At 65.6% G+C, this 461,373-nt stretch carries 376 protein-coding genes, 3 tRNA genes, 3 rRNA genes, 3 pseudogenes and 1 riboswitch (2 of these 386 cut by a window edge); of the genes and pseudogenes, 200 read left to right on the top strand and 185 right to left on the bottom strand.

Translation table 11 applies throughout. The features are described from left to right. From RA164_RS00920 to RA164_RS00940, 5 genes are all read left to right on the top strand, one after another. Window positions 1-721, top strand: the 3' portion of a protein-coding gene (locus RA164_RS00920) for an aldose 1-epimerase (protein WP_329742111.1). It extends 293 nt beyond the left edge of the window; 721 of the gene's 1,014 nt are visible here — the last part of the coding sequence; the start codon falls outside the window, past its left edge; its stop codon occupies window positions 719-721. Beyond that, a complete protein-coding gene (locus RA164_RS00925; protein WP_329742112.1) occupies window positions 718-1,674 on the top strand; it encodes a pyridoxal-phosphate dependent enzyme in 957 nt (318 codons plus the stop codon). The genes RA164_RS00920 and RA164_RS00925 overlap by 4 nt, the downstream gene beginning before the upstream one ends. Before the next feature lie 43 nt (window positions 1,675-1,717). Beyond that, on the top strand, window positions 1,718-2,287 hold the full coding sequence (locus tag RA164_RS00930; protein WP_329742113.1) for a DNA-3-methyladenine glycosylase I: 570 nt from the start codon (window positions 1,718-1,720) through the stop codon (window positions 2,285-2,287). A gap of 323 nt (window positions 2,288-2,610) precedes the next feature. Continuing rightward, window positions 2,611-3,348, top strand: a complete 738-nt coding sequence (locus RA164_RS00935; protein ID WP_329742114.1) for a hypothetical protein — start codon at window positions 2,611-2,613, stop codon at window positions 3,346-3,348. A gap of 82 nt (window positions 3,349-3,430) precedes the next feature. Next, on the top strand, window positions 3,431-4,267 hold the full coding sequence (locus RA164_RS00940) for a transporter (protein WP_329742115.1): 837 nt from the start codon (window positions 3,431-3,433) through the stop codon (window positions 4,265-4,267). 70 nt (window positions 4,268-4,337) lie between these two features. Here the strand turns inward: RA164_RS00940 and bioC are convergent, their stop codons facing one another. From bioC to bioB, 5 genes are all read right to left on the bottom strand, one after another. Next, the gene (bioC, locus tag RA164_RS00945; protein WP_329742116.1) at window positions 4,338-5,222 is read right to left on the bottom strand and encodes a malonyl-ACP O-methyltransferase BioC; all 885 of its coding nucleotides are present in this window, start codon (window positions 5,220-5,222) and stop codon (window positions 4,338-4,340) included. Continuing rightward, complete coding sequence (bioH, locus tag RA164_RS00950; RefSeq protein ID WP_329742117.1) at window positions 5,219-6,004, bottom strand: pimeloyl-ACP methyl ester esterase BioH; 786 nt, start codon at window positions 6,002-6,004, stop codon at window positions 5,219-5,221. The genes bioC and bioH overlap by 4 nt, the downstream gene beginning before the upstream one ends. After that, on the bottom strand, window positions 6,001-6,768 hold the full coding sequence (locus tag RA164_RS00955) for a sulfurtransferase (RefSeq protein ID WP_329742118.1): 768 nt from the start codon (window positions 6,766-6,768) through the stop codon (window positions 6,001-6,003). The genes bioH and RA164_RS00955 overlap by 4 nt, the downstream gene beginning before the upstream one ends. A 60-nt stretch (window positions 6,769-6,828) precedes the next feature. Beyond that, window positions 6,829-8,016, bottom strand: coding sequence for an 8-amino-7-oxononanoate synthase (gene bioF / locus RA164_RS00960; protein WP_329742120.1), 1,188 nt, complete (start codon window positions 8,014-8,016; stop codon window positions 6,829-6,831). A 78-nt stretch (window positions 8,017-8,094) separates the two neighbouring features. Next, the gene (bioB, locus tag RA164_RS00965) at window positions 8,095-9,141 is read right to left on the bottom strand and encodes a biotin synthase BioB (RefSeq protein WP_329742121.1); all 1,047 of its coding nucleotides are present in this window, start codon (window positions 9,139-9,141) and stop codon (window positions 8,095-8,097) included. Window positions 9,142-9,304: 163 nt separating this feature from the next. Here bioB and RA164_RS00970 point away from each other — a divergent pair, with 163 nt between their 5' ends. Next, window positions 9,305-9,997, top strand: coding sequence for a ComF family protein (locus RA164_RS00970; protein WP_329743449.1), 693 nt, complete (start codon window positions 9,305-9,307; stop codon window positions 9,995-9,997). A 25-nt stretch (window positions 9,998-10,022) separates the two neighbouring features. Here RA164_RS00970 and ubiA read toward each other — a convergent pair whose 3' ends face one another. Both ubiA and RA164_RS00980 read right to left on the bottom strand, forming a co-directional pair. Beyond that, window positions 10,023-10,916, bottom strand: coding sequence for a 4-hydroxybenzoate octaprenyltransferase (ubiA, locus tag RA164_RS00975; RefSeq protein WP_329743450.1), 894 nt, complete (start codon window positions 10,914-10,916; stop codon window positions 10,023-10,025). A 215-nt stretch (window positions 10,917-11,131) separates the two neighbouring features. Then, the gene (locus RA164_RS00980; RefSeq protein WP_329742122.1) at window positions 11,132-12,109 is read right to left on the bottom strand and encodes an integron integrase; all 978 of its coding nucleotides are present in this window, start codon (window positions 12,107-12,109) and stop codon (window positions 11,132-11,134) included. A 524-nt stretch (window positions 12,110-12,633) separates the two neighbouring features. Here RA164_RS00980 and RA164_RS00985 point away from each other — a divergent pair. The 8 genes and pseudogenes from RA164_RS00985 (at window position 12,634) to RA164_RS01020 (ending at window position 20,073) form a co-directional block, all read left to right on the top strand. After that, complete coding sequence (locus RA164_RS00985) at window positions 12,634-13,041, top strand: hypothetical protein (protein ID WP_329742123.1); 408 nt, start codon at window positions 12,634-12,636, stop codon at window positions 13,039-13,041. Between the two features lie 26 nt (window positions 13,042-13,067). Next, window positions 13,068-13,367: a hypothetical protein gene (locus RA164_RS00990; protein WP_329742124.1), complete on the top strand. Its 300-nt coding sequence runs from the start codon at window positions 13,068-13,070 to the stop codon at window positions 13,365-13,367. Window positions 13,368-13,452: 85 nt separating this feature from the next. Continuing rightward, window positions 13,453-14,388, top strand: coding sequence for an STM4504/CBY_0614 family protein (locus tag RA164_RS00995; protein ID WP_329742125.1), 936 nt, complete (start codon window positions 13,453-13,455; stop codon window positions 14,386-14,388). A gap of 1,220 nt (window positions 14,389-15,608) precedes the next feature. Then, window positions 15,609-16,686 (top strand): annotated as a pseudogene (locus tag RA164_RS01000) (IS3 family transposase). 200 nt (window positions 16,687-16,886) lie between these two features. Then, window positions 16,887-17,258 carry a hypothetical protein gene (locus tag RA164_RS01005; protein ID WP_329742126.1) on the top strand — a complete coding sequence of 124 codons (372 nt, stop codon included), beginning with the start codon at window positions 16,887-16,889 and terminating at the stop codon, window positions 17,256-17,258. Window positions 17,259-17,279: 21 nt separating this feature from the next. Then, window positions 17,280-17,732, top strand: a complete 453-nt coding sequence (locus tag RA164_RS01010; RefSeq protein ID WP_329742127.1) for a hypothetical protein — start codon at window positions 17,280-17,282, stop codon at window positions 17,730-17,732. A gap of 583 nt (window positions 17,733-18,315) precedes the next feature. After that, entirely contained in the window at window positions 18,316-19,113 is a 798-nt protein-coding gene (locus RA164_RS01015; protein WP_329742128.1) for a hypothetical protein, read from the top strand. A 549-nt stretch (window positions 19,114-19,662) separates the two neighbouring features. Beyond that, complete coding sequence (locus RA164_RS01020) at window positions 19,663-20,073, top strand: DUF4279 domain-containing protein (RefSeq protein WP_329742129.1); 411 nt, start codon at window positions 19,663-19,665, stop codon at window positions 20,071-20,073. A gap of 847 nt (window positions 20,074-20,920) precedes the next feature. Here the strand turns inward: RA164_RS01020 and RA164_RS01025 are convergent. Beyond that, window positions 20,921-21,337, bottom strand: a pseudogene (locus tag RA164_RS01025) (IS30 family transposase); the annotation flags it as partial. A gap of 88 nt (window positions 21,338-21,425) precedes the next feature. Here RA164_RS01025 and RA164_RS01030 point away from each other — a divergent pair. The 14 genes from RA164_RS01030 (at window position 21,426) to RA164_RS01095 (ending at window position 39,247) form a co-directional block, all read left to right on the top strand. Continuing rightward, a protein-coding gene (locus tag RA164_RS01030) for an IS3 family transposase (RefSeq protein WP_329740557.1) occupies window positions 21,426-22,534 on the top strand; the annotation gives its coding sequence in 2 pieces (ribosomal slippage) (window positions 21,426-21,687 and window positions 21,687-22,534; 1,110 coding nt in all). A 164-nt stretch (window positions 22,535-22,698) separates the two neighbouring features. Further along, window positions 22,699-22,932, top strand: coding sequence for a hypothetical protein (locus tag RA164_RS01035; protein ID WP_329742130.1), 234 nt, complete (start codon window positions 22,699-22,701; stop codon window positions 22,930-22,932). Between the two features lie 71 nt (window positions 22,933-23,003). Continuing rightward, window positions 23,004-23,306 carry a hypothetical protein gene (locus RA164_RS01040; protein ID WP_329742131.1) on the top strand — a complete coding sequence of 101 codons (303 nt, stop codon included), beginning with the start codon at window positions 23,004-23,006 and terminating at the stop codon, window positions 23,304-23,306. Between the two features lie 102 nt (window positions 23,307-23,408). Next, window positions 23,409-23,819, top strand: a complete 411-nt coding sequence (fosX, locus tag RA164_RS01045; protein ID WP_329742132.1) for a FosX/FosE/FosI family fosfomycin resistance hydrolase — start codon at window positions 23,409-23,411, stop codon at window positions 23,817-23,819. Between the two features lie 163 nt (window positions 23,820-23,982). Beyond that, on the top strand, window positions 23,983-24,588 hold the full coding sequence (locus RA164_RS01050) for a hypothetical protein (RefSeq protein WP_329742133.1): 606 nt from the start codon (window positions 23,983-23,985) through the stop codon (window positions 24,586-24,588). A gap of 53 nt (window positions 24,589-24,641) precedes the next feature. Further along, window positions 24,642-25,028 (top strand): hypothetical protein, encoded by a 387-nt coding sequence (locus RA164_RS01055; protein ID WP_329742134.1) that lies wholly within the window; start codon window positions 24,642-24,644, stop codon window positions 25,026-25,028. A 48-nt stretch (window positions 25,029-25,076) separates the two neighbouring features. Continuing rightward, on the top strand, window positions 25,077-25,367 hold the full coding sequence (locus RA164_RS01060; protein ID WP_329742135.1) for a hypothetical protein: 291 nt from the start codon (window positions 25,077-25,079) through the stop codon (window positions 25,365-25,367). 433 nt (window positions 25,368-25,800) lie between these two features. Continuing rightward, complete coding sequence (locus RA164_RS01065) at window positions 25,801-27,189, top strand: sugar porter family MFS transporter (protein WP_329742136.1); 1,389 nt, start codon at window positions 25,801-25,803, stop codon at window positions 27,187-27,189. 252 nt (window positions 27,190-27,441) lie between these two features. Beyond that, window positions 27,442-28,809, top strand: coding sequence for an acyclic terpene utilization AtuA family protein (locus RA164_RS01070; RefSeq protein WP_329742137.1), 1,368 nt, complete (start codon window positions 27,442-27,444; stop codon window positions 28,807-28,809). Beyond that, the gene (locus RA164_RS01075; RefSeq protein ID WP_329742139.1) at window positions 28,806-29,129 is read left to right on the top strand and encodes an AtuA-related protein; all 324 of its coding nucleotides are present in this window, start codon (window positions 28,806-28,808) and stop codon (window positions 29,127-29,129) included. The genes RA164_RS01070 and RA164_RS01075 overlap by 4 nt, the downstream gene beginning before the upstream one ends. 180 nt (window positions 29,130-29,309) lie before the next feature. Continuing rightward, complete coding sequence (locus RA164_RS01080; RefSeq protein ID WP_329742140.1) at window positions 29,310-30,818, top strand: tannase/feruloyl esterase family alpha/beta hydrolase; 1,509 nt, start codon at window positions 29,310-29,312, stop codon at window positions 30,816-30,818. A 670-nt stretch (window positions 30,819-31,488) separates the two neighbouring features. Beyond that, a complete protein-coding gene (locus RA164_RS01085; RefSeq protein ID WP_329742141.1) occupies window positions 31,489-34,683 on the top strand; it encodes a TonB-dependent receptor plug domain-containing protein in 3,195 nt (1,064 codons plus the stop codon). Between the two features lie 595 nt (window positions 34,684-35,278). Then, entirely contained in the window at window positions 35,279-37,612 is a 2,334-nt protein-coding gene (locus tag RA164_RS01090; protein WP_412731053.1) for a glycoside hydrolase family 3 C-terminal domain-containing protein, read from the top strand. 210 nt (window positions 37,613-37,822) lie between these two features. Then, on the top strand, window positions 37,823-39,247 hold the full coding sequence (locus RA164_RS01095) for a carboxylesterase/lipase family protein (RefSeq protein WP_329742143.1): 1,425 nt from the start codon (window positions 37,823-37,825) through the stop codon (window positions 39,245-39,247). Between the two features lie 226 nt (window positions 39,248-39,473). Here RA164_RS01095 and RA164_RS01100 read toward each other — a convergent pair whose 3' ends face one another. Next, complete coding sequence (locus tag RA164_RS01100; RefSeq protein ID WP_329742144.1) at window positions 39,474-40,382, bottom strand: LysR family transcriptional regulator; 909 nt, start codon at window positions 40,380-40,382, stop codon at window positions 39,474-39,476. Between the two features lie 201 nt (window positions 40,383-40,583). On the opposite strand from RA164_RS01100, the gene RA164_RS01105 reads away from it, so the two are divergent. Next, window positions 40,584-40,802: a DUF1737 domain-containing protein gene (locus tag RA164_RS01105; protein ID WP_329742145.1), complete on the top strand. Its 219-nt coding sequence runs from the start codon at window positions 40,584-40,586 to the stop codon at window positions 40,800-40,802. Window positions 40,803-40,874: 72 nt separating this feature from the next. Beyond that, complete coding sequence (locus tag RA164_RS01110) at window positions 40,875-41,177, top strand: antibiotic biosynthesis monooxygenase family protein (protein WP_329742146.1); 303 nt, start codon at window positions 40,875-40,877, stop codon at window positions 41,175-41,177. Window positions 41,178-41,263: 86 nt separating this feature from the next. Here the strand turns inward: RA164_RS01110 and ilvD are convergent, their stop codons facing one another. The 20 genes from ilvD to RA164_RS01210 all read right to left on the bottom strand — a co-directional run bounded on the left by ilvD (window position 41,264) and on the right by RA164_RS01210 (window position 65,736). Further along, window positions 41,264-43,126, bottom strand: coding sequence for a dihydroxy-acid dehydratase (ilvD, locus tag RA164_RS01115; RefSeq protein WP_329742147.1), 1,863 nt, complete (start codon window positions 43,124-43,126; stop codon window positions 41,264-41,266). A 46-nt stretch (window positions 43,127-43,172) separates the two neighbouring features. Beyond that, complete coding sequence (gene ilvA / locus RA164_RS01120) at window positions 43,173-44,687, bottom strand: threonine ammonia-lyase, biosynthetic (RefSeq protein WP_329743451.1); 1,515 nt, start codon at window positions 44,685-44,687, stop codon at window positions 43,173-43,175. 50 nt (window positions 44,688-44,737) lie between these two features. Continuing rightward, window positions 44,738-45,016, bottom strand: a complete 279-nt coding sequence (gene ilvN, locus RA164_RS01125; RefSeq protein ID WP_329742148.1) for an acetolactate synthase small subunit — start codon at window positions 45,014-45,016, stop codon at window positions 44,738-44,740. Between the two features lie 82 nt (window positions 45,017-45,098). Beyond that, entirely contained in the window at window positions 45,099-46,892 is a 1,794-nt protein-coding gene (ilvB, locus tag RA164_RS01130; protein ID WP_329743452.1) for a biosynthetic-type acetolactate synthase large subunit, read from the bottom strand. Window positions 46,893-47,135: 243 nt separating this feature from the next. Beyond that, window positions 47,136-47,477, bottom strand: a complete 342-nt coding sequence (locus RA164_RS01135; RefSeq protein WP_329742149.1) for a VOC family protein — start codon at window positions 47,475-47,477, stop codon at window positions 47,136-47,138. 74 nt (window positions 47,478-47,551) lie between these two features. Next, entirely contained in the window at window positions 47,552-48,565 is a 1,014-nt protein-coding gene (ilvC, locus tag RA164_RS01140; protein ID WP_329742150.1) for a ketol-acid reductoisomerase, read from the bottom strand. Between the two features lie 124 nt (window positions 48,566-48,689). Next, on the bottom strand, window positions 48,690-49,784 hold the full coding sequence (leuB, locus tag RA164_RS01145) for a 3-isopropylmalate dehydrogenase (protein ID WP_329742151.1): 1,095 nt from the start codon (window positions 49,782-49,784) through the stop codon (window positions 48,690-48,692). A 79-nt stretch (window positions 49,785-49,863) separates the two neighbouring features. After that, on the bottom strand, window positions 49,864-50,448 hold the full coding sequence (gene leuD, locus RA164_RS01150; protein ID WP_329742152.1) for a 3-isopropylmalate dehydratase small subunit: 585 nt from the start codon (window positions 50,446-50,448) through the stop codon (window positions 49,864-49,866). Continuing rightward, entirely contained in the window at window positions 50,445-51,860 is a 1,416-nt protein-coding gene (gene leuC, locus RA164_RS01155; RefSeq protein WP_329742153.1) for a 3-isopropylmalate dehydratase large subunit, read from the bottom strand. The genes leuD and leuC overlap by 4 nt, the downstream gene beginning before the upstream one ends. After that, the gene (locus tag RA164_RS01160; protein WP_329742154.1) at window positions 51,860-52,846 is read right to left on the bottom strand and encodes a branched-chain amino acid transaminase; all 987 of its coding nucleotides are present in this window, start codon (window positions 52,844-52,846) and stop codon (window positions 51,860-51,862) included. The genes leuC and RA164_RS01160 overlap by 1 nt, the downstream gene beginning before the upstream one ends. 40 nt (window positions 52,847-52,886) lie before the next feature. Beyond that, entirely contained in the window at window positions 52,887-54,473 is a 1,587-nt protein-coding gene (locus RA164_RS01165) for a 2-isopropylmalate synthase (RefSeq protein ID WP_329742155.1), read from the bottom strand. 114 nt (window positions 54,474-54,587) lie between these two features. Beyond that, window positions 54,588-54,728 (bottom strand): hypothetical protein, encoded by a 141-nt coding sequence (locus RA164_RS01170; protein WP_329742156.1) that lies wholly within the window; start codon window positions 54,726-54,728, stop codon window positions 54,588-54,590. Window positions 54,729-54,887: 159 nt separating this feature from the next. After that, window positions 54,888-56,204, bottom strand: coding sequence for a threonine synthase (thrC, locus tag RA164_RS01175; RefSeq protein WP_329743453.1), 1,317 nt, complete (start codon window positions 56,202-56,204; stop codon window positions 54,888-54,890). 14 nt (window positions 56,205-56,218) lie between these two features. After that, window positions 56,219-57,199 carry a homoserine kinase gene (locus RA164_RS01180; protein WP_329742157.1) on the bottom strand — a complete coding sequence of 327 codons (981 nt, stop codon included), beginning with the start codon at window positions 57,197-57,199 and terminating at the stop codon, window positions 56,219-56,221. A gap of 11 nt (window positions 57,200-57,210) precedes the next feature. Continuing rightward, a complete protein-coding gene (locus RA164_RS01185; RefSeq protein ID WP_329742158.1) occupies window positions 57,211-58,365 on the bottom strand; it encodes a homoserine dehydrogenase family protein in 1,155 nt (384 codons plus the stop codon). Window positions 58,366-58,802: 437 nt separating this feature from the next. Continuing rightward, window positions 58,803-60,821 carry a bifunctional 2',3'-cyclic-nucleotide 2'-phosphodiesterase/3'-nucleotidase gene (locus RA164_RS01190; protein WP_329742159.1) on the bottom strand — a complete coding sequence of 673 codons (2,019 nt, stop codon included), beginning with the start codon at window positions 60,819-60,821 and terminating at the stop codon, window positions 58,803-58,805. Between the two features lie 140 nt (window positions 60,822-60,961). Then, a complete protein-coding gene (gene nagA / locus RA164_RS01195) occupies window positions 60,962-62,122 on the bottom strand; it encodes an N-acetylglucosamine-6-phosphate deacetylase (RefSeq protein WP_329742160.1) in 1,161 nt (386 codons plus the stop codon). Further along, on the bottom strand, window positions 62,122-63,156 hold the full coding sequence (locus tag RA164_RS01200) for an SIS domain-containing protein (RefSeq protein ID WP_329742161.1): 1,035 nt from the start codon (window positions 63,154-63,156) through the stop codon (window positions 62,122-62,124). The genes nagA and RA164_RS01200 overlap by 1 nt, the downstream gene beginning before the upstream one ends. A gap of 168 nt (window positions 63,157-63,324) precedes the next feature. Further along, complete coding sequence (locus RA164_RS01205; RefSeq protein WP_329742162.1) at window positions 63,325-64,356, bottom strand: LacI family DNA-binding transcriptional regulator; 1,032 nt, start codon at window positions 64,354-64,356, stop codon at window positions 63,325-63,327. 93 nt (window positions 64,357-64,449) lie between these two features. Further along, window positions 64,450-65,736, bottom strand: a complete 1,287-nt coding sequence (locus RA164_RS01210; protein ID WP_329743454.1) for a sugar MFS transporter — start codon at window positions 65,734-65,736, stop codon at window positions 64,450-64,452. On the opposite strand from RA164_RS01210, the gene RA164_RS01215 reads away from it, so the two are divergent. From RA164_RS01215 to RA164_RS01255, 9 genes are all read left to right on the top strand, one after another. Continuing rightward, entirely contained in the window at window positions 65,672-65,842 is a 171-nt protein-coding gene (locus RA164_RS01215) for a hypothetical protein (protein ID WP_329743581.1), read from the top strand. The genes RA164_RS01210 and RA164_RS01215 overlap by 65 nt on opposite strands. Before the next feature lie 302 nt (window positions 65,843-66,144). Continuing rightward, on the top strand, window positions 66,145-67,209 hold the full coding sequence (gene glk / locus RA164_RS01220) for a glucokinase (RefSeq protein WP_329742163.1): 1,065 nt from the start codon (window positions 66,145-66,147) through the stop codon (window positions 67,207-67,209). A 92-nt stretch (window positions 67,210-67,301) separates the two neighbouring features. Further along, window positions 67,302-70,211: a TonB-dependent receptor gene (locus RA164_RS01225; protein ID WP_329742164.1), complete on the top strand. Its 2,910-nt coding sequence runs from the start codon at window positions 67,302-67,304 to the stop codon at window positions 70,209-70,211. 138 nt (window positions 70,212-70,349) lie between these two features. Further along, window positions 70,350-72,647, top strand: a complete 2,298-nt coding sequence (locus tag RA164_RS01230) for a beta-N-acetylhexosaminidase (RefSeq protein WP_329742165.1) — start codon at window positions 70,350-70,352, stop codon at window positions 72,645-72,647. After that, entirely contained in the window at window positions 72,644-73,717 is a 1,074-nt protein-coding gene (locus tag RA164_RS01235) for an acyltransferase family protein (RefSeq protein WP_329742166.1), read from the top strand. The genes RA164_RS01230 and RA164_RS01235 overlap by 4 nt, the downstream gene beginning before the upstream one ends. 55 nt (window positions 73,718-73,772) lie before the next feature. Then, window positions 73,773-74,843, top strand: a complete 1,071-nt coding sequence (locus RA164_RS01240) for a glycerophosphodiester phosphodiesterase (RefSeq protein ID WP_412731054.1) — start codon at window positions 73,773-73,775, stop codon at window positions 74,841-74,843. Window positions 74,844-74,954: 111 nt separating this feature from the next. Continuing rightward, window positions 74,955-76,229 carry a sterol desaturase family protein gene (locus tag RA164_RS01245; RefSeq protein WP_329742168.1) on the top strand — a complete coding sequence of 425 codons (1,275 nt, stop codon included), beginning with the start codon at window positions 74,955-74,957 and terminating at the stop codon, window positions 76,227-76,229. A gap of 94 nt (window positions 76,230-76,323) precedes the next feature. Beyond that, window positions 76,324-77,805 (top strand): amino acid permease, encoded by a 1,482-nt coding sequence (locus RA164_RS01250; protein ID WP_329742169.1) that lies wholly within the window; start codon window positions 76,324-76,326, stop codon window positions 77,803-77,805. 37 nt (window positions 77,806-77,842) lie between these two features. Then, entirely contained in the window at window positions 77,843-79,450 is a 1,608-nt protein-coding gene (locus RA164_RS01255) for a MutS-related protein (protein ID WP_329742170.1), read from the top strand. A gap of 17 nt (window positions 79,451-79,467) precedes the next feature. Here the strand turns inward: RA164_RS01255 and RA164_RS01260 are convergent, their stop codons facing one another. Further along, window positions 79,468-79,938: a GNAT family N-acetyltransferase gene (locus tag RA164_RS01260; protein ID WP_329742171.1), complete on the bottom strand. Its 471-nt coding sequence runs from the start codon at window positions 79,936-79,938 to the stop codon at window positions 79,468-79,470. A 237-nt stretch (window positions 79,939-80,175) separates the two neighbouring features. Here RA164_RS01260 and RA164_RS01265 point away from each other — a divergent pair, with 237 nt between their 5' ends. Further along, the gene (locus tag RA164_RS01265; RefSeq protein WP_329742172.1) at window positions 80,176-82,101 is read left to right on the top strand and encodes a M61 family metallopeptidase; all 1,926 of its coding nucleotides are present in this window, start codon (window positions 80,176-80,178) and stop codon (window positions 82,099-82,101) included. Between the two features lie 258 nt (window positions 82,102-82,359). Next, a complete protein-coding gene (locus RA164_RS01270) occupies window positions 82,360-84,279 on the top strand; it encodes a M61 family metallopeptidase (RefSeq protein WP_329742173.1) in 1,920 nt (639 codons plus the stop codon). 142 nt (window positions 84,280-84,421) lie between these two features. Here the strand turns inward: RA164_RS01270 and RA164_RS01275 are convergent, their stop codons facing one another. The 5 genes from RA164_RS01275 to RA164_RS01295 form a co-directional block, all read right to left on the bottom strand. Then, a complete protein-coding gene (locus RA164_RS01275; protein ID WP_329742174.1) occupies window positions 84,422-84,691 on the bottom strand; it encodes a hypothetical protein in 270 nt (89 codons plus the stop codon). A 246-nt stretch (window positions 84,692-84,937) separates the two neighbouring features. After that, entirely contained in the window at window positions 84,938-87,997 is a 3,060-nt protein-coding gene (locus RA164_RS01280; protein ID WP_329742175.1) for an efflux RND transporter permease subunit, read from the bottom strand. Window positions 87,998-88,271: 274 nt separating this feature from the next. Next, window positions 88,272-89,432: an efflux RND transporter periplasmic adaptor subunit gene (locus RA164_RS01285; protein ID WP_329742176.1), complete on the bottom strand. Its 1,161-nt coding sequence runs from the start codon at window positions 89,430-89,432 to the stop codon at window positions 88,272-88,274. Window positions 89,433-89,443: 11 nt separating this feature from the next. Further along, window positions 89,444-90,979, bottom strand: a complete 1,536-nt coding sequence (locus RA164_RS01290; protein ID WP_329742177.1) for an efflux transporter outer membrane subunit — start codon at window positions 90,977-90,979, stop codon at window positions 89,444-89,446. Between the two features lie 19 nt (window positions 90,980-90,998). Then, window positions 90,999-91,334, bottom strand: a complete 336-nt coding sequence (locus RA164_RS01295) for a hypothetical protein (protein ID WP_329742178.1) — start codon at window positions 91,332-91,334, stop codon at window positions 90,999-91,001. A gap of 247 nt (window positions 91,335-91,581) precedes the next feature. On the opposite strand from RA164_RS01295, the gene RA164_RS01300 reads away from it, so the two are divergent. Next, window positions 91,582-91,658 (top strand) — tRNA-Arg (locus RA164_RS01300). A 298-nt stretch (window positions 91,659-91,956) separates the two neighbouring features. Further along, window positions 91,957-94,977 (top strand): sensor histidine kinase, encoded by a 3,021-nt coding sequence (locus RA164_RS01305; protein WP_329742179.1) that lies wholly within the window; start codon window positions 91,957-91,959, stop codon window positions 94,975-94,977. Between the two features lie 25 nt (window positions 94,978-95,002). Here RA164_RS01305 and RA164_RS01310 read toward each other — a convergent pair whose 3' ends face one another. The 5 genes from RA164_RS01310 to RA164_RS01330 all read right to left on the bottom strand — a co-directional run bounded on the left by RA164_RS01310 (window position 95,003) and on the right by RA164_RS01330 (window position 101,548). Further along, window positions 95,003-96,391 carry a TolC family protein gene (locus RA164_RS01310; RefSeq protein WP_329742180.1) on the bottom strand — a complete coding sequence of 463 codons (1,389 nt, stop codon included), beginning with the start codon at window positions 96,389-96,391 and terminating at the stop codon, window positions 95,003-95,005. Next, window positions 96,381-98,348, bottom strand: a complete 1,968-nt coding sequence (locus RA164_RS01315; protein WP_329742181.1) for an FUSC family protein — start codon at window positions 98,346-98,348, stop codon at window positions 96,381-96,383. Before RA164_RS01315 ends, RA164_RS01310 begins: the two co-directional genes overlap by 11 nt. Beyond that, window positions 98,332-99,375, bottom strand: coding sequence for an HlyD family efflux transporter periplasmic adaptor subunit (locus tag RA164_RS01320; RefSeq protein WP_329742182.1), 1,044 nt, complete (start codon window positions 99,373-99,375; stop codon window positions 98,332-98,334). Before RA164_RS01320 ends, RA164_RS01315 begins: the two co-directional genes overlap by 17 nt. Then, entirely contained in the window at window positions 99,372-99,650 is a 279-nt protein-coding gene (locus RA164_RS01325; protein ID WP_329742183.1) for a YtcA family lipoprotein, read from the bottom strand. Before RA164_RS01325 ends, RA164_RS01320 begins: the two co-directional genes overlap by 4 nt. A gap of 188 nt (window positions 99,651-99,838) precedes the next feature. Further along, complete coding sequence (locus RA164_RS01330) at window positions 99,839-101,548, bottom strand: thiamine pyrophosphate-dependent enzyme (RefSeq protein ID WP_329742184.1); 1,710 nt, start codon at window positions 101,546-101,548, stop codon at window positions 99,839-99,841. 341 nt (window positions 101,549-101,889) lie between these two features. Here RA164_RS01330 and RA164_RS01335 point away from each other — a divergent pair, with 341 nt between their 5' ends. Beyond that, window positions 101,890-103,434, top strand: coding sequence for a LuxR C-terminal-related transcriptional regulator (locus RA164_RS01335; protein ID WP_329742185.1), 1,545 nt, complete (start codon window positions 101,890-101,892; stop codon window positions 103,432-103,434). A 23-nt stretch (window positions 103,435-103,457) separates the two neighbouring features. Here the strand turns inward: RA164_RS01335 and RA164_RS01340 are convergent, their stop codons facing one another. The 5 genes from RA164_RS01340 to RA164_RS01360 form a co-directional block, all read right to left on the bottom strand. After that, complete coding sequence (locus tag RA164_RS01340; protein WP_412731055.1) at window positions 103,458-104,114, bottom strand: response regulator; 657 nt, start codon at window positions 104,112-104,114, stop codon at window positions 103,458-103,460. 195 nt (window positions 104,115-104,309) lie between these two features. Beyond that, a complete protein-coding gene (locus RA164_RS01345; protein ID WP_329742186.1) occupies window positions 104,310-107,369 on the bottom strand; it encodes an efflux RND transporter permease subunit in 3,060 nt (1,019 codons plus the stop codon). Window positions 107,370-107,371: 2 nt separating this feature from the next. Then, window positions 107,372-108,451 carry an efflux RND transporter periplasmic adaptor subunit gene (locus RA164_RS01350; protein ID WP_329742187.1) on the bottom strand — a complete coding sequence of 360 codons (1,080 nt, stop codon included), beginning with the start codon at window positions 108,449-108,451 and terminating at the stop codon, window positions 107,372-107,374. Beyond that, entirely contained in the window at window positions 108,439-109,347 is a 909-nt protein-coding gene (locus RA164_RS01355) for a hypothetical protein (RefSeq protein ID WP_329742188.1), read from the bottom strand. The genes RA164_RS01350 and RA164_RS01355 overlap by 13 nt, the downstream gene beginning before the upstream one ends. Then, entirely contained in the window at window positions 109,331-109,726 is a 396-nt protein-coding gene (locus RA164_RS01360; protein ID WP_329742189.1) for a BlaI/MecI/CopY family transcriptional regulator, read from the bottom strand. Before RA164_RS01360 ends, RA164_RS01355 begins: the two co-directional genes overlap by 17 nt. A 178-nt stretch (window positions 109,727-109,904) precedes the next feature. Between RA164_RS01360 and RA164_RS01365 the strand changes: the two genes are divergently transcribed. From RA164_RS01365 to RA164_RS01400, 8 genes are all read left to right on the top strand, one after another. Further along, the gene (locus RA164_RS01365; protein WP_329742190.1) at window positions 109,905-110,468 is read left to right on the top strand and encodes a PepSY domain-containing protein; all 564 of its coding nucleotides are present in this window, start codon (window positions 109,905-109,907) and stop codon (window positions 110,466-110,468) included. 76 nt (window positions 110,469-110,544) lie between these two features. Further along, a complete protein-coding gene (locus RA164_RS01370; protein WP_329742191.1) occupies window positions 110,545-111,234 on the top strand; it encodes a response regulator transcription factor in 690 nt (229 codons plus the stop codon). Further along, on the top strand, window positions 111,235-112,620 hold the full coding sequence (locus tag RA164_RS01375; protein WP_329742192.1) for a sensor histidine kinase: 1,386 nt from the start codon (window positions 111,235-111,237) through the stop codon (window positions 112,618-112,620). It abuts the gene before it with no gap. Next, a complete protein-coding gene (locus RA164_RS01380) occupies window positions 112,617-113,957 on the top strand; it encodes a TolC family protein (protein ID WP_329742193.1) in 1,341 nt (446 codons plus the stop codon). Before RA164_RS01375 ends, RA164_RS01380 begins: the two co-directional genes overlap by 4 nt. Further along, window positions 113,954-115,000, top strand: a complete 1,047-nt coding sequence (locus RA164_RS01385) for an efflux RND transporter periplasmic adaptor subunit (RefSeq protein ID WP_329742194.1) — start codon at window positions 113,954-113,956, stop codon at window positions 114,998-115,000. Before RA164_RS01380 ends, RA164_RS01385 begins: the two co-directional genes overlap by 4 nt. Next, complete coding sequence (locus RA164_RS01390) at window positions 114,997-118,050, top strand: efflux RND transporter permease subunit (RefSeq protein ID WP_329742195.1); 3,054 nt, start codon at window positions 114,997-114,999, stop codon at window positions 118,048-118,050. Before RA164_RS01385 ends, RA164_RS01390 begins: the two co-directional genes overlap by 4 nt. A 128-nt stretch (window positions 118,051-118,178) precedes the next feature. After that, on the top strand, window positions 118,179-119,255 hold the full coding sequence (locus tag RA164_RS01395; protein WP_329742196.1) for a YncE family protein: 1,077 nt from the start codon (window positions 118,179-118,181) through the stop codon (window positions 119,253-119,255). Window positions 119,256-119,555: 300 nt separating this feature from the next. Next, entirely contained in the window at window positions 119,556-121,832 is a 2,277-nt protein-coding gene (locus RA164_RS01400; protein WP_329742197.1) for a TonB-dependent receptor, read from the top strand. A 100-nt stretch (window positions 121,833-121,932) separates the two neighbouring features. Here the strand turns inward: RA164_RS01400 and RA164_RS01405 are convergent. From RA164_RS01405 to RA164_RS01420, 4 genes are all read right to left on the bottom strand, one after another. Beyond that, window positions 121,933-123,041, bottom strand: a protein-coding gene (locus RA164_RS01405) for an IS3 family transposase (RefSeq protein WP_329742198.1) whose coding sequence is annotated in 2 segments (ribosomal slippage) — window positions 121,933-122,780 and window positions 122,780-123,041 — 1,110 coding nt in all. Because the reading frame shifts where the segments join, the coding sequence is not laid out codon by codon here. A gap of 91 nt (window positions 123,042-123,132) precedes the next feature. After that, window positions 123,133-126,441, bottom strand: coding sequence for a bifunctional diguanylate cyclase/phosphodiesterase (locus RA164_RS01410; protein WP_329742199.1), 3,309 nt, complete (start codon window positions 126,439-126,441; stop codon window positions 123,133-123,135). Window positions 126,442-126,726: 285 nt separating this feature from the next. Next, window positions 126,727-127,854 (bottom strand): LPS export ABC transporter permease LptG, encoded by a 1,128-nt coding sequence (gene lptG, locus RA164_RS01415; protein WP_329742200.1) that lies wholly within the window; start codon window positions 127,852-127,854, stop codon window positions 126,727-126,729. Next, a complete protein-coding gene (locus RA164_RS01420; RefSeq protein ID WP_329742201.1) occupies window positions 127,851-129,479 on the bottom strand; it encodes an ArnT family glycosyltransferase in 1,629 nt (542 codons plus the stop codon). Before RA164_RS01420 ends, lptG begins: the two co-directional genes overlap by 4 nt. A gap of 378 nt (window positions 129,480-129,857) precedes the next feature. On the opposite strand from RA164_RS01420, the gene RA164_RS01425 reads away from it, so the two are divergent. The 12 genes from RA164_RS01425 to RA164_RS01480 all read left to right on the top strand — a co-directional run bounded on the left by RA164_RS01425 (window position 129,858) and on the right by RA164_RS01480 (window position 146,432). Next, on the top strand, window positions 129,858-130,880 hold the full coding sequence (locus tag RA164_RS01425) for a TraB/GumN family protein (protein ID WP_329742202.1): 1,023 nt from the start codon (window positions 129,858-129,860) through the stop codon (window positions 130,878-130,880). A gap of 127 nt (window positions 130,881-131,007) precedes the next feature. Further along, entirely contained in the window at window positions 131,008-132,309 is a 1,302-nt protein-coding gene (locus RA164_RS01430) for a GGDEF domain-containing protein (protein WP_329742203.1), read from the top strand. Between the two features lie 232 nt (window positions 132,310-132,541). Beyond that, window positions 132,542-134,023: a SulP family inorganic anion transporter gene (locus tag RA164_RS01435; RefSeq protein WP_329742204.1), complete on the top strand. Its 1,482-nt coding sequence runs from the start codon at window positions 132,542-132,544 to the stop codon at window positions 134,021-134,023. A gap of 10 nt (window positions 134,024-134,033) precedes the next feature. Further along, entirely contained in the window at window positions 134,034-134,885 is an 852-nt protein-coding gene (locus RA164_RS01440; protein WP_329742205.1) for a universal stress protein, read from the top strand. Between the two features lie 106 nt (window positions 134,886-134,991). Further along, window positions 134,992-135,612, top strand: coding sequence for a DedA family protein (locus RA164_RS01445; RefSeq protein WP_329742206.1), 621 nt, complete (start codon window positions 134,992-134,994; stop codon window positions 135,610-135,612). A 436-nt stretch (window positions 135,613-136,048) separates the two neighbouring features. Continuing rightward, the gene (locus RA164_RS01450; protein WP_329742207.1) at window positions 136,049-137,062 is read left to right on the top strand and encodes a LacI family DNA-binding transcriptional regulator; all 1,014 of its coding nucleotides are present in this window, start codon (window positions 136,049-136,051) and stop codon (window positions 137,060-137,062) included. 61 nt (window positions 137,063-137,123) lie between these two features. Next, window positions 137,124-140,144 carry a TonB-dependent receptor gene (locus RA164_RS01455; protein ID WP_329742208.1) on the top strand — a complete coding sequence of 1,007 codons (3,021 nt, stop codon included), beginning with the start codon at window positions 137,124-137,126 and terminating at the stop codon, window positions 140,142-140,144. Between the two features lie 117 nt (window positions 140,145-140,261). Beyond that, entirely contained in the window at window positions 140,262-141,779 is a 1,518-nt protein-coding gene (locus RA164_RS01460) for a tryptophan halogenase family protein (RefSeq protein ID WP_329742209.1), read from the top strand. Between the two features lie 88 nt (window positions 141,780-141,867). Beyond that, window positions 141,868-143,328: a glucoamylase family protein gene (locus RA164_RS01465; protein WP_329742210.1), complete on the top strand. Its 1,461-nt coding sequence runs from the start codon at window positions 141,868-141,870 to the stop codon at window positions 143,326-143,328. A 160-nt stretch (window positions 143,329-143,488) separates the two neighbouring features. After that, on the top strand, window positions 143,489-144,739 hold the full coding sequence (locus RA164_RS01470) for a sugar ABC transporter substrate-binding protein (protein WP_412731082.1): 1,251 nt from the start codon (window positions 143,489-143,491) through the stop codon (window positions 144,737-144,739). Continuing rightward, complete coding sequence (locus RA164_RS01475; protein WP_329742212.1) at window positions 144,736-145,614, top strand: carbohydrate ABC transporter permease; 879 nt, start codon at window positions 144,736-144,738, stop codon at window positions 145,612-145,614. The genes RA164_RS01470 and RA164_RS01475 overlap by 4 nt, the downstream gene beginning before the upstream one ends. Further along, on the top strand, window positions 145,611-146,432 hold the full coding sequence (locus RA164_RS01480) for a carbohydrate ABC transporter permease (protein WP_329742213.1): 822 nt from the start codon (window positions 145,611-145,613) through the stop codon (window positions 146,430-146,432). Before RA164_RS01475 ends, RA164_RS01480 begins: the two co-directional genes overlap by 4 nt. A gap of 41 nt (window positions 146,433-146,473) precedes the next feature. Here RA164_RS01480 and RA164_RS01485 read toward each other — a convergent pair whose 3' ends face one another. Then, window positions 146,474-147,568: an ABC transporter ATP-binding protein gene (locus RA164_RS01485; protein ID WP_329742214.1), complete on the bottom strand. Its 1,095-nt coding sequence runs from the start codon at window positions 147,566-147,568 to the stop codon at window positions 146,474-146,476. A gap of 155 nt (window positions 147,569-147,723) precedes the next feature. On the opposite strand from RA164_RS01485, the gene RA164_RS01490 reads away from it, so the two are divergent. Beyond that, a complete protein-coding gene (locus RA164_RS01490; RefSeq protein WP_329742215.1) occupies window positions 147,724-149,076 on the top strand; it encodes a GH1 family beta-glucosidase in 1,353 nt (450 codons plus the stop codon). 47 nt (window positions 149,077-149,123) lie between these two features. Continuing rightward, a complete protein-coding gene (locus RA164_RS01495) occupies window positions 149,124-150,728 on the top strand; it encodes a GH39 family glycosyl hydrolase (protein WP_329742216.1) in 1,605 nt (534 codons plus the stop codon). Window positions 150,729-150,805: 77 nt separating this feature from the next. Here RA164_RS01495 and RA164_RS01500 read toward each other — a convergent pair whose 3' ends face one another. Further along, entirely contained in the window at window positions 150,806-151,630 is an 825-nt protein-coding gene (locus RA164_RS01500) for a universal stress protein (protein ID WP_329742217.1), read from the bottom strand. Between the two features lie 172 nt (window positions 151,631-151,802). Here RA164_RS01500 and RA164_RS01505 point away from each other — a divergent pair, with 172 nt between their 5' ends. Both RA164_RS01505 and RA164_RS01510 read left to right on the top strand, forming a co-directional pair. Then, window positions 151,803-152,552: a response regulator gene (locus tag RA164_RS01505; RefSeq protein WP_329742218.1), complete on the top strand. Its 750-nt coding sequence runs from the start codon at window positions 151,803-151,805 to the stop codon at window positions 152,550-152,552. Then, complete coding sequence (locus RA164_RS01510) at window positions 152,549-154,564, top strand: PAS domain S-box protein (RefSeq protein WP_329742219.1); 2,016 nt, start codon at window positions 152,549-152,551, stop codon at window positions 154,562-154,564. The genes RA164_RS01505 and RA164_RS01510 overlap by 4 nt, the downstream gene beginning before the upstream one ends. Before the next feature lie 95 nt (window positions 154,565-154,659). Here the strand turns inward: RA164_RS01510 and RA164_RS01515 are convergent, their stop codons facing one another. Then, window positions 154,660-155,397: a helix-turn-helix domain-containing protein gene (locus RA164_RS01515; RefSeq protein WP_329742220.1), complete on the bottom strand. Its 738-nt coding sequence runs from the start codon at window positions 155,395-155,397 to the stop codon at window positions 154,660-154,662. Window positions 155,398-155,636: 239 nt separating this feature from the next. Between RA164_RS01515 and RA164_RS01520 the strand changes: the two genes are divergently transcribed. Beyond that, window positions 155,637-156,530, top strand: coding sequence for a hypothetical protein (locus RA164_RS01520; RefSeq protein ID WP_329742221.1), 894 nt, complete (start codon window positions 155,637-155,639; stop codon window positions 156,528-156,530). Window positions 156,531-156,554: 24 nt separating this feature from the next. Here RA164_RS01520 and RA164_RS01525 read toward each other — a convergent pair whose 3' ends face one another. Both RA164_RS01525 and RA164_RS01530 read right to left on the bottom strand, forming a co-directional pair. Beyond that, window positions 156,555-156,965 carry a globin gene (locus RA164_RS01525; protein ID WP_329742222.1) on the bottom strand — a complete coding sequence of 137 codons (411 nt, stop codon included), beginning with the start codon at window positions 156,963-156,965 and terminating at the stop codon, window positions 156,555-156,557. Between the two features lie 87 nt (window positions 156,966-157,052). Further along, a complete protein-coding gene (locus tag RA164_RS01530) occupies window positions 157,053-157,667 on the bottom strand; it encodes an OmpW/AlkL family protein (protein WP_329742223.1) in 615 nt (204 codons plus the stop codon). Between the two features lie 303 nt (window positions 157,668-157,970). Here RA164_RS01530 and RA164_RS01535 point away from each other — a divergent pair, with 303 nt between their 5' ends. The 6 genes from RA164_RS01535 (at window position 157,971) to hemN (ending at window position 165,927) form a co-directional block, all read left to right on the top strand. After that, window positions 157,971-159,551: a cytochrome ubiquinol oxidase subunit I gene (locus RA164_RS01535; protein WP_329742224.1), complete on the top strand. Its 1,581-nt coding sequence runs from the start codon at window positions 157,971-157,973 to the stop codon at window positions 159,549-159,551. 3 nt (window positions 159,552-159,554) lie between these two features. Beyond that, window positions 159,555-160,688: a cytochrome d ubiquinol oxidase subunit II gene (cydB, locus tag RA164_RS01540; protein ID WP_329742225.1), complete on the top strand. Its 1,134-nt coding sequence runs from the start codon at window positions 159,555-159,557 to the stop codon at window positions 160,686-160,688. A 9-nt stretch (window positions 160,689-160,697) separates the two neighbouring features. Further along, a complete protein-coding gene (locus RA164_RS01545) occupies window positions 160,698-160,916 on the top strand; it encodes a hypothetical protein (protein ID WP_329742226.1) in 219 nt (72 codons plus the stop codon). A 46-nt stretch (window positions 160,917-160,962) separates the two neighbouring features. Next, the gene (gene cydD, locus RA164_RS01550) at window positions 160,963-162,708 is read left to right on the top strand and encodes a thiol reductant ABC exporter subunit CydD (RefSeq protein ID WP_329742227.1); all 1,746 of its coding nucleotides are present in this window, start codon (window positions 160,963-160,965) and stop codon (window positions 162,706-162,708) included. Beyond that, entirely contained in the window at window positions 162,705-164,441 is a 1,737-nt protein-coding gene (cydC, locus tag RA164_RS01555; protein ID WP_329742228.1) for a thiol reductant ABC exporter subunit CydC, read from the top strand. Before cydD ends, cydC begins: the two co-directional genes overlap by 4 nt. A 76-nt stretch (window positions 164,442-164,517) precedes the next feature. After that, window positions 164,518-165,927 carry an oxygen-independent coproporphyrinogen III oxidase gene (gene hemN / locus RA164_RS01560; protein WP_329742229.1) on the top strand — a complete coding sequence of 470 codons (1,410 nt, stop codon included), beginning with the start codon at window positions 164,518-164,520 and terminating at the stop codon, window positions 165,925-165,927. Window positions 165,928-165,979: 52 nt separating this feature from the next. Here the strand turns inward: hemN and RA164_RS01565 are convergent, their stop codons facing one another. From RA164_RS01565 to RA164_RS01590, 6 genes are all read right to left on the bottom strand, one after another. After that, entirely contained in the window at window positions 165,980-166,984 is a 1,005-nt protein-coding gene (locus RA164_RS01565) for a hypothetical protein (protein WP_329742230.1), read from the bottom strand. 147 nt (window positions 166,985-167,131) lie between these two features. Further along, entirely contained in the window at window positions 167,132-167,974 is an 843-nt protein-coding gene (locus RA164_RS01570) for an AcvB/VirJ family lysyl-phosphatidylglycerol hydrolase (protein WP_329742231.1), read from the bottom strand. Next, window positions 167,971-170,583 carry a bifunctional lysylphosphatidylglycerol flippase/synthetase MprF gene (gene mprF, locus RA164_RS01575; RefSeq protein ID WP_329742232.1) on the bottom strand — a complete coding sequence of 871 codons (2,613 nt, stop codon included), beginning with the start codon at window positions 170,581-170,583 and terminating at the stop codon, window positions 167,971-167,973. Before mprF ends, RA164_RS01570 begins: the two co-directional genes overlap by 4 nt. 154 nt (window positions 170,584-170,737) lie before the next feature. Beyond that, entirely contained in the window at window positions 170,738-171,355 is a 618-nt protein-coding gene (locus RA164_RS01580; RefSeq protein ID WP_329742233.1) for a hypothetical protein, read from the bottom strand. A 107-nt stretch (window positions 171,356-171,462) separates the two neighbouring features. Next, the gene (gene queF, locus RA164_RS01585; protein ID WP_329743456.1) at window positions 171,463-172,290 is read right to left on the bottom strand and encodes an NADPH-dependent 7-cyano-7-deazaguanine reductase QueF; all 828 of its coding nucleotides are present in this window, start codon (window positions 172,288-172,290) and stop codon (window positions 171,463-171,465) included. Window positions 172,291-172,367: 77 nt separating this feature from the next. Further along, complete coding sequence (locus RA164_RS01590) at window positions 172,368-173,360, bottom strand: aldo/keto reductase (RefSeq protein WP_329742234.1); 993 nt, start codon at window positions 173,358-173,360, stop codon at window positions 172,368-172,370. 99 nt (window positions 173,361-173,459) lie between these two features. Here RA164_RS01590 and RA164_RS01595 point away from each other — a divergent pair, with 99 nt between their 5' ends. Beyond that, window positions 173,460-174,362, top strand: coding sequence for a LysR family transcriptional regulator (locus tag RA164_RS01595; protein WP_329742235.1), 903 nt, complete (start codon window positions 173,460-173,462; stop codon window positions 174,360-174,362). Between the two features lie 12 nt (window positions 174,363-174,374). Here the strand turns inward: RA164_RS01595 and RA164_RS01600 are convergent, their stop codons facing one another. Further along, window positions 174,375-175,121, bottom strand: coding sequence for a glutathione S-transferase family protein (locus RA164_RS01600; protein ID WP_329742236.1), 747 nt, complete (start codon window positions 175,119-175,121; stop codon window positions 174,375-174,377). Between the two features lie 340 nt (window positions 175,122-175,461). Between RA164_RS01600 and RA164_RS01605 the strand changes: the two genes are divergently transcribed. Next, the gene (locus tag RA164_RS01605) at window positions 175,462-177,801 is read left to right on the top strand and encodes a S9 family peptidase (protein ID WP_329742237.1); all 2,340 of its coding nucleotides are present in this window, start codon (window positions 175,462-175,464) and stop codon (window positions 177,799-177,801) included. A gap of 102 nt (window positions 177,802-177,903) precedes the next feature. On the opposite strand, the gene RA164_RS01610 is transcribed toward RA164_RS01605, so the two are convergent. The 4 genes from RA164_RS01610 to RA164_RS01625 all read right to left on the bottom strand — a co-directional run bounded on the left by RA164_RS01610 (window position 177,904) and on the right by RA164_RS01625 (window position 181,876). Continuing rightward, window positions 177,904-179,769 carry a M56 family metallopeptidase gene (locus RA164_RS01610; RefSeq protein WP_329742238.1) on the bottom strand — a complete coding sequence of 622 codons (1,866 nt, stop codon included), beginning with the start codon at window positions 179,767-179,769 and terminating at the stop codon, window positions 177,904-177,906. A gap of 1 nt (window position 179,770) precedes the next feature. Continuing rightward, window positions 179,771-180,172, bottom strand: coding sequence for a BlaI/MecI/CopY family transcriptional regulator (locus tag RA164_RS01615; RefSeq protein WP_329742239.1), 402 nt, complete (start codon window positions 180,170-180,172; stop codon window positions 179,771-179,773). Window positions 180,173-180,261: 89 nt separating this feature from the next. Continuing rightward, window positions 180,262-180,690 (bottom strand): GNAT family N-acetyltransferase, encoded by a 429-nt coding sequence (locus RA164_RS01620; protein WP_329742240.1) that lies wholly within the window; start codon window positions 180,688-180,690, stop codon window positions 180,262-180,264. A gap of 160 nt (window positions 180,691-180,850) precedes the next feature. Beyond that, a complete protein-coding gene (locus RA164_RS01625) occupies window positions 180,851-181,876 on the bottom strand; it encodes a ribonucleotide-diphosphate reductase subunit beta (RefSeq protein ID WP_329742241.1) in 1,026 nt (341 codons plus the stop codon). Between the two features lie 228 nt (window positions 181,877-182,104). Between RA164_RS01625 and RA164_RS01630 the strand changes: the two genes are divergently transcribed. Beyond that, on the top strand, window positions 182,105-182,323 hold the full coding sequence (locus RA164_RS01630; RefSeq protein WP_329743457.1) for a GIY-YIG nuclease family protein: 219 nt from the start codon (window positions 182,105-182,107) through the stop codon (window positions 182,321-182,323). A gap of 113 nt (window positions 182,324-182,436) precedes the next feature. On the opposite strand, the gene RA164_RS01635 is transcribed toward RA164_RS01630, so the two are convergent. Further along, window positions 182,437-184,950 (bottom strand): ribonucleoside-diphosphate reductase subunit alpha, encoded by a 2,514-nt coding sequence (locus RA164_RS01635; RefSeq protein ID WP_329742242.1) that lies wholly within the window; start codon window positions 184,948-184,950, stop codon window positions 182,437-182,439. Window positions 184,951-185,098: 148 nt separating this feature from the next. Further along, a riboswitch (cobalamin riboswitch) is annotated at window positions 185,099-185,312 on the bottom strand. Window positions 185,313-185,496: 184 nt separating this feature from the next. Here RA164_RS01635 and RA164_RS01640 point away from each other — a divergent pair. Continuing rightward, window positions 185,497-187,185, top strand: coding sequence for an AMP-binding protein (locus RA164_RS01640; RefSeq protein ID WP_329742243.1), 1,689 nt, complete (start codon window positions 185,497-185,499; stop codon window positions 187,183-187,185). Between the two features lie 18 nt (window positions 187,186-187,203). Here the strand turns inward: RA164_RS01640 and RA164_RS01645 are convergent, their stop codons facing one another. The 4 genes from RA164_RS01645 to RA164_RS01660 all read right to left on the bottom strand — a co-directional run bounded on the left by RA164_RS01645 (window position 187,204) and on the right by RA164_RS01660 (window position 191,479). Next, the gene (locus RA164_RS01645) at window positions 187,204-187,596 is read right to left on the bottom strand and encodes a peptidase C13 (protein ID WP_329742244.1); all 393 of its coding nucleotides are present in this window, start codon (window positions 187,594-187,596) and stop codon (window positions 187,204-187,206) included. A gap of 76 nt (window positions 187,597-187,672) precedes the next feature. Then, the gene (locus RA164_RS01650) at window positions 187,673-189,496 is read right to left on the bottom strand and encodes a putative bifunctional diguanylate cyclase/phosphodiesterase (RefSeq protein ID WP_329742245.1); all 1,824 of its coding nucleotides are present in this window, start codon (window positions 189,494-189,496) and stop codon (window positions 187,673-187,675) included. Window positions 189,497-189,587: 91 nt separating this feature from the next. After that, on the bottom strand, window positions 189,588-190,709 hold the full coding sequence (zapE, locus tag RA164_RS01655) for a cell division protein ZapE (protein ID WP_329742246.1): 1,122 nt from the start codon (window positions 190,707-190,709) through the stop codon (window positions 189,588-189,590). 71 nt (window positions 190,710-190,780) lie between these two features. After that, entirely contained in the window at window positions 190,781-191,479 is a 699-nt protein-coding gene (locus RA164_RS01660; protein WP_329742247.1) for an alpha/beta hydrolase, read from the bottom strand. Between the two features lie 60 nt (window positions 191,480-191,539). Between RA164_RS01660 and RA164_RS01665 the strand changes: the two genes are divergently transcribed. Further along, window positions 191,540-192,166: an acyl carrier protein phosphodiesterase gene (locus tag RA164_RS01665; RefSeq protein ID WP_329742248.1), complete on the top strand. Its 627-nt coding sequence runs from the start codon at window positions 191,540-191,542 to the stop codon at window positions 192,164-192,166. Window positions 192,167-192,238: 72 nt separating this feature from the next. On the opposite strand, the gene RA164_RS01670 is transcribed toward RA164_RS01665, so the two are convergent. Next, window positions 192,239-192,760 (bottom strand): c-type cytochrome, encoded by a 522-nt coding sequence (locus tag RA164_RS01670; RefSeq protein ID WP_329742249.1) that lies wholly within the window; start codon window positions 192,758-192,760, stop codon window positions 192,239-192,241. Window positions 192,761-193,188: 428 nt separating this feature from the next. Here RA164_RS01670 and RA164_RS01675 point away from each other — a divergent pair, with 428 nt between their 5' ends. From RA164_RS01675 to bla, 5 genes are all read left to right on the top strand, one after another. Further along, window positions 193,189-194,427, top strand: a complete 1,239-nt coding sequence (locus RA164_RS01675) for an efflux RND transporter periplasmic adaptor subunit (RefSeq protein WP_329742250.1) — start codon at window positions 193,189-193,191, stop codon at window positions 194,425-194,427. Window positions 194,428-194,551: 124 nt separating this feature from the next. Further along, the gene (locus RA164_RS01680; RefSeq protein ID WP_329742251.1) at window positions 194,552-197,767 is read left to right on the top strand and encodes an efflux RND transporter permease subunit; all 3,216 of its coding nucleotides are present in this window, start codon (window positions 194,552-194,554) and stop codon (window positions 197,765-197,767) included. 82 nt (window positions 197,768-197,849) lie between these two features. Then, window positions 197,850-200,990 carry an efflux RND transporter permease subunit gene (locus tag RA164_RS01685; RefSeq protein ID WP_329742252.1) on the top strand — a complete coding sequence of 1,047 codons (3,141 nt, stop codon included), beginning with the start codon at window positions 197,850-197,852 and terminating at the stop codon, window positions 200,988-200,990. A 213-nt stretch (window positions 200,991-201,203) separates the two neighbouring features. Beyond that, window positions 201,204-203,426 (top strand): NADP-dependent isocitrate dehydrogenase, encoded by a 2,223-nt coding sequence (locus RA164_RS01690; RefSeq protein ID WP_329742253.1) that lies wholly within the window; start codon window positions 201,204-201,206, stop codon window positions 203,424-203,426. A gap of 165 nt (window positions 203,427-203,591) precedes the next feature. Next, window positions 203,592-204,458 carry a class A beta-lactamase gene (gene bla / locus RA164_RS01695; protein WP_329742254.1) on the top strand — a complete coding sequence of 289 codons (867 nt, stop codon included), beginning with the start codon at window positions 203,592-203,594 and terminating at the stop codon, window positions 204,456-204,458. A gap of 12 nt (window positions 204,459-204,470) precedes the next feature. Here bla and RA164_RS01700 read toward each other — a convergent pair whose 3' ends face one another. Next, window positions 204,471-205,415, bottom strand: coding sequence for an aldo/keto reductase (locus tag RA164_RS01700; protein ID WP_329742255.1), 945 nt, complete (start codon window positions 205,413-205,415; stop codon window positions 204,471-204,473). Between the two features lie 222 nt (window positions 205,416-205,637). On the opposite strand from RA164_RS01700, the gene RA164_RS01705 reads away from it, so the two are divergent. The 3 genes from RA164_RS01705 to RA164_RS01715 all read left to right on the top strand — a co-directional run bounded on the left by RA164_RS01705 (window position 205,638) and on the right by RA164_RS01715 (window position 207,869). Next, complete coding sequence (locus RA164_RS01705) at window positions 205,638-206,300, top strand: NYN domain-containing protein (protein WP_329742256.1); 663 nt, start codon at window positions 205,638-205,640, stop codon at window positions 206,298-206,300. A gap of 119 nt (window positions 206,301-206,419) precedes the next feature. After that, complete coding sequence (locus RA164_RS01710; RefSeq protein ID WP_412731056.1) at window positions 206,420-207,319, top strand: class I SAM-dependent methyltransferase; 900 nt, start codon at window positions 206,420-206,422, stop codon at window positions 207,317-207,319. A 16-nt stretch (window positions 207,320-207,335) separates the two neighbouring features. Continuing rightward, complete coding sequence (locus tag RA164_RS01715; RefSeq protein ID WP_329742257.1) at window positions 207,336-207,869, top strand: pseudouridine synthase; 534 nt, start codon at window positions 207,336-207,338, stop codon at window positions 207,867-207,869. A gap of 10 nt (window positions 207,870-207,879) precedes the next feature. On the opposite strand, the gene RA164_RS01720 is transcribed toward RA164_RS01715, so the two are convergent. Further along, complete coding sequence (locus RA164_RS01720) at window positions 207,880-208,569, bottom strand: ArsR/SmtB family transcription factor (protein ID WP_329742258.1); 690 nt, start codon at window positions 208,567-208,569, stop codon at window positions 207,880-207,882. Between the two features lie 84 nt (window positions 208,570-208,653). Here RA164_RS01720 and RA164_RS01725 point away from each other — a divergent pair, with 84 nt between their 5' ends. Then, on the top strand, window positions 208,654-209,280 hold the full coding sequence (locus RA164_RS01725) for a flavin reductase family protein (protein ID WP_329742259.1): 627 nt from the start codon (window positions 208,654-208,656) through the stop codon (window positions 209,278-209,280). 1 nt (window position 209,281) lies between these two features. Here the strand turns inward: RA164_RS01725 and RA164_RS01730 are convergent, their stop codons facing one another. After that, a complete protein-coding gene (locus RA164_RS01730; RefSeq protein WP_329742260.1) occupies window positions 209,282-210,076 on the bottom strand; it encodes a TatD family hydrolase in 795 nt (264 codons plus the stop codon). 212 nt (window positions 210,077-210,288) lie between these two features. Between RA164_RS01730 and gspE the strand changes: the two genes are divergently transcribed. The 14 genes from gspE (at window position 210,289) to RA164_RS01800 (ending at window position 228,267) form a co-directional block, all read left to right on the top strand. Further along, entirely contained in the window at window positions 210,289-212,022 is a 1,734-nt protein-coding gene (gene gspE, locus RA164_RS01735; protein ID WP_329742261.1) for a type II secretion system ATPase GspE, read from the top strand. Between the two features lie 162 nt (window positions 212,023-212,184). Continuing rightward, window positions 212,185-213,402 carry a type II secretion system inner membrane protein GspF gene (gspF, locus tag RA164_RS01740; RefSeq protein WP_329742262.1) on the top strand — a complete coding sequence of 406 codons (1,218 nt, stop codon included), beginning with the start codon at window positions 212,185-212,187 and terminating at the stop codon, window positions 213,400-213,402. 42 nt (window positions 213,403-213,444) lie between these two features. Next, on the top strand, window positions 213,445-213,876 hold the full coding sequence (gene gspG / locus RA164_RS01745) for a type II secretion system major pseudopilin GspG (protein WP_329742263.1): 432 nt from the start codon (window positions 213,445-213,447) through the stop codon (window positions 213,874-213,876). 125 nt (window positions 213,877-214,001) lie between these two features. Then, on the top strand, window positions 214,002-214,418 hold the full coding sequence (locus RA164_RS01750; RefSeq protein WP_412731083.1) for a GspH/FimT family protein: 417 nt from the start codon (window positions 214,002-214,004) through the stop codon (window positions 214,416-214,418). Further along, the gene (locus tag RA164_RS01755; RefSeq protein WP_329742265.1) at window positions 214,415-214,825 is read left to right on the top strand and encodes a prepilin-type N-terminal cleavage/methylation domain-containing protein; all 411 of its coding nucleotides are present in this window, start codon (window positions 214,415-214,417) and stop codon (window positions 214,823-214,825) included. Before RA164_RS01750 ends, RA164_RS01755 begins: the two co-directional genes overlap by 4 nt. Beyond that, window positions 214,822-215,490 carry a prepilin-type N-terminal cleavage/methylation domain-containing protein gene (locus RA164_RS01760; protein WP_329742266.1) on the top strand — a complete coding sequence of 223 codons (669 nt, stop codon included), beginning with the start codon at window positions 214,822-214,824 and terminating at the stop codon, window positions 215,488-215,490. The genes RA164_RS01755 and RA164_RS01760 overlap by 4 nt, the downstream gene beginning before the upstream one ends. A 20-nt stretch (window positions 215,491-215,510) precedes the next feature. Continuing rightward, window positions 215,511-216,368 (top strand): type II secretion system minor pseudopilin, encoded by an 858-nt coding sequence (locus RA164_RS01765; RefSeq protein WP_329742267.1) that lies wholly within the window; start codon window positions 215,511-215,513, stop codon window positions 216,366-216,368. Continuing rightward, window positions 216,365-217,540, top strand: a complete 1,176-nt coding sequence (locus tag RA164_RS01770) for a PilN domain-containing protein (protein WP_329742268.1) — start codon at window positions 216,365-216,367, stop codon at window positions 217,538-217,540. The genes RA164_RS01765 and RA164_RS01770 overlap by 4 nt, the downstream gene beginning before the upstream one ends. Beyond that, on the top strand, window positions 217,537-218,181 hold the full coding sequence (gene gspM, locus RA164_RS01775) for a type II secretion system protein GspM (protein WP_329742269.1): 645 nt from the start codon (window positions 217,537-217,539) through the stop codon (window positions 218,179-218,181). Before RA164_RS01770 ends, gspM begins: the two co-directional genes overlap by 4 nt. Further along, on the top strand, window positions 218,178-218,909 hold the full coding sequence (locus RA164_RS01780; RefSeq protein ID WP_329742270.1) for a hypothetical protein: 732 nt from the start codon (window positions 218,178-218,180) through the stop codon (window positions 218,907-218,909). The genes gspM and RA164_RS01780 overlap by 4 nt, the downstream gene beginning before the upstream one ends. Window positions 218,910-218,912: 3 nt before the next feature. Then, on the top strand, window positions 218,913-221,216 hold the full coding sequence (gspD, locus tag RA164_RS01785; protein WP_329742271.1) for a type II secretion system secretin GspD: 2,304 nt from the start codon (window positions 218,913-218,915) through the stop codon (window positions 221,214-221,216). Between the two features lie 73 nt (window positions 221,217-221,289). Continuing rightward, a complete protein-coding gene (gene hrpB, locus RA164_RS01790; protein ID WP_329742272.1) occupies window positions 221,290-223,821 on the top strand; it encodes an ATP-dependent helicase HrpB in 2,532 nt (843 codons plus the stop codon). 784 nt (window positions 223,822-224,605) lie between these two features. Next, on the top strand, window positions 224,606-226,879 hold the full coding sequence (locus RA164_RS01795; RefSeq protein WP_329742273.1) for a protease pro-enzyme activation domain-containing protein: 2,274 nt from the start codon (window positions 224,606-224,608) through the stop codon (window positions 226,877-226,879). Window positions 226,880-227,016: 137 nt separating this feature from the next. Beyond that, on the top strand, window positions 227,017-228,267 hold the full coding sequence (locus RA164_RS01800) for a TIGR03862 family flavoprotein (protein WP_329742274.1): 1,251 nt from the start codon (window positions 227,017-227,019) through the stop codon (window positions 228,265-228,267). Between the two features lie 31 nt (window positions 228,268-228,298). On the opposite strand, the gene RA164_RS01805 is transcribed toward RA164_RS01800, so the two are convergent. Next, a complete protein-coding gene (locus RA164_RS01805) occupies window positions 228,299-229,078 on the bottom strand; it encodes an ABC transporter permease (protein ID WP_329742275.1) in 780 nt (259 codons plus the stop codon). Beyond that, entirely contained in the window at window positions 229,075-230,049 is a 975-nt protein-coding gene (locus tag RA164_RS01810; RefSeq protein ID WP_329742276.1) for an ABC transporter ATP-binding protein, read from the bottom strand. Before RA164_RS01810 ends, RA164_RS01805 begins: the two co-directional genes overlap by 4 nt. 93 nt (window positions 230,050-230,142) lie before the next feature. Between RA164_RS01810 and RA164_RS01815 the strand changes: the two genes are divergently transcribed. After that, window positions 230,143-230,889 carry an FAD-binding oxidoreductase gene (locus RA164_RS01815; RefSeq protein WP_329742277.1) on the top strand — a complete coding sequence of 249 codons (747 nt, stop codon included), beginning with the start codon at window positions 230,143-230,145 and terminating at the stop codon, window positions 230,887-230,889. A gap of 444 nt (window positions 230,890-231,333) precedes the next feature. After that, window positions 231,334-231,693, top strand: a complete 360-nt coding sequence (locus RA164_RS01820; protein WP_329742278.1) for a hypothetical protein — start codon at window positions 231,334-231,336, stop codon at window positions 231,691-231,693. A gap of 77 nt (window positions 231,694-231,770) precedes the next feature. Here RA164_RS01820 and RA164_RS01825 read toward each other — a convergent pair whose 3' ends face one another. From RA164_RS01825 to RA164_RS01840, 4 genes are all read right to left on the bottom strand, one after another. Beyond that, window positions 231,771-232,850 carry a fimbrial protein gene (locus RA164_RS01825; RefSeq protein WP_329742279.1) on the bottom strand — a complete coding sequence of 360 codons (1,080 nt, stop codon included), beginning with the start codon at window positions 232,848-232,850 and terminating at the stop codon, window positions 231,771-231,773. 89 nt (window positions 232,851-232,939) lie between these two features. Continuing rightward, window positions 232,940-235,702 carry a fimbria/pilus outer membrane usher protein gene (locus tag RA164_RS01830; RefSeq protein ID WP_329742280.1) on the bottom strand — a complete coding sequence of 921 codons (2,763 nt, stop codon included), beginning with the start codon at window positions 235,700-235,702 and terminating at the stop codon, window positions 232,940-232,942. Continuing rightward, window positions 235,699-236,445, bottom strand: a complete 747-nt coding sequence (locus RA164_RS01835) for a fimbrial biogenesis chaperone (RefSeq protein ID WP_329742281.1) — start codon at window positions 236,443-236,445, stop codon at window positions 235,699-235,701. Before RA164_RS01835 ends, RA164_RS01830 begins: the two co-directional genes overlap by 4 nt. Before the next feature lie 88 nt (window positions 236,446-236,533). Then, window positions 236,534-237,106 (bottom strand): fimbrial protein, encoded by a 573-nt coding sequence (locus RA164_RS01840; protein ID WP_329742282.1) that lies wholly within the window; start codon window positions 237,104-237,106, stop codon window positions 236,534-236,536. A gap of 684 nt (window positions 237,107-237,790) precedes the next feature. Between RA164_RS01840 and RA164_RS01845 the strand changes: the two genes are divergently transcribed. The 5 genes from RA164_RS01845 to RA164_RS01865 all read left to right on the top strand — a co-directional run bounded on the left by RA164_RS01845 (window position 237,791) and on the right by RA164_RS01865 (window position 242,209). Next, window positions 237,791-238,396 (top strand): hypothetical protein, encoded by a 606-nt coding sequence (locus RA164_RS01845; protein WP_329742283.1) that lies wholly within the window; start codon window positions 237,791-237,793, stop codon window positions 238,394-238,396. 73 nt (window positions 238,397-238,469) lie between these two features. Next, window positions 238,470-238,664, top strand: coding sequence for a helix-turn-helix transcriptional regulator (locus RA164_RS01850; RefSeq protein WP_329742284.1), 195 nt, complete (start codon window positions 238,470-238,472; stop codon window positions 238,662-238,664). A gap of 49 nt (window positions 238,665-238,713) precedes the next feature. Next, window positions 238,714-240,309, top strand: coding sequence for an alpha/beta fold hydrolase (locus RA164_RS01855; protein ID WP_329742285.1), 1,596 nt, complete (start codon window positions 238,714-238,716; stop codon window positions 240,307-240,309). Next, window positions 240,306-241,040: an ABC transporter ATP-binding protein gene (locus RA164_RS01860; protein WP_329742286.1), complete on the top strand. Its 735-nt coding sequence runs from the start codon at window positions 240,306-240,308 to the stop codon at window positions 241,038-241,040. The genes RA164_RS01855 and RA164_RS01860 overlap by 4 nt, the downstream gene beginning before the upstream one ends. Beyond that, on the top strand, window positions 241,037-242,209 hold the full coding sequence (locus RA164_RS01865; RefSeq protein WP_329742287.1) for an ABC transporter permease: 1,173 nt from the start codon (window positions 241,037-241,039) through the stop codon (window positions 242,207-242,209). Before RA164_RS01860 ends, RA164_RS01865 begins: the two co-directional genes overlap by 4 nt. Before the next feature lie 32 nt (window positions 242,210-242,241). Here the strand turns inward: RA164_RS01865 and RA164_RS01870 are convergent, their stop codons facing one another. Together RA164_RS01870 and hemH are read right to left on the bottom strand one after the other, a co-directional pair. Beyond that, a complete protein-coding gene (locus RA164_RS01870; RefSeq protein ID WP_329742288.1) occupies window positions 242,242-243,090 on the bottom strand; it encodes an alpha/beta fold hydrolase in 849 nt (282 codons plus the stop codon). Further along, a complete protein-coding gene (hemH, locus tag RA164_RS01875) occupies window positions 243,087-244,142 on the bottom strand; it encodes a ferrochelatase (RefSeq protein WP_329742289.1) in 1,056 nt (351 codons plus the stop codon). Before hemH ends, RA164_RS01870 begins: the two co-directional genes overlap by 4 nt. A gap of 112 nt (window positions 244,143-244,254) precedes the next feature. Between hemH and RA164_RS01880 the strand changes: the two genes are divergently transcribed. From RA164_RS01880 to tatC, 4 genes are all read left to right on the top strand, one after another. Beyond that, complete coding sequence (locus RA164_RS01880; protein ID WP_329742290.1) at window positions 244,255-244,944, top strand: lipid-binding SYLF domain-containing protein; 690 nt, start codon at window positions 244,255-244,257, stop codon at window positions 244,942-244,944. Between the two features lie 68 nt (window positions 244,945-245,012). Continuing rightward, window positions 245,013-245,261, top strand: a complete 249-nt coding sequence (gene tatA / locus RA164_RS01885; protein ID WP_329742291.1) for a Sec-independent protein translocase subunit TatA — start codon at window positions 245,013-245,015, stop codon at window positions 245,259-245,261. Between the two features lie 19 nt (window positions 245,262-245,280). Further along, entirely contained in the window at window positions 245,281-245,706 is a 426-nt protein-coding gene (gene tatB / locus RA164_RS01890; protein ID WP_329742292.1) for a Sec-independent protein translocase protein TatB, read from the top strand. Beyond that, a complete protein-coding gene (gene tatC / locus RA164_RS01895) occupies window positions 245,699-246,472 on the top strand; it encodes a twin-arginine translocase subunit TatC (protein ID WP_329742293.1) in 774 nt (257 codons plus the stop codon). Before tatB ends, tatC begins: the two co-directional genes overlap by 8 nt. A gap of 46 nt (window positions 246,473-246,518) precedes the next feature. On the opposite strand, the gene RA164_RS01900 is transcribed toward tatC, so the two are convergent. Further along, window positions 246,519-247,874, bottom strand: coding sequence for a S41 family peptidase (locus tag RA164_RS01900; RefSeq protein ID WP_329742294.1), 1,356 nt, complete (start codon window positions 247,872-247,874; stop codon window positions 246,519-246,521). 116 nt (window positions 247,875-247,990) lie between these two features. Further along, entirely contained in the window at window positions 247,991-249,169 is a 1,179-nt protein-coding gene (locus RA164_RS01905) for a murein hydrolase activator EnvC family protein (RefSeq protein WP_329742295.1), read from the bottom strand. 136 nt (window positions 249,170-249,305) lie between these two features. On the opposite strand from RA164_RS01905, the gene RA164_RS01910 reads away from it, so the two are divergent. The 3 genes from RA164_RS01910 (at window position 249,306) to RA164_RS01920 (ending at window position 252,347) form a co-directional block, all read left to right on the top strand. Then, window positions 249,306-250,535 (top strand): nucleoside recognition domain-containing protein, encoded by a 1,230-nt coding sequence (locus tag RA164_RS01910; protein ID WP_329742296.1) that lies wholly within the window; start codon window positions 249,306-249,308, stop codon window positions 250,533-250,535. Window positions 250,536-250,556: 21 nt separating this feature from the next. Then, window positions 250,557-251,429 (top strand): methylglyoxal synthase, encoded by an 873-nt coding sequence (locus RA164_RS01915; protein WP_329742297.1) that lies wholly within the window; start codon window positions 250,557-250,559, stop codon window positions 251,427-251,429. 135 nt (window positions 251,430-251,564) lie between these two features. After that, window positions 251,565-252,347: an NRDE family protein gene (locus tag RA164_RS01920; RefSeq protein ID WP_329742298.1), complete on the top strand. Its 783-nt coding sequence runs from the start codon at window positions 251,565-251,567 to the stop codon at window positions 252,345-252,347. Window positions 252,348-252,376: 29 nt separating this feature from the next. On the opposite strand, the gene RA164_RS01925 is transcribed toward RA164_RS01920, so the two are convergent. From RA164_RS01925 to RA164_RS01950, 6 genes are all read right to left on the bottom strand, one after another. Continuing rightward, window positions 252,377-252,778 (bottom strand): YchJ family protein, encoded by a 402-nt coding sequence (locus tag RA164_RS01925; protein ID WP_329742299.1) that lies wholly within the window; start codon window positions 252,776-252,778, stop codon window positions 252,377-252,379. Window positions 252,779-252,845: 67 nt separating this feature from the next. Continuing rightward, a complete protein-coding gene (locus RA164_RS01930; protein WP_329742300.1) occupies window positions 252,846-253,403 on the bottom strand; it encodes a lipocalin family protein in 558 nt (185 codons plus the stop codon). A gap of 72 nt (window positions 253,404-253,475) precedes the next feature. Continuing rightward, complete coding sequence (locus tag RA164_RS01935; RefSeq protein ID WP_329742301.1) at window positions 253,476-253,673, bottom strand: hypothetical protein; 198 nt, start codon at window positions 253,671-253,673, stop codon at window positions 253,476-253,478. Window positions 253,674-253,766: 93 nt separating this feature from the next. Further along, window positions 253,767-254,345: an NnrU family protein gene (locus RA164_RS01940; RefSeq protein ID WP_329742302.1), complete on the bottom strand. Its 579-nt coding sequence runs from the start codon at window positions 254,343-254,345 to the stop codon at window positions 253,767-253,769. Between the two features lie 128 nt (window positions 254,346-254,473). Next, window positions 254,474-257,704 (bottom strand): WD40/YVTN/BNR-like repeat-containing protein, encoded by a 3,231-nt coding sequence (locus RA164_RS01945; RefSeq protein ID WP_329742303.1) that lies wholly within the window; start codon window positions 257,702-257,704, stop codon window positions 254,474-254,476. Window positions 257,705-257,854: 150 nt separating this feature from the next. After that, a complete protein-coding gene (locus RA164_RS01950) occupies window positions 257,855-260,065 on the bottom strand; it encodes a TonB-dependent receptor family protein (RefSeq protein ID WP_329742304.1) in 2,211 nt (736 codons plus the stop codon). Between the two features lie 220 nt (window positions 260,066-260,285). Between RA164_RS01950 and RA164_RS01955 the strand changes: the two genes are divergently transcribed. Both RA164_RS01955 and RA164_RS01960 read left to right on the top strand, forming a co-directional pair. Beyond that, on the top strand, window positions 260,286-263,405 hold the full coding sequence (locus RA164_RS01955) for a WD40/YVTN/BNR-like repeat-containing protein (protein WP_329742305.1): 3,120 nt from the start codon (window positions 260,286-260,288) through the stop codon (window positions 263,403-263,405). A 229-nt stretch (window positions 263,406-263,634) separates the two neighbouring features. Further along, entirely contained in the window at window positions 263,635-264,699 is a 1,065-nt protein-coding gene (locus tag RA164_RS01960; protein WP_329742306.1) for an IS30 family transposase, read from the top strand. A 317-nt stretch (window positions 264,700-265,016) separates the two neighbouring features. On the opposite strand, the gene RA164_RS01965 is transcribed toward RA164_RS01960, so the two are convergent. Continuing rightward, a complete protein-coding gene (locus RA164_RS01965; RefSeq protein ID WP_329742307.1) occupies window positions 265,017-265,571 on the bottom strand; it encodes a HutD/Ves family protein in 555 nt (184 codons plus the stop codon). A 54-nt stretch (window positions 265,572-265,625) separates the two neighbouring features. Then, on the bottom strand, window positions 265,626-267,725 hold the full coding sequence (dinG, locus tag RA164_RS01970) for an ATP-dependent DNA helicase DinG (RefSeq protein WP_329742308.1): 2,100 nt from the start codon (window positions 267,723-267,725) through the stop codon (window positions 265,626-265,628). A 337-nt stretch (window positions 267,726-268,062) separates the two neighbouring features. Between dinG and RA164_RS01975 the strand changes: the two genes are divergently transcribed. Beyond that, complete coding sequence (locus RA164_RS01975; RefSeq protein WP_329742309.1) at window positions 268,063-270,957, top strand: bifunctional diguanylate cyclase/phosphodiesterase; 2,895 nt, start codon at window positions 268,063-268,065, stop codon at window positions 270,955-270,957. Between the two features lie 24 nt (window positions 270,958-270,981). On the opposite strand, the gene RA164_RS01980 is transcribed toward RA164_RS01975, so the two are convergent. From RA164_RS01980 to RA164_RS02000, 5 genes are all read right to left on the bottom strand, one after another. Then, window positions 270,982-271,647, bottom strand: coding sequence for a DsbA family oxidoreductase (locus RA164_RS01980; protein WP_329742310.1), 666 nt, complete (start codon window positions 271,645-271,647; stop codon window positions 270,982-270,984). An 82-nt stretch (window positions 271,648-271,729) separates the two neighbouring features. Further along, on the bottom strand, window positions 271,730-273,355 hold the full coding sequence (locus tag RA164_RS01985; RefSeq protein WP_329742311.1) for an NAD(P)/FAD-dependent oxidoreductase: 1,626 nt from the start codon (window positions 273,353-273,355) through the stop codon (window positions 271,730-271,732). An 88-nt stretch (window positions 273,356-273,443) separates the two neighbouring features. Then, entirely contained in the window at window positions 273,444-273,950 is a 507-nt protein-coding gene (locus tag RA164_RS01990) for a DUF1993 domain-containing protein (RefSeq protein ID WP_329742312.1), read from the bottom strand. Further along, the gene (locus RA164_RS01995) at window positions 273,947-275,299 is read right to left on the bottom strand and encodes a TCR/Tet family MFS transporter (RefSeq protein WP_329743459.1); all 1,353 of its coding nucleotides are present in this window, start codon (window positions 275,297-275,299) and stop codon (window positions 273,947-273,949) included. Before RA164_RS01995 ends, RA164_RS01990 begins: the two co-directional genes overlap by 4 nt. A gap of 119 nt (window positions 275,300-275,418) precedes the next feature. After that, window positions 275,419-275,892 carry a hypothetical protein gene (locus tag RA164_RS02000; protein WP_329742313.1) on the bottom strand — a complete coding sequence of 158 codons (474 nt, stop codon included), beginning with the start codon at window positions 275,890-275,892 and terminating at the stop codon, window positions 275,419-275,421. A 639-nt stretch (window positions 275,893-276,531) separates the two neighbouring features. Here RA164_RS02000 and RA164_RS02005 point away from each other — a divergent pair. Further along, window positions 276,532-277,488, top strand: coding sequence for an ATP-binding protein (locus RA164_RS02005; RefSeq protein ID WP_412731084.1), 957 nt, complete (start codon window positions 276,532-276,534; stop codon window positions 277,486-277,488). After that, the gene (locus RA164_RS02010; protein WP_329742315.1) at window positions 277,485-278,186 is read left to right on the top strand and encodes a response regulator; all 702 of its coding nucleotides are present in this window, start codon (window positions 277,485-277,487) and stop codon (window positions 278,184-278,186) included. Before RA164_RS02005 ends, RA164_RS02010 begins: the two co-directional genes overlap by 4 nt. 15 nt (window positions 278,187-278,201) lie before the next feature. On the opposite strand, the gene RA164_RS02015 is transcribed toward RA164_RS02010, so the two are convergent. Then, on the bottom strand, window positions 278,202-278,555 hold the full coding sequence (locus RA164_RS02015; RefSeq protein ID WP_329742316.1) for an EF-hand domain-containing protein: 354 nt from the start codon (window positions 278,553-278,555) through the stop codon (window positions 278,202-278,204). A 177-nt stretch (window positions 278,556-278,732) separates the two neighbouring features. Here RA164_RS02015 and cysK point away from each other — a divergent pair, with 177 nt between their 5' ends. After that, a complete protein-coding gene (cysK, locus tag RA164_RS02020; protein WP_329742317.1) occupies window positions 278,733-279,689 on the top strand; it encodes a cysteine synthase A in 957 nt (318 codons plus the stop codon). A 64-nt stretch (window positions 279,690-279,753) separates the two neighbouring features. Here cysK and RA164_RS02025 read toward each other — a convergent pair whose 3' ends face one another. From RA164_RS02025 to RA164_RS02040, 4 genes are all read right to left on the bottom strand, one after another. Continuing rightward, on the bottom strand, window positions 279,754-280,914 hold the full coding sequence (locus RA164_RS02025) for a GGDEF domain-containing protein (RefSeq protein ID WP_329742318.1): 1,161 nt from the start codon (window positions 280,912-280,914) through the stop codon (window positions 279,754-279,756). Between the two features lie 78 nt (window positions 280,915-280,992). Then, window positions 280,993-281,595: a GTP cyclohydrolase I FolE gene (gene folE / locus RA164_RS02030; protein WP_329742319.1), complete on the bottom strand. Its 603-nt coding sequence runs from the start codon at window positions 281,593-281,595 to the stop codon at window positions 280,993-280,995. 68 nt (window positions 281,596-281,663) lie between these two features. Then, window positions 281,664-282,236, bottom strand: coding sequence for an FUSC family protein (locus tag RA164_RS02035; protein ID WP_329742320.1), 573 nt, complete (start codon window positions 282,234-282,236; stop codon window positions 281,664-281,666). Beyond that, window positions 282,233-283,681: a DNA recombination protein RmuC gene (locus RA164_RS02040; RefSeq protein ID WP_329742321.1), complete on the bottom strand. Its 1,449-nt coding sequence runs from the start codon at window positions 283,679-283,681 to the stop codon at window positions 282,233-282,235. The genes RA164_RS02035 and RA164_RS02040 overlap by 4 nt, the downstream gene beginning before the upstream one ends. 188 nt (window positions 283,682-283,869) lie before the next feature. Here RA164_RS02040 and alaC point away from each other — a divergent pair, with 188 nt between their 5' ends. Continuing rightward, window positions 283,870-285,114, top strand: coding sequence for an alanine transaminase (alaC, locus tag RA164_RS02045; protein WP_329742322.1), 1,245 nt, complete (start codon window positions 283,870-283,872; stop codon window positions 285,112-285,114). Between the two features lie 96 nt (window positions 285,115-285,210). Here the strand turns inward: alaC and RA164_RS02050 are convergent, their stop codons facing one another. From RA164_RS02050 to RA164_RS02065, 4 genes are read right to left on the bottom strand one after another with little or no spacing between them, the layout of a single operon-like run. Further along, entirely contained in the window at window positions 285,211-286,383 is a 1,173-nt protein-coding gene (locus RA164_RS02050; protein ID WP_329742323.1) for a class I SAM-dependent rRNA methyltransferase, read from the bottom strand. A gap of 37 nt (window positions 286,384-286,420) precedes the next feature. After that, the gene (locus tag RA164_RS02055; RefSeq protein WP_329742324.1) at window positions 286,421-286,858 is read right to left on the bottom strand and encodes a hypothetical protein; all 438 of its coding nucleotides are present in this window, start codon (window positions 286,856-286,858) and stop codon (window positions 286,421-286,423) included. 29 nt (window positions 286,859-286,887) lie between these two features. Continuing rightward, window positions 286,888-287,835, bottom strand: coding sequence for a serine/threonine protein kinase (locus tag RA164_RS02060; RefSeq protein ID WP_329742325.1), 948 nt, complete (start codon window positions 287,833-287,835; stop codon window positions 286,888-286,890). Window positions 287,836-287,851: 16 nt separating this feature from the next. Further along, window positions 287,852-288,289 (bottom strand): hotdog fold thioesterase, encoded by a 438-nt coding sequence (locus RA164_RS02065; protein ID WP_329742326.1) that lies wholly within the window; start codon window positions 288,287-288,289, stop codon window positions 287,852-287,854. A gap of 56 nt (window positions 288,290-288,345) precedes the next feature. On the opposite strand from RA164_RS02065, the gene RA164_RS02070 reads away from it, so the two are divergent. Continuing rightward, window positions 288,346-289,437, top strand: a complete 1,092-nt coding sequence (locus RA164_RS02070; RefSeq protein ID WP_329742327.1) for a 2Fe-2S iron-sulfur cluster-binding protein — start codon at window positions 288,346-288,348, stop codon at window positions 289,435-289,437. A gap of 13 nt (window positions 289,438-289,450) precedes the next feature. On the opposite strand, the gene RA164_RS02075 is transcribed toward RA164_RS02070, so the two are convergent. The 3 genes from RA164_RS02075 to RA164_RS02085 form a co-directional block, all read right to left on the bottom strand. Beyond that, on the bottom strand, window positions 289,451-289,894 hold the full coding sequence (locus RA164_RS02075) for a rhodanese-like domain-containing protein (protein WP_329742328.1): 444 nt from the start codon (window positions 289,892-289,894) through the stop codon (window positions 289,451-289,453). A gap of 98 nt (window positions 289,895-289,992) precedes the next feature. Next, the gene (locus RA164_RS02080) at window positions 289,993-290,406 is read right to left on the bottom strand and encodes a hypothetical protein (RefSeq protein ID WP_329742329.1); all 414 of its coding nucleotides are present in this window, start codon (window positions 290,404-290,406) and stop codon (window positions 289,993-289,995) included. Window positions 290,407-290,450: 44 nt separating this feature from the next. Next, the gene (locus tag RA164_RS02085; protein WP_329742330.1) at window positions 290,451-290,957 is read right to left on the bottom strand and encodes a thioesterase domain-containing protein; all 507 of its coding nucleotides are present in this window, start codon (window positions 290,955-290,957) and stop codon (window positions 290,451-290,453) included. 56 nt (window positions 290,958-291,013) lie between these two features. Here RA164_RS02085 and RA164_RS02090 point away from each other — a divergent pair, with 56 nt between their 5' ends. The 6 genes from RA164_RS02090 (at window position 291,014) to RA164_RS02115 (ending at window position 295,506) form a co-directional block, all read left to right on the top strand. Beyond that, window positions 291,014-291,796, top strand: coding sequence for a uroporphyrinogen-III synthase (locus RA164_RS02090; RefSeq protein ID WP_412731057.1), 783 nt, complete (start codon window positions 291,014-291,016; stop codon window positions 291,794-291,796). 55 nt (window positions 291,797-291,851) lie between these two features. Then, on the top strand, window positions 291,852-292,970 hold the full coding sequence (locus RA164_RS02095; RefSeq protein ID WP_329742332.1) for a hypothetical protein: 1,119 nt from the start codon (window positions 291,852-291,854) through the stop codon (window positions 292,968-292,970). Continuing rightward, a complete protein-coding gene (locus RA164_RS02100; protein WP_329742333.1) occupies window positions 292,967-294,220 on the top strand; it encodes a heme biosynthesis HemY N-terminal domain-containing protein in 1,254 nt (417 codons plus the stop codon). The genes RA164_RS02095 and RA164_RS02100 overlap by 4 nt, the downstream gene beginning before the upstream one ends. A 92-nt stretch (window positions 294,221-294,312) precedes the next feature. Continuing rightward, a complete protein-coding gene (locus RA164_RS02105; RefSeq protein WP_329742334.1) occupies window positions 294,313-294,609 on the top strand; it encodes a toxin-antitoxin system YwqK family antitoxin in 297 nt (98 codons plus the stop codon). 54 nt (window positions 294,610-294,663) lie between these two features. Continuing rightward, the gene (locus tag RA164_RS02110; protein ID WP_329742335.1) at window positions 294,664-294,978 is read left to right on the top strand and encodes a hypothetical protein; all 315 of its coding nucleotides are present in this window, start codon (window positions 294,664-294,666) and stop codon (window positions 294,976-294,978) included. A gap of 282 nt (window positions 294,979-295,260) precedes the next feature. Continuing rightward, a complete protein-coding gene (locus RA164_RS02115; RefSeq protein WP_329742336.1) occupies window positions 295,261-295,506 on the top strand; it encodes a GlsB/YeaQ/YmgE family stress response membrane protein in 246 nt (81 codons plus the stop codon). Between the two features lie 143 nt (window positions 295,507-295,649). On the opposite strand, the gene RA164_RS02120 is transcribed toward RA164_RS02115, so the two are convergent. Next, window positions 295,650-296,758 (bottom strand): IS3 family transposase gene (locus tag RA164_RS02120; protein ID WP_329741600.1). Its coding sequence is split into 2 segments (ribosomal slippage): window positions 295,650-296,497 and window positions 296,497-296,758, totalling 1,110 coding nucleotides; the frame shifts between segments, so codons are not numbered across the junction. Window positions 296,759-296,950: 192 nt separating this feature from the next. Here RA164_RS02120 and RA164_RS02125 point away from each other — a divergent pair. Continuing rightward, window positions 296,951-298,990 (top strand): S9 family peptidase, encoded by a 2,040-nt coding sequence (locus RA164_RS02125; RefSeq protein WP_329742337.1) that lies wholly within the window; start codon window positions 296,951-296,953, stop codon window positions 298,988-298,990. 27 nt (window positions 298,991-299,017) lie between these two features. Here RA164_RS02125 and uvrD read toward each other — a convergent pair whose 3' ends face one another. The 3 genes from uvrD to polA form a co-directional block, all read right to left on the bottom strand. Further along, the gene (uvrD, locus tag RA164_RS02130) at window positions 299,018-301,222 is read right to left on the bottom strand and encodes a DNA helicase II (RefSeq protein ID WP_329742338.1); all 2,205 of its coding nucleotides are present in this window, start codon (window positions 301,220-301,222) and stop codon (window positions 299,018-299,020) included. A 73-nt stretch (window positions 301,223-301,295) separates the two neighbouring features. Beyond that, window positions 301,296-301,514 carry a hypothetical protein gene (locus RA164_RS02135; protein WP_329742339.1) on the bottom strand — a complete coding sequence of 73 codons (219 nt, stop codon included), beginning with the start codon at window positions 301,512-301,514 and terminating at the stop codon, window positions 301,296-301,298. A gap of 340 nt (window positions 301,515-301,854) precedes the next feature. Continuing rightward, on the bottom strand, window positions 301,855-304,602 hold the full coding sequence (polA, locus tag RA164_RS02140; RefSeq protein WP_329742340.1) for a DNA polymerase I: 2,748 nt from the start codon (window positions 304,600-304,602) through the stop codon (window positions 301,855-301,857). A gap of 81 nt (window positions 304,603-304,683) precedes the next feature. Between polA and RA164_RS02145 the strand changes: the two genes are divergently transcribed. Together RA164_RS02145 and RA164_RS02150 are read left to right on the top strand one after the other, a co-directional pair. After that, on the top strand, window positions 304,684-305,202 hold the full coding sequence (locus tag RA164_RS02145; protein WP_329742341.1) for a DUF2782 domain-containing protein: 519 nt from the start codon (window positions 304,684-304,686) through the stop codon (window positions 305,200-305,202). Between the two features lie 10 nt (window positions 305,203-305,212). Further along, a complete protein-coding gene (locus RA164_RS02150; protein WP_329742342.1) occupies window positions 305,213-305,638 on the top strand; it encodes an EamA family transporter in 426 nt (141 codons plus the stop codon). Window positions 305,639-305,642: 4 nt separating this feature from the next. On the opposite strand, the gene RA164_RS02155 is transcribed toward RA164_RS02150, so the two are convergent. After that, the gene (locus tag RA164_RS02155) at window positions 305,643-306,353 is read right to left on the bottom strand and encodes a glutathione S-transferase (RefSeq protein WP_329742343.1); all 711 of its coding nucleotides are present in this window, start codon (window positions 306,351-306,353) and stop codon (window positions 305,643-305,645) included. Window positions 306,354-306,594: 241 nt separating this feature from the next. Between RA164_RS02155 and RA164_RS02160 the strand changes: the two genes are divergently transcribed. After that, on the top strand, window positions 306,595-307,596 hold the full coding sequence (locus RA164_RS02160; RefSeq protein WP_329742344.1) for a bile acid:sodium symporter family protein: 1,002 nt from the start codon (window positions 306,595-306,597) through the stop codon (window positions 307,594-307,596). Window positions 307,597-307,606: 10 nt separating this feature from the next. Here RA164_RS02160 and RA164_RS02165 read toward each other — a convergent pair whose 3' ends face one another. From RA164_RS02165 to cutA, 12 genes are all read right to left on the bottom strand, one after another. Then, entirely contained in the window at window positions 307,607-308,284 is a 678-nt protein-coding gene (locus RA164_RS02165) for a GNAT family N-acetyltransferase (protein WP_329742345.1), read from the bottom strand. A 25-nt stretch (window positions 308,285-308,309) separates the two neighbouring features. Continuing rightward, window positions 308,310-309,920, bottom strand: a complete 1,611-nt coding sequence (gene purH / locus RA164_RS02170; protein ID WP_329742346.1) for a bifunctional phosphoribosylaminoimidazolecarboxamide formyltransferase/IMP cyclohydrolase — start codon at window positions 309,918-309,920, stop codon at window positions 308,310-308,312. Between the two features lie 87 nt (window positions 309,921-310,007). Then, window positions 310,008-310,295 (bottom strand): helix-turn-helix domain-containing protein, encoded by a 288-nt coding sequence (locus RA164_RS02175; RefSeq protein WP_329742347.1) that lies wholly within the window; start codon window positions 310,293-310,295, stop codon window positions 310,008-310,010. Window positions 310,296-310,461: 166 nt separating this feature from the next. After that, a complete protein-coding gene (locus tag RA164_RS02180; RefSeq protein WP_412731058.1) occupies window positions 310,462-311,220 on the bottom strand; it encodes a DUF3426 domain-containing protein in 759 nt (252 codons plus the stop codon). Window positions 311,221-311,388: 168 nt separating this feature from the next. Further along, window positions 311,389-312,288 carry a 50S ribosomal protein L11 methyltransferase gene (gene prmA / locus RA164_RS02185; protein ID WP_329742349.1) on the bottom strand — a complete coding sequence of 300 codons (900 nt, stop codon included), beginning with the start codon at window positions 312,286-312,288 and terminating at the stop codon, window positions 311,389-311,391. A 148-nt stretch (window positions 312,289-312,436) separates the two neighbouring features. Next, on the bottom strand, window positions 312,437-313,810 hold the full coding sequence (gene accC / locus RA164_RS02190) for an acetyl-CoA carboxylase biotin carboxylase subunit (RefSeq protein WP_329742350.1): 1,374 nt from the start codon (window positions 313,808-313,810) through the stop codon (window positions 312,437-312,439). 2 nt (window positions 313,811-313,812) lie between these two features. Next, window positions 313,813-314,274 (bottom strand): acetyl-CoA carboxylase biotin carboxyl carrier protein, encoded by a 462-nt coding sequence (gene accB, locus RA164_RS02195; protein ID WP_329742351.1) that lies wholly within the window; start codon window positions 314,272-314,274, stop codon window positions 313,813-313,815. A 56-nt stretch (window positions 314,275-314,330) separates the two neighbouring features. Next, entirely contained in the window at window positions 314,331-314,771 is a 441-nt protein-coding gene (gene aroQ / locus RA164_RS02200) for a type II 3-dehydroquinate dehydratase (protein WP_329742352.1), read from the bottom strand. A 147-nt stretch (window positions 314,772-314,918) separates the two neighbouring features. Further along, complete coding sequence (locus tag RA164_RS02205; protein ID WP_329742353.1) at window positions 314,919-315,467, bottom strand: TlpA family protein disulfide reductase; 549 nt, start codon at window positions 315,465-315,467, stop codon at window positions 314,919-314,921. A gap of 1 nt (window position 315,468) precedes the next feature. Then, entirely contained in the window at window positions 315,469-317,682 is a 2,214-nt protein-coding gene (locus RA164_RS02210; RefSeq protein WP_329742354.1) for a protein-disulfide reductase DsbD family protein, read from the bottom strand. A gap of 73 nt (window positions 317,683-317,755) precedes the next feature. Further along, the gene (locus RA164_RS02215; RefSeq protein ID WP_329742355.1) at window positions 317,756-318,661 is read right to left on the bottom strand and encodes a DMT family transporter; all 906 of its coding nucleotides are present in this window, start codon (window positions 318,659-318,661) and stop codon (window positions 317,756-317,758) included. Between the two features lie 97 nt (window positions 318,662-318,758). After that, window positions 318,759-319,079, bottom strand: a complete 321-nt coding sequence (gene cutA, locus RA164_RS02220; protein ID WP_329742356.1) for a divalent-cation tolerance protein CutA — start codon at window positions 319,077-319,079, stop codon at window positions 318,759-318,761. 207 nt (window positions 319,080-319,286) lie between these two features. Here cutA and groES point away from each other — a divergent pair, with 207 nt between their 5' ends. Together groES and groL are read left to right on the top strand one after the other, a co-directional pair. Then, window positions 319,287-319,580: a co-chaperone GroES gene (gene groES / locus RA164_RS02225; protein WP_329742357.1), complete on the top strand. Its 294-nt coding sequence runs from the start codon at window positions 319,287-319,289 to the stop codon at window positions 319,578-319,580. Window positions 319,581-319,679: 99 nt separating this feature from the next. After that, entirely contained in the window at window positions 319,680-321,326 is a 1,647-nt protein-coding gene (gene groL, locus RA164_RS02230; protein ID WP_329742358.1) for a chaperonin GroEL, read from the top strand. A 110-nt stretch (window positions 321,327-321,436) separates the two neighbouring features. Here the strand turns inward: groL and RA164_RS02235 are convergent, their stop codons facing one another. The 6 genes from RA164_RS02235 to cysG form a co-directional block, all read right to left on the bottom strand. Next, window positions 321,437-321,988 (bottom strand): GTP-binding protein, encoded by a 552-nt coding sequence (locus RA164_RS02235; protein ID WP_329742359.1) that lies wholly within the window; start codon window positions 321,986-321,988, stop codon window positions 321,437-321,439. Next, complete coding sequence (locus tag RA164_RS02240) at window positions 321,981-322,949, bottom strand: hypothetical protein (RefSeq protein ID WP_329742360.1); 969 nt, start codon at window positions 322,947-322,949, stop codon at window positions 321,981-321,983. The genes RA164_RS02235 and RA164_RS02240 overlap by 8 nt, the downstream gene beginning before the upstream one ends. Before the next feature lie 71 nt (window positions 322,950-323,020). Then, window positions 323,021-323,380, bottom strand: coding sequence for a roadblock/LC7 domain-containing protein (locus tag RA164_RS02245; RefSeq protein WP_329742361.1), 360 nt, complete (start codon window positions 323,378-323,380; stop codon window positions 323,021-323,023). Window positions 323,381-323,467: 87 nt separating this feature from the next. Next, window positions 323,468-323,833, bottom strand: a complete 366-nt coding sequence (locus RA164_RS02250) for a roadblock/LC7 domain-containing protein (RefSeq protein WP_329742362.1) — start codon at window positions 323,831-323,833, stop codon at window positions 323,468-323,470. 623 nt (window positions 323,834-324,456) lie between these two features. Then, entirely contained in the window at window positions 324,457-326,334 is a 1,878-nt protein-coding gene (locus RA164_RS02255; protein ID WP_329742363.1) for an LTA synthase family protein, read from the bottom strand. Between the two features lie 171 nt (window positions 326,335-326,505). Next, window positions 326,506-327,954, bottom strand: coding sequence for a siroheme synthase CysG (gene cysG, locus RA164_RS02260; protein ID WP_329742364.1), 1,449 nt, complete (start codon window positions 327,952-327,954; stop codon window positions 326,506-326,508). A 321-nt stretch (window positions 327,955-328,275) separates the two neighbouring features. Between cysG and RA164_RS02265 the strand changes: the two genes are divergently transcribed. Further along, window positions 328,276-329,283 carry a LysR substrate-binding domain-containing protein gene (locus tag RA164_RS02265; RefSeq protein WP_329742365.1) on the top strand — a complete coding sequence of 336 codons (1,008 nt, stop codon included), beginning with the start codon at window positions 328,276-328,278 and terminating at the stop codon, window positions 329,281-329,283. Between the two features lie 30 nt (window positions 329,284-329,313). Here the strand turns inward: RA164_RS02265 and RA164_RS02270 are convergent, their stop codons facing one another. Genes RA164_RS02270 through RA164_RS02285 form a run of 4 tightly spaced genes read right to left on the bottom strand, consistent with a single transcriptional unit; the run spans window position 329,314 to window position 334,119 of the window. Beyond that, a complete protein-coding gene (locus RA164_RS02270; RefSeq protein ID WP_329742366.1) occupies window positions 329,314-329,856 on the bottom strand; it encodes a bifunctional sulfate adenylyltransferase/adenylylsulfate kinase in 543 nt (180 codons plus the stop codon). Continuing rightward, on the bottom strand, window positions 329,849-330,574 hold the full coding sequence (locus RA164_RS02275; protein WP_329742367.1) for a phosphoadenylyl-sulfate reductase: 726 nt from the start codon (window positions 330,572-330,574) through the stop codon (window positions 329,849-329,851). The genes RA164_RS02270 and RA164_RS02275 overlap by 8 nt, the downstream gene beginning before the upstream one ends. After that, on the bottom strand, window positions 330,571-332,301 hold the full coding sequence (gene cysI, locus RA164_RS02280) for an assimilatory sulfite reductase (NADPH) hemoprotein subunit (RefSeq protein WP_329742368.1): 1,731 nt from the start codon (window positions 332,299-332,301) through the stop codon (window positions 330,571-330,573). Before cysI ends, RA164_RS02275 begins: the two co-directional genes overlap by 4 nt. Before the next feature lie 9 nt (window positions 332,302-332,310). Continuing rightward, on the bottom strand, window positions 332,311-334,119 hold the full coding sequence (locus RA164_RS02285; RefSeq protein WP_329743460.1) for an assimilatory sulfite reductase (NADPH) flavoprotein subunit: 1,809 nt from the start codon (window positions 334,117-334,119) through the stop codon (window positions 332,311-332,313). A gap of 121 nt (window positions 334,120-334,240) precedes the next feature. Between RA164_RS02285 and glnE the strand changes: the two genes are divergently transcribed. Then, a complete protein-coding gene (gene glnE / locus RA164_RS02290) occupies window positions 334,241-337,090 on the top strand; it encodes a bifunctional [glutamate--ammonia ligase]-adenylyl-L-tyrosine phosphorylase/[glutamate--ammonia-ligase] adenylyltransferase (protein ID WP_329742369.1) in 2,850 nt (949 codons plus the stop codon). A gap of 21 nt (window positions 337,091-337,111) precedes the next feature. Here the strand turns inward: glnE and RA164_RS02295 are convergent, their stop codons facing one another. Continuing rightward, a complete protein-coding gene (locus RA164_RS02295; protein ID WP_329742370.1) occupies window positions 337,112-338,137 on the bottom strand; it encodes a mitochondrial fission ELM1 family protein in 1,026 nt (341 codons plus the stop codon). A 133-nt stretch (window positions 338,138-338,270) separates the two neighbouring features. On the opposite strand from RA164_RS02295, the gene RA164_RS02300 reads away from it, so the two are divergent. From RA164_RS02300 to RA164_RS02325, 6 genes are all read left to right on the top strand, one after another. Further along, window positions 338,271-338,864, top strand: coding sequence for a malonic semialdehyde reductase (locus RA164_RS02300; RefSeq protein WP_329742371.1), 594 nt, complete (start codon window positions 338,271-338,273; stop codon window positions 338,862-338,864). 93 nt (window positions 338,865-338,957) lie between these two features. Further along, window positions 338,958-339,545: a YceI family protein gene (locus RA164_RS02305; RefSeq protein ID WP_329742372.1), complete on the top strand. Its 588-nt coding sequence runs from the start codon at window positions 338,958-338,960 to the stop codon at window positions 339,543-339,545. Window positions 339,546-339,666: 121 nt separating this feature from the next. Further along, window positions 339,667-339,876, top strand: coding sequence for a zinc-finger domain-containing protein (locus tag RA164_RS02310; RefSeq protein ID WP_329742373.1), 210 nt, complete (start codon window positions 339,667-339,669; stop codon window positions 339,874-339,876). Between the two features lie 97 nt (window positions 339,877-339,973). Continuing rightward, window positions 339,974-341,098: a glycosyltransferase gene (locus RA164_RS02315; RefSeq protein WP_329742374.1), complete on the top strand. Its 1,125-nt coding sequence runs from the start codon at window positions 339,974-339,976 to the stop codon at window positions 341,096-341,098. Between the two features lie 57 nt (window positions 341,099-341,155). Beyond that, window positions 341,156-342,424, top strand: coding sequence for an O-antigen ligase family protein (locus RA164_RS02320; protein WP_329742375.1), 1,269 nt, complete (start codon window positions 341,156-341,158; stop codon window positions 342,422-342,424). Continuing rightward, on the top strand, window positions 342,411-343,163 hold the full coding sequence (locus RA164_RS02325; protein ID WP_329742376.1) for a glycosyltransferase family 2 protein: 753 nt from the start codon (window positions 342,411-342,413) through the stop codon (window positions 343,161-343,163). Before RA164_RS02320 ends, RA164_RS02325 begins: the two co-directional genes overlap by 14 nt. Here RA164_RS02325 and RA164_RS02330 read toward each other — a convergent pair. From RA164_RS02330 to lpxL, 3 genes are all read right to left on the bottom strand, one after another. Further along, window positions 343,102-344,244 carry a glycosyltransferase family 4 protein gene (locus RA164_RS02330; protein ID WP_329742377.1) on the bottom strand — a complete coding sequence of 381 codons (1,143 nt, stop codon included), beginning with the start codon at window positions 344,242-344,244 and terminating at the stop codon, window positions 343,102-343,104. The genes RA164_RS02325 and RA164_RS02330 overlap by 62 nt on opposite strands. Next, window positions 344,241-344,984, bottom strand: a complete 744-nt coding sequence (locus RA164_RS02335) for a polysaccharide deacetylase family protein (RefSeq protein WP_329742378.1) — start codon at window positions 344,982-344,984, stop codon at window positions 344,241-344,243. Before RA164_RS02335 ends, RA164_RS02330 begins: the two co-directional genes overlap by 4 nt. Window positions 344,985-345,110: 126 nt before the next feature. Then, window positions 345,111-346,028, bottom strand: coding sequence for an LpxL/LpxP family Kdo(2)-lipid IV(A) lauroyl/palmitoleoyl acyltransferase (gene lpxL, locus RA164_RS02340; protein WP_329742379.1), 918 nt, complete (start codon window positions 346,026-346,028; stop codon window positions 345,111-345,113). Window positions 346,029-346,149: 121 nt separating this feature from the next. On the opposite strand from lpxL, the gene waaA reads away from it, so the two are divergent. Next, window positions 346,150-347,391 carry a lipid IV(A) 3-deoxy-D-manno-octulosonic acid transferase gene (gene waaA, locus RA164_RS02345; RefSeq protein ID WP_329743461.1) on the top strand — a complete coding sequence of 414 codons (1,242 nt, stop codon included), beginning with the start codon at window positions 346,150-346,152 and terminating at the stop codon, window positions 347,389-347,391. A 99-nt stretch (window positions 347,392-347,490) separates the two neighbouring features. On the opposite strand, the gene RA164_RS02350 is transcribed toward waaA, so the two are convergent. The 3 genes from RA164_RS02350 to RA164_RS02360 form a co-directional block, all read right to left on the bottom strand. Then, the gene (locus tag RA164_RS02350; protein WP_329742380.1) at window positions 347,491-348,825 is read right to left on the bottom strand and encodes a TolC family outer membrane protein; all 1,335 of its coding nucleotides are present in this window, start codon (window positions 348,823-348,825) and stop codon (window positions 347,491-347,493) included. A gap of 24 nt (window positions 348,826-348,849) precedes the next feature. Beyond that, window positions 348,850-349,509 (bottom strand): protein-L-isoaspartate O-methyltransferase family protein, encoded by a 660-nt coding sequence (locus tag RA164_RS02355; protein ID WP_329743462.1) that lies wholly within the window; start codon window positions 349,507-349,509, stop codon window positions 348,850-348,852. A 134-nt stretch (window positions 349,510-349,643) separates the two neighbouring features. After that, a complete protein-coding gene (locus tag RA164_RS02360) occupies window positions 349,644-350,024 on the bottom strand; it encodes a hypothetical protein (protein WP_329742381.1) in 381 nt (126 codons plus the stop codon). Window positions 350,025-350,080: 56 nt separating this feature from the next. Here RA164_RS02360 and RA164_RS02365 point away from each other — a divergent pair, with 56 nt between their 5' ends. Continuing rightward, entirely contained in the window at window positions 350,081-350,731 is a 651-nt protein-coding gene (locus tag RA164_RS02365) for a TetR/AcrR family transcriptional regulator (protein WP_329742382.1), read from the top strand. Between the two features lie 107 nt (window positions 350,732-350,838). On the opposite strand, the gene RA164_RS02370 is transcribed toward RA164_RS02365, so the two are convergent. Both RA164_RS02370 and RA164_RS02375 read right to left on the bottom strand, forming a co-directional pair. Next, the gene (locus RA164_RS02370) at window positions 350,839-351,855 is read right to left on the bottom strand and encodes a zinc-binding alcohol dehydrogenase family protein (RefSeq protein ID WP_329742383.1); all 1,017 of its coding nucleotides are present in this window, start codon (window positions 351,853-351,855) and stop codon (window positions 350,839-350,841) included. Between the two features lie 40 nt (window positions 351,856-351,895). Next, window positions 351,896-353,110, bottom strand: coding sequence for an MFS transporter (locus RA164_RS02375; RefSeq protein ID WP_329742384.1), 1,215 nt, complete (start codon window positions 353,108-353,110; stop codon window positions 351,896-351,898). A 100-nt stretch (window positions 353,111-353,210) separates the two neighbouring features. Here RA164_RS02375 and RA164_RS02380 point away from each other — a divergent pair, with 100 nt between their 5' ends. After that, window positions 353,211-354,155, top strand: a complete 945-nt coding sequence (locus RA164_RS02380) for a LysR family transcriptional regulator (RefSeq protein ID WP_329743463.1) — start codon at window positions 353,211-353,213, stop codon at window positions 354,153-354,155. Window positions 354,156-354,215: 60 nt separating this feature from the next. Here the strand turns inward: RA164_RS02380 and ppa are convergent, their stop codons facing one another. The 6 genes from ppa to RA164_RS02410 all read right to left on the bottom strand — a co-directional run bounded on the left by ppa (window position 354,216) and on the right by RA164_RS02410 (window position 362,256). Beyond that, entirely contained in the window at window positions 354,216-354,749 is a 534-nt protein-coding gene (ppa, locus tag RA164_RS02385; RefSeq protein ID WP_329742385.1) for an inorganic diphosphatase, read from the bottom strand. 110 nt (window positions 354,750-354,859) lie between these two features. Further along, window positions 354,860-355,720 carry a 2OG-Fe(II) oxygenase gene (locus RA164_RS02390; RefSeq protein ID WP_329742386.1) on the bottom strand — a complete coding sequence of 287 codons (861 nt, stop codon included), beginning with the start codon at window positions 355,718-355,720 and terminating at the stop codon, window positions 354,860-354,862. Window positions 355,721-355,842: 122 nt separating this feature from the next. Further along, window positions 355,843-357,963, bottom strand: coding sequence for a prolyl oligopeptidase family serine peptidase (locus RA164_RS02395; RefSeq protein ID WP_329742387.1), 2,121 nt, complete (start codon window positions 357,961-357,963; stop codon window positions 355,843-355,845). Window positions 357,964-358,156: 193 nt separating this feature from the next. Next, on the bottom strand, window positions 358,157-360,202 hold the full coding sequence (locus RA164_RS02400; RefSeq protein WP_329742388.1) for a sodium-translocating pyrophosphatase: 2,046 nt from the start codon (window positions 360,200-360,202) through the stop codon (window positions 358,157-358,159). A 171-nt stretch (window positions 360,203-360,373) separates the two neighbouring features. After that, window positions 360,374-360,835, bottom strand: coding sequence for an RcnB family protein (locus RA164_RS02405; protein WP_329742389.1), 462 nt, complete (start codon window positions 360,833-360,835; stop codon window positions 360,374-360,376). Window positions 360,836-360,975: 140 nt separating this feature from the next. Next, entirely contained in the window at window positions 360,976-362,256 is a 1,281-nt protein-coding gene (locus tag RA164_RS02410; protein ID WP_329742390.1) for a 6-phosphofructokinase, read from the bottom strand. Between the two features lie 159 nt (window positions 362,257-362,415). On the opposite strand from RA164_RS02410, the gene RA164_RS02415 reads away from it, so the two are divergent. The 7 genes and pseudogenes from RA164_RS02415 to RA164_RS02445 all read left to right on the top strand — a co-directional run bounded on the left by RA164_RS02415 (window position 362,416) and on the right by RA164_RS02445 (window position 368,434). After that, on the top strand, window positions 362,416-363,000 hold the full coding sequence (locus RA164_RS02415; protein WP_329742391.1) for an adenylate kinase: 585 nt from the start codon (window positions 362,416-362,418) through the stop codon (window positions 362,998-363,000). A 68-nt stretch (window positions 363,001-363,068) separates the two neighbouring features. Further along, entirely contained in the window at window positions 363,069-364,442 is a 1,374-nt protein-coding gene (gene mpl, locus RA164_RS02420; protein WP_329742392.1) for a UDP-N-acetylmuramate:L-alanyl-gamma-D-glutamyl-meso-diaminopimelate ligase, read from the top strand. 98 nt (window positions 364,443-364,540) lie between these two features. Continuing rightward, complete coding sequence (locus tag RA164_RS02425; RefSeq protein WP_329742393.1) at window positions 364,541-365,143, top strand: LON peptidase substrate-binding domain-containing protein; 603 nt, start codon at window positions 364,541-364,543, stop codon at window positions 365,141-365,143. Between the two features lie 56 nt (window positions 365,144-365,199). After that, on the top strand, window positions 365,200-366,018 hold the full coding sequence (locus tag RA164_RS02430; RefSeq protein WP_329742394.1) for an SDR family oxidoreductase: 819 nt from the start codon (window positions 365,200-365,202) through the stop codon (window positions 366,016-366,018). Window positions 366,019-366,298: 280 nt separating this feature from the next. After that, window positions 366,299-367,534, top strand: a complete 1,236-nt coding sequence (locus RA164_RS02435) for an acetylornithine/succinylornithine family transaminase (protein WP_329742395.1) — start codon at window positions 366,299-366,301, stop codon at window positions 367,532-367,534. Window positions 367,535-367,620: 86 nt separating this feature from the next. Beyond that, a pseudogene (locus RA164_RS02440) lies at window positions 367,621-367,960 on the top strand (HIT family protein). A gap of 54 nt (window positions 367,961-368,014) precedes the next feature. Further along, window positions 368,015-368,434, top strand: coding sequence for a VOC family protein (locus RA164_RS02445; protein WP_329742396.1), 420 nt, complete (start codon window positions 368,015-368,017; stop codon window positions 368,432-368,434). 55 nt (window positions 368,435-368,489) lie between these two features. Here RA164_RS02445 and RA164_RS02450 read toward each other — a convergent pair whose 3' ends face one another. Next, complete coding sequence (locus RA164_RS02450; RefSeq protein ID WP_329742397.1) at window positions 368,490-370,007, bottom strand: mechanosensitive ion channel; 1,518 nt, start codon at window positions 370,005-370,007, stop codon at window positions 368,490-368,492. Window positions 370,008-370,201: 194 nt separating this feature from the next. Continuing rightward, window positions 370,202-371,479, bottom strand: coding sequence for a glutamate-1-semialdehyde 2,1-aminomutase (gene hemL, locus RA164_RS02455; RefSeq protein ID WP_329742398.1), 1,278 nt, complete (start codon window positions 371,477-371,479; stop codon window positions 370,202-370,204). A gap of 240 nt (window positions 371,480-371,719) precedes the next feature. Here hemL and RA164_RS02460 point away from each other — a divergent pair, with 240 nt between their 5' ends. From RA164_RS02460 to rocF, 10 genes are all read left to right on the top strand, one after another. Beyond that, entirely contained in the window at window positions 371,720-371,914 is a 195-nt protein-coding gene (locus RA164_RS02460; RefSeq protein WP_329742399.1) for a rubredoxin, read from the top strand. A 100-nt stretch (window positions 371,915-372,014) separates the two neighbouring features. Continuing rightward, complete coding sequence (locus RA164_RS02465) at window positions 372,015-372,233, top strand: hypothetical protein (RefSeq protein WP_329742400.1); 219 nt, start codon at window positions 372,015-372,017, stop codon at window positions 372,231-372,233. A gap of 629 nt (window positions 372,234-372,862) precedes the next feature. After that, a 16S ribosomal RNA gene (locus RA164_RS02470) occupies window positions 372,863-374,407 on the top strand. A gap of 100 nt (window positions 374,408-374,507) precedes the next feature. Next, window positions 374,508-374,584, top strand: a tRNA-Ile gene (locus RA164_RS02475). 13 nt (window positions 374,585-374,597) lie between these two features. Next, a tRNA-Ala gene (locus RA164_RS02480) sits at window positions 374,598-374,673 on the top strand. Window positions 374,674-374,855: 182 nt separating this feature from the next. Continuing rightward, window positions 374,856-377,735, top strand: a 23S ribosomal RNA gene (locus tag RA164_RS02485). Between the two features lie 111 nt (window positions 377,736-377,846). Next, window positions 377,847-377,959: ribosomal RNA gene (rrf, locus tag RA164_RS02490) — 5S ribosomal RNA — on the top strand. Together the 16S, 23S and 5S rRNA genes with 2 tRNA genes alongside form the textbook arrangement of a ribosomal RNA operon. Window positions 377,960-378,132: 173 nt before the next feature. After that, the gene (locus RA164_RS02495; protein WP_329742401.1) at window positions 378,133-379,704 is read left to right on the top strand and encodes a tryptophan halogenase family protein; all 1,572 of its coding nucleotides are present in this window, start codon (window positions 378,133-378,135) and stop codon (window positions 379,702-379,704) included. Window positions 379,705-379,735: 31 nt separating this feature from the next. Next, on the top strand, window positions 379,736-380,800 hold the full coding sequence (locus RA164_RS02500) for an IS30 family transposase (RefSeq protein ID WP_329742306.1): 1,065 nt from the start codon (window positions 379,736-379,738) through the stop codon (window positions 380,798-380,800). Window positions 380,801-380,958: 158 nt separating this feature from the next. Next, window positions 380,959-381,870: an arginase gene (gene rocF, locus RA164_RS02505; protein ID WP_329742402.1), complete on the top strand. Its 912-nt coding sequence runs from the start codon at window positions 380,959-380,961 to the stop codon at window positions 381,868-381,870. A 52-nt stretch (window positions 381,871-381,922) separates the two neighbouring features. On the opposite strand, the gene RA164_RS02510 is transcribed toward rocF, so the two are convergent. Then, window positions 381,923-382,252, bottom strand: coding sequence for a YegP family protein (locus RA164_RS02510; RefSeq protein WP_329742403.1), 330 nt, complete (start codon window positions 382,250-382,252; stop codon window positions 381,923-381,925). Between the two features lie 109 nt (window positions 382,253-382,361). Here RA164_RS02510 and RA164_RS02515 point away from each other — a divergent pair, with 109 nt between their 5' ends. Together RA164_RS02515 and RA164_RS02520 are read left to right on the top strand one after the other, a co-directional pair. Continuing rightward, on the top strand, window positions 382,362-383,726 hold the full coding sequence (locus RA164_RS02515) for a tryptophan--tRNA ligase (RefSeq protein WP_329742404.1): 1,365 nt from the start codon (window positions 382,362-382,364) through the stop codon (window positions 383,724-383,726). A 333-nt stretch (window positions 383,727-384,059) separates the two neighbouring features. Beyond that, a complete protein-coding gene (locus RA164_RS02520) occupies window positions 384,060-386,297 on the top strand; it encodes a DUF5916 domain-containing protein (RefSeq protein WP_329742405.1) in 2,238 nt (745 codons plus the stop codon). 90 nt (window positions 386,298-386,387) lie between these two features. Here the strand turns inward: RA164_RS02520 and RA164_RS02525 are convergent, their stop codons facing one another. The 13 genes from RA164_RS02525 to RA164_RS02585 all read right to left on the bottom strand — a co-directional run bounded on the left by RA164_RS02525 (window position 386,388) and on the right by RA164_RS02585 (window position 398,631). Then, on the bottom strand, window positions 386,388-387,161 hold the full coding sequence (locus tag RA164_RS02525; protein ID WP_329742406.1) for a DUF2968 domain-containing protein: 774 nt from the start codon (window positions 387,159-387,161) through the stop codon (window positions 386,388-386,390). Window positions 387,162-387,299: 138 nt separating this feature from the next. Further along, on the bottom strand, window positions 387,300-389,051 hold the full coding sequence (locus RA164_RS02530) for a hypothetical protein (protein ID WP_329742407.1): 1,752 nt from the start codon (window positions 389,049-389,051) through the stop codon (window positions 387,300-387,302). A 3-nt stretch (window positions 389,052-389,054) separates the two neighbouring features. Then, on the bottom strand, window positions 389,055-389,501 hold the full coding sequence (locus tag RA164_RS02535) for a DUF3613 domain-containing protein (protein WP_329742408.1): 447 nt from the start codon (window positions 389,499-389,501) through the stop codon (window positions 389,055-389,057). Between the two features lie 8 nt (window positions 389,502-389,509). Then, on the bottom strand, window positions 389,510-390,316 hold the full coding sequence (locus tag RA164_RS02540; protein WP_329742409.1) for a tetratricopeptide repeat protein: 807 nt from the start codon (window positions 390,314-390,316) through the stop codon (window positions 389,510-389,512). An 88-nt stretch (window positions 390,317-390,404) separates the two neighbouring features. Continuing rightward, window positions 390,405-391,352, bottom strand: coding sequence for a type II secretion system F family protein (locus tag RA164_RS02545; RefSeq protein ID WP_329742410.1), 948 nt, complete (start codon window positions 391,350-391,352; stop codon window positions 390,405-390,407). Beyond that, window positions 391,349-392,272, bottom strand: a complete 924-nt coding sequence (locus RA164_RS02550; protein WP_329742411.1) for a type II secretion system F family protein — start codon at window positions 392,270-392,272, stop codon at window positions 391,349-391,351. Before RA164_RS02550 ends, RA164_RS02545 begins: the two co-directional genes overlap by 4 nt. Continuing rightward, window positions 392,269-393,591: a CpaF family protein gene (locus tag RA164_RS02555; protein ID WP_329743464.1), complete on the bottom strand. Its 1,323-nt coding sequence runs from the start codon at window positions 393,589-393,591 to the stop codon at window positions 392,269-392,271. Before RA164_RS02555 ends, RA164_RS02550 begins: the two co-directional genes overlap by 4 nt. 29 nt (window positions 393,592-393,620) lie before the next feature. Further along, the gene (locus RA164_RS02560; protein ID WP_329742412.1) at window positions 393,621-394,934 is read right to left on the bottom strand and encodes a P-loop NTPase family protein; all 1,314 of its coding nucleotides are present in this window, start codon (window positions 394,932-394,934) and stop codon (window positions 393,621-393,623) included. Window positions 394,935-394,948: 14 nt separating this feature from the next. Next, the gene (locus RA164_RS02565) at window positions 394,949-396,259 is read right to left on the bottom strand and encodes a type II and III secretion system protein family protein (protein WP_412731059.1); all 1,311 of its coding nucleotides are present in this window, start codon (window positions 396,257-396,259) and stop codon (window positions 394,949-394,951) included. Window positions 396,260-396,276: 17 nt separating this feature from the next. Beyond that, a complete protein-coding gene (gene cpaB, locus RA164_RS02570; protein WP_329742413.1) occupies window positions 396,277-397,257 on the bottom strand; it encodes a Flp pilus assembly protein CpaB in 981 nt (326 codons plus the stop codon). Between the two features lie 30 nt (window positions 397,258-397,287). Continuing rightward, window positions 397,288-397,755 (bottom strand): pilus assembly protein, encoded by a 468-nt coding sequence (locus tag RA164_RS02575; RefSeq protein ID WP_329742414.1) that lies wholly within the window; start codon window positions 397,753-397,755, stop codon window positions 397,288-397,290. 86 nt (window positions 397,756-397,841) lie between these two features. Then, complete coding sequence (locus RA164_RS02580; protein ID WP_329742415.1) at window positions 397,842-398,378, bottom strand: A24 family peptidase; 537 nt, start codon at window positions 398,376-398,378, stop codon at window positions 397,842-397,844. 67 nt (window positions 398,379-398,445) lie between these two features. Continuing rightward, window positions 398,446-398,631, bottom strand: a complete 186-nt coding sequence (locus RA164_RS02585) for a Flp family type IVb pilin (RefSeq protein ID WP_329742416.1) — start codon at window positions 398,629-398,631, stop codon at window positions 398,446-398,448. 681 nt (window positions 398,632-399,312) lie between these two features. Between RA164_RS02585 and RA164_RS02590 the strand changes: the two genes are divergently transcribed. From RA164_RS02590 to RA164_RS02600, 3 genes are all read left to right on the top strand, one after another. After that, the gene (locus tag RA164_RS02590; protein ID WP_329742417.1) at window positions 399,313-400,233 is read left to right on the top strand and encodes an AraC family transcriptional regulator; all 921 of its coding nucleotides are present in this window, start codon (window positions 399,313-399,315) and stop codon (window positions 400,231-400,233) included. 320 nt (window positions 400,234-400,553) lie between these two features. After that, on the top strand, window positions 400,554-405,872 hold the full coding sequence (locus RA164_RS02595; protein WP_329742418.1) for a YadA-like family protein: 5,319 nt from the start codon (window positions 400,554-400,556) through the stop codon (window positions 405,870-405,872). A 35-nt stretch (window positions 405,873-405,907) separates the two neighbouring features. After that, on the top strand, window positions 405,908-406,741 hold the full coding sequence (locus RA164_RS02600; protein WP_329742419.1) for an OmpA family protein: 834 nt from the start codon (window positions 405,908-405,910) through the stop codon (window positions 406,739-406,741). 168 nt (window positions 406,742-406,909) lie between these two features. Here RA164_RS02600 and RA164_RS02605 read toward each other — a convergent pair whose 3' ends face one another. From RA164_RS02605 to pdhA, 5 genes are all read right to left on the bottom strand, one after another. Next, on the bottom strand, window positions 406,910-407,299 hold the full coding sequence (locus RA164_RS02605; protein ID WP_329742420.1) for a VOC family protein: 390 nt from the start codon (window positions 407,297-407,299) through the stop codon (window positions 406,910-406,912). 140 nt (window positions 407,300-407,439) lie between these two features. Further along, the gene (locus RA164_RS02610; protein ID WP_329742421.1) at window positions 407,440-410,796 is read right to left on the bottom strand and encodes a S41 family peptidase; all 3,357 of its coding nucleotides are present in this window, start codon (window positions 410,794-410,796) and stop codon (window positions 407,440-407,442) included. 215 nt (window positions 410,797-411,011) lie between these two features. After that, the gene (locus tag RA164_RS02615; protein WP_329742422.1) at window positions 411,012-412,346 is read right to left on the bottom strand and encodes a dihydrolipoamide acetyltransferase family protein; all 1,335 of its coding nucleotides are present in this window, start codon (window positions 412,344-412,346) and stop codon (window positions 411,012-411,014) included. A 21-nt stretch (window positions 412,347-412,367) separates the two neighbouring features. Continuing rightward, window positions 412,368-413,348: an alpha-ketoacid dehydrogenase subunit beta gene (locus tag RA164_RS02620; protein WP_329742423.1), complete on the bottom strand. Its 981-nt coding sequence runs from the start codon at window positions 413,346-413,348 to the stop codon at window positions 412,368-412,370. A 3-nt stretch (window positions 413,349-413,351) separates the two neighbouring features. After that, the gene (gene pdhA, locus RA164_RS02625; RefSeq protein ID WP_329742424.1) at window positions 413,352-414,440 is read right to left on the bottom strand and encodes a pyruvate dehydrogenase (acetyl-transferring) E1 component subunit alpha; all 1,089 of its coding nucleotides are present in this window, start codon (window positions 414,438-414,440) and stop codon (window positions 413,352-413,354) included. A 210-nt stretch (window positions 414,441-414,650) separates the two neighbouring features. On the opposite strand from pdhA, the gene RA164_RS02630 reads away from it, so the two are divergent. The 3 genes from RA164_RS02630 (at window position 414,651) to RA164_RS02640 (ending at window position 418,682) form a co-directional block, all read left to right on the top strand. Beyond that, complete coding sequence (locus RA164_RS02630) at window positions 414,651-415,502, top strand: tryptophan 2,3-dioxygenase (protein ID WP_329742425.1); 852 nt, start codon at window positions 414,651-414,653, stop codon at window positions 415,500-415,502. A gap of 58 nt (window positions 415,503-415,560) precedes the next feature. Continuing rightward, window positions 415,561-417,045 carry a peptide MFS transporter gene (locus RA164_RS02635; protein ID WP_329742426.1) on the top strand — a complete coding sequence of 495 codons (1,485 nt, stop codon included), beginning with the start codon at window positions 415,561-415,563 and terminating at the stop codon, window positions 417,043-417,045. A gap of 134 nt (window positions 417,046-417,179) precedes the next feature. Next, window positions 417,180-418,682 (top strand): peptide MFS transporter, encoded by a 1,503-nt coding sequence (locus RA164_RS02640; protein ID WP_329742427.1) that lies wholly within the window; start codon window positions 417,180-417,182, stop codon window positions 418,680-418,682. A gap of 144 nt (window positions 418,683-418,826) precedes the next feature. On the opposite strand, the gene RA164_RS02645 is transcribed toward RA164_RS02640, so the two are convergent. Beyond that, entirely contained in the window at window positions 418,827-419,291 is a 465-nt protein-coding gene (locus RA164_RS02645) for a MarR family winged helix-turn-helix transcriptional regulator (RefSeq protein WP_412731060.1), read from the bottom strand. 194 nt (window positions 419,292-419,485) lie between these two features. Between RA164_RS02645 and hppD the strand changes: the two genes are divergently transcribed. The 5 genes from hppD to tpx all read left to right on the top strand — a co-directional run bounded on the left by hppD (window position 419,486) and on the right by tpx (window position 423,853). Further along, window positions 419,486-420,580 carry a 4-hydroxyphenylpyruvate dioxygenase gene (gene hppD, locus RA164_RS02650; protein ID WP_329742429.1) on the top strand — a complete coding sequence of 365 codons (1,095 nt, stop codon included), beginning with the start codon at window positions 419,486-419,488 and terminating at the stop codon, window positions 420,578-420,580. A gap of 115 nt (window positions 420,581-420,695) precedes the next feature. Further along, window positions 420,696-420,839 carry a DUF559 domain-containing protein gene (locus RA164_RS16570; protein ID WP_412731085.1) on the top strand — a complete coding sequence of 48 codons (144 nt, stop codon included), beginning with the start codon at window positions 420,696-420,698 and terminating at the stop codon, window positions 420,837-420,839. A 17-nt stretch (window positions 420,840-420,856) separates the two neighbouring features. Further along, complete coding sequence (gene hmgA / locus RA164_RS02655) at window positions 420,857-422,149, top strand: homogentisate 1,2-dioxygenase (RefSeq protein WP_329742430.1); 1,293 nt, start codon at window positions 420,857-420,859, stop codon at window positions 422,147-422,149. 38 nt (window positions 422,150-422,187) lie between these two features. Continuing rightward, entirely contained in the window at window positions 422,188-423,174 is a 987-nt protein-coding gene (locus RA164_RS02660) for a fumarylacetoacetate hydrolase family protein (RefSeq protein ID WP_329742431.1), read from the top strand. A gap of 178 nt (window positions 423,175-423,352) precedes the next feature. Continuing rightward, on the top strand, window positions 423,353-423,853 hold the full coding sequence (gene tpx, locus RA164_RS02665; RefSeq protein WP_329742432.1) for a thiol peroxidase: 501 nt from the start codon (window positions 423,353-423,355) through the stop codon (window positions 423,851-423,853). Window positions 423,854-423,930: 77 nt separating this feature from the next. On the opposite strand, the gene RA164_RS02670 is transcribed toward tpx, so the two are convergent. The 3 genes from RA164_RS02670 to RA164_RS02680 form a co-directional block, all read right to left on the bottom strand. Then, entirely contained in the window at window positions 423,931-424,377 is a 447-nt protein-coding gene (locus tag RA164_RS02670) for a group III truncated hemoglobin (RefSeq protein WP_329742433.1), read from the bottom strand. Between the two features lie 92 nt (window positions 424,378-424,469). Further along, entirely contained in the window at window positions 424,470-425,471 is a 1,002-nt protein-coding gene (gene gap / locus RA164_RS02675; RefSeq protein WP_329742434.1) for a type I glyceraldehyde-3-phosphate dehydrogenase, read from the bottom strand. Window positions 425,472-425,598: 127 nt separating this feature from the next. Beyond that, window positions 425,599-426,039 (bottom strand): protein tyrosine phosphatase family protein, encoded by a 441-nt coding sequence (locus tag RA164_RS02680; RefSeq protein WP_329742435.1) that lies wholly within the window; start codon window positions 426,037-426,039, stop codon window positions 425,599-425,601. Between the two features lie 110 nt (window positions 426,040-426,149). Between RA164_RS02680 and RA164_RS02685 the strand changes: the two genes are divergently transcribed. After that, complete coding sequence (locus RA164_RS02685; protein ID WP_329742436.1) at window positions 426,150-427,043, top strand: MBL fold metallo-hydrolase; 894 nt, start codon at window positions 426,150-426,152, stop codon at window positions 427,041-427,043. On the opposite strand, the gene RA164_RS02690 is transcribed toward RA164_RS02685, so the two are convergent. After that, the gene (locus RA164_RS02690) at window positions 426,980-427,360 is read right to left on the bottom strand and encodes an ArsR/SmtB family transcription factor (protein ID WP_329742437.1); all 381 of its coding nucleotides are present in this window, start codon (window positions 427,358-427,360) and stop codon (window positions 426,980-426,982) included. The two genes, RA164_RS02685 and RA164_RS02690, sit on opposite strands and share 64 nt — an antisense overlap. A 222-nt stretch (window positions 427,361-427,582) precedes the next feature. Between RA164_RS02690 and RA164_RS02695 the strand changes: the two genes are divergently transcribed. From RA164_RS02695 to RA164_RS02730, 8 genes are all read left to right on the top strand, one after another. After that, window positions 427,583-427,795, top strand: a complete 213-nt coding sequence (locus RA164_RS02695; RefSeq protein ID WP_329742438.1) for a YgaP family membrane protein — start codon at window positions 427,583-427,585, stop codon at window positions 427,793-427,795. A 28-nt stretch (window positions 427,796-427,823) separates the two neighbouring features. After that, window positions 427,824-428,906 (top strand): efflux RND transporter periplasmic adaptor subunit, encoded by a 1,083-nt coding sequence (locus tag RA164_RS02700; RefSeq protein ID WP_329742439.1) that lies wholly within the window; start codon window positions 427,824-427,826, stop codon window positions 428,904-428,906. After that, window positions 428,903-432,148 carry an efflux RND transporter permease subunit gene (locus RA164_RS02705; RefSeq protein ID WP_329742440.1) on the top strand — a complete coding sequence of 1,082 codons (3,246 nt, stop codon included), beginning with the start codon at window positions 428,903-428,905 and terminating at the stop codon, window positions 432,146-432,148. The genes RA164_RS02700 and RA164_RS02705 overlap by 4 nt, the downstream gene beginning before the upstream one ends. Continuing rightward, window positions 432,145-432,609 carry an OsmC family protein gene (locus RA164_RS02710; protein ID WP_329742441.1) on the top strand — a complete coding sequence of 155 codons (465 nt, stop codon included), beginning with the start codon at window positions 432,145-432,147 and terminating at the stop codon, window positions 432,607-432,609. Before RA164_RS02705 ends, RA164_RS02710 begins: the two co-directional genes overlap by 4 nt. 125 nt (window positions 432,610-432,734) lie before the next feature. Continuing rightward, window positions 432,735-433,547, top strand: coding sequence for a S1/P1 nuclease (locus RA164_RS02715; protein WP_329742442.1), 813 nt, complete (start codon window positions 432,735-432,737; stop codon window positions 433,545-433,547). A 73-nt stretch (window positions 433,548-433,620) separates the two neighbouring features. Continuing rightward, window positions 433,621-435,096 (top strand): pyruvate kinase, encoded by a 1,476-nt coding sequence (pyk, locus tag RA164_RS02720; RefSeq protein WP_329742443.1) that lies wholly within the window; start codon window positions 433,621-433,623, stop codon window positions 435,094-435,096. Between the two features lie 198 nt (window positions 435,097-435,294). Beyond that, window positions 435,295-435,741: an energy transducer TonB gene (locus RA164_RS02725; protein ID WP_329742444.1), complete on the top strand. Its 447-nt coding sequence runs from the start codon at window positions 435,295-435,297 to the stop codon at window positions 435,739-435,741. Between the two features lie 124 nt (window positions 435,742-435,865). Then, a complete protein-coding gene (locus tag RA164_RS02730; protein ID WP_329742445.1) occupies window positions 435,866-436,873 on the top strand; it encodes a class I fructose-bisphosphate aldolase in 1,008 nt (335 codons plus the stop codon). 72 nt (window positions 436,874-436,945) lie between these two features. On the opposite strand, the gene RA164_RS02735 is transcribed toward RA164_RS02730, so the two are convergent. Together RA164_RS02735 and RA164_RS02740 are read right to left on the bottom strand one after the other, a co-directional pair. Further along, entirely contained in the window at window positions 436,946-437,539 is a 594-nt protein-coding gene (locus RA164_RS02735) for a porin family protein (RefSeq protein WP_329742446.1), read from the bottom strand. A 248-nt stretch (window positions 437,540-437,787) separates the two neighbouring features. Further along, window positions 437,788-438,375, bottom strand: coding sequence for a porin family protein (locus RA164_RS02740; RefSeq protein ID WP_329742447.1), 588 nt, complete (start codon window positions 438,373-438,375; stop codon window positions 437,788-437,790). Window positions 438,376-438,606: 231 nt separating this feature from the next. On the opposite strand from RA164_RS02740, the gene tkt reads away from it, so the two are divergent. Further along, the gene (gene tkt / locus RA164_RS02745) at window positions 438,607-440,607 is read left to right on the top strand and encodes a transketolase (protein WP_329742448.1); all 2,001 of its coding nucleotides are present in this window, start codon (window positions 438,607-438,609) and stop codon (window positions 440,605-440,607) included. Window positions 440,608-440,701: 94 nt separating this feature from the next. Here the strand turns inward: tkt and RA164_RS02750 are convergent, their stop codons facing one another. From RA164_RS02750 to RA164_RS02760, 3 genes are all read right to left on the bottom strand, one after another. Continuing rightward, on the bottom strand, window positions 440,702-441,118 hold the full coding sequence (locus RA164_RS02750; protein WP_329742449.1) for a hypothetical protein: 417 nt from the start codon (window positions 441,116-441,118) through the stop codon (window positions 440,702-440,704). Further along, a complete protein-coding gene (locus tag RA164_RS02755) occupies window positions 441,115-441,585 on the bottom strand; it encodes an Mpo1 family 2-hydroxy fatty acid dioxygenase (protein ID WP_329742450.1) in 471 nt (156 codons plus the stop codon). The genes RA164_RS02750 and RA164_RS02755 overlap by 4 nt, the downstream gene beginning before the upstream one ends. Before the next feature lie 122 nt (window positions 441,586-441,707). Further along, window positions 441,708-442,604, bottom strand: coding sequence for a phosphoribosylaminoimidazolesuccinocarboxamide synthase (locus RA164_RS02760; RefSeq protein WP_329742451.1), 897 nt, complete (start codon window positions 442,602-442,604; stop codon window positions 441,708-441,710). Window positions 442,605-442,725: 121 nt separating this feature from the next. Between RA164_RS02760 and RA164_RS02765 the strand changes: the two genes are divergently transcribed. From RA164_RS02765 to rpe, 3 genes are read left to right on the top strand one after another with little or no spacing between them, the layout of a single operon-like run. Continuing rightward, window positions 442,726-443,040, top strand: a complete 315-nt coding sequence (locus RA164_RS02765) for a c-type cytochrome (RefSeq protein WP_329742452.1) — start codon at window positions 442,726-442,728, stop codon at window positions 443,038-443,040. Beyond that, window positions 443,037-443,849 carry a co-chaperone DjlA gene (gene djlA, locus RA164_RS02770; protein WP_329742453.1) on the top strand — a complete coding sequence of 271 codons (813 nt, stop codon included), beginning with the start codon at window positions 443,037-443,039 and terminating at the stop codon, window positions 443,847-443,849. Before RA164_RS02765 ends, djlA begins: the two co-directional genes overlap by 4 nt. Before the next feature lie 49 nt (window positions 443,850-443,898). Continuing rightward, a complete protein-coding gene (gene rpe, locus RA164_RS02775) occupies window positions 443,899-444,576 on the top strand; it encodes a ribulose-phosphate 3-epimerase (protein WP_329742454.1) in 678 nt (225 codons plus the stop codon). A gap of 378 nt (window positions 444,577-444,954) precedes the next feature. Here the strand turns inward: rpe and RA164_RS02780 are convergent, their stop codons facing one another. Beyond that, the gene (locus RA164_RS02780) at window positions 444,955-446,400 is read right to left on the bottom strand and encodes an MFS transporter (RefSeq protein WP_329743466.1); all 1,446 of its coding nucleotides are present in this window, start codon (window positions 446,398-446,400) and stop codon (window positions 444,955-444,957) included. 395 nt (window positions 446,401-446,795) lie between these two features. On the opposite strand from RA164_RS02780, the gene clpB reads away from it, so the two are divergent. Next, window positions 446,796-449,390: an ATP-dependent chaperone ClpB gene (clpB, locus tag RA164_RS02785; RefSeq protein WP_329742455.1), complete on the top strand. Its 2,595-nt coding sequence runs from the start codon at window positions 446,796-446,798 to the stop codon at window positions 449,388-449,390. Between the two features lie 87 nt (window positions 449,391-449,477). Here the strand turns inward: clpB and ggt are convergent, their stop codons facing one another. Continuing rightward, on the bottom strand, window positions 449,478-451,259 hold the full coding sequence (gene ggt, locus RA164_RS02790; RefSeq protein ID WP_329742456.1) for a gamma-glutamyltransferase: 1,782 nt from the start codon (window positions 451,257-451,259) through the stop codon (window positions 449,478-449,480). A 113-nt stretch (window positions 451,260-451,372) separates the two neighbouring features. Next, entirely contained in the window at window positions 451,373-453,760 is a 2,388-nt protein-coding gene (locus RA164_RS02795) for a TonB-dependent receptor plug domain-containing protein (protein ID WP_329742457.1), read from the bottom strand. A gap of 281 nt (window positions 453,761-454,041) precedes the next feature. On the opposite strand from RA164_RS02795, the gene RA164_RS02800 reads away from it, so the two are divergent. The 8 genes from RA164_RS02800 to RA164_RS02835 all read left to right on the top strand — a co-directional run. Beyond that, a complete protein-coding gene (locus RA164_RS02800) occupies window positions 454,042-454,386 on the top strand; it encodes an FmdB family zinc ribbon protein (protein ID WP_329742458.1) in 345 nt (114 codons plus the stop codon). A 112-nt stretch (window positions 454,387-454,498) separates the two neighbouring features. Then, entirely contained in the window at window positions 454,499-456,271 is a 1,773-nt protein-coding gene (gene aspS, locus RA164_RS02805) for an aspartate--tRNA ligase (protein WP_329742459.1), read from the top strand. 145 nt (window positions 456,272-456,416) lie between these two features. Then, a complete protein-coding gene (locus RA164_RS02810) occupies window positions 456,417-457,079 on the top strand; it encodes an alpha/beta fold hydrolase (protein ID WP_329742460.1) in 663 nt (220 codons plus the stop codon). 41 nt (window positions 457,080-457,120) lie between these two features. After that, the gene (locus RA164_RS02815) at window positions 457,121-457,834 is read left to right on the top strand and encodes a YebC/PmpR family DNA-binding transcriptional regulator (protein ID WP_329742461.1); all 714 of its coding nucleotides are present in this window, start codon (window positions 457,121-457,123) and stop codon (window positions 457,832-457,834) included. A gap of 93 nt (window positions 457,835-457,927) precedes the next feature. Continuing rightward, window positions 457,928-458,491: a crossover junction endodeoxyribonuclease RuvC gene (gene ruvC / locus RA164_RS02820; protein ID WP_329742462.1), complete on the top strand. Its 564-nt coding sequence runs from the start codon at window positions 457,928-457,930 to the stop codon at window positions 458,489-458,491. Continuing rightward, a complete protein-coding gene (gene ruvA / locus RA164_RS02825) occupies window positions 458,488-459,087 on the top strand; it encodes a Holliday junction branch migration protein RuvA (protein WP_329742463.1) in 600 nt (199 codons plus the stop codon). The genes ruvC and ruvA overlap by 4 nt, the downstream gene beginning before the upstream one ends. Before the next feature lie 15 nt (window positions 459,088-459,102). After that, window positions 459,103-461,025, top strand: coding sequence for a potassium transporter Kup (locus RA164_RS02830; RefSeq protein WP_329742464.1), 1,923 nt, complete (start codon window positions 459,103-459,105; stop codon window positions 461,023-461,025). Between the two features lie 28 nt (window positions 461,026-461,053). Further along, window positions 461,054-461,373, top strand: the 5' end (the start) of a protein-coding gene (locus RA164_RS02835; RefSeq protein ID WP_329742465.1) for a potassium transporter Kup. 1,570 nt of this gene lie beyond the right edge of the window; only the first 320 of its 1,890 coding nucleotides appear in the window; it begins with the start codon at window positions 461,054-461,056; its stop codon lies beyond the right edge, outside the window.

A 461,373-nucleotide genomic window follows, 5' to 3' on the forward strand; every position in this document is an offset into this window, starting at 1 on the left:
GCAGCCCGGCGTGCAGGGTTCGGCGCGGGCCAGCCGACACGGTTTCGTGCGCGGCGAGGATTTTGCCGTGGCCGCACTGACGGCCGACGATGCGTCGGCCCGGGTGGTGTTGACGACGTCGGCGATCCGGCCGCAGGTGGGTTATCCGCACGCGATCGACCTGACGGTGAGCTACTCCCTGGACGATGCGGGCCTCACTCTGGACGTGCGCATGCGCAATGTGGGTGACAGTGCGGCGCCGTGTTTCTTCGGCTGGCATCCGTATTTCCGCGTGTCGGACGCCGACGTCGATGCCTGGGAACTGCAGGTTCCGGGGCAGACCCTGATCCGCACCGCCGCCGACCTCATCGCGCTGGCGGGCGATGCTGCGTATGTGCCGGTGGATGATGTGCCCGCACTGGATTTTCGCGAACCGCAGGTGATCGGCGACCGCATTCTGGACCAGGGCTATACCGATCTGGATGCCGGGCCGGACGGCCGCATCCGCACGCGCCTGCGCGACCCGGCCAGCGGCTTTGGGCTCGCCGTGTGGCAGGAGCATGGCGTGATGCATACGTTCACCGCCGACACGATCAGTCGCGGCGTGCGCCGGGCCGTGGCGCTGGAGCCGATGGAATGCATGGCCGATGCGTTCAACCGGCCGGAGTGCGCCGCTGCGATCCGGCTGGAGCCGGGTGCCGAGCGCAGTTTCCGCTGCGGCGTGGAGATCGAGTCGCGATGACCGCTGTCGACGCCTTGCCGAGCCTGTCGCAGGTACGCGATGCGGCCGCGCGGATTGCCGCGCATGCCGTCGTGACCCCGGTTTGGCGCAGTGCGACGCTGGATGCGCTGGCCGGTGCCGAGCTGCACTTCAAGTGCGAAAACCTGCAGCGTGGTGGTGCCTTCAAGTTCCGTGGCGCCTGCAACGCGGTGTGGTCGCTGGACCAGGCGATGGCCGCGCGTGGCGTGGTCACGCATTCCTCCGGCAATCATGGCAATGCCCTGGCGATGGCCGCGGCCACGCGTGGTATTCCGGCGCACGTGGTGGTGCCGGAAGGCGCCGTGCAGGCCAAGCTCGACGCCATCGTGCGGGCCGGGGGCATCGTGCACCGCTGCGCGCCGACCCAGGCGGCACGCGAGGCCATGGCGGCGCAGGTGCAGGCGCAGACCGGTGGCGTACTGGTCCACCCTTATGCCGATACGCAGGTGATGGCGGGACAGGGCACAGCCGTGCTCGAGCTGTTGCGACAGGCACCGGCGCTGGATGCGGTGATCACGCCGGTCGGCGGCGGCGGACTGGCCGCCGGTACGGCGGTGGCGGCGCATGGGCTCGATCCGGCGCTGGCCCTGTTCGGTGCGGAGCCACAGGGCGCGGACGATGCGGCGCGCTCGCTAGCGCAGGGCCAGCGTATCGACAGCATGGCACCGGACACCCTATGCGACGGACTGCGTGCGCTGGTGGGCCCCAGCAATCTCGATGCACTGCGTACGCACCGGGTCGAGGTGATCACGGTCAGCGATGCCGAGACCATCGCGGCGATGCGCCTGCTGTGGCAGGAGCTGAAGCAGGTGGTCGAAGTGTCCAGCGCCACCGTGCTGGCAGCGGTGCTGAAGCGGCGCGACGCATTCGCCGGCCGGCGCGTGGGGCTGGTGCTCACGGGCGGCAATGTCGATCTGGACGCATTGCCATGGTGAGGCATGCGTCGATTGTTTCCACGGGAAGGAACCGGAGCGGATCATGAAACGATGCCATTGGGCCGCGGCCGGCGACGCGCTGATGTGCGACTACCACGACCACGAATGGGGCGTGCCGCTGCACGATGACCGTGCGCTGTTCGAATTCCTCTGTCTGGAGGGCGCACAGGCGGGCCTTTCCTGGCGCACCATCCTGGCCAAGCGCGAGCGCTACCGGGAAGTGTTCCACGGTTTCGAGATCGCCCGGGTGGCGGCAATGAAGGATCGCGAGCTGGAAAAACTGCTGGCCGATCCCGGCATCGTGCGCAATCGGTTGAAGGTCGGCTCGGCGCGCGACAACGCTACTGCTGCGCTGAAGGTGATCGATGCGTGCGGCAGCCTCGATGCGTATTTCTGGTCGTTCGTCGATGGCCGGCCGATCGTCAACCGGTGGCGCGAACCGCAGGACGTGCCGGCCTTCACGCCGCTGTCCGACCGCATCAGCAAGGACCTCAAGAAACGCGGCTTCCGTTTCGTCGGAAGCACCATCTGCTATGCCTTCATGCAGGCGACAGGCATGGTCAACGACCACCTCACCGGGTGCTTCCGGCACCGGCAGTGCGTCGGCGACTGAGTCGTCTGCGCGCGGACTTGCGGTCGAGCGGGCCGCGCCCGCGCGGCAAACTGTCCGTCCGCATGGGTTTGGCGTAAGTTTCCCGCAAGCTTTCAGGGCAATCTCCACAATCTGGCATTGGCGCACACTTTCAGCCGACTTCTCGCTGAACCGGTGGCCTGCGAGTCCTTGCGGTGACGCGAGTGCTTGCGAATGATGGGCGGCGAGCAATCTGCCCCGGTTTGGCGACATGGCCGAGCCGGAACAGAACAGGGGGCAAGTGACGGATCCACGAGGCTCGCTCGACAAACATGCAGCCCATCCATCGCTTGGGGAGAGCTTCGATGAACATGCGTCAATTACCACTACGGCTGATCGCTGCCGCAACACTGTGCGCTCTTGCTGGCGCACCCGCGCTGGCTCAGACCAGTACCACCAGCCAGGAAACCGTGCGGCTGGGATCGCAATTCACCACATTCGCGGGTTCTGACAGCAATGCGCAGGCATTGGTCCAGGGCCTGCGCGACGGCACGGCGGTCACGCTGGACAGCACCGCCACCGGCGGCACGACAACCGCGACAACCTTCACGCCGGACACCGGCAAGCTTGGCTACGGCAATGTGCGCATCGCGCTGTCGCTGGCCGAGGCCAGCCTCAGCAAGGCCGGCATCACCGATCCGACGCCAGCCGAGATCGAGGCAGCGCTGAACGGCGGCAGCCTGGTGCTGGCCGACGGCACCACGATCAATCTCGATGGCGTGCTCGCGGCACGTGCCGCCGGCGAAGGCTGGGGCCAGATCGCCAACAGCATGGGCTTCAAGCTCGGTGACGTGATGCGTTCCCCGCATGCTGCCGGACACGGTGCGGCGGGTGCGCATGCGAACGGCGAAGCGGTTGCCAAGGTCGACTTCGCCAAGAACATCGCGGCCAACCATCCGGATGCCACGGATCACGGCGGCCGGCCTGATTTCAGCCAGCGCCCCGATTTCGCGAACAGGCCGACGCGGCCGGACATCCCGAGCCGGCCCAATCTGCCGGAACGTCCTGACATTCCCAGCCACGCCGGTCGCCCCGGCGGCTGATGCCGCGGCCTGAATGCAGCTGCGAGCCCGGTGCGTTGCGCCGGGTCCGCGATGTACCCGTTTCACAAGGAACCTTTTCGACATGCGCAACCAACATTACTGGGTGGCGGTCGGCGGCTTGCTGCTGATTGGCGCGCCAGCCGCACACGCGGCCGACAACGGCCAGTTCAGCCTGTCCACCGGTGCCAACTACACCAGCGGCAAGTACGGCACCGATACCACTACCGACATCTGGTCAGTGCCGTTCACGGCGGAATACCAGAACGACCGCTGGACCATGAAGCTGACCGTGCCCTACATCAGCATTTCCGGCGCAGGCAACGTGATTCCCGGCGTTGGCCAGGTGGTCAACAGCAACCCGCATGGTCGCGGGCGCGGTCTTGGCCACACGGTGGTAACCGGTGGCGGCACCACCACGACGACCACCAGCGGCTCGGCTTCGGGCCTGGGCGACGTGGTCGCGTCGGCGGGTTACGAGGTCTACCACAGTGCCGACCATAGCTTCGGGCTGGACCTGACCGGCAAGATCAAGTTCGGCACCGCCGACGAGAACAAGGGGCTGGGCACCGGCAAGGACGACTACGGTCTCTCGGTCGACACCTACAAGGTCATGGGCGACTGGACCGCGTTCGGCGGGGTGGGCTGGATGAAGTACGGCAGCTCGCAGTACATCCGGCTGAAGAACGGCGCCAACGCCAACGTCGGCATGGACTACCGGTTCAGCCGCAACGACGACTTCGGTGCGTACTACTACTACCGTCAGAAGATCGCCAGCAACGGCGGGCCGCAGAGCGAGCTGACCGCCTACTGGAATCACCGGCTGGGCGGTGGCTGGCGGCTGCAGAGCTACGTCCTCGGCGGCTTTGCCAACGGCAGCCCCGATTACGGTGTGGGTGCCTCGGTCAAGTACAGCTTCTGACCCGGCAGCCCTGAACTGAAAACGCCGTCGCATTCCCGGGATGCGGCGGCGCTTTTTTTTGCGGTCGTGCTCAGCGTCGCCTCGAGCCGCGCAGGCTGTCGACCGAGAAGCTGGCGATCTCGCCACCGCCCGGCGCACGCCGCGATTGTCCCGGCGGCGGCCCCCAGGCGTGCGCGGTGACCACTTCCCAGGTGGCCGGAATGCGGCCATCGTCGCGGCGCATCGTTTCATACGCGGCCAGCATGGCGCGGTAGCGCGACTTGCCGGTCAGGCCGCGCTCGCGCGTACTGTCGGTGTTGGTGGCGCCCAGGCCCTGCAGCTCTTCCAGCAGCTTGCGCGGTTCGCTGTAGGTCAGCGTGAAGCGGTCCACGTCCAGCACCGGATCGCGCAGGCCGCCGTTGATCATCGCGTCGCCGATATCGTGCATGTCCAGGAAGCGGCTGACGTGCGGATGGCCGTCGGCGGCGGCCCAGGCGGCACGCAGTTCCTTCAGCGTGTCGGGGCCGAAGGTGGAGAACACCAGCAGCCCACCGGGACGCAGCACGCGCACGCACTCGGCGAACAGCGCTGTCAGGTCGTCGATCCACTGGAAGCACAGGTTGGAATGCAGCACATCCACACAGTGATCGGCCAGCGGCAGCGCGGTGGCATCGCCGCAGACACGCTGGAACGGTTTCAGCCAGGCGCTGTGACGCTTCGCCTGGCGCAGCATCGGCAGCGCGGCATCCAGCGCGACCACCTGCGCCTTGGGCCAGCGCTTCTTCAGCAGCGCAGTACCGCGACCCGGGCCGGCGCCGACATCGACGACCAGCGACGGTGTTTCCAGGTAGAAGTTGAGCCGGTCGAGCAGCAGTTCCTGCGTCTCGCGCTGCAGCGCGTCGTGCTTCTCGTAGCTTTGCGCGGCATCGCCGAAGTGACGGCGGACCTGGGCGCGGTCGACATGGAATTCGCTCATGGCGACACCGGTGCGGTTGCGTTGGCCAGCAGCGGCTGGAGTGCGTCGGTCACGGCGTCGGCATGGCCGAAAAATGGCGCATGGCCGGCGTGGGCGATTTCCGTGAAGCGTCCATTCGCCGCACTGGCCGACCACGCCATCGCAGCGGGATGCACCAGCCGGTCGCGGCGGCCGGCGATCCAGGCACTGGGCACGGTCAGTTGCGGCAGGCGGTCGCGCAGATCGGTGGATTCGAGCACGCGGATGCCTTCCTGCAGCACGCGCAGTTTCGGTTCACCGCGGGCAAAGGCCTCTTCACGCAGGCGGCGCAGCTCGGCACGTGGGTCGGCGCTGCCCATCGCCTCCAGCGCCATGAAGCGTTCCAGCGTGGCGTGGTAATCGGTTTCCAGGTCGGCGGCGAGCTGCTGTACCAGCGAAGCGTCGTTGCCTTGCGGCCAGTCGCTGCCGCGCACGAACCGGGGCGTGGCGCACAGCATGGCCAGGCCGAGCACCTGCTGCGGCCGTTCCAGTGCGGCGGCAAGCGCCATCAGGCCACCCAGCGACCAGCCCAGCCACAGCGCCGGCGGCACCTTGGCGGCGATCGCGTCGGCACAGGCGCGCGGGTCCAGCGGCAGCATGCAGTCGCGCGAATAGCCATGGCCTGGCAGGTCGACCACGTACATCGTGCATTGCGACTGCAACGCATCGACCAGTGGCGCGAACATGCCGCCATGCATGGCCCAGCCGTGGATCAGTACCAGTGGCACCGGGCCGTCGCCGGTCCGTTCGATGAACAGGTTCATGCCTTCGATTCCTCGTCCCGCGGGGGCGCGGATGTTGCGTCGGGCAGCAGGTCGGTGCCTACGACACCGCGGTCGTCGAACACGAAACAGCCGCCTTGCCAGTAGCTGCCGCCGGCTTCCTCGAAGTATTTGAGAATGCCGCCCTCCAGCTGGAACACGTGGTCCATGCCCAGGTCGCGCATGTGTAGCGCAGCCTTCTCGCAGCGGATGCCGCCGGTGCAGTACGACACCACGGTCTTGCCCGCGTAGCGTTCGCGGTCGGCAGCCACCGCAGCGGGAAAGGCGGTGAAGCTGGCCAGCCGGTAGTCGATCGCCTGCGGGAACTTGCCGCGGTCGGTTTCGTAGTCGTTGCGGGTGTCCAGCAGCACCACGTCGCGGCCGTCGTCATCGTGGCCCTGGTCGAGCCAGCGCTTCAGCGTCAGCGGAGCCACCGACGGCGCGCGGCCGGCTTCCGGACGAATCGCCGTGTGCCGCATGGTGATGATTTCCTTCTTCAGGCGCACGCGCATGCGCTTGAAGGGAGCTTCGTCGGACAGCGACTCCTTGGCCTGCATGCCGGCAAAGCGCGGGTCTTCGCGCAGCCAGTCCATGAAGGCGTCGGTGGCCGCACGTGGACCGGCCAGGAACAGGTTGATGCCTTCGGGCGCCAGCAGGATGGTGCCTTTCAGTGCGAGCGCCTCGCAGCGTTCGCGCACGCGCTCGCGCAGCGCGGGCAGGTCGTCCAGGCTGACGAAGCGATAGGCGGAGAGATTGACGACGGACATGGGTACGTAAAAAGCGCAATCGTGAATTATAAGGCCAGTGCAGCGGGCGGGCCGTAGCCGCTATGCATGGCTGCGGCCTATGCCGGGCAAGCGACCCAGTGCATCGAGCAGGCGGTCGACATGCGCGTCCTCGTGCAGTGCCGACAGCGTGATGCGCAGGCGGGCCTGCCCCTGCGGCACCGTGGGCGGGCGGATCGCGACGACCAGCAGACCTTGTCGTTCGAGCGTCCGTGCGGCATCCAGCGCAGCCTGCGCGTCACCCAGCAGCAGCGGCTGGATCGCGCTGGACGAGGCCATCAGCGGCAGCCCGAGCTGATGCGCACCGGCGCGGAACCGGGCGATCAGGCTGGTGAGTCGCTCGCGCCGCCAACTGTCCTGCTGCGCCAGCACGACGGCGGCATGCGTGGCGGCGGCCAGCGCGGGCGGCATGGCGGTGGTGTAGACGTAGGTGCGGGCGAACTGGGTCAGTCCGTCGATCAGTCCGGCCGGGCCGGCGACGAAGGCGCCGCTGCAGCCCAGCGCCTTGCCCAGGGTGGCCATCAGCACCGGCACATCGGCCTGGGTCAGCCCGGCCGCGGTCACGCTGCCGGCGCCATCCGCGCCCAGCACGCCCAGGCCATGTGCGTCGTCCACCATCAGGGTGGCGCCTTCGCTGGTGCACAAGGCGGCCAGTTCGCGCAGCGGGGCCGTGTCGCCGTCCATGCTGAACACGCCGTCGGTGGCAAGCAGGGCGGCAGCCTCGGGCCGGCTGCGCAACTGGCGGCCGGCAGCGTCGATGTCGGCGTGCGGGTAGCGTTTCAGTTCGGCGCCGGCCAGCTGCGCGCCGTCGAGCAGGCAGGCATGGTTGAGCTTGTCCTGGATGCAGGCGTCACCGCGCCCCAGCAGGGCCTGCAGCGTGCCGAGGTTGGCCATGTAGCCGGTGGAAAACAGCAGCGCGCGTTCGCGCCCAGTCCAGGTGGCCAGTGCCTCTTCGAGTGCGGCGTGTTCGCGGCGATGGCCGCAGATCAGGTGCGCCGAGGCGCTGCCCACGCCGTCGCTATCCGCGGCGCGCTTGAGCGCGTCGACCAGTGCGGGATGCTGCGCCAGTCCCAGGTAATCGTTGCTGCAGAAGCCCAGCAGGCGGCGGCCATCGGCCTGCAGCCAGGGGCCTTCGACCTGCTCGACCACCCGCAGCCGGCGACGCAGGCCGGCCTGTTCGCGCGCAGCCGCCTGGGCGCTCAGGCGTTGAAGAAGGTCGGGGCGGGTCATGGCGTCATGCGGCTGCTGGCGTGGTTCGAGTGCGCGCCGGTATCCGGGCCCCGTCTGCGCGGGACCCGGTGTCGTCGCTCAGGCCGCGGCGCCGCAGCCGCAGCCCTGGCCACAGCTGGCCGCTGCGTCGTTGTCCAGGATGTCGGCATGCACGGTACCGGGGGTTTCCACCACTTCCATCGCATGCAGGTCGAGGCGGCGGAACAGGGCCTGGTCCTGTTCCACGTCGGGGTTGCCGGTGGTCAGCAGTTTTTCGCCGTAGAAGATCGAACCGGCGCCGGCGAAGAAGCACAACGCCTGCACCGCGTCGTCCATCTGCTGGCGGCCGGCGGACAGGCGCACGACCGAGCGCGGCATCAGGATGCGCGCCACCGCGATGGTGCGCACGAACTCGAACGGGTCCAGCTTCTCGGCGTTGGCCAGCGGCGTGCCCGGCACCGGCACCAGCTGGTTGATCGGCACCGACTCGGGGTGCGCGGGCAGGTTGGCCAGGGCCTGCAGCAGGCCGGCTCGCTGCAGGCGCGTCTCGCCCATGCCGACAATGCCGCCGCAGCAGGTCTTCAGTCCGGCATCGCGCACCTGTTCCAGCGTGTCGAGGCGGTCCCGGTATTCGCGCGTCTGGATGATCTCGCCGTAGAACTCCGGCGCGCTGTCGATGTTGTGGTTGTAGTAGTCGAGCCCGGCGTCCTTGAGCTGCTGCGCATGCCCGTCGCCCAGCAGGCCCAGCGTGGCGCAGGTTTCCAGGCCCAGGTCCTTCACCGCGCGCACGATCTCGGCAACCTTCGGAATGTCGCGGTCCTTCGGGCCGCGCCATGCCGCGCCCATGCAGAAGCGGCTGGCGCCGGCGGCCTTGGCGGCCTTCGCGCGGGCCAGTACCGAGTCCACTTCCATCAGCTTCTGCGCCTGCACGCCGGTGTCGTAGCGCGCGGCTTGCGGGCAGTAGGCGCAGTCTTCCGGGCAGCCACCGGTCTTGATCGACAGCAGCGTCGACACCTGCACCGCGTTCGGGTCGTGGTTTTCGCAATGCACCGCGTGGGCGCGGAACAACAGGTCGTTGAACGGCAGGTTGAACAGGGCGACGACGTCGTCGCGGGTCCAGTCATGGCGGGTCGGGGAGGTGGTCACGGCGATGGCTCGTGCGGGCGAAACGAAAAGTGTGGAAGCCACTCCGAATACTGTCAACCAGATTCTGTTGACCAAGGTTGACGGTGCGGGCGCGTATGCAGGCGGCTACCATCGGTGACACACGCAAGGAGAACGTGTCGTGTCGAACCGGCTGCGGACATGGATGACCCAAGGGTGGCGCTGGCTGATGCCGCCGCGCTGCCTGCTGTGCGGCGCTGCCGGTGCCGACGGCATCGACCTGTGCGCGGCGTGTGCCGCCGAGCTCCCGCGCAACCGGACTTGCTGCGCGCGCTGTGCCTTGCCGCTGCCCACGCCAGCGGCAGTGTGTGGTACATGCCAGCGCCGGCCGCCGCCATGGCATGCCGCCTGGGCGCCGTTCCGCTACGGCTGGCCGCTGGACCGGCTGGAGTCGCGCTACAAGTTCGGTGCCGACCTGGCCGCGGGTCGTGCGCTGGCCACGCTGTGGCAACGCGAGCCGATGGTTGTCGAGCGACCCGCGCTGATCGTGCCGGTGCCGCTGCATCGCACGCGTCTGCGTCGGCGCGGCTATAACCAGGCGCTGGAGCTGGCGCGGCCACTGGCGCGACACACCGGTATTCCATGGCGGCACGACGTGCTGCGACGCGTGCGCGCTACCGGCGCGCAGACCGAGCTGGATGCGGTGGCCCGGCGGCGCAACATGCGCGGTGCGTTTGCGCTGGATCACGCCACCGCGTTGCCGGCCCATGTCGCCGTGCTGGACGACGTGATGACCACCGGCGCCACGCTGGCCGAGTGCGTCCGTGTACTGAAACGCGCGGGCGTGCAGCGGGTCGACGTGTGGGCGCTGGCGCGCGCGCCTTCGCCGCGCGGCTAGCGCGCCTTTCTGTCGCCGTTGTGGATCAGCGCAGGGCCAGCGCCAGCACCATGCCGATCCACAGCGTCAGTCCCCACCAGTTGTTGTGGCGGAAGGCCGCCAGACAGGCCAGCCGTTCGCGCGTGCGGATCAGCCACAGCTGCCAGCCAAACAGCCCGGTGGCAACCAGCAGCGCCACCCAGTATGGCCAGGCCAGGTGCGCGCGCTGGCCGACGAACACCATCGCCAGCAGCAGGGTGCCCATCAGGATGGCCAGGATCGGCAGGTCCGCATCGCCGAACAGGATCGCGGTGGAGCGCGCGCCGGCCTTCAGGTCGTCCTCGCGGTCCACCATGGCGTATTCGGTGTCGTACACCACCGACCACAGGATATTGGCCAGGAACAACAACCAGCCCAGCGGCGGCACCGTGCCCGACACAGCGGTGAACGCCATCGGGATCGACCAACCGAACGCGGCGCCGAGCACCACCTGCGGCAGCGACGTCCAGCGCTTGGTGAACGGATAGATCGCCGCCAGCGCGGCGCCGACGAAGGACATCTCGATGGTCAGCCGGTTGGTGAACAGCACCAGCACAAAGGCGAACGCCAGCAGCACGCCGAACACGATCAGCGCCTCGCGCGGCGACACCCGTCCGCTGGCGATCGGCCTGCCCGCGGTGCGCTCCACCTGGGGGTCCAGCTTGCGGTCGGCGAAATCGTTGATGGCGCAGCCCGCGGCCCGCATCGCGAACACGCCCAGGGTGAAAATCACCAGCAGCTTGCCGGGCGGAAAGTCATGCGCCGCCAGCCACAGCGCCCACCAGGTCGGCCACAGCAGCAGCAGCGCGCCGATCGGCCGGTCCATGCGGGTCAGCACCAGATAGTCGTGCGCTTTTTCGCGATAACCCGCCGGCAGCTTCCGCAGCAGCACGTCAAGCACGCGCGTGGCGCGGGTGGAACTGTCGGCCGGACGGGCCACGCCCGGCGCTTTCGCGCGTCGCGTCGGGGCCGCCGTGGAAGGTTTGCGCCGTTGGCGCTTGCGCGATGTGGGTGCCATCCGTGGAGTTTAGCGTGCGGCGCAAGGCGATACGGTGCGATGTCGTGCAGGCATTACGTGCCGGGTATGCCGGTACCGGGCGGCCGCACCGTCGGCATTCAACGATCCAGCGGGCTCAGCACGCCGTGGCCACCGCGGTTGAGCACATGCGTATAGATCTGCGTGGTCTTCACGTCCTTGTGGCCCAGCAGTTCCTGCACGGTACGAATGTCGCTACCCGATTCGAGCAGATGCGTAGCAAACGAGTGGCGGAGCGTATGCGCACTCACCGGCTTCGCGATGCCAGCTTCGCGACAGGCCTTCTTCAGTGCCCGCGAAAGGATGGCATCGTCGAAGTGGTGCCGCCGCTCGCACCCGTCACGCGGATCCCGGGAACGGCGTGTCGAGGGGAACAGGTACTGCCAGCCGAATTCACGCGGCGCCGAGGGGTGCTTGCGGGCCAGCGCATGCGGCAACCACACTTCACCGAAGCCGGCGTGCAGGTCGGACTGGTGCAGTTCTCTGGCTCGCTCCACCTCGCGGCGCAGTGGCTCGAGCAGCGTACGCGGAAGCATGGTGCGCCGATCCTTGCCACCCTTGCCGTCGCGTACCGTGATTTCGTGGCGCGCAAAATCCACGTCTTTCACGCGCAGGCGCAGTGCCTCCATCAGCCGCAGTCCCGCCCCATAGAGCAGGCTCGCCAGCAGCCAAGGGCGGCCGTCCATGCGTGCGAGCAGTCGCGTTACCTCGTCGCGCGACAGCACCGTCGGCACACGGGCAGGGCGTTTGGCGCGCGTCATGCCCTCCAGCCACGGTAGCTCGGCACCAAGCACCTCACGGTACAGGAACAGCAACGCCGAAAGGGCCTGGTTCTGCGTATTCGCCGATACGTGGTCATGCACGGCCAGCCGCGAGAGAAAATTTTCCACCTCTGGCGCGCCCATGTCGCGCGGATGCCGCTTACCGTTCGCCAGGATGAAGCGGCGGATCCAGCCGATGTACGCCTGCTCCGTGCGCAGGCTGTAATGCTTCACCCGCAATACCCGCCGCACCTCGTCCAACAGGCGCGGCGCCCGACTACCGGCAACGGAGTGCATATTCGCGTTTTCGGGGTGATACGACATACAAACCTCGTTTCGCGTGATACGCAATCCATCATGGCGATGGCATCCCGCGACGAGAGCCCGGCAACTTCTTGTTGTCGTGTAGGGTTTGTTCGCTTGACGACGACGTGAAGGCGATGGAGCATGGGTGCATATACCCGGAAACGGGGTCTACTAAGCGTTAGGCAGTTCAATGGAAGATGCATACAAGCCATGGAATGAGCAGGGTTGCCCCAGTTGCCGCGATGCCTGGCTCTCAGGCTCAAGAGAGGGTCTTTTGCATCTCGGCACAAGCAACGAACAGCACACGCGCCTGTATCGTTGCAAAGCATGTGGCAGCTACTGGCAAGAGATGGAGCGCTATGCTCAAGAGGTGTCAGTCACTCAGGCGGTGGAGCTTCGGCAACATGATTCGTTCCGGCCAGCCTAACAACTCGTTCAAGCCGACCGCCCACTGGCTACGCCAGCGGTCGGCGTCTTAACTCCAGCGTTAGATGCACCTAGGGGAGTGCGCTGATATGTCATGGAAAGAAAAGTTCATTGCTTGGTTTCTCATCTTTCAGGCGGCCGTCGGCTTGGCAATGCTTGGGTGGCTAAACACGCGCGGCCGCTTGCCGCTTGGTGTTTGGCTCACGTTATTTCCACTGGCGGTCGCTGCTCTAGTGGCGGGTATTAGCTCACTTCGCGGACATCGCTGGGGAGTCTTCTTAGGGATTGTGGTTTTTGCTATCCAAACCCCCATCGTTGGTACAAGAACCTTTCAGTTCTCTATGTGGCTCGGAGTGCACCTCGATTTGGCCGGTGTTTGGGCTGGCCATGCCAAGCTCGGCATCAACCTTGTGGGGCTGGCAATGCTCGCTTGGTCAGGTGTTCGCTATCGCGCATCTAACTCGTCGTTCAAGGCGGACGGCTCCGCCGCCGCTTAACTCAGCCGTTAGGCGTGGAGACATGTATGTCCCTAGTCCTTGAAGATTTGGTGCTCACGGCGTTCGTCGCTGTGTGGCTGGTGGCGGTCGTCACCCTCTTCGCTTGCGTCATCTATGCCATCAAGGCCGTACGTTGCGCTCGGCCAGGCGTCAATCTTTGGGGCCGCGACACGTTGTGGAATCCTGCCAATGCGCTGCTCAGCTCTGGCATGCTCACAGATGAGGGGCTTCGGTATCGCCGCAAGAGCTTAAAGTCGTTGGTTATCTTCATCGCTTGCGTCGGCGGCACGTTGCTTTTTGCGGCGATCACGGGGCAGCTCAAGTGAGCTACGGGCCGCCTAACCAGTCGTCCAAGCGGACGCGCGTACCGCCCGCCGCTTAACTCCAGCGTTATGCGAATGGAGAACGGTAGTGGCAATTTTTGATCTCTTTTCAAAACGCCAGCGGAGGCTGCGAGGAGAGGTTCCTGACGTCTACATTTACGACGAAATTCCGGATGCTCTACGGGCGCAGGTTGTCCATATTTGGCTCGACGCTTTAGGTGGTAAGGACAACTACTGGCAGGGTCAGGTACGAGAGGCTTATGAATTCATATGTGACTCCCTTTGTAGAGAATATGGGATCTTCCGACTGCCTCCGGCGAAGGACTACGGCGACCGCAATTTCGCCGAAGAACTCATAAACTTCCTGCTAAATGAGTCCGTTACAGAGCGTTTGCTCGACGCAATCGAGCTTTCGTTTAAGGTAATTGATCGGTTCACCCGTGAGCACCGATACCTCAACCGGAACAACTGCGGCGAAGTAGCTGACAATGCGATTAACGAATTGAATGTTCGCTTTCGCGAGCACGGCATCGGATATCAATTCGTTGAGGGTGAAATAGTCCGGGTTGATTCTGAATTAATGCATCAGGAAGCGGTAAAGCCTGCGCTCAGCGTTCTTCGTCGCAAGGAGTTCGCTGGCGCGCAGGAGGAGTTTCTAAAAGCACATGAACATTATCGACACGGCAACAACAAGGAGGCCCTGAACGAGTGTTTGAAATGCTTTGAGAGTGTCATGAAGTCAATCTGTGACAAACATAAGTGGAGTTACGCGCCCAACGCTACCGCGAAACAACTCCTTCAGGCTTGCTTTGACAACGGACTAATTCCCGCCTTTTGGCAAAGTCACTACTCGTCATTGAGGAGCCTGCTCGAAAGTGGGGTTCCCACCGGAAGAAATAAACTTGGCGGCCACGGTCAAGGCGCTTCTCCTACGAACGTTCCACCGCATCTGGTCGCGTATATGCTGCATATGACGGCATCCGCGGTGCTTTTCTTGTCTGAGGCCGAAGCCAATGTGCCGTAATTCGCATAACAAGTGGTTGCAGGCGACGTTTGACCCGCTGCGCACCCTTGCTTTCGCAAGGGCACGCATCGCCTCAAACGCGCCTGAACCACGGCGTTAGGTGCCATGGAATCTTCTGCGCAACATTGGCTTTGGCTCCGCATGACCGCCGTCGGCTTGAGCTTCCTTTCAGCCAGGTGGTCGCTTAGCCAAATGTCCGGCGATTTCTCACGCCCTTCCGTCCTTTTTGCAATCATCCTCACCGGTTTCTGTGCATTTGGCGTAGCATTCGTTTGGTTGCTGCAAAAAATGAATCCTTGGTCATCGGCAACTTGGCAGCGTCCTTCATGGAGCGCCAGTCCTTTTACAATGCATGCCCCTCTCCAATTGTTCCATTTGGGCGGTTGGTGCTCAGTGGCAACGGGGTTGGGCGGTTTAGTTTTCGGCTTGCTTGTCCAGCCGCGCACTTGGGCGTGGGAGGTTCCACTCAGCGCAGGTGTCGGCATACTTCTCGGTGTACGGTTGGTCAGCGATTCACGGCGCAGTGGTGCTGGCACCTAACCATTCGTTCAAGGCGGACGGCTACGCCGCCGCTTAACTCCAGCGTTAGGTGCTCAATTTGAACACTTCGGTATCCATGGAAACTTCGGTAAGCCTCAGACAGGCTTTTTTGGTCATGTTTGCGTATATCGAGCAACACTGGGAGTCCGTTGGCAAGCCCGATGCAATAGGGGCATTGCTCGGCGAGCTGTCTTTGTGGGATACCGTGAGTGGTGGCAAAGAGCCCATGGATGCCGCCGTTTTTTCCGAGTGGCTACGGTGTGCACAACATGTGCTAGCCGCCGAGGCAACTCCTGAGGGATTCCGGGGTGCCGATACTCTATTAAACGGGAAACCGCCTACAGTTAAGGTTAATCGGTGACACTATCGCGCCTAACAACTCATTCCAGCGGACGCGCTGAGCGCGCCGCTGAATTCAGGCGTTAGGGCTCAAATGCCGCATTTCGCACTTACGAGAGAAGGTTACGATCAGCTCGTCAAAGAATGCGGCGGTAGTCCACCGTCTCCGCTTTGGGTCAATGCCGGCATCCTTTCGCCTTCCGAGTTGTCCGGTTTGCGCGCCCAAGGGCTCGAAGTCACCGACTTCGCTCGGGCAGTCCCTTTGCAAGGCCCCGACGCCCCCCCGGTTTTGAGTAGCACGGCCGTTTGGAGTCCAATCCCCCAACCGAAGGAGATTGGACGTGAAGAAGCGCTTTTCCGAAGAACAGATCATCGGCTTCCTGCGCGAGGCGGATGCCGGCCTGCCGATCAAGGAGCTGTGCCGCAAGCACGGCTTCAGCGAGGCCTCCTACTACCTGTGGCGCAGCAAGTTCGGCGGCATGAGCGTGCCGGACGCCAAACGCCTGAAGGAGCTGGAGACGGAGAACACGCGGCTGAAGAAGCTGCTGGCTGAGCAGATGCTTGAGAACGAGTGATCAAGGACGTCCTGCGAAAAAAACCGTAGGCGCACCGGCCCGACGCGCGTTGGTGCGCCAGATGATCGACAAGGGGCTGAGCGAGCGGTGCGCGTTGCGCGTGGTGGGCATGAGCGCCAGCGCGTACCGCTATCAGGCGCAGCCGGACCGCAACGTGGTGCTGCGACGGCGGATCGTGGAGCTGGCGCAGCGGCACAAGCGCTACGGCGTGGGGATGATCCACCTGAAGCTTCGGCAGGAGAGCGGCGAGCCGGTGAACTACAAGCGTGTGGAGCGGTTGTATCGGGAGGAGCGGCTGCAGGTGCGCCGGCGTAAGCGGAAGAAGGTGCCGGTGAGCGAGCGGCAGCCGCTGTGTCGTCCATCGGCGCCCAACGAGGTGTGGTCAATGGACTTCGTGTTCGATCGCACCGCCGACGCCCGCGTCCTCAAGTGCCTGACCATCGTCGACGACGCCACCCATGAATCGGTCGGCATCGAGGTCGAACGAGCCATCTCCGGGATCGGCGTGACGCGCGTGCTGGATCGCCTGGGGCTGATTCGCGGCTTGCCCAAGACGATCCGCACCGACAACGGCAAGGAGTTCTGCGGCAAGGCGATGGTCGCCTGGGCGCACGAGCACGGTGTGCAGCTGCGCCTGATCGAACCGGGCAAACCGAACCAGAACGCCTACATCGAATCATTCAACGGCCGCCTGCGCGACGAATGCCTCAACGAACACTGGTTTCCCAGCCTGCTGCACGCCCGCACCGAGATTGAACGCTGGCGGCGGGAATACAACGAGGAGCGACCGAAGAAGGCGTTGGGCGGGCTGACACCGGCCGCCTACGCGAAGCAGTTAAAGTAATTCCGGACTCTAAACCGACCCGCTACTCAAAGCGGGGGGACGTCGGCCCAGGCTTAGTTGACGCAATCGGCACCATTGAAGAGCATCATCCGGGTTCGTCCATTTGGGTTGAGCATGTCGCGCAGCCCTAACCAGTCATCCAAGCGGACGGCTCCGCCGCCGCTTAATTCCAGCGTTAGGCGGGAATGGGGCACATCGCTATGGACAAGCGTGTCATCACGGGCTTCCTCATTTCGCCGTTGCTTCCAAGCGCAGTTGCTGCCGTTGTGCTCAGCGGTTCTACGTCCAACTGGTCCGCACTTCCGGCACAACTGGCGCTCATGATCGGCATCGCTGAGTTAGCGGCGCTCTTGTTCGGCGTCCCCATCTACTTCCTGGTCAAGCGGTTCCGCCCCATCGGCATGGTCGAGTGCGTCGGCTCTGGCGTGGTCATTGGTTTGTTGGCGGGGCTCGTTGGGGTGCTCGTAGGGGCCGTTTCGGGGCTAATATTTTGGCTCATTGCGGTCAAGTCGGCCTCCGCAGGGCCTAACCACTCGTCCAAGCGGACGCGCGAAAAGCCGCGCGCCGCTTAACTCCAGCGTTAGGCCAGATAGATGCAACGCAACGATCTCGAACTATTCGCTGATTACAATCAGTTTTATGTTCAAGACGAGCTCGCTTCTGGCGATCTTTCGTCTGCGTGGTCTGGGGAAGCGGTCAGCCGGTTGTTGGCGGTTGCACCAGGTGTGGTCGGGGTAGGCACTGCCAGCAACACAGACGTGCCGGTCACCGTCGAAATACATGAAGCTGCTCCGCAAGATGATTCCGCTGCCTTCGATCAAGTCAACGAATGCACGTTAGTAGTGGCACACGGCCCTTTGGTCATTGCGGGCTGCACGGACTACTTTCCGACCGCCACCCGCATCCAGGCCAAGCCAGGCACGTATAGAGTCAGGGTAAGCTACCTTGGTGTATCCGGCGTTCCCGGCTCTGAAGAGCGGTATCGTCTGCAACTGTGGCCTGCACCTGCTATTGAGCCCACTGTGGTCAAGTCGCGTGCGGCCTAACAATTCATCCAAGCCGACCGCCCACTGGCTACGCCAGCGGCCGGCGGCTTAATTCAAGCGTTAGGGCTCATGAAGATTACCCTCGCATTCCTTGCAGCAATCCTAGTACCCGTCGGCCTCATGGGCGGTTGGTATCTGGGGGGGCAATTCACTACGTTCAAATCGGACGATCCATATATCTGGGTCCGCACCGGACATTTCTTAATTCTTTGCGCGCTAATCTCGGCAGCCTTCGTACTCGTGCTGGGAATTCCGGCCTACCTTTTGCTTCGGTGGCGTAACGCAGTTCGCTGGTGGTCCACTATAGCCAGTGGTTTCGTCTTGGGTGCGGCTCCAATTGCCATATTTACTTGGCCCCTTCAGTATCCCAAGGGTGCGTCCGCAAGCGTTGATGGCATCGCCACCTTGGTCAACGGCATCCCCACTTTTGAGGGCTGGCTGCAATACTTAGAATCCGTAGCATTCTTCGGTGCTTGCGGTGCGGCCGCCGCTACAACGTTTTGGCTCATCGCACGGAGCCCTAACCACTCGTCCAAGCGGACGCGCGCACCGCGCGCCGCTTAACTCCAGCGTTAGGGCCCAGATGACGCTTCTCAACTTCTTAAAGAAAAAGCCTCCCGCGCTACTGAAGGTCTTCGTGGATGGCGCTCCGTTGTGCACAGTCACAAGTGACAACCTGCCTCGTGAGCTGACACCGACTGCGGCAGTTCGCCCCGATTCCGAGGTTTTATTCCTTGCGGCCGATGGCACCGAGCACAGACACGCACTTGGTGAAGTCCAAGGCTGGGCTCACTTGTCTGTGCGCGTGCACGAAAACCGAGCATGCCAGGCGGACTGCGTCATCACTAACTCGCCGCAGTTCGACGCAAACGCCTTTAGTCGGGGTGAGGCTCTTGGTGTCCGCTTTCAGCCCTTCTTTCTCCCCGGCAGCACCGTTACCAACTCCGAGCTAAAGGGTAAGGGGCTTTTTGCACGCGGCTTGCACTTCAGCGGCAGGGTTACCCCCGGCAATATTGTTCTGTCCTGCGAGTGCGACTGCTGTCACCGCAGTTTTCTTATCAAGTCTTATCACGCCGGCTTTAGCAATTCAGGCTACTTCTATTCGGGTTCTGGCAAGTACACCCTCACGGTGTCCTCGTATCTTGCGGGTGCGCCGTCAGCCCTAGCTGAGCCGGAGCCTGCCGCGCTGGCCGCACTCGAGGCACGTCTGCCCGACGCACCAGACGGCTCCCGTTTTTCTTACCTAAATCCATTTCGCTGCCCTTATTGCGGCGCTCCGTACATCGACTTCGCTGCCCATCCCGAGTCGCGAAGTAGCGAATACTATGGAAACTACTTTGCCGGGTCCGAGCTGCTGAGGTATGAGCCAGCCGAGCCCTAACAATTCATCCAAGCGGACACGCTGACGCGTGCCGCTTAACTCAAGCGTTAGAAGCCAGTGCAGACTTTTTGGAAAATCATGCGTGCGGTAGTTGTGATAGCTAGCGCCATCGGCACATTGCTTAATCCACCGCATATGCCTGTCGGCCTCCATTCCCAGTGGCTCATGCCGCTGGCAACACTGTTAGCCTTTCCCGCGTGTGTCGCCATCGGGTTGGCCATTCTGTTCGCAGCACGTGGCCCAAAGTTGAAGTTCACAACACCTTCTTGGAAGAACAATCCGTTAGATTTCTCTCACCCTGAACAGTTCTTCCATCTCGCGGCATTCGTTCTCATGGCGCAAGGCGCTGTACTGTTAGTGCACCAGTTTTGGGCTGGCTCAGGAGTCGGGGCAGGTGCGGTAGCCGTATTTTCCGCCGGGTATGGCATATGGCTCGGCCTTCGTATACTCGTGCGTGCAAGTCGCTGGCAGTCGCGAAACAGCTTCTAACAAATCACTCAAGCGGACCCGCTGACGCGGGCCGCTTACCTCAAGCGTTAGGGCACAAGGATGGGAGTCCTAGATCATTCAATCGCAACACTTCGCCTCTTCGGTGACGACCTCGTCCCCGAGAACATCTCTGCCTTGTTGGGTGCGACCCCGACTGAGTCGTGGCGCAAGGGGCAAGAACTGATCGGCGCATCAACGGGCAATGTGCGTCGCGCTGCTACAGGCAGCTGGCGGCTCGAGGCAAGTCGCCGTGAGCCGGAGGATCTCGAAGCCCAAGTATTTGAACTTCTCAACCAACTTACGAACGACCTAACCGTCTGGAATTCGCTCTCTAGCTACAAGCCGAATCTCTTCTGCGGCATCTTCATGGGTAGTGGCAATGACGGCCTGCCGCTCTCATCAAAAGCTATGCTTGCTCTCGGCCAAAGGGGCATCGCGCTCGACTTGGATATCTATGATTCCATCGATTAGGCAGCTAGCGTTGAGCCCTAACCACTCGTCCAAGCGGACGCGCGTACCGCGCGCCGCTTAACTCCAGCGTTAGGTTTTCCATGCACATTGGACGCGCCAAGCTATTCTCTTTCATCTCGATCTGCCTCGTTCTGGCAGGATGCGGTAACGACCGAGCAGTCATCTGGTCCGCAAAAGCGGCGTCACCCAACGAACAACTCGTTGCTTCCGCCGAAACGACACAGGTTGCTGGTCCTGGTACAGCCTGGGTTGGCACTTCCGTTTACCTTGGGCAAGCCAACTCCGCTCATTCGCGTCTCATCCTAGGTTTCACCAACGACTCAGCTTACCCAGCGGGCTCAACAGCAGTTACATTACGCTGGGTATCCGATTCGCAGCTGGATGTTACGTATAAGCCCGGAACCACAATCGATTTTCAGGCGGTCAAGGCGCTCGGCGTAACCATCACCATCGAAAAGCAGGGTACTTAGACTCTATGCGGCCACATACGCACGAAGAACCTAACTCCTCGTTCAAGGCGGACGCGCTGATGCGCGCCGCTTAACTCCAGCGTTAGGCCCGTATGGACACATCACAGCACTCGCGCCCTTTCTGGATCGGCTTGGTTGCCTCCGCCACCTTCGTACCGGTACTTATGGCGCTACTAACAGCTCTCTCATCGGAGAGCATCATGGTCCCGCCGCTGTTGGTCCTGATCATGGGCGTTGTCATTGCCGCGCCCGTGGCGGTGCTCGTTGAACTGCCTTTGGCTCTTTGGCTCCGAAAAGTGGGCCGCCTCAACGCCACATATCTTTGCCTCGCTGGTGCACTAGTTGGCGCCTTGGCGCTTGGTCTTTACTCGGCGGTGTCAATCTAGAAGTGCACCATCGATGGCATCGGCCAGATCATCTCTGCCCATGGCACGGATGAACATTTCTGCAGGGCAGTGGTAATCGAGAGTGGCACGTGGCCGGAGGTTCATGCGTCGGGCGATCGCGTCGAGCTGCTTCTGGCTGTAGACCGACAAGTCCGTACCTTTAGGCAGGTATTGGCGCAGCAGGCCATTGGTGTTCTCGCAGATGCCGCGTTGCCAAGGGCTACGTGGGTCGGCGAAGTAGATCGCTAATCCAGTGCGCTCCGATAGCGTCCGGTAGAGCGCCATTTCCTTGCCCTGATCGTAAGTCAGCGTCTGGCGCAGTTCCGGTGGCAGCGGCCGGAATGCGCGGCTGAAGCCTTTCAGCGCATCCTCCGCCGAACACCCCTCCATCTTCACCAGCTTCAGGAAACGTGTCCGACGATCTGTCGACTCCCCGTAATCTTGATCCAGGCATAACTGGAGGTCTCCGGGCAAACTAGCCCCAAGGAGACCGAAGATGCGCAAGAGCAAGTTCACCGAAAGTCAGATCGTCGCGACGCTGAAGCAGGTCGAAGGCGGTCGGCAGGTCAAAGATGTGTGCCGCGAGTTGGGCATATCGGACGCCACGTACTACGTGTGGAAGTCCAAGTATGGCGGGATGGAAGCGTCCGACATACAGCGGCTGCGCGACGTCGAGGCGGAGCACGCCAAGCTCAAGCGGATGTATGCCGAGCTGGCGATGGAGAACCACGCGCTGAAGGATCTGATTGCAAAAAAGTTGTAGACCCGGCGCACAAGCGCCCGCTGCTGACGTGGTTGATGAATCACTACGGCTGGAGCGAGCGCCGGGCTTGTTCGGCGATGGGCTTGTCGCGATCAACGGCGCGTTACCGCCGCCGACCGGATCGGGACGAGGAAGTGATTGCGCTGCTCGCTGAACTGGCGGAACGGTTTCCAGAGCGTGGCTTCGGCAAGCTGTTTCAGCTGATTCGACGCCGCGGTCTGGTGTGGAACCACAAGAGGGTGTGGCGCGTGTATTGCCGGATGCAACTCAATCGCCGCCGACGCGGCAAGAAGCGTGTACCGAACCGGCATCCGATGCCCTTGGCGGCTGGCGAGCAGATCAACGCTAGTTGGTCGATCGACTTCATGTCCGACGCCCTGTGGGATGGGCGGCGCTTCCGGACGTTCAACGTGATTGACGACTTCAGTCGCGAAGCACTGGCCATCGAGGTCGACCTCAACCTGCCCGCCACGCGTGTCATCCGCACGCTGGAGCGGATTGCGGCCTGGCGCGGCTATCCGGCCAAGCTTCGCCTGGACAACGGGCCGGAATTCATCGCACTGGCGCTGGCCGAATGGGCCGAGCGCAAAGGCATCACTCTGGACTTCATCGAGCCCGGCAGGCCCATGCAAAACGGCTTCATCGAGCGTTTCAACGGCAGCTTCCGCCGTGGCGTGCTCGACATGTACATCTTCCGCACGCTCACCGAAGTACGTGAGCACGCGGAACGGTGGCTGGCCGACTACAACAACGAGATTCCCCACGACAGCCTCGACGGGCTCACGCCCGTCGAATTCCGACTTCAGAACGACCCGGCAACCTCTAATTTAGCTTGGCACTGATTTACGGGGAGTCGACACAGTTATGGCACCGATCACTACGAAAGTGAGCACTCAAGATTGCAGTGGCACTCCTTGTCGCCTGGCTTGTCGTTAGTGCTCCATTGGCGCAGCATGCGGGCTGATCCATCATTGATGGGATTGGCACCCATCCACAAGGAGGCGGTATGAAGCAGAAAGCAGGTCTTTTGCTGGGTTTGGTGTTCGGTGTCGCAGGCACCACACTCGGCCTTTACTTTGCGTGGGTCGGCTTTTCTTCAACCCCATACGGTGGGCGGGAGCTCGGCTTCTTTTGCGGGGCAATGGGCGTGCTTGTCGGGGGCATCTGGGCATGCATCGGAACGGCATCGGGCTGCTGGCAAAAGCACGTCGCTGCTGTGGCACCGTCCCGCACGGCCTGACGACTCATCTAAGCGGATATGCCGACGCATGGTGCTGAACTCCTGCGCCTGGTGTCTCAGGGGACACTACCGTGACTATTGAAGTAATTTTTTCAGGGCTTGCCGTACTGATCTCTTTTGTATCGGTACTTTTTTCCTGGTTAACCGCAACTCGCGCCAACAAGATCAGTCAGGTCAATACCTTGATTGCCCTCAGGGCCTACTACCTTGAGGAATCCAGACGCCATACAGCACTCGCCAATGAGCACAGGGCTGATCCGTCGGTGTTCCAGTCATCGGCATGCTCATCGGAAGCCATGGCAGAGAAAGTGCGGAACATCGATGCACAACTGGCCAAGCATTACCACGAAGCTGTGAAGGTGGAAGGTGCCTGATGCTCCGATGTCGTTAGCGGCTCTTACGCCGTCTGATCGTTCATCTCGGCCGGTGCACGCAGTGCGCATGGCGTATTCCATGTTCCTTCTGGATTGGCGCGGATGAACGGTATCAGCCACATCACTTTCATCGTCAAGGACCTCGAACGGATGACGACGTTGCTCTGCAAGGGGCTGGGTGCGCGTGAGGTCTATGACAGTGCGGGCAAGAACCACTCGTTGTCGCGGGAGAAGTTTTTTGTGCTTGGCGGCGTCTGGATTGCAGCGATGGAGGGCGAGTCGCCCACCAGTCGCTCCTATCAGCATGTCGCATTTTCAGTGAATGCAGCGGAGCTCCCTGGTTACAGCGCAAGGCTCCAGGCGCTTGGCGTGGAGATCCGCCCGCCACGCGGCCGTATCGAAGGTGAGGGGCGGTCCCTCTATTTCTATGACTTCGACAACCATCTGTTCGAGCTGCACACGGGCAGTCTTCAGCAACGCCTGGCACGTTACCGTTTGGAGGATGGACACTAATTTTCGGTCAGTGAATGCATGTCGGACTCTTGCCTTGCGGAGCTGCGCGAACCGCATGCGCGTGGAAGGCTTTCCGACCGGACTGAGCGGGCCGCGAGTCATCCATTCCATGGCGCGACGCGTGCTGCTTGAGTAGAAAATTTTCTCGAAGAGGACAGTGTGGATGTCGCAGATTGTCGTAAGGCGTGTTGAATCTCGTTGGCAGGATCGTGTTCGCGACTACAGGGTCATCGTGGACGGTCGGGCGGTTGGTCGCGTAGGCAACGGCGGCGAGATTGCGGTTGCGGTCGAGCCGGGTACGCATACGGTGCACATGGCTATCGACTGGTGTCGTTCGAAGGCGCTGCAGGTTGATGTAAAGGCAGGTCAGGTCATTCAGCTGGAATGTGGCCCGAACGCAAAACCGCTGTTGGCGCTGGTTTATGCCACTGTGCTCTTCCGGCGCTGGATCTGGTTGCATCCGGGGTTCGCCGGTGCCGTACAGTATCCAGGTCAAACACAAGACAGGGAGGCGACCATGAAGCAGATCGAAATCAACCGGTGGGCAAGGGCGCGTGCCAGGGGCATGCTGATGTACGTGCTGGTTAGCGGCATCGTGTCGTTTGGCATACCCATGTTTGTCGTCATGACGTTTGTTTTCCATCATTCGAGGCTGCCGGTGGCTGAGTCTGCCGCGCTCTGGCTTGCCGCGGGAGCATGCTATGGATTCGCGACCTGGTTCGTGCAGGAGTTCCGTTATCGCAAGGCGGTTGGTCGGCCTGAGGGCTGAGGCGTGCATGTGGATGGCGATTCTCCGGTTTCCGAGCCAAAGGGTGGACTGCCATGAACGCTCAGGTCACGTTTCAGACGGATTTCTTCAGAGCGTCGCTTGGGGAGGAGAGCATGACCAACCCGGGCCGGATCGGCCGGGATCTCGCGTTTTGGCTTCAACGCGAGCTAAGGACACGTGGCGTCGAGTCCGCTGAGGTCATCGCCGAGGACTTCGGCTGGGTGGTCATGATCGCTCGCAAGCCCTGGAGGCTTTGGCTGGGGTGCGGCAACACGGACGATTCGTTGACCGAATGGAGCATCTTCGTCGTTGCCGAGGCGTCCGTGTTCAAACGCCTTCTTGATCGGGAGACCATTGCCGAAGCCACAAGGCGACTGTGGGAGCATGTGGAGGCCTTGGTTCACGACGTGCCCGGGGTGAGGAACATCGCGTGGTCGTAGGAGGAACCACGTTGCGTGGGGCCGACCAACGCTGACAGGAGGCCTGTCGTGGACTTCATGAAGCAGCTTGCCAAGGGACTCGTCGTGCTGACGATCGTCGATCTTGGCATGGTCGTGTTCGGCATCAGTCCTGAGTCGGCCAGGTTCCGGGTCGTCAGTGCGCTGGTCGGCTTCGGTGCGACTTTTTCGTTTCTGTACGACTACATGGATTTCGTCGGCATCATGAACTCGCTGGGTACCCCGGGCCTGGACAGCAGTCAGGCAACGTCAGCCACTGTATGGAAATTCCTCGGGGTGGTCTGCTTCGTGATCGCGGCCATCTGCCTTGTTGCGTGGTGAGGTCTGCTGGTTGGTGCGCTATCCGGCAGGTTCGCCATCATCCGCATGCGTCACCCATTTCGTCTATCTGCGTCATCGCCTTTCTGCGGGACAGTCCTGCTGGGCCGCTTCGGCCGTCTGGTGCTATCGATCTGCGCAGTTACATGCCTTGCGTCCGAAAATAAAGCATTGAAAATGAAGGGGATGGGTGATTTGGACGCTTTGCGGAGACATCCATCAGGCATGTGATAGGAGAATCAAATTCTGTGTTGGAGAATTAGCATTGGACGGAGCACATTTCCATATGTAACTGTGCTGGCAACGAAGGGGGGGCGGTCATCGTGATGAGTGGCGATGGCTCGGGTGGAAAAATCATCAATTTTGTCGGCATATATGAGCGAATTGAATGCAAATTTTAGGCATTCACTTGGTGTGCCGGCCCTTGGAGTAAATATTGAATACTCTTGTCTTGCCCGTTGAGGGCCATGCCAAAATGGCAACGGTCTTCATAGCTATACAGGCTAGCCTTGCCGGTTTGATGTTTGGTTTGGACATCGGTGTCATATCAGGGGCCGAGCAGTTCATCAAGCAAGAGTTTGCCATCACCGATCAGATCCTGGAATTGATCGTCAGCGCGATGATGGCTGGGGCGACCATTGGCGTGCTTGGAGCCGTGCGCTTGTCAGGGTCCTTGGGACGCAGGCACTCATTGATGATTGGTGCTGCGCTGTTCGTAATCGGCGCTGCATTATCTGCGCTTTCACCTTCCGCAAATGCACTAATTGGGGCGCGGGTCGTACTTGGGCTCGGTATTGGCATATTGATGTTCGCCGCGCCGATGTATCTGGCGGAAATTGCGCCAAGGCAAAGCCGAGGCGCCATGATTTCTGGCTACCAGCTGATGTTGAACGTCGGTATCTTGATTGCGTTTCTTTCTGATACCGCATTCAGTTATAGCGGTAGCTGGCGATGGATGCTTGGGATCATTGGGATCCCGGGAGTGCTCTTCCTTCTTGGTGCGATTATTTTGCCCGATAGCCCGCGTTGGTTGATGATGCGCGGACGAAGGGAGCAGGCGGCCAAGGTACTGATGCGTCTGCGCGGAGATGCGGCAAGTGTCGAGCGGGAGGTGGACGATATCGTCGAACAACTGACCACGCCGCAGCGTGGCTGGAAGATGTTCACGACCAACCGCAATTTCCGTCGTGCAGTAGGTCTCGGCATCGTGCTGCAGCTGATGCAGCAATTCACGGGCATCAACGTGGTGCTGTACTACGCGCCGAGGATTTTCGAAGGCATGGGTTATGCCACGACAGAACAGATGTGGTTCACGGCCCTGGTGGGACTCATCAATGTGGTCGCGTCGCTGGTTACGGTTGGCCTGATCGACAGGTGGGGGCGCCGGCCCATCTTGTGCATGGGGTTCGGTTTCATGGTCGTGGCACTCGGAATCGTGGGGGGCATGCTTGCGATGCGACCGATTACGCATGGCCAGCAGCTTTTCACCGTCGCCATGTTGCTCGTCTTCATCGCGGGTTTTGCAATGTCGGCTGGCCCGATCATCTGGACATTGTGCTCGGAAATACAGCCACTCAAGGGGCGTGATTTTGGTATCGGATGCTCCACGATCACCAATTGTCTGGGTAACGTGATTGGTAGCGTGACTTTTCTCAGTCTTCTTGACGGTATCGGTAACGCCAACACGTTTTGGCTGTATGCGGGGCTCAACCTGACTTCACTTGCTGTCACTCTGCTGCTGGTTCCTGAAACGCGTGGGGTCACCCTGGAAGGTATCGAAAGCAGACTTATGGCTGGTTTCCGACTGCGTGATATCGGACGTTGATCCAATAGTTGCAAACCTTTCCATGGGGCGCGGTTGAGATCAGTGGGATGAAATACAATAGATATCTCTAATCACGCGCTAAAAATATTCAATTTCTAATATGCGAAAACTGTTCGTATGATATGCACCGTCGGCCGCGTTGTGCATTTGTTTATGGCTGAATCGTGCATTGCGACCCTTTCGTGCGTGTGCTCCAGTAATCGTTGAATTATGGGGCCTCGAAATGTGATTTGAGATAATGAGGTATTGTTTATGACGAGCCGGCCGCGAACGCTTCGGTTGGGTTCAGGGGCCGGGTATTCAGGTGATCGTATCGAGCCTGCTGTCGAACTGGCTGAATACGGCAATATCGATTATCTGATCTTTGAATGCCTGGCTGAGCGGACTATCGCACAGGCACAAATGGAGCGTCTCCATTATCCGGAACGTGGCTTCGACCCGCTTCTGGAAGAGCGTATGCGACGTGTTCTTCCACATATGCATGATGCAAGCGGCGCCAGGAGGTTTCGCATCATCACGAACATGGGGGCTGCCAACCCGCAAGAGGCCGCACGTGTCGTGTGCAGGGTTGCCGCGGGCCTCGGAATACACGGACTGAAAGTGGCTACCGTGACTGGTGATGACGTGCTTGAGCAGATTCGCCAGGAAAAGTTTACGCCGCTGGACAACGGAACAACCCCGTTCATGCTCGGGGAGAGGCTTGTGTCTGCCAATGTCTACCTTGGGGCAGAGGGCATGGTCCGTGCGCTGCAGCAGGGGGCGGATGTCGTGATCACAGGTCGTGTTGCCGACCCGGCCCTGTTCCTGGCGCCCCAGGTTCTTGAATTCGGCTTGAGCTGGTCGGATTGGGGCGCGCTCGGTAAGGCGACTGTGGTGGGGCACCTTCTTGAGTGTGCAGGGCAGATCACCGGTGGATATTTTGCAGACCCCGGGTTCAAGGACGTGAGTGGTCTGGCGCGTCTGGGGTTCCCCATCGCGGAAGTATCGGAAAGTGGTCGGACCGTCATCACTAAAGTGGCTGGCTCGGGCGGGTGCGTTACCCAGCAGACCTGCGCGGAACAGCTGGTCTATGAGATCCACGACCCCTCCGCATACATCACGCCAGATGTTACGGCTGATTTCTCCACTGTTGCCTTCGAGCAAGAAGGTATTGACCGAGTCGTAGTTCATGGTGGGGGCGGGAGCGCCAAGCCCGAGCGGCTCAAGGTCAGTGTCGGTTACCTGGATGGTTATGTGGGCGAAGGCCAGATTTCATATGGTGGTCCGGGTGCATTGAGCCGCGGTGAGCTTGCACGTCAGGTAGTGCTTGAGCGATTGCGCATTGCCGGTGTGAAAGCAGATGCGATCCGGTCGGATTTGATTGGCGTGGATGCCTTGTATGGCGGAGGCCTTGAGCGAATGGTGAGCGAGCCGCCGGAAATCCGCCTGCGCGTAGCTGCTCGCTGCGCAACACCTGAAGATGCATTGCGAATCGGCCGCGAAGTCGAGGCGCTCTACACGAACGGACCCGCTGGTGGTGGTGGAGCCACAAAAACGATGAGGCAGTCACTTGCCATTGCGTCGATGCTGTGGCCCGCGGATCATGTCCAGATTCACGTGCATATGGAAATATCGCCATGATATTACGTCAGTTGGCACATGCGCGCACGGGCGACAAGGGCGATATTTCTAATATATCGATAATCGCCTATCACGAGGCGGATTACACAAAATTGTGCGCCGCCTTGAACACTGAGCGTGTCAAATCAAGGTTGGAGCAAGTGGCAGCCAAGGTGAATGGAGAAGATCCACAATTGACTGTCATGCGCTATCTACTTCCACGCATCTGGGCGTTGAATTTCGTCGTGACCGGAAGCCTGTATGGCGGTGTTACCAAGTCACTGGCGCTGGATGCGCATGGGAAGACACTGGGCAGTTTGCTTATGGATATGGATATCTAAGGCTGATGATCGGTAGGGTCGCGCTTGCACTATGAAATTATGGCTGCCTGATAAGCATTTTGATTCGGGCGCTATGAATGGTCTGGAGATGTGGAGCCTTTCATGCGGACTTTAGTCTTACTTTCGGGCATGGCGCTGCTACTGCTGGGTCCGCGCGCGTACGCGGATGAATGTAGCGTATTGACCAACGCCAAACTATCGGGTGCAACGGTGACGTCGGCCACTCCCGTGGCAGCCGGCCCATTTACAGTGTCGATGCAGGGGGCCAAGACACAGGTGAAAATGACGCTTCCTGCATTTTGCCGTGTACAGGGGGAGGCATCGCCAAAGATAAATTTTGAACTTTGGTTGCCTGCGCGACATTGGAACGGACGGCTGTTGTCCATCGGTAGTGGCGGCTTTGGCGGGTTTATTGACCTGAATTCACTTGGAAAATATCTGCGAAAGGGTTATGCGGTAACGGTGAATGACACCGGGCACAGTGGAAATGGCACTGCGTGGATGCATGATTCGAAGGCGCTGCTGGCATGGGGGCATGATGCGACCCATCAAGTCATCGGCCCGGCCAAGGCACTGGTGCGAGATTATTACGGAAAGCCTCAGACTTATGCTTATTTCATCGGCTGCTCCACCGGCGGTGCGCAGGCGATGGAAGAGGCTGAATTTTATCCGCACGATTTCAATGGTATTGTCGCCAAATCGCCAGGCATGGATTACACCGGGTTGATGCTTAGTTTCCTGTGGGGATTAAAGAGCGCGGATGATCATGTGACGATTCCGGTGAGCAAACTTCGACTTTTGCATGATGCGGTATTGCGGGAGTGTGATAGCGAGGACGGGGTTAAGGATGGTTTGCTCGGAGATCCGCTGGCGTGCCGTTTCGAGCCGGAGAGCATTGTCTGCAAGAAAAGTCGACATCGGAATTGTTTGACGGATGAAGAAGTCAAAACCGCTGAGTTGATCTATCAAGGGCCTCGCGACCCGCGCACTGGTGCGCAGATCTATCCAGGCTTCGTGCTCGGTTCCGAGGCCGGTTCGGCGACCTTGACCACCGCGGCGGGCGATAGCTTCATGCTCAATGGCTGGACTCTGATCCAAGGCCTGATGGCAAAGCAGTATGCCATCCCGCTATTGCAGAACATGGTTTTCGGTAAGAGTTGGGATTGGAAATCCTTCGATTGGGAACATGATGTGGCGCGCGTGAATGATGCATTGGGCGCAAAAATTGATGCCATGAGTCCGGACTTGGAGCCATTCGAGCGTGCGGGAGGCAAGCTCATCATGGTGCAAGGTTGGGATGATCCCCTGAATGCTGCAACACTGCCGATACAGTATCGACAGGACGTTATCTCGCTATTTGCGCGTGGCATTTCCCGGAAGCAAGCAGCGAATGTAGTCGACGGCTTTTTCCGTCTCTTCATGGCACCAGGCATGAGCCACTGCATAGGTGGTGACGGGCCGAGCAAGGTCGATGCCTTAAGTGCTGTGGTCAAGTGGGTTGAGCATGATGAGCCGCCTGCTGAGCTGCTTGCAACCAAAATAAGCATGCCTTCTGAAAAGCCGACGCGGCCACTTGTGAGACGTCCTCTTTGCCCGTATCCGCGCTATGCGCGTTACACGAAAGGCAGTCCGGATATTCCACAAAGCTTTCGTTGTGTCAGGCCGAGTGTCCAGGCCGCACTGAATTAGCGTGAAGTCCACTCAAGGAATGGCTTCACTTTTGTTGGTCGGCATTTGAATTTGCGCCATTTTCGGATGCGGATGGACAAAGGGTGCCCGCATGCTTGGGCATGCGGATTGCCTATTGGGCGGATGCGCTTCGCATCAAGCTTCCTGCTGGATCGCACACTTACTTTGTACCGATCAATGGGTGTGGGGATTTGTCGTGAATGTTTGCAGTGTGCTGCCGTTTGCGGAGGGGGCTTTGGTCTTTTGTCTGCCGCAAGAGTGCAAACTGTTCGATCGTGCCGGTCCTGTCATGTCATTAAAAAACTAAATACTGTACTAAAAATAATGCATTGGACAGCCCCTGAGGGGCGTGCAATATTGTTTTTATTAATATGGTCGTGATGAGCCTGAGTGAAGATCCAAGTTTAATGCGCGGATGGTTCATGGGGCGACGTTGAGCGGTATTTAATCAACCTTGGGGAGGTTCTTCATAGACAATCTGCGTTGTTCCTCGCATCGCGTAACACGAAGCGCCATTCTGGATTTTTAGTGGTCCTTTTGCGGTTCGCATTTTGCGAGTACATAAAAATCGGTGGCACCCTTTAAAAAGTAAATAATAAATGATCCGATATCATATTTCGGCTCATCAGTTTCGATAGGGTGTGCACTCTGACTGGAAGGGGTGGTCTAAATGAACTATCGGAAAAATGCATTGGTGGCCAGCATTGTGGCCGCACTGTTGCTGGCTGGTACGGCGACCGCGGCTGCTACTGCACCTGGCGTCGCCAGAAACGCACTGGGTGGTGCGGCCAGCGGAAGTTCGGCAGACGGTGCGGCGTCGGTTGGTTTGACGACACAACAAACAAGCACGCCCGGTGAAAAGCCTGTAACCAAAAGTGGCAAGACCAAGGCAAAAACGAATGTTTCTGTCAAAGGTCCGATTACGAATCTGAAGTCGATTTCAGTTGTCCACACCATTGGAACCAACATCAAGGGTGTCGCACCGGTAGGCGCGGAAGCGATTACTCTCGACAGGACCGACATACTGCGGACTGGCGCCAATTCTGTCCACGCGCTGTTGCAGACTATTCCCCAAATCTCCAATGATTCGCCTTCGGGATTAGGCAACGAGCGCCAAGGTGGTACATCGGCCTATGGCAGCGCGAATAACGGTGCGAATTCGACGCAAGGCGTTTCTGCCAATTTGCGCGGACTTGGGCCGCAAGCAACGCTGGTACTTGTAGATGGTCATCGAGTCACGCCGACAGGTGCCGGGACCCAGTTCACGAGTATCAATCAGGTGCCCGCTGCAGCTCTGAAGGCTGTCCAGGTTCTGACTGGAGGTGGCTCGGCCGTCTATGGCTCTGACGCTGTCGCGGGTGTGATTGATCTTGTGGTCCGCAAAGACTTTGATGGAGTTGAAGTGACTCCTCGGGCCAGTTGGTCCAACGGTCACCATACGAAGGGTGCTTCGGCGGTCGTCGGTCATACCTGGCCGAAGCTGGGCTCGCTCGGGCATGGCAATTTCATGATGACCTTCGATTACTCCGATCGTAGTGCCATGTTGCGAAGCGCCAGTCCGTACCTGTCGGATAACCTGACTAGGTTTGGCGGGGTCAACAACGGGATTCGTGGTGGCACGATCACTACCGGCGCGAACAACGGTGGTGTCGGGCCGGGTCAGCCTGGCCAGCCCGGAAGTTTCAGCGGCGGCTCAGGGCCTGTTGCCACCCCAGGTGCGACAAGCAACGTCGCATGGTGTGACACCTACTCGGCTGGCCAGTGTACAAGTGGAACCTATCTCTATCGTGCGCTGCCTCTGGGCTCGGTTGCGTCCACGTATGCCGACACTGCAGCTCAGCCAAGCTTGCAAGATCGAGCGGGGTCTGACGATTACATGCCCAGTCAGAAGCGTTATCAATTTGACGCCTTTTTCAATCAGGCCATCAACCAGGACCTGAGTGTCAGTTTTACAGGGCTGTGGACACATCGCGACTCAACCAGCCGAGCGAGCTCTTACTACAACTCGATTCCTGTTGTAACCGTGGCACCAGGCTCGCCGTACTACATCGCTCCGCCTGCGCCGGCAGGAGGCCCGATGACCGTAGACCTGTCGCCGGCAGCACTTGGTTTGCCGGCCTTCATCACTTCAAACTCGGACACAAACTGGGACGGAATCTTCGAAGTCCATGCAGGGCTCTGGGGTGACTGGCACGCAGATTTCTCGGCGACGTATGGGCATGACCGCGCATGCGGTGAGTGTCAGTCGAATCTGCTTGACCCAGGTGCGCTTCAATATTACGTCGATACCGGGGTGATAAATCCGCTGAGCACTGCGCCACTGACCTCCGCGCAGCTTTCAGATATCCTCGGAAGGAACCTCCAAATCAATAAGATGAGCCTTCAGGACGACGTTCTGAAGTTCAATGGTACGGTTTTCGACCTCCCGGCAGGACCTTTGAAGGCAGCGATCGGCGTAGAGCACATGCGCTCAACCGAAAAGGTCATCAATGGTGCAAGTCGTACCGATGAGGCCGCCTATGGAATTTACGAGAGCGCGGCGCTTCCACCTGTCGGTTTCGAAGGCATTGGGTGTACCTCGCCACTGCCGTGTCCACCCCGGACGCAGCCCGATGAGTTTGCATACGACAATATTGAAGGCCGGTCACGGAAGTCCAACTCGGGATTTGTGGAATTCTATATTCCGGCAGTCTCCGCTGAACAGCACATCCCCTTGGTTCGTTCGCTTACTTTTGATGTGGCGGATCGTTATGACCACTACGATGGTGTTGGTGGCAGGTCGGATCCGAAAATTTCGTTCAAATGGGCCTTGAGTCGGGATTTCCAGCTTCAGGGGACCTGGGGCAAGTCTTTCGTGGCCCCCAATCTGGTGCAATCGGATCCATTTGTATTCTCATACAAGGCCTTTGTTGGATACATGCCGAACCTGACTGGAAATTCGGCCATATCCGGCTCAATTCCCGGGCTGGTGAATGTGGGTTTGATCGGCGGAAACAAGCAGAACCTGAAGCCGGAGACGGCCAATACCTGGTCGTTGAGTGCGGACATAACGCCGCATGCAGTCCCTGGGTTGAAACTCTCTGGTACCTATTATCACGTAAGTTACAAGGACCTGATTCTGGGGGTGAGTTCATTCCCGGCCGGGCTGTTGAGTGCCCAGGGTTATGCGACATATAAGGCATATATACATCCAGTTCATAACCCAAGCGAATGCAGTGCCACCAATCAGGTCTACGATCCTGCTTTGATGCCGTATGTCAAGGCAGTCGGGATCTACGGAATCGTGACCCCGGCGCAGCTATGCCAGATAAACGTGTGGGTGGATCAGCGGGGCACGAATGTAGGGTCGATGACGGAGAATGGTGCCGATTTCAACGGGCGCTATGATTTCACGGCCGCAGGTAGTGCCTGGGTGTTCGACTTTGATGCGACCAAGGTCATTTCAGAGCGCCTTGGATTGACTCCGACACAGCCGAAGATTTCCATTCTTGGAAGCATGCTGAATGGTGGTCTTGTTCCGTGGAGAGGGCGGGCATCAGTAACCTGGATAAAGGGCGCGGTGAATGCGACGATTTCAGGAAACTACGTCGGTACTTATCAGAACGATAGTCCGCTATTTGGCAAGCCGAACAGCACGGTGTCTTCCTGGACAACGTTTGACTTCAACTTTGGTGTCTATCTGGGCGATCTTTCGTCCTCTGTTCCTGACTGGTTGAGCAATTCTTCGGTGTCGCTGCACGTGAATAATATATTCGACCGAAATCCACCCGTGGTGCTCACGGCCAGTGGTGCTGCGTTCGATGGAAACAACGCGAATATATTTGGACGCATGATTTCGCTCAACTTCAGCTACAGAGGGCTCTGACTGATCCACCAGGCCGGTTTGCTGCCTACTAGATGGTTCAACTGGCTGTCCACTTGGCTTCTTTGGCGGTTTCCCGTCCACCCACTTGTCGCGTTGGTGGGCGGGATCTTCCGTTCAGACATAAAGCATGGAGTTTGCGCGCTGGTATCAATGCTTTGCGCAATACATGTTTTGTGTTCCGAAGCTTCGCGTAATGCCATGGAACATGGTTGAGGATTTGGAGGTTTCTGTGAAAAGTTTGCAGGTAAGGCACAAGTTCGTGCATGTGGTGTTAGGTGTGACACTGGTGAGTCTGGGGCTGACTGCGTGTTCTGCATCGGAACACGGTGCGGCTCACCCCGGAGCGAGCACAAAAGCCATGGCGGTGTCTGCGACGGGGGGCCACTCGTGTCCCTGGGGCTCGTCGAAGGCACCTATCGGTAAGCGTGTTGACCAGCTGCTGGGCCGCATGACCCTGAGCCAGAAGATCCAAGAATTGCACGGTACAGGGGGATTTGGTGGTCGTGGGTATGCTGGGGAGATAGCGGCCATACCGTCATTGTGCATCCCTGCACTGACATTGCAGGACGGGCCGGGTGGAGCCGGGGACGGTTTCATGAACGTCACGCAGTTGCCGGCACCGGTGGCGCTGGCAGCGACGTGGGATACGAATCTTGCCGAGCAGTACGGCGCCGTGGTCGGCGACGAACAGTGGGGCAAGGGTGTGGATGTCGACCTGGGGCCGACGGTGAACATCGTGCGCGACCCGCGCTGGGGGCGTGCGTTTGAGTCTTACGGCGAGGACCCCTACCTCAACGGTTACATCGGGGCAGGTTACGTCAATGGCGTTCAGTCCACCGGCGTGATGGCGGAGGTCAAGCACTGGGCCCTCTACAACCAGGAAACCGATCGCAACACGTCGCTTGACGACGTGTCGGTCTCCGAGCGGACCATGCAGGAACTGTACCTGCCGGCGTTCCAGATCATCGTCGACCATGCGCATCCGGCCTCTTTCATGTGTTCGTATGCGTCGATCAACGGTGACTACGCCTGCCAGAACTCCTTCCTGCTCACGAAGGTCTTGCGTGACCAATTCAAGTACCCGGGTTTCGTCGTGTCGGACTGGGACGGCACGCACTCCACGGTGGCATCAGCCAAGGCCGGTTTGAATGTGGAGATGCCGGCCGGGCTCTATTACGGCAAGGCGCTCGAGCAGGCAGTGAAGTCCGGAAAGGTGTCCACGGACACGATCGACCAGCTGGTGCGTCCGATTCTGGTCGAGATGTTCCGCATGCATCTTTTTTCGCATCAACCGACCGGCAACATCTATTCGAAGGTGACGACGCCGGCGCATGTGGATGTGGCCCGAGAAGTCGCCGAGCAAAGCGCGGTTCTTCTGAAGAATGCAGGTAACGTCTTGCCGCTGTCTGCAGAAAAGATTCATTCGATTGCGGTGATTGGTACCGATGCTGGTCCAGATGCGCTCACATCAGGTGGCGGGTCAGCGCGCATCAATGCCGATGCGATTGTGACGCCTCGTGAAGGTATCGAGAGTCGTGCCGGCAGTAGTGTCACAGTGCGGTATGCCCAGGGCGATGTTCCGGACGGACCGCCACCGCTGGTGCCGGCCAGATACCTGACGCCGGCCTCGGGCAAGGGTCATGGCTTGACCGAGCAGTTGTATGCCAATACGGACTTTTCGGGTACACCTGTCGCCACCCGTGTCTTGCCGGAACTGAACGTGCAGCTCTGGGGCAAGACGCCCAGCGCGAAACTGAAACAGGGGCAGTGGTCCGCAAAGTATTCCGGCACGATCAATCCACCGGTCAGCGGTATCTATACCTTCACGCTTACCAGTGCAGGCGACGCAAAGCTGTTTGTCGATGGCAGGCAGATCATTACCCGTCCGATGTTTTCAACCGATACCCTCAGCGCGACTATCGAGCTTACGGCGGGCCGCCCGGTCAGCCTTGATGTGAAGTATCACGCGCCGTTGGGCATGTCGATTGCGGACATCCTTGGGTCGTCGTTGCGGCTTGGCTGGAAGGTTCCCGTACCTGGAAATGTCTGGCCACGTAAACGCGCCTTGCTGGAGCAGGCCGTGCACATGGCCGCCAAATCCGATGTGGCCATCGTGTTTGCGAGCAAGTTCGAAACCGAGGGAATGGACCTGCAAAATGCCGACCTAGGCAGCGATCTGGATCATCTGATTTCCGCGGTGGCCGCAGTCAACCCACACACCATCGTTGTGCTCAATACCGGTTCCGCGGTGACCATGCCTTGGCTGAACAAGGTGGCGGGTGTGGTCGAGGCATGGTACCCGGGGCAGGAGGATGGCAAGGCCATTGCGGCGCTGCTTTTTGGCGACGTGAATCCATCGGGCAAACTGCCGGTGACCTTTCCGCGGAGCCTGGCGGATGTGCCCGCATCCACACAGGCTCAGTGGCCTGGTGTCGACGGCAAGGTCGAGTACTCCGAGGGACTGCAGGTCGGATATCGGTGGTACGACGCCAAGCATGTGAAACCGCTGTTCGCGTTCGGTTCTGGTCTGTCCTACACCAGCTTCAAGTTCAGCCACCTGCATGTGACGCCGGAAGAGATCACGCCGCAGGGCTCGGTCGAAGTGACGGTCGAGATCACCAACACCGGTCATCGTGCAGGTGCAGATGTGGCGCAATTGTATGTGGGCGATCCGGCGAGTACCGGCGAACCAGAAAAGCAGCTTCGAGGCTTCAGCAAAGTAGTGCTCGAGCCTGGCCAGACGCGCACCGTGAGTTTTTCGGTACCCGCCCATGCTTTTGCCGCCTGGAGCAAGTCAGCGGATGGCTGGCAGGTGGCCGATGGAAGCTACCGGATCCTTGTCGGCGATTCGTCCGAGCATCTGCCCGAACAGAGTGCGGTCAGAGTCTCGGCAGCGGCGAAAGGCCTGGTGGCAAAGGCGGCCCGATGAATGGCTGCCTTGTCGAGGCCGTCCCGGAGAACCCTTTGCCGGCATGCATCAGCTATGGGTGCAGGTGTGGCTAGCGATATCAATTGAAGCAAGGTGGATTACCGTTCGATCACGTATTGATGGTGCCTGGCCTCCAATCGATTCAGGAGGCAGGCGAGCCACAGGGTCGGATGGGTGGTCCAAACTGAACGTTACACAGGAGGAATCCCTATGAGCTATATGGGTAAGTTCACGAAGACGGTGTTGTCTATGGCGATCCTCGCCGCAGCAGGACCGGTTTTGGCCGGGACAACCGGGCCGGAAGTCACCGTCGCGAACGGCACACTCCAGGGAAGCGTGAGTGATGGCGTAGCTTCGTTCAAAGGTATTCCGTACGCCGCCCCGCCGATAGGCAACCTGCGTTGGCATGCTCCGCAGCCGGCAGCTTCCTGGAGTGGTGTGCGTCTGGCGACGAAGTATGAGCCGGATTGCAAGCAGACGCCTTTTCCCAGTGATGCGGCTCCACTTGGAGTAAAGACTGCCGAAAACTGCCTCTACGCCAATGTGTGGCGACCCGCGGGAGACGTCCATGGCAAATTGCCAGTCATGGTCTGGATCTACGGTGGTGGTTTCATGAACGGCGGCTCGTCGCCACCCACCTACACGGGAGCCGACCTGGCCAAAAAGGGCATTGTCGTGGTCAGCTTCAACTACCGGGTTGGGCGTTTCGGATTCTTTGGGTTTCCGCAACTTGAGAAGGAGGAAGCAGCTTCCGGAGAGCCACGTGTGAATTTCGGCTTGATGGATCAGGTCGCGGCATTGAAGTGGATCAAGCACAACGTTGCTGCCTTCGGCGGAAATCCCAACGACATAACGGTCGTCGGACAGAGTGCCGGTGGCATGTCGGTGAACGTACTTTTGACCTCGCCGGAATCGCGCGGCTTGTTCGAGAAGGCGGTCATCTGGTCAGGCAGCAATGGACAGATGCATCTCACGCCGGCGCAGGCAGATGCAGCCGGCATCGCATTCGCAAAGAAAATGGGCATCAACCCGGACAGTCCGGATGCACTGAAGCAGTTGCGCGCCCTCTCAGCCAATCAGGTTGATGATGGCCTCAACATGATGGCGTTGTTCAAGCGGGGTAAAGGCCCAGCCACCTTCACCATGCCGGTCGTGGATGGAAAGGTCAACGTCGGACCGTGGAGTGCTTACCAGAGCGGCAATTTCGCCAAAGTCCCGGTCATGATCGGCGCGACCAATGCCGATATGGGTGGGCGTGACGGCTTCATGATCAAAGGCGCACGTGACATCGCTACGACCCTGACCAAGCAGGGGGTGCCAGTGTATTACTACCGCTTCGATTATGTTGCATCGTCCATGCAGGGCCAGGGGTGGTACAAGCAGGGTGCTCCGCATGCGTCGGATATTCCCTTCTGGTTTGACACGGAGGCGATCAAGTACGGCAAAAAGACGACGATCCGTGATCGTGAGGTCGGTAAGCTGGCCAGCAACTACCTGGTCAATTTTGTCAAAACCGGTAATCCGAATGGAAAGGGGCTTCACGAGTGGCCCATTTATAATGCCGACAAACACAGCATGCTTACTTTTACCGCGAAGGGGGGCGTCATTAGCGGTTCCGACCCCTGGTCCAAGTAATCATGGGGGGCTGGCCGGATGAATGAGCATGTATGCCATTCCGGCCAGCTCGCACCGACGTCCATCCCCGTCCGGATTCAGTCGTTCCGTGCGGGTTAAAGAATGGAAGCCCCGTTTCGCCGAGGGAAGCTAGTCGGAGGTGCCTGGATGGTATGCGTTTATCGAGAAAGTGACCGGTCACACCGTGGGTAGTGCACCCGGTCAGTCGGTCATATCAGTGGCGCATTTACTTGTTGACAGGCTGGCGGGCATCGTCCCGGTGCTGTAGCGCTGAGCTGAAAGCGGTAGCAGCTGGCGACAAGATTTTCCGCTTGGACGTTAAAATACCTATTTCGCGCTTTATGGGGTTATCTTTAATCGGGCGATGTATGAGTCCTTCGCACGATATGGAGTCAAGGGTCTTTAATGGCAGGACGGCAATGCCGACCCCGGCCTTTACCAGGCTTACTGCAGTCGACAGGCGATCCACTTCGCAAGTGATCTCGATATCGAGGCGCGCCTGTTTCAAGGCGCGGTCAAGCAATTGCCGGACACTTGAATCGGTGGCGGTCGAGATGTGCGGGTAGCGCGTCAGTGACTTCAGGCTGGGTTGCTGTTGAGACTCGAGCTCATGTCCTTTGGGGAAAAATACATGCATCCGGTCTTCGAACAGTTTCACGAAATGAATACCTTCGTCGTGACTGAGCAAGGTGCCTATGCCGAGGTCTACCGTTGCCTCAGACACCAGGGTCTGCAACTGGTCCGAGGGTACATCGATCATGCGAACTTCGATGCCGGGATAGCTCTCGCGGAACTTGGCGATCCTTGATGGCAGCCATGCGGCGGCAACCGTAGGGAGCGCGGCCATCACAAGCCGGCCGTGGTGAAGCGCACCCAACTCCTGAGCATGCTGTCGCACAGCATCGAAGTCGTCGAGGATTTGTTGCATCGGTCCCAACAGGCTGTTTCCTGCTGCTGTCAGTGAGACCTTGCGCCGGTCGCGATCAAATAATCGAACACCGAGCTCTTCCTCGAGTTGATGAATCTGGACCGTAAGTGTCGGTTGTGAAATGTGTAGACGCTGAGCAGCAGACGTGAAGCTGCCAAGCTTGGCGACCTGTATGAAACCGCGGATGTGGCGAAACCCCGAACTCATGAATTATCCGGATTGCGACAAATGGTGCAGTTATACCCCAGATCTGCGCTTAGGTATCAAGCCTCGCATTCGTAGGTAACAAGTCACGGTCTGGTTCGCTGTTACCGTATTCTTCGGCCTCGAGATCCGGTTCGAGTACCGGTTCCTGTAACACGTTGCTTGGAGAGCTGAAGGCTCTCGGGTTTGATCGAGGTTTATCGCATGGTTTCAGACAAGGCTTCGACATTGCCGCCGGACGGGCTTCCGGTCTATCGGGTGCTTACCGGGCCGGACGACGCGGCGTTCTGTCACCGGGTGAGTCAGGCGTTGTCGCTGGGATACGTGCTGCATGGTTCGCCGGCGCTGACATTCAATGGCACGAACGTCATCGTTGCGCAGGCGCTGATCTGGCCAGCGGCGAAGGTCGCTCATGACGCCTAGCATCTGCACCGGCGTCGACTTCCGCACTCGGGGGCGCCGGTGGGTGCCCGCATGTCACACGGCAGGACAGGCATGATTCTTGAAGTTGCCACGTTGCAGGTGATCCCCGGACAGGCTGCTGCGTTCGAGGCAGCCTTCCATGAGGCACAGGCGATCATCGCCTCGATGCCCGGCTATGTTTCGCATGAGTTGCAGCGCTGCATCGAACAGCCCGATGCGTATGTGCTGCTGGTCCGCTGGCGGACGCTGGAAGACCACGAGGAGGGGTTCCGGAAGTCCAGCCAGTACCTGGCATGGAAGCGGCTGCTTCACGCTTTCTACGATCCGTTTCCCACCGTGCTGCACTACCGGCAGGTGGCTGGCACCGGCATCTGACGGCGGTGCAGGATCGCGTTTCTGCAGCTCGATGCTGACGATGTTTTGTCCCGCGCAACCGGTCGGTGTGCGCGGGACGGCAGGTGTCAGTCGCGTTCGGCGATGCCCAGGCGGCTCAGGTCGCGCACTGCGCCGTTGGCGGCGTTGGACGCCATGGCGGCATAGGCCTGCAGGGCCACCGAGACCTGGCGCGTGCGGTTCTGCGGTTTCCAGGCCTGGCGGCCGCGGGCATCCATCGCGCTGCGGCGGGCGGCAAGCACCTCGTCGGACAGGTCGAGGTGGATGCGACGCTGGGGAATGTCGATCACGATGGGGTCGCCGTCTTGGACCAGGCCGATCAGGCCGCCTTCGGCCGCCTCGGGCGAGACATGGCCGATCGACAGGCCCGAGGTGCCGCCGGAGAAGCGGCCGTCGGTGATCAACGCACAGGCCTTGCCCAGCCCCTTGGACTTCAGGTAGCTGGTGGGGTAGAGCATTTCCTGCATGCCGGGGCCGCCACGCGGGCCTTCGTAGCGGATCACCACCACGTCGCCGGTCTTCACCTTGTTGCCGAGAATGCCGGTGACGGCGTCTTCCTGGCTCTCGTAGACCTTGGCAGTGCCGTGGAAGGTGAGGATGGAGTCGTCCACGCCGGCGGTCTTCACGATGCAGCCTTCCGGCGCCAGGTTGCCGAACAGGATGGCCAGGCCGCCGTCCTTGCTGAAGGGGTGTTCGGCAGAGCGGATCACTCCGCCCTCGCGGTTGCTGTCGGTGCTTTCCCAGCGCGCCGATTGGCTGAAGGCGATCTGCGTGGGCACGTTGCCGGGGGCCGCGCGGTAGAAGGTCTGCACATCGTCGCTGTCGGTGCGCAGGATGTCCCAGCGGTCCAGCGCCGCGCCCAGCGAGGGCGAATGCACGGTGGGACGTGCGGTATCGATCAGGCCGGCCCGGTCCAGCTCGCCGAGGATGCCCATGATGCCGCCGGCGCGGTGCACGTCTTCCATGTGCACGTCGCTTTTCGCGGGCGCCACCTTGCACAGGCAGGGCACCCGGCGCGAGAGGCGGTCGATGTCGGCCATGGTGAAGTCGACGCCGCCTTCGCGCGCGGCCGCCAGCAGATGCAGCACGGTGTTGGTGGAGCCGCCCATCGCGATGTCCAGGCTCATCGCGTTCTCGAACGAGGAACGGTCGGCAATGCCGCGCGGCAGCGCGCTGGCGTCGTCCTGTTCGTACCAGCGACGGGCGAGTTCGACGATCAGGCCGCCGGCGCGACGGAACAGCTGCTCGCGGTCGGCATGGGTGGCCAGCACCGATCCGTTGCCGGGCAGGGCCAGGCCTAGCGCCTCGGTCAGGCAGTTCATCGAGTTGGCGGTGAACATGCCCGAGCAGGAGCCGCAGGTGGGGCAGGCCGAGCGTTCGACCGCAGCCACTTCCTCATCGCTGTAGCTGTCGTCGGCGGCGGCTACCATGGCATCGATCAGGTCGAACTTACGCGTGGCGCCCTTCAGCACGGCCTTGCCCGATTCCATCGGGCCGCCGGACACGAACACCGCGGGAATGTTCAGCCGCATCGCGGCCATCAGCATGCCGGGGGTGATCTTGTCGCAGTTGGAGATGCACACCAGGGCGTCGGCGCAGTGCGCGTTGGCCATGTACTCCACGCTGTCGGCGATCAGCTCGCGCGAAGGCAGCGAATACAGCATGCCGCCGTGGCCCATGGCGATGCCGTCGTCCACCGCGATGGTGTTGAACTCCTTGGCGACGCCACCGGCGGCGGCGATTTCCTCGGCGACCAGCTTGCCGAGGTCGCGCAGGTGCACATGGCCGGGAACGAACTGGGTGAAGCTGTTGGCCACCGCGATGATGGGTTTACCGAAGTCCCCGTCCTTCATGCCTGTGGCGCGCCACAGGCTGCGGGCGCCCGCCATGTTGCGGCCGTGGGTGGTGGTGCGGGAACGGTAGGCGGGCATGCGGGGCTCCGGTAGGGGGTGATGGGCAGACGTTGCCGAAAGGGTTTCAGGTACGCAACAGCAGGCGGTAGGCCGGGTTGGCGCTCTCGTCCTGGTGCGGGTAACCCAGGGTGTCGACAAAGCGCTGGAGTTCCGGCGCCTCGTGCGGCGGCACCTGGATGCCGACCAGGATGCGGCCATAGTCGGCACCCTGGTTGCGATAGTGGAACAGGCTGATGTTCCAGTCCGGGTTCATGTGATCGAGAAAGCGGGCGAGTGCGCCGGGTCGCTCGGGAAATTCGAACGCGTACAGGCGTTCGTCACGGGCCAGCGGCGAGCGGCCGCCGACCATGTGGCGCAGATGCAGCTTCGCCAGCTCGTCATCGGTGAGGTCGAGCACCGCAAAACCCTGCGCGTGGAAGGCCGCGACCAGCGCTTCGCGCTCGCCACGGTTGGTCGTCTGCACACCCACGAACAGGTGGGCCTGTTCGGCGTCACCGATGCGGTAGTTGAATTCGGTGATGCCGTGCTGGCCCAGCGCGGCGCAGAAGCGGCGGAAGCTGCCGCGTTCCTCGGGAATGCTGACCGCAAACACCGCCTCGCGCTGCTCGCCGACGTCGGCGCGTTCGGCCACGAAGCGCAGGCGGTCGAAATTCATATTGGCTCCGGAGATCACCGCGACCAACGCGCCGTCGCCGACATCCTGGTGCGTGGCGGCATACTGCTTGAGCCCGGCCAGCGCCAGCGCGCCGGCCGGTTCGGGCACGCTGCGCGTTTCCTGGTAAATGTCGCGGATCGCGGCGCAGATGGCATCGGTATCCACCCGCAGCATCGCGTCGACGTGGCGTTGGCACAGGGCGAAGGTGAGCGCGCCGACCTGCTTCACGGCGGTGCCGTCGGCGAACAGTCCAACGTCGGACAGCAACACGCGCGAACCTTGCTCGAGCGACTGCGCCATGGCATCCGAGTCGCTGGCCTGCACGCCGATGACCTCGACCTCCGGACGTTCGGCCTTGATGCATGCGGCGATGCCGGACAGCAGGCCACCGCCGCCGACCGGCACGAACACCGCGTGCAGCGGGCCAGGGCATTGGCGCAGCAGTTCTAGGCCCACGGTGGCCTGACCGGCGATCACGTCGGGGTCGTCGAACGGGTGCACGAAGGTGCTGCCGCGCTCGACCTGCAGGCGCGCGGCGGCGGCCTGCGCGTCGCTGTAGGAATCACCCGCCAGCACCACCTCCACGAATTCGCTGCCGAAGCGGCGCACCGCATCCACCTTTACCTGGGGTGCGGTGACCGGCATCACGATGACGGCGGGAATGCGCAGTTTTGCCGCAGCCAGTGCCACGCCCTGCGCGTGGTTGCCCGCGGATGCGGCGATCACACCGCGCTCGCGCTGTGCCGGGTCGAGCTGCACCATGCGGTTGTAGGCGCCGCGCAGCTTGAACGAGAACACCGGTTGCTGGTCTTCGCGCTTGAGCAGCACCTTCGCACCGAGCCGGGCTGACAACAGCGGTGCGGACTCCAGCGCCGACTCGCGTGCCACTTCGTAGACGCGCGCGGTCTGTGCACGGGCGGGCACGTCACACTCGCCGGCATCGACGGCGGGGTCGAGGTCGGCGGTGCGGGCATTCACGGCTGGGCAGCCAGCGCCAGCGGATTGCTGTCGTCGCCGACCAGCGACAAGGTGTTGACGTCGATCACGTCGACCAGCTTGCGCGTCTGCCGCACGATCTGTTCCAGCACCGCGGCGTTGCCGTGCAGTACCAGGGTCAGCTGCGAGACGGACGGGTCATGGGTGGCGGCGACGGTCAGCGAGTCGATGTTGCAGTGGCGTGCGGCGAACAGGCCGGCCACGCGGACCAGCGCGCCGGACTCGTTCTGCAGCAGGATGGATAGGGTATGTCTCATGGCAACGCTCCCGTGGTCCTCGTTTGCATCGTTCCGGTGAAGACCGGTATCCGGCGGCCTGTCGAGGGCAGGCCGCCGGGAATCAGAACATGTCGGTGGTGGCGCTTTCCGGCGCGGATGGCGGCTCGCGCGAAGCGATGAAGTCGCCGGTGATCATCTGCGCATAGGTCGCGCCCGGGCCTACCATCGGGTAGACGCCGGCATCCGGGTCGATCATCACTTCAAGGAAGGCCGGGCCGTCGAAAGCGAGGAACTCGGCGATGGTGCTTTCCAACTGCGCCTTGTCGTCCAGCCGGCGCGCCCAGGCAAAGCCGTCGGCTTCGGCAGCCTTGATGAAGTCCTTGCGGTGTAGGCTCTTGTCCGAGGCGGCGAAACGGCCCTTGAAGTAAAGCTTCTGCCACTGGCGCACCATGCCGTCGCCGATGTTGTTCAGCACCACCACCTTCAGCGGCAGGCCGTAGGTGGTCACGGTTTCCAGCTCGCCCACGTTCATGCGGATGCTGGCGTCGCCGTCGATGTCGATCACCAGCGCATCGGGTCGCGCGAACTGCGCACCGATCGCCGCCGGCAGGCCGAAGCCCATCGTGCCCATCGAGCCGGAGGTGAGCCATTGGCGCGGCTGCTTGAAGTCGAAGAACTGCGCCGACCACATCTGGTGCTGGCCGACGCCGGTGCTCACCACGGCGCGACCCTCGGTGTGGCGGTTGATCGCCTCGATCACCGCCTGCGGCTGGATCAGCGGACTGGCGCGGTCGTAGCCCATGGCGTGGTCGTGCTTGAGTGCGGCGATATGCGCGTGCCACTCGGCCGGTGCGGTGCTCACGCCGTGGCTGCGGCCATAGTCGAGCAGCCGTTCCAGCGACGGCCGCAGCGGCCCCATGTGGTGCCAGTCCACCGGCTTCACCTTGCCGATCTCGGCCGGGTCGATGTCGATCTGCGCGATGAATCGGGCGTGCGGCGCGAACTGTTCGGGCACGCCGGCCACGCGGTCGTCGAAGCGCGCGCCGAGTGCCAGCAGGAAGTCGCAGTCTTCCACTGCGTAGTTGGCGTAGGCGGTGCCGTGCATGCCCAGCATGTGCAGCGCCAGCGGACTGCGGGTGTCGATCGCGCCCAGTCCCATCAGGGTGGTGGTGACAGGCAGCCCGAAGGCCTCGGCGAAGGCGCGCAGCGCTGGCGCGGCGGCTGCCGCGATCACGCCGCCGCCGGCATAGATCAGCGGACGCCTGGCGCGGGTCAGCGCCTCGAAGAAGCGCGCGCAGTCCTCGTCGTTCAGCCGCGCCTCTTCCACCGCCCGCAGGCGGGCGCGGTAGCCGGGGATCGGCAGCCGGCTGGTACCGTCGAAGTGCAGCGGCGTGTTCTGCACATTCTTGGGAATATCCACCACCACCGGGCCGGGCCGCCCGCTGCGGGCGATTTCGAAGGCGGTGCGCAGGGTGGCTTCCAGGGTGTCGGCATCGGTGACCAGGAACACGTGCTTGGCGCAGGCGCCCATGATGTTGCTGACCGGTGCTTCCTGGAACGCGTCGGTGCCCAGCGAGGGCGTGGCCACCTGGCCGCAGATCACCACCATCGGCGTGGAGTCGGCCATCGCATCGCGCACCGGCGTCACCATGTTGGTAGCGCCCGGGCCCGAGGTGACGATGGCGACGCCGACCTGGCCGGAGGCGCGCGCGAAGCCGGATGCCATGAAGCCGGCGCCCTGCTCGTTGGCGGGAACCACCAGCGGCATCGGGTCACGCCCGTCGGCATCGGCATGTTCGGCGTTGTAGCGGAACACGGCGTCGTACACCGGCAGGATCGCACCGCCGGAATAGCCGAACAGTACGCTGCAAGCTTCGTCGGCGAGTACCTGTACCACCACCTCGGCGCCGGTCATCGGCTGGCCGGCGAGCGGGTGCCGGTCGGTGGAAGGGGCGGGGGCAGCCTTGGCTGGCAGCGATGAAGTGGTCACGTGGGGTTCCTGTTGGCGCCGGCCGTGCCGGCGGGTAGTGGATACGTTCGTAACGGATGCGGCGTGGTGCCCGTGTTGCCTGCACGGGTATCCGGCGCACGACTGCGAAGCGGGCACGCGGCAGCGGATTCCGGCAGGCGACGGGACGACGGCATCGACGTGCCGGGGTCAGTTGCGGATCAGTTCGTGTTCGACGGCCGGGTGCACCGGCACGCCGAAGGTGGCGATGATCTGCAGGTCCTGCTCCAGCGTGGAGAAGCGTTCCCAGGCAATGCCGTTGACGTCGGTGCTGCTGCTGTAGTCCGGCGCATCGTCGTCCTCGAAGCCCAGCTGGCAGATCCGGCCGGCCTTGTCGGGTTCCTGGCGGATCGAGAAGTTGAGGTTGTCGGTACGCCACATGGCGTAGACGCCATAGACCAGGGCCTGCGGCGGCTGGCCCAGGCGCTTGCTGTAATCGGCGATGGATGCGTCCAGGTCTGCAACGGCCAGGGCGATATGGAAGCGTTTCATGGCGTACCTCGTTCTCGTTCGTCGTGTGGAAAGCGGGCCGCGCGGCTCCATGCGCGTGCGGCCCGGTGCCGGACTCAGCCGGTCTTCTTCAGCGGTTCGGCGGGCTTCGGTGCGGCGGGCTGCAGCCACGGCATGCGTGCACGCAGCTGCTTGCCGACCTGCTCGACCGGATGGTCGAGATCGGCCTGCTTGTACTGCTTGTAGTTGGGCAGGCCGGCGTTGTATTCGGCGATCCAGTTCTTCGCGAAGGTGCCGTTCTGGATGTCGGTCAGCACGTCCTTCATACGCGCCTTCACGCCGGCGTCGATCACCCGCGGGCCGCTCACGTAGTCGCCGTACTGCGCGGTCTCGGAAACGAACTCCAGCATCCGCGTGATGCCGCCTTCGTAGAACAGGTCGACGATCAGCTTCAGTTCGTGCAGCACTTCGTAGTAGGCGATCTCCGGCTGGTAACCCGCTTCCACCAGGGTTTCGAAGCCGGCCTGCACCAGCGAGCTGGCGCCGCCGCACAGCACCGCCTGCTCACCGAACAGGTCGGTCTCGGTCTCTTCCTTGAAGTCGGTCTTGATCAGCATGGCGCGACCGCCGCCGATACCGTCGGCATACGCCTTGGCAGTGGCTTCGGCATGCCCGCTGACGTCCTGGTGCACGGCCCAGATGCAGGGCACGCCACGACCGCGTTCGTATTCGCTGCGGACCAGCGCACCCGGGCCCTTAGGGGCAACCAGGATCACGTCGATGTCCTTGCGCGGGTCGATCTGCTTGAAGTGCACGTTGAAGCCGTGCGCAAACAGCAGCGTGGCACCCGGCTTGATGTTCGGCTCGATGGCGTCCTTGTAGAGCGCCGGCTGCACCATGTCGGGGGTGAGCACGGCGACCAGGTCGGCGCCGCGTACCGCTTCGGCCGGTTCCATGACGGCGAAGCCGTCGGTGTAGGCGCGGTTCCACGAGGGACCGCCCTTGCGCAGGCCGACCACGACGTCGAGGCCGGAGTCCTTCAGGTTGAGCGCGTGTGCGCGGCCCTGGCTGCCGTAGCCGAGGACGGCGATACGGGCCTTGGCAAGCGTGTCGTTGGCAGGGGTGCTCATGCGGTGACTCCTTGGTCGTATGGGTGATAGATGGTGCTGGCGATAGGAAGGGCTGCTGGGGTCATGGCGCTAAGGGCCAAAAAAACGGGCACGTCCTTGTGCCTCTTGGGTAAAAGGGACGCGATCAGCCACATGCGCGTGCCTCGCTGGATGCATTGCGCCCGGCGGCCTGCTCGTCCAGGGCGGCGAGCACGGCGTCGCGCACGGTGTCGGTGCCGGCGCTGCCGCCGATGTCGCGGCTGTGCGGACCGTGTGCCAGCACGTGGTCGACCGCCGCCTCGACGGCCTGGGCCTCGACCTCCAGCCGCAGCGAATGGCGCAGCAGCAGGGCGACCGAGAGGATGGTGCCGACCGGGTTGGCCACACCCTGGCCGGCGATGTCGGGTGCCGAGCCGTGGATGGGCTCGTAAAGACCCTTGCTGCCTTCGCCCAGCGAGGCGGAAGGCAGCAGGCCCAGCGAGCCGGCCAGCGCTGCGGCCTCGTCGGTGAGGATGTCGCCGAACAGGTTCTCGGTGACCACCACGTCGTAGCGGCCCGGCTGGGTCAGCAGCAGCATCGCCATCGAGTCGACCAGCTGGTGCTCCAGCTTCACGTCGGGGTAGTCGGCCGCGATGCGGGTGACGGTGCGGCGCCACAGACGCGAGGTCTCCAGCACGTTGGCCTTGTCGACCGAGGTGACATGCTTGCGACGCGCACGCGCCAGCTCGAAGGCGCGACGGGTGACGCGTTCGACCTCGGCCACGGTGTACTTGCATTCGTCGGTGGCCGCATCGGCGGTCTTGGTCTTGAGGCCGAAGTAGGCGCCGCCGGTCAGTTCGCGCACGAACAGCACGTCGACGTTGTCCAGCCGCTCGGTCTTCAACGGCGACAGCGCGGCCAGCGCCGGGTGCACCTGCAGCGGGCGCAGGTTGGCGTACACGCCCAGCGCGGCACGCAGTGCCAGCAGGCCCTGTTCCGGGCGCACCGGCGCATTCGGGTCGGACCATTTCGGGCCGCCCACGGCACCCAGCAGCACCGCATCGGCGGCCTGGCAGGCAGCCAGTGAGTCGGCGGGCAGCGGTTCGCCGGTGGCGTCGATGGCGGCGCCACCGATCAGGTGCTCGTCGAACGCGAAGTCGTGGCCGTGCCGGCGGGCGATGGCCTGCAGCACGGCGACCGCGGCGGCGGTGACCTCCGGGCCGACGCCGTCGCCGGGCAGGGTGACGATGCGTGCTTTCATGCGTGGGTGTCCTCGTGCTTCGTGGTGTCATGACCGGCGCCGGAGCGACGGCAAGCGGATGGGGTGAATGTGACCGGGCTCATGCGGCCGCCTGGTGGCGCGTCTCGAAGGCTTCGATGGCATCGCCGTGCTGCAGCAGGAAGCCGAGCTGGTCCACGCCTTCGAGCAGGCAGTGGCGCGCGAACGGCTCCAGTTCGAAGCGGATGTGACCGCCATCGGGCAGCGCGATCACCTGCTCGCGCACGTCGATCGACAGCTCCACGCCGGGGTGCTCCAGCAGCCATTGATGCTCGGCCGGGCTGACCACGATGGCGAGCAGGCCGTTCTTCAGCGCGTTGTTGCGGAAGATGTCCGCGATCTCGCTGCACAGCACCGCCTGCAGACCGAAGTCCAGCAGCGCCCACGGCGCGTGCTCGCGCGAGGAGCCGCAGCCGAAGTTGCGCCCGGCGACCAGGATCGAGCAGCCGCGCGCCTCGGGCCGGTTCAGCGGAAAGGCCGGGTTGTCGCTGCCATCGGGCAGGTAGCGCCAGTCGTTGAAGCACAGCTTGCCCAGACCTTCGCGTGTGGTGGTGGTGAGGAAGCGCGCGGGGATGATGCGGTCGGTGTCGATGTTCTCGTCGGTCAGCACGGCCGTGCGCGAATGAATGCGGGTGACGGGGTTCATGCGGCCTGCTCCTGGTCGATGTACACACGCGGGTCGGCGATGGTGCCGGCGATGGCCGAGGCCGCGGCGGTGGCCGGGCTGGCCAGCACCGTGCGCGCGCCCTTGCCCTGGCGGCCCTCGAAGTTGCGGTTGGAAGTGGATACGACCAGCTGGCCCGGCTGTGCCAGGTCGCCGTTCATCGCGATGCACATGGAGCAGCCGGGCACGCGCCACTCGGCTCCTGCCGCGGTGAACACCTCGTGCAGGCCTTCGCGCTCGGCGTCGCGGCGCACCGCTTCCGAGCCGGGCACCACCAGCATGCGCACACCCTCGGCGACGCGGCGGCCGCGCAGCACGTTGGCGGCTTCGCGCAGGTCGGACAGGCGTGAATTGGTACAGCTGCCGACGAACACCACGTCCACCGGCGTGCCCTGCATCGGCTGGCCGGCGCGGCTCTGCATGTAGTCCAGCGCGCGTTGCTCGACGGCATTGCGTGCAGCCGGTACCGGTGCGTCCATCGCGATCGCCATGCCGGGGTGGGTGCCGTAGGTGACGGTGGGCTTCACCGTGGTCGCGTCGACACGCACTTCGCGGTCGTAGTGCGCGCCCGGGTCGGTCTTCAGCGTGCGCCAGTGCGCCACGGCCTTGTCCCAGGCTTCGCCGTGCGGCGCCTGCGGACGGCCCTTCAACCAGGCGAAGGTGGTTTCGTCCGGTGCGATCAGGCCGGCGCGCGCGCCCGCTTCGATCGACATGTTGCACACCGTCATGCGCTCTTCCATCGACAGCGCCTCGATCGCCGCGCCGCGATATTCCAGGACGTGGCCGGTGCCGCCGTCCACACCGATCTGGCCGATGATGTGCAGGATCAGGTCCTTCGCACCGACGCCCGGCGGCAAGGCGCCGTCGACATGGATCGCCAGCGTTTTCGGCTTGCGCTGCAGCAGGCACTGGGTGGCCATCACATGGCCCACCTCGGTGGTGCCGATGCCGAACGCCAGCGCGCCGAACGCGCCATGGGTGGAGGTGTGGCTGTCGCCACAGACGATGGTCATGCCCGGACGGGTCGCGCCCAGCTCGGGGCCGATCACGTGCACGATGCCGCGGTCGCTGCTGTCCCAGCCGTGCAGCTCCACGCCGAATTCGCGGCAGTTGGTTTCCAGCTGCGCGACCTGCGCCTTGGCCTCGGCATTGGCGTACGGACGCTCGCCGTCGGCACCGGCCGGCAGGGTCGGGGTGGAATGATCAAGCGTGGCCAGGGTGCGGTCCGGGCGGCGCAGCTTCAGGCCGCGCGCGCGCAGCACATCGAAGGCCTGCGGCGAGGTGACTTCGTGCACCAGGTGCAGGTCGATGTACAGGATGGCCGGAGTGTCGGCGCTTTCGGGTGCGACGACATGAGCATCCCAGATTTTCTCGAACAAGGTACGTGGAGCCATTACGCCGTGACCTCCGTCGAAGCAGGGCTGGAGTGGGAAGAATGGTCAGGAGTGGTGTCTTCTGGGTTCGCAGGCTGGACGACCTCGAGCCAGCCCCAGCGGTCGGTGGTGCGGCCGTCGAACAGGCCGAAGAAGGCATCGCGCAGCGCACGCGTCACCGGACCGGGCGTGCCGTTTCCGACCGCCTTGCGGTCGACCGAGCGCACCGGGGTGATCTCGGCGGCGGTGCCGGTCATGAACACTTCGTCGGCGGTGTACAGCGCCTCGCGCGGCAGGTCGCGTTCTTCCACCGACAGGCCCAGCTGTTCGGCCAGTACGATCACGCTGTCGCGGGTGATGCCGGCCAGGATGCCGGCGCTGGACGGCGGCGTCAGCAGCTTGCCCTTCTTGACCAGGAACAGGTTCTCGCCCGCGCCCTCGCTGAGGAGGCCGTTGTGGCCCAGTGCGATGCCTTCGTCGTAGCCGCCGCGGCGTGCTTCCATGCCGATCAGCTGGCTCGACAGGTAATTGCCGCCAGCCTTGGCCCAGCTGGGGATGGTGTTGGGGGCGGGACGATGCCACGAGGACACGCAGACATCGGCACCACGCTCGGCCGCCTCGCCCAGGTACGCGCCCCATTCCAGCGCCATGATCGCCACCTCGACCGGAGCGCCGTCCTTCGGCAGCACACCCAGGCCGCCGGCGCCGCGGAACACCACGGGACGCACGTAGGCCGACTTCAGGTCGTTGGCGCGGATCACCGCATGGCAGGCGGCGTCGATTTCCGCTTCGCTGTAGCCGATGTCGATCTCGTAGACACGGGCCGATTCGAACAGGCGGCGGGTATGGTCGGCCAGACGGAAGTAGGCGGGGCCGTCCGGGGTGGCGTACACGCGCTCGCCCTCGAACACCGATGAGCCGTAGTGCAGGGCATGCGTGCTGACGTGGACGTTGGCCTCGTTCCACGGCTTGATGTGACCGTTGTGCCAGAGGAATGGGGTACTCATCGGTAGCTCCGGGTGGTGGCGGGTTGCGGCATGGGTGGCATCACAGGTGCGCCACGGCGGCCGGTGCACCGACCGGCTGCTGGCGTTCGATTCGATTGATGATGGCCAGCGCGGCCAGCGCGGTGGCTTCGACGATGTCGGTGCTGATGCCGTGACCACACCAGTCGCGGTCGGCATGGCGTGCGCTCAGCTGGGCCTGGCCCTGGGCGTCGCCGCCTTCGCTGACGGCACGCACGCTGAAGTCGGTCAGTTCGACGGCATGGCCGGTGGCGCGTTCGATTGCGCGCAGCACGGCATCGACCGGGCCGTCGCCGATCGCTGCTTCGCTCGCTTCGCGACCATCGTCGTGGGCCAGCTTCACCGATGCCGAGGCGCTGCCCAGATGGGTGCTGCTGTTGAGCTGCACGATGTGCCACGGGCCAGTGGCTTCCGGGTCCTGGCCCAGTGCGATCGCCTCCAGGTCTTCGTCGTGTACTTCGCGCTTCTTGTCGGCCAGCAGCTTGAAACGGGTGAAAATCGAATCCATCGCCGCTTCGTCGGGCGTGTGACCCAGCGATTCCAGCCGCTGGCGCAGCGCAGCGCGACCGGAATGTTTGCCCAGCACCAGCCGGGTTTCACCGATGCCCACGTCCTGCGGGCGCATGATCTCGTAGGTGCCGCGATGCTTGAGCATGCCGTGCTGGTGGATGCCCGATTCGTGCGCGAACGCGTTCTCGCCGACGATCGCCTTGTTGCGCGGCACCGGCTGGTTGGTCAGCTGGGTCAGCAGGCGCGAGGTCGGGTACAGCTTGCGCGTGTCGATGCGGGTATCCACGCCGAAATACGGCTTGCGCACCTTCAGCGCCATCACGATTTCTTCCAGCGCGGCGTTGCCGGCGCGCTCGCCGATGCCGTTGATGGTGCATTCGACCTGGCGGGCGCCGGCGCCGATCGCGGCCAGCGAATTGGCCACCGCCATGCCCAGGTCGTCGTGGCAATGACTGGAGAAGATCACCTTGTCCGCCCCGCGCACGTGCTGGCGCAGGTAACCGAACAGCTCGGCGATCTCTGCCGGCGTGGTGTAGCCCACGGTGTCCGGCGCGTTCAGCGTGGTTGCACCCGCGGCGACGGCGGCGCTGAACACCTCGGCCAGGAAGTCGGGCTCGGTGCGAAGGGCATCTTCGGCGGAAAACTCGACTTCGTGGCAGAGCTGGCGCGCCCGCTCGACGGCGGCAACCGCGGTATCCAGCACCTGCGCCTTGCTCATGCGCAGCTTGTGTTCGCGGTGCAGCGGGCTGGTCGACAGGAACACGTGGATGCGCGAGCGCTGTGCTTTTTCGAGTGCACGGCCGCAGGTGTCGATGTCGCCGGGTTGGCAGCGGGCCAGGCCGCAGGCGGTGGTGGTTTTCAGCGTGCGGGCGATTTCGGCGACGGCGGCGAAGTCGTCGGGCGAAGCCTGTGGAAAGCCTGCCTCCAGCACGTCCACGCCCAGCGCTTCCAGTGACTGCGCCAGACGAAGCTTGGCGCGCCGGTCCATCGAGAAGCCCGGTGCCTGTTCGCCGTCGCGCAAGGTGGTGTCGAAAATGCGCACGTGGTCGGCGGCTACGTCGCCGGCCTCGTTCTGTTCGCTGTGCTGCTGGTTTTCCATTGCTGGCTCCGCTTAAGGGTGCGATGCCGAGGGCAACAAAAAACCCCGCTCCATCTCTGGTGCGGGGTTCTCAGGGTGTTTCAGGTTTCTTTCTAGCTACCTGGACACATGCCCTCAGCCCGCACCTCCGTTGGTAATAAGGAGTACGAGTACAAGAAGGCCAATAATGAGCGTGCCGCGAAGTCGCAGCAGACCGGCAATCGTCGCCAGACGATGGCTTTCGGCGATGCGGTGGTGGCTGTTGCGTTGCGACATGCAACTGACCCTACGGCACCCCGAAAGGCTTGTCAAACATTTTCTTCATGACGATTCTTCAGATGTTGTGACAACGGCGACGGAACGCGGTATGGACGGCTGGCCGTCCATACCGATGAAGCCACGATCGGCATCGATGGAGCGCCGATGTCGTCCGGACTATGCGTACGCCGGTTCCCGCAGCCAGCGTTTCAGCGCCTCGTCGTCCGCGTCCATCACTTCGGCACTGGCCGTACGCTCAAGCATGGCGGCAAGCGCCGGCGGCACTGCGACGGGATGCCCGACGAGTGGCTCCACCACGCTTTCAAATTTGGCCGGATGTGCGGTGGCGACGATGGTCCACGGCGAGCTGTTGCCGACTGAGCGCAGGCGGTCAAGCAGGTGCATGGCGGTGGCGGTGTGCGGACAGAACACCTCGCCGTGCTCGCGCGCATGCCGGCTCAGGGTGTCGCGGATGGTGCTGTCATCGACACTGATCGCCTGGGTCTGCGCGCGCAGTTCAGCGGCATATGGAAAGGTCCAGCGCAGGCGCTCGAAGTTGCTGGGGGCGCCTACGTCCATGGCATTGGCGACGGTGGCGACGGCCTCGCGGGGGCGATAGTCCTGGCCCTCGAAGAATTCGGGCAAGGTGGCGTTGGCATTGCAGGACAGGCAGATCTCGCCGATCGGCAGACCGATTTCGCGGACCCACAGCGCGGCCAGCGCGTTGCCCAGGTTGCCGGTGGGGATGATCAGGTTGAGCGGCGAGTCGTGCTCGTGCCACCAGCCCAGCGCAGCGTGGGCGTAGTAGCTCATCTGCGGCAGCAGGCGTCCCAGGCTGATGCTGTTGGCGGAACTGAGCGGACGCTCGGCCTGCAGTGCCGCGTCGTTGAGCGCGGCTTTCACCATGCGCTGGCAGTCGTCGAAACGGCCCTGTACCCGCAGCGCCTGCACGTTGTCGTCGAAGCAACCGAGCTGGTGGGCCTGGCGCGGCGACACCAGGCCATCGGGATACAGGATGACCACGCGCACGCCCGGTTGCCGGTGGAAGGCGGCACCGACTGCCGCGCCGGTATCGCCGGAGGTGGCCACCAGGATGGTCAGTGGCCGTTCGTCGGCGCGCGGCAGGCGGCGCAGGCAGGCCGCGAGAAAGCGGGCGCCGACATCCTTGAAGGCGGCGGTGGGTCCGTGGAACAGCTCGAGCATGTGGGCGTCGTGACGCGGCATGGGGCGCAGCGGCGTGTCGAAGTCGAGTGCCTCGCGGCAGATCGCCGGCAGCGCTTCGGCGAGCGGGTCGCCGGTGAAGAACGGAGCCAGCAGCGTAGCTGCGGTATCGGCCAGCGTGCCGTGCGGATCGAAGGCGCCCGGATCGAGTCGTGGCAAAGCTTCGGGCACGTACAGGCCGCCGTCCGGCGCAAGGCCGGCGGCGATCGCGCTGCTGATGGTGGCGGCCGGACTCTGGCCGCGGGTGCTGAGGTAGAGCAGGGGTTCGGTCATCATGGGCTCGGGCATCAGGGCGTGTCGTGCAGGTGATCGATCAGGCCGGCGGCGGGGCCGTCGACCGGGGCGACGAAGGCGTCGCTGTCCAGGCCGGCGTCGGCGAAAGCCGCCTGCATGGCGGTGGCGGCGGCATCGGCATCGGCGCGGTGTTCGTACCAGCCGAACACGCTGGGGCCGCCACCGGAAATGCTGGCGCCAAGTGCATGATGATCCAGCGCGGCCTGTTTCACGTGCATGAACCCGGGTACCAGCGGCGCGCGGCGTGGTTCCACCAGCACGTCCTTGAGGCCTTCGCGCACCAGTGCGGCCTCGCCGCGGTAGCAGCCGGCGAGCAGTTGGGCGAGGTTGCCGCTCTGCGCCACGAACTCGCCGAGCGCGTATTCGCCGGCCAGCGCTGCGCGCGACTTGCGTGTTTCCAGCACGCAGTGTGGATGCACCAGCGCGCAATGCCACTCACGCGGCACGGGGATGCGCAGCAGGCGGTCGTGGGTGGCAAGCACCAGCCCACCCAACAGCATCGGGCCCAGGTTGTCGCCGTGGCGGCTGCCGCTGGCGACCGCTTCGCCGTCCAGCGCGAAGCGGTACAGCGCCTCGCGCGAAAGTGGCGCGTCCAGCAGCGCGTTGGCGGCCACCAGTGCCGCCACGCAGGATGCCGCCGAACCGCCCATGCCAGAGCCGAGCGCGATGCCCTTGTGCAGGGTCAGCTCGAAACCCTGCGACAGCTGCAGTGCCTCGCGCAGCGCCAGCAGCGCCATGCCGGCGGTATTGCGATGAGGTTCGCGCGGTAGCTCGGTGACGGTGCCGTGGATGGCGGCGATGCGCACCACTGGCTCATCGATCAGCCGCACTTCGGCACGGTCGCCGGCGCCGGCCATGCTGTGGCCGAGGATGTCGAAGCCCACCGCCACGTTGCCCACACTGGCCGGAGCGAAGGCGCGTGCCACGCGGGCATGCGAAGGTGCAGCGGTGGATTCCAGCATATCGTTGCTCATGACGCCGGTGCTCATGATTGCACCGTGAGCGCTTCGGCGATACGCAGCACGTCGGCGAACACGCCGGCAGCGGTGACCTCTGGCCCTGCGCCGGGGCCCTGTACCTGCAGCGGGTTGTCCTTGTAGCGCAGGGTGCGGAACTGCACCACGTTGTCGGTGAGATGGGTGTGCGCGAAGGCATGCGACGAGGGCAGTACGGCCAGCCCCACGTGGGCGCGGCCGTCCCGGTCCAGCCGGCCGACGTGGCGGAGTACGCCGCCGGCGGTCTGGGCCTGCGCCAGCATCGCGGCCATCGGCGCGTCGAGCTCGCCCAGGCGCGCCATGAACTCGTCCAGCGGCAGGGCGGCGAGTGCACGCGGTACCAGGCTCTGCACCGACACATCTTCCAGCGAAAGCGGACGACCGGCTTCGCGGGCCAGGATGACCAGCTTGCGAGCCACGTCGATGCCGGAGAGATCCTCGCGGGGGTCCGGTTCGGTATAGCCGAGCGCATGCGCCTCACGCAGCAGGCTGGAGAACGGTTGCTGGCCATCGTGGCGGTTGCACAGCCAGGCCAGGGTGCCGGAGAACATGCCATCCACGGAGAGCAGTTCATCGCCGGTGTCGAGCAGATCGCGCAATGTCTGTACCACCGGCAGGCCGGCGCAGACGGTGGCCTCGTAGCGGAGTCGTGCGCCATGCGCGCTGGCGGCGCGGATCGCGTGCCAGCGGTCCAGCGAACCGCTGCCGGCCAGTTTGTTCGGCGTCACCACATGCAGGCCGGCGGCCAGCCATGCGGGATAGTGGGCCGCGACTTCGTCGCTGGCGCTGCAATCCACCAGCAGGGCGTGACGTCCGTCGATGCCGCGCATATGGGCGGCGAAGGCGTCCAGGTCGCTGGGCCGCCAGGTCTGTGCGCTGTGGCTGCGGGCGTTGAGTTCGGGGTCGTCGCAATCCAGCCACATGCGCTTGCGCGCCACCACGCCGCACAACTGCAGGGCCAGGCCCATATCACGCTGGAGGCGCTGTTGCGCGGCACGCATCTGCCCGAGCAGCGCGCTGCCGACCCGGCCCGGACCGATCACGCCCACCGACAGGGTGCGCAGGCGCGGGCTTCGCGCGGGCAGCACGGCAACCGGTGGCGGCAGGTTGGGGTATTCGGCGAGCGGTAAAGCGCAGGTGTTCACGGTGACCTCTCCAGTGGAGGTCCCGTCTCGCTTGGCGGTGTCGGTTGCGCCGGCCCGCCTCGTCGAGGGCGGGACCGTTGCGTCTTAAGGTTATTCGCGCACGGACACCCACCCGGAACCGATGGTACCGGTACCGGTGGTAATAATCGTGGCGATAATGGAAGCGGCGATGCCGCCCGCAGCCAGCGCGGCACGACCGGTCGAAACCGGGCGGATGTGCATGCGTGCTGGTGCGAAGAAAGGCGACATGAAACCGAAGATAGGTGGCGTCTTGCCCGCCTGTCAATAGACTTTGTGGAATATGCGGCGCTTCCGATGTTCCGGCGAACGGACGTCCATTTGCCGGATACGTCATCCCGCAGACGGCGTCCTGCCGGTTCCGCTGCGCTCTGCGTCACGCCGTCCCGGGCATGCGCCGGGACGGTGCGACAGGCTGCTCAGTGCGAAAGGTCGATCGCGTAGACGGCCGTGCCGTCGCCGTTGTTGCTGATCTGCCGGATATTGCGCAGGCCGTCGGCATGGGCAATGGCCTGCTTGTCGCTGGCGTCGGTGAAGATGACCGGTCCGGCCGTCTTCAGTGGTGCGAAGCGCCAGGAGCGGCCGGGCAGGTCCTTCGCGTCGAGATCGGGGTGCCGCTGCAGCCAGCGGGCCAGGATTTCGCGCGTGCCGTCCGGTGCGGCCAGCACGATGTCGTGACCGTCGAGGCCGGGAAAATCGCCGCCGCCGCCCGCGCGGTAATTGTTGGTGACCACGACGAACGGCTGCCCGGGCGTGACCGGCTTGCCGCGGTAGGTCAGCGAGACGATGCGCTGGCCGACCGGTTTGGACAGGTCGATCTCGTAATGCAGGCCGCCCTGCATCTGGTCGAAGTTGAAGCCGGCGTAATGCGGGTTGATCAGCGGCTGTGCGCCGTGAATGGACGGGTCGATACGGTTGAAGCGGCGGGCCGATTGTTCCAGCCATGCCTTCACGCCGGCACCGTCGGTTTTCACTGCAGCGAGGGTGTTCGGATAGAAGTAGAGATCGGCGGCGCTGCGCAGGGTGAGCACGCCGGGGCGTACGTCGGTGTAGTCGTCCGGGCCGCCGAAACCGGTACGGAATGCGGCGGCGGCCGACAGCAGCGGCACGTGCGCCAGCTCGGGGTGGGTCTTCGGCAGCTCACGCCGGACATAGTCGAGCTGCGCCGCGTTCACCGCAGCCAGTGCGGTCATGTCGCCCTCGTCGGCGAAGTAGCTGCTCATGTGCACGCGGGTGTGGCCGATCGGCGTGTTGACGTAGGCAATGGCATCCTTCTGTACCTTCTCGACCAGCGGCGCGATGGCCGGGTCGGCCGGCACGCAGCGGGTCTTGCCGGCGGTCCGGGTGCAGATCGGCCAGACCCGGCTGTGGGTCTGTGGCTTGTCGACCGCCCAGTGGTCCTTGTTCCAGATCAGCGCCAGCCGGATCACGCCCAGGTCCTTGCCGAAGAAGCCGCCCATCACGGCGGGTACACCTCGCACGAAGCCGAGATGGTCATCCACGTCCTTCAGATGGGCGAAGCGCGGGCCGGGGAAATCGGTGTGCATGTGGCCTAGCAGCAGGACGTCGATGCCCGGCACGCCGGCCAGGTACCAGCCGCCGTTCTCCATCATCGGCGTGTAGGGCGAGGTGTCGAGGCCGCCGTGCAGCAGCGCGATGACCAGGTCCGGGTGCTGCGCCTCGATCTGCGGCATGTATTTCCTGGCCGCCTCGACCACGCCGGTGACCGTGACCTTGCCTTCGAGATGGCGCTGGTCCCACTGCATGATCGGCGGTGGCGTGAAGCCGATGATGGCGATGCGCAGCGGCACGCTGAGCTGGCTTCCGTCGGGCGTGTAGGCGGCGATCTGGCGCTTGATGATCGTCCACGGCCTGAAGATCGGCTTGCCGGTGCGCGTGCTCACCACGTTGGCCAGCACCAGCGGATAGTGCGGTCCGGCGCAGTGTTCGACCGGCACCCCGTCCACGTCCATCGGCGTGCCGGTGACCTGCGACAGGAACGGCAGGCCATAGTTGAATTCGTGGTTGCCGATGGTGCCGCCGTCGTAGCCCACCGCATCCATCACGCGGTAGATCGCCAGCTCCTGCTTGCATGTCACCGGCTGCGCCAGCGCCTGGTAGTCGGCCAGCACCGAGCCCTGGATCGTATCGCCGTCATCGAACAGGAAGGTGTTGGTGAACTGGTCGCGCGCACGCCGTATCAGGGTGACCGTGCGCTCGAAGCCCAGCGTAGGGTCGGGCTTCTGCTTGTAGTAGTCGTAGCTGAGGATGTTGGAGTGGATGTCGGTGGTTTCCAGGATCGCCACGTCGGCCCGCGAGCCGGCGGGCAATTGTCCGGGTTCGAATGGCTGCGAGGGCGGACTGGCCGGCTGGCTGGCACAACCGGCCAGCAACAGTAGGGACGCTAGGGCGGCGAGGCGGGCAATGCCTGGGGACATGGGTGAATCCGTTGGACGCGATGCAGGTGGCAGACCCTAGCAGATTGCGCGGCCGGCGGGCTGTCGATACGCATGCCGCCCTGCGGATGCGGGAACGGCTTCCGGGTTGCGCCGGAAACCGCGCCGCAACCTGCCGCTGCTCAGCCGGCGTGGACGCGCTGGCCGCCGATCCAGGTTTCGCGTACCTGCCATGCATCGTCCAGTACGGCGAAATCGGCGCGATAGCCGGCGGCGAGCCGGCCATGGCTGCGCTCCAGACCGATCCATGCGGCGGGATAGGTGCTGGCCATGCGCGAGGCTTCGGCCAGGCTCAGGCCGACCATCTCGACCAGGTTGCGGACCCCGGTGGCCATGTCCAGCGCCGAGCCGGCCAGGACCCCGGCGTCGCTCTGGCAGATGCCGTCGCGGGCGACGATGGTCTGGCCGTTGAGCACGTATTCCGGCGTGTCCGAACCCACCGGCGGCATCGCGTCGGTGACCAGCACGCACTTGCCGGGTGGCTTGGCGACGAGCGCCACGCGCAGCGCGGCCGGGTGGACGTGATGGCCGTCGACGATCAGGCCGCACCAGCTGTGCGGATCGTCCAGCGCGGCGCCGACCACGCCGGGTTCGCGGCTGGCCAGCGGTGTCATCGCGTTGTACAGGTGGGTGAAGCCGCACACGCCGGCATCCAGCGCGGCGCGGGTGGTGGCGTAGTCGGCGGCGGTATGGCCGGCGACGACGATCACGCCGGCCTCGGAGAGGGTGCGGATGGTGTCCGTCGTGACCTGCTCCGGAGCCAGCGTCAGCATGACCTTGCCACGATGCCTGGTGGCGAGCATGGCGATGTCGCCGGCGTCCGGGTGACGGAACAGCGAGGCGTCGTGGATGCCCTTGCGCGCGGGCGCCAGGAAGGGGCCTTCGACATGAATGCCGAGCACGCCCGGAACGCCCTGTTCGATCGCCGCGTCCACCGCATCCAGCGCGGCATGCATTTTCTCCGCAGTGTCGGTAATCAGCGTCGGCAACAGGCCGGTGCTGCCGAAGCGCGCGTGCGCGGCGGCGATGCCGCGCAGCGTCTCGACCGTGGGCGCGTCGTTGAACAGCAGTCCGCCGCCGCCGTTGACCTGCACGTCGATGAAACCGGGCAGCAGCAGGTGGCCATGCAGGTCGTGCGTGAGTGCAGCCGATACGCGCGGGTCGTCCTGCGCCACGATGGCATGGATGCGCCCGTCGTCCACCAGTACGGCCAGACCTTCGCGCGGGCCGTGGTCGCCCAGCACGCGGCCGTTGATCAGGGCGAGGGGTGCCTGGCTGCTCATCACACCGTCTCCGTGACCTTGTTGAGATGCGGCGGTACATCCGGATCGTAGCCGCGCGCCAGCGACAGCGCACTGGCGGCGCGGTAGAAACTCTGCACTGCCAGCAGCGGGGTGACGATGGGCGCGATGTTGGCCGGCAGCGGCAGCGCGTCGGGACCCTGTTCGTCGGGCGCGGCCACGAACACGCGGGCACCGCGGGCGCGGAATTCCCTGGCCACCGCCAGAGTGTTGTCCAGTGTGCCGTCATCCTGGGCGAAGAACAGCACCGGGAAGCCGTTCCCGACCAGCGCCATCGGGCCGTGCTTCACCTCGGCGGCACTGAATGCCTCGGCATGCAGGCCGCAGGTTTCCTTGAGCTTGAGTGCGCCTTCCAGGGCGGCGCCGAAGCCGTAGCCGCGGCCCACCACGAACAGGTTGCTGACGTCGCGCAGGCTGTCGGCGAGCACGCTCCAGTCGCCCGCCCAGCCACGCCGCAGGTCGTCGGGCAGGCGCGCGATCACCGCGTGCAGGGTGGCGTCGTCGCTCCAGTGCGCCACCAGTTGCAGCACGGCGGCCAGGGTGGCCAGGTAGCTTTTGGTCGCGGCCACGCTGCGCTCGGGACCGGCGTGCAGCGGGATCACCGTGTCGGCCAGCGTGGCGAGCGGCGAATCCTCGACATTGACCAGCGCCAGCACCAGCGCCCCCGCATCCTTGGCAGCCTGGGCACTGCGCAGCAGGTCCGGGCTCTTGCCCGATTGCGATATGGCGATGAACAGCGCGCCGTCCAGTTTCAGGTCGGCGTCGTAGATCGACGAGATGGACGGCGAGGCGGAGGCCGTGATCAGGCCGAGTCGCGTCTCGAACACATACTTGGCGTAGGCGGCGGCGTGGTCGGAACTGCCGCGGGCGCAGGTGACGATGAAGCGCGGCGGCTGCTCGCGCAGGCGGCGGCCGAGCGTGGCTAGGGTATCGGCATTGCGGGCGATCTGGCGTTCGACCACGGCGGCGGTTTCTTCGGCCTCGCGGTACATCAGGGTGTCGCTGGCGGACTTCATGGGGACTCCGGAACGGTCAACGCACGCATCGGTGGAGCGTGCGGTAAATGAAAAATGCACGGCACGGCCGCGCCCCGGTGACGGGACGGGCCGGACTGCTAGAGGGTGTGGTGGCTGTGTCGGTCAGGCCGGCTGCCGCAGCGCGACGCAGGCCGGTGCCGGGTGGTATCAGCCCTGGCGCGGCGGCGCGGTGGAGCCACGCACTACCAGCTCGGGCATGAAGCCCTCGCTGGCGGGTTCGGCGGTGGTCTGCTGCAGGCCGCGGATCAGCCGCAGCGTGGCGTGCCGGCCCACCTCTTCGGTCGACTGCCGTGCGGTAGTCAGTGCCGGCCATGCCTGCTTGGAGAACGGGCTGTCCTCGAAGCCGGCGATCGACAAATCCCAGGGCACGTCCAGGCCGATCGAACGCGCCGCGGCCAGGACGCCGGCGGCAATCTCGTCGTTGCTGCCGAAGATCGCGGTGGGGCGCTCCTTTTCCTTCAGCGCGAGCAGTTTGCGCGCGCCGCGGAAGCCATCGTCGAAGGCATAGCGGCCGGCCAGCACCAGCTTCTTGTTGAGCGGAATGCCGTAGTCCTTCAGCGCATCCGCGTAGCCCTGGTAGCGCTCGGGGCTGGAACGGTGGTGCGGCTCGCCCCACAGGAAGCCGATCCGCGTGTGACCCAGCTGCACCAGGTGCTCGGTGATGGCGTAGGCCGCATGGCGGTCGTCGATATAGACACAGGGCATGCCGTCGTGCGGATCCTCGCGGGAGGAAATGATGCGCACGAAGGTGATGTCGTGTTCCCGCAGCATGGCGATCAGTGGCGCCTGTTCGGACATCGGCGGCGCCAGCACCAGCCCGGCCAGGCGCGAACGCTTGACCAAGGCGACCAGTTCCTCGGCCAGCTTTGGCGAGCTGGAATCGCAGGGATGGATCTGCAGGCCGAAGCCGCGCTCGCGGCAGGCCGACAGCACGCCGTTCTGCATGTCGATGACGTAGTGCGCGTTCGGGTTGTCGTAGACCAGGCCGATCGCGAACGAATGCGTGCTGCGCAGGCTGCGCGCCGACGGGTCCGGACGGTAGCCGAGTTGCGCGATCGCCCGCTCCACCTTCTCGCGGGTCTCGTTGCGCACCGCGGCCTCGTGGTTGATCACGCGCGATACGGTCTTCAGCGAGACACCCGCATGGCGGGCGACGTCCTTGATGGTGGGACTGCGCAACGGAGTGCACTCCTGTAAGCCGGATGGACATGGTAGCCCAGCCGCTGGACGGGTAGGTGTGCGGGCGGCGGGCGGCGTGGTGCATGACGGGCGTCAGGAGATGTGCTCGCCCACGGCGTGGCCGCGCATGCCGTAGAAGAGGATGTAGAGGTAGCAGGGCACCATCACCACCAGGAACGCCAGTTGAAAATTGATGTGCTCTTTCAGGTGCACGAACACCTGCGGGATCAGTGCGCCGCCGACGATGCCCATGATCAGCAGGGCCGAGCCGGCCTCGGTATGGCGCCCCAGGCCCTTGATCGCCAGCGGGAAGATCGCCGGCCACATCATCGCGTTGGCGAATCCGAGCGCGGCGACGAAGCTCACCGAGGCATAGCCGGCGGTGGCATAGGCACCCAGTGCGAACACGATACCCATCACCGCCGACACGGCCAGGTAGCGCTGCTGCGAAATGAAGCGCGGGATGAGCAGCAGGCCAGTGATATAGCCCACCAGCATCGCGACCATCGTGTAGGTGGTGAAGTGCTTGGTGGCGTCCAGCGGCAGGCCCAGCGCCTGCCCGTAGATGCCGATCGCATCGCCGGCCATCACCTCAACGCCCACATACAGGAACAGGCAGAGCACGCCCAGCCACAGGTGCGGAAAGCTGAAGATGCTGCCGCCGTGATGACCGATCTCGTCTTCGCTGTTGGCCCCGGCGGGCTTGATTTCGGGCAGTGCGGAGCGGATCACCCAGATCGCCAGCACCACCAGCAGCGCGGCCATGGCCATGTACGGCCAGTACACGCGCGAGGCGAAGCTGTCGAGCATGGCGTGGGCTGCCGCGGGCGTCGCCGCAGCCTTGATCTTCTGCTCGAAATCGCCGATGCCGTTGAGCACCAAGGCGCCGAAGACCAGCGGCGCCAGCGCACCGGCCAGCTTGTTGCAGATGCCCATGAAGGCCACGCGCTGCGCCGCGCTGTCGATCGGGCCGAGAATGCTGATGTACGGATTCGAGGCTGTCTGCAGCAGCGACAGGCCCGCGCCAATCACGAACAGGCCGACCAGTGCGCCGTGATAGTTGCGCATGTTGATGAACTGGCCGAACAACACCGCACCGATCGCCATTACGAACAAGCCGAGTGCCATGCCTTTCTTCATGCCGGTCCGCTTGAGCACCATGGCCGAAGGCAGCGCCAGCACGAAATAGGACAGGTAGAACGCCACCGGAATCAGGAAGGCGCTGACGTCGTCGAGGTTGAAAGCCAGCTTGACGAAGATGGTCAGTGGCCCGTTGAGCCAGGTGACGAAGCCGAAGATGAAGAACAGTACGCCGATGATGATCATCGGCAGCAGGCTCGATGTGCGCGATTCGTCGGCAGCAGGCGAGATGGACGGCATGGACGGCATGGACGATTTCCCCGTAGTGATCACCGACACCGTCACCCCGTGGACGATGTCGCTTCGGCCGTCTTTATCGACCGCGTGGAGCAACGTTGTCAATTGATGCCATGACTTTGGTCATGGTGCAAGCATCGATGTCTTGTTCTTCCAGTCTCGCCCATGACGCGTCGCAGCACCTTGGTGGCGTCGGCAAGTGTTGCCCAAGTGCCTTACAGAAAAGGCCAAATAGGCGCGACATGTATTCGATGATGCTGTCGGCGAGTATGCCTTGCGCGGCGCACAAGCGATATGGCGAATGGTTCCGAACAGGGTGTTGACACCGTTGTCATATCTGACCAGACTCCGACCATCACGAGGTGTGTCAGGCGGGGTGCCTGCGCACCGGGGACAAACGGAGGAGGGAGCGTGGCCCAGGTGGTCGATCACAGCGGTGCGCGTATCGCGCTTGCGACAGAATCTGCGTTCCTGGCTGCCGATGTCGGCGGCACGCATGCGCGGATAGGCCTGGTCAGTCCGCGACCCGACGGCCACCGACCGGTGACCGTGCTCGAATACCGCCGCTACGCCTGCGCCGACTGGCCCAGTCTGACCGCCGTGCTGAAGGACTTCGTCGGCCAGCTCGGCGTGGGTCATGTCGATCATTGCGCGGTGGCCAGTGCCGGCTACGTGCTGGGCGATGCCATCGTCAACGACAACCTGCCCTGGCCGGTGTCGATACGCGACATACGCGACACACTGGGCATCGCCAGCCTCGCCGTCATCAATGATTTCGAAGCGGTGGCCTATGCCACCCAGTTCCTTGGCCTGGCCGACACCACGGCGGTGATCGAGACCAGCGCGCCGCATGTCGACGGACCGGTGCTGGTGATGGGGCCGGGTACCGGGCTCGGGTCCGCGGTGCTGTTGCCGGCGCACCCCCATGCCACCGTGCTGGCCACCGAGGCGGGCCAGATCGCGCTGGCGCCCGGCAACGAGCGCGAGATTGAGATTCTTCGCCTGTTCGCCCGGAAGCATGCGCATGTGTCGTTCGAGCATGCGTTGTCCGGACCCGGGCTGCTGAACCTGTACCAGGCCATCTGCACCTTGCGCGGGGAGCGCGCGGTGCTGATGCGTCCGGCGGATGTTACGGCTGCGGCGCTGTCGCGCAACGACGCGGCGGCAACCGAGACGCTGGAGGTGTTCTGCGGGCTGCTTGGCAGCTTCGTGGGCGACCTGGTGCTGCTGTATGGCGCGCGCGGCGGGGTGTTCCTTGCCGGCGGCATCCTGCCGCAGATCCGTGACCTGCTGCTGGACGGCGCCTTTGCCCGGCGCTTCTTCAACAAGGGCGTGATGCGCCCGTACCTGGAACAGATACCTGTACGACTGATGGAGCACGGCCAGCTCGGGGTGATCGGCGCCGCGAGCCTGTACATGGATGGCCAGACGCCCGGGACGGGTTCGCCGAGTGGACGTGATGCACTGAGGAATTAGCAAACAACCGGGCGCAAGCCCAGATCGCCACACGGTAACGGACGGTCTGAGTACCCACCGTTGCTGAATCTAGCCTCTGAGGGGAGGACACCATGTCATATCGCAAGACTCTGTTGGCCGCGAGCATCGTCGCTGGTCTATGCCTGTCCGGCGCGATCAATGCGCAGGACAGCACCCAGACGACTGCCAGCGGCGCGAAGGCTCAGGAGAAGGCTGAGCAGGCCAAGATCAAGCAGCTCCAGGCGGTAACCGTAGTCGGTATCCGCAACAGCGAGGCGCTGTCGCTGGATACCAAGGAGGCGGCCAACTCGCATGTCGAGGTGGTGTCCGCGGTAGATATCGGCAAGCTGCCGGCGAAGAACGTGGCCGACACCATCGCCCAGCTGCCCGGCGTGAACATCGCCGATGCGGCGGGTGCCGAGGGCGGTTTCGACGAGGCCGACCGTGCCAGTATCCGCGGCAGCGCGCCGTCGCTGACCCTGACCACCCTGAATGGACATGCGGTCGGTTCGGGTGACTGGTTCGTCGTGGGTGGCGGCGGTACGCGCAGCGTCAGCTATTCCATGTTCCCGTCGGAAATCGTAAGCCAGGTGGTCGTGCACAAGACCTCCGAGGCACGCCTGCTTGAGGGCGGTGCGGCCGGTTCGATCGACATCATCACCCGCAAGCCGCTGGAATTCGCCAAGCCGTTCACCGTCGAGGGCAGTGTGGGTGGCGTGTACGCCGACCTGCCGAGCAAGACCGAGCCGCAGTTCAATGCCCTGCTCAACTGGAAGAACAGCGACAACACCTTCGGCGTGATGGCGCAGGCCTTCTACGAGAAGCGCAGCCTGCAGCGCGAAGGTCAGGAAATTCTGGGCTATTCGTATATCCCGACTGGCTCGGCCGTCGCCACGCAGCTGGGCCTCGGCGCCGCCACGCCCGGCAGCGCCAGCACCGGCGTGTTCTATCCCAACCTGCCGGGCGCCGCGCTGTTCACCCAGACGCGCAAGCGCAAGGGCGGCATGGTGGACATCGAGTGGAAGCCGCTCGACAACCTGACGCTGAACTTGGACAGCTTCTACTCCAAGATGGACGCCACCGACTACAACCGCAACTACATGTTGCGTACGCGTGATCGCCTGCCGGGCGACACGCTGTCGAGCTGGAACATCCAGAACAACATTCTCACCAGTGCCTCGATCGTCGGTCAGTCCGGTCTGTCGCAGGGCATCTACGACATGATCTCGCGTCCGGGCGAGAGCGAGTCCAGCCAGTACACCACCCTGAGCGCCGACTGGCGCGCCACTGACAACCTCAGCTTCAAGTTCCAGGGTGGCACCACCAAGGGCACCGGCAATACGCCAGTCCAGAACGTGATGGAGATGGATACCGGCTACGGTCAGGGTGCCAGCTACGCTATGAACGGCTCCGGTAGTCCGCTGGGCTGGACGCTGGGTGGCACCAACAATGCGTACAACCCGGCGACCGTCGGTCTCGACTGGATCTTCGGCGAGCAGGACGTGCACGTGATCGACAAGGAGAACTGGTTCCAGGCCGATGGCGAGTTCGATTTCGACAATGCCGGTTCGTTGTCCTCGCTGCAGTTCGGCGCGCGTTATGCCCGTCATACGCATGGCAGCGCCAATGACGTTGCTCAGGGGCCCAATTTCGCCTCGAACGTCACGTTCAGCCCGGGTGCGACCATCTACCCGGCAAGCGGCGGCAACTATCCCAGCAGCTTCGCGAGCGATCTCGGCGTGAGCCAGATGCCCTCGAGCATCTGGTACTGGACGCCGAGCCAGCTGGCTCAGCTGAATGCGCTGTATGCCAACCGCAAGGTGACCGGCGACACCAGTTCGCGGTTCTATCCGAACGGCATCTATTCGATGGTCGAAAGGAACCTGGCGGCGTACATGCAGGCCAATTTCCAGGGTGACACCTGGGGCGGCAACTTCGGCCTGCGCTATGTTTCCACCGACGAGAACATCGGCTACACCAGTGCCTCGATCCTGGAGAACGACTACAGCGGTCCGTACATGAATTCGGCGTTCTATCCGAATGGCTGGTACTGGAACCACTACAAGTCGCATTACGGCCGGCTGCTGCCCAGCTTCAACCTGAAGGTCAACCTGAACCAGGACGGCAGCGTGCTTGCCCGCTTCGCGGCCTCGCAGACCCTGACCCGTCAGGACTACGGCCAGCTGGCCGGTTTCGTGACCCTGACCGATCCGGTCACGCAGGGTGCGATGGGTTCCGGCAGTGGTCCGAATCCGTACCTGAAGCCACTGATCTCGACCAACTTCGATGCGTCGCTGGAGTGGTATTTCGCACCGCGTGGCCTGCTGTCGGCCAGCGTGTACGAAATGGACATGCATAACTACTACGACTACGGCGCGGAGACCCGCTCGTATCTCAACAACTACCTGACCTACGGTGTAAACAACCCGTCGCACACGCCGATCTACAGCAACTACCTGGTCAGCGTGCCGATCAACGTCAACGGCACGCTGAAGGGTGTCGAGCTGAACTGGGTGCAGCCGATCGGCGAGCATTTCGGTACGTCGGTCAACTACACCTACAGCAACGGTCATTCGACCGGTGGCACCTACCTGTACAACGCGGACGGTACCCTGGGCGACAACCGGGCTGCCGGCAACCGTCCGCTGTTCGGCACGTCGAAGAACACCGTCAACCTGTCGGCGTTCTACGAGAACAACAGCTGGAATGCCCGCATCAACTACACGTACCGCTCGTCGTTCTACGACGGCATGATGAGCAACTCGGGCGCCGGCATGCCGCTGCTTCCCTACTGGGAGGCGGGCGTGGGTTACCTGTCGTTCTCGGCGGGCTACACGCTCAACAAGCATGTGAGCTTCTCGTTCGACGCGATGAACCTCAACAACCCGAAGCTGAAGTACTACATCAAGGGTTCGCAGGCCGGCCTGGGCTTCGACAAGGCTCCGGAGGCGTTCTACGTCAACGGCCGCCAGTACTACCTGACGGTGAACTTCAAGTTCTGATTTTCGACTGCAAGACCGCGGGCCATGGACGGCCCAATCTCTCCCCGAACGGGCCCGCAGTTGTTTCCGGGCCCGTTTTTTTCATGCGCATGCGGTATCGCGCATGGCATGCTGACCCGATAACCACGGAGACCGTCGATGACCCGTCGCCTGCTCGCCGCCTGTGCCTGCCTGCTGCTCGCAACGCTGTTTTCCGCACAGGCCGCACCGCCTTCGCTGATACCGCAACCGGTTCAGCTGACCACCGCGCAGGGGCAGTTCCGGGTCGATGCGCATACGCCGGTGGTGCTCGGCGATCCGAGCGCGGCAACGCGGCATACGGCGACCTATTTCGTCGACCTGCTGGCGCGCACGCGCGGCTTGCGTCTGCATCCGGTCGACAGGCACGCAACGAAGCACGCCATCGTGTTCGAACGCGACCCGCATGCGGCCGTGGCGCAGCACGGCGGTTACATGCTGGACGTTACCCCGCAGGGCATTCGGGTCAGCGCACGCGACAATGCCGGGCTGTTTCACGGCGCGATCACCCTGTGGCAGTTGCTGACACCGGCAGCCGGACACGGTGCAGTGGAGGTGCCGGCGCTGCATATCCGCGACTGGCCGCGCTTCCGCTGGCGCGGCCTGATGCTGGATTCTGCGCGGCATTTCCAGAGCGTGGCCGACATCGAACGCCTGCTCGACCAGATGGCCCAGCACAAGCTGGATGTGTTCCATTGGCACCTCACCGACGACCAGGGCTGGCGCATCCAGATCAAGCGCTACCCGGAGCTCACCCGCATCGGCGCGTGGCGTACACCGCCCGACGCCGGGCATGACGGCGAGCCGTTGCGTTACGGCGGCTTCTACACGCAGAAGCAGATCCGCCAGGTGGTGGCATACGCCGCCGCGCGCTACATCACCATCGTGCCGGAGCTGGACATGCCCGGTCACGCACAGGCCGCGGTGGCTTCGTACCCGCAGCTCGGCGTCACCGGCAAGCGGCCCAAAGTGTCGGTGGACTGGGGCGTCAATCCCTACTTGTACAACGTGGACGACCACACCTTCACCTTCATCGACAACGTGCTCGACGAGGTGATGGCGCTGTTCCCGTCGAAGTACATCCATGTCGGCGGCGACGAGGCGATCAAGGACCAGTGGAAGGCTTCGCCTGCCGTGCAGGCAAAGATGAAGGCGCTGGGTATCACCAGCGAAGACGCGCTGCAGGGCTGGTTCATCGGCCGCATCGGCAAATACCTGGCGGCGCACGGGCGTCGCCTGGTGGGCTGGGACGAGATACTCGAAGGCGGCGACGTGCCGGCTGACGCCACGGTCATGTCATGGCGCGGCACGGCGGGCGCGATCACCGCAGCCAAGGCGGGCCACGACGTGGTGCTGTCGCCCGCGCCGCAGCTGTATTTCGACGAGGTGCAGAGCGATCGCGCCGACGAATACGCCGGCCGCCTTCCGGTGGAAACGCTGCAGAGCATCTATGCGTTCGAGCCGGTGCCGAAACAGCTCGATGCGGCGCAGGCGAAGCATGTGCTGGGCGCGCAGGCCAATGTGTGGACCGAGCACATGCCTACCATGGCGCATGTCGAGCACGCGGTGTTTCCGCGTCTGGACGCGCTGAGCGAGGTGGACTGGTCGCCGGCTTCGGCACGCGACTGGTCCGGTTTCCTGGCACGCCTGCCGGCACAGCTCGCGCGTTACCGCGTGCAGCACATCGGGTATGCCGACAGCGCGTTCGCGCCGGACATCGCGCTGGACCGCAATGCGGCGCTGGCCAGCGGCATTGCCACCGTCACGTTGTCCAACCAGACCGGCTTCGGCAGCTTCCGCTATACCCTCGACGGCAGCATGCCGACGCGGCATTCCACGCTCTACGACAAGCCGTTCGCGGTGAAGCTGCCGACGACTCTGCGGGTGGCCACGTTCGCACCCGATGGCAGCGCGCTGGCCGCGCCGCGCGAACGCGTGATTGATCGTGCGCATCTGCTCAGCCGTCTCGGTGTCACGCTGCCCAACTGTCCCGGCAGCGCGTTCCGGCTGCGCGTGCAGCCGATGCCCGACGCCCGCTCGGTGCAGCCGGTGTATGCCGTCAACGTGTTCGACAGCTGCCAGCTGTTCCCGTCGACGCGCATGGATGGGGTTACATCGATCCGGGTCGATGCAGTGCGGCTGGAACGCAACTACGCGCTGGCGCACGATGCGAGCAAGGTCATTTCACGGCCGCACACCACACCGTTCGGCGAGCTGGTGGTGCATGCCGACCGCTGCGATGGCGTCGTGCTTGCCAGCATGCCGTTGCCCGATCCTGCGCACGGCGCGCGTCGCTTCACCCTGCACGCGCGTCTGCCGAAGCAGGTCGGCAACCATGCGATGTGCCTGATCTACACCGCGCCCATCCACGGCCCGTTGTACGCGCTGGGCCGGGTGTCGCTGGTGGCATCGCCATGAATGACACGGCCCGACGGCTGGCCTCGCTGGATGCGCTGCGCGGCTGCACCGTGGCGGCGATGCTGCTGGTGAACGACCCGGGCGACTGGGGGCACGTGTACTGGCCGCTGGACCATGCGGTGTGGAACGGCTGTACGCCGACCGACCTGGTGTTTCCGTTCTTCCTGTTCGTGATGGGCGTATCGGTGGCGCTGGCGATCCTGCCGCGACTGGACGCCGGCAGCGCACCGGCAGCCCTGCGCAACGCAGCGCTGTGGCGTGCCCTTCGCATTGTCGCGCTCGGTGTGCTGATCAACGTGCTCGCGGCGTGGTGGCTGCCCGGGCGCGACATGCGTTGGCCCGGCGTGCTGCAACGCATCGGCGTGTGCTTCGCGGTGGTCGCGGCGCTGGCAATTTATACGCCACGTCGTGCGTGGTGGATCGCCATCGTGGCCTTGTTGGCCGGCTACACCGCGATCCTGCTCGGCGGCGGTACGTTGGCGAAATGGCACTCGATCGTCGATCGTGTGGACGGCGCGGTGTTTGGCCATTACGTGTGGGACTACGACGCCAGCACCGGCCTGTCGCACGACCCCGAAGGGCTGCTGAGCACCTTGCCGGCCATCGCCACCAGTCTGCTCGGCCTGTGTGCCGGCGCCTGGCTGCGCGACGGACGTCTGCGCATCCTGCTCGGTGCGGGTGTGCTGGCGCTGCTGCTGGGTGCCGTGTGGTCGTGCTGGATGCCGCTGAACAAGAACCTGTGGACGCCATCGTTCGTGTTGTGGACGGGCGGCTGGGCGATGCTTGCGTTGCTGCTGTTCCACGGTCTGGTGGACGTGCGTGGCTGGCCGGCCTGGGGGCGCCGCTTTGGCGTCAATGCGATTGCCGCCTACGCCGGTTCCGAGCTGATGCAGATCGTGCTGCCCGGGCTGGGCTGGCAGAAGCCCATCTACCGGCACCTGTTCGCTGGCTGGATCACGCCGCTGGCCGGTCCGTACGTCGCGTCTCTGGCGTATGCGCTGGTGTTTGTCGCGCTGTGGTGGCTGATCGTGTACCTGATGGACCGTCGGCACTGCTACCTCAAGCTTTGATGTTCATACGGTGCCGGCCCGCAGCACGTATGCTGGCGGCCACTTTCCGAGCCGGATGCCGGTCATGCCGCTGCCGCACGTCGAGAAACCGCTGGCCGCCAGGGTACGCGTGATCGGCCATCGCGGCGCGCCGGTCTGGTTCCCGGAACATACGCTCGCCTCGTATGCCAGGGCGATGGCCGACGGCGCCGACTTCGTCGAGCCGGACCTGGTGATGAGCCGCGACGGTGTGCTGGTGATCCGTCACGAGAACGAGATCGGCACGACCACCGACGTGGCCAAGCATGCCGCATTCGCGGATCGCCGCAGTACCAGGACGATCGACGGCACATCGGTGACCGGCTGGTTCACCGAGGATTTCACGCTGGCCGAACTGAAGACCCTACGCGCCCGCGAACGTCTGCCGCAGCTGCGCGGCACGGCGCATGACGGTGTCCATGCGCTGGTCACGCTGGAGGAATTCATCGAGTTCGTCGCGGCCGAGTCGGCGGCGCTGGGGCGGGTCATCGGCATCATCCCCGAAATCAAACACGGCACTTATTTCCGGCAGCGCGGGCTGCCGATGGAAGACGTGCTGCTCGATGCGTTGGCGACCCACGCGTACACGCGCAGCGCGCCGGTGGAGATCCAGTCGTTCGAAGTCGGCAACCTGAAATATCTGCGCAGTCGTCTGGGCGACGCGTATCCGCAGGTCCGCCTGCTGCAGTTGATGGACGCGCCCGCGCGGCAGCCTTTCGATGTGGTGGCCCGGTCGGGGACGCTGACCTACGGTCAGATGATGACGCCTGCGGGCCTGGCCGAGGTGGCCGGGTATGCAGATGCGATCGGCCCGGCGCTGGAGGCGATCATCCCCAGCGAGGCGACGCAGCGGCTGGGTGTGGCGACGACGCTGGTCCGCGATGCGCACCGGGCCGGGCTGGAAGTCCATCCGTATACCTTCCGTCCGGAAAACGGCTTCCTGCCGCGCGACTACTGGCTGGGCGACGATCCGGACACGCGCAACGAGGCCGGGCTGGTCGCCCTGATCGGCCGTTACCTCGAGGCCGGGATCGACGCCTTCTTCACCGACGACGTGGCGGCCGGATGCCGCGCGCTGCGGCGCTCGATGAGCGTACCCGGCGCCTGATCAGCGGCGGGTCGCGGCCATGCTGCGTAGCGCGATGTCGGCCGTAGCGGTGCTCGGTATGATCGTGCCATCGAGGTGATGGGGCGGCGCGTCGATCGGGCCGCGTGGAACATGCTGACTCCCGAACGCATCATGGCCTGGGCGATCCCGGGCTTTTTCGTGCTCATCGCGATCGAGTTCGCGGTGGCGCGCTGGCGTGGCCGCCCGCAAGCCTACCGGGCCAACGACGCAATCAACAGTCTTGGCCTGGGCATGCTTTCGCAGATCGTCGGCGTCTTCACGCGACTGTTCAACGTGGGCGTGTACGCATGGTTTGCGGAACACCTGGCGCCATGGTCATTGCCGGCGGACCGGGTGTGGGTGTGGATCAGCGGCCTGCTGCTCTACGACTTCCTTTACTACTGGCTGCATCGTGGCGGTCACCGGGTGGCGCTGCTGTGGGCGGCGCACGTGGTGCACCACCAGAGCGAGCGCTACAACCTCACCACTGCGCTGCGCCAGACCGGTACCGGCTTCCTGCTGGGCTGGGTGTTCTACCTGCCGATGGCGTTGCTGGGTTATCCGGTGGCGGTGTTCGCGGTCATCGCACTGATCGACCTGCTGTACCAGTTCTGGGTGCACACCGAACAGATCGGCCGGCTGGGCTGGTTCGACCGCGTGTTCTGTTCGCCGTCGAATCACCGCGCGCATCATGCGGTGAACGAGCGTTACCTCGACCGCAACTATGGCGGCATCCTGATCGTGTGGGATCGTCTGTTCGGCAGCTTCGTCGAGGAAAGCGACAGCGACCCGCCGGTCTACGGCACGCGTTCGCCGCTGCGCAGCTGGAATCCGCTGTGGGCGAACGTCGAGGTGTACTGGACCTTGTGGCGGAGTGCCCGACACGCGCGACGCTGGCGCGACAGGCTGCAGGTGTGGCTGCGTCCACCGGGCTGGCGTCCGGCCGATGCGCACGGAGACACAACGGTGCCGCGTTTCGATATCGATCATGCGCCGTTCGACCCGCCGATATCGCGGGCGCTGCGCGCCTATTGCCTGATCCAGTTCGGACTGCTGTTGCTGATGGGCATGCATTTTCTTCGCGTGGCGACGCGACTTGGCGGGGTCGAAGCTGCGGGTTACGCGCTGTGGCTGGTCGCCGGCCTGTGCACCATCGGTCTGTTGCTGGAAAGGCGTCGTGGCGCCGCGTGGCTGGAGGTCCTGCGGGTGCTTGGCATGGCCGTCATCCCGCTGGCTTGCGGGCGCTGGTTCGGCGTGACTCACCTGGATATCCGGCTGGGTCTGGCGATGCTCGTGGTGTTCGGTGCCAGTGCCCTGGCGCTGCCCTGGATGCATGCGCACGATGACGGACATGGACCACGTTCCGATCGAGTCACGACGGGCTGAAGCGATAGCGCATTATTCAATCGGGCACAGGTCATGCCGTGCGCGCAGCACACATTCGTTATGATCGGGGTTGGTTTTTGAAGGGGAAGTGCTGATGAGTGTTCTTGGCCGTATGCTGCGCCACAAGTCCGTCGAACAGCTGCAATCAGAGGCAGGCAAGAGCGGCGACTTCCGCCGCGTGCTGGGTCTGTGGCAGCTCACCGCGATCGGCATTGGCGCGATCATCGGCGTGGGCATCTTCGTGCTGGCCGGACAGCAGGCGGCGGCGAACGCCGGTCCTGCGGTGGTGCTGTCGTTCCTGATCGCGGGTATCGGCAGCGCATGCGCTGCACTGTCCTACGCGGAGTTCTCCGGCATGATCCCGGTCACCGGCAGCGCGTACACCTACGGTTACGCGGTGCTCGGCGAGTTCGTCGCCTGGGTGATCGGTTGGGACCTGCTGCTGGAATACGCGCTGATCGTGGCGGTGGTGGCGATCGGCTGGTCGGGCTACGTGCAGGCGCTGCTGCTGCAGTTGACCGGCTGGACGCTGCCGAGCTGGGCGCAGGGCGCGATCGGCAGCGGTCACGGTCATGTGTTCAACGTGGTCGCCGCGGCGATCTCGCTGCTGATCGCATGGATGCTGACGGTGAAGACCGAATGGGGCGCGCGCGCGAATACCGTGATCGTGACGATCAAGATCATCGGCGTGGCGCTGGTGATCGGCGTCGGCGCGTTCTACGTGAACACCGCCAACTGGCATCCGTTCATTCCGCCGGCGACGACCGGTGCCGACGGCATCATGCATTACGGCTGGAGCGGCGTGCTGGCCGCGTCCAGCGTGGTGTTCTTCGCGGTGTTCGGCTACGACACTTTGACCACCGCCGCCGAGGAATCGCGTCATCCGCAGCGCGACCTGCCACGCGCGGTGCTGCTGTCGCTGCTGGTGTCGATGGCGCTGTATCTGGCGGTGTCGCTGATCCTGACCGGCATGGTGCCGTTCCGCGAGCTCAACAGCCCCGCGCCGGTGGATGCGGCATTCAAGGCGCTGGGCCTGAACTGGGTGCGTGGCGTGATCAACGTCGCCGCCATCGCCGGCATCACCAGCGTGCTGTTCGCCTTCATGCTGGGCGCGGCGCGCATCTGGTTCGCGCTGGCGCGCGATGGCCTGTTGCCGACCTGGTTCGCCAAGGTGCATCCGAAGCACGGCACCCCGCATCGTCCGACCCTGATCCTCGGCGTGTTCACCGCGCTGGTGGCCGGCCTGCTGCCGATTGGCGAAGTGGCCGAACTGGTCAACATCGGCACGCTGTCGGCGTTCATCGTGATCTGCACCGCGGTGCTGGTGCTGCGCGTGCGCAAGCCGCAGATCCGGCGCAGCTTCCGCACCCCGGCGATCTGGCTGATCTCGCCGCTGGGCGTGCTGTTCTCGATGATGCTGATCTTCGGCCTGCCGTGGCATGCGGCCGATGGCTGGCACCGCATCGGCGGCCTGCCGGGCATCACTTTCGAGCGCTTCGTGATCTGGATGGCGCTGGGCTGCCTGATCTACTTCGGCTATGGCATGCGTCACAGCAAGCTCGAGCAGGGCAACTGAGGACGTGGTGACGCGCATCCAGGGGAGGGCGGCGATCATGACGCTGCTGCCGAAGTGGCTCGCCTACCCCAACCTGGACGCGCTGTTTCCATGGCGGCGCGCCCTGACCGCGCTGCGTGAGCAGTGGGGCCGACCGGGCAGCAAGAACGAGCCCAGCGCCGCCCGCTATTTCCGGCTCGTTCGCGGCAATGTCGTCGACGCCTGTGTGGACGACAAGACCTGGGACGACCTCGAATATCCGGGGTTGTTCTTGCTGATGGACACCACCGTCACGCCGCTGGGCAGCCAGGTACTGTTCCGGCGGATGCGCGAGTACATCCAGGAACCGGAACCGCTGGCCGCACGCTACACGCTCTACCGGCAACTGCACGAAAATGTCGCGTTGCGCGAACGCATCCAGCTGAAGCTGATGCCGTTGAAGGAGCCGGAGCACGGACGCATCGCCGACGCGCTGCTCGGCGACGAACTGGCCATGCCGCCGCATCGCGGCCTGATATACCTGTGGAGCCTGCTCTCGGTGGCGGTGCTGGCTGCCAGCATCGCGTGGTCATGGCCGGTGTGGATCTGGTGCGCGATGCTCGCGGTCAATGGCGTCGTGCTGTACCGCAGCTACTGGAGCACGCTGCGCGACATCCATACCTTGAAAGGATGCGTGCAGATGCTGCGTGTGGCCGATACGCTTGCATCGCTGCATGCGGCGCACCCGTGGTGTACGCCATTGGTCCGCTTGCACGAGCTACGTGGGCATCGCGTGCAGGCTGGTCGAGCCCTGTTGCCGATGGCCCTGCTGAAGTATCCGATCGTGTCGTACGTCGCGGTCTGGCTGAACCTGGCGTTCCTGCTGGAACTGGTCGTGCACCTGCGCTCGGTGACCCGGTTCTACCGCATGCGCGAGCGACTGGTGCCGATCTTCGAAGCGCTGGGCGAGATCGATGCGGCGATCGCCACGGCATCGTTCCTTGCCTCCCGTCCCGTGTACTGCCAGCCGCAGGTCGTGGAACAGGCACAGCTGGAGATCGAGGCGGGCGAGCACCCGCTGCTGGCGAAGGGTATTGCCAACACCATCCGGCTTGACCGGTGCTCGCTGCTGGTCACCGGTTCGAACATGGCCGGCAAGACCACCTTCGTGAAGATGGTGGGCATGAATGCCATCCTCGGCCGCACGCTGGGTTTCTGTCTGGCCGCGCGGGCGGTCCTGCCAACACGGCCGGTGATGGCTGCGATCCACGGCATGCATTCGGTGGCATCGGGCAAGAGCCATTACTTCGCGGAGATCGAGGCGATCCATGTCTTCCTGGACAAGGCGGCGCAGGCGCAGGGCGGGCTGTTCGTGATCGACGAACCGTTCAGCGGTACCAACACCGTCGAGCGGGTGGCGATCGCGCGTGCCGTGCTCGAACGGCTGGGCGAAGCCTCGCTGGTGCTGGTCACCACCCACGACATCGAACTGCAGGACATGCTTGGCGCAGGCTATACGCTTTGCCATTTTCAGGAAGACCCCGAGGTGAACGGGTTCTTCGACTACCGTCTGCGGCCCGGTCCGGCCACCGCGCGCAATGCCATCCGGCTGCTGGCGCGTGTTGATTTTCCGGGCGATGTCGTCACCCGCGCGCTGGCCTATGCGGGTGCGGGAGCCGCCACGTAGCGGCTGGTACGCATCGGCTAGCCGATGCGGCCTTCGATCCGCTTCGTCATGAACACGCTGTTCGGGTCGGGGCGGTAGTCGCCGAAGGGTGGGCAGGGCGTGAACCCGAAGCTTGCATACAGCTGCCGCGCCGGCTCGAAGAAGGCCATCGAGCCGGTTTCCAGGCTGACCCGCCGGTAGCCGCGTGCGCCGGCCTGGTCGAGCAGGTGCCGCAGCATCCGTGAGCCCACCCCGCGGCGCAGATGGGTGGCGGCGGTGCGCATCGACTTGATCTCGCCGTGGTCGGGCTCGAGTTGCCGCAGCGCGCCGAAGCCGGCCAGCGTCTTTCCGTCCCACATGCACCAGAACGTGATGTCGGGGTGCTGCAGGCCGCCCAGGTCCAGCGCGTGCCGGCTTTCGGCCGGCGCGGTGGGAGCGAGCGTGCGCAGGTGCTCGTGCAGCAGGGCGAGTACGCGCGGGTCGTCCAGCATGCCGGTGCGGATATCCATGCGGGGCCTGTCGGTTGGTCTGATGTCGTGCGCGATCATAGCCGTTGCAGGCCACGGGCGGCGGCACGGACGCAAGAGCTTGCGTCAGCCCCCGGCATGACCTCTGGCAGGGTGAGCGGCGTGACCTTCGATCTACCATCGGCCGGTGATGTGCCGGACGCCACCGCGGTGTCCGGCTGTTTCCTGCCGGTGGCGCGAGGGGGGTCCTGCGCGCCGGCGCCTGCCCGGAGTGTCCCTGTGAAAAGCCATGCCTTCCGTTCCAGCCTGATCGCCGCCGCGGTGGTCGGGGCGCTGTCCCTTTCCGCAGCTTCCTTCGCGCAGGATGCCTCGCGGCCGGCGCCGGTCGACCAACCGTATCCCGGCCAGCTCACCGTCAATGTCGATCTCACCGATGCACCCAAGCGGATCTTCCGCGTGCACGAGACGATCCCGGTGAAGTCCGGCCCGTTCACCCTGCTGTACCCGCAGTGGATTCCCGGCGAGCATGCGCCTTCCGGTCCGGTCGAGAACGTGGCCGGCCTGATCATCAAGGCGAACGGCAAGCAGCTGCCGTGGCGGCGCGACCTGCGCGACATGTTCGCGATCAACCTGGATGTGCCGGCGGGCGTGACCCAGCTGGACGTCAGCTTCCAGTTCCTGTCGCCGGCACCGGGCCACGGCAGCCTGTTCGGCGCCAGCGCCTCGTCCACGCCGAATTTCGTGGACGTGGAGTTCAACCAGGTGGCGTTCTATCCCTCCGGCTACTACTCCAGCCAGATCCACATCAAGCCGACCGTGGATCTGCCGGCCGGCTGGAAGTTCGCCACCGCGATGCGGGAGGAGAGCCGTTCGGGCAACTCCATCCACTTCAAGCCGCTGACCTTCAACAACTTCGTCGACTCGCCGATGATCGCAGGCGTGCACTTCAACCGCGTGAACCTGGCACCCGGCGCCAAGGTGCCGGTGCACCTGAACGTGGTGGGCGACGCGGCCGACGACGTCAAGCTCACGCCCAAGCAGCTCGAACAGCAGCGCGCGGTGGTGAAGCAGGCGGCCCTGCTGTTCCAGTCGCATCACTATCACCACTACGACTTCCTGCTGACGCTGTCCGATCACACCGGACATTTCGGTCTGGAACACCACCAGTCCAGCGACGACCGCCTGCCGTCCGACTTCTTCACCAATGACGCCATGCACACGGCGGCAGCCAGCCTGATGCCGCACGAGTACGTGCATTCCTGGAACGGCAAGTTCCGTCGCCCGGCCGACCTGTGGACGCCCAACTTCAACGTGAAGGAGCAGGACGACCTGCTGTGGGTATACGAAGGCCTCACCGACTACTGGTGCAGCGTGCTCACCGCGCGTGCCGGCCTGTGGACGCCCGATCAGTTCCGCGAGGCGATGGCGTCGATGGACGCGGCGATGAGCGCGCGTACCGGCCGCGTCTGGCGTTCGCTGCAGGACACCGCCTCCGCCGCGCCGCTGACCTATTACGGCGGCGGCGGCTGGATCAACTGGCGTCGTGGCACCGACTTCTATCCCGAAGGCCAGCTGCTGTGGCTGGACGTGGACACCAAGATCCGCGAGCTCAGCCACGGCAAGCATTCGCTGGATGATTTCGCGCGTGCCTTCTACGGCATGGACAACGGCAGCTACGTCACCAAGACCTACACCTTCGACGATGTGGTGAACACGCTTAACCAGGTGCAGCCGTACGACTGGGCCAAGTTCCTGCGCACGCGGCTGGACTACACCGGTCCGGAGCTGCCCGAGCACGGCATCCAGCGTGGTGGCTGGAAGCTGGTCTACACCGACAAGCCCAACGTGATGGACAAGGCGCGCGAATCGTTGATGCACGGCATCAACATGGCCTACTCGATCGGTCTGTCGGCATCCAGCAGCGGCAACATCTATGACGTGCAGTGGAACGGGCCGGCGTTCAAGGCGGGCCTGGTGCCGGGTCTGACCATCATCGCGGTTGACGGCAAGGACTTCACGCCCGACGGTCTGAAGGACGCGGTGGCGGCGGCGAAGGGTAACAACACGCCGATCAAGCTGCTGGTGAAGAACATCGACGTCTACAACACGGTGGAGATCGACTACCACGGCGGCCTGCGCTACCCGCACCTGGTGCGTACCAGCGGCAAGGACTGGCTCGACGCGATCGGCACCGCCCGCAAGTAATGCCCGGGTCTGCGGCGGTTCCGCCGTAGCCTCCAGCAACGGCCGCCCCGGGGGCGGCCGTTGCTGTTTCGGCCGCAGGTTCGTGCGATCCGGCATGGGCGCGCGGGTTTTCGCGCGTGCCGTTCACCTGCGACGTGGCACCCATGCCGCGGGCATGACCTCTGGCAGGGGGAGCGCGTATGTCCACGGGTCTAGCATCGGGTCTTTGACCCCGCACGTTGCGTGTTGCAGCGGGGCTTCGCCGCAGGAGACACCCCCTTGAAAGTCACCAACCTTGCCGCCGCCCTGATCGTCGCCGGTCTCGGCTTCGCCGCGGTTCCCGCTCACGCCGACATCGTGCGCACCGGCAATGTGCCGCCGCCGCAGGACGTGCCCTACACCGCCGGTACGCTGCAGATTCACGTCGACGCCACCGACATCGATCACCGCGTCTTCCGCGTGCACGAAGTGATTCCGACCGCGTCCGGCCCGCTCACCCTGCTGTACCCGCAGTGGCTGCCGGGCGATCACGAGCCGTCGGGCACGATCGACGCGCTGGCCGGCCTGGTGGTCAAGGCCAACGGCAAGACGCTGAACTGGACCCGCGATCCGTTCAACGTGTTCGCCTTCCACGTCGACGTGCCGCAGGGCGTGCACGCGGTGGACGTCGACTTCCAGTATCTCTCGCCGCAGAACCGCCGCGAGGGGCGCATCGTGATGACGCCGGAAATGCTCGACCTGCAGTGGAGCAGCAACACGATCTACCCGGCGGGTTACTACAGCAAGGACATCAAGGTCGACGCCAGCGCCACCTTCCCGGCCGGCTGGCAGTTCGGCACCGCGCTGGACGTGGCCTCGCGCGACGGCAGTACGGTGAACTTCAAGACCATCACCTACAACGCACTGGTCGATTCACCGGTCTACGCCGGCAAGTACTTCAAGCGCATCGACCTGGCGCCGGGCTCCAAGACGCCGGTGCACCTGGACGTGGTGGCCGACCAGCCGAAGGACCTGGACATCACGCCGGAGCAGATCAAGATCCACCGCGACCTGGTGCAGCAGATGTACAAGCTGTACGGCGCGCACCACTACAACCACTACGACTTCCTGCTCTCGCTGAGCAACAAGATGGGCGGCGAAGGCCTGGAGCACCACCGCTCCAGCGAGAACGGCACCGGTCCGGGCTACTTCACCAAGTGGAAGCAGGACTGGGCCATGCGCGACCTGCTGTCGCACGAGTTCAACCATTCGTGGGACGGCAAGTACCGTCGTCCGTTCGACCTGTGGACGCCGAACTTCAACGTCGCGATGGGTGACACCCTGCTGTGGGTGTACGAGGGCCAGACCCAGTTCTGGGGCCAGGTGATGGCCGCCCGCTCGGGCCTGTGGACCGACGCGCAGTTCCGCGACATGCTGGCCAACGTAGCCGCCACCTATGATCGCGGCCGTCCGGGTCTTGCGACCTGGCGCAACGTGCAGGACACCACCAACGATCCGCCGATCGCCCAGCGCGCTCCGCTGCCGTACCGCAACTACCAGGGCAGCGAGGACTACTACAGCGCCGGTCAGCTGATCTGGCTGGACGTCGACGGCAAGCTGCGTGAGCTGACCCACGGCAAGAAGAACCTCGACAACTTCGCCCGTGCCTTCTTCGGCATGGACAACGGTTCGTGGGTGGTCAACACCTACCACTTCCAGGACGTGGTGAACACGCTCAACAGCATCGCTCCGTACGACTGGGCCAAGTACCTGCGCACCCGCCTTGATGGTCACGGCCCGCTGATCGGCGGCCTGGAATCGCATGGCTGGAAGCTGGTCTACACTGACAAGCCGTCCGATGCCCTGAAGGCGATGGAAGCGCACTACCACTTCGCCAACCTGATGTATTCGATCGGCGTGGCGGTAGGCAAGGGCGGCCACATCGCCGACGTGCTGTGGAACGGCCCCGCGTTCAAGGCCGGTCTGTCGCCGGGCATGAGCATCGTGGCCGTGAACGGTCATGACTACAGCAACGATGCACTGGCCAATGCGGTGACCGCGTCCGCCAAGGACAAGAGCATGCCGGTCAAGCTGCTGGTCAAGAACTTCAACGAGTTCAAGACCATCGAGATCGACTACCACGAGGGTCTGAAGTATCCGCACCTGGTGCGCGACACCAGCCGTCCGGACACGCTGACCAAGCTGATCAAGCCGCTCTGATCCAGCCAGGCCGCAAGGCCGTCGACGGTGGGTGCCGCAGTGCCCCGCCGGTCAAAAAAAGGGGCGCCCGTCATGGGCGCCCCTTTCTGTTGCGGGCAGAACATTTCAGCGCGTGAAATGCCAGGCCTGCGATGTCGTCGTGTCAGGCGGTGGCCTGCTTGTGATGGTCCGGCAGAAAGAACAGCACCAGCAGGCCGAGCAGGCTGAACAGCCCGAGCACGCCGAACCATCCCGAGTGGCCCTTGCCCTTCGCGTACTGGGTGCAGCCCCAGATGAACAGGACGTACCCGACCAGCAGGATCAGCAGTCCGAACCCCGGGTTCCCGGCCCTGACCAGCAGGCGGCCGGCGATTTCAGCGACCAGGCCCAGGCCGACGCCGATATTCGTCGAGCGTTTGTACTCTGCGAGCATATGCATTCCCCATGTGCGACGCCGTGCTGGACCCCATGTCCGGGCGTGTCCCCTGGATAGTCTGCGGCGAGGCCATGGCGGTCAATCAGGGAACCCCTACATGGGCTGGCTGCGGGCGTGTTCCGGGCCGCACACGCCGGGTGTGCACCGGGTGTACATGGCGGGTGCCGGCCGCATACGGAAAAGGCGCGGTTGCCCGCGCCTTTTCCGTGTCGTGACGGATTGCGATCCGTCGTCGTCAGCCGCTCAGGCTTCCAGCAGCGGCGGGTCCTGTGGCTTGTCCTGGTCCGCGTGGTGATCGGTGGACAGCAGCATGTAGAACGCCGGCACCACGAACAGGGTGAACAGCGTGCCGATTGACAAGCCGGTGGAGATCACCAGACCCATGTTGAAGCGGCCCGCCGCACCGGCACCGGAGGCGATCACCAGCGGGATCACGCCCAACACCATCGCCGCGGTGGTCATCAGGATTGGACGCAGGCGCACCGCGGCGGCATGTTCGATCGCCTCGCGCTTGCTCATGCCGGACAGCTGCGAGTGATTGGCGAACTCGACCATCAGGATGCCGTGCTTGCTGATCAGGCCCATCAGGGTCACCAGGCCCACTTCGGTGTAGATGTTGAGGCTGGTGAACAGGTTGACGAAGATCAGCGCACCGAACAGCGCCAGCGGCACCGAGACCAGGATCACGATCGGGTCGCGCAGGCTGTTGAACTGTGCCGACAGCGCCAGGAACACGATGATCACGGCGAACAGCAGGGTGCCGATGAAGCCGCCGGATTCCTGTATGAACTGCCGCGACTGGCCGGAGTAGTCCACGTTGTAGCCGGTCGGCGCCACCTGCTTCACCAGCCCGGCCAGATACTTCAGTGCCTCGCCCTGCGACATGCTGGACACGCCGGAGATGGTCGCCGAGTTGAGCTGCTGGAAGTGGTTCAGCGAGCGCGGTACCACTTCATGCTTGATCCTGGCCACGGTCGAGGCCTGGACCACCTGGCCGCTGGGCGTGTTGATGTAGTAGTCCAGCACCTGGTGCGGGTTCAGGCGGTCGACCTGCAACACCTGCGGGATCACCCGGTAGGAGCGTCCGGAGATCGAGAAGTAGTTGACGTAGCCGCCGCCCAGCGCGGCACCGAGCGCGGCACCGACATCCTTCTGGGTCAGCCCCAGGGTGGAGATCATGTCGCGGTCCAGCGACACCGTGGCCTGCGGCTTGTCCAGCTTCAGGTCCGAGTCGATGAAGTAGAACTTGCCGCTGGCCTGCGCCCGCTTGAGCACCTCGTTGGCCACCTGGTCCAGGTTCTGGAACGGCTCGGTGGTGGTAATCACCATCTGGACCGGCAGGCCAGACGCGCCGGGCAGCGGCGGGAACTGGAACGCGGCGATCTTGGCGCCGGCGATGCCGTTCCACGCCTTCTGCAGTGCCAGCTGCAACTGGTGCGCGTCGCGGCTGCGCTGGTCCCACGGCTTGAACAGCACACCGCCGATGCCCTGGTTGGTGGTCGGCACGCCGGTCAGCTGGAACATCTGTTGGTACTCCGGCAGCTTCTTCGCCGCCTCGTACATCTGGTGGGCGTACACGTTCATCTGTTCGGCGGTGGCGTTCGGTGCGCCGACGATCTGCCCGGCGACCACGCCCTGGTCCTCCTCCGGCGCGAGCTTCGACTGCGAGGTCATGCCCAATGCGATGGTCGCCAGCAGCAGCAGGCCGGCCATCACGATCACCACCGACCAGGTCGACAAGGTACCGTGCAACAGGCGCCTGTAGCCGTGCTGCACGCGCTCGAACTGATGGTCGATGAACTTCACGAAGCGACCATCGTCCTGCTCACTGCGGAAGAACGTGGCGCACATCATCGGCGAGAGTGTCAGTGCGACCACCGCCGAGACGGTCACCGCGCCCGCCAGGGTGAAGGCGAACTCGGTGAACAGCGCGCCGGTAAGGCCTTTCTGGAAACCGATCGGCACATAGACCGCGATCAGCACCACGGTCATTGCCAGGATCGGTCCGCCCAGTTCGCGCGCCGCCAGCATGGCCGACTGCAGCGGGGTCTTGTGTTCCTCCTTCATGTGGCGGTCGACGTTCTCCACCACGATGATCGCGTCGTCCACCACCAGGCCGATCGCCAGCACCAGCGCCAGCAGTGTCAGCAGGTTAATCGAGTAGCCCAGCGCCAGCATCACGAAGAAGGTGCCGATCAGCGACAGCGGCATCGCGATCACCGGGATGATCACCGCACGCAGGCTGCCGAGGAACAGGAAGATCACCACCGTGACGATCAGCAGCGCTTCGATCAGGGTTTTGACCACCTCGTCGATCGAGCTGTTCACGAACTCGGTGCCGTCATACACGATCTTGCCGGTGATCCCGCTGGGCAGCTGCTGCTGGATGTCCGGGAAGGCCTCGCGTACGCGCTTGGCCACGTCCAGCACGTTGGCGTCCGGTGCCACCTTGATGCCGATGAACACCGAGCGCCGGCCGCTGAACGCCACGTTGAAGCCGTAGCTGTCCGAGCCCAGCTCGACCTTGGCCACGTCCTCGAGTCGCACGATGGAGCCGTTGACCTGCTTGATCACCAGTTGCTTGAACTGGTCGACGGTATGCAGGTTGCTGTTGGCGGTGAGGTCGACGGTCACCGCCTGCCCCTTGGACGAGCCGACCGCGGCCAGGTAGTTGTTGGCGGCCAGTGCCGCGTTGACGTCGGCGGCGGTGACGCCACGGGCGGCCATCTTCGCCGGGTCCAGCCAGGCGCGCAGGGCGAAGTTGCGTGCGCCCAGCAGTTCCGCCGTCTGCACGCCGGGAATCGAATCGAGCTTCGGCTTCACCACGCGCGACAGGTAGTCGGTGATGTTGTTGGTAGGCAGCACGTCGCTGTAGAAGCCCATGTACATCGCGTCGATGGTCTCGCCGGTCTGCACGGTGAGCACGGGCTGCTGGGCCTCGGGCGGCAACTGGTTCTTCACCGAGTTCACCTGGGTGGTGATCTCGGTCAGGGCGCGGTTGGCGTCGTAGTTCAGGCGCAGCGTGGCGGTGATGGTCGACACACCCTGCACGCTGGTGGAGGACAGGTAGTCGATGCCCTGCGCCTGCGAAATCGCCTGTTCCAGCGGCTGGGTGATGAAGCCCGCCATGGTCTGCGCGTCGGCACCGTAGTAGGCGGTGGTGACGGTGACGGTGGCGTTCTCGGTCTTCGGGTACTGGCGCACGGTGAGGCTGGTCACGGCCTTCAGGCCGAGCACCAGGATCAGCAGGCTGACGACGATCGCCAGTACCGGCTTCTTGATGAAGAGGTCGGTGAATTTCATGGGGCGTAGGGTCCGCTCGCAGTCATCCGGGTGAGTCGCGTTGTCTTCGCGGCGTCTAGCAGGCAAGGCGCGTGCCGCGGAGCCATGGCATCGCTATGGCCACGGTATGCACCGCCGACTGGCTGGCGCTGCGGAGCAACCCCGGAGTCCGGAGGCCTTTGCCTCCGGGAGTACATGAATGGTTGATTCGGTAACGGCATACATCGTCCTCGCAATGCCCGTGACCCGGGGCAAAGGGTCGCGGCGCGACCAGCTGGATGGCGGTGGGCGGGCCCTAGTGTTCCTGCGGCGTGGGGTTCACGCTGTCGGCCGGCTGCACGCTGTTGTCGACAGTGATGGTGGCGCCGTTCTTCAGCTTCATCTGGCCACTGGTCACCACCTCGGTGCCGGCGCTGATGCCCTTGAGGATCGCCACCTGGTCGCCACGCGTGGCACCGAGGGTGACGAAGGCCTGCTGCACGGTCGGCAGGTTCGGCTTGCCCTGCGCATCCTTGCCCTTGCCCGGGTGCACCACGTAGACGGTGTCGCCGTAGGGGTTGTAGACGATCGCCGCCTGCGGCAGCGTCAGCAGCGGATGCTGCGTGCCGACGTCCACGCTGAGCTTGGCGAACATGCCGGGGGTGAGTGTCTTGGCGGGGTTCGGCACGGTGGCTTCCACCTGCACGTTGCGGGTGCTGATGTCGACCTTGGGGTTGATCGCGCTGAGCTTGCCGTTGAAGATACGGCCCGGCCACGCATCCAGATGCAGGTGCACCGGTTCGCCTACCTTGACCTTGGCCAGCTCGCCCTGCGGAATGTTGAAGTCCACGAACATCGGGTCGAGCTGCTGCACCGTCACCACGGTGGTGCCGGCGGCGAGGTAGTCACCCGGGTTCACCGTGATGATGCCGGCGCGACCGTCGAACGGCGCACGCAGCTGCTTCTTCTGGATCACCACCTGCTGCTGTGCCACTGCCGCCTGGCGGGCCTGGTAGTCGGCCCGGGCGGTATCGAAATCGGCTTCGCTGATCGCCTTGGCGGCAAGCTGGCGACGGGCCCGTTCGAGGGTGAGCTTCGCCAGCTGGGCATTCGCCTGGAGCTGGTGCAGCTGGGCCACTTCGTCGCCGTCGCGCAGTTGCACCAGCAACTGGCCCTGCTTCACGTCCTGGCCGGACTTGAGATTGACGTCGGTGACCAGTCCGGCGACTTCGGCGGCCAGGTCGGCACCCTTCACAGCGCGCAGGGTGCCGACCGCGTCGAGCGTGGGCTGCCAGGTCTGTTCGCTTGCCTTGATGGTGCTGACCGTCACCGGCCCGGGCTTGGGCAGGCTGTGGATCATGCGGACCACCAGCAGCACCTTGATGCCGGCGATCAGTGCGATCAGCGCGATCGTTCCCACGATCATCCAGATCATGCGCTTGAGAGTGCTGGGCTTTTTGTCGGCGCGCGGGCTCATGCGCGAACTCCTTAATGGGAAACGTGGGAAGAGGCGGACGCGGTCGCGGGCTGTGCACTGGCATCGCGATGCCAGCCGCCACCCAGCGCGGTATACAGGGCCGCGGTGTCGGACAGACGTGCCGCGCGGGCCTGGATCAGCGTGATGCGCGCCTGTTGGTAGCTGCGTTCGGCGTCGAGCAGGTTGAGATAGCCGGTGGCGCCGATGCGGTACTGCGCGCGGGTGAGCTCCAGCCGCTGCGAGGCGGCCTGTTCGGCGGTGGCCTGCGCGGCCAGTGTCTGGGCGTCGAACTCCAGTGCCTGCAGTGCATCGGCTACGTTCTGGAACGCCACCAGCACGGTCTGTTGCCAGTCGGCGTCGGCCTTGGCCAGGCCGGCCTGTGCGGCGCGCTTCTTGTGCAGCAGCTCGCCGCCGTGGAACAGCGGCTGGGTCAGGCCCAGGCCCAGTGACCAGGCGCCGGTGCCGGCCGAGAACAGATCGCTGGCCTGCAGTGCCTGCGAGCCGCCGCTGCCGGACAGGGTGAGTTGCGGCAGCATGGCCGCCGTGGCCACGCCGACCTCGGCCGAAGCCGCGTGCAGCAGGGCGGATGCGGCGCGGATGTCGGGTCGCTGGTCGACCAGCTGCGACGGCAGGTTGACCGGAATGTCCTGCGGCAGATGCACGGCGTCCAGCGTCAGCGGCGCGGCGTCGAACTGTGCAGGGGTGGTGCCCAAGTAGGTTGCCAGCTGGTTGCGGGTGGCCGCCAGCTTGGCGCGGAGCGGCGGCAGGGTCGCCTCGGTGGCGGCCAGCTGCGCGCGCACGGCCAGCGTGTCGGACAGCGATTTGGCACCGATCTGCTGCTGCTGCTCGGCGATCTTCAGCATCGTGCGTTGCCAGTCGATGATCTGCCGGGTGGCGCGGATCTGTTCGCGCAGCGAGGCCTCCTGCATCGAGGCGGTCACCACGTTGCCGGCGAGCGTCAGGTAGGTGGAGTCGAGCTGGGCGCGCTGGTAATCGCGTTGTGCCAGTTGTGCCTCGATGCCGCGTCGCACGCCGCCGAACAGGTCGATCGTGTAGCTGACGTTGACCGATGCGTTGTACAGCGTGAACGGACCGACCCCGCCGGGGACGCCGGAGGCGACTGCGGACTGCTTTTCGCGCGTGGCGCCCGCCCCCAGGTTCAGTGCCGGGAGCAGTCCGCCGCGTGCGGCGTCGGCATTTTCCTGCGCCTGGCGCAGTGCCGCCCGAGCGGCGGCGATCGTCGGGCTATGCTGCAGGGCCTGCTGTACGCGGCGGTCGAGTTCGCGGTTGTCGAAACGGGTCCACCAGCGTTCCGGAACCGTGTGCCCAGCGAGGAAGCGCTGGGCATCGCCGTCGGCGCTGGCGGCTGAGCGTGTCGCCGCCGGCAGCGGCTTGTTGGTGTAGCGGTCCACGGCCGGTGCGGCGGGACGCTGGAAATTCGGACCCACGGCACAGCCGCTCAGGCAGCTCACGGCCATGGCCAATGCCAGTACGGGTACGCCGCGCAGGCGTGTCGGTCGTGCAGGAAACGGGGCTTGGCGGGACAAGGGCGTTGACCTGGGCGAATTAAATGCGGTTGCGGACAATACCACACTGATGAGTGTAGTTATGTGTCTCGACGGAAACATGGCGCAATAAAGAGAAAATTCCTACACGCACGGACTTTCCATGCGTGTGGTCGACGATGGCCTGCGCATCACCGGCCTGTTCGGGTCGTGTTGGGCTGGACGGGTAGTGATCGATCCTGGGGTGTACCGACTGCATCACGCGTCCGATCCATCGCATGGCCTGGCCAAGGCCTGTCTCTTGCTTGATCGGCACGAAGCCGTCGCCGGGTCGGTCATCCAGTGCCCGAAAGGTCGCCTTGGTGCGGAAGTCCATGACGGTGGTCGAGATGGCCATGCCGTCATTGTGCCGAGTGCCAGCGGCTGCGATCAGTATGGGTTGTAAGTCGGGCGTCCTGACGTTTGTCATGTGCTGGCAGTGGTGGGCGTGCCGTACCGTGTCGGGTGCCGAACGCGGCCCGCAGCCACAAGACTCGATGGCGGCTGTGCCATGCGATGACCTTCAAAGATCCGCTTCGCCCGTCCGCACAACTTCGCTATACTGCGCGTTCGCCGCGGCCCAGCCTGCAGCGTGCATCCCGTAAGCGCCCGTAGCTCAGCCGGATAGAGTAGTGGCTTCCGAAGCCATTGGTCGGGGGTTCGAATCCCTCCGGGCGCGCCAATTTCCCATCGATCGGTACGGCATTGACGTTAGCGTTGAAAGCCGCTCGATTTGCGCATGTTCGCGCCGGCATCTGCCGAACACTCATCGCCGCGCTGTCCCATCGGCATGGCAGCTCAGGGTCGTTCACCCTGTAAGCTACCCAGGACTCCTGTCTGAAGCATGGACGTCGCGTCGCCGGGCGCGCGCCCGGCTGCGGGTGGGGGCAGACGTGCATGGGATGCACGGATGCGGGGGCTGCGCGTGTGTGCGGTACCTGCATCAACACGCCGGTCTTGTCCCCTCATAGGTTGCGCGCATGCCTGGACCCAGCAAGCGTTGGGAACACTTCTCGAGAACGATGTTCTGCGTGGCCGCGCTGCTGGTCATGGCGACGGGCAACTGTCTGGCGGCGCGTGTATGGTCGCTCAATCGCTATCAGCACACGGCGTGGACAGGGCGCGATGGCGCACCGACCGGGCTGACCAACCTGGTGCAGACGACCGACGGCTTCATCTGGATCGGTGCCGACAAGGGCATGTTCCGTTTCGACGGCCTGTCTTTCGAGCGGATCCGGCAGCTCGATGGCGTCGATCTCTCCGATGGTCCCGTCAAGCCATTCTTCGCAGGCCGGGACGGCAGTCTCTGGGTGGTGGCCGACAAGGGTGGTCTGATCGAGTTCAGGCACGGCAAGGCAACCCGATACACGAGCAAGCAGGGCGTGCCGGGTTCGGGTTACATCAAGGAGATCACCGCCGGGCCGAAGGGGCAGGTCTGGATGGTGGCCCAATACGCCATCTACCGGCTGGTGAACGGGCGCTGGGTGGTAGCGGCGCCGGACCTTCTGCAGCAGCACATTTCGGTGATCAGCCTGCTGGTCGACCAGCGTGGCGGCGTGTGGGCAGGAACGGCTGCTGCACTGTATTACCGGGCCCCGGGCGCCGCACGCTTCGTCCTGCTGGAGAAGAAGGGCTACGTGTTGTTCATGGCCGAACGACATGACGGTTCGGTGTGGGTCCGTTACCTGAAGCACACCATCGAGCGCTGGAATTTCCGTGATGGCGTGCCGGTGCTCGCGACCGGTGTGATCCGTACATCGTCGGACGGGTACATGGTGTTCGATCATCAGGGCGATCTGTGGATTAACGGGCTGGGCGACGGCATCGAATATGTGCCGGCAAGCGCGATCGACGCAGATCCTGAGCTGGCCCACGTGAACAGCCACATCGCGTCGTTCGATACATCCGATGGCCTGAGCGGCGACTATGTCTGGCCTTCCATGGTCGATCGCGAGGGCAATATCTGGTTCGGCACCGAGTCGGGCATCGACCGTTTCACCCGCAGCGACTTCGCGATGTCGGCATTCCCGGCGAGCGGACATTACTTTTCGCTGGCGCCGGGGCTGCATGGAAGCATCTGGGCGGGCAGCACCGGCGAGCCGGTCATGGAAACGGATGCAGGCCAGCTGAAGACGACCCGTGTGCCGGTGCAGATGATGGCCTCCACCACAGGGCCGGACGGCGTCGTATACATGGCCGGCCCGGGTGGGCTGTGGCAGATGGACGATCACGGCGTCAGGCAGCTGTATACCTTCACGATGGCGCACTATCCCAGCGTGCTGTCGCTGGCGAGGGACGCGGACGGCGTGCTCTGGTTCGGCGTGGCGGCAGGCCACCATTCGGGCCTGTATTCCCTGCAGGACGGCAAGCTCGGCATCAGGAAGGACATCAGCGAAAAGCCGCCGGAGGTCATCTTCGCAGATAGCCGTGGCCGCCTGTGGATGGGCTACATGGCGCATGGTGACATCCTGGTCTACGACCATGGCCGCAAGACCTATGTCGGCGGCCGCGGCGCGCTGAATGTCGGCGAGTCGCCCGCGTTCACCGAGGCGAGGGGCCGGGTCTGGATCGGTGGCGGTGAAGGTCTCGGCTACATGGATGGCATGACCCTGAAGCGGCTGCAGTTTCCTCCCGGAAAGCAGATCAGGAACGTTACCGGGCTGGTGTTTGCGAACGATGGCGACCTGTGGGTGCATGCGCTCGACGGTGTGTACCGGATACCCGGGAAAGAAATCGACCAGGTGCTGGCGGGTCGTCGGCGGGTGACTTCGTACCAGGCTTTCGACGCGCTGGATGGCGTGCCCGGGGCACCGGCGCCGCACATCGGCCATCCCACCGTGGTCAAGGGCTCGGACGGGCGTTTGTGGTTTTCGACGAGCGACGGCGTCGCATGGGTGGATCCGTCCCAGCGAGTGGCCGATACCGTCGCGCCCCCGGTGCTGATCACCCGGGTCGAGGCGGACGACAAGGTCTTTCCAGCAGGTACGGAGATAAAGATTCCTCCGCTGCCCCGGACTTTGCGTATTCATTTTGCCGTGCCGAGTTTCAGCGCACCGGGACACATCCAGGTGAGGGTGCGGCTGCAGGGGCTGGACCCGAAGTGGCATTCGGTCGGCCGGCAGCGCGAGGTCGCCTATACCAACCTCGCACCCGGGCATTACACGTTCGAAGTCATCGCCTGCAATGGCGAAGGCGTGTGGAACCGCACCGGCGCGCACCTGGCCATCACCGTCATGCCGGCGTACTACCAGACATATTGGTTCGCGGCGCTGTGCGTGGCGCTGGCGCTGACCGGCATCTGGATGCTGTTCATGCTCCGCCTGCGGGAGATGAACCGGCGCACCTTGATGCTGGCGGAGGCCCAGCGGGCCGAACGCGAACGCATCGCGCGCGACCTGCATGACACCCTGCTGCAGAACTTTCCCGCATCGCTGATGAAGCTGGAAGCGGAGGTGAAAGGCCTGCCCGGCGACATCCCGCGCGATGGCCTGGAACGCGCGGTCGACCACGCGTACGACATCGTGACGCAGGGCCGGAACCAAGTCGCCCGGCTGCGTGCGGCCGAAGGCGGTTCGCTCACCGATACCCTGTCCGACGTGCTGGCCGCGTGGTCGCGCGACTACGGCATCGCGATCGATGTCACGGTGGATGGCGCGGTCCGGTCGCTGCTGCCGCTGGTGCACGAGCAGGTGATCTATATCGTGCGGGAGGCGGTGCTGAATGCCTGTCGGCACGCGGCGGCCACAAGCATCCGGGTGGTCGTGGCGTTCCGCCGGTGGAAGCTCGTCGTCAGCGTGGTCGACGACGGCGTGGGTATGCCGGCCGATCTTCTCCGCGGCGGGACCCGTGCAGGTCACTGGGGCCTGCAGGGCATGCGCGAGCGTGCGCAGCAACTGTCCGCCAGGCTGCGTATCGGGCTTGGGGCCAACGGTGGCACGGTGATCCGGCTGACGGTTCCCGCACGTCTGGCCTACCGCTGTGATGACGACAGGGCGGCATGATGCGAAGGCGCGAGACGTCGGACCTTCAGGGTGAAACCTGCGTTCCCGTGGCCAGGTCCAGCGCCGCATGCGCAATCAGGACATCGGCATCGGCCGCCTGCTGGCTGGCTTCGGCCCTGGCCAGTGCGGCCTCGTCGTCGCTCAGAGCATTGATGCTGGACAACCCGTGGCGGTAGGCGTCGAGCGAGGCCTGGTAGGCGAGTGCGGCGGCATGGGCGTAATCGCGCGCCTGGCGACGGTTGTCCAGGCTGGTCCGCAGGTCGTTCCAGCTCTGCACGACCTGCCGTGCGGCGGTGTCTTTCGTGGCCGCCAGTGCATCCTCGGCCTGGCTTTCCTTGGCGTTGGCGATGGCCACATGGGTGGCGCGTGCACCGCCATCGGCGAGCGGCAACTGGAAGGACAGGAACACGCTGTTGCCCTCGCGGTCGATGCGTGAATAGGGGCTGCCGTCGCTGCTCGTCCTGCCGATGTTCTGGAACACGGAGACCTTCAGTCCGATGGTCGGGCGGTAGGCCGCATGTGCGGTGGTCACGTTCGCCTCGGCGGCAAGCACCTGGCTTTGCGCCGCCCGGATGTCGGGCCGGTCGCGCATGGCCCGGTCGAGTTCGGCGCGCAGTGGCTGCAGCGGCGTCTGCGCGACGCTCGCGTCGCCGGGCACGACCAGCGAAAAATGCGCGTCCGGCGACATGCCCACGGTAGCCAGCAGGTTGGCGAAGGCGGTGCGTGCATCGCCTTCGGCCTGGGTTTTGCGCAGGCGCATGGCGGCAGACTGGCGATGCGCTTCGGCCACCTGGACCACGGTGGCACGGCCGTGTCGGCGCTGGTCGACGACGGCCTGCTCGGTCAGCAGCGCTGCCTGCAGGGCTTGCTTCGCCGCGTGGACCTTGCCCTGCGCCGAGGTGGCGGTGAAATACGCGCGGGTTACCTCGAACACCAGCTTTTCGCGCTCGCCGCTGAAGCTGGCCGCCGCCGCACGCGCCTGTTGCCGGGCCGCCTGCAGCTGTCCCCTGCGCCGGCCGAAGTCGAACAGCAGCCATTTCAGTTCGAGACTGGGCAGTACTTCCTGCGCGTGCGATATGAAATAGCCGCGTCGCGACACCGTCCTCGGAATGGCCAGCGGCGTGTGCTGCATGCCGGCCAGTGTCTTGAAGTCGATCTGCGGCGCGTACTGGCTGCGGACCAGGCGGGTGGACAGCCGAGCCTGCCGGAGCTGCGCTTCGGCCGCGTGGTTCTGCGGGCTGATGGAAAGAGCCAGCCGGATCAGCTGATTCAGCGAATAGGTATGCTGCGTCGTCGGCGTCGGTGGCGGACGGGAGATCACCCATGACCGGCTGGATGCGTGCGCAGCCGCACAGCCGGATCCGACCGCAAGGGCGGTTGCCAGCAGCGCCCTGGCGACGCGCTCAGTGCGCATGCATCGCATGGTCGATGTCCTCCAGCAACTGCCGGCGAGCCCGGCTCAATGCGTTCGTCGACGTAGCCGGTGGACGGCTGGCCGGGTCGGTATGGTCCTGCGGCTGGACCAGGGCATCCAGTTTCGCGGCGATGTCGGCATCGGCGGACTGTGTATCCGGCGTTGCGGCCGTGGTCTGCCGCAGACGGAGCAGCACCCGTGCGTGCGACACGATACGGTCGGCCGCTGCTGCGTCCACAAGCAGGCGGTCGTGGCTGACCGGGCGCCATTCGAAGTGGCTGCGCGCGCGCAACTGATCGGCGTGAGCCCGCTGCCTGCCCAGCGCCAATCCGCTTGAGGCGCGGGAGGGCTCGCTGGCGTCCTGGCGCAACCGTGCAGCCAGGGTGCTGAACATCGATGCCTGCAGTCGCCGGATTTCCGTTGCGGTGCTGACCGGCCACAGCGACGCGAACATCAGCGTTACCCAGGCATTGCCGATCAGGATGCCGACCACGCGGTCGCGCAGCACGGTCAGGTCGCTGGCGGGCGCGAAGCCCTGCAGCGTGCCCAGGAAAAAGGCGAACGCGATCTGCATGCCGGCGTAGGAGATCGCTTCGCTGCCGGTGCTGATCCAGGCAGCGAACAGCGACACCGCTGCCATCACCAGGCAGAACTGGCCGATATCGTCCAGCCTGGGCAGCACGAAGACCAGGCAGAGCCCGGCCAGCAGTCCACCGATGAGCGCACCGGAAATCCGCAGCGTGAACTTGTGCAGGCTCTCGCCAAACGTGGTCATGGACACGAAGAAGCAGGTGGTCACGGCGGTGCGGATGCCGGGCCAGTCCAGCAGGGTGTAGGTCGCATAGGCACCGAGCACGGCCAGCATGACCTTGACGGCGAAGCGCGCATGCTCGCGGTTGCGGAAGGCGTCGGCGATGAAGAATGCGCGTGGGGCGGGTGGGTCCGGCAACGCGGTCGCATCGCCGTGCCCCAGAGATCTCAGCAGCAGTTCGTCGATGACCTGCTGCAAGGCCAGCGCGGTGGGCTGATCCGGTCTCGGTTGGCCCGGATTGGGTCGGTCAGGATTCGGAGATGCGGATGCGCGTTCGCCGTGCCCGGATGGCGCCTGGCCACGGCGCCGTGCCAGCAGGTGGCGGCCGGCCTGCTGCAGCGCACCGGCAAGCTCGCGACGCATGCCCTGCGGCGTGTCGGCAGGCAGCGTGACGGCGATGTCCAGCGCTTCCATCAACAGCGCCAGCATGGCGTTGTCCTCCAGCGCGAAGACTTGCAGGCGCCTGTCCCAGTTCTGTGCGCGGGTCTTCAGCTGTTCCAGCGCGACAAGTTGTCCGCGCAGGCGCTGCGGGTCCTGTGTGCCGGGATGTTCGAGGTAGGCAGCCAGCCCGGCGAGTACCGCGGTGGCCTGTCTGCGCGCCAGGGTTGCCGGACGTTCGCCCGTGGCCAGGGTGACGGCGACGGTCACCATTACTGGTACCACCACGATGACCCACAGCCATAGCACGCCATGCACCACCGGTTCGGTTGCCGGGCTTTCGTCGAGCAGGGTCTGGGTCAACACCAGCACGTAGCCGGACAGGAACGCCACCGGCCCGAGCGAGCTGGTGCGCGCCAGGAACGGACCGAGAAACGCGCTGAGCGCCAGCAGCGGAATGCGCAGGGCCGGTGCACCGGCATCGAACACGTACAGCAGGATCGACAGGCTGACCGCCAGGGTGATCGCCAGGGTGCCGCCGATCGCGGTGATCAGGGTCGAGGCCGCGTCCGACTGGCTGACCACGAACACGATATAGATCGCGTAGGCCGGCAACGGAATGCGGAAGGTCATGGTGACGATCAGCATCACCACGGTGCACGCGGTGATGCGCAGCATGCTGCGCCAGCGCGCCGGGTCGACCTGCAGCTCCAGGCGCAGCAGACCGGGCAAACCGTCGCGCGGTGGCGACTCAGCGCAGCTGCGCATCTTGCACCCGCACCGAAGCGGTCGCTCCGATACGCAGGAACGGCGTGCTGCCGCGATCCAGATGAATCCATACCGGAAAGCGCTGCGCGACCACTACCCAGTCGAGATCACGACCGACCCGCGGCAAGCCCGGGCCGACCGATCCTTCCGGCTGAACCCCCTGGCCGATGCTCTGCACGGTGCCGCTGAGCGGATGCCCGTCGCGGCCCATCATCCACACCGTGGCGTGTTCGCCGGGCCTGATATGGCGCAGGTCGGTTTCGCGGAAATTGGCGACGGCATACCAGTTCGCGTCGTCGATCACGGTCAGCAGCGGATGGCCTGCGGTGGCGAACGAGCCCGGCGCCAGGTCGAAGCCGGCGACCCGGCCGTCGACAGGCGCGACGATATGCGTTTCGCGCAGGTTGCGTGCGGCCAGGGCTTCGCCGGCTTCGGCACCAAGCAGGTCGGCTTCCAGACTCGCGACATCGCCGATGCTCTGCCGGGCCTGGGTGGCTTTCGCGGTGGCCGCGGCCAGCTGCGCCCGGGCAGCCTGCTCGTCGGTACGCGCCTGGTCGACCTGCTGCGCCGTGACGAATCCCTTGGCCAGCATCGGCTCCAGGCGCAGCCGGGTGTCGTGGGCCAGTGTCAGCTGCTGGCGTGCGCGTTGTGCTTCGTGGGCGGCGGCGACGGCGCCCGAACCCTGGGCGTCGACCCGACGACCGGTGAGGGCAATTTCAGCCTTCAGGGCGTCAACCTGTGCACTGGCCTGGCGCAGTTTCAGCACGTAGGGCGCGGGATCGATGTCCAGCAGCACCTGTCCCTTGTGCACCCGCTGGCCGTTGTGGACGCCGATCCACACAACGCGTCCGCTGACCTCGGGCGCGAGGCTGGCGCTATAGGCATAGATGTAGGCATCGTGCGTGCGCGGGCGATGGCTCAGCACGATCATCGACCATACGATGGTCGTCACTGCCGCCACGACCGCAAGCGCGGCAACCGCCTTGCCCGCGATACGACGGTCCGGCACCGGAGCTGTCGTGTTCATGCCAGCCATACCAGCCAAAGACCGAGCGTCACCGCGATCCACAGGCTCAGGTAGACCAGCACGGGCAGCGGCAACGCGGCGTCGATGCCGGTCCTGACCAGCACGAAGCGGATCGCCGCGACACCGGCGATGCCGAACACGGCACACAACATCCAGCTGGGGAAATACGAGCCGAGGATGTTGCGCGAGGGTGCAGCGCTGCAGCTGCTCAACAGGAGCACGGCCATCGCCACGGCGGAAACATGCAGCTTTCGTGGCCGTGGATGTTCGAGCATGACATTCGCCTCTGTGCGGGGGGAGATGGCCGGGCAGGAGACGCACTGCAGCATGGCCGCGACGAGGTGCGGCCGCATCGTGCAGCGGATCACGCCATCGAGATCGAGTGTGCGATGCGCGCCGGCGTGGCTGTATCCCCTGAATGGGGGTAACCCGGGCTGGATCGGCGCCCGCTGCCGGGCATCGATCAGATGTTCTCGCGGATCATTTCCAGTACGTCGGCGCCGCGTCCATGCAGGATGGCCTTGATCGAATACAGCGACAGGCCGAGGATCGGCTTGGCCTCGATCATCGGTGGCCGCACCAGTTCCAGCTGGTTGACCTTGACGTTGAGCAGGGCCGGACCGGGCTGCGCCAGCCATTCCTGGATGGCGCCATCCAGCTCGCTCGAGGTGGTGACCGTGCGCCCCCACAGGCCGATGGCTTCGGCAACCTTGCCGAAGTCGGGATTCTTCAGTTTGGTGAACGTGTCCAGGATGCCTTCGGCCTTCTGCTCGATCTCGACGAAGCCGAGCTTCTCGTTGTCGAACACGGCGATCTTCACCGGCACCTGTTCCTGCAGGGTGGTGATCAGTTCACCCAGCAGCATGCTGAGTCCGCCGTCGCCGCAGCAGGCGATCACCTGGCGGTCCGGCGCGGCCTTCTTGAGTCCCAGCGCACTGGGCAGGCCGGACGCCATCGTGCCGTGCAGCAGGCTGCCGAAGATGCGTCGGCTGCCGTTGGTCTCGAACACCCGAAGCGCCCATACGATCGGCGAGCCGTCGTCGCCGACCAGTAGCGCATCCTCGTCGGCATGCGCGTTGATGCGCGACATCAGGTAGGACGCCGGGATCGAATCGTTGTGACCCGGCTTCAGGTGCTTCTGCCACTCGTCCCGGGCTTTCCTGTAGCGGCGCACGAACTCCTGCTGGAACAGCGTATCCGCCTTGTTTTCCAGATGCGGCAGTAGCGCCTGCAGGGTCAGCTTGACGTCGCCCACTGCACCAAGGGTCACGTGGTGGCGGCGCCCCAGGTGCGATGGCTTGATGTCGATCTGCACGATGTTGGCGTGGTCGGGGTAGAACTGGCGCCACGCGAAATCCGCACCCAGCAGCAGCAGCGTGTCGCATTCGAGCACGGCGTGATAGCCCGCTTCGTTGCCGAGGATGCCGGTCATGCCGACGTTGTAGGGATTGTCGTGTTCCAGGTCGGACTTGCCGCGCGAGGTATGTGCGATCGGCGCCTTGAGCCGCTCCGCCACGGCCTTGATCTCGTCCAGCGCACCTTCGCAGCCGGCGCCGGCGTAGATGGTGACCTTGTTGCCCGCGTTGAGGATGTCGGCGATCGCCTCGATCTCCCGCGGATTGGGCCGGATGTCCGGACGTGCGTGGTGAACGCGATAGGGGTAATCCTGCTTGACCTCGCCATGCGAGATGTCGACCGGCACGATCAGCACCGCCACGCCGCGCTCGTTCAGTGCGGCCTGGCAGGCGGCCACGGCCTTCTTGCGGGCCTGTTCGGGGGTCAGGATCATTTCGCAGTACACCGTGCATTCCTTGAACACGGATTTGAAATCGACTTCCTGGATGAACTCGAAACCGAGTTCGTTCATCGTGACCTGGCTGGCGATCACCACCACCGGCGAGCGGTTGCGGTTGGCTTCGTAAAGGCCGTTGATGAAGTGCAGGCTGCCCGGTCCGCACGAGCCGGCGCAGGCCACCAGTTCGCCGGTGAGCTGGGCCTCGGCACCGGCGGCGAACGCGCCGGCCTCCTCATGGCGCACGCTGACCCAGTCGATCGAACTCTTGTCGAGGTTCTCGGCGATCAGGTTGAGTGTGTCACCGACGATGCCGTAGCACCGCTTCACGCCGGCCTGCTCGAGCACCTCGACGACGATCTCTGCAACCTTCTTGCCCATGGCAACGCTCCGCAAAACATGAGGGATGTGGGGGAGTCCGCTGGACGGGGATTCCAGGCCTGTACGGGCGATGGACTCGGCACCAGTCTGCCGTTTTGGACGGATGCACCCCATCCCCCTGATGGGGGCTTTCGCGGCTGCGGGCGCGGTTGACCCTTTCGGGTCGCATGGTGCACCCGGCAGGGTGGAAAACATCTACCCGCGCGAGGGCATCGCCGGAAGCCGGATGCGGGTAGGTTGGAAGCTACGGGGTGGCTGCCGCGATCCGACGATGTTCTGTTGCAGGCAGCCCGGGAGCCGGTGGTGCGACTACTGCGCCACTGCGATGGATCGAGGTGTTTATGCATGCGTGCCTGCGGCAAGAGGATGTTCCGCACCGTGGCCGGCCAGAACTGCTGACCACGGCGTTTGCCGGCGTCTCCGGTGCACTCGACGGCATCGCGTCGCGCGCGATGCTGGATGCGAGCTGGCGTGCGGCCGAGCGCTTCGAACACGACGAGCTGCTGCGGCAGGTCGATCGCATGCGCGCGCTGCCGGCATGTCGACAGGACGCGGCGGCATGCAGGCAACGCCGGGACGAGCGGGATGTCCTGGTCGCCATCGGCTACCTCTGGCGAGACGACGCCGAGCAGGCGCTGGCGCTGGCCGGTGACGTGCTCGCGCGTCCGCTGTCGCCGCGTATGCGGATGGTGCTGCTGACGGTCATCCGCTACGCCTGCTGGAAAATGCGCCGGCTCGATGCGCTCTACGAGCTGTCCGCGCCGCGCCTGTATCGCACACGCAGGGGCGTGTGGATTCCGCAGGTCGTCAACCTGTCCATCGAGGCGGCCGCCGAGGCGGAGCAGCTGCGCCTGAAACTGGCCGAGCGCCATGCCAGACGTGCCATCGAACTGTCCGAGCGGGCTTCCGGGCATGACGCCAAGGTTGCGCTTCTGTCGCGCTGTGTGCTGGCCGCGGTGACCTACGAAATGGGCGACATGGAGCAGGCGCAGGCATTGCTCCGCAGCCGCGAGGCGGCGATCGACCAGCATGGCGGTGCGGATGCCGTGATGTGGGGACGTACGACGGCTTTCCGCCTGGCGATGGCGCAGGGTCACCGGGCGCAGGCGTCGCGATTCGTGCGCATGGGTATCGACACATGCCGGCAGAAAGGCTGGACCCGGCTGGCTGCATACTTTGCTGCACTCGAAATCGTCGCCATGCTCGCCGATGGCAGAACGGAGCTGGCTGGCCGTGCGCTTGCACGTGCACAGCAGAATGGAGCGACAACGGCCCGGCCGGTTGCCGGATTCGATGTGGATACCTGGCCGCTTGAAGCGGCGCGCCTGCGTATTGCTTTCGCGATCGGCGACTACACCGCGGCGGCGGCCGGGTTCCGCCTGCTTGGCGACTGGCTGCGCGGGCGCCACCTGGCAGTGCTGGCGGTCCGCTTTGCCGCATTGGCCGCTGGCAGCCTGTATCGTGCCGGTCGCAAGGACGATGCCTGCGCTGACATGCTTTGTGCCCTCGAGCGAGGCGCCGCGGCGGGTCTGTTCCGCACCTTCGTGGACGAGCTTTCGATCATCGGGCCGTGCCTGCAATGGATCCGTTCGTCGCGGAAAAACCAGCTTGGGCACCTCCATGCCTATATCAACGGCATCCTGGTCACGTGCGAAGCCGGGTATTCACATGACGATGCTCGACAGACTCCCGACATCGTGCTCAGTCAGCGCGAAATCGGCGTGCTGGATCTGGTCAGCAGGGGTTATTCGAACAAGGGTGCGGCACGTGAGCTGCACATCGCGCCCGAGACGGTGAAAAGCCACATGAAGCGCATAGCGGTCAAGCTTTCGACCAGGACCCGCGCGGAGGCGGTGGCCTGCGCCAAATCGATGGGCATGATCTGATGCCTGTGCCGTAGCGTTGCGCTTTACTGCACCGGATCGATGTAGCCGCGCCCCAGTGCGATCATCGCGGCATGCGTACGGTCGCCCGCGTTGAGCTTGCGCATGATGCTCTTCATGCGTGCCTTGATGGTGTCTTCCGAAAGGTGCAGTACGCCGGCAATGCTGCGGTTGCTCTGGCCCTTCGCAACCAGGCGCAGGATGCTGGTTTCGCGTTCCGTCAGTGCTTCGTGGCCCATGTGCTGCGCCACCTGCTCGGCCACGTCGGCAGCCATGGTCCGGCGTCCGATCAGTGCGTTGCGGATGGCGCGGATGATCTCGTGGCTGCGTGCCGTCTTGAGCAGGTAGGCGGTGGCCCCGAGCGCGAATGCCCTGGCCACCCTGGCGTCGCCAAGGAAGGTCGTCAGCACGATGATGGCGGCATCCGGAAATTCGTCCCTGATGGCGGCGATGGCCTGCAGTCCATCCATTTCGGGCATCTGCAGGTCGATCAGCATCAGGTCCGGACGAAGCGCGCGGTACTGGGCGATGGCTTCCCTGCCATGGGTGGCCTCGCCGGCGATGTCCAGATCGGGTTCGCGGGACAGCATCGAGCGCAGCCCGTCACGCACCATCGGGTGATCGTCGACGATGAGGATGCGGGATGTTGTCCTGCCCTCGGTCAAGGGTTCGCCCGGATGCATGATGGATTCACTCGGTGCTGATGAAAGCGGTGCTGACGAACGTGCGGAAAGACGTATCGGAATGCGAAGAACGCTTGAAGGATCATGCCCCCGCGAAAGGGCTGTTACAACGCTCAAAAGGGTATTTTTTCGGCGCTTTGCCCGCATGTTGAAGGCGCGGCATCGACATGCACGCAATGGGCCAGGGAGATGCGTTCAACCGGACTGCTGCCGCGCCAGCTGGCGGTGACGCCAGTGCAGGTACAGCGCGGGAATCAGGTTGGTGCTGCGCACTGCGCTCCAGGCCAGTCCGCCCAGGATCACCACGGCCAGGCCCTGCTCGGGCGCGGCGCCCTGACCCAGTCCAAGCGCGGTCGGCAGCATGCCCAGCATCGCGGTGAGCGCGGTCAGCACGATCGGGCGGAAGCGGATGCGGATCGCTTCGTGCACCGCGTCGTCCACCGGCATGCCGGCGGCTTCGTTGTGGCGGACGCGATCGAGCAGCACGATGCTGTGGCGCAGACCGATGCCGACGAGGGTCAGGAAGCCGACCATGCCCATCGCGTTCAGGCCCACCCCGCTGATCACCAGCGCCACGGTACCGCCGGTCAGCGCCAGCGGGATCTCCAGCAGCAGGATGCCGGGAATCAGCAGGCCGTCGAACTGCAGCAGCAGGATGCCGACCATGATCGCGAATGCTGCCGCGCCGGCCAGCAGCAGGCCCAGTGCAGCCTGTTCGAGTTCGGCAGCGAGTCCGCCGAAGCCGATGCGGTAGCCTGCCGGCAGGCGCAGTCCGGCCAGGGCGCGTCGCGCCGCGGCGTCGGTGCTGCCCAGCGGACCGGTCGGCGTGGCCAGGATGTCGAGCGCACGGGCGCCGGCGATGTGACGGATCTGGTTGGGCGTCTGCACCAGCTGCAGCCGGGCGAGCTGGTCCAACGGCGTCCAGCCACCTGCAGTGCGGATCGGCAGCGCGGACAGGTCCGCCACCGATCGATGCGGGGCATCGGCCAGCCGCACATACAGGTCCAGCGGCACATTGCCCTGTGGCACGCGGCTGATCACCTGGCCATCGATCAGCGGATCGAGCTGGGCGTACAACGCGGCGGGTGTCAGCCGATGCAGCGCGAGCGCGGCGCTGCGTGGCTCGATCTGCAGCTGGGTCACCGGGTAGCCGTCGTTGTCGAACACATCGGCCAGTGCCGGGATACGCTTCAGCCGCGCGGTGATCTCGCCGGCGATCCGCCGCAATTCCGGTATGCGGCTGCCGAATACGCGGATGACGAATGGTTGCGGCAGGCCCGACAGGCTCTCGCCGACCCGCTCGATGGTCGGCGTGTCCACCGACAGCTGCACGCCCGGCAGCTGCGATTCGCGCTGGATGCGCTGGCCGATGGCGTCCAGCGCGTTGACGTTCACGCCCGGCTTCAGCGTCACCTGGATCTCGCCGGCCCATGCGGGTTCGGTATAGGTGGTCGATGCGCCCGAGCCGATGCGCGCATCGACATGCGCCACCGCCGGGTCGGCCAGCAGTCGCGTCGTGATGTTCTGCACGGCGATGCGGCTTTCCAGCAGCGACGCGCCCGGCGCCAGGGTGAACGATTCCAGCAGAGTGCCTTCGTTCGGCAGCGGCAGGAAGTCGATCGGCACCAGCACCAGCCCGACCAGGCTGACCAGCAGTACCGCGAAGGTGATGCCCAGGCTGAGGCGTGGCGCGCGGGCCACCCAGTGGAACAGTTTCTGGTTGGCCCGCTGCAGCCATTCCAGCAGATGCTGGCCGCTGCGGCTGCCCGCGCTGGGGCGTGCGCCGATGAAGCCCAGGCCCAGCGGAATGAAGCACAGCGACACCAGCAGCGAGGCCAGCAGCGCCAGGATCATCGCCAGCGAGAACGGGATGAAGAACAGCCCGACCAGTCCGCCGACGAACAGCAACGGCACGTAGATCGCCACATTGGTGAGGGTGCCGGTGACGTCCGGTATCGCGATGCTGCGCACGCCATTGAGGATGCCCTGCCAGTGTGCGTCGCCGCGTTCCCAGCAGTGGTAGATGCTCTCCAGCACGATGATCGCGTCGTCCGCCAGCAGGCCCACCGCCACCGACAGCGCACCCAGCGTCATCAGGTTCAGGTCGTGCCCCATCAGGTGCAGCGCAGCGATGCCGAGCGCCAGCGACAGCGGAATCGCCAGGGCCAGTACCACGATGCCTCGGCCCGCGCCTAGCACCCAGAACAGCAGCAGCACCGCCAGCGCGGCGCCAATCAGCAGGTTGCGGCCGAGATCGCGTCCCACCATGCCGACGATGTAGCCCTGGTCGTAGATGCGCACCCAGTGCACGCCGGCGGGCAGCTGCGGCTGACTGGCCTCCAGCGCGGCCTGCACCGCGCGCGTTACCGCCAGGGTCGATGCGTGCGGTTGCTTGAACACGGTCAGCGCGACGCTGGGGTGGCCGTCCAGCGACACCGCGTTATGGATCGGCACGCCTGCCCGCACGATGCGCGCCAGTGCTGTCAGCGGCACCGGCCCCTGCGGCGTGGCGACCGGCACCTGGCGCAGCCGGGCGATTCGGGTCGGCAGGTTGCGCGCCTCGATCAGCACGTCGTTGTGGCCCAGCGAAAGATAGCCGCCAGGCGCCAGCAGCACCTGCGCCTTCACCGCCTGCACGATGGTGTCGATGCCGATGCCATAGCGTCGCATCGCACCCAGCCGGGGCTGTATCCACAGCGCCTCGTTGCCGGCACCGAAGGTGTATACGAACTGCACCCCGGGCAGCGCGCGCAGCGCCGGCACGATATTGGCCTGCACCGCGCGCTGCACGCGCGCCGCCGCGATGCCCGCGGGAATCTCTGCCGCGTAATCGGCCACCTCGTTGATCGCGTTGCCCATGATCTCGGCCAGCGGATGCACCTGGGTGGGCAGTTCACCGCGCGCACGGTCGATCGCGCCGTTGATCGCCTGCAGGTCGGCCTGGGCGTTACTGTCCTTGCCGAAGCGCACGTCGATTTCCACCGTGCCGCTGCCCATCGTGGAATGCACGCTGCGCAGCCCGGTCAACGCCAGGATCTGGCTCTCCAGCGGGTTGACGACCAGGTGCTCAAGCTCGGTCGCGGTGGTGCCGGGCAGGTGCGCGGTGACGCTGACCTGCGGGTAGTCGAACTGCGGCAGCACCTCGACCGGGGTGTCGACGAAGGCGATCACCGCATACGTCAGCACCGCGCCGAGGATCAGCACCCACAGCAGCGGGCGGCGCAGCAGGCGCGGCAATGGAATCTCTGCGGGCATGTTCAGTCTGGCGGCTGGTAGGACTGGGCGATGTCACGGTGGTATTCCAGGAAGGCGTTCCTGCTCACCACCTGCTGCCCCGGGCGCAGGCCGGAGACGATCCAGGTGTGCCAGCCCTGCGCCGGTCCGGGTATCACCTGCCGCGGCGTGTTGCCGCTGGACGTGTGCAGCACCACCCACCAGCGACCGCGATCCAGCACCAGTGCCGAGGTCGGTATCGCCACGCCCTGCGCCGGCGGGCCGTCCACGCTCACCGTGCCCGACTGGCCGTCGATCCACGATGCGGGCGGGGTGGCCGCCAGCGGCAGCAGGCCCACCGTGCGGCCGCCGTCCATCGCCAGTGCCGCCGCGACCGAGACGACCTTGACCGGCACGGCAGCGCTGCCGTCGGCCGGCTGGAAGCGGCCGCGCATGCCCGGGTGCAGCCGGGTGGCGTCGGCGCCGTAGTAGGTGGCATCAACCCACAGCCGGTTCGCCGGCAGCAGCACCAGCACGGTCTCGCCGGTCGTCACCTGCTCGCCGTCGCCGGCATGTACCGCCAGTACCGTTCCTGCCACTGGCGCACGCAGGCCCTGCATGTCGCGCGCCTCGGCCAGCCGGGTCCTGGCGGTTGCCTGCGCCGCCTGCGCCGAGGCCAGCGCACTGCGTGCCGCGTCGACGTCCTGCCGGGTCGCCAGCCGTTGCGCGAACTGGCGGCGGGCGATCGCCAGCGCCTGTCGTGCCGTCGCTGCGTTCGTGATGGCGCTGTGCAGCGCCGCTTCGCGGCCGGTCATGAAGGCGCGCAGACGGGAGCCGCCGAGCTGCGCCAGTACCTCGCCACGGACGACCGTGCTGCCGGGCACCACATGCAGGTCGCGCAGCGCGCCGGGCACCAGTGCGCGCACCGGCACGGTGGCAACCGGCTCCACCTGGGCATAGGCCGTGTAGACCGTACTGCGCTGCTGCAGGCGGGCCACCGCGTAATCGCCGGATGACGGCGTGCGCGTGGCGGCGTGTACGTCGACGATGCCTGCCAGGCAGGCGAGGGCGGCCAGCGCGGCAAGGCGTCGCGGCCAGTTGCTTGCGGTGCTCAGAGCAGACATGTCCATGCCAGCATGGGGTGAAGGATCGATTCGCCGTACAGCGCGCCCAGCAATACGGCCGTCAGCAGCGTGCACGCGAGCATCAGCGGCAGCCAAGCGCGATGCGTTTCCGGCGGTGCGGGTGCGACGTTCGCGCTCCGGTTCGCCAGCAGCCGCACGATGCGGCGCTCCAGCGCCTGGGGATTGCCGCCGAGCGCGGCATCGACCAGCAGGCGTGGCCGGCTCGTTGCCGTGCCATGCCGGTCCTGCGACGCATACTTCAGCGTGACCACCACCGCGGCGGCCAGGTCGGCCCCGGACACGCCGTGCTGGCGGGCTTCGTCGTCGCGTGCCTGTTCGAGCATTTCCAGCCAGTGGTCGAAGCGGTCGCGTGCGCCTGGCCACGGCCATTGCAGGTCGGCCGCGAGCTGGCCCAGCCAGATACGCAGAGGGTCGCGATGACGCACATGGGCCTGTTCGTGCTCCCAGGCCGCGCGCACCTGGCGGTCTTCCAGCGAGGGCACCAGGAACGGCGAGAACACGATCCGCGGGCGCAGCAGGCCGGCGGTGCAGATGGGCTGCCCGGCCGGTTCGCGCAGCAGTGCCCAGCCTGCACGGAACAGCGCACGCGACGCGACCAAGGCGAACGGAAGGCAGCTGGCCAGCAGCAGCCACGGGTCGAGGCGGTCATGCACCGGGTCGGGTTCGCGCAGCGCCCACCCGCCCAGCCAGGCCGCGATGATCCAGGTCGGCGCCACCGGCAGCCACAGATGCAGCCAGGCATGTCGTTCGGCGACGCCGGCATCGCCATCGCCATCGCGCCGCCCGCGAAAGCGGATCGCCGCCAGCGGCTGCACGGTCAGGCCGCCCAGCAGCAGCAACAGGATGCCGAGCAGGGTTTCACGGCCCACGGTCAAGTGCCTTTCTGTCGCGGATCGCCTGCTCGAACTGTTCGAGCAGGTCCGGATCGATCTCGCCGACCGCGTCGACCAGCGCAGCGACCGCGGCCTGCGGTTCCGGGCCGAGGAAGCGTCCCATCAGTTGCCGGGCCCGCACGCGTTCCACTTCGGCGCGCTCGACCGTCGGTCGGTACACGAAGGCACTGTTGTCCCGGCGCCGCTCGACCAGGCGCTTTTCGCGCAAGCGATCCACCACCTTGGCGGTGGTGGTGTAGACATAGCCGGCGGGCACCCCGACGCGTTCGTGCAGGTCCCGCACCGATGCCGTTCCCAGCGCCCAGAGCGAACTGAGCACGGCGTATTCCAGATCATCGGCGGGCAGTGAATAACGGCTCATAGCGCATGATTACGACGCACGTCGTAACGCTGTCAACACGACCGCGCTGGCGATGACGGCCGGTGTCGCCCGCATGCGGCCTGTGCGAACGATTCTTACCAATCGGTAAGAATCTCCCAATCCGTCGGCAAACACGCGCATGTCAACCTGACTGCACATCACAACGGAGTGTCGACTCATGATCCATGCCGCATCCCGCCGAACGAACGCCTTCGTCCCGACAATGGCCTGCGCCGTGCTGCTGTTTGCCGGCGCTGGTCTCGGCACCGCGCACGCGGATGCCAGCGAGGCCGCTGAAATCGCCGCCGTGCACAGCGCCGGTATCGCCCCCATGGACGCGGTGTCGCGTGCCGAGAAGCACAGCGGCGGTCGTGCCTTCGGCATGGGGCTGGAAGTCGCGCGTCGCGGTACCTGGTACGAAGTGCAACTCGACGTGCACGGCAAGCCGATGCTCGCGCGGATCGATCCGCAAAGCGGGTCCTGGCTCGGCATTGCACCCGCGCACGGTGAAGACGCCCAGGGCATGCTCAGCCTGAAAGGCCGCAAGCTGTCGCTGAACCAGGCCATCGCCGCGGCCGAGCACGCCGGTCACGGACGCGCGCTGGAAGCGGGCCCGTATGGCCATGGCAAGGCGGCGCACTACGACGTCGATGTGGTGAGCCAGAGCAATCATGTCGCGCATTTCAGCGTCGATCCGGATACCGGCCGGGTGAGCACCGCGCCTGCCAGCGAGGTCGATTGACCGATACGGATGGGCGTATACGAACACGCTTAGCCGGTACGATCGTTCCAGCCTCCCATTCACGCCGCATGTCCCCATGAAGATCCTCCTGGTCGAAGACGATGCCGAAACCCTTGCCTATATCGCCAGGGGTCTGGGCGAGCTTGGCCACGTCGTCGACCAGGCTACGGATGGCCGGGAGGGTTTGTTCCATGCCAGCGAAGGGCACTACGACGTGCTGATCGTCGATCGCATGCTGCCCAAGCTGGACGGCCTGAGTCTGCTGCGCGCCCTGCGTGCGGCACAGGTGCATACGCCGGTGCTGATGCTGACCGCGCTGGGCGAGGTGGATGCGCGCGTCGAAGGTTTCGAGGCAGGCGCCGACGACTACCTGGCCAAGCCGTTCGCGTTCGCCGAACTGGCGGCGCGGGTCGGCGCGCTCGGCCGGCGGCCACCACTGGCGGAGACGCTCACCGCCACTTTGCGCGTGGCTGACCTGGAGATGGACCTGCTGAAGCGCGAGGTGCGCCGCGGCGGACAGCCGATCGACCTGCAGCCGCGCGAGTTCCGCCTGCTCGAATACCTGATGCGCCATGCTGGCGAGGTAGTGACCCGGACCATGCTGCTGGAGCAGGTGTGGGAATACCATTTCGACCCGCAGACCAGCGTGGTGGAAACACACATCAGCCGCCTGCGCAGCAAAGTCGACCGCGGGTTCGAGAGTGGCGGCCTGCTGTGCACCGTGCGCGGCGCGGGCTACATGCTGCGCCTGGAAGCCGAACGCTAGATGGCCGCACCGAACGCCAATGCCAGCTTCATCGTACGTCTGGTCCGCAGTTCCGCGTTCCGGCTGGCTGCGCTGCAGGCCAGCCTGTTCGCGCTGGTCGCGCTGGCGCTGTTCACCATCACCTGGTGGTCGGTCCGCGGCTATGTCGAGTCGCAGGTCCGCCACGCGATCAAGGACGAGTCCGCCGAAATCCTGGCGACTCCGGGCAGCGGGCTGGCCGCCGCCGTCAACGAGGCTGTGGCGCAGATGCCGCAGGGGCCGTTCTTCTATGGCCTGTTCAGCGCGCACGGGCAGCATCTGGCTGGCGATCTCGATCACGCACCGAGGGTCCAGGGCTGGAGCACCATGGTGCAGCATGAATCCCTGCATGGCGACCGCGACCGGCATCGGCGCGTGCTGGTGCAGACTCTCCGGCTGGACGATGGCCGGCAACTCGTCGTCGGGCGCGACCGGCACAGCGCCGACGAGCTGGACGAACTGCTGCAGGGCTCGTTCCTGTGGGCCGGCATTGCCGCCGTGCTGCTGGCCCTGCTGGGGGGCGTGATCACCGCGCGCAACTACCTGGGCCGGGTCGAAGCGGTGGCCGCCGCCGCTGCCCGCATCGCCGGTGGCGAGCTGGAAACGCGCGTGCCACTGGGCGAGCGCGGCGACGAGTTCGACCGCCTCGCGCATTCGCTCAACGCGATGCTGGAACGCATCCAGGCACTGATGGAAGGCATGCGCCAGGTGTCCAACGACATCGCACACGACCTGCGCACGCCGCTGGCCCACCTGCGCCAGCGCCTGGAAGCGGCGACCCGCGACGCCGACAGCATCGACGCGTTCCGTGCCGCCAGCGAACGTGCGCTGGCCGATGTCGACGGCGTGCTGGCCACGTTCGCCGCGCTGCTGCGCATCGCGCAGATCGAAAGTCGCCAGCGTCGCGCCGGTTTTGCCATACTCGACCTGTCCGCGCTGCTGACCAGTCTCGCTGGCGACTTCGCGCCCGTGCTCGAAGACCAGGGACGTTCGTTGCACACGCGCATCGAACCGGGCCTGCAGGTGCACGGTGACCGTGCCCTGCTTACCCAGATGGTCGCCAACCTGATCGAGAACGCCCTTCGGCACACGCCGGCCGGCACGCCGGTGGAGCTGGTGCTGGAACGTTCCGGCGACAGCGTCCGCATGGTGGTTGCCGATGCCGGCCCCGGCATTCCCGCAGCGGCGCGTGCGCACGTGCTCGGGCGTTTCGTGCGCCTGGACGCGGCGCGCAGCACGCCGGGCAGCGGCCTCGGGCTGGCGTTGGTGGCCGCGGTCGCCGATCTTCACGGCATTGCGCTGGAGCTGGGCGATGCCCGGCCCGGTCTGCGTGTGCAACTGGATTTCCCCACCAAGGAAACGATGTGATTCCGAACTCCCTACGCCCTGTGCGTGTCGCCATCGTCGGAGCCTTGCTGCTGCTGGCGGGCTGCGTCACCTACCAGTCACATCCGCTGCCGACGGCGCCGCACTGGGCGGCGACGCCGACCGATGCGCACGGCAAGCCGCTCGCCACGCTGGACATGCGCCAGGCCAGTGCGCTGGCGCTGCGCGCCGACCCCGATTACCAGGCCAGCCTGATCGACGCGCGCATCAGCACGTTGCAGTTGCACGCGGCCGGGCTGCTGCCCGACCCGCAGCTGAGTGCCAGCGTGGATCATCCGACCACCCCCGGCTACAGCCATGGCTGGAGTCTCGGCCTGAGCGAGGACGTGTCGTGGCTGCTTACCCGCGGCGCGACCGTGGACGCGGCGCGGGCCCGCCGCGCTACCACCGAACTGCAGCTGGCCTGGCAGGGCTGGAGCCTGGCGCAGGCCAGTGCGGCGGGTTTCGTCGACCTGTGGACCGCGCAGAAACGTTGCGCCCTGCTGCAGCGCCAGCTGGATGCCGCGACACGATTCAATGCGGCGTACCAGCGTGCGCTGGCGCGTCACGATGTCACCCTCGACACCGCATCGGCGAGCTTGATCGACCTGACCGACACGCAGAGCCAGCTGGCCGCGGCCGAGCAGGCCAGGGAGGCTGCGCAGGCCAACCTCAACCATCTGCTGGGGGTGGCGCCCGGCGCGCGTTACGGACTGGTCGCGCCGATGCCGTTGACGCTGCCTTCGGCATCCCAGCTGACGGCGGCGCTGCAGGCCTTGCCGAAGACACGTCCCGACCTGCTGGCGCTGGCCGCCGCCGCGCATGCCACCGATGCCGATTTCCGCGCGGCGGTGATGGCCCAGTTCCCGGGCCTGAGCGTCGGCGTCAACCGTGCCGGCGATACCAGCCGGGTCGATACCACCGGATTCAGCATCAACCTCAACCTTCCGGTGTTCGGCCGGGCCCAGGCCAATGCACGCATCGCCAGGGCCGCGCGTGACCGTGCAGTGGCCGAATATCAGGCGCGGCTCGACCAGGCCGATGTCGAGGCGCGCACCCTGTACGCGCAACTGCGCCAGGTCGCGCACCAGCGCAAGGTGCTGCAGCAAAACCTGCCCCAGCTCCGCATGTTCGCCCGCCGCGCCGACCGCGCCTTCCACGCGGGCAACTACTCGGGCGCCGCATGGCTTGCGGTACAGCAGAGCGTGATCACGCACGAGCTGCAGATGCTGGACCTCACCGCCACCCTGACCAAGGGCGAGGTCGCCCTGGCGGCCCTGCTCGGGCACGTTCCCCCCGGTGCTTCCCCCATTCCCGCCCACGGAACCCTGTCACGATGAAATGCGCGCTACCCGTGCCGGCCCTGCTGGCCACCCTGATGCTGTTGCTGCCCCTTTCCGGTCGTGCCGACGACGCGCCCAGCGCGCTGGTGTCGGTCACCCGCATCGTGCAGCAGCCGTTGCACGACCGCCTGACGGTCTACGGCAGGGTCGCTAGCGACCCTGCCCACGTGCATTCGCTGACCAGCCTGCACAGCGGCATCGTCGAACGGACAATGGTGACGCCCGGACAGCAGGTGACCAAGGGGCAGCCCCTGCTCGCGCTGGCCAGTTCGCCGCAGGCGCAGATGGCCTATGCCCAGGCGCGCAGCAAGCTGACCAGTGCGCAGGCCCAGCTTAAGCAGTCCGAGGCGCTGTACCGCGAAAGCCTGGTCACGCATGCGGACCTCGCCGCCGCCAGGCAGAACCTCAACGATGCCAAGGCCGGTCTCGCCGCGATCGAGGCACAAGGCACGGGGCATGCGACCCAGCTGCTGCGCGCATCCGAGGCCGGCACGATCAGCCGCGTCGACGTGTCGCCCGGTGCGCTGGTACAGCCGGGCCAGCCGCTGCTGACGCTGAGCGCGCAGACCCATCTGTGGATCCGGCTCGGCGTCGAACCGGAAGAAGCCGCCAAGGTGCATACGGGGGCGCCGGTCGATCTTCGCGCTGTGTTCGGCAGCAGCGTCGTGCACGCCAAGGTCGCGCAGGTGAACAACGTGATCGATCCGGCCACGCACCTGGTCGACGCGGTGGTCGAGCTGGACGGCAAGGACACCGCCGGACTGGTGCCCGGCAGCTGGATGCGCGGCGTGATCAGGCTGGGCACCCAGGCCGGACTGGCGGTGCCGCGTAGCGCCGTGCTCAGCGAGCACGGGCAGAGCTACGTGTTCATCATCCAGCATGGGCATGCGACCCGCGTGAACGTGCACACCGGCCTCGAGTCCGCCGGCCTGGTGGCGATTGCCGGTGCCGTGCACGAAGGTGACATGGTCGTCACCAGCGGCAATTACGAACTGACCGATGGCATGGCCGTGCGCCTGGCCAAGGAGCCGATGCAATGACGGGCGGCGGTCTGGCTGCCTGGCTGCAGCGTCATCGAAATGCCGTACTGTTCCTGATGGGGGTGCTGGCGATCGGCGGCATGATCGCGGCATTGACCATGCCGGTGTCGCTGTTCCCGGCGACCCAGTTTCCGCGGGTGCGGGTGAGCATCGATGCCGGCGACCGCCCGGCGAATCAGATGGCGGTGGAGGTCACGCGGCCGGTCGAGGAGGCGCTGCGCGGTGTCCGCAACCTGCAGACGATCGAGTCCACCTCCAGCCGCGGCAGCACCGACATCGACCTGCGCTTCAGCTGGGGCACGGACATCATCCGCGCCGCGCTGGAAGTGCAGTCTGCGCTCGACCAGGTGTTGTCGCAGCTGCCGCCCGGTACGCGCTTCCACGTACGGCCGATGGACCCGACCAAGTTTCCGGTGGTGGCCTACAGTCTGACGTCGCCGACCGAGAGTCCGGTGGCGCTGCGCAATATCGCGCAGTACCAGCTGCTGCCGCTGATCTCCAGCGTGCAGGGCGTGCGTGCGGTGCAGGTGCAGGGCGGCGAGCAGCCCGAGTTCCGCGTCACCGTGGACCCCGCTCGGCTGGCTGCGCTGCACCTGAGCCTGAAGAACGTGCAGGACGCACTGGCGGCGTCCAACGTGATCCAGTCGGTGGGACGTCTCAACCGCGACGACCGCCTGTACCTGCTGATGTCGGACACGCGCTACAGCGGTGTCGACGCGATCCGGCATGTGGTGCTTCGCACCGGTGCTGACGGCGTGGTCCAGCTGCAGGACGTGGCGACGGTGGATGTCTCCACCGTGCCGCGCTGGGAAACCGAAACGGCCGATGGCAAGCCGGCGGTGCTGATCAACGTGTTCCAGCAGCTGGGCGGCAACACGGTGGCGATCAGCCGAGACATCGCCAGCACCCTGGCCGCGTTCCGAAGCAAGCTGCCGAAGGACGTGACCATCCATCAGTGGTACGACCAGAGCGGCCTGATCGTCAATTCGGCGGGCTCGGTGCGCGACGCGATCATCCTCGGCGTGATCTTCGCCACGCTGGTGCTGTTCGCCTTCCTGCGCAACTGGAAGCTGACCCTGATCGCGGTGCTGGTGGTGCCGGCGGTGCTGGCGACCACCAGCCTGATGCTCCGCGCGTTCGGCATGAGCTTCAACATCATGACGCTCGGCGGCATGGCCGCGGCGGTGGGCCTGATCATCGACGACGTGATCGTGATGCTGGAACACCTGGTGCGCCGCGTGGCCGGCCGTGGACATGGCACGCAGACCCTGCTTGCCGCGGCGAGGGAATTCACCCAGCCGCTGGCGGGTTCGTCCACCGCGACGGTGATCATCTTCGTGCCGCTGGCCTTCCTCGGCGGGGTGACCGGCGCGTTCTTCAAGTCGCTTTCGCTGACCATGGGTGCCAGCCTGGTCATCAGCTTCTTCTTCGCCTGGCTGGCGCTGCCGCTGATCGCCGACCACCTGCTCAGCGAGAAGGACGCCATGATCGAGCATGGCGGACGCATCACCCAGCGGGTCCAGGCCGGCTACCGGCGCCTGATGCAGCGCTTGCTGCAGCGGCCAGCGCTGCTGCTGATCGGCCTGGTGCCACTGCTGCTGATCGGCGCGCTCGGTTTCCTCAAGGTGCCGACCGGCTTCATGCCGGAGATGCAGGAAGGCGGCTTCGTGCTGGACTACCGCACCACGCCGGGTACCTCACTGGTCGAAAGCAACCGGCTGATCGCGCAGGTGGAACACATCATGGGTACCACGCCCGGTGTCGACACCTGGTCGCGGCGTACCGGCGCGCAGCTCGGCGGCGGCCTGACCGAGGCCAACGAAGGCGACTTCTTCGTACGCCTGAAGAGTTCGCGCGGCCAGGCTGCGCTGATGGACAAGATCGTTTCGCGCATCCAGCGCGACGTGCCCGGTTTCGAGATACTGGATACGCCGCAGCCGATGCAGGACCTGATCGGCGACCTGACCGGTTCGCCGCGTCCAGTGGTCATCCGCCTGTTCGGCGACGACTGGCCGGAGCTGGTCAAGCTGGCGCCGAAGGTCGCCAAGGCGATCGGCAAGGTGCGCGGGCTGGCCGAGATCCAGAACGGACTGAATATCGCCGGCGACTCCATCGACATCCGGGTCGACCGGGTCAAGGCGTCGCTGGAAGGGATGACGCCGTCTGAGGTAACCGCCCAGCTCGACACCTATCTGGCGGGCAATGTCGCCACCCGCGTGCTGCACGGGCAGATCGTCTACGGCGTGCGGGTCTGGGTGGCACCGCAGGAGCGCGATTCGCTGCGGCGGCTGCGCGCGCTGGAGCTCACGGCGCCGGATGGCCATCTGGTGCCACTGGGCCGCATTGCCAAACTCCAGCTGGTGAACGGCCAGGCGCAGATCACACGCTACGACCTCAAACCGATGGTCGCCGTATCGGCGCGCATCCAGGGGCGCAGCTACGGCACCACCCTGGCCGACGTGCGGCATGTGCTGGCCGAGCCCGGATTGCTGCCCAAGGGCGTGTACTACACGCTGGGCGGGTTGTACCAGCAACAGCAGATCGCCTTCCGCGGGCTGGCCATGGTGTTCGCCGCGGCGGCCGCGCTGGTCTTCCTGACCTTGCTGTTCATCTACAACCGGTTCGGCGTCGCCATTTCGATCATGACCGGCTCGCTGCTCGCGGCCAGTGCGGTGTTCTTTGGCCTGTGGATCTGCGGGCAGACGCTCAACATCACCGCGCTGATGGGCCTGACCATGATCCTGGGCATCGTTACCGAGGTCGGCGTGTTCTATTTCTCCGAGCTCGACCTGTTGCGCGAGGAGGGCATGCCCTTTGGCGAGGCGCTGATACAGGCCGGTGAAAACCGCCTGCGCCCGATCGCCATGACGACCCTTGCCGCGATGCTGGCACTGGCACCGCTGGCGCTGGGCATCGGCCAGGGGTCGGCCATGCAGCAGCCGCTGGCCGTGGCGATCATCGCCGGTCTGGTGGTGCAGATGCCGCTGGTCCTGATCGGCGTGCCGGTGATCTACGGCGTGTTCCAGCGTCGTCGTCAGGCTTCGGCCTAGCCCGGCCCGAGCCGACGGATGCCTGTCCTTCCATCGATCCATGCGTTCCGGCGCGGCCCCGCAAGGGCGTCGCGTCCGGAGCGTCCTGCCCGATCCGCTTATCGATTCCCGCATCAAGGAAACTGCCCATGAACAAGCCCCTTCTCGCCGTCGCCGCCCTGGTCGCGGCCATGGCCGCGGCCGTCGCCACGCCGACGCTTGCCGCAACGTCCTCGCTGCATCAGGTCGCCACGATTCCGGTTCCCGGGAACGCTCTGAAAAGTTTCGACATCAGCGCGTACTCGCCGGGTCAGGACCTGTATGGCTTTTCTGACCGCTCCAATCACGCCGTCGATCTGATCGACACGAAGCATGACCGCTTTGTCGGCCGCATCACCGGCTTCCAGCATGGCGGTCCGAACGGGCTGGTCGCGGTGGGCACGCAGCAGTTCTGGGCCGGTGATGGCGGCAGCAAGCTGCAGGTGCTTGACCTGCGCGCACGGAAAATCGTCGCCACGATCCATACCGGCGGCACCGAGCGCGTCGACGAACTGGCCTACGATCCGCGCGACCATGTCGTCATCGCCGCCAACAACGAGGACAATCCGCCCTTCGTCAGCTTCGTATCGACCGCGCCGGGACACCGCATCCTCGACAAGCTGTCGTTCCCGCAGGCCACCGGCGGCCTCGAACAGCCGCTGTGGAACCCGAACGACGGCAAGGTCTACCTCTCGGTGCCGGTTCTCGACCACCACAAGGCCGATGGTGGCATTGCGGTGATCGACCCGGTGAAGCACCGCCTGCTGCGCATGATCCACGTGCACGAATGCATGCCCGCCGGGCTGGCCCTGGGCCCGCACGATCACTTGCTGGTCGGCTGCAGCGACGATGCGGTGGACGCCGGCTTTGCACCGCGCTCGCTCATCGTCGACCTGGCCACCGACAAGGTCACCCGCACGATCATGCAGGTCGGCGGTTCCGACGAGGTGTGGTACGACCGTGGCAGCGATCATTTCTACCTGGCCGCCGTCGCCAACACGCATGGTCCGGTGCTGGGCGTGATTGATGCGCGCACGGGCCGTTGGCTGGAAAACCTTCCCACCGGCAAGAGTGCCCATTCGGTTGCGGCCGATCCGCTGAACGGCAAGGTGTTCGTGCCGGTGGCGGCCAACCCGTCGGTGCCGGATTGTGCCAATGGCTGTGTCGAGGTGTTCGCCAGCCACTGACCGTTCCCGTGACGTGTATGTGCGGGCTGCCTGCCGGGCGGTACCACACGTATGGACGTCTGTACCAGGGGCCTGCCGGGCGACCGGACAGGCCCTTTCTTTTCATGGCAACCGCATTCGACAAGGCCCGTGGGCAGCTTGCTGCCGGCCGTCCTTCCTTACCATTCCGTAAGGAATGTGAACTTTCGTCAGCTTTGTCATGGCGCGGTCATCGGCAACCTTGAATGTGCGTATGATCACATTTCACAGACTGCCGGGATCGTTATGCATACGTTTCGTCACCTCCAGCTGTACCAAGCCATGCTCGTTGCCGGAATGCTCTCCTTCGCACTGCCCAGTGCCCATGCCGCATCCGCCAGCGCACCGCAGCCAGCAGCGGCCGGCGTGTCCTCACCCCGGGCTGCCGCCGGCAAGAAGAAGGTGAAGAACCTTACTGCCGTGCAGGTCATCGCGCAGGAGCTAACCCTGACCCGCATTCCGATGAACTCGGCCTTCAGCGCATCGGTGATCGGTCCCTCGGCGATCCGCTTCTCCTCGCCGATGCTCAGCGTGCAGAGCCTGCTGGAGCGTACGCCGTCGATCAACGTGCGCACGCCCGCGGCAAACAGCGTGCGCACCAACATCACCTTCCGCGCCTTCAGCAGCGGCCAGTTCTCCGAAACCTTCGACGGCGTCTCGATCAACGACCCGTTCAACGGCGGCACCACCAACTCGGCGTCGACCCGCAACAACATCCCGCTGACCCTGAACGACATCGACAGCGTCAACATCTATCGCGGCATCAACAATCCCGCCGTGACCTCGTACAACTCGCTGGGCGGCACCATCGCATTCCAGCCGCGCGATCCGAGTTCCAAGCCCAGTGCCTCGGTCTCCATGGGCGGCGGCAGTTTCGGCACCTGGTTCTACGGCCTCACCGGCAACACCGGCGAGATCGGCGGGGTGCGCAACCTGGTCAGCATCACGCACAATTCCAGTAACGGTTGGCAGGACAACTCCGGCAACCGCAATACCAACGTCTACTACGCCGGCGAGCTGCCCTACGACAACGCCAACGGCACGCTGTACGCCTACGTGATCTACAACGAGAACCGCGGCTTCACTCCGCATACGGTGCCGCTGCCGCTGATCCAGCAATACGGCTACAGCTATGGCTGGCCGTTGAACTGGACTAACAGCTATAACAAGGATCACGGCGGCACCTATATCTTGGGCGACCGCATGTGGATCAACGACGAGCTGTCGTTCAACATCCGTGCGTATGCGCGTCGAGTGAATTATCAACGAATTTCATACGGTAATCCGGACTACGCGCAGAGCGCCACCCAACCGTATCTTTTGCCGAATCAGAGCACTGATCCCAGTACCGCATACCACACTTATCTTTACACCACTCAGCAGCTCGGGGTGATGCCGCACTTTACCCTGAGCCTTCCTGACAATGAGGTGAAGTTCGGCGCCGACTACTCACACACCAAGCTTCATTCGGCGGAGTACTGGTACGGTTCCCGGTCAATGCCATTGACTACTGGGCTCAACGACGCCTGGGACGAGCACGACAGCCGTGACCTTGGCTCTTTCTTTGTGCAGGACGAAATCAGCCTGCTCGACGACACCCTGCACATCACGCCGGGCGTGAAGTACATGTTCGAGCGCACTTCGGACTTCGATAACGTGGGCTTCTATTACCCGATCAGCGGTTCGGTGTCGGACAAGGAGCACTACACCTCGCCCACCATCGGCGTGAACTGGCGGCCGATGGAGCACCTGAGCCTGTACGCGGCCTGGGGCAAGACGGCCAAGTTCCCGGGTATCGCGGCGTACTACAACAATGTCGGGCTTTCCAATGCGGCCGGCCAGACGGTGGTCGTGCCGCTGCACGTCTCACCGGAATTCGTCCGTGACCTCGAGGCTGGTGTGCGTTACGAGCAGCACGGCTTCCAGGGCGCGCTGAACCTGTACCGCGAGAATTTTGCCAATACCTTCATCCAGTCGACCAACCAAGTCACGGGCATTTCCACCACGTCCAATGGCGGCAGTTCACGTTACGAAGGTGCAGAGCTCGACCTGCAGGACAGCCTGAAGACCCGCTTCGGCGGCTTCAGCATCTACGGCAACCTGGCCGAGAACAAGGCCTATTTCACTTCCGACTTCACCGTAGCCAACAGCTCCGGCGTGGCCGCGACCGCGGGGCAGGATGTCCACTCCGGACAACCGCTTGCCGGCGTGCCCAAGCATCTGGCGAACCTCGGCATCGGCTGGAAGTGGCAGGGCTGGCGCGTCAATGTGAGCGAGCACTACTCCGGTTCGCAGTACGTGAATGAATACAACGCCGGTGTGCCTTCGGCTGAAACCATCCCCAGCTATGCGGTGACCAACCTGACCGTGCGCGACACCGTGCATATCGGCGACGGCATGCTGAAGGACGTGAAGCTCGCGCTGTATGTCGACAACGTGCTGGACCGCCACTACTACACCTTCGGCTACGGCGACTTCATGTCCGACAACACGCCGTTCGTCCGTGCCATCTACGAAGAGCCCAGGGCCTATTTCGCCTCGGCGACGGTCGATTTCTGACCGGACTGGGAACAGCAAGGTCAAGCTGGTCGATCAAGGAGCCGCTCTGCATGAGCGGCTCCTTGTTTGTGTCGCAGTCACCGTGTCGACTCCCCGTAAATCAGTGCCAAGCTAAATTAGAGGTTGCCGGGTCGTTCTGAAGTCGGAATTCGACGGGCGTGAGCCCGTCGAGGCTGTCGTGGGGAATCTCGTTGTTGTAGTCGGCCAGCCACCGTTCCGCGTGCTCACGTACTTCGGTGAGCGTGCGGAAGATGTACATGTCGAGCACGCCACGGCGGAAGCTGCCGTTGAAACGCTCGATGAAGCCGTTTTGCATGGGCCTGCCGGGCTCGATGAAGTCCAGAATGATGCCTTTGCGCTCGGCCCATTCGGCCAGCGCCAGTGCGATGAATTCCGGCCCGTTGTCCAGGCGAAGCTTGGCCGGATAGCCGCGCCAGGCCGCAATCCGCTCCAGCGTGCGGATGACACGCGTGGCGGGCAGGTTGAGGTCGACCTCGACGGCCAGTGCTTCGCGACTGAAGTCGTCAATCACGTTGAACGTCCGGAAGCGACGACCGTCCCACAGGGCGTCGGACATGAAGTCGATCGACCAGCTAGCGTTGATCTGCTCGCCAGCCACCAAGGGCATCGGATGCCGGTCCGGTACACGCTTCTTGCCGCGTCGGCGGCGATTGAGTTGCATCAGGCAATACACGCGCCACACCCTCTTGTGGTTCCACACCAGACCGCGGCGTCGAATCAGCTGAAACAGCTTGCCGAAGCCACGCTCTGGAAACCGTTCCGCCAGTTCAGCGAGCAGCGCAATCACTTCCTCGTCCCGATCCGGTCGGCGGCGGTAACGCGCCGTTGATCGCGACAAGCCCATCGCCAGACAGGCCCGGCGCTCGCTCCAGCCGTAGTGATTCATCAACCACGTCAGCAGCGGGCGCTTGTGCGCCGGGTCTACAACTTTTTTGCAATCAGATCCTTCAGCGCGTGGTTCTCCATCGCCAGCTCGGCATACATCCGCTTGAGCTTGGCGTGCTCCGCCTCGATGTCGCGCAGCCGCTGTATGTCGGACGCTTCCATCCCGCCGTACTTGGACTTCCACACGTAGTACGTGGCGTCCGATATGCCCAACTCGCGGCACACATCTTTGACCTGCCGACCGCCTTCGACCTGCTTCAGCGTCGCGACGATCTGACTTTCGGTGAACTTGCTCTTGCGCATCTTCGGTCTCCTTGGGGCTAGTTTGCCCGGAGACCTCCAGTTATGCCTGGATCAAGATTACGGGGAGTCGACAACCGCGCTATCCGCGAGCTTACCGATGGTCGGGTGTGACCTGGGCCGTGTGCGTGACGATGCCGGTGCGCGCCATCGAGGCGAAAACGTCGGGGCTCACCGCCGCACTGAACAGGAAGCCCTGCATCTCGCTGCAGCCATGGCGTGCCAGCGTGCTGGCTTCCTCGAGTGTCTCGACCCCTTCGGCGACCATCTGATACCCCAGCGCGCGCGCCATCCCGACGATGGCTTGCACGATGGCGTACTGCTTGTGGTTGGAGGGAATGCCGCTGACGAAGCTGCGGTCGATCTTGATGATGTCGAAGTTGTAGCGCGACAGATAGTTCAGGCTGGAATAGCCGGTTCCGAAGTCGTCGATGACCAGGCCCACGCCCAGCGCCTTCAGCTCGATCAGTAGCTCGCGAGCGCGATCCTTGTGGGTGAACATCTGGCTTTCCGTGAACTCGATCTGCAGGCAACCCGGCGGCGCGTTTTCCTCGGCAAGTGCCGAGCGCACGGCATTCAGCACGCGCTCGGCGTCCAGATGAGCCAGCGATAGATTGACCGAGACCGGCAGCGCGGGCAGCCCGTCCATCTGCCAGGCACGACTCTGTCGGCAGGCTTCGTGCATCACCCATTCGTCGATCTGGTTGACCAGGGTGGTTTCCTCGGCCAGCGGTATGAAGCTGTCGGGCGTCAGCACGTTGCCGTTCGAACGGCGCCAGCGCACCAATGCTTCGGCACCGACCACCGCGCCGTCGGGCCAGCGCACCTTGGGCTGATAGAGCACGAAGAGTTCGCCGTTGTGGATCGCCTGGCGCAGCGCATGTTCCAGCGCCAGGCGCTGCTCGGCCTTTTCGCTCATGCTTTCGGTGAAGTAGCTGAAGCGACCGCGGCCGGCCTGCTTCGCGTGGTACAGCGCCGTATCGGCCTGCTTCAGCAGACTCTTGCTGTCGTTGGAGTCGAGCGGAAACATCGATATGCCGATGCTCGCCGACAGGTGCAGCTTCTGGCCGTTCAGCTCGACTCCGCTCTCCAGCGACTGGATGATTCGCTCGGCGACGCGGGCGGCGTCACGCGGATCGGCCAGCTGGTTCAGCAGGATCACGAACTCGTCGCCGCCCTGGCGGCTCACTGTGTCGTCCGGCCGCACCGCCAGCCGCAGGCGCTCGGAAACCGTCTTCAGTACCTGGTCGCCGGCCGGGTGCCCGAGTGAGTCGTTGATGTGCTTGAAGTGGTCCAGGTCGACGAACATGACCGCGCCCACGTTCTCCGGCTGCATGGATTCCAGCGCACGCGACAGGCGATCCTCGAACAGGATGCGGTTGGGCAGTTCGGTGAGGTAGTCGTGCTGGGCCAGATGCGACATCTTCATGGCCATGGCACGGGCTTCGCTGACGTCGTGGAAAACCATGATGCCGCCGACGATGCGGCCGTCGCTGTCGTGTACGGGTGAGGCGGAATCCTCTACCGGAACCGGCGTGCCGTCCCGCTGCAGCAGGGCGCTGTCGGTCTGCAGCCCGACCACCCGGTTCTCGCGGATGGCCACCTTCAGCGGATTAAGCGACGGCTTGCCGGATTCGGTATCGACGAGTCGTACCACCGTGTCGAAAGGCTGGCCGATCGCATCCTGCTCGGTCCAGCCGGTCATTTTCACGGCGACCGGGTTCATCATGGTGATGCGAAGCGTGCGGTCGCACGAGATCACTGCGTCGCCGATCGAGTCGAGCATGCGTTCGAGCCGGTTGTAGGCCTCGAACAGGTCCTCTTCCATGCGTTTGTGCTCGGTCACGTTGACGGCGAGCTTGTAGATGCCACGGACCTCGCCCTGCACGATGTGCGGTACGTAGGAGATCTCGTAGGTGCGACCGTCCTCCAGGTGCAGCTCGCCGTGCGTGGGCTCACCTCCGAGGGTGCTGACCTGCATGGGGTGAAGCTGTGCCGAGTATTTTTCGCCTGCGATTTCCCGCGAGGAGTGACCGACGATAGACTGCACGTCCCGTTTCCACAGCGCCGCATACTGTTCGTTGGCATAGCGGTAGACCAGGCCCTCGTCCAGATAGGCGATCGCCGCGGGCACATTGTCGGTGATTTCGCGCAGCCGGCTTTCCAGTTCCCTGCGTGCGCTGATGTCCTGCGCGAGCATGTAGAAACCGGTCACGTCGTCGTTTTCGTACTGGGGTTCGTAGCGCACTTCGAAGCGTCGGCCGCTGGGCATGCCGATCTCGAACAATTGCCGTTCTCCTGCAAGGGCGCGCTGGATGTAAGGCATCATCTTCGTGGCGGTCGCTGCGCCGAATACTTCAAGCGGCGTGTGTCCGATCACGTCCGATTCCGACAGCTTGTTCCATTCCGTGTACTTGCGGTTTACGAACGTATAGCGCGCCTGCTCATCGAGCTGCGCGATCAGCGCAGGCACGTTGTCGGTGACGACGCGCAGGCGTGTCGATACTTCGGCAAGGCTGCGGGTGACACGCCGTCGCTGGGCCGCGATATGACCGATCAACAATGGCCCGAGCACCGATGCCGAGGTAAAAAAGGCGAGCTCGTCGGCGTGCAGCGCGTGGAGACCGCGTGGACTTTTCCACCAGCCAGTGACATCGCCTGTCGCGATGACGAAGACCGCCGCTATGTTTGCGCTGCACACCAGGGTCGTACCAAACCGGTTCAACCGATAGGCGGCGACCAGCAGGGGGATGCTGAGCACCACGAAAGGACGTCGCAGGTATTGCACGGCGACCACGGTTATCAGCAGCGAGATGAGAAGCGATGGCCAGAACGAGGTGGCCTGATCCCCCGTCAACAGCGCCCACAGCTGCGTCGGACTGAAGGTGACCAGTGGCGGCAGCATGAAGATCATCCCGGCCGCATCGCCAAGCCACCAGTCGCGGTAGACAGCGGCCCACGATATGCCAAAGGAATGCGCGATCACGGTTGCCCCGATCAGGGCGCCGGCGGCCGGCGCGATGAGTGTGGTAGCCGTCATCCCGAGCACGAACATCCGCCCCATGGCCTGGTCGCTGAAGCTGAGCTTGAGCCGTTGCACCAGCAGCAGCGCGGTGGCGATCTCGACCATGTTCGCAAGGCTGAAGCCCATTGCCGTGGCCAGCGGCATTTCCATGATCAGGCCAGCGATGAGGCTGGCCACGAAGCCGCCGGCAAGTGTCCAGGGCACAGACTGCAACCACCCGCGCAGCAGCAGGCCCAGCAGGAAGCTGTTGGCGAACCACGCCACCGCCACCCCGGCCGCATACCTTGACCACCAGATCAGGCCCAGCGAAAGCAGAAAGAACATGCCCTGGGCCAGCATGATGCGAGCGTACCGACGGACCGTGTACGTGCTACTCATGTCCGGTCGTGTCGATCGGCATAGCGATGTCCAGCCTGGTGGCTGGCCATCAGGCATGGAATTGCCGGGTATGGCACCGGCACCGACAGAGCGTTTGTCGTTTCGATGGTCACAGGATTCCGGTTACGGCTGCCGACCAGTGCTGTAGCGGCGCTCCCTGCACTTTCTCAAGCCTTCCTGCCCATTGCAGCCGGTGTACTGCGCCACGCGTATAGGTCATGTGTAGATTCCCCTGCGTGCACGGTTGTCGTCCGCATCGCCCTCGCATGAACGGCTGCGCCGGTTTCAGCGGCGCCGGGTCAGTCCATTGCGCAGGCCGAAGTAGAACCAGGCCAGCATGGCCAGCACGATCGCGGGCAGCAGGTTGGCCAGCAATGGGTGCAGGCCGTTGACCACGCCGAAGGTCACGATGGCCTGCTGCCCGAAATACCAGGCGAGTGCCAGCAGGATGCCGGCGAAGATGCGCTTGCCCAGCGTGCCCGAGCGCAGCGAGCCGAATACCATCGGCAAAGCACAGGCCACCAGCACCAGCACGTTCAGCGGGTATAGCACGCGCCCCCAGAAGGGTACGGCGTAGGTCGTCGCGTCCTCGTGGTTGCGTTCCAGATAACGCATGTTGAGCCACTGGTCACGCATCGAAAGATATTGCGGCTGGATCATCGATTTTTCGAGCACGCGCGGGCTGATGCGCGACGACCATTGCTCGCTGGGCAGCGTCGTGCTGTGGATGCCTGTTGTATCGATGCTGCTGCTGCGCACGTCGTGCAGCACCCACTGGTCGCCGGTATGCGTCGCCGTTGCGGCGTGGTCGAACCTGACCAGCTGGCCGTCGGGCGTCAGGCTATAGATGCGCACGTCGAACAGTTGCACCTTGGCCAGGCCATGTTCCGTGGTCAGCACGGTGCGCCGCGCATTGATGATGCGTTCGCCATCGCGCGCCCACAGGCCGCTGCCGACCGCGTCGACCTCGCCGTGACGCAGGCGGGCCTGCATCATCTGATCCAGTTGGTCGCCGATCGGGCCGATGGTCTCGCCCATCACCATCACCCCGGCAACCAGGATCGTCACCACCGCCATGCCGGACATCACGATGCGCCGGCGCGACATGCCGGCTGCGCGCATCACGGTCAGTTCGCCGGTGGCGGCCAGTCCGCCCATGCCGAGCAGGCTGCCGATCAGCGCGGCGGAGTTGTACATCTCGTACATCCGGCGCGGGATGGTGACCGCCACATAGAACGCGGCATTGGCTACCGTGTAGCCGTTCTGTCCCACGAAGCGCAGCTGGCGCAGGAACTGGATGACCGCATCCAGGCCGACCAGCATCAGCCAGACCACCAGGATCCAGCCGAGCACGGTCAGCCCGATCAGCAGGTCGACGCGCTTGATTCCCAGGTACCGCAGCGATCGCGTCATTCGGGTTTTCCTGACGTGTGCGTGCCGGTTGCACCGGTCTCCTGCTGGAACAGCAGCAGGTCGGATGAAGCCCAGGTGCCCAGGTCGAGATGTCGCTGCGGCATGCAGGACGACTGCGCCATCCTGGCCAGCGCGCGGGCCTTGCCGATGGACTGGTCAAGCACCACCAGCAGCGACGGGTGGCGCTCGGAAAGACGGCAGAGCAGCGCCGCTGCCGAGGCCTGCTTCCAGGCGACGGCATACAACGGCTTGTCGAGGTACAGGCGCATGCCCCATGGCGTGTGTTCGCTGGTCGACACACCGGAGTCGGTCGCTTCGACGAAAGCCACGGCCGAGAAAGCCTTTTGCCCGGTCATGCGGGTCAGCTGATGGGCCATCAACCGGTTGTCCAGATGCGGATGCACGTAGATGCCGGTTGCGCCCTTGATCGTCAGCAGCAGCGCCACCCAGATACCCAGTGCCAGCCACTGGCGACCGCTGGCCAGGTCGAATCGCGCACGCAGCGCGCGCCCGATGATCAGCGCCAGCGGCAGGAACAGCGGCAAGGCATACACCGGCAGTCGCGAGCGGGCCATGCAGAACACCAGCAGCGGCAACACGAACCACAGCGCCAGGAACAGGGTTGCCGAGGGCTGGTCCCACCAGCGCCGCCAGCTGGCCGGCAGCACGGCCGACTTCATCGGCGCCAGCAGCATCGGCCACCACGGCAGGCTTCCCAGCACCAGCACCGGCCCGTACACGACCAGCCAGCCGTACCACTGCGGGTTGCGCCCCTGGGTGGCGGTGAAGATCCGCTCGTAGACCTCGTAGCGGAGGAAATAGACCAGCAGCGACGGGTCGCGCACGATGATGACGACGTACCATGACAGTCCGGCCAGGCCGAACAGTGCCAGCCCCGTCCACGGCACATAGCGCCGCAGTGCCGGGATGCCGTCGCGTCGGGCAACGAACACGGCGGCGGGGAGCAGTGGCAGCAGGCCCGGCGGACCCTTGGCCAGGAACGCCAGGCCGAAGCCCAGCCACATCACATGCACGCCGACGCGCTGCGACCGCTCGTCATCAGTGAAGCACGCACGCATGAAGCCCCACATCGCCAGCGCCTCGCAGAGCGTCAGCATGTCGTCGGTGCTGACCACGTTGGCGGCAATGAACGGGGCGAACGAACAGGCGTAGATCAGGCCGGCCAGCCAGGGCCGCTCCGGAATCATCATGCGCCCCATCGCGCACAGCAGAAGTGCGGTCAGCAGGAAGGCGAGGGCTGAAGGTGCCCGTACGGCAAACGTGTTGTGCCCGAAAATATGGACGGAGCCCGCGATCGCCCAGAGTGCCAGCGGCGGCTTGGTGTAGTTCGGCTGCAGGTCGTTGTAGGCCGGTACCAGGTAGTTGCCGGAATCCACCATCTGCAGGGCGTTGTCGACATAGCGCCCCTCGTCCGTGTTCCACAGACTGCGCGTGCCCTGGAAGGAGAAGCCGAGCACGGCCAGCAGCAGGCCCAGCCAGATGCAGGCCAGTCCGATCCGGCGCGCTCTGGTCGAACGCGCGGATGCATTTCCGCGCCCGCCGGAAAGATTTGCCGTATCGGTGGAATCGGATCTGGTGGGCCGGTCGTCGTTCGTGTGTGTCAAGGCCGAATCCGGTGCCGGGGGATGTCCGGGTGTCTCGGCGGCATGCCGGAACCCCTGCGAATTTTGAGGCATGCCCTCGGTTCCATAGTCTATGGCCGCAATGTTACCGGTCGGTCATGAAAATGGTTCATGCCCTGTCGTGCTGCCGTTGCAATCATCCACAAGCATGGCCTGCGGATGGTTAGCGAACCCTTATTTGCGGTGCCGCGAAACCCATGGCTGCTCCCCTGCCCACATCCTGCCCGCATTGACATCCGTTGCCGCATCCGACCAGATGATACGCCCGCGCCACGGGCACGGCCATGGAACATGGCGATGATCCCGTGGTCGCATGTGCGGACAGGCTCTCAACCCCTCGCCCAGGAACCGGACCACGTGATGAAACGACGGCTTTTCAAGCGTGCCTTGCCATTGCTGCTGTCTTGCATTGCGCCGCTGGCGGTTAACGCCGCTGCCACGACGCAGGTGCAGAAGAAGCTTTCCACGGTCGATCTCGCCCCGGTGGTGGTCAGTGGCGTGTTGCCCGGACCGGCGCTGTGGAAGGTCAGCAAGGGCGACCACGTGATGTGGGTGCTCGGCACCGTTTCCACGCTGCCCAGGAACATGCAGTGGGAGACGGCGGCCGTCGAGCGGGCGGTGCAGGGTTCGCAGGCGGTGCTCGGCGAGCCCGGGGTGCGGATCAAGGCGCACCTGGGCTTCTGGAACACCGTGCTGCTGCTGCCGTCCGCACTGGGCTTCAAGAAGCTCCCGCATGGCGAAAAGCTGAAGGACGTGCTGCCACCGGACATGTACGCGCGCTGGGAAACGCAGCGGTCCAGGTACCTCCGGCATGCCTGGGGCGTGGAGCGGCTGCGGCCGTTCTTCGCCGGCAAGAAGCTGTACAAGGCCGCCATCGACACGATGGGGCTGACCTCCGACGGAGGGGTTCGCGGTGCCGTGATGGGTTTTGCACGGGCTGCGCACGTTCCGGTCATCAAGACCGCGTACACCTTCGTGGTGAAGAATCCGCGCGCCGACGTGAAGCTTTACAAGCAGGCGGAACTGGACGACCAGTCCTGCCTGGGCAGCGTACTGGATGCCACCGAGGACGGTCTCGCGCAGGCGACCGCGCGTGCCAACGCCTGGGCCACCGGCAGCCTGGATGAGCTGCGCAAGACCCTGTCAGGTCGTCAGGATGGCGCATGCCTGTCGGCCCTCACCGATACGACCTTCGCCGCGAAGATCGGCGCGACCGACATTCCCGCTCACATGCGGGAGTCATGGCTGGGCGCGGCGGAGGCGGCGCTGGCCAGGAATTCGCAGACATTCGCCCTGCTGCCGATGCAGGAGATACTGGCCAGCGACGGCTACATCGCCGCGCTCAAGCAGGCCGGCTACACCATCAGTGCGCCGTCCGAGTAGCCGCCCGAGTGCCGTTGTGCGGGGTCGTTCGGGCAGCGGCGCGGACCGGTCGGCAGGTGGCTGTTCGGCACGCCGTGCGGGATTCGCCTGCATAATGGTCGCCAGGATGCGGGCACAGGGGCCACCGATGAAATGGGAACAACGGCTGCGCATGTTCAGCGTATCGCAACGCCTGGCGATGTTCCTGGCGCTGGTGCTGCTGCCGATGCTGATTCTCAGCGTGGTCAGCGTGAGCGTCCTGAACGACCAGGAGCTGGCGTTCCGCGATTCGGTGGAAGAGTCGGTCACGACGCTGCTTCCGCTCAACACGCTCGAGCATTACCTGCAGCGCGCGATGGTCGACGAGCTCGAAATGCAGTCGAGCGAATCCACGCCGGGTTTCGCCGCATTGTCCGACAGCATCGACAAGACCTTCGCCAGCATCGAGTCGGTGGACCAGGGTGACGGCATTGCCGGCGAGGTGGACAAGGCCGAGCAGTCCTGGGTGAGTGCGCGGCCGGCCGTGCGCCGGCTGGTGGAACAGGTGCGGCAGGCACATCTGGGGCACCACGGTACAGCGACCCATGCGGATACCCGGGCCGGGCTGCAGGCTGCCATCGACGATGTCGCCCAGGCCCGCAGGCAACTGACGCGTGTGGTCAAGGCGCGTTACCTGCATGCCATTGCGGAACGGCATCGCCAGCTGCGCTGGCTGGTCGGTGGCTGGGCCCTGACCCTGGTGCTGGCCGCGTTGCTGGTGGCAGCTTTCGTGCGTTCGCTGCTGCGGCCGATCCGTGAGCTGGGACAGGCCGCCCGTGGCATGGGTGCCGGTACGCCAGGCGTACGTGCGTCGGTGGCCGGCAACGACGAACTGACGGCCCTGGCCGAACGCTTCAACGAGATGGCGGCGTACTGGGAAGCCTCGCGGCAGACGCTGCTGGCCGAGGCTGCACAGGACCCGCTGACCCGGGTGCTCAACCGGCGCGGCGTGCTGTCGGTGCTCGAAACCAGTCTGGCGGCGCATGCGCGCGGCCATGCGCCGGTCAGCGTGTTCATGATCGATCTGGACCGCTTCAAGGCGATCAACGACCAGTATGGCCACAGTGCCGGCGACCGGGCGCTGGTCTGGATCGCGCAGCGCCTGCAGGAGATGTTGCGCGAGGGCGACCGGCTCGGCCGCTACGGTGGCGACGAGTTCCTGGTGGTGTTGCCCGGCACGACCCTGACGCAGGGAATGGATATTGCCCGGCGCATCGAGGCGGCGCTCAACGAGGCCGCGCGGCGCGAATCGGCCCGGCCGGGCGTGAGCATCGGCGTGGGTGCGGCCCCGGACCATGGCTGGGACGCGGTGTCGCTGATCGAGGCCGCCGATCGCATGCTGTATGTCCACAAGCATCAGCGGGCGACCGATGCCGGAACCCGCTGGCGTACCGGTTCCACGCCGGGCTGAGGTTCGGCGGCCGGTTTGCGCGTTGTGGCCGCAGCGGCCGGCGGCATATACAATGCAGGCCGCCCATCCGTGAGCGTATCCGGCAGCCCCATGCGGCTCGCCTGTTTCAGCCACCCTCACACGGGCCTTTGCCTCTACCGACGTGTGGCCGCGACGCTGCGGCCCCCGGTCCTTTTGTGCCATGCCGCCCGTGGACGTGTTCCGCGGAGGGCTTATCGACTCCAGGTTTTCGATGACTTACCGGACATTCCGCCAGGACTGGCTCTCCAACATCCGCAATGACGTACTGGCCGGCACGGTGGTCGCCCTGGCACTGATTCCCGAGGCGATCGCGTTTTCCATCATCGCCGGCGTCGATCCCAAGATCGGCCTGTACGCGGCGTTCTGCATCGCGGTGACGGTGTCGATCACCGGCGGGCGCCCGGGCATGGTTTCCGCCGCCACCGGCTCGACCGCGCTGCTGATGGTCACCCTGGTCAAGGACTACGGCCTGCAATACCTGCTGCTGACCACGCTGTGCACGGGGGTGTTGCAGATCATCGCCGGCACGCTCAGGCTGGGCGGGTTGATGCGTTTCGTGTCGCGCTCGGTGATCACCGGTTTCGTGAACGCGCTGGCCATCCTGATCTTCATGGCGCAGCTGCCGCAGTTTGTCGGGGCAGGCTGGCAGGTCTACGCGCTGGTCGCGGCCGGCTTGGTCATCATCTACGGCTTCCCGCGGATTACCCGGGCGGTGCCGTCGCCACTGGTCAGCATCATCGCGATCACGGCCTTCACCCTGCTCACCGGGCTGCATGTGCGCACGGTCGGCGACATGGGCGCGTTGCCGCACAGCCTGCCGGTGTTCCTGCTGCCGAAGGTGCCGCTGAACCTGCATACGCTGGTGGTGGTGCTGTCCTATGCGGTGCCGATCGCGGTGGTGGGCCTGCTCGAGTCGCTGATGACGGCGACCATCGTCGACGAATTCACCGACACGCCCAGCGACAAGAATCGCGAGTGCGTCGGCCAAGGCATCGCCAACATCGTCTCCGGCCTGTTCGGCGGCATGGCGGGCTGCGCGATGATCGGCCAGTCGGTGATCAACGTGAAGTCGGGCGGGCGCGGGCGGCTGTCCACCCTGTGCGCCGGCATCCTGCTGCTGATCATGGTGGTGTTCGCGCGGCCATGGGTCAGCCGGATTCCGATGGCGGCTCTGGTCGCGGTGATGATCATGGTGTCGATCGGCACATTCAAATGGAGTTCGTTCCGCGACCTGCGTGAGCATCCGAAGTCGTCCAGCGTGGTGATGATCGCCACCGTGGTCGTAGTCATCGCCACGCACAACCTGGCGCTGGGTGTACTGGTCGGCGTGCTGCTCAGCGCGCTGTTCTTCGCGCGCAAGGTGGGCCAGGTGATGCATGTGGGCTCCACGCTGAGTGCCGACGAGCGCATGCGCGAATACCGCGTGACCGGCCAGGTGTTCTTCGCCTCGTCGGAGGCGTTCGTCAATGCCTTCGATTTCCGCGAGGCGCTGGATGCCGTGAGCATCGATGTCAGCCGCGCGCATTTCTGGGACCTGACTGCCGTCGGTGCGTTGGATAAGGTGGTCCTGAAGTTCCGCCGCGAAGGCACCCGGGTGGAGGTTCATGGCATGAACGAGGCGAGTGCAACGCTGGTCGACCGACTGGCCGTGCACGATCGTCCCGAGGCAGCCGAAGCGTTGATGGGACACTGAGGAACCGCGCATGACGACACTGCTTGTCTGTATCGACGATTCGACCTACACCCGCAGCGTGCTCGACCATGGCGCATGGGCCGCGGCACGGCTTCAGGGTGGCGTGGAACTGCTGCACGCGATCGAGCGCCAGCCCGCGCGTCCGCCGGTCGACCTCAGCGGCAGCATCGGCATGGACGACGACCAGTCGCTGCTTGCCGAGCTGGCGCGGCTGGACGAGCAGCGCGGGAGCCTGGCGCTGCAGCACGGGCACCAGCTGCTGGATGCGGCGGCAGCCGATCTGCGCGGACGCGGCATTGCGCAGGTGCACGCACGGCTGCGCCACGGCCACCTGGTCGACGTGATCGAAGGCGAACAGCCGGAGCATGACGTGCTGGTGCTCGGCAAGCGTGGCGAGCATGCCGACTTCGCCCGCCTGCACCTGGGCAGCACGATGGAGCGCATGCTGCGCGCCTCGACACGGCCGCTGCTGATCGCTTCGCGCGCATTCCGTCCGGTACAGCGCGTGCTGGTGGCCTTCGACGGCAGTCCGAGCGCGCGCCGCGCGGTCGAATGGGTGGCGCGCAGCCCGTTGCTGGCGGGGCTGGAGTGTCATCTACTGATGGTTGCCAACGAGGACCGCGCGGCCACTGTGCACATGGACTGGGCGCGCGCCCTGCTGGAAGCAGCCGATGTCAGTTTCCGCACCGAGATCATTCCCGGCCATGCCGAGGAGGTGCTGGCCGATTATGTCCAGCGGCAGTCGATCGATCTGCTGGTGGCCGGCGCGTACGGGCACTCGCGCATCCGCGAACTGCTGGTCGGCAGCACGCTGACCGGCCTGATCCGCCGTTGCCTGGTGCCGGTGCTGGTGGTGCGCTGAATCACTTGGGTTGCCGTGTCGCCACAAGCTGGAACCGTGGCGGCATGCCAGGCGCCAGCCCAGGCATTACCATGGTGCCAGTCCGCCATGCTGGAGCACGTGTTTCATGCTTGAAAAGTTGATCGGCCTGATCGCAGGCTTCGTGATCGCGGTGATCTCGCGCATGCAGTATGCGGGCATTGCGCTGTTGATGGGCATCGAGAGCGCCTGCATTCCGTTGCCGTCCGAAGTCATCATGCCGTTCTCCGGCTACCTGGTCTACAAGGGCACGCTGGTGCTGTGGCTGGTGGCGGTGGCCGGTGCGGTCGGTTGTGTGCTGGGTTCCTGGGTGGCCTATGCGGTCGGTGCGTGGGGCGGCCGGCCGCTGATCGAGCGCTACGGCAAGTACGTGCTGATCTCGAGCCACGACCTCGACCTGGCCGACCGCTGGTTCCAGCGGCACGGTGAAATCACCATCTTCGTTGGCCGCCTGTTGCCGGTGGTGCGTACCTTCATCGCCTTTCCGGCCGGTGTAGCCCGCATGCCGCTGTGGCGCTTCAGCCTGTATACCTTCCTCGGCTCGCTGATCTGGTGCTGGGGGCTGGCCTGGATCGGGCTGCGGCTGGGTCAGCACTGGAACACGCTGGGCGTGTATTTCCACCGCTTCGACGGTGCGATTGTCGCGGTGCTGCTGCTGCTCGCGGCGTGGTACGTGTGGCGCCACCTGCGCCATCTGCGTCGATCCTGAGCCACGCGCAGTCTTCATCCAGGGGCGCCGTGATGTCGGTCGGCGCCCCGGCATTCCTTCGGTGGGAGTCCGTGCGCGGGAGGTGCGGGCGGCGCACTGCGCTTGTCCTGTGCGCCAGCGGAACGCGGCCTGCACAGGTCATGGACGAAATCGTTTCCTGAAAAAACTGCGTTTCGGGACCCCGATTCGTTAATTCCGTTGCGCCTCGCGAAGCGCGATATATCGCGCTGCAGCATGTGCGGACCTTCGATTTTCTGCGCGCCATTCCCTGTTTCCATGCGGTGTGCCGGATCGTGCCGAATGCGTGCGACGAAAACACATTGCGATGCAGCATGACGGTGTTGCACACACTCTTTACAAGCTCTCATGAAAACGTTTACGTTCTGCCCCGCTTCGGACCTGGCATGGGTCCGATATCGGCAAGGGGAGGGTAGGCGTGACGACAACCATCAAGGATGTAGCACGGGAGGCCAAGGTATCGGTGGCCTCGGTGTCGCGCGCCCTCAACGGCACCGGGGGCGTGACCCCGGCCACCGAAAAACGCATCCGCGAGGCGGCTTCGCGCCTGCGCTACGTACCGCACGGAGCTGCCCGCAGCCTGATCACCCGGCGCACGCACACCATCGGTGCGCTGTTGCCCGATCTGCACGGTGAATTCTTCTCGGAACTGATTCGCGGCATCGATCTGGAAGCGCGGTCGCGCGGCCTGCACCTGCTGGTGTCCAGCTCGCACGACGGCGTGGCCGATGCGGCAGCGGCACTGCGTGCCATGCAGGGACGGGTCGACGGCATCGTGATCCTGTCGTCGCGGGTCGACGAGGCGTTCCTGAAAGCCAACCTGCCCGAGGGCCTGCCGGCGGTGCTGCTCAACAGCGCGGTGAAGAACCCCGAGCATGCCGTGCTGAACATCGACAATTTCGCGGGCACCTACGCCATGGTGCGCCACCTGCTCGGGCTTGGGCACAAGCGGATCACCTTCATTGCCGGCCCGAAGGACAACTACGACGCACACCAGCGCGTCGAAGGCTTCCGCGCCGCGATGGGCGAGCTCATGCCCGGCAATGCGGTGCGGGTGATCAAGGGCGACTTCAGCGAGAAGTCCGGCTACCTGGCCGGACGTGAAGTGCTGGCGGCCCGGACCCGTCCGCAGGCGGTGTTCGCTGCCAACGACATGATGGCCGTGGGTTGCCTGCAGGCCTTCAAGGAGGCCGGCCTGGATGTACCGGGCGATATCGCCCTGGCCGGTTTCGACGACATTCCCATCGCGCGTTACGTCACGCCACCACTCAGCACTGTGCGCGTACGCATCGCGGATCTGGGCAAGAACGCCATGGACATGCTTGCCGACTTGATGGATCGCCCCGGACAGTCGGCGGCTTCGGTACACACGCTCGGCTGCGACATCGTCGTGCGTGAATCGTGCGGGGCACATAACGGGGCGAGACCGTAGTCATCACATTCAAGACGTTTTCACCGTTCGTCAAATCGTTGGCGAGAGTGGAGGGGAGATCATGAGTCATCAGAAGCATTTCAAGAAAAGATTGCTCGCGGGCGCCGTCGTTGCCGCCATGTCGGCAGCACTGCCCACGATGGTCTGGGCGCAGTCGGCAGACGCCACCCTGCGTGGTCACGCGCCGGCCGAAGCGATCGTCACGGCGAAGAATGTCGCCACCGGTGCGGTGCGCGTCACGCGTTCGGACAAGGACGGCAGCTATGCCCTGGTGGGCATGCCGCCGGGTACCTATCAGGTCGATGCCGGCCCGGGCACGCAGCACACGGTCACGTTGACGGTCGCCTCGACCGCGACCCTGGACCTGCAGAAAGCCGCGACGGTCGCTGCCGCCGCCAGTGCCACCAATCTCGGCGCGGTGACGGTCAACGCCACCACGCTGCAGGACGTGAAGACGTCCGAGGTCGGCCAGACAGTTTCGCTGCACCAGATCAACACCACTCCGGAAGCCTCGCGCAACTTCCTCGAGTTCGCCGACACGGTGCCGGGCATGGTGTTCACCCGCGACGCCAACGGCAACACCAGCCTTCGTTCGGGCGCGCAGGCGAGCTCGGCGATCAACGTGTACATCGACGGCGTCGGCCAGAAGAACTACGTGCTGCCGGGCGGTATCACCGGGCAGAACGCCAGCCAGGGCAATCCGTTCCCGCAGCTGGCGATCGGCGAATACAAGGTCATCACGTCGAACTACAAGGCCGAGTACGACCAGATTTCCAGCGCCGCGGTCGTTGCCCAGACCAAGTCAGGCACCAACCAGTTCCACGGTGACGTGTTCGGTGACTACACCAACACCCGCATGCGCGCCGAAACGCCGGCCGAACAGGCCGCGGGCAAGAAGACGCCCTCGCACGAGAAAGACTACGGCTTCGACCTCGGCGGTCCGATCATCAAGGACAAGGCGCACTTCTTCATCACCTACGAAGGCAAGGAATTCAATACGCCGACCACGGTGGTGCCAGGTGTCGATACCGCTTATGTCAGCCAGCTTCCGGCCAGTGTGCAGAGCCTGTTCGGCCCGACCAACCTGTCGTTCAAGGAGAATGACTGGTTCGGCAAGATCGACTACGAGCCGACCGACCGCGATCGCTTCGAGTTCAGCGGCAAGTACCGTCATGAGACGTCCATCGGCGGCGTCGGTGGCGTGACGGCGGCTACGGCCGCGCTCAACACCATCAATACCGACAAGCGCTTCGACATCCGCTGGGATCACAGCGCCTACAGCTGGTTCAACCGCCTGCAGGTGACCTACGAGAACGCGTTCTTCTCGCCCACCCCGGCCACGTTTGGTGCCGGTGCCGCATACACGCCGGCCAGCAACCAGAACCAGGTGATCCTGCAGACCGGCAACTCGCCGCTGGCGCAGCAGAACAAGGGGCAGAAGGGTCCGGCGATCCAGGACGACCTCACCTTCAACGACTTCGAATGGCATGGCGACCATGTCGTGAAGATGGGCGTGAAATACAAGGCGGTGAAGTTGCTGGCGCAGGACGCGGGCGATGCCAACGCATTGTTCAGCTATGCGGTGTCGCCCACCAGTGGCACCGAATCGATCCCGTACAAGGTGCAGTTCGGCTCGCCGGTGCCCGGCCTCAGCCCGGTTGCAACCAGCTCCGACAAGCAGTTCGGCATGTACGTGCAGGATGACTGGGCGGTCAACGAACACCTGACCCTGAACCTCGGTGTGCGCTGGGATTACGAAGAGACGCCGTCGTACCTCAACTACGTCACCCCGGCCAATGTGGTTGCTGCACTCAACTCGCAGGACCCGAAGGCGCCGGCAGGCCAGACCTATGCGCAGTCCCTGGCCAAGGGCGGCGTGAACGTCAACGACTACATCAGCACCGGCCACAACCGCCATGCACCCAAGAACGAATGGCAGCCGCGACTGGGCTTCTCGTACGACATCAACGGTGACCAGGATCACGTGATCTTCGGCGGTTACGGCCGTTCCTACGACCGTAACCTGTACGAGTCGCTGCAGGTGGAGCAGACCAAGTCGGTGCTGTCGCAGCCGACGCTGTACTTCAACACGCCGATGGAACCCTGCACGTCGAGCTCGACCTGCCTGACCTGGGATCCGAAGTACCTCAACATCAGCGCGTTGCAGGCGCTGGTTGCCGGCAGCACGGCGGGCAAGGAAATCGATCTCGTCAACAACAACCTGAAGGCGCCGTATTCCGATCAGTTCAGCATCGGCATGCGCAACCGGGTGGGCGAGTGGAACACCAGCGTTTCGCTGGTCGATATCCGCAGCCACAACGGTCTGGTCTACACCTTGGGCAATCGTTATCCGGACGGTGCGTTCTGGCAGAAGGGCAGCCAGCCCTGGGGCGATGGCGTGCCGGGCTTCGGTAGCCTGATCATCGGCAACAACGGCCTGCAGACTCATACCAAGCAGGTCCTGATCGAGGTCGACAAACCGTACACGCACGAATCGCACTGGGGCGCGACCATCGCCTATACCTATTCGGATGCGTGGCAGAACAACGACAACAACGATCCGACCGACCAGTACGCATTCGACTTCGCGACCATCGGCAACTACCCCTACACCCGGTCCGGCGTCTCCAAGCACCGGCTGGTAGCGACCGGCAGCCTGGATGGTCCGTGGGGCCTGGTGTTCGGCGCCAAGCTGACCCTGGCCACGCCAATTCCGGATCTTGGCCTGGCGTGCTATGGCCTGACGCCGACCAATGTCGACCAGGGTCGCACCAACGGTGGTGGCTGCCAGTCGTACTCGATCGCACCGCCGGGCAACGGCCGCTTCCTGATCGGCGGCAAGATCTTCGGTTACCGCGATTTCGATTTCCAGGCGACCAAGAACTTCCGCGTCTGGGGCGGCCTGAACGCCTACGCGCGTCTGGACGTGATCAACGCGTTCAACTGGAACAACTATGTCGGGTACCTGCAGAGCTTCGGCTCCAACGGCGTGCTGAACCGGACGCCGGTGATCTACAACCCGACGGGCGACATCACCGGCTATCCACGCACGGTCAGGCTTAGTGTGGGCATGAGCTTCTGATTTCCCCCCGGAGGCCGATCGCCGCCATTGGCGGCGATCCCGGGCGGCATCCGTGATGGCGGATGCCGCCTGGTGTGCCTCGTTTACCTGCAACCAGCCGTCGACACAGTGCCTGCCATGAATGAGCAAACCGTCAAGCGCATCGTCATCGTCGGCGGCGGCACGGCCGGCTGGATGGCGGCTGCGGCCATGGCCAAGGTGCTGGGTCCCGGTTACACGGTGCAGCTGGTGGAATCGGAGGAAATCGGTACCGTTGGTGTGGGTGAGGCCACCGTGCCGCACCTGAAACTGTTCAACAACCTGCTCGAGATCGACGAGATCGAATTCGTCAAACGGACGCAGGGCACGTTCAAGCTGGGCATCCAGTTCAACGACTGGGGCCAGCTGGGCGATTCATACATCCATGGTTTCGGCAAGATAGGGCACGACGTCAGCCTGTTGCCGTTCCATCAGTTCTGGCTGAAGGCGCGCCAGCATGGCCTGGCCGACGAGATCGGCGCCTACTCGCTGAACACCGTGGCCGCGCCGCAGGGCAAGTTCATGGCCTCGGCCACCGACGTGCCGCCGCAGTCGCCGCTCGCCGACATCGCCTACGCCTACCATTTCGACGCCGGCCTGTATGCCGCCTACCTGCGCCAGTACGCCGAGCAACGCGGCGTGCGGCGGATCGAGGGGCGGGTCGAGCAGGTGGAGCTGCGCCCCGACGACGGTTTCGTCGAGGCGGTCACGCTGGCGGATGGTCAGCGTGTCGAGGGCGACCTGTTTATCGACTGCTCCGGGTTTCGCGGCCTGCTGATCGAGCAGGCGCTGCACGCGGGCTACGAAAGCTATACGCAGTGGCTGCCGTGCGATCGTGCGCTGGCGGTGCCCAGCGAGCGACACGGGCCGCCCGCGCCGTTCACCCGTTCCACCGCGCGGACGGCCGGCTGGCAGTGGCGGATTCCGCTGCAGCACCGCACCGGCAACGGCTACGTCTATTCCAGCGCCCATGTGGGCGATGACGAGGCCGCGGCGACGCTGCTGGCCAACCTGGACGGGCGCGCACTGGGCGAACCGCGGCTGCTGCGCTTCAACACCGGCATGCGCCGCAGGACCTGGTATCGCAACGTGGTGGCGCTGGGGCTGGCGGCCGGTTTCATGGAGCCGCTGGAATCGACCGGCATCTATCTGATCCAGTCGGGCATCGCGCGTCTGCTCAACCTGTTTCCGCGGGCGGGTTTCAGCGAAGTGGTGGCGGAGCGCTACAACGCGCAGACTCGCTTCGAGTACGAGCGCATCCGCGATTTCCTGATCCTGCATTACTACGCCACGCGACGCGACGACACGGCGTTCTGGAACCAGTGCCGCACGATGGCCATTCCCGACACGCTGCGCGCAAACATCGAACTGTTCCGCGACAGCGGGCGCTTCTTCCGCGAAGGCGAGGAGATGTTCGCCCAGGTCAGCTGGGTGCAGGTGATGCTGGGGCAGGGCATCCAGCCGCACAGCTATCACCCGCTGGTCGACCAGATGCCCGAGCACGAACTGGGTGCCTTCGTCGCCGGCGTGGGCAAGGTGATCGCGCACTGCGTGGACGCGATGCCGCCGCATGAGGCGTTCATCGCACGCTACTGCGCCGCCGACCCGGCTGCATGATTCCTCCGGCGCCGGAGGGATGGCGGCGCCGACACTTTCCCGAGCAACGAAGCTATTTCCGAGTAACCGATCAGTGAGCCTTTCGAACGTGCGTCAACGTGTTTTTCCCATCCTGCTGGCGGTTGCCGCCGCCGCGGTCACGACGACGGCCGGCGCCGCGCCGTCGAGCCCGGCCGACGTGAAGATGCCGGCCGGGTGGTCGGGCAGCTATGCCACCCTGCCCGGGCAGGACAAGGCCTTCATCAACGACCTTGAGCGCCGTACCTTCGACTGGTTCTGGGACAGCGCCGATCCGAAGACCGGGCTGGTTCCCGATCATTTCCCCGGCAAGTCGTTTTCCAGCATCGCCGCGGTCGGCTTTGCGTTGACCGGCTATGGCATCGGCGTGGAACGTGGCTACATCACGCGCGCGCAGGCGGTCGATCGCACGCTGGCGACGCTGCGCTTCTTCAGCGATGCCCCGCAGAATGCCAGCGAGGACGAAGCCACCGGTTACCACGGCTTCTTCTATCACTTCCTCGACATGCGCAGTGGCCGCCGCGATGCGCGCTGGGTCGAGCTGTCCAGCGTGGACACCACCCTGCTGATGGGCGGCGTGCTGTTCGCACAGAGTTACTACGACCGCGATACGCCGAAGGAACGCGAGATCCGCCAGCTGGCCGACCAGCTCTACCGGGCCGTCGACTGGCCCTGGATGCAGGCGCGCAAGCCGCTGATCAGCATGGGCTGGACGCCGGGCGGCAAGTTCATCCCGGCCGACTGGAAAGGCTACGACGAGGGCAAGCTGGTCTACATCCTGGCGCTGGGTTCGCCCACCCATCCGGTCGGCAGCGACGCATGGGCTGCCTGGTGCTCGACCTATCCGAAGCAGTGGGGCACGTTCGAGGGCTACACCCTGCTCAACTTCGGCCCGCTGTTCGGTCACCAGTACACCGAATCGTGGGTGGATTTTCACGGCATACGCGACGCATGGAGCCGTGCGCATGGCCTGGATTACGCCGAGAACGGCCGGCGCGCCACGTATGCGCAGCGCGCCTACGCCATTGCCAATCCGGGCCACTGGACCGGCTATGGACCGGATATGTGGGGGCTGACCGCGAGCGACGGGCCGGGTGACGTGAGCCTGCCGTCGGCGCAGGGCGAACGCCATTTCCACGGCTACATGGCGCGCGGTGCGGGGCTGGGCGACGTCCACGACGACGGCACCATCGCGCCGACCGCGGCAGGTGGCTCCATCGCTTTCGCGCCGACGATCGTGGTGCCGGCGCTGATGACCATGAAGCAGCGCTACGGCCGCTACATCTACGACCGCTACGGCTTCGTCGATGCCTTCAACCCGAGCTTCCACGGCACCCCGAAAAGCGGCCGCACCTATCCCGGTTTCGGCTGGGCCGACACCCAGCAGCTGGGTATCGACCAGGGCCCGATCCTGCTGATGATCGAGAACTGGCGCAGCGGCTTTGTCTGGAACGTGATGAAGAAGAACCCGTACATCCGTCGTGGCCTGGAACGTGCGGGCTTCACCGGTGGATGGTTGACGCCACGCTGATGGAGCACGCTGCGGAGCCCGAATGAGCATGATCACGCGCGCACTGGCCGGTATCCGGCATCCCCGCTTTGGCGGGGGAGCCATTCCGGCAGTGCGCGGTCGTGACAGGCACGGAACGGGCGCAGTCGGCAGCTTGCCAGTCGGCATGAAGCACGTGCTGATGCTGGCGTTTGCATCGCTGTGGCTGGCCGGCTGCGCCGCCCGCGGCAGCGACACGCATACGCTGGTGTTCTGGACCTTCGGTCCCGAGGGTGATGCGGTCATCCGGCTGCTGCCCGCGTTCGAGCGGACGCACCCGGACATCCATGTCGAGGTGCAGCAGCTGCCGCTGAGCGCCGCCCACCAGAAGCTGCTCACCGCGATCGCCGGCGGTACCGTGCCGGACATGGCGCAGCTGGGCAATACCTGGCTGCCGGAACTGGTGGCGCTGCACGCGCTGGTACCGTTGCAGCAACGTGTCGACGCTTCGTCGACGGTGAAGCCGTCGGACTATTTCGGCAGCATCTGGTCGACCAATGTCATCGACGGCCAGCTCTACGGCATCCCCTGGTACATCGATACGCGGCTGCTGTTCTACCGTACCGACCTGCTGCGCAAGGCGGGCTTCGACGCACCACCGCAGAGCTGGGCCCAGTGGCGCCGCATGCTGGCTGCGCTGAGTCATCCGCGCCGCAAGATCTACGGCATCCTGATGCCGACCAACGAGTACGACCAGCTGCTTTCGCTGGCGCTGCAGGAGCCCGAGCCGCTGCTGCGTGACGGCAACCGCTACGGCAATTTCGAAAGCGCCGGGTTCAAGCGGGCGCTGCGCTTCTACGTAGACACCTTCCGCCTGCACCAGGCGCCGGATGTCACCAATGTGGAAGTGACCAACCCATGGGAGGAGTTCGGGCGCGGCGTGTATGCGTTCTACCTGTCCGGGCCGTGGAACATCGCCGAGTTCCGCAAGCGCCTGCCGGCGGATGAGCAGGACGACTGGTCAACCGCGCCGCTGCCCGGACCGGACGGCCCCGGCGCCGGCCTGGCCGGTGGCGCCAGCCTGGTGGTGTTCCGTGCCTCGCGGCACCAGCGCGCGGCCTGGGCGCTGATCGACTACCTGTCGCGGGCGCAGGTGCAGCAGCACTTCTACCGGCTCACCGGCGACATGCCGCCGCGACGCAGTAGCTGGAACAGTCCGTTGCTCGGCGGCGATCCGAAGCTGCGGGCGTTCCGCGAGCAACTGGAGCGGGTGAAGCCCACGCCCGCGGTACCCGAGTGGGAGCGCATCGCCGACATGATGCAGCAGGTCGCGGCACGCGCCGTGGCCGGGGAGCTGACGGTGGACCAGGCGGCGGCCGAGATGGATCGCCGTGCCGACCGCATTCTGGCCAAGCGGCGCTGGATGCTCGATCACGCGGAGGCACGCCGATGAACGCCTCGCGCGCGGCCTGGCTGTTCCTGGCACCGGCGCTGCTGGTGCTCGGGGTGTTCTTCCTGTTGCCCGTGCTGGGCGCGCTGCTGCTCAGCTTCACCGACTACGACCTGTACGCGCTGGCCAACCTGCACAACCTGCGTTTCGTGGCGCTGGGCAACTACTGGGCGCTGCTGCACCGGCCGCTGTTCTGGGCCGCGCTGGGACACACCTTCTATTTCGTGGTGGTCGGCGTGCCCCTTTCGATGGCGGCATCGCTGGGCGCGGCGTTGCTGCTGCATTCGCGGCTGGCACGCTTCAAGCCGTTCTTCCGCACGGCGCTGTTCGCGCCAGTGGTCACCACCGCGGTGGCGATGGCGGTGGTGTGGCGCTACCTGTTCAACACCAAGTATGGCTGGGCCAACCATCTGCTGGGCATGCTCGGCATCCATCCGGTGAACTGGCTGGGCGACCCGCACTGGGCCATGCCCACGATCATCCTGTTCGCGGTGTGGAAGAACTTCGGCTACAACATGATCATCTTCCTGGCCGGCTTGCAGGCGGTGCCGCTGGAGCTTTACGAGGCGGCGCGCATCGACGGCGCCTCGACCTGGCGGCAGTTCCGTCATGTCACCCTGCCGATGCTGGGACCGACCCTGCTGATGGTGGCGATCCTCACCGTGTCGGGCTATTTCCAGTTGTTCGCCGAGCCCTACGTGATGACCGAGGGCGGCCCGCTGCAGAGCACCACCAGCGTGCTCTACCTGATGTACGAAGACGGCTTCAAGTGGTGGAACCTGGGCACGGCCTCGGCCGAGGCCTTCGTGTTGTTCATGGTGATGTTCGCGGTGACCGCGGCGATGCTGCGGCTGGCGCGGCGCAGGGAGGCGGCATGAATCCCCGGCTGGCCAGGGCACTGGTCAACGGCCTGCTGCTCGGGGCGGCGGCGGTGGCGTTGTTCCCGCTGCTGTGGATGCTGGCGGTGTCGTTCATGCCGGCGGGCACGTCCAACGCGCTGCCGCCGCCGCTGTGGCCATCGCATCCCACGCTGGACAACTATCGCCGGCTGTTCGGGCAGGCGGGCATGGGCAGTTATCTGGCCAACAGCCTGCTGATCGCCGGCACGATCACGCTGCTCTCGCTGGTGTTCAACCTGCTGGCCGGCTATGCCTTCGCCAAGCTGCGCTTCGCCGGACGCGAACGCCTGTTCCGCGTGCTGCTGGGCCTGCTGGTGGTGCCGGCACAGGTGGCGATGCTGCCGCTGTTCCTGATGTTCAAGTACACCGGCCTGGTCGACAGCTATGTTGGCGTGGTGCTGCCCGGCATGGCTTCGGTGCTCGGTATCTTCCTGGTGCGCCAGTACGCGCGCGGCCTGCCCGACGAGCTGCTGGAAGCCGCGCGCATCGATGGTGCCAGCGAGCTCTACATCTTCATGCGCATCGTGCTTCCGCTGCTGCGACCGGTGGTGGCGACGCTGGCGATCCTCACCTTCCTCACGGCGTGGAACGACTTCATGTGGCCGCTGATCGAGCTGACCGACCAGGGGCATTACACGTTGCCGCTGGGGCTGGCCTCGATGGCGCGCGAGCACACCGAGGGGACCGAGCAGATGATGGCCGGTTCGGTACTCACCGTGCTGCCGGTGCTGGCCTTGTTCCTGGCCATGCAGCGGCAGTACCTCGACGGCCTGCTGCTGGGGAGCGTGAAGGGATGAACAGGGCCGTGCCGGTGAGCGATGCCTGCCGCAGCGTGGCCTCAGCCGATGCGCGTCCCGTCGTGCGGGTCGAAGAAATGCAGACGCTGCGGATCGAGACCCAGCCGCACCGTGTCGCAGGCGGCGCAGGCCGTGCCGGGCGGGGTGCGCGCGACCAGCGCGAGTTCGCCATGGCGCAGGTTGAGAAACACTTCGTTGCCCACCGGTTCGACCACCTCCAGGCGCGCCGCGAGCGCCATGCCGGGATCGTCGCCGGCCAGCAGGCGCAGGTCTTCCGGGCGGATGCCGACCACCACCTGGCGGTCGTGCCAGCGTTCCAGTGCAGCGTGTTGTGGCGGCAGGCCGAGCCGGATGCTGCCTGCGGCGGTGGCCAGGGTGAGTCCGTCGTCGTGGTGCAGGGTGCCGTGCAGCAGGTTCATCGCCGGGCTGCCCAGGAAGCCCGCGACAAACAGGTTGGCAGGGCGCTCGTAGAGGTTCATCGGCGTGTCGATCTGCTGGATCTCGCCGTTGTCGAACACCACGATGCGCTGTCCCAGCGTCATCGCCTCGACCTGGTCATGGGTGACGTAGATGGTGGTGCTGCCGAAGCGACGATGCAGGCGTGCGATTTCGACCCGCGTCGACAGACGCAGGCGCGCATCGAGATTCGACAGCGGTTCGTCGAGCAGGAACACCGCGGGCTGGCGCACCATCGCACGGCCCAGCGCCACGCGCTGACGCTGTCCGCCGGACAGCGCCGCTGGGCGCGCGGCCAGCTTGTGTTCCAGCTCCAGCAGGCGCGCCACTTCGTCCACGCGCCGCGCGATGTCCGCCCTGGGCATGCCGCGCAGGTGCAGGCCGAAGCCCATGTTCTCGGCCACCGTCATGTGCGGATAGAGCGCGTAGTTCTGGAAGACCATCGCGATATCGCGGTCCTTCGGCGGCACGTCGTTCATCACCTGTCCGCCGATGCTCAGCGTGCCGGCGGTGATGGTTTCCAGCCCCGCGATCATGCGCAGCAGGGTGGTCTTGCCGCAGCCCGACGGTCCCACCAGTACCAGCAGTTCGCCGTCGTCGATATCGAAGCTGGCATCGGCGACCGCGACATGGCCGTTGGGATAGACCTTGCGCAGGTTCTCGAGACTGACAGTGGCCATCGGCGTTGCATGCTCCCTGGTGGGCATCACGGTTCGGCGGTTGCAGTCGCGGGAAGGGGTTTCAACAGCGTGCATCCCGGGACGGCGTTCGGCTATTCTCGGCATGTAATCGATTACATCAAGCCGCAGTGCGGCATTCGCGAGTTCCAGAATCCATGACCCGACGCTACCGCTTTCCGGACGGCTTCCTCTGGGGGGCGGCTACATCCGCCTACCAGATCGAAGGCTCGCCACTCGCCGACGGCGCCGGACCCAGCATATGGCAACGCTTCGCGCACACGCCGGGCATGATGGCCGATGGCGATACCGGCGACGTGGCCTGCGACCATTACCGCCGCTACCGGGACGACGTGCAGCTGATGCGCGCACTGGGCCTGAAAAGCTATCGCTTCAGCGTGAACTGGTCGCGCGTGCTGCCCGAGGGCACCGGGCGGATCAACCCGAAAGGCCTGGACTTCTACGCACGACTCGTCGACGAGCTGCTGGAACACGGCATCACGCCGAACATCACCTTGTTCCACTGGGATCTGCCGGCCGCGCTGGACGACCGTGGCGGCTGGCTCAACCGGGACATCGCGCACTGGTTCGCCGACTATGCCGAAACCATGTTCAAGGCGCTGGACGACCGTGTGCCGTACTGGTCCACGCTCAACGAGCCGTGGGTCGTGGTCGACGGCGGTTACCTGCACGGCACGTTGGCGCCGGGGCATCGCAATCTCTACGAGGCACCGCTGGCCACACACAACCTGATGCGCGCCAGTGGCGCCGCGATCCAGGCCTACCGCGCGCATGGACGAAACCAGATTGGCGTGGTGTTCAACATCGAACCGAAGTATGCCGCCTCGGATCGCGAGGAAGACCTGGCCGCCACCCGCCGCGCGCACGCCTACATGAACCAGCAGTTCGCCGATCCGGCCCTGCTCGGCAGCTATCCGCCCGAGCTGGCCGAGGTCTACGGCGATGCATGGCCGGATTTCCCCGAGGAGGACTTCCGGCTGACCCGGCAGCCGGTGGACTTCGTCGGCATCAACTATTACACCCGCGCCGTGGTGCGCCATGACGCGACGGCCCTGCCGCTGCGCGCGGCGCCGGTGCGGCAGCCGCAGCGCACACATACCGAGACGGGTTGGGAGGTCTATGCGCAGGGTCTGGTCGACACCCTGACCGGTTTCCGCGAGCGCTATGGCGACCTGCCGCTGTACGTGACCGAGAACGGCTCGGCGTTCTACGACCCGCCGGTGGCCGAGGGCGCCGTGCTGGAGGACCCGCTGCGGGTGGACTACCTGCGCAAGCACCTGGCGGCGGTGCATCAGGCGATCGAGGCCGGGGTGAACCTGAAGGGCTATTACGCGTGGTCGCTGATGGACAACCTGGAGTGGTCGCTGGGCTTTGCCAAGCGCTTCGGCCTCTACCACGTCGACTTCGCCACGCAGAAGCGCACGCCCAAGCGCAGCGCGATGTTCTACGCCAGCGTGATCGAGAGCCATGGCGAGGCGATCGACGAATGATTTTTTCCTTACCGACACAACAGCGAGAGTGCGGAGTGCACGTCATCATGAAAACAACACCGAACCGGTCCCGTGCGGGACGATGGCTGGGGCTGCTCGCGGCCTCGCTGCTGACCGTTGGGGTGGCGCAGGCAGCGCCGGCCGCCAGCGATACCGTGCAGATCCACGTGGACGCGAAAGCGGCGGGCAAGCCGTTCCCGCATTTCTGGGAACAGATGTTCGGTTCCGGCCGGGCGATACTTTCGCTGCGCGACGACTACCGCAAGGACCTGGTGGCGGTGCACAAGGCGACCGGCTTCGGCTACGTGCGCTTCCATGGCATCTTCGACGACGAGGTGGGCCTGTTCCACCTGGGCAAGCCCGGCCAGCCGTTCTACAACGCGGCCGACACGTCGTCCAAGGACGACAAGCCGGTCTACAACTTCTCGTATGTCGACCAGATCTACGACGGCCTGCTGGCGCGCGGCGTGCGTCCCTTTGTGGAACTGAGCTTCATGCCGCAGGCGATGAGCTCCGATCCCAAGGCGTTGCAGGGCTTCTGGTACCACCCCAATATCGCACCACCGAAGGACTACGCGCTGTGGGACGGCATGATCCGCGCCTTCGCGAAGCACCTGATCGCGCGCTACGGCATCGATGAGGTGTCGAAGTGGTACTTCGAGGTGTGGAACGAGCCGAACATCGGCTTCTGGGCCGGCAAGCCCAAGATGGCCACGTACTTCACGCTTTACGACCACACCGCGCGCGCGCTGAAGTCGGTCAGCCCGCGCCTGCGCGTGGGCGGCCCCGCCACGGCGCAGGCCGCGGAAGTGTCGGCCTTCCTGGCCCACGTGCATGCCGCGCACGTGCCGGTGGATTTCGTCAGCACGCACGTCTACGGCGACGATACTGCGCAGAACGTGTTCCACACCGACGAGCACATCTCGCGCAAGGACATGGTGTGCCGCGCCGTGGCCAAGGTGCACAAGGAGGTGCTGGCCTCGCCGTACCCGAAACTGCCGTTCATCATGAGCGAGTACAACGCGTCCTACGCCAACCTGCCCAATGTCACCGACACGGTGTACATGGGCCCGTGGCTCGCCAACACCATCCGCGCCTGCGCGGGCAAGGTGAACGTCATGAGCTACTGGTCGTTCTCCGACGTGTTCGAGGAAGGCGGCGTGGTGCGCACGCCGTTCTACGGCGGTTTCGGCCTGATCGCGGCCGACCGCATCGACAAGCCGTCCTTCAATGCCTTCGAGATGCTGCACAAGCTGGGTGACGTGCAGTTGCCGGTGACGTCGGATTCCGCGCTGGTCACGCGCCGCGCCGATGGCAGCCTGGTGCTGGCACTGTGGAACTACGCGCCGCCGGTCGGCGACACCGCGACCTATACGGTCGGCAAGCCGAAAGGCGAGGTGAAGCATTTCCAGGTCGACCTGTCGTCGCTTCCCGCCGATGCGACCGCCCGCCTGTGGCGGCTGGATGCCACCCACGGCAATGCCGTGGCGGCCTTCAACCGCATGGGCCGCCCGGACTTTCCGACCCGCGAGCAGATCGCGACCCTGCGCAAGGCCGGCAAGCTGGGTGCGCCGGAGCAGCTGAAGCTGAGTCACGGCGTGCTGGACGTGGCGATCCCGCCGCAGGGCCTGGTGGTCGTCGAGGTCCGCTGATCCACTAATGCCCGCAGCCCTGATTGCGCCCGTATGGCGCGAGCGGGGCTGCGGGTCGGCATGTGGCCCGGTTTCGCTCAGTGCGACATCAGGGTGCACATGCCGCATTCGGCCAGCAGGTTGTAGGTGACCCCGCCCAGTGCCCATTCGCGCAGGCGGTTGTGTCCATAGGCACCAGCGACGATCAGGTCCGCCGAGTTCGCCAGGGCGATGCCTAGCAGCTGGTCCGCGCTGCGGCCATGTGCCCGCTCCACCACACTGGTTGCCGGCACCCCGTGCAGCTTCAGCCACTCGGCGACATCGCGGGCACCGTTCGGTGCCTCGGCCAGCGTCGTGTCGGTCACTTCCGCCACCGTCACTGTCTGTGCCTGTTTCAGGAACGGCAGCGCGCTGGCGACGGCGCGGCGGGCCTCGCTGGTGTCCTTCCAGGCCACTAGCAGATGCTTCGCTGCCAGGGATCCGGCCGCCGCCGGTACCGTCAGCACCGGGCGACCGGCCTGCATGATGAGATTGCCGGCGTTGACGTGGCGCGATTCGTCGAAATAGGCCTTGTCGTAGTCGGTGTGAGTGATCACCAGATCTGCGCTGCGCACCTGGCGGGCCACGTAGTCGGTGGGCATTTCGGCCGATACGTCCGAGCGCCACGCCAACCGCTTCGCGCGTCCCTGCAGGGCAGCCTGGAACTGCTCATGGGCTTTCGCCATGGCCTGCCGGATCTCGGTGCGGTCCAGTTCGACGATGTCGCCGGTGAGCAGGCCGTCGCCGTAGATGATGCGCACCGGCTGGCTGGCCGTCACGCCGGTGACGCCCGCTCCGAAACGTTCGGCCAGATCGCCGACGATCTTCAGCAGTGCGGTGTTGTCGCGGTCCAGATCAAGGTATACCAGCAGGTTCGCGTACATGGCGGTTGTTCCCGGACATGAGTGACAGGCGGACCACGTTACGCACCCATGCGCGACACCGTTTGACATGGGTCAAGCCGATGCCACATGGGCGTTTCGCCGCAGGTACGAGCGCATCCGACATGGGTGTTTCTTGCTAGACTGCAGGCCTTGCTCGCTGCCATGTCCCCGCATGCCACTGACTCGTTCCGAACCGGAGGCTGTGCCGCGTCCTCACCTGCTGGTGGTCGAGGACGAAGAGGAAATCCGGGCTCTGATCGAGCGCTACTTCGGCAATCACGGCTTCCGCGTGAGCACGGCAGCGGATGGCATGGTCATGCGCGAAACCATCCGTCGAGAACATGTCGACCTGGTCCTGCTGGACCTGGGCCTGCCGCATGAGGATGGCTTCGAGCTGTGCCGCTATCTGCGCGAGCACTGGCATGGCGCGATCATCATGGTGACTGGCCGCAGCGAGTCGGTGGACCGGGTGGTCGGGCTGGAGCTTGGCGCCGATGACTATGTGACCAAGCCGTTCGATCTGCGCGAACTGCTGGCGCGCGTGCGCAGCGTGATGCGACGCGTGTTGCCGGCGACAACGGAAGCGGATGCCGTCCCGCACGAGACATGGCTGGTGTTCGCGGGCTTCCGCCTGAATCCGCGCACGCGGGTGCTGCTCGATGCGCAGGGTGTCGAAGTGGCGCTCACCAGCGGCGAGCATGAGCTGCTCCAGGTGCTGCTGAATCACCCGAACCGGGTGCTGTCGCGCGACCAGCTGATGGGTTACACACACGGCCGGGATGCCGGCCCCTACGACCGTGCCATCGACGTGCAGATCGGGCGTCTGCGCCGCAAGATCGAGCATGATCCGGCTCATCCGCAACTGATCAAGTCGGTGCGTGGCGCGGGTTACCTGTTCACGCCACAGGTGCAGCGTCGATGAACCCGGGCATGCGCGAGGCGTCCATGTTCCGCGAATGGTTCGATGTGGCCCCCGACGCGATGATCGCGGTCGACGCCGGCGGCATGATCGTGCGTGCGAACCCGCAGGCCGTGCAGATGTTCGGCCATGCGCTGGATGTGTTGCACGGCGCGTCGATCGAATTGCTGATTCCCGAGCGGGTGCGCGCTGTGCATGGCCGGCACGTGGCCGAGTATGCGCAGAGCCCGCGCATCCGGCCGATGGGCAGCGGGCAGGAACTGGTCGGCCTGCGTCGGGACGGCAGCGAATTTCCGGTCGAGGTAGCGCTGAGCCCGATCCATACTCCGGATGGACCGCTGTACGTGGCCTCGATCCGGGATATTTCGGAAAGCCAACGCGCGCGGCTGGCGCTGGTGCGTGCACGCTACGACCGCATGATGATCCGTGTCGGCCAGCTGATGCTGGGCGCCTCCAGCCTGGAAGCCGTGCTTGGCGACGTGCCTGAACTGATCTGCGATGCGCTGGACATGGCGGCGGTGGCGTTCGCCTTCCAGGGCGCGTCGCATGAGCGCATGCGTGTGCATGCGGCACATGGTCTTCCGCATGGCCTGCTCGACGATGTGCTGGCCGTGCTCCCGGTGGACGCGGGGGTGCCGTCGACCGTGCTTGATCTAACGGCGCAGGCTGCGGCACAGGGCGGAGCCTGGCAGGCGCTTGCCAATACGGGCTTTGCCGAGATGGCGGTGGTTCCGCTGCCCGGGGCCGAACCTGCCGCCGGCCTGTTGCTGGTGCTGTCGCCGATGGCACGCGGTTTCAACCACGACATCCGCTATGCCCTGCAGAGCCTGGCGATGACCCTGGCCAGCGCGATGCGGCGCATGCGCAGCGAAGAACGTCTTTCGCATGCGCAGCGGCTGGAAGCCATCGGCCAGCTGACCGGTGGTATCGCGCACGATTTCAACAATCTGCTGACCGTGATCTCGGGCAACCTGCAGATCCTGGAGGAAGAGATCGGCGATGACACGCCCTGGCGCGACATCATCCAGAGTGCGATGCGCGCGGTCGGCCGCGGCAGCGACCTGACCCGCAAACTGCTGGCCTTCGCACGGCGGCAGCAACTGTCGCCACAGCGCTGCGAACTGGATGTGCTGCTGGGCGATCTCGGCGCGATGCTGCGGCGTACGCTTGGCGATGCGATCGACCTGCAGACCTATTGTCCCGACGGCCTGCCCGCCGTGTTCGTCGACCCGGGCCAACTTGATGCGGCGCTGGTGAACCTGGCGATCAACGCCCGCGATGCGATGCCGCGCGGTGGTCGGCTGAACATCAGTGCTGGGCTGCGCCATGAACTGGCACCGGAGTCAACCGACGCGTCGGGTGTCCACGACTACGTGGTGCTGACTGTGCGCGACACCGGTCTGGGCATGTCCCCCGATGTGCTGGCCCGCGCGCTGGAGCCGTTCTACACGACCAAGGATCACGGCAAGGGCACCGGGCTCGGACTGAGCATGGTGTACGGTTTCGTGAAACAGTCCGGCGGTCATTTGTCGATCGACAGCCGGCTGGGCTACGGCACCTGCGTCGAGCTGCACCTGCCGGCAATACGCGGCAGCGCGGCGGTGCCGGAGCCGCGGGTGACAACCGAGAGCGCCAGTGCACGCAACAAGGCGACCGTGCTGGTGGTCGAGGATGAAACCGATGTGCGCCAGGTGGCGTTGCGCTTCGTGCAGTCGATGGGCCATGTCACCCTGGCCGCGGCCAACGCGGACGAGGCACTGGTGCTGCTCAACGGGCCGCAGGGCGGCGCGGTGGATCTGGTGTTCAGTGACGTGATGCTGGGCAACGGCATGAATGGCGTCGAGCTGGCACGCGAGGTGCACCGCTTGCGACCGGGCCTGCCGGTGCTACTCACTTCGGGCGACGAGCGCTCCCTGCAGGAACGTGGTGATGCCACCGGCTTCGACTTCCTGCGCAAGCCGTACCGTCGCGAGGCGCTATCGGCGGCGCTGCGGAAGCTGCTCGACGCGCGGTGACGCCAGCTCCCGAGTGCATCTTCGCTGTGTGAACGTCAGGGGTGTCGGAGTGACGGCATGCCAGCGGACGACGTGTGCCGGATCCGGCAAGTGTCTCAGTGCACGCGGGTGTTGTTCTGCATGGCGACCCGCAGTGCGGCTTCGTCGAGGATGCGCACTTCGCGCCACTGCACCGAGATGCAGCCCTGCGCGATCAGCCGGGCGAGCGCGCGCGTCACCGTCTCGTGCTTGAGCGCCAGGAAGCTGCCGATGTCGGCGCGGCTCATGCGCAGCACGAAATGGTGCGCGCTGAATCCCAGGGCCTCGTGGCGGGCCGCGACATCGAGCAGGAACGCGGCCACGCGCTGTTCCGCGCTCATCGTGCCGAGGGCCAGCATCCACGAGCGGTCGCTGCGGATTTCGGCCGCCAGGGCGGCGGTCAGCTGGGCGTGCAGTTCGGGCATCTGCAGGCTGGCGCCAAGGATCGCGGGATAGGGCAGTTCCCACACGGTGCAGCTGTCCAGTGCGATCGCGTCACAGCTGTGCGTGGGTGCGCCGATCGATTCCACCCCCATCAGGTCGCCGCGCATGCGGAACCCGGTGACCTGTTCGCGGCCGTCCTCGGCCACCAGGCAGTTCTTCAGGAAACCGGCATGCACCAGGAACAGTGCTTGGAACGGCTGGCCGGCGTGGTAGAGGTACTGGCCGGCTTCCAGCTTGCGCTGCACTACCGGGATGCGGGTCCGCAGCTCGTCGATGTCGATCGTCGGCAGCGTCTGGGGCTCGTGGGACACATGCGCGACAGCGCGCGGCGCGTGGGTGACCGAAGGCTCGATGCTGACGATGCTGTTCACGGCGATTCTCCGAATGCGTTTGGACCTGATCGATGGGGCATACGCTAGAAGTGCTGCGAAACAGCCGGATGTCCGCACTGCAACAATCGGTAACAGTGTGTAACAGCGTGACGGCCGCAACCGGCTTCGCGGGGTGGCGATGGATGCCGTCGCACGATGACTTGATCTGCCTCAACGCCGCGCGGAGCGAAGTCGTTAGCGTGCTTCTCGCCAGAGAACACCTCACTTGATGTAACGACATGATCCAGAAACTGGGGGCTTCGCCCTTCATAGACGCGGCCGCGGTCGAGGCATGGGACGCCTGGTTCCGCTGGCGTGAACAGGGCGAGCTGCGCGATCTTTCGGTGGACGCGACCTGGGAGCGCGTCGCCTGGGCGCTGGCTTCGGTGGAGCCGGAGCAGCAGCGCCTGGCGTTCGCGCGACGGTTGCTGGTGGTGTTCTCCGACTGGCAGCTGCTGCCAGGCGAGCGGATCCTGATGACTGCCGGTACCCCGGCGGCAGCCTGGGGCGGCGATGACCTGGTGGCGGTGTTGAACGTCGCCAGTTTCGTGTCCGATCCGGGGAGCGTGGCCGCGGCTCTCGACCTGCCGAGGTTCATGACCGTCGCGGCGCTAGCCGTGCATCTGCTGGACAATGCGGCGACCTTGCAGGGGGCGGGTGGACCGCCGCCGGAGCGGCTGCATATCGGCATCATCGGGTTGGGGGATGCGCTGGCACTGCTGGGCATGCGCTACGACAGCGACGAGGCTCGCGCCTTTGCCGTCGAGGTTGTGCGGTCGCTGGCCCAAGGCTGCGCCAGTGGTCATGCTGCCCTTGCCGGGCAATGCCACGTGGCGGATGCCACGGAGCGGCACGGGCCGCGCTATCGCAGCCTGACGGCGATCACCTCGCAGCGACGCCTGGCGCTGTTCGCCAATGCCACGAGCGATGCGCTGGAACCGGCTGCCGGAGCCCCGCGGACGTACGTGATCGAAGCCGAGGAAGGCAACCGGCAGGTTCGTTCACCGGGTTATGCCGCCACCTTGCTGGGCCGCGACAGCGCTTTCGATACCGCGCCCGAAGCCGCCCGGCAGGCGATGCGCGACGCGGTGCAGGGCTGGATCGACGAGGCGATCAGTGCCGTGTCCGCGTGACGCGACAGGGCGCGGTATGCTGGATCAGGCGTCGTAGCGCTGTATGAAACTGCGGGTCATCACGCCCATTGCCTCGCGCCAGCGGGCCAGCAGCATCGGCGTGCTGTCCGGGTCGGAGGTGGCGATCACTTTCAGCAGGCTCTCGATCCAGTATGGATAGAGCTGCGGCGAGACCGGGCAATGGCCGGTCTTGCCATGCACGTCGGCCATGCGCTCGACGGTGCGTTGCATGATCGGGCTGCCCGAGGCGTACAGGATCGCTACGCTGATGCCGTGGCGCAGGGCGAAGTACTGTTTCTGCATGTCGGTGCCGGCGAATAGCGCGGGCACGTCCGGATGGCTCGCCATGAACACCGTGTAGAAGTGTTCGATGAAGCGCTTGTCGCGCAGGCATCGGCCGTAGCTCTGCTGCAGGTCGTTGTACGTATCGGTCACGCTGTGGATTCCGGTGACGGACGCCGCCCGGGATGGGCGACGTCGCGTGTGCATGCTGGCCAGCATGCAGATCAGGGGGGACTCAGGTCAGAACCGGTAGCCGACGCTGACGCCGTAGACCCAGGGGTCGACCTTGGCGTTGCCGACCCGGGTGCCGTTCACGTGCACGTCGCCGCTGATGCTGATCCAGCGGATGTCCGCGGTGAACAGCCAGCGTGGTGCGAGCTGCACGTCCACGCCGGCATGGGCCGCAGCGCCCCAGCTGTTGTCGATCTTGACGTGAGCGCCCTCGAGCAGGCCGGCACCCTTGGTGCTGAAGAAGCGCGTGTAGTTGATGCCGGCACCGACAAAGGGCGAGATCTTCGCATCGGGAAGGAAGTGGTAATTGACGCCGATCACCGGCGGTAGCTGCCTGGTGGTGGCGGCCTTCTGGCCATTCAGGCGGATCGTGTGCCTGAAGGGCAATGCCGCCAGCACCTCGGCGCTCCACGACGGCGTAAAGAAGTACTCCGCACTGATTGTGGGCTGGGTGTCGCTGCCAATGCTGGCTTTCATGCCGGCGAGATGGCCGTTGTCGGACTTCGGATCGACCACGTGGGCGCCTAAGTGGACGACCCAGGATTTGGCATCGGCCGCATGGGCAACCGGCAGCATGCCGGCGATGAGTGTGCCGGCGAGCAGAGTGGAAAGCAGGGCTTTCATATGTCGTCCTTTTTGCGGGTCTGGTGGCATGCACCATTCTCGAAACCCGCACCGGAGTAGGATTGACTTCGATCACTTACGGCCGGACATGGCGCCGCACTGCGACCTCACGCCGCAGTGCGGCGGCGGGTTGGGGAGTTGATGTCGGATCGACTTGATCGTGATCAATAACCGGTGGCATGTCTGCACGAACAATGCGGATGCATCACGCCTCATCGTGTTGGACACATCGGCGACTTGGCGGCATTGTTCGCCAATGGAACGGGGGCTCGTGCTTTTTCATCCAGTCAGGACGCTACCGCCATGCATGACATCAACGTCGTTGACCTGTCACGTCTGCAATTCGCGCTAACCGCGCTCTATCACTTCCTTTTCGTGCCGCTCACCCTTGGGCTGTCCTTCCTGCTGGCCGCGATGGAGACGGTCTACGTCACCACCGGCAAGGAGATCTATCGGCAGATCACCCAGTTCTGGGGCAAGCTGTTCCTGATCAACTTCGCCATCGGCGTGGCCACCGGCCTCACCATGGAGTTCGAGTTCGGGACCAACTGGTCGTTCTATTCCAGCTTCGTCGGCGACATTTTCGGTGCGCCGCTGGCGATCGAGGGTCTGATGGCCTTCTTCCTGGAAGCCACCTTCATCGGCATGATGGTGTTCGGCTGGGAGCGCCTGAAGCGCGGCCAGCACCTGGCGGTGACCTACCTGGTGGCGTTCGGTTCGAACTTCTCCGCACTGTGGATCCTGATCGCCAACAGCTTCATGCAGGCGCCCGAAGGTGCGCATTTCAATCCGGTCACCATGCGCCTGGAGCTGAGCAGCTTTTCGGACCTGATCTTCAGTCACGACGCGCAGGCCAAGTTCGTGCATACCAGCATCGCCGGCTACGTGACCGCTGCGGTGTTCGTGGCGGGCATCAGCGCGTGGTATCTGCTGAAGAACCGTCACACCGAGCTGGCGCGGCGCTCGTTCCGCATGGCGGTGCTGTTCGGCGTGCTGTCCACCGCCGGTGTAATCACCCTGGGCGATGCACTGGGCTTCATCGGCGGCCAGGCGCAGCCGACCAAGCTGGCGGCGATGGAGGGCCTGTGGAAGACCGAACCGGCGCCGATGCCGTTCAACGTGATTGCCTTCCCGTCGCAGAAGAACCAGACGAACTACGGTGAGATACAGGTGCCGTATGCGCTGTCGCTGCTGGAAACGCATTCGCTGGAAGGCACGGTGCCGGCGGTGGACGCGCTGGAGAAGCAGGCGGCCCGGCGCATAGAGAACGGCATTCCCGCGGTGGAGGCGTTGAAGACGCTGTCCGCCAAGCCGGGCGATGTGGCGGCGATGGATCAGTTCAATGCCCACCAGAAGGACCTGGGCTACGGTTTCCTGCTGCAGCGCTATGCGCCAGATGTGAGCAAGGCGACGCCGGCCGAGATCGCCGCCGCGGCACGCGACACCATTCCGCAGGTGGCACCGGTGTTCTGGTCGTTCCGCGTGATGGTCGGGATGGGTCTGGCGATGCTGGCCTACTTCGTGCTGGCGGTGATCTACACCATGCGCAACCGGGTCGAGCGCAAGCGCTGGTTCCTCAAGCTCGCGGTGTGGATGATTCCGGTGCCGTTCCTGGCCTGCGAGACAGGCTGGGTGGTCGCCGAACTGGGGCGGCAGCCATGGACGGTGTACGGCATTCTGCCGACCTGGATGTCCGCATCGACCCACAGCGTGGGCTACATGATCTTCTCGCTGATCGGCTTCGTGGCGATCTATTCGATCTTCATCGTGATCGAGATGTTCCTGATGCTGCGGGCGATCCGGCGCGGTCCGGACGACCATGAAAGCGGCATTTCCCATGGCGGGTCGCACGTCGACCGACTGGCCGGCTACGCGGAGGGTTGATCGATGGAACTGTATGCTTCGCTTCAGGTGATCTGGTGGTTGCTGCTCGGCGTGCTGCTGCTCGCCCTGGGCGTGATGATGGGTATGGACATGGGCGTGGGTACCATCCTGCGTTACGTGGGCCGCAACGACACCGAGCGCCGCGTGGCGCTGAACGTCATCGGTCCGCACTGGGAGGGCAACCAGGTCTGGTTCGTGCTTGGTGGCGGCGCCGCATTCGCGGCCTTTCCGCTCATCTACGCCACCGCGTTCTCGGGTTTCTACGTGGTGATGCTCCTGCTGCTGTGGAGCATGATCTTGCGTCCGCTCGCCTTCGAGTACCGCCGGAAGCTGCCTTCGCAAGGCTGGCGCAACATGTGGGACTGGGCACTGCTCATCAGCGGCCTGGTGCCTATGGTGGTGTTCGGTGCGGCCTTCGGCAACCTGTTCCAGGGCGTGCCGTTCCACTTCGACTGGAGCATCACCTCGACCTATACCGGCTCGTTCCTTGGCCTGCTGAATCCGTTCGCGATCCTGTGCGGACTGCTGTCGCTGTCGATGTCGGTGTTCATGGGTTCGGTCACCCTGATGAACGGGGCCGAGGGCGCGATCTACGACAGGGCACGCAGCCTGACGCGGGTGGCGGCGATCGCGGCGATCGTGCTGTTCGCCATCGGTGGCTTCTGGGTGCACGGCATGTCCGGCTATGTGATGGGCTCGAATCCGGGGGCGGGCGTTCCACAGACGCCGCTGCAACAGACCGTGACAATGGCTGCCGGTGCCTGGTTCACGAACTTCCGTGCCCATCCGGTGCTGTGGCTGGTGCCGGCGATCGGCTTCGCCGGCATGCTGCTGGGCATGCTTGCCGCGTACGCCAACCGCTCGCACCTTGCCTGGTGGCTCGGTGCATTGGCCTGGCTAGGCGTGATCGGCACGGCCGGCGTGGCACTGTTCCCGTTCCTGCTGCCGTCCAGCAGCGTGCCGGCACAGAGCCTGACCGTGTGGAACGCCAGCTCCAGCCGGCTCACCCTGAGCTGGATGCTCGGTTTCGCGGCGGTCTTCGTGCCGCTGATCGTGTGGTACACCAGCTGGGCGTTCTACGTGATGCGCGGCAAGGTCACGGCTGCCGACATCGCGGCTGACGAACACGCTTACTGAGGACGCCTCATGAAAACCTTCATGCAATTCATCCTGTTCATGGTGCTTGCTGTCGTGGTCATCGTGATCGCCGTGATGCTGGGCGACAGCGGGGCGTGGTATTTCGCCTGGCTGGTGGGCACCACCATGATCGTGTTGATCGCCGCGGCAGGCGGTGTCCTGCTGGACACCCAGGAAGAACAGGCACGCGAGAAAGCGAAGGCCCGCGCGGTGCCGCACGGGCAGTGATCGCGGCGAAGCGCATGGCGTGCCTTCCACCGGTGGTGTGCAGCCCATGCTGAGTGCGCCTTCCGCCTGGTTGCGTGAGCAGGCCCGCCCGGTGCGGCACCTGCTCACGCGCGGCATGCTGGCCGGTGCCGCGCAGGCCGTACTGATGTGCCTGGGTGCCTGGCTGGTGGCCCACGCGCTGAGCGCTGCGATTTTCGGTGGCCAGGGCCTGCATGGACTCTGGCCGGTGCTGCTGGCGCTGCCGCTGCTGGCGCTGCTCCGTTTCGGCTTGACCCTGTGGCAGCGCCGGCTGACCTTCGACGCAGGCGCGCGTGTCAGCGCCCAGGTCCGCCGGGCGCTTGAACAGCGTCTGCAGGTGTTGGGTCCGCGCTGGGCCGCGCAGCAGTCCGGCGGCGACCAGGTCACCCGGCTGGTCGATGGTGTAGACGCACTGGTGCCCTATTACGCGGGCTATCTGCCGCAGACTGCGCTGGCGGTGATCGTGCCTGCGCTCATCGTGCTGGTGGTGCTCGGTGCCGATCCGTGGTCGGCGCTGGTGTTGCTGGTGACTGCACCGCTGATACCGCTGTTCATGGTGCTGGCGGGGCAGGCGGCAGAGCGGGCCAGCCAGCGTCGCTGGAAGCAACTGCGCCGCATGGGTGCACATTTCATGGATGCCTTGTCGGGCCTGACCACGCTGCGCCTGTTCCGTGCGGTCGCGCGCGAACGCGAGCTGCTGGCGGCCACCGGCGAGGCCTACCGTCGCGACACCATGGCGGTGCTGCGGGTGGCGTTCCTGTCGGCGCTGGTGCTGGAGTTCTTCGCCACGGTGAGCATCGCGGTGCTGGCGGTGCTGATCGGTTTCCGGCTGATGTGGGGCAAGCTGGGGTTCGAGCCCGGGTTGTTCGTGCTGCTGCTGGCGCCCGAATTCTTCCTGCCGCTGCGGTCGCTCGGTACCCAGCGGCATCGCCGCATGGACGCCGTGGCCGCCGCCGAAGACCTGGTGGCCCTGCTCGCCATGCCCGTCGACTCCGAGCCTGTGCCGTCGGCAGACCGGGAATCGCATGCCGCCATGCCGATGGACACGATCCGGATTGCGTTCGAACACGTCGTGTTCGGTTATGACGCCGACCGCAGCGTGCTGCAGGGCGTCGACCTGGCCATACCTGCCGGCACTTCACTGACTGTGGTCGGCACCAGTGGCAGCGGCAAGAGCACCCTGCTGGCCCTGCTGATGGGTTTTGCGCAGCCGGACGGCGGCCGCATCCTGGTCAACGGACAGGATCTGGTGGGACTGGACATGCCGGCATGGCGGCGACACATCGCATGGGTGCCGCAGCGTGCCCACGTGTTCCATGGCAGCCTGCGCGACAACCTGCTGCTGGCCGCGCCGGATGCCGACCGGGTGACACTGGAACGTGCGCTGCAGGCGGCGGTACTCGGGCCGCTGGTGGCCCGTCTTCCGCAGGGACTGGACACGCCGCTGGGCGAGCGCGGCGAGGGCCTCTCCGGGGGTGAACGCCAGCGGCTGGCGCTGGCACGGGCGTGGCTGCGCGACGTGCCGCTGCTGCTGCTGGACGAACCGATGCAACACCTCGATGCCGCCACCGCTGCCGCCGTCGATGGGGCTCTGGCGCGTCTCGCGCTCGGGCGCACGGTGATCCGCGTGGCGCACCGGCTGGATGCCATCGGCGAGCATGAACAGGTCGCCGTGATGGCCCAGGGGCGAGTGGTCGAGACCGGTATAGCCGCCGAACTCCGCACGAAGGGCGGCGCCTTCGCGCGCCTGCTGGCGGCGGATCGCGCGGCATGAGCGACGATCGCTCCGATCTTCTGCATCGCTTGCTGGCCCTGCCGTTGCGGCGCGACCGGGCGTGGATGCTGGCCGGCACCGTGGTGGCCTTGCTCAGCACGCTTTCGGGCATCGGCCTGCTGGCGGTGTCCGGCCATTTCATCACCAGCATGGCGATCGCCGGTGCGACCGGCGCGGCGATCAACTACTACACGCCCGCGGCCTTGATCCGGCTGTTCGCGATCCTGCGTACCGGTGGTCGTTACATCGAGCGACTGGTGACCCACGAGGCCACCCTGCGGGTGCTGGCGCGGTTGCGCCTCTGGCTGTTCGATCGGCTGGTACCGCTGGCACCGGCGCGGCTGGGCGGCCTGCGCAGTGCCGAGCTGTTCTCGCGCCTGCGCGCCGACGTGGATGCACTGGAACATGCCTACCTGGGGGTGGCCGTGCCGCTGCTGGTGGCCGCCGGCGTGACCCTGGTGGTGCTGGCGGTAGCGGCCGGTTTCCTGCCGCTGTTCGCGCTTGCGCTGGCCGTGCTGTGCGTGATCGCCGGCGTGCTATTGCCGCGCTGGGCGTTGCGGCATGGCCGCGCCGACGGCGAAGCCGCGGTGCGTCATGCCGAAACCCTGCGCATGCTGGCCGCAGACGGCTTGCAGGGCCGTGCCGAGCTGGCGCTGTACGGTGCCGAAGCGGCGCATGCCGAACGCGTGGCGCAGGTGACCGTGCAGCTGCAGCAGGCGCGCGCGCGGACCGACCGCCTGCAGGCCACTGGCAGTGCAGGCGTCACGCTGGCGGGGCAGTTGGCGGTCGTCGCTGCGCTGCTGCTCGGCATTCCGGCGGTGGGCGCAGCCGCACTGGCCGCACCCGAGCTGACCATGCTGGTGCTGCTGTCGCTGGGAGCCTTCGAGGCGATCGCGCCGCTGCCGGAGGCGTGGGCGCAGCTGGGTGCCATGCTGGCATCGGCGCGGCCGGTGTTCGCGCTGGCCGACACGCTGCCGGCAGTGACCGAGCCGGCGACTGCCAGCCCGGCAGTGCGCGACAGCGGCATCGCGATGCGCCAGCTGCGCCTGCGTCACGGCACGGATACCCGCTGGGCGCTCGATGGCGTGGATCTCGATCTGCCGCCGGGCCGGCGGCTGGCGCTGGTCGGTCCCTCGGGGGCGGGCAAGTCCAGCCTGGTCGGCGCGCTGCTGCGTTTTCTGCCCTATGAAGGGACGATCACCCTGGGTGGCGTATCGCTGGATGCGTGGCACGGCAACGACGTGCGCGCCCGCATCGCGGTGGTCGACCAGCAGCCTTACCTGTTCGGTGCCAGCCTGCGCGACAACCTGCGCGTCGCGCGCCCCGACGCCAGCGACGAGGCCATCCTTGCGGCGCTGGAGCAGGCCCAGCTGGGTGACTACGTGGCGAGTCTGCCGCATGGCCTGACCACCTGGGTGGGGGAGAACGGAGTACGCGTGTCCGGTGGCGAGGCACGGCGCATCGCGATCGCGCGCGCGCTGCTCGCGGACGCGCCGGTGCTGGTGCTGGACGAACCGCTGGAGGGGCTGGATGCGGGCACGGCGGCGGACCTCTACCGTGCCTTGAGCGTGGCCACGCGGGGGCGCAGCGTGCTGCTCATCACGCACCGCCTGGGCGGCCTGTCCACGCTGGTGGACGAGGTGGCCAGCATCCGCGAGGGGCGTGTCGTCGGCTGCGTTTCCACCGGCGATTACCTAGGGCAGCGGTCGAGCGGGCACAGCTGCGTGGCGTGACCGGCCTGCGCGGTGCCGGCCGATCGGCTTGATCACGGTCAACACCGGCTGTGCGGCGACCGCGCAGACTGCGGCCATGAACGCCGTCCTGCATGCCCCCGTATTCGACCGCGAACTGATCGCCCGCTACGACGGACGCGGCCCGCGCTATACCAGCTATCCGACCGCGCTGCAGTTTCGCGACGACTTCGGCGAGGCCGACCTCAAGGCGGCCGTCGCTGCGTCCGATGCGGCCGACAGCGAACGTCCGCTGTCGCTTTATGTGCACGTGCCGTTCTGCCGCAGCCCGTGTTTCTATTGCGGCTGCAACCGCGTGATCAGCCGCGACCCGACGCGGGCCGATCATTACCTCCAGTGGCTGTTCCGCGAGGTGGAGCAGGTGGCCCGGCTGTTCGGTGCCGGGCACCGGGTGCGCCAGGTGCGCCAGGTGCATCTGGGCGGCGGCACGCCGAACTTTCTCGACATACCGCGCATGCAGTCGCTGATGGACGCACTGGCGCGGCATTTCCGCTTCGACGAGGTGGAGCAGCGCGAATTCGGCATCGAGGTAGACCCGCGCTTTGCCGATGGCGATTACGTGCGCGCACTGGCCGCGATGGGGTTCAACCGGCTCTCGTTGGGTATCCAGGATTTCGACCCCGCGGTACAGCGGGCGGTCAACCGCGAGCATGGCGTGGAGCCCACCCGCGTGCTGGTCGACGAGGCCCGTGCCGCCGGTTTCCGTTCGATCAACATGGACCTGATCTACGGCCTTCCGCTGCAGACTCCGGTGGCGTTCGCACGCACCCTCGACGAGGTGATCGCGATCGGCCCGGACCGCATTGCCGTGTACGGTTACGCGCACCTGCCGAGCCTGTTCAAGGCCCAGCGGCAGATCAAGACCGAGGAACTGCCCGATGCCGCCACCCGGCTGGAACTGTTCGGCCGCGCGCTGACTGGGCTGCAGGCGGCCGGCTACGTATACATAGGTATGGATCACTTCGCGCGCAGCGACGACGAGCTGGCGCAGGCGCAGCGTGCCGGCACTCTGCAGCGCAACTTCCAGGGCTATTCGACGCATGGCGATTGCGACATCGTGGGGCTGGGGGTCAGCGCGATCAGCCGCATCGGCGACAGCTACAGCCAGAACGCGCGCGATCTGGCCGCTTACGAGGGGCTGCTCGATGGCGGCCACCTACCGGTGGTGCGCGGGCTGCTGCTCGATCGTGACGATCTGATCCGCCGCGAGCTGATCGGCGAGCTGATGTGTCACGGGGCGATCGACGTGCAGGCCTTCGGCCGGCGCCATGGGCTAGTGTTCGGCGACTACTTCGCGGACAGCCTGGCGCGCCTGCAGTCGTTCGTCGATGATGGCCTGGTGGTCGGCGACATGCGACGGCTGCAGGTCACCTCGCGTGGCCGCCTGCTGCTGCGGAACATCGCCATGTGCTTCGACCGCTACGCCGGTGCGCAGGCAGACGCCGCGCGCTATTCGAAGACGATCTGAGTCGGACCATCTGAGCGGAACTATTCGCTAGGACATGCAGTGGGGCGCATGGTCATGATTCCGAGATCGCCAGCACGCATGCATCCGCGCGGAAGCTGCGGCAGCACAGCGAAAAGGACGAAACATGCTGCGATGTCACGACCGGGCCGAGCAGGCCTTCCAGGTAGCCGCCGAAGAAGCTGCAGCCCTGGCCGTCGGCCGGGGTGCACAGCGGGCTGTTGCGGATGTGCAGGTGGCCGTCCACATGCTCGACCACGACCAGCTCGCTCAGGTCGGGCAGGCCAATCTGCTCGATCGCACTGGCCAGGCTCAGCTTTCGGCCGGATGCGTGGCGGCGCTGGAGCACCCAGGTGCCGAGGCGCCGTCCCACTTCGTGCAGCGTGGCTTCGCGTGCGCCTTCGGCCAGCGTGGCCAGCATGCTTTGCAGGGTCGGGAAGATCTGCGGATACGCCTTGGTCAGTCGTGGCCAGGCGATATCGATGGCGTCCGTGTCGGCTTCCAGCGGAACGACCTCGGCGTAGGGCTCGAGCTCGGGTTCGGCCGCTGGTGCGGGGGCTGTCGGCGGAGTCGCCAGCATGAAATCCGACATCTGCAGCGAGAGCAGTTCGGTGTCGGCCAGCGGATATGCCGGTGGCACCAGTTCCGGTTCGTCTGGCATGGCTTGCTCCGCAAGCACGTCGGACTGCGCCGGCGGTGCGGACGATACGGGTGTCGCCGAGCTGCGGGTGGACATGGCCGGCGCTGGCGCCGGTTCGGGGCGAGGTGGCAGCGGCGGTTGCGGGTATGAGCGCGAAGCGGCGAAGTGAGGCTTCAGCGTGTCGGCCTCGAACAGCGAGATCTCATAGCTGATCAGCCGTTCGCAGGCATCCAGTGCCGACTCCAGGGCACGCTTCCGGCGTGGATGGCCGCGCACGACCATAGTCAGCAGCACGCCGTTCCGGTCCTGCACGATACGTTGCCGGAGCAGGGTGAACCCGGTTTCGACAACCGCCCCGCCGACTTCGGCGAGAAGTCCGTCGCGCGATACCGAGAGGGTCTGGATTTCCAGCTCGATCATGGCCCCCCCTGGGTCGATGCTGGCGGAACGATGCCGTGGACGGCGCAGGCGCGTCCACGTCTGCAGTCTATCCGACACCCGCGCGCGGCGGATCGTTCCTGCGACGTATGTCGGTGCAGGAACAGCCGTGCGCAGGGCGATGGTGGATCAGGACGCCGTGCTGGCGGCACTGGCCGGGCTGGTCGCCGGAGCGGTGTGGATAGTCGGGGCGGTGTCGCGCGGCAGTTCCGACAGCATGCGGGTGACCAGCGCGGGATAGTCATAGCCAAGGTGGTGACCGCCCGGCATGGCATGCACCTTGATCCAGCTGGGCAGACCCGGCTCGCTGCAAAGGCTGTCATCGCCATCTTCGCTGTCGTCGGTGCCGTAGTAGCAGACCACGGGCGGTTTGCCGTCCAGTGCGGCGACGCGCGGCAGCGACGGGTAGTGCGGTATCGGGTTGATCTTCTCCATCAGCGCCTTGAGCTTGGTCTTGAACCAGTTCTCGCGCATGTAGCCTTCCAGGGCGATTTCGAAGTTCACGTTGTTGCTGGGCGACAGCAGCACCACCTGGCTGATCCGCGCGCGGTTGGCCGGGCTGAGCCGCGAGACGATGGACGGCACCACGTCGGCACCGAACGAAAAGCCGATCAGCCACACCCGGCGCTTGTGCCACTTGGCCAGGTAGCGCGGGATCATCGCGTCCAGCTCGCGGGCGGACTCCTCCGGCGAGCGCATGTGCCAGTAGTAGCGCAGCGTGCTGACGCCGAGCACCGGCATACCATGCGCCACGATCAGCTTGCCGATCTGCTGGTCGAGGTCGGCCCAGCCGCCGTCGCCGGAATAGATGATGGTGAGCACGTCGCCATCGCCGGCCGGCGCCTGCACATGCGGCGCAGCCAGCAGTTTTCGGGTGGATTTCTCGAGGCTCGGGCGGGCAAACGGATTCCAGATGATCGCGGCTGCCACGACAACGCAGGCGGCCACGGCGCCCAGTGCAACAAATTTCATCGACGTACCACTCCAGTCAGGCCGCCGGAAATCAGGCCGGCCACATTGGTCAGCACCACCGGCAGCGCGATGCCCCCCGGGACCGCCATGTAGCGCGGTTCCCATTCGGGGTCGAACTTGTCTTTGTAGCGGTGCAGACCGCGGAAATTGTAGAAGCGTTCGCCACGGCCGAAGATCAGCGCGCCGAAGCGGTTCCACAGCGGCGCCTGGCGCCGGTTGGTCAGGCCGGACAGCGGTGCCATGCCCAGGTTGAACCAGCGATAGCCCTGCGCCTTGGACCACAGCATCAGTTCCACGAACAGGTAGTCCATCAGGCCGGGCGGGCCGTCGGGACGGTGGCGCATCAGGTCCACCGAGGCTTCTTCCATGCTGTCGGTGAGGAACATGTTGGCGAACGCCACGGGCTCATCGTCCTGCCACACCACGGCCATCGGTGTGCGTGCGAGGTAAGCGGCGTCGAACGCGCCCAGCGAGAAGCCCTTCTCGCGCACGCGCTTGTCGTGCAGCCAGGCATCGGAAACCGGTTTCAGCCGGGGCAGCAGGGCGGGTACCTGGTCAGGTGCCACGATCTCCAGCCGCAGGCCCTCGCGCTGCAGCTTGCTGACGATGTTGCGCAGGCTCTTCTTCGACTTGCCATCGAGGTTGAAGCGGTCCAGCGGCACGCGGGCCTCCTCGCCGACCTTCAGCAGGCTCATGCCCACCTCCAGGTACATGTCCAGGTCGCGCGGGTTGACCTGATAGAACACCGGCCAGCCACCGGCGCGTTCGCAGGTTTCGTGGAAGGTCCAGACCAGCTCCTGGCGCGCCTTCGCATCGGTGCCGACCGGATCGCCCATCGCGATCCAGCTGCGTCCGGCCACGCCGTACATGATGAAGGCGCGGTGGTCGGGGTCGAACATCAGCGCCTTGTCGCCCATCAGCGCGAGATGTGCCTGTGCGCCCGGGTAGCCTTTGATCAGCGGCAGCGCGCGGCCGAGTGCCGCTTCGTCGGGCAGCACGGGACGTGGGCGCGCCGAACGGAACAGGGTGACCAGCCCGAACAGCAGCGCCACCGAGGCGGCACCCACCAGCGCGCGCAGGGCGCGAGGCGCACCGCCATGGCGGAAGCTGAATTCCCACCACAGGTCGTTGTTGTATTCCACGTGCTGGTAGCTGAAGAGCACCAGCCAGAACGTGCAGCCCAGCACCGCCAGCACCGCCAGCATCCAGCCGAACGAGAAGCTGGCCTGGAACAGCGAGGCGCGCCGGTAGAACAGGCGGTGCGCGGGCGCCAGCGCCAGTGCCAGCATCAGCAGCAGCGTGGCCTCCTCGTAGTCGATGCCCTTCAACAGCGAAAGCACCGCACCGGCCACCAGCAGCACCAGGGTCAGCACGTAGGCGGCATCCAGCCGGCGCTGCAGTCCGCGCGCCAGGATCAGCAGCAACATGCCGACCACGCTGTTGAGGAAGTGCGATACCTCCAGCACCGGCAGCGGCAGTACGTGGCTCAGGATCGCCAGCCGGCGCGGCAGCGTCTGGGTGGCGCCGGAGAACAGCAGCACCGCACCGGACACCAGGGTCAGGCCGGCGAAGAACGGCGGCAGCAGGCTGCTGAACCAGCGCGGCATCAGCTTGCGCTGGCGCAGGCCGCGGGCCTCGCGGAACAGCACGGTCACTGTCGCCACGCACAGCGGCAGCAGGTAGTAGACGCCGCGGAAGGCGGCCAGCGCGCCGAGGATCGAGGCCGCCTCCGGTGCGTTGCCGGTGGCACCCAGGCCGGCCAGCATCACGGCTTCGAACACGCCCAGCCCGCCCGGTACGTGGCTGATCAGTCCGGCCATCTGCGCCAGCACGAAAATCGCCAGGAACGGCCCGAAGTCGATCACGATCTCGCTGGGCATCAGCACGTACAGCACGGCCGCGGCCAGGCCCCAGTCCAGCGCGCCGACCAGGATCTGCCGCCATGCGGTGCCGGTCGAGGGCAGGGTGACCTGCCAGCGCCCCAGTACGCTCAGCGGCCGGCGCCGGAACAGGCCGCCGAACAGCCACAGCAGCGGCATCGACAGCAGCAGCAGGCCCACCGGTACGTGCAGTGCGGCAAACGGCAGCTGTGGCGATATCGGTTCCAGCAGCAGGGTGCTGCCGGTCACGGCGCACAGGCCCAGCCAGAAGCTGAGCGTGCAGAACAGCACCACCTTCGCCACCTCGGCGGTCGACAGGCCGGCCTGGATGTAGAAACGGTAGCGGATCGATCCCGACACCAGCACCGACATGCCCAGCGTGTTGCTGAAGGCGTAGCTGATGAACGAAATCAGCGCCACGCGTGCACGCGGAAGCCGCTTGCCGATGGCGGCGAGCGCGAACATGTCGTACAGCGTCATGCCGGCATAACCCAGCGCGGTGAGTACCACCGCCTGGCCGATGCGGCCGCGGCGCAGCCGATGCAGATAGTGCCCCACCTGGTGATAATTCACCTCGCCGGCGAACTTCTGCAGCGCCCACAGCGCCAGCAGCAGCATCACCACCGACAGCAGCGGTCCACTTAGCCGGCGCAGCCAGGTCGGGCCCGCCGATGCGCTGATCGGCGCCTCAGACTGGCTCGGGATCTCGGCATCCCCTTGCTGTTCCACTCCCGTGCCCCCTGAACTTGCGTCCGGCCGCGATGGTGCCACATTGTCGCTCCCGCGCGCTGACGCAGAGGTGGACAAGGCACACCGCAGCACCCGTCATGACATGACATGGGCGCCCGAGCGGGCGCCCATGTTCAACTTGCCGGTCGGCGACTTAGCGCTTCGCGATTTCGAAGCCCTTGCTTTCGACGACCTTGCCGTCCAGCGAGATATCCACCTGGTACTTGCCGGCCGGCCAGAGGTCGGGGTTCTCCACCTTGAAGGTGGTGGTGGCCGGACCGCTGGTGGCGACGCGCTGGCTGATGCTGCTGACCAGCTGGCCCTTGCCTTCCAGGTAGCGCCAGGTGGCGTTGAGGGTGGCGCCGTCGGTATCGCCCAGGGTGGCCACGCTGGCATACAGCGTCTTCTGGTCCTGCGCGAAGTGGTCTTCCGGCTTGCGCACCTTGTGCTCGGCGTTGACCGCGGTGCCCACCGCCAGCGAGGCGACCTTGAAGGCATCGGCCGGGGCCGGTGTCGCGGCCTTGGCGGTGCTGGCCGCAGCGGCTGCAGCGGTGCTGGCGGTGGCCGGCGCGTGGGCGGAAGCGGCCGGCGCTGGAGCACTGCTGCTCACGGCCGGCTTGGCCGCCACGCTGGTTGCCTTCGCCGGTGCGGCGGCGGTCGATGCGTTGGCGGGGCTGGCCGCAGGCGGTGCGCTCTTGCCGCAGGCGGCGAGCGTCAGCACGCCAGCGAACATGGCGGTGTACAGGGCGGCGGAACGAAGATGCAGGCTCATGGGTGGCATTCCGTGGATGCGCTCAACAGGAACCGGCCGGCGCACAGGCCGACCGGGAAGGCAGACAAGGCTAGCGCTCCCGATCTGAAGTGCCGATGACCGGCCGATTACTGGCGGGCACCGCGCGGGTTGCCGGCCGAGCCGGAAATCTGGCTGCTGCGGAACGGGTTGATGTCCAGGCCGCCGCGACGGGTGTAGCGGGCGTAAACGTCGAGCTGCTCAGGCGCGCAGCGTGCGGTGATGTCCATGAAAATGCGTTCCACGCACTGCTCGTGGAACTCGGTATGGGTACGGAACGAGACCAGGTAGCGCAGCAGTCCTTCGCGATCGATCGGCGCGCCGCGATAGCGGACCTGCACGCTGCCCCAGTCGGGCTGGCCGGTAACCGGGCAGTTCGAGCGCAGCAGATCGGAAACCAGGGTTTCCTCGACCGTACCGGCGCGCGTATCGGCGCGCAGGTAGTCGGCCTTGGGCGGGCCGTAGTCGTCAATGTGCACGGGCAGCGTGTCGATCGACTCGCCGTCCAGGTCGGCGAAGGTGTGCGCAGCGGTGCGCGCGGGGTGCAGGGTCACATCCACGGCCGCGCCGGCAGCTGCGCCAAGGTCCTGCTGCAGCAGCTCACGCAGCGCGTCGGCGCTGGCCATCGGCTCCTGCGCGAAGCCGTTGAGATAGAGCTTGAACGACTTCGACTCGATCAGGTTCGGCGAGGCCGCCGGGATGCGGAATTCCGCCACGGTCACCTGTGGCTTGCCGTGCAGGTCAAGCCACGACAGCTCGTAGGCATTCCAGATGTCGGTGCCATGGAACGGCAGCGCCGTGCCCACGCCGATCTCGGCGCGTTTGCCGGCACGGGGAATCGGGAACAGCAGCGTCGGGTCGTAGCGATCGGCGTAGACGGTGGTCTGGCCGAGCGGTGATTGGTCGGGGGTAGCCATGCGCATAGTGTAGTCGGGCATGGCCGCCCGCGGACGCGGACCGCCTTTCCCGGTCGGGAGAGGCGGCCCGCCCCGGTTCAGCCGTTGACGTGCGTCATGCTTTCCGCGCTGTAGCGCTCGCCGGCCACGGCGTCGTGCGGGAACACCGCATCGATCGCGGCCAGCTCGTCCTTCGACAGCGTCACGTCGAGTGCGCCGAGGTTCTCGTCCAGGCGGCTGCGCTTCTTGGTGCCGGGAATCGCGAACACGTCTTCGCCCTGCGCCAGCACCCAGGCCAGTGCCAGCTGCGCCGGCGAGCAGCCCTTGTCGGCGGCGATCGCCTTCACCTTGTCCACCAGCGCCAGGTTGCGGGCGAAGTTGTCGCCCATGAAGCGCGGGCTGTGGCGACGGTAGTCGTCGGCATCGAAGTCGTCGGGCGAGCGGATCGCGCCGGTCAGAAAGCCCCGGCCCAGCGGCGAATACGCGACCAGCGAGATGCCGAGGCGCCGGCAGGCGTCGAGCACGCCGTTGTGTTCCGGGTCGCGCGTCCACAGCGAATACTCGCTCTGCAGCGCGGCGATCGGGTGCACCTTGGCCGCCCGTTCCAAGGTGGCGGCGGACGCCTCGGACAGGCCGAGGTAGCGCACCTTGCCGGCCTGCACCAGTTCGGCCATCGCGCCGACGGTTTCCTCGATCGGCACACCCGGATCGACCCGGTGCTGGTAGTACAGGTCGATGGTTTCCACGCCCAGCCGCTTCAGGCTGCCCTCGCAGGCCGCGCGCACGTAATCGGGCCGGCCATTGATGCCGCGTGCGGACGGGTTGGCGGGGTCGCGCACGATGCCGAACTTGGTGGCCAGGAAAACCTGGTCGCGACGACCCTGGATGGCCTTGCCGACCAGCATCTCGTTGGTATGCGGACCGTACATGTCGGCGGTGTCGAGCAGGCTGACGCCGCGGTCCAGCGCATGCTGGATGGTGGCCACCGACTCGGCGTCGTTGCGGTCGCCGTAGAAGTCGCTCATGCCCATGCAGCCAAGGCCGAGGGCGGAAACCTGGGGGCCGTTGCGGCCGAGTGTGCGGGTCTGCATGCGGAATGCTCCTTGGGGGTGAAGCACCATCATGCGCCGTCGCCGTTGACGAATAAATGCTCAATAATCGTCAACACTATTCCATATGGATAAACAATCATGGACCGCCTGGACACCATGCGTCTCTATGCGCGGATCGTCGAGCTGGGCAGCTTCACCGCCGCCGCCAACGACCTCGACCTGCCGCGCGCCACGGTCACCCATGCGATCAAGCGTCTGGAATCGCGGCTGGGTGCGCAGCTGCTGCAGCGGACCACGCGCTGCCTGCGGGTGACCCGCGACGGGCGTACCTATTACGCGCATTGCGTGCGGCTGCTGGCCGACCTGGACGAAGTCGAGTCGAATTTCCGCGACGCCGCGCTGAAGCCGCAGGGCACCCTGCGCATCGACCTTCCGGTGACGCTGGCGCGACGCATCCTGATTCCGGAACTGCCGGCGTTCTGCGCCCGTTATCCCGGCCTGACCCTGGACATCGGCACCAGTGACCGCTTCGTCGACCTGCTGCGCGAGGGCGTGGACTGCGTGCTGCGCGTGGGCGAACTGCCGGACTCGGGGCTGGTCGGGCGCCGCGTGGCGATGCTGCAGCAGGTCACCGTGGCCAGCGCCGACTACGTGCGGCGGCACGGCCAGCCGGCCACGCTGGCGGATCTGCAAAACGGCCATGCGGCGGTGAACTGGACCTCGCCCACCACACGCCGGCCCGAGTCCTCGCTGGAATTCATGGTCAACCGTCGGCGCCGCGAAGTGAGCCTGCCCGCGCGCGTCACCGTCAGTGGCGTGGACGCCTACCTGGCCTGCTGCGAGGCCGGCCTGGGCATCACCCAGTTCCCGCGCTACCGGGTGGCAGACGCACTGGCGGCGGGCCGACTTTGCGAACTGTTGCCCGACGTGCCGCCGCCGACCCTGCCGGTGCATGTGCTGTACGCGCCGCAACGGCAGATGCCGGTGCGGCTGCGGGTGTTCATCGACTGGCTGGTCGAGGTGATGGCGAAGCTGCAATGAGCGGGGCATGTTTCAGCCGCGCGGAAAGCCGTGGCGCGGGCTGTCGGTGCCCAGGGTGTCTTCGGTGAGCGGCGCGCCGGCGGCCAGCAGGGCAGCGCGCTGCTCGGCCAGCGGCAGCCGCAGCATCACGTTCTCGTAGGTAATCAGTGGACTGAATACCGGCTGCGCCAGCACCCGTGCCACGAAAGCCGCACTGCGCGGCCAGTGGGTCTGGTCGATCTCGTAACGGACGAAGGACGCGGTGCGGAAGCAACTGGCAATGGCGATGTCGGCGACCGACAACGCGCCGAACAGGAACCGTTCCTGCGGCAGCTGGGTTTCCAGATAGTCCAGCGCGGCCGGGATGTCGGTATCGAGCGCACGCTGCACGATCGCCTCGTCCGCCGTCTCGCCGAAGATGTGGCGCCGGATCGCCCGCTGGTAGAACAGTCGCCAGATCAGCACGTCGGCCAGGTGTGTGTCGGCGTATTCCTCCAGCCAGCGCGCATGGGCGCGGTCGTCGATGTTGCGCGGGTAGAGCGAAACGGCGGGGTACTTGTCCTCCAGGTACTGGCAGATCACCGAGGAGTCGTTCACCACATGGCCATCGTCGATCAGCACCGGGATGCGCCGCAGCGGGCTGAGCCGGGTGAACTCCGCGTTGCCCACAAACGGGGCAATCGGGTCGATCTCGTAATCCAGGCCCTTCAGCTCCAGACAGGCCAGTACCTTGCGTACATAGGGCGAGATGTAATTGCCGATTACCTTGAAATGCGCCATGGCTGCGTTCCCTCGTGTGACCGTGCCACAGCCTGCGGGCGGCTCTGCAAGGCGTCAAGGGAGCGTTGTAACGCTCGGTTGTGCGCTTCGCAATGATGACGCGGTTGATATCGGCTAGTGATGTCTGGATTCGATGGCAGGTCGAACATCGCGCACACTGGCACTTATGCCTGTACCTGCCGCTGGCCCGTGTCGGCAGCTCAAGCCCCTCTGCCTACTCAACCTTTGGCAGGGGTGCCAAAGGTCATGCCGGGGTAGCATCGGTCTTTCGGGCGGCGTGCAGACGGCTGCCCGGCTGGCCATTTTCCGGGTATCCGGTTCCCAACAAGGGGAGTGCAACATGAGTTCGATGATCGGCAAGTCGCGCCTGGCCGGCGCGCTGGCAGTGGGGCTGTTTCTATGCGCCCCCGGTGCCATGGCGCAGGGACGCACGCTGACCGCACAGGATTACGCGCGCGCCGAGCGCTTCATGCCCTACGAGACCATGCCGTTGGTCGACCACGACGTGCAGCATGTGACCTGGCTGGACGGCACGCATTTCTGGTACCGCGACCATGACGTCAGCGGCGACCACATCATGGAAATGGACACCCTGACGGGCAAGGCCATGCCGGCTTTCGACCAGGCCAAGCTGGCCGCCGCCTTGGGCAAGGCCAGCGGCAAGCCGGTCAAGGCCGACAAGCTGCCGCGTTCGTTCGGTTTTACCGTGCTGGCCGATGGCCGCTACGACGTGAAACTGGGCGATAAGCACTACCTGTGCGACCTCAAGGCGGCCGGCGACTGCGCGCTGAAGGCGGTGCCCAAGAGCGGCGACGAGCCGGGCATCCTGTCGCCGAACAAGAAAATGCTCGCCTTCATTCGCGACTGGAACCTGTGGGTGCGCGATGTCGCCACCGGCAAGGAGACCCAGCTCACGACGGATGGCGTGAAGAATTTCGGCTACGCCACCGACAACGCGGGCTGGATCCATACCGATCGCCCGGTGCTGAACTGGTCGCCCGATTCGACGCGGATCGCCACCTACCAGCAGGACCAGCGCAAGGTCGGTGACATGTACCTGGTCAGCACCCGGGTCGGTCATCCCAAGCTGATGAAGTGGAAGTACCCGCTGCCGGGCGACAAGCATGTCTTCATGATCGAGCCGGTGGTGATCGACGTGGCCTCGCACAAAGTGGTGAGGCTGCAGCTGCCGCCGCAGCAGCGCCTGTCCAGCCTCTGCGACGACATCAGCTGTCGCAGCAACGGCCACTGGGACGACCTGAAGTGGGCGCCGGACAGCCGCACGCTGGCCATGGTCAACAGCTCGCGTGACCGAAAGCAGGTGTGGTTCCGCGTGGCCAACGCCAGTACCGGTGCGGTGCGCACGGTGTTCGACGAGACCGTGAAGGACTACTACGAAAGCGGCCATGGCAAGGTCAACTGGCAGTACCTGCCCAAGGCCCACGAGGCGGTGTGGTTCTCCGAGCGCAACAACTGGGGCAACCTGTATCTGTACAACCTGAAGAACGGCAAGGAGATGCACGCCATCACCCACGGTGTCGGCAATGTCACCGAGGTGCTGCACCTGGACCGCAAGAAGCACGAGCTGTGGTTCCTGGGCGTGGGCCGCGAAGCGGGCGTGAACCCCTACTACCAGCAGTTGTGGAAGGTGAATCTTGACGGTGGCAGGCCGAAACTGCTGACGCCTGAGAAGGCCAATCACATCATCAGCTTCTCGCCCGACGGCAAGACCTTCGTCGACAGCTACTCCACCCCGGTCAAGCCGCCGGTGACGCTGCTGCGCTCGGCGTCCGACGGTCATGTGATCGCCACCGTGGCCCGGGCCGACATCAGCCGCCTGAAGGCCGCCGGTTGGGTGCCGCCGATTCCGTTCACGGTCAAGGCGCGTGACGGCAAGACCACGCTGTACGGCATCATGTTCAAGCCGTCCAACTTCGACCCGCACAAGAAGTACCCGCTGATCGACTATGTCTATCCGGGTCCGCAGACCGGCTCGGTGATGGGACGCAGCTTCCTGCCGTCGCGCTACGACCACCAGTCGATGGCCGAGCTGGGCTTCATCGTGATTGCCCTGGACGGCATGGGCACGCCGTGGCGCTCGGCTTCGTTCCACCACTACTGGTATGGCGACATGGGCGACAACACGCTGCCCGACCAGGTTGCCGGCATCAAGGAGTTGGCCAAGCGCTATTCGTGGATCGACCTCGACCGGGTCGGTATCTGGGGCCATTCCGGTGGCGGCAATACCGCGGCCGACGCGATGTTCCGTTACCCCGACTTCTTCAAGGTCGGCTGGGCCGAAAGCGGCAACCACGACAACCGCAACTACGAGAACGACTGGGGCGAGAAGTACCAGGGCTTGCTGGTGAAGAACAAGGACGGCACCACCAACTACGACAACCAGGCCAACGAGGACATGGCGAAGAACCTCAAGGGCCACCTGATGATCACCTACGGCACCTTGGACGACAACGTGCCGCCGACCAACTCGGAACTGGTGGTGCAGGCGCTGATGAAGGCCAACCGCGACTTCGACATGCTGGCGATCCCGAACGTCCATCATGGTTACGGCGACGAGACGCCGTACATCACGCGGCGTCGCTGGGATTACTTCGTGCGCTACCTTGCCGGCAACACGCCGCCCAAGGAATACAAGATGAAGCCGTGGCCGTGGTTCTGACCGGAGCCTGAGCCTGCCACATGAAGCCGGGGCCGAAAGGCCCCGGCTTTTTTCATGGTGCGGTGGCCGGCAGGTGTCGGCGGCCCCAGGCGACAGGGCGGATCAGCGGTTGCTCACCGGCTGGGCGAGCCCATTCGCGCGGGCATCGTCGAGCAGCTTGCCCATGGCGCGGCGGGCTTCGCGCGAGGCCAGCTGCTGGCGCCGCTGCAGCGCATGTTCCTGTGCTTCAAGCGCAGCCTGCTGGGCATGCAGTGTGTGTTGCTGCGTAGCCAGCTGTGCCTCGAGTGCGGCGTGCTTCTGTCCAAGGCGTGCCTGTTGCCGTGCAAGCCTGGCCTGGGTTCGTGCCAGACCCTGTGCGTTGGCGGCAACTTCCTGGCTGGCGGCCTGCGCCACCAGATTCGCCTGTTGTTGAACGATTTCAGCTTGTGCATCCGCAAGCGCGGCATTGCGGGCAGCCAGGTCACCCTCGCGACCGGCGATCTCGCCCTGTCGGTCGGCAAGCCTTCCCTGTGCATCCGCCAGAGTGTTCAGTGGCGCATAGATCTGCCGGGCGCGCTCGACCAGTGCCTTGTCGCGGATCACGTAGCCCTTGCCGTCACGCTGGAACCAGATCATGGGCTGGTGGCCATGGTGCAGGCGCTTCAGCGCGGTGATGTCGGCCGGGCTGCCGTCGACGATCGTCGTGTCGCCATCAAGCAGTGCGAAGCCCTGTCGTGCATCGGAATGAAGATCCATGTACGTCTTGCCGAGGGCGAAACCGAAAGCGGGTGGCTTGGGCGGTGCTGGTGGAGCAGGCGGCGGGCTCGGCGGTGGCGGTGGCGGCGGTGGCGGTGGCGGTACGGGTGGTGCCGGTGGTGCGGCCGGGGCGTTCGCTGCGGTCTGGACGGCGCTATGTACACTCGCCGCATGTGCAGGATGACTGGCGGCCACCACGCGGTACGGCAGTACACCCGCCAGCGCGACGCACGCGACGAGCAGCCAGCTTGGGGCCCGGGGACGGGTCGGTAGGTTTTGTTGCAGCATGCTCAGTCGCCTCCGCAGGTTGTGGAAGGTGGGGGATGCACCGGCGAGGCCGGCGCGTGGTGGGTGTGCCACGCCCAGGCACAACAGCAGACGGCCGTAGTCCTGCGGTGCAGCGCCCTGTTGCCGCAGTGCCTCGGCATCGCAGGCTGCTTCGCGATTCAGTGCGTACTCGCGTACCGCCCAGCGCAGGCAGGGGTGAAAGAAGTACAGCCGTTGCGCCAGGGCCGGAATCCAGCCCAGCAGCAGATCGCCTCGGCGCAGGTGAGCCAGCTCGTGTGCCAGTGCCAGCGGAGCCTGCGCGGGCTCCATCGCGTGTCCGGCCGGCCACAGCACGGTGGGGTTCCACAGGCCGCTGACCTGTGGCGATGCGAGCTCGGACGAGGCGAGCAGGCGCGGCGTGCGACGCAGGCCCAGCGCACGCGACTGCTGCACGCACTGCGCCTGCAGGTCGGTGTCATCCAGACGGCCGGCGCGACGGTACAGGCGCCGCGTGCGACGGTGCTGCAGCAACAGGGCGGGAACCTGTGCAAGCACCAGCAGCAGCCACGCGGCGATCAGCAGGGTCTGCCAGCGCAGGCTGTCCGATGCATCTACGACCGGATGCGGGCTGGCGTCCTGCCTGCGCGGCATGTGTGCCGGGAACGCACGGTCCGTCAGTGCCATGTGCCGTGCCGCGCCGGTGGCGGGCGGCATGGCATGGGTGGGGGTTGCTGCCGCAGTGGCGGGCGGCGGCGACAACAGCGGTAGCTGGATCGGCGTCTGCCAGGCCAGCCCGACCAGTGCCTGCAGGCCAACCAGCCACCACAGCATGCAGCGGATGCTGGCGGGAAGGCGTGGCAGCAGGCGCAGCAGCCCGGCGATCAGGCCTGTCAGCAGTGCAGCCTGCAGCGACGTCCAGACCAGCCGTTCCAGCAGCACAGCAGCCACATGGTCGAAGGCGGTCATGTCAGTCCTCCTTGCGTGCGGTCTGCAGTTGCGCGACCAGGGCTTCCAGCTCGGCCAGCTCGGTATCGCTCACCTCGCCGCGCTCGGCCATCCACGCCACCAGCGGCGAGACCGAGCCGCGCAGGGTGTTGGCGACGAAGCTGTCCACCGCGCGGCGCATCGCCTCGCCGGGACCGGTCGCGGTGCTGTATCGATACACGCCTTTGGACTGCGGGCCCTTGAGCTGGCGGCGCTTCAGATAACCCTTGGCACGCAGCCGTTCCATCATCGTCAGCACGGTGGAACGGGCCAGGCCGAGGGGCTCGCCGAAGCCGGCGGCCACCTCGCCGACCGTGGCGGGTTCGTGTTCGGCCAGGTAATGCAGCAGGGCAAGTTCCTGGTCGCCGATCGAGGGTCTTGGCATGGCTCGCGCACTCGTTTGACTACATATGTAGGCACAACATACGACTTGACTACATTTGTAGTCAATAGTGTTGCGTCGAGTTGTGTGTCTCAGAGTGACTTGCTGAGAAAGATGCGTGATGTGCCGGGTGGGTCGCATGGCACCCGGCCGAACACCGTCCAGCCGAGTCGCTGGTAGAAGTCGGGTGCCTGAAAGCTGATGGTGTAAAGCACGGCGTTACGGCAGCCGCGCCGACGAGCCTCGTCTTCGGCCATCTGCAGAACGCGGCGGCCAAGCCCGGCGCCGCGCAGATCCGGCGGCAGGTAGAACAGGTCGATGAAGAGCAGGCCCAGCGAGGTGCGCCCGCTCAGGCCGCCGAGCACCGGTCCATCGCGTCGGGCGCGGACCAGTACGGCAAGTGGCAGGCGGTCGGTGATGCCGGTGACCTCGATATTGAAGTCGTCGAGCCGTTCGCCAATCCGTGCAACGGCGTCGGATGGCGGTGTCGCGGTGAGTTCCAGATCGATGGTTTGGTTCATGCAGGACTCCCTAAACCCCGACTATCACATGCAATCAACAGGCCCGGATGCCGGTAGCGATGGACTGCTGACGCCACCTGTCAGCAGTCCATGTGCGAATGCCTGTGGCTGCCTCGGCACACCTGCCTTCCGGCGAAGCGTGGTGCCATCGAAGCCGGGATCAGAACGCCATGTCGAACGCGACCTCGCCCTCCACGCCGACCTGGTAGGCCGAGACGCGACGCTCGAAGAAGTTGGTGACTTCCTGCACGTCCTGCAGGTCCATGAAGTCGAACGGGTTCCTCGCACCGTATTTTTTCGGCAGGTCGAGCTGCTCCAAGCGCTGGTCGGCCACGTATTCCAGGTACTGGCGCATGTCCTTCACCGATAGACCGGCCACGCCGCCGGAGAGCACGTCCTCGGCGAACTGGGTTTCGCAGGCGATGGCTTCTTCCAGCATCTGTCCGATCTGGGCATGCATGGTCTGGTCGAAAAGCTCGGGCTCCTCGGCACGCGCGGTGCGCACCACCTCGAAGGCGAACGCCATGTGGCAGCTCTCGTCGCGGAATACCCAGTTGGTGCCCGAGGCCAGGCCATGCAGCAGGCCGCGCGAACGCAGGTAGTACACGTAGGCGAACGCAGCGAAGAAGAACAGTCCCTCGATGCACGCGGCGAAGCAGATCAGGTTGAGCAGGAACTGCCGCCGCTGCTCGCGCGTGTCCAGTCGCGCCAGGTCCTGGACCGAGTCGATCCACTTGAAGCAGAACGCGCCCTTCTGGCGGATCGACGGGATGTTCTCGATCGCGGCGAAGGCCTTGGCGCGCTCGGCGGGGTCGGGAATGTAGGTGTCCAGCAGGGTCAGATAGAACTGCACATGCAGCGCTTCCTCGTACAGCTGGCGCGACAGGTACATGCGCGCTTCCGGCGCGTTGATGTGCTGGTACAGATTCAGCACCAGATTGTTCGACACGATGGTGTCGCCGGTGGCGAAGAACGCGATCAGCCGGTGGATCAGGTGACGGTCGGCCGCCGACATCTTGGTGTTGAGGTCGGTGGTGTCCAGCGAAAAATCCACCTCGTCCACCGTCCAGGTGTTCTTGATGGCGTTCTTGTACATCTCGTAGAACGCCGGGTAGCGCATCGGACGCAGGGTCAGTTCGAAGCCGGGGTCGAGGATGCGAGGAGGCTGGTTTGGTTGGGTATTCATGGGTGGATTCCTTGGATTTCTTACGCGTCATCCCGGCTAGGGCCGGGATCCGGCGACGTTCGCCTACACGGTGTTGGGGCGAATGCCTGAGGCACTGGATTCCAGCCTTCGCTGGAATGACGACATGGCGATGTGCGGGAGAAATCGGCAATGCGGGAGCGTTGGCCCTGTGTCTACATGCTTGCGAGCAGGCGTAACGGCACGCTCTAGGTTGGTGTTACTTCCGACCTGCGGGTACGCGTCTGGCAACACCGCAGCCATGTGGTGGAAGGTTTCACGCAGCGCCATTGCGTACACGTCCTGGTCTGGTTCGAAAGGCACGAGTCGATGGTGTCGGCCATTGCGCGCGAAAAGGCGATCAAGGCATGGAAGCGGACGTGGCAAATCCGACTCATCGAAAAATCCAATCCGTATTGGCATGACCTGTACGCCGGGATCTGCGAGTGAGGCCGAATATCTCTCACCGTCATTCCAGCGAAGGCTGGAATCCAGCTCCTTGGCGCACCACATGGCCGAAGGCGCAGGACCCCAGCCGCGGCCGGGATGACGGACGTCGGGATTTACTGGCAAGCCTCGCAGTACTCGGGGTTTTCCAGCGAGCAGAACACGGCGGCGCTGGCCTGCTCCTGGTCGACCGTCGTGGTCTTGCCTGCACTCACCGTGGTCTTGGCGATCTTCGTCGCGGGACGCGAGCGCAGGTAATACGTGGTCTTGATGCCGGCTTTCCAGGCGTACATGTACATGGACGAGAGCTGGCCGATGTTCGGGTTCTCCATGAACAGGTTCAGCGACTGGCTCTGGTCGATCCAGGCGCCGCGGGCGGCGGCCAGTTCGATCAGCGCTTTCTGCGGCAGCTCCCATACGGTGCGGTAGATCGTGCGCAGCCTTTCGGGAATCGCCGCGATGCCCTGGATCGAGCCTTCGGCCAGCTTGATCTGGTCGCGCACTTCGGCCGTCCACAGGCCCAGCGCCTTCAGTTCCTCGACCAGGTGGCGGTTGACCACCAGGAAGTCGCCCGACAGCGTCTCGCGCTTGAACAGGTTGGATACCTGCGGCTCGATGCATTCGTAGCAGCCGGCGATCGAGGCGATGGTGGCGGTGGGGGCGATGGCGATCAGCAGCGAATTGCGCAGGCCGCGGGTCTTGATCGCCTCGCGCAGGGAGCTCCAGCGTGCCTCGTCGTGCGGCCGGGCATTCGGCCAGTAGTCGAACTGCAGCTCGCCGTTGGCGGCGCGGCTTTCGCCGAAACCGGGGTGTGCACCATGTTGCGCGGCCAGCTCGTTCGACTGCGACAGTGCGTTGAAATAGATCTCCTCGGCAATGCGCGTGGACAGCGCCAGCGCCTCGGCCGAATCGAACGCCAGGCGCAGTTTGAAGAACACATCCTGCAGGCCCATCACGCCCAGGCCCACCGGGCGCCATTTGCTGTTGGCGGCCTTGGCGGTGGCGATCGGGTAGAAGTTCAGGTCGATCACGCGGTCCAGCTGGCGCACTGCGGTGCGCACGGTGGCGGCCAGCTTGTCGAAGTCGAACGCGCCGTCCGTCACGTGCCGCGAAAGATTGATCGAGCCCAGGTTGCACACCGCCGTCTCGCCGGCGTTGGTGACTTCCAGGATTTCGGTGCACAGGTTCGATAGGTGAATGACGTTTTCCGCCTTGGCGGTCTGGTTGCTGGTGGCGTTGCTGCGGTCCTTGAAGGTCATCCAGCCGTTGCCGGTCTGCGCCAGCGTGCGCAGCATGCGCGCGTAGAGCTCGCGTGCCTTGACCGTCTTGCTCGCCAGGCCATCGGCCTCGGCCTGGCGATACGCCGTTTCGAACGTCTCGCCCCAGCTGTCGACGAAGTGCGGTACCCGCTTGGGATCGAACAGCGACCAGTCGCCGTCGGCCTCGACCCGGCGCATGAACTCGTCGGGAATCCAGTTGGCCAGGTTGAGGTTGTGCGTGCGGCGCGCCTCGTCGCCGGTGTTGTCGCGTAGTTCGAGGAACTCCTCGATGTCGGCGTGCCAGGGTTCCAGGTACACACAGGCCGCGCCCTTGCGCTTGCCGCCCTGGTTCACCGCGGCGACCGAGGCATCCAGCGTCTTCAGCCACGGCACCAGCCCGTTGGAATGGCCGTTGGTGCCGCGGATCAGCGAGCCGCGCGAACGCACGCGCGAGTAGGCCAGGCCGATGCCGCCGGCGAACTTCGACAGCTTGGCCACGTCGGCGTACTTGTCGTAGATCGACTCCAGCGAGTCGGTCGGCGAGTCCAGCAGGAAGCACGAGCTGAGCTGCTCGTGCGAGGTGCCGGCATTGAACAGCGTCGGCGAGCTGGCGATGTATTCCAGCGACGACAGCAGGCGATACAGCTCCAGCGTCTCGCCGATGTCGTTGCCGCCCAGCGCACAGGCAATGCGCATGAAGAAGTACTGCGGCGTCTCGATCACGTAGCGTTTGGTGGGGTGGCGCAGCAGGTAGCGGTCGTAGACCGTGCGCAGGCCGAAATACTCGAAGCGGCGCGAGGCCAGCGGGTCGATCGCGTCGTTGAGCTTGCGCGCGTTCAGCGCGACGAAATCGCGCAAGCGCTCATTCAGGATGCCGACCTCGACACCGTGCGCGACCGACTGCGAGAAGCTCTGGATTTCCTGGCCGCTCACTTCCTTGTCGATGTAGCCGCCGAGCAGGCGCGCGGCGAGCTGGCCGTATTCGGGTTCCTCCGCGGTGAGCGCCGCGGCGGTGCGGATCGAAAGCTGGTCCAGCTCCTGCGTGGTGGCGCCGTCGTACAGGCCGCCGATGGTTTTCAGCGCCACCCGCATCGGGTCGACCGCGTGCAGGCCGTCGGCACAGCGAGTCACCGCCTTGACGATCTTGTTGACGTCGACGCCCTCCTGGCCACCGTTGCGCTTGGTCACGCGCATCTGGGCCGGGTTGTGCGGCGGGGTGAGGGTGAAGGATTCGGCGGGGGCTTGCTCGGGTGCGGCAGACATCGGTGTATCGCTGGTGGCGGCCGGAGCCTCGATGGCCCCGGCGGAAAATGCGGACGACTCCGCGCGGGCGCCGGAACGCTCGCGGGTGGCGGTATCGAGAGATTGCATGTCGGTGTGCTCCAGACCGTGGTGATCGACCGCCTGCTCCCTCGCGCAGGGCTGGGGTGCGGTCGCCGCGGTCGCGCATGCGCGGGACACGGAGGTCCCAGCGCACGACGCACCTCCCCGCGGAGGCCGTCACCAATCGGCACAACATTCCGGTTGCACCGTGCCGGCAGGTCTTCGGACTCGCGGACGAGGGTCAGTCGACCCACCTACTGGCCTTCGCTTCCCGGCCGCTGCGAGCCAGTGCGATATCAAGGCGTTCGTTTCCGCTTACCGCTGCGGGGCAGTTCCGGGTTTGCACCGGATTCCCTTTTAAGCCCGGTCGACGATCGCGTCTGACTGGGCACCGACCGGCACAACATATCGGGCCGAAAGGGGCTGGTCAACCCAATAAATTGTGTATAAGCCGTGGATAAGTGGCTCGCTGCCAGTGCTGGTGCCGGTTGTGGCGTGGCGTGGCCGTGCGGCCATGGCATGGGGGAGCCGCAGGCGCGGAGGATCGCTTGTCGCCTGCCGGTTATGCTCTGGCGCAGATGACGGAGGGATGCCATGACGGCTTCACCAAGCTATGTCCAGGGGGCCAGTACCCAAACCCTGCTGGGCGACACCATCGGCACGCTGCTCGAGCGTATTGCCGCGACGCATCCGGACCGGCCCGCGCTGGTGGTGCGCGAACAGGGAGTGCGGATGGATTACCGCGCGTTCGATGCCGAGGTCGAGCGGCTTGCTGCCGGTCTGCTGGCACTGGGACTGGCGCGCGGCGAGCGCATCGGCATCTGGGCACCGAACCGGGCGGAGTGGGTACTGCTGCAGTTCGCCGCACCCCGGGCGGGGCTGATCCTGGTGAATATCAACCCGGCCTACCGCCTGCACGAGCTGGAGTACGCGCTCAACAAGGTGCAGTGCCGTGCGCTGGTGCTGCCGCGCCGGTTCAAGACCTCGCACTATCTGGACATGCTGCGCGCGCTGGCGCCCGAGCTGGATGCCGCCGCACCGGGCGGCCTGGCCGCGGTCCGCCTGCCCGAACTGCGCGAGGTGATCCTGCTCGACGACGCGCCGGCGCCGGGTACCCGCGCCTGGCGTGAACTGGCCACTCTGGCCGACGCCGAGGCACTGGCACGGTTGCGTGCGCTGCAGGGCGAGCTGTCGTTCGATGACCCGGTGAACATCCAGTTCACCTCGGGCACCACCGGTGCGCCCAAGGGCGCCACGCTGACCCATCACAACATCGTCAACAACGGCTGGTTCATCGGCGAGGCGATGCGCCTGAGCGAGCAGGACCGTTTATGCATTCCGGTGCCGTTCTACCACTGTTTCGGCATGGTGCTGGGCAACCTGGCCTGCGTCACGCACGGCGCCTGCATGGTGATTCCGGGCGAGGGTTTCGATGCATTGTCGACCCTGGAAACGGTGGCCGAAGAGCGCTGTACCGGGCTGCATGGCGTGCCGACCATGTTCATCGCGGAGCTGGAGCATCCGCGTTTCCGCGAGTTCGACCTGAGCAGCCTGCGCACCGGCATCATGGCTGGTTCGCCGTGCCCGATCGAAGTGATGCGCCGGGTGGTGAGCGAGATGCACATGGACCAGATCACCATCGCCTACGGCATGACCGAGACCAGCCCGGTGAGCTTCCAGACCGTGCCGGACGATCCGCTGGAACGTCGGGTGGACAGCGTCGGACGCATCCATCCGCATCTGGAGGTGAAGCTGGTGGACGGCCAGGGTCGCATCGTGCCGCGTGGCGAGACGGGCGAGCTGTGCACCCGCGGCTATTCGGTGATGCTGGGTTACTGGCAGGATGCCGCGCGCACCCGCGAGGCCATCGACGAGGCACGCTGGATGCATACCGGTGACCTGGCGGTGCTCGACGAGGATGGCTATTGCCGGATTGTCGGGCGGCTCAAGGACATGATCATTCGCGGTGGCGAGAACATCTATCCACGCGAGATCGAGGAGTTCCTCTATACCCATCCCAAGGTACTCGACGTGCAGGTATTCGGCGTGCCCGATGCCAAGCTCGGCGAGGCGGTCTGTGCGTGGGTGCGCTTGCGCGAAGGCCACGGTGCCAGCGAGGCGGAAATCCAGGATTACTGCCGCCACCACCTGGCCTATTTCAAGGTGCCGCACCATGTGCGCTTCGTCGAGACCTTCCCGATGACGGTGACCGGCAAGGTGCAGAAGTACCTGATGAGCCAGGCGATGGCCGCAGAACTGGCGGCCCGCAAGGCGGCCGACTGAGCAGCGGGCGACGCCGGCTCAGTGGGTCGCGGGTGCGATGCTGAAATCGATCTCGATCGGGTAGGGCTTCGGCTGCGTGGGCGGCGTCGGCAACTTCCAGCGCGCGAATTGCCCGGCCATGCAGGTGGCGACCGGGGTCGCTGGCGTTACCGCCAGCTGCCGTGGCGTGCCATCGGCATCGACCCCGGCGACCAAGGTGAACGGACGCTTGTCGGCTGGCGCATTGCTGGCCAGACAGCTCTTGTAGACGTCGGTGGTGGCGTTGCCGATGCGGCCCCACAGGGCTTTCTGGTAAGCCGTTCCGGCCGTTCCGGCTTCCAGTTGCCTGGCTTGTGCCACTCGTGCCGCGAATGTGGCCGGATGGGGCTGGGCTGACGCCAGCAGGGTGGCCAGGGCGAGTGCGATCGACATGTGTGGCTCCGTCGGACAGGCGTGGTCCACGGTAGCAGTTAAGGCGTGCGGTGGTGAATCCGCTGGTGCCGTGCGATCAGCGGGGCAGATCGCTGCGATCGCGGCGCGACGGGAACGGTGCGGCGGCATAGGCCTGCAGCCAGGGTGTCACGGCGGCCGCCGGCATCGGGCGGGCGATATGGAATCCCTGTGCTTCGTCGCACGCCATGTCCAGTACCGCGGCGTAGACCGATGCATTTTCCACGCCTTCCACCACGACCCGGAATCCCAGCTCGCGCGCCAGCGCGGTTACCGAGCGCACCGTGGCCGCATCGCCGCGACTGCCGTCGATGCTGCGCACCAGCGACTGGTCGATCTTCAGGGTTGTGGCCGGCATCTCGCGCAGCGAGGCAAGGTTGCTGTAGCCGGTACCGAAGTCGTCGATGGCAATGCCGATGCCCATGGCGCGGATGCGCATGAGGTGCTGCAGGGTGGCGTCGCACGGATGCATCAGCGTGCTTTCGGTGAATTCCAGTTCAAGCAGGCCGGGATCGACGCTGTGCCGGGCCAGCAGGGTTTCCAGCCGCTCGAGGAAGTCGGCGTCGAAGTCGGCGCCTGACACGTTGAAAGATAGCTTGATGGCCAGCCCTTGAGCCTGCCACACGGCCAGTCGTGCCAGTCCGTGATCGAGCACCCACTCGGTCAGTGCGCGCATCAGCCCGGCCCGCTCGGCCAGCGGCACGAAGCGGCTGGGCAGCACCTCGCCCAGTGTGGGGTGGTGCCAGCGCAGCAGCGCTTCGAGTGCCACGCACTGGCCGCTTTCCAGGTCCACCCGTGGCTGGTAGTACAGGTCCAGCTCGGTGCGGTCGGTGAGTGCGGCGGCCAGTTCGGTCACCAGGAAGAAGTCCTGCCGGTGCCGTTCGTCCTGGTCGTGCTCGTACATCGCCCAGCCGGACGCGCTGTCCTGTGCTGCATGCGATGCGCTCATGACCCGGCGCAGCGGGTCGCCGCCGCGCATCTCGCTGGACTCGACCTGCAGCAGGCCGACGCCCGGACGCAGGGTCAGTGGAATGCCCAGGCAGTCGAACGGTTCGCGCAGCAGCCGGACCAGCGCGTGCAACTGTGCGTCCGACGGCCGCTCATGTGCGGCCGGCAACATGATCGCCAGTCGCGAAGTACCGACCTGGTACAGGCACATGTCCGCGCTCATCCAGATCTGCACACGCTCGGCGACGGCGCGTACCAGGGCATCGGCATAGACATGGCCCATGGCGCGGATGAAGGCGTTGAAGCGTTCGACCGGCGCCACCTCGATGGCAGCCAGCCACACCGTATCGTGCGCGTTGCGCAGCTGGCCGCGCAGGTCCTCGAAGAATGCGCCACGGTGCGGCAGTTGACTGACCGGGTCGGTGCGCCCCATGTAGCTGCGCAACACCACGCCGGTGCCGGCCAGGGCGGCCGCGTCGCGCAGCGCGGTGCGCTCGCGCGTGCTCAACGACTGGCGCGGCATGCGGTCCATCACGCACAGCGCACCGACAGGGTGGCCGTTGAGCGTCATGACCGGCTCGCTGGCGAAGAAGCCTACCGGTCCGGTGGCCGGTGGGGCGGGCTGGAAGCGGGCATCCTCACGCGCATCGAGCACCACTTCGGCGACCCCGCTGCGGGCGGCATCCAGGAAGCCCGGCGCCGGTGCGCCCGCGGGAAGCATCGGCGGGTTGGGCGTGGTGCTGTACCAGTAGGCGCTGCCGTCGCCCAGCACCAGGGTGACCAGCGGTACATCCAGCGAGCGGGCCACCAGCCGCGCCACGGCGTCGAAGCCGGGTACGGCGAAACGGTGAACCGACTCCGCGTCGTTGGGCGTGGAGGTCGGTCGAGATTCGTCCAGCGTCGATCCTGGGGCATGCCCCGGCATCGTTTGCATCGCGAACTCCCCTGTAGTCCAGCCCGATTGCTGGATCCAGTGTTCAGGCTACTGCGTGCCTGCCGGGCACGCAATCCGCATGCGTACGGGTTCAGTCCCGCCGGTGCGGAAGGGCCAGGTAGTCCTGGCTCTGCATTTCGATCAGGCGCGATTCGGTGCGGCCGAATTCGGCACGATGGCGTTCGCCGTCGTACAGCTCGGTGATGGGCGCGGCGGCGGACAGCACCAGCTTCACGTGACGGTCGTAGAACTCGTCCACCAGCTGCACGAAGCGCTTGGCGGCGTCTTCCGTGTAGACGGTGAACTGCGGCACGTTGGAGACGATGACCGTCGGCCCGCGCCTGGCCAGCTCGATGTAGTCGGCAACCGCGCGTGGTCCGTCGCACAGTGCGTCGAACTCGAACCAGAGGACGTCCTGCGCGCTTCGCCGCAGTGGGATCGAGCGGTCGTTGATGCGCAGCTCGCCGCCTTCCTGCACGTCGCCCTGGGCCTGGCCCTCGAAGATGCGCATCAGTGCGCGCTCGGCCTCGGCACCGGGCGGCGTGTGATAGACCGGCGCCTGGGTCAGTGCGCGCAGCCGCCAGTCCTGCGCGGACACCATCTCGACGACCTGACACTGCCGCTCGATCAGCGCAATGGCAGGCAGGAAGCGGGCGCGTTGCAGGCCGTCGCGGTAAAGGTTGGCGGGGGCGGTGTTGGAGGTGGTGACCAGCGCTACGCCGCGCGCGAACAATGCGTCCAGCAGGTTGGCCAGGATCATTGCGTCGCCGATGTCCTCGACCAGAAACTCGTCGAGGCAAAGCACGCGACAGCGCTGGGCCAGGCCTGCGGCCACCTCGACCAGCGGGTCCTGCCGTTCGCCCAGTTCGCGCATGCGTTCGTGCACCTCGCGCATGAAGCGGTGGAAATGCCGGCGCAGCGCGACGCCGTGCGGCAGGCTGGCGGCAAACAGGTCCATCAGGAAGGTCTTGCCGCGGCCCACGCTGCCCCACAGGTAGAGGCCCTGCACGGGTGTCGGTTCCTCGCTGCCCAGCAGCGACTTCAGACGCCCGAACAGCCCGTTGCCGTTGCCATTGGCCGGTGTGGCGCAAAGCGCGGCATGCATGCGGTCGAATGCCGGCAGCACGGCCAGCTGCGCCGGGTCGGATTGCCAGCGGTGGGCGGCGACGCCTTCGTGATAGCGGTCGGACGGAGAGAGTGTCGGTTCGGACATGGGGTGCGGAGCAGGGAGTGACGGGCATCCATCGCGGATCGCGCCGCGACGGTCGGAACTCGCCCTGGGGACTAGGGCGTGGGGCCGTCGCGCAGTGGCGGCAGCCAGTCCCGGGTGGCGTGCTTCACGGCGCCGCGCAGGTCCATCAGGCGACGATGGAAGAAGTGGCCGGTTTCCGGCATGCGCACCAGTACCGGTTCAGGTTCGATCTCGTCGATCCAGTCGAACACGGCCTGCGGGTCGACGACTTCATCCGCCTCGCCCATCACCACCAGCCAGGGACAGTCGGGCAGGGTGTCCCTGCCCATCGTCCAGCGCCCGACCGGTGGCGCGATGCTGATCAGCGCGCTGGCGCCCAGGGCGGTCGCATTGCGAATGGTCACGTAGCTGCCGAACGAGAACCCGGCCAGCCACAGCACATCGTCCGGGCGCACGCGGCGAACCCATGCCACTACGGCGGCCAGGTCGTCGCTCTCGCCGTCGCCGTTGTCGTAGCTGCCGTCCGAGCTGCCGGTGCCGCGGAAATTGAAGCGCAGTGTGTCCAGCCCCGCTTCGCGCAGGCTGCGCTCGAGCATGGTCACCACCTTGTTGTGCATGGTGCCGCCCTCGACCGGGTTCGGGTGGCATATCACCGCGGTGCCGCGGCGTGCGCCGGGGCGCTCGGCCACGTCGCTGAGTGTTTCCAGCTTGCCGGCCGGGCCGTCGAGCGCGAAGCTGGCGGCCTGGTTCGGAAAAGTGGCGGGGTTGTCGGGGAGGGGAGTGAGGTTCATGCGGACCATGATAACCGCCGGCCACACTCGCGGTGCGCCGGCCTGCGGAGGACGCATGCGATGAACCATCTGGCGCACACCCTGCTGGCCGGCGACGACGACGGGCTCCGGCTGGGTGGGCTGATGGGCGATTTCGTGCGCGGAGCACCCGATCCCTCGCTGCCGCCGGAGGTCGTGGCTGGCATCCGCCTGCACCGGGCGATCGACGTGTTCACCGACCGGCATCCCGAGGTGGTGGCGGCACACGGCCTGTTCGAGCCGCCGTATCGTCGCTATGCCGGCATTCTGCTGGACATGTGGTTCGATCACTGCCTTGCGCGCGATTTCGCGCGCTGGAGTGAGGTGCCGCTGGCCGAATTCTCGGCACAGGTGCGGGCCTTGCTGCGTCGGCGCGATCCGTTCCTGCCGCAGGGCTTGCGCCGGTTCCGCGCGTACATGGAGGCGCACGACCTGCCGGCGGGCTATGCGCGCCGCGACGAGCTGGGGGCGGCGCTGCAGGGGATCTCACAGCGGCTGCAGCGAGCCAACCCGCTGGGTGATGCACTGCCGGTGCTGGTTCCGCTCGATCAGCGCCTGAAAGCACATTTCAGTGCCTTCTTCCCTGAATTGCGTGCTTATGCACAGGCGTGGATACGCGGCGATGCCGACTTGGCGCCGGCGGGCCCGGATCGAGCGGATAACGGTTGAGCGGCTGGGGTGCCGGCGCATGCCGGTTCGTCGGCCGCCGGGCGCGGCCTGACGGTGGCGGGCGTTGCAGGCTTATTTGGCCTGGCTGACGATCCAGGTCACGGCAGCCTTGATCTGCGCTTCGGTCAGCGCCGGATTGCCGCCCTTGGCCGGCATGTGGTTGCCGTCGGGGCCGGTGTAGCCGTCGGTGGCGTGTTTGATCAGGGTGTCCAGACCCTCGGCGATACGCGGAGCCCAGGCGGCCTTGTCGCCCAGCTTCGGCGCACCCAGCAGGCCGGCGGTGTGACAGGTGTGGCAGAGGTGGTTGTAGATGGTCTTGCCGTCGGTGGTGCCACCGTAGGCTACCTGCGAGGCGGCCGCCTTGGCGGCGGCAGCCTGGGCTGCCTCCATCGCGGCCCGGCCGGTATTGCCGGCGTAGACGTCGCCGGCCGGCGCCAGCCGTGCCGCAGCCGCCTTGGCCGTGTCGGGGTTGGTTTCCGCCGGCTCGTGGTCGTAGATCGTGATGGCCGTGGCGATCAGCACCAGGGTCAGCAGGCAAAGGCCCGCGATGAGGATCGAGAACTGACGCAGAAAACCCTTGTCGGATTTGCTCATGGATCCGCTCACGCAAGTACTCCCGTCATCGTTGGGTTACCCGGAAGCCCCCTGGGCGGCCGAGGTTGCCTGCTTGCTGGTGGATGAAATCACCACGCCACGACTCCCCTGGAGAGTCCCCTAGAGTCGTACGGAGGATAACTTTGACAGTATAGACGAAGCCAGACACAAGTTTCAGACGTCCGGCCGCCCCGGCTCCGGATCGCCCGATTCCCGCCGGGCAGCGAAAATCCGTATGCTTCAGCTTCCGATGGGCGATAGCGCTACCCCTGCCATCGGTCATGCCCCACCCCTGTCAACTGGCATTGTTCGGTAACGTTGAACAGAGCCTATCCTTCATCCATCGAAGTCATATTCAAACCCAAGTGCCAGGCACTGGCGCCTCGGCCCGGATCGTGTCGGTCCGGCGGTCTACCCGGGAGTTCTACATGTCGCGTTTTTGGAAGATCGCGCTGATCGTTGTCGTCGTGATCCTGGTCGCCCTCTTCGGCTTGCACCTGGCACACAAGCATCGTGCCGGCCAGGGCTATGGCGGCAGGCAGCACATGGCGCAGGCCGGCTCGGCCCAGGGCAAGAAGGCGGAACAGCCCATTCCGGTCACGGTGGTGCCGGCCGTGGAGCAGAACGTCCCGATCTACATGGTGGCCAACGGCACCGTGCAGGCCTTCAACACCGCAACGGTGAGCCCCCAGGTGGGCGGCCTGCTGATGAAGCTGGATTTCACCGAAGGCGGCGAAGTCAAGCAGGGCCAGGTGCTGGCCGAGATCGATCCGCGCACCTATCAGGCCGCCTATGACGAGGCCGTGGCCACCAAGAAGCAGAACGAGGCACTGCTGGCCACGGCGCGCGGCAACCTCAAGCGCAGCCTGCCGCTGGCCAAGCAGGGCTACGTCTCCACCCAGGACCTGGAAAGCCTGCGCAATACGGTCAACCAGTACGCGGCGACCGTGGAAGCCAACCAGGCCGCGATCAACCAGGCCCGCGTCAACCTGGGTTACACCAAGGTGACGGCACCGATCAGCGGTATTGCTGGTATTCGCGGTTCGGACATCGGCAATGTGCTGACCACGGCCAGCACCATCGTCACGATCACCCAGGTGAAGCCGATCTATGTGACCTTCACTCTGCCCGAGTCGTCGGTGGAGCAGGTGCGCAAGGCGCAGTCAGCCGGCAAGCCGCTGGAAGTGGCCGCACTCGACAGTGCCGGCAACAAGGTGATCGAGAACGACGGCACGCTGAAGGTGATCAACAACCAGATCAGCCCCACGACCGCTAGCTTCGAGCTGAAGGCGCAGTTCCCCAATCCGGACGAAGTGCTGTTCCCCGGCCAGTTCGTCAACGTGCGCCTGAAGGTGGGCACGGTCGACCACGGCGTGGTGGTGCCTTCGCAGGCGGTGCAGCGCGGGCCTGACGGCGACTATGTCTACCTGCTCAAGCCCGACAACACGGTCACCATGCAGAACGTCACTACGGGCGAGAATGTCGGCGACACCGAGGTGCTCGTCAGCAAGGGCCTGACGGCCGGCCAGAAGGTCGTGACCGAAGGCCAGTTCCGGCTCAAGCCCGGCAGCATGGTCGAACCGCTGAAACCGGGTGAAGTTCCCGTCGCGAAGGTGCCGTCGGCACCGGGCAAGGCATCCGCGCCAGCGCACAAGGGCGGCCGCTGATGCCGGCACGAGCTGGCGCCGCGCGCGTCCGGTCGCGCGCGGCCGCCGCCGCGGCATCCCCCCCGAAGCTGCACGGCATCGGCCGTGCAGCGGGCCACTGACAGCCTGAAGCACGACAGACGCCATGGGATTTTCCTCGCTCTTCATTCGCCGACCGATCGCCACCTCGCTGCTGATGGCGGCGGTGCTGTTGCTGGGCATCCTCGGGTTCCGCGGACTGCCGGTGGCAGCGCTGCCCGACATCCAGGCACCCAGTCTGGTGGTCACCACCCAGTATCCGGGCGCCAGTGCCAGCACCATGGCATCGCTGGTGACTACGCCGCTGGAGCGCCAGTTCGGCCAGATCTCCGGCCTGTCGATGATGACCTCCGACTCGTCCGCGGGCCTGTCGACCATCGTGCTGCAGTTCGGCATGAACCAGGACATCGACGTGGCCTCGCAGAACGTGCAGGCCGCCATCAAGCAGGCGATCCTGCCGGCCTCGCTGCCGTACCAGCCGGTCTACAACCGGGTGAATCCGGCCGACGCACCGATCATGACGCTGGCGTTGTCGTCGAAGACGATGCCGCTGCGCGACGTCAACAACTACGCCGATTCGATCCTGGCGCAGAAGCTGTCGCAGGTGCCAGGCGTGGGTCTGGTGTCGATCGCCGGCAACGTGAAGCCGGCGGTGCGCATCCAGGTCAACCCGGCCAAGCTGTCGGGCATGGGCCTGACCCTGGAGACCCTGCGCAGCGCGCTGACCGAAGCCAACGTCAATGCACCCAAGGGCACGCTCAACGGCGCGACCCAGAGCTACACCATCGGCACCAACGACCAGATCGAGAGCGCTGAGGCCTACCGCAACGTCATCGTTTCCTACCAGAATGGTGCGCCGGTACGGCTGAAGGACGTGGCCAAGGTGGTCAACGGCGTGGAGAACGACCAGGTCGCCGCGTGGGCCAACAACCAGCCGGCGGTGCTGCTCGACATCCGTCGCCAGCCGGGGGCCAACATCGTCAAGACGGTCGAGGACATCCGCGCCCAACTGCCGGCACTGCGCGCGGTGCTGCCGACCGGGGTGAAGCTGGACGTGTTCTCCGACCGCACGGTGACCATCAAGGCCTCGGTGCACGACGTGGAATTCACCCTGCTGTTGACCATTGCGCTGGTGGTGGCGGTGATCTTCGTGTTCCTGCGGCGCCTGTGGGCCACGGTGATTCCCTCAGTAGCGGTACCGTTGTCGCTGCTGGGCACGTTCGGCGCGATGTCGTTCATGGACATGTCGCTGGACAACCTCTCGCTGATGGCGTTGACCGTGGCCACAGGCTTCGTGGTCGACGACGCGATCGTGATGATCGAGAACATTGTCCGGCACATCGAGCAGGGCAAGCCCGGCAAGGAGGCCGCCGAGGCCGGCGCCAAGGAAATCGGCTTCACCGTGCTGTCGCTGACGGTGTCGCTGATCGCGGTGTTCCTGCCGCTGCTGCTGATGCCGGGCGTGACCGGGCGGCTGTTCCATGAATTCGCCTGGGTGCTGGCCATCGCGGTGGCGATCTCGATGCTGGTGTCGCTGACGCTGACGCCGATGATGTGCGCCTACCTGCTCAAGCCGGACGCACTGCCCGAGGCCGACGACGCGCACGAGCGGCATGCCGCCGAGGGGCGCCGCACCTGGTGGATGGCCGTGGTCGGCGTCTACGAGCGTTCGCTGGACTGGGTGCTCGGACATCAGCGGCTGACCCTGCTGGTCGCGGCGCTTACGGTGGTGGTGACGGTGCTGCTGTACATGGTGATTCCGAAGGGATTGCTGCCGCAGCAGGACACCGGCATGGTCACCGGTGTGGTGGTGGCCAACCAGAACATCGCCTTCCCCGAAATGGAGACGCGCATGAAGGCCGTGGCGGCGGCACTGCGCAAGGATCCGGCGGTGGCCGGTGTTGCTGCCTTCATCGGCGCCGGCACGATCAACCCGACCCTCAACCAGGGCCAGCTCAGCATCGTGCTGAAGGACCGCAGCAAGCGCGGCGATCTCGACAGCGTGCTGGCGAGTCTGCAGCACGATGCCGCCAACATTCCGGGTGTCGCGCTGTACCTGAAGCCGGTGCAGGACATCACCCTGGATACCCGCGTCTCGGCCACGCAGTACCAGTATTCGCTGTCCGAAGTGGACAGCAACGAGCTGGCCAAGTACGCCACCCAGATGACCAGCGCCATGCGCAAGCTGCCCGAGCTGTCGGATGTCGACAACAACCTGGCGGACAAGGGCGACGCGCTGCAGATCGATATCAACCGCGATACGGCGAGCCGCCTTGGCGTGCCGGTGCAGACCATCGACGACACGCTCTACGACGCGTTCGGCCAGCGCCAGATCTCGACCATCTTCACCCAGCTCAACCAGTACCGGGTAGTGATGGAGGTGGCGCCGCAGTTCCGCAATACCTCGTCGCTGCTGAACCAGCTTGCGGTGGCCAGCAATGGCAACGGCGCGCTGACCGGCACCAACGCGACCAGCTTCGGCCAGGTCTCGTCCAGCAACTCGGCCACGGCGACCGGCATCGGGCAGTCCAACATCGGCATCACCGTGGGCGGTGGCGGCACCATTCCGTTGTCCGCGCTGGCCACGGTCAAGACCACCAGTGCGCCGCTGGTGATCAGCCACCAGGACCAGCTGCCGGCGGTGACCATCTCGTTCAACCTCGCACCCGGCTACTCGCTGTCGCAGGCGGTATCGGCGATCAACGACGTCAAGGCCAAGCTGAACATGCCGCTGCAGGTGCGCGGGCAGTTCATCGGCGAGGCGGCCGAGTTCTCCTCGTCGATCAGCAGCGAGGTCTACCTGCTGCTGGCCGCGATCGTGGTGATCTACATCGTGCTGGGCGTGCTCTACGAGAGCTATATCCACCCGATCACCATCATCTCGACCCTGCCGCCGGCCGGTGTCGGCGCGCTGCTGGCGCTGTACCTGTGCGGCATGAGCCTGTCGGTGGACGGCATCGTCGGCATCGTGCTGCTGATCGGCATCGTGAAGAAGAACGCGATCATGATGATCGACTTCGCGATCGAGGCGCAGCGTGACGGGCATACACCGCTGGAAGCGATCCGGCGCGCTTGTCTGCTGCGTTTCCGCCCGATCATGATGACTACGGCGGCTGCGATGCTCGGCGCGCTGCCGCTGGCGCTGGGTAACGGCATCGGCGCGGAACTGCGCCGGCCGCTGGGCGTCTCGATCGTGGGTGGCCTGCTGCTCTCGCAGCTGATCACCCTCTACAGCACGCCGGTGATCTACCTGTACATGGAACGTTTCTCGGCATGGATGCGCCAGCGGCAGGCCCGGCGCGCCCTGCCGCAGGCCACCTGAGCCTGCGGCAAGGCCGCGGTCATCCCGCGGCCGTGTCCGTGCGTTCCATTGTCTGTCCCAGGTACCCGATCGTCATCGCCCCATGAATATCTCCGGCCCGTTCATCCGCCGCCCGATCGGCACGTCCCTGCTGGCGATCGGCATCTTCGTCGCGGGACTGATCTGCTATGTCGGGCTCGGCGTGGCCGCGTTGCCGGACATGTCCTTCCCGGTGATCTTCGTGCAGGCCAGCGAAGCCGGTGCCAGCGCGACCACGATGGCCACCACCGTGGCCGCGCCGCTGGAACGTCACCTGGGCCAGGTGCCCGGCATCGACATGATGCATTCGTCCAGCTCGCAGGGCAGCACGTTCGTGTTCCTGATGTTCAACGCGGGGGTGGACATCAATGCCGCCGCCCAGGACGTGCAGGCGCAGATCAATGCCGCGCAGGCGGATCTGCCGAGCGGGTTGACCAGTCAGCCCAGCTATCGCAAGGCCAACCCGAACGACGACCCGGTGATCGAACTGGCGCTGACCTCCAAGACGCAGTCGGTCAGGAGCCTCTACGACGTGGCCGACTCGCTGCTGGCGCAGCGGGTACGCCAGATCGATGGCGTGTCCGAAGTGGATATTGCCGGCGCCTCGACACCGGCGATCCGGGTCGATGTGGACATGCGCAAGCTCAACAGCATGGGTCTGACCATGGACTCCGTGCGCAACGCGATCAGCGCAGCCAACAACACCTCGCCGCTGGGTACGCTGGACAACGGCATCACCTCGATGACGGTGACCGCCAACGATTCGATGCATAGTGTGGACCAGTTCGCCAACCTGATCGTGTCCACGCAGAACGGCACGCCGGTACGGCTGTCCGATATCGCCCACGTCTATCAGGGCACGCAGGATCGCTACCAGGCGGGCTGGTTCCAGGGCAAGCCGGCGATCCTGCTGTACGTCTACAAGCAGTCGGACGCCAATGTCATCGCGACCGTCGACCGGGTCAAGGCAGCGCTGCCCGAGCTGCGCGCCTACCTGCAGCCGGGCACCAAGCTGACCCCGTTCTTCGACGGCACGCCGACCATCCGCAATTCGTTGCGCGAGGTGCAGCTGACCCTGCTGATCAGCCTGGGCATGGTGGTGCTGGTGATGGCGCTGTTCCTGCGCCGCATCGCGCCGACCATGATCGCCGCCGGTGCCGTGCCGCTGTCGCTGGCCGGTGCGGCAGTGGTCATGTATGCCTTCGGCTATACCCTCAATAACCTCACCCTGCTGGCGCTGGTGGTGGCCATCGGCTTCGTGGTCGATGACGCCATCGTGATGATCGAGAACGTAATCCGTCACATGGACGCGGGCATGACGCGTCGCGAAGCTGCCCTGAAGGGTGCAAAGGAAATCGGCTTCACCATCGTGTCGATCACCGCCTCGCTGGTGGCGGTGTTCGCGCCGCTGATCTTCATGGGCGGCATCACCGGCATGTTCTTCAAGCAGTTCACCGTCACCCTGGTGGCGGCGATTGTGCTTTCCGCCACCGTCTCGCTGACCTTCACGCCGGCGATGTGCGCCTGTTTCCTCAAGTCGTTCGACACGGTCGCGCCACGTCCCCCGTCCCGGCTCGGGCGGGCATTGGACCGCATGCTTGAAGGCATGCACCGGGTCTACGAGCGGGCGCTGGACTTCGCCCTTCGGCATGCGGTGGTACTGGCGCTGACGCCGCTGGTGCTGATATTCGTGACGATCTTCCTGTTCGGGCAACTGCAGTTCACCATGTTCCCGGCGCAGGACACCGGGTTGATCCGCGGGATCAGCATGTCGGGTGCCACCGCCTCGTTCCAGGAGTCGGTGCACCGTCAGCAACGCTTCAACGACATGCTGCTGGCAGACAAGGATGTGGCCATGGTCAGTTCGCACCTGGGAACCAGCCGTCAGGGCGCCAGCGCATTCTTCGATGTGGAGCTGAAGACGCATGCGCAGGGACGCACCGATTCGACCATGCAGGCGCTGCAGCGGCTGAGCACGATGGCCAGCCACTACCCCGACCTGGACGTGCGCATGCGCGCGGTGCAGGACCTGCCGAGTTTCGGTGGCCGCGGTTCCAACCAGGGTGCGCAGTACCAGATCGGCATCAAGGGCGACAGCCTGACCGAACTGGAAGCGTGGCTGCCCAAGCTGGTGGACCAGCTGAAGAAGAATCCCAAGCTGCTCGACGTGGGTAGCGACATGGGCAAGTCGGGGCTCGAACAGGATCTGGTGGTGAACCGCGACAAGGCCGCTGCGCTGGGCCTGGGCATGGGTTCGGTCGACACGGTGCTGTACGACGCGCTGGGCCAGCGTTCGGTGTCGAAGATCTACTCCAACCTCAACCAGTACTCGGTCGTGCTGGGTGTGGCGCCGGACCAGATGCAGACGCCGGCCGACCTCGACACGATCTACTTCAAGGGCAAGTCGTCCAGCGTGGCCGGCACGCCGCAGATGATTCCGCTGGCCGCGCTGGCCCACCAGGTGCCCAGCCTGACGCCGACCCACATCAACCACCACGACCAGTCCACGGTGGAGAACCTCAGCTTCAACCTGGCGCCGGGCGTGACCATGGGCCAGGCGATGCAGATCATCGAGAAGACCGTGCAGAACATGCGCATGCCGGGCGACATCAAGCTCGAGCTGGGCGGCGATTTCCGGCGCCTGAGGCAATCACAGAATGGCGGCATCCTGCTGTTGTTGGCGGCGATCCTGGCTGTCTACATCGTGCTGGGCATCCTCTACGAAAGCCTGATCCACCCGATCACCATCCTGTCGACCCTGCCGGCCGCCGGTGTGGGCGCGCTGCTGGCCCTGTACATCACGCACACACCGCTGTCGGTGATCGCGCAGATCGCGCTGGTCCTGCTGATCGGCATCGTCAAGAAGAACGCGATCATGATGATCGACTTCGCCCTAGTGGCAGAGCGCGAACACGGCGTGTCGGCCCGCGAGGCCGCGCGCGAGGCCTGCATGGTGCGCTTCCGTCCGATCATGATGACGACGATGGTGGCGATCCTGGCCGCGCTGCCGATCGCGATCGGCCTGGGCCAGGGTTCGGACCTGCGCCGGCCACTGGGTATCGCGATGATCGGCGGCCTGCTGTTCTCGCAGAGCCTGACCCTGCTCAGCACCCCGGCGCTGTATGTGGTGTTCTCCGGGCTCAGCGAACGCTGGCACGCCTGGCGCAACCGGCGGCGGCTGCGCCTGCTCGAACAGGCCGGCTGAGGCGGCCATCGATGCCGTGTTGCGCGACGCGGTCGTGCGTCGTGCAACATCCATAGGGCGCACGGTGCTTTGCCTGGCCGCGGGAAAGCACGACAATAGAAAGGTTACGTGTCGCCCGGACCTGGTCTTGGGCGCTGCGCCGCATGCCCGGCACGGGCCTGAACCGCGCCGGGCCGCTCCCTTTCCCCGAACCGCCAGAGGGTCAGTGCCATCATGTCCGACACCCCCAAGATCATCTACACCCTGACCGACGAAGCGCCGTTCCTGGCGACGCAGTCGCTGCTGCCGATCGTCAAGGCGTTCACCGGCACCGCGGGCATTGCGATGGAAACGCGCGACATTTCGCTGTCCGGGCGCATTCTTTCGCAGTTCCCCGAATGTCTTGAGGACGACCAGAAGGTCGCCGACGACCTGGCCGAGCTGGGCCAGCTCGCGACCACGCCCGAGGCCAACATCATCAAGCTGCCGAACATCAGCGCCTCGGTGCCGCAGATGAAGGCGGCGATCAAGGAACTGCAGGCAAAGGGCTATGCACTGCCGGACTATCCGGACGAACCCGCCGACGATGCGCAGAAGGACATCAAATCGCGCTACGACCGGGTCAAGGGCAGCGCGGTGAATCCGGTGCTGCGCGAAGGCAACTCCGATCGTCGCGCGCCGCTGTCGGTGAAGAACTATGCCCGCAAGCATCCGCACAAGATGGGTGCGTGGAGCGGCGACTCGAAGACCCGCGTGGCGCACATGGACGGCGGCGACTTCTACGGCAGCGAGAAGTCGGTCACCGTCGATGCGCCCACCACGGTGGCGATCGAATGGTTCGGCAAGGACGGCACCCGCAAGGTGCTGAAGGAGAAGACCGCGCTCAAGGCCGGCGAGATCATCGACGCCGCGGTAATGAGCCGCAAGGCGCTGGCCGCCTTCGTCGACGCGCAGATCGCCGCCGCCACGGCCGAGGGCGTGCTGTTTTCGGTGCACCTGAAGGCCACCATGATGAAGGTCTCCGACCCGATCATGTTCGGCGTGGTGGTGGGCGAGTTCTACAAGGACGTGCTGGCCAGACATGCCGATGCGCTGAAGCAGGTCGGTTTCGACCCGAACAACGGTATCGGCGACCTGTATGCGCGGCTGGGTGCACTGCCCGAAGCCAAGCAGGCCGAGATCCGCGCCGACGTGGAAGCCGAATACGCCAGGCGTCCGGCGCTGGCGATGGTGAACTCCGACAAGGGCATCACCAACCTGCACGTGCCCAGCGACGTGATCATCGACGCCTCGATGCCGGCGATGATCCGCGACTCCGGCAAGATGTGGAACGCTGGCGGCGAGCGCCAGGACTGCCTTGCGCTGATCCCCGACCGCAGCTATGCCGGCGTCTACCAGGCGGTGATCGAGGACTGCAAGGCGCACGGCGCGTTCGACCCGGCCACCATGGGCAGCGTGCCCAACGTGGGCCTGATGGCGCAGAAGGCCGAGGAGTACGGCTCGCACGACAAGACCTTCCAGATTCCGGCCGATGGCGTGGTCAAGGTGACCGACGCCTCCGGTACGGCGCTGCTGCAGCACGACGTGGAAGCCGGCGACATCTGGCGCATGTGCCAGACCAAGGACGCGCCGGTGCAGGACTGGGTGAAGCTGGCCGTGAGCCGCGCACGCCACACCCCGGCGGTGTTCTGGCTGGACCCGAAGCGGGCCCACGATGCCGAGGTGATCAAGAAGGTCGAGCGCTACCTGAAGGACCATGATCTCAGTGGCCTGGATATCCGCATCATGGATCCGGTGGCCGCCACCACCTATTCGCTGCAGCGTATCCGGCAGGGCCTGGACACCATTTCGGTGACCGGCAACGTGCTGCGCGACTACCTCACCGACCTGTTCCCGATCATGGAACTGGGCACCAGCGCGAAGATGCTGTCGATCGTGCCGCTGATGGCCGGCGGCGGGTTGTTCGAGACCGGTGCCGGCGGTTCCGCGCCCAAGCACGTGCAGCAGTTCGTGGAAGAGGACTACCTGCGCTGGGACTCGCTGGGCGAGTTCCTGGCGTTGGCCGCCTCGCTGGAACATCTGGCCAGCCGTTACGACAACGCGGCGGCCGGCGTGCTGGCCAGGACGCTGGACCAGGCCAACGGCAAGATCCTCGACAACAACAAGTCGCCCGCGCGCAAGGTCGGCGAACTCGACAACCGCGGCAGCCATTTCTACCTGGCCCTGTACTGGGCGCAGGCACTGGCCGCGCAGGACGAGGACGCTGCACTGAAGGCGAAGTTCGCCCCGCTGGCCAAGGCCCTGGCCGACAACGAGGCGGCGATCATCGGCGAGCTCAACGGCGTGCAGGGCAAGCCGGTCGAGATCGGCGGCTACTACCGCCCCGACCTGGCCAAGGTGGGCCAGGCCATGCGGCCCAGTGCGGTCTTCAACAAGGCGCTGGCTGCGTTGAGCTGAGCATCACGCGTCGCAGTCGACGAGCGGGGCGCCCATCGGGCGCCCCGTTTCGTTGTGGGCTAGGGCGTCGTCATGGCGGCGTCCGGCGACTGGCCGCGGAATGTCAGACTTGTCGGCTAGCTTGCATGGATTGCAGCATCATCCACGCCATCCGGAGGAGAGCCTATGCGTCGCCGCGACCTGATGAAGAGCGCCCTGCTGGGCGCCGCCGCATGGACCGTCCGCCCGTCGCTGGCATTGGCGGGTGTGGCCGGCACCATCGCCACGCCGGCCGAACTGGAGCGCCGGTATGGCGGCCGTCTGGGCGTGGCCGTGCTCGATACCGGAACCGGTCGGCGTCTGCGCCATCGTGCGGACCAGCGGTTCATGATGTGCAGCACCGGCAAACTGCTGGTCGTCGGCGCGGTGCTGGCAAAGGTCGACCGTGGGCAGGAACGGCTGGATCGGCGCATCGTGTTCGGGCGCGACGCGGTGCTCGACTGGGCGCCGATCACCCGTATGCATGCCGGGGCACCGGGCATGACCATCGCGCAGCTCTGCCACGCGGCGCTCACGGTCAGCGACAACACCGCGATGAACCTGCTGCTGGACAGCCTGGGTGGGCCGGCCGCTGCGACCCGCTATGTACGCGGCCTGGGTGATCCGCTGACCCGCTTCGACCGCTACGAGCCCGAGCTCAATGTACCGGCGCCCGGCGGGCTGCTCGATACCAGCACGCCGGACGCGATGCTGGCCGACATGCAGGCGCTGTTGCTGGGCGACGTGCTGTCGGCCTCGTCGCGTGCGCGGCTGACCGACTGGATGCGTCACAACACCACCGGCATGGACCAGCTCCGTGCCGGTCTGCCGATGGGCTGGACGGCGGGCGACAAGACCGGCAGCAGCCGCAGCCAGACCAACGACGTGGCGATCATCTGGCCGCCCGGACGCAAGCCGCTGCTGGTGGTGGCGTTCTACGAAGGGCCGACCGGCCTGACCAGTCGGCGCAAGGCCGTGCTGGCACAGGTCGGCACGCTGGCGTCACGCGTGTGACGCCTCACCGGCTCAGGCGCTGGCGTGGTCCAGCAGGTTGATGTCGTCGCTGCCGAGAGCAAGGTTCGCCGCCCCGCACAGCTCGTGCAGTTGTTCCACGCTGGTGGCGCTGGCGATCGGTGCGGTAATGCCGGGCCGGGCCATCAGCCAGGCCAGTGCCACCTGCGCGGGCGTGGCCTGGTGGGTGGCGGCGACCTTGTCCAGCGCGGCAAGGACACCGAGGCCTCTGGTATCGAGATACGGCTTGACCGCGGCAGCACGTGCTGCGCTCTTGCCCAGGTCGGCTTCGCTGCGGTACTTGCCGGTGAGGAAGCCGCTGGCCAGTGCGTAGTAGGGAATCACGCCGATGGCTTCACGTCGCACCAGCGGCTCGATCTCCTGCTCGTACCCGGCGCGCGACATCAGGTTGTATTCCGGCTGCAGGGTTTCGTAGCGGGGCAGGTTGTGCTGTCGGGCGACGTCCAGCGCCTCGCCGAAGCGGTCGGCGCTGTAGTTGGACGCGCCGATCACGCGGACCTTGCCGACCTCGATCAACCGCGCGAATGCACCCAGGGTCTCCGCCAGCGGCACGCTGGCATCGTCTTCGTGGGCCTGGTACAGGTCGATGTGGTCGGTCTGCAGGCGTTGCAGCGAAGCGTCCACCGCCTGGTTGATGTTCAGTGGCGACAGCCCCGGGTGCTCGGCCCACTTCGCCACCTTGGTGGCGATCACCACCTTGTCGCGCTTGCCGCTCCGCTTCAGCCACTTGCCGATCAGGGTTTCCGACTCGCCGCCCTGGTTGCCCGGTACCCATGCGGAATAGACATCGGCGGTATCGACCAAGTTGAAGCCCGCGTCGACGAAAGCGTCGAGCAGTTCGAACGTGCGCTGTTCGTCGGCGCTCCAGCCGAACACGTTACCGCCAAAGGCGAGCGGGGCGACCGAAAGCGGGGAACGGCCGAGGGAACGATATGACATGAGCTATCTCCGGGTAAGCAACGACACCGGCGCCGTGGGCGCGCCTGCACGCACCACGACCCCGCAGGATGAGATCAGGTAGACGTGGGTACGTGCCGGCGCTCGATCAAGTGAGTCCGGGCCCCGGCGGTGTTCGCGATGAAGTAAAATAAACGTTACCGGGCGCGTATGGCGGCCGGCATACGTCTGTTTTGCCCATGCATCATCCCATGAGGAATTCCTATGAGCCGTACCGCCATCCTCGTCGACGGCGCGTTTTTTCTCGCCCGCTACCGCAAGGTCTGGGGCGACCGTGATCCGAACGATGCACGCACCGTGGCCAAGACCGTGTTCGGCATGGCACTGGAGCACCTGAAGGCGCTGGACCGTCCGCGCGAATCGCTTTACCGCATCTTTTTCTACGACTGCCCGCCGCTGGACAAGCGCTTCGTGCGCCCGGTCAGTGGAGACAGCATCGACTTCGGCCGCACCGCCGCCGCCGAGTTCCGCCGCGACCTGCACGACCAGCTGCGCCGCCAGCGCAAGATGGCCCTGCGCCTGGGCCGCCTGGCCGAGCGCGGCGAGTGGAAGCTGAAATACGGCGCGCTGCAGCAGCTGCGCGACGGCGAGCTGCATTCGGACGATCTCGGCGACGAACATTTCGAGCCGGACATGCGCCAGACCCAGGTCGATATGAAGATCGGCATCGACATCGCCGCGCTCACCTACAAGAAGCTGGTCGACCAGATCATCCTGGTGGCTGGCGATGCCGACTTCATCCCGGCGGCCAAGCTGGCCCGTTACGAAGGTATCGACTTCATCCTCGATCCGATGTGGCAGGGCATTGCGCCGGACCTGCACGAGCACATCGACGGACTGCAGTCGGTGTGCCCGCGACCGTTCTGATCCGCACGCAGGCAAGGCCCATGCAGGCCGCCGAAGACCATGCCGCAGCGTCCGTCCACCGTTTGTGCACGTCCCGGCCGTCAACCTTCGACGGCTTGCCTCATGCGAAGGAGTCGTTCATGAAAAGCCCGTTCGTCGCTGGTTGCTGCATGGCCTTGATGCTGGCGGGCATGGCTGGCCCGGTGCGAGCCCAGCAGGATCAGCCGCAGGGCGAGCTGGTGCCGCCGACCAGTGCCAGCGACTTCACCGCCGCGCAACTGGACACGGTGCTGGCCGGCGCATGGCGTTCCGCCGCCGACCGGGCCCGCGATGTCTACCGTCACCCGAAGGCGACGCTGCAGTTCTTCGGCGTGCAACCGGACCAGGACGTGGTGGAGATCGATCCGGCCACCGGCTGGTACAGCGAGGTGCTGGCGCCACTGCTGCGCGACAACGGCAGCTACACGGCTGCCGAACCGTTGCCGTCGGGCAGTGCCGAAGCGAAGCGCGACGATGCCGCGCTGCGCGCGAAATTCGCCGCCGATCCCGCGGTCTACGGCAAGGCCACGATTCTGCAGTACGACCCGCAGGCACCGGTGTTCGGCAAGCCCGGTTCGGCCGATGCGGTGCTGACCTTCCGCAACGTGCACAACTGGGTGCAGGCGGGTACCGCGCCGGCGATGTTCAAGGGCTTCTTCGCGGTACTGCGACCCGGCGGGGTGCTGGGCGTGGTGGAGCATCGCGCCGCTGCGGGTGCCACGCTGGCCGCGGTGAAAGGCAGCGGCTACCTGCCCGTGGCCTACGTCGAAAAGCTGGCTACCGCTGCCGGTTTCAAGCTCGACGGCAGCAGCGAGATCAACGCCAATCCGAAGGACACCAGGAACTACGCCAAGGGCGTGTGGACCCTGCCGCCGACACTGGCGCTGGGAGTGACGGACCGGGCGCGCTACCTGGCGATCGGCGAGTCCGACCGCATGACGCTGCGCTTCGTGAAGCCGATGCCGCCGGCTGCGGCGTCGTCCGTGTCGCCGGTACTTTGAGCGAGGGCGTCGCTGCGTGCTGATCGCGCTGAACAAGCCCTACGGCGTGCTGTGCCAGTTCACCAGCGACGATGGCCGCCCCACGCTGGCGGACCATGTGACGCAGAAAGGCGTCTACCCTGCCGGCCGGCTCGACCACGACAGCGAAGGCCTGCTGCTGCTTACCGATGACGGTCGCCTGGCGCATCGCCTGACCGATCCGCGGCACAAGCAGCCCAAGACCTACCTGGTGCAAGTGGATGGTGCCGTTACCGACGAGGCCGTGGCCGCCTTGCGTGGTGGTGTCGTGCTGAAAGACGGACCGACCCGGCCGGCCGGGGTCGAGCACGCGGCCGAGCCGGACTGGCTGTGGCCGCGTGACCCGCCGGTGCGCTACCGCAAGAGCATTCCCACCAGCTGGCTGTCGATCACGCTGCGCGAGGGACGCAACCGCCAGGTACGCCGGATGACCGCGGCGGTGGGGTTTCCCACCTTGCGGCTGATCCGCGTGCGGATCGGGTCGTACGGACTCGATGGTCTGGCACCGGGCGAGTGGCGGCGGCTCGACTGAGCGGGTGGGTTCACATGTCGATGACGATGCCCAGTTCGCGCAATCCGTCGCGGCCCGGCGGGGTCAGCAGCAGAGCGCGCGTATCGTCGCGGCGACGCAGCCAGTCTCGATGCAGCAGCTGTCCGGTGATGGCTACGCCCAGCGGGCCACCGAGATGCAGCCGGCGTTCGCTCCAGTCCAGGCAACCACGTCCAGCCAGCGATGCGATTGCGGTCGTGTCCGGCAACAGGCCCGCTGCGCGCAGGTTCGCGCAACCGTCGGCGCTGAGCCGCACGGCCTGCTCGCCCAGTTCGATCCAGCCCCGCTCGCGCAGGTTTTCGTAGAGCGCCACCCCCAGCCGTCCCGCCAGGTGTCGGTAGCAGGTGCGGGCGAAGACCAGCGGGCGAGTGGCGGGAACCGTCGCCGCATCGCGTGGTGGCGTGCGCAACAGGGGTAGTGCTTCGAGTACGGCCGAAACGTGATCGTTGGCCACCCGGAAATAACGGTGCCGCCCCTGGTTCAAGACCTGCAACAGGCCGCCCTCGACCAGTCGCGCCAGATGCGCGCTGGCGGTGCTGGGCGCGACGCCCGCCATGCGTGCCAGTTCGCCGGCCGGCCGTGCGCGGCCGTCAACCAGCGCCAGCAGGATCGCCGCCCGCGACGGGTCGGCAAGCAGACCACCGATCTCGGCAAGCTGGTAGCGGGTCGGGGTTGTGGTCATGGGCGCATGCTAACGCGCCGCCCGTGCCGATGTTTCGCCGGTCGCCGAAACATCGCGGGCGGCATGGACGCGAGGATGGCGGTCATGTCCGCATCGATACCGACCCGCATCATTCATCCGAGCATTCTGTACTTCGGTACGCCGGTGCTGTTGATCGCCACCCGCAACGAGGGCGGCAGCGCCAACCTGACCCCGATGTCCTCCGCCTGGGCGCTGGCCGACCGCGTCGTGCTGGGCCTGACCGGCGGCGGCCAGGGCCTGGCCAACCTGCGGCGCGAGCGCGAATGCACGCTCAACGTGGTTGCTCCCACGCAGTGGCGTGCGATCGAGGCACTGGCGCCGACGACGGGCCGCGACCCGGTGCCGGACTGGAAACATGGTTATCGCCATGCGGCCGACAAGTTCGCGCTGGCCGGGCTGACGCCGCTGCCTTCGCAGCGGGTGCGGGCGCCACGGGTGGCGGAATGCCCGCTGCAACTGGAGGCGCGCGTGACCGCATGGCATGAGCGCCCCCTCGATGCCTGGAAAGACGGCCCCGGCGGTTTCGTCACGGTCGAGACCGAAGTGCTGCGCGTGCACGCACACGAGGAAGTGACTATCGACGGCAGCGAGCATATCGACCCGACGCGCTTCCGCCCCCTGCTGTACGTCTTCCGCCATTACGTCGGCGGCGGACCCGCGCTGGGGCGCACCTTCAAGGCCGAGGTCTAGCTCAGGCCGCGTCCAGACCGAAGAAACGGCAGGCGTTGGCAGTGGTCAGCGCCGCGGTCTGTTCGGGGCTTTCGCCGCGGTCGCGCGCGACCTCTTCGCAGATGTGCTTCAGGTACATCGGTTCGTTGCGGCGGTGACTGGGCTGCGGTCGCACCGTGCGCGGCAACAGGTAAGGGGCGTCGGTCTCGATCATCAGGCGGTCGGCCGGAATCTCGTGCACGAACTCGCGCAGATGGCTGCCGCGACGCTCGTCGCAGATCCAGCCGGTGATGCCGATGTGGCAGTCCAGTGCCAGGTAGTCGTGCAGCGCCTCGCGGGTATCGGTGAAGCAGTGCACCACCGCGGCCGGCACGCGCTCGCGCCAGCGGCGCAGCATCGCCAGGAAGTCGTCGTGCGCGTCGCGCTGGTGCAGGAACAGCGGCTTGCCCAGCTCGGCGGCGATCGCCAACTGGCGTTCGAACGCCTCCAGCTGCGCCTCGCGTGGCGAGAAGTTGCGGAAATAGTCGAGACCGGTCTCGCCCACCGCGCGTACGGCCGGGTCCTGCGCCAGTTCGCGCAGACAGGCGTCGGTGGCGTCGTCGTAGGCCGCCGCATGATGCGGATGCACGCCGGCGGTGGCCCACAGCAGGCCGGGGTGACGCTGCGCCAGCGCCAGTGCCGCTTCGCTGCCTTCGCGCGATGCGCCGGTGACGACCATCCGGCCCACGTCGTGGCTGCGTGCCCGCGACAGCACGTCGTCGAAATCGTGGCGGAAGGATTCGTGCGTCAGATTGGCGCCGATGTCGACCAGCTGCATGGGGAACCCATTCAAAAGCGTCATTGTCCCAGACCGGTAGCCATCGGCAAGTCCGCTGGCTACGGCCGGCGGATGCCGCGGCTGCGAAGCCGTGCTCGCCAGCCGCTTCGCGGTTGTGTTACCTATGATGAGGTTTGGCTGTGCCGTGCCTGGGGGGCGTGGCTGCGGTCGGGGAACATTGCGGACCGTCGCGATAAACGAGGGGTGGAGATATGTCGGCAGTCGTGCAGCCGGCGCAGGACAGGGAGCCAGCCGGCGCGGATGATCGCGAAGCGGCGGTATGCGCTCTGCTGGTCGAGCGCGGGCGTCTGAAGGACAACGACCTGGCGCGGGCGCGGCGGCTCCACGAAGAGTCGCCTGACGGCACGCTTACGGCATTGCTGGCTCGGCTTGGACTGGTGTCCGAGCGCGACCTTGCCGACGCCTGGACCGACCTGCTTGATGTGCCGCAGCTGGTGGCGAAGGACGCGCCCGACCTGCCGCCGGCGGAACTGGATATTTCGGTGCGCTTCCTCAAGCAGCAGCACGTGGTGCCGCTGCGCGACGGCGACGACGGGCTGGCGCTGGCCGTGGCCGATCCGGCCGACCCGTATCCGCTGCAGGCGGTGCGGCTGGCGGCGGGCCGGCCGGTGACGCTGCGGGTGGGCCTGCGTTCGGAAATCGACGACCTGATCGAGCGCTACTACGGCAGCGGCCGCTCCGCGATGGGCACGATCGTCGAGAACCTCGACGGCAGCGCCAATGTCGAGGACGACGTCGAGCATCTGCGCGACCTGGCCTCCGAGGCGCCGGTGATCCGCCTGGTCAACCTGATCCTGCAGCGCGCGGTGGAACAGCGGGCCTCGGACGTGCACATCGAGCCGTTCGAGAACCGCCTGAAGGTGCGTTACCGCATCGACGGCGTGCTGCACGAGGTGGAGGCGCCACCGGCCAGCTCCACCGCGGCGGTGATCAGCCGCGTGAAGATCATGGCCAAGCTCAACATCGCCGAGCGCCGCCTGCCGCAGGACGGGCGCATCCAGCTGCGGGTGCAGGGCAAGGAACTGGATCTGCGCGTGTCCACCGTGCCGACCAGCTTCGGCGAGTCGGTGGTGATGCGTATCCTGGACCGCGAGTCGGTCGTGTTCGATTTCGCCACGCTGGGTTTCACCGAGCGCTTCCAGTCGCGCTTCGTCGAGGTGCTGGAACGGCCGCACGGCATCCTGCTGGTCACCGGTCCCACCGGTTCGGGCAAGACCACCACGCTGTACACCGCGCTGTCGAAGATCAACACGCCCGACGTGAAGATCATCACTGTCGAGGACCCGGTCGAATACCAGATCGAGGGCATCAACCAGATCCAGGTGAAGCCGCAGATCGGGCTGGATTTCGCCGGCGCGCTGCGCTCCATCGTGCGCCAGGATCCGGACGTGATCATGATCGGCGAAATGCGCGACCTGGAAACCTGTCGCATCGCGATCCAGTCCGCGCTCACCGGCCACCTGGTGCTGTCGACCCTGCACACCAACAGCGCGGCCGGCGGCATCACCCGCCTGCTCGACATGGGCGTGGAAGACTACCTGCTGGGCTCCACCGTGAACGGCATCCTGGCGCAGCGACTGGTGCGCCGGCTCGATCCGGAAACGGCCACGCCATACGAGCCGTCACCGGAAGTGATCCGCCAGTTCGAGCTGGAGAAATACACCGACGAGCGGCCGATCCGGCTGTGGAAGCCCGGCAGCAGCGCGGCCAATCCCACCGGTTACCGCGGCCGTCGCGCGATCATGGAATTCCTGGTGATGAGCGACCCGCTGCGGCGCCTGCTGATGCAGAAGGCCGACGCCGGCGCGATCGAGAAACAGGCACGTGCCGAGGGCATGCGCACCATGTACGAGGACGGCATTGCCAAGGCCGTGGCCGGCGTCACCACCATCGAGGAGGTGCTGCGTGTCACGCAGGAGGGCTGAGGTCGCGATGCACGTGGCGTTTCGGCGCGTGGCGGGCATGCGGGTGCCGGCGCGGGCCTTTTCCGTTCGTACTCCGGTCGAAGCCCACGATGACCGGTATCGGATGATGCCGCGACCGGAGCCGTTGCATCGGCGTACCGGATACATGGGGCCATCCGCGCCATGACCCAGTTCCGCTACAAGGCGGTCAGTGCCGCCGGCGAGCTGCTGCAGGGACAGATGGAGGCCGCCAGTGTCGACGAGGTGGTGGGCCATCTGCAGGACCAGGGGCACACGCCACTGGAGGCGCAACCGGCCGACGCGGTCGGCGGCGGCTCCAGCCTGGCCGCGCTGTTCGCGCGTGGCCCGCTGGCGGGCGACCAGCTGGCGCAGTTCACCCACCAGCTGGCGACCCTGCTCGGTGCCGGCCAGCCGCTGGATCGCGCGCTGGGCATTCTGCTCGACCTGCCCGAAGGCGAACGCGCGCGCAAGCTGATCGAGCGCGTGCGCGACCGCGTGCGTGGCGGTACCCCGCTGTCGCAGGCGCTGGAGGAAGAGCACGGCGTGTTCCCGCGCCTATACATCTCGCTGGTGCGCGCGGGCGAGGCCGGTGGCTCGCTGGAGGAAACCCTGCGCCGCCTGGCCGACTACCTGGAGCGCGCGCAGCAGCTGCGCGGCAGCATCGTCAATGCGCTGATCTATCCGGCCTTCCTGATGGTCGGTGTGCTGGGGTCGCTGGTGCTTCTGCTGGCCTATGTGGTGCCGCAGTTCGTGCCGATCTTCCAGGACATGCAGGTGCCGATTCCGTGGATCACCCGCGCGGTGCTGGCGGTCGGCAACCTGATGCAGTCGTGGTGGTGGCTGATCCTGATCGTGCTGGTCGGCGGCGCCGTCGCCTGGCAGGCACGCATGCGCGATCCCTCGTTCAAACTTGCCTGGCATACCCGGCTGCTGTCGCTGAGGGTGGTCGGCCCATTGCTGGTGAAAGTGGAAACCGCACGCATTGCGCGGACGCTGGGTACGCTGCTGAAGAATGGCGTGCCACTGTTGTCGGCCCTGGGCATTGCCCGTCAGGTGACCGGCAACCGCGCGCTCGACGAAGCGCTGGGACAGGCGGCCGACCAGGTCAAGGACGGCGGCGGGCTCAGCCTGGCGCTGGCGCAGGCCAGGCTGTTTCCGCGCCTGGCGATCCAGATGGTGCAGGTGGGCGAGGAAGCCGGTCAGCTCGACAGCATGCTGCTCAAGGTGGCCGACACCTTCGACCTGGAAAGCCGGCGCAGCATCGACCGCCTGCTCGCCGCGCTGGTTCCGGCACTGACCATCGTGATGACCGTGCTGGTGGCGATCATCATGGCGGCGATCCTGCTACCCCTGCTCAACCTCACCAACAACATCCAGTAGCGCATTCTCAAGCCGTTCCGTCTCGATAGGGAGAAGCAACTCATGCAGCATCGGCAACCGCGTTTCGCACACCCGCACCGCCACCGCGGCTTCACCCTGCTGGAGATGCTGGCGGTGATCGTGCTGATCGGCATCATCGGCACGATCGTGGTGCGTCAGGTCGGACGCAGCGTGGACAAAGGCAAGTACGGCGCGGGCAAGGCGCAGCTGATCACGCTGGGCCAGGACATCGACAGCTACGCGCTGGACAACGGCTCGCCGCCGCCGAACCTGCAGGACCTGGTCAGCAGGCCGGCCAATGCGCCGAACTGGCAGGGCCCCTACGCCAAGCCCTCGCAGCTGAAGGACCCGTGGGGACACGCCTTCGGGTACCAGTATCCGGGCCAGCACGGCAGCTACGACCTGATCTTCTACGGCCAGGACGGCCGCCCCGGCGGCACCGGTTACAACGCCGACGTGGGCAACTGGCAATGACAGCCGGGATGCGGCAGCCGGCTCGGCGGGCCTACGCAGGCATGACCCTGCGGCAGCCGTCGAGTACCGTCGGGCTGCCGCGTCCCTTCGCATATCCGCGCACCCGCGGCTTCACCCTGCTCGAGATGCTGGCGGTGATCCTGCTGATCGGGATTGCCGCCGCGGCGACCGCGATCTCGGTGACCCATGGCCTGGCCAGCGCGCGCATCGATGCGGCCAGCAGCGAACTGGCCGCGGCGCTGCGTGCAACCCGGACCCAGGCCGTGGTGCATGGAGCCGAACGCAGTTTCGTGCTGGACACACGCAACGACAGCTATCACGGCGCGAACGGCCGTGAAGTGACCTTGCCGCGGGGCATGCGTGTGGGCATCACCAGCGCCAGCATGGACCAGGGCCGTGATGGCATCGCGCGCATCCGCTTCTTCCCCGACGGCAGTTCCACTGGGGGCCGCATCACTCTCGAAAGCGGTCGTCGCCAGTGGCACGTCGACGTGTCGTGGCTGACCGGCGGCGTGAGCGTGGTCGACATGGTGCCGAAATGACGCGTGCATCGTGCCGCGGTTTCACCCTGCTCGAAGTGATCGTGGCGATCCTGCTGCTGGCGGTGGCGTTCGCCGCGCTGATGCGGGTGGCGGGCGGTGCGATCGGACTGACGCAGCGATCGATCGCGCACGAGCAGGCGGCGATGTGGGCACGCAGCCTGCTCGACAGCCGGTTTGCGCTGAGTCCGCCGCGACCGGGCATCACCCAGGGGCGTTTCGGCGACGGTTATCGCTGGCGCTTGCAGGTGACGCCGTGGACGCCGCCGGGGGCACCTCCGCCGACGGGCATGCTGCGCCTCTACCGGCTGGATCTCGACGTGCTGTGGGGTTCCGCCGCCCGCCCGCAACAGGCGCATTTCAGCACCTTGCAGAGCGCTTTCGTCACGCCCGGAGCGCCGGTGCCATGAAGCGCATGGCCGGCTTCACCCTGCTCGAGGTGCTGGGCGCGCTGGTGCTGCTGGCGTTGCTGCTGCTGGGCGTGTATTCGGGTATCCACACGGCGACGCATACCGTGCGCGTGGGCGAGGCCAGAATCGGCCAGTTCGACCAGGTCAGTTCGACCCAGCACTTTCTGCGGCGCGAACTGGCGCAGGCGCTGGCGCAACCGATCGCGCACGACAGCCAGGGCCGGCCACTGTTCTTCAGCGGCGATGCGCACAAGATGCGCTTCGTGGCGCCGCTGCCCGGTTACCTCGGCCGGCTCGGTCCGCAACTGCAGCAGATCGAACTGGTGTCCGATGGCCATGGCGGCGAACGGCTGGAAGCGCGCTTTGCGATCCTGCCGCCCGACGGCAGTGCGCCCAGGCCGTTGGGCGATACGCAGGTGCTGCTGGACGGCATCCGCGGTGGCGGCTTCGCCTATCGCGGCGTGGACCGCAACGGCAAACCGGCAGCGTGGCGCAGCGATTGGCCCGACGGACATCGCATGCCGGCGCTGGTCGTGCTGCGGCTGAAGCTGGACGACGGCCGTGACTGGCCGCGGCTGGACGTGCCGCTGCGGGTGAGTGCGCTGGCCGGCGTGGGCGTCACCGATCCGCTGGGTGGTCTGCGTGCGCAGGGGGTGGTGCGGTGAGCCGGTATCCGTCGAGGTCGATGCATCACCACCAGAAGGGCGTGGCCCTGCTGGTGGTGATGTGGGCCTGCACGCTGTTGGCGATCCTGCTGGGTGGCTATGCCGCGATGGCTCGCACCGAAGGGTTGCAGGCGCGCTACAAGTTCGAGCAGACCGGCGCGCACTACGACGCCCAGGCCGGCCTGATGCGGGCGGTGTACGCCCTGCAGGCAGCCAATCCCGCCGATCGATGGGTTGCCGACGGGCGCAGTTACCGGTTCCGCTTCAATGGCGCCCAGATCAGCGTGTCCATCACCAGCGAGACCGGCAAGGTGGACCTGAACACCGCGTCGCCCCACATCCTGACGCGGCTGTTCCGCGTGGCCGGCGAGGCACCGGAGCAGGCCGCTGCGCTGGCCCAGGCGGTGGTGGCGTGGCGCAGCTTCGCTTTGAGCAGCGAACAGCGGCGCCAGCGCGCCGAACCGTATCTTGCCGCGGGCCGCAGCTATGGTCCGCGCTGCGGCCCGTTCGCAAGCGTGGAAGAACTGCAGATGGTGCTCGGCATGACCCCGGCGCTGTATGCCCGCATCGCACCCGACCTGACCATCTGGTCGGGCCGTCCACGCCCCGATCCGGCGACCGCGCCACTGCTGGCGCTGGCGTCGTTGCCGGGCATGACCCTGCAGCACGCGCGCAGGCTGATCGCGACCCGCCTGGCTGGGCAGTCCGGGCAGCCGGGCTTGGCCGTCGGTGGTGGCGTAACGCATAGTATCCGTTCGGTCGCGGTTCTGGCCGATGGCACGCGGGCGGTCCTGCGCGCCACGATCCGCACGCAGGGGGGGCGCCCGGGTTCGCAGGGTTTCGCGGTGTTGCGCTGGCAGGAGGGAGAGGGGGAATGAATTCCGCATCGCAGTCGCTGCGTCCGCAGCTCGAGCGCTTGCGCCGTGCCTGGCGCGGTTCGCCGCTGCCAGGCTTCTTCGCCTGGTGGGGGGGCGAGTTGCGCGGCATGTTGCCGGCACGCTGGCGCACGCTGTTCGGCAGTGGCGCGGTGTGGTGCCTGCTGCAGCACGAGGGCCGGCAGTGGACGCTGCGCCGTGACGGCGATGCTGCGGTACTGGCGCATTGGGACGAGGCGCAGGAAGCCGCCGCGCAGCAGGCGGCACTGGCCGCGGCGACCGCCGGCACCGACGTGCACGACCTGCGCCTGGCGCTGTGCCTGGCCCCCGACGCGGCCTTGCGCCGCCGCCTGTGGCTGCCGCTGGCCGCGCGGGACAACTTGCGCCAGGTCGGCGCTTTCGAGATGGACCGGCAGACCCCGTTCCGGGTCGAGCAGGTGTTCTACGACCTGCGCGAACTGCCGGACGCGGCTGCCGCGGGCCGCTTCCATGCCGAGCTGGTGGCCGTGCCACGCAGTGCCCTCGACCTGCAACTGCAACGCCTGCGCGAGGCCGGTATCGCGGTCGACGCGGTCGATCTGGCCGACGGTCCGCGTCGCCTCGGGGTGAACCTGTTGCCGCGGGAGCAGGCGCGCGTGCGGCGCGATCCGCGGCAGCGCCTGAACCTGGCGCTGGCGGCCGCGGCGCTGTTGCTGGTGCTGCTGTGCCTGGGACAGTGGCTGGGCAACCGCGAGGATGCACTGGCCGCGATGCAGGCGCAGGTGGACAGCATGCACGCGCAGGCGCAGCGGGTTGCGCTGTTGCGCCGGCAGTTGCAGGACAGTGCCGGTGCGGCCGGCTTCCTGGCACAGCGCAAGGCGCAGGCGGTATCGGTGCTCGACGTGTTGCAGGACCTCACCGCGCGTCTGCCCGACGACACCTGGCTGGAACGTTTCACGCTGGGCGACGGCGGGCAGATCGGCTTCCAGGGACAAAGCGCCAAGGCCGCGCATCTGGTCGACGCGTTGCAGGGCAGCCGCTGGATCGGCAACCCGGGATTCCAGGGGGTGATCCAGCGCGACCCGTCCAGCGGCAAGGAACGTTTCTACATGGTCGCGCAAGCGCTGAAGCCCGCACTCGCCGGGGCGAAACATGCCTCGCCCGGACAGGCGCGTCCGCCGGGAGGCACGCCATGAAGCTGAAGCCGATGAAGCCGCTGGAGCGTCGCATCGCGGCGATCCTGTTGCTGCTGCTGGCACTGGCGCTGGCTTACCTGGTGCTGCTGCACTGGTGGTTCGTGGCGCCGCTGCAACGCATCGACAGCAGCATGGACGACCTGCGCCTGACCCAGGCGCGTTACGCCAGCATCATCGCCGAGCAGCCGCAGCTGCGGAAACGCCTCGCTGAACTGGGCCAGGGCCAGGCAGACAGTCACGCCTTCCTGCCCGAGCGCGAGCCCAGCGCCGCCGCGGCGGGACTGATGCAGCGAGTGGTCGACGATGCCTCGGCGCATGCCCAGGACGGCACCTGCGAGGTCACCCAGAAGATGCCGGTGACCAACACCGACAGCCAGCACAACGAGCCGTACCGCCGCGTGGCGGTGAGCATCAGCCTGCGCTGCGGCATGCGTCCGCTGGTGGACCTGCTGTACACGCTGGAGCAGGGAACGCCCTATCTGTTCGTCAGCAACTTCAGCCTGTACCGCAACCCGGTTGCGGCGATACAGCACAAGGACGCGGCCCTGCTGGAAGTGCAGTTCACCCTTGCCGGCTATGTGCGTGGCGCGGTGTCGGCCACCTCGCCAGCGGACGCAACCGGCCGGGAGGGCACGCCATGAACGCGGCGAACCAGCGTCGTCTGACGCCTTGGCTGGTCGGTGCGGTGCTGCTGCTCGGCGCGGTCTTCGTGGTGCTGCTGTCGGGACTGGGCCGCGGCGTGCGCTGGCAGGCGCCACACCGCGCCGCGCCGCTGCCGCCGCTGCACCAGGCACCGTTGCCGCCACCGCCGCCGCTCGACAGTTACGCCACCGTCTGGCAGCACCCCTTGTTCAGCAAGGACCGCAAGCCATCGGCCGACGACGGCGACGGCGCCCGGGTCAGCTTGGGCGACCTGGAGCTCACCGGCATCATCATCACGCCCGGGCTGCGCATGGCCCTGCTGCGCGACAAGAGCGTCAGCGACAAGGATCACCCGAAGGAAGTGCGTGTGCGCGAGGGCGAGATGCTGCCCGACGGACGCTGGAAGCTGGTTGCGCTGGAACCCCGCTCGGTGGTGTTCGCCTCGACCACCGGCCGCACCGTGCTGAAGCTGCCGGCCGGTGCGCCGATCGATGCACCGCCGCCGGCGCATGCAGCCGCCGCGCCGCCACTCGCCGGGCGCGGGCCGATGCCGGTCAGCGGCCGTGCGCGTCCCTTGCCCGGCATGCCGCTGCGTGCCACTGGGCGTGGCCAGCCACCGATTCCCGCGCCTCCACAGGGCGTGGAGCTGCAGCGCATGCTTCGACTCAAGGCAGCCATTCTGAAACAACGCGCCCGGCAGCACCGGGCCGACGATGGAGATCATTGATTCATGTCACGTACGTTCATGCATCCGTTTCTTCGCGTCGGCGCGATCGCGCTGCTGGTCACGCTCGCAGGCTGCGCCACGCTGCCGCAACCGAAGGACAACGGCAATCTGCAGCGCGAGGCGATGGCCGGCACCGAGCTGCCGCCGCCCAAGCCGCTTCCCCTGAACAACAACAACGCATCGTCGGGCGGGACCGCGGCGACCACCGAGATCAGCCGCGGCAGTGGGCGCTTCATCCGGCCGCAGCCGCTGGCCCGCCCGCGCAAGGAGGCCAGTGGCAAGGGGGCGGTCACGTTCAACTTCGAGAACCAGCCGGTGCAGGCGGTGGTGAAGGCGATCCTGGGTGACCTGCTGAAGAAGAACTACACGATCGTGCCGGGTGTGCAGGGCAATATTTCCTTCTCCACCTCCGAGCCGGTCATGGCCAGCCAGGCGCTGCCGATCCTGGAAACACTGCTGTCGTGGACCAACAACGCACTGGTACAGCAGAACGGTGGCTACGTGGTGCTGCCGACCAAGGACGCGGTGGCCGGCAACCTGGTGCCCGGCCTGGGCGCGCCGGCACCGCAGGCGGGCCTGCAGGCCCAGCTGTTTCCGCTGCACTACATCTCCGCGACCGAGATGCAGAAGCTGCTGAAGCCGTTCGCGCGACCCGATTCGATCCTGCTGGCCGATGCCGCGCGCAACCTGCTGGTGCTGTCGGGCACACCGGATGAGCTGCAGGACTACGCGCGCACCATCCGCACCTTCGACGTGGATTGGCTGCGCGGCATGTCGGTCGGCGTGTTCAACCTGCAGCATGCGGGCGTGGACGACCTGATGCCGCAGTTGGAGAAGATGTTCGGGCCCAAGGGCGACACGCCGCTGGCGGGCATGCTGCGCTTCATCCCGATCAAGCGCACCAACGCCCTGGTGGTGATCAGCACCCAGCCGGCGTATGTGGACGAGGTCGGCGCGTGGGTCCGCAAGATCGACCAGGGCGGCGGCAACCAGCCCCAGCTCTACGTGTACGACGTGCGCAACATCAAAGCGTCGGACCTGGCCAAATATCTGGCCGAGATCTACACCAATGGCGCGGGTGCCAGCGGCGACAGCGGTGGCCAGGTCGGCCCCGGGCTGCGCTCGGGCACGCTGGGCCTTGGCAACAATGCCCGCGGCTCGGCCAGCGGCATGGGCAGCGGCGCCGGCAGCTTCGGCAGTGCCACCACCGGCGGTCTCGGCGGCACCTCGGGAATGACCGGTACCGGCAGCCGTCTCGGTTCCGGCGGGCAGGGCGGTTTCGGTGGCTCGGCCGGCAGCATTGGTAGCAGCTTCACCAGTGCGTCCAGCCAGGATCGTTCCTACAGTTCGCCTGACGGCAGCGTGAGGATCAGCTCGGTCGACGCGAACAACCAGTTGCTGGTGCGTGCGCGGCCATCGCAGTGGGCCGAGATCAAGGATGCGATCAAGAAGCTCGACAACGTGCCGCTGCAGGTGCAGATCGAAACCCGCATTCTCGAGGTGACCCTCTCCGGGCAGTTCCAGTTTGGCGTGCAGTGGTATCTGCAGGGGCTCACCGGCAGCACCACCAACAGCAACGGCACCATCACCCCGGGCGAACCGTACCGGCATCGCCAGATCGCGCTGGGTTCGGGCGGCAATACCTTCACCGGCCAGCCGTTCTTCTATTCGTTCCTCAACAGCAAGATGCAGGTGGCGGTGCAGGCGATGGAGAGCAGTGGCAATACCAAGACACTGTCCGCACCGTCGCTGGTGGTGCTCAACAACCAGACCGCGCATATCCAGGTGGGCGACCAGATACCGGTGAACGAAACCTCGCTGATCGGCCTGTCGGGCACCACCACGACGGCCAGCAGCGTGCAGTACATGGATACCGGTGTGATCCTCAACGTGCAGCCACGGGTGAATCCGGGCGGTCTGGTCTACCTGAATGTCGAACAGCAGGTGAGCACGCCTAGCGCGCAGAACGCGCAGGGCAACTACACCATCTCGCAGCGCGCGATCGGCACGCAGGTGGCGGTGCAGAGCGGGCAGACCGTTCTGCTTGGTGGCCTGATCGAACAGGACGATGGCACCACCAATACCGGCGTGCCGTGGCTCAGCCGCATCCCGGTGTTCGGCAAGCTTTTCGGCAGCACCGGCGACAGCCGCAAGCGCACCGAGCTGATCGTGCTGATCACGCCGAAGGTGATCCGCAACAGCGCGGACGCGCGCGCGATCACCGACGACTACCAGCGCGAATTCGAGTCGCTGGCGCCGCTGCGTGCCAAGCCCGGGACGACGACCGACAAGACGTCCGTGCACTGAACCGGCCGCGCCGTCCGGCCGGTAGCCGGGCGGCGCGGGATGATCGGCGGTATCGCCGTTATCATGCGCGGGCATGAAAACCGCCACGCCCTCGTTCCCGATCGCTCCCCTGTTGCCCGATATCCGCGCTGCGTTGGCGCAAGGGACGCGACTGGTGCTCGAGGCGCCGCCCGGCGCGGGCAAGACCACCCAGGTGCCGCTGGCCCTGCTTGATGCCGACTGGCTGGCCGGGGAGAAGATCGTGATGCTGGAACCGCGGCGCATCGCTGCGCGCTCGGCCGCGCAGTTCATGGCGCAGCAGCTGGGCGAGGCGGTGGGACAGACGGTCGGCTACCGCATCCGCTTCGAGGCGAAGGTCGGTCCGGCCACCCGCATCGAGGTGGTGACCGAAGGCATTCTCACCCGCCTGATCCAGGACGATCCGGAGCTGCGCGGCATCGGCGCGATCCTGTTCGACGAGTTCCACGAACGTCACCTGGCCGGCGATCTCGGCGCGGCGCTGGCGCTGGACGTGCAGGCGACGCTGCGACCTGAGCTGCGTCTGCTGGTGATGTCCGCCACGCTCGATGGCGAACGCATCGCGCAGTGGCTCGACGCGCCAAGGATCAGCAGTCCGGGACGCAGCTTTCCGGTACACGTCGTCCATCCGCCGGCACGGGTGCAGGAAACCCTGGAACATCAGCTGGCGCGCGCCGTGCGGCAGGCGCTGGCCGAGAACCCGGGCGATGTGCTGGCGTTCTTGCCCGGGCGTGGCGAGATAGTCCGGGCGCACTCGGTGCTGGAGCAGGCCTTCGCTGCCGAGGGTGCCGACCAGGCGATCGAGGTCGTGTCGCTGCACGGTGAACTCTCGCTGGCGGAACAGCAGCATGCGCTGGCGCCGGCCGAGCCGGGCTGCCGGCGTGTCGTGCTGGCCACCAACGTGGCCGAATCCAGCATTACCCTGCCGGGGATACGCGCAGTGGTCGATGCCGGCCTGGCGCGCGAGCCGCGCTTCGACCCGAGCTCGGGTTTCACCCGCCTGGAAACGGTGACGATCTCGCAGGCGTCGGCCGACCAGCGTGCGGGTCGCGCGGGCCGCGTCGCCGAAGGCACGGCCTATCGCCTGTGGCCGCAGAGCCGTCGGCTGGACGTGTCGCGCACGCCGGAGATCGTGCAGGCCGAGCTGTCCGGGCTTGCGCTGGAGCTGGCGGCATGGGGCATCACGGCGTCGGGTGGCGATCTGCCATGGCTCGATCCGCCGCCGGCCGGTGCGCTGGCGCAGGCGCGCGAGCTGCTCGTGGTTCTGGGCGCGCTGGAAACGGATGGACGGCTGACCGCACTGGGGCACGAACTGCTGACGCTGGGTGCGCATCCCCGGCTGGGGGTTGCCGCATGGCGCGCGGATGAGCCGCTGCGGCCGCTGGTCGCCGACCTGCTGGCGCTGATGGATGCACGCTCGCCGTTGCGTGGGGCGCAGGCGCGCAGCGACGACTTCCGGTTGCGGGTGGATGCACTGCATGCCTGGCGCGACCGGCGTGGCGGTGGCGCCGGCCGCAGCGCCGATAGCGGCGCGCTGGCGGCGATCGAGCAGGCCGCCAAGGGCTGGCGTCGACGCATGGAGGTCCGCAGTGCTGCCAGCGGCACGCCGGACAGCCATGCGGTCGGCGACCTGCTGCTGCACGCCTTTCCCGACCGGGTGGCGCGGCAGGACCCGTCGAACCCGCTGCGCTACACGCTCGCCAATGGACGCGGTGTGCGCCTGCACGAACAGACGGCATTGCTGGGCGAACCCTGGCTGGTGGCGCTGGATCTGCGTTTCGAAGCGCGCGACAGCCTGATCCTCGCAGCAGCCCCGTTCGATCCGCGCGTGCTGGAACGCGACTATCCGGCCCGCTTCACGCGCGAGCGCGTACTGCGCTGGAACGACGCACGCGATGCGGTGGAGGCGTTCGAGGAACGTCGCTTCGCCGCGATCGTGCTGGAGCGGCGCAGCGTGCCGGTGCAGCCGGAAGACGCGTTGCCGGCGCTGCTTGCAGCGATCCGCAGCAAGGGACTCGACGCCTTGCCGTGGAGCGATGCGGCGCGTCGCCTGCGACTGCGCATGCAGTCATTGCGTGCCTGGATGCCCGAGCTGGGCCTGCCCGATGTTTCCGACGACAGCCTGCTGGCGACGCTGGAAAGCTGGCTGGCTCCCGCCCTGCACGGCAAGCATCGGCTCGACGCACTGTCCGCCGATGCGTTGTCACAGGCTTTGGCGGCGCTGTACGACTACGCCCAGCGCCATGCCCTCGACACGCATGCGCCCGACGCATTGACGGTTCCCAGCGGCCAGTCGCGCCGGCTTGACTATGCGCCGGGCGAGCCGCCGGTGCTCGCGGTGAAACTGCAGGAGCTGTTCGGACTTGCCGACACACCGCGTATCGGTGGCGGTCGCGTGCCGGTGACGCTGCATCTGCTGTCGCCGGCAGGTCGGCCGATTCAGGTCACGCAGGATCTCAAGGGATTCTGGGAGCGCACCTATCCGGACGTGAAGAAGGAACTGAAGGGGCGCTATCCCAAGCATCCCTGGCCCGAAGATCCGTGGACGGCCACGCCCACGCATCGGGCCAAGCCGCGCGGTCACTGAGCAAAACCCGTGACGGCTTTCACTCGCTGCACGCAAAACGTTTCGTGTCTGTGCGGAGACAGCTGCCGAGAATGCGCCTTATGAAGGTCTTCATTTAGGCATTCATTCATTTAAAACGATTTTCTTGCGTGAGGCTTACTGGATAAGGCCGGAAAGCTTTCGCTGGGCTTACCAGTTGCAATGAAAATACTTTCTTCGGGCTGACGTGAGTGATTTATATGCTGCCGCGATCCGGTTTTTTTGCGGGTCGTTCGCAGTGGCTGGTGTCGATGCGATTTCGTGCGTGTGTCATGCGATGAATATGGCCTTGATTGTTCATAAGTGCATGTTTGATAAGTTCTTATATTGCCTTTCATGCAGGCATTGTCATGAAGTAAGGCATGCGCGAATGAATGCAATAAATAGTTTTGTATGATTATTTTGATCGATTTTCATCAAGCACATTCATTCGACCGATTTTCTGCGGCGGCGTGACCGTGTTCACTGCAATGCGGTCGTGTTATTGACGCTGCTGTTTTTTCAATTTAGGTTCGAATGATCCGTCGAGGGGTTAACTGGCGGATGATTCCGCAGCGGCAAGGGTGTCAGGGGTGCTGCTGGAGCGATGTCCCGTATCCCGGACTGCAGGATGGACCGGGGAAATTGCTACGACGGGTGCTCAGGGAATCCGTTAGCAGGCAACTTTGTTACATGGAGTCGCGCACGAGCGCGGCATGTTATTGCCACGGGGTCGCTGCGGCCGCGTAAGGGCCGTTCGTCCCCGAAAATCTTGGGGAGTTAGTCAATGTCGAATCGTTTTCGTCTGAAAGCGCTGACCGCAGCCATCGGTATGGCTGCGGCCATGACCTTGTGCACGGCGCCGGCCAGTGCCGCCGCCAGCAGCCAGGCCGCGTTGCACATCATCCGCAACGCCACCCGGCTGCATGCCGGCGACAAGGTGCTTGGCCTGTTGAGCCAGAGCCAGCCGATGAATGTCGCGGTGTCGCTGAAGCTGCGCAACAAGGCCGAGCTGGATGCGTTCGTGGCCGATCCGCACCACGCCAACCTGACGCCTGCGCAATTCATGGCCAAGTACGGGCCCACCAAGGCCAGTGCCCAGGCTGTCGCCAACTTCCTGAAAAAGGAAGGCTTCAAGGACGTGCACATCGCGGCCAACCGCCAACTGGTGACGGCATCCGGCCGTGCCGATGTGGCGGCCAATGCGTTCCATACTTCGTTCGTGCGCGTGCACACGCACGATGGGCGTGATGCCTACGCCACGTCCAGTGCGGTGAAGATTCCTGCGTCGCTGCAGAATACCGTGCTGGAGGTCATCGGCCTGCAGAACGTGCATGTCTTCCACGTGCTGCAGCCGGTGCACGTCGATGCCACCGGCTCGGCCACCGGGCACAACCCGACCGACTTCGCGACGATCTACGATGCCGGCAGCACGGCGACTGGTTCGACGGTCAATGTCGGCGTGATCACCGAAGGCAGCATGACGAACGTGCAGAGCGACTTCAGCTCGTTCCTGAGCCAGCACCCCAGCCTCGGCAGCATCCCGATGAATGTAGTGGCCGTGGATGGCGCGAGCAGCGACACCAGCGGCGACGGCGAGTGGGACCTGGACACCCAGGACATCGCCGGCATGTCCGGAGGCGTCAAGGCGTTCTATCTGTACGACACTTCGAGTCTGAATACGCAGCCGCTGATCGACGCCTTCAACAAGGCGGTGACGGACAATCTGGTCCGCGTGATCAACGTGTCCATCGGTGGTTGCGAGACGGGCTCGGAAACCAACGGCGCGGCCACCGGCGACAACATCTTCGAACAGGCCGACGCGCAGGGCCAGACCTTCTCTGTGTCCTCTGGCGACAGCGGTGCCGACGAATGCGGCAACGGCGGCATCACGCCGAGCTGGCCAGCGGACTCGCAGTATGTGGTCGCGGTCGGCGGTACCGAGCTGTATACCTCGGGGACCACCTGGACCAACGAGACGGTGTGGAACAACCTGAGCTCGAACGAAGGCGCCACCGGCGGCAGCCCGAGCACCTTCGAGGCACAGCCGAGCTGGCAGAAGAATGTCGGACAGAACGCGGGCAGCAGCTACCGCGGCGTGCCCGATGTGGCCTTCGACGCCAGTCCGGTATCGGGTGCCACGGTGATCGTGGACGGGGCGAACCAGCAGATCGGCGGTACCAGCCTGGCCTCGCCGCTGTTCGTGGGCGTGTGGGCGCGTACCCTGGCGACGGACTCGTCGCTGGGCTTCGCCGCGCCGCTGATCTATTCGGATGCGGCCAGCAACTATGCGACCGACTTCCATGACGTCACTTCGGGCAACAACAACGGCGAGACCGCCGCGACCGGCTGGGACTACTGCACCGGTTTCGGCTCGATCGACATCGCCAACTTCGTGAGTCACGTTGCCGGTAGCGGTAGTGGCTCCGGTGGCGGCACCGGCGGTGGCGGTACCAGCGGCAGCCCGGTCGCCAACTTCACCTACACCGCCAGCGGCCTCACCGCCAGCTTCACCGACAGCTCCAGCGACACCGGCGGCAGCATCAGCTCGTATGCGTGGACGTTCGGCGACGGCGGCACCTCGACCTCGGCCGACCCGAGCCATACGTATGCGGCAGCGGGCTCCTACAACGTGACCGAGACGGTCACCGACAGCACCGGCGCCACCAGCAGCAAGACCGAGTCGGTGACGGTTTCCAGCAGCAGCAATGGCGGCGTGTTCAGCAACAACACGTCGATGGTGATCAACGACAACGCCACCGTCACCAGCAGCATCAACGTCAGCGGCGAGTCCGGATCGGCGCCGAGCGCCCTCCAGGTGCACGTCAACATTACCCATAACTGGTCGGGTGACCTGGAGATCGTGCTGTACGAACCGAATGGCTCGTATGTGGTGCTGCGGCAGCCCGACTACAACAACGACGGCAACATCGACACCACCTATACGGTGAATGCCTCGTCGGTGCAGGGCAACGGCACCTGGAAGCTGGAAGTGATCGATAACGACCCGTGGTACTTCGGTGACTACGGCACGCTGAACAACTGGAGCCTGACGTTCTGATGGCATGGGGCGCGCAGGAATGCACGCCAGCTGTCTCCTCGCAATGAGGCCCGGCCACTGATGGCCGGGCCTTTCTTTTGTGTACAAAGCATGGATGACGGGCTTGTCGTGCGGGTGTTGCGTGCGACCATAGGCGGATGACTCAGCAATCTCCCGCACGCGTGGCCATTGTCGGTGGCGGACCGGCCGGACTGATGGCCGCCGAGACCGTGCGCGCTGCCGGCTACGACGTCGACCTGTACGACAGCATGGGCTCGCCGGGACGGAAGTTCCTGCTGGCCGGCAAGGGCGGGCTCAACCTGACCCATGGCGAACCGTTCGAACCCTTCGTACAGCGCTATGGCGGGCGTCGGGACGAAGTGGCGCGCTGGCTGCGGGTATTCGGTGCCGACGATCTGCGAGCGTGGGCGCATGGACTGAGCGTGGACACCTTCACCGGCAGTTCGGGTCGGGTGTTCCCGCGCGACATGAAGGCCGCGCCGCTGCTGCGCGGCTGGGTCCGGCGGCTGCATGCCCAGGGCGTGTGTTTCCACATGCATCACCGCTGGCAGGGCTGGACGGCCGACGGCGCCCTGCGTTTCGACACGGCGACCGGCGAACATTTCATCGCGACCGACGCGGTGGTACTTGCGCTGGGCGGCGGCAGCTGGCCGCAGCTGGGTTCGGACGGAAGCTGGGTGCCGGTGATGCGCGACGCAGGTGTGGCGTTGGCACCGCTGCAACCGGCCAACTGCGGCTTTGAGATCGACTGGAGCGAACACCTGCGCAGCCGCTTCGCCGGCACGCCGCTGAAGGCGGTGGTGGCCCACTGGACCAGCGCCGATGGCGTCGCGCGCGCGCGCCAGGGCGAATGCGTGCTCAGCGAGTACGGTATCGAAGGCAGCCTGATCTATGCGATCGGTGCGGATCTGCGCCAGCAGCTTGCGGCCGGCCGGGGCGGTGTATTACGGCTCGATCTGGCGCCGGGACGGCAGCAGGCGGAGCTGGCCTTGCGCCTGGGTGCGCCGCGCGGCAAGCACAGCCTGGGCGACTGGCTGCGCCGTCGTGCCGGGCTGGATGCGGTGAAGTGTGCGCTGGTGTTCGAGACGGCGGACAAGGCCACGCTGGCCGACCCGCAGGCGCTGGCCGCTTGGATCAAGGCGCTGCCCTTGCGCCTGCGCGCGCCGCGCCCGCTGGCCGAGGCGATCAGCACTGCGGGCGGCGTGCGGCTGGATGCGCTGGACGAGCGCCTGATGGTACAGGTCCGTCCCGGTGTGTTCTGTGCCGGCGAGATGCTTGATTGGGAAGCACCGACCGGCGGCTACCTGCTTACCGCCTGCTTTGCCAGCGGCCGGCTGGCGGCGCAGGGTGTGGTCGACTGGCTGAAGGAACAACGGCGCGCGCCTTGAGCGCGCGCGCCGGAGAACTGGTGATCGCTGCTCAGGAACGCAGGCCCACGCCGCGCTTCAGCAATTGCATCGCGACCAGCGCCAGCACCACCACGAACGCCACCATCACCAGCAGGGCGGTGCCGACGTGCACGTCGCTGATGCCCAGAACACCGAAACGGAAGGTGTTGACCATGTACAGGATCGGGTTGGCGCGCGAGATCGCCTGCCACGGCTCGCCCAGCATCTTGATCGAGTAGAACACGCCGCCCAGATAGGTCAGTGGTTGGATGACGAAGGTGGGTACTAGGGCGATGTCGTCGAATTTCTTCGCGTAGATCGCGTTGATGAAGCCGGCCAGGGCGAAGATGGTCGCGCCCAGCAGGATCGAGACCAGCGCTACCAGTGGGTGCACTATGTGTAGACGCGTGAAGAACAGCGCCACACCCAGTACGAGGGCGCCGACCGCCAGTCCGCGCGCTACCGCCCCGGTGACATAGCCGGCGAGGATCGTCCAGTTCGACATCGGTGCCACCAGCATCTCTTCCACCGAGCGCTGGAACTTGGAACCGAAGAAGGAACTGGAGATGTTCATGTAGCTGCTGTTGATCGAGCTCATCATGACCATGCCGGGTACTAGGAACTGCATGTATGGGAAGCCTTCAATGGTGCCGATGCGCCCGCCGATCAGCTTGCCGAAGATCACGTAGTACAGCGTGATGGTGATCACCGGCGGAATCAGCGTCTGCGTCCAGATGCGCAGGATGCGCACGATCTCGCGCCGGGCGATGGTGCGGTAGGCGACGAGGTTGGCGGCGAGGTTGCTGCTCATGCGGTGGCCTCCTTCGCGGCGGTGGCCTGGTTGTCGCGACCGCCCTCGACCAGGCGCACGAACAGTTCTTCCAGCCGGTTGGTCTTGTTGCGCATCGAGGTCACCGTGATGCCGTGCGCGGAGAGCCCCGCGAACAGCGAGTTGAGGTCATGCGTGCGGGGCATTTCCGCCTCCAGCGTGCGCTCGTCGACGCGGCGCAGCGCGATGCCGTCCAGCGTCGGCAGGCCATCGACCGGTGCGGCGGTGTCCAGCACGAAGGTTTCCACGTCCAGCTTGGCCAGCAGCGATTTCATCGTGGTGTTCTCCACGATGGTGCCGTGGTCGATGATGGCGATGTTGCGGCACAGCTGCTCGGCTTCCTCCAGGTAATGCGTGGTGAGGATCACCGTGGTGCCGGCGGCATTGATGCCGCTGACGAACTGCCACATCGAGCGGCGGATCTCGATGTCCACGCCCGCGGTGGGTTCGTCCAGGATCAGCAGCTTCGGCTCGTTCATCATCGCGCGGGCGATCATCAGGCGGCGCTTCATGCCGCCGGACATCTCGCGCGCCTGGCCGAAGGCCTTGTCCCACAGGCGCAGTTCCTTCAGGTACTTCTCGGCGCGGGCGGCGGCGACCTTGCGCGGGATGCCGTAGAAACCCGCTTCGTTCACGCAGATGTCGAACGGCTTCTCGAACTGGTTGAAGTTGATCTCCTGCGGTACCAGGCCGATCAGCTTCATCGCCTCGTTGCGCTGCCGGTTCACCGACACGCCGAAGATGCGCGCGTCGCCATCGCTGGCGTTGACCAGCGACGAGAGAATGCCGATCAGGGTGGACTTGCCGGCACCGTTGGGGCCGAGCAGGGCGAAGAAGTCGCCGGGTTGCACGGTCAGCGAGACGCCCTTGAGCGCCTGCACGCCGTTGCCGTAGGTCTTGCGCAGATTGTCGACGACCAGTGCGGGCGTCGTATCGGGGTGTGACTGGGACATGGGCTGCACCGGGAGGGCTGAGCCCTTTATTATACCGGGCTGTTTCCTGTCGTCTGGTTCCGCCGGACACACGCACCGTTTCCCGGGTAAATCATGGCCGACCACTTCCAGCTTCGTCTTGTCGACAGCCACATGCTGGCGCCCACCGTCCGTCACCTTGCCTTCGAGCGGGTCGACGGCCAGCCGCTGGCCTTCGTGCCGGGCCAGTTCCTGCAGGTCCATTTCCACTACGACGACGGCACCCCGACCAAGCGCAGCTACTCGGTGGCCACGGTGGGCGACGGCCAGTCGCCGGTACAGCGCATCGAGATCGCGGTGAGCTATGTGGAAGGCGGCGCGGCGACCGCGCTGCTGGGCGGACTGGAGGTCGGCGGCGAGATCGACGCCAGCGGCCCCTACGGGCGCTTCTGCCTGCAGGATGCCGATGTCCACCCGCGCTATCTGCTGCTGGCGACCGGTACCGGCGTCACGCCGTACCGGGCGATGCTGCCGAAGCTGGCACGGCTGCTGGCCGCTGGCGATCGCGAGGTGGTGCTGCTGTACGGTGCGCGCAGCGAGCAGGAACTGCTCTACGGGGCGGAATTCGAGGCTTTCGCCCAGGCCCATCCGGGCTTCACCTTCCACGGCTGTCTCAGCCGCCAGCCGCGTACCGAGCCGCGCCCGGACGATCGCGCCGGCCATGTGCAGGACGTGCTGGCCGAGCTGCAACCGCATGCGGACCGCGATATCGCCTATCTGTGCGGCAATCCGAACATGGTCGATGCTGCCTTCACCGCGCTGAAGGAATACGGCTTGCCGGTCGCGCAAATCCGGCGCGAGAAGTACATCTCGTCGCGCTGAGCTGAGCGCTTTTTCCCTGCTTCTGCAGGTCTGGACCCGCGAACGCCGCGCGTTCGGTGCGGGGCGTATCCGTATGGCTGTCGCTGGCCGGTCATGTTGCTGCCGGACCCTTGGTGTGGGTGGCGTTCCTGCCGGGATACATGAGTCGCTGTCGGCAGGTCAGCAAAACGTCAACTGCGTCACATTTTCGACGACCGACAAAATTCGGTCGCCATGTCTTTCCTGCTGATCACATCTTGATCACATACGCTGGAGTATCTCCTCGAAAAGCGCATAGCAGCGCCGATTGTGGCGGGTCCGAGGGACGGGGTCGTGCCGCAACGGCAGGGGAAACAGGGGCTTCCGGAAAGAAATTTAGTTGCCACCCGTCGCTAAAGCTAAACCTCCCACTGCCGACAAGCACGTTAAGCGTCCTTCTCATTTGCGGGCGCAGTAGGAGGCAGTATGAGCAGTTCGATTCGCCTAGCGATCGCAGCGTGCCTTGTCAGCGGGATGCTCTGTGCCATGCCGGCGAAATCCCAGGGTGGGCGGATAACCTTCAGTGGTGCCGTCGTGGTTGCGACCTGCACGGCACCGGCCGAGAGTGCGGCATTGTCCGCGGGAGCTGCATCGTCGGTGCACGCGTTCACTTGCGGTGGCGGTGTGACGCTTGCGAGTGCCTCGAATGCATCGACCTATGTGTTGTCGGTTGAGCATCTTGCCCCTGCGACCACCGTGGGCAGCCCTCTGCTGCACTATTACGCCGGCTACCTGGCGTCGGCCCATGTCGCCGATGCGACGATGGTCACACGCACGTACGAGTAAGCGAGTAAGCGTGTACACCCTGGCGGGTATTGCCGCCGCTAGGCCATCCCCGCGGGTGCTTCGAGCGCTGGTCCGCGTCACTGATAGTTGAGCGTGTAGGTGGCGACGCCTTTCACGGGGCCCGCCGAGATCGTGCTGCCGGTCTGGTAGTAACGGGCGTGAAGATCGATGTTGTAATTGCTCGACGAGGTCACGCCACTCTGGATGGCTGTACCGAAGGTCACCGGCGTGCTGTCGTTCGCCTGTAGGATCTGCACTCCGATACCGCTTGCGTAGCCCGACCCTGCCGGAGCGATTACGCCGGTGGCACCGGCCTGGGGGCTGCTGGTATTGAGAGTGATGAATACCCCCAGGTTCGAGGGGCAGTTGGTCAGCTGCAGGCTGAATGGCGTATCACCGGTGGTCGAACCTGGCCCCGAAAGCTGTGTGGTGGCGATGCTCGGCAGTACCACCGTCTTGTTCACCGAACCGGAATCGATATCGCAGGTCGGCACCTGGATCAGGATGGTGGCGTTGATGTTGAACGTTTCCACCGGCTGGGCGCTGACATTGCTGTAGCAGCCCTTGTAGTCGCCCCTACCGTTCACGCGCGGGTTGCTGCAGATGTCGATCTTCCACTGCGAGAGCTGGCCGGTCAGGCTGCTGTTGTTCGGCGGCAGGTACGGTCCGGTATAGACCAACTGCAGATTGGACGCCACGCTGAAATTGTAGTTGCCGCTGGCCGTGGGATAGTTCGGATACAGCGCCAGATAGTTGCTGGTATCGGGGTGCGGCAGGCGATAGGAAATGCCGGGAATGCCGGTGGGAATCAGCGTGTCGTTGCCATTGACCGGCGTTGACGCGGCAATGGTGTTGACGATGCCGCCGTTGGTGTTGCTGTCGCATGCGAGGTCGGGCGGATTGGCCGGGCTGGCCGTGCTCGACGTCCATAGCACCGTGCCGACCTGCGTGCTGGGCGTCAGCGTGATGGTGCCCGCATTGAAGGTGACGTTCGTTGCGCTTCCCGACGTAAACCAGCATGTCGCCCTGGCCGTATGCGGCACCATGGCCAGGCCGATCAGCAACAGGCTGGCGAGCAGCAGGCCAAGTGCACGACGTGTGGACAGTGCGCCTGTACGCAGCGTGGCGGTCGAGGCTGCAGATGTGGATACGTGCATGTCATGGCCTCGTGCATCGATAAACAGGCGGTGCCCGCGAGCTGCGGGCTCGGGTGTGTGTCGTGCGCGCATCGAAGTCACGGTCGCTGTCATGGCGCGTTGATGCCATGTGGTGTCGACGCGCCACCTGCCGCGGAACAGGCGGCGTCGATGACCGGGTGCGCCTGTGCGCCGCGACCCTGCGCAGGAATGGTGTAGCTGAAGCTGCAGGTCTGTGCGGCGCCTTGCGGATTCTGCCATATCGCATGCAGCTCGCCGGCCTGCTGCGCAACCCGCAGCAGGGTCAGGCCGCCCTGGCCCACGGTGCCGATGGTCTGGCCTTTCGCATTCTGTACCCGGGTTCCGAAGGGCAGAGCCTTACCGTCTTTGGCATGGATGCGGGCAATCAGGGCGCGGCCGTAATGGCTCTTGAAGTCGACCAGCACCACGGCGCCGGCGTAGGGCGCGACGCTGGCGCTGGTGGAGTCCAGCTGCACACCCAGCGGCATGCCCTGCGGATCGATCCGGATGGTGTCGAGTTCGTAGGGCGTGAGGTACGGCACCAGCGCATAGCCGGCGTGATCGATCTTGAGGCCAGTCGCATTGGTGATGTGCGCACCGGCTGCGCCGGGCACGTGCACCAGCGCCACGGTATCCCCGGTCGGTTGGCCGAAGGTGATGCCGCCGGCATGCGCGAGTACGGCGCCGCTGGCATTGAACGATGCCTGCGAGTAGCCGCTGCCGTGGCCCAGGCTGGCATTGAGCGTGGCATACGGACCGTTGTAGCCCGCATTCACGCTGTAGGCATTGTTGCCGCCCTGGCTGTGCGAGGCGGTTGCGCCGTAGGTGTACTGGTTCCACTGGCCCAGCGTGCCATTCAGCGTGGCCTGCTGCTGCGAGCCGGTGTTGTCGTCGTGATTGACGTTGAACGAGATGCTCGGCGCGTGGGTCGAGCTGCCCAGCGGCAGGCTCGCATTGAAGAAGACCTGGTTGTCGTAGCCGCCGGACTGCGTGCGCCCGCGGCTGATCGACACGCCCCAGGACAGGCGGTGGAAGTGGTTGTTGTAGCCGACCTGGAACTGGGTATCGCGCCCGTTGCTGTTCCAGTAGTCATTGATCGAGGCGTTGGCGTACAGCGAGCCCCCGTCCTGGCCAATCTGCTGGCTCAGGGTGAGGCTGAAGCGGTTGCGCTGCTGCAGCAGACCCTGGGCCGTGTACAGGTTGTTATTGCTGTAGGTGGTGCCATTCAAGGCCGCGAGCTGTGCCTGGGTGAGCAGGCTCTGCACCGGCACGCCGTCGATCGTCTGCACGTTGGACGGCAGGTACTGCAGCGCATTGAGGCCGCGGCGCGCGTAATCGCGTGCAGCCATCGCGTCGGTCAGGCTGAGGAAGCCGCTGGTGGAATAACGGTCGGCGGCCACGCTCAGCGAGGTGCGGGTTTCCGGAATGATCTTGCTGTAGGTGATACGGACGCTCTGGCCGTTGTGCGAACCCTCGCCCGGGATGCTGGTGTGCGCCTGGGTCAGGTCCAGGGCCAGCGCGCCGTAGCGCGTGTTGACGGCGCCGCCGACAAGGGCTGCCGCATAGCCCGAAGCCCCCTGCACGCCGGCATAGCCGGTGAAGCGGTTGCTGAAGCCGTGCTGCACCGCCGCCTGGATCACGCCGGGCTTGCTCTGCAGCGTGGTATCGCGCAGCTGGCCTGCGGCGATGTCGAAGCGGGTGATGCCGGCGCGCATGAGCTGCGCGACCGAGGCATACGGGATGGTGAAGCTGTGCTGGCGCCCGTTGGCTTCGGTCACGGTCACCACCAGGTCGCCGCCGTAACCGGTGGGGTACAGGTCGTTGATGACGAACGGGCCGGGGGCGACGGTGGTCTGGTAGATCTGCACCCCGTTCTGGGTCACCGTGACCTTGGCGTTGGTATAGGCGATGCCCCGCACCACCGGTGCGTAGCCGCGCATCGACTGCGGCAGCATGCGGTCGTCGGTGCCCAGCTGCACGCCGCGCAGGCCGTAGCTGTCGAACACCGAGCCATCGGTATGGCTGTCGCCCACGGTCAGCACGGAGCGCCACGCCGGCAGCGCACGCTGCACGTAGGTGTCGATGTTCTGCCAGTGACGCTGGCTGGCCCGGCTGCCGCTGGCCGACTGCCAGGTGACGGTGCTGTTCTGGCGGAACTGCCACAGGCCGATGTTCAGGCCGGAGCGCAGGCCGAGATAGGTGCTGGTCTGGCTCAGACCGCCGCTGCTGGTGTGGTAGCTGTTGAAGTTGTAGTTGAGCAGGAAGGCCGGAATGCCGGCGTCCCACGACGACGGGCTGACCCATCCGCGCGGTTTCTGGTTCATGTAGGCCTGCGGCACCGTTGCGTCCAGGCGCAGGGATGGCATGTCGAACGTGGCCTTGGCGCCGGGGATCAGCTCACCCAGGGTCACGCAGGCATCCGCGGATTGCAGTCTCGCGGCCGCGGCTGCTGCCGTTGCGGACGCAGCGGGGGACAGGCCCATGCGACCGAGCAGGTCGGTGCTGATGCAGGGAACGGCGCTGGCATTGGCGGAAGGTGCGGCGAAGCGCACGTCCAGCCGGCCGACCCAGGCACGGTTCAGGTACACGTCCAGGTTGTAGATGCCTGGCAGTACCGGGTTGCCGTGTTCGAAACGGCTGATGTCGGCCGTATCCTGTCCGCCACCGGCCAGCATGCTGCGGTCGAAATCGGCGAAAGCGCCGCTCGCGTCCGCGCCTGCCGACGCGCCCGCTGCCGCCGCCCACGCCGCATGCGGCCAGCCGCATGTCACGGCCAGCGCGATGCCGCACGCAGCCGCAAGCGCGGCGCGGCGCATGCGTGCGTCGCGGCAGGTGGCGGAACGGGCTTTCATTGCGTGACGATGGCCTTGTGGACGTCGCCCGCGCCGTAGTCGTCAATGGTGGTGAAGGTCACCGCTGTACCACTGGCCAGCGCATGGTCCAAGTCCTTCAGCGGCAGGCGCAGGTCGCCGAAGGGGGCGACCATGCCGCTGGCACCCGGGACGGGTTTTGCGTTCGTGCCGAGCGAGAGCCTGCTGATGGTGATGTAGTACGGCGTGGGGTTGTGCACGTCCAGCGCGGCACCAGGGCCAGGGGCGGGCTTGAAGCCGAGCTTGTCCGGAGCCTTCATCGCGTCGCCGGGCAGGTTGGCCGGGCGATAGAACAGCTTCAGCCGCGAACGTACCGCAAACTGCAGCGTGTTGCGGCCGGCGTACTGCTGGCCACTGGGTTTCGGTGGAATCTCCAGCACGTTCAGCCAGAACAGCGACTCGCGATCGGTCGGCAGCGGCTTGGCGCTCTGGGTGTAGAGGATGCGCAGGCTCTGGTCCTTGTGCGCATCCATGCGGAACAGCGGCGGCGTGATCAGGAACGGGGTGCTGACGCTGTTCGGTGTCGAATTCATGTTGCCGGTATCGATCCAGGCCTCGACCAGGGACGGCTTGTCGCCCTCGTTGGTCAGGCGCACGGTGACCTCGCCCTGCTGGGCCGGAAACACCACCCGGGTTCCGCCGATGACGACCGATGCACGGGCGCCGGCAGCGAACAGGCAGAAGGCAAGCAGGCCTGCGCCCAGGGCGAGAAGGAGGTTTTTCATCACGGATCCGGTAACTGGATGGAAGGTTGCGGCAGGTCGGAGAGCCATGTCGCGGCAGGGTGTGCCTGCCGCGGCATGTGGCCAGTGATTACTGATAGACCATCGTGAAGCTGACGCTGGTGTTCACCTTGCCGGAGGTCGCGGCAGCGGTGGCGTAGTAACGCGCGTAGTAGTTCAAGGTGGCGGCGCCGGTGCTATCGAGATTCACCGTTTTCGAATTCTGCGAGCCCTGCGCACCATTCAGATTGATGACGTCGGAGCTGGTATCGCCGCTGTTCAGCAGCTGCACGTCGACATTGTTGCTCGAGGCCAAGTTGGTCAGGCGGCCGTTGGTGTTGACGTTGGTACCGCTCCAGTAGGTGGTCACATTCGACAGATTCTTGTCGCAGCCCGAAACGGAGATATTGAATGCCGTGTCACCAGCGGTCGCGCCGGCGGCGGCCAGGCTGCTGGTGTAGACGGTCGGCAGGGTCACGGTGCCGCCAGTGCTGCCGCTGCCGTTGGCATTGACCGTGCAGGTATTGGCAACCACCAGGCCGTTGAAGGTAATGGTGCCGTCCGGCGATGAGTTCTGGACGGCACGCGCCATCGGTGAATAAGCCAGCATGCCGCTGGCGATGGCGAAAGCGGCAAGCGTGGTGGAAAGCAGTGTCTTGTTCATAGTGTTCCTAGGTTTCAGGTTATGGCAGAGAAAATGCAGCGGTCTCGAAAGTGAGTAGTCAGCGGGTCTCCCTGGCTCCGCTCCCCAGCGGGCTGGATGCCGTGCCGGCGGACGGGGTACTGCAACTATCGGGCCAAAGTGTGAGATAGGTCACATAAAGGCCGCTAAAGAAAGCTCCGATGCGGACGAGGCCTATTGAATCGTTGGTGGGGCGCGGTTTTGCCGCAGAGTTGCTGCAGTGGCGTTTTCGTCAGCGATGGACGCTCTGCGTCAGGCGCAAGAATGTGCGGACGCTCGGCTTGGGCACGCTGGAATGTGGCGCCAGACCCCGCGAGGTGATGCGATCCTTGCGCCTATGGCTTTCGGCGGAGAAGTGGCTAAGGGCTTGATCCGGAAGGGTTCGACCCTGCCGACGATCCGTGGGAGACTTGCAATGTAAAGCTTGCTTTACATGCTGGCATATGTAAAGCTTGCTTGACATGAGCGCACGGGAGCGAAACATGCCGCAATCGGATGGCTTGGAGCACACAGCGGGTGTGGTCGGCTCAGCGTGGTCATGTATTGGCGGTGGCACTCACCGTGCGAGAACGGGTGTGTCCTGGCACCGTTTCGAGATGCCCATTCAGCTCCACGGCGAGGAAGGATGGCGGCATCGCGCCCCGTCCCAGCTCACAGGGGCAGCTTATGCCGCGGATTGACAACAAGCGCTACCAGCGCCAGGTGGCGCTGACGATGGCGATCTACATGATCGCCCTGCTGGGCGGCGGTGCCCTGCTGAAAACCACGGTCAGTCTGCCGTTGAAGGCCTTGCTGGCGGTGGCCCCGGTACTGCCTATGCTCTATGTGATCGTGCTGGTGGCGCGCAAGATCCGCGACAGCGACGAGCTGGAGCAGCGAACCCACCTCGTTGCGCTTGGCGTCAGCACGGCGGTCGTGTCGGGCCTCAGTCTGCTGGGCGGGTTCCTGGCGGCGGCGGGGGTACTGCGAGTCGGCGGTGCCGTGCTGATGCTGGTGTTCCCGGCGCTGACCCTGGTCTATGCGCTGACCCGCAAATGGGTGGCGCGACGCTATGGTTCGGATGCCGTATGCGACGAAGAAGGCAGCGTGTGGATGCCGCTGTATTTCGCGGGAACCAGCCTGCTGCTGGCGGCGCTGGCGCTGCATGCCTGGTGGCATCAGTTATCGCGGGCGATGGATATCTACGCTTGGGGCGCGGGCATCTTTGCCCTGATGGCCGCGTGGGCATGGCGGCGACAGCTGCGTGCGCGGCGGCGCACGGACAAGGAATGAACATGCGTCGTTCGCATGGCGAGATATTGCTGGCTGCCTGGAGGCGGCTGCGCAACATGAAGGGGGGCGGCGCATGAACAACCGTGTGCGTGCGCTGCGCGGGGAGCGGGACTGGTCGCAGGCCGACCTGGCCGAACGGCTGGACGTGTCGCGGCAAACCGTCAATGCCATCGAGACAGGCAAGTACGACCCCAGCCTGCCGCTGGCCTTCAAGATCGCCCGGCTGTTCGGGCTGGCGATCGAATTCATCTTCGAGCCGTCGGAATGAGCTCGTTCAGGAGAACTCACATGGAAAACCGGAAGTGGAGACGCAGGACATGAGCATGTCGACGCGCAACAAGATGCGAATCGCGGTCGTGGTCGTGGCGGCCGGGTGGTTCGGCTGGTCGTGGTGGCATGGGCGGCATCGCGCGGCTACGGCGGATACGACAACGGCATCGGCGCCGGCCGCCGCCACGCCGGTGGCTGTGGCCAAGCCCTTGCCGCCGGACACGCCGCGCAGCTGGAAGGTCGGCTCGCTGACGCTGCATTCGTGCGAGCTGGGGCGACCGGGCAGTGGGGCCACGGTCGCCGGATGGTGCACCACCTTCGTGGTGCCGGAGAATCGCGCCGACCCGCACAGCCGCAAGATCGGCCTCAAGCTCGCACTGATCCGCAGCGAGGCCAGCAAACCCGACAAGGACATGGCCGTGCTGCTGGCCGGCGGTCCCGGCGAGGCGGCGACCGCATCGTGGTCGATGGTGGCGCCCGCATTCCAGGGCGTGCTGAAGCATCACGACGTGCTGTTGCTGGACCAGCGCGGCACCGGCGGCTCGCATCCGCTCAGCTGCGATGCGGCCGAACAGAACAATGACAACGTCAGCGTGGGCGGGCTCGACCTCAACCAGCTGCGCACGCAGACCCAGGCCTGCCTGGCCGAAGTCAGCAAGCGCGCCGATCCGCGCTACTACACCACCACCATCGCGGTGCAGGACCTGGAGGATGTGCGCAAGGCACTGGGTTCGCCCAGCTTCGACCTGGTCGGTGTGTCCTACGGCACGCGGGTCGCGCAGCAATACCTGATGCACTATCCCGATGCGGTGCGCAGCGTGGTGCTCGACTCACCGGTGCCGAACCAGGTCGTGCTGGGCGAGGATTTCGCCGAGAACCTCAACCGTGCCCTGAAGCTGGACTTCGCGCAGTGCGCTGCCACCCCGGCCTGCAAGAAGCGCTTCGGCGATCCGATGCAGACGCTCTACCAGCTTCGCGACGCGTTGCGCGCCAATCCGCACACGGTGACCTTCCGCGATCCGCTGAGCTGGGACATGGTGACCCGGCCGCTGAACCAGTACGCGCTGGCCAGCGTGGTACGCATGTTTGCCTATACCTCGGAAACAGCGGCGCTGCTGCCGTTGTCGATCGACGCAGCCGCGCACGGCGACGTGGGTCCGCTGCTGGGCCAGGCCCGGCTGTTGAACGGCGATCTCAGCGGCGACATGAACAACGGCATGTCGATGAGCGTGATCTGCAGCGAGGACGCGGACCTGCTCAAACCGCGGCCGCAGGATGCCAACACCATCCTCGGCAATCACCTGATCGATGCGATCCAGACCGAGTGCTCGGTCTGGCCGCACGGCAGCAGGCCGGCCGATTTCCATGCGCCGCTGAAGAGCAGCAAGCCGATTCTGATCCTCTCCGGCCAGTTCGACCCGGTGACGCCGCCGTCCTACGGCAAGACCATCCTGGCCGGCCTAAGCGACGCGCGGCAGCTGATCTTCAAGGGCCAGGGCCACAGTGAGCTGATGCGCGGCTGCATGCCCAGGCTGCTGACCCGCTTCATCGACAAGCCGGACCCCGCACAACTGGACGCGCATTGTCTGGACCGGCTTGGACCTACGCCGGCCTTCATCAACTTCAATGGAGCCACGCCATGATCGAGGTGACCCATCTGCGCAAGGCGTTCGGCACGGTCAAGGCCGTGGACGACGTCAGCTTCACGGCCCGCGACGGCGAGATCACCGGCCTGCTCGGTCCCAACGGCGCTGGCAAGACGACCACGCTGCGCATGCTCTACACCCTGATGCAGCCGGATGGCGGTCAGGTCAGGGTGGACGGTATCGATGCGGCGGTCGATCCGCTGGAGGTACGTCGCCGCCTGGGCGTGCTGCCTGACGCGCGAGGCCTGTACAAGCGCCTCACCGCCCGCGAGAACATCGCGTATTTCGCACGGCTACATGGCATGGATACGGCGCTGCTGCAGTCCCGCCTGGACGGCCTGGTCGACACCCTTGAGATGCGCGACATCCTCGACCGTCGTGCCGAGGGCTTCTCGCAGGGCCAGCGGGTCAAGACCGCGATCGCCCGCGCGCTGATCCACGACCCCAGGAACGTGATTTTGGACGAACCGACCAATGGCCTCGACGTGATGGCCACGCGCGGCCTGCGCCAGTTCATGCAAGCGCTGAAGGCCGAGGGGCGTTGCGTACTTTTTTCCAGCCACATCATGCAGGAGGTGGCGGCACTGTGTGATCGCATCGTGGTGATCGCGCACGGTCGCGTGGTGGCCGACGAGACGCCCGACGCGCTGCGCGCGCAGACCGGCGAGACCAATCTGGAGGATGCCTTCGTGAAGATCATCGGCAGCGGGGAGGGCCTGCTCGCATGAACGCCCTGACCGTCTTCTTCAAGGAAGTGAAGGAAAACCTGCGCGACAAGCGCACCGTGATGAGCGCGCTGCTGTACGGCCCGCTGATCGGCCCGATCATGTTCGTGCTGATCCTCAGCACTTCGGTGACGCGCGACCTCAACAAGGCCGACCAGCCGCTGAAGCTGCCGGTGATCGGCGCCCAGTACGCGCCGAACCTGATCCACGCACTGGAGCAGCAGGGCTTGCAGCCCGAGCCGCCGATCGCCAACCCGGAGCTTGCGGTACGGCAGCAGGACGCCGATCTGGTGCTGCGCATCCCCGCCGATTTCGGCAAGGCATGGTCGAAGGGCGAATCGGCCCAGGTGGAAGTGATCTACGACGCCTCTCGGCAGGACACCAACGGACCCGAAAAGCGGCTGGAGAAAATGCTCAAGGCCTACGCCGCCACCCAGGGGGCGATGCGGTTGGTGGCGCGTGGCCTGTCGCCGGACCTGATGGCGCCGATCCATGTCGACGTGCGCGACCAGTCCACACCCCAGTCACGGGCGGGCATGATGTTCGGCATCCTGCCGTACTTCTTCGTGCTCACTGTGTTCCTGGGCGGCATGTACCTGGCGATCGACCTCAACGCGGGCGAGCGCGAACGTCAGTCGCTGGAACCGCTGTTCGCCAACCCGGTGCCTCGCTGGCAGATCCTGCTGGGCAAACTGGGGGCGATCTGCGCGTTCTCGCTGGCCAGCCTGTTGATCAGCGTGGTGGCGTTCGGTGTGTCCGGCCGCTTCCTGCCGACCGACAAGCTGGGCATGTCGCTGGATCTCGGCTTCGCCTTCGGCGCCCGCGTGCTGCTGCTGATGCTGCCGCTGGTGGTGCTGCTGGCGGCGCTGCAGACGCTGGTGGCGGCATTCGCCAAGAGCTACCGCGAGGCACAGACCTACCTGCAGATCCTGATGATCATCCCGATCCTGCCGTCGATCCTGCTCACGTTCACCCCGGTGAAAGTGGCCGGCTGGATGTATGCGGTGCCGTTGCTGGCGCAGCAGGTGGGCATCACCCAACTGCTGCGCGGCAGCACGGTTGGCGCGTCGCAGATCGGTCTGTGCCTGGCATGTGGTTTTGCCGCGGCACTAGTGGCGCTGTTCGCCACGGCGTGGGTGTACCGGTCCGAGCGGCTGGCGATCTCGGCCTGAGCGGGCGAGCCGCTTCCCGCTGCGGAAGCGGCTCAGGGCGCGGTGGCTGACATCCACTGCGCCACCGCCTGCGGATGTTCCAGATGCAGGTGGTGGCCGCCATCCATATGGGCAAGGGCGATCTGCGGCACGCAGCTTGCCCGTTCGCGCATCTGCGTGGCGGGAAGGTAGGGCGTGGTCGGGCGGGACAGCAGCAGCGAGGTCGGCGCCTCGATACCGGCGAGCAGGGCGCGGATCTGCGTTTCGGCGAGGCGTATGGGCGTGGGCCGGACCAGCCGCGGATCGCTGCGCCAGTGCCAGCCTTCCGGGGTCGCGCGCAGGCCGCGTTCGATGATCGGGCGGGCCAGCCCGGCAGGCAGCCCGCTGGCGATGGCGCGGGCGCTGGCGGCCTGGTCGATGTCGCGGAAACGGCGCAGCGACTTGCCACTGGCCGGCGCTGCGGCGAAGGCCTTGCGGAAGCGATCGAGAGTCTGCCGGCCGTCGTCGGCAAGTGGACCCAGTCCCTCGATCAGCCACAGCCGCTGCACCCGCGACGGTGCGGCCGCGGCGACCAGGGACGCGATGCCGGCGCCCAGCGAATGGCCGAGCAGTTCGAAGCGCGACAAGGCCAGTGCATCGGCGGCGTCCAGCACGCAGCGGACATAGTCGGGCATGCCATAGCCGAGGCCGGGTGGCAGGTGGTCGCTGTGGCCATGGCCGGGCAGGTCGAGCGCGATCACCTGGCGATCCATCGCCAGCAAGGGCGCCAGCCGCGCGAAGCTGGCGGCATTGTCCAGCCAGCCGTGCAGGGCGAGCAGCGGCGGTCGCTGCGCTTCGCCCCAGGTCAGGGCCGCCAGTTGCAGATGCGGCAGCGCGATGCGTCGTTCGCTGGGCAGGCTCATCCGCCGCGCTCGTGCGCGGTCGGCCAGCCCTGCGCGTGGCGCAGCAACAGCGTCGCCAGGCTGCGCACCTGGCCGGTACTGTCGTTGAGCGCGGGGATGTAGCGCAGTGCTTCGCCGCCGGCTTCGACGAAGAAGTCGCGGTTCTGCATGGCGATTTCCTCCAGCGTCTCCAGGCAGTCCGCCGCGAAACCGGGGCAGGCCACGTCGAGCCGTTTCACGCCCTGCGTGGCGAGCTGGCGCACGGTGGCGTCGGTATATGGCTGCAGCCATGCTTCGCGCCCCACCCGCGACTGGAAGCTGACCAGCATCTGCGTCTCGTCCAGGCCAAGCCTGTGGCGCAGTGCGGCGGCGGTGGCATGGCATTGCGCGGCATACGGGTCACCCTCGCGGACATAGCGTTCGGGGATGCCGTGGAAGGACAGCAGCAAGCGATCGCCACGGCCGTGTTCGGCCCACCAGTGTTCGATGCCCGAGGCCAGTGCGTCGATGTGACCGGGATCGTCGTGGTAGTCGTTGATCACCCGCAGCTCGGGCGGCCAGCGCAGCGACTTGAGCGTGTCGGCCACGGCGTCGATCACCGAACCGGTGGAAGTGGCCGAATACTGCGGGTACAGCGGCAGCACCAGCAGCCGGCGCACACCGGCGCGCTGCAACTGCTCGACCTGCTGCCGCACCGAGGGCTGGCCGTAGCGCATGGCCAGTGCCAGCCGGAATGTGCCCGGTTCTCGCCGGTCCAGTTCGACCTGCAGGGCATGGGTCAGCGCCTGGCTGTAGACGCGCAACGGCGACCCCTGGTCGGTCCAGATGCGCGCGTAGGCGTGCGCGGAGCGACGCGGACGCACGCGCAGGATCACGCCGTGCAGGATCAGCCACCAAAGCCAGCGCGGGTAGTCGATGACGCGGGCATCGCCGAGGAATTCGGCCAGGTAGGGACGCACCGCGCTGGCGGTGGGCGCGTCCGGGGTGCCCAGGTTCACCAGCAGCACACCAGTCTGAACGGGGTGCCCATCGGTGGTCTGGTCGGGGTCGATATCGGTGCGGGGACGTGGCATCGTGGCGGCGTCGGCGTGGGTAGCCGGTCCAGTCTGCCACACTGGTTCATCCCCGCCATGCGGCGCCTGCCGCCGCATCCCCGGTTTTCCCCGCATCGTCAGGAGTTTTTCCATGTTCAAGCTCACGCTGCGTCGTCTGCTGCCTGTCGCCCTGGTTCTGCTGTTGCCTGCGATGGCCGCCCACGCCGAAGATCCGCCGCTGGTCCGTGCGCAGAACGCGGTGCGTGTGCTCAGCGAGATCGAGCAGGCACCGGACAAGGCCATTCCCACCGACCTGCTGAAGAATGCGCATGCGATCGCGGTGATCCCGGACCTGGTCAAGGCTGGTTTCATCTTCGGCGGTCGTCGCGGCGAGGGTCTCATTTCGGTGAAGCGGCCGGACGGCAGCTGGTCTGATCCCAGCTTCATCACCATGACCGGCGCCAGCGTGGGCTTCCAGATCGGCGTGTCGTCCACCGACGTGGTCCTGGTCTTCCGTACCCAGCGCGGGGTGGACTCCATCGTCAACGGCAAATTCACCCTCGGCGCGGATGCGGCGGCAGCGGCCGGGCCGGTCGGGCGCAACGCCAGTGCGTCCACCGATGGCCACATGCATGCGGAGATCTATTCCTACTCGCGCTCGCGCGGCCTGTTCGCCGGTGTGGCGCTGGATGGCGGCGTGATGCGCATCGATTACGACGCCAACGCACAGGTCTACGGCGCCGGCATCACCCCGCGGCGCATCTTCGAAGGCGGCGTGACCAACGTGCCTGCCCCGGTCGTCAGCTTTCGCGATACGCTTGAGGAGTACACTTCCAAGTAAGCGCATGTGCGACTATCGGCATTTCCGGGATGGAGTCGTTTCCACCTCGGATCGCCTCGAGGATCATCATGGGTTTTGACAGCATCTGGCATTGGCTTTTCCTGTTGTTGATCGTGCTGCTGCTTTTCGGCACGAAGAAACTGCGCAACATCGGGCCGGACCTCGGCAACGCCGTCCGTGGCTTCAAGAAGGCCATGAATGGCGACGACGAAGCCGACGGCAAGTCGAAGGAGTCGGCCGAGAAGCTGAAGGCCGATCCGCCGGCCGCGGCGCAGTCCGCCACGCAGGAGCAGCACGACTCCACCGAGTCGAAGTAAGGCTGCGGCGGAGCAGGCGATGATCGAGATCAGCTTCGGCAAGCTGGTCCTGCTGGCGCTGATCGCATTGATCGTGCTCGGACCCGAGAAGTTGCCCGGCGCGGCACGCACCGCCGGCGCACTACTGCGCCGCATGCGCAATGGCTGGGAAAGCGTGCGCGCCGAGGTGGAACGCGAGCTCGAAGTCGAAGAGATCCGTCGCGCCGCACGCGAGGCGGCCAAGCAGGCCGAGGCCGTGCAGGAACAGGCCGGCGCGGTGCAGCAGCAGGTGATGGAGGGCACGCGGCAGGTACGCGAGCCGGTCGAGACAGCCGTTGCCATGATGAAGTCGGCGGACCCGGTCGTGGCGAAGGACGAATCGCCGGCCGACCCGGTGGACCCGCACCAGGCCACGTTGCCGTCGGGCGAGCCGGCCAGCGGCAGGACGGAGCCGGCACATGACTGAACCCGAATCCGGCTTTGCCGACGAGCTCCAGCAGGGCCTGTTCTCACATCTGCTGGAACTTCGCTCGCGCCTGCTCAAGGCGGCAGCCACGGTCATCCTGGTGCTGCTGGCTCTGGTGCCGTTCGCCAACCGGCTCTATGCGGCGCTGGCCGAGCCGCTGGTGAAGCGCCTGCCGCACGGCGCCCATCTCATCGCGACCCAGGTCACCAGTCCCTTCCTTACGCCACTGAAGCTGGCGTTCTATGCCGCGCTGTTCATCAGCATGCCGGTGATCCTGTACCAGCTCTGGGCCTTCGTCAGCCCTGGCCTGTACAAGCACGAGAAGCGTCTGGCGAGGCCGCTGCTGGTCGCGGCGCTGGCGCTGTTCTATCTGGGTTGCGCGTTCGCGTATTTCCTGGTGCTGCCGGCCGCGTTCCGTTTCCTCACGGCGGTGACGCCGCAGGGTGTGGAAATGATGACCGACATCACGCATTACCTCGACTTCGTGATGCTGATGTTCTTCGCCTTCGGCCTGTGCTTCGAGGTGCCGGTGGCGGTGGTGATCCTGGCCGCGGTGGGCGTGGTGGATCTGCCCAAGCTGCGTGGCGCGCGCCGTTACGCCATCGTCGGTGCCTTCGCGGTGGCCGCGCTGGTCACGCCGCCGGACATCACCTCGATGGTGATGCTGGCGATTCCGATGTGCCTGCTCTACGAGCTGGGCCTGCTGGCGGTGCGCTGGCTGGTGCCGGCCAGGGTGCAGCCGGAGTCGGAGGAAGCCGCCGGTTGACCGGTGCCCGCGGCAGCGCCCTGGCGCCGCGGGCCCGTCGCATGGTTTATTTCGCAGCCGGAGCCGTCGTGCCGGCGTGGTTCAGCGCCAGGCCCTTGAGGATGTTCAGCGCCTGCGACAGCTCGTAGTCCTTGACCGCCAGCTTGGCGCTCTGCGAGCTGCCGTCGTTGTCGATGTTGCTGCCGGCCTTCGGATTCTGGTTGGCCAGATGGTGCGGCAGGTCGGCTTCCGAGTTGATCAGTGCGGCCGGGGCGTCGCCCTGCCGGACGGTCAGGTCATCGCCAAGCGGAATATCGGGCTTGATGCCCTCGGCCTGGATCGAGGTGCCGTCCGGCGTGTAGTAACGGGCGGTAGTGATCTTCACGGCATGGTCGCCGTCCAGCGGCAGCACGGTCTGCACCACGCCCTTACCGAAGGTGCGCTGGCCGACGATCAGCGCGCGATGGTTGTCCTTCAGCGCGCCGGACACGATCTCGGCGGCGGAAGCGGTGCCGTTGTTGACCAGGTCGATCATCGGCGCGCCGTCGAGCAGGTCACCGGGATGCGCGGTGAACTTGAGGTTGGCGTCGCGCAGGCGGCCACGGGTGGTGACGATGGTGCCCGAATTGAGAAAGTCGTCGCTGACCGCCACCGCCGCGGTGACCAGGCCACCGGGGTTGTTGCGCAGGTCCAGAATGGCACCCTTCTGCGGACCGTGCTTGGCGATCAGGGCGCCGAGTTTCTTTTCCAGGTCGGGTGCGGTGTCTTCCTGGAACTGGCTGATGCGGATATAGGCGTAGCCGGGTTCCAGCTCGCGTACCTTGACGCTGCTGACGGTGATCAGCTGCCGGGTCAGCGTCATGTCGATCGGCTTGTTGCTCCTGCGGTGCACGATGGTGAGCGTGATCTTGCTGCCCGGCTTGCCGCGCAGGTCCTGGAACAGCCGGTCGATGTTGTCTGAGTCGACCAGCGTGCCGTTGACCTTCAGGATGATGTCGCCGGGCTTGATCCCCGCGCGCGCCGCGGGAGTGTCGTCGATCGGGCTGATGATGCGCAGTACGCCGTCGTCTTCCAGCACCTCGATGCCCAGCCCGCTGTACTGGCCGCTGGTGTCCTCGTCCAGCTGCTGCAGGCCCTGCTTGTCGAGGTAGGCGCTGTGCGGGTCGAGGTTGCTGAGCATACCCTTGATCGCGTCGTTCATCAGGGTCTTGTTGCTGACCGGTTCCACGTAGGCCTGGCGCACGATCTCGAAGACGCGGGCGAACCGCCGCACGTCGGCGATCTCGGCCTGGTCAGCGGCCGCCTGGGTACTGCTGGCGGCAGCCGGTGTGGCCGTCGTGCCTTGCGTGGCCGGCGTTGTCTGCGCATGCCCCAGCGGAGCCACCAGTGCCAGGGCGATCAGGGTCGGAAGGGAAAACCGCATGGAACGACTCCGCGAACGAGGGGGACCGCCGTGAAACAAGGGGACGGAACGGCGTTGAGACCGTCAGATGACGGCGAAATTCAATGCGTCTAGCCTGCGATGGCGGGCCGGCTGCGTCAACGCTGCCGGCGCAGCCACGCGCGCGGGTCCACCGGCTTGCGGTTGTGGCGCAGTTCGAAATACACCCCGGTACTGGAACTGGTGCTGGGCAGGGCGGTGCCCAGCACGGTGCCGGCGCGTACCGTATCGCCCACGTTGTGCAGCAGGGTCTCGTTGTTGCCGTACATGCTCATCCAGCCATTGCCGTGGTTGACGATGATCAGCAGGCCGTAGCCGCGCAGGTAGTGTGCGTAGATGACGCGGCCGGCCGCGACCGCATGGACCGGGCTGCCGGCGGGCGCGGCGATCAGCACGCCATTGCCGTAGTTGTGCACCGGACCGGCTGCCGGCCAGGGCAGGCCACCGCGGATATTGGCGATGTGCGCACCGGGCTGGCCCGGCTTCAAGGTCCGCGCGGCGTTGCGGGCGGCTTCGTCGATCGCCTGCTGCAGTTTGTCGAGCAGGTGGTTGAGCGACTGCTCGTTCTGCTTCATCGCCGCCAGCCGCTGCGCCTGGTTCTTGTATTGCGCGTCGACCTGCCGGGCCAGCTTCTGCTGGGCGGCGCGTTGCTGGCGCAGCGTCTGGGCTTGCTGCTGGCGGCTGGCGAGCTCGGCCTGCAGGGCCTGCTGCTGGGTGGCGATCGAGGCCTGCAGGTCCTGCAGCTTGGCCAGGTCGCCCATCAGCTGCTGCACCTTGGCCGCGCGGTCCTGCTGGAAGTATCGGGAGTAGGCCAGCGCCCGGCTGACCCGCGCAACGTCCTCGCCGCCCAGCAGCAGGCGCAGGTCCGAGCCGCGACCGAGCGCGTAGGTGGCACGCAGCAGCGCGGCGATGGCGGCGCGCTGGTCGTGCAGCTTCTGCTGCAACTGCTGCTGCTGTTGTTGCAGCTGGGCCAGCTGCTGCTGGGTGGCGGCGATCTTGGCATCGGTCTGGCGCACGGCGCGGGCCGCGGCGGCCAGGGCATTGGCCTGCCTGGCCAGCACCGCATTGACGCTGTCCCGACGCGCGGCGGTCTGTGCCTGCTGGTGTGCCAGCGCTTTCATCTGGTCGCGTACTTCGGCCAGCTTCTTCTGGGTCTGGGCCTGTTCGCTGCGGGTCGAGTCGGCTTGCCGTGCCGGCGACGGCGCGGCAGGCAGGGCACAGGCGAGCAGGGTGGCGAGGACCAGTCCGGTCGGGCGGATCGATGCAAGTGTCGGCATCCCCGGATTATGTCCGAGCAGGCACTTCGCTGCGAGACGCCGGGGATGATGCCGGTCGCAGGATGCGGAAGCTGGCCGTGGCGGGCGATGTCGTCGAGAATGCAGGCATGACCATTCATGCCTTTCCGAACCGCGCATGCTGAATCGCCTGTGGCTCGGCTTTTTCCTTGCCGCCGCCGCCGCCGCGCTCTCGCGCTGGTTGTTCGGTGGCGACGAGGGTGTCTTCGCCGCCATTGTCGCGGCGCTGTTCAACATGGCCGACCTGTCGGTCAAGGTGATGGTGCTGCTGTTCGGCACGCTCACCCTGTGGCTGGGGTTCCTGCGCATCGCCGAGCAGGCCGGGCTGGTCAGCGGCATGGCGCGCCTGCTGGGGCCGTTGTTCGCCCGGCTGATGCCGGAAGTGCCGCGCGGGCATCCCGCGGTGGGCCTGATCACGCTGAATTTCGCCGCGAACGCGCTGGGCATGGAAAACGCGGCCACGCCGATCGGCCTGCGTGCGATGCGCGAGCTGCAGACGCTGAACCCCTCCGACACCACCGCCAGCAATGCCCAGATCCTGTTCCTGGTGCTGAATGCCTCGTCGCTGACCCTGCTGCCGATGACGATTTTCATGTACCGCGCGCAGGCTGGCGCGCACGATCCCACGCTGGTGTTTCTGCCGATTCTGCTGGCGACCAGCGCATCGACGCTGGTCGGTTTCCTGAGCGTGGCCTGGATGCAGCGCCTGAAGCTATGGGACCCGGTGGTGCTGGCCTGGCTGGGCAGTGGGGTGCTGCTGCTGGGCGGGTTCATCGCGCTGCTGGCGTCGTTGAGTGCGGCCGCGCTGGCTTCGTTGTCGGGACTGCTGGGCAATGCACTGCTGTTCGGCGTGATCGTGCTGTTCGTGGGCGTGGGCGCGTACCGGAAAGTGCCGTTGTTCGAGAGCTTCGTGGAAGGCGCGCGGCAAGGTTTCGAAGTGGCGAAGGACCTGTTGCCGTACCTGGTCGCCATGCTGTGCGCCGTCGGCGTGCTGCGCGCGTCCGGTGCGCTGGGCTTCGCGCTGGACGGCATCCGCTGGCTGGTGGCGCATGCGGGCCTGGACACGCGCTTTGTCGATGCCCTGCCCACCGCGCTGGTCAAGCCGTTTTCCGGCAGTGCGGCACGTGCCATGCTGATCGAGACGATGCACCACTCCGGCGTCGACAGCTTTCCGGCGCTGCTCGCGGCCACCGTCCAGGGCAGTACCGAGACCACCTTCTATGTGGTGGCGGTGTATTACGGTGCGGTGGGCATCCGCCGCGTGCGGCACACGGTGGGGTGTGCGCTGCTGGCCGATCTGGCCGGGGTGCTGGCTTCGATCGGCGTGTGCTACTGGTTCTTCGGCTGAATCATCTGGGAGACGAACACGATGCGTATGGGCCTGGCTGCCAACCAGCTTCACCACAGCCACGAGGAAGGTGCTCTGTTCCGCTGGCTGCGTGCCTGCGAAGGGGGCATCCGCGAGCTGCAGCTGGGGCTGCATGCAGTGGGGCGCACCTACGATGCGATCCAGCGCGTCGGCATGCTGTCCGGCTATGCGCCGCTGCGCCGTTATCCCTATGGTCGCGAGGGCGGACTGATGAAGCTGGTGGCCGAGGTAGTCGGGCTGGACGACGACGCTCGTACGCTGGACGGTGCGATCTACCTGATCGATCCGGTGGACCCCTCCTCGATCTTTCCCGAGGCGGTGGCGCTCAAGCGGCAGTGCGTGATCCACGGCAAGCCGTTCGTTTCCACCGTGGCCTCGGCCCGCGACTGGGTGGAGATGGAGCGCATCCACGCCGGGTTTGCGCCGGACCCGGGCGCCGACAACCTGCATACGCTGGAGGAGCAGACCCTGGCGCTGATTTCCCACGATGCGCTGAAGCCGCAGATGCTGGCCTATGCGGGCGAGCACTTCGACCTGCTCTCGCGCTTTGCCCGGCGGGTTGCCACCGGCACCACCGGGCAGCGTCTCAACGAACTGGCCTGGAGTCGCGGCTGGCCGCAGGACAAGCCCTGGGTGCACCGTTACCAGAGCGGGCCGATGGGCGGCGACGCGCAGATTGCCGACCTGGTGCTGGAGCGGCGTTGCCAGCGTGCGATCTTCTTCGAGGACCCGCACGTGGCGCGCCAGCACGAGGCGGACATCCAGTTGCTGGAACGCGCGGTGACCACGCGCACCGACACGACTGCCTGCATCACTTCACCACGGGTCGCCGCGCGCTGGGCCGAAGCGGCATCTGTGAGAAGCGGGAAGTGAGGCAATGAGGAGTGAGGAGCGAGAGAAAATCGGGGGTAGGGCGATGTTTTTCAGTCAGTGCGCGCCGGTGGGCGGGAATGTCGTGGCTTGTGATGTCCCGACTCGGTGCGCACCTCAGCAGCATGGTCTGACTTCATGTGTCTGATCGCTTTCGCCTGGAATGCCCATCCGCGCTGGCGCCTCCTGCTGGCGGGCAACCGCGACGAGTCCCATGCGCGGCCCAGCGCGGCGCTGGCGCGCTGGAATGACCTGCCGATTGTGGGCGGCCGCGATCTGGAGGCCGGCGGAACCTGGCTGGGCGTGGGGTCTGCCGGGCGCTGCGCGGTGGTTACCAATGTGCGCGATCCACGCGATCCGCAGGTCGGCGCGTCGCGTGGACTACTGGCAACGGACTATCTCGCGGGAACCGCAGCTGCCGATACGCATGCTGCCGAGCTGTCGAACCGTGCCGCCGATTATCGACCGTTCAACCTGCTGATCTTCGATGCGCACGATGCGTTCTATCTGGGCAACCGGCCCGGGCCCGAGGCATTGCCGGTCGGCGTGGGCGTGCATGGTCTTTCCAACGCCGACTTCAATACGCCGTGGCCGAAGACCAGTGCGTTGATGCGACGGCTGCAGGCCTGGATCGATGCCGGTGGCGAGACCGATTTCGCACCGCTGTTCGATGCGCTGGCCGACGAGCAGCAGGCCGCGGATGATGTGCTTCCCGACACCGGCGTAGGGCTGGAGCGCGAACGCTGGCTGTCGTCGGCCTTCATTCGCGGCGACAGCTACGGCACGCGCGCGTCGACGGTGGTGGCGATCGGCCACGATGGCCGTGGCCGCATCGTCGAGCGCCGCTTCGGGCCGGACGGCCGTTTCGAGGGCCAGACCGGGATCGAATTCGCTTCGATGCCGGACCGGCTGGATACCTGAGTCTGGTCGCTGGCCGTGCGTGGTCCGGATCAATCGTCCGGGAATTCCCCGTCCACGTAGAACCAGCGTCCGCTCTCGCGCACGAAGCGGCTGACCTCATGCATGCGTTGGGCCTTGCCGCCGCCGTAGCGCAGGCGTGCGACGAATTCCACGATGGCTTCGTCGCCATGTTCTTCGTGACGTTTCACATCGAGTCCCAGCCAGTGGGGTTCGGGTTCTTGCCGGGCCAGGTCCAGTTGCGCGGGGCGGGTATCCGCATGCCAGGTGGACAGCAGGTAGTCCTCGCGCTTGAGCACATAGGCGCTGTAGCGCGAACGCATCAGCGCCGCGGCGTTGGCTGCGATACCGCCTTCGTGCAGGGGGCCGCAGCATGCGGCATAACCGGCCGGCTGGCCGCAGGTACAGGGTTCGGGAGATGGCTCGCTACGCACGCCGGGTTCCGCAGGTAAAGGAGGACACCATCGTCGCCGACGGATGCCCGAATGCAAGCACCCCGTTTCAGCCGGCGCGGAAGGGCGAAACGACCAGCGGGGCCAGATCGAAGCCCATGTGCCTGACCCGGCCCTTCAGCGTGTCGAAAAGCTCGCGTTGCATGCGCGGCTCGCGCGACAGCAGGCACAGACTCCGCTTCTCCGGATCGGCCAGCATGGCCCAGCCGGCCTTGACGTCCAGCGCGATGACCCAGCAGTCGCTCCACACCGACGGCAGCCAGGCCAGCCAGTCCGGGGCCGAGCGCAGCCGGAACTGGGCGGGCTCGTTGCCCGGCTTCGGGCGGTTCATGATGCAGCGTCGAACCCGGACCTTGCCCGTGGTGTTTTCGATCGGGCGACGGACCAGGGTCAGCGTCTGATCGCCGCCACGCTCGAACTGCAGGATGGCGACGCCATCATGGGTCAGGCCGAACGAACCCGGCAGCTGCGCGATTTCATGCCAGGTACCGGCAAGCTGCTCGAGGCTGAGCCGGGCGATCGCCTCTATCGGCTGCGAGGCGGTGGGCGCTGCGACCGTCTCGGTGGTCGGCCTGGTGGGTTCCCATCGTTCGTTGCGTGGTCGCATGGTGCATCCCGGCTGCAATGGTCGTCATGACACTCCCTGTGGCATGAAGCTGCCGTCAAGCCGCGGGAAGGATCAGGCGGGGCGGCCGCGAAGCACGCGTGCAGGCAGCATCAGCACGGCACCGAGGAAGGCGAACACGGCGCCCACCGTGATGCCCACCAGCCGCAGCGGAAGGCATACCAGCCACACGATCGGATACAGCACCAGCGCCAGCAGGGCCAGCGGCCAGCAGAACAGCAGCAGGAGCATCCAGAGCAGGAAGGCAACCATGGCACGACCTCGCGGAGTGAATGCGCGAACTGTAGCGCAAGCCGCAGCCGCCCGCAGGTGGCATCAGTCATTCCTGTCGGGATATCCGGCCTGTCAGGATATCGGGTTCACGCCGATCAGCAGCTCATGCAGCCAGAACGCGAACAGCGCCCACAGCACGGCGCCGATGACGCACGCGATGATGTCGCCACGGATCGTGCCTTCGGCATACACGATGCCCTCGCGGCGATCGCGCCGGCGCGCCACGGCGTACAGCACCACGCTCCAGAGCAGAAAAGCGCCGAACAGCACCACGTCGCGCAGCATGCCGATGGCCAGCAGGTGACCGAAGGCCCACGTCTTCACGGCCAGGGTCTGCGGGTGATGCAGTTTCTCCTTGAAATGGTTGCGCGGTACCCGTGCCGCGGCCAGCAGTACGAAGGCGACCAGGGTGAACAGTGCATTGAGGTGGCGCAGCCAGGCCGGCGGCGCATACAGCAGCACCGGATGCTGGCGGGCCAGCCCGAAACCCCAGCAGATCAATACGAACCCGGCGATCGCCAGCACCGAGTAAACCGCCTTCCAGCGCAGCGGGCCCAGCCGTGCGATCTGCCGTGTGCGCCAGCCGTCGGCGAAGATGCGTACAGAGTGCAGGCCAAGAAAGATCAGCAGGCCCAGGATCAGCATCCACATGACGGACTCCGGTGACGGCGACTGCACCGAGTATAGGCAGGTCGGGTGGTGATTGCGGAAATCCCGGGCGCCAATGCACGTCGCCCCGCGCGAGGCGGGGCGACGTGGACGTTGCGGTCAAGACATCGTCACGGCCGGTCTTCCGACGCCACCGGCAGATCGGCATGCGCCTTGGCCAGTGCTGGCACCTGGATGGCTTGCAGGCCCGCCTTGCGCAGCGAGGCATCGAGCTGGACGAGCTCGCCGTCGCGCAGCGAGTTCCACATGGCGACGGCTCGCTTCAGGTTGGCCTGGCACTCGGCGTACGTCGCATGCTGTCCGGCGGTCGGAGCGCGGTCGGCGCCTTCCACGTCGGTGGCGATGCCGGTCAGGGCGTCGTTCAACGCGGCCAGGTTGATGGTGCGGTCACCGCTGCCGCTGATCAGCGGTTTGGTCTTCGCCAGCAGCGCGGCCACCGCGTCGTGCAGCGCCTTGTGCGACGAGCTGTCGCCCAGGCTGGCCTGACGCGCCAGCAGCTGCTTGCGCACGACCTGGATCTGCCCGTCGTTCTGCCAGATCGTCTGCAGCGTGCCGCCGATCTGGCGCGAGAAGTCGAGGGCTTCGGTCAGCGCGGCCGTGTCCAGCTTCTGGCGCGGATCGGGCACCACCTGCAACGGCGCGCGGTACTGCTTGCCGTCGACCGTGAGCACTACCTGGTAGGTGCCGGGCAGCACCAGCGAGCCCTCGGGGGTCAGCGGCGTGTCGCTGTCCCAGGTGGCGGCGATGCTGTAGCCATACCGCAGTGCCTGCGGGCGCGGATAATGCAGATCCCACACGAAGCGGTGCGCGCCGGCGCTGGTGCCCAGCGTCTGCGGCCTGCCCAGCCAGCCCTTCAGGAAGTAGCGGTTGGCGGGACGCTCAGCGGGCTTGTCGGCACTGGAGAAGCGACGTACCAGCGCGCCCTTGCTGTCGTAGATCGCCAGGGTCACCGGTCCCTTCGCGGCGTGGCCGAGCTGGTAGTCGATGATTGCGCCGGCCGGCGGGTTCTTGCCCAGCGGGGTGTCCGGCGGCAGTGGCGTGTCGCGGTTCTCGTTGGCGCGCACGCGCACGGCGGGCGCGGGGGTGTACAGGTGCGCCGGTTCGCGGGCGATCGCCGCGGTGGCCTGGCGCAGTGGGGTCACATCGTCGAGGATCCAGATCGCACGGCCCTGGGTGCCGGCGATCAGGTCGTCACCGTGCACCAGCAGGTCGCGCACCCAGGCGGTGGGCAGGTTGCGCTGCAGCGACTGCCAGCGGCCGCCGTCGTCGAACGAGACGAATACGCCGTGATTGGTGCCGGCGTACAGCAGCCCGGCCCGCTTCGGATCGGCGCGCACCACGCTCACGAAGTCGTGCGGCGGCAGGTTCGAGGTGATGTTGGTCCAGTGCACGCCATAGTCGGTGGTGCGATAGACCAGCGGCCTGTAGTCGTCCTGCCGATGGTTGTCGACCGCCGCGTAGGCGGTGCCGGGGTGCAGCGCGGAGACGTCGATCGAGTCGATTCGCGCCCATAACGGCAGGCCCTTGGGCGTGATGTTGTGCCAGCTCTTGCCGCCATCGCGGGTCAGCTGGATCAGGCCGTTGTCGGTACCGATCCAGATCTCGTCGTTGTCCAGCGGCGAAGGCGCAATGCTGTAGATCACGCCATAGCCGCAATCGAACGCCTGCTTCGGCGTGGGGTTGCCGTTGCAGTGTTCCGGCTTGGCGGTCTTGCCGTTGAGCGGCGGGCTGATCACATTCCAGTGCTTGCCCTGGTCGGTAGTGCGGAACAGCACCTGGGCGCCGAGGTAGAGCGCGTACGGCGGCTTGGCCGAGAACGCGATCGGGGTGATCCAGGTGTAGTGGTACTTGAAGTCGGTCGGCCGTTCGCCATAGCTGCTGATCGGCCACGGCGAGACGTTCTGCACGACGCCGGTGATGCGGTTCCAACGCGACACGCGGCCGCCGAGGCCGGAGCCGAACACGATGTCCGGGTTGGCCGGATCGGGCAGGTCGTAGTCGCGTTCGTCGCCGCCGACCGGGCGCCAGTCGCGGTACGAGATCGAGCCGTAGTCGCTGCGGCTGGCGATGCCGACGGTGCCCGAGTCCTGCTGGCCAGCGTAGATCCAGTACGGGAAGCGGTTGTCGGCCGCCAGGTGATACAGCTGGGCGGTGGGCTGGTTGTACCAACTGCTCCAGGTCTGGCCGCCGTTGAGGGTGACCACCGCGCCCTGGTCGCTGGCGGTGATCATGCGCTGCGTATTGCGCGGGTCGATCCACAGGTAGTGGTAGTCGTCGCCGCCCGGGGCGCCCTTGAACACGTGCCAGGTCTTGCCGCCGTCGTCGGAGCGGCGGATCGACTGGCCCGCCGAGTAGACCCGGTCAGGGTCGGTCGGGTCGGTGGTGATGCGGCTGAAATAGTCGTTCGGCAGCCAGCCGGCGTGGCTCTCCGCGTGCCAGGTCTTGCCGCCATCGTCGGAGCGGTACATGCCGCTCTGGGCCGGGTCGCCGGCATCGTTCACCACCGCATAGACGCGGTTGCCGCGCGCGGTGGCCAGGCCGATGCGGGCCAGCTGGCCGGTCGGCCAGCCGTGGCCGCCGAGGCGCTTCCAGGTGATGCCGCCGTCGACCGATTTGTAGACGCCGCTGCCCGGCCCCGCGTTGGGCTGGAAATACGACAACCACGGGTAGTTGCGCACCTGCCAGGCGGCCGCGTAGACGATCTTCGGATTGGCCGGGTCGGCGGCCAGGTCGACCACGCCGGTGTTGTCGTTGATCGACAGCGTCTGGGTCCAGGTCTTGCCGCCGTCGGTGGAGCGGAACACGCCGCGCTGGTGGTTGGGGCCGAAGTAGTGGCCCAGCGCGCCGACCAGCACGGTGTCGGGATGGTGCGGGTCGACCAGGATCGCGCCGATGTGGCGGGTCTTGTCCAGGCCGACATGGGTCCAGGTCTTGCCGCCGTTGTCGGAGCGGTACACGCCGTCGCCGGAGGCCACGTCATAGCGCGCGGCGACCTGGCCGGTGCCCGCGTAGATCACGCTGGGGTCGGATGGCGCCACGGCGAGTGCGCCGATCGAGGCTGCCGGTTCCTTGTTGAACATGGGTTGCCAGGTGCGTCCGGCGTCGTTGGTCTTCCACACGCCGCCGCCGGCGGTGCCGATATAGAACACGGCCGGCGCGGCCGGGTCGCCGGCGGCCACGGTGGCCCAGCCGCCACGGAACGGGCCGATCAGGCGCCATTCCAGGCCATGGGTCACGCTGGACGGTACGGGTGGCGGCGCCTGCGCCAGCAGCGGCATCGAGGCGAGCAGGCATGCCCCGGCGATCAGGGCGACGGGACGGAGCAGGGAACGTGTAGTCATGGCAACTCCAGCTGGATTGCGCAACGGCGGCAAAGGCCGGGCCGGTCGCCCCCGCGACCGATGCCCGGTTCGGCGGCGCACGGCGCCGCCATCATCGACCGCACGCTCCCGCGTCCGGTCACTCGCGTCACTTCCCTGTGCCGCAACGGATTACTCGAACGACAGGGCGACACCGGTATACCAAGTGCGTCCGACGGCAGGTTCCAGCCCGTGCTGCCAGACGCGATCGTAGTATCGCCGATTGCCCAGATTGCTGATGCCTCCCAGCAGGCGCACCGACCGGTTGAGCGTCCAGTCCGAGGCCAGGTCCACCACCGTGTAGGCGGGAATCCGCGCCGGCAGCCAGGTGCTGCCGCTGCCGTAGGACTGGTCGGAATCCTGCCAGTACTGCGCCGCGGAAGACACCGCGGTAAGGCTGAGCTTGACCCGCGGGTTGCGCCAGGTCACGCCGGTCTTGATCAGGTAGCGCGGCGAGAACGCCGGTACCTTGCCGACCTGGCCGGCAATGCTGCTGTGGACGAACCGGGCATTGAGCAGGCTGGCGTTGACGAAGGCTTCCAGGTGCTCGCCGCGCGCGGCGAGTGCGGTCGGTGCGAAGAAGTCGTAGTTCAGCTGGCCTTCGAGGCCGCGGTGACGGGTGTCGCCGGTGTTCACCTCGATCACGTCGACCGCGTTGAGATACTGCGTCTCGAGCCGGTTGCGGAAGTTGATCCAGAACAGGCTCACGTCGTAGTACAGGCCGGTCAGCGGCACGCCGTGCACGCCGGCTTCCCAGGCCAGCGACTTGGACAGCGCCGCCGCGTGGCCAGGCACCAGGTTGCTGAATGGCGAGGCGATGTCGAAGTAGCGCAGCGGGCGCCAGCCTTCGGAAACGTTGAGGTAGGTTTCGTTGCCGTGACCGAAGTCATTGCCGATGCCCAGGCCGAACAGCGGCACGCTGCGGGTGTCGGCTTCGTGGATCAGCGGACGCGACAGGAACGACGGCTTCACCGACTCGTCCACCGCAATGCGCTCGTGTTCCAGTCGCACCGACGGCACGATGTGGATCTCGTGCGGCAGGCGGAACACGTTCTCGGCGAACACCGAGGCGTAGTCGGACGAACGTGCCTGTACCAGTCGCGGCGTGCCGGTGCGGTTGCCGCGGTCGACGCTGAGGTCGGTGCTGGTCCACTGGCGGAACGGGTCGTCCCCGTGGAACAGTACGGCGCCCACGCTGAAGGCGTTGCCGTGGCCCCACGAATGACGCAGGCGCACGTCGGTGCCGATGGTGCGGAACTGCTCGTCCTGCAGCGTGGTGCTGCTCGGTGGCGGTGCCGACGGCAGCGAGGCGTTGGCGCTGCGGCTGCCCAGGTCCTGGTAGGTGAACCACAGCTTGGCGTCCAGGTGCCAGTCCTGGCCGAAGTCGCGCGAATGGCCCAGCACCAGCTGGTAGCGGTTGACCCAGTCGCGGTTGTAGGGCGTGGTGACGGTACGCGGGTCCCGCTGCCATTGCGTGTAGCTGAGCCGGCCGGGATCGCCGGACACCGCGCTGATCGCGTGCAGGTCCAGCCACCACAGTTGGCCCTTGGCGGGCTGGTAGCCCAGATACAGGTCGGCCTGGCGGTTCTGCGAGCCATCGTTCCTGCGGGTGCCGTCGCTGTGCACGTAGCCGGCATCGGCGCGGAAGGCCCAGTCGCCCTCGCTGCCCTCGATGTCGTTGTAGGTGGAGTACAAGCCGTGCTCACCGACGACCTGCTCGGTGGTGGCACGCAGCGGCGTGCCGGGCTTGGGCCGCTTCGACACCAGGTTGATCACCGGTGCCGGCTCGGGACCGTACAGCAGGCTGGAGCCGCCACGGATCAGCTGCACCTGCGACAGGCTCTGCGTCATCGGGAAGGCGTACAGCGTGGGGAAGCCGATCCAGTCGCCTTCCAGCGGAATGCCGTCCTGCATCACCAGCACGAATTCCGATTCCTGCGGGTTGCCGATGCCGCGGTAGCTGAGGTTGAACTGGGTCGGCGTCGGTTGCTCGGACACCAGTATTCCGGGGGTGCGTGCCAGCACCTGGTCGAGGTTGTTGCCGATCACCGTGGGCTGGCGGTCCAGGTGGGTGACCGTGGTTTTCTTGGTGACCGTGATCAGGGTGCCGTCGACTTCGGGCATCTGATGCACCAGCTTGGCCTTCACGTACTTGCGCCAGTCGTAGCCGCCGTGCACGTCGATACGGGGCAGGTCGGTGGCGTGGGTGGCGGTCGTGGAGTTGTCGGTGCTGGTGTGGGTGATGCTGCCGTCCTGTTGCGGCTGCGGCGATGCCATGGTGGCCAGGGGGAACAGGGCTGTCGCCAGCGCGGCGGGAAGAATCGATCGGCGCAGGGCCATCATGGGTGGTCCGGGGATATGGGGTGCAACCTCTCCTTATCGCCCATTGGCGGGGTCGTCGTCATATGCCATACGTCTAGGCGGCCATATTCGGTCGATCCGCATTCATGGGGTATGGTTGTTCGTAGGCCTGCCGGTTGCGCGTATCCCCAGGAGCAACATCATCCGCACCGGCACGGCATTTCCGCACCTCCACGCCTCAAGATCCAGGGGAAGCCAGTCTATGCGTTTGCGTCGTCTCGCCATGTTCACGCTCGGCATGTCTGCCGCGCTTGCCGCCCACGCGGCGGTATCGCCGTCGCTTTACCAGGGCCTGCACTGGCGCCTGATCGGTCCGTTCCGCGGTGGTCGCGTGCTTGCGGTCAGCGGTATTCCGGGCAACAACCGCGACTTCTACTTCGGTGCCGTCGACGGTGGTGTCTGGGCGACCCACGATGCCGGCCGCACCTGGCAGCCGATCTTCGACAAGGAGCCGGTGGGTTCGATCGGTGCGCTGGCGGTGGCGCCGTCCGATCCGAAGGTGATCTACGTGGGCACCGGCGAAGCCGATATGCGCTCGGACATCGCCCAGGGCAACGGCATGTACAAGTCGGTCGATGGCGGCAAGAGCTGGACCCACATCGGCCTCGACGACACCCACCACATCGGGCATATCCTGGTCGATCCGCACAATCCGAATGTGGTGTTCGTCGCCGCGCTTGGCCACGCCTATGGTCCGAATGCGCAACGCGGCGTGTTCCGCAGCACCGACGGCGGCAAGACCTGGACCAAGGTGCTGTTCAAGAACGACAACACCGGCGCGATCGACCTGACGTTCAAGCCCGGCGATCCGAACACCATCTATGCGGCGCTGTGGCAGACCCGCCGGCCGCCGTGGAATGTCTATCCGCCCTCCAATGGTCCGGGCAGCGGCCTGTACGTGTCGCACGACGGTGGCAGCCACTGGAGCCAGGTGACGGGCAACGGGTTCCCGGCAAACCCGGGGCGCATCGGCATCGCCACGGCGCCGAGTGATCCCGGCCGGGTCTATGCGCTGGTCGACGCGTCGAAGGGCGAGGGTGGTCTGTACCGCTCCGATGATGGCGGCGTGCACTGGCAACACGTGACCGGTGACCAGCGCATCTGGCAGCGTGGCTGGTATTTTTGCCACCTCACCGTCGACCCGAAGAACGCCAACCGCGTCTACGTGATGAACACCATCGTGTTGCGCTCCGATGACGGCGGCAAGCACTTCATCGCATTGAAGGGCGACCCCACCGGCGACGATTTCCACACCATGTGGATCGACCCGACCGACTCGAACCGGCAGATCCTGGGCGTCGACCAGGGCACCCTGATCACGCTCAACGGCGGCAAGACCTGGAGCAGCTGGTACAACCAGCCGACCGCGCAGATCTACCACGTCAGCACCGACAACCGCTTCCCGTACTGGGTCTATGGCGCGCAGCAGGACTCTGGCGCAGTGGCCCTGCCCAGCCGCACCAGTGACGGCGACGGCATCACCATGGAACAGTTCCACGAGATCCAGCCCGGCGGCGAGAGCGGCATGATCGCGCCCGATCCGGACGATCCGGACATCATCTACGGCGGCACCGTGGACAAGCTGGACCGGCATACCGGCCAGGTACGCGACGTCGATCCCACGCTGGCCTATCCCGCCGCGCACTATCGCGGCGCGTGGACCCTGCCGCTGACCTTCTCCAAGCGCGACACCAAGGTGCTGTACTTCGCCAACCAACGCCTGTTCCGCACGTCCGACGGTGGTGACCACTGGGCGCCGATCAGCCCCGACCTGACCCGCGAGGACGCCGGTGTGCCGTCCAATCTGGATCCGGTCACCGCGGCCGACGACAACCATGTCAGCAAGCGTCGAGGCGTGATCTACACCATCGAGCCCTCGCCGCTCAGCGCGAAGACGCTGTGGGTGGGTACCGATGATGGCCTGGTGTGGAAGACCGACGACAACGGTGCGCACTGGACCAACGTGACGCCGGCGGCCCTGACGCCGTGGTCGAAGGTCGGCGGCATCGAGCTGTCGCACTTCAGCGCGCAGGTGGCCTATCTGGCCATCGACCGTCACCGTCTCGGCGACGATGCGCCGTACATCTACCGCACCGAGGACGGCGGCAAGCACTGGACCCGGATCGACCACGGCATCCCGCACGGCAGCTTCGTCAACGTGGTACGCGAGGACCCGGTGCGCAAGGGCCTGCTGTATGCCGGTACCGAGAAGGGCGTGTATGTTTCCTTCGACGATGGCGCACAGTGGCAGCCGCTGCAGCAGAACCTGCCGGTCACCTCGGTGCGCGACATCGACGTGCACCAGAACGACCTGGTCATCGCCACCCATGGTCGCGGCTTCTGGATCATGGACGACGTCACCGCACTCCGGCAGATGAACGGCGTCGGCACGAATGCGGTCACCCTGTTCCGGCCGGCCACCGCGATCCGCGTGCGTCCGGCGGGCTTCACCGGTACGCCGATGCCCAAGGACGAGCCGATGGCGGCCAACCCGCCTGACGGCGCGATGATCGACTACGTTCTGCCCAAGGGCGTGAAGGGGCCGGTGACGCTGAGCATTCTCGATGCGCAGGGTCACATGGTGCGCAGCTACAGCAGCGCAACCAAGCCGCCGTCGCTCGACCCGGCCAAGCTCGCCTATGCGCCGGAATGGGTCCATGTGCCGATCCCGCTCTACACCACGCCCGGCATGCATCGTTTCGTGTGGGACCTGCGTTACGCGGCGATGGGCGAAGTGGGTATGCGCGGGCCCGCCAAGGACGGTGTGTGGGCTCCGCCGGGCGAGTACACCGTGGTGCTGCATGTGGATGGCCACAGCTATCGCCAGCCGCTGAAGCTCAAGCCGGATCCGCGGGTGAAGCTTTCGCAGGCCGCGTTCGTGCGTGAGTTCGAACTGGCCCGCAAGGTGGAAGCCGCACAGGCACAGGCGTCGCATGCCACCGGCGATGCCGGGCAGCTGGTCAAGGCACTGCTGGCGCGCCAGGCGCATGCCGATGCCGACACCCGCACCCGGATCACCGCACTGCTCGACAAGGTCTCGCTGCTGTCCGGCGTGCCGTTGCACGTCGACCCGCGCAACTCGATGGGCGCACCGCCGCAGCGCACTGACAGCCTGCGCGCGCTGTCGATCGACCTGTACAAATTGGGCATGGCTGTCGACGGTGCCGATGCCGATCCCAGCCCCGATGCACGTACTTCGTACGCCGAGCTGTCCAAGACCCTGGCCGCGACGCTGGGCGAATGGCAGGGCCTGAAGCAGCACGATCTCGCTGCACTCAATGCCTCGCTCAAGAGCAAGGGCGAAAAGCCGATCTCGCTCTGAAGTCAGGCATGTCCTGATCTGAGGTCTTTCGAACCCTCTCCCGTAACGGGAGAGGGTTTCGGGTATCGCTGGATCGCTGTTTGTCGGGTTGTTCGGCCGCTGGGATTTGAGGTTATGGGTAGAGCGGTTTCGACCGCCTGCCGGCGGTCGAGTCACTTTTCTCTGCATGGCCAGAGAAAAGTAAGGCGGTTTCTATGATCAAGTGCACCACCCCACGACAAGGTGATGCATGGGTCAGCACTATGGACATCTGAGCGCCGAAGAACGGGGCGCGATCATGGTCGGCAAGGCTCGGGGGGAGAGTGCCCGGCAGCTCGCCCTGATGCTGGGTCGCTCACCCAGCACGATTTCGCGGGAGCTGGCTCGCAATGGTCACCAGGAACCGTCCGTCCTGCCTCGGATGGGTCGGCCAAGGTTGAGCTACGACGCCAGTCGAGCCGGCCAACGCGCCCGGCGCCTGGCACGTAAGCCGCGGCGCGAGCGCAAATTGCGGCGGGACGGTCAGCTGTGGTGCCTCGTGCGCCGCTTGCTGGGCAAGGGCTGGTCACCTCAACAGGTGAGTCGCACACTGCGGCGTCATCACCCGGATGAGCGAGCCAAGCACGTGTCGCACGAGACGATCTACACCGCGATCTATGCCGCGCCACGCGGCGAACTGCGGCGGGGCCTGGTCGCACTTCTGCGGCAGCACAAATGTGCGCGTCGGCCGCGTGGTCAGGGTGCGAACCGGCGCGGCCGGATGCACGACTTGCCGAGCATTCATGATCGTCCACTCGAAGCCAATGAACGGCTGTTGCCCGGCCACTGGGAAGGCGACTTCATCAAAGGCGCCCGTAACCGATCCTCGGTGGGCGTACTGGTGGATCGTCGGACACGTTTCCTGAAGCTGGTGAAGATGGAGGGGTGTTCGGCGGAGGATGCGCTGAAAGGCTTCAGCCGCGCATTCCGGCCGCTGCCACCGGAACTGCGCCAGACGCTGACTTACGATCAGGGCAAGGAAATGGCGCTCTACCGGACGCTATCGGAGCGCACTGGATTAGCGATCTACTTCGCCGACCCACGTAGCCCTTGGCAACGCGGCATCTGCGAGAACACCAATGGCCTGCTGCGCCAATACCTGCCTAAAGGTACGGACTTGTCGGTCTACAGCCAGAAGCAGCTCGACGCGATCGCCCGACGCATGAACCTCCGGCCACGTGCCACTCTCGATTACCACTGCCCTGCAGAAATGTTCATCCGTGCCATGGGCAGAGATGATCTGGCCGATGCCATCGATGGTGCACTTCTAGATTGACACCGCCTAGCCTAAAGAGAGGCCACCCCAGGGCTGCGCTTGGTGGGCATGCTGTCCGCCAAGTCCGTGCGTCGTGGCCGGGCTTTTCGACCGGGCTCCTGCCCGGACGAAAAGGCGCTGCCGTCCCTGGCAACGTCCCTGCGCGGACTTGTCGACCCCGCCGCACCGCCGCCCAGGGACCCGAACGACAGCGCACTGCCGCAGCGACCCGAAACCATGCTGTCCCTTGCGACAAGCCCACACATCAAAAGACCACTCAACCAGACAACGCCACCGATTCCTGTCGCCGAAGCGCCCACGAACCCCAGATACGCGGCTCAGCCGCCCACCACCTCGACCCGAACCACCAACACGACCGTACCTTGTTGCCATGTCATCCGGCGATCATCACCCGGCAACCAGGCATCGCCCGCGTGCAGTTCGCCCTCGGCGCAAGCCAGCGTGCCGTGGGCGCAGTAGACCAGTGCGACCGTGGCGTCGACGACATGCGGGTCTGCATCGCGCCACACCTCGACGCTGCCGCGCACGGCGTGGCGGCGAAGCATCAGGTTGAAGTCGCGGGTGGCGCCGCCGGCCAGGGTCACGCTTACCTTGGCTTCGCCGGGGAAGGCGAAGGGTACGAACGGGGTGAGCAGCGCGTGCTGGCGTTCGTCGTCCAGGGTCATGATGAACCCGGCGCCATCGAGCAGCACGATGCAGCGGTCGACGCCGGGGAAGGTGGAGAACGGTGCCGCGCTGTCCACTTCGGCCACGCTGACCCGCCACTGGAAGCTGTCCATGTCGGCACCGGGCGGGCAGGTGGCAAGTTCACGGGTGCGTCCCTGCCCGTTCTTCCAGGGGGTGGCGGGGCGGTCGTGCGAGCGGATGATCATGGGCTTGGCCGGGTGTGCGCGAGGGTCGGGCTGGTTCTGGTCAGACGTGGTCGATCAGGCATGTTCGATCAGGCGCTCGAACGGCGGCAGCGCGCGCAGCATGCCGGCGCCGTAGCGCTTGGTGATCACACGGCGGTCCAGCAGCACGATGCGGCCGCTGTCGTCCTCGTTGCGGATCAGTCGGCCGCAGTACTGGATCAGCAGGCGGGTGGCCTCGGGCACGCTCACTTCCAGGAACGGGTTGCGTCCGCGTGATTCCAGCCACTCGGCGTAGGTGGCGCCGACCGGGTCGGTGGGCACCGCGAACGGCAGCTGGGTGATCACGACCGTCTCGCAAAGCTTGCCCGGCAGGTCCAGGCCTTCGCCGAAGCTGGCCAGGCCGAACAGGGTGCTGCCCTTGCCGCCCTCGACGTCGGCACGATGCTCGGCGATCAGCTGGGCCTTGCCCAGCGAGCCCTGCGCGCGCACCTTGCGCACCTTGTCGATCGGCAGTTTCTGCAGCACCCGGTCGAGCTTGGCGCGCGAGGTGAACAGCACCAGGTTGCCGGCGTTCCAGTCGAGGTGGGTATCCAGCCAGTCGCTGATCTCCTGCGCATGCTCTTCGCGCGCGTCCGGCATCGCACGCATCAGCGGCACTTCCAGGCGGGCCTGTGCGCCGAGGTCGAACGGCGAGGGCAGGCTGATCGTGATGGCCTCGTCCGGCAGGCCGACCGCATTGGCGAAGTTGCGGAAATTGCCGCCCGCGCTGAGCGTGGCCGAGGTCATCACCACCGCACTGGCGTTGCCCCACAGCACTTGCCGCAGCAGGCCGGCGGCGGATACCGACGAGGCATGACAGACCAGCTGCTGGTCGCCGGCCAGGCTGACCCAGCGCGCCATCGGTGGCGCGTCCTCGTGGTCGTCGTGGCTCCATGCGTGCCAGGTGCCGAGCTGGCGCCCGATGCGTTCCAGCGCCATGCCCAGCTCGCGCGACAGTGCTTCCTGGGTCGGGCCGCCGTCGCTCATTTCCACCACCGCGCGGCGCACCGCGACCAGCCAGCGCTGCACCTCGCCGGTCAGCAGGTTGAGCAGGCGCGCCTGTTCAACCCAGGCGTCGGGCAGCTGGCCCAGCGAGCCGCGATAGACGGGTTCGGCCTCGCCCGGATCGGGTATCCAGGCAAGACGGATGATCTTTTCCAGTTCCTCCAGCGCGTCGCTCAGTTCCTGCAGCCGGGCGTCGCCGGCGTCCAGCGCGAGCTTGCCCAGCACTTCCTTGTCGGTGAGCGAGTAGGCGGCATGCACCTGGCGTCCGAGCCGGCTGAGCTGGCGCACGGTGGCGGTCATGAACACTTCGGATGCGCCCCGGTCCACCGCCTTGCCCGGCACGTGGTGGCCCTCGTCGAACACGTACAGGGTTTCCTCTGGTTTGGGCAGGATCACGCCGCCGAAACCGTCCTGGCCGCTGGGCATGGTGAGGTCGGCCAGCACCAGGTCCTGGTTGGCAACCACGATGTCGGCATCGCCGATGGCACGGCGCGCGGCGAACAGCGGGCAGATCATGAAATGCGCGCAGCGGCGGCCGGTGCAGCCGCCCGAGGTGGTGGTGATCATCGGCCGCAGCAGGTCGCTCACCGGCGCCGGCGCACTGTCCATGTCGCCATCCCATTCGTTGCGGTCGAAGGCGGCGGCGAGCCGCGCCAGGGCCTGCTTGTCGCGCTCGGCGGGCGGCCTGGCCCACAGCGCCAGGTCGTTGTCGAGGCCCAGGCCGAGCTGGGCCGGTTCGTTCAGGCCGTTGGCCGCCATGTGCAGGTTGCGCAGGCACAGGTAACGGCCCATGCCCTTGGCCAGCGCGACCTTGGCCTCGATGCCGCTGAGTTTCAGGTAGAGCGGAATATCGCGCTCTACCAGCTGTTCCTGCAGGGCAACTGTAGCGGTGGCGATCAGCAGCTTTTTCTTGTGCGCCCGCGCCACCGCATGGCCGGCGAGCAGGTAGGCCATCGATTTGCCGGTGCCGGTGGGGGCCTCGATCACGGCGGCCCCGCCCTCCTGCGCGAGGGTCTTGGCGACCTCGGCGATCATCCGTCCCTGCGCGGCGCGGGGGCGGAAGCCGGGCAGGCCTTCCTTCAGACGGGTGTAGGTGGCGCGGATGGCGTCCTTGGTGGTGTCGGTCAGCATCGGGGCGTCAGGGCGGCCTGTTCAGCGGTTTCGCGTGCCGTCGGTCATGGAGCATGGCCGGCGGACAGGGCAAAAACATGGATTTCGCGCAGCTGCGCGGGAATCGGGTTATTTTAGCCGGGCCTGTACGAGCTGCGGCCGGGACATTCGGTTTTTCCCGGCGCGGCCGATAAGGCCAGGGACAAACGACATGGGAGGTGTCGTGGAACCGGGGGGACGTGCCGACCTTGGTTTCTATCATGGACGGATGCGTTGCGCAGGGGGGGCACGATCATGCGTGCCCGTGTGGGCACCGGGAAAGTCCAAGGTGCTTAGCGACGCAACACGGTTGGCCTGGTTGAGACGCCTGGTCGGAACGACCACGGTCGAGGCGGTGGACGATCTGCTTGTCTCCTATGCGCTGGAACAGGCTGGTTGCGTGTCCGCCGCGCTGGTGCGCCCGCAGCGCACGGACAGTGGCTGGAGCGTTGCCGGTTGTGCGATTCCGGCAGGGGCGCATCAGGTCGTGGTCGACCTGATGCAGCATGGCCAGAACCGGGAGTCCAGTGCGGATGCGCGTCATCAGGCGTTCCGCATGGGTGCGGACGGATCGCTGGTGATGGCGATGTCGTTCAGTTCTCCCCCGGCGGATGTCGAGCTCGAACAATCGATCCTGCCATGCCTCGAGCTGGCCGAGCAGCACCTGCAACAGGTGCGCATGCTGGTCGACCTGCATGCCTCGCACCGTCAACTGGCCCGTTCGGAAAGCCTGCAGCGCGCGCTTTTCACGATCTCCGATCTGTCCGGTTCGGAGCTGGACATGCCGGAGATGCTGCGCGGCATCCACGACATCCTGCGTTCGCTGATGTACGCGGAGAACTTCTACATCGTCCGCTGCGACCCGAGGCAGTCCACCCTGCACTTTCTCTACTACGCCGACACCGTTGACGAGACGTCACCGGTGATCGGACAGGAGATGGCCATGGATGCGATCCAGGGCAGTCTGACCTGGCACCTGATCACGCGCGGCAAGCCATTGATGGGCAGCGCCGAGGAGATCATCGCCCAGCTCGGCGGCTCGCTGAAGGCCCTGGGTCCCGAGAGTGCCGACTGGCTGGGCGTGCCGATGCTGCGCGACGGCGTCGTACATGGCGCGCTGGTCGTGCAGAGCTACCGGCAAGGCATCCGCTTTTCCGACGAGGACAGCACGCTGCTGATGTTCGTGGGCAGCCATATCCTGACCGCGCTGGAACGCAAGCAGAGCAAGCACGAGCTGGAGCAGCACGTGCGTGAACGCACCAGCGAACTGGCCCGGCTCAACCTTGGCCTGCGGCAGGAAGTGCAGGAGCGGCAGCGCGCGGTGCGCCTGCAGGAATCGCTGTTCCAGCTGGCCCGGCTGGCCACCAGCGACCTGGACGAGGATTCGTTCTACCAGCGTGTGCATGCGGTGGTTCGTAAACTGCTGAATGCCGAGAACTTCTTCATCTCGCTGCTGAGCAGCGACCGCCGCAGCCTGGAGTTGCCGTACTTCGTCGACAAGGGCGTGCGGCATCGCATGACCCGTCCGTTGGGGCGTGGCCTGAGCGAATACGTGCTCAGGCGCGGCGAAGCCTGGCTGGGTACCCGCGACGACATCAATGCGCTGCAGCGCAGTGGCGAAGTGGTGCCGCACCGGATCGGTGCGCCGTCGATGTCCTGGCTGGGCGTGCCCCTGCGCTTCGAGGACGAGGTCATCGGCCTGGTCGCAGTGCAGAGTTACGAGCAGGGCGCGAGCTATGGCGCGGCCGACAAGAACCTGCTGTCTTTCGTCGCCCTGCAGATCGCCCACAGCATCAATCGGCGCCGCAGCGCCGCGGCCCTGCAGGAAGCCAACATCCGGCTCGAGCATCGGGTGGAGGAGCGCACCCGCGAGCTGCGCGCCGAGATCTCGCGCCGCGAACGGATCCAGCAGCAGCTGCGACATCAGGTGATGCACGATCCGTTGACCGCATTGCCCAACCGCGGCTACCTGCGCGATCGGCTGGAACGTCTGCTGGCGGTGCTGAAGAGCGAGCCCGGGCGCTGCTGCGCATTGCTGTACATCGACGTCGACCGCTTCAAGATGATCAACGACAGCCTGGGTCACCTGGCCGGCGACGAGTTCCTCAAGGTGGTGGCCGAGCGCCTGCGCTACTGCGTGCGCGACCCGGATGTGGTGGCGCGCCTGTCCGGCGACGAGTTCGCGATCCTGCTGGAGGATATCGGCCCGCACCGCAACGTGGAGGAAGTGGCCAGTCGGGTGCTGCAAGTGATGAATCAGTCGATGCAGATCGCCGGGCGCGAAATCGAGCCGTCGGTGAGCATGGGTATCGCGGTCGGCGATGGCCACTACGGACATGCCGACGAACTGGTGCGCGATGCCGATATCGCGCTGTACCGGGCCAAGGAGCTTGGGCGTCGCCGCTACGTGGTGTTCGACCAGACCCTGGCGCGCAGTGCGCAGGACGTGTTCACCCTGGAAGGCGAGCTGCGTCACGCACTGCAGCGTGACGAATTCGAGCCGTACTTCCAACCGATCCGCCGCCTCGCCGACGGCCGGCTGATGGGCTACGAGGCGCTGCTGCGCTGGAATCATCCGTATCGCGGCATGCTCGCGCCGAATGATTTCCTACGGGTGGCGCAGGACACCGGTCACCTGGAGTCGATCGACTGGCGCTTGTTCAAGCGCGCCTTCCAGTCGTTCGGCAAGATGACATCCAGCGGCCTGTTCTTGTCCATCAATGTCTCGCCGCGACATCTGCGCAACGCGGATTTCGACCGTCGCCTGCTGGGGCTGCTCGAACGTGCCGGTTTTCCCGGGGCTGCACACCTAGTGGTCGAAGTGACCGAGGGCGCCCTGCTCGAAAGCGCCGGCAAGGTGCAGGCCACGCTGGGACGCCTGCATGACGCCGGCATCGATGCGGCGCTGGACGATTTCGGTACCGGCTATTCGTCGCTCAGCTACCTGCACACGCTGCCGCTGCGCAAACTGAAGATCGACCAGTCGTTCGTGCAGGCGTTGGGCGAGCAGGTGCCGGACAACAGCAGCATGGTGGTGGCGGCGATCCTGGCGCTCGGCCGTGCGCTGAACGTGGTGGTGATCGCCGAGGGCATCGAGACCGAGACCCAGCGGCGCATGCTGCTGGAAATGGGCTGCGAGTACGGCCAGGGTTATCTGCTGGGCCGTCCCGCGCCGGCGGAGGCGTGGTCGGTCAAGGCCGGTCAGCCGGCCTGAAGCATGTCGACGGCGCCCGGCCAGTCAGCTGGCCGGCTCGGCCGCGATCTGGCGCAGGGTCTGGGCAAAGACCTCGACCGGCTGGCCGCCCTGGATCAGATAGCGGTCGTTGACGATGATCGAAGGCACCGAGTGGATGCCCTGGTCCTGGTACAGGCGCTCGTCGGCGCGCACTTCGTCGGCATAGCGGTCGGTGGACAGTAGCTCGCGCGCAGCGGCGGCATCCAGCCCCGCCTGGGCGGCGACATCTGCCAGTACATCGTGTGAACCGATGTCGCGACCGTCGGTGAAATAGGCACGCAGCAGTGCATGCTTCAGCTCGCGCTGGCGACCTTGCAGGCCGGCCCAGTGCAGCAGGCGGTGCGCGTCGAAACTGTTGTAGGTGCGGGTGCGCCGGGCCGGGTCGAAGGTGAAGCCCAGTGCCGCGCCGCGCGCCACCAGCGCCTGCTCGTTCGCCTTGAACTGCTCGGCGCTGACGCCGTACTTGCGCGAGAGATGCTCGAACAGGTCCTCGCCTTCCGGGCCCAGTCCCGGATTCAGCTCGAACGGCTGGAAATGCAGGTCCGCTTCGACTTCGCCCTGCAGCCCGGCCAACGCGCGTTCCAGTGCGTTGAGACCGACGGCGCACCAGGGGCACACCACGTCGGAGACGAAATCAATCTTCAGGCGGGTGGGCGTCGTACTGGACATGGGCTGGCCTTGCGGGAGGTATCTGCCCGATGTGCTGGCGCCGGGGCAGCGATTCAAGACCGTATCGTTGTCCCGATCGAGCTCAGCCTGCCATGCTGCGCGCCACCGCCTCGGCCACGCGGATGCCGTCGACGGCGGCGGAAAGGATGCCACCGGCATAGCCGGCACCTTCACCAGCCGGGTACAGGCCGGCGGTGTTCACGCTCTCGTGGCTGGTCGTGTCGCGTTTGAGCCGCAACGGCGACGAGGTGCGTGTTTCCACGCCGGTGAGCATCGCGTCGGGCATGGCGTAGCCGCGGATCTGCCGGTCGAAGGCGGGAATCGCCTCGCGGATCGCGGCGGTCGCATAGTCGGGCAGGGCCGTGGCGAGATCGGTCAGGTGCACGCCCGGCTGGTACGACGGCTGCACATCGCCCAGCGCACGGGTGGGCCGGCCGGCCAGAAAGTCGCCCACGCGCTGGGCGGGTGCGCTGTAGTCACCGCCACCCAGCTGGTAGGCGACGGACTCCCAGTGCCGCTGCAGCGCGATGCCGGCCAGCGGTCCCTCGCCATAGGCGGCGAAATCGGCCGGTTCGATGCCGCAGACGATCGCCGCGTTGGCATTGCGCTCGTTGCGCGAATACTGGCTCATGCCGTTGGTGACCACGCGGCCGGGTTCGCTGGTCGCCGCCACCACGGTGCCGCCTGGACACATGCAGAAGCTGTAGACCGAGCGCCCGCCGTTGCCGTGGTGCACGAGCTTGTAGTCGGCGGCGCCGAGGACCGGGTGACCGGCCTGCGGGCCGAAGCGCGCCTTGTCGATCAGCGACTGCGGGTGTTCGATGCGGAAGCCGATCGAGAACGGCTTGGCTTCCATGTAGACGCCGCGCGCATGCAGCACCTCGAAGGTATCGCGCGCGCTGTGACCCAGCGCCAGCACCACGTGGTCGCTGCGCAGTTCGCTGCCGTCGGCCAGACGCACGCCGCGCACCTGCCGCGTACCGGTGCTGCCCGTCTCGACCAGCAGGTCGTCCACGCGCTGGCCGAAGCGGATCTCGCCGCCCAGTTCGGTGATGGTGTTGCGCATGTTCTCCACCATCGACACCAGCCGGAAGGTGCCGATGTGCGGCTTGCTGACGTAGAGGATTTCCTCCGGCGCGCCGGCCTTGACGAATTCGCCCAGCACCTTGCGGCCGTGATGGTGCGGATCGGAGATCTGGCTGTAGAGCTTGCCGTCGGAGAAAGTGCCCGCACCGCCCTCGCCGAACTGCACGTTGGAATCCGGGTGCAGGTTGCGCTGGCGCCACAGGTCCCAGGTGTCCTTTGTGCGTTCGCGCACGGCCTTGCCGCGTTCCAGCACGATCGGGCGGAAACCCATCTCGGCCAGGATCAGCGCGGCGAACAGGCCGCAGGGGCCGAAGCCGATCACCAGCGGCCGGTGCGTCAGCTGTGCCGGGGCCTTTGCCACCGGGCGGTAGCGGGTGTCGGGCGTGGGTTGTACGTGGCGATCGTCGGCGAAGCGCGCCAGCAGGGCAGCCTCGTCGGCGATATCCACATCCACGGTGTAGATCAGCGCGATCGCACCGCGCTTGCGTGCGTCGTAACCGCGGCGGAATACGCTGAAACCGCGCAGCGCAGATCGCGGAAGCCCCAGCTTCGCGCAGATCGCGGCGGGCAGGGCGTCGTCCGCATGGTCCAGCGGGAGCTTGATCTCGGTCAGTCGCAGCATGCGTGGCGCAGTCGGCAGGGAATGCACCATTTTCGCATGCCGTGGCAGTGGCCGCCCGCCGTCGTCCGGCAGCGGGCGGCCGTGGGGCTTACATGCTGCCGATGAAGTCGCTCTTGCCCAGCTCCACGCCCATGCCGCGGAACAGGTTGTAGGCGGTGGTGCAGTGGAAGAACAGGTTGGGCAGGATGAAGTGCAGCAGGTAGGCCTGGCCTTCCAGATTCAGCTCGCCGCTGCGCATCTTCAGCTGGATCGCGCGGGTCTCGCTGCCGTCGATCTGTTCGGGGCGGAACGACTTGACGTACTCCAGCGCGCGGTCGATGCGGTCGTACACCTGAGCCAGTGTGGTTTCGTTGTCCTCGAAGCTCTTCGGCTCCGCGCCGGCGAGGCGGGCGGCGCCACGGCAGGCCATGTCGCAGGCGATCTGCACCTGCTTCACCAGCGGCAACATGTCGGGAACCAGGCGGGTCTGCAGCAGCACGTCGTCCGCTACGTTCTTCGACTTGGCGTGGGCCTCGCCCTTCAGGAATACGTGGCGCAGGTTCGACAGCGCACGCACGAAGACGGGGACGGAAGCCTGGTACATGGAAAGACTCATGAGGAATGCTCCGAGGGTGGGTGGGTAAGCGTATCGGCCACGGCCGGGCCTGGCGGCGAGGTCTCGCCGGCAAGCGCCAGCGCCGGTTGGCCGATGCGGGATGCGGTGGTGTTGCGGGTGGCATACGTCGCCACCGTGAAAGCGGCGACCAGCAGCGCCGCCGCCAGCAGGAACGAGACGCCGGGCAAGTGCTGCACCGGTGCGTGATCGCTGATGAACAGCGCGAACAGATTGGCGAACATGGCAGGGCCGAAGATGCCGGCCAGGCTGGCCAGACTGGTCAGCGCACCCTGCAGGCGGCCCTGCTCGTGCGGGTCGACCTGGTGGGTCACCATCGCCTGTACCGGTGGTCCGGACAGCCCGCCCAGGCACAGCAGCGGAATGCCCAGCACGAACAGCCACATGCCCGGTGCCAGCCCGAACGTCGCATAGCCGCCGGCACACAGGACGAGGCCCAGCATGATCATCTTCCGTTCGCCCAGCGACGGCAGCAGGCGTCGTACCAGCACCGCCTGCACCAGGCCGCTGCACAGGCCGACCAGGCTCAGGGTGAAGCCCACGGCCTGCGGACCCCAGCCGAAGCGGTAGTCGGTATACAGCACGTAGGTCGAGTTGAGCGAGAACTGCGCCAGATTGATCAGGAAATACACCGCGGCCAGACCCAGTACCTGCGGGTAGCGTCGCAACAGCAGCAAGGCGCCCAGCGGATTGGCGTGGCGCCAGTCCAGGCGGGTGCTGCGACGCTCCCGGGGCAGCGATTCCGGCAACACGAAAAAGCCGTAGGCGAAGTTGACCAGCGACAGCCCGGCCGCCACCCAGAACGGCAGCCGGATCGACAGGTGGCCAAGAAAGCCGCCGATCGCGGGGCCGGCGACGAAGCCGATGCCGAAGGCGGCGCCCAGTGTGCCGAACGCGGCGGCCCGTTTCTGGCTGGGCACGATGTCGGCGATATAGGCATTGGCGGTGCTGAAGCTGGCCGCGCACATGCCGGAGATCGCACGTCCCAGGAACAGCACCCACACCACGGGCGCCAGCGCCATCACGATGAAATCGGCACCGAGTCCGAAGCTGGAGATCAGCAGCACGGTACGCCGGCCGTAGCGGTCCGACAGCGCCCCCTGGATCGGCGAGCAGACGAACTGCATCAGCATGAACAGGGCGCCGAACGCGCCGGCCCACACCGCGGCACCGGCGATGCTGCCACCGATCAGGTCGACGATGAGATGCGGCAGCACCGGGATGATGATGCCGAACGCCAGCATGTCCACCACTACGGTGACGAAGATGAAGGCCAGTGCGGCCTGGCGTCTGGGGTGTGCCTGGGCAGAGGGTGCCTGGGACGTGTCCATGACGATGGTGGCTGGGGGAGGGGGCTGCCACCATAGCGTATCGGCGCGTTCCTCGCGCGTGTTGGACACGTCCCGGCACGGGGGGAGGGTGCGGCTGGATGCCGCGCCCCGGCAGGGGGTCAGTGGCTGCCGGACGATCCGCTCAGCAGCAGTGCCAGGCCACTGTCGTCGAGGTCCGGCGGCAGCAGGCTGCTGTCGTCGCGACCGTTCTGCGGGGGCGGTGCGGCGTGCCCGCCGTGATCGTGCGGACCATGCCCCAGCGACCATTTCGCATAGCGCACGTAGGCCTTCTCGCCAAGCAGGCTGCGGATGCTCTTCGCGCTGTCGGTATCGATCTTGTCGCTGGCGGCCTGTTCGCGCTGACGCAGCGCCTCGTGGGCGTCGCGGCGCTGGATCAGCAGTTGCCGCAACTGCTGCTGCTGTGCGGTGCTGAGGCCGGGCAAGGTGGCCAGCTGGGCCGGCGATGGCACGCTGCCCGGTCCCATCGGACCACGCGGCATCGGTCCGGGACCCGGAGGCGGGGCAGACTGCGCAGCTGCCAGCGAACCGGCGAAAAGCAGGGACAGGGGAAGCAGGCGCAAGGTGGCACGCATGGCTTGTCTCCGTGTGGGCATCGGCGATTCCGACCCCGCCAGATTGCGCGTCGAATGCGCAGCCCTAGCACAGATTCCATGGAGAAATTGCGGAGATTGGCGTCGCATCCGGGGTGGCCACCCGGTCTGCGCTAGGCTGGCGACGATTTTGCCCTGACCGGATGCGAGCGGATGAACCTGTGGCAGCGGCTGTTCCTGGCCTTTGCGATGCTGACGAGCCTGGTGCTCGGCGGCTTCGTGCTGTGGCAGCAATACGCCTTCCGGAACGGCTTCCGCGAATACCTGGACGCCACCGCGCTGGCCCAGCTCAGGACACAGGCGTTGGTGCTGGCCCAGGCTTACGGTGCTCACGGCAACTGGAATTTCCTGCGCGACGATCCGGTCCAATTCGACCACTGGCTCAAGCCGGGCGCGCCGTTCGGCTTGCCGCCGGGTCCGTCGCGACCGCAGGCGAGACCGCCACCTCCGGACATGGGGCCGCCACAGCCCCACATGAGGCCGCCGCATCCGGGGTTTCCGCACGTGAGCCTGACCGACGCGAGCGGCGAGTTCGTCGCCGGCGATCCGCACCTGCCGGCGCACGGCCGTGCGGTGCCGGTGCGCTGGCGTGGAATCCAGGTCGGCACGTTGTGGATGGGCATGCAGCGGGGGCCGGTCGACGAGGTGGATCGAGCCTTCGCCGATGCGCAGCGTCGTACGGTGCTGCGCGCCGGTGCAGCGGCGCTGCTGCTGGCACTGCTGCTGGCCTGGATCTTCGCGCGGACACTGCTGGCCCCGCTGTCGGCGCTGACTGCAGGCACGCGGGCACTGGCCGCTGGCGATTACGCGCGTCGCGTCAAGGCCGGCCGGCGCGATGAGCTGGGCCGCCTGGCCGAGGATTTCAACCGCCTGGCCGCCACCCTGGAAGGCCACCGCGAGGCGCGGCGCCAGTGGGGCGTGGACATCGCGCACGAACTACGTACCCCGCTCGGCGTGCTGCGCGGCGAAATCCAGGCCCTGCAGGATGGCGTGCGCAGACCTGACCGGGCCGCGCTGGACTCACTGGAAGCCGAGTGCGAGCGCCTGGCGTCGCTGGTCGAAGACCTCTATCAACTGACGCTGGCAGATGCGGGCGCGCTGGAATACCGCTACGAGACCTTCGATTTGGCCGCGCGCGTGCGTGACGCGGTAGCGCGCAAGCAGCCGGCTTTTCACGATGCAGGGCTGCGCCTCACCGCCGAGGGGCTGGGGGTGTTCAGCGTGCGTGGCGATCCTCGCCGGCTCGGGCAGTTGCTGGACAACCTGCTGGCCAACGCCCTGCGTTACACCGATGCGCCCGGTCAGGTGCGGGTGAGCCTGACCGGACATGGCGCGGGCTGCTGCCTGCGCGTGGACGACAGCGCGCCCGGCGTGCCTGCAACGGCATTGCCGCGGTTGTTCGACCGCCTGTACCGGGTCGATGCCTCGCGCAGCCGCGTGCATGGCGGCGCGGGTCTCGGCCTGGCGATCGCCGCGGCGATCGTCGCCGCGCACGAGGGTCACATCGAGGCGCGGGCTTCACCGCTGGGCGGCCTGCGCGTGGAAATCCACCTGCCCGGTGCCGGAGATGCGACATGAGCGATGGCCGTTGCGTGGTGATTGTCGAGGACGAGCCGAAGCTGGCGGCCCTGTTGCGGGACTATCTGGCAGCCGCCGGTTTCCGCAGCGAGATCCTCGCGGACGGTCACGCTGCGGTCGAGCGCATCCTCGAACTGGCGCCGGCAGCGGTGTTGCTCGACGTGATGCTACCGGGAGAGGACGGCCTGTCGATCTGCCGCCGGCTGCGTGCCGCATCGCAGGTGCCGGTGCTGCTGCTGACCGCGCGGGTCGAGGAGATCGACCGCCTGCTTGGCCTGGAGCTGGGTGCCGACGACTACATCTGCAAGCCGTACAGCCCGCGTGAGGTGGTGGCCCGGCTGAGGGCGGTGCTGCGCCGGGTCGGCGAGCAGCCGGCGCAGCCGGATGGTCAGGCTGCGCGCTTGCAGATCGACGAGGAGCGGTTCGAGGCGCGCATCGACGGCCAGCCGGTGGTGCTGACGCCGGTGGAGTTCCGTCTGCTGCAGCGGCTGGCGGCGCATCCCGGCCGGGTCTACTCGCGCGGCGAGCTGATCGATGCCGCCTACCGCGATCACCGTGTGGTCAGCGAACGCACCATCGACAGCCACGTGAAGAACTTGCGCCGCAAGCTGCAGACCAGTGGCCTCGATGCGATCGGCTCGGTCTACGGCGTGGGCTACCGGCTGGAGTGGCCGCAGCACGGCAGCGCCGACGCATAGCTGCAGTGTGCTCGTTCAGCCCGGCGGTGCGGCCAGTTCGCGCGCATCCAGATAACCGTCGTGGTTGCGGTCCAGACGATGGAACTGCCGGCGCAGGTTGTCCTGCCACGAGTGCAGCGTGACCGGACCGCCGCGCCCGCCGGGCAGTTCGCGGTTTTCCAGCACGCCGTCGCCATTGGTATCCAGCTGGTGGAAGCCGCGGCTCATGTAGGCCACGTATTCCTCTTCGCTGACCCGGCCGTCGCCGTTGCTGTCCATCAGGTGCAGGTAGGCGGCAGGCGTGCCGGGGTAGCCCTGCGCGACCAGCGGGCCGTTGGCGAGCGCCAGCAGGCCGGCCAAGGTGGCGACGATAGCGTGGCGTGGCGACATGACTGGCATGAGCTCAGTGTGCGGGATGGCCGGGTGAGGCGTCGAGTGCGGCCAGCCGGGTCGCCCCGCGCACGTCTAGTGCTTCCGGTTCAAACGATAGACCCAAAGGTGGTTTGGCATTGGTTCGCGGATAGGACTAGCGTGGCGGGTCTGGATATTCGTTACAGCGAGGTCGCCATGATTTACGAAAGCATTCTGGACACCATCGGTGGTACGCCCGTCGTGCGCCTGCATCGGCTGGCCCCGTCGCACGTGGCGCTGTACGTCAAGGTGGAATCCTTCAATCCGGGCGGCTCGGTCAAGGACCGTCTGGCCCTGTCAGTGATCCTGGATGCCGAGCGCAAGGGCAAGCTCAAGCCCGGCGACACCGTGGTGGAGGCCACCTCCGGCAATACCGGCGTGGCGCTGGCGATGGTCTGCGCGGCGCGCGGCTACAAGTTCGTGGCGGTGATGACCGAGACCTTCTCGGTGGAGCGGCGCAAGCTGATGCGCGCCTACGGCGCCAAGGTGATTCTCACCCCGGCCGCCGAGCGTGGCACCGGCATGGTGCGCAAGGCCGAGGAGCTGGCCCGCAAGCACGGCTGGTTCCTGGCCAGCCAGTTCGAGAACCCGGCCAACCCGGCCTATCACCGCAGCACCACCGCGGCTGAGATTCTGCGCGACTTTGCCGGTCGCAGGCTGGATGCCTTCGTCTCCGGCTGGGGCACGGGCGGCACCATCACCGGCGTCGGCGAAGTGCTGCATCTGGCGCGGCCCGACGTGAAAGTCGTGGTGGCCGAACCGGCGGCAGCGCCCCTGCTGGCGGGCAAGGATTGGCAGCCGCACAAGATCCAGGGCTGGGCGCCCGATTTCCTGCCCGGCGTGCTCAATCGCGAGGTCGTCGACGTGAATGTGCCGGTGGACGACACCGTGGCCCGCGACACCGCACGTCGCCTGGCCGCCGAGGAAGGCATCTTCGTCGGCGTGTCGGCCGGCGCCACGGTGGCGGCCGCGCTGGAGTATGCGAAGAACGCCGAGCAAGGCAGCGTGATCCTGGCGATGCTGCCGGATACCGGCGAGCGCTACCTTTCCACCTTCCTGTTCGAGGGTGTGCCCGAGGGTTCCGACGACGAGTGGCTGGCAAGCCTCGGCTGACGCCGGTTCATGTGCACGGATGCCCCTGCGACGGGGTGTCCGTGGCCAGAGCGGCAGTGGTCGCTCAGGCCGCTGCGGTCACGACGCGGTTGCGCCCCGTGTGCTTGGCGGCGTAGAGCGCACGGTCGGCGCGATGGATCAGGGCATGCTCGTCCGTATCCGCCGCAGAGCTGACCGCCACGCCGATGGAAATGGTCAGGCCGGCGCTGCCGGTCATCAACTTGAGCGCAGCGACATCGCTGCGCAGCTGCTCGCCCAGAGCCATGGCCTCCGCCGTGGCGGTGTCCGGCAGCAGGACCAGGAACTCCTCGCCGCCGATACGTCCCAGCCTGTCGGCGTGCCGCAGACGCCCGCCGAGGCAGGCGGCCAGCCTAGCCAGTACGCGGTCGCCGTCGGCGTGGCCGAAATGGTCGTTGACCTGCTTGAAGTGGTCGGTGTCGATCATCAGTGCGGCCAGCGGACGTGCCTCACTGCGGGCCTGGCGGAACAGGCGTTCGGCTTCCTCGTCCAGTCCCAGCCGGTTCAGTACGCCGGTGAGCGGGTCGGTACGGGCCTGGCGGCGCAGTTCGGCCTGTGCGTCCTCGTTGTAGATCAGCATAAAGCCGATCGTGGCGAGCACCGGTTCGGTGGCGCCGTACACGAGGCTGATCACGTTGCCCAGCGATAACGTCAGCAGGCTGTTGCCGGTATCGACACCGGTCAGCAGCAGGGCGAGCCGATAGGCCCAGACCACCGCGCCGGCCAGCAGCACGAAAAGCATCGCCCGTTGCGCGCGGGAGCCGCCGCGGCGAAGGGAGCCGAACAGTGGGGCGATCAGCAACATCAGGTAGACGCTGGTCGCGAGCGAGCTGGCATACCTGCGCATGGCGTAGTCGGGCCGCACCACACCGAACCAGGCGATGCCGAGCCAGCCGATGATCGTGACCGCGCCGACCAGCAAGCGGCGTCGTGGCTGACGCAGCAGCATGCGCAGCGCACAGGTGGTCGCGGCGTAGGACCCCAGCAGCGAGCCGCTGGCGATCGTGAAGGTGACCCAGGGAGCGAGTCGGCCATGCATGGCCATCAGAGTCCAGCCCAGCCCCTGCAGCACCAGCGCGGCGTTCCACACATGCAGGCTGCGGCGTGCGACGCCGGAATAGGCACGGGTGGCGGCGAGCAGCGGCGGTACCAGCAGCAGCGCCTGCAGGGCGCCGAGCATGGCGATGGTCGCCAGGTCTATGGGCATGGCGTCATGGCGAGGACTTCGCTTGGTCGGGGCGCACGTCGGCGCAACGGCCGTTGATCGGCCGCGGTCGCGGAAACTTTAGCGGACCCGGCCGTGGATGCCGATGAACTGCAGGAACTCCGAGCGGGTGCGCGCGTCCTCGCGGAACGTGCCCAGCATCTGGCTGGTGATCATCGACACGCCGCGCTTGTGCACGCCGCGTGTGGTCATGCATTCGTGGCTTGCGTCGATCACCACGGCCACGCCGGCCGGCTGCAGGGTTTCCTGGATGCAGTGGGCGATCTGCGCGGTGAGCTTTTCCTGTACCTGGAAGCGGCGCGCGAAACCGTCCACCACGCGGGCCAGCTTGCTGATGCCGACCACCCGGTTGGTCGGCAGGTAGCCGACGTGGGCGCGGCCGATGATCGGTGCCATGTGGTGTTCGCAGTGGCTTTCGAACTCGATGTCGCGCAGCACCACCATCTCGTCGTAGCCTTCGACTTCCTCGAAGGTGCGGCGCAGGTAGTCGGCCGGGTCGCTGGCATAGCCGGCGAACCAGTCCCGGTACGCCTTGACCACGCGCTTGGGCGTGTCCAGCAGGCCTTCGCGCGACGGATCCTCGCCCGCCCAGCGCAGCAGGGTGCGCACCGCGTCCTCGGCTTCTTCGCGGGTCACGCCGTGGTCGGAATCGGGCTTGTTCATCGGGGGTCCTTGGCGTTCGGGGAGCGCCATAGTGTAACGGTCATGGAAGCCCGGCGCGGCCGGGGACGTCAGCGCGGGGTGCCGAGCAGCCTGCGTTCGGCGATGTCGAACGCGCGCGTGACCAGCAGCGCGGCCACCGCGCCCAGCACCACCTCGCCGAGCCGGAACAGGGCGAACTGCAGGAAAGTGCCCTGGTGCGGCACCAGCATCACGATGGTGGTGGTGATGCCGGCGATACGCCCGGCTGCCCCCAGGTCCAGCACCCAGCACAGCGTCATGCCGGCGATGACGGCCAGCGCGTAGGCCGGGAACTGGTTGTGCACCAGTGCCGCTGCGGCGATGCCGACCAGGCCGCCGATGATCGCGCCGATGAACTGGTCGCGCGACGAGTGGCGCACTTCGGCATAGCTGGCCTGAGTCACCGAGATCGCGGTGATCGCGGCCCAGAAGCCCTGTTCTAGGCCCAGCAGCAGGGCGCCGTAGTAGCCCAGCGCGGCCGCCAGCACCGCGCGCAGTGCGTGCATCAGGCCGGCTACCAGGCGGTCGCCCCGGGTCAGGTTCTGGCGCAGCCGGGTCGCTTCGTCGGCCATCTGTTCGAGGCGCTGCATCAGTTCAGCCAGTGCGCGGCGCGGTGAGTTCATGTGTCGTCGTCCGTGTCGTTGGGGTCTTCCTCGCCGATCGTGGCATCGCCGAGCAGGCGGTTCGCGTCGTCGCTGGACAGCGATTCCACACCGCGCAGTTTGCGTTCGATGGTGCGGGTTTTCTTGCCGGCGTCGCCGATGCTCTTGCTGACCGTGTTGAGCTGCCGCTCGGCCTTCTCGAGGATGCTTGCGAACTTGCCGAACTCGCTCTTCACCGCGCCGAGCAGCTGCCATACCTCACTGGAACGCTGCTGGATCGCCAGCGTGCGGAAGCCCATCTGCAGGCTGTTGAGCAGGGCGCTCAGTGTGGTCGGGCCGGTCACGGTGACGCGATGTTCGCGCTGCAGTGCCTCGAACAGGCCGGGGCGGCGCAGCACTTCGGCGTACAGGCCCTCCGTGGGCAGGAACAGGATTGCGAAATCGGTCGTGTGCGGTGGTGCCACGTACTTGGCGCGGATGGTCTTGGCCTCGTCGCGGATGCGGCGCTCCAGCGCCACCGCGGCGAGGTTGGCGGCCTCGGCGTCGGCGCGTTCCTGTGCGTCCAGCAGCCGCTCGTAATCCTCGCGCGGGAACTTGGCGTCCACCGGCAGCGACACCGGGTGTTCGCGGTCGGCGCCGGGCAGCCGGATGGCGAATTCCACGCGGTCGCCGGAGCCGGGCACGGTGGCGACGTTGGCTTCGTACTGTTCGGGCGTGAGCAGTTGTTCGAGCAGCGCGCCGAGCTGCACTTCGCCCAGGATGCCGCGCGTCTTCACGTTGCCGAGCACGCGCTTCAGGTCGCCCACGCCGGTGGCCAGCGATTGCATTTCGCCCAGCCCGCGCTGCACCGCCTCGAGCCGTTCGGACACCAGCTTGAACGACTGGCCCAGCCGCGTCTCAAGGGTGGCGTGCAGCTTTTCGTCGACGGTGGCGCGCATCTGTTCCAGCTTGGCGGCGTTGTCCTGCTGGATCGCGCCGAGCTTGGCTTCCACCGTGGTGCGCATCTCGCCCATGCGCTTGTCGTTTTCCGTGGCCAGCGCACTCAGTCGCTGCTGCTGCTGTTCGCCGAAACGGCCCAGCGCCAGGGTGATCTCCTCGCGGTTCTTGCGCGCGTCGTCGAGCAGGCGCTGGGCCAGGCTGTCGAGGCCCTTGCCGGTGCTGTCGGTGAGGCTGGCAAGACGCTGGCCGAAGCCGTCGATGCGTTCGGCCTGCCGTTGTGACATGCCGTCGAGCTGCTCGCCGACGTGACTGCGGAAGCGGTCGAAGCCCTGCTGCAGTTCCTCGCGGCCGGCACGCTGCTCCTCGCGCAGGGCGCGCTGCAGCCGTTCGTTGTCATCGCGCAGCGCATCGAGCCGCGTCTGCAGGCCGGTGTCGGCACGGCTGCGCAGCAGCGCGACCACCTGCAGGACAAGGACGGCGAACACCGCGACAAGCAGCAGGACGATGAGGAGCTGGGTGGTGGGCATGACGCGTTCCGCAGGAAGACCCGACCATTCTACGGTGCCCCGGTCGCAGCGGCTGGGACGGGCATGGCGCCAGTGCCCGAGCCGCGCTATCGTCGGCGTAACCGGCGGCCGCGTGGCCATCGGCCAGGCCGCGCCTGCGGCCGGCGTCGCTCGGACGGTTCCGGGCGCTTACGTACAACGAGGCCCTCATGACCGAGCCCGGATCGCCGCGCCGTTTCGCGCGTATCGAACGTCTTCCGCCCTATGTCTTCAACATCACCGCCGAACTGAAGATGGCCGCGCGCCGTCGCGGCGAGGACATCGTCGACTTCAGCATGGGCAACCCCGACGGCCCGACGCCGCCGCACATCGTGGAAAAGCTCTGCGCGGTGGCGCAGCGGCCAGACACCCATGGCTATTCCACCTCGCGCGGCATCCCGCGCCTGCGCCGGGCCATCGCGCGCTGGTACGCGGACCGCTACCAGGTCGAGATCGACCCCGAGAGCGAGGCGATCGTCACGATCGGCTCGAAGGAGGGTCTGGCGCACCTGATGCTGGCCACGCTGGAGCGCGGCGACAGCGTGCTGGTACCCAACCCCAGCTACCCGATCCACATCTACGGCGCGGTGATCGCCGGCGCGCAGATCCGTTCGGTGCCGATGGCGCCCGGGGTGGATTTCTTCGCCGAGCTGGAACGCGGCATCCGCGAGACCATTCCGAAGCCGAAGATGATGATCCTGGGCTTCCCCTCCAACCCCACCGCGCAATGCGTGGAGCTGGACTTCTTCGAGCGGGTGGTCGCACTGGCCAAGCAGTATGACGTGCTGGTGGTGCACGACCTGGCCTACGCCGACATCACCTACGACGGCTGGACGGCGCCGTCGATCATGCAGGTGCCGGGTGCGAAGGACATCGCGGTGGAGTTCTTCACCCTGTCCAAGAGCTACAACATGGCCGGCTGGCGGATCGGTTTCATGGTCGGCAACCCGGAGCTGGTCGCCGCGCTGGCGCGCATCAAGAGCTATCACGACTACGGCACCTTCACCCCGCTGCAGGTGGCGGCGATCGCCGCGCTGGAGGGCGACCAGCAGTGCGTGCGCGACATTGCCGCCGAATACCAGCGCCGCCGCGACACCCTGGTGAAGGGGCTGCACGAGGCCGGCTGGATGGTCGAGAACCCACGTGCCTCGATGTACGTGTGGGCGAAGATCCCAGAGCCGTACGCGCATCTGGGTTCGCTGGAGTTCGCCAAGAAACTGCTGGCCGACGCCAAGGTCTCGGTATCGCCGGGCATCGGCTTTGGCGACTACGGCGACGACCACGTGCGCTTCGCCCTGATCGAGAACCAGGACCGCATCCGTCAGGCGGTACGCGGGATCAAGGCGATGTTCCGCAAGGACGGCCTGCTGGCGCCGGCGAAGCCGAAGAAGGGCGAGGGTACACAGCCGGAGTGAGCATTGCACACCCTGCGCGGCGGTCGCCGCGCAGGGTGTCAGTGTCTGGCCGGTCTGTCGTCGCTTGCCGATCGGCCGGCGGCCGCGCAAGCGGCTTCAGTCGACCCGGCAGAACACCGCTTTCAGGTAGCGGCTTTCCGGCACGTCGCTGCGTACCGGGTGGTCCGGGCCGGCGCCGCGCACGTCGAGGATCTGGATCTCGCGGCCCGCGTTTAGCGAGACCCGGCGCAGCATTTCCAGGAAGTCCGCCTCGCTCACCAGGCCGGTGCACGAACAGGTCAGCAGCAGGCCGCCGGGCGGGATCACGTCCAGCGTCATGCGGTTCATCGCGAAGTATTTCTTCAGCGCGTCGAACACCTTGTTGCGGTCGCGGGTGAGCTTGGCCGGGTCGAGGATCACCGCGTCGTAGCGCTCGCCACGCGCCACTGCGGCGCGCACCCAGTCGAAGATGTCGGCCTGCTGGAAGTCCACCGCCACGTTGTTGGCGTCGGCATTGGCGCGGGCGATCTCCAGGATGCCGGCGTCCATGTCCACGCCGATCGCCGACTGTGCACCGGCCGCCATCGCATGCACCGCGAAGCCGCCGGCGTTGCAGCACAGGTCGAGCACGCGGCGGTCCTTCGCCAGCTCGGCGAAGCGGCGGCGGTTGTCGCGCTGGTCGGCGAAGAAACCGGTCTTGTGGCCCAGCCCGGGCGCGGCGTGGAAGGCCAGGCCGTGTTCGTGTACCTGCACCGGCGCGGGCGGCTCGGGACTGCGGCAGTCGAACGACTCCTGCTTCTGCACGTGGTTTTCGGCGAACCAGTACAGCCGCGCACCGGGAAAGTGAGCGAGCAGGGCAGCGTGGATCGCCTCGCGGAATTTCCACATGCCGGCGGCGAAGTATTCCACCACCAGGATGTCGGCGTAGCGGTCCACGATCAGGCCGGACAAGCCGTCGCCCTCGCTGTGCACCACGCGCCAGGCATCGCTGTCGCGGTCGAGTTGCAGCAGTTCGCGGCGCAGCTGCACGGCGCGGTCGATGCGCGCGGCGATCCAGTCGGCGTCGATCGGCTGGTCGGCATCGCCGCTGAGCAGGCGCAGCGCGATGCGTGCGTGGCCGTTCCAGAAGCCGCGCCCGACGAAACGGTTCTTCGCGTCGACCACGTCGACCACGCTGCCGGGCGGCAGCCGGTCGGCGGGCTTGTGTACCTGCGCCGACCACACCCAGGGATGGCCGGGCGTGCGGTCGGACTTCAGGCGGATGGTCGGGTAGGCAGCAGGTGTATTCATCGCTGAATGATACCGGCTTCGCGCCCGTTTCCTGTGCTCAGCGCAGTCGCAGCACCAGCCACGACAGCAGCGCCAGCAGGTTGATGCCGATATGCGACACGCCGGGGCCCGCCAGTACCAGCCGGAAACCTTCGCTGCCGAAGTGCTGCTCGAAGATCAGGTGCGGCGGCCAGTGCAGGGTGGCGAACAGGTCGACGTAGGCGCCACAGTGCAGGGCATAACTGAAGATCGGCGTGGCGATCAGCGGCAGCTGCAGCAGCTGAGCCCAGCGCGACAGGCGGATGCCGCGCTCGCTGCCTTCAAGCAGCAGCACACCGGCGATCAGCACGAAGGCATAGGCGGCCAGCGCGAGCAGGGCGGGCACGGTATCGCGGGCGGCACTCAGCGGCAGCAACCGGTACAGCGTGGCGGCGAAGCCATACAGGCCGCCGGCCACTTCGAAGATGCCGATCAGGCGGAACAGGACGGTACGCATCGATCAGGGGTTCCAGCAGGGTGATGGGGTCATGCCAGCTCGTCGGCCAGCTCGTGCAGGTCGGCGATGTGCTGTTCCCACCAGCGGGGTTCGTCCGCGAACGGAAACGCGGCGGGAAAGGCGGGGTCGTGCCAGCGCTGGGCGATCCAGCCGGCGTGGTGAACCTGGCGCATCGCGCGCAGTGCGGGTACCAGCGCCAGCTCGGCCGGGTCGAAGTCGCGCATGGAGGCATAGCCTTCCAGCAGCGCATCCATGGCGCGGTCGTCGTGCGCGAGCATCCACAGGTCCTGCACCGCCGGCCCCATGCGGGCGTCGTCGAGGTCGACGAAGTGCGGGCCGGCGTCGGTCCACAGCAGGTTACCCGGGTGACAGTCGCCATGCAGGCGCAGCATGCGCATCGGGCCGACTGCTTCCTGGCGGACGCGGACCGCGGCGTCGAGCCGGTCCACGGCGGCGCGGTAGCTGTCGTGCAGGTGGACCGGCAGCAGCGGCGAGGCCAGCACCGCGCGTGCCGGTTGCGCGATCATCGTGGCGTGGTCGAGCGTGCCGCGATGGGCGAACGGCTGGCGTGCGCCCACCGTGTGCATGCGGGCGATCAGCCGGCCCAGCCATTCGAGCTGGTCGGTCGATTCCAGCGAAGGCGCGCGACCGCCCTTGCGCGGTGCCAGCGCATAGCGGAAACCGTCGTGATGCAGCAGGCTGCGGCCGCCGATCAGCAGCGGCGCCACTACCGGCAGTTCGGCGTCGGCCAGTTCCTGCGCGAAGGCGTGCTCCTCCAGGATCGCCGTGTCGCTCCAGCGCGCCGGCCGGTAGAACTTGGCGATCACCGGCGCGGCATCCTCGATGCCCACCTGCCACACCCGGTTCTCGTAGCTGTTGAGTGCCAGCAGGCGGCCGTCCGGCCACAGGCCGCAGGCGCTCACGGCGTCGAGCACCAGGTCGGGCGTGAGGCGGGCGTAGGGAGCGGCCTCGGTCATGGACGGGCAACGACGCTCACTTGCCCACCGCGCTTGCGGGAACCACGGCCATGGTCAGCCGCGACATGCACACCAGCTGGCCGTCCTCGTTCTCGATGCGGATCTCCCAGACCTGGGTGGAGCGCCCCAGATGCAGCGGTCGTGCGGTGCCGGTGACGCTGCCCTCGCGCACGCCGCGAACGTGATTGGCATTGATGTCCAGGCCCACCGAGCGTTCCCGGGTCGGGTCCAGGGTGAGCATCGAGGCCACGCTGCCCAGCGTCTCGGCCAGCGCCACCGAGGCGCCGCCATGCAGCAGGCCATAGGGCTGATGGGTGCGGTGGTCCACCGGCATGGTGCCCTGCAGCCAGTCCTCGCCGATCGCGGTGACGCGGATGCCCAGCGCGTCCAGCAGCGTGTTCTCGCGCCAGCCGGCGATACGTTCCAGATCGGTGTCCTGCTTCCAGATGCTCATGCCTTGATACTCGCTGCAAAGTCCCGCATTGTCGGTCGGTTGCCGTTGCGGCGACAATGGCCGACGTCGCAAGAGTTCTCGTCTACGTGTTCATCGTCACCCTGAAACGCTCGGGTCACCGCTTTGAAGTGGCTCCGGGCGAAACCGTGCTGGAAGCCGCGCAGCGCGCCGGCATCGCCCTGCCGTACTCGTGTCGCGCCGGTGCCTGCGGCAGTTGCAAGGCCACGCTGCTGGAGGGCCGCTGCACGTATCCGCGCAACCCGCCGGCAGCACTGGATGCCGGCGAGCGTGCACGGCATGCGGTGCTACTGTGCCAGGCGGTGCCCGCCAGCGATCTGCTGCTGGAAGCCCGCGAGGTGACCTCGGTGGAGGACATCGCGCGCCGCCAGCTGGACGTGGTGGTCGCCGAGAAGCGTCTGCTGGCACCCGAGATCATCGGGCTGCGCCTGCAGCCGGCCGCGGGCGAGATGCGTCTGCGCTGGCTGGCCGGCCAGTATCTCGACGTGCTGCTGGACGAGAACCGGCGCCGGCCGTTTTCGATCGCCAACGAGCCGCGGGCGGACGGTTCCATCGAACTGCATGTGCGCCATGTGACGGGCGGCGGCTTCACCTCGTGGGTGGCCGACGGGTTGAAAGTGGGCGACACGCTGCGGGTGGAGGGGCCGCTGGGCACCTTCGTGCCGCGCGAGGATTCGGAACGGCCGATGCTGTTCGTCGCCGGTGGCACCGGGTTCGCGCCGGTGCGGGCGATCGTCGGGCATTTCCTGGCGCTGGGGACGCGGCGGCCGATGGCGGTCTACTGGGGTGCGCGTGGTGCCGCGGACCTGTATCTGCGCGGCGAGGCGGAAGCCTGGACGCAGGCCGCGTCGAATGTGCGTTTCCAGCCGGTGTTGTCCGATCCGGGCGAGGCGCGCGCGGCCGGACTGCGCGAGGGTCTGGTGCACGAGGCGCTGCTGGCCGATCATCCCGACCTGTCCGGTCACGACGTCTACATGAGCGGTCCGCCGGCGATGATCGATGCGGCCCGCCACCGCTTCGTGGCGGCGGGCCTGCCGGAAGACCGGCTCTACTACGACTCGTTCGACTACGCGCCCGACGTGCTGGCGCAGATCATGGCCGGTCGCGCGGGCATCCATCCCGCGCTGTAGGCACCGCGCAGGTTTACTGCTTGCCCTTGACCACCGGCATCTGCGCCTGGCTCCACGCGCCCATGCCGCCGCCGAGGTAATAGACCTTCTCGAAACCGGCCTTGACCAGGCGCTTGGCCGCGCCCTGGGCGGTCTGGCCCGAACGGCAGATCAGCACCACCGGCATGCTCTTGGCCTTGGTCAGGTCCTTGTTCTCCGGGTCGAACTGACTCATCAGCACATGCTTGGCGCCCGGAATGTGGCCCTTCTCGAAGCTGTCGCGCGGGGAAATATCCACCAGCAGCGGATTTTCGCGGTTCATCATCATGGTGAGGCTGGCCGGGCTGAGTTCCTTGAACTTGCGGAACCGCTCGGCGATGAAGGTGACGATCAGTGCGATCAGCAGAATCACGAACAGCGCCGACAGCGCGAGGTGATGATTCACGAACTGGGGCAGCTTGTGCAGGAAGTCGTTCATGGCGCGTCCGTATCGCGCGGCGTCGGCCGCGCAGGGTCAGGTGAACTGCCAATTGTACGGCATGGCCCGCGGCGGAGGGGCAGGCTCGCGGGCAGGCGCTATTGCGTGATGTCCGGCAGGCCGCTTTCCAGCCACCAGCGGTGCAGCTTGGGGTCGTAGCGCCAGGTCTGATGATCGATCACGGTGCGCTCGACCTGCGTGTTGCGGTTGATCAGGCCGATCTTCACCATCTGCTGCACTTCGTTCTGGCTCACCGGCACCGCGCCCGCGTCGTCGTCGTAGTCGCTGACCCGCACCTGCTGGTAGCGCGCGATGTCCAGCGGGGTCAGCGGGTGCGCCTTGCGTACTTTCGGGTCGACGAACTGCAGCGCGCTCTGGAAGCCGTTCCAGCGGATCGCATTGCCGTAGGCGAGCAGCGTCTCGGTCAGCGTCTGGCTGCGCTGGTCGGCAGCGCAGCCGGCAAGCGAGAGCAGGGCGGCCCCGATCAGGACGATGGCGATGATGCGGCGCATGGGCGATCTCCCCGTGGAAACCGCATCATTCTGCCGCATTGCGCTCAGGCGTGGGTGACCGGTGCCTGGCGGCGCTTGGCGACGAAGCGTCCAAGCAGCGTGGCGGCGGGTTTGCCGTCGTCACCCGGGATCTCGCAGGTCACTTCGATCCGCGCCCGGCCGCGGGCGGCCAGGGTGGTGAAGAAGCTGTCCCAGTCAGCCTCGTCGGCCAGCCGGGCCTGAGCCTGGAAATCGCCCCACAGCGGGCTGAGGTAGCGCACGGTCGACTCGCCGACGAACACGTCGCAGTCTTCGCCGCGGTCGCGCAGCGCCAGCTCCACCAGGCCCCAGCCGGTCAGCGTCATCAGGCTCACCAGACTGCCGCCGAAGGCGCAGCCCTTGTCGTTGACGTTGGGCGGCAGTGGTGCGGACAGGGTCAGCCGGTCGCCGTCGTAGTGATGCAGTTGCAGTGCCATCGCACGTGCCAGCGGGATGCCGTCGTGGATGAATTCGACCAGGGCCTGCGCGGATGCGTGCGGGTGTGCCGGGTGCGGGGTACTGCTGGAAACCATGGCCTGCTCGTCGTGGGGTGGGGTGCGCAGTGTAGACGCTACACTGGGTACAACCCATGGGCGGATCGTGTGGCGTGACAAGGCAAGCGACATCGCAGGCGGGCGCACTGGGCGGACGTACGCTGGTGATCACCCGTCCTGCCGGCACGGCCGCCGCGCTGGCGCGGCAGGTGCGTACGCGGGACGGTGTGCCGCTGCTGCTGCCGGGCCTTTCGCTGCGTGCGACGGGTGATGCCGTGGCGACCCGCGAGGCATTGCGGCAGGCGTTGCGCGACGACGTGCTGGTGTTCACGAGCCCGGCTGCGGTCCGGTTCGCGGCCGCGCTGCTGCCGCTGGACACCACCGCCACGGTACTGGCGGTGGGCCAGGGTACGGCACGCGCGTTGCGCCGGCAGGGTGTGGGTGCGCTGGCGCCGACCCGGCGGCAGGACAGCGAAGGCTTGCTCGCCGTGCCGTCGATGCAGCAGTTGCAGCAACGCCGGGTCGCGCTGATCGGTGCGCCGGGCGGGCGTGGGCTGCTGCGCGAACAGCTGCTTGCGCGAGGCGCGTGCCTGCGCGAGCTGCATGTCTACCGGCGCATGCCGCCGCGGCTCGGGCGGCATCATGTGGACGCCGTACTTGGCCTGCCGGCGAATGCCTGTGTGCTGCTGTCCAGTGGCGAGGCGCTGGGCAACCTGAAGGCCGCGTTGCCTTCATTGGCCTGGTCGCGGCTGTGTGCGGCGATGGCGGTGGTCAGCAGCGACCGGATCGCCGTGCTGGCCCGTGCGGCGGGTTTCGCCTCGGTGCGTGTCGCGGACTCGGCCGGTGCCGCCGACATGCTGGCCGCCGCGGCGCGCTGAGCGATCTTCACCCGTCGCCTACGAAGCCGTCCGCATGGGCTGCTAGCATGCGCGCATGAGCCAGGACGACACCTCCCGCGAATCCGCAGCGCCGACCGGCGCCCCTTCCGCCCCTCGCCGCAGCGCGGCGGCCGCACCCACGCGTCGTGGTGGCGGCACGCTGGCGCTGGCCCTGCTGCTGGCCTTGCTGGCCCTGGCTGGCACCGGTTACGTCGGCTGGCAGCAGTGGCAGCAGACCCGCCACGGCGACGCACGCAGCCAGACCGTGGCCGGATTGCAGCAGCGGGTGAGCGTGCTGGAACACACGCTGGCGGGCGTCAGCAGCGACGGCAGCTCCTTGCAGCAGCGGCTCGACGATGCCGAGCAGGTCAACCGTTCCCTGCGCGATGAACTGCTCTCCCAGTCCGATCGTCTGCGGGCGCTGGAAAGTGCAGTGGGCAAGCTGTCCGAGAAGACCCTGTCCGGCCATGACGCCATGCTGCTGGACGATACCGAATCACTGTTGCGCATGGGCCAGCAGCGCTATGCGCTGTTCCATGACGCGCAGGGCGCGGCCCAGGCCTATGCCATGGCCGCCCAGACGCTGGCCGGGGTGGACGATCAGGCATTCGCGGGTCTGCAGCAGGACATCCAGGCCGAGCGCCAGGCCCTGCTGCAGAGCGTGCCGGCGAATCAGCCGGCGATGCTGGCCATGCTCGGGCAGCTGCGCGGCGAGGTTCCCGCGCTGCCGCTGAAGCCGCTGGACCAGTCCAGTGCGCCGGGGCACGGCGCGTGGGCGCGCATTGGGCATGCCCTGGCCAGTGTCGTCAGCATCCGCCGCGACAATGGCGCGCCGGGAGCGGCGACCGATGCTTCGCTGGCGCACGAGCTGCTGGTGCTCGACCTGGCCCAGGCCCAGGCAGCTTTGCTGGCGCACGACAGCACCGCGGCCGAAGCTGCGCTCAAGCAGGCGGATGCCGGCCTGGCGGCCTGGTTCGATCCGCAGGCCGACGGCGTGAAACAGGCGCGCGCGCACGTCGGTGCGCTGCTCGGCCAGATCAAGCCCGCAACCCAGGTGCAACTGGGGGCGGCCCTGAGTGAGCTGCGCAACCTGCGCGCGGTGCATGCGCTTTCGGATGCGGCGGTCGCGCCGGCACCGGCGGCCGCATCGTCCAGTCATGGTGCCCAGCCATGAAGTTGTGGCGCTGGATTCTGCTGCTGGTGATCGTCGCCGCGCTGGCCGCGTTTGGCTGGCACTGGGTCGCGGCCGATCCGGGTGACGTGCTGATCCGCATCCGTGGCTGGCGGGTCGAAACCTCGCTGGTGGCCGCGGTAGGGTTTTTGCTGCTGGCGTGGGCGCTGCTGGTCGGCGCATGGCGACTCGCGCGCTGGCCGTTCGGAGCCTTGTCGCGGCGGCATCGCCGGCTCAGCCACCAGCGTCTGGGCGAGGGCCTGATCGCCCTGACCGAAGGGCGTCACGGCGATGCCGAGCGCGACCTCAACCGGGCCTCGAGGCTAGCTTCGCTGCGTGGCCCGGCCTTGCTGGCGTCGGCGGAGGCCGCGTCGCGTCGCGGCGAGCACGCACGCGCGCTGGAAACCCTTGGCGAGGCCGCACAGGTGGCTCCGCAGGCCGCCCGCGTGCTGCGCGCCCGGGTATTGCGTCGCGACGGCAAGCCGGCCGAGGCACTGGCGCTGCTGGCGCCGGAGGCGGATGCCAACAAGCTCAGCCCGGGCGGCTGGCGCGAGCTGGCACTGGCGGCGCTGGCGGCCGGCGATATCCGGCGTGCCCGCGAGGCGCTGGAGCCCCTGCAGAAAAGCGGCGCGCTGGGTACCCGTGCCTATGCCGCGCTGGAATCCCGTGTGCTGGTCGCGTCGATCGTGGCGGCCGCCGATGCCGCCGCGCTGAATACGCTGTGGTCGCAATGGCCCAAGACGCAGCGCCGGCTGCCGGTCGTGGTCGATGCCTATGCCCGTCGCGCCGCCGGTTTCGGGCTGATGCTGCCGGCGATGGATGAGGTGGAGTCGGCGATTCGGCGTGAATGGTCGCCGGCTCTGGTGGAAACCTGGGGCACGCTGCCCGGCGGCGATATCGAGGTGCGTCTGCGGCGTGCCGAGGGCTGGCTGGACGCGCACCCTAACGATGCTGTGCTGCTGCTGACGCTGGGCCGGTTGTGCGTGCAGCAGAAGCTGTGGGGCAAGGCGCGCCAGTATCTGGAACGTTCCCTAGCGCTGGCCCCGGGTGCGGGTGCCTGGGAAGCGCTGGGCGATGCCTGCGCCGGGCAGGGCGACGCGACCCAGGCACAGCGCTGTTACCGCAACGCGTTGTCGGCGGTGCGCGGCGAAGCGTCACCGGAGCTTCCCGGTACGACAGCCTCGTCGATCGACGCCCGCGGCATCGCGATGGAAGAACGCAACGAACACGGCATGCCCCGCCTGCGCGGCTGATCCAGCGGCTTCTGGTCAAGGCGCTGAGGAGCGCATTAAATCATTCGAGGCGGACGGCTCCGCCGTCGCTCAACTTTAAGCGTTAGGTCGCCATGGCAGACCAAAACAAAGTAAAGGAGCTTTTCCATAGCACAGGCGAACTGCTTTACCGCTTGGAACTCAAGTGTGGTTTGCCGCACGGGCTAGAAGAAACCTGGGCTCAACCAGGCATCCTGACCCAACGCGCACACTTTCATGAGGGTCAGCTTCACGGAAGTTATGAAAGCTGGTGGAGCAACGGCAAGCCTAAGGAGCGCGGCGCATACGCAAGTGGGCGTAAGGTTGGTGTTTATTTCTGGTACGACACATCGGGCAACGTCTTGTCACAGCATGACTTTGGCGTAGCCTGACTACTCATCCACGCGCGCTGACGCGTACCGTTTAGCTCCAGCATTAGGCACCACATGAAGAATGTCGTGAACCTTGGTAACAATGCTCGTATCGCAGGCACCTGGAAACACTGCGATGGGTTCTCTGACACGGAGTTCACGTTCTCGATTGTAGGTGCGGAGTTGTCCGTTACGGCGATCGACGTCACTGACGGTGAATTGCCAGAGATTTACGATGTCAGCTGGAACGATGCAAAGTTGGAAGTCAGCTTTGCAGCTCTCTGGAGTAGCGGAAGATTGCTCAAATATCGGGTCTCCGTGGGTCCCAACAAAGACAGACTTCAGGCTACGATTTCTGCCGCCTGGCAAGAGTTGTGGGAGCGACAGTGAGGCCTGACAACTCATCCAAGCGGACATGTTGACGCGCGCCTCCTAAGTCAGTGATGTCCGGCGGGTTGAAGGCGCGCTGCTGCGATCGATCACCGGAGGTCGGAAATTTCCGATGTCCAGTGAGCGTGCCGGGATGCACACTCGACGCTGGCTGGCTCGGGACTGCTCGCAGGGGGCACCTCGGGCCGGCATGCAGGAGCACAAGCAGGATGGGCTGGATGCACGGTGTGGTGGTTGCACGGTAATTCCGTTGGGATTGTCGACTGACAGGAGGACGGCGTCATGGGCTTCATTGCGTGGATCGTGGTTGGTGCCATCGCCGGCTGGCTGGCCGGCGTACTGGTCAAGGGCGGCGGCTTCGGCCTGCTCGTGGATATCGTGGTGGGTATCGTCGGTGCCTTCATCGGCGGCTGGGTGTTCGGCCTGTTGGGCATCCATCTCGGCAGTGGCTGGATCGGCTCGATCATCACCGCCGTCATCGGTGCCGTGATCCTGTTGTGGGTGGTGCGGCTGATCAAACGAGCCTAGGTAGCAAACAAGCCCGGGTATCGAACGAGCCCGGGCATCCGTTATCGCAGTCACTCGTTGGCGACTGTGTGGATGGCACCAGTCGACACGCCCCGCCTGTCGGGGCGTTTCCTTTTGCGGTGAGCGTGTCGACTCCCCGTAAATCAGTGCCAAGCTAAATTAGAGGTTGCCGGGTCGTTCTGAAGTCGGAATTCGACGGGCGTGAGCCCGTCGAGGCTGTCGTGGGGAGTCTCGTTGTTGTAGTCGGCCAGCCACCGTTCCGCGTGCTCACGTACTTCGGTGAGCGTGCGGAAGATGTACATGTCGAGCACGCCACGGCGGAAGCTGCCGTTGAAACGCTCGATGAAGCCGTTTTGCATGGGCCTGCCGGGCTCGATGAAGTCCAGAGTGATGCCTTTGCGCTCGGCCCATTCGGCCAGCGCCAGTGCGATGAATTCCGGCCCGTTGTCCAGGCGAAGCTTGGCCGGATAGCCGCGCCAGGCCGCAATCCGCTCCAGCGTGCGGATGACACGCGTGGCGGGCAGGTTGAGGTCGACCTCGATGGCCAGTGCTTCGCGACTGAAGTCGTCAATCACGTTGAACGTCCGGAAGCGCCGCCCATCCCACAGGGCGTCGGACATGAAGTCGATCGACCAACTAGCGTTGATCTGCTCGCCAGCCACCAAGGGCATCGGATGCCGGTTCGGTACACGCTTCTTGCCGCGTCGGCGGCGATTGAGTTGCATCCGGCAATACACGCGCCACACCCTCTTGTGGTTCCACACCAGACCGCGGCGTCGAATCAGCTGAAACAGCTTGCCGAAGCCACGCTCTGGAAACCGTTCCGCCAGTTCAGCGAGCAGCGCAATCACTTCCTCGTCCCGATCCGGTCGGCGGCGGTAACGCGCCGTTGATCGCGACAAGCCCATCGCCGAACAAGCCCGGCGCTCGCTCCAGCCGTAGTGATTCATCAACCACGTCAGCAGCGGGCGCTTGTGCGCCGGGTCTACAACTTTTTTGCAATCAGATCCTTCAGCGCGTGGTTCTCCATCGCCAGCTCGGCATACATCCGCTTGAGCTTGGCGTGCTCCGCCTCGACGTCGCGCAGCCGCTGTATGTCGGACGCTTCCATCCCGCCATACTTGGACTTCCACACGTAGTACGTGGCGTCCGATATGCCCAACTCGCGGCACACATCTTTGACCTGCCGACCGCCTTCGACCTGCTTCAGCGTCGCGACGATCTGACTTTCGGTGAACTTGCTCTTGCGCATCTTCGGTCTCCTTGGGGCTAGTTTGCCCGGAGACCTCCAGTTATGCCTGGATCAAGATTACGGGGAGTCGACAAGCGCGCGTATCGATCCGTGTGGGGCAGCTACTGGCTGCGCGCTTGGCGTACCATGAAAAGTCGATCGCCCGGGCGATGCGTACGCGCGCCCGGGCCGCCACCCCTGCCGGAGGATTCCATGAAGCGTCGTCTTGCTATCGCCTGCCTGCCTGTTGCCCTGTCCGCGCTGATGGCGCCGGCGATCCACGCGGCCGCAGCGCCGATCCAGCTGCACGACTACCGTCAGCTGGTCCGCATGGGATCGCTGGAGTTCTCGCCCGATGGGCAGCAGCTGGCCTTTCTGACGGTCACTTCCGATTTCGCCCACGACCGCTACGACGCCAGCTTGCGCGTGATGGATGCGAAGGCCGGTGCCGTCTCGCGGGTGCTGGTCAGCGGCATGCAGGACCTGCACCAGCCGCGCTGGTCGCCGGACGGCCGAACGCTGGCGTTCATCGCCAAGGCCGGCGATGGCAAGGACGAGCTGTACAGCGTGCCTGCCCGTGGCGGCAAGCCGACCGAACTCGGCAAGGCGCCGAACGGCGTGCAGCAGTTTGCGTGGAGCCCGGACGGCCACACCATCGCCTATGTCACGCCGGACAATTCGCCGCTGTCGGCCAGCGATCGCGCCAGTCACCATGATCTTTTCACCATCCATGACGACGACTACCAGATCACCGCGCCGCCGGTCGCCTCGCATATCTGGCTGCTGTCGCTGGCCAGCGGCCAGGCGCGCCAGCTGACCCACGGCAGCACCAGCGTGCTGGAGAACCCACCGCCGTTCGGCGGTGGCGTCACCGCGCCGGCATGGACCGCGGACGGGCGCTGGATCGTCTATACCCGCCAGGTCGACGATCACGACAGCGATTCGGACCGGACCTCGATCGCCGCGGTGAACGTCGCCACCGGTGCTGAGCACCTGGTCACCGGTCGGACCAGCTACGAATATGCGCCGGTCACCGCGCCCAGGGGCGATACGCTGGCCTACCTGTATCCGCAGGGTCCGGGACCGATCAGCGACATGGACCTGCTGGTCGCTACGCCCACCGGCGGCAAGGCGCGCGATGTCAGTATCGACCTGGACCGCAACTTCTACCCGGGCTTCGCCTGGCTGCCCGATGCGCGTGGCCTGGTCGGCATCGCCGACGACCATGCCGGCAGCTCGCTGTATGTGCAGCCGCTGCACGGCAAGGGACATGCGCTGGCGATGGGCGGGCTCAACCCGCTGGCGGTGGCGGTGTCTTCGCAAGGCAAGCTGGCGGTGGTGGCGGACAACGCCACCACGGCGCCGGAGCTGTATCTGATGGACGGCCTGGGCAGTCGCCCGCAACGGCTGACCGCGATCAACCATGCCTTCGCCGCCTATGCCTATCCGCGCACCGTGGAAGTGCGCTGGAAAGCGCCGGACGGCCAGCCCGACGACGGCCTGCTGACCTATCCGAACGGTTATGTGGCCGGTCGGCACTACCCGTTGGTGGTGTACAGCCATGGTGGTCCGGAAGCGGCATCCTCGGCGGATTTCGATACCGGCGAGATCGGCCCGCTGCGCGACCTGTTCGCCGCCAAGGGTTTCGTGGTGTTCGAACCCAACTACCGCGGCAGCGACAACCTGGGCAGCGCGCACGAGCATGCGATCTATCGCGATCCGGGCAACGGGCCCGACAGCGACGTCATCTCGGGCATCACGATGCTCGAAAAGCAGGGCCTCGTGGATAGTTCTCGCATCGCCGCGGTGGGTCACTCCTACGGCGGCTACATGACGGCATGGCTGATCGGGCATCACCATTTCTGGCGTTGCGCGGTGGTGGCCGATGGTGCGCTGGACTGGACCGAGGAATACGAGCTGTCCGGCGAGGGCAATCTGGCCTGGACGCGCGATTCGCTGGGCGGCACTCCGTGGGACCCGAAGAGTGCGGCGCTGTACCGCAGCGGTTCGCCGATCACCTACGCCGGGCAGATCACCACGCCCACGCTGATCCTGTCCGGCACCGCCGACACCACGGTGCCGATCACCGAGTCGTTCGCGCTGTACCACGCGCTGAGCAGCCGCCACGTGCCGGTGGAGTTCATCGGCCTTCCCGGTGGCCACCACTCGCCGCAGGACCCGGTGCACCGCGAGCTGTACTACGGCGCGATCGAGAAGTGGGTAGTGGCGAAGATGCAGGGCAAGGCGGGCTGAGGCCCGCGTCGCCGCACTTCGAATCGCTCAGAGCGGGGTGAGGTTGGCGTAGGCGGCGACCAGCCATTTGCTGCCGGCCTCGGCGAAGTTCACCTGCAGGCGCGCATGTGCACCGCTGCCTTCGGCGGCGGTGACCACGCCCTCGCCGAAGCTGGGATGGTTGACCCGCTGTCCCAGCTTCACCGGCGGCTCCTCCTGCCATGACGATGTGCCGCCGGTGGAGCCGCGTCCGCTGTACAGCGGACGGCTGACCTGCACCCGTGGGCGCACCTCGTCGACCAGTTCGGCGGGTATTTCGCCGAGGAAGCGCGACGGCCGCGACAGCATTTCGGTGCCGTGCATGCGGCGCGATTCGGCATAGCTCAGCACCAGCCGCGCACGGGCACGGGTAATGCCGACGTAGGCAAGCCGCCGTTCCTCTTCCAGCCGGCCCTCGTCTTCCACCGAGCGCTGGCTGGGGAACAGGCCTTCTTCCAGGCCGACCAGGAACACCAGCGGAAACTCCAGGCCCTTGGCCGAGTGCAGAGTCATCAGCTGCACGCAGTCGTCCCAGGCTTCGCCCTGGCCTTCGCCCGCTTCCAGTGCGGCATGCGAGAGGAACGCGGACAGCTCGTCGAGACCGGCTTCCAGGTCCTCGGCAGTGGGCTCGAAGCGGCTGGCCACGTTGACCAGTTCGTCGAGGTTTTCCACTCGTGCGTCGCCGTTGCCGCGGGTGTCGCGCTCGTGGATGTCGCGCAGGCCGGTGTGGTTGACGACATGGTCGATCTGCTCGGCCAGGGACAGGCGGGCCGACGCATCGTCCGATGCGGCCCCGAAGTCCCGTGCCATTTGCTCGATCAGCGCCAGGAACGCCTTCACCGCGTTCTTCGCCCGGCCGGCCAGTTCGCCGGCGCCGGCGAGCTCGCCCAGCACGGCCTCCCACATCGAGGTGTTGTCGCTGCGGGCGCGCCGGCGCAGCACGTCCAGGGTACGGTCGCCGATGCCGCGTGGCGGCGTGTTCACCGCGCGCTCGAAGGCTGCGTCGTCGTGGCGGTTGGCGACCAGCCGCAGGTACGCCAGGGCATCCTTGATCTCGGCGCGCTCGAAGAAGCGCTGACCGCCATAGACGCGGTACTTGATGCCGTGCTGGCTGAGCTGTTCCTCGAAATTGCGTGATTGCGCGTTGGAGCGGTAGAGGATGGCGCAGTCGCGTGCATCGCCCTGTTCGCGGACGTATTCGCGGATGCGCTCGACCACGAAACGAGCTTCGTCCTGCTCGTTGTAGGCCGCGTACAGCGCGATGCGCTCGCCGTCGTCGCCGGCGGTCCACAGGTCCTTGCCGAGGCGTCCGCCATTGCGTGCGATCACGCTGTTGGCAGCCTTCAGAATGGTAGCGGTGGAGCGGTAGTTCTGCTCCAGCTTGATCGTCCTGGCGCCGGGGAAGTCCTTCAGGAACTGCTGCATGTTCTCCACCCGCGCGCCACGCCAGCCGTAGATCGACTGGTCGTCGTCGCCGACCGCGAAGACCGTGCCGCTGGCGCCGGCCAGCACGCGCACCCAGGCGTATTGCAGCGCGTTGGTGTCCTGGAACTCGTCGATCAGCAGATGTCGCCAGCGCTGCTGGTAATGCTCCAGCACGGCGGGATGCTTCAGCCACAGCTCGTGGGCGCGCAGCAGCAGCTCGGCGAAGTCGACCAGGCCGGCGCGCCGGCAGGCGTCTTCGTAGGCGCGGTAGATCTGCACAAGCGTGCGGGTGACCGGGTGGTCGCGGTGCTCGATGGCGTCGGGGCGCTTGCCCTCGTCCTTCCAGCCGTTGATGGTCCAGGTGGCCTGACGCGGGGGAAAGCGGGACTCGTCCAGTCCCAGTCCGGCCACCACCCGCTTGACCAGCCGTTGCTGGTCGTCGGCGTCCAGGATCTGGAAGCCCTCCGGCAGACCCGCCTCATGCCAGTGCCGGCGCAGCAGGCGGTGCGCGATGCCGTGGAAGGTGCCCACGGTCAGCCCCTGGGTGTGGCCGGGGATCAGCGAGTCCAGCCGCGCGCGCATTTCGCCGGCGGCCTTGTTGGTGAAGGTGACGGCGAGGATCGCCCACGGCGGTATGTGCTCGACCTGGGTGAGCCAGCCGATGCGGCGGGTCAGTACGCTGGTCTTGCCGGAGCCGGCGCCAGCGAGGACGAGGTAGTGGCCGGGCGGGGCGCAGACGGCTTCGCGCTGCGCGTCGTTGAGCGTGTCGATCAGGTGCGAGACATCCATTGCACCGATTGTAGCCGGGCCCGATGCGGAACCGCCGCCGCTGCGGCGGTTCCGGGGCGGCGATGCGACCGGATCAGTGCTTCTTCAGAATGCCGCCGAGGGTCAGCACGATCCCGGCCACGATGCCGGCGATGCCGGCCCAGTGCGGGATGGCCTTGTCGTGGGTGGCGGTGAGCTTGGCCGAGCCGATCTGTACCAGGGTGTCGGTCTGCTGATAGCTGCCGTGGCCCAGCACGACCCAGAGGCCGGCCGCCAGCAGGACGAGGCCGACGATGATCAGTCCAGCGCGCATGCAGTGCTCCTACGGATGGGTGTGGCCCCGAAGTATGCAGGCTGTCGCTGTGTACGCACAGTCACGCAGCTTTGCCGGCGCAGTGTCATCGCCGATTCGCGGACAAAAAAAGCCCCGAGGACTTAGGGGGTAGTCCTCGGGGCCGGGGAACGGAACCCAGGGGAGAGGTCCGTTCCGGATGGCTACTCAGCAATGCGAGAGCCCGGCGGATGCCGTTGCGTGCATCCGAAGGATTGGAACGTGCGGATGGAGGAAAGTTGCAGATCACCGCCACGGATTTGGCCACCGTTCAGCGTTACAAAATCCTAACCATTGGGCCGGGTCTTCCCGTGTCGGCCGGTCAGTGCGCCTCGTCCCAGTTGGCGCCCACGCCTACCTCGACCAGCAGTGGGACGGCCAGCTGTGCGGCGCCCTGCATGTGCTCGCGCACCGCCTCGCGCACTGTTTCCAGTGCGTCTGTGCGGACCTCGAACACCAGTTCGTCGTGCACCTGCATCAGCATGTGGGCATCGTCGCGCGGCTTCAGCCAGGCATCCACGGCGATCATCGCGCGCTTGATGATGTCGGCGGCGGTGCCCTGCATCGGCGCATTCACCGCCGCGCGCTCGGCACCGGCGCGCAGGGCCTGGTTGCGGGCATTCAAGTTGTCCAGGTAGAGCCGCCGGCCGAACAGGGTTTCCACGTAGCCGTCGCGGTGCGCCTGCGCGCGGGTGGCCTCCATGAAGGCGTGCACGCCGGGGTAGCGGGCGAAGTAGCGGGCCATGTAGTCGCTGGCTTCGCCGCGGTCCACGCCGAGCTGGCGGGCCAGCCCGAACGCGCTCATGCCGTACATCAGGCCGAAGTTGATCGCCTTGGCGGCCCGGCGCTGGTTCGGTGTGACTTCTTCCGGCGTGACGCCGAAGACTTCGGCGGCGGTGGCACGGTGCACGTCGCCGCCCTCATGGAAGGCCTTGAGCAGGCCTTCGTCGCCGGACAGGTGCGCCATGATGCGCAGCTCGATCTGCGAATAGTCGGCTGCCATCACCAGCCAGCCCTCGGGGGCGATGAAGGCCTGGCGGATGCGCCGGCCCTCCTCGGTCCGCACCGGGATGTTCTGCAGGTTCGGGTCGGACGATGAAATGCGCCCGGTGGCCACCGCACCCTGGTGGTAGCTGGTGTGCACGCGGCCGGTGCGCGGGTTGACGATGTCGGCCAGCTTGTCGGTGTAGGTCGAGCGCAGCTTGGCCAGCCCGCGGTAGTCGAGGATCAGCCTTGGCAGCGGGTGGTCGTCGGCGATCGCCTCCAGCGCCTCCTCGTTGGTCGAGGGTTGGCCCTTGGGCGTCTTCAGCTTGGCCGGCAGGCCCAGTTCGTCGAACAGGATCGCCTGTAGCTGCTTGGGCGAGTCGAGGTTGAATTCATGGCCGGCTTCGACGTGGGCCTGCTGCTGCAGTTCGAGCATGCGCTTGCCGAGCTGCTGGCTCTGCCGCCGTAGCTCGGACACGTCGATCAGCACACCGCGCTGTTCCATTTGGGCCAGCACCGGCACCAGCGGAATCTCGATGTCCTCATACACCTTGCGCAGGCTGGGCACGCTTTCCAGCTTCGGCCACAGCGCGTGGTGCAAGCGCAGGGTGACGTCGGCGTCCTCGGCGGCGTAGCGGCAGGCGGTGTCCAGGTCGACCTGCGAGAACGGGATCTGCTTCGCGCCCTTGCCGGCCACCTGTTCGTACTTCACCGTTTCGTAGCCGAGATACTTCTGCGCAAGCGAATCCATGTCGTGGCGCGTAGCGGTGGCGTTCCACACGTAGGATTCCAGCATGCTGTCGTGCCGCAGTCCCTGCACGACGATGTCGTAGTGCGACAGGATGTTCATGTCGTACTTCGCATGCTGTCCGAGCTTGGGACAGTCGGGATCTTCCAGCACCGGTTTCAGCGCGGCCAGGACGGCGGCGCGGTCGAGCTGCGCGGGCGCGCCGGGGTAGTCGTGCGCCAGCGGGATATAGCAGGCCCGCCCCGGTTCCACCGACAGGCTGAGTCCGACGATGTCGGCGCGCATCGGGTCGAGCCCGGTGGTCTCGGTGTCGAAGGCGATCAGCGGTGCGGAGCGCAGCGTGTCCAGCCATGCATCGAGCTGCGGCTGGCTGGTGACCAGTTCGTAGCTGCCGGGGGCGGACAGGCTGGCGTCGACGGCTGGCGCGGCGGTTGCCGTGGTCGTGCTGTCGTTCGATGCGGAGAGGGCGCTCGCGGCCGGCCCGTTGCCGCTGGAACCACCATCCAGATCCTTCAGCGCAGCCTTGAAATCGTAACGTTCGTACAGCGTGCGCAGCGCGGCGGTGTCGGCGTCGCGCAGCGCGAGGTCAGCGGGGCCCAGGTCCAGCGGCACGTCGGTCTTGATGGTGACCAGGGCGCGTGACAGCGGCAGTTGCGGCAGCGCTTCGCGCAGGTACTCGCCGATCTTGCCGCCGATCTTGTCGGCATGCGCCATCACGCCGTCCAGCGTGTCGTATTCGGCCAGCCACTTGGCGGCGGTCTTGGGGCCGCATTTGTGCACGCCCGGCACGTTGTCGATGTTGTCGCCGGTCAGCGCGAGGAAGTCGATGATGCGCTCCGGCGGCACGCCGAATTTTTCCTGCACCGCGGCGCCGTCCATGGTGGTGCTGGTCATCGTGTTGATCAGGCTGACCCCGGGGCGCACCAGCTGCGCCATGTCCTTGTCGCCGGTGGATATCTCCACCTCGATGCCCTGGGCGTTGGCCTGCAGTGCCAGGGTGCCGATCACGTCGTCCGCCTCCACCCCCGGTTCGCGCAGGATCGGAAAGCCCAGCGCCGCCACGATCGCCAGCATCGGCTCGACCTGTGCGCGCAGGTCGTCCGGCATTGGCGGGCGGTTGGCCTTGTACTGGTCGTACATGGCATCGCGGAAGGTGGGGCCGGAGGCGTCGCTGACGAAGGCGACGTAGTCGGGCCTTGCCTTCAGCGTGGCACGCAGCATGTTGACCACGCCGAACAGCGCGCCGGTGGGCTCGCCCTGGGCGTTGGTCAGCGGGGGCAGCGCGTGGAAGGCACGATAGAGATACGACGAACCGTCGATGAGAATGAGCTTGGCCATGGTCTCATTCTCGCATGGCCGGATTCACGGGACGGTGCAGCCGGCGCTGGTATGCTGACATTCCTTTCCGAGGTCGTCGCCATGAAGCCTGTCGCCTGTCTGTTCGCTCTAGCCGCTTTCGCCGCCCTGCCGGCCTTCGCCCAGTCGACGTCCACCACCAAGCCGACGTTCAGCCCGGCGCCGCCGCCGCCCGGCATGAACGATCCCGGCGTCGATCCCACGCCGGTCGCGTCATCGCCGGCGCCGGCCAAGCCGATGACCTCGCCGGCCGAGCCCACCCCCAGCAGCTATCCGAGCAAGCCGATTCCGATGCCCAGGATGCCCGGCCAGACCAAGGCGTCCGATGCCAATCTGCCGCCGCCGCCGGATATCGACGTGAAGCAGCAGGGCGACAACACGGTGGAGGAGTACCGCCAGAACGGTCGCGTCTACATGGTCGTGGTACGCCCCAAGCATGGCATCCCGCAGACCTACATGGTCGATCCGCAGGGGCGCCTGCATGCGCAGAACGGTGCGCCGCCGGTGCAGCCGGTGATGTACACGATCCTCAAGTGGGGCAAGAGCAAGCCCGCCGAGGCATCGTCCTCGGACGGCAACTGAGGCGGCCCGCGTGCGCAGCGGCTGGTTGCTGTTTGCCCTCGGTTCGGCCTTCTTCGCCGCGCTGACAGCTTTGTTCGGCAAGCTGGGCGTGGCGGGCATGAACGCCAACCTGGCCACCTTCATTCGCACCATCGTGATCCTCGTGGTGGTGGCGGCGATCGTCAGCCTGCGCGGCGACTGGGCCAAGCCCGATGCGGTGCCGTGGCACAACTGGCTGTTCCTGGTGCTGTCGGGAGTCGCCACCGGCCTGTCGTGGCTGTGCTACTACCGTGCGCTGCAGCTGGGTCCGGTCAGCAAGGTGGCGCCGATCGACAAGCTGAGCGTGGCGCTGGTCATCGCGTTCGGCCTGGTTTTCCTGGGCGAGCGGCCCAGCGTACCGGTGCTGGTCGGCGGCGGGCTGATCCTGGCCGGAGCCATGGTGATCGCGCTGTTCTGACGCGTCAGCGGCGCGTATCCAGTGCCGCGTAATGCCGGAAAATACCGTTTTCGTTGAACGCAATGCGCCGTGGTGAAGCCAGGTAGGCAGCGATGCGTGGACGTTCCGACACGCGCCGGGCCAGTGCATGCAGTTGCGGCAACTGTGGTTGCAGCCTCTGCATGACGCGCGGGAAGGCGTAGTGCAGGCCGGTAACCAGCTGGAACAACGACAGGTCCACGTACGAATGCTGCGCCAGAGCATGCTGGCCATCGCCACGCGCCAGCACGCCTTCGAAGTAACCGAGGAACTTCGGCAGGCGTAGACGGCGAAAATCCGCTGCGCGTTGCCGGGCGGCCTCGAGCTGGTCCTGGTAGTAGAGGCTGGCAGCGATCGGATGGTGGGTGTCGTGGATCTCGACGACCAGGTCGCTGATGGTCAGCTGCAGTTGCTGTGCCTGCAGCCGGGCGGTGGCGCCTTCGGGCAGCAGGCCCAGACGGGGACCGAGCCAGGCTAAGATCAGTGCCGTCTGCGCCAGCACGGTACGACCGGCCTTGAGGAAGGGCGGGGCGAAAGGCGGCAGGCCGCTATATTCGCCCTGAAACCACGGCATGATCGCTTCGTCGCCGCGTTCGCGTGCGACATCCAGGTAATCGGCGCCGGCGTCTTCCAGTGCCAGTCGCACGAATTCGCCGCGCCCCTGGATGCCGGGCCAGTAATAGAGTTCGTAGCGCATGCTTTCGCCTTCCAATCGATCGCCGACAGGCTAGGGCGGTGGCATTCAACGTGGCGTGAGCGTGTGCCGCGGGTGCCCGGAGCTGTTATGCCGCGGCAACGGCGAAGCGATAGGACACCGGTTTGCGCTTATACGGAAATCGTATCAACAGGCACGACAAAAACGATTTGATTAATCCGTGCGCGGACGCTGCAATGTAAGCCCGTGTGTTTCAGCCATCCGTGTGAATGGCATCCGTCCCATGTCGTTGCGTCGCTTCCTGCCCGATCCGTTCATCGGCGCCCTGTTGACCACCGTCGCACTGGCCAGCGTGCTGCCCTGCCATGGCTTGGCAGCGAGGGCGTTCGGCGCACTGACCGACGTGGCAATCGCGCTGCTGTTCTTCCTGCATGGCGCGAAGCTGTCGCGTTCCGCCGCGCTGGCCGGACTGACCCACTGGCGTCTGCACATGTGCGTGCTGGCCAGCACGTTCGTGCTTTTTCCGCTGTTCGGGCTGGTGCTGAAGCCGCTACTGCAACCACTGGTGACGCCGGACATCTATCTCGGTGTGCTGTTCCTGTGCTGTGTGCCGTCGACGGTGCAGTCGTCGATCGCGTTCACGTCGATCGCGCGCGGCAATGTGTCGGCCGCGGTGTGTGCGGCCTCGGCGTCGAGCCTGCTCGGCATCTTCATCACGCCCCTGCTGGTGGGGCTGATGCTGGAGGCACACGGGCAGGGCGGTTTCTCGTGGGATGCGGTGGGCGACATCGTGCTGCAGCTGTTGGTGCCGTTCGTGGCCGGACAGGTGGCGCAGCGCTGGATCGGCGGCTGGGTGCAGCGGCACCGCACCCTGGTCGGTCTGGTCGATCGGGGCTCGATCCTGCTGGTGGTCTATACCGCGTTCAGTGCCGCGGTGCTGGAAGGCCTGTGGCAGTCCACGCCGCTGCCGGTGCTGGGTGGCCTGCTGCTGGTCGATGCGGTATTGCTGGCGTTGGCGCTGCTGGTCACGCGCTACGGCGCACGCGCGCTGGGCTTCCGGCGCGAAGACGAAATCACCATCGTGTTCTGCGGCTCGAAGAAGAGTCTGGCCAGTGGCATTCCGATGGCCAAGGTGTTGTTCGCCGGACCGGCAATCGGGGCGATCGTGCTGCCGCTGATGCTGTTCCATCAGATCCAGCTGATGGTCTGTGCCGTGCTGGCCAGGCGCTATGCCCGCGATGGGCAGCTGCCGACAGCGACCACCGTGGGCAACGAGGCGGGCTGATGGCGCAGGGTCAGGCGCGGGCCAGCACGGCCACATGCACGTCGCTGCGCCACGCGAAGCCCAGGCTCTCGTAGAGACGTATCGCCGCCGTGTTGTCGCGCCAGGCATGCAGGAAGGCGGTGTCGCCGCGTGTGGCAATCCCGGCGGCGACATGCTGCGACAGGCGTCGTGCCAGGCCGCGCCCGCGGAAATCCGGATGGGTGCAGACGCCGCTGACCTCGGTCCAGCCGGGGAAGCGGAAACGCTCGCCCGCCATGGCGGCGAGGCGGCCATCGATGCGGATGCCGGTGAACTGGCCCATGCGATGCGTGTGCGCCAGAAACGGGCCGGGCTGGGTGAGTCGTGCCAGTGCCAGCATCTCGGAGGCATCGGTGTCGCCCAGCAGCACCATGCCGGACGTGTCTGCTGCGGGCGCGAGCGGGGCAGTGGCCACCATCTGCACGCCCCAGGCTTGCTTCGTCGCAACCAGTGCAGGCGGTATCGCGATGGCCGGCACCTGCAGCTGGTACACCTGCTGGCCGGGATCGACCAGGGCGGCCAGCGCAGCCAACGCCTCGGTGCTGTCGTCGCATGCCGAGGCAAACAGATTGACGTCGCTGGCGTAGCGTCGGGCCAGCGCGTTGCCCAGCGACAGCGCATGGTGCGCGGTCGTCAGGCTGGACCAGACGGGTCGGTCGAGCGGATGCATGCGACGGTCCGGCGGACGCGCTGGCTCAGTGGCGGAAGTGGCGCATGCCGGTGAACACCATCGCCATGCCGTGCTCGTCGGCCGCGGCGATGACTTCCGCGTCGCGCATCGAGCCACCCGGCTGGATCACCGCGCTGATGCCGGCGGCGGCCGCGGCATCGATACCGTCGCGGAACGGGAAGAAGGCGTCGGACGCCATTACCGAACCACGTACTTCCAGCTTCTCGTCGGCCGCCTTGATACCGGCGATCTTCGCGCTGTACACGCGGCTCATCTGGCCGGCGCCGATGCCGATGGTCTGGCGGTTCTTCGCGTAGACGATGGCGTTGGACTTGACGAACTTGGCCACCTTCCAGGCGAAGATCAGGTCATCGATCTGCTGCGGCGTCGGCGCGACCTTGGTGACCACCTTGAGGTCGGCGGCCTGCACCATGCCGGTATCGGCGGTCTGGATCAGCAGGCCCGAGCCGACGCGCTTGGAGTTGTTGCCCGGGTGTGCGGCGACCAGGTCGGTGCCCGGCGGTACCGGGATCTCCAGCACGCGCACGTTGCCTTTCTTGGCGAAGGCCTTCAGCGCGTCGTCGCTGTAGGACGGAGCCAGCACCACTTCGACGAACTGGCGCGCCACGATGGCGGCGGCAGTGGTGCCGTCGCACTCGCGGTTGAACGCGATGATGCCGCCGAAGGCCGAGGTTGGATCGGTCTGGTGGGCCAGGTCGTAGGCCTTGCCGATGCCGTCCAGGCTCACCGCCACGCCGCACGGGTTGGCGTGCTTGACGATCACGCAGGCCGGTTTGCTGAAGCTGCGCACGCATTCCCACGCGGCGTCGGCGTCGGCGATGTTGTTGAACGACAGCTCCTTGCCCTGCAGCTGCTTGAACGTGGCCAGCGTGCCGGCGGCGGGATACAGGTCGCGATAGAAGGCGGCGCTCTGGTGCGGGTTCTCGCCGTAGCGCAGGTCCATCAGCTTGATGAAACGGCTGTTGACCTGGGCCGGGAACGCATCGTGACCGCTGATTGCCGTGTGCGATTCGTCGAGCTGCACGCCGGAGAGAAAGTCGCTGATCGCACCGTCGTAGTTGGCCACGTTGTTGAACGCTGCGACCGACAGCTTGAAGCGGGTGGCGCGGCTCAGGCCGCCCTGCTGTTCGATCTCTGCGATCGCCTCGCCGTACTGTGCCGGATCGGTGAGCACGCCGACGTCGTTCCAGTTCTTGGCCGCCGAACGCAGCATGGCCGGGCCGCCGATATCGATGTTCTCGATGGCGTCTTCCAGCGTGCAGTCGGGCTTGGCCACTGTCGCTTCGAACGGGTACAGGTTGAGCACCAGCAGGTCGATCGGCGCGATGCCGAGTTCGGCCATCACCGCATCGTCGGTACCGCGACGGCCGAGCAGGGCGCCGTGCACTTTCGGGTGCAGCGTCTTGACCCGGCCGTCCATGATTTCGGGGAAGCCGGTGACGTCGCTGACGTCCTTCACGGCAATGCCGGCTTCGCGCAGGGCGCGTGCGGTGCCGCCGGTGGAGAGCAGTTCCACACCCGCCTTTTCAAGGCGCTGGCCGAGTTCGATCAGTCCGTTCTTGTCCGAGACGCTGAGCAGCGCACGGCGGATGGGCGTGACGGCGGGAGTGGTCATGGCAGGCTTCCGGAGCGGGAAAGCCGCACATTATAGCCGGATCGGCACCCGGGCGCCCTGGCGTTTGGATGGCTAAATGCAGAAGGGTTACAGCAGGCCGTGCGCAGTGAGCTTCTTGCGCAGGGTGGCGCGGTTGATGCCGAGCGCGGCGGCGGCACGGCTCTGGTTGCCGTCGTGGAACGCCAATACTTCGCGCAGCAGGGGTCCCTCGACCTCGCGGATCACCAGGGCATGCAGGCCCTCGCCGAAGTCCGCGTCACCGATATCGCTCAGGTAGCGTTGCACGGTGCGGCTGACGCATTCGCTCAGCGCGCTCTGCGTCGAGGCTTCCCTGTTCGCCCCGTTGGCAGGCAGTCTGACGGCGTTCACGGACATGTCCCCTCACGAGCTCACGCAACGGCTGCATCGGCCGTCGCCTTGGTTATGGTTTTGCCGTGCATGACGGCGGATAGGCTCCGCGCCTGACAAGCGCGCGGGTCGTTGAGTGTACCCGTGCGTGACGACAAATTTAAGTGCGGCGTAAGCGAAAAACGGATGTTGCCTATTCGAAATCAAGCGAAAAGGTCACCGCGCGCTTGCCCGGGTCGTCCACTTCGAACACCAGCGCGGTGGTGGCGTCCGGTCCCAGGCCGCGCCGTTGCGCGGCGGGATCGCCCAGGTATTCGGACGGTCCCAGGCGGCGCATGGCGATGGCCTTGCCATTGAGGTCGTAGAGGGTGATGCCGACGACCGGCCAGGGCTGCGCGAAGTCCGCGTCGTTGCGCACGGTCGCGCTGATGAGCAGTGCGTCGGGCACGGTCGGGTGGGTCTGCACGTCGCGTGCGAGCAATTGCAGCTTGCTGGCATCGCGGACCAGCGGCAGCCTGCAGTCGAGTACGGTGCAGGTCGAACGCAGCCAGTGGCCGGTCACCGGATTGGCGATCAGCACGTCGCGGCAGGCCCAGCCAAGCTGGGCCGCCAGCAGCAGCGTCAACACCAGGCAGGTCAGTACCCATGGCCAGTGCCGGGGCCCCGGCTCGCGGCTGCGCGCGAAGCGCGGCGTGACGACGAGCTGCGCGAATTCGTCCAGTTCCGCGAGCGGTTCGGCGAGGGACGGCTCCGGTTCGTCCTGGTGCGGCCGGTACACGGCGAGGTCCAGCTGCGGCGGCGTGAACGCCGGCTCGTTGGCAGGCAGTTCCTGGAAGGGTTCGGGTGGAAGCTGTTCGGTCAGCGTGGCCAGGCTGTCGAAGCCGGCGCTGCAATGTCCGCACATGACATAGCCGTGCGCCTGCGCAAGCGTGTGCGCATCCAGCGAAAACACGGAGAGACATTCAGGGCATTGCGTGTACATGCAGAGCTTGTCGACCGAACCGCGGCAAGCTTAGCAGGAGCAGACGATGCGACTGTGCGCGCGGCGTCGTGCCGGAAGACTCCGGCGGGCGCTGGTGACATGATGAGGGGCTGGACGAATGCGCCCGGACAAGGGTACTCAGCCGCGCCGGCGACCGCTGATGCGGACCCAGTCCTCGCGCGTATCCACCTTCAGTTCGTCGAACCATGCGGCGTAGCGCTGCAGCAGTTCGTCCTGCTGGCTGTCCAGGATGCCGGAGATCGCGAACGGTGCGCCGGCTTTCGCGGCGGCGGCGAAGGTCGGGGCGAGCTCGCCCAGCGGCCCGGCCAGGATGTTGGCGACGAATACCTCGGCCGGTTCCACTACATGGTCTTCGGGCAGGAACAGGGTGAGCCTGCCGGCCACACCGTTGCGTTCGGCGTTGTCGGCGGATGCGGTCAGGGCCTGCGGATCGTTGTCCACGCCCACGGCGCGGTCGGCGCCGAGCTTGAGTGCGGCGATGGCGAGGATGCCGGAACCGCAGCCGTAGTCGATCACCGACTTGCCGGTCAGCTCGAGGCTGTCCAGCCATTCCAGGCACAGTGCCGTGGTCGGATGCGTGCCGCTGCCGAAAGCGAGGCCGGGATCGAGGCGCACCACCACCGCGTCATCATCGGCCGGCGGCTCGATGTTCCAGGGGTAGATCCACAGGCGCCGACCGAACGACATCGGTTTGAACTGGTCCATCCAGGCACGTTCCCAGTCCTCGTCGGCGACCTCCTGCAGGCCGAGCTGGTCGGGCTCCAGCCAGGGCAGCAGTTCGCCGAGTGTCTCCATCAGCCCGCGACGATCGATGTCGGCATCGAACAGCGCACTGAGCGTGATCGTCGGCCACAGCGGCAGTTCGCCCACGCCCGGCTCGAAGATCGCCTGCTCGTCGGGCGTTTCGGCGTCGGCGTCGCGAAGCGTGATCGACAGCGCGCCGATATCGTCCAGCGCCTCTTCGGTACGGGGCTGTTGTTCGGCGCGGACGGTCAGGGTGAGTTCGAGAAAGGGCATGGAGCGCTAGGTGAGGAAAAAGAAGTGAGGAGTGGGAGGAAGGCGGTTGGTTTCGGGATGGAGCGCGGGGCGGTCGATTACATGAGCGGGCCGTTAGCGCGGGCCCTCGCTCACTCCTCGCTTCGCTTCCCTCGCGCCTCCGCTACGCCTACTCGCCGCTGTGCTTGTGTTCCTTCTGCTCGGCCATGCGCTTTTCCAGGTAATGGATGTTCTGGCCACCCTGCTGGAAGCCTACGTCGGCCATGATGCGCTGCTGCAGCGGGATATTGCACTTCACGCCTTCGATCACCGTCTCGGCCAGTGCCAGGCGCATGCGCGCTATCGCGGTGGCGCGGTCCGGTCCGTACACGATCAGCTTGCCGATCATCGAGTCGTAGTTCGGCGGGATGCGGTAGCCGTCGTACAGGTGGGTGTCCACGCGCACGCCGGGGCCGCCCGGCGGCTCGAAACGCTTCACCGTGCCGGGGCAGGGCAGGAAGGTGTCCGGGTCCTCGGCGTTGATGCGGCACTCGATGGCGTGACCGTTGATGCGGACGTCTTCCTGCCGGATCGATAGCTTTTCGCCGCCGGCGATCAGCAGCTGTTCGCGGACCAGGTCGATGCCGGTGATGAACTCGGTCACCGGGTGCTCGACCTGGATGCGCGTGTTCATCTCGATGAAGTAGAAGCGGCCGTTCTCGAACAGGAACTCGAATGTGCCGGCGCCGCGGTAACCGATGCGCAGGCAGGCCTCGACGCAGACCTTGCCGATCTGGGCGCGTAGTTCCGGCGTGATGCCGGGCGCGGGCGCTTCCTCGACCACCTTCTGGTGACGTCGCTGCATCGAGCAGTCGCGTTCGCCAAGGTGGATCGCGTTGCCCTGGCCGTCGGCCAGCACCTGGATTTCCACGTGACGCGGGTTCTCCAGGAATTTTTCCATGTAGACCACGTCGTTGCCGAAGGCCGCCTTGGCCTCCTGCTTGGTCATCACGATGGAGTTGCCCAGGTGCGCCTCGGTGCGCACCACGCGCATGCCGCGGCCACCGCCACCGCCGGCGGCCTTGATGATCACCGGGTAGCCGATCTCGCGCGCGATGCGCAGGTTTTCCTCGATGTCTTCGCCCAGCGGTCCGCCGGAGCCGGGGACGCAGGGCACGCCGGCGGCCTTCATCGCCTTGATCGCCTCGACCTTGTCGCCCATCAGGCGGATCACGTCGGCGGTGGGGCCGATGAAGATGAAGCCGGACTCTTCCACCTGCTCGGCGAAGTCGGCGCGCTCGGACAGGAAGCCGTAGCCGGGGTGGATCGCGTTGGCGTCGGTGATCTCGGCTGCGGCGATGATGCGCGGGATGTTCAGGTAGCTGTCGGCCGACGGGCCCGGGCCGATGCAGATCGACTCGTCGGCAAGGCCCACGTGCTTGAGGTTGCGGTCTGCGGTGGAGTGCACCGCCACGGTCTTGATACCCAGACTGTGACAGGCGCGCAGCACCCGCAGGGCGATTTCGCCGCGGTTGGCGATGAGGACTTTCTCGAGCTTGGGCATGGTCAGGCGATCACGAACATGGGCTCGTCGAATTCCACCGGCTGGCCGTTCTCGACCAGGATGGCCTGCACGGTACCGGAGACGTCGGCCTCGATCTGGTTGAACATCTTCATCGCTTCGATGATGCCCAGCGTTTCACCCTGTTTGACCTGCTGGCCGACCTTGACGAAGGCGGCTGCGCCGGGGGTGGCCGAGCCGTAGAAAGTGCCGACCATCGGCGCCTTCACCACGTGGCCGGCCGGCAGTGCGTCGGCGGCGGCCTCGGTAACGGGGGCTGCGGCAGGAGCGGCAGCCGGCGCGACTGGTGCGGCGGCCACGGCGACCGGCGCCGGGGCGGCCATCGTCACGCCACCCTTGGGCACGCGCGACAGGCGAACCACTTCCTCGCCTTCCTTGATTTCCAGTTCGGCGAGGTTCGATTCCTCGAGCAGGTCGATGAGTTTCTTGATCTTGCGCAAATCCATCGGATCGGCCTTCTTGTTGAGTCACGGATGCCGCCGCAGCGGCTGGAAAGGTAATGTCAGGCGGACAGGCGGCGCAGGGCCGCGTCCAGGGCCAGCAGATAACTGTCGCTGCCGAAGCCGCATACCACGCCGACGGCGAGGTCGGACAGGTGGGAGTGATGCCGGAACGGCTCGCGTGCGAACACGTTGGAAAGGTGCACTTCGATGAACGGGATCGCCACGCCGGCCAGTGCGTCGCGCAGTGCGATGCTGGTATGCGTCAGGGCGCCGGCGTTGCACAGGATCATCGCGACCTGCTCGTCGCGCGCCTGGTGCACGCGGCCGATCAGCTCATGCTCGGCGTTGGACTGGAACCACAGCAGTTCATGGCCCGACGCCTGTGCGTGCTCGGCGAGCCGCGCATTGATGTCGGCGAGTGTGTCGCGGCCGTAGATATCCGGCTCGCGCACGCCCAGCAGATTGAGGTTGGGTCCGTGCAGGACCAGGAGCTTCGCCACGCGATAACCTTGAAGCGGCGCCCAGGACTCGGGAACGCGCGCAGTGTGCTCGCACTTGTGTGTATTGTCCAGTTCGATGGAGTTCGGCGATGTTTGAAGGAGAACTGCACGTTAAAACGTGCGGCGACGTATGTTGAGCCGTTTCCTTCAGTGCGTGTCGCGCGCCGGCGACAGCCATGCGTGCAACTGCGTGGCGTCCAGCGGGCCGCGATGGATGGCCAGAACGCGACCGTCGGCGCCCAGCAGCACACTGTACGGCAGGACCCTGTCCGTGTCGCCGAAGCGCAGCGAGGTACTGGGCGAGGCGAGCTGACCGATCAGCACCGGATAGTTCACCGGGTGGGCGGCCAGGAACGCGCGCACGCGGCCCGGGTCGTCCATCGCGATGCCGATGATGCGTGCGCCCTGCCTGCCCTGGCTGGACTGCGCTTTCGTCAGTGCCGCCATCTCGTCGAGGCAGGGGCCGCACCAGGTGGCCCAGAAGTTAATCAGTACGCGGTGGCCGCGGAAGTCCGACAGACGGTGTCCATGACCGGCTGTGTCCAGCAGTGCCATGTCGGGTGCCTGCTCGCCGATCGCGGTCACATGGACGCCGGCCGGCACACGCGCCAGCCGGCTTTCGTGCTGGAGCCAGGCGCCCGCGGCGGCGGCCAGTGCAGCGAGGGCGAGGATCAGCCAGGTCGAGCGGGTGAACATCTCAGTGGCCCGCCGTCAACGCTTGTTCGACCCGGTCCGCGGTCAGCACCGTCGGCAGCAGCTGTCCCTTGCCGCCTCCCCGCGGGAAGATCACGTACAGGGGCACACCCGGCGAATGGTAGTGCTTCAGGAACTTGGTGATGGCGGGGTCCTCGTTGGTCCAGTCGCCCTTCATGTAGACCGTGCCGGTGCGCTTGAGCAGGGCGCGGAACGTATCGGTGTCCAGTACGGCGTGCTCGTTGGCCTGGCAGGTGATGCACCAGTCGGCCGACATATCCACGAACACCGGGGTGCCGGCCGCGCGCAGTGCCGCCAGTTTCTGCGCGTTGTACGGCATCACGTCGGCACTTTCCGTGGCATGCGTGCCGGCACGGGCAGGCAGGCGGGCGAGCGCGTAAAGCGGCACGACCGTGAGCAATGCGAAGACCAGCACCCATGCACGGTTGCCGATGCTGCGATGGCGGCTTTTCTCGAACCACCACAAGCTCATCGCCAGCATGACTGCCGCGACCAGCAGCAGGCCCACGGCGTTGGCGCCGCGCTGGTTGGCCAGCACCCAGGCAAGCCAGACGGCGGCCAGGTACATCGGGAAGGCGAGAAACTGCTTGAGCGTCTCCATCCACGCGCCCGGCCTGGGCAACAGCCGGGCCAGCGCGGGTACAAAGCCGATCAACAGGAACGGCGATGCCAGTCCAAGGCCCAGCGCCACGAAGACCAGCAGGGCCAGTGCCGGTGGCGCAGTCAGCGCATAGCCCAGTGCCGGCCCCATCAGCGGGCCGGTGCATGGGCTGGCAACGACTACGGCAAGCACGCCCACGAAGAAGTCGCCACGCCAGCCTGGCTGATTGGCCAGCGAGCTGCCCACATTGCCCAGCGAACTGCCGAACTGCACCACGCCGGAAAGCCACAGGCCCGACGTCAGCATGACCAGGGCCAGCACTGCCACCACCATGGCGTGTTGCAGCTGTGTCCCCCATGCGGCCTTGAGCATGATCACGACCAGTCCCAGCACGATGAAGCTGGCCAGCACGCCCGCTGTGTACAGCAGGGCGTGGCGTCGGCGTCGCGCGGGGCTTTCGCCGCTTTCGATGACCGACACCGCCTTGATCGACAGCACCGGCAGGACGCAGGGCATCAGGTTGAGGATCAGTCCACCGCCCAGAGCCAGCAGAAGCGCGGCGATCAGGCCGGGACCCGCCGTAGTGGTCACGCTCGCGCCGGTCGCCGCGGTCGGATGCCCGGCCACTGGAGGCGTCGCCACGCCTTGGGCGATGGCGCCGCTGGTGAGGTCCACCGTCACCGTGCGGGTCATTCGCGGGTAACACACACCGCCGTCCTGGCAGCCCAGGAAGCTGGCCTGCAGGGTCAGTCTGCGATGGCCGGTGGTGTCGCCCTCGACCGGCACCGGCAGTTCCAGTTGCCCGAAATACACCGTGACATTGCCGTACTGGGCATCCTGGTGCGTCACGCCGCCAGCAGGCCAGGCCGGTGCGCCCAGGCGCAGGTTGCCGGCATTCAGCAACTGCAGGCTGATGTGGTTCTGGTAGACGTAGTAGTCCTTCGGCATCGTCCACTGCAGCAGCAGGTGGTGTGGGTCCTGCGCGACGGCACTGAACTGGAACGCCTGCGCGGCGGGCAGTGGGCGTCCCTCGCTGGGGCCCGGCGATGCGCCGTTCAGGCGACCCAGTGCCGCGCTGAGCGGGTTGTTGCCCGGCGCCCCGCCGGCATCGGGACTGGTAACGGGTGCGGCGGCCGGCAAGGGCAGGTCCAGCTGTTCGGTATGCGGCGGATAGCAGATCTTCGGTTCTACCTCATGGCAGCCCTGGAACTGCACGCTCAGGCGCAGCCGGGTCGTGCCGGGCGCTACCGTATACGGAATGGTGGCGTCGACGCTGTGATGATAGGTCTCCACCGGCCCTAGATAGGGGTCCACATGCTTGTCGCCGGCCGGTAACTGCGCCACGCCCAGGGTCACCCCGGGGCCGGCGGTGAACTTCATGCGGCCCCGATAGAGGTAGTAGTGCGGTGCGATGACCCAGTGCAGCTTCAGCACGCCCGGCGCGGACGCATCGGCGCTGAGCTTGTAGGCCTGGGTGACCGGCAGGATGTTGTCGCTCTGTGCGAGGGCGGCCGATGAACCCAGCAGAACGGAGCCCAGCAGAGCAGTCAGCAACAGCAGCGATCTGGCCCAGCGGCCGTGGAAAATCCGGCGCATTGCGACTCCAGCATGTTCTTGGGATAAGACCTGGATTATCGCCCAGCTTCGGCCCGATACCAGAATCCGGGCATCAGGTTTCCTCTCCCAGCAGCCTGCGCCGACCAGCGCCGAAGCGCAGCATGCCTGTGGCCAGGGCCACGCCGAGCAGGATGATCGCGCAGCCGCCGGCCATGACACTGGTGACCTTCTCGCCCAGGAAGATTGCTCCCCACAGCACGCCGAACACCGGAATCAGATACAGCACGACCATCGCGCGGTTCGAGCCGACGCGCGCCAGCAGGCGGTAGAACAGCACATAGGCCAGCGACGTGCAGGCGGCCGCCAGCAGGAAAAGCGCGGCCCATGCGCCGGGTGTTGGCATCCGCGCCGGCCAGAACCAGAGCGTCGCTGGCAGCAGCAGGATGGCTGCAGCGAACTGGCTGCCGGTCGCCACGGTCAGCGGCGACACGACCTGCAGGTGGCGATGGCTGTAGTGGGTGCCGAAGGTGTAGCAGACATTCGCCCCCACACAGGCGGCCATGGCCCAGCCGGTCGACGCGCCGCCGTGGCCGAAACCTAGTGTGCCGCCGATCAGCCAGACCACACCGGCCAGGCCGATCAACAGCCCGCAGGTTCGCGGTGCATCGAGCTTCTCGCCCAGCCACAGCCAGCCGGAAGCGGCCACCAGCAGGGGCGCGATCGTGTCGAAAATGGCGGACAGCCCGGCGGGCAGGCTTTGCGCGGCATAGGAGAACAGCACGAACGGCAGCGCGGAATTGGCGATACCCACCAGGGTCACTGCCCGCCAATGCGCGCGCAACTCCGCGCGGCGGCTGCGGGAGGCCAGCAGTGGCAGCGAATAGGCGGCGGCGACGATGGCGCGCATGCCCGCCAGCGCCACCCCGCCGAACTGGTTGGCGCCCATGCGCATGAACAGGAACGAGCCGCCCCACAGGGCACCAAGCAGCAACAACGCGGCAAGGTCGGACTTTTTCATGGCGTGGCTCGGGTATCCGGGGTGGATACCTTAAGGTGGGGTGCTGACAGAACCTGTCAGCAGTCTTGCTATCGGTAGGGCGTGTTGGCCGCAGCGCTCAGTCGACCGCCTGCCGGGCCCAGTCCAGGTAGGCGGCATGGCCACGCTCCACCGGCACCGCGATCAATTCCGGCACCTCGTAGGGGTGCAGCTCCAGCAGCCGGTTCCTGAGTGCCTCGAAGCGGCCGCCGGTGGTCTTGATCAGCAGCAGTTCCTCGGTGTCGGTGACCACCTCGCCCTGCCAGGCATAGGTGGACGACACCCCCGGAATGCGGTTGACGCAGGCGGCCAGCCGTTCGTCGACCAGCGCCGTTGCGAGCGCCAGGGCGCTGGTGGCGTCAGGGCAGGTGCAGTAGCAGAGTAGGACCGGTTCGGACATGGCGGCGTGGCGACGGGGCGGCGCACAAGATTAACGCTCCGGCCCTTGAAATGCCGTCCGCGCGCTCCATGTCCGTGTCAGGTCGATGGATCGGCCCCTTGCAGGGGCGTTTTGCATCATTACAATTGGCACTCGCTTCGGTGGAGTGCTAACAGCACGGTCCGAACCTCAACTTTTCCTCAACCTACTCATCAAGCTGGAGTCGTCATGAGCAAACTGCGTCCGCTGCACGATCGCGTCATCGTCAAGCGCCTGGAAGAGGAGCGCGTCTCCGCCGGCGGTATCGTCATCCCCGACAGCGCCACCGAAAAGCCGACCCGCGGCAAGGTCATCGCCGCCGGTACCGGCCGCATCATGGAGGACGGCAAGGTTCGTCCGATGTCGCTGAAGGAAGGCGACGTGGTGCTGTTCGGCAAGTACGCCGGCCAGGAAATCAAGATCGACGGCGAAGAGCTGGTCTTCCTGAAGGAAGACGACATCGTGGCCGTGATCGAAGGCTGATCGGGTTGAGCGCGTAGACCGCGCTCGCCAGTCGCCGGGCTCGCTTTCGAGACCAGCAACCCCTTTCCTTTATTTCGAAATTTTTGAGGCAGAAATTTTATGGCAGCCAAAGAAGTACGCTTCGGCGAAGACGCCCGCTCGCGCATCCTCAAGGGTGTGAACACCCTGGCCAACGCGGTCAAGGTCACGCTCGGCCCGAAGGGCCGCAACGTCGTGCTCCAGAAGAGCTTCGGCGCTCCGACGATCACCAAGGACGGCGTCTCCGTCGCCAAGGAAATCGAGCTGGCCGACGCCTACGAGAACATGGGCGCGCAGATCGTCAAGGAAGCCGCCTCCAAGACCTCCGACAACGCCGGTGACGGCACCACCACCGCCACCGTGCTGGCGCAGGCGTTCATCCGCGAAGGCCTGAAGGCCGTGGCCGCCGGCATCAACCCGATGGACCTGAAGCGCGGCATCGACAAGGCGGTGACCGCCGCCGTCGGCGAGCTGAAGAGCCTGTCCAAGCCGACCGCCGACGACAAGGCGATCGCCCAGGTCGGTACCATCTCGGCCAACTCCGACAGCGCCATCGGCGACATCATCGCCACCGCGATGAAGAAGGTCGGCAAGGAAGGCGTGATCACCGTCGAGGAAGGTTCGGGTCTGGACAACGAGCTGGACGTGGTCGAGGGCATGCAGTTCGACCGCGGCTACCTGTCGCCGTACTTCATCAACAACCAGCAGAGCCAGCAGGTCGAGCTGGATGACCCGTTCATCCTGCTGCACGACAAGAAGGTCTCGAACGTTCGCGAACTGCTGCCGATCCTCGAGGGCGTGGCCAAGGCCGGCAAGCCGCTGCTGATCGTCGCCGAGGAAGTGGAAGGCGAGGCGCTGGCGACCCTGGTGGTCAACACCATCCGTGGCATCGTGAAGGTTGCCGCCGTGAAGGCGCCGGGCTTCGGTGACCGTCGCAAGGCGATGCTGGAAGACATGGCGATCCTGACCAACGGCCAGGTGATCTCCGAGGAAGTGGGCCTGTCGCTCGAGAAGGCGACCATCGCCGATCTCGGCCGCGCCAAGAAGGTCGTGGTCACCAAGGAAAACTCGACCATCATCGATGGCGCCGGTGAAGCCGACAAGATCCAGGCCCGCATCGCGCAGATCAAGGCGCAGATCGAGGAGACCTCCTCCGACTACGACCGCGAGAAGCTGCAGGAGCGCGTGGCCAAGCTGGCCGGCGGCGTGGCTGTCATCAAGGTCGGTGCTGCCACCGAAGTCGAGATGAAGGAAAAGAAGGCGCGCGTCGAAGACGCCCTGCACGCGACCCGTGCGGCGGTCGAGGAAGGTGTGGTGCCGGGCGGTGGCGTTGCGCTGCTGCGTGCGCAGAAGGCCATCGAGAACCTGAAGGGCGACAACGAGGACCAGAACCTCGGCATCGCCATCACCCGTCGCGCCTTGGAAGCGCCGCTGCGCGAGATCGTCAGCAACGCCGGTGGCGAGCCGTCGGTGGTCGTCAACCAGGTCAAGGAAGGCAAGGGCAACTACGGCTACAACGCCGCCAACGGCGAGTTCGGCGACATGATCGAGTTCGGCATCCTGGACCCGACCAAGGTCACCCGTTCGGCCCTGCAGTACGCCTCTTCGGTTGCCGGTCTGGCGATCACCACCGAGGCGATGGTGGCCGAGCTGCCGAAGAAGGAAGAGCACAACCACGGTGCCCCGGGCGCCGGTGGCATGGGCGGCATGGGCGGCATGGATTTCTGATCCATCCGGTCCCGTCGTTCCAGAAGGAAACCCCGCTTCGGCGGGGTTTCTTTTTGGGGCGGTGTCGATGTGATTGGCGTCAACGGATACGCGGAGTGTCCATGGCTGTCTCAGGCGCTGGCGATCTGGCTGCCGACGAAGCGGCTCGACAAAAGGATCTTGACGAGAAAGTCGACCTGTTCGGGTTCACGAGCATCCACCTTCACGACCGGCAGGCGAAAGCCCTTCGTGATGAGATCGTTGCGGAATGCGTCAAGCCTGAAGCTTGGTACCAGATCGCTCCTCGTGACGCCTACCGCGAAGCTGGCGTGCGGAGCCAGCTTGGAAAACTCCTCCAGCATCAGTGCGGCGTAGGTCAGTTTCTGGGGTGAACACGCATTGACCAGAACGATGATGCCCATGGCGCCGTGGCAGACCATGGGCCACATGAAGTCGAGGTACTTCTGGCCGGGAACGCCATAAATGTGCAGCAATTCGCCGTCGTCCAGTTCGACCGTGCTGTAGTCCAGCGCCACCGTCGTGGTGAGCTTGCCATCGATCTGTTCGCTGCTCATCGGCATCTCGGTGCTCACCGGAGGGACGTCGGAGATGGACCGGATGGCGGTGGTTTTGCCAGCCCCAACATGACCAACGAAAACGAGTTTGTTCTGGTAATTATCCATGCTGCCGTCCGAATAACTTGAGTCCGAAGCGTTTTGCCACATTCATGAACGAGTGCGTCAGCGTTGCCTTGCCGGCCAGCGAGTGCACGTTGTGCCGGGATGGCGTCGTGACGGTGAGGCCACTCAGATGGGCTACCTGGATAAGTCGAGTGGCATCGGCCGGATCGATGCCGGTGGTCCGTGCCAGGCTGTCTGCGGTGGATCCGGAATACATCAGTTGCGCAATGGCTGGAAGCCATTGTGGCGGGCAATAGTGTGCGTCTAGCTCGGGCCATGCCGACAGCTGCACTGGGCGTGCATCGTCCCCTTTAGGCAGCGCGAATGTTTCGTGCGTGACGATACGCCACCAAAGCGATTCGATCGTCACCGTGTTGTACGCCTGTTCTGTCAGGCGGGTGTTGCAAGCCCTGGTATCGAGCGCCTTGGATGTCCAGTCATCGGCCATCGAGTGCGTGACGATGTCTTCCATGGCGGCTGGATCGGACAGTAGTACCAGGCCGGCACCCTGATCCACGATGAAAGAAGTGGTGCCGCGTGCAAAGGTCATGATGCCGTTGGCCAAGCGACTGCGGTCCAGAGCCTGCAGCAAGGGAGGAAGGAGCTTGCGTGCCTTTGTGCCCGACACGCTCACGATCGCGATCAACTGCTTGAGCGCGGTGGCGATATCCCTGACGGTCGCATTGAGCGGGAGCGACATCGACGAGGCCGGCCCGATACTGGTGACCCGGTTGAAAGTCAGTAAGGGCAATTTTGTGGACAACGCCGAACTGGCGGCGGAGCGGCCGTCGACGGAAGTCGTGTCGGCCACCAGGATGTCCGCAGGGGACGTGCCCCATGGCATCACGCTGACATCGAGCCGTTCGGCGGCGAGCAGGTTGCATGCGACCTTCAGCCGAGTGGCAGGCAGAATGTCCAGCCCGGCGATTGCGATGGCGGCCTTTGTGGTCATGTGGCGTGTCATGCGATGAGATCCGGAAACGCGTGGCCGCCTGGGCGGCCACGCGTTGATCGAAATTTCCGGATTGCGCCCGATCAGCTGAAATCCAGCGAGGATTCGTAGGCCTTCAGTTCATGGCGGGCCATGGCGAGGTTGGACTTGGCGCGATCCAGCACGACGTACAGGAACAGCTGCTCGTTGCTCTGCAGGGGGCGCAGCAGGTGATACTGCTTGCCGAGCGTAATGAGGATGTCTTCGATGGTGTCGTCCAGGTTCAGTTGAGAAGCGACACGGCGCTTTGCGCGCATCACTTCGGTGTTGCCGGCGGCGGCGACTTCCAGGTCGACGGAGCCGCCACCTGCGGTGGCGAGTGCCATGCCGCTGTCCGTGTCGACCAATGCCGCACCGACGAAGCCGGCGATGTCCGAAAGCTGCTCAAGATTGAATTTCGTCATGTTCTTTCCCGTTGATTGTCGATTTTGAAGGTCATAGCCACGGTTGCCGCCTATTGCGACAGTGCCGGAGCCGGTGTTTGTGGAGTGTCAGGCAGCTCTGGGAATCAGTGCGCTGACCCGCTGGGCGCAGTTGCGCGCAGCAAAAAGCAGGGACGCCAGGGCGGCGCGGGAATCGTCCATGGCGGCCAAAGTCATGGGGGTTGGACCGTTGATGCGAATAAGCACCATGTTTCCACCCGGGGTGCAGACGGTGGCGTACTCAGCCGAACGCATGCCGAGCTCGCGTGCCATGGTCTCGCCCAGGGTCAGGAATGAGTTGGTCATGGCGGCCAGTCGTCTGGGATCGGCGATGTTCGATGCCGTCCAGTTGCACACAGCCCTGCCATCCGCGGTGGACAAAAGAATCAGTGCGATGCCTGGCACTTGGTTCGACATGTCCTGGAATTCATGCATCACCTGATCTGCGTCGGGCAGCGATGCAGCATGTGACCGTGTGTGCATGGAGCTCCTGATTTTATGTGTGGTTGCCTGTTGCAATGCATTGCTCCTGGGCGGGGCTGTTCCTGGCTGGCAACATGGGTGTCGGGCGCATATCGATGCAACCAATACAGCCGCTTGGCGGTTGCGATGCTCTCGGTGGCGCGTAAACAAGAGCGACAAAGCGCTATTGCTTACCTGGGCTTCGGTGATGGCGCGCCTTCATTTAATGTGATGCGCATCACGAAAATGTGGGGCTAGACTAATGGGCGACGGGCCCGCTTTTCATAGGAGCCTTCTTAATTTGTAGTCCGGCGAGCCGTGCTGTAAGCGGTACGCCTACAGCAGATTTGAAAAAGACCTAGGCCCGTTTCGGGAGGCCGTGGGTGTGATCGCATACGTCGGCGCGGCGATCGATAAGGGGGCGACGCGTTGGTGCTGTCACGGTCCGGTACGTGCCGGGCGGTAACGGTAGTTATTGCGACCGCACTTCCTGGCGGGACTCATGTCCCAGGACGATGCCGATGTCCAGCACCCCGGCTGCGTTGCAACCAGGATGTGCGCAATCGGTGGGCGGCTTGCCAGTGGCCGGTGTGCCCTCAACGCAAAGGCGCTGCCGTGGCGGGGGCCGCGGCAGGAGTTGTCGCCGATGGCGTGGCCGGCAGTTGCAGCACGGCGTCGATCAGCCTGTCCAGCTTGCCTTTCATGCGCAGCAGCGCGGCGCTGGACATTTCGTTGTCGAGTTTTTGTTGCGCGGGCGTCTCGTGAATCGGCGGGGCGCCGGGCGCGCGGGTGAGCATGGCCAGCTGCGACACCAGCCGGGTCAGGGCGAAGTAGCCGTCGTTGTGGATGCCGGCGGCATCGAGCAGCATGCCGGGGAGCATCCAGGCGGCCACATCCTCGTGCACGGCCTTGCCGGGATGTCCCGGGTCGACCAACAGCCAGGTGCCCGGCTCGGCGAGCATGTTGCCGCCGTCGACGAAGCCGTCGGTCCGGTAGACGCCGGTCAGTGCAGGCAGGTGGTCGCCGTAGAACAGCAACAGGGTGGGGCGCTTGCGCCTGGCCACCATCGCGGCGAGGCGCCCCAGCTGCTGGTCCGCGTGCTGCATGTGATACAGGTAATTCTGAAGTTCGAGCTTGTCCCTGCCCTCGATGCCGGCAGGCACGGCAATGCGGTCGCGTGCAGCGGTGTCGGCGGGCGTGATGTCGTAGGGGCCGTGGGCTTCGATGCTGATGGCGAACAGGAACTGTGGCGGCCCGCTGTCCTTGAGCTGGCGCATGATCTGGTCGGTCATCGCGCTGTCGGCCATGTACTTGCCGTCGTTCGCTGCGTCGGCGGGGAAGTCGTTGCGCGAGATGAAGCGCTCGAATCCCAGGGCCTTGAACGCCACGTTGCGGTTCCAGAACGTGGGGTCGTTACCGTGGATCGCCACGGTCTGGTAGCCGTGAGCCCGCAGTGTGCGGACGATGCTGGGGACGACTTTCTGGTTGAGCTGCAGGTAAGGGAACTGCAGGTCGTCGAAATAACGCAGTGGCAGTCCCGTCAGCATCTCGAATTCGGTGCGGATCGTGCCGCCGCCGAAAGTCGGGACGCGCAGCGGGCCGCTGGCGCCCTCGGCGGCAAGTCGGCGCAGGTTGGGCGTCAGGTTCGCGTGCTGGTAACCGCGCAGGATCGACGGGTCGAAGAACGACTCGCTCTGGATCACCACGATATCCGGCAGTGCAGCAGCGGCTGCGGCCGGTTGCTCCATCTGCTGGCGAAGCGCAGGTCCGGTCTGGCCAAGCAGTTGCCTGACCGCGGCGGGGTCGGCCTTGCGCTTGGTGTGGCCGTACTGGATGTCGAACAGCAGCAGTGAGCTGATCAGGCCGGAATGGGTGGTGGTCGACGCGGCCGACCAGGGCTCCAGCCACAACACGCGGGCGTTGTAGATGCCGGCCCAGGCCGGATTTCCGGCCAGCAGCGTGCCGAGCAGTGCAGCCAGGATGGCGCCGCCGGCCAGCCGTTTGCCGCGTGTGCGGCGCTCGAAAAGCGGCGGCTCGAAACGCCACAGCGCGACCACCGCGGCGCCGCCGGCCAGCAGGGCGAGGTAGGGCCAGGGGCTATGTGGCAGATAGCCGGCCAGCAGGTGCACCCCGCCATGGCGCAACTGCCCGACCATGCGGAAGTCGGCCGGCATCAGCGGTGTGCCGAGGTTGGCCACCTTCAGCGCGTTGATGCCGTAGAGCACAGCCTGCAGCAGGCAGACAAGTCCGTACGACCAGAACAAGCGACGGCTGAGCGCAAGCAGAAGTCCGCCCAGCAGCAGGCCAGGAAGCGCATTGGCCAGCGGAAACCTGGGTTGCTGCAAAAGGCGCAGCGGAGCGACACCGGGATGGCCGTCCAGAAGTCCGGTAAGCAGTACGAAAACGACGAGCGTCACCGCCAGCAGCGCAGCGCGCGCCGGAAGCGAACGTGGATAGAAATGTCGTGAAGGCATGGATGTCCGGTGACCTTTCGGCAGGCGGCCGGACTGTAACGTGAGTGACATGAACCCGTTGTCGGGCGGCGTGCATCCGTTGCCGCGGGTTCAGATCGTGCCGAACCCGGCATGTATGGCTGGTACGTTGCCTTCGTGACCGGCAGGCTCGGCAGAGCAGGGGCGGCTGGATCAGGCGGCGTCGGCGAGCGTGCCGGAGTATTGCTGTGCGCCGGCTGCCGAAGTGCCCGGTTGCAGCAGTTCGCCATACCAGTGCAGCGAGCTGGCGAACGACGCCACTTCGCCGACGATCAGCAGTGCAGGTGCCGAGATCGCGTGGCGTTGTGCCAGTTCCGGCAGCTCGGCCAGCGAGCCGGTCAGGGTGCGTTGTTGCGGCATGGAGCCGTTTTCCACCAGTGCGAACGGGGTGGCGGCATCGCGCCCGTGGGTAAGCAGTTTCTCCGACACGGTATCGAGTCGGCCGACGCCCATGTAGAAGGCCAGGGTCTGGCGCTCGCGGGCCAGTGCCGGCCAATCGATGCGATCGAGGGAGTCCTTGCAGTGTGCGGTGACCAGCCGTACCGACTGTGCATGGTCGCGGTGGGTCAGTGGCACGCCAGCGTGCGCCGCGCAGGCAACGGCGGCGGTAATGCCGGGCACGACTTCGAAGGCGATGCCGTGGCGCTGCAGGAACTGCAGTTCTTCGCCGCCGCGGCCGAAGACGAACGGGTCGCCACCCTTCAGTCGTACCACGCGACTTCCCTTGCGTGCATGCTTCAACAGCAGGCCATGGATGTCGTCCTGCGGCGTGTGAACGCCGCCGCTGCGCTTGCCCACGGCGATGCGTTCGGCATCGCGTCGCGCCAGTTCGAGCACCGCCGCAGGTACCAGTGCGTCGTGAAGAATCACGTCGGCCTCGTTCAGTGCGCGCAACGCGCGCAGGGTCAGCAGGCCGGGATCGCCAGGGCCGGCGCCAACCAGGACCACGGAGCCGGGCGATGCTGCATGTGCCTGGGTTTCGAGCGCGGTCTGCAGCGTGTGTTCGGCCAGCGCCGGCTGTGCGGCGCGCAGCAGTGCACGCACCGGGCCGTCGTGCAGCCAGTCGTAGAACCGGCGGCGCTGTGCGAGGTCCGGGTGGCGATCACGGATGCGCGGTCGGTAACGGTGGGCCAGTCGTAACAGCGGGCCCCAGGCGGGATCGAGCAGGCCTTCGATCCGTTCACGCAGGCGGCGGGCCAGTGCGGGAGCCACACCTGCGGTGGAAATGGCGACCTGCAGCGGCGAGCGGTCGATCACGGCCGGCACCTGGAAGGTCGAGAGCGCCGGGTCGTCCACTACGTTCACCAGCCGACGCCGGGCGGTGGCTTCAGCGGCGATGCGCATGTTCAGCGGCCGGTCGCCGGTCGCCGCGATCACCATCCAGCTGCCCTTCTGCCAGTTGCGTTGATAGCGTCCGGGAAGATGCGTGATGCGCCCCTGCACGGCCCATTCGCCGAGAGTGTCAGTAAGTGTCGGGGCGCCGACGCTGACCCGCGCGCCGGCATCGAGCAGTGCCGCCGTTTTGCGCTCGGCCACCATGCCGCCACCCACCACCAGCACGGTGCGGTCAGTGAGATCGGCGAACAGGGGATAGAGCGGCATGGCGGCGGCGTTCGGGTGGAATGAGGCGGATCCACGTTACGGCATGACGCCGCGCGTACTGAAATGACCGCTATGAACGAGGTTATGCCGGGCCATCATGATCTCCGAAAGCCTAGGCTCAATAAGGATTCAAATGGATGGATAGACGTCCAAATTGTCGATGTGTTAAGGTCGCGTGCATGTTGCCCGGCATGGTGCCGGCACCTGGAGATACGTCATGCTGAAAATCATGTATAGCTATCCGCCGCGCACCATGTCCTGTCCGTGTTCCAAGCGTCGCGTCGATACCCCTCATTCACGCTCATCACTGGACAGGACATCATGACCCTCACCCAGCTCCGCTATATCGTCGCCATTGCAGAGGCCGGCCTGAACATCACCATGGCCGCCGAAAACGTCTACGCCACGCAGTCGGGCATCAGCAAGCAGCTCAAGCAGCTGGAAGGGGAGCTCGGCTTCCAGGTGTTCACCCGGCGCGGCAAGAGTCTCGACAGCATCACGCCGGCCGGCGCGCAGGTGCTGGAGCGGGCCCGCATCATCCTCAACGAATCGCACAACATTCGTGCCCTGGCGGCCAATCTGCGTGCGGAATCGCGCGGTGAACTGGCGCTGGCCACCACCCACACCCAGGCGCGTTTCGTGCTGCCCGAGCCGATCGCGCGGCTCAAGAAGCAGTATCCCGACCTCAGCGTGCATATCCGTCCGCAGGGCGAGAGCCGGGTGATCAGCCTGTTCGAAAGCGGCGAGGTCGACCTGGCCATCGTCAGCACCAGTGGGGCGCAGCCGGAGGGCGGCATCGCGGTGCCGCTGTATCGCTGGCGTCGACGTGCCGTGGTGCCGCGCGGGCATGCGCTGGCGAAGCTGAAGCGGCCGCTGCGGCTGGCCGATCTGGCCGATCTTCCACTGGTCAGCTACGAGTCCTCGCTGCAGCCGGAATCCTCGCTGCGCCGTGCGTTCGCCGCGGTCGGCCTGGAGCCGAACATCGCCTGCACCTCGGCCGATGCCGATCTGATCAAGACCTACGTGCTGGCCGGCCTGGGCGTGGGCATTCTCGCCGAGATGGCATTGGGAGACGCTGACGCGCGCGAGCTGGTGGTGCTGGATATCGACACCTTGCTGCCCGAATGCATCAGCTGGCTGGTGTTGCGTCGGGACCGCGTGCTGCGTAGTTATGTGGCGCAGCTGGCGCGCCTGGTCGCACCGCAGCTGGACGAGTCCGAGCTGCGCCGTGTGGTGGCCGGCCACGCCGCTCCGTCCTGGCCAAAGGCGCCACTGTGGCGCGAAAGCGGTTCGCGCGGCAGGCGTGCGGCGGCGGTCCACGCGGCCTGAGATCGTCGCGGGCACGGCGGTCCGCGTCCGTCAGTGCAGGCGTTGGCCGGTGCCGGCCAGCGCCTCCCCGGCGACTTGAAGAGAGTAGGGCGCGAATGCCCAAACGGTGCCTGCACGAGGTGCCGATGACACGTTCCGGTCGTCCAGGCCGGTGATGCGGCCACCCAGGTAAACCGGTCCGGTGTGCTGCAGCAGCTCGACGATGGCGGGGTGATGCCGGCTCATGCTGCCGTACAGCGACCGCGCTTCATGCAGGTGGTCGGGAAAGTAGATGTCGTCGATGTCGAGCTCGGCCAGCACGGTGCCGAGCGCATCGCAGAGTCCGATGCGCTCGCCGCGGTCCAGTGTGGCCGCGAATGCTTCGTCCACGTCCAGCGTGACCGGCCACGCCCATGGAGTGCCGTCGCGCAGCTGCATGCTACGCAGCACGCAGTCATAGTCCGTTCGGCCAAGAAAACCCTGTAGCGGAGCCAGTGTGCCATCGAGCAGCTGCCGTAGCGTGTGCTGCTGGCGCGCACGAAGCGTCCAGTGCTTGAGCGGCTTGTCGCTACGCAGGAAGCTGGCTTCAGACATCGAGATGGATGCCGCATTCGCGCTTGAGGCCGAAGAAGCGCGTGTCCTCTTCGCGCATGCCCGGTTCCCAGCGGCGCGTAGTGTGGGTGTCGCCGATCGATACGTAACCCTGGTCCCACAGTGGGTGATAGGGCAACTGGTGGCGGCGCAGATACATGCCGACGTCACGATCGGTCCAGTCGACGATGGGGTGCACTTTCCAGCGCTCCGGGCGCTTTTCGAGCACTGGTGCATCCGCGCGGCTGCGCGACTGCTGGCGTCGCAGGCCGGCGAACCAGGTGCCGGCGCACAGCGTGTCCAGCGCCTTGCGCATCGGTTCCACCTTGGCCAGCCGGTTGTAGCGGTCGAGTCCGTCGTGGCCCTGCGTCCACAGTTGGCCATGTCGGGCCTGCAGCCAGCCCGCGGACAGCTCGGGGCGCTCGACATGCAGGTTCAGCTTCAACCGGTCGGCGAGCTGGTCGATGAAGCGGTAGGTTTCTGGAAACAGGTAGCCGGTGTCGATCACGATGACCGGAATATCGGGGTGCTGCTGCGTGAGCAGGTGCAGCGAGACCGCTGCCTGGGCGCCGAAACTGGAGGAAAGCACGTGGGCGCCGGGAAGGTGTTCAAGCGCCCAGCGCACGCGCTCCTCGGCCGTCTGCGTCGTCAGCCAGTCTTCCAGCTCGTGGCGGGCGCGGCCGTCATGGCTTGCATCGGCAAGAGCGGGTGCGGCGTTCATGCGATCGTTTCCACCTCGATGGCATGGCGCGGTGGCGGCAGCAGATCGCTGCGGACGAGGAAGTCGCCAAAGTGCTCGGCGGCGTTCCGTTCAGCGGCGAAACGCGCGAACAACGCATCGAGTTCGGCCAGGATGGCGGCTTCGTCGATGTTTTCGCGCAGCGGACGGTTGAGTCGGCGACCGGCGAAATCGGCGCCCAGGCGCAGGTCGTAGCGACCCGGTGCACGGCCGACCAGTGCGATCTCGCCGAGATAGGGGCGCGAGCACCCGTTGGGGCAACCGGAAAGGCGCAGCAGGATCGGTTCGCCGAGCAGGCCGTGATGATCGAGTAAGGCTTCCAGCCTGGGCAGCAGCTCGGGCAGATAACGCTCGCTCTCCGCCATGGCCATGGCGCAGGTGGGCAGGGCCACGCAGGCAATGGCATGGCGGCGGATGCCGCTCTGCCGCAGGTAACCGTCGAGCCCGTGCTCGGCGACCAGTGCATCGATGCGCGCCCGCTCGTCGGCCGGCACGTTGGCGATGATCAGGTTCTGGTTGCAGGTCATGCGGAACTCGCCGCGATGGACTTCCGCAATGGCGCGCAGCCCGCTCAGCAGGGTTTGGCCGGGACGGTCGGCAAGGCGTCCGGACTCGATCTGCAACGTCAGGTGCCAGCGGCCGTTCGTGTCCTCGGTCCAGCCATAGCGGTCACCGTTATGGTCGAAGTGATATGGCCGCGACGGGGCCAGAGCAAAGCCCAGGCGTTCTTCCAGCTCGGCCTTGAAGGCAGCGAGACCCATCCGGTCGATGGTGTATTTCAGGCGCGCGTGGCGACGGTCTTCGCGGTTGCCGCGATCGCGTTGCAGCTCGACCACCGTGGTGGCGGTGTGCAGCAGCTGATCGGGCGTGACGAAGCCGATCACGCTGCCAAGCCGCGGATAGGTGCTGGAGTCGCCGTGGGTCGCGCCCATGCCACCGCCCACGGCCACGTTGAAGCCGAGCAGCGCACTGTCTTCGATGATGGCGACCAGACCGAGATCCTGCGCGAAGACGTCGGCGTCGTTGATCGGCGGCACAGCTACGCCGATCTTGAACTTGCGCGGCAGATAGGTGGGTCCGTACAGCGGCTCGCTTTCGGTGGCGGGTGCCGCCGCTTCACCACCGGCGACCTGTTCGCCATCCAGCCAGATCTCGTGGTACGCGCGGGTCTGCGGACGCAGATGGATGGCCAGCTTGGTGACCCACGCCTGGACCTGGTCGTGCGCGGCGGAGAGCAGCGGGTTCACGCTGGCGACCACGTTGCGGTTGACGTCGCCGCAGGCGGCCAGGGTGGTGATCAGGGCATCGTTCATCGCGGCGATGGAACGCTTCAGGTCGCGCTTGAGGATGCCGTGCAGCTGGAAGGTCTGGCGCGTGGTGATGCGCAGCGTGCCGTTGGCCCAGGTGCGTGCGATCTGGTCGAACGCCAGCCACTGCGACGGGCTAAGCACACCGCCGGCGATGCAGGCGCGGACCATGAACTGGTAGGCAGGCTCCAGCTTCTGCCGCCGGCGCTCCTCGCGCAGGTCGCGGTCGTCCTGCTGGTAGCTGCCGTGGAATTTCAGCAGCTTGTTGTCGTCTTCGCTGATGGCGCCGGTGACCGGGTCGCGCAGACCCTCGGCGATGCTGCCGCGCAGGAAGCGGCTGTTCGACTTGATCGTCTCCATGTCGGAAACAGACGCGGCGGATGGGGTATCGGTGCTGCTCATGGGGTGGGCTCAGTACACGTCGCGGGCGTAACGGCCCTGCTGGATGAGTTCGCCGAGCCAGGCATCGGCGTCTTCGGTGCTGCGGCCGCCGTGTTCGGCGACGATGTCGATCAGGGTGCGGTGCACGTCCTTGGCCATGCGGTTGGCATCGCCGCAGACATACAGGTGCGCGCCGCCGTCGAGCCAGGCGTAGAGTTCGCGGCCCTGTTCGCGCAGGCGATGCTGTACATAGATCTTGTCGGCCTGGTCGCGCGAGAAGGCCAGATCCAGACGGTGCAGCTGGCCCTGCTTGAGCGCCTGTTGCCATTCCACCTGATATAGGAAGTCGGAATGGAAGTGCGGGTTGCCGAACAGCAGCCAGTTGCGTCCGCTGGCGCCGCTTTCGACGCGCTCCTGCACGAACCCGCGGAAGGGGGCGACGCCGGTGCCGGGGCCGATCATCACGATGTCGCGGCTGCCGTCGGCGGGGAGCCGGAAACGCTCGTTGGATTCGATGAACACGGGGACGGTGTCGCCCTCGGCACGTTCGACCAGGTGGCGGCTGGCGGTACCCCAGCGTGCCTGTCCGTCGAACTGGTAGTCGACATGGGCCACGGTCAGGTGGGCTTCTTCACCCACCACAGCGGCGCTGGAGGCGATCGAGTACAGCCGTGGTGCCAGCGGCCGCAGCGCGGCGACCAGTTCGTCGGCACGCCATGCGGCCGGATGGCGCTGCAGCAGGTCGAGTAGCTGCCAGCTGTCGAACAGCCGGCCAAGGGCCTCGCGCGCTTCCGGTTGCAGCAAGGCCCGCAGCGCGTCGCTGTCGGCGCGCTCCGCATGCGCAGCGAGGAACGGACGGGTCAGTCGGGTCAGTTCGCGACGCTCGGCCAGCCAGCGGCGCAGTGGCAGCTCCTGGTCGTTCTGCCGGACCGCGGTGTCGCCGTCTAGACGGAGCGTGGCAAGCACGGCATCGACCAGCAGCGGCGACTGCACCGGCCAGATGCCGAGTGCGTCGCCCGGTGCATAGTGCAGACCGGAGCCTTCCAGCGACAGTTCGAGGTGCCGCACGTCGCGATCGCTGTCGCGGCCGGTGATGCGCTGGTTCAGAAGCACCGGCGCGGCAAAGGGGTGTTCGCGGGTCCAGCTGGCGCCGGCACGGGTCGGTCGCAGCGGCGTGACCGTGGCCATTGGCGTCTGGGTCCGGAGCTGCTCGCGGGCCTGCTGCAGGGCCTGGTCCAGCCAGGGCGAGGCGATCGTCTCCAGGTCGACGTCGGCATCGCCACGCGCGAACAGGCGCTGGCCGCCGAGTTCGGCAAGGCGTTCGTCGAGCTGCCGCCCGATCGCGCAGAACTGCGGATAGCTCGAATCGCCCAGACCGAGCACCGCGTAGTGCAGCTGGGCGAGTTTCGGTGCGCGCGTGCCGGCCAGGAAGTCGACCAGCGCGCGGGCATCGTCCGGCGGCTCGCCGTCGCCTTGGGTGCTGATCACGATGTACAGCAGGTGCTCGTTCTTCAGTTCGCGCAGCACATAGGCGTCGGCCCGCTGTATACGCACGGCCAGCCCGGAAGCTTCGGCCCGGCGGCCCAGGTCTTCGGCGAGCCGCTTGGCGTTGCCGGTCTGGCTGCCGTACAGCACGGTCAGTCGCTGCTGTGCGGTTGTCGCCAGCGCGACCGCGGGTTCGCTGTGCCCGCCATGTTCGGCCGGGCGCTGGACCGCCAGCCCGGCAAGGTAGCCGGACAGCCAGTGCAGCGAGGGTGCATCCAGCCCGTCGACCAGCTGGCGGGCCAGCTGCTGCTTGTCCTCGGAGAGTGCGGAAAGGAAGGCGGTCATCGCAGTGATGCTTTTGGACGGCTATTCGGTATTTCATCCTAGGCATGTCGCGACAGTAGCGAAAAGGACGGGATGGCATGCGGTTATGCCCGCAGCTCATGGACCCGGGGCGAACCGGCATAATGCCGGCATGACCCAGACGCCTGTCCCGTCCGCGCCGTTGCGCGACCTGATCAACGACCGCTATGCCGAGCTGATGGCCCGTTGCCGTGCTGCCGGGGTGCCCCTGCACGACGATGCCGGGGTGGCCGAGCGCATCCGGCGTACTTTGCTGGCCAGCGATTTCGCCTTCGAGGCCTGGCGAAGCCAGCCGACCCTGTTGTCGCCGCAGGGGCTGGAACGGCTGCGCTCGCATGCCGATGCCACCACCCGCGCCGCTGCGCTGAAATTGCCCGACGACGAAGCGGAGACGATGGCCGCACTGCGCCGGTTCCGTCACGCCGAGGCGCTGCGCCTGGTGTTCCGTGATGTCAACGGTCTGGATGACCTGCCGGAAACGCTGGCATCCACCAGCGTCTTGTACGAGGCGTTGCTGGATCTCGCCCTGCGCTGGTCTGAGCAGGCCGTTGCACAGCGCTATGGCCATGCACGCAGTGAGGACGGTGCGCTGCAGCGGCTGGTGGTGGTGGGTTTCGGCAAGCTGGGTGGTTCGGAGCTGAACTTTTCTTCCGATATCGACCTGGTGCTGGCCTATCCGCACGGCGGTCACAGCGACGGTTCGCGCCAGCTCGACAATGGCGAGTATTTCGTGCGACTGGGGCGGCAGCTGGTGCGTCTGCTGCACGAGCCGACCGTCGACGGCATCTGTGCCCGGGTCGACCTGCGCCTGCGGCCGTTCGGCAATGCCGGGCGTCTGGCCCTGCCGTTCAGCGCGATGGAGCAGTACTACCAGCGCGAAGGGCGCGACTGGGAGCGCTATGCCTGGATCAAGGCCCGTCCGGTGGCAGGCGACCTGGCGGCCGGCAAACAGCTGCAGGACATGCTGCGGCCCTTTGTCTACCGGCGTTATCTGGATTACACCGCTTTCGCCGGCCTGCGCGAGATGAAGATGCTGATCGACGCCGAGGTCGCCCGCAAGGACCTGGCCGACAATCTCAAGCTTGGCCCGGGCGGCATCCGCGAGATCGAGTTCATCGTGCAGCTCACCCAGCTGATCCGGGGCGGGCGCGAACCGTCGATGCGGGTGCGCGGCCTGCTGCCCGCGCTGGCAGCCTGCGAAGCCCGGGGCCACATTCCGGCCGCGCGCGCGAAGGCGTTGCGGGCCTCCTACCAGTTCCTGCGGCGGCTGGAGAATCGCGTCCAGATGCTGCGCGATGCGCAGACACACGATATTCCGGACGACGCCTTGAGCCGCGAACGCATCGCGCAGGGTCTCGACTACCCGGCCTGGGAGCCGCTGGAGGATGAGCTGGCGCGCCATCGAGAGATGGTTGCCAGTGAATTTGCCGAAGTGCTGGTTCCGCATGGCGGACGCACGGCCAGCGTGCCGGCGGAGGATGCGGCGCTGTGGCGTCAGGCCTGCGACGAGTCGCTGGATGCCGGCACCATGGCGGCCAGCGGGTTTGCACCTGGCGACGACGCAGCCTCAGCACTGCTCAAGCTGCCGCAGGCGGCGCCGGTGCGGGCGATGTCGGCGCGTTCGCGTGAACGACTGGATCATTTGATGCCGCAGCTTATTGCCGCGGCGCGCGTCACCGATGCGCCGGTGGCCTGTCTGTTGCGCCTGTGTCGCTTGGCGCAGGCGGTGGCGCGACGCTCCTCCTATCTGGCCTTGCTGGAGGAAAAGCCGGCCGCGCGCAAGCGTCTGGCGACCCTGTTCGCCGACAGCGCCTTCCTGGCCGAACGGGTGATCGCGCAGCCGCTGCTGCTGGACGATGTGCTCGATCCGCGCATCGAACAGCTGCCGCTGAAGCGCACGGACATCGGTGCTGAACTGTCGCGGGTGCTGACCACGCTGGACGAGCGCGAGGCCGAGGCTGAACTGGAGCGCATCACCGAGTTTCGATCGTCCATCGCTTTCCGTCTCGGTCTGGCGTTCAACGACGGACGGGCGGATGCGGTGGCCACGGCACGCCGGCTGGCGATGCTGGCCGAATCGGTGGTGGTGGCGGTGACCGCGCTGGCCGAGCGTGAGCTGGCGGTACAGCACGGTCGCCTGCCGGGCGAGGGCTCGGGCTTCGCTGTTCTCGGCTACGGCAGCCTCGGTGGCGAGGAGCTTGGTTTCGCCTCCGACCTGGACCTGGTGTTCGTCTATGACGGTCGCCGGGCACAGGCGATGAGCGACGGTGCGAGACCCATCGAAGGCTCGCGCTGGTACCAGCGCCTGGCCCAGCGCGTGATGAACTGGCTGACCATGCAGACACGGGCGGGGCAGCTGTACGAGGTCGATACCCGGCTGCGTCCGGATGGTTCCAAGGGCCTGCTGGTAAGCAGTCTGGATGCGTTCGTGGCCTATCAGCGCAGCCGCGCGTGGACATGGGAGCATCAGGCCCTGCTGCGTGCCCGCCCGGTGGCCGGCGATGCCGGGTTGAATGCAGCGTTGTCGGAGGTGCGCCGCGACGTGCTCGGCGTGCCGCGTACGCTGGCCTCGGTGTTTGACGAGGTGAGTCAGATGCGTCGCCGCTGGCGTGCCGAGCGCGACCGTTCCGACCTGGTACGGATCGATCTCAAGCAGGGGCACGGTGCCCTGCTCGATATCGAGTTCGCGCTGCAGGGGCTGGCGCTGGCGCATGCCGCACGGCACCCGGCGCTGCTGGGTGTCACCGCCAACGCCGCACTGATCGCAGCCTGCCGTGATGCGGAACTGCTGGATGCCGCGCAGGCGCAGGTGCTGGCCGGTGCCCACGCGGAGCTGCTTCGCCGTGCCCTGACCTGCACGCTCGACCTGCGTTCGCGGATCGCATTGCGTGACGCCACGCTCGACCGCCTCTGTGGTGACGTGCGCGACGTGGTGGCTGCCCTGGGTTTCGCGTTCGATTGAGCCGCGTGGCTTGCGGCGGTCTCAGTCGTTGTCTGGGCGATGGTCGGGCAACGGTATGCCAAGGCGCTGCACCAGCTGCGCCGCTATATCGGCGGTTTCGCGGAGCGGAGGTGGTGACGGTGATGTAGCCTTATCGTCCCGCTTGTGCCCGCCCCGGTCATGACCTTCCAACTCATGCAGCAGTCCGGCCTCGTGCAGGGCGCGATGAAAGTGTGCCAATTTGCTCGTCGGCGCGGTCGGCGTGAAGGTTTCTACCGGACAGCCCACCGCACAGGCCTCGCTCAGCATGTTGACCGAATCGGGCGTGATGACCAGGCGATCGGCCCAGGCCAGGACGCCCGGGTAGGGGTTGGCGCCATCTCCGGGCCCCGACCAGCGAAGGCCGGGAATGCCCTCAAGCATGGATCGCATGGACTGCATGGCGGCGGCCGGGGTCCGGCGCGAGGCCACCACCAGCAGACTGCCGCCTTCGCGTTGCCAGCGTTCGCGCAGGCGCTGCGCGAGGCGCTGTGCGTAGTCGCCATCAATGGCGAGCTCGCGGCGTGGGCCGCCCAGGAATACGCCCACCCGTGGTTGCGGCAGGTCACCGAACTGTGCGTATGACGCGTGCGCGTCGGCCAGCCAGGCATCGTCGATCGGATTCATCGAGCCGAGCGGGTTGAGCACGTTCGGTCCGGTCAGTCCGTCATGCCGTGGTGCGATGACGATGTCCCAGTCGGCGGGGTCGATCCGTGGGTCGAGGATCTGCACGGTGCGGGTATGGCCGGCCGACAGCGGGCGCAACAGTCGCGTGAACAGGGCGGCGCTGCGGCCGCAGCCGATGGCAACGACGGGCCATGGCGCCGAGAAGCTCGCGCGCTGGTGTGGCGGCAGGATCAATGGCAAGCCGTTGATCAGGCGGGGGGCCAGCCACGACCAGGGCGGACGGGGTTCCAGTATGAGGTGGCGTATCGGCAGGCCGAGCCGCTCGGCCAGCGCCAGTGCCTGTCGCTGGTTGCCGGCCGCATGGTCGGTGATCGCCCAGCACTCGTTGCGCAGGCCCTTCATCCGCAACCGCCGGGTGTCATTGTTGACGCCATGTGCACGCTACGTTTCGTCCAGCGGGGTCTACGATGCATGGCGATACCTTTAAACTGCGGTGATCGCGCCACCCGGCGCGCCATTCGAAGAAAGGATACCCATGCGCGAGATGCTTTCCGAGGCCGCCCTCGATCAGTTGTTCCGCGAAGCGCGTACTTTCAACGCCTGGCTTCCGAAGGATGTCGGCGACGAGCAGCTTCAAGCGCTTTATGACCTGGCCAAGTTTGGCCCCACCAGCGCCAATTCGTCGCCGATGCGGGTGGTGTTCGTGAAATCGAAGGCTGCGAAGGAAAAGTTGTCGCCGTTTCTTTCCGAAGGCAACCGCGCCAAGACCATGGCTGCGCCGGTCACCGCCATCGTGGCGCAGGACCATGCCTTCCACGAGAAGCTGCCACAGCTGTTCCCGCATGCCGATGCGAAGAGCTGGTTCGAAGGCAACCAGTCACTGATCGATATCACCGCGTTCCGCAACGCCTCGCTGCAGGGCGCGTACCTGATGCTTGCCGCACGTGCGGTCGGGCTCGATTGCGGCCCGATGTCCGGTTTCGACAATGCCGGCGTGGATACGGCGTTCTTCGCCGGCACGCAGGTCCGCTCGAACTTCCTGATCAACATCGGCTATGGCGATGCCAGCCGCGACCTGTTCCCGCGCAGTCCGCGCCTGTCGTTCGACGAGGCCTGCCGGATCGATTGATTGTCCCGGGTACAGACGCCGGATGGTCGACGCCTGGCCTTTTTCTGATCGCACCGGCGACGGTGCGTTTCCACTCGTTCTGGAGAGATTCCCATGCGTATGCTTCGTTACGTGCTGTTGGCCGGGCTGCTTGGTGCCGCGGTTTCGGTGCAGGCCGCCCCGACCACCTACAAGCTCGATCCCAACCACACCATGGTGCTGTTCAGCTGGAGCCACTTCGGCTTCTCGCACCCCACTGCCGACATCGGCATTTCCCAGGGCACACTGGTATATGACCCACAGGACCCGGCCAAGTCCTCGGTCGACGTGACCATGCCGCTCAGCCTGCTCGATACCCACGTGCGTGCGCTCGACAAGCACCTGAAGGAAGCGACCTTCTTCAATGCCGAAAAGTACCCGGTCATCACCTTCAAGAGCACCCAGGTGAAGCCGCTGGGCGACAACCGTTTCGAGGTCATCGGCAACCTGACCGCGCACGGCGTCACCAAGCAGGTCGAACTGATGGCCCATCTGAACAAGATCGGCATGCACCCGATGCTCAAGGCCCAGGCGATCGGCTTTGATGCGACGGGTACGCTGAAGCGGTCCGACTTCGGTGTCGGCGCCTATGTGCCGATGGTCAGCGACCAGATCAAGCTGCGCATTACTACCGAGGGTTCGGTGCCCAAAGCGGCCCACTAAACGGTTCATGACCGTGTCCGGCCCGCGCCATTCATGGCGCGGGCCTTTTTGTGCGGATGGCTTTGGGGTGCCCGTGTGGCCTGCTACCATGCAGCATCCCCTTTCTTCCGGAGCCATGCCCATGTCGCGCACCTCATCCGCGGCAGCCACGCCGATCCCGGCGAGTGCCGAAAATCGTTACGAAGTGACGCGCGCGGACCTTCCGTTGTCCTGTCCGATGCCTGGCATGGCGTTGTGGAACGCACATCCCAAGGTCTATCTGCCGATCGTCGAGGACGGTGGCGAGAGCGTATGTCCTTATTGCGGCGCGCATTACCTGCTGCGCGATTGAACTTTCCAATGTAGTTTGTCCGGCTTGCGCAGGTTTGACGCGCTGACGGCACGATTCGTGCATATTCCTAGAGATGAGGATGTCCACACAGGAATCCATGTCAGCCGTCGCCGCGCCTGCCAGGACGTTGACCGTTGTCCAACTGCTTCCGGCTCTGCACTCGGGTGGTGCGGAGCGTTCGGCGTTGGAAGTGGCCCGCATCCTGGTGCAGGCAGGTCATCGCTCGGTGGTGATCTCGGCGGGCGGCCGCCTGGCGGCGCAGCTCGAGGCCGAGGGTAGCGAACACATCACCCTGGATATTGGCCGCAAGTCGCTGCGTGCGTTTGCCCGTATCGGCCCGCTGCGGCGCGTTTTGCAGGAACTGCGCCCGGACATCGTGCATGCCCGTTCCCGCCTGCCTGCCTGGCTGGGCTGGTGGGCACTGAAGGGGCTGAAGCCGCGGCCGCATTTCATTACCACCGTGCACGGCATGAATTCGCCCGGGCAGTACAGTTCGATACTGTTGCGCGGCGAACGGGTCGTGGTGGTATCGCAGACCCTGCGAGACTATGTCCTCAGCCATTACACGTGGCTGGATCCGACGCGTGTGCGGGTGATTCCGCGCGGGATCGACCCAGCCGCCTTTCCCTACGGTCACCGTCCCGACGATGCCTGGCAGAAGGCGTTTTTCGCCGACTACCCCGCCTTGGCCGGTGCGCCGTTGCTGACGCTGCCGGCACGCGGTACCCGCCTGAAAGGTCACCGCGATGCGATCGAGCTGGTGGCTGCGTTGCGCCAGCGTGGTATCGATACGCGCTTGCTGCTGCTCGGGGTCATCGAACCCGGCCGCGAGGCCTACGTCGAGGAGTTGCGCGAGCTGGCACGCAGCTGCAAGGTCGCCGACAAGGTCGTGATGACGCCGGCGCGGGCCGATGTGCGCGACATCTACGCGATCTCGGCCTTGGTGCTGCAACTGTCCAACAAGCCCGAGTCCTTCGGCCGTACCGTGATCGAGGCACTGTCGCTGTGCCGACCCGTGCTCGGCTATGCCCACGGCGGCGTCGGCGAGCTGCTGGCCGAACTGTATCCGGCGGGCCGGGTGCCGCCGGGTGACCGCGAGCGGCTGGTCGAACGCGCCGCCGAGCTGCTGCGCGTGGCGCCGCCGATTCCGTTGCTGCAGAACTATCGGCTTTCCGATATGCAGCAGTCCGTGCTGGCGCTGTACGAGGAAGTGGCTGGCTGAGCCCGGATAGTCGCTACAGCACGGCTACAATGCCGGCATACCGCTGCCGGAAATTTCATGGACTCCATGCTTGCCGCGAGCCGGAAGACTCTGCGTTCGCCCATGTCGCTGTTCCTGATCGTCCCGGCCCTGCTGCCATTCGGGCGCAGCGCGGAACTGGGCACGTTGGCATGTGTCGTCGGGCTGCTGGTGCTGGTGTCGCGAAATGGCTGGCGAGGCCTGCACCGCCGTCCGGCGGCGAGCCTGTTGATGATCCTGCTGGCCGCCTATATCGGAGCCGCGCTGCTCTCTGCGCCGGACTCGGTCGCGCCGGCCAAGAGCTGGTCGACGGTGGCAGTGCTTCTGCGCTATCTGCCGCTGGGCCTGTTTGCATGCCTGGTGCTGGGTGATTCGCGTTCCCTGCGTGCCCTGTATGCGGGTGTTGCCGTGCTGGTGGGGCTATGGGCGGTTGCGGCCTGGGTACAGATGCTGACCGGCTGGAGCATCAGGGGGGCATCGACGGGCGTCTATCTGACCGGATTGTTCGGTGACGATCTGAAGTTCGGCCCGACTCTTGCCGTGTTGTCACCATTCGCGCTGTGGTGGGGGCGAAAGCATTGGGGCTGGCGTGGCCTGCTGGCCGTGTTCGTGCTGCTGCTGGGGCCGGTGCTGCTGGCGGGCGCGCGCTCGGCCTGGATCTGCTATGCCCTGGTCGCGCTGGCGTTCGCATGGCGTGAGGCGGCTTCGCCACGGCGCTTCATGATGTTCTGCGTGGCGGGCTTGATCCTGCTTGCCCTGGCCGGTGGCATCGCTTGGAAGGTGTCCGTGCGTTTCGATGCGCGCGTGCAGCGCTCGCTGGCCCTGTTCCAGGGTAGCGAGCAGGGCGTGAATACCGCGCTGACCGGCCGGGTGGATATCTGGCGGACCACGCTGCGGATGATTGCCGCGCATCCGTTCAACGGGGTGGGCGTGCGGGGTTACCGTTATGCCTACCCGGCGTATGCATCGCCGCACGATCACTTCGTAGTGGCCGAGCCATGCGGTCCGGGGCAGGGCGCCTGCCATCCGCATCAGGTCGTGCTGGAAGTGCTCGCCGGTACCGGGTTCCTGGGCCTGTCCCTGTGGCTGGCGGCACTGGTCTGGGCCATCCGGGCGTGGCGCCGGGTGGGTGTGACGGCACGTGGGCAGGCGTTTCCGGCAACCGTGGCGTTGGCGGCGATGCTGTTTCCGTTGAACAGTCACCTGGCTTTCTATTCCGCTTGGTGGGGACTGCTGTTCGCCTGGCTGCTGGCGTTGTGGTGCGCGGCCCTGTATGCGGTGCCGGAGGAAAAACATGACGTCGCGTGAACCGCTGTCGGTGGTTGTGATCACCTACAACAACGCCGACACCCTGGACGCATGTCTGCGCGAGGTGGACTGGGCCGACGAGATCGTGGTGCTCGACTCCGGTTCCAACGACGACACGGTGGCGATCGCGCGCCGACACGGTGCGCGCGTGGAAGTGCACCCGTTCGACGATTACGGTCCGCAGAAGCAGCGGGCGATCGACCTGGCCCGGCATGACTGGGTTCTCAACCTGGATGCGGACGAGATCCTGTCGCCCGGCACGCGCGAAGTGATCGAAAACGCGCTGGTCGATCCGCGGCATGCCGGTTTCCGGCTGCCGCGCCGCGAGCGGATGTTCTGGACGGTGCAGCACCGCTGGAGTCATCGCAACGGCCATTTACGTCTGTTCGATCGCCGCAGGGGCGGCATGAACGACGTGGAAGTACATGCTGCGGTCGAAGTGCGCGGGCCGGTCAGGACGTTGCGTCGGGCGGATTTCGTCAATGATGGCGACGGCGATATCGCCACCCGGGTCGAGAAGATCAACCGCTACACCACGGGCATGGTGGCCTACAAGCTGCGCAAGCGGCAGCGCTTCGCCGGGCTTCGCATGCTGTTCTACCCGCCGCTGTTCTTCGTTCGCCAGTATCTGGTGAAACGCTATTTTCTCAACGGCTGGGCCGGCTTCATCGCCAGCGTCAGTGGTGCCTTCTATGTATTCCTGAAGTACGCCAAGCTTCATGAGGCGAGGCGGAAGTAGGTGGCTGTTTCACAAGCCTGAGGAACGCGGCGGCCACGGCCTGTTCGCTGAAGCGCTGGGCGACGAATTCACGGCCGTTCTCGGCAAGGCGCTGGCGGCAATCGGTATCGCACAGGGTCAGGATGCCCTCCCTCCACGCGGCGATGTCGCCTGGTGGCAGCAGCAAGCCGGTCACGCCGGGTTCGAGGGTTTCCGGAATTCCGCCAATGGCGCTGCCCAGTACCGGCGTGCCCGAGGCCTGCGCCTCCACCAGGACGCGGCCGAAGGCCTCGGGCATGGTCGAAGGCAGCGCCAGTATCGAGAACACGTTGTAGTACGGCGACGCATCGTCGATCCAGCCGGTCAGTCGGTGTCGCCGTGCCAGTGCCGGGTCCAGCGCGCGAAGTCGTTCGCGCAGCTCGGCCATGCCCAGTCCATCGCCCAGCCAGACGCAGTGCAGGCGTGGCTCGGTCCGCATTGCCTGGCAGGCGGCTTCGAACAGGGTGAACACGCCCTTGCCGCCGTGGATGCGGCCGACATAGCCGAGCACGATGTCTTCCGCTGCCAGCCCGAGTTGCTGGAGCAGGGCGGCGCGGCGCCGGGGGTCGGGACGGTGGGCGGCGGTGTCGATCGGGTTGTACAGGACATCCACCCGTTCCGCTGGTGCGCCCTGCTCGATGTAGATGCGGCGTGCGTAGTTCGAAACGGCAACGAAGTGATCTGCAAGGCGCGGAACCAGATAGCCGGACAGCCGGTGCATCGGCGGAATGCGATGCCGGAACAGGGCCACCGGAATACGCAGCAACCGGCCAAGAATCAGCAGCGGCCAGTACTCCTTGCCGAAATCGCCCACGATCAGGTCGGCACGGCAGTGGCGCGCGGCACGCAGGATGCCGACGTAGCCGCGCAGGTCGACGACGTTGCGCAGGCGGGCCGTGCGAACCTCGATCTCGCCGTCGGCCAGGTTCTGGCGTATCCAGCCCTGGGGGTGCACCAGTGCCACGACGTGATGGCCGCTGCGGCTCATGGCGCGGGCAAGTGCCACGAAGTGGGTTTCGGCGCCACCCACGCGCGGACTGGTGCCGACGAATAGCAGGTTCATCGCCGGCGGTCCTCGTAGCCGGTCAGTATGCGGCTGGCGAACTGCGGCAACACGTGCTGCCGCACCACCGGAACGCGCGGCAACTGCCAGAGGTCCATGCCGGCCCGTGCCCGTCCGCGCCGGGTGGTGGTGGCGGCATCGAAGCCGGCCGCACGGGCCGCTTCGGCCACGTGTTCGTTCATGTCGCCGTAGGGGTAGCAGAACTGGCTGACAGGCTGGCCCAGCAGATTCTCGAGGTCGGCCTTGCAGCCGCCGATTTCATCCTGCATCCGGCTGGGCTGCAATTGGGTCAGGTGGGGGTGGGTGCGGGTATGCGCACCGACTTCCATGCCACCCGCATGCCAGGCGCGCATCTGCGTCGGCGTCATCATGGGCTTGCGCACGCTCAGCTTGTCCGCATCCCAGGTGTTGTGCTGTCCGAGCGCACCACTGACGACATAGCAGGTCGCGCTAAAGCGGTACCGTTGCAGCACCGGGAGGGCGGCGTCGAGGTTGTCGGCGTAGCCGTCGTCCAGGGTGATAACAGCGACGCGTCCGGACTTCTCGCCGCGGAGGTAGGGCATGGCGGCCGACATCGACAGCCCGGTATAGCCAAGTCGATGCAGCAGCCACATCTGACGTGCGAAAGCACCCGGATTCACATACAGGCTGCGATTCCGCTTCACCTCGCGTGGCAGGCGGGCGATGTTGTGGTACATCAGAATGGGAATCGGCACGGCCGGGTGTCCAGATGCGTTCATGCATGCCTCCATCGCCGGCAACGGTCGCGCCATGGGCTCGGATCGCGCTGCGGCGGGGTGGGGATAGAGCACGCTCAGGTGCGCTTTTTAACAGTCCTGGCTGACGCCGGCCTGTCAGCTGTGTGTTCAGTAGACCGCCGGCAGGCCTTCGGGGCGGGTCTTGAAGCGTTTGTGCACCCAAAGGTATTGCTCGGGCGCCTCGCGTGCCATCTGTTCGATGCAGGTATTGACGCGGGCGGTGTCGTCAAGCACGTCGGTGCTGGGCAGGTCGGCCAGCGGTGCGCCAAGGCGCAGAGCGTAACCGGCATCGCCGGGCAGGCGTCGGTGGAAAAAGGGGATCACCACGGCATTACCCAGACGCGCCAGGTGGTGGGTGGCGGTGATGGTGGCGGCCGGCACGCCGAAAAACGGCACGAACACGCTGTCTTTGCTGCGCATGTCCTGATCCGGCGCGTACCACAGGATGCCGCCGTTGCGCAGGTACTTCACCGTGCCACGGATGTCGTCCTTCTCGAACATGGCGTTGGCATAGCTGAGTCGGGCGCGCAGCACCGCCCATTCGAATGCGGCCGAATCCATGCGCCGGTACATGCCTGCGATGCCGATCTGCCGCGACACCAGTCGGCCGCACAGCTCGAGGTGCGAGAAGTGGCCGCCGACAAGCAATACGCCTCGCCCCTGTGTGTGCGCGTCTTCCAGGTGCTCGAGGCCTTCAAATGTGACCGGTACGTTCGCGACGGCGCGATCCGTGCCCATCCAGCCCAGCGCGAACTCCACCATCATCAGACCGATATCACGCAGATGGGCGTTCACCAGGGCCGCTCGCGCATCGGCATCGAGTTCGGGAAAGCACAGGGCGATATTGGTCTCGGCGATGTGGCGCCGTGGCGACGGAAATCGCTGGACGATGGCACCCAGGAGACGGCCCAATGCCATCAGTGCCGGGCGCGGCAGGCGGGCGATCAGGTGAAGTGCACCGACACCGATCCAAGCCGGCCAATGGCGTGGCGCGAGCAGTGAACGACTGAAGGCGGGGCGGGGCATACCGGGCATCCGCGGCATTGTACCGGCGCCCATGCCATCTGTCCGGCGATGGTGCCGGTGCTTGGCTATACTGCGCGATCTGCCAGAGGGAATTGCGTTGCGTTATCTGTATACCTTGGTGATGTATCTGGCCGCGCCGTTGATGGTGCTGCGACTGCTCACCCGTGGCGTGCGCTATGGCAATTACCATCAACGCTGGTCCGAGCGCTTCGGCGTGTTCGATGTTCCCGGAGGTGTCGGCGGTTGCCTCTGGGTCCACGCCGTATCGGTGGGCGAAGTGAACGCAGCCGAGCCCTTGGTGAAGGCGTTGCGCGTCGACTATCCCAATGCGCCGCTGGTCGTCACGACTGTCACCCCGACCGGATCCGCGCGTGTGCAGCAGTTGTTCGGCAACGACGTGTTCCATGTCTATCTGCCCTATGACCTGCCGTTTTCGGTCAAGCGCTTCCTGAAACGTCTGCGGCCGCGCCTGGCATTGATTGTGGAGACGGAGATCTGGCCGAACCTGTATTTCGCCTGCAGGCGGCGCGGCGTTCCCCTGATGATCGTCAATGCGCGGTTGTCCGAACGTTCGCTGCGTGGCTACCGCCCACTGGCATCGGTGGTGCGCGCGGCGCTGCGTGGTGTCCGGGTGGCGGCCCAGTCCGAAGCGGATGCGGCACGCTACCGTTCGCTGGGGGCGGACTCCGATCTGATCACGGTCAGCGGCAACCTCAAGTTCGACATGCCGGTACCGTACGACGCGGTTTCTGCCGGCGAAAACCTGCAGCAGCAATGGGGCAGGCAGCGGCCGGTCTGGATCGCGGCGAGCACGCACGAGGGCGAGGAAGTGTCGGTATTGCAGGCGCATCAGGCCGTGCTCAAGCACATGCCGGACGCCCTGCTGCTGATCGCGGCGCGTCATCCCGAGCGCTTCAAGGCTGTCGAGCATGCCGTGCGAAGTCTTGGCTTCATTACCGCCATGCGCAGCGTCGAGCGCGTGCCGGACGCAACGCATCAGGTTTTCGTGATCGATTCGATGGGCGAACTGATGCCTTTTTTCGCCGCTTCGGACGTGGCGTTCGTGGGAGGCAGCCTTGCGCCGATCGGCGGCCACAATGTGCTGGAGCCGGCAGCATTGTCGCGACCGGTCCTGGTGGGGCCGCAGACCTTCAATTTCGAGGAAATCACCCTGACCCTGATCCGTGAAGGCGGTGGCAGGCGGATTGCCGGCGAAAGCGAGCTGGCACCGGCGGTGCTGGAGTTGCTGTCGGACCCCGGGATGCGGGAGCGGATGGGGCGGTCCGCGCGCAGGGTGTTCGACAGCGAGCGGGGCGCTGTACGCCGCGTCATGCAGCTGGTCGATGCGATGCTGCAGGAATGACGGATGAGCTCGCCGTGAAGTCTTGGTCATGACAGCGGCGGATACACAAAGGCCGGGCAATGCCCGGCCTTTGTGTATCCGCATGCGCAGTGCGTGTGCTTACTGCAGCAGCGCGTTGATCGATTCCAGATCCTGCAGGTCAGCAGTGCCGGCGGCCTGCTTCAGCAGCAGGCGGTCGAGAATGAGCTGATGCCGGTTCTGTGAATAGGTGCTCTCGGCCGAGGTCAGGGTCTGGATCGCCAGCAGCACGTCGGTCATCGTCTGAGTGCCCACCTGGAAGCCGGCGCGGGTGGCGTCCAGCGCCTTCTCGCCCGATTGCACCGCAGCCTTGCCGGACTGTACCTGGCTGATGCCGGCCAGAACCGAGCGGTAGTAGTTCAGCGTGTCGCGCTTGATCAGGCGGCGCTCGCTTTCCAGGGAGTCCTGGGCAGCATTGCGCTGGTCGATCGACTGACGCACAACGGACTGGGTATAGCCGCCGGAAAACAGCGGTACGGTCAGGGTCAGGCCGACGGTGGTGCCGTATCGACCGTTGCCCGAAATACTGGCGGCGGAATGGTTTTCGAACCAGGTAGTGTCCTTGCCGCGCGACAGCGAAGCGCTGAGCGTGGGCAGGTGGTTGGCGCGCGCGGCATTGACGCTGTGCTCGGCCGCCGCCACGTTGAATTGCTGGGACAGCACACTGGGGTTGTTCTCCAGGGCCTTGTCCACCCAGGCCTGGGGATTGTCGGGCGAAGGCAGAGTCAGCGGCAGGTTGTCACGCAGCTTCTTCAAGGTACCGACGGGCTGGCCCGTGATCTGGGTCAGCGCCTCGCGGTCGTCGTCCAGCGTGTTCTGGGCGGTCAGCGTCTCTGCCTTGGCTCCTTCGTAGTACGACTTGGCCTGGTAGACATCGGTGATCGCCGACAGGCCGGCGCTGAAGCGCGCATTGGCTTCGTCATACTGCTGCTTGTAGGCGCTCTCGTTGGCCTTGGCGTAGGACAACTGGTCCTCGGCAGTCAGCACGTTGAAGTAGGCCGTGGCCACCCGGACATAGAGATCCTGCTGCGCCGCGCGATAGGTCTGGTCCTGCGCGTCGGCGCTGGAGTGCGCGGCACGCAGGTTGGCGATGTCATGCAGGTTGAACACGCTCTGGGTCAGCGTGGCCGAATAATTGCGATCACGGGTGTAGCCGCTGCTGCCACCTTCCAGTCCGGAGTTGAACGAGCCGCCAGTGGTGTTCTGGGTGAGACTCCCACTGGCGGTGATCTGAGGCAGCAACGCGGAACGCGCCTGGGTGATGCCTTCCTCGGTGCTCGCACGCTGGGCGTCGGCCTGTGCCAGTACCGGATCATTGGCCAGCGCCTGATGATAGGCATCCATCAGGTCCTCGCCGTGGCTCGGCAGGGAGACTGCCGCCATGGAAAGTGCAAGGGCCAGAAGCTTCAAGCGCATGAGTTTTGCCTCGTGGAATAGGTGTCAGAAAACGAACGGGCGCGGCGGTTCGGCGTGGGCGAGGTAAGGCAGGTCGGTCTCGAACAGGCTTTCCTCGCGGAAGCGGCCCTGGCCTTCCTGGGTGAACATCATCACGTGCTGCACCGGCGATTCGCCGCGCACGGCAAGCAGGCGTCCACCGGGCTTCAGCCAGGCAAGGAAACGCTCCGGAATACGGAATACGGCGCCGGTGACCACGACCGCGTCGAACAGTCCCTGCGGCTGCCAGTTGTTGACCGCCTCGCCGGTGGCGAGCTCGACATTGGTGATGCCGGCCGTACGCAGGCGTTCGCCGGCGGCGGCGGTGAAGTCGGCATGCATGTCGACGCTGACCACGTTGCCGGCGAGGTTGGCGAGGCAGGCAGCGAGGAAGCCGGAGCCGGTGCCGATTTCCAGCACCCGTTCACCGGGCTTGAGGTCCAGCGCTTGCAGCACGCGTCCTTCGATGACCGGCTTCATCATCACTTCGCCATGACCCAGCGGCAGGCACAGGTCGGCGAACGCGAGCTGGCGATGTTCCGGCGCGACGAAATCCTCGCGGCGAACGCGACCGAGCACGTCGAGCACGCGGGCATCCAGTACTTCCCAGGGGCGTACCTGGTTTTCAACCATGTTGACTCGCGCCTGCTCGAAGTTCATCGCCATTGTGCTCATGTCCCGTAACGATCGAAAAAGGTCAGATAGGATAAGGGTTTGTGGCCTGTTTCGACAACGACTAGCCTGCGACCTGGGCCGTGTTGCACGAAGTGCCGGAAGTCATCGCGCGAATATGACCTGCGTCATGCGCCCAAGCGTGTGGGCATGCTCCAATCCACTTCGACATGCGTCGATGCGGCTGTGCGGTGGATCGGCAACTGCGACAGGGCGGCGATCGTCGCCAGCCCCAGTGACGGGTCGAGGTGCCGGATACGGGTCAGCAGCGTGCTTTTGCGTTGCCTCGATGCAAGGCAGAGCCATGCCAGCCAGCGTGCCAGGCGATGCCGCTCGATAGCATCCAGGCCAACAAGGCTGGCGCGGGCATCAAAAATGCCGCGGCGGGCGCCGGAATGGCTCCGTTCAAGCCACGCAGCCAGTACCCGCTGGGCATGGCGGTAGCTTGCCGTGAGAGCCATTTCTGCGACAGTAGCCATCATGTGTGGTGATTCGTCGGCGTTCAGCAAATAATTAAACCGTGTCGTATAATAAAGTCGATCCCCGGATTTGTGAAGGTATTCGTATGAGCTCGATCCCGCAGACCAAGCCGCACGGGCCAGGCCGGCCCAAGGACATGGAAAAGCGGGCCGCCATTCTCGAAGCGGCGAAATCCCTGTTCATCCACAATGCCTTCGCGGGCACCAGCATGGATGCGGTCGCGTCCGAGGCGGGTGTGTCCAAGCTCACGGTCTACAGTCACTTCGGCGACAAGGACAATCTGTTCCGGGAAGTGATTCGCTCGCACATCCAGGACCTGCTTCCTGAAGAAACCTACGGTTTCGATGCGGGCGCCGATATTCGCGAGACGCTCATGCGAGTCGCGTTGGCCCATGCCCGGCTGGACTGTGACCGCCAGACCGTCGGCACCTTCCGCGCCATCCTCAGCGACTGCCGCCAGGGTAACCCGCGCTACGGTCGGCTGATGTGGGAAGAGGGCTCGATGCGGACGCATGCCCTGATGGAACGCTTGCTGCAGCAAGCGGTTGACGCCGGCAAGCTGGAGATCGCCGATGTGCCGCGTGCCGCCGTTCAGTTCATGGCGCTGGTCAAGGGCAACCTGATGATGCGGCGCATGTTCGGCTGTGTCGAATGTGACGACAGCTATGCCGTGGAGATCGAGGCCAACGCGCGCGCGGGTGTCGAAACCTTCCTACGGGCCTATCTGCCGCGCTGAATCTCGGCAACCCGGGCCTCTGCGCGAGGTGGGCGGGATCCATTCATCGACACAATAACTACCGAGGCTGGCTTGCGCCGACCCCGGTAGTGCTGGGTATTGCCGTATTACCAGCCGGCCAGGGTGAGTTTGCCGATCGTGCGGCCCGATTCCAGTCTGCGGTGCGCTTCGCGCAGGTTCGCCGCACTGATCGGAGCCAGGTTCTCGCGCTGGATGCCCTTCAGTGTGCCGTTGTCCAGCAGTGCGGCCACGCGGGCAAGGATGCGCCCCTGCTCGGCCATGTCTGCCGTGCGGAAGCGTGACCGGGCGAACATCAGCTCCCAGTGGATACCGATGCACTTGGCCTTGTAGGGATCGCCGATCTTCAGCGCCCCTGTCGGTTCCACGATCAGTCCCACGTGCCCCTGTGGCGCCAGCAGTTCGCCAAGTTCGTTCCAGTAGCGATCGGTATCTGCCAGATTGATCGCAGCGTCGATCTGCGGGAGGCCAAGCGCGGTGAGTTGCGGCGTCAGTGCTTCGCGGTGATTGATCACGTGATGTGCGCCCATCGCGCGGCACCACGCCACTGTTTCGGTGCGTGATGCCGTGGCGATGACCGTAAAGCCGGCAAGGCGTGCCAGCTGGATCGCGATTGAGCCGACCCCGCCGGCACCGCCGATGATCAGCAGGGTCTTGCCTTCGCCGCCTTGTGCACTGTCGAATGGCATGCGCTGGAACAGCAGCTCCCAGGCAGTGATCGCCACCAGTGGTATCGCGGCGGCCTGGGCGAAGTCCATCGAGCTGGGCATTATCGCGGCCAGGCGTGCGTCGACGAGCTGGAACTCGGCATTGCTGCCCGGCCGTGTCACGTCGCCGGCGTAGTACACGCGATCGCCGGGCCGGAACCCTTCGACGGCATCCCCAACCGCTTCAACCACGCCCGCGGCGTCATAGCCGAGTACCTTGGGCTGTGCTTCCACCTGGGCCTTGGGCGAACGGATCTTGGTATCGACCGGATTCACCGAAACCGCCTCCACGCGGACCTTGAGATCATGCTCGCCGGGCATTGGATCAGGCAGCTCCACGTCGAGCAGCGAGGATGGATCTTCGATCGGCAGATAGTGTGTGAGGGCGATGGCTTTCATGACATGGACTCCGTGAATGAGGTGGACAGTCGGTCAGCTGTCAGTTTCGAGTGTCGAGGATAGGGCCGCATGTTCGCCCGGGCACCGCGTGTTCGCTGCGCAGTGCATGCCACGCCAGTCCTAGGCCGCCGAGCCCGACCAGGGCGGCGACCCATGGCAGTGCGGCCAGGCCGGGCCCGTGCGCGATCACCATGCCGCCAAGCCAGGCGCCCATGGCATTGCCAAGGTTGAACGCGCCGATATTGAGGCTGGACGCCAGGCTTGGTGCGCCGGCGGCTTGTCGTAGCACCCACAGTTGCAGCGGCGACACGGTGGCGAAAGCACTCACGCCGAGCAGGGCGATGAACATGACCGTCAACGATTTACTGTGCAGTACCAGGCCCATCATGCCCAGTACCACCACCAGCATCGCCAGCGTCACTACCAGCGCCATCGACACCCGGCGGTCGGCAAGGCGGCCGCCGAGCAGGTTGCCCACGATCATGCCCACGCCGAACACAAGCAGGATCGGTGATACCGCGGTGTCTTCGAAACCGCTGACCTGGGTCAATAGAGGTTCGATATAGGTGTAGACCAGAAACACACCGGCGAAGCCCAGTACGGTCATCAACAAGCCACGCAAGACAGCTGCGCTGGCGATGGCCCGCAGTTCGGCGCGCACTGCTATCGGGGCGTCATCGCCGTGCTCGGGTGGAACCAGCGCGGCGACCACCAGCATCGCCAGCAGGCCGATCGCGCTGACTGCCCAGAACGTGGCGCGCCAGCCGAAATGCAGCCCCAGCCATGCGCCGGCCGGGACCCCAAGCAAGGTGGCGATGGTGAGACCGGTGAACATGATCGAGAGCGCCGAGGCCTTGCGCTCTTCCGATACCAGCGTGGTGGCGACCACCGAACCGACACCGAAGAAAGTGCCGTGGGCCAGCGAGGTGAGGACACGCGCGGCCATCAGCAGCGGATAGTTCGGTGCCACGGCACAGGCCAGATTGCCCAGCGTGAAAATCAACATCAAGGCCAGCAGCACGGACTTGCGTGGCATCCGGTGGGTGGCCAGGGTCAGCAGCGGGGCACCGGCGAAGACGCCCAGCGCATAGCCGGAGATCAGCAGGCCGGCGGCAGCGATGCTGACATGCAGGCTGGCGGCGACCTGCTCGAGCAGGCCCATGATCACGAATTCAGTGGTGCCGATGCCGAAGGCGCCGGCGGCGAGTGCGTACAGTGCCAGAGGCGTGCGGGCACGCGAAGGCGCGGTGGTCATGGGGCGGGTCCGAAGCTAAACCAGGCGCCAGCGTAGGCACTTGCTGTTTATGGATAAACCACCAGAATGGTTATTCATTATCAATAAACGGTTGAATATTGTGGATCGCCTGGACGATCTTGCGTTGTTTCTGCGGGTGCTGGACCTGGGGTCGATCAGTGCGGCTGCGCGCAGCCTTGGTCTATCGGTGGCGGTCGCCAGCCAGCGACTCAAGCGGCTGGAGCGTGAACTGGGCGTGCGCCTGCTGCAACGGACCACACGCAGTCTGCATGCCACCCCCGAAGGCGCCGAGCTGGCCGCACAAGGGCGTGTCCTGGTCGAGGATCTGGAAGCCCTTACCAGCGGATTGCGCAAAGGTGCCCGGGCGGTTACCGGTACGTTGCGGGTGACCCTGCCTTCATCGTTTGGCCGGCAGTATCTGTCGCCGCTGTTGCCCGAGTTCATGGCACGGCATCCCGGGATCAAGCTCAGCGTGAATCTCAGCGACCAGTTCGTCGATCTGGTCGGTTCCGGCTTCGATCTGGGCATCCGCATCGGCGCACTCGACGATTCGGGCCTGGTGGCACGTCGGCTGGCGGTGAACCGGCGGGTGCTCTGTGCTACCCCGGATTACCTGCGGCAACACGGTACGCCGCGCACGCCGGCCGACCTGTCCGAGCATGAGTGCCTGTTGCTGGTCGGGCGGCATGGCCGGCAGGACCTGTGGCGGCTAACCGATGGTCGCGGACACGAGGTCGTCCAGCGTGTGCAGGGCCATCTGGAAAGCAACGAGGGCGAACTCTTGCGCGATGCGGTGCTGGCCGGACAGGGCATCGCAATGCATTCGATCTGGCATGTGCACGAGGCGCTGCGTGCCGGACGACTGGTGGTGGTCTTGCCCGGCTTCCCGCTGGCGGATACCGGCATCTATGCGGTGATGCCGCAGCGGCGGCTGGTGCCGCCACGCGTTGATGCGTTCGTCGACTTTCTGGCCGGGCATCTGGGTGGCACGCCGTCGTGGGAGCGTGGCCTGGAGGCGTGGAGCGGAGCTGCCGCACATAAATGAAAACGGCGCGTCACCAGGGGCGACGCGCCGTCGATGGCCAGCGATCGGCAGATGCCGGCTTTACTTGGCCTTCTTGTGGCTCTCGATGCCGGCAAGGATGGTCTGACGCGCGGTCTCGGCATTCGCCCAGCCGTCCAGCTTGACCCACTTGCCCTTCTCGAGGTCCTTGTAATGCTCGAAGAAGTGGCCGATGCGCTCGAGCCAGTGACCGGAAACCTGCTCGATATCGTTGATGTGCGAATAGCCGGCGAAGATCTTCGGCGTCGGCACCACCACCAGCTTCTCGTCGCCACCGGCCTCGTCGGTCATCTTCAGCATACCGACCGGGCGGCAGCGGATCACTGCGCCGGGAACCAGCGGAAGCGGCAGGATCACCAGCGCATCGAGCGGGTCGCCATCATCGCCCAGCGTGCCCGGCACGTAGCCATAGTTGCAGGGATAGCGCATGGGCGTGGAGAGGATGCGGTCGACGAAGATCGCGCCCGTGGCCTTGTCGACCTCGTACTTGACCGGCTCGGCATCCTTCGGAATTTCGATGATGACGTTGATGTCGTTCGGCACGTCGCGGCCGGGTTGAACCAGATCCAGACCCATGGGGCGCTCCTCGGAAGCAGATGCGGGGGAGAAAGCCCGTCAGGATACGGCAAATGCTGCGACGCCGCACCATCGAAGCGCCGGGTCCGTGATCGATGCAGAGCCAGGGTTCAGTCGCGCCCGGCCTTTTCCCGGTATGGACGCTCGCGCAGCCATTTGGTGGCGATCCACTTTTCTCCCTTGATCACCGGCAGTCCGGCGTGCAGCGAAGCGGCATCGCCGCCCTCATAGGTGAAGCACACGGCGGCACCACGTTGTGCGGTGACGGTGAGCCCGATCTCGGGGAATGCCGTGCCGCCACCGGCAGCGGGTGTGTTGAGGTACATCACCAGGCTGCCGATGCGCTGTCCACCGGTGGCGGTGATGGCTGCGTAGCCGGGCTGGTGTGGGTCGAACCAGTCCTGGTGCGGCTCGTACTGTTGCCCTGGCAGGTAGTGCAGCACTTGCAGGCCCTCGCCATGATCTACCGGTATGCCGAGCAGGGCCGCGATGCGTGCCTCGATGCGGCGGATCAGCGGCTCTTCGCCCAGCGCGAAGAACATGCCATTGCTGGTGCGGTTCGGGTCGATCTGTTGGCCGCCGTCCACATTCACGGTGCGCGCGCGCTGCAGGCGTGGTTTTGCCAGCTCGATCAGGGCCTCGCACTCGTCCGTGGTCAGCAGCTCGTCGAACACGCGCAACGGCGGTGCCTCCAGGCTCAGCATGACACGCAGGGGGTGCTTGTCGGCCACGATGTGCGGTCCGTCGGGAAGGCGGATGCGGACACTCTTGCCGTGTTGCTGCGGTCGTGCCCGCGCATCGATGGCGCTCACCGGCATCTTCAGTACGTGGGCGAGGATGCGGCGGCTTTCCTGTGGCGAGTAGCCGGTTTCGTGCATCAAGCGGAGCAGGTCGGCCACATTGTGGCCGGCGCGTGTGGTCTCGAGGATCCAGTTGCGCAGTTCGGGACGGATAGGGGCATGGAAACGCATGCGTGGGAGGGGCCTGTCGCGGGAAAACATGCGGCCGGCATGCGTCATGCGGATGCGCCTGCGGCCGGGCGCAAGCTTACTTCAGGCGGCCGCCATCACGAAAATGGCGGCCGCCGCAGGATCTATTTCAGCTCGTTCCAGAGGAAGTTGTAGACCATGGCGTGCATGTGTGCGGACTGCCGGTTGTCCGCGCCGGCGCCGTGGCCGCCCTCGGTGTTCTCGTAGAACCACACCTTGCGGTAGCCCATGCCTTCCATTTTTGCGGCCATCTTGCGCGCCTGGGCAGGGCCGACACGGTCGTCGCTGGTGGTCGTGTAGAACAGCACCGGCGGGTAGTCCGTGCCCTTCTTCACGTTCTGGTAGGGCGAGAATGTCTTGATGAAGGCCCACTGCTTCGGGTCGTCCGGGTTGCCGTACTCGGCGATCCAGGAGGCGCCTGCGGAAAGGTGCGTGTAGCGCTTCATGTCCAGCAAAGGCACTTCGCAGGCGATCGCACCGAACAATTGCGGGTACTCGGTGAGCATGTTGCCTACCAGCAGGCCGCCGTTGCTGCCGCCCTCGGCGCCCAGGTGCTTCGCCGAGGTGACGCCACGGCGGATCAGATCCTCGGCGACAGCGGCGAAATCCTGGTAGGCCTTGGGTCGATTCGCCTTCAGTGCGGCCTGGTGCCAGCGCGGGCCGTATTCGCCGCCGCCGCGTATGTTGGCGACCACGTACACGCCGCCGCGGGAAAGCCAGGCACGCCCGATGCTGCCGCTGTAGTAGGGCAGCAGCGAGATTTCGAAGCCACCGTAGCCATACAGCAGGGTGCGATGGGAGCCGTCGAGTTTCATGCCCTTCGGCGCGATTTCGAAGTAGGGCACGCGGGTGCCGTCCTTCGAGGTGACGAAGTGCTGGCTGACGACGAACTTCGAGGCATCGAAGAAAGCGGGCTCCTGCTTGATGGTCTCGGCCGGACCCTCGCCCAGCACGCCGCGCTCCAGCGAAGACGGGGTGAGGAAGCCGGTCACCGAAAGCCAGTACTCGTCGCTGTGGTCGGGGTCGGTGTCGGCCACGCTGATCGTGCTGAAGCTGGGCGCGCCCGGCAGCGCCTGGTGCAACCAGCGGCCATCGGGCTGCGGGGTGAGCACGTCGAGGCGACTCTTCACGTCGTCCAGCACGTCGATGATCAGGTGGTGACGCGTCCACGCATAGCCGGACAGCGCAGTGTGCGCGTCGGGCGTGAACAGGGCGGTGAAGTCACGCCTGCCGGCCATGAAATCGTCGAACTTGATGGCCAGCAGGGCACCAGAGGGCCAGGTCTTGCCGCCCACGGTCCAGGCCGAGCGCGTCTGCACCAGCAGCCACTGGCGGTGCGCGTCGAAACCGGCGTCGCCGGGAATGTCGAGCTTCTCGAGTTTGCCGTTCTTGCGCAGGAAGTTCTCGGAATGGAAGAAGTCGGTGGCCACACTGACGAAGTCGCGTTCGTAGCCGGGGGTGCGGTCGTGCCAGGCGCTCACGGACAGATCGTCGGGTGAGGCTTCGTAGACCAGCCTGGCGGCGGCGAGCGGGGTGCCGCGGGTCCATTCCTTCACGATGCGTGGGTAGCTGGACCTGGCCATCGAGCCGGGGCCGAAGTCGGTGCCGACATAGATGTGGTCGCGGTCGATCCAGTTGACGAAGTTCTTGGCGAGCGGCAGGTGGAAGCCGTCCTTCACGAACGACTTGGTGGCCAGGTCGAATTCGCGTACCTCCACCGCATCGCCGCCATCGGGCGACAGCGACACCAGGCAGCGCACGTAGGCCGGTTTCAGGCACTGCGCACCCTTGAACACCCAGCGCTTGTCCTCGGCCTTGTTCAGCGCATCGATATCCAGCAGGGTTTCCCAGTGAGGGTCGGTCCTGCGGTATTCCGCCAGCGTGGTACGGCGCCAGATGCCACGCGGGTGCGCCTTGTCCTGCCAGAAGTTGTACAGGTAGTCGCCCATGCGATGAACGTACGGAATGCGCGCATCCGAATTCAGTACCTGCAGTATCCGGTCGAAGCTGCGGGTGAATTCGGGGGAGTCGGCAAAGGCCTTTTCGGTGATGGCGTTCTGGCCCTTGACCCAGGCCATGGCGCGCTGGCCGTGAGTGGCTTCCAGCCACAGATAGGGGTCATTGCCGGCGGCCTGACTGCCGGTTGTCGCTGCGTGGGTCGGGTTCATGCCTGCCAGTGTGGCGCCCAGCGCCAGTGTGATCCAGATGGCGTACTTGCTGACCATGGCGAGTCCTTCGTGATGACGATTGGCATGGGAACCACGAGTGTGGCCGTTATCCCCGGCGGCTGCCCGTGACTAAAGTCAGGTGCGGGCCGTGCCGCGTCAGGCGCAGGGTTTGTGTCGTGGTTGGGCGGCTGGTGCCGCCGGCACCGAAAAGCCCCGCCATGGCGGGGCTTTTCGGGCGGTTGCGGACGACTCAGTGCAGCAAGGGGACGATCAACAGGGCCACGATGTTGATGATCTTGATCAGCGGGTTTACCGCAGGGCCGGCGGTGTCCTTGTAGGGGTCGCCCACGGTGTCGCCGGTGACGGCTGCCTTGTGCGCCTCGGAACCCTTGCCGCCGAAGTTGCCGTCCTCGATGTATTTCTTGGCGTTGTCCCAGGCACCACCGCCGGTGGTCATCGAGATCGCCACGAACAGGCCGGTGACAATGGTGCCGATCAGCACCCCCCCCAGCGCCTTAGGTCCCAGGATCAGGCCAACCAGGATCGGCACCACCACCGGCAGCAGCGACGGCACGATCATTTCCTTGATTGCCGAACGGGTGAGCATGTCCACGGCCTTGTCGTACTGCGGTTTGCCGGTGCCCTGCATGATGCCGGCGATGTCGCGGAACTGGCGTCGCACCTCCTCGACCACCGCACCTGCGGCGCGGCCCACCGCTTCCATCGCCATGGCGCCGAACAGGTAGGGAATCAGGCCACCGATCAGCAGGCCGATGATGACCATGTGATCGGACAGGTCGAACGTGAACACCTGTCCGGGGTGGGTCACCGCCAGGTTGTGCGTGTAATCGGCGAACAGGACGAGTGCGGCCAGAGCAGCCGAGCCGATGGCGTAGCCCTTGGTCACCGCCTTGGTGGTGTTGCCGACCGCGTCGAGCGGGTCGGTGATGCCACGCACCTCCTCCGGCAGTTCGGCCATTTCGGCAATGCCGCCAGCGTTGTCGGTGATCGGTCCGTAGGCATCCAGCGCCACGATCATGCCGGTCATCGACAACATCGCGGTGACCGCCACGGCAATGCCGTACAGGCCGCCCAGCGAGTACGCGGACCAGATCGCCGCGCAGATCGCCAGTACCGGCAGGGCCGTGGCCTTCATCGAAATGCCCAGGCCGGCGATGATGTTGGTGCCGTGACCGGTAGTGGACGCCTGCGCGATGTGTCGTACCGGCTTGTAGTCGGTGCCGGTGTAGTACTCGGTGATCCAGACGATCAGGCCGGTCAGCGCCAGGCCGATCAGCGCGCAGCCGAACAGCGCGTTGCCGGAGATGGCTGTGCCGCTGCCGCTCAGTCCCTGCGGGAACAGCGCATGGGTGATGAACCAGAAGGCGATCGCCGCAAGCACCGCCGAGACCAGCACACCCTTGTACAGCGCACCCATGATCGAGCCACCTTCTTTCACGCTGACGAAGAAGGTGCCGATGATCGAAGCGATGATCGAGGCCGCCCCCAGTATCAACGGATAGAGCACCGCGTCGGGGTTGCTGGCGAAGCTCAGTCCGCCCAGCAGCATGGTGGCGATGACCGTCACCGCATAGGTTTCGAACAGGTCGGCAGCCATGCCGGCGCAGTCGCCCACGTTGTCGCCCACGTTGTCGGCGATAACGGCCGGATTGCGCGGATCGTCCTCGGGAATGCCTGCCTCCACCTTGCCGACCAGGTCGGCACCCACGTCGGCGCCCTTGGTGAAGATGCCGCCGCCCAGACGCGCGAAGATCGAGATCAGCGAGGAACCGAACGCCAGCCCCACCAAGGCGTGCAGCGCCCGTTCGCCGGTGTAGCCGAAGTGTGGCAGCAGCAGGAAGTAGCCGGTGACGCCAAGCAGGGCCAGTCCCACCACCAGCATGCCGGTGATCGCGCCACCCCGGAACGCCACGTTCATGGCCGCCCGCATGCCGCTGCGCGCGGCTTCGGCGGTACGCACATTGGCGCGTACCGACACATTCATGCCGATGTAGCCGGTCGCGCCGGAGAGTGCTGCGCCAATCGCGAAGCCGATCGCCGTCGGCCAGTTGAGGAAGAAGCCGATCAGCACGAACAGCACCACGCCGGCGATGGCGATGGTGCCGTACTGACGGTTGAGGTAGGCGCGGGCTCCTTCCTGGATCGCCGCGGCAATCTGTTGCATGCGCTCGTTGCCGGCGGATCTCGCCAGCACCCAGCGCGTCGAAATGATCCCGTAAAGAATTGCCACGACCGCACAAGCCAACGCGATCCACAAGCCGTATTGCTGCAGCATCGGTGCCTCCCCATGAGTTGTGACGGCCGCCCGGAAGGGGCGGCCGTCACGAGTATAGGCAGACCTTGCCTCGCGATTTGTTGTGCGGCGCAGCGCGTGAGCGGGGTGCGGATACGAAAAAGGCGGCGCCAGGATGGCGCCGCCTTTGCCTGGTCATTGGTCGATCGCCGCTCAATGCGTGACGATGTTCAGGATCAGGCCGGTGGTAATCGCGACCAGTAGGTAGTTGTCATTGTCACCACGAACCCAGCGATAACCGCGGGGCGGCGGTGCCAGTCGATAGTCGCGATAGTCGCGGACCACATAGACCGGGCCGCCGTAACGTTCGCCGCGGGCCCAGTGATGCCAGCGCTCGGTGCGGTGCCAACCCCGATGCCAGCCGTTGTCGTGATGGTCGCGACCACGGTAGCCGTCATCGTCCCTTACGTAGCGGCCGCGATAGCCATCATCGCCGCGGTCATCGCCATGATCATGTCCACGGCCGTGGTCGCCGTGCCCGTGCCCGTGGTCGTCGGAGTGCCCATGCCCATGATCGTGCCCCCAGTTGTCCTGCTGCAGGGGCGAGCCGAAGGCCAGGCCGCTGGCGCCACACAGGGCCAGGATGAAGCTGAGGTTTCGCAATGTCTTGTTCATACGGTCTCCCTAGGCCGATCGGTATGTTAGCCGACGATGCCAATGTAAAAGTGTGCAGCTGAACCGAAATTGCGTAGCGACATCGCAGCTTCATGCGCCGGTCAGTCGCGCGATGATCGTGCGGGTATGCGCCCTGGACGTCAGGAGCCGGTTGCGTGCCCGAAGGGTGGCAGCTTCCTGGCCACGGCCAGGTTTTTCAGCCGTCCATAGCTGGGCAGGCCATCACGACCATAGGGAGGGGGCGCCTCACCCTGGATCAGGGGTGACAGGTAACGTCTGGCGGCAGCGGTGATGCCGAAGCCGTCGCGGGTCAAAAAGCTTGTCGGCATCTTCTTTTCGCGGTTTGCGATCCGGCTCAGCGGCGCCGGATCGATTTTCCAGCGGTAGGGCGCATCGGAGGTGCGCCGGATCACCGGCATCACCGCGTTCATGCCAGCCATGGCGTATTCGACCGCAGCACAGCCGACGGCATGAGCCTGGTCGGCGTCGGTCTTTGAAGCCATGTGGCGTGCCGAGCGCTGCAGGTAGTCGGGCAGTGCCCAGTGGTATTTGTAGCCGAGCTTTTCCTTCACCAGTGCCGCCAGCACGGGCGCCACGCCGCCGAGCTGGGCGTGACCGAACGCGTCGCGAGTGCCGGCATCGGCCAAGAACTGCCCCTGCGCGTTGCGAATGCCCTCGGAAGCCACCACCGTGCACCAGCCGACCCGTTCGACCGTGGCTTTTACCTTGGCCAGAAACGCTTTTTCGTCGAAGACCCGTTCCGGAAACAGGATGACGTGTGGCGGGGCATCCTGCCCCTCGCCAGCCAGTCCTGCCGCGGCGGCGATCCAGCCGGCATGCCGGCCCATGACTTCCAGAATGAATACCTTGGTCGAGGTTTCCGCCATCGAAGCCACGTCCAGGCTGGCTTCCAGTGTCGATATGGCAGTGTATTTCGCGACCGACCCGAAACCGGGGCAGCAGTCGGTGACGGCCAGATCGTTGTCCACGGTCTTGGGTACGCCGATGCAGTGGATCTCGTAGCCCATGGATTTCCCCAGCTGCGACATCTTCAGCGCGGTGTCGGCCGAGTCGTTGCCGCCGTTGTAGAGAAACCAGCGGATGTCGTGGGCGCGGAACACCTGGATCAGGCGTTCGTACTCGGCGCGGTTGTGTTCCAGCGACTTCAGCTTGTAGCGGCACGAACCGAAAGCCCCGCCCGGCGTATGCCGCAGCGTTGCGATCGCGCTGCGGGATTCTTTCGACGTATCGATCAGGTCCTCGCGCAGGGCGCCAAGGATGCCGTTGCGCGCCGCATACACCTTGATACCGTGTGTGCGGGCGGTTTCGATTACCCCGGCTGCGGTGGCATTGATCACGGCCGTGACGCCACCGGACTGGGCGTAGAGCAACCGGCCTCGGGAAGTGCGGCTCGTCGGCATGTGCAGGGCTCCGGAGTGGGTTGGAGCACAGTATGCGCGCCTTCCGTCACGCGACGAAGGTCGATGCCTCAAGGTTTGACGGGGAGGCGCCAGAGCGGCTACTTTGAAGCCCATTTTTCGAAGGAATCGGCGGGCTCGCCGCCGGTCATGTGGAGCCATATGCGACTCGTGCTACTCGGCGCGCCCGGTTCGGGCAAGGGAACCCAGGCTGCCCGCCTCAAGAGCGAACTGGCTGTGCCACATATTTCCACGGGTGACATGCTGCGTGCCGCGGTGGCTGCGGGCACGACGCTGGGGCTGAAAGCCAAGGCCGTGATGGACGCCGGTCAGCTGGTTTCCGACGACATCCTGCTGGGCATGCTGGAAGAGCGACTGGCCCAGCCTGATGCGTCGAACGGCTTCATTCTCGATGGTTACCCGCGGAACCTGGCCCAGGCCGATGCGCTCGACCACCTGCTGACGCGCATCCATCAGCCGCTCGATGCGGTGGTCAAGCTGGAAGTGCCGAACGAGGTGATCGTGGGACGCTGCGAGCTTCGTTTCGAGGCCGAAGGCCGCGCCGACGACAACCCCGATACCGTACGCCGGCGGCTGGCCATCTACGCCGAGCAGACAGCGCCGGTCGCCGATTTCTACGCGCAGCGCAACATGCTGCAGATCGTCGACGGCGTGGGCGAACTCGACGAAGTCAGTGCCCGCGTCAAGCGCGCGCTCCAGGGCGAGTCGGCTGTCGCCAACGGCTGACCTCCGATCCCATGCGCGCACGTTCGCCGGACGGCGCGCAACGCACAACGCAAGGAACACTCGGCTGCATGCGCCTGCATATTCTCGGTATCTGCGGCACCTTCATGGGCGGCGTGGCGGCACTCGCGCGCGAGATCGGCCTACAGGTCGAAGGTTCCGACGCCAACGTCTACCCGCCCATGAGCACCCAGCTCGAGGCATTGGGCATTCGCCTGATGGATGGTTACGCCGCCACGCACCTGCAGCCTGCCGCCGGACATGAAAAGATCGACCTGGTAGTGGTCGGCAACGCGATGACCCGCGGCAATCCGGCTGTCGAGTACATGCTCGACCAGCAGCTCCGCTATGTTTCGGGGCCGCAGTGGCTGGGCGAGACGGTGCTGGCCGGACGCGAGGTGCTGGCGGTGGCCGGCACCCACGGCAAGACCACCACCAGCAGCCTGCTGGCGCATCTGCTGGAGAGTGCGGCGATGGTGCCGGGCTTCCTGATCGGCGGCGTACCTGGCAATTTCGGCGTTTCGGCGCGACTAGGTAGCGGCAAGTCGTTCGTCATCGAGGCGGACGAATACGACACCGCGTTCTTCGACAAGCGTTCGAAATTCGTCCACTACCGGCCGCGCATCGCCATCCTCAACAACCTCGAGTACGACCACGCGGATATTTTCCCGGACGTGGCCGCCATCCAGCGCCAGTTTCACCATCTGGTGCGTACCGTGCCGGGCAACGGCAGGCTGATCGTCAATGCGCACGACGAGCGCCTGGCCGAAGTTCTGTCCATGGGCTGCTGGACGCCGGTGGAAACCTTCGGCATCGGGCGTGGCGATTGGCAGGCCGAGCTGCTTGCTGTCGACGGTTCGGCGTTCGCCGTGCGTCGCCGGGGCGAATATCTCGGCGAAGTGCGCTGGTCGTTGCTGGGCAACCATAGCGTGATGAATGCGCTGGCCGCGCTGGCTGCGGCCGCTGCTGCCGGTGCGGATCCGCAGGCGTTGCTGCCGGCGTTCGCCGGCTTCGAGAGCGTGAAACGTCGCATGGAGCTGGTGGCCGAGGCAGCGGGCGTGCGGGTCTACGACGATTTCGCGCACCACCCGACGGCCATCGCGACCACCCTGGCAGGCTTGCGCGCGAAGGTGGGCAAGGCGCGCATCCTGGTGGCGCTGGAACCGCGCTCCAATTCGATGCGCCAGGGCGCGCATGCCGATGCGCTGGCGCCTTCGCTGGCCGATGCCGACAGGGTGATGTTTCTGCAGCGCCCTGAACTGTCCTGGGATGCCCGACGGGTTACCGATGCGCTGGACGGGCGCGGGTGCACCGAACCCAGTGTCGATGCGCTGCTGGCCGCGCTGCTGGCCGAGGCTGGCCCCGGCGACCACGTGGTATTCATGTCCAATGGTGGTTTCGAGGGAGCTCCCCGGCGATTCGCGGAGGCGCTGCACCTGCGCTGACCACCGCGCGGCAGGGGCATGGCATGTCGACGTGGCGGACAGTCCCAGGAATGTGCCGCACATGATCCGCTGGACACGTGGCTGGGTACACTGGAGCCATGGGCGGACGATCGACCAGCCACGAGTTGCCACTGTTTCCATTGTCCTCGGTGCTTTACCCGGGCGGGCAGTTGCAGCTGCGCATTTTCGAGCCGCGCTATCTCGACCTGGTACGCGAATGCACGCGCAACAATGGCGGCTTCGGCGTGTGCCTGATACTTCGGGGGCGCGAGGTCGGTGAACCCGCATTGCCTGCAGCGGTAGGTACCCTGGCGCGCATCACAGATTTCAGCCATGGCGCGGATGGTTTGCTGGGCATCGTTGTCGAGGGCAGCCGGCGTTTTCATGTGAACCGCACGCGTGTCCGCGCCGACGGTCAGCTGCGCGGCATGGTCGAGTGGTGGGTGGACGAACCGCAAACGCCCGTGCCTGTGGAATTCGCCTTGCTGCAGACGATCCTGGAAAGGTTGGCGGAGAGCATGGCGCCACCCTGGAAAGACGTGCCGCGCACGGCTTACGACGATGCCGGCTGGCTCGGTTTCCGCCTGGCCGAGCTGTTGCCGTTGACGGCCGAGGAGCAGCAACGCCTGCTCGAGATGACCGATCCGCTGTATCGGCTGGCCGAATTGCGCGACATCCTGCCCCGCTTCCAGAAAGACTGAGGCTGTCCTGCGACGGTCCGCGTAGAGTGCGAAGATCTTCAACCGTGGATCTCGACATGCAATCCCTGTCCGGCAAGACCATGTTCATCACCGGTGCCTCCCGCGGTATCGGGCTGGCCATCGCCCTGCGCGCCGCCCGCGATGGTGCCAATGTGGTTATCGCGGCGAAAAGCGGTGTGCCGAATCCCAAACTGCCAGGCACCATCCAAAGTGCGGCCGCCCAGGTCGCGGCGGCCGGCGGTCGCGCGCTGGCGATCAAGTGCGACATCCGCGAGGAAACCCAGGTGCAGGCGGCAGTAAAGCAGGCAGTGGAACATTTCGGCGGTATCGATATCGCCGTGAACAATGCCAGTGCGATCTGGCTGGCGGGTACGGCCGAGACACCGATGAAGCGATTCGACCTGATGCATCAGGTCAATACGCGTGGCACGTTTCTGGTCACCCAAGCCTGCCTGCCATACCTGAAGCAGGCGGCCAATCCGCATGTATTGATGCTGTCGCCGCCGCCGAACCTCGATCCGAAGTGGTTCGCGCCGCATACCGCCTACACCATCGCCAAGTACGGCATGAGCTTTTGCGTGCTGGGCATGAGTGCCGAATTCGCGTCGCTCGGGATTGCCGTGAACGCGCTTTGGCCGCGCACCGTGATCGCAACGGCAGCGATCGCGATGATCGAGGGCGTGCGTCCGGAACAATGTCGTACGCCGGAGATCGTGGCCGATGCCGCCCACGCCTTGCTGACCCGACCCGCCAGTGGCTGCAGCGGCCGCTTCGCCATCGACGAAGAGGTTTTGCGCGAAGAGGGCGTCGAGGACTTCGATCGATATGCGGTGCAGCCGGGTACGGCTCTGCTGCCGGACCTGTTCCTGGGGTGACTCGCCCCGGAGCGCCCCGCCTTCGGCGACCTGACGTACACGTTTATCGGCTGACGACAGGGCGCCGGTGGTGACCTGCCATCCCGTTCGGTAACGCCGATACGCCACAAACGTGACTGCAAACAGGTGCTTGTCGCGCTTGTGGGCATCGTGCCGGGCCACCGGTCGTTGCGCGGGCGCTGGCATGGCTGGTGTTTCGCCCGGGTGCTGGCTAGGATTTTCCGTTTCAAGGTCCGCGTTTTCAGCGACGACGCCATCCCGGCGGCGTCCGGAGCATGTCATGCATTCCCAGGATTCATCGGCGTCATCCCTGATTTCCCTCGGCAAGCGTTACTGGCTGCCTGTCTACAAACCGCGTGAGCTGGTACTCGATCACGGCAAGGGCTCGCGCGTCTGGGACACCGACGGCCGCGACTATATCGACTTCGGTGCAGGCATCGCGGTTAATGCCTTGGGGCATCAGGATCCCGACCTGCTGGCTGCGCTGACCGCCCAGGCACACAAGCTCTGGCATGCCAGCAACGTGTTCTATACCGAACCGGCGTTGCGTCTGGCCGAGGAACTGGTGCATGCGGCGCATTTCGCCGAGCGTGTGTTCCTGTGCAACTCGGGTGCTGAGGCCAACGAAGCGGCCATCAAGCTGGTGCGCAAGTGGGCGGCGGCGCAGGGCCGGGGACCGGACAAGCGCGTCATCGTCACCTTCAGGGGTTCGTTCCATGGACGTACCCTGGCGACCGTCACGGCTACCGCGCAACCCAAGTACCAGGAAGGTTACGAGCCCCTGCCGGCCGGGTTCCGCTACCTCGATTTCAATGATGCCGACGCACTGGAAAAGGCCTTCGCCGGTGGCGACGTCGCCGCGGTGATGCTGGAGCCAGTGCAGGGCGAGGGCGGTGTGGTGCCGGCTGCGGCCGGCTTTCTGAAGCGGGTGCGTGAACTCTGCGATGCGCATGGCGCATTGCTGGTTCTGGACGAGATCCAGTGCGGCATGGGGCGTACCGGCACGCTGTTCGCGCATGCGCACGACCATGTGACACCGGACATCGTGACCCTGGCCAAGGCCTTGGGTTGCGGCATGCCGATCGGCGCCATGCTGGCAGGGCCGAAGGTCGCGGAGGTGATGCAGTACGGAGCCCACGGCACCACCTTCGGCGGCAATCCGCTCGCCGCGGCGGTTGCGCGGGTGGCGTTGCGCAAGCTGGCATCGGCGGAAGTGCTGATGAATGTGGAGCGCCAGTCCAACGACTTGCGCGCGGGCCTGCTGCACATCAATCACGAACTGCATCTGTTCGATGAAATCCGCGGTCGTGGCCTGATGATCGGCGCAGTGCTGGCTGCTGCCTACAAGGGGCGGGCCGGCGAGATACTGGACCATGCTGCGGCACATGGCCTGCTGGTGCTGCAGGCGGGCCCGGACGTGCTGCGCTTTGTACCGCCGCTGACCATCGATGATCGCGAAATGGCCGAAGGGCTGGAGCGTTTGCGGGCGGCGCTGGGCGCATTCACGGCGGCGTGAACGAGCCGGTCTGCCTGTTCTGCGCGATCGCAGCCGGTGATATCCCGGCTGCGATCATTGCGGACGATGGCGATGTGCTGGCCTTCATGGACCTGCGCCAGGCCGTGGCCGGGCATGTGCTGGTGATACCGCGACGCCACCCGGGATATCCACGATCTGCAGCCCGGCGATGCGGCGGGAGTCATGTACATGGCACAGCGGGTGGCTGCGGCCATCCGCGTTGCACTGGCGCCGGATGGGCTGAGCCTGTGGCAGTCCAACGGCGAGGCGGCGGGGCAGGAGATATTCCATTTCCATCTCCACGTGCATCCGCGGCGCATCGGCGATGGGCTGATGGACGTCTATCCTGCCGGGGTGCCGATACCGTCACCGGCAGAGCGCATCGAGGACATGGCCTCCGTCCTGCGACAGCATCTGCGTGGCTGACCCGCGTGCCGTTGTTATTATCCGCAGTTCCCTGATCCGACTCTGGTTGACCCCATGAAATATCTGCACACCATGGTGCGCGTGCGCGACATCGATGCCTCGCTGCGCTTCTATTGCGAGGGCCTTGGCCTGCGTGAAACGCGGCGCATGGAGAGTCCCGAAGGCAAGTTCACCTTGATCTATCTTGCGGCACCCGGCAGCCCGGAAGCCGAAGTCGAGCTCACCTACAACTGGGGCTCGACGGAGGATTACGGCAGCGCGCGCAATTTCGGTCATCTCGCATTCTGCGTCGAGGACATCTACGCGACCTGCGAGCACCTGCAGTCGATGGGCTATACCATTCACCGTCCGCCGCGCGATGGCCACATGGCGTTCGTGCGTTCGCCCGACCTGATTTCCGTCGAACTGCTGCAGGATGGAAGCCTGCCGCCCAAGGAGCCCTGGGCGTCGATGCCCAGCACCGGCACCTGGTAAGCGACGATGTGCGGGCGGTGCGATGGCCGCGCCGCCCGCACGCCGCCTGCCGGGCTCAGGAATTTCCCGTATCGCTCTTGCCGAGATAACGGTCCGCCCAGTGCCGTGTCAGTCGAGCGGCTGCTTCGCGCCCGCCGAGGCCAAATGCCAGCGCGACCGCCACGGCGATGGCGCCGAGCAGCAAGCCAAAGGCCAGGTTGACGATCGAGTCGGCGAAGCCCATCGCATGCAGGCCCATCGCGGCCACCAAGGCAAGAATCGCCACGTGTGCGATGCGTGCCAGCGTCACGCTCTGTGCGCCTCCGGTGCGGCGGATGGCGTAGGCGGCCAGTGAGGCAAGCCACTGGCCGATGGCCAGGATGACCAGGCCGAACAGGATCGAGCCCGCGAAAGCGATCAGCTGCTGCAGCAAGGCGTGTACGCCCGAGAAGCCGAGCCGGTTGGCGGCCTCCACCGCCGCGAACAGCATGATGAAGGTCAGCGCGATTCGCCCGACGACCTGCGAGGGACCCGATGTCGACAAGTCCGTCTTGGCGGTTTCGTCCGCGAGCTGTGCGTCCGTGACCTGTTGCAGTCCAAGGTGACGAGGCAGACGGTCAAAGCCGACCTGGGACAACAGTTGGCTCAGCAGGTTGGTGACGAAGCGTCCGATAAACCAGGCCAGCACCAGAATGACCGCAGCGGCCATCAGGTTCGGTATCGCGTCGAGGAACATCTGCAGCATGTTGCGGGCCGGTTGCGCAATGGCCTTGATCTGCAAGGCGTCCAGCGCGGCAATCAGGACCGGAACGATCACCAGTGCGAACGTGATCGTTCCACACAGTTGCGACGGCCGGACCGGCGGCGTGCCTTCGCCGCTGCGTGCCAGACGGTCGATGGGCGTGGAACTGAGCAGGCTCGTCACCAGGTTGCGCAACACGCGCGCAACCAGCCAGCCTATACCGCCGATCAGCAAGGCCGCGGCGATGTTCGGCAGGATGTTCAGCAGCTTTCCGACCATGTCCGACAACGGGGCTATCAGGCCTTCGATCTGCAATGCGCTGAAGATGGCCGGCATGAAAATCAGGATGATGAGCCAGAACAGTACCTGCCCCAGGGTTTTCGACAGCGGCGCGCGGGAGCGGCCTTCGTCGCCCAGTTGCCGGTCCATGCCGGTGGCAGCCAGCGCCTTCTGCGTCAGTGCGCGAACCACCGTCGCGACCAGCCAGGCGATGCCCGCCAATGCCGCGGCCAGCAGCAGGCGAGGCAGATACAGCATGACCGTGCCGGCCAGCGTCGAAAGCGGTGCCGATACGCTATCGATATGCAGCGTGGTGAACACGCCGATCAGCACGAACAGGAAAACGATCCAGAAGACAGCCGCGGCGATCATCGGTTCGACTTTCACCGTGCTGCCGGTATGCGCTGCGAGATGCTGGCCGAGGTGCAGCTTGCCAAGTGCCTTGCGGGTCAAGCTGCGACAGACCAGGGCGACGATCCAGCCGATGACCAGTATCGCCAGGGCGCCGAGTATGTGCGGCAGATAGCCGCCTAGAATGCCGCTCCAGTAAGCGGACCAGTTCGAAGTGTCCATGAATCCCCTCCATTTGCCGGATCCCCCTGATGCTTTCGTTCACATGGGTGAACAGCTGCAACGGGCGGCTTCCTGCCGCAGTCACGTCTAGACCATAACATGCGGGTGTGGTGGGATCATGGGGTGTTGTCCGACAGGCCGCGCAGGATGTTCGAGAAGACATCCTGCGTGGATATTCCGAGTGCGGTGGCCGATCAGAGCGTCTGCATGACCTCCCGTGCCGCATCCAGGGTGTCGGCGATGATCTGGTCGTCATGCGCACTGGAGAGGAATCCGGCTTCGAAAGCGCTGGGTGCCAGATAGATGCCGTGTTCCAGCATGCCGTGGAAGAAGCGGTTGAAGATCGATGTGTCCGACGCCGTCGCCTGCGCATAGCTTTCTACCGGGCCGGCCTGGAAAAACAGGCCGAACATGCCACCGACGCGATTGGTGGTGAAGGGAATGCCGCAGCCGTCCGCCACTGACTGGAAGCCATCGCATAGCAGGCGCGTGCGTGCTGCCAGCGTGTCATGGAAGCCCGGTGCCTGGATCAGCTCGAGCATCGCCAGACCTGCTGCCATCGCTACCGGGTTTCCGCTGAGCGTGCCGGCCTGGTAGATCGGTCCGGCCGGTGCGATCTGTTCCATCAGTTCGCGGCGTCCGCCGTATGCGCCGACCGGCATGCCGCCGCCGATGACCTTGCCGAACGTGGTCAGGTCCGGCATCACGCCGTATAGCGCCTGTGCCCCCCCCAATGCCACCCGGAAACCGGTCATCACCTCGTCGAAGATCAGCAGCGCACCATGACGGGTGCACAGTTCTCGCAGGGCTCGCAGATAACCGTCACGAGGCGGGATACAGTTCATGTTGCCGGCAACCGGTTCGATGATCAGGCCGGCGATATCGGTGCCGTGCTGCTCGAACAGTGCTTCGGCAGCGTCGATGTCGTTGTAGGGCAGTGCCAGTGTCAGGTCGGCACTGGCCGTGGGGACGCCGGGCGAGGTGGGGACGCCGAAAGTGAGTGCGCCCGAGCCTGCCTTGACCAGGAAACTATCACCGTGGCCGTGGTAGCAGCCTTCAAACTTCACGATCTTCGCGCGATTCGTCGCACCCCGGGCCAGGCGGATCGCCGACATCGTGGCTTCGGTGCCCGAATTCACCATGCGGACCATTTCCATCGAGGGCACCAGCCTGGCGATAGTTTCGGCCATGGTCACCTCGGCGGGACAGGGTGTGCCGAACGAAAGCCCGTCCTTGACTGCGCGCTCGACGGCTTCACGCACGGCCGGGTGGTTGTGGCCGACGATCATCGGTCCCCATGACCCTACGTAGTCGATATAACGCTTGCCCTCCACATCCCACAGGAAAGCACCATCGGCGCGTGCCGTGAAAAAGGGTTCGCCGCCAACCGATTTGAAGGCGCGGACCGGCGAGTTGACTCCGCCAGGCATATGCTGGAGCGCGCGCTGGAATAGTTCGTGATTGGTGCTCATGCAGGGATCTCGGTCATGGGTGCGAAGGTGGCAGGCTGTGCGTTACAGCTGCTGCAGGCTGCGGGTGTCCTGTCATCAGTGTCATTGTCGTGTGCAAGACGTGTCGCCGCTACCTGCGACTGAAATGGCGCGGTATTCGGTCGCGGCAGGCGTCATGGACCGAACGAAGGATCGCCAAGGCTTCCGCTGAACGGAGCGAGTTGCGAGAATGGCACATTGACATCGACCAAGTGACACGAAATGAACCAGAGCAACCCGGAATCCACGTCGCGCAAGTGGATGTGCGTCGTCTGTGGCTACATCTACGACGAAGCGATTGGCGTACCCGAGGAAGACATCGCGCCGGGCACACGCTGGGAAGACGTGCCCGACACCTGGACCTGCCCTGATTGCGGTGCGACCAAGGATGACTTCGAGATGATCGAAATCGACTGATTGCCCTGGATCAGCCCGCGAACGGCCCGATTCCGCCAGTCTGGCGGCCGGGCCGTTTGCTTTGATGCTTCCTACCCCTGTTGGAGCGAGGAGCATCCCCATGCAGCAGTTCATTCCCTTCGAGGACGACTGGGACGTGCTGGAGAGTCTTGGTCCCGACGCCTTGATTCCATTTCATATAAGCCTGTCGTATGAGCATGGAGCGCAACCGGTGACCCGACCGCAGAACAAGGGATGCAGTACAGCGCCTGCTAGCGGTGCGTCGTATGGCACCGTCTCCACAAACATGTCGCTGCGCACGGTTCTTGAACGGGGTTAGTCGAAGCCTGTGAGCAGAAGCGCGCGCTACGTGCGTATCGAAGTGATACGACGCGCCCGGGATGCGCTACTGATGCCGCCCCCATGCAAATACGCTTGGTGTCTGGCTGATGCGGTTGGCGGTGCTGGTACGAAGTTCCGCACACCAGGCTGATCCCTATCCGCAGGTATCAAGCACGGGCGTGGCAGCTCATTGCCACGCCCGTCGCATGTAAGGTGGCTGAGTGTGCCCGCCTTGTGTCGATGCGATGACGAAAAAAGTTCGTTTTCCCTCTTCCCAGATCGCTGCCTCAGCGCTATGATTCTCGCCCCTTCGACGAGACGCCCTTCGTCGCAGGGTTTCGACAAAACCTCAGCAAAAAAGATTGTTTGAGGGTGTTGACGGAAAGAGAAAGAGATGTAGAATGGGCGGCTCACCCGGGACGAAACGTCAACGGGGCGATCTGAAGAAAAGGTCGCAAGTGATTGATCTTTGACAGTGTGCGCAGGTGACTTGTGTGGGCGCCTTGCAGTGGACGAAGTGACTGTCCAAGTAATGCAAGCGTCTAACCAAAAGTCAATTCAAAAGCTTGACGTTTATGGTTAGGAAAAACGCTTCAGAAAGATAGATGGCTTCGGTCATCGAAAACTTAAGTGAAGAGTTTGATCCTGGCTCAGATTGAACGCTGGCGGCATGCCTAACACATGCAAGTCGAACGGCAGCACAGTGAAGCTTGCTTCACGGGTGGCGAGTGGCGGACGGGTGAGTAATGCATCGGGACCTGCCCAGACGTGGGGGATAACGTAGGGAAACTTACGCTAATACCGCATACGTCCTACGGGAGAAAGCGGGGGATCTTCGGACCTCGCGCGGTTGGATGGACCGATGTTCGATTAGCTAGTTGGTGAGGTAACGGCTCACCAAGGCGACGATCGATAGCTGGTCTGAGAGGATGATCAGCCACACTGGGACTGAGACACGGCCCAGACTCCTACGGGAGGCAGCAGTGGGGAATATTGGACAATGGGCGCAAGCCTGATCCAGCAATGCCGCGTGTGTGAAGAAGGCCTTCGGGTTGTAAAGCACTTTTATCAGGAGCGAAAACCTGTCGGTTAATACCCGGCGGGCCTGACGGTACCTGAGGAATAAGCACCGGCTAACTTCGTGCCAGCAGCCGCGGTAATACGAAGGGTGCAAGCGTTAATCGGAATTACTGGGCGTAAAGCGTGCGTAGGCGGTTTGTTAAGTCTGCTGTGAAATCCCCGGGCTCAACCTGGGAATGGCAGTGGATACTGGCAAGCTAGAGTGTGTCAGAGGGTGGTGGAATTCCCGGTGTAGCGGTGAAATGCGTAGAGATCGGGAGGAACATCAGTGGCGAAGGCGGCCACCTGGGACAACACTGACGCTGAGGCACGAAAGCGTGGGGAGCAAACAGGATTAGATACCCTGGTAGTCCACGCCCTAAACGATGCGAACTGGATGTTGGTCTCAACTCGGAGATCAGTGTCGAAGCTAACGCGTTAAGTTCGCCGCCTGGGGAGTACGGTCGCAAGACTGAAACTCAAAGGAATTGACGGGGGCCCGCACAAGCGGTGGAGTATGTGGTTTAATTCGATGCAACGCGAAGAACCTTACCTGGCCTTGACATGTCTGGAATCCTGCAGAGATGCGGGAGTGCCTTCGGGAATCAGAACACAGGTGCTGCATGGCTGTCGTCAGCTCGTGTCGTGAGATGTTGGGTTAAGTCCCGCAACGAGCGCAACCCTTGTCCTTAGTTGCCAGCACGTAATGGTGGGAACTCTAAGGAGACTGCCGGTGACAAACCGGAGGAAGGTGGGGATGACGTCAAGTCATCATGGCCCTTACGGCCAGGGCTACACACGTACTACAATGGTCGGTACAGAGGGTTGCAATACCGCGAGGTGGAGCCAATCCCAGAAAGCCGATCCCAGTCCGGATCGAAGTCTGCAACTCGACTTCGTGAAGTCGGAATCGCTAGTAATCGCAGATCAGCTATGCTGCGGTGAATACGTTCCCGGGCCTTGTACACACCGCCCGTCACACCATGGGAGTGAGTTGCTCCAGAAGCCGTTAGCCTAACCGCAAGGAGGGCGACGACCACGGAGTGGTTCATGACTGGGGTGAAGTCGTAACAAGGTAGCCGTATCGGAAGGTGCGGCTGGATCACCTCCTTTCGAGCAAGGCAGCCTTTGTTGCTGCAAGACGCCCACACAAGACACCTGCACATCCAACATGCCACACGGCATGAGGGGCCTGAGGTCCCATAAAGTTTATGGGTCTGTAGCTCAGGTGGTTAGAGCGCACCCCTGATAAGGGTGAGGCCGGTGGTTCGAGTCCTCCCAGACCCACCACTCTCAAGCACCTGGGGCCATAGCTCAGCTGGGAGAGCACCTGCTTTGCAAGCAGGGGGTCGTCGGTTCGATCCCGACTGGCTCCACCAGTTTTTTGGATGTGTAGCGCACACGAAGATATTGAAAGCCGACCGGCGTTGAGGCCGCGAGGTGTTCTTTGAAAATGTAAACGAGTGACAAGCGTCTTGGTTCGAAACCGAATCGAGATGTGTCGTTGAGGCAACGGCGAATGCGTCGTTTGGCATAACTTCGAGGCGACTTGGGGTTATATGGTCAAGCGACCAAGCGTATACGGTGGATGCCTTGGCGGTCAGAGGCGATGAAGGACGTGGCAGCCTGCGAAAAGTGTCGGGGAGCTGGCAACAAGCTTTGATCCGGCAATGTCCGAATGGGGAAACCCACCTCTTAGGAGGTATCGTGCACTGAATACATAGGTGTACGAAGCGAACCCGGGGAACTGAAATATCTAAGTACCCGGAGGAAAAGAAATCAACCGAGATTCCCTCAGTAGCGACGAGCGAACGGGGAGCAGCCCAAAAGCACAGTACATTTTAGTCGAACGCTCTGGAAAGTGCGGCCGTAGCGGGTGATAGCCCCGTAGGCGAAAGGGTGCATTGTGTGAAATTGAGTAGGGCGGGGCACGAGAAACCCTGTCTGAACATGGGGGGACCATCCTCCAAGGCTAAATACTCCTGACCGACCGATAGCGAACAAGTACCGTGAGGGAAAGGCGAAAAGAACCCCGGAGAGGGGAGTGAAATAGACCCTGAAACCGTATACGTACAAGCAGTGGAAGCCCTTCGGGGTGACTGCGTACCTTTTGTATAATGGGTCAGCGACTTACTGTCAGTGGCGAGCTTAACCGTCTAGGGGAGGCGAAGGGAAACCGAGTCTGAATAGGGCGCATAGTCTCTGGCAGTAGACCCGAAACCGAGTGATCTAGCCTTGGCCAGGTTGAAGGTGCGGTAACACGCACTGGAGGACCGAACCCACATCTGTTGCAATAGATGGGGATGAGCTGAGGTTAGGAGTGAAAGGCTAAACAAACTCGGAGATAGCTGGTTCTCCTCGAAAGCTATTTAGGTAGCGCCTCGGACGAATCTTCCTGGGGGTAGAGCACTGTTATGGCTAGCGGGTCATCGCGACTTAGCAAACCATGGCAAACTCCGAATACCAGGACAGACTATCCGGGAGACACACGGCGGGTGCTAACGTCCGTCGTGAAAAGGGAAACAACCCAGACCCGCAGCTAAGGTCCCCAAGTCATAGCTAAGTGGAAAACGATGTGGAAAGGCATAGACAGCCAGGAGGTTGGCTTAGAAGCAGCCACCCTTTAAAGAAAGCGTAATAGCTCACTGGTCGAGTCGGTCTGCGCGGAAGATTTAACGGGGCTAAGCTATGCACCGAAGCTCGGGGTGTGCACTTTGTGCACGCGGTAGAGGAGCGTTCCGTACGCCTGCGAAGGTGGATCGTAAGGTCTGCTGGAGGTATCGGAAGTGCGAATGCTGACATGAGTAACGATAAGAGAGGTGAAAAGCCTCTCCGCCGAAAGCCCAAGGTTTCCTCGCGCAACGTTCATCGGCGCAGGGTGAGTCGGCCCCTAAGGCGAGGCAGAAATGCGTAGTCGATGGGAAGCTGGTTAATATTCCAGCACTTTTCTTAAGTGCGATGTGGGGACGGAGAAAGTTAGGTCTACCGGGCGTTGGTTGTCCCGGGGAAAGGCGGTAGGCATGTGGATTAGGCAAATCCGGTCCACTTTATGCCGAGCACCGAGACGAGCCCTTATTGGGCGAAGTGACTGATACTACGCTTCCAGGAAAAGCCACTAAGCTTCAGCTTAAGAAAAACCGTACCGTAAACCGACACTGGTAGGCAGGGTGAGAATCCCAAGGCGCTTGAGAGAACTCGGGTGAAGGAACTAGGCAAAATGGCACCGTAACTTCGGGAGAAGGTGCGCCCTCCGGTGTGGCTACATGCGTAGCTGAGCACTAGAGGGTCGCAGTAACCTGGCCGCTGCGACTGTTTATCAAAAACACAGCACTCTGCAAACACGAAAGTGGACGTATAGGGTGTGACGCCTGCCCGGTGCTGGAAGGTTAATTGATGGGGTCAGCCGCAAGGCGAAGCTCTTGATCGAAGCCCCAGTAAACGGCGGCCGTAACTATAACGGTCCTAAGGTAGCGAAATTCCTTGTCGGGTAAGTTCCGACCTGCACGAATGGCGTAACGACAGCGGCGCTGTCTCCACCCGAGACTCAGTGAAATTGAAATCGCTGTGAAGATGCAGCGTTCCCGCGGCAAGACGGAAAGACCCCGTGAACCTTTACTACAGCTTCACACTGAACGTTGAGTTCTTCTGTGTAGGATAGGTGGGAGGCTATGAAACCAGGACGCCAGTCTTGGTGGAGCCATCCTTGAAATACCACCCTGAAGTGCTTGACGTTCTAACCTAGGTCCGTTATCCGGATCAGGGACCGTGTGTGGTGGGTAGTTTGACTGGGGCGGTCTCCTCCCAAAGCGTAACGGAGGAGCACGAAGGTACGCTCAGCGCGGTCGGACATCGCGCACTGTGTGCAAAGGCATAAGCGTGCTTGACTGCAAGATCGACGGATCAAGCAGGTACGAAAGTAGGTCTTAGTGATCCGGTGGTTCTGTATGGAAGGGCCATCGCTCAACGGATAAAAGGTACTCCGGGGATAACAGGCTGATACCGCCCAAGAGTTCATATCGACGGCGGTGTTTGGCACCTCGATGTCGGCTCATCACATCCTGGGGCTGTAGCCGGTCCCAAGGGTATGGCTGTTCGCCATTTAAAGTGGTACGCGAGCTGGGTTCAGAACGTCGTGAGACAGTTCGGTCCCTATCTGTCGTGGGCGTTGGAGATTTGAGGGGGGCTGCTCCTAGTACGAGAGGACCGGAGTGGACGTTCCGCTGGTGTTCGGGTTGTCTCGCCAGAGGCATTGCCCGGTAGCTACGAACGGAAGTGATAACCGCTGAAAGCATCTAAGCGGGAAGCACGCCCCAAGATGAGATCTCCCGAGAGCTCGACTCTCCTTAAGGCACCATCTAGACCAGGTGGTTGATAGGTCAGGTGTGGAAGCGCAGCAATGCGTTGAGCTAACTGATACTAATGAGCCGTGCGGCTTGACCATATAACCCCAAGACGCTTCGCAGTTCTCGCGACGCATCCCGATTCACAAGACGCTTGTCACTCGTTTACCCCTTTGCGGGTCCGGCGCTTTAAGCGCTGACCCCACCCCTTCCCTGGCGGCCATAGCGCTGTGGTCCCACCCGATCCCATCCCGAACTCGGAAGTGAAACGCAGCCGCGCCGATGGTAGTGTGCACTTGCATGCAAGAGTAGGTCACCGCCAGGGGCTTTATCCTTGAAACCCTCGATCACTTCCGTGATCGGGGGTTTTGTTTTGCATCAACAATTAGCATGTGCTCGGGCTTAAGTGCGTACGACTTTTGCAATACAAATTGACAGCGCTGTCAACGGATGTTGTGATCGACCGTCACAGGGCAGCAGATCGACGACGGTGAGGTGATGGCACGATTGCGCAAAATATTGGTCGTTGGCGGCGGTACGGCTGGCTGGCTGACGGCCTGTTATCTAGCCAAAGTGGTCAATGCCAAGGCGCCAGGAAGTACAGATGTCGCGCTGGTCGAATCGCCGCGAATCGGTTTGCTTGGTGTGGGCGAGGCTACTTTCCCGTCGATTCGTGGCACCTTGTCCGCGATCGGTTTGGATGAATGCAGCTTTCTCGCCCGTACCGGTGCGACCTTCAAGCAAGGCATTCTGTATCGGGACTGGGTGCGTTCACCGGGCGAGCCGGGGCGTAGCGAGTTCTTTCATCCTTTCAGCTTGCCCAACCAGCGCTCTGGTGGACAGGAACTGTTGCCTTACTGGTTGCTGGGTATGGCACCTGGCGATATGGCATTCGCCGAGGCCGTGACGTTGCAGAGCCGCCTCGTTGACGGAAATCGCGGCCCGAAACGATCGGCCGATGCCGACTTCCAGGGTGCGATGAATTACGCGTACCACATTGATGCCGCCCGTGTAGCCGAGGTTCTGGCCGATCATGGCCAAACCGAGCTTGGCGTGAAGCGCCATCTTGCGACTGTCGAGCACGTGTCGCTCGATGAGCAAGGCAATATCGAACACATTGCAACGCGCGAAGCCGGCAGGCTCGATGCCGATCTCTACATTGACTGCACCGGCCTGCACGGGAAACTGATCGGCGAGGCAATGCACTCGCCGTTCCAGAGCCGGCGCGATGTGCTGTTTGCTGATCGCGCCGTGGCCATGCAGGTGCCTTATCCGCAGGTGGACGCCCCGATTCCGTCATACACCATGGCGAGTGCTCAGACAGCAGGATGGATCTGGGATATCGGACTGCAGGATCGGCGTGGTGTGGGCTATGTGTATTCATCGGCCCACAGCACCAAGGACGAAGCCGAGACCCTTTTCCGCCAGCACCTCGGTGACGCGGCTGCAGGCATCGAGGCACAGCACATCCGCTTCGAGACGGGGTATCGACCGGAGCACTGGCGGAAAAACTGCGTTGCTGTCGGTCTGGCCGGTGGCTTCGTCGAGCCTTTGGAATCCACCGGGATCGCGCTGGTGGAGCTAGGCGCCTATCTGATTGCACACCTGCTACCTGGCGATACGGATGACATGGAGCGTGCCGCGCGACACTACAACCAGATGGTCGTGGCACGTTACGACCGCATCATCGATTTCATCAAGATGCATTACTGCCTGAGCCAGCGGCGGGACTCGGCATTCTGGGTCGACAACACAATGGCAAGCACCGTTCCGGAAACGCTGCAGGACAAGCTTGCGCTATGGAAGCATCGCCCACCACACCGGCTCGACTTCGTCAGTGACCTGGAAATGTTCCAGGTGGCGAGTTGGCAGTATGTGCTTTATGGCATGGAATTCCGCACCGAGCTGGAGCCGATGCGTACGGCCTACCCACATGCCGAGGAAGCGCAACGCGAATTCCGCATGATTCAACAGGTAGCCGAGCACGCCCTGCGCGACTTGCCAGGACACCGTGCGCTGGTCGAGCAGATGGTGCAGCGCAGCCGGACACGTGGTGGGCGGTTTCTATGATCAAGTGCATCACCCCACGACAAGGTGATGCATGGGTCAGCACTATGGACATCTGAGCGCCGAAGAACGGGGCGCGATCATGGTCGGCAAGGCTCGGGGGGAGAGTGCCCGGCAGCTCGCCCTGATGCTGGGTCGCTCACCCAGCACGATTTCGCGGGAGCTGGCTCGCAATGGTCACCAGGAACCGTCCGTCCTGCCTCGGATGGGTCGGCCAAGGTTGAGCTACGACGCCAGTCGAGCCGGCCAACGCGCCCGGCGCCTGGCACGTAAGCCGCGGCGCGAGCGCAAATTGCGGCGGGACGGTCAGCTGTGGTGCCTCGTGCGCCGCTTGCTGGGCAAGGGCTGGTCACCTCAACAGGTGAGTCGCACACTGCGGCGTCATCACCCGGATGAGCGAGCCAAGCACGTGTCGCACGAGACGATCTACACCGCGATCTATGCCGCGCCACGCGGCGAACTGCGGCGGGGCCTGGTCGCACTTCTGCGGCAGCACAAATGTGCGCGTCGGCCGCGTGGTCAGGGTGCGAACCGGCGCGGCCGGATGCACGACTTGCCGAGCATTCATGATCGTCCACTCGAAGCCAATGAACGGCTGTTGCCCGGCCACTGGGAAGGCGACTTCATCAAAGGCGCCCGTAACCGATCCTCGGTGGGCGTACTGGTGGATCGTCGGACACGTTTCCTGAAGCTGGTGAAGATGGAGGGGTGTTCGGCGGAGGATGCGCTGAAAGGCTTCAGCCGCGCATTCCGGCCGCTGCCACCGGAACTGCGCCAGACGCTGACTTACGATCAGGGCAAGGAAATGGCGCTCTACCGGACGCTATCGGAGCGCACTGGATTAGCGATCTACTTCGCCGACCCACGTAGCCCTTGGCAACGCGGCATCTGCGAGAACACCAATGGCCTGCTGCGCCAATACCTGCCTAAAGGTACGGACTTGTCGGTCTACAGCCAGAAGCAGCTCGACGCGATCGCCCGACGCATGAACCTCCGGCCACGTGCCACTCTCGATTACCACTGCCCTGCAGAAATGTTCATCCGTGCCATGGGCAGAGATGATCTGGCCGATGCCATCGATGGTGCACTTCTAGATTGACACCGCCGTGTAAAAAGCAGGGCAACAGCGTGAAATCTGCGCGAAAGATGCTGTGTGTCTCCGGCGGTCTACGCGACTCAGCGGTGCACTGCGTCACGGCCTTGTAGGCCCGAGCAGTTAGACTGCTCGGCCTGCTACAGCCTCATCGTGAAAGCATCATGAGCAAGAAAATCGCACTGGTTGGCGTACCAACCGACATCGGCGCAGGACACCGCGGCGCCTCAATGGGCCCCGAAGCCTTGCGCGTGGCCAAGATCAACGAGCGTCTCCGCAAACGTGGTTTCGACGTGGTCGATCGTGGCAACCTGCACGGGCCGCATAATCCGTGGCAGCCGCCCACCGAGGGCTACCGCCACCTGCCCGAAGTGCAGGCCTGGAATACGGCAGTGCACGAAGCGGTCTACCGCGAACTGGGCGAAGGGCATCTGCCGGTGATGCTCGGCGGTGACCACTGCCTGGCGATCGGCTCGATCAGTGCCGTAGCACGACATTGCCGTGACCACGGCCGGAAGTTGCGCGTGCTATGGCTGGATGCGCATACCGATTTCAACACGGCACTGGCGACGCCGACCGGCAACATTCATGGCATGCCGGTCGCCTGCCTGTGCGGGAAAGGGCCATCGGAACTTACCGGTATCGGTGGCCATGTGCCGGCCACTACACCTGACGTGTTCCGTCAGATCGGTATCCGTTCGGTGGATGACCCGGAGAAGCGGCTGGTACGCGAAGTGGGCATGGAGGTATTCGACATGCGCCACATCGACGAAGTGGGCATGAAGCGCACAATGGAAGAAGCGTTGGCCGGAATCGATGCCGATACGCACCTGCACGTCAGTTTTGACGTGGACTTCCTGGACCCGACGATTGCTCCGGGTGTCGGCACCACGGTGCGTGGCGGACCGAACTACCGCGAAGCGCAGCTGTGCATGGAAATGATTGCCGATACCGGCCGCCTGGCTTCACTCGATATCGTCGAACTGAACCCTGCGTTCGACAAGCGCAACGCCACGGCGAAACTGGCGGTCGACCTGGTGGAATCGCTGTTCGGCAAGTCCACCCTGATCCATTGATGTTGCCGGGGCACGACGTGGCGTCTGCCATGCCGTGCCGATCCGGGGTGGCCTATTCCTCCACAAGCGCGGCCTCGGGCGCGTTCTTCATGACCGAGGCGATGCCTTCGTCGCAGGCGCGCTCGCTCTCGTAGGTCTGGCTGGCGCCGATGACCTGGCCGTTGCCGGCTTTCAGGTTGAAGTGGAACTTGCCATTGTCGGTGGGCTTCTTTTCGTAGTGCGCGGCGTCGCCGGCGTTCTTGCGCACCGATTCGATGCCGTTGGTGGCGCCGCCGCGGTCTTTGTAGCCCTGGCTCTGCAGGATGATCTGGCCGTTGCTGGCCTTGAGGTTGAAGTAGATGCTGCCATTCTTGCCGGTGAACAGCGTGAACTTGCCTGTCATGTGCTCTCTCCTTGGTGTGCGGCCGCCTCGTACGGCCAGGGTCCCCTGATCTCCGTGTGTCCTGGCCATGATATGGCTTAAACTGGCGTTTTACCTGTAGCGCGCCTGTATGCATACCCGAGTCCTCACCGGCATCACCACCACCGGCACACCACACTTGGGCAATTACGTCGGGGCGATCCGCCCTGCGATCGTGGCGAGTTGCCAGGCAAACGTGGACGCCTTCTACTTCATGGCCGACTACCACGCGCTGATCAAGAGCGACGACCCGGCGCGCATCGAGCGCTCGCGGCTGGAGATCGCCGCAACCTGGCTGGCTGCCGGTCTGGACCCACAGAAGGTCACGTTCTATCGCCAGTCCGACATTCCAGAGATTCCGGAACTCACCTGGCTGCTCACCTGCGTCACGGCCAAGGGCATGCTCAACCGTGCACATGCCTACAAGGCTGCGGTGGACAGGAATGTGGAGACAGGCGAAGACGCTGATGCGGGCATCACCGCTGGCCTGTACATGTACCCGGTGCTGATGGCCGCCGACATCCTGGCCTTCAATGCGCACAAGGTGCCGGTCGGGCGCGATCAGATCCAGCACATCGAAATGGCGCGCGATATCGCTCAGCGTTTCAACCACATCTACGGCAGCGAATTCTTCGTGTTGCCGGAGGTGCTGATCGAGGAACAGGTCGCCACGCTGCCGGGCCTGGACGGTCGCAAGATGTCCAAGAGCTACGACAACACCATCCCGCTGTTTGCCGGCGGTGCGAAGCAACTGCGCGAAGCGATCATGCGCATCGTCACCGACTCACGTGCGCCGGGCGAACCCAAGGATCCGGACAGCTCGTCGCTGTTCACCATTTTTCGAGCCTTCGCCAATGAAGCGGAAACGCAGGCGTTCCGCTCCGCGCTTGAGGGGGGCATTGGCTGGGGCGAAGCCAAGCAGATGCTGTTCGAACGGATCGAAGTCGACGTGGCGCCGATGCGCGAGCATTACGAAGCGCTGATCGCCAAACCGGCCGACATCGAGGACATCCTGCGCGAAGGTGCCCGGAAGGCGCGCGACACGGCCACGACTCTACTGCTGACACTGCGCGAGGCAGTCGGCCTGCGCTCGATGGCCAAGGCGGCGACGCATGCCTCGGGCCCGGTTGCCACGGCATCGAAAGAGAAGCCGCCACGCTTCGCCAGCTTCCGCGACGAGGATGGCCGCTTCCGTTTTCGCTTGCTTGCTGGCGACGGCGAGGAACTGCTGCTGTCCGAACCGTTTGCCGATCCCAAGGCAGCGGGTCTGTTGCAGAAGCGCTTGCGCGAGCCGGGTGGCGCGGGCGTGGCTGTGGAGGTCGAGGGGCAGTTGGCCCGACTGCGCATCGACGGTGAGCTCGTGGCGACCACGCCGGACTACGCGGACACGGCCACGCGCGATACCGCGGTCGAGCGGCTGCGTGGCGTGCTCCAGCGTTTCGCCACGTCTGACTGAGACGGGAAATCAATTAAGGCCGCGTGCGGCCCCGTATCGCAGATCCACGCGAGGTCGCGTTCGGGCAGTCGCGCACATGACACGGCTATCGGACTGCGAAGGACGCATTCCTGGCAGTTCGCGTTTCCGGCACGGACCGGATAGCCAGCCCACCCGACCGGATCTTGGCGTGCACAAACTGCATGCGGCCGTCCCGCATAGGCCATCAGTCAGGCAGACGCCGCTGCACATCTGCGGCTAAATGGGAGGTGAACGTCGCCTTGCCCAAGGCGGCACCTGCTCTCCATCCAGACACCGCCCGACGGAGTCCTGGTGTTGTGGACTTTGTCGAAGATGCGTCTTGCTGGCTTGCTGCTTTTCATCGTTGCTGTCCTGTTTGCGGGCGCCGCGCATGCGGTCACCATCGACGGACATATCGAGCCAGGCGAGTGGAAGGGCGCGCTGCATATCACTGATTTCCGCGATACCCAGCCGCTGACCGGCAAGCCGGGATCGCTGCCTACCGAGGCCTGGGTACTGGCCACGCCCAAGGGACTGGCCGTGGCGTTCCGCTGCATCCAGCCGCCGGGCGTGCCGCGCAGCACCCAGCATGTGCAGCGTGATTTCGACGACCAGGTCGATCGCGTGAACCTGATCGTGGATTTCGACGGCGACGGTCGTGTCGGCTACAACTTCACGGTCAGCTCCACCGGCGGCGTGTACGACGCGGTGGTCACCAACGAGTCGCACTTCGACAAGGACTGGGACGGCAACTGGAAATCGGCCAGCAGCGAGGACGCACAGGGCTGGACAGTGGAGATGCTGATTCCCTGGTACATCGCACCGATGCGTCGTGGCCATGACGGCAAGCGCATCATCGGCCTCTACCTGGACCGCGTGGTCGCCGCCACGGGTGAACGAATGGCATGGCCGGTGGCGAGCTATCAGCGCGCACGTTTCCTGTCGGATTTCCGCAAGATCCAGGTGCCGGACTACAGCCAGTCGCTGTTGGCGATCACCCCTTACGTCTCGGCCGTCTACGACAACGTGCATGGAACCAGCCAGTTCAAACGTGGCGCGGATATTTTCTGGAAGCCGAACGGGCAGTTCCAGCTCACCGCGACCTTGAATCCGGATTTCGGCGAGGTGGAAAGCGACGACCTGGTCGTGAATTTCGGTGCCACCGAAACCTACTACAGCGACAAGCGGCCGTTTTTCACCGAGAACCAGGGCATCTTCGATTTCAGCCTGCTCGACGACAACAGCCAACTGGTCTACACCCGACGGGTGGGCGGGCCAGCCGATGACGGTCAGGGCGTGAGCAACATCGACGGCGCGGTGAAGCTCAACGGTAGCGTGGGCAATACCAGCTACGGCCTGCTGGCCGCCGACGAGGCCGGTACGGATGGACGCCGCTTCAGCGCAGTGCGGCTGGTCCATGCATTCGGTAGCCAGAACCTGGGCCTGATGCTGACCGATGTCGACCACCCATGGCTCGACCGCGAGGCACGCGTGATCGGCATCGACGACCATTGGCATCCGACGCCCGGCCTGACCGTGGCCGCCAACGTGGTCGGCAGCGACATCGCGCAGAGCGGTGTCAGCACGCATGGTAGCGGCGCCACGTTATTGATCGACGCCGATCACGGTCATGGCTGGCGCGAGGAGTGGGCGGCCATGCACTTCAATCCCGAGCTGCAGGTCAACGACTTCGGTTATCTGGAACGCAACGATTTCGACTATGCGCACTGGGAGGTACGCAAGCGCATCACCGACCTGTCGTCCGACTCCATCTACACCTCGCACGACTGGCGCGTACGCGTCGATGGCATGAACGACACCGAAGGGCTTGATCTGCGCCGCCAACTTCGGATCGAGCGCGACAGCAGCCTGCGCAACGGTGCTAGCGAAGACGTGCAGCTGAACATCAACAGCGCGGCCTGGGACGACCTGCTGACCCGTGGTCACGGCGCCTTGTATCTACCGGCCACGTTTGATCTGAGCTATCAGCATGATTCGCCGCGACATGGTCTGCTTTCCTACAACCTCACTGCGGATGTGCTGAGCGGCGGGCTGGGCGGCAACCGCAGCATCGGTTACGAAGTGAAGTTCATTCCCACGTATTACCTGACCGATACTTTCAACCTCTACGCCGGGCCGTATTACGAGCATCAACCCGACTGGCTGGTATGGCAGCACGACAACCTGATCGGTCGTTTCGACGAGCACACGGTGGAACTGCTTGCCGGTTTTGACTGGAGCATCGGCAACCGCCAGGAACTGCGCATGAAACTGGAAGGGCTGGGCCTGGATGCGCGCCTTCGCGGTGCCTACCGGGTCAACGGGAATGGTCGTGCGATGGTCAGCACCGACCCGGTGGGCGATCTCGGTGTGCGCAACATGGGCCTGCAGCTTCGCTATCGCTACAAGCTGGCGCCGCTGTCCTACCTCTATGTGGTGTACGCGCGCGGTGGCTATGTGATGGACGATTACGTCCAGGACCGCGGTGTAGGCCGTCTGTTCCAACAGAGTTTCTCGTTGCGCGATGACGAGCAGCTGCTGGTGAAGCTGGATTACCGCTTCGACATCTAGGGCGAACCCGGCGCGCAAGCGACGACACCGGGCACTCCAGCAAAAACGCGCCCGGTGCGGGCGCGCCTGGGTTCACGCATTGCAGGCCACTCAGGACGAAGGCGTGCCGGCTGCCGGTGCGTTGTTTGCCGTAGCCGCGGGTGCGGTATTGGGTGTGATGGAGGGCAGGATCAGCGACGGGTCCGCCTGCTGCTTTTCAAGTGCGCGGATGCGCTGCTTCATGGCATCGAGCTGGTCGCTGGTGCTGTGCAGGTCGGCACTGAGCGTCACCGCCTGCTGCTTGGCCTGCTGCTGCGCAGTGGCTACTTGGCGAGCCTGCTGCTGCTGGTAGCTGGCATCCTGCTGCAGATTCTGCAGGTGCTGCTGGTTCAGGGCGATCAGGTGTTCGGCATAGGCATTGCCGGCCTGTAGCCGGGTGGTGTCGATGTCGACCTGGGCAAGTTTCCGGGTCTGCGCCACGAAGTTGCGGTAGATGCTTTCCGCATTCTCGTAGGAATCGGTCTGGATCACGCGCCAGAACTGCTTGCCGTGAAACAGGGCCACGTAATAGCTGAGCTTGCTGGTCTGGAATAGCAGGCTGGCGCCGTAGGTGGCGTTGTAGGTGGTGCGCAGCTCGGTGAGCTGGTGCGTATCGATCAGTTGCTGCAGGCGGGCGATGGTGGCGCTGGCCGGTGCTTCGCTGGAGCCGACCGCGGGAACCGGGGAGGACGGTGCCTGCCCGTCGTGGCTGGCTGGTGCGGGAGGGGGCGCGACATGGCTCACCGGCGTAGAGGCGCAGGCAGAAAGCGTGGCACATGCCAGTGCCATGGCCAGTGCTGTGATGACGTGGCGTTGCGAGCCTGCGTGGCGAGTCGTTCGATTCATCCCCTGTATCCCCCTGAGTGGCATTCGGTCCTGATGGCACTGTCGCGGCGAAGCTGCCCGCAGCTCCGGCGTATCCTGACGAAGGATAAGGGCAGCCGGCTTCCGGTCAAGTGGCATGGGGACGAAAAGCATGACATTTCAATAGACCAGCCGGGTGCCGGGGTTGCAGTTCACGGACATCAGGTTCACGTCGGCCGTGCCGATCTGGATGCCGACGGTCTGGAGCAGTGGCCCGATCAGCGCCTGGTCGAGCGTGTCGAAGAGCGGTGTCAGTACCGGCTGGAGAAGTGCGGTTACACCGTCAAGCAGCGATCCGAGATCGACACCAAGCGGGTTGACGCTGAGTTGCAGGTTCGGAGAGGCGAGCAGGCTGGTGATCGCCGTCCCCAGAATGGCCGAAGGCGTGCCGTCAATCCAGGTCATTCCCGACTGAAGTGAAACCGATGTGGACGTGTCGACATTGAAGGTGTGCGACGCGGTTGGTGTGGTGGCGAGCGTGACATTGGCCATGCCCTCGATCGCGGCCACGGGCAGTCCAGCCAGACTTACATTGACCAATGGAGCAGGGCTGCCGCTGTTGATCAGGCTGGCCCACGATTCGGTCGTATTGTCGAATGCAGTCGGCGTCAAGCTGCCGAGGAACGATTTGAGCACGCCGGGTATTGCCTGGATCGTCACGTTGTCCTGCAGCCCGCCGGTGCCGGTCGGCATTTCGCACTGGATCGAGGTGATGGTCGCGTCGCTTGGTGCCACTTCGAGGTACAGCGGAATGCTTAGCAGCGATTCGTTGCTGGCCAGCGACGTTGTCACGGCACTGACATCCAGACCCAGACGGACTTGCGCCGTGTGCGCGGTGGTACCCACTCCGCCGACACCAATCTGCGGCGGTTCAATGATGCTCAGCGTCAGGCTGACGCTTGCGATACCGGGTATTCCCACGGTCGTTGCAGGCAGGGCTACGGCGTTCTTGCTGTCGCCGGCCATGATCACGGAGCTGAGTATGTCCAGCGCATTGACGTTGGTGTTCAGCGCGGCATTCGGGTCGGTGGTGTTTGCGTTGACGTCGAGGACGTCGCCGAGCGTGATCGGCACATCGCCGAGCTGGGCTTTGATCAGGGCGATCTGCTGGTCGACAAAAGTGAGGTCGATGCCCGCCGCGGCGGGGTTCTTCGAAAGCACCTGTGCATAGGCATCAAGGAAGTTGCCGACGGTAATGGGAGCCTGCAGCACGCTGTCGACGGTGCCGGCGTCGATATTCATCTGTTTGACCAGGTCGAGCAGCGAGATGTCGGTGTTGGCGATGCCGTTGTAGCTGAGCAACTGCAGCCCGAGCGAAGTGCCCAGGGTGGTGTTGAGCAACTGGTTGAGCGGGCTGCTCGAGTCGATACCCAGCAGTCGCGAACCGACCGAAAAGGCCGCGATCGGATCGCCGTTGACGGCGACGGCGTCCGCGTTGACCGGGAAGGTGGATTTCCAGGCCAGGCCCCACAGCGCCGGTAGCTGTCGATGCGCGACCACCTTGATCGCTGCGACGCTGCTGGCCGAAGCAGGCAGCAGCACGCTGGAACCGTTGGCGGGTTGCCCGCCGCAGCTGATGTCGATGCTGGTGTAGCCGTTTGCCGTGGTGCCGCCGTTCTCGACGGCATTGCCGGATGCCGCTACATAAGGTGTGGAGCCTGCCGCACAGCTGGTGCCGGTCAGTTGCTGGGCGCCGGACAGCGCGGCCATGTCTGCCACTTTCTGGACATCGTTGTGGGCCCAGTACAGATAGCCGACCTCTGCGATGCCGAGGATGCTGATCAGTCCGAGCAGCATCAGCATCATCGCGATCGCGATGGCGCCGCGCTGGCGGCGCGGGTCGGCTGCGTGATGGCGGGCCCGTGCCTTCATGCGCTACCTGACACCGTTGCCGCCCTTGCTGACGGTGGTTTCGAAGAACTCGGGGATCGGATGGCTGAAGCTCTGCATGTAGCGGCGATAGGCGGCGCTGGCCTCATCGCCCAGCATCGGCAGGGCCGGGCCGGCGTGGGTGCCGCTGACCTGCATGCGCAGGAGCCTGCGCGTGACGTATCCGATGGCATCGGGGTCGGTTTCCTGGGCGGGTTCGGAGGTGGGGGCGACGGCCATGTCGGCGGCGGGGGCTGCACTGGGGACCGGGACTTGCGCTGGCATGGCCTGCATTGGCACGGCCACGGCGTCGGGCGTGGTGGCCGGCGGCGCGGCCACCGCATGCGCGCCATCCACCATCTGTCCGGTAATCGGCTGCTGCTGGGCAAGTACGGCCGTGCATGGCAGCAGCCCCAGCGCGACGAACGCCATGACCTGGCGCATGAGGGGCATGGGTATATTCATGGGTTGGTCCCTTGCGTCGATGAAGTCGGGCCGAAGCGGTCGAGCACGCCGCCCGGAATGCCGGATATCCCGGTGGCTACCGGTATCTGCCGGGGCGAATGGCTAACCGGGGTGACGGTTGCCGTCGAGGATGCATTGGTGCTCGACGATGTGATGCGCAGACGTGTCGCCAGGCGACGGATCGCATCGCGGGAAGCTTGCGGCAGCTTGGCGCCCTGCATGATGGCGTCGGCCTGTTGAGGGTCGCCGTCCAGCAGTGCCCACAGCGCCAGGTTGGCCATCGCCTGCATGTCCGATGGTTCCAACTGCGCAGCCTTGGCCAGCGGCTCGTGCGCGGCGGTGACATGTCCGGCACACAGCCGCGCGTAGCCGAGGTCGCTGAGGTAGGCGGCGTCGATGGGGTCGAGATACACCGCTTTCTGCAGGTCCTGCTCGGCCTGCGCGTGTTCGCCTGCGCGTGCGGCGATCAGGCCTAGGCCATGCCAGGCGGCGGCGGCCTGGTCGCTGTGCAGCAGGCCGCGATAAACCGCCGCGGCGGCGTTGTCCTGGCCGGTCTCGCGCAGGGCGTCGGCACGCAGGCGGCGAAGCTCGGGTGGGCTGCCGTAGCGGAGCCGGTACGCATCGATGTGGGCCAGCGAAGCGTAATAGGCTCCCTGCTGCTGCATCTTGCGGATCAGCTGCAGGTAGACGTCCTGGTTGTCGTGCGGCGAACTGCCCGGTTCCACCAGGCTGGCCGTCGGCACGTGGTTGGGATAGCCGCTGCGAATGCCGCAGCTGGCGAGCAGCATCGTGGCCATGGCCATGCCGGCAGATGCGGCCAGCCGGATGGATCGGGGTGGATCCGCACGGTGTCCACCGCGGCGTGGCCCGTCAGCGTGGCGCCTGTCCATTTCAGTGTCCCCCCATGCGCGACATCGTGCCGATCAACGCCACCACTGCCGGTCCGGCCAGTACCAGCATCAGCGCGGGCAGCAGGGTCAGCATCATCACCACGGTCATCTTCACCGACAGCTTGCCGGTCTTTTCCTTCATGCTCATCTTGCGCTGTTCGCGCAGACGGTCGGCGAACTGGCGCAGCGGCTCCTGCACCGCGCCGCCGTGCTCGTGCACCTGCACGATCATCTGCACCAGGCTGCGCATGTCGTCGTTGTCGAACGATTCGGCCAGCCGGCGCAGCGACTGTGCGCGCGGTCGACCGTGCATGTAGGACGTATTGGCGTCGCGCAGTTCGCGCCCGAGCACCGGGAGCACGCTCGGAAAGCGTTCGGCGATGGTCTGCAGACTCTGGTCCATGCTGAAGCCGACTCCCTGCAGCAGGCGCAGAAGATCGATCAGTAGAGGCAGCTCATCGCGTGCCTGTCGGCGCAGACGGTCGGCCCAAGCGTGCAGCGCAAACTTCGGAAGCAGGACGCCCAGCGCCAGCGCGGCGAGCAACTCGCACAGCCCGCGGACGCCGGCCGGATGCAGCCAGACGCCGATCGTCAGCGGCAGCAGCAAAGCCAGTACCAGGCGAAAACCGAGATAGGTGGCCCGGCCGGCCGCGGTGTTGCGATTGGCTTGGTCGAGCAGCAGGCGGTCTTCTGGTGCCAGCAGGGCCTTGCCCAGGCCATGACCCTCGAAGCGGCGGCCGATCGCCTGCACCGCATCCAGCATGCGTTGCCAAGGGCTGCGCGGATCGGGCTTGGCTTCTTCGGCCAGCGGCTTGTGCTGCAACGCCCGTTCGATCACCTGCGTCTGCTGATGCCCACTGCGATAGCGCTGCATCATCGCCAGCGCGAACAGCAGGGCGCCGCAGGCCAGGGCGATCAATGCGAGGACAAGGAGTGCCGTCTCGATCATAGCGACTTGGCCAGGCGATACAGCAGGAAGCCGCCGAGCAGTTCCAGCACCAGCGCGATCAGCAGGATCTTCTGCCCCAGTGGATGGTGGAACATCGGCGTGAAGAAAGTCGGGTGCATCAGCGTCATGAAGGTGGCCACGGCCACTGGCAGCAGGCCCAGGACCCAGGCGGACATGCGGGTTTCGGATGTGATGGCACGCAGTTCCTGCTGCGCCTGATCGAGGTCGCGCATGAAATCGCTCATGCGCTGCAGGATCTGGTCGGCGCGACCGCCCATGCGCATGCCGGTACCCAGCACCACGTGCAGCAGTTCGAGCGACTGCAGCCGGTACGGCCGGGAGGCCAGCTGCAGCGCCTGGTCGAGATCGTTGCCGGCGCGTACCGACAGCATCGCCCGGTCGAGCACTGCTCGCAGCGGCATCTGTACCGACGATGCGGTTACCTGGAAGGCCATCGGCAGGCTGTTGCCGATCCCGGCAAGCCGGACCATGCCGTCGAGAAAGTCGGGCAGCTGGCGCAGCAGCTGTTTCTGCAGCCGTTCGATGCGGGTACGTAGCCATAACCAGACCACCGCCGCGTAAAGCCCCAGCATCAACGGCACGGCCCATGCGCTGCTGACGCGCCACCAGCCGAACAGCGCCAGCATTAGGCCCAGCGCCAGTGCAATGGCGGGCAGACGCACTCCGGTCGGTAGGCCGGCGCGCAGGCAGAGGTTGTCGGTCGGCAGGCTATCGCTCCGGCGGCGTCGGGCGACCGCTTTTGCCGGTGCGGCGGCAACGGTGGGCGTGCCGGCCAGGCGCTGCTCGATATGCGCCAGGCTGCGCTGCTGCTGCTGTCGCGCCGTACCGAGCCACCACAGCTCGATGGCCGCGGCGAGCGCGAGCAGTACCAGACTCAGCAGCGCCAGCACCTGGGTCATGGCAACGTTCCGCCGCCTTCGCGCAGGAACTGGCGGAACGGCTCCAGCTTGTGCGTATGCGGGTGGAAGCCCAGGCCGGGCCAGCGGTCGTGCTCGGTGCCTTCCATGTCCACGAAGGTCTCGTGCCGATACATTTCCTGGGTGGTGATGATGTTGTCGCCCACGCCAGTGACCTCGGCGATGGACGAGATCACGCGGCGACCATTGCTGAGCCGTGCGATCTGGACGATGAAGTCGATCGCGCTGGCGATCTGCCGGCGCAGACTGTTCTCGCTGCCCTGGAAGCCGGCGAAGCCGGAAAGCATCTCCAGGCGGTAGAGCGCATCGCGCGGCGAGTTCGCATGGATGGTGGACATCGAGCCGTCGTGGCCGGTGTTCATCGCCTGCATCATTTCCAGTACCTCGGCGCCGCGCACCTCGCCGACGATGATGCGGTCGGGGCGCATGCGCAGGCTGTTGCGCACCAGCTCGCGGATGTTCACCGCGCCGTCGCCGTCGAAACTGCCGAGGCGGCTTTCCAGCCGGACCACGTGCGGATGGTTGAGCGACAGCTCGGCGGTGTCCTCGATGGTGATCACGCGCTCGTTTTTCGGGATGAACGAGGCCAGAGCATTGAGCAGCGAGGTTTTGCCCGAGCTGGTGCCGCCCGAAATCATGATGTTGCAGCGGCCCAGCACGGCGGCCTGCAGCAGGGTATGGATGGCCTTGTCGAAGGTGCCGCGTCTGAGCAGCTCGTCCGGCGTGAACGGGTCCTTGCGGAACTTGCGGATGGAGATGCTGGGGCCGGTGACCGACAGTGGTTCGATGATCGCATTGAGACGGCCGCCGTTGGGCAGGCGTGCATCGACCATCGGGTTCGACTCGTCGAGTCGGCGACCGAGCGGTGCAAGGATGCGGCGCACGATGCGCAGCAGGTGTCGGTTGTCGCTGAAGCGCACGCCCGGTTCGCGGTCCAGCACGCCGCCGCGCGACACGTACACGTCGTCGAAGCCGTTGATCAGGATGTCCTCGACCTCCGGGTCCATCAGCAGGTCATCGAGCGGACCGAAGCCGGTCAGCTCCTTCACCAAGGCATCGGCGACCTTGCGCATTTCGGTCTCGTTGACCGGAATGCGCCACTCCTGCACGAAGCCCGTGGTCTCCGTGTTGACGTACTTGACCACGGTGTCGTGCGACCACGAGCCGATGTCCAGCCGCTGGTCCTCGATGCGGTTGAGCAGGAATTCGTGCGCGGCGGACAGCACATCCTGAAAGTGCTGGGTCTGTTCGAAAGGTACGCTGTGCGCCGCACCGTTCAGCGCGTCCTCGTCACGACGCATGGCGGCGGACAGGCGGGTATTCGGCGGGTTCATTTGGCTTTCCATCGGGTAGCTCCCCCAAGCGGAATCAATTTCTTCCAGCGCGACTTGGCCGATGCGCGCGGCGTGCTGATACGCAGTCGGGCGAGCAAGGGCGCCAGGGCGCGTATATACGGATCGCGCGGCGCGAGCTGGTGCAGCAACAGGCCCTGACTGGCGGCGCCGCGCAGTGCGCGCATGCGGCTGGGCAGCGTGGCCAGCAGGGTCAGGTCGAAGCGTTTCGCGATCTGTTCGGCGGTGACCGCGCACTCGCTGTCGTAGCGGTTGACGATCAGCGACAGGCGATGGTCGCGCACGCCCGCACGCTCCAGTTCGCGCAGGCGCGCGTCCAGCGAGACCATCGCGCCGATGCTCTGTTCGGCAACCAGCCAGATCTCGTCAGCCGTCTGCAGCAGGGCATGCGGAATCTGTTCCGCGGACAGGCCGCCCAGATCGCACAGCATCAGGTCCATGTGGTCGAGCAGGCGATCGACAAGTACGCCGGCCTCGGCCGCATCCGCGGCTGGCAGCGGCTTGCCGGTACCCTGCGAAAGCACCGCCAGGCGGCTGGAATGCCTCGACAGCGCCGTCCGCAGCAGGGTGGCATCGATGCGGCTGGCATTGCGCAGCGCATCGCTGAAATGGAATTCGCCGACCACGCCGAGATACAGCTCGGTGTCACCCGCCGGCTGGCCAAGGTCCAGCAGCAGGGCCCGTGCGGCCGGTTCCTCCATAGCCGGGTCTGCCGGGCTGTTGCCGGATTTGTCCGTCGGGTTGCGCGGTGGCATGGCCTGTACGCCCAGGTGCGCGGCCAGGGTGCTGGTACCTACGCCGGGACGAACGCCCAGCAGCAGGATCAGCTGCCCGCGACGGCGGGTTGCCTGGGTACCCTGCGCACGTGCGTTGGTCGGCAGTTCCAGCGCATGTTCGAGCAGGGTACGGATGTCCTCGTCGCTGGCATCCATGTCCAGGAAGTCCAGCACGCCGGCGCGCAGGGCCGCGAGCACACCGGCGGCATTGTCGGCGGTGGTGGCGCCGACGCCGAACAGCGGAAGCCCGGGCGCCAGTGCGGTGAGTCGGCTGGCCAGCGCGGTCGATGCCTGGGCATGACCGGGGCTGTAATCCAGCAGGATCAGATGCTGCCCGTGTTCCTGGCGCTCCCAACGCTCAGGCGAGAACAGCCGGCTGTCCTCCCACTGCACGTTGGCCAGCTTGTGCAGGCGTGCCGCCAGCCGCTCCGCGCGCGCTTCATCCGGCGAGTAGAACAGTACCTTCACGTCGGCGCGCTGTCTGGCAAGGGGAAAAATGGACGCTATCGCATGCATGACGTCGCTCGTGTCTAGCGGGAGAATCCGGGCATCTGGTCCGGGCCGGCGGGTGTAAGCAGCCACTGCCCCCATACCGATGGATCGCCCGCTGTCTCGTGCTCGCCCGGCAGCGGCAGCTTGGTGCCGCGTGCGATGGGGTGCACCAGGTGCGGTGTCACCATGATCACCAGCTCCTTGTCCTGGCGGCTGTATTTCAAGTCGCGGAAGAACGCGCCGATGATCGGGATGTCGCCAAGCAGGGGGATCTTGTCGACTTCGGAAGTAATGTTCTGACTGACCAGGCCGCCGATCACGAAGGTCTCGCCATCACCCAGCTCGACCGTGGTGTCCGCGCGGCGCGTGGTGATGGCGGGTACGGCAACACCGTCCAGTTGCACGGCATTGGTGTAATCGAGGTCGCTTGCCTCGGGCGCCACCTTCAGCGCGATCCGGTTCGGGCCCAGCACGGTGGGTGTCACGGTCAGGCCGATGCCGAACTTCTTGTAGGTGATGGTGGTGGTGCCCAGGCCCTGCGGCTCGGGTATCGGCAATTCGCCACCGGCCAGAAAGCTGGCGCTCTGGCCGGACAACGCCACCAGGGTAGGCTCGGCCAGCACGCGCGCCATGCCTTGTCCCCTGAGAAGGTTCAGATCGGCGGCCCAGCTGTGGGCGCCATTGATGTGGCTCAGCACGAGGCCGAACGCCGAGGAAATACTGCCGGTGGAACTGCTGCTGGAGCCCGGGCTGGTGAAGCTGAAACCGTTGTGCAGGGTTTTGTTGCTGAAGCCCAGTCCGAATTCATCCAGCGCCGTCTTGTCGAACTCCACCACCTTCACGTCCACCTGCACCACTCCGCCGCTGGCGACGGTGGAGGTATCGGTGACGGTTCCTTTCGCGCCGGCAGCCGTGGTGGCCGCCTGCAGCGCGCGTTCGTGCGCAAGCATCGTAGGGGTGCTGCCGCTCAACACGGCCTGATGGCCCTGCACGGCAAGGTGGGTGCCGCTGCCTTGCTGCAGCTGGTCCTGCAGTGCGCCGTTCACGCGGATACGCAGGCGTTGCGGTGAAGCATCGCCGCGTTCCCACAGCAGCAGGGTGGTTTCGCCGGCATGCTTGCCGACCAGCAGGGCATGCCGGCTGTCGCGGATGCGGACCACGTCGACGACCGAAGGATCGGCGATGGCGATGCGTTCCAGACTGGCCGGCAGGTACCAGGGGCGTTGCTCGTGCAGTTGCAGGGTCACGTCCGGTGTCGCCGCCGCGGCGACGCTGGGCGGGACGCCCCATGCCGCCACGGCGACCGTGCCGGCCAGGATACCGGTCAGCATGCGCCAGGAAAAAGTCATGGATGAAGTCCGTCGCATCATAGGGAATGAGCCTGTGTACCGCGGATGATTTCGATGCGTTGCACGCGTTGACGGTCATGGCGCGCAATCAGCGGGCGCACGATCGCCTGCCCGGCCAGGCCCAGCCCGTCGATACCTTCATAAGCCTGGTTTTCGGGCGAGCCCAGCATGTGTCGTTGCGCGGGAGTGAGCCGGGCCAGCGTGGGCAGCACAGAGCGCGTTTTCGGGAACAGCGCGAGATCAGGCTCGCGGGTGTCGATCGGGTTGCGCAGGGCCAGGTCCAGCTTGCCGTCCTGCATGCCGAGCAGCAGCTGATCCACTTCATCGACGGGCACGGCGAGCACGGCGGTATGTGGCGGACGTCGATCGGTGGCTGCGGTGGCCTTCTTGTCGGCGCTGGCATGGCTGGCCTGCGCGACGACGGGCAGGCCCTGCGTGCCATAGGCAAGCACGCGCAGGTGCGAAAGCAGCAGGCGGGTCTGCGGACGCTTCATTTCCGCATCATGGTTGTCGAAGGACGGCGCCGGGCGCAGGCTCAGGAAAACGTCCACGTAGTCGCCCGGGTGGATGTGGTTGCCGGCCGCGCTTGCCTCGTCCACGGGCACGGCCAGCGCGCGCTCGCCCGGCTTGATTTCCATGGCCAGGCCATGCGCCAGCAGTCCGCGGGTGATGGTAGTGCCGGCGGGTATCGCCACCAGCGGAACATCGCCGGCGACGGCGTCGACGGTGGCATAGCTGTCGGGCGGCGCATGCGCGGTGGCCATCAGGTGCAGGGCCGAGGCGGCTATCGGCCGGCCGGCCGGCAGGGCTTGCATGGCGGTTACCAGATGCGCCATGCCGGCGGTGTCTGTCGCGGCGGCTGCACTGACCGGCGTGTTGCCGGTGTGTGCCTGCGCCTGCGTCCGCGCATTCCGGCGACCCAGGCCGAACGCCACGATCGCCAGCACGACGGCGATGACGACAAGCATCAATGCGGCGATGCGGGTTATTTTCTGCATCGTGAGCTCTCCGGGCTCAGGGCCTGGCCCTCAGCCTCCATCGGTATCGATCTGGATGATGGCCGTACTGCTGATGGGTTGTCCGATCACCCAGCCGTACAGCGTCTTGGTGCCTGGCAGAAACGGGTCGCTGTCGTAGTTGTACGACGCCGTTACCGTCATGCATTCCACGTTGGCCGGGACGGTGCCACTGCAGGCGCCCGGCGCGGAAACGACCACGGATGCGACGTTGTTGCTGATGCCGCTCGAACTGCAACTGGGCGCGGTATTCCCGCTGGGGGTGGAAAACGCCATCAGCCATTGCATGGAATTTTCCGCCGCCTGGCAGGCGTACATGCCGCGCTCCGCATCGGTGCCGTAATGCAGGGCGGCGCGCGCACCGTTGGAGGCCGCCAGGGTCAGCGATTCGCGGGCGGTAAAGATCAATACCGCGGTAAAGGTCAGCAGCAGCAGCGGCAACAGGCCCAACAGAAACACCAGCGCGAATTCGATTGCCACCACGCCATGCTGTCGCGATCGCCGTCCGGCACGGCCGCGATGTTGCGGACAGGTGGTCGGCGGGATCGTTGCAATCGGCATCGGGGTCACCAACGCGCCAGTGCGGGTGCGGCCACGGTGGCCAGTGCGCCCACGCCGAGCCAGGCGGCATAAGGCAGTCCGTTGCGACCCTTGCGCACCTTGCTGATATGCCGGCCCAGTGCCGACGTCGCCAGCCGGTGCTGGGCCGTCGCCATTCCGGGTAGCGGCCATAGCCGCTGGCGCGAAAGCAGGATCGCCGTGGCCTGCATACCTGCCAGAAGGCTCGCGATGATCCATACCGGCAGCAAGGCCCTTGCGCCCAGCAGGAACCCGAGCACCGCGAAGAACTTCACGTCGCCTGCGCCCATCCAGCCGAACATGTACAGCGGCAGCATGGCCAGCAGTCCGATCACCAGTCCGGTGAGTGCCGTCAGCCCTGGCCATGGCCCGGTACCACCACGCAGCCAGCTTATGGCCAGCATCAACACGCCCAGGCCCAGTGCCGCGAGCAGCCAGCCATTCGGCACACGCCTGGCATAGAGATCACTCGCGATGATCGCTACGCTCAGGCATGCAGCCAGCAATGGCAGTTCATGGGCCAATGACGTATCTCCCTGTGTCGGCCGAAGATCGGTTGTGCGAAGCGGCGGGCTTCCCGTCGTGATGGCTTCAGACGCTGCTGACAGCCTTGGTCACGTCGTTGAGCAGGTTGGTCAGAATGGTGCCGAGACCACCAGTGTTTGTAGTGCCGAACACCGCCACGATGATGGTGGCGACCAGCGCGGCGAGCACGCCGTATTCGAGTGCGGTAATTCCGTCTTCCTCGGCCAGAAACGCATGGATGGACGTTTTCATCTGGGTTCTCCTTGATGGAGCGCAGGGCTCCGCTACGGTGATCGTTGCCACGCTTACCCGACGAGGTAATGCATGGTTGGCCGCGATGTTGGTCGCGGCATAGCCCACCCGGGCCTTCGACGCCGATACCGGTCTATCGGCAGCAGGTACGAAAGATGTACTTGGACAAGATCGCGCACGGCAGCGGTCATGCTGGGCCGCTACCGTGTGCTCGATGGGGTTGCTGCTGCGGGAACGACGGGCACGCACAAACAGCCGTGCCGCACGTAAAGGCGATACGGGACATGCCTCGATCTGACCGCAAACCGCGATACGTGCGTCTTCCATACTTCCCCCTGTTCGCCTGGCCACTCGGGGCCAAGGCCGTTCACAGCCACAGTTTCCAGCAGCGAACGAGGACATGGTGCACAAAAACGGCACGCGTTTCCGGCAAAAAGTGTGACTTGCATCACATTGAGGAAATCATGACGTTAAGGCATGTTGCCTTTCGTGCCGAAAATGTGCATTGCAGGTCAGGTGCGCAGGCTTTAATGGATTAAGCAACAGGAAGTAACCCTTGGGCGGATGCCCATTGGTTCGTCGCCACAGGGGGGGAGCCGCCGACATATGTTTATCGGGAACGGGGACGACGCCCAGTCTTTCGACCTGATTTCGCTCGCGAGTGCTTTGCGTGTCTGCGAGATGGAGTTGATTCTTCTGGATGCCCGTGGCCCGCATGCCGCGGTGGACTCGCAGGCACTTAGCGAGGCGATCTTCTGCAGCGGCGAGACCGACTTTCCGTTCCGCGGGCGCTTTGCCCTGCCCACCGACTGGTGTCTGCTGGGCTATATCCATCACGCGCAGGAAGGCAGCTGGTGCCACGGCACGGAGCTGCGCTCGGGCATGTCCTTCACCGTGATGCCGGAAGGCATCAGCGAATTCATGCTGCGTGCCGGCAGCCAGGTCAGTGTGGTACTGGTGCCGCTGGCACACCTGCGGAGCAAGTTCGCGCAGATGGAACCGCACCAGGCCGAGATGCCTTCGCGCCTGCTGGCGCTGTTCCACCTGAGCGATACCGAGGTGGCAGCCGAGCTGCGCGCCCGCTTCACCCGTATCCGCGAGCGGCTGATCGAGCACCGGGACGTGGCCGACGCGCAGGTGTTCGATCCGCGCGATGTCGACGAGCTGATGGAGAGCCACTTGCTGGCGGGGCTGTCCGCCCGTGCCGAAGACCGCCCGCAATGCACGCGCGGGCGCCGCACGCATTACCTGATCGTGCAGCGTGCCGAGGAGTTCATGCGCGCGAACATGCGCCAGGACATCTATATCAATGAGATGTGCAATGCGGCCGGGGTCAGCGAGCGTGCATTGCGTTATGCCTTCGACGACCTGCTGGGTATCTCGCCCAACCGTTATCTGTCGATGCTACGTCTGTGCACGGCCTGTCGCAGTCTTGCCTTGTCCGATGCCAGCCGACGTTCGGTGAAGTCAGTGGCGCTGAGTTGCGGACTGTGGGACCTGTCGCGCTTCGCCGACCATTACCGCCGCGTTTTTGGCGAGTTGCCGCGCGAAACCCTGATGCGTGCCCCGGCGATGGAAGCCGCAGCGAACACGGTGTCCTGAGCCGGCACGCGTCGCAATAACGACACGCGTGCCGCATCGTCATGGCGCTTTGAACCGATGAACATGCAGGCCGCCACATGCCCGTGTCCGGCCTATCCGTTTTGTCTGGTTGCCGCTTTTGTGCATGCGCCTGCCGTATTCGCGTATCGCGTTGCCGGATACGCCTAGTGGGTTGCCGGTTCGGCGCATCGACCGCGTGACCTTCCCGATTTAATGATCTCCAACGCGTTCGCCTGATCGCGAAAGCGTGTCCATGTCAGTCACATGTTGAGCTGCAGCGCGACGCCAGCAGACGTCGATGGCAGGTCAAGGGGGTCACCATGAATCACGTCTATCGCCTGGTCTGGCGCCAGTCTCTCAATGCGCTCGTCGTCGTGTCCGAGTTGTCATCGAAACCGCACGGAGGCGTTTCGGTTTCGCCGCGCAGGATGAAGGCCGCGAAACTCTTTTCCCTGGCATTGCTCGGTGTGGGGGGCTTCGTCCATGCCGGCGGTGCATGGGCGCAGTCCACCGGCAGCGCGAAGCTGGACGATCTGCAGTCCCTGGTGAGCAAGTACGACACCGCAGTCATCGGGTCGAGCGACACGTCCAGTGCGTCGGTGCCGGTCCAGGTGAACGGTGCGCCGGTCACGATCGTGCGCAAGCTGGCTTCGACATTGCCGGTGAACCGCGCGATATCGACAGCCGTACACACGCTGGCCTCGACCGTGGCATCCGTGGCGCCAGTGAAGGCGACGGCGGGCGTGTCCACGCCGCTGGTCGCCGCACATGCCGATGCGCAGGCAGGCAGCACGGGCGTGCATGTATCGCTGGCTTCCAGGCTGCGGCCGGCAGCCTTGGCGAGCACCGTGTCGCACGTGAGCAGCGCGGTGTCGGGCGTGCCGCTGGCCGGCAAGGCCTTGTCCAGTGCGGGGCAGGCGACGGATGCGTTTGCCTCGTCGCTGCCCACCGTGAGCGCGGTCATCGGCACGAGCGTGAACACGGCGCCAATCAGCCAGTCGCTGGTCACGGACCGGCGCCGGCTCGCTTCCCAGGTTTCGAGCCGGGCACTTGCGCTGGGCATTTCCAGTGGCAGTAGCAACGCGGCCGCACCTGCCGGCGTGGCGAGTCCTGCCGCGCAGACCCTGGCTGCCAGGGACAATGCCGTGGGAAACAGCGCGGCGCCCGTGTCGAGCACGACAGGTACCAGCTCGACGGGTAGCACGCTGGGACAGCTCGTCAGCAGCGCGACGACGGCGACCTCGGCCCTGCCGGTGGTCGGCCCGGTGGTGGGGCAGGTGGGCCATGCCTTGGCGTCGACGACGTCAGGCGGCAGTACTGCCACGGGCGTGGTCGGGCAAGTGGTCAGCAAGGTTACATCGGCGACCTCGACGGTGCCGGTGGCCGGCCCGGTGGTGAGCCAAGTCGGAGATGCACTGTCATCGACGACGTCGGGCGGCAGTGATGCCACGGGTGTGGTCGGGCAGGTGGTCAGCAAGGTGACATCGGCAACCTCGACGGTGCCGGTGGTCGGTCCAGTGGTAAGTCAGGTGGACCATGCCTTGGCGTCGACGACATCGGGCGGCAGTGGCGCCACGGGCGTGATCGGGCAGGTGGTTGCCGATGCGACGTCGGCGACCTCGACCTTGCCCGTGGTCGGCCCGGTGGTCACACAGGTCGGCAACACAGTCGGTTCGGCGACGTCCGGACAAGCCGACCTGGGCACGGCACTGGGTAAGGTGGTCGGTGGCCTGGTCAACCAGACATCGCGCTTGCCGGTCCTGGGTTCCACGGTGGCGAGCGTAGGCCAGGCGGCCAAAGTGGCCACGTCCGGAGGCAACATCAGCGATGGCCTGGTGGGACAGACCGGGTTGGTCGTGGGTAGTGCGGTGAACACGCTGTCGCAGACGCCGGGCGTGGGACCCGTCGTGGCCAAGGTCGGTCAGACCCTGCAGGAGACGACGGCACCGATCGGCAACGGAAGCAGCAGCACCGGCTCGCTCGGACAGGTGATAGGCAAAGTCACATCGGCGACCTCGACGGTGCCGGTGGTGGGCCCGCTGGTGAGCCAGGTGGGCAGCGCGCTGACCTCGACGACGTCGGGCGGCAGCAGCGCCACGGGTGTGGTCGGACAGGTGGTCAGCAAGGTGACATCGGCGACCTCGACGGTGCCGGTGGTGGGCCCGCTGGTGAGCCAGGTGGGCAGCACGCTGGGCTCGACGACGTCGGGCGGCAGCAGCGCCACGGGTGTGGTCGGGCAGGTGGTCAGCAAGGTGACATCGGCGACCTCGACGGTGCCGGTGGTGGGCCCGCTGGTGAGCCAGGTGGGCAGTGCGCTGACCTCGACGACGTCGGGCGGCAGCAGCGCCACGGGTGTGGTCGGGCAGGTGGTCGGCAAGGTGACATCGGCGACCTCGACGGTTCCCGTCGTGGGTTCGGCGGTCAGTCAGTTGAGTGGCACACTGGCGTCGGTCACCTCCGGTATCGGCAGCACCACCGGCACATCGGGTGGTACGTCGGGTACCGCATCGGCGACGCCGGTATCCGCGATGGCGTTCAGCCCATCGAGCCAGAGTGCCTCCTCCACGACCTCGGGCAACAGCGGCACGATGGCGTTTGCGCCGACCAGCTACGCGCTGGCGGCACCCCAGGCCCCGGCGACTACCAATGCAACCACGAACGCGACGACGTACTCGGTGCCGACCGTGCCGCCGCCGAGTGCGACACCGACCGGGTTGATCATCGGCAACGGCGGTGTGGTGGGTACGTCTTCACAGCTGCTGGGGTCCAGCGAAAATGCGCTGTTTACCAACTCCGATTCGAACGGCTACATCAGCAACGGCAGCCTGAAGGTGAGCAATGCCAACTTCACGCAGGGCTATTCGACAGTCAATCTGCTGGGCATCCCGCTGCTGAATTCCACGCCCGTGGGTACGGTCCTGACGACCACCAATGGCACCGTGCTGGGTGGCACGGGCAGCAATTCGCATCTCACCCTGATCGGTGGCGTGACCTCGGGCAACTACATCACCAACATCAACAATGGCGCGAACGGTGGCATCGCCGGCCTGGTGTTGCCAAGCGGCGCGCCGGCCTGGGCGTCCACCTGTCTCAATGTGGCTGGCGCCGTGACCGAGTCGTGCTGGGCAGTGAACGCCGCGCAGGACTACCAGGTGCTGGTGGGCGATGGTGCGTCGGCCAACGGTTCGAAGGAAGTGGTGATCGGTACCAATGCCAGCCACACCCTGCCGACAGTGGATGCAAGCCAGGCGTTCCCCGGCAGCGGCACGAACGACCCCAACAATCCGACCGGCGTGCCAACCGCGGACTACGAGGCCCGGCTCGGTCACTCGGTAGTGATCGGCGACAGCGCCTCGGGTACGGCGAATGCGCAGACCATCCTCGGTGCAGAAGCCACGTCCAGTGCGGCGGACAGCGTGGCACTGGGCTACCAGTCCAACGCATCGCGCGGTGCGCAGACGGGCTATACCGCGTTCGGACTGAGCACACCGCAGAACTCGGTGGGCGAAGTGTCGATCGGCTCGCCCGGCAACGAGCGGCAGATCACCAACGTGGCGCCAGGCAGCTCCGCCACCGATGCGGTGAACGTGGCGCAGCTGGAAGCGGTGGCCAGCACGGCGGACAACGCCGTGCTCTACAACGATACGACCAAGGCCGGGGTGACCCTGGGTGGCGTGTCGAGTACCGACGGTGGCGTCACCAACGGCACCACTCTTACCAACCTGCACCAGGGCGCGCTCAACGCCACCAGCACCGACGCGGTGAACGGCAGCCAGCTGTTCGCAAGCAACATGGCGCTGGTGAAGTTCATGGGCGGCACCACCAACTTCGACCCGACCACCAATACCTGGACAGCGCCGACGTTCACCATCACCTCGGTCAACACGGACGGCAGCACCACCAAGGGCAGCTACAACAACGTGACCGATGCGTTCGCCGCGGTCGACGGTTCGGTCAACAACCTCAACAACCGGATCAAGAACATCACCGAGGCTGGCAACAAGTACTTCCAGGCCGATTCGAGCGCTGCCGGTGCCGAAGCGGAGGGTACCAACAGCGTGTCGGAGGGGCCGAACTCGGTCGCCACCTCGGACAGCAGCACGGCAATCGGCAATGGCGCGACTGCCAAGTCGGCCAATGCGGTGGCGATCGGTACCGGTGCCGTCGCGCAGGACGGCACCGCCGTGTCGATTGGCGATGGCAACACCGCCGACGGCAACGGTGCGGTGGCGATGGGCGACCCGAACACCGCCACCGGCCAGGGCGCGGTCGCACTGGGTTACAACAACCAGGCCACCGGCCAGGCAGCCATCGCCATGGGCTCGACCTCGATCGCCAACGGCGCCAGCACCATCGCGATGGGCGACAGTGCCAGTGCGACCGCCGACAACGCACTGGCCTTCGGTGCTGGCGCCACGGCGAGCATGGCCAACAGCATCGCACTGGGTGCGGGTTCGTCGACCCTGGTCGGTGCGCTGAGCGGCTACACCGCGTATGCGCTCAGTGCGCCGCAGAACTCCACCGGCGAGGTCAACGTGGGTGGCCGCCAGATCACTGGCGTGGCGCCGGGTAGCGCCAGCACCGACGCAGTCAACGTGGCCCAGCTCGAGGCGGTGAGCCAGCAGGCCAGCAGCACCGACAAGCTGGCGGTGAAGTACGACGCCGACAGCAGCGGCAACCCCACCAACACCATCACGCTGACCGGCGACGGCAGTGGTGCGCCGGTGCTGATCACCAACCTCGCCGCCGGCGCGGAGACATCGACCAGTACCGATGCGGTGAACGGTTCGCAGTTGTGGCACTGGACCCAGGACACCACCAACCAGTACAGCAACTACAGCCTCTACAACGACATCCAGAACATTGGCCCGGGTGGCGGCAGCGTGAAGTACTTCAGCGTGAACTCCACCCTGGCCAACTCGTCCGCCACCGGCGACAACAGCGTGGCGATCGGGCCGCAGGCGACCTCCAGCGGCAGCAACAGCGTCGCCATGGGCAATGGCGCCAGCGCCAACGCCAACAACTCGGTGGCGATCGGCGCCGGCTCGGTGGCCGACCGCGCCAATACGGTCTCGGTCGGCAGCGCGGGCAACGATCGGCAGATCACCAACGTGGCCGCCGGCACGGCAAGCACCGACGCGGTGAACGTCGCCCAGCTGAATTCGGCGATCAGCACCACCACCCAGGGCACGGTGCGTTACGACACCAACAGCGACGGCAGCGTCGACTACAACAGTGTGACCCTGGGCAACGGCAACGGCGATACCACCATCCACAATGTCGCCGCGGGTACCCAGTCCACCGATGCCGCCAACGTGGGGCAGGTGCAGCAGGCCGCGGACTGGTCCAAGAGCTACACCGACCAGCGCTTCGGACAGCTCAGCGGGCAGATGCACAACCTGGGGCAGCGTGCCGATGCGGGTGTGGCGGCGGCGATGGCCTCGGCCGGTCTACCACAGGCCTATGAGCCCGGCCGCAGCATGGCGGCAGTGGCCGGCGGCTCGTTCCGTGGCCAATCGAGCATCGCGATCGGACTGTCGACGATTTCCGAAGGCGGGCGCTGGGTCTACAAGGTCGCCGGTTCGGCGGATACGCAAGGCGATGCCGGTATCTCCATCGGCGCGGGCATGCAGTGGTGAAGACATTTCAGGACAGCACAAAAGGGGGTGCAACCATGAGCGGGAACAATACATACAGGGCCGTCGCGCTACCGGTGTTGCTGGCTGGTGTCGTGCTGGCCGCTGGCTGCAGCACGGTCGGTCGGCGTTCGTCGGACAATGCGCAGGGCATCGCGTTTCCCAACCCGGACCGTTCGACGGTGCCGCAGGGGTTGTTCGTCAACCTGGAGAATCTGCGCAAGGTGGCGCCCGGCATGACCAAGAGCCAGCTGTATGCGTTGATCGGTCATCCACGCTTCGACGAAGGCGTGTTCGACGTGCACCGCTGGAACTACATCTTCAATTTCCGCAAGGCCGACGGCAGCGGCGACTATTTCAGCTGCCAGTACCAGATCATTTTCGACAAGCACGACCTGGCTCAGCAGTTCTACTGGAAGCCGGAGGCATGCAAGGCGGTGCTGCAGATCCATCGGCCGGCGCCACCGCAGCCGACCAAGCCCTTGCCATTGCCGGCCAAGCCGATCCGGCTCTCGTCCGATGCGATGTTCGGCTTCGGCAGCGCCGCGCTCACCGGGCCGGGCAAGCTCAAGTTGAACGCACTCTTGCAGCAGCTGCGCTCGGCCAGTGCGGTGGAGAACATCGATGTGGTGGGCTACACCGACCGCATCGGCAGCGACCATTACAACCTGGCGCTGTCGCGCAAGCGCGCTGAGGCCGTGCGTGACTACCTCGTGCAGCATGGCGTACCTGCCGAGGCTGTCCAGGTGGCCGGGCGCGGCAAGGCCGATCCGCTGGTTCATTGTCCACGGCAGGCACGGGCGAAGTTGATCGCCTGTCTGGCGCCGAACCGCCGGGTGGAGATATCCGGTCTGGCCAAGTCATTGCGTTGAGGTTTCACATCGAGTCCGCCCTGATCGGCACCGTGGGCGACAATTGGACGCGTCGTACGCGTAGCGCTCCACCCCCTGTAGCCACGCTCCCACGGTGTCGATCAGGGCGGACTCGATCTGGCAAGGCCGCGGTCTTGCCAGGCGGTTTTCCTGGTTGCTCTCCCCTTGTCAGCCGCAGTCCCAGCGGTTGAGGTGTGTGCCGAAGCTGTCGCGTTGCTTGTGCACCACGCAGAAGTGATGCCCGGTCGGTGCTTGCATCACCCACCAGCGTCCCCGCACGAAGGCCACGCGCCGGGCGCCCAGGGCCTGCAGGCGATCGGCCTCGGCGTCGATGTCGTCGGATTCGATGTCCAGGTGCACGCGGCTTTCGTGCCCGACCTTCTGCAGCAGGATGATCGGCTCGTCCTCGGCGGTCTTCAGTTCGGCGTAGCGACCGTCGTCATCCGGCCCGGCCGTGACGACGGGTTTGCCGAGTGCGGCGCTCCAGAAGCGGGCGCCTTCGGCGAGGTCGTCCACCTGGCTGTCCAGGACCAGGGCGCATAGTCGGCTGTGATGCATGTCGGATTCCTGCGTGATCGGTAACCCGACTCTGACGCAGTCGATGTGAAAGAAACGGGGCGCCATGGGCGCCCCGTCAGGTGATGCACCGTGCGCGCAGCCGGAATCCGCTGCGATGGCGCGCCGGCAGCACTTGGAGCTCAGCTGCAGGTGGTGCTGTTCATACGGTCGGTGCACTTCGGATAGGCCGGCTGCGGCGGGAAAGCCGGAGTCCACGGCGGCGGCGCGGGAAGCAAGCGTGGGGCGGCCTTGATCTTCTTCATCAGCATGTCCACGGTCGTCTCCAGCTGGGCGTCGTGGCCCTGGTTGAGCTGGCCGGGGTCGTCGTGCACGGTCACGTCCGGTATCACGCCGACGTTTTCCACTACCCACTTCGAGTGGATCGAATACATGCCGTTGTCGGAGATCACCAGGTGGCCGCCGTCCATCAGCTGAAACGGGCCGTCCAGGCCGCGCACGCCGGCCCAGCTGCGGTCGCCGATGATCGGACCCAGGTGTGCGGTCTTGAACATGTAGGGGAACATGTCGCCGTTGGATGCGGAGCCGCGGTTGTAGATCAGCGCCTTGTAGCCGTAGAACGCGTTGGGCCCCGGGAAGGTCCAGCCATGACGGGTGGCGAACATGTCGGTCAGCTGGCGTGCGATGCGGGAGAAGATCGACATCTCCAGCGCGTCCGATCCGCCGAGGTTCCAGCGGTCGTCGAAGATGATGCCCTGCTTGGTCAGCTGGCTGTAGTACTGGCGGATGAACTCGTGCGCGCCGGTGGATTCGAAGTCGTTCAGATAGACATAGCCGATCTTGCCGCCGGACAGTTTGTCGACCACCGCGCGGTTGTGCCGGATCCAGGCCAGCAGGTGCAGCTTGGTCGCATTGGCGACCGGCCTGACCCGGATGGTCCATGCATCGGCGCCCGTAGCCTGTCGCGAAAGACGCAGGCTGACAGTGGTGCCGTAGGTGCCGTTGAGCAGGGCGTACGGGTTCATCGGAGCCTTGAGCGGCTGGCCGTTGATCGCCAGCACGTAGTCTCCGACCGACACTTTCAGACCCGGCTGCGCCAGCGGTGCACGGTAGCCTGGCAGGGTGTTGTCGCCGTGGTAGATGCGCGTCAGCCGGTAGCGTCCGGAGGCCGGGTCCAGGGCGAAGTCGGCACCCAGGTCTGCGGTTTCCGTGGACGGGCTCTTCCAGCCCTGGTCGCCACCACCGACATACATGTGGCTTTCGCCGAAGGTGCCGATCATGTTGGCGATGACCCAGTTCACGTCGTCACGGCTGGCGGCGCGCGGCAGCAGCCGGCCGTAGCGCTGGCCCATGCTTGCCCAGTGGGCCTTGATCAGGTCCGGGTTGAGGAAATAGTCGCGCACGTCGCGCCATGCCTCGCCGAAGATCGTGGCCCACTCGGCGCGCGGCTGGACCCAACGGCGCAGGTGCGAGAGATCCAGCGCCTGTGTCTTGGCCTTGGCATTGAAGCCGGCCGGGCGCAGCACCCACTTGCCCTTGGACTGGTAAAGCAGGGTCGAATCGTCGGCCGACAGCATCAGGCCCTGGCCGCCCTCGTCCAGGGTCAGGTCCTTGCGCTTCTTCAGGTCATAGGCGCGCAGCAGTGGCTTCTCGCCGGTCAGGTGGCCGCCGATGACCGGGTTGGGCTGGGTGGTGTAATAGACCACCCCGTTGGCCGCTACTACGCTGCTGATGTTGGTGGCTGGCACCGGCAACTGCACCGCGCGCGACATCAGGCCGTCGAGGTCGATGTGCAGCGGACCGGTATGCTTCGGTGCGTGCTTGCCGCTGTCTTTCTTGTGGTCGCTTGCCGCGGTACCTGCTGCCGCAGGCTGGCGCGGTGCCAGCGGGGACGGCGTGCTTTTCGACAGGGTCGCGGCGTACAGGCCGCTGCTGTCCAGGTTGGTCGTGCTGCTCCCGTCCAGCGCGCCGCCGGCCAGGTTGACCAGCCGGTCCGATGCGAAGAACAGGTATTTGCCGTTGCTGGAAAAGGCCGGAGTGACATCATCGAACTGCCCGCTACTGATGCCATGCAGGTGGTGGTCGGTGACGTGGTACAGGAACAGGCCGCTCTTGTTGTTGCCTAGCATGCGCGAGAACGCGATCCAGTCGCTGCCGGGCGACCAGGTCAGGTCGGTGAAGTTCTGCCGGCTGCTGGTATCGGTCGCCACCTGGTAGCGCGTGCCGTTCTGCACGTTCTGCAGCCACAGGTGTCCGGCTGAATCGATGTAGGTCAGCCAGTTGCCGTCTGGGCTCCAGGTCAGCGGGCCGTGATAGCTGCGCACCGAGTCATGGGTCAGCAGGCGCGGCGGTCCGCCGGCGGCGGTGCGTAGCGCGATTTCCTGGCTGCGGCCCTTGGCCAGGATGTAGGCGATCTGCTTGCCATCGGGCGACCAGACGGGGTCGCGCTCGTCGGCCGCGGGATCGTGCGTGAGGGTCAGCGTGCTGCCGTCCTTCGCGGGCACCGTGAACAGGGCGCCACGGCCGGAGAACACCGCCAGCTTGCCGCTGGGCGCGATGGCCGCACCGTCGATCGCCTTGCCGGCATTCGTCCAGTGAGGCTGTTCGTCGATGCCATTGCTGGGCACGCGCACGTCGATCTTGTGCAACTGCCGGTCGGCGAAGGTGTACACGTACAGGTCGCCGCCGTCGGACATCGCAATGCCGTCGTCACCAAGCGTGGGCGAGTCGACGTCGTAGGTGTCGAAGTGGGTCAGCTGGGTGAAGCGGTTCTGGTCCAGTGAATACGACCACAGGTTCTGCACGCCGTGAGGGCCACGATCCGAGGTGAAGTAGATCGTGTTGCCGTGCCACATCGGCCACACGTCGGCGCCTTTCCAGTGCGTGATCTGGCGGCTCTTGCCGGTCTTGAAGTCGTAGGTCCAGATGTCCTGCGCCTGGCCACCGAAATAGTGTTTGCGATGGAACGGACGGAACACCCGGGAGAGTTTGTTGTAGGCCACCTCGGTGCCGCTGGTATTGAACGACAGCGGGCCGGTCCAGGGCAGCGGTAGCTGTCTGGGCAGGCCGCCGCCGAGCGGCACCTTGAAGGCGTGCATGACCTGCGGGTTGAAACTGGTGCGGCGGGACAGGAACACCACGTCCTTGCTGTCCGGGGTCCAGCCCAGCACGATGTTGTCCAGGCTCGTGCTCAGCTTGTCCTTGCCGACCGGCGTGTTCATCGAGTGATAGGTCAGCCGCTTCACTGAACCGCCGTCGGCCGGGATCACGTAGACGTCGGTGTTGCCCTGGTACCAGCCGGTGAAGGCGATCCACTTGCCGTCGGGCGAGTAGTGCGGCGCCATGTCGAAGCCGCTGTCGGAGGTGAGCTGGGTGGCGGTGCCGCCCTTGAGCGTGGTGCGCCACAGGTTGCCGGCGGCTTCGAAGACCACGCTGTCGCCATGCATTGTGGGGTAGCGGATCAGCAGCTGTGACGAATGGCCGCTGTCGGCAGCTGGTGTGGCCATGGCGGTGTTCGCCAGTCCCAGCCCTGCTGCCATGCACAGGCATCCATAGATCCTAAGCCAGCTCTTCATCGTGCCCCCTTTTGGTCATGGTCCGTTTCCCTGCGTCGTTGCAAGTGGTCGAAGATGAATCATGCTGGCGGGGTGTCAAGTGCGTGAGGTCATGACGGCGACCGCAAGGCGCGGGCGACAGCGCCAAAAAAAGAGGGGCCGAAGCCCCTCTTTGCAACTGCTGACAGCGCGAAAGGCTGTTATTGCGGCAGCGACAGATCGTCCAGCAGCGCCTTGAGGAAGCGCGCCGCTTCGCCACCGGTAGCGGCGCGGTGGTCGAAGGTCAGGCTGATCGGCATGCGGCGATGCACTTCGATGCCGCCCATCACCGCCACCACGTCGTGGCTGAGTTTGCCGGCACCGATGATCGCCACGCACGGCGGCACCACCACCGGGGTCGCGTAGCGACCGGCGAACATGCCGAAGTTGCTCAGGCTGATGGTGTAGCCCGACAGCTCGGACGGCGGGATCGTGCGGTCCTCGACCTGGGTACGCAGGCGCTTGATGCCGGCGCGGATGCCGGCACCGTCGAGTACGTCGGCGTTGCGCAGGGCCGGCACGAACAGGCCATCGTCGGTGTCCACGGCGATGCCGATGTCCACGTGCGGATGCAGGGTGCGGCTGAGGTTCTTGCCGTCGAACCAGGCATTCAGCGCGGGCACTGCCTTGCAGGCGGCGACGATCGAGCGGATCAGGCGTGCGGTGATGTCCTGCTTGCCGATCCAGGCGTGCAGGTCGGCGTCGTCCACCAGCGTGGTCGGCACCACGTTGGCGTGCGCCTCGGCCATGACGCGGGCCATATTGCGACGCACGCCCTTGAGCTGCTCGGGCTGGCCGCTGGCCTGCACCGACGGCGGCGCGGTGCGTACCGGCTTGCCGGCCAGCGAGACCGGGCTGCGTTGCGGTTCGGGCTGCGGCAGTTCGGGCGCCAGGTGACGGCCGGCCGAAGACGGCACGGCGCCGAGCGGAGCGCTGCCGTTGGCGGCGGCCTGCTTGACGTCCTGCAGGGTCACCACGCCGTCGGCACCGCTCGGGCGGACGCGGGCAAGGTCGACCTTGAGCTTCTTGGCCAGCGCGCGCACCGCGGGTACCGCCTTCACGCCGCCGATGCTGGCGGCCTGCTCGACGTGCACGGTGTTGCCGCTGACCATCGCACCGACCACGGTGCCTTCGTCTTCGCGGTCAGCCGTGGCGGACGCGGCCGGAGCGGGGGCAGGGGCCGGTGCCTCGCTCTTCTTCGGGCCGTGGTGATGGCCGGTGGCCTCGGCCTCGGCACGCTGCTTGGCATTCGGGTCGGGCTCGAAGTCGGCCAGTGCCGCACCGGTCTCGATCACGTCGCCGGCGGCACCATGCAGCTTGGTCACCTTGCCGGTATAGGGCGAGGGAACCTCGACCACCGCCTTGGCGGTTTCCATCGAAACCAGCGGAGCGTCGAGCTTGATGGTGTCGCCTTCCTTCACGTGCCATTCGACCACGGTGGCGTCGGGCAGGCCTTCGCCGAGGTCGGGCAGGTGGAATGTCTTGATGTCAGCCATGAGTGGGTTTCCGGGCAAAGGTTAGCTGGCGGCCAGCGTGCGCTTGGCGGCGTCGACGATGCGATCCACGCTCGGCAGGTACTTCATTTCGAGGCGGAACAGCGGAATGTGCGTGTCGTAGCCGGTGACGCGCTCGACCGGGGCGAGCAGGTCGTACATGCATTCCTCGGACAGGCGCGCGGCGATTTCGGCACCGAAGCCCGCGGTCTTGGGGGCTTCGTGCACGATCACGCAGCGACCGGTCTTCTGTACCGACTCGGCGATGGTGTCGAAGTCCAGCGGGGTCAGCGTGGCGACGTCGATCACCTCGGCGCTGATGCCCTGTGTGGCCAGTTCGTCGGCGGCTTCCAGCGTTTCCTTCACCTGCGCGCCCCAGGTCACCAGGGTCACGTCGGTGCCGTCGCGCAGCACGAAGCACACGTCCAGCGGCAGCGCCTCGCCGTCATCGGGCACCTCTTCCTTGTACTGGCGGTAGATGCGCTTGGGTTCGAAGAACATCACCGGGTCCGGATCGCGGATCGCGGCCAGCAGCAGGCCGTAGGCGCGTGCCGGCGAGGACGGCATCACCACGCGCAGGCCGGGAATGTTGGTGAACAGGTGTTCGTTGGCTTCGGAGTGGTGTTCCGGCGCGCGGATGCCGCCGCCCCACGGGGCACGCCACACGGCGGGCACGGTGATGCGGCCGCGGGTACGGTTGCGCAGGCGCGCGGCGTGGCAGGCGATCTGCTCCATCATCGGATAGATGAAGCCTTCGAACTGCGCCTCGGCCACCGGCTTCATACCCTGTGCGGCCATGCCGACGGTGACGCCGGCGATGGTGGTCTCGTCCAGTGGCGTGTCGAGCACGCGCATGTCGCCGAACTTCTCCTGCAGGCCCTGGGTGGCACGGAACACGCCGCCGTTGACGCCCACGTCCTCGCCCAGCACGACCACGCTTTCGTCGTGCGCCATTTCGTAGGCCAGCGCCTGGGTGACGGCCTCGATGAGAGTGATTTGTGCCATGACTCAGTGACCCTTGTTGTTTTCGAGCGAGAGGGCGAGATCGCGCTGTTTGGCGAGATCGGCAGGAACCTCGGCGAAGATGTAGTCGAACATCGCCGTGACGGGCTGCGTCTTGGTCTCGAGGTAGGCATTCACCTCGTTGTCCATCCACTCGTCGCACTCGGCCTTCCAGGCCTCTTCCTTGGCGTCGTCCCACACGCCCTTGGCCACCAGCCAGTTGCGCAGGCGCTTCATCGGTTCCTTCGCCCAGGCGTCCTTCACTTCCTGCTCGCCACGGTAGCGGCGGGCGTCGTCGGCCGTGGTGTGGTCGCCGAGGCGATAGGTCACCGCCTCGACCACGCTGCCGCCTTCGCCGTTGCGGGCGCGCTCCAGCGCGTCTTCCATCGCCTTGCGCACGGCGATGATGTCATTGCCGTCCACCTGGATGCAGTGCAGGCCGGCGGCCAGGCCCTTCTGCGCCAGGGTGGGCGCGCCGGTCTGGATCTTGCGGGGCACCGAGATCGCCCACTGGTTGTTGACGATCACCGCCACCATCGGCAGGTTCTGCGCGCCGGTGATGTTGATGGCGCCGTAGAAGTCGCCCTTGGACGAGCCGCCGTCGCCGATGGTGCACACGGCCACGCGCTTCTCACCGCGGATCTTGAAGGCAAGTGCGCTGCCGGCGGCGTGCAGACATTGCGTGGCGATCGGCACCGACCAGGCGAAGTCGTGACGCGCCGGTTCCTTCTGGTAGTCGTTGCCGCGCTCGTCGCCGCCCCAGTACATGTAGACCTCGCGCGGCTGCACGCCGCGATAGAGCTGCGCGCCGTATTCGCGATAGCTGGGGGCAAACACGTCTTCCGGCTTCATCGCGCTGCCGATGCCGACGTGGGCGGCTTCGTGGCCCAGACAGCTGGCATAGGTGCCGAGCTTGCCGGTACGCTGCAGTGCCACCGACTTGGCGTCGAACACGCGGGTGGACAACATCAGCTTGTAGAGCTCGACCATGTGGTCGAGATCCTGGGCGAAGGCTGGCAGGTCGTCACGGACCTGGTTGCCCTCGGCATCGAGGTATTGCAGGTACTCGATTTCGAACTTGGCGGCGATGGACACGACTCGCTCCCGAAATGGACATGAAGGTGAATGGGGCGGGAGGCGGCAGCCCATCCAGCGGGGCCGTGCGCGCAAAAATCCCTTGATAAAGACAGCGATTGATAACAGGCGCGCATGCTGCGCTGCAAGGTACGGTGCAGCATGCGGAGGAGTACGGGCCGCTTCCGTGACGGCGTTAACATGGGCGCTTTTGGGGGCTTGCGGAGCACCATGACGGACAACCAGCGCGACCTCGAAGTGGGCATCGAACGCGACCTGAACGGGCGCATGACCTATGCCGGCTACCTGCACCTGGACACGCTGCTGTCGGCGCAGCGCCCGCTTTCCGACCCGCCGTACCACGACGAATTGCTGTTCATCGTGCAGCACCATGTGGCCGAGCTGTGGCTGAAGCTGGTGATCCACGAACTGCGGGCGGCGATCGGCTTCCTGCGCGACGATCGCATTGATCCCTGCCTGAAAGTGCTGGCGCGGGTGAAGCAGATCCAGCGCCAGCTGTTCGAGCAGTGGTCGGTGCTGGAGACGATGACGCCGCACGAGTACCTGGCGTTCCGCGATGCGCTGGGGCCGTCGTCCGGGTTCCAGTCGGTGCAGTACCGCACGGTGGAATTCATCCTGGGCAACAAGCAGGCGGCGATGCTCGACGTCTTCGCCCACGATGCCGCCGCGCAGGCCGAACTGCGCGCCACGCTGGACGCGCCAGGACTTTACGACGAAGTGCTGCACTGGCTGGCGCGTCGTGGTCACGCGGTGCCGGTCGCCGCGCTGCAGCGGGACGTGAGCCTGCCGTGGCAGCGCAGCGAGGAGCTGCTGCCGATGTTCCGTCGCATCTACGAGGCGCCTGAATCGTTCTGGGCCGAATACCATCTGTGCGAAACGCTGGTGGATATCGAGGAAAGCTTCCAGCTTTGGCGTTTCCGCCACATGAAAGCGGTCGAACGGATCATCGGACACCGTCGCGGCACCGGCGGTTCCTCGGGCGTCGGCTTCCTGAAGCAGGCGCTGGACCTGACCTTTTTCCCGGAACTGCTGGACGTGCGCACCCTGCTGGGTACGCCGTGAACCTTTACGGCCGCGAGCGATCCCAACCGGATCGCACTACATCACAGGGGATTCCCGCATGAATGAAGCACGGGCCGTCGCGCCCTCGGACCTGCCGCGCGAAGGCAGCCTGTGGGGGCATCCGCGCCAGCTGTGGATGCTGCTCGGGGTCACCGTCTGGTTCAATTTCGCCTTCTACGGTTTCCGCGCCTTCCTGGCGCCGTACATCGCGCAGCACTTCTTCGCGCACCTGGGCGCGGCCGCGGCGCAGCGCCAGGCCGATCTGCTGGGCAGCGGCTTCCTAGCGCTGATGTACGCCACGCCGATCGTCGGCGGCTACGTGGCCGACAAGATCCTGGGCGAAACGCGCTCGGTGGCACTGTCGTTCTGGCTGGGTACGCTGGCGCTGCTGCTGATGGCGCTGCCCACGCTGGAGGGTTTCGAGCTGGGCATGGCGGCGTTCGCGCTGGGGGTTGGGCTGAACATCCCGCTCACGGTGCTGATCGGGCGCAATTACGCCGATGACGATTCCCGTCGTGACGGCGGCTACACGCTGTACTACCTGGCCATCAACCTGGGCTCGTTCATCGCGCCGATGATCTGCGCGGACCTGATCGGGCGTCACTACGGATATCGCTGGGGTTTCCTCGCGGCGGCCGTGGGCATGCTTTTGGCGGGCGTGGTGTTCCAGTGGCGCAAACACAAGCTGGATCCGCTGCTGCCCAAGGGCGATCACCTGCATGGGCCGATGGCGACGGTGTGGGTCGTGCTGGCGATCGCCGTGCTGATGTATCCGGTTGCCATGCTGCTGGCCTATCCGCGGATATTGAGCGATGTGATGTATGCGCTGATGGGCCTGCTGGTGCTGTATTTCGCGGTCAGCTGCGTGCGCCGGCGCGATCGCGTGCAGACGCAGCGTTACCTGGCCTTGCTGCTGCTGTTCGTCGGCCTGGTGGTGTTCTGGGCGCTCAGCCTGCAGGGCGTCACCTCGCTCAACTTCCTGGCCCGCGACTACGTCGATGCGCCGTGGGACTTCAGCTGGTTCCAGTCGGCCAACCCGTTCTACATCCTGCTGTTCGCGCCGTTCCTGGCGATGCTGTGGCCGTGGCTGGAACGGCGCGGTCGCGATCCGTCCACGCCGCGCAAGTTCGGCATCGGCGTGGTGCTGGTGGCGCTGAGCTACGGCGTGCTGGTGTATGCGATCGACCACCTGCGGCATGGCGACGGTCACATCGGCTGGTGGCCGCTGATGCTGTGCTATCTGCTGCAGACCCTGGGCGAGCTGGCGCTGTCGCCGATCGGCTACGCCCTGGTCGGCCAGCTTGCCGCACCGGAGGAGTCCTCGCTGGCGATGGGCGGCTGGTTCTTCGGTGTGGCGATCGCCTACCAGCTGGCCGGCTGGATCGCCACGCTGACCACCAAGATGTCCGGCACGACGGCGATCACCGGTATCAGCGACTACGCCCATGTCTATACCCAGGTGTTTGCCTGGGGTCTCGGGGTGGGTCTGGTGTTCCTGTTTGCCGCGCCGTGGATCCGCAAGCTGATGCACGGCGTGCATTAGCGCTGGAGCGGGCCGTGAGGGGTGGGCGGTAAGCGAGGAATAGCTAGTCTTGGCTTCCTCCCACCCTCACTCATCTCCGCTTGCTGCCCGCTTGTGCTACATCTGGCGTCTTGGGACGTATTGAAGGGGATCGCGTGAACGAGACCATCCAGGCCGGCGCCGCGCCGGATTATCCGCAGCTGTTCGGCCACCCGCGTCCGTTGTGGATGCTGTTCATGACCGAGTTCTGGGAGCGCTTCGCGTTCTACAGCGTGAGCTGGGCGCTGACGCTGTACATCGTCGCGCAGTTCTATCACGGCAATGCCGCGGGGCAGGCATGGGCCAGTGCGATCTTCGGCGCGTACACCGCGCTGATCTACGGCACCGGCATCTTCGGCGGCTGGGTTGCGGACAAGCTGATCGGTTACCAGCGCACCATCCTGCTGGGTGCGGTGGTGATGGCGGCGGGACTGTTCGCGCTGGCGCTGCCGTCGCGAACCATGCTGCTGTTCGGACTGGCCCTGGTGATCGTGGGCGACGGCCTGTTCAAGCCCAATATTTCCTCGATGGTGGGGCAGCTTTATGCGCGCGACGACGATCGTCGCGACCGCGGTTTCACGCTGTTCTACATGGGCATCAATGCCGGTGCGCTGCTCGCGCCGCTGCTCACCGGCTGGATGGCGGCACACTTCACGCATACGCCGATGCAGCAAAACTACCGGTTGGTGTTCCTGACCGCCGGCGTGGGCATGGTGTTCAGCCTGCTGTGGTTCTGGTTCGGTCGCCGTCAGCTGAAGGACGTGGGTCGGCCGGCGCCGGAACAGTCCAGCCGCGTGCGTGTGCTGTGGGTGGCCCTGGGGGCGCTGGTCGGGGTACCGCTGGTCTACCTGCTGATGGCGAAGGTCGGTGCCACCGGGCTGCAATGGATACTGGGCCTGCTGTTCGTGGTGGTGGCGGTGGCATTGCTGGCGGAGGCCATGCGGCACGACCGCGTGCAGGTACACCGCGTGCTGGCCATGCTGATCATCTTCGCCTTCAACGTGCTGTTCTGGATGTTCTATTACCAGCTCGGTACGTCGTTCAATTTCCTCGCCGAGAACCTGGTGAACCGCCGGATGTTCGGCGGCTGGATGTTCCCGGTGGGCTGGTTCCAGTCGGTGAGCCCGCTGGCGATCATCGTGCTGGCGCCGCCGCTGACCCTGCTGTGGGGCTGGCTGGGCAAGCGCCACCGGGAGCCGTCGATTCCGCGCAAGTTCGGGCTGGGCCTGATCTTCAACGCCGTGGGCTTTGCGATCCTGGTGTTCGCGCTGTCGCGGCTGCTGGGCGCGAACGGCTTGATCCCGTTCTGGCCGCTGGTGATGTGCTACGTGATGCAGACGCTGGGCGAGTTGTGCCTGTCGCCGATCGGCCTGTCGATGGTCACCAAGCTGGCGCCGCCGAAGCTGGTGGGCGTGGCGATGGGTGGCTGGTTCATGTCGCTGGCGGTCGGCGGCAACCTGTCGGGTCTGGTGGCCAGCCGCATCAGCGGCACGCACGGAATGACCGCGGCATCGGCGCTGTCCGGCTTCGCCTTCAGTTTCTGGCTGCTGGCCGGTGCGGGCGTGGTGCTGCTGCTGATTTCGCCGCTGGTCAACCGGCTGATGCACGGGGTCAAGTGACGGGCCAGCCATGGCCCATGCTCAGGCGAGTGAACAGGCCCGCCTGACGGAGCTGCGGTCGGGCTGTGCCTGGTCGCAGCGAGTTCCGCCAGGGCTGCTGCCCGGTCCGGGACATCGATGACGGCAGGGGTCTGAAGTTGCTGCTCAGCCTTTCGGTGCGTCCGGCGGCATCAGTTTTTCCAGGATGCGCTTGAGCCACGCCTGTTCCTCTGGCTCCAGTCGCGCCAGCAGGTCGCGCTCGCGCTGGCGGGCCATCGGTGCCACCTCGTCGTGGATACGCCAGCCGGCGGCGGACAAGCCCAGCACGGAGCGCCGCTTGTCGCTGGCATGCACCTGCCGGTGCACCCGGCCAGCCGCCACCAGTCGGGCCAGCGCCCGGCTCACCGCGACCTTGTCCATGGCGGTCCGTTCGGCCACTTCGCGCGCCGAGAGGCCTTCGAAGCGGGCCAGTACCGCCATCACGCGCCATTCCGTCACAGCCAGGTCGTAACGTTGCTGGTAGTCGTCGGCAATGCCTTGGCTGACCGTGTTCGACACGATCGAAAGCTGGTAGGGCACGAAATGCTCCAGTTCCAGCGGGGCGTGATCGGCATGACGTTTGGCAGGCACTGTTGCGGTGATCCTTGCAAATGGTTTCATGTGTAACTATAAATTACGGGCTCAGCACCAACGCGACGTCCGGGTGAATGGCCACCGATGGCTGTCCACCTAACAAAAAGCACGCGTCACATTAGCGCCGGTTGTGCCAAAAGCACGCTGTAGCGCGAATGGTTTCCCCCATCGTAGCCCGTCGGAGAATTGCCATGACAGTCCAGCCCAACCTCGGCATGCAGGTCACCACCTTCGAGAACCCGATGGGTATCAACGGTTTCGAGTTCGTGGAATTCGCCGCGCCGGCCGGTCGCGGGCAGGAGCTGCACCAACTGTTCGGCCGGATGGGCTTCACCGCCGTGCTGAAGCACAAGACGCGCGCGATCACGGTCTACCGCCAGAATGACGTGAACTTCCTGGTCAACGAGGACCCGGATTCCTTCGCCGCCGACTTCGCCGCCAAGCACGGTCCGTGTGCCTGCGGTTTCGCGATCCGCTTCCGCAAGCCAGCCGGCGACGTGCTGGACACGGTGCTGGCCAATGGTGGCGAAGCCGTGGATCACAAGGCCGACAGCAAAGCGGTGGCCGCGCCGGTGATCAAGGGTATCGGCGACTGCATGCTCTACCTGGTCGACCGCTACGGTGACGCCGGCAGCATCTATGGCGACGACTATGTGCCGGTGCCGGGCGTGGCCGCGAATCCGAAGGGCTTCGGGCTGACCTTCATCGATCACCTCACGCACAACCTCTACTACGGCAACATGGCCAAGTGGTCGGCCTATTACGAGAAGCTGTTCAACTTCCGCGAGATCCGCTACTTCGACATCAAGGGTGCCAAGACCGGCCTGGTGTCCAAGGCGATGACCGCGCCGGACGGCATCGTGCGCATCCCGCTGAACGAGTCGACCGACCCGAAGAGCCAGATCAACGAATACCTCGATGCCTACCAGGGCGAGGGCATCCAGCACATCGCCTGCTTCACCGACAACATCTACGACACGGTGGAGGCGATGCGCGCGCAGGGCGTGGAATTTCTGGATACCCCGGACACCTATTTCGACGTGGTCGACATGCGCATCCCCGACAACGGCGAGGATGTGCCGCGGCTTGCCAGGAACAAGATCCTGATCGACGCCGACCCGGAGACCAAGCAGCGCCTGCTGCTGCAGATCTTCACCCAGAACGCGATCGGCCCGATCTTCTTCGAGATCATCCAGCGCAAGGGCAACGAGGGTTTCGGCGAAGGCAATTTCCAGGCGCTGTTCGAGTCGATCGAGCGCGACCAGATGAAGCGTGGCGTGCTTTGATCTCTGAAGCCCCTCCCTCTTCGGGGGAGGGGTTGGGTAGAGGGATTGGTTATGCCGTAGCGCATCAATCCGCCACTGCCGAGATGAAGCCATCGACCAAGCTCGCACGAAGTTTCTGGAATCCCGCGGATTGAAGGTCTTGCGATACTGGGACAACGAAGTTCTGCAACAGATGGACGCGGTGCTCGAAGCGGTCTCGAACGCCGCGGAAAGCCGAATCCTCACCCCAGCCCATCTCCCGGAGGGAGAGGAGCTATAAAAGCGGAAGGCACACCTATGTCTGTCGGTATCAAATACCAGTCCGGCTTCGGCAACGAGTTCGCCAGCGAGGCGATCGCCGGTGTGTTGCCCGAGGGACAGAATTCGCCGCAGCGCGTCGCGCACGGCCTGTATGCCGAGCAGCTGTCCGGCACGGCGTTCACCGCGCCGCGGCACAGCAACCGGCGCAGCTGGCTATACCGGATTCGTCCGGCAGCGGTGCACCAGCCGTTCCAGCCGCTGGCGCACGCGCATTTCCACAATCGCTTCGACGAGGCGCCCGCCACACCAAACCAGCTGCGCTGGGACCCGTGGCCGATGCCCACGGCCCCCGTCGATTTCGTCGACGGTCTGGTCACCATCGCCGGCAATGGCGATGCGGCGGCGATGGTGGGCGCGGGTGTGCATGTCTATGCGGCGAACCGTTCGATGCAAGGGCGCTACTTCTATGACGCCGACGGCGAACTGCTGATCGTGCCGCAGCTGGGCCGGCTGCGGCTGGCGACGGAATTCGGCGTGCTCGACGTGGCGCCGCTGGAGATCGCGGTGATCCCGCGTGGCGTGCGCTTCCGGGTGGAGCTGCTGGACGCCGAGGCGCGCGGTTACGTGGCCGAGAACTTCGGTGCGCTGCTGCGCCTGCCCGATCTCGGGCCGATCGGCGCCAACTCGATGGCACTGCCGCGCGACTTCCTGGCGCCGGTGGCGGCCTACGAAGACAGCGAAGGCGACTTCGAGCTGATCGCCAAATTCCAGGGCGCGCTGTGGCGCGCGTCGATCGGACACTCGCCGCTGGACGTGGTCGCCTGGCATGGCAACTATGCCCCGTACAAATACGACCTGACGCGCTTCAATACCGTGGGCTCGATCAGCGTCGATCATCCCGACCCGTCGATCTTCACCGTGCTGACCTCGCCCAGCGACACCGCGGGCACGGCGAACCTGGACTTCGTGATCTTCCCGCCGCGCTGGCTGGTGGCCGAACACACCTTCCGTCCGCCGTATTTCCACCGCAACGTGGCCAGCGAGTTCATGGGCCTGATCGAAGGGGCCTACGACGCCAAGGCCGGCGGCTTCGCGCCGGGTGGCATGAGCCTGCACAACTGCATGACCGGGCACGGTCCCGACGCGGCCAGCTTCGAGAAGGCCAGCGCCGCCGACCTGGACACGCCCGATCACCTGACCGGCACCATGGCTTTCATGTTCGAGACGCGCATGGTGTTCCGCCCGACGCAGCAGGCGCTCGACGCCCCTGGCCTGCAGGGCGACTATTACCGCTGCTGGCAGGGCCTCGCCAGGCACTTCGCGCCCTGACCGGCGCGTCACATCGACATTCCAGACAAGGCAATACGATGAAACTCGGATCCCTCAAGGAAGGTGGCCGCGACGGCACCCTGATCGTGGTCAGCCGCGACCTTTCGCGTGCCGTGAAGGCCACCGGCATCGCCGCCACCCTGCAGGCCGCGCTCGACGACTGGTCGAACGCTGCGCCGCGTCTCAACGCGCTGTCCGAAGCGCTGAATGCCGGCAGCGCCGATGGCGCGTTCGCGCTGGACATGGCCCGGCTTGCCGCGCCGCTGCCGCGCGCCTACGAATTCGTGGATGGCTCGGCCTATCTGCCGCACGTGGAGCGCGTGCGCAAGGCGCGTGGCGCCGAGGTGCCGGCCTCGTTCTACACCGATCCGCTGATGTACCAGGCCACCAGCGCCGGTTTCCTCGGTCCGCGCGATCCGGTGGTGGTACCCAGCGAGGATTACGGCATCGACCTGGAAGCCGAAGTCGTGGTGGTCACCGACGATGTGCCGATGGCCGTGACGCCAGCCGAGGCGGCCGCGCATATCCAGCTGGTCGGCCTGGTCAACGACGTGAGCCTGCGCGGACTGATCCCGGGCGAGCTGGCCAAGGGCTTCGGTTTCCTGCAGTCCAAGCCGCGTTCGGCGCTGTCGCCGGTGTTCGTCACCCCCGACGAGCTGGGCGATGCCTGGCAGGGCGAGAAACTCGGCCTGCCGATGCGCACCTGGCTCAACGGCGAATGGTTCGGCGAGGCCGAGTGCGGCGTGGACATGCAGTTCAGCTTCGCCGAGCTGGTGGCCCATGCCGCCAAGACGCGCCCGCTGACTGCCGGCGCCATCGTCGGTTCGGGCACCATCGCCAACCAGGACACGTCGAAGGGGGCGTCCTGCCTGGCCGAGCAGCGCACAGTGGAAACCCTGCGCGACGGCAAGCCGTCGACCCCGTTCCTGAAGTACGGCGACAGCTTGCGCATCGAGATCACCGACGCGGCCGGTGAGTCGATCTTCGGTGCCATCGAGCAGACCATCGCACCGCTCAAGCGCTGAAACCTGGCGCTTGACGATCGGCGTTGGATGGCCGGCGCTGAACGGCTCGCATCAAGCGAAGCCTGCGTGGCGGGTGACGGAGCGGCGCCCCGGCGCTATCGTGGACAGGCTGTGCGCATCGCCCGAGGGCGGCGCGCCCCCGTATCTGTTTCTCCCACCCTGTCACGAGGAATTTCCCATGTCGCAAGTCACCCTGAAGGGCAACCCGGTCCAGGTCGATGGCCAGCTTCCAGCCAAGGGCGCCAAGGCGCCGGCCTTCTCGCTGGTCGGCAAGGACCTGTCCGACAACACGCTCGCCAGCTTCGCCGGCAAGCGCAAGGTGCTGAACATCTTCCCCAGCGTCGATACGCCCACCTGCGCCGCTTCGGTGCGTCATTTCAACGAGAAGGCCGCCGGCCTCAGCGATACCGTGGTGCTGTGCATCTCGGCCGACCTGCCGTTCGCACAGGCGCGCTTCTGCGGTGCCGAAGGCCTGGACGACGTGGTGACCCTGTCCACCCTGCGTGGCCGCGAGTTCCTGCAGGATTACGGCGTGGCCATCGCCTCCGGTCCGCTGGCCGGGTTGGCCGCGCGTGCCGTGGTGGTGCTGGACGCCGACGACAGCGTGCTGCATACCGAGCTGGTCGGCGAGATCGCTGACGAGCCCAACTACGACGCGGCGCTGGCTGCGCTGGGCTGAGCAACACGCACGCTTCGGTCCGCACCGGGGCGTGTTCCGTCCGGGAGCATCGCACTGCGCGTGGGGGGCCGGGTGGCTCAGGGTGCGGTCGGCAACTGAATCACCGAAATGCCGAGCGGACGCGACAGTCGCCCGTCGCGCAGCCCCATGCCCATGCGCAGACTCCGGCCGATGCGTTCGGCGTAGTCGATCATCCGTGCGGCATCGGCTTCGCCCAGCAGCTGGCGGGTTGTTTCGCGCCATAAGGTGAGCCAGCGCTCGAAGTGCTCGCCGCGGATCGACGGCAGTTTGCGATGGACTGCCATCGGCTGGCCGCGGTAACTCGCAGCGCCCAGTGCGACCGAGCACCAAAACGAGGTGAGCAGGCGCTTGTGTTCTGCCCAGTCATGCACTGCGGCGTTGAACACCGGGCCGATCAGCGGGTCGCCGCGCACCTTGTCGTAGAAGTGGTCGACCAGGTATGCCAGGCCGGTTTCGTCGAGCGTGTGCGGTGCGGTCATGCGCGAATGATAAGGCGGTGTCATGGTCCGGCCGCTGCGGCATGACGTCGCCGGGGTAGCAGCGCGCATGAAAAAGCCGGGCGAGGCCCGGCTTTTTCATGCCTTGCGGTGGCGATTTACTTCGCGACCACGCGCACCATCTCGAGGCACTTGTTGGAGTAGCCCCACTCGTTGTCGTACCAGCTCACCAGCTTGACGAAGGTGCTGTCCAGCGCGATGCCGGCCGTGGCGTCGAACACCGAGGTGCAGGACTCGCCGCGGAAGTCGGTGGCCACCACCTTGTCTTCGGTGTAGCCGAGCACGCCCTTCAGCGCGCCCTGGCTCTGCGCCTTCATCTCCGCGCAGATTTCGTCATAGCTGGCGGGCTTGTCCAGTTCGCAGGTCAGGTCGACCACGGAAACGTCCGAGGTCGGCACGCGGAAGCTCATGCCGGTGAGCTTCTTGTTGAGCTCGGGGATCACCACGCCCACGGCCTTGGCTGCGCCGGTGGAGGACGGAATGATGTTCTCCAGGATGCCGCGGCCGCCGCGCCAGTCCTTGTTGGACGGGCCGTCGACGGTCTTCTGCGTAGCGGTGGCGGCGTGCACGGTGGTCATCAGGCCGCGCTTGATGCCCCACTTGTCGTTCAGCACCTTGGCCACCGGGGCCAGGCAGTTGGTGGTGCAGCTGGCGTTGGAGACGATCGTCTGGCCGGCGTAGCTGCCGTGGTTGACGCCGTACACGAACATCGGCGTGTCGTCCTTCGACGGGGCCGACATGATCACCTTCTTGGCGCCGGCATCGAGATGTTTCTGCGCGGTTTCCTTGGTCAGGAACAGGCCGGTGGATTCCAGCACCACGTCGGCGCCGACTTCGTCCCACTTCAGGTTGGCGGGGTCACGCTCCTGGGTCAGGCGCACCTTTTTGCCGTTGACCACCAGATGGCCGTCATCGACCGAAACTTCGCCCTTGAAGCGGCCGTGCACCGAGTCGTAGCGCAGCATGTAGGCGAGATAGTCAGGCTCGAGCAGATCGTTGATCGCCACGATCTCGATGTCGTTGCCGAAATTCTGCACGGCTGCGCGTAGCACGTTGCGGCCGATGCGGCCAAATCCGTTGATGCCGACCTTGATCGCCATGAGCACTTTTCCTCCGGTTCGATGACGGATACACAGGCGACCTAGGGTGGTCGCCGAAACCCGCATTCTAGCCTGATCCGCCCATGCCGATCCTGTATGGCCGTCCGAAGCCGGTGCGGCCGGATGCTCAGCCGCTCGCCAGCTGTGCCTGCACCATGGGCATCATGCGGTCCAGTCCCGCGGCCTTGCCGGCAGCCAGTGCCTGGTCGGTGCTGCAACCGTCCACCCATGCGGCTTTCAGGGCGAGCAGGGCGGCCACGCGCTGACCGCTGGCGCAGTGGATCAGCAGCGCGCTGTCGCCGTGCGACTGCACGGCCGTGGCGAAGGTCTGTACGTTCGCGCGGGTCAGGTCCTGCGGACCGGCGACGGGAATGTGCACATAATCCAGACCGAGTTTGCGTGCGACGGCGGATTCGTCCCAGTCGGGGGTTTCCGCGGCTGGCCTCAGATTGATCACGCAGCCGCCCGAGTGCTCCGCGGCAAAGGCCGCCAGCTGTTGCTCATCGGGCTGGCCGCCGCACAGCAGGCGGGTTTCCGGGCAGCACTGGTTGGGCAGGTAGTCGTTCATGTCGCATGCTCCCATGGCAGATTGAATGGCGGCGGGTTGATTTTTGGCCCGTTGACTTCATTAAATTAGCAATATCTAATGTAAAGTCAAGTCTGCGCGGAGCGCTATCCATGCAAGTGAACGTCATTCCATTCCGCCACGAAGACACGGCGACCTGGACTTACTTGGTGCATGCATCCGGTGATGCCGCGGCGGCGGTCATCGACCCGGTACTGGACTACGACGCCGCCTCCGGCGAGGCCAGTACCGGCAGTGCGGCCAGGGTGCTGGCTGCCGCCGAGGCCGCCGGGCTGCGTATAGACTGGATTCTCGAAACCCACGCGCATGCCGACCACCTGTCGGCCGCGGCCTGGCTGCGCGAGCGCACCGGCGCGCGGGTGGCGATCGGCGCCGGCATCGTGCAGGTGCAGCACACCTTCAAGGATCGCCTGCACCTGGACGACCAGGATTTCGTGGCGGATGGCCGCCAGTTCGACCACCTGCTCAACGACGGCGAGGAGCTGCAGGTGGGTGCGCTGACGGTGCTGGCAGTAGCGACCCCGGGACATACCGCCGACAGCATGAGCTATGTCGTTGGCGATGCGGTGTTCGTCGGCGATACGCTGTTCTCGCCGGCCAGCGGTTCGGCGCGTTGCGACTTTCCCGGCGGCGATGCGCACGCGCTGTATCGGTCGGTCCACCGGCTGTACGAGTTGCCGGTGACGCGGATGTTCCTGTGTCACGACTATCCGGCTGCCGGCACGGCGCCGCGTGCCGAGGTGCCGGTGAGCGAGCAGCGGGCGCAGAACATCCATCTGCGCGATGGCGTGAGCGAGGCCGAGTTCGTGGCCATGCGCACGACCCGCGATGCCGGCCTGGCCGTGCCGCGACTGCTGTGGCCCTCGCTGCAGGTGAACATCCGGGCTGGCCATCTGCCGGAAGCGGAAAGTAACGGGGGGCGCTATTTGCGCTTGCCGGTGCGCTTGCGCGAGGCGTCGGCCGACGGTGCGCAGAGCGGCGGCTGATCCGGCGCGCAGTAGATGCCGTAAAGCGTGGCAATGATCTGTTCGGTCGGGCCGTGCTCGAGCGAATACCAGATGGTCTGCGATTCGCGACGGGTGCTGACCAAGCCCTCGTCGCGCAATTTGGCCAGGTGCTGCGACAGGGCGGACTGGCTCAGGTCGGTCAGTTGTTCGTTGATCTGGCCGACCGACATTTCCTGACCGACCAGCAGGCACAGCACGCGCAGGCGTTGCGGGTTGCCCAGCGCCTTCAGCAGCCGGGACGCCTCTCCAGCGCGTTCGCGCATGGCGCTCAGGTCAGTGCTTGAAGGGGTCTGCATGGGGCTTTCTCGGGGTACGTGATTCGGGGCATGTGCGCCTTGACTTTATCGCATGGACATACATAAGATAATGCTAAATTAGATTTTGTGCAAAACGGTCAACAAGCCCGGCTACGGGTGATGCAGGTCGACTCGCTGTCGTGTGCATCGCCTGGATGCGGCCTTGTGGTTGCAGGCCGGTGTTGTGGTTGAACAGATTCCATCCTTCCCGAGGTAGTTGTGATGAACATCGATCGTTTCGTACTTGGCTTTGCTGGCAGCGTCGTACTTCTCAGCGTGGCGCTGGCGCACTTCGTGTCACCCTGGTGGCTGTTGCTGACCCTGTTCGTCGGCGCCAATCTGTTGCAGTCGGCCTTCACCGGCTTTTGCCCGCTGGCCATGGTGCTTGCCAAGGTTGGGGTGCGCTCGGGCTGTGCCTTCCCTTCGCGCAAGTGAATCAACCCGAGCCGACCGGAACCCTGCCGTGAAAAACGCTTACCGAATCCTCTGGCCGACCTTCTGTGCCGTGCTGCTGGCCGCCTGTGGCGGCAAGCAGCCTGCGCCAGCGTCGACAACAGCCAAGCCACCGCTGGCCTCGATGGTCGTGCGTGCCGACGAAGGCCCCAGCCAGCAGATCTGGGACGGCACGGTGCAGGCCGTCAACTCGGCCGTGCTCACGGCGCAGACCGACGCCCGTGTGCTGGCGCTGCCGTATGACGTCAACGACGTGGTGCCGGCGGGCGCGGTGCTGGTGCGTTTCACCAATGTCGAGCAGAAGTCGGCCGCGCGTGCAGCCCAGGCACAGATCGCATCGGCCAAGGCCGACTACGTCAATGCCCAGGCGAACTACCAGCGCCTGGCGGCGATCTACCCGCAGGGCTATGTTTCCAAGGCGGCGTATGACCAGGCGCTGGCTCAGCGCAACGCGGCCAAGGCGTCACTGGATGCGGCCCAGGCGCAGTGGCGCGAGGCCGGGCAGGCCGAGAAATACACCGAGGTACGCGCGCCGTATGCCGGCGTGATCACCAAACGCTATGTCCAGGTGGGCGAGGCGGTGACCGGTCCGCCGTTCGCGCAACAGTTGATCGGGCTGGCATCGCTGAAGGACCTGCGGGTGGATGTGAAAGCGCCGCAGAGCGTGGCCGATTCGATCCGCCGCTACGGCTCTGCCGAGATCGTGCTCGATGGTGGAAAGAAGACGCTGGCGGCCAGCAAGGTCACGGTGTTCCCGTACGCCGACCCGGCCACACACACCTTCAGCGTGCGGCTGGATCTTGCCGGTGACCATCCCGGTCTCTATCCGGGCATGACGGTCAAGGTGGCTTTCGCGACCGGCGATGCCCGGCGCCTGCTGGTGCCGCTGAGTGCGCTGGTCCAGCGTGGCGAACTGCAGGGTGTGTATGTGATCGACGGCGACCATGTCTCGCTGCGCCAGGTGCGCACGGGCGACGTGAGCGGCGACAGCATCCAGGTGCTGGCCGGGCTGGAAGGTGGCGAACACATCGCGACCGATCCCGACGCGGCCGTGCGCTGGCTGATCGAGCAACGCCGCAAGGAAGCGCGATGAACGCGCCCAGGTTAGGCTTTGCCGGGAGCATTGCCAGGATCTTCCAGTCTTCGCCGCTGACGCCGATCCTGGCGGTGGCGGCCCTGCTGCTGGGCCTGACTGCGATGGCGATCACGCCGCGCGAGGAAGAGCCGCAGATTGACGTGACCATGGCGAATGTCACCGTGCCGTTTCCCGGTGCCGACGTGCACGACGTGGAAAAACTGGTGACTTTCCCGCTGGAGCAGAAGTTGTCCGAGCTCAAGGGTATCAAGCACGTCTACTCGGTCAGCCGGCCAGGCGTGTCGATGATCACCGTGGAGTTCAAGGTGGGCGTACCGCGCCAGACCGCGATCGTGCGCCTGTACAACCAGATCTATCAGAATCGCGATTTCGTGCCGCGTGGCCTGGGCGTGGGACAGCCGTTGATCCGTCCGATGGGAATCGACGACGTGCCGGTGATGGCGTTGACGCTGTGGAGCGACCGGCCCGGCGAGGGGCCGACCCAGCTGGCCGAGGTGGCGCATACGCTGGAGACGGTGCTCAAGCGTGTGCCCGGCACGCGCGATGTCTACACCATCGGTGCGCCCGATCGCGCGGTGGTGGTGCAGCTCGACCCGGCGAAGCTGGCGTCGTACGGCATGTCGCTGGATGAACTATCGAATGCGCTGAAGGCGGCCAACGTGGTCGCCCAGGCTGGCGACCAGGTCGCGGACAACCGCGACACGCCGGTGACCGCGGGCACCTTCCTGGCCAGTGCGGCCGATGTGGCGCATCTGGTGATCGGTCTGAAAAACGGCCAGCCGGTCTATCTGTCCGATGTGGCAAAGGTCCAGCAGGGCGCCGACCTGCCCTCGCGCTATGTCTGGTTCGGCGCGCCGGCTGACCGGGCCGGCCCCGCCACCGGCAATGCGCCGGCCGTGACCATCGCCATCGCCAAGAAGGCCGGCAGCAATGCGGCCGACATCACCCGGGCGATCCGCGAGCGCCTGAAGGCGATGAAAGACGTGGACATTCCTGCCGGCGTGCATGTGGCGGTCACCCGCGACTACGGCCTCACGGCCACCGCCAAGGCCGATGGCCTGCTGCTGCACCTGCTGCTTGCCGCCCTGTCGGTGGTGTTGCTGGTGGTGCTGGCGCTGGGCTGGCGCGAAGGCATCGTGGTGGGCAGTGCGGTCATCATCACGCTGGCGCTGACCCTGTTCGCCTCCTGGGCGATGGGGTTCACCATCAACCGGGTGTCGCTGTTCGCGCTGATTTTCTCGATCGGCATCCTGGTCGACGATGCGATCGTGGTGGTGGAGAACATCCACCGGCACATGGCGCTGGGTGGACGCAGCCTGCGCGAGGCGATTCCCGAGGCGGTGAGCGAAGTCGGCGGGCCGACCATCCTGGCGACCTTCACGGTGATCGCCGCGCTGCTGCCGATGGCGTTCGTGTCCGGCCTGATGGGGCCGTACATGCGGCCGATCCCGATCAATGCGTCGGCCGGCATGCTGCTGTCACTGGCGGTCGCCCTGGCCGTGACGCCCTGGCTGGCGCTGCGCCTGCTTCGGCACGAGCCTCACCATGCGGCCGACGATACGCAGGGCGGCGCACGTCACGAAGCCGCGGGCGGTCGCCTGCTGCGCCTGTTCCAGCGGGTGATGCGTCCCTTCATCGACGGTGGTCGGGCACGGCGCAACCGTCGCCTGCTGTTCGCGGCGGTGGGGCTGCTGGTGCTCGCCTCGGTCGGGCTGGTGGTAGTGAAGGCGGTGGTGCTGAAGATGCTGCCGTTCGACAACAAGTCCGAATTCCAGCTGGTGGTGGACATGCCCGAAGGCAGCACGCTCCAGCGCACCAACCAGCTGCTGCACGACCTGGCCGCCCAGGTGGCGAAAATTCCGGAAGTGAAGGACTGGCAGGGTTATGCGGGCACCGCCTCGCCGATCACCTTCAATGGTCTGGTGCGGCAGTACTACCTGCGCCAGGGACCGCTGGTCGGCGACCTGCAGGTGAACCTGGTCGACAAGGACCAGCGTCACCGGCAGAGCCACGAAATCGCGTTGGCTGCGCGACCCGCACTGGCGAAGATCGCGGCCCGCTACGGCGCCTCGCTGAAGGTGGTGGAAGTACCACCGGGGCCGCCGGTCATGGCGCCGATCGTGGCCGAGGTGTACGGACCCGACTACCGCACGATCCGTAAGGTGGCGCTGGGGCTGGAGAAGGTGTTCCGCAGCACGCCGGACATCGTCGACGTGGACACTAGCGTGGAATCGGATTCGCCGCGCAGGATCGTCGTCGTCGATCGTGCCCGGGCGGCGCGTCTGGGGTTGACCCAGGCAGGCATTGTGCAGGCGTTGCGCACAGCCTTGTCCGGCGATGACGCGACCTATCTGATGGATGGCCACGCGAAGTACGCCGTGCCGGTGCGACTGCGCCTGCCGGCGGGGGACCAGGCGTCGATGAGTCAGTTGCTGGCCCTGCGCGTACGTGCGCAGAGCGGTGCGCTAGTGCCGCTCTCCGAGGTGGTCAAGGTGGTGTCCGCAAACTGGGAGAAGGCGATCTATCACAAGGATCTGCTGCCCTATGCCACCGTCACCGGCGACGATGCAGGTGCCGTCGACAGCCCGCTCTACGGCATGTTCAATCTGGTCGGCAAGCTCGATCACGAGAAGATCGCCGGGCACACCGTGAGCCAGTATTTCATTTCGCCGCCGAAGAGTACCGCTGGCGTCTCGGTGAAATGGGACGGCGAGTGGCAGATCACCTACGAAACGTTCCGCGACATGGGGCTGGCCTACATGGGTGGTCTGGTGCTGATCTATCTGCTGGTGGTCGGCCAGTTCAAGAGTTACGTGGTGCCGTTGATCATCATGGCGCCGATCCCGCTGACCGTGATCGGCGTGATGCCCGGGCATGCGCTGGTCGGCGCGCAGTTCACCGCCACCTCGATGATCGGCATGATCGCGCTGGCCGGCATCATCGTGCGCAACTCGATCCTGCTGATCGACTTCATCAATCACGCGGTGGCGGCCGGGCGGCCGCTGGGCGAGGCGGTGATCGATGCGGCAGCGGTGCGCGCCAAGCCGATCGTGCTGACTGGCGTGGCGGCGATGCTGGGTGGCTTCTTCATCCTCGACGACCCGATCTTCCAGGGCCTGGCGGTGTCGCTGATCTTCGGCATCCTGGTGTCGACGGTGCTGACCCTGCTGGTCATTCCGCTGCTTTACTATGCATGGTTGGCGCGTAGCCGGCGCCGTCATCCAGGAGCAGACACATGAGTGACGAGCAGACGGTCGAGCTGAGCCTTGACCAGGTGTCCGATTACGAATTCCGGGTGCGCTTCGACGGCACCTCGGTGCCCGATCTGGCGACCGACGAGTCCGAGCCGCTGGGGCATGGTGCGGGGCCGAATCCCTCGCGGCTGCTGACGGCCGCCGTGGCCAACTGCCTGTGCGCCAGCCTGCTGTTCGCCCTGCGCAAGTTCAAGAACGAGCCGGACGAGCTGTCGGCCAAGGCACGGGCCACCCTGCAGCGCAACGAGCATGGCCGCTGGCGTGTAGTGCATATCACCGTCGACCTGAAGCTGGGCGATGCAGCGGCCGCGCTCGAACACATGGACCGTGTGATGAGCCAGTTCGAGGATTTCTGCATCGTCACCGAAAGTGTGCGCCAGGGCATCAAGGTCGCCGTCAACGTGCAGGACGCGGACGGTGTGCTGGTGCATAGCGGCGAGGCCTGAGCGGGCAGGGCGGTCGCGCACGTCCGCGCCGCATGGCGAGGGCGGCATGCCCGCGAGCGATCAGGTGTCACGATGGCTGTGGCAACATGCGCGGCTTGGTTTTCGCCGCCCATCGGATGTTCGCAATGCCCTTACTGCGTCGTATCGCCCTGATCCTTTTCGTTGCCCTGCTGGTCGTGCCGGCGGCACAGGCCTGGGGGCCGCTGGGCCACAGCATCGTTGCCGCACTGGCCCAGCGTCAGCTGAGTCCCGCGGCCGAAGCCGAGGTCGAGCATCTGCTGTCGCTCGACCACGTGCACGACCTGGCCGCGATTGCCAGCTGGCCCGACGAGATCCGCAACATCCCGGATGACCAGGTGCTGTGGAAGCAGACGCGTCGCCTGCATTACATCAACTTCCATGGCGGCCCCAGGTGCGATTACGTGCCTCCACGTGATTGCCGCGACGGCGAATGCGTGGTGGCTGCCTTGTCGCATTACGTCAGGATACTGGGTGACCGCTCGCAACCGGATCGTGTGCGGCTGCAGGCGCTGAAGTTCGTGGTGCACTTCGTCGGCGACATCCACCAGCCGCTGCATGCCGGTTATCGCGATGACCTCGGCGGCAACAAGTTCCAGGTCCAGTTCGAGGGCCAGGGCAGCAACCTGCATCGCGTGTGGGACTCGGGCATGCTGGAGACGCGCGGACTCGGCTGGCGCGCGTACGCGCGCCGCCTGCGTGCGGAGGGGCCGGTGAAGCTGCCGCCCGCGATCGCGCCGCTGGACAACCCCTATGCACAGTGGGCCGAAGAATCCTGCCGCATCAGCAGGGACATCTATCCGTCCAGACATGTGATTGGCCAGGCCTATGTAAATGCTGAACTGCCGGTGGCCGAGCGCCAGTTGCGCATTGCTGGGCGGCGTCTGGCCGAGGTGCTCAATATCGCGCTGGGAAATTGATGCCAAACGCGCGCGTATGCGTCTCTGCTCTGATAGGCTGGTCGTTCGATCAACGACTATCAAATCTGGCCAGATGACAAACGAAACCCAGAGCCGCCGCACCCGCATCGTCGCCACCCTCGGTCCTGCCACCGATGCGCCGGGGATGCTCGAGAGAATCATCGTCGAGGGCGTGGACGTGGTGCGCCTCAATCTTTCCCACGGCCAGCCCGATGATCACCGGGCGCGCGCGGCGGCGGTGCGCAAGGCGGCGGCGGATGTCGGGCGCGAGGTCGGCATCCTGGCCGACCTGCAGGGTCCGAAGATCCGCATCGAGCGTTTCGCCAATGGCCCGATCGAACTGAAAGCCGGCGACCACTTCGTGCTGGACTGTTCGCCCGGCGCGCCGGTCGGCGACATCCACCGCGTGGGTGTGAGCTACCACGAGCTGCCCCGCGACGTGAAGGTGGGCGACGTGCTGCTGCTGGACGACGGCCTGGTGGCGATGACCGTGCAGGATGTGGTCGGTGCCGAGGTCCGCTGCGAAGTGACGGTGGCCGGCAAGCTGTCCGACCGCAAGGGCCTCAATCGCCAGGGCGGCGGCCTCTCGGTTTCGGCGCTGTCCGACAAGGACCGGGCCGACATCAAGCTCGCCGCCGAGATCGGCGCGGACTTTCTTGCGGTTTCCTTCGTGCGCTCGGCCGCGGACATGCACGAGGCGCGCCGCCTGCTGCACGAGGCCGGTGGCGACGCCGCGCTGGTGTCCAAGATCGAGCGTGCCGATGCGATCCCCGTGCTGGGCGAGATCATCGATGCGTCCGACGTGGTGATGGTGGCGCGTGGCGACCTGGGTGTGGAAATCGGTGACGCCGAGCTGCCGGGTTTGCAGAAGAAGATCATTCGCGAGACGATCGAGCGTAACCGCGCGGTGATCACCGCCACCCAGATGCTGCAGTCGATGGTGCGTTCGCCGATCCCGACCCGTGCCGAGGTGCTGGACGTGGCCAACGCGGTGATCGACGGTACCGACGCGGTGATGCTGTCGGAAGAATCGGCCGCCGGTGCGCATCCGGACAAGGCGGTGGCCGCGCTGGCCCGCATCTGCCTGGGCGCCGAGCGCCAGTTTGAGCCGAAAGACGACTACTCCACCGCCGACCACCGGCTGGACCGTACCGACCAGGCGATCGCGCTGGCGTCGATGGTGCTGGCCGGCCGGCTCGGCGTGCGCGCGATCGTGGCGCTGACCGAGTCCGGTGCGACTGCGCAGTGGCTGTCGCGTTACCGCAGCTCGGTGCCGATCTATGGCCTGTCGCCGTTCGCGGCGGCACGCCGTCGCATGCTGCTGTTGCGTGACGTGCGCCCGGTGGCGTTCAGCCATGCCGACAAGCAGAGCATGGCGGCTTCGACCCGTGCGGCGGTCCAGCTGCTGTTCGAGCAGGGCCGGCTGGCCGAGGGCGACCGCGTCGTGATCACCTATGGCGACCGGGTGGGCCATGTCGGTGGCACCAACACGCTGAAACTGCTTTCGGTGGGTGCCGACGGCGTCGTCGACAGCGTGCGTTCGCTCTGATCGTCGACCGGGCCGGATACCGGCCCGTGGCGGCTTGCGCAGCGGCCCCGCTCCTGGCGTGGGCCGCTTTGCTTTGTGACGACGCTGCCGGGTTATCTCCGCGTCGAGGCCGCAGGCGTTGTCGATGACGCCGATATCGCACAAGGCGATTAAACTGCGCTCATCGAGTCCCTATCGCATCCGATGCAGGAGATCCGCATGAAGACGAAGTCGTTTCGCCTCAGCCAGTCGTTGTTGCTGGCCTCCGCCATGCTGTGCGCTGTGCCCGTGCTGGCGCAGGACGCACGCCGGGTGGGGCCGGATAACCTCTACAACTACTGGATCCGCCTGAATACCAAGGTGGCCGTCACCATGCCCAATAGTGGCAAGAACATGCTCAAGCCGGGCTGCGTGGCAGTCAGCTACATGATCGGCTCCAACGGCGTGCCGCAGGACGTGAAAGTGCGCAAGGTCGTTCCCGACAGCGATCTGGGATCGGCGGCGGCCAGCGCAGTGACCAACTTCCGCTTCGGTCCCTCGCTGAGCAACCGCAACCACGAGCCGATAGCCACCTATTACGTGGTGCCGTTCAATGCGCCGGACGGGGCCGCGGCACAGGCCAAGCTGATGGCGCCGTGCGCGCTGCCGGGCTATGACCAGGGTTGAGGGGCCTGTCCGTGCCGGGGGCACGGGTTCCCGCTAGAATGCGCGCTTTCAGCCTTGCCCACCCCGCGCGGGTGGCATCCATCCTGCGCGGCCGCTGGCCGCCACTGTTTTTTCGGAGTCGTCCATGAGTATCGAAGATCTCGAAAGCATCGCCCTGGCGATGGTCGCGCCCGGTAAGGGCATCATCGCCATTGACGAGTCGACCAAGACCATCGGCAAGCGCTTCGAGGCGGTCGGCATCGAGAACACCGAGGAAAATCGCCGTGCCTACCGCGAACTGCTGCTGACCACGCCGGGCCTGGGCGAGCACATTTCCGGCGCGATCCTGTACGACGAGACGATCCGCCAGTCGACCAAGGACGGCGTGCCGTTCACCCAGGTCATGAAGCAGGCCGGCATCATCCCGGGCATCAAGGTGGACAAGGGGCCGGTGCCGCTGGCCGGTTTCCCGGGCGATGTGGTGACCGAGGGCCTGGACGGCCTGCGCGAGCGTCTGGCCGAGTACGTGAAACTGGGCGCGCAGTTCGCCAAGTGGCGTGCCGTGATCAACATTTCCGACGAAAACCCCAGCTCGACCGCGATCGAGGCAAACTGCCACGCGCTGGCGCGCTATGCGGCGCTGTGCCAGGAAGCGGGCCTGGTGCCGATGGTCGAGCCGGAAGTGATCATGGACGGCGACCACTCCATCGAGGTGAGCTACGAGGTTCACGAGGCCGTGCTGCGCAGCCTGTTCAACGCGCTGTACGAGCAGAACGTGATGCTGGAAGGCACCATCCTGAAGGTCAGCATGGTGATCCCGGGCAAGAGCAGCGACGAGCAGGCCAGTGTCGAAGAGGTGGCCGAGGCCACCGTGCGCGTGCTGAAGACCTGCGTGCCGGCCTCGTTGCCGGGCATCGTGTTCCTCTCCGGTGGCCAGAACGACGAGCAGTCGACCGCCCATCTGAATGCGATGAACCGCATGGGCCCGCACCCGTGGCCGCTCTCGTTCTCCTATGGCCGAGCCATGCAGCAGGCTGCGCTCAAGCTGTGGAGCAAGGACATCAAGGGCAATGTCGCCGAAGCCCAGAAGACCGTGCATGCCCGTGCCAAGGACAATGGCCTGGCCGCGCTTGGGCAGTGGAACGGCAAGTAAGTCGCTACTGGCGCAAGCCGGTACGAAGACGGGCGCCTTCGGGCGCCCGTTTCGTTTCCGGAACTGGATGGATCAGAAGCGGTACTCGGCACCGACCGAAATCATGTTGGTGCTCAGATCCACGTTGTGCTTGTTGGCGTCGTAGTGGTCGTAGTTCAGCCCCAGGCTGATGTTGTTGCTGAAGTCGTAGCCGAACCCTGCTCCGGCATACCAGCTGGTATCGCTCAGGTGCTGCACGGCGGGCAGTGCATCGTTGCTCATGCCATGACCGCGCCAGCCGTAGATGCCGGTGCGTGCGCTGACATACCAGTTCGGGCTGATGTTGAAGTGTCCGTTCACGCCGGCGGTCCAGCCGTGCAGTTGGGTCTTGTCGCGATTGACGACCGGCTGGCCGTTGAAAATGTTTCTGGCGTGGATGTTGCCGAGGTCGTTGTAGCCGGCCTCGACGCCCAGTGCCACTGTCGGGCTCATCGACCAGCGGTAGCCGCCGTTGAGGCCGTAACCGGTATCGTGGCCATCGTAGGGGCCATGGTTGATGTAGGTACGGCCCACATTACCGTTGACGAACCAGCCACCGTTGTCGGTCGGCATGCTCTGGGCGAATACGGCTGGCACGGCCAACAGGCCGGTGGTGGCGAGAGCCATGGCGATCAGGGACTTATTCATGGTGTATTTCCTCTTGTTCTGGACGGGTCGACTGCCGGCCACCTGGGGAAATGGGCTGGCAGCGGTGTCCGCGGAATACATCCGCGTGACACTGGAACTTGGACGAACGATGTCGCCGGAAGATTCCTGCCGCAGCGGCAAGAGTTAAGTCTTGATTAATCGGCGGACGACCCTGGTGGGACCGGCCGATGCAACGGAAAACGGGCGCCGAAGCGCCCGTTTCCGTGTGAAGCCCGAGTGCTCTGGGCTCAGAAGCGGTATTCCGCCGAAACGGTGTACACGCTCGGGTCAAGCCGCACGCCGCGGGCCGAAGCCTCGTAGTAGTTGTAGTTCAGGCCCATGCTCCACTGCTGGGTGAAGTTCATGCCCACGCCGGCACCGGCGTAGTAGCTGGTCCTGCCGAAGCGACGGAATTCCGGATTGTCGCCACGCGTCAGGCCCTGGCCCTGGGCGTAGAAGGCACCGCCGCGGACTTCGCCGTACCAGCGCGGGTTGAAGTTGTAGCGCAGGTCGACACCGGCGGTGGTACCGCGCAGCTTCGACTTGCTGCCCGGCAGATTGCCGTAGGCGCCTTCAGCATTGACCTGGCCCAGGTACTGATAGCCGACTTCCACACCCAGCGACGTGTTCGGGTTGAGTGCGAAGCGGTAGCCGCCCTTTACGCCACCGGCGAAATCGCCATTGTCGTAATGGCCCTGGCTCACGTTGGCATAGCCGGCATCCGCGCCGACGTACCAGCCCTGCTGGACCGTGGAGGGGGTGGAACCCTGGGCGAAAGCGGCGGGAACGGTAGCTGCACCGGCGACCAGTGCAAGGGCGAGCAGAGTCTTGTTCATGGGGTCTTCCTCTTGTTTTTGGTGTGCTCCGCAGCGCCTTGGGGAAAGGTGATGCTGCGGTTATGCACCGCTATTCGCGGTGCCGGTGCATTAGATCGGGATGAGGCTGAAGGGTTTCAATACCGAACGGTATAGTATTAAGCGAGTATTAAGTCAGGCCGCCGGGGCGACAGTCCCGCGGTGATCGGCGACAATAGTGATTCCCCCATCCGCTTTTCCGGAGATCGACCGATGACCAGCCGCCGCGAACTCGCCAACGCCGTGCGCGCCCTTGCCATGGACGCCGTGGAACAGGCCAATTCCGGGCACCCGGGTATGCCGATGGGCATGGCCGACATTGCCGAGGTGCTGTGGAACGATTTCCACCAGCACAACCCGGTCAATCCGGCATGGTTCAACCGCGACCGCTTCATGCTGTCCAACGGTCACGGCTCGATGCTGCAGTACGCCCTGCTGCACCTGACCGGCTACGACCTGCCGATGAGCGAGATCAAGCGCTTCCGCCAGCTGCACTCGAAGACGCCGGGTCACCCCGAGGCGCACCACACCGTCGGCGTGGAGACCACGACCGGGCCGCTGGGGCAGGGCATCGCCAATGGCGTGGGCTTCGCGCTGGCCGAGAAGGTGCTGGGCGAGCGCTTCAACCGCCCCGGTTTCGACATCGTCGACCACCACACCTGGGTGTTCTGCGGCGACGGCTGCCTGATGGAAGGTATCTCGCAGGAAGCCATCTCGCTGGCCGGCACCTGGAAGCTGGGCAAGCTGGTCCTGATCTACGACGACAACAACATCTCCATCGATGGCGAGGTGCCGGGCTGGTTCACCGACGACACGGCGATGCGCTTCGAGGCCTGTGGCTGGCATGTCATCCGCGATGTGGACGGTCACGACCCGGACAAGATCAAGGCGGCGATCGCCGCGGCCAAGGCCGAGACCGGCAAGCCGTCGCTGGTGATGTGCAAGACCATCATCGGCTTCGGCTCGCCCAACAAGGAAGGCACCGAGGCCTGCCACGGCGCGGCGCTGGGCAAGAGCGAGGTCGCCGCGGCCCGCGACATGCTGGACTGGCGTTCGTCGCCGTTCGAGATCCCGGCCGAGATCTATGCCGGCTGGGATGCGAAGGACGCCGGTGCGAAGCGCGAGGCCGCATGGAACGCGCTGTTTGCCGACTACGCCAAGGCGCATCCGGACCTGGCGGCCGAGCTGCAGCGTCGCCTCGCCGGCGAGCTGCCGGCCGACTGGGCTGAAAAGTCGCAGGCGTGGGTCGAACAGATGCAGACCGAGGGACCGGACGTGGCCAGCCGCAAGGCGTCGCAGATGACGCTCAACGCGTTTGGTCCGCTGCTGCCCGAGCTGATCGGCGGTTCGGCCGACCTGGCCGGTTCCAACCTCACGATCTGGAAGGGCTCGATCAGCGTCACCGAAGCCAGCCCGGATGCCAACTACATCCATTCCGGCGTGCGCGAGTTCGCGATGACCGCGATCAGCACGGGCCTGGCGCTGCATGGCGGCTTCATCCCGTACGACGCGACCTTCCTGGTGTTTTCCGACTACGCGCGCAATGCAGTGCGCATGAGCGCGCTGATTCCGGTGCACTCGATCCACGTCTACACCCACGACTCGATCGGCCTGGGCGAGGACGGCCCGACCCATCAGCCGGTGGAACACATGGCCTCGCTGCGCTACATCCCGAACAACCGCCTGTGGCGCCCCTGCGATGCGGTGGAGTCGGCGGTCGCGTGGAAGGCGGCGATCGAGCGCAAGGACGGCCCGTCCTGCCTGGTGTTTTCGCGCCAGACGCTCAAGCACCAGCAGCGCAGCGCGCAGCAGCTGGCCGACATCACGCGCGGCGCCTACGTGCTCTCCGACCCGGCTGACACCAAGTTCAAGGCGGTACTGATCGCGACCGGCTCGGAAGTGGAACTGGCGATGGAGGCCGCGCGCACGCTGGCGCAGCAGAACCTGCCAGTCCGCGTAGTGTCGATGCCGTGCACCGAGACCTTCGACGCGCAGCCGCTGGAATACCGCGAAAGCGTGCTGCCGGACTGGTGCCGCGCCCGCGTCGCGGTGGAAGCGGGCTACGTCGACTTCTGGCGCAAGTACGTGGGGCTGGACGGTGAGGTGATCGGCATGAGCACCTTCGGCGCGTCGGCCCCGGCGAACCAGCTGTACGACTACTTCGGCATCACGGTGAGCCACGTGGTCGATGCGGTGAAGCGCGTCGCCGGCTGATCGCCGTCATCCGACCGCAAGAAGGGCTGCCGTTGGCAGCCCTTTTTCGTTGCGAGCACTTATCGTTGGCGCTTCGCCGGTGGATGCGCGGAACTCAGGTCACCCCGAGCGAGGTGGCGATGCCGAAGATGATCGCCATCACCACGGCGACTGCCAGGCAGGCGCTGGTCAGGCGGATGCGCCGCTTGTCGTAACGTGGAACCAGCCGCCACAGCAGCAGGGCCCCGACAAGCATTTCGATGACCAGCACCACGCGCAGCAGCCCTGACGCCAGCAGGCTGGTATAAGGCGGCGCCACGTGGCCTTCGCGAATGGCCACGCCAGCCACCAGCAGCACGCCCAGCAGCGTCCACAGCAGACAGGCGAGGTAAACCCGGTTGAATACCGGTGGTCCCTGCTCGCACCAGCGCAGCACGACCCAGGCGACCAATGCACAGAACAAGGCGCTGATGGAGCTGTACAGCACCCACCAGATCACGCTGCTGAGCAGGGCGAGCATCGATTCGGTCATGCGGATGCCTTGAAGCCGAGTTTGCGCAGCAGCTTTTCCATCAGCCATGCCGGACCGATCAGCAGGTACGACAGGTCGGTGAAAAAGCTGGGGCGGCGGCCCTCGAAGCGGTGGCCGATGAACTGCCCCACCCACGCGACCACGAAGACGCCGATGGCCAGGTAGCAAAGGTGCAGCGGGCCGAGCGAGCGGTACAGCAGGTGGGTGAGCAGACCGAGCAGGACGAGTGCGATCAGCAACGCGATGGCCAGCCGGTGCGAGCGCCGCCAGTACCAGTAGAACGCCAACACGATGGCCAGCACCGCCCAGGCCCCCGGCCTGGCGAAAGCGGCTGGCACCGGGATCGTCCACAGCAGGGCGATCACCGACCACACGATGGGCGGCACGCACAACCAGTGGAAGCGCTGGTTGACCGGGTTCCGGTGGTCGCTGCTATAGCTGTCGAGCCATTCCTGCATGCTGCGCATGGCTGCTCCTCACGAAGGTGGCGCCGTCAGTCGGGCGCTGCGACTGGATAGCAGGTTCGGCGCCTTGATGCCAGCGCGACCACGGCGGCAACTCGGCTTGCCGCCGTCGCGCGAGACAGGCGTCAGTCCAGCTCGATGCCGGCCAGCCGCTGCAGCGCCTCGGCATACTTGGCGCGGGTGCGTTCGATCACCTCGGCGGGAACCTTCGGTCCCGGTGCGGTCTTGTTCCAGTCCAGCGTCTCCAGATAGTCGCGCACGAACTGCTTGTCGTAGCTGGGCGGGCTGATGCCCACCTGGTACTGGTCGGCCGGCCAGTAGCGCGAAGAGTCGGGGGTGAGCATCTCGTCCATCACGTAGAGCTTGCCGTTCTCGTCGGTGCCGAACTCCAGCTTGGTGTCGGCCAGGATGATGCCTCGCTCCGCGGCGAACCCGGCGGCCCAGGTGTAGATGGCCAGGGTGGCGTCGCGCACTTGCCCGGCCAGTTCGCGACCGACGGCATCGACCACCGCATCGAAGCGGACGTTCTCGTCGTGGTCGCCCACGGCAGCCTTGGTGGACGGAGTGAAGATCGGTTCCGGCAGCTTGCCGGCCTGTTGCAGTCCGGTGGGAAGCTGGATGCCGCATACCGCACCGGTGGCCCGGTAGTCCTTCCAGCCCGAGCCGATCAGGTAACCGCGTGCGATGGCCTCCACCGGCACGGGCTTGAGCCGGCGCGTGACCACGGCGCGCTTCGCGTACAGCGCCGGATCGACGCCTGCCGGCAACACCTCGGCCAGCGGCACGTCGAGCAGGTGGTTGGGCATGAGGTGCGCGGTCTTGCCGAACCAAAAGTTGGAGATCTGGGTCAGCATCTCGCCCTTGCCCGGAATCGGGTCGGGTAGCACCACGTCGAACGCGGACAGGCGATCGGTGGCGACGATCAGCAGACGGTGGGCGTCCAGTGCGTAGACGTCGCGAACCTTGCCGCGATGGATCAGGTCGAGGCCGGGAAGGTCGGCTTGCAGCAAGGTCGTGGGCACGGGAACTCCGGGGACGGCATGGGTAGGCGTCTATTGTAGCGGTCAGGCGACTTCGGCGTAGCGCGCCCGGAGCGGCAATGGCACTGCTAGAATCGGCGCCTTTACCGCTTTGATCCTGCCGATGCGAACTGTATCCATCGTGGCCCTGGGGCTGGCGCTCGCGATGCCTGCCATGGCCACCCCTCCGGCGAAGCCGCTGCGTCTGGGCCTGTGCGCGGCCTGCCATGGCGAGCACGGTATCGCCCGTGTCCCCGGTGTGCCGAACCTGGCGGGTCAGAAGCTGGACTACCTGCGCAAGGCGCTCAAGGATTACCGCGATGGCAGCCGCGACGTGGCCGTCATGCGTGCGGCGATCGGTCCGCTCAGCGACGCGGAGCTGGACGCGCTGGCGCAGTGGTATAGCGCGCAGCCCGCGGGCGGGCCGAAGCAGCCATGAATTACACCTACACGCTGTGGTTCGCCCTGGCGGGATTGATGCTGGGGCATGGCTTCGCTGGTGCGGCGGTCGGCGGCATCATCGGCTTCGTCATGGACAATCTGCGCCTGAGCCAGCGCCGCAGCGCAAGTCCCGAGGCGGGCGGTTTCGTAGTGCCGTTGTTTTCCCTGCTGGGCGCAGTGGCGAAAGCGGACGGGCGCGTGTCCGAGGCCGAAATCGCCGTGGCCGAGCGGATGATGGCCCGCTGGAACCTTGACGGCGACCTGCGCAAGCGCGCGGTAGCGAGCTTCAATCGCGGCAAGCAACCGGATTTCGACGTGGCGCAGTCCATCGACGAGCTGCGTCGCTGGGCCGGGCTGCGCCGCGATCACGCGTTCTCGATGCTCGACGTGGTCATCGAGACCGTACTGGCCGAGGGCAATCCCGCGCCGGAAAAAATGGCCATCCTGCGCCAGCTGGCCTTCGCACTGCGCATCAGCGATATGGAGCTGATGGCACTGATGGCGATGAAGGGCTATGCATGGAATGCGGCTGCCGGCGGGGGCCAACGCGGCTACGGTCATGGCCCGGGCGGCGGTTATGTACCGCCCACGCGCAATACGCAGGGCCCCGATCCCTACGCGGTGCTCGGCATTGCCCGTGATGCGGACGACCGCGCGGTGAAGCGCGCGTACCGCAAGCTGATCTCCGAGCATCACCCGGACCGGCTGGGCGATCTGCCCGAGGAAATGCGCAAGCGCGCCGAGGTGCGGGCCAGCGAAATCAACGCGGCCTACGAGCGCATCAAGAGCGAGCGCGGCTTCAAGTAAGCCGGCGCCTTACACTAGACGCCCAGAGCTTTCATTCGCCGGAACCATCATGAGCAAACAGACGCCTGTCATCGCCCCTTCGATTCTCTCCGCCGACTTCGCCCGGCTGGGTGAGGACACCGCCGCCGTGCTGGCCGCGGGCGGCGACTGGGTGCATTTCGACGTGATGGACAACCATTACGTGCCCAACCTCACGATGGGACCGATGGTGCTGAAAGCACTGCGTGCCTATGGCGTCACCGCGCCGATCGACGTGCACCTGATGGTGAAGCCGGTCGACCGCATCGCGCCGGATTTTATCAAGGCGGGAGCCAGCCTGGTCAGCTTTCACCCGGAAGCCAGCGAGCACGTGGACCGCACCATCGGCCTGATCAGGGATGCCGGCTGCAAGGCGGGTCTGGTGTTCAATCCGGCCACCTCGCTGGACTGCCTCGATTACGTGCTCGACAAGCTGGACCTGGTGCTGATCATGTCGGTGAACCCGGGCTTCGGCGGACAGAAATTCATTCCGATGGCGCTGGAGAAGCTGCGCCGTGTGCGTCGCATGATCGACGAGCGAGGCCTGGATGTGCGCCTGGAAATCGACGGTGGCGTGAACGCGGAGAACATCGGCGCCATCGCAGCCGCCGGTGCTGACACCTTCGTGGCCGGCTCGGCCATCTTCGGCGCGGCGGACTATGCGACTGAAATCGTGGCCATGCGCGAGGCGATTGCGCGGGCCGGATAACGCACAAATAAAAATCCCGGCGCAGGGGGAAGACCGCGCCGGGACGAAGAGCGTCGACATCGGGACGCTTGAGGAGAGCACCATTGACAGGCGACGTGCGTCGTCACGGGCGGAGAGGCTCGGACCGTACGTACCGACGCATTCCACGGCCATGGAATGTGCCGCCTGTCGAAGGTTAAGACCGGGCGTTTTGCGATTGGTTCCCGGCCTTCGATGGATTGTGGCCGAATTTTCGTCCTTGTCCCGCTGCGATGCCCAAGCCTGTGAGACAGTCCCGCCTGCGCCTGTGATATCCGTCACGGCGAGCTGCCGGCGTTACGTCGATCGTGTGTTTCGAGCCGATATGCGGGCCGATGTGCGGGCCGATGTGCTGGCGGGTCAGGCCGCCTTGATCCGGACCCGCAAGGTGCACAGGCCAGCGGCGAACAGGCTGACGCCACCCACGACCAGGGCCCAGACCGGCTGATCGTGGAAGCAGCGCTTCAGCAGTTCGCCGAGCACGCTGGCAGCAACCAGTTGCGGGATCACGATGAAGAAATTGAAGATGCCCATGTACACGCCCATCTTCGCCGCGGGCAGATTGTCCGAGAGCATGGCGTAGGGCAGCGCCAGGATCGACGCCCAGGCGAAGCCCACGCCGACCATCGGCAGCAGCAGCCAGTGCGGATCGTGGATGAACAGGAACGAGACCAGTCCCGCGCCGCCCAGCCACAAGTTGACCAGGTGGCTCATGCGCAGGCCCCAGCGGCGCACCATCAGCGGGATGATCAGTGCCGCCAGTGCGGCGCAGGCGTTGTACATGGCCGACAGTACGCCGACCCAGTTCGCCGCCACGTTGAACAGCGCCGAGTGCGCGTCGGTGGTGCCGTACTGGACCTGCGCTACCGATGCGGTGGTGTAGATCCACATCGCGAACATGGCGAACCACGAGAACAGCTGCACCCAGGACAGCTGGCGCATGGCGGCCGGCATCTGGTGCAGGTCACCCAGCACGTCGCCCAGCAGGCCACGCTTTTCCGCCAGCGCGGGGCGCAGCTTCAACGCGGCTTCGTAACCGATCAGCAGCAGGCCGTAGGCAGCCAGGCCCGCGGCCAGCAGGTACATCTCCTGGCGCAGGTGGAAGTGTTCGATCAGCAAGGCGACCACGATGCCTGCGGCCAGCCAGGCACTGCCGTTGCGCCAGATGCCGCGCAGCTCGGGCAGGTGCTTTTCCTGTGGCTCGGGTTCAAAGCTGCGTAGCTGCTCGGGCGGATATTCACGCGTGGTGAAAATCGTCCACAGCACGGCGCCCAGCAGGGCCGCGCCGCCTGCGTAGAAGGCATATTTCACCGTGTCGGGAATGCCGCCGTCCGGCGAGACGTTGCTGACTCCCAGGTGCGCAAGAATCCACGGCAGCATCGATGCGATCACCGCACCGGTGCCGATGAAAAAACTTTGCAGCAGATACCCACGCGGACGCTGGCTGACCGGCAACTGGTCGGCGACGAAGGCACGGAACGGCTCCATCGCGATATTGAAGGTCGCGTCCATCAGCCACAGCAGCATCGCCGCCACCCACAGCATGCCGGCATTCGGCATCCCCAGTAGGGCCAGCGTGGCCAGCAGGGCGCCGGCCAGGAAGTACGGGCGTCGGCGCCCCAGCCGGGTCCAGGTGCGGTCCGAATAGTGACCGATGATCGGCTGCACGATCAGGCCGGTCAGTGGCGCCGCGATCCACAGCACCGGGATCTGCTCCAGCGATGCGCCCAGCGTCTGGAAGATGCGGCTGACGTTGGCGGTCTGCAGGGCAAAGCCGAACTGGATGCCGAGGAAACCGAAACACATGTTCCAGATCTGCCAGAACGACAGCTCGGGCTTCGCGCGCACGGCACTGGGGGCGGTCGTATTCAATCGGTCGTCTCCTGGTCGGCGGCAGGCCGGTTACACGGTGATCCGCCCTAGGCTAGGCCGCATCGCGGTGCAGCAACCAGCACCTGCATACGTATTCATGACCGGAGACGAATATCGCCGGTTATAGCGAGTGGCCTCGCAAAGATCCATGGCTGCCGATGGCGCGGGCATGCGGCGCGGCCGGCCCGTACCTGCCTGCCCGACACGGTCGCCGAAGAACCCGGGTCTTGACAGATCCACGTCAATAAGCGTGCTTGAATCGTTGGCTACAGTCCGCATTTCAACGGACAGTGGCGGCCATGCCGCCAAATCTTTTGCGGGGACTAACGATGCGAATGGACAAACTCACCTCGCGTTTCCAGCAGGCGCTGGCGGACGCGCAGTCGCTGGCCGTGGGTCGCGACAACAACATGCTGGAACCGGTCCATGTGATGGCCGCGCTGCTGGCCCAGCAGGGTGGTTCGACCGCGCCACTGCTGGCGCAGGCGAAGGTCAACGTGCCGATGCTGCAGCAGCGGATCAACGAGCAACTGGATCGCCTGCCGCGGGTCAGTGGCCAGGAAGGCAACATCAACCTGGGCAACGACCTCAGCCGTTTGTTGAACCTCACCGACAAGCTGGCTCAGCAGCGCGGCGACCAGTTCATCGCCAGCGAGCTGTTCGTGCTGGCGGCGCTGGAGGACAAGGGCGAGCTGGGCCAGGCCCTGAAAGCCGCCGGTGCCACCAAGGCACAGCTGGAGGCAGCGATCGACAAGGTTCGCGGCGGCGAAAAGGTGCAGAGCGAGAACGCCGAGGACCAGCGCCAGGCGCTGGAGAAATACTGCGTCGACCTGACCGCGCGCGCCGAGTCGGGCAAGCTCGACCCAGTGATCGGCCGTGACGAGGAGATCCGCCGTACCATCCAGGTGCTGCAGCGGCGTACCAAGAACAATCCGGTGCTGATCGGTGAGCCGGGCGTGGGCAAGACTGCCATCGTCGAGGGCCTCGCCCAGCGCATCGTCAAGGGCGAAGTGCCCGAAGGCCTGCGCGATCGTCGCGTGCTGGCGCTGGACATGGGCGCGCTGATCGCCGGTGCCAAGTTCCGCGGCGAATTCGAGGAGCGCCTGAAGGCGGTGCTTAACGACCTGGCCAAGAACGAGGGCCAGATCATCCTGTTCATCGACGAGCTGCACACCATGGTCGGTGCCGGCAAGGCGGATGGCGCGATGGATGCCGGCAACATGCTCAAGCCCGCGCTGGCACGAGGCGAGCTGCACTGCATCGGCGCCACCACGCTGGACGAGTACCGCCAGTACATCGAAAAGGACGCCGCACTGGAGCGCCGCTTCCAGAAGGTGTTCGTGGGCGAGCCCTCGGTGGAGGACACCATCGCGATCCTGCGCGGGCTGAAAGAGCGCTACGCGGTACATCATGGCGTGGAGATCACCGACCCGGCCATCGTCGCCGCCGCCACGCTGTCCAACCGCTACATCGCCGACCGCCAGCTGCCGGACAAGGCGATCGACCTGATGGACGAAGCCGCGTCGCGCATCCGCATGGAGATCGATTCTAAGCCGGAAGAGCTGGACCGGCTCGAGCGTCGGTTGATCCAGCTGAAGATCCAGCGCGAGATGCTGAAGAAGGAAACCGACGAGGCATCCCGGAAGCGCCTGGCTGATCTGGAGGCCGACATCGAGAAGCTGGAGCGCGAGTTTTCCGACCTCAACGAGATCTGGAAGTCGGAGAAGGCTGCCCTGCAGGGCGCGACCAAGATCAAGGAGCAGATCGAGCAGGTGCGTCAGGAGCTGGAGTCCGCACAGCGTCGCCAGGACTACGCCAAGATGAGCGAGCTCCAGTACGGCAGGTTGCCGGAGCTGGAAAAGCAGCTGGTCGCGGCGCAGGCGGCCGAGCAGACCGGCGACTTCAAGCTGGTGCAGACCAGGGTCACCGCCGAGGAGATCGCCGAGGTGGTCTCGCGCTGGACCGGCATTCCGGTCAGCAAGATGCTGGAAGGCGAGCGCGAGAAGCTGCTGCACATGGAAGACGAGCTGCACAAGCGCGTGGTGGGTCAGGACGAGGCCGTGAAGGCGGTTTCCGACGCGATCCGCCGTTCGCGCGCGGGCCTGTCCGATCCGAACCGGCCGAACGGTTCGTTCCTGTTCCTTGGCCCCACCGGTGTCGGCAAGACCGAGCTGTGCAAGGCGCTGGCCGAGTTCATGTTCGACACCACCGATGCGATGGTGCGCATCGACATGAGCGAGTTCATGGAAAAGCATTCGGTGAGCCGGCTGGTCGGCGCACCTCCGGGGTACGTGGGCTACGAGGAAGGCGGCTACCTGACCGAGGCGGTTCGTCGCCGGCCGTACAGCGTAATCCTGCTGGACGAGGTGGAGAAGGCGCACCCGGACGTCTTCAACATCCTGCTGCAGGTGCTGGACGACGGTCGTCTGACCGACGGCCAGGGGCGCACCGTGGACTTCCGCAACACCGTGGTGGTGATGACGTCCAACCTTGGCTCCAACCTGATCCAGGACATGGCTGGCGACAGTGGCGACAGCGAGGCCGAGTACACCAAGATGAAGGCCTCGGTGCTGGGTGTGGTGCAGAACCACTTCCGGCCCGAGTTCATCAACCGGCTGGACGAGCTGGTGGTGTTCCGTCCGCTGGACAAGGCGCAGATCCGCGCCATTGCGAAGATCCAGCTGGCCTACCTGGAGAAGCGGCTGGCCGAGCGCGAGCTGAAGCTGGAGGTGGGCGACGATGCGTTGACCCTGCTGGGCAACGTGGGCTTCGACCCGGTGTACGGCGCACGGCCGCTGAAGCGGGCGATCCAGCAGCAGCTGGAAAATCCGCTGGCGAAGCAGATTCTGGAAGGACGCTTCGCGCCGGGCCATACCATCGTGGTGGGCGCCGACGGCGGACAGCTGGTATTCCGCATGCACTGAAGGGCGGCGCGCCTGGCGCGCTCCGGTCCCTGACACGGCAACGGCCGGCCCGATCGCTCGGGCCGGCCGTTGTGTTTCAGCCTTGCATCAGTAGCCGGCGGCCAGGCCGGCGGGGCGGCGACGGTCGTTGGCACCTTCGAGCATGCCGGTCTTCGGGTTGACCAGGATGGCCTCATCGGCACCCCAGGAACGCACCTGCTTGAAGGTGTATCCCATGGCCTCCAGCTGCTTCTGCGCGGCGGACGACAGCAGCCCGGGCTCGACGAAGACCTGGTCCGGATACCACTGCTCGTGCAGGCGCGGCGCGTCCACGGCCTGCTGCACGTTCATGCCGAACTCGGCCACGTTGAGGAAGCTTTCCAGCGTGGTCGAGATGATGGTCGAGCCACCGGGACTGCCGGTCACCATGTACAGCTTGTGATGCGGACCACGCAGCACCAGGCTGGGCGACATCGAGCTCAGCGGCCGCTTGCCGGGTTCGATCTGGTTGATCTTGCCCTGCACCAGACCGAACGAGTTGGGCACGCCCGGCTTGGAGGTGAAGTCGTCCATCTCGTTGTTGAGGAAGAAGCCAGTGTTGCCGGCAATCTGCCCGACGCCGAACAGGTAGTTGATGGTGTAGGTGATGCTGACCGCATTGCCGCGACGGTCGACGATGGAGAACTGGGTGGTGTTGGTGCCTTCCACCGCACCCAGGCTACCCTTGATCTCGGACGACGGCGTGGCCTTGTCCGGCTGGATGGTGGCGCGCATCTTGGCCACGTGTTCCGGGGCCAGCAGCTTGTCGATCGGGTTGTGCACGAAAGCGGGATCGCCGAGGTAGGTATTGCGGTCGGCAAAGGCACGCCGTTCGGCCTCGACCATGTAGTGCACGCTCTTGACCGAACCGTAGCCCCACTTCGACAGCGGGTACGGCTTGAGGATCTGCAGCACCTGGCAGATGGTGGTGCCGCCTGAGCTGGGTGGCGGTGCGGACACGTAGGTGTAGCCGTGATACTCGCAGGTGATCGGCTTGTCCCATTTCACCGTGTAGTCGGCAAAGTCCTTCAGCGACAGGATGCCGCCGTTCTTGTCGCTGGCGGCGACGATCTGCCGGGCGATGGGGCCGTCGTAGAAGGCGCGCGTACCGTCCTTCGAGATCAGCGCCAGGGTCTTGGCCAGCTGCGGCTGGCGCAGGCGGTCGCCGGGCACGTAGGGCTTGCCGTGGTTGAGGAAGATCGCGGCGACGTTCGGGTACTTGGCGAAGTCCTTCACGCGCTCGTTGAGGATGTTGACGTCCCCCTGTTCCAGCACATAGCCGTCACGGGCGAGCTTGATCGCGGGCGCCATCACCTTGCTGAGCGGCATCGTGCCGTAGGTCTTCAGCGCGGTATCCAGGCCCATCACCGTGCCCGGCACGCCGATGCCGAGATAGGTGCCGGTGCTCTTGCCCGGGATCACGTTGCCCTTGGCGTCCTGGTACATGCTTGGAGATGCCTTCAGCGGCGCCTTCTCGCGGAAATCGAGGAAGACGTTCTTGCCGTCGGCCAGGTGCAGCACCATGAAGCCGCCGCCGCCGATGTTGCCGCAGCAGGGGTGCACCACGGCCAGTGCGTAGCCTACGGCCACGGCGGCATCGACCGCATTGCCGCCCTGCTTGAGGATGTCCACACCGACCTGGGTGGCCAGGTGCTGCGCGGTGACTACCATGCCGTGCTTCGCCGTGACCGGTTTGACGCCGGCCAGGGCCGCCATGGTGGTGCCATGGGCGGTGGCATCGAGTGCTTGCTGGGGAATGGACGATGACGCTGCCTTCTGCGGCGCGGCTTGCACGTAGGGTGCTGCCGCCAGCAGGGTCAGGGCCGCCCATGCGAGAAATGTCTTTTGCATGTGTCCTGCCTTGGGGGTTGTTCGGGGGTGACGCGCGATTGTCTATGCGCGTTGCCGTGTCCATGGGAGCGTCCGCGTACGCGGACGCTCCCACGATGCTCGTTGGCGAGCGTTTACCAGTGGTAGGCCACGGTACCGTAATAGTAGGCGCCACTGAAGCCGAACGGCGAGGAGTTCGGGTACGCCAGGATGCCGTGATAGTTGTTGTGGCTGATCACTTTCTCCGGATAGGCGTTGTTGATGTCGTTGCCGCCCACCGTGAACGACCAGCTGTTCCAGCGGTAGCTGACGCTGGCATCCAGCACGAAACGTGCACCGTAGGTCTGGTCGTAGTTGGGGCTGCTCGAGCTGAGGTCGGTCCACTGGCCGTAGCGGGTCAGCTGACCATGCACGGTCCAGTTGCTGATGTCCCAGTTCGCGGCGACGAAGGCCTTGGTGCGCGGGCTACCCTTGGTGATGCGGCCCTGTTCGGCGCGGTCGATCACCGGCAGGGTCAAACCAGCCAGACCAAGCTGTGCCGGGTTGGGTTCGATGTACAGCAGGTCCGTCTTGTTGTAGTTGAGGCCGCCGGTGAACTTCAGCGTGGAATCCTGCAGCTGCAACGGATAGGTGGAGACCAGATCGACGCCACGGGTGCGCGTGTTGACTGCATTGGTGAAGAAGCGGCCGCCACTGACGTACGGGATGCCCACCGAGGTCAGGTAGTCCTGCACGGCGGTACCGGTCAGGTTGCCGCTGAGGATGATGCGGTGATCGATGGTGATCTGGTACAGGTCCAGGGTGGTGTACAGCCCATTGGTCGGGGTGAGCACGAGGCCGACGGTGAAGTTGCGCGATTTTTCGGGCTTCAGCGGCTGTGCGCCCAGGGCCTTGGCGGCCGGGTTGTCCACCGGGAAGGTGCGGATGGTGTAAGGCACACCGTTGATGAAGTTGATCGCGGTGCTGGAGTAATACTCCTGCTGCAGCGAGGGCGCGCGGAAACCGTTCGACGCGGTGGCGCGCAGGGCGATCGTGTCGTTGAAGGCATAGCGGCCGGACAGCTTGGCCGAGTTGGTGCTGCCGAAGTCGCTGTAGTGCTCGTTGCGCACGGCGAACCCGGCCGAGAGCTTGTCGGTCAGGTCGCTTTCCAGGTCGAGGTACACGGCGCGGCTGTGACGCGCGTGCTTGCCGGCGTCGCTGGGCTGGTAACCCGGGTACACCTGGGCGCCGGCACCCGCATAGGAGGCGGCATCGCCCTGCTTGATCTCGAACTGTTCGTGGCTGTAGTTCAGGCCCCATGCCACGGTCAGGCCGTTCTTGAACAGGCTCGGGTAGAAGTCCTTGCTGAAGTCGGCGCTGAGGATGTTCTGGCGGTTGCTCAGCGTGCCGATGTAGAAGCGTGTCGGCGAGGTGCTGCCCAGCGAGTAGTTGAAGGTGTTGCTGGTGATCAGCTTCCAGTGGTTGCCGCCGGTGTTGGCGCTGACGTCGTAGTTCCATCCGCCCACCTTGCCGCGCAGGCCGATCACTTCCGAATCATCGCGGATAGCGCTGTTTTCCATCGGCAGGTAGCCGTCCGGGTAGACAGCTGCAGCGGCCGGCGACGAGTTCTTGTACTGCGACAGCGAACGGAAGAAGCCGCCTGCGGAGACGTCGCGCTTGTTGAACAGGCTGAACGCATACAGCTCCACGTTGGGCGTGAAGTCGTACTGCAGGTTGATCGCCGCCTGCTTGGCGCGCGTGGTCGGCAGACCATAGTGGAAGGTGGTCTGGTTGTAGGTGGGGTCGGCGGGATAGCGGATGTCCGGGCCGGCACGGTTGGTGGCGTCCTGGTGCGTGGCGTCCACGCTCAGATGCACCCAGCCCTTGGAGCCCAGCGCGAAGCCGCCGTCAGCGCCACCTTGCCAGGTGGTGCCGTCACCACGGGTGTACTGGCCGCCGGTGACGCTGGCGGAGCCGCCCGTGGCGCCGTGCTTGAGGATGATGTTGATCACGCCGGCGATGGCGTCGGAGCCGTACTGGGCGGCTGCACCGTCGCGCAGCACTTCGATGTGATCGATGGCGTTGATCGGAATGGCGTTGAGGTCGACCGGCGAGGAGCCGCGGCCGAGCGAGCCGTTGACGTTGACGATAGCGGTGGTGTGCTGGCGCTTGCCGTCGATGAGCACAAGGGTTTCATCGGGCGACAGGCCGCGCAACTGCGCCGGCTGGGTGGCATCGGTGGCATCCGTCACTGACGGCTGGGGAAAATTGAACGAGGGCAGCAGCGTGCGCAGCGCGGTGGAAAGATTCGGGGCGCCGGTGTCCACCAGGTCTTTCGGGGTCAGCACATCGATCGGCGACAGCGACGTGGATTCGGTGCGATCGAAAGCGCGCGTGCCGGTGACCACGACGGTCTGCAGGCTCTTGGCTTTCTTGGCCGAAGGCATGGATTGTTGTGCCTGGGCGTTCGCAGTGGCCGCAAGGGCCAGCAGCAGGGCGGCCGGGAGCAGGGCGACAGGTAGTTTGCGGTTTAGTCGATGCATGGTGACTCCGTTGTTATTATGCTGCTTTGCAGCAAAACGAGGCTAAGTGACAACTGCCTTTGCGTCAATGGATGTCTAGACGTCGATACGCCTAAGTCCCTTTTTCTGAATTTCCCCTAGGTCGAGGGTGCATTGCGTCTGTCTGATAACCCTCGATTTGCAGGCTACTCCCGATACGCGGCGATGCCAAACATTTTTTTTACATCTTGTTGAAATCTGCGTGATGATTTCGATAATGCGCGGGCCTGCACGATGATGTGGCGGGTACTCAGGAGCAGTCGATGCCTATCTATGAATTCGAATGTGCCCACTGCGGGCATCGTTTTGACCGGTTGCAGAAGCTGTCGGACCCCGATCCGGAGATCTGTCCGTCCTGCGGCGCACCCCAGGTCCAGCGCCGGTTGAGCGCGCCATCGTTCCGTCTGGCCGGTAGTGGTTGGTACGAAACCGACTTCAAGAAGGACGGCGACAAGAAGCGCAACCTGGTCGACGGCAGCGGAACCGGCGAGTCGGACAGCAAGGCTGCGGAAGCTCCAGCGCCGGCACCATCCCCTGCGCCGGCACCTGCGTCGACACCGGCACCGGCACCGGCACCGGCCGCGAAGCCGTCGGGCGAGAGCAGCTGAGATCGGCTCCGGGTCGCGCGGCAGCGGCCCGGAAGCTATGCCCGCACGTGATACCATTTCCGGTCTTGTCCACTGTCTTCAATGCCGCGGCCGCGGCCGGAGTTTCAAGCGCATGCGCACGCATTACTGCGGTCTCATCGACGAGTCCCTGGTTGGCCAGAACGTCACCCTGTGCGGTTGGGTCAACAAGACCCGTCTGCAGAGCCACGTTGCCTTCATCGACCTGCGTGACCACGAGGGCCTGGCCCAGGTGGTGGTCGAGCGCGAGAACGCCGACGCCTTCGCGGTGGCGGGCGAGGTCGGTTACGAGTACTGCCTGCGCGTCACCGGCACGATCCGCCAGCGCCTGTCGATCAACGACAAGCTGAAGACCGGCACGGTCGAGCTGCTGGCCGAGACGGTCGAGGTGCTCAACGCGGCGAAGGACCTGCCGTTCGCGCTGCACGAGAACCCGAACGAGGACATGCGGATGACCTACCGCTACCTCGATCTGCGCCGCCCCGAGATGCAGGCGATGATGCGCAAGCGGATCAAGCTGGTGCAGGCGCTGCGCCGTTATCTGGACGAGCGCGGCTTCCAGGACATCGAGACGCCGATCCTGACCAAGGCTACGCCGGAAGGTGCGCGCGACTACCTGGTGCCCAGCCGCGTGCATCCGGGCCAGTTCTATGCGCTGCCGCAGTCGCCGCAGCTGTTCAAGCAGATCCTGATGATGGCCGGCTTCGACCGCTACTACCAGATCGCGCGCTGCTTCCGCGACGAGGACCTGCGCGCCGACCGCCAGCCGGAATTCACCCAGCTCGACCTGGAATTCGCCTTTGTCGAAGAGCAGGACGTGCAGGACTTCGTGGAGGAACTGATCCGCCACGTGTTCCGCGAAGTGCAGGGCGTCGAGCTGGATGCCAGCTTCCCGCGGATGACCTGGGCCGAGGCGATGCGCCGCTTCGGTTCCGACAAGCCGGACCTGCGTATCGCGCTGGAACTGGTCGACGTGGCCGAGGCGCTGAAGCATGTCGAGTTCAAGGTGTTCGCCGAGCCGGCCAACGACCCGGCCGGTCGCGTTGCCGCGCTGCGCGTGCCCGAGGCTGCGTCGCTGAGCCGCAAGGAGATCGACGGGCTGACCGAGTTCGTCGCCAAGTACGGTGCCAAGGGCCTGGCCTGGATCAAGGTCGAGGACCTGGCCAAGGGCCGCGAAGGGGTGAACTCGCCGGTGGCGAAGTTCCTCGACGACGCGGCGCTTGACGCCGTGCTCAAGGCCACGGGTGCGCAGTCCGGCGACATCATCTTCGTCGGTGCCGGCAAGTGGAAGACGGTCACCGACTTCATGGGCGCGCTGCGCCTGAAACTCGGCAAGGACCGCGGTCTGGTCGAGAACAGCTGGAAGCCGCTGTGGGTCACCGACTTCCCGATGTTCGAGTACGACGAGGACGAACAGCGTTTCGTCGCCCTGCATCATCCGTTCACCGCGCCCAAGGTCGACGACATCGCCGATCTCAAGGCGAATGCGGCGACGGCCGTGAGCCGCGGCTACGACATGGTGCTCAACGGCAATGAGATCGGCGGCGGTTCGATCCGTATCCACCGGCCGGAGATGCAGAGCGCGGTGTTCGAACTGCTCGGCATCGGTGCGGAAGAGGCCGAAATGAAATTCGGCTTCCTGCTCAAGGCACTGAAGCTCGGCGCGCCGCCGCACGGTGGCCTGGCCTTCGGTATCGACCGCATTGCCGCACTGATGGCCGGGACCGAGTCGATCCGCGATGTGATCGCCTTCCCCAAGACCACCAGCGCGCAGGACCTGATGACCGACGCGCCCTCGCCGGTGAGCCTGGCGCAGCTGAAGGAGCTGCATGTGGCGGTTGCCGCCGATGCCGCCGGGGAATCCTGATTCGGACCATTCCGCTGTGGCGTGTGATGTGGTCGACCCGTTACATCGCCGTCGCGAACCCGCGTTCACACGGGCTGTCGCATGATCGTTGCCTGACGACGGACTGCGATGTCCGGGGCTTGGACATAGCGGAACACGCGAGACGATGACCGAACACATCATCCTGCTGCACGGCCTGTGGATGCGCGGCTTCGCGTTGGGAGTGCTGCACCGGCGCCTGATCGAAGAGGGCTACCGCGTGCATCGCTTCGATTACATGAGCGTTGCCGCCACCCAGGAGCATATTCTCAAGCGCCTGCGCGCGCAGATGATGGACTGCGGTCCCGATCCGGTGCACCTGGTGGGGCACAGTCTCGGCGGTCTGCTGGCCCTGCAGGTGTGCGCGGACGATACCGGCTTGCCGCCGGGGCGCATTGTCTGCCTGGGGTCGCCGCTCAAGGGCAGTGCCTCGGCGCGCCGCTTTGCCGAACTCGGACGGGGCGGCGAGGCCCTGCTGGGCCATAACCGGACATTGCTCGAACATGGCTTTGAACGCTGGGACGGTCCACGCGAACTGGGCGTGATCGCCGGGCGGACCCGGGTGGGGCTGGGCGCGGTGCTCGGCCAGGTGGCGGGGGAGCACGACGGCACCGTGGCGGTGGACGAGACCCGCCTGCCGGGCATCAGCGACCATTGCGTGGTCGAGGCCACGCATACCGGCCTGCTGTTTTCGCAGGAAGTGGCCCATCGGGTGGCCGGATTTCTCCGGGACGGACGCTTCGATAGCATGGCGGCGGCACCGCGGTTTGCAGGCCGACCGGCCGATTGAAGTAAAATCCCGCGCTTGTCCATTGTTCAGGTTTGCCAGCCATGGGTAGAGGCCCGTCGATCGAAGGCCGCAAGAATGCCGAGGACGCCAAGCGCGCCAAGGTATTCACCAAACTGATCCGCGAAATCACCGTCGCCACGCGTGCCGGTGTGGCCGATCCGGCGCTCAACCCGCGGCTGCGGGCAGCGGTGGACAAGGCGTTGTCGGCCAACATGCCCAAGGACACCATCGAGCGCGCGATCAAACGTGGCTCGGGAGCCGATGGCGCTGGCGAGGAAATGCGCTACGAAGGTTACGGCCCGGGTGGCGTGGCGCTGATCATCGACTGCTTTACCGACAACCCCACGCGTACCGTGGCCGATGTCCGTCATGCGCTGTCCAAGAGCGGCGGCAACCTGGGCACGTCCGGGTCGGTGGCGTTCCAGTTCACGCGCTGCGGCGAACTGGCGTTCGCCACCGGTGGTGACGAAGCCGTCGAGGAAAAGGTGCTGGAGGCCGCCCTGGAGGCGGGCGCCGACGACGTGGTCAACGAAAACGGCGAGAGCACCGTGCTGTGCGCGCCGGAGGATTTCGAGTCGGTGCAGCAGGCACTGTCCGCCGCAGGGCTCGAGGCCGAGCACGCCGGCGTCAGCATGCGCCCCAACAATCGTGTGGCCGTGTCCGAGGATGTGGTCGAGGCACTGACCACGCTGCTGGACAAGCTGGACGCGCTGGACGATGTCAGCGAGGTCTATCACAACGCCCAGCTGCCGTGACGGGAATGTGGGCGGGGCATCGGGAGTAAGGTGGATGGCCAGGCGCAACCGGTTGCATGACCGGGTCGTGTGCCGTATTCATCCGACCGGACCATGAAGACCGTGCCCGCCCCCGCTTCCGCTACCCCGGCCGTGTCGCGTGTGCGCATTGTCGGCATCGACCCCGGCAGCCAGCGCACGGGCGTGGGCATCATCGACGCCGACGCGCAGGGTCGCCTGACGCACGTGTTCCACGCGGCGCTCGTGGTGGCGGGCGAAGCCAGCTTCCCGTTGCGCCTGAAACGCATTTTTGACGAACTGGGTGAGATCATCGCCGCGCATCGGCCGGACGAGTGCGGCATCGAGCGCGTATTCATGGCGCGCAATGCCGATTCGGCCTTGAAGCTGGGGCAGGCGCGTGGGGCTGCGATCTGCGCGGTAGTCAGTCAGGGGATCGTGGTGCACGAATACGCGGCAACGGAAGTAAAGCAGGCAGTGGTCGGGAGCGGCCGTGGCGACAAGACCCAGGTGCAGCACATGATCGGTGTGCTGCTTGGCCTGAAGGGTCCGCTGCAGGCGGATGCCGCCGACGCGCTGGCGATCGCGGTCACGCATGCGCACACGCGTGCCAGCATCGGCCGTATCGGCATCCCTCGCAGCGCCTGGAGGCGGCGATGATCGGCCGCCTGCGCGGAACTCTGGTATCCAAGCAGCCGCCATGGCTGCTGCTGGAGGTGGGTGGCGTCGGTTATGAGCTGGAAGCGCCGATGTCCACCATCTACGACCTGCCTGGCCTGGGCCAGGAAGTGGTGCTGCTCACCCATTACGCGGTGAAGGAGGACAGCGCTGCGCTGTACGGATTCCTGCAGGAATCCGAGCGTGCGCTGTTCCGCAACCTGCAGAAGGTGTCGGGCATCGGCGCGAAGATTGCGCTGGCGGTGCTCTCGGGCGTGTCCACCGACCATTTCGCGCGGCTGGTACAGGCCGGCGATGTGGTGGCGCTGACCAAGATCCCCGGCATCGGCAAGAAAACCGCCGAGCGCATCGTGGTGGAGCTGCGCGATCGGGTCGATGGTCTGACGGTCAGCCTTCCCGGGGTTTCGGGCCAGCCGGCGGGAGCGCCGCTGGATCCTGCCGGCGAAGCCACCGTGGCGCTGCAACAGCTCGGCTACAAGCCTGCCGAGGTGACGCGGATGGTGCAGAAGGTGGTGGTCGAGGGGGACAGCGCGGAAACCATCATCCGCAAGGCGTTGCGTGCCGCACTGGGCGGCTAGGTCATTGGAATCGGCATGAGTGAACAGTCAAAGACGGCACCGCCCGCACAAGACGCCGGAGACGGCGAGCTATTGCACGGCAGCAAGCAGGCACTGATCCTCGGCGCCATCGGTGTCGTGTTCGGCGACATCGGCACCAGTCCGCTGTACACCATGCACGAGACCTTCCTGCCGGAGCATGGCCTGCACCCCTATCCAGCGACCGTGCTGGGCATTCTGTCGCTGGTCACCTGGTCGCTGATCATGGTGGTGGCGGTGAAGTACGTGAGCCTGGTGATGCGCGCCGACAACAAGGGCGAAGGCGGCATCATGGCCCTGATGGCGCTGGCACAGCGCTCGGTGGGCAGCTCCACGCGCATGCGCAAGCTGGTGGTGCTGATGGCGGTGCTGGGAGCCGCGCTGTTCTTCGGCGACGGCGTGATCACGCCATCGATCTCGGTGCTCTCCGCGGTGGAAGGCCTGAAGGTGACGACCCCTGCACTGAGCCACTGGATCGTGCCGTTGACAGTATTGGTGCTGCTCGGCCTGTTCTGGCTGCAGCGGCACGGCACGGCGCGGGTGGGAGCGGTGTTCGGTCCGGTGATGGTGCTGTGGTTCCTCAGCCTTGGCGTGATCGGCGTATGGAACATCATCCAGGCGCCGGAAGTGCTGTGGGCGCTCAACCCCTGGTACGCAGTGCGGTTCTTCATGACCCACGGGGTCGCGTCGCTGCTGGCGCTGGGCTCGGTGGTGCTGTGCGTGACCGGTGCCGAGGCGCTGTACACCGACATGGGGCACTTCGGGCGCTTCCCGATCCGCGCGGCCTGGTTCGGCTTCGTGATGCCGGCGCTGCTGCTCAACTACTACGGCCAGGGCGGACTGCTGCTGCACCACCCGGAGGCGATCAGCAACCCGTTCTACCACTCGGTTCCCGTCTGGGCCCAGTACCCGATGATCGGCCTGGCCACAATGGCCACGGTGATCGCCTCGCAGGCGGTGATCTCCGGCGCCTTCACGGTGACGCGCCAGGCGATCCAGCTCGGCTTCGTGCCCCGGATGCAGGTGGTGCATACCTCGCGCGAGGCGATCAACCAGATCTTCCTGCCCTGGGTCAACCGTGCGCTGCTGATCGCGGTGATGTTCACGGTGGTGTTCTTCGGCTCGTCGTCGGCGCTGGGTGGCGCCTATGGCATCGCGGTTACCGGCACCATGGCGATCGATACCACGTTGACCATGATCGTGGCCCGCCGCATGTGGCACTGGAACCGGGCGGCCGTGATCCTGACCGGGCTGGTGCTGCTGTCGATCGACCTAAGCTACTTCGGCGCCAACACGCTGAAGATTCCAGACGGCGGCTGGTTCCCGCTGGTGCTCGGCCTGTTCCTGTTCACCGTGATGACCACCTGGCGACGCGGTCGCGAACTGGTGATCCGCGAGATCAAGCAGGGCGGTCTGGCGCTGGCGCCGTTCATCGAGAACATCAGCGAGCATCCGCCTCTGCGGGTACCCGGCACGGCGGTGTTCCTGACCGCCAACCAGGAGTCGGTGCCGCACGCGCTGCTGCACAACCTGAAGCACAACAAGGTGCTGCACGAACGCAACGTGCTGTTGACGGTGGAGGTGCTCGAAACGCCCATCGCCGAGGCCGACGAGCGCATCCACATCGACGACCTCGGGGGCGAGTTCTACGGCCTTGGACTGCGCTTCGGCTTCGCCGAGGATCCGAATGTGCCGCTGGCGCTGGCGCAGTGCGCGCGTACCGGCCTGCCGTTCGACATGATGGATACCACTTTTTTCCTGTCGCGCGACAATATCGTCGCCGACAAAGGGCGGCCCGGCATGGCGTTGTGGCGGGACAAGCTGTTTGCGTTCCTGTCCCGCAATGCGCTGCCGGCCACGGCGTTTTTCCAGATTCCCGGCAACCGGCTGATCGAGCTGGGTGCACAGGTCGAGATTTGATCCGCACGTACGGACCGGAACCCCTTCCATGAGCCAATCCACCTCTTCCGGCGGTCTTCCGCCGCGCCTGGCGGCGCTTGCGCTGGGCGCCATCGGCGTCGTCTATGGCGACATCGGCACCAGCCCGCTGTACACCCTGCAGACGACCCTGAGCCACGACGGCATGCGGCCGACGCCGGTGAGTATCTACGGTGTGCTGTCGCTGATCTTCTGGTCGCAGTTGATCGTGGTCTCGCTGAAGTACGTCGTGTTCATCATGCGCGCCGACAACCGCGGCGAAGGCGGCATCATGGCGCTGATGGCGCTGGCGCAGCGCTGCGTGCGCGAGCAGCCCAGAGTCCGCTGGCT

This window comes from Dyella sp. A6 (assembly GCF_036320485.1).
Taxonomy (GTDB): Bacteria; Pseudomonadota; Gammaproteobacteria; order Xanthomonadales; family Rhodanobacteraceae; genus Rhodanobacter_A; species Rhodanobacter_A aluminiiresistens.

Bases quoted from the DNA above. Each gene is read 5' to 3' on its own strand.
- RA164_RS02015 (WP_329742316.1), bottom strand. From the start codon at position 278,555: ATGTCGCCACGCCACGCTATCGTCGCCACCTTGGCCGGCCTGCTGGCG.
- RA164_RS02690 (WP_329742437.1), bottom strand. From the start codon at position 427,360: ATGCAGACCCCTTCAAGCACTGACCTGAGCGCCATGCGCGAACGCGCT.
- RA164_RS01215 (WP_329743581.1), top strand. From the start codon at position 65,672: ATGATGATCATCGGCAGCAGGCTCGATGTGCGCGATTCGTCGGCAGCA.
- RA164_RS02010 (WP_329742315.1), top strand. From the start codon at position 277,485: ATGAGCGATGGCCGTTGCGTGGTGATTGTCGAGGACGAGCCGAAGCTG.
- RA164_RS01480 (WP_329742213.1), top strand. From the start codon at position 145,611: ATGAATCCCCGGCTGGCCAGGGCACTGGTCAACGGCCTGCTGCTCGGG.
- uvrD (WP_329742338.1), bottom strand. From the start codon at position 301,222: ATGGATGTCTCGCACCTGATCGACACGCTCAACGACGCGCAGCGCGAA.
- RA164_RS01675 (WP_329742250.1), top strand. From the start codon at position 193,189: ATGTCGCGTTTTTGGAAGATCGCGCTGATCGTTGTCGTCGTGATCCTG.
- RA164_RS01765 (WP_329742267.1), top strand. From the start codon at position 215,511: ATGCATCACCACCAGAAGGGCGTGGCCCTGCTGGTGGTGATGTGGGCC.
- thrC (WP_329743453.1), bottom strand. From the start codon at position 56,204: ATGACCGAACCCCTGCTCTACCTCAGCACCCGCGGCCAGAGTCCGGCC.
- RA164_RS02070 (WP_329742327.1), top strand. From the start codon at position 288,346: ATGGCCGACGTCGCAAGAGTTCTCGTCTACGTGTTCATCGTCACCCTG.
- RA164_RS01505 (WP_329742218.1), top strand. From the start codon at position 151,803: ATGCCACTGACTCGTTCCGAACCGGAGGCTGTGCCGCGTCCTCACCTG.
- RA164_RS01260 (WP_329742171.1), bottom strand. From the start codon at position 79,938: ATGGATATCCGCACCGGCATGCTGGACGACCCGCGCGTACTCGCCCTG.
- RA164_RS02555 (WP_329743464.1), bottom strand. From the start codon at position 393,591: ATGCGTCGTGACGAGGACGCGCTGAACGGTGCGGCGCACAGCGTACCT.
- RA164_RS01620 (WP_329742240.1), bottom strand. From the start codon at position 180,690: ATGAACCAAACCATCGATCTGGAACTCACCGCGACACCGCCATCCGAC.
- fosX (WP_329742132.1), top strand. From the start codon at position 23,409: ATGAACGGTATCAGCCACATCACTTTCATCGTCAAGGACCTCGAACGG.
- RA164_RS02715 (WP_329742442.1), top strand. From the start codon at position 432,735: ATGCCCTTACTGCGTCGTATCGCCCTGATCCTTTTCGTTGCCCTGCTG.
- RA164_RS01110 (WP_329742146.1), top strand. From the start codon at position 40,875: ATGATTCTTGAAGTTGCCACGTTGCAGGTGATCCCCGGACAGGCTGCT.
- RA164_RS02135 (WP_329742339.1), bottom strand. From the start codon at position 301,514: ATGCGCGCTGGACTGATCATCGTCGGCCTCGTCCTGCTGGCGGCCGGC.
- RA164_RS02255 (WP_329742363.1), bottom strand. From the start codon at position 326,334: ATGCCTTCACGACATTTCTATCCACGTTCGCTTCCGGCGCGCGCTGCG.
- RA164_RS02615 (WP_329742422.1), bottom strand. From the start codon at position 412,346: ATGGCTGACATCAAGACATTCCACCTGCCCGACCTCGGCGAAGGCCTG.
- RA164_RS01335 (WP_329742185.1), top strand. From the start codon at position 101,890: ATGCATGCGTGCCTGCGGCAAGAGGATGTTCCGCACCGTGGCCGGCCA.
- RA164_RS00935 (WP_329742114.1), top strand. From the start codon at position 2,611: ATGAACATGCGTCAATTACCACTACGGCTGATCGCTGCCGCAACACTG.
- tatC (WP_329742293.1), top strand. From the start codon at position 245,699: ATGACTGAACCCGAATCCGGCTTTGCCGACGAGCTCCAGCAGGGCCTG.
- RA164_RS01330 (WP_329742184.1), bottom strand. From the start codon at position 101,548: ATGGGCAAGAAGGTTGCAGAGATCGTCGTCGAGGTGCTCGAGCAGGCC.
- queF (WP_329743456.1), bottom strand. From the start codon at position 172,290: ATGGCTACCCCCGACCAATCACCGCTCGGCCAGACCACCGTCTACGCC.
- RA164_RS02795 (WP_329742457.1), bottom strand. From the start codon at position 453,760: ATGCATCGACTAAACCGCAAACTACCTGTCGCCCTGCTCCCGGCCGCC.
- RA164_RS02830 (WP_329742464.1), top strand. From the start codon at position 459,103: ATGAGTGAACAGTCAAAGACGGCACCGCCCGCACAAGACGCCGGAGAC.
- RA164_RS01545 (WP_329742226.1), top strand. From the start codon at position 160,698: ATGAAAACCTTCATGCAATTCATCCTGTTCATGGTGCTTGCTGTCGTG.
- RA164_RS01685 (WP_329742252.1), top strand. From the start codon at position 197,850: ATGAATATCTCCGGCCCGTTCATCCGCCGCCCGATCGGCACGTCCCTG.
- RA164_RS01860 (WP_329742286.1), top strand. From the start codon at position 240,306: ATGATCGAGGTGACCCATCTGCGCAAGGCGTTCGGCACGGTCAAGGCC.
- RA164_RS01225 (WP_329742164.1), top strand. From the start codon at position 67,302: ATGTCATATCGCAAGACTCTGTTGGCCGCGAGCATCGTCGCTGGTCTA.
- RA164_RS01530 (WP_329742223.1), bottom strand. From the start codon at position 157,667: ATGAAAGCCCTGCTTTCCACTCTGCTCGCCGGCACACTCATCGCCGGC.
- RA164_RS01830 (WP_329742280.1), bottom strand. From the start codon at position 235,702: ATGAAAGCCCGTTCCGCCACCTGCCGCGACGCACGCATGCGCCGCGCC.
- ilvC (WP_329742150.1), bottom strand. From the start codon at position 48,565: ATGAGCACCCCTGCCAACGACACGCTTGCCAAGGCCCGTATCGCCGTC.
- RA164_RS01800 (WP_329742274.1), top strand. From the start codon at position 227,017: ATGACTCAGCAATCTCCCGCACGCGTGGCCATTGTCGGTGGCGGACCG.
- RA164_RS00930 (WP_329742113.1), top strand. From the start codon at position 1,718: ATGAAACGATGCCATTGGGCCGCGGCCGGCGACGCGCTGATGTGCGAC.
- leuB (WP_329742151.1), bottom strand. From the start codon at position 49,784: ATGAAAGCACGCATCGTCACCCTGCCCGGCGACGGCGTCGGCCCGGAG.
- RA164_RS01105 (WP_329742145.1), top strand. From the start codon at position 40,584: ATGGTTTCAGACAAGGCTTCGACATTGCCGCCGGACGGGCTTCCGGTC.
- RA164_RS02240 (WP_329742360.1), bottom strand. From the start codon at position 322,949: ATGACACGCCACATGACCACAAAGGCCGCCATCGCAATCGCCGGGCTG.
- lpxL (WP_329742379.1), bottom strand. From the start codon at position 346,028: ATGCCCCGCCCCGCCTTCAGTCGTTCACTGCTCGCGCCACGCCATTGG.
- RA164_RS01940 (WP_329742302.1), bottom strand. From the start codon at position 254,345: ATGTGGATGCTGATCCTGGGCCTGCTGATCTTTCTTGGCCTGCACTCT.
- RA164_RS02815 (WP_329742461.1), top strand. From the start codon at position 457,121: ATGGGTAGAGGCCCGTCGATCGAAGGCCGCAAGAATGCCGAGGACGCC.
- RA164_RS01725 (WP_329742259.1), top strand. From the start codon at position 208,654: ATGTCCGCATCGATACCGACCCGCATCATTCATCCGAGCATTCTGTAC.
- RA164_RS02605 (WP_329742420.1), bottom strand. From the start codon at position 407,299: ATGCATCACAGCCGACTATGCGCCCTGGTCCTGGACAGCCAGGTGGAC.
- RA164_RS01650 (WP_329742245.1), bottom strand. From the start codon at position 189,496: ATGCAAACGATGCCGGGGCATGCCCCAGGATCGACGCTGGACGAATCT.
- RA164_RS02155 (WP_329742343.1), bottom strand. From the start codon at position 306,353: ATGCGCTACGAACTCTATTACTGGCCCGGCATCCAGGGGCGCGGCGAA.
- RA164_RS01070 (WP_329742137.1), top strand. From the start codon at position 27,442: ATGACGAGCCGGCCGCGAACGCTTCGGTTGGGTTCAGGGGCCGGGTAT.
- nagA (WP_329742160.1), bottom strand. From the start codon at position 62,122: ATGAGCAGCCAGGCACCCCTCGCCCTGATCAACGGCCGCGTGCTGGGC.
- RA164_RS02320 (WP_329742375.1), top strand. From the start codon at position 341,156: ATGGACTCCATGCTTGCCGCGAGCCGGAAGACTCTGCGTTCGCCCATG.
- RA164_RS01580 (WP_329742233.1), bottom strand. From the start codon at position 171,355: ATGAGCCTGCATCTTCGTTCCGCCGCCCTGTACACCGCCATGTTCGCT.
- groL (WP_329742358.1), top strand. From the start codon at position 319,680: ATGGCAGCCAAAGAAGTACGCTTCGGCGAAGACGCCCGCTCGCGCATC.
- RA164_RS02300 (WP_329742371.1), top strand. From the start codon at position 338,271: ATGCGCGAGATGCTTTCCGAGGCCGCCCTCGATCAGTTGTTCCGCGAA.
- RA164_RS01425 (WP_329742202.1), top strand. From the start codon at position 129,858: ATGAAACGACGGCTTTTCAAGCGTGCCTTGCCATTGCTGCTGTCTTGC.
- RA164_RS01920 (WP_329742298.1), top strand. From the start codon at position 251,565: ATGTGTCTGATCGCTTTCGCCTGGAATGCCCATCCGCGCTGGCGCCTC.
- accC (WP_329742350.1), bottom strand. From the start codon at position 313,810: ATGCCCAAGCTCGAGAAAGTCCTCATCGCCAACCGCGGCGAAATCGCC.
- RA164_RS02620 (WP_329742423.1), bottom strand. From the start codon at position 413,348: ATGGCACAAATCACTCTCATCGAGGCCGTCACCCAGGCGCTGGCCTAC.
- RA164_RS01370 (WP_329742191.1), top strand. From the start codon at position 110,545: ATGAAGATCCTCCTGGTCGAAGACGATGCCGAAACCCTTGCCTATATC.
- RA164_RS00940 (WP_329742115.1), top strand. From the start codon at position 3,431: ATGCGCAACCAACATTACTGGGTGGCGGTCGGCGGCTTGCTGCTGATT.
- RA164_RS02060 (WP_329742325.1), bottom strand. From the start codon at position 287,835: ATGACCGAGGCCGCTCCCTACGCCCGCCTCACGCCCGACCTGGTGCTC.
- RA164_RS02035 (WP_329742320.1), bottom strand. From the start codon at position 282,236: ATGAACTCACCGCGCCGCGCACTGGCTGAACTGATGCAGCGCCTCGAA.
- RA164_RS02355 (WP_329743462.1), bottom strand. From the start codon at position 349,509: ATGGCGATGAACTTCGAGCAGGCGCGAGTCAACATGGTTGAAAACCAG.
- RA164_RS01360 (WP_329742189.1), bottom strand. From the start codon at position 109,726: ATGAGCCGTTATTCACTGCCCGCCGATGATCTGGAATACGCCGTGCTC.
- RA164_RS02055 (WP_329742324.1), bottom strand. From the start codon at position 286,858: ATGCGTACCGTCCTGTTCCGCCTGATCGGCATCTTCGAAGTGGCCGGC.
- RA164_RS02080 (WP_329742329.1), bottom strand. From the start codon at position 290,406: ATGCGCCGCATCATCGCCATCGTCCTGATCGGGGCCGCCCTGCTCTCG.
- RA164_RS01645 (WP_329742244.1), bottom strand. From the start codon at position 187,596: ATGTCGATCGCACTCGCCCTGGCCACCCTGCTGGCGTCAGCCCAGCCC.
- RA164_RS01390 (WP_329742195.1), top strand. From the start codon at position 114,997: ATGACGGGCGGCGGTCTGGCTGCCTGGCTGCAGCGTCATCGAAATGCC.
- RA164_RS01010 (WP_329742127.1), top strand. From the start codon at position 17,280: ATGCAACGCAACGATCTCGAACTATTCGCTGATTACAATCAGTTTTAT.
- RA164_RS01795 (WP_329742273.1), top strand. From the start codon at position 224,606: ATGTCGAATCGTTTTCGTCTGAAAGCGCTGACCGCAGCCATCGGTATG.
- RA164_RS01820 (WP_329742278.1), top strand. From the start codon at position 231,334: ATGAGCAGTTCGATTCGCCTAGCGATCGCAGCGTGCCTTGTCAGCGGG.
- RA164_RS01915 (WP_329742297.1), top strand. From the start codon at position 250,557: ATGCGTATGGGCCTGGCTGCCAACCAGCTTCACCACAGCCACGAGGAA.
- RA164_RS01235 (WP_329742166.1), top strand. From the start codon at position 72,644: ATGAATGACACGGCCCGACGGCTGGCCTCGCTGGATGCGCTGCGCGGC.
- RA164_RS01930 (WP_329742300.1), bottom strand. From the start codon at position 253,403: ATGCGACCACGCAACGAACGATGGGAACCCACCAGGCCGACCACCGAG.
- RA164_RS01085 (WP_329742141.1), top strand. From the start codon at position 31,489: ATGAACTATCGGAAAAATGCATTGGTGGCCAGCATTGTGGCCGCACTG.
- RA164_RS02275 (WP_329742367.1), bottom strand. From the start codon at position 330,574: ATGAACGCCGCACCCGCTCTTGCCGATGCAAGCCATGACGGCCGCGCC.
- ppa (WP_329742385.1), bottom strand. From the start codon at position 354,749: ATGGGTCTGGATCTGGTTCAACCCGGCCGCGACGTGCCGAACGACATC.
- RA164_RS02115 (WP_329742336.1), top strand. From the start codon at position 295,261: ATGGGCTTCATTGCGTGGATCGTGGTTGGTGCCATCGCCGGCTGGCTG.
- cydC (WP_329742228.1), top strand. From the start codon at position 162,705: ATGAGCGACGATCGCTCCGATCTTCTGCATCGCTTGCTGGCCCTGCCG.
- gspF (WP_329742262.1), top strand. From the start codon at position 212,185: ATGACCCAGTTCCGCTACAAGGCGGTCAGTGCCGCCGGCGAGCTGCTG.
- RA164_RS01485 (WP_329742214.1), bottom strand. From the start codon at position 147,568: ATGGCCACTGTCAGTCTCGAGAACCTGCGCAAGGTCTATCCCAACGGC.
- bioH (WP_329742117.1), bottom strand. From the start codon at position 6,004: ATGAACCTGTTCATCGAACGGACCGGCGACGGCCCGGTGCCACTGGTA.
- RA164_RS02065 (WP_329742326.1), bottom strand. From the start codon at position 288,289: ATGAGCATCTGGAAGCAGGACACCGATCTGGAACGTATCGCCGGCTGG.
- RA164_RS01475 (WP_329742212.1), top strand. From the start codon at position 144,736: ATGAACGCCTCGCGCGCGGCCTGGCTGTTCCTGGCACCGGCGCTGCTG.
- tpx (WP_329742432.1), top strand. From the start codon at position 423,353: ATGTCGCAAGTCACCCTGAAGGGCAACCCGGTCCAGGTCGATGGCCAG.
- RA164_RS01200 (WP_329742161.1), bottom strand. From the start codon at position 63,156: ATGAAGTCCGCCAGCGACACCCTGATGTACCGCGAGGCCGAAGAAACC.
- RA164_RS01395 (WP_329742196.1), top strand. From the start codon at position 118,179: ATGAACAAGCCCCTTCTCGCCGTCGCCGCCCTGGTCGCGGCCATGGCC.
- clpB (WP_329742455.1), top strand. From the start codon at position 446,796: ATGCGAATGGACAAACTCACCTCGCGTTTCCAGCAGGCGCTGGCGGAC.
- RA164_RS01135 (WP_329742149.1), bottom strand. From the start codon at position 47,477: ATGAAACGCTTCCATATCGCCCTGGCCGTTGCAGACCTGGACGCATCC.
- gspM (WP_329742269.1), top strand. From the start codon at position 217,537: ATGAAGCTGAAGCCGATGAAGCCGCTGGAGCGTCGCATCGCGGCGATC.
- RA164_RS02725 (WP_329742444.1), top strand. From the start codon at position 435,295: ATGAAGACGAAGTCGTTTCGCCTCAGCCAGTCGTTGTTGCTGGCCTCC.
- RA164_RS01760 (WP_329742266.1), top strand. From the start codon at position 214,822: ATGAAGCGCATGGCCGGCTTCACCCTGCTCGAGGTGCTGGGCGCGCTG.
- aspS (WP_329742459.1), top strand. From the start codon at position 454,499: ATGCGCACGCATTACTGCGGTCTCATCGACGAGTCCCTGGTTGGCCAG.
- RA164_RS00955 (WP_329742118.1), bottom strand. From the start codon at position 6,768: ATGTCCGTCGTCAATCTCTCCGCCTATCGCTTCGTCAGCCTGGACGAC.
- accB (WP_329742351.1), bottom strand. From the start codon at position 314,274: ATGGATTTGCGCAAGATCAAGAAACTCATCGACCTGCTCGAGGAATCG.
- bioC (WP_329742116.1), bottom strand. From the start codon at position 5,222: ATGAGCGAATTCCATGTCGACCGCGCCCAGGTCCGCCGTCACTTCGGC.
- RA164_RS01050 (WP_329742133.1), top strand. From the start codon at position 23,983: ATGTCGCAGATTGTCGTAAGGCGTGTTGAATCTCGTTGGCAGGATCGT.
- RA164_RS02585 (WP_329742416.1), bottom strand. From the start codon at position 398,631: ATGAAAACGTCCATCCATGCGTTTCTGGCCGAGGAAGACGGAATTACC.
- RA164_RS02160 (WP_329742344.1), top strand. From the start codon at position 306,595: ATGTCGTTGCGTCGCTTCCTGCCCGATCCGTTCATCGGCGCCCTGTTG.
- RA164_RS01035 (WP_329742130.1), top strand. From the start codon at position 22,699: ATGAAGCAGAAAGCAGGTCTTTTGCTGGGTTTGGTGTTCGGTGTCGCA.
- RA164_RS01965 (WP_329742307.1), bottom strand. From the start codon at position 265,571: ATGATCATCCGCTCGCACGACCGCCCCGCCACCCCCTGGAAGAACGGG.
- RA164_RS01660 (WP_329742247.1), bottom strand. From the start codon at position 191,479: ATGAACCTCACTCCCCTCCCCGACAACCCCGCCACTTTTCCGAACCAG.
- RA164_RS02510 (WP_329742403.1), bottom strand. From the start codon at position 382,252: ATGACAGGCAAGTTCACGCTGTTCACCGGCAAGAATGGCAGCATCTAC.
- RA164_RS02400 (WP_329742388.1), bottom strand. From the start codon at position 360,202: ATGCTGCAGCAATACGGCTTGTGGATCGCGTTGGCTTGTGCGGTCGTG.
- RA164_RS01805 (WP_329742275.1), bottom strand. From the start codon at position 229,078: ATGAGCAGCAACCTCGCCGCCAACCTCGTCGCCTACCGCACCATCGCC.
- RA164_RS01180 (WP_329742157.1), bottom strand. From the start codon at position 57,199: ATGAGCAACGATATGCTGGAATCCACCGCTGCACCTTCGCATGCCCGC.
- ilvN (WP_329742148.1), bottom strand. From the start codon at position 45,016: ATGAGACATACCCTATCCATCCTGCTGCAGAACGAGTCCGGCGCGCTG.
- RA164_RS02405 (WP_329742389.1), bottom strand. From the start codon at position 360,835: ATGAACAAGACATTGCGAAACCTCAGCTTCATCCTGGCCCTGTGTGGC.
- RA164_RS01245 (WP_329742168.1), top strand. From the start codon at position 74,955: ATGCTGACTCCCGAACGCATCATGGCCTGGGCGATCCCGGGCTTTTTC.
- djlA (WP_329742453.1), top strand. From the start codon at position 443,037: ATGAATTACACCTACACGCTGTGGTTCGCCCTGGCGGGATTGATGCTG.
- RA164_RS01255 (WP_329742170.1), top strand. From the start codon at position 77,843: ATGACGCTGCTGCCGAAGTGGCTCGCCTACCCCAACCTGGACGCGCTG.
- RA164_RS02245 (WP_329742361.1), bottom strand. From the start codon at position 323,380: ATGACGAAATTCAATCTTGAGCAGCTTTCGGACATCGCCGGCTTCGTC.
- RA164_RS01210 (WP_329743454.1), bottom strand. From the start codon at position 65,736: ATGCCGTCCATCTCGCCTGCTGCCGACGAATCGCGCACATCGAGCCTG.
- RA164_RS02780 (WP_329743466.1), bottom strand. From the start codon at position 446,400: ATGTGTTTCGGTTTCCTCGGCATCCAGTTCGGCTTTGCCCTGCAGACC.
- RA164_RS01090 (WP_412731053.1), top strand. From the start codon at position 35,279: ATGAACGTCACGCAGTTGCCGGCACCGGTGGCGCTGGCAGCGACGTGG.
- RA164_RS02145 (WP_329742341.1), top strand. From the start codon at position 304,684: ATGAAGCCTGTCGCCTGTCTGTTCGCTCTAGCCGCTTTCGCCGCCCTG.
- RA164_RS02025 (WP_329742318.1), bottom strand. From the start codon at position 280,914: ATGCCCATAGACCTGGCGACCATCGCCATGCTCGGCGCCCTGCAGGCG.
- gap (WP_329742434.1), bottom strand. From the start codon at position 425,471: ATGGCGATCAAGGTCGGCATCAACGGATTTGGCCGCATCGGCCGCAAC.
- RA164_RS01020 (WP_329742129.1), top strand. From the start codon at position 19,663: ATGGGAGTCCTAGATCATTCAATCGCAACACTTCGCCTCTTCGGTGAC.
- RA164_RS02705 (WP_329742440.1), top strand. From the start codon at position 428,903: ATGAACGCGCCCAGGTTAGGCTTTGCCGGGAGCATTGCCAGGATCTTC.
- RA164_RS01410 (WP_329742199.1), bottom strand. From the start codon at position 126,441: ATGAGTAGCACGTACACGGTCCGTCGGTACGCTCGCATCATGCTGGCC.
- lptG (WP_329742200.1), bottom strand. From the start codon at position 127,854: ATGACGCGATCGCTGCGGTACCTGGGAATCAAGCGCGTCGACCTGCTG.
- RA164_RS02545 (WP_329742410.1), bottom strand. From the start codon at position 391,352: ATGATCGAGACGGCACTCCTTGTCCTCGCATTGATCGCCCTGGCCTGC.
- RA164_RS02750 (WP_329742449.1), bottom strand. From the start codon at position 441,118: ATGACCGAATCGATGCTCGCCCTGCTCAGCAGCGTGATCTGGTGGGTG.
- RA164_RS02610 (WP_329742421.1), bottom strand. From the start codon at position 410,796: ATGGCAGCAGGGCTGGGACTGGCGAACACCGCCATGGCCACACCAGCT.
- RA164_RS01275 (WP_329742174.1), bottom strand. From the start codon at position 84,691: ATGCTCGCAGAGTACAAACGCTCGACGAATATCGGCGTCGGCCTGGGC.
- purH (WP_329742346.1), bottom strand. From the start codon at position 309,920: ATGACCACTCCCGCCGTCACGCCCATCCGCCGTGCGCTGCTCAGCGTC.
- RA164_RS01230 (WP_329742165.1), top strand. From the start codon at position 70,350: ATGACCCGTCGCCTGCTCGCCGCCTGTGCCTGCCTGCTGCTCGCAACG.
- RA164_RS02525 (WP_329742406.1), bottom strand. From the start codon at position 387,161: ATGAATCGAACGACTCGCCACGCAGGCTCGCAACGCCACGTCATCACA.
- RA164_RS01435 (WP_329742204.1), top strand. From the start codon at position 132,542: ATGACTTACCGGACATTCCGCCAGGACTGGCTCTCCAACATCCGCAAT.
- RA164_RS01935 (WP_329742301.1), bottom strand. From the start codon at position 253,673: ATGGTTGCCTTCCTGCTCTGGATGCTCCTGCTGCTGTTCTGCTGGCCG.
- RA164_RS01325 (WP_329742183.1), bottom strand. From the start codon at position 99,650: ATGCTCGAACATCCACGGCCACGAAAGCTGCATGTTTCCGCCGTGGCG.
- leuC (WP_329742153.1), bottom strand. From the start codon at position 51,860: ATGGCTCCACGTACCTTGTTCGAGAAAATCTGGGATGCTCATGTCGTC.
- RA164_RS01980 (WP_329742310.1), bottom strand. From the start codon at position 271,647: ATGTCCAGTACGACGCCCACCCGCCTGAAGATTGATTTCGTCTCCGAC.
- tatA (WP_329742291.1), top strand. From the start codon at position 245,013: ATGGGTTTTGACAGCATCTGGCATTGGCTTTTCCTGTTGTTGATCGTG.
- RA164_RS01190 (WP_329742159.1), bottom strand. From the start codon at position 60,821: ATGTCCCCAGGCATTGCCCGCCTCGCCGCCCTAGCGTCCCTACTGTTG.
- RA164_RS02595 (WP_329742418.1), top strand. From the start codon at position 400,554: ATGAATCACGTCTATCGCCTGGTCTGGCGCCAGTCTCTCAATGCGCTC.
- RA164_RS02800 (WP_329742458.1), top strand. From the start codon at position 454,042: ATGCCTATCTATGAATTCGAATGTGCCCACTGCGGGCATCGTTTTGAC.
- RA164_RS02370 (WP_329742383.1), bottom strand. From the start codon at position 351,855: ATGAAAGCCATCGCCCTCACACACTATCTGCCGATCGAAGATCCATCC.
- RA164_RS01615 (WP_329742239.1), bottom strand. From the start codon at position 180,172: ATGCCAAGACCCTCGATCGGCGACCAGGAACTTGCCCTGCTGCATTAC.
- alaC (WP_329742322.1), top strand. From the start codon at position 283,870: ATGACCGAGCCCGGATCGCCGCGCCGTTTCGCGCGTATCGAACGTCTT.
- RA164_RS02350 (WP_329742380.1), bottom strand. From the start codon at position 348,825: ATGCGCTTGAAGCTTCTGGCCCTTGCACTTTCCATGGCGGCAGTCTCC.
- RA164_RS02460 (WP_329742399.1), top strand. From the start codon at position 371,720: ATGAACCAGAGCAACCCGGAATCCACGTCGCGCAAGTGGATGTGCGTC.
- RA164_RS01165 (WP_329742155.1), bottom strand. From the start codon at position 54,473: ATGGAAAACCAGCAGCACAGCGAACAGAACGAGGCCGGCGACGTAGCC.
- RA164_RS02660 (WP_329742431.1), top strand. From the start codon at position 422,188: ATGAAACTCGGATCCCTCAAGGAAGGTGGCCGCGACGGCACCCTGATC.
- RA164_RS01855 (WP_329742285.1), top strand. From the start codon at position 238,714: ATGAGCATGTCGACGCGCAACAAGATGCGAATCGCGGTCGTGGTCGTG.
- RA164_RS02530 (WP_329742407.1), bottom strand. From the start codon at position 389,051: ATGAAGGCACGGGCCCGCCATCACGCAGCCGACCCGCGCCGCCAGCGC.
- RA164_RS02765 (WP_329742452.1), top strand. From the start codon at position 442,726: ATGCGAACTGTATCCATCGTGGCCCTGGGGCTGGCGCTCGCGATGCCT.
- RA164_RS01665 (WP_329742248.1), top strand. From the start codon at position 191,540: ATGAACCATCTGGCGCACACCCTGCTGGCCGGCGACGACGACGGGCTC.
- RA164_RS02430 (WP_329742394.1), top strand. From the start codon at position 365,200: ATGCAATCCCTGTCCGGCAAGACCATGTTCATCACCGGTGCCTCCCGC.
- RA164_RS01565 (WP_329742230.1), bottom strand. From the start codon at position 166,984: ATGATCGAGCTGGAAATCCAGACCCTCTCGGTATCGCGCGACGGACTT.
- prmA (WP_329742349.1), bottom strand. From the start codon at position 312,288: ATGCCCTTTCTCGAACTCACCCTGACCGTCCGCGCCGAACAACAGCCC.
- RA164_RS01640 (WP_329742243.1), top strand. From the start codon at position 185,497: ATGACGGCTTCACCAAGCTATGTCCAGGGGGCCAGTACCCAAACCCTG.
- RA164_RS02315 (WP_329742374.1), top strand. From the start codon at position 339,974: ATGTCAGCCGTCGCCGCGCCTGCCAGGACGTTGACCGTTGTCCAACTG.
- gspG (WP_329742263.1), top strand. From the start codon at position 213,445: ATGCAGCATCGGCAACCGCGTTTCGCACACCCGCACCGCCACCGCGGC.
- RA164_RS01075 (WP_329742139.1), top strand. From the start codon at position 28,806: ATGATATTACGTCAGTTGGCACATGCGCGCACGGGCGACAAGGGCGAT.
- RA164_RS01825 (WP_329742279.1), bottom strand. From the start codon at position 232,850: ATGCACGTATCCACATCTGCAGCCTCGACCGCCACGCTGCGTACAGGC.
- RA164_RS02670 (WP_329742433.1), bottom strand. From the start codon at position 424,377: ATGACACCGCCTTATCATTCGCGCATGACCGCACCGCACACGCTCGAC.
- RA164_RS01720 (WP_329742258.1), bottom strand. From the start codon at position 208,569: ATGACCACAACCCCGACCCGCTACCAGCTTGCCGAGATCGGTGGTCTG.
- RA164_RS01945 (WP_329742303.1), bottom strand. From the start codon at position 257,704: ATGACTACACGTTCCCTGCTCCGTCCCGTCGCCCTGATCGCCGGGGCA.
- RA164_RS01430 (WP_329742203.1), top strand. From the start codon at position 131,008: ATGAAATGGGAACAACGGCTGCGCATGTTCAGCGTATCGCAACGCCTG.
- RA164_RS00990 (WP_329742124.1), top strand. From the start codon at position 13,068: ATGTCCCTAGTCCTTGAAGATTTGGTGCTCACGGCGTTCGTCGCTGTG.
- groES (WP_329742357.1), top strand. From the start codon at position 319,287: ATGAGCAAACTGCGTCCGCTGCACGATCGCGTCATCGTCAAGCGCCTG.
- RA164_RS01340 (WP_412731055.1), bottom strand. From the start codon at position 104,114: ATGCATCCGGGCGAACCCTTGACCGAGGGCAGGACAACATCCCGCATC.
- RA164_RS02215 (WP_329742355.1), bottom strand. From the start codon at position 318,661: ATGAAAAAGTCCGACCTTGCCGCGTTGTTGCTGCTTGGTGCCCTGTGG.
- RA164_RS01320 (WP_329742182.1), bottom strand. From the start codon at position 99,375: ATGAACACGACAGCTCCGGTGCCGGACCGTCGTATCGCGGGCAAGGCG.
- mpl (WP_329742392.1), top strand. From the start codon at position 363,069: ATGCGCCTGCATATTCTCGGTATCTGCGGCACCTTCATGGGCGGCGTG.
- RA164_RS02685 (WP_329742436.1), top strand. From the start codon at position 426,150: ATGCAAGTGAACGTCATTCCATTCCGCCACGAAGACACGGCGACCTGG.
- RA164_RS02600 (WP_329742419.1), top strand. From the start codon at position 405,908: ATGAGCGGGAACAATACATACAGGGCCGTCGCGCTACCGGTGTTGCTG.
- RA164_RS01250 (WP_329742169.1), top strand. From the start codon at position 76,324: ATGAGTGTTCTTGGCCGTATGCTGCGCCACAAGTCCGTCGAACAGCTG.
- RA164_RS02075 (WP_329742328.1), bottom strand. From the start codon at position 289,894: ATGAACGACTTCCTGCACAAGCTGCCCCAGTTCGTGAATCATCACCTC.
- RA164_RS00980 (WP_329742122.1), bottom strand. From the start codon at position 12,109: ATGCACTCCGTTGCCGGTAGTCGGGCGCCGCGCCTGTTGGACGAGGTG.
- RA164_RS02235 (WP_329742359.1), bottom strand. From the start codon at position 321,988: ATGGATAATTACCAGAACAAACTCGTTTTCGTTGGTCATGTTGGGGCT.
- pyk (WP_329742443.1), top strand. From the start codon at position 433,621: ATGACAAACGAAACCCAGAGCCGCCGCACCCGCATCGTCGCCACCCTC.
- ruvC (WP_329742462.1), top strand. From the start codon at position 457,928: ATGAAGACCGTGCCCGCCCCCGCTTCCGCTACCCCGGCCGTGTCGCGT.
- RA164_RS02000 (WP_329742313.1), bottom strand. From the start codon at position 275,892: ATGCGTGCCACCTTGCGCCTGCTTCCCCTGTCCCTGCTTTTCGCCGGT.
- RA164_RS02535 (WP_329742408.1), bottom strand. From the start codon at position 389,501: ATGCCCCTCATGCGCCAGGTCATGGCGTTCGTCGCGCTGGGGCTGCTG.
- RA164_RS01870 (WP_329742288.1), bottom strand. From the start codon at position 243,090: ATGAGCCTGCCCAGCGAACGACGCATCGCGCTGCCGCATCTGCAACTG.
- RA164_RS02425 (WP_329742393.1), top strand. From the start codon at position 364,541: ATGGGCGGACGATCGACCAGCCACGAGTTGCCACTGTTTCCATTGTCC.
- RA164_RS02635 (WP_329742426.1), top strand. From the start codon at position 415,561: ATGAATGAAGCACGGGCCGTCGCGCCCTCGGACCTGCCGCGCGAAGGC.
- RA164_RS02590 (WP_329742417.1), top strand. From the start codon at position 399,313: ATGGAGTTGATTCTTCTGGATGCCCGTGGCCCGCATGCCGCGGTGGAC.
- RA164_RS01670 (WP_329742249.1), bottom strand. From the start codon at position 192,760: ATGAGCAAATCCGACAAGGGTTTTCTGCGTCAGTTCTCGATCCTCATC.
- RA164_RS01985 (WP_329742311.1), bottom strand. From the start codon at position 273,355: ATGCTGCGACTGACCGAGATCAAGCTCCCGCTGGACCATGCGGACGAC.
- RA164_RS02095 (WP_329742332.1), top strand. From the start codon at position 291,852: ATGAGCCAGGACGACACCTCCCGCGAATCCGCAGCGCCGACCGGCGCC.
- waaA (WP_329743461.1), top strand. From the start codon at position 346,150: ATGTATCTGGCCGCGCCGTTGATGGTGCTGCGACTGCTCACCCGTGGC.
- RA164_RS02165 (WP_329742345.1), bottom strand. From the start codon at position 308,284: ATGCATCCGCTCGACCGACCCGTCTGGTCCAGCCTGACGACCGCGCAC.
- RA164_RS02365 (WP_329742382.1), top strand. From the start codon at position 350,081: ATGAGCTCGATCCCGCAGACCAAGCCGCACGGGCCAGGCCGGCCCAAG.
- ilvD (WP_329742147.1), bottom strand. From the start codon at position 43,126: ATGCCCGCCTACCGTTCCCGCACCACCACCCACGGCCGCAACATGGCG.
- RA164_RS01005 (WP_329742126.1), top strand. From the start codon at position 16,887: ATGGACAAGCGTGTCATCACGGGCTTCCTCATTTCGCCGTTGCTTCCA.
- RA164_RS01690 (WP_329742253.1), top strand. From the start codon at position 201,204: ATGTCCGACACCCCCAAGATCATCTACACCCTGACCGACGAAGCGCCG.
- ruvA (WP_329742463.1), top strand. From the start codon at position 458,488: ATGATCGGCCGCCTGCGCGGAACTCTGGTATCCAAGCAGCCGCCATGG.
- RA164_RS02410 (WP_329742390.1), bottom strand. From the start codon at position 362,256: ATGCCGACGAGCCGCACTTCCCGAGGCCGGTTGCTCTACGCCCAGTCC.
- RA164_RS02205 (WP_329742353.1), bottom strand. From the start codon at position 315,467: ATGTTCACCCGCTCGACCTGGCTGATCCTCGCCCTCGCTGCACTGGCC.
- RA164_RS02125 (WP_329742337.1), top strand. From the start codon at position 296,951: ATGAAGCGTCGTCTTGCTATCGCCTGCCTGCCTGTTGCCCTGTCCGCG.
- RA164_RS01600 (WP_329742236.1), bottom strand. From the start codon at position 175,121: ATGGCGCATTTCAAGGTAATCGGCAATTACATCTCGCCCTATGTACGC.
- cydB (WP_329742225.1), top strand. From the start codon at position 159,555: ATGGAACTGTATGCTTCGCTTCAGGTGATCTGGTGGTTGCTGCTCGGC.
- RA164_RS01680 (WP_329742251.1), top strand. From the start codon at position 194,552: ATGGGATTTTCCTCGCTCTTCATTCGCCGACCGATCGCCACCTCGCTG.
- gspE (WP_329742261.1), top strand. From the start codon at position 210,289: ATGTCGGCAGTCGTGCAGCCGGCGCAGGACAGGGAGCCAGCCGGCGCG.
- RA164_RS01595 (WP_329742235.1), top strand. From the start codon at position 173,460: ATGGACCGCCTGGACACCATGCGTCTCTATGCGCGGATCGTCGAGCTG.
- RA164_RS00925 (WP_329742112.1), top strand. From the start codon at position 718: ATGACCGCTGTCGACGCCTTGCCGAGCCTGTCGCAGGTACGCGATGCG.
- RA164_RS02500 (WP_329742306.1), top strand. From the start codon at position 379,736: ATGGGTCAGCACTATGGACATCTGAGCGCCGAAGAACGGGGCGCGATC.
- RA164_RS02415 (WP_329742391.1), top strand. From the start codon at position 362,416: ATGCGACTCGTGCTACTCGGCGCGCCCGGTTCGGGCAAGGGAACCCAG.
- RA164_RS02435 (WP_329742395.1), top strand. From the start codon at position 366,299: ATGCATTCCCAGGATTCATCGGCGTCATCCCTGATTTCCCTCGGCAAG.
- RA164_RS02445 (WP_329742396.1), top strand. From the start codon at position 368,015: ATGAAATATCTGCACACCATGGTGCGCGTGCGCGACATCGATGCCTCG.
- RA164_RS01400 (WP_329742197.1), top strand. From the start codon at position 119,556: ATGCTCGTTGCCGGAATGCTCTCCTTCGCACTGCCCAGTGCCCATGCC.
- gspD (WP_329742271.1), top strand. From the start codon at position 218,913: ATGTCACGTACGTTCATGCATCCGTTTCTTCGCGTCGGCGCGATCGCG.
- RA164_RS02395 (WP_329742387.1), bottom strand. From the start codon at position 357,963: ATGGTCAGCAAGTACGCCATCTGGATCACACTGGCGCTGGGCGCCACA.
- zapE (WP_329742246.1), bottom strand. From the start codon at position 190,709: ATGTCCGAACCGACACTCTCTCCGTCCGACCGCTATCACGAAGGCGTC.
- RA164_RS01995 (WP_329743459.1), bottom strand. From the start codon at position 275,299: ATGGACACGTCCCAGGCACCCTCTGCCCAGGCACACCCCAGACGCCAG.
- RA164_RS01730 (WP_329742260.1), bottom strand. From the start codon at position 210,076: ATGCAGCTGGTCGACATCGGCGCCAATCTGACGCACGAATCCTTCCGC.
- RA164_RS01095 (WP_329742143.1), top strand. From the start codon at position 37,823: ATGAGCTATATGGGTAAGTTCACGAAGACGGTGTTGTCTATGGCGATC.
- RA164_RS02450 (WP_329742397.1), bottom strand. From the start codon at position 370,007: ATGGACACTTCGAACTGGTCCGCTTACTGGAGCGGCATTCTAGGCGGC.
- RA164_RS01495 (WP_329742216.1), top strand. From the start codon at position 149,124: ATGAAAACAACACCGAACCGGTCCCGTGCGGGACGATGGCTGGGGCTG.
- RA164_RS01055 (WP_329742134.1), top strand. From the start codon at position 24,642: ATGAACGCTCAGGTCACGTTTCAGACGGATTTCTTCAGAGCGTCGCTT.
- RA164_RS01845 (WP_329742283.1), top strand. From the start codon at position 237,791: ATGCCGCGGATTGACAACAAGCGCTACCAGCGCCAGGTGGCGCTGACG.
- RA164_RS01440 (WP_329742205.1), top strand. From the start codon at position 134,034: ATGACGACACTGCTTGTCTGTATCGACGATTCGACCTACACCCGCAGC.
- RA164_RS02310 (WP_329742373.1), top strand. From the start codon at position 339,667: ATGTCGCGCACCTCATCCGCGGCAGCCACGCCGATCCCGGCGAGTGCC.
- RA164_RS01310 (WP_329742180.1), bottom strand. From the start codon at position 96,391: ATGCGCACTGAGCGCGTCGCCAGGGCGCTGCTGGCAACCGCCCTTGCG.
- RA164_RS00970 (WP_329743449.1), top strand. From the start codon at position 9,305: ATGACCCAAGGGTGGCGCTGGCTGATGCCGCCGCGCTGCCTGCTGTGC.
- RA164_RS02375 (WP_329742384.1), bottom strand. From the start codon at position 353,110: ATGACCACCGCGCCTTCGCGTGCCCGCACGCCTCTGGCACTGTACGCA.
- RA164_RS02710 (WP_329742441.1), top strand. From the start codon at position 432,145: ATGAGTGACGAGCAGACGGTCGAGCTGAGCCTTGACCAGGTGTCCGAT.
- glnE (WP_329742369.1), top strand. From the start codon at position 334,241: ATGACCCAGACGCCTGTCCCGTCCGCGCCGTTGCGCGACCTGATCAAC.
- RA164_RS01455 (WP_329742208.1), top strand. From the start codon at position 137,124: ATGAGTCATCAGAAGCATTTCAAGAAAAGATTGCTCGCGGGCGCCGTC.
- RA164_RS02550 (WP_329742411.1), bottom strand. From the start codon at position 392,272: ATGACCCAGGTGCTGGCGCTGCTGAGTCTGGTACTGCTCGCGCTCGCC.
- RA164_RS02250 (WP_329742362.1), bottom strand. From the start codon at position 323,833: ATGCATGAATTCCAGGACATGTCGAACCAAGTGCCAGGCATCGCACTG.
- RA164_RS01750 (WP_412731083.1), top strand. From the start codon at position 214,002: ATGCTGGCGGTGATCCTGCTGATCGGGATTGCCGCCGCGGCGACCGCG.
- RA164_RS02740 (WP_329742447.1), bottom strand. From the start codon at position 438,375: ATGAACAAGACTCTGCTCGCCCTTGCACTGGTCGCCGGTGCAGCTACC.
- RA164_RS01590 (WP_329742234.1), bottom strand. From the start codon at position 173,360: ATGCAGACCCGCACACTCGGCCGCAACGGCCCCCAGGTTTCCGCCCTC.
- RA164_RS02100 (WP_329742333.1), top strand. From the start codon at position 292,967: ATGAAGTTGTGGCGCTGGATTCTGCTGCTGGTGATCGTCGCCGCGCTG.
- RA164_RS01285 (WP_329742176.1), bottom strand. From the start codon at position 89,432: ATGAGCCCGCGCGCCGACAAAAAGCCCAGCACTCTCAAGCGCATGATC.
- RA164_RS02730 (WP_329742445.1), top strand. From the start codon at position 435,866: ATGAGTATCGAAGATCTCGAAAGCATCGCCCTGGCGATGGTCGCGCCC.
- RA164_RS01520 (WP_329742221.1), top strand. From the start codon at position 155,637: ATGATCCAGAAACTGGGGGCTTCGCCCTTCATAGACGCGGCCGCGGTC.
- RA164_RS01535 (WP_329742224.1), top strand. From the start codon at position 157,971: ATGCATGACATCAACGTCGTTGACCTGTCACGTCTGCAATTCGCGCTA.
- hemL (WP_329742398.1), bottom strand. From the start codon at position 371,479: ATGAGCACCAATCACGAACTATTCCAGCGCGCGCTCCAGCATATGCCT.
- RA164_RS01910 (WP_329742296.1), top strand. From the start codon at position 249,306: ATGCTGAATCGCCTGTGGCTCGGCTTTTTCCTTGCCGCCGCCGCCGCC.
- RA164_RS01490 (WP_329742215.1), top strand. From the start codon at position 147,724: ATGACCCGACGCTACCGCTTTCCGGACGGCTTCCTCTGGGGGGCGGCT.
- RA164_RS02105 (WP_329742334.1), top strand. From the start codon at position 294,313: ATGGCAGACCAAAACAAAGTAAAGGAGCTTTTCCATAGCACAGGCGAA.
- hemN (WP_329742229.1), top strand. From the start codon at position 164,518: ATGAACGCCGTCCTGCATGCCCCCGTATTCGACCGCGAACTGATCGCC.
- RA164_RS02520 (WP_329742405.1), top strand. From the start codon at position 384,060: ATGCGTCTTGCTGGCTTGCTGCTTTTCATCGTTGCTGTCCTGTTTGCG.
- RA164_RS02210 (WP_329742354.1), bottom strand. From the start codon at position 317,682: ATGCGCCGGATTTTCCACGGCCGCTGGGCCAGATCGCTGCTGTTGCTG.
- RA164_RS01835 (WP_329742281.1), bottom strand. From the start codon at position 236,445: ATGAAAAACCTCCTTCTCGCCCTGGGCGCAGGCCTGCTTGCCTTCTGC.
- RA164_RS02005 (WP_412731084.1), top strand. From the start codon at position 276,532: ATGCAGCGGGGGCCGGTCGACGAGGTGGATCGAGCCTTCGCCGATGCG.
- polA (WP_329742340.1), bottom strand. From the start codon at position 304,602: ATGGCCAAGCTCATTCTCATCGACGGTTCGTCGTATCTCTATCGTGCC.
- RA164_RS02495 (WP_329742401.1), top strand. From the start codon at position 378,133: ATGGCACGATTGCGCAAAATATTGGTCGTTGGCGGCGGTACGGCTGGC.
- RA164_RS01345 (WP_329742186.1), bottom strand. From the start codon at position 107,369: ATGCCCGCAGAGATTCCATTGCCGCGCCTGCTGCGCCGCCCGCTGCTG.
- RA164_RS01710 (WP_412731056.1), top strand. From the start codon at position 206,420: ATGAAAAGCCCGTTCGTCGCTGGTTGCTGCATGGCCTTGATGCTGGCG.
- RA164_RS01460 (WP_329742209.1), top strand. From the start codon at position 140,262: ATGAATGAGCAAACCGTCAAGCGCATCGTCATCGTCGGCGGCGGCACG.
- RA164_RS01315 (WP_329742181.1), bottom strand. From the start codon at position 98,348: ATGCGCAGCTGCGCTGAGTCGCCACCGCGCGACGGTTTGCCCGGTCTG.
- RA164_RS01385 (WP_329742194.1), top strand. From the start codon at position 113,954: ATGAAATGCGCGCTACCCGTGCCGGCCCTGCTGGCCACCCTGATGCTG.
- RA164_RS01100 (WP_329742144.1), bottom strand. From the start codon at position 40,382: ATGAGTTCGGGGTTTCGCCACATCCGCGGTTTCATACAGGTCGCCAAG.
- RA164_RS01295 (WP_329742178.1), bottom strand. From the start codon at position 91,334: ATGGCCATCTCGACCACCGTCATGGACTTCCGCACCAAGGCGACCTTT.
- rocF (WP_329742402.1), top strand. From the start codon at position 380,959: ATGAGCAAGAAAATCGCACTGGTTGGCGTACCAACCGACATCGGCGCA.
- ggt (WP_329742456.1), bottom strand. From the start codon at position 451,259: ATGCAAAAGACATTTCTCGCATGGGCGGCCCTGACCCTGCTGGCGGCA.
- RA164_RS01955 (WP_329742305.1), top strand. From the start codon at position 260,286: ATGCGTTTGCGTCGTCTCGCCATGTTCACGCTCGGCATGTCTGCCGCG.
- RA164_RS02085 (WP_329742330.1), bottom strand. From the start codon at position 290,957: ATGGTTTCCAGCAGTACCCCGCACCCGGCACACCCGCACGCATCCGCG.
- RA164_RS01015 (WP_329742128.1), top strand. From the start codon at position 18,316: ATGACGCTTCTCAACTTCTTAAAGAAAAAGCCTCCCGCGCTACTGAAG.
- RA164_RS01905 (WP_329742295.1), bottom strand. From the start codon at position 249,169: ATGCCGACACTTGCATCGATCCGCCCGACCGGACTGGTCCTCGCCACC.
- dinG (WP_329742308.1), bottom strand. From the start codon at position 267,725: ATGCTGACCGACACCACCAAGGACGCCATCCGCGCCACCTACACCCGT.
- RA164_RS01160 (WP_329742154.1), bottom strand. From the start codon at position 52,846: ATGAGTACCCCATTCCTCTGGCACAACGGTCACATCAAGCCGTGGAAC.
- RA164_RS01240 (WP_412731054.1), top strand. From the start codon at position 73,773: ATGCCGGTCATGCCGCTGCCGCACGTCGAGAAACCGCTGGCCGCCAGG.
- RA164_RS02695 (WP_329742438.1), top strand. From the start codon at position 427,583: ATGAACATCGATCGTTTCGTACTTGGCTTTGCTGGCAGCGTCGTACTT.
- RA164_RS02465 (WP_329742400.1), top strand. From the start codon at position 372,015: ATGCAGCAGTTCATTCCCTTCGAGGACGACTGGGACGTGCTGGAGAGT.
- RA164_RS02110 (WP_329742335.1), top strand. From the start codon at position 294,664: ATGAAGAATGTCGTGAACCTTGGTAACAATGCTCGTATCGCAGGCACC.
- RA164_RS01470 (WP_412731082.1), top strand. From the start codon at position 143,489: ATGCTGGCGTTTGCATCGCTGTGGCTGGCCGGCTGCGCCGCCCGCGGC.
- hrpB (WP_329742272.1), top strand. From the start codon at position 221,290: ATGAAAACCGCCACGCCCTCGTTCCCGATCGCTCCCCTGTTGCCCGAT.
- tkt (WP_329742448.1), top strand. From the start codon at position 438,607: ATGACCAGCCGCCGCGAACTCGCCAACGCCGTGCGCGCCCTTGCCATG.
- RA164_RS00985 (WP_329742123.1), top strand. From the start codon at position 12,634: ATGTCATGGAAAGAAAAGTTCATTGCTTGGTTTCTCATCTTTCAGGCG.
- RA164_RS01810 (WP_329742276.1), bottom strand. From the start codon at position 230,049: ATGTCCCAGTCACACCCCGATACGACGCCCGCACTGGTCGTCGACAAT.
- RA164_RS01170 (WP_329742156.1), bottom strand. From the start codon at position 54,728: ATGTCGCAACGCAACAGCCACCACCGCATCGCCGAAAGCCATCGTCTG.
- RA164_RS01605 (WP_329742237.1), top strand. From the start codon at position 175,462: ATGAGTTCGATGATCGGCAAGTCGCGCCTGGCCGGCGCGCTGGCAGTG.
- RA164_RS02565 (WP_412731059.1), bottom strand. From the start codon at position 396,259: ATGACTTTTTCCTGGCGCATGCTGACCGGTATCCTGGCCGGCACGGTC.
- RA164_RS02630 (WP_329742425.1), top strand. From the start codon at position 414,651: ATGACGGACAACCAGCGCGACCTCGAAGTGGGCATCGAACGCGACCTG.
- RA164_RS01570 (WP_329742231.1), bottom strand. From the start codon at position 167,974: ATGAAATTTGTTGCACTGGGCGCCGTGGCCGCCTGCGTTGTCGTGGCA.
- cydD (WP_329742227.1), top strand. From the start codon at position 160,963: ATGCTGAGTGCGCCTTCCGCCTGGTTGCGTGAGCAGGCCCGCCCGGTG.
- RA164_RS01365 (WP_329742190.1), top strand. From the start codon at position 109,905: ATGATCCATGCCGCATCCCGCCGAACGAACGCCTTCGTCCCGACAATG.
- RA164_RS02755 (WP_329742450.1), bottom strand. From the start codon at position 441,585: ATGCGCAGCATGCAGGAATGGCTCGACAGCTATAGCAGCGACCACCGG.
- cutA (WP_329742356.1), bottom strand. From the start codon at position 319,079: ATGTCCGAACCGGTCCTACTCTGCTACTGCACCTGCCCTGACGCCACC.
- RA164_RS01960 (WP_329742306.1), top strand. From the start codon at position 263,635: ATGGGTCAGCACTATGGACATCTGAGCGCCGAAGAACGGGGCGCGATC.
- RA164_RS02050 (WP_329742323.1), bottom strand. From the start codon at position 286,383: ATGAATACACCTGCTGCCTACCCGACCATCCGCCTGAAGTCCGACCGC.
- RA164_RS01880 (WP_329742290.1), top strand. From the start codon at position 244,255: ATGTTCAAGCTCACGCTGCGTCGTCTGCTGCCTGTCGCCCTGGTTCTG.
- RA164_RS01700 (WP_329742255.1), bottom strand. From the start codon at position 205,415: ATGTCATATCGTTCCCTCGGCCGTTCCCCGCTTTCGGTCGCCCCGCTC.
- RA164_RS02325 (WP_329742376.1), top strand. From the start codon at position 342,411: ATGACGTCGCGTGAACCGCTGTCGGTGGTTGTGATCACCTACAACAAC.
- RA164_RS02265 (WP_329742365.1), top strand. From the start codon at position 328,276: ATGACCCTCACCCAGCTCCGCTATATCGTCGCCATTGCAGAGGCCGGC.
- RA164_RS01780 (WP_329742270.1), top strand. From the start codon at position 218,178: ATGAACGCGGCGAACCAGCGTCGTCTGACGCCTTGGCTGGTCGGTGCG.
- RA164_RS01280 (WP_329742175.1), bottom strand. From the start codon at position 87,997: ATGAAATTCACCGACCTCTTCATCAAGAAGCCGGTACTGGCGATCGTC.
- cysK (WP_329742317.1), top strand. From the start codon at position 278,733: ATGATTTACGAAAGCATTCTGGACACCATCGGTGGTACGCCCGTCGTG.
- RA164_RS01770 (WP_329742268.1), top strand. From the start codon at position 216,365: ATGAATTCCGCATCGCAGTCGCTGCGTCCGCAGCTCGAGCGCTTGCGC.
- RA164_RS01705 (WP_329742256.1), top strand. From the start codon at position 205,638: ATGAGCCGTACCGCCATCCTCGTCGACGGCGCGTTTTTTCTCGCCCGC.
- cpaB (WP_329742413.1), bottom strand. From the start codon at position 397,257: ATGCAGAAAATAACCCGCATCGCCGCATTGATGCTTGTCGTCATCGCC.
- RA164_RS02515 (WP_329742404.1), top strand. From the start codon at position 382,362: ATGCATACCCGAGTCCTCACCGGCATCACCACCACCGGCACACCACAC.
- leuD (WP_329742152.1), bottom strand. From the start codon at position 50,448: ATGAACCCCGTCACCCGCATTCATTCGCGCACGGCCGTGCTGACCGAC.
- bla (WP_329742254.1), top strand. From the start codon at position 203,592: ATGCGTCGCCGCGACCTGATGAAGAGCGCCCTGCTGGGCGCCGCCGCA.
- RA164_RS02090 (WP_412731057.1), top strand. From the start codon at position 291,014: ATGGGCGGATCGTGTGGCGTGACAAGGCAAGCGACATCGCAGGCGGGC.
- RA164_RS02040 (WP_329742321.1), bottom strand. From the start codon at position 283,681: ATGCCCACCACCCAGCTCCTCATCGTCCTGCTGCTTGTCGCGGTGTTC.
- RA164_RS02175 (WP_329742347.1), bottom strand. From the start codon at position 310,295: ATGTCCGTGAACGCCGTCAGACTGCCTGCCAACGGGGCGAACAGGGAA.
- tatB (WP_329742292.1), top strand. From the start codon at position 245,281: ATGATCGAGATCAGCTTCGGCAAGCTGGTCCTGCTGGCGCTGATCGCA.
- RA164_RS01375 (WP_329742192.1), top strand. From the start codon at position 111,235: ATGGCCGCACCGAACGCCAATGCCAGCTTCATCGTACGTCTGGTCCGC.
- RA164_RS01350 (WP_329742187.1), bottom strand. From the start codon at position 108,451: ATGTCTGCTCTGAGCACCGCAAGCAACTGGCCGCGACGCCTTGCCGCG.
- RA164_RS01510 (WP_329742219.1), top strand. From the start codon at position 152,549: ATGAACCCGGGCATGCGCGAGGCGTCCATGTTCCGCGAATGGTTCGAT.
- RA164_RS02680 (WP_329742435.1), bottom strand. From the start codon at position 426,039: ATGAACGACTACCTGCCCAACCAGTGCTGCCCGGAAACCCGCCTGCTG.
- RA164_RS01305 (WP_329742179.1), top strand. From the start codon at position 91,957: ATGCCTGGACCCAGCAAGCGTTGGGAACACTTCTCGAGAACGATGTTC.
- RA164_RS02330 (WP_329742377.1), bottom strand. From the start codon at position 344,244: ATGAACCTGCTATTCGTCGGCACCAGTCCGCGCGTGGGTGGCGCCGAA.
- RA164_RS01990 (WP_329742312.1), bottom strand. From the start codon at position 273,950: ATGAGTCTTTCCATGTACCAGGCTTCCGTCCCCGTCTTCGTGCGTGCG.
- RA164_RS02540 (WP_329742409.1), bottom strand. From the start codon at position 390,316: ATGGCCATGGCCACGATGCTGCTCGCCAGCTGCGGCATTCGCAGCGGC.
- RA164_RS02295 (WP_329742370.1), bottom strand. From the start codon at position 338,137: ATGAAGGGCCTGCGCAACGAGTGCTGGGCGATCACCGACCATGCGGCC.
- RA164_RS01850 (WP_329742284.1), top strand. From the start codon at position 238,470: ATGAACAACCGTGTGCGTGCGCTGCGCGGGGAGCGGGACTGGTCGCAG.
- RA164_RS02305 (WP_329742372.1), top strand. From the start codon at position 338,958: ATGCGTATGCTTCGTTACGTGCTGTTGGCCGGGCTGCTTGGTGCCGCG.
- RA164_RS01500 (WP_329742217.1), bottom strand. From the start codon at position 151,630: ATGTACGCGAACCTGCTGGTATACCTTGATCTGGACCGCGACAACACC.
- RA164_RS01610 (WP_329742238.1), bottom strand. From the start codon at position 179,769: ATGACCGCCTTCGACCATGTGGCTGCTGTGCTGCTGGAACGGCTGGTC.
- rpe (WP_329742454.1), top strand. From the start codon at position 443,899: ATGAGCAAACAGACGCCTGTCATCGCCCCTTCGATTCTCTCCGCCGAC.
- bioF (WP_329742120.1), bottom strand. From the start codon at position 8,016: ATGACCCGCCCCGACCTTCTTCAACGCCTGAGCGCCCAGGCGGCTGCG.
- RA164_RS01625 (WP_329742241.1), bottom strand. From the start codon at position 181,876: ATGAATACCCAACCAAACCAGCCTCCTCGCATCCTCGACCCCGGCTTC.
- RA164_RS01840 (WP_329742282.1), bottom strand. From the start codon at position 237,106: ATGAACAAGACACTGCTTTCCACCACGCTTGCCGCTTTCGCCATCGCC.
- RA164_RS01815 (WP_329742277.1), top strand. From the start codon at position 230,143: ATGGCCGACCACTTCCAGCTTCGTCTTGTCGACAGCCACATGCTGGCG.
- hemH (WP_329742289.1), bottom strand. From the start codon at position 244,142: ATGCCACGTCCCCGCACCGATATCGACCCCGACCAGACCACCGATGGG.
- RA164_RS01635 (WP_329742242.1), bottom strand. From the start codon at position 184,950: ATGCAATCTCTCGATACCGCCACCCGCGAGCGTTCCGGCGCCCGCGCG.
- cysG (WP_329742364.1), bottom strand. From the start codon at position 327,954: ATGCCGCTCTATCCCCTGTTCGCCGATCTCACTGACCGCACCGTGCTG.
- cysI (WP_329742368.1), bottom strand. From the start codon at position 332,301: ATGAGCAGCACCGATACCCCATCCGCCGCGTCTGTTTCCGACATGGAG.
- ilvB (WP_329743452.1), bottom strand. From the start codon at position 46,892: ATGACCGGCGCCGAGGTGGTGGTACAGGTACTCGCCGACGAAGCTTGC.
- RA164_RS02735 (WP_329742446.1), bottom strand. From the start codon at position 437,539: ATGAATAAGTCCCTGATCGCCATGGCTCTCGCCACCACCGGCCTGTTG.
- hmgA (WP_329742430.1), top strand. From the start codon at position 420,857: ATGTCTGTCGGTATCAAATACCAGTCCGGCTTCGGCAACGAGTTCGCC.
- RA164_RS01755 (WP_329742265.1), top strand. From the start codon at position 214,415: ATGACGCGTGCATCGTGCCGCGGTTTCACCCTGCTCGAAGTGATCGTG.
- RA164_RS01950 (WP_329742304.1), bottom strand. From the start codon at position 260,065: ATGATGGCCCTGCGCCGATCGATTCTTCCCGCCGCGCTGGCGACAGCC.
- hppD (WP_329742429.1), top strand. From the start codon at position 419,486: ATGACAGTCCAGCCCAACCTCGGCATGCAGGTCACCACCTTCGAGAAC.
- RA164_RS02810 (WP_329742460.1), top strand. From the start codon at position 456,417: ATGACCGAACACATCATCCTGCTGCACGGCCTGTGGATGCGCGGCTTC.
- RA164_RS01900 (WP_329742294.1), bottom strand. From the start codon at position 247,874: ATGCGGTTTTCCCTTCCGACCCTGATCGCCCTGGCACTGGTGGCTCCG.
- RA164_RS02560 (WP_329742412.1), bottom strand. From the start codon at position 394,934: ATGCATGCGATAGCGTCCATTTTTCCCCTTGCCAGACAGCGCGCCGAC.
- RA164_RS02270 (WP_329742366.1), bottom strand. From the start codon at position 329,856: ATGTCTGAAGCCAGCTTCCTGCGTAGCGACAAGCCGCTCAAGCACTGG.
- folE (WP_329742319.1), bottom strand. From the start codon at position 281,595: ATGAACAAGCCCGATTCCGACCACGGCGTGACCCGCGAAGAAGCCGAG.
- RA164_RS02390 (WP_329742386.1), bottom strand. From the start codon at position 355,720: ATGCGTTTCCATGCCCCTATCCGTCCCGAACTGCGCAACTGGATCCTC.
- RA164_RS01865 (WP_329742287.1), top strand. From the start codon at position 241,037: ATGAACGCCCTGACCGTCTTCTTCAAGGAAGTGAAGGAAAACCTGCGC.
- RA164_RS02335 (WP_329742378.1), bottom strand. From the start codon at position 344,984: ATGAACGCATCTGGACACCCGGCCGTGCCGATTCCCATTCTGATGTAC.
- RA164_RS01445 (WP_329742206.1), top strand. From the start codon at position 134,992: ATGCTTGAAAAGTTGATCGGCCTGATCGCAGGCTTCGTGATCGCGGTG.